Genomic DNA, 453,132 nt, shown 5'->3' with positions numbered 1-453,132 from the left:
GGTGCGCGAACGCCGGTGTCGCGGTGTACGGCGTCTGGGTCATGCGATCACGTCCTGTGCGGGGTCGGAGGCGGCTCGTGCCGGCCTGGATCCATTGTGGAACCCCGCGCGTTCAGACGCGTTCAAGGGAACCGCAATTTCTGCGCAAGAATCGGGGGCGATCACGGGGTCGCGCTCGGCGCGGGTGCTGCCGCCTGGGCCTGGGCGTCGGTGAAGATGGCGACGGGCAGGTACTGGTACACCGTCTGCTGGGTGAAGCTGGCCTCGTCGTTGGCGTTCCCCTCGACCCACACCGTCATCGCGAACTCGAGCGTCATCCCGTAGGTGTCGGCGGGGAGGCCGTGGACGACGGTCTCGGGCACGTACAGCCCGCCCTGGAAGCTGTTGAGCAGGAGTCCGCGATCGGAGCGGATGGTGTCGGTGGGAACGAGCGTGCGGGGGTCGGCGCTGAACTGGAAGGGGTTCTGCACCTGGCCGGAGGTCTGCGCCGTCTGCGAGGTGATCGAGATCGACGAGATGAACACGCGCCGCTTCTCCGACAGAACCGACTTCTCGTCGACACGGTTGTCGTGCACGTTGACGGCGAAACCGAAGGTCTTCTCGGCGTCGGCGGTCCACTCCTGCGTGCGCTTGGGGTTCTGTGCCCAGACGTCCAATCGCAGCTCGAGGTCCTGGGCCACGTCGGAGGACAGCGCCACCGACCCGTCGTAGGTGAACTGCGAGTTGAAGGCCATCGCCGGCGACTGCGACGGGGCGGGTGCCGGCACCGCCGAGACCGGCTCGCCCTGGACGGAGTCGATCATGTCGGTCAGCTGCGCGCAGCCTCCGAGAGCGACGAGCGAGAGGGCGAGCCCGCCCGCGACGACGGCGGTGCGGAGGACGGAGGGACGGCGCGACGGCATGGGGACCAGATTTCTCTCAAGGCGGGGAGGCCGGCGTCGGGTGTCCGCGGGCTTCGCCATACAACCACCCCGCCCCGGCCCGGAACGGCCGTCGGGGGATCTCTTCAGAAGGTCTTGCGCCGGTCTTGAGCTTTCAGCCCGCGGACTGCGGTGCGATCGCGACGGTGAGGCTGTCACTGGCCGTCTGCTTCGCGTACTCGTCCGAGGTCGGGGTCGTCTGCACGAGGAAGTCGTAGGTGAACCGGATCGTCACGAAGGTCGCCTCGGGCGGCACCTCGCCGACGTAGAACGTCTGCGAATAGCTGTAGGGCGAGAGCACGAGATACCCCGGGTTCGTCGCGGACTGGTCGGCCGTGGGCGCGAGCGGTCCGAGGTCTCCCTCGGCGTTTCCGGGCACGGCGATCATCGTCGCCTTCTGCAGGTACACCCGCTGACCGTCGTCGGGGGTCACGGTCGTCACGAGCGAGAGGCTCACCGGCTTCAGGGCCGTCGCCGACCACCGGTCCATCGACAGGTCCGACCAGTAGTTCAGAGCTCCCGCGACCGGCCCTGCCGTCACCTGGCGCTCGGTGGAGCCGCTCGAGAGGTCGTTCGGCACCGGCGGCGGCACCGCCGAGCGCGAGACGCTCGGCGAGGGCGCGGGCCCCTCGGGCGTTCCGGAGTCGCCGTCCGAGGGAAGATTCCAGGGGGCGGGGCCGCAGCCCACGAGCCCCACGGCGATCACCGTCATCGCGGCGGCCGTCGCCCAGCGTCGCATCATCGTTCCCTCCGGTCGCCGTACCCAAAGTGTACGGGGACGACGGGCACGGCCCGCCGCCTCAGCGGGGCTCGGCCGTGACGAGGATGGGCAGGTGGTCGCTCAGCCCCTGCGGCAGCGTCTGCACGCGGGCGATCTCGAACCCCATGCTCGTGGCGAAGTCGTAGTGGCCGCGGAAGAACTTGTACCGCGTGTAGGTGCGGGTGTCGCTCAGCGTCAGCTCGTACCCCTGCTTGCGCACGACCTGCCCCAGGTTCTCCTTGAACACGGGGTAGTTGTAGTCGCCCACCATGAGGATGGGCAGCCCCTCGCCGAGCTCGGCGAGCGACGCGAGCGCCGCCTGGATCTGGTTGCGCCGCAGCGAGTTGAGCGCGGTGAGCGGTGCGGCGTGGAAGCTCGCGACGATGAAATCGCGACCATGGTCGATGTCGCGCAGCCGAACCCCGAGCATCCGCTCCTCGGCCGGCTTGAGGACGCGGTCGTGCAGCGACTTCTTCAGCGCCAGCGACCGCACCTCCACCGCGCGGTAGGTGTTCTGACGGTAGTAGACCGCGAGGCCCAGCCGGTTGCGCGCCGTGGCCTCGGCCAGTCGCAGCCCGCCGATCGTCTCGGGGATGCCCGTGGTGTCGGCCTCCTGCAGGCAGAGCACGTCCGCTCCGTGCTGCTCGACGAGTTCGGCGAGCTCGGGCGCGGCGCGGTGCTTGCGCAGGTTGTACGAGATGACCTTCATGGTGTCGCCAGGCTACGCCCGCATCCTTTCGGTCAGGTGTCTGTTGCGCGGCGAGCGCGGGTCTGCTCCGCTCGCGCGGCGAGGAGGTCGTCGGCCGGGTAGCCGACCTCGGTGAGCGTCAGTCCGCGTGCCGCGAGGACCGCGAACGCGCTCGTCCGCTGCCGTGCGTCGCGCAGCACCGCGACGTCCTCGACCTCCAGCCGCCCCTCGCCGACGGCGACGCACGCGCCTACGAGAGCGCGCACCATGCTGTGGCAGAACGCATCGGCCTTCACGTTCGCGACGAGCACTCCGGCGGGGTCGCGACGCCAGTCGAACTCGAGCAGCGTGCGGATGGTCGTGGCCTCGGGGCGCGGCTTGCAGTAGGCCGCGAAGTCGTGGAGGCCGACGAGGCTGCGCGCGGCGGCATCCATCGCCGACACGTTCAGCGCGGCGGGCACGAAGGTCGTGCGGAAACGCTCGAGAGGGTCGTAACCCACGGTGCGATCGGCGATCCGGTACGCGTAGCGGCGCCACACCGCCGAGAACCGGGCGTCGAAGCCCGCCGGTGCGACCGAGGTCGCGTGCACGTGGACGTCGGCGTAGCGACCGAGCACGCCGTTGAGCCGGGCGGCGAGCGCCTCGGGCTCGGACCGTCGCCCACGGCCGAGCCGGGCCTCCTGCGCCTCGGTGAGGTCGAGGTGGGCGACCTGGCCCGACGCGTGCACACCCGCGTCGGTGCGTCCGGCGACCACCAGCTGCGCGTCGCCGCCCAGCACCCGCACGACGGCCGCCTCGACGGACCCCTGCACCGTGCGCAGCTGCGGCTGCCGGGCCCACCCCGAGAAGGCGGTGCCGTCGTATGCGATGTCCAGTCGCAGCCGCACCCGTCAGGCCGCCAGCTCGGCGCGCGTCGGCGGGTTCGCGCCCGCCCGCGACACCGTGATCGACGCAGCACGGGCCGCCACGGCCATCGCGTGCTCGAGCGCTGGGGCATCCTCGGGCACGCCGCGCTCGACGAGCGTCGCGATGAGGCTCGCCATGAACGAATCGCCGGCACCGATCGTGTCGGCGACGGCCACCGCCACCCCGGGCACCTCGACGACGGCCCCGTCGGCGCCGCGTCCGATCGCGCCGTCGCCGCCGCGGGTGATGACGACGGCCCGGGGGCCGAGCGCCGCCACGGTCTCGAGCACCTCGACGGGCTCCGCGTGCGGCCACAGCCACGCGGCATCCTCGTCGCTGAGCTTGACGAGATCGGCGGCGGCCGCGGCGCGGGCGAACCGGGCCAGCGCCGTCTCGCGCGCGCCCACGAGTGCGGGACGGATGTTGGGGTCGACCGTCACGATCGCGCGCCCGCGTGCGGCCTCGAGGGCCGCCAGGCAGGTCTCGCCCCCCGGGTCGAGGAAGAGCGCGATCGAGCCGGTGTGGACGAGCGCGACGTCGGTGTCGAACGCCGGGGGCACGACGCCCGCCACGGCGAACTCGTACTCCGCCGAACCGTCGGGTCGGATGCGCGCGCGGGCGGTGTCGGTCGGGGTCGTCGTCCACGAACCCTCGACGATCTCGGCACCGGACGAGCGGACGTGCTCGGCCACTCGCTCACCCCGCGCGTCGCGACCGAGCCGCGTCGCGAGGCGAACCGGCGTGCCCAGGCGCGCGACCCCCACCGCGACGTTGGCGGGGCTCCCGCCGACGTGCTCGACGACGTCGCCGTCCGTCTCGACGATGTCGACCAACGCCTCGCCCAGCACCAGCACCTCAGCAGAGCTCATCGCCCACTCTTTCTCGAACACGGACCGCATCACACACCGGTCTACCACACCCCTCCGGGCCCGCCGTTTACACTGGGATGCCGTCGACGCCCCGCCCCGACGCCCCGTCCCCCCGACGCCCCGGACATCACCGCATGACCTCACCTCCGCTTCCGCGCGCCCGCATCGCCGGGCTCGACGGCCTGCGCGCCCTCGCGGTGCTGCTCGTCGTGCTCTACCACCTGTTCCCGGCCTGGCTGCTGCGCAGCGGCTACATCGGCGTCGACGTGTTCTTCGTGATCTCGGGGTTCCTCATCACGACACTGCTGCTGCGCGAGCGCGCCCGCGACGGCCGCGTGCATCTGCGGCGCTTCTGGGCGCGGCGGGCGCGGCGCCTGATCCCGGCCCTCGCGGTCGTCGTGTGCGTATCGGCCTCGTTCGCGTGGATCGTGGGCGGTGACGTGCTGGTGGACCTCGGGCAGCAGGTGGTGGGGGCGGCGACCTTCTCCTACAACTGGATCTCGATGGCCGACGGCGGCAGCTACTTCTCCGCGGCCGACCCCGAGATCTTCCGCAACCTCTGGTCGCTCGCCGTCGAGGAGCAGTTCTACCTCGTGTGGCCCCTCGTGCTGCCGCTTTTCCTGCTGCTTCCCGGGCGCCGGCGCCGGGCGCTGGCAGCCCTCGCGCTCGCGATCGCCTCCGCCGCCTGGGCCACGGTGAACCTCTCCGGCGGCGCCGATCTCACTCGCGTGTACTTCGGCACCGACACGCATGCGTTCGGACTCCTGGTGGGTGTCGCGCTCGCCTTCGCATTCCACGGGGCGATCGCGCGGCGCACCTCGATCGCCGGCGTCGGTCCGGTGTGGGGCGCGGTCGTGGGCGGGCTCGCCGTGATCGGTCTCGTCGTGACCGCCACGGTCGGCGGGCAGGAGGGCGTGACGTTCCCGGGGTCGAGCATCGTGGCATCGCTCCTCGCCGCGGTGGCCGTGGCGGTGGCCGCGTGGCCCGGATCATGGTTCGGGCGCGCGCTCGACGTCCCGCCGCTGCGCTGGGTCGGTGAGCGGTCGTACGCGATCTACCTGTGGCACTGGCCCCTCGTGGTGCTCGTCACGTTCGAGCTCACCGGCGCGGGACCCGACATCGGGGTGCCGGTGCCCGCCGGGCTCGCCGTGCTCGGCGCCACGCTCGCGCTCTCGGCCGCGTCGTACCGCTGGATCGAGCAGCCGATCCGCCGCCACGGCTTCCGCGGCGCGTGGCACCGGGTGCGGTCGGGGTTCGCCGCCCGCCCCGGTCGCCGCTTCGCGACCCTCGCACTCGCTGCGGCGGCTCTCGTCGCGCTCGGCGGCACCGCCGCTGCCGTGGCCGCGGCCCCCGCGGAGACCTCGAGCCAGGCCGCCGTCGATGCCGGGCGCCACGCCCTCGATCAGGCGCGCGTCACCCCGACCCCCGTCGCCACGAACGGCGACGGAGCCGGCGCCGCGGACGGCCCCGGCGAGCAGAGCGTCGACGGGGCGCGCGTGAGCGCGATCGGCGACTCGGTCATGCTCGCCTCGGCCCCGGGCCTGCTCGAGGCCCTGCCCGGCATCGACATCGACGCGGAGGTGTCGAGATCGGTCTGGGCCGGGGCCCGGATCGTCGAGGAACGCGCGGCGGCGGGCACGCTTCGCGATTACGTCGTCGTCGCGCTCGGCACGAACGGTGCGGTCTCGTCCGAGGCGCTGCAGGCGATCGTGGATGCCGCGGGGCCGGAGCGGTACGTCATCCTCGTCAACGCCTCGGCTCCCCGCGAGTGGATCCCGGGCGTCAATCGCGACCTGGCCGCCTTCGCCGCATCGCACTCGCGGGTCGCGGTGGCGGACTGGGCGGCCGCGATCGCACCGCACACCGACCTGCTCGCAGCCGACCAGATCCACCCCGGCGCCCGAGGCGGCGCGGTGTTCGCGCAGACCGTCGAACTGGCCGTCGACGGTGCCGAGACGCGCCGGGCGACGGCGGAGTGGGCGGCCGAGCGCACCCGCACGGTGCTCGGCGATCTCCTCGGCGAGTCCGCTCAGTAGCGGCGGACGAGCACGCGGTCCTTCTCGTAGGCGGTGAAGCCCAGCGCGCCGTAGAGCGAGTTGGCACCGGTCGGACTCTCGGTGTCGACATCCAGCACAGCGACCCCGAGCCCCGCGTCGCGCATCGCGGCGAGCGAGGAGGCGATGACCCGGGGCGCCAGCCCGCGACCCCGGTGCGACCGCACCACCCCGACGAGATCGATGTAGGCGTTGGGTCCGAGGACGGCGAAGTCCTCTTCGTTGACCGAGGCGAGGCAGAACGCCACGATCCGGCCGTCGTCGAGCGCCAGAGTGCACAGCTCGGACCGAAGGAACGAGCCTCCGATGAACTGCTGCCAACGCTCAGGTTGGCTCGGCAGGCTTCCCCAGTGGTCGCGGAACGCGTCGTTCCGGGCCAATCGCGCGTCCTCTGCACGGTCGGCCGAATACCGCACGAGCTCGATGCCCGCGACGGCGGCGAGCTCGGGAATCGGCTGTGTGAGATCGCGGTGCATCGTCGAGAACCAGCGTTCCGTGCGGTATCCGTGGCCCTCGGCTATGCGTGCGAGGGCCGCATCCTTCTCGGCGGCGTAGATCTGGATCTCGGCGGGAAGCGCGGACGCCGCGTCACCCGTCGCCGCCTCGACGAGCTGCTGACGGGCGCGCTCATGCTGCCACGCGAACAGGGCCGTGCCGATGCCCCGTCCGCGGTGCTCGGGACGCACCGCGCCCGAGAGGTGCACGTGCAGGCGCTCATCGCGCGCGGGATACAGCGTCACGGTGCCGACCGCGAGCGCCTCGCCGGCATCGTCGAAGGCGATCAGCGTGTCGCGAGCATGGTCGACGTGCGAGAGCTCGAAGGTCTCGGCGACCTCCTCGCGCGGAGTGGTCCACGTGGGGTGGTCGACGCGATCGGCGGCGGCGAGGACGCCGTGGATGGCATCGATGTCGTCCACGCTCGCCGTGCGCCACAGCGTCACACCGGCTTGCTCTGCCGGAAGGGCGGGATCGGGTGCGGCGCCGACGCGCGCGCTCAGCCTGTGCTCGCTCACCCCTCCACCCTGACACATGCGACAGGCCCGCACCCTCTCAGCGAGGGGTGCGGGCCTGTCGGGTCAGCGCGAGACGCTGTTACTTCTTGTCGTCCTCGGCGGGAGCCTCGGTGGCGTCCTCGGCCGTAGCCTCGGCCGCGGCGCCCTCTTCGGGCGACTCGGCACCGGCGTCGGCGGCCGTGTCGTCGGCGGGAGCCTCGGCCGGAGCCTCCTCGACCGGAGCCTCGGTGGCGGCCGGCGCCGCAGCGGCCGACTTCTTCGCCGACTTCGGCTTCGGGGTGACCGGCTCGAGGACGAGCTCGATGACCGCCATGGGGGCGTTGTCGCCCTTGCGGTTGCCGATCTTCGTGATGCGGGTGTACCCGCCCTCGCGCTCGGCGACCAGCGGAGCGATCTCGGCGAAGAGCTCGTGCACGACGCTCTTGTCACCGATGATGCCCGCGACGCGACGACGCGCGTGCAGGTCGCCGCGCTTGGCGAAGGTCACCAGGCGCTCGGCGAAGGGACGCAGGCGCTTGGCCTTCGTCTCGGTCGTGGTGATCGACTTGTGCGTGAACAGGGCCGCGGCGAGGTTCGCGAGAAGCAGGCGCTCGTGTGCGGGGCCGCCTCCGAGGCGGGGACCCTTGGTGGGCTTAGGCATGTCTTGTTACTCCAGAAAGAAAGAGGGGCTCAGAGGTTCTCGTCGTCGTATCCGCCGTAGAAGTGCGCACCGTCGAACCCGGGGACCGAGTCCTTCAGCGACAGACCGAGCGACGTGAGCTTGTCGCGCACCTCGTCGACCGACTTCTGACCGAAGTTGCGGATGTTCATGAGCTGGGTCTCCGAGAGGGCGACCAGCTCGGACACCGTGTTGATGCCCTCGCGCTTGAGGCAGTTGTACGAGCGCACCGACAGATCGAGGTCCTCGATCGGCATCGACAGCTCGTTGGTGAGAACCTCGGCGACCGGCGCGGGGCCGATCTCGATGCCCTCGGCCTCGACGTTCAGCTCGCGGGCGAGACCGAACAGCTCGGTGAGGGTGCGACCGGCCGACGCGACGGCGTCACGCGGCGACATGGAGGACTTCGACTCGACGTCGAGCACCAGCTTGTCGAAGTCGGTGCGCTCACCGGCACGGGTGGCCTCGACGCGGTAGCTGACCTTGAGCACGGGCGAGTAGATCGAGTCGATCGGGATCTGACCGGCCTCGGCGTACTCGTTGCGGTTCTGGGTCGCCGAGACGTAGCCGCGGCCACGCTCGATCGTGAGCTCGAGCTCGAACTTCGCGCTGTCGTTGAGCGTCGCGATGACCAGCTCGGGGTTGTGGACCTCGACACCGGCGGGAGCCGAGATGTCGGCGGCCGTGACCTCACCGGCACCGGTCTTGCGCAGGTACGCCGTGATGGGCTCGTCGCGCTCGGACGAGACCACGAGCTGCTTGATGTTGAGGATGATCTCGGTGACATCCTCCTTCACGCCCGGGATGGTGCTGAACTCGTGGAGCACGCCGTCGAAACGGATGCTCGTCACGGCGGCGCCGGGGATGGACGACAGCAGGCTGCGGCGCAGGGCGTTGCCGATGGTGTAGCCGAAGCCGGGCTCGAGCGGCTCGACGACGAACCGGCTGCGGAACTCGCCGATCTTCTCCTCGGTCAGAGTGGGACGCTGTGCGATGAGCACTATGTGTTCCTTTCGATCACGTGCCCGCTATATGACACGTGCAATTCAGTGAGGTGTTGAGTTTTCAAGGAAACGACGGAATTCCGGATGCCGCGCGGTGCGGCATCCGGATCCGTGTCAGCTCAGACGCGGCGGCGCTTCGGGGGACGGCAGCCGTTGTGGGCCTGGGGGGTGACGTCCTGGATGGAGCCCACCTCGAGACCGGCGGCCGTCAGCGAGCGGATCGCGGTCTCACGACCCGAACCCGGGCCCTTGACGAAGACGTCGACCTTCTTCACGCCGTGCTCCTGCGCCTGACGCGCAGCGGACTCGGCGGCCATGCCGGCGGCGTACGGGGTCGACTTGCGCGAGCCCTTGAAGCCGACGCCACCCGAGGAGGCCCAGCTGATGACGGCGCCCGACGGGTCGGTGATCGAGACGATCGTGTTGTTGAACGTCGACTTGATGTGGGCGTGGCCCAGCGCGATGTTCTTCTTCTCCTTGCGGCGCGGCTTGCGCGCTGCGGACTTGGCCTGTGCCATGTGCGTGTTCTCCTAAACCTGTGGGGGCCGCGCCTTAGCGCGCCTTCTTCTTGCCGGCGACGGTGCGCTTGGGACCCTTGCGCGTGCGCGCATTGGTCTTGGTGCGCTGACCGCGCACAGGCAGGCCACGGCGGTGGCGGATGCCCTCGTAGGAACCGATCTCGACCTTGCGGCGGATGTCGGCGGCGACCTCGCGGCGCAGGTCACCCTCCACCTTGTAGGTGCCCTCGATGTAGTCGCGGAGCGCGACGAGCTGGTCGTCGCTGAGGTCCTTGACGCGGATGTTCTCGTCGATCCCCGTCGCTGCGAGGATCTCGTTCGAGCGGGTGCGGCCCACGCCGTAGATGTACGTGAGGGCGATCACCACGCGCTTGTCGCGCGGGATGTCGACGCCGGCAAGACGTGCCATGCGGTTCTCCTAGGAGTAGTCGAAGGTGTGGAGCAGCATCGGTGCCCGGGCCTTCGTCCCGAGGTGTCCCCCGTCCGTCGAGCGGAGCGGGTTCTGGTGCTGCTGGAAGATATCGAGTTGTGGGTGTCGACGGCCGCGCGGGCGCGGCATCCGATCAGCCCTGGCGCTGCTTGTGACGCGGGTTCGACTTGCAGATGACCATGACGCGACCGTGGCGACGGATGACCTTGCAGTGGTCGCAGATGGGCTTGACGGAGGGGTTGACCTTCATGATGTTCCTGATTCGCTGTCTTCGCCGACGGGCAGGGGCCCGGGGCGTTACTTCTCGACCGGTCTCAGCGGTAGCGGTAGACGATGCGACCGCGGGTGAGGTCGTAGGGGCTGAGCTCCACGACGACGCGGTCTTCCGGGATGATGCGGATGTAGTTCTGCCGCATCTTTCCGGAGATCGTGGCGAGGACCTTGTGTCCGTTGCTCAGCTCGACGCGGAACATCGCGTTCGGCAGAGCCTCGGAGATCACGCCCTCGATCTCGATGACACCGTCTTTCTTGGCCATACGCTCGCTTACAGTTGTGCAGACCGGTCGGTCTGCGTTGGATGGGATTGTCGGTGACACGCCGATGAAGGCGCAACGCACCAAAGATCAAGCATACGCGCTACCGCACGCCCCGGCAACTCGTCGTATCTCCCCCGGCGCGTCGCCCCCGCGCGCGATCGGCGCCGCAGGTGTCCCGGTGACAGTCGCGGACCGCGACCGCGGCCGCGACTCAGTCGAAGAGCGTGGCGAAGGAGCCGCGGGCGGGGATGGTGCTGTTCGAGATCGTCTCGCCGTTGACGGCGATGGTCGGGGTGCCGATGCCGGCCGCGCCGGGCTGGATCGGCGTCTCCTTGGTCATCGACTCGACGTAGGAACCGTAGGTGCGATCGGCGACGCACGAGTCGATGTCGGTGACGCCGGCATCTGCGGCGATCTGCAGGATCTGCTCATCGGTCAGGCCGGCCGTCTGCTCGGCGGGCTGCTGCTCGAACATCGCCTGCATGAAGGGCACGGCCGCGTCGGGGTCGGCCTCGGCGACGCAGTACATCGCGTTGGCGGCGCGCGTGGAGTACTCGGTGCCCTGCGAGGCACGGTCGAGGATCGAGATGGGGTGGATCCTGTACGTGATGGTGCCGTCGGCGACGAGGTCGAGCATCTCGGGGCCGTACGTCGTCTCGAACTGGCCGCAGATCGGGCACATGAAGTCGATGTACGTGTCGAGCGTCTGCGATCCCTCGCCGACCACGATCGCGCCGGTCTCCTGCTCGATGCCGGATCCGGTGGGCGGGGTACCCGGGTCGGTGGCGGCGTTGTTCATCCAGACCACGAGCCCGATGATCAGCGCCACGACCACGACGACGGCCGTCGACACCCAGATCGCGAACCAGTTCGTCTTACCCGTCGCCGCAGTGGCCATCACATCTCTCCTCAGCCGATTTCCGTCGGCACGATTCCATACGGGGCGAGCCCCTCGGCGCCACCATCGGGGGCCGTGAGAACCCAGATGCCCCCATCATGCACGGCGACGCTATGTTCCCAGTGGGAGCCGTCGGAGCCGTCGACGGTCGAGACCGTCCAGTCGTCGTCCTCGGTGAAGGTCTCCTCCGACCCGGCCACCACCATCGGCTCGATCGCGAGGACCAACCCAGGCTTGACCTCGGGTCCGAGGTCGGCGACCCGGTAGTTGAAGACCGAGGGGGCCTCGTGCATCTTGCGCCCGATGCCGTGGCCGACGTAATCGCGCAGGATGCCGTACCCCTCGCCCGACGCCTCGATCGAGGTCTGCACGGCGTCGCCGATCTCGCCGATCCGTCGGGCCGACGCCATCGCCGCGATCCCGGCCCACAGCGACTGCTCGGTCACTTGCGAGAGCCGCTGCCGCGCGGCCACGAGCTCGGGCCGCTCCGGATCGGGGAGGACGATCGTGATCGCCGAGTCGCCGTTCCAGCCCTGGAACTGCGCGCCCGCGTCGACCGACAGGATGTCGCCCGGCTCGAGCGGCCGATCGTTCGGGATGCCGTGCACGACCTGCTCGTTCACCGATGCGCAGACCGTGTGCCGATAGCCGCGCACGAGCTGGAAGTTCGACTCGGCGCCGCGCCCGCGGATGACCTCCGCTGCCACGGCGTCGAGCTCGAGCGTGGTGACGCCCGGCGCCACGCGCTCGCGCACGGCCTGGAGCGCGGCGGCCGTGATGAGGCCCGGCTCGACCATCGCCCGCAGCTGCGCAGGCGACTTGTAGATGGAGCGGCGCCCGATCACGCGGTGATGCCACGTGCGGCCAGGGCCGCCGTGATGCGTTCGGTGATCTCGTCGAGCGAGCCGACGCCGTCGATCTCGTCGACGATGCCGCGCGTGCGGAACACGTCGAGGATCGGCGCGGTCTCCCGCTCGTAGATCGACAGCCGCTTCGCGATCGACTCCTCGTTGTCGTCGGCGCGCCCCTGCTCGGCCGCGCGCTTGGACAGTCGGGCGATCGACTCGTCGCGCGGGACGACCAGCTCGATGACGGCGGTCAGCTCCTCGCCGCGGCCCGCCAGGAACGCGTCGAGGTCGGCCACCTGGGCGAGGTTGCGCGGATACCCGTCGAGGAGGAAGCCGCCCACGGCGTCGTCCTCTTCGAGGCGATCGCGGACGATCGCACCGGTCAGCTCGTCCGGGACGAGGTCTCCGGCGGCGATGATCGCCTGGACCTGCTGGCCCAGCTCGGTGCCCTCGGTGACGTTCGCGCGGAAGACGTCGCCGGTGGAGACGGCGGGGACGCCGAGCGCCTCGGCGATACGGGCGCCCTGGGTTCCCTTTCCGGAGCCCTGGGGACCGACGATCAGGAGACGAGCAGCGGTCATCGCAGCAGCCCTTCGTAGTGGCGCTGCTGGAGCTGCGCATCGATCTGCTTCACCGTTTCGAGGCCGACACCCACGATGATGAGGATCGACGCACCGCCGAACGGGAAGTTCTGGTTGGCCCCGACGGTCGCCAGCGCGATCAGCGGCAGCAGGGCGATGAGCCCGAGGTAGATCGAGCCGGGGGCGGTGATGCGCGTCAGCACATAGTCGAGGTACTCGGCCGTGGGCCGACCCGCCCGGATGCCGGGGATGAACCCGCCGTACTTCTTCATGTTGTCGGCGACGTCGACCGGGTTGAAGGTGATCGCCACGTAGAAGTAGGTGAAGCCGATGATCAGCAGGAAGTAGACCGCCATGTAGAGCGGGTGGTCACCGGTGGTGAAGTACTGCTGGATCCACGCGACCCAGCCGGGCACGTTGCCGTCGGCATCCGGGTTCTGGTTGAACTGCGCCACGAGCGCCGGGATGTACAGCAGGGACGAGGCGAAGATGACGGGCACGACGCCGGCCATGTTGACCTTGATGGGGATGTAGGTGTTGGTGCCGCCGTAGGTGCGGCGCCCGACCATGCGCTTGGCGTACTGCACGGGGATGCGCCGCTGGGACTGTTCGACGAAGACCACCAGAGCGACCACGGCGATGCCGACGGCCAGGACCAGGAGGAAGATCTCGAAGCCGCGCGCGACGGCGATCGACCAGAGCGCGGCCGGGAAGGTCGCGGCGATCGAGGTGAAGATGAGGATCGACATGCCGTTGCCGACACCGCGCTCGGTGACGAGCTCGGCAAACCACATGATGAGGCCGGTGCCGGCGGTCATCGTGATGATCATCAGGAGCTGGGCGTACCACGCCTCGGAGGTCACCAACTGCTCGCACTCGGGCACACCGGCCACCGGGATCAGCTGACCCGAGCGGGCGACCGTCACGAGGGTGGTCGACTGCAGCAGAGCGAGCGCGATCGTGAGGTAGCGCGTGTACTGCGTCAGCTTCGCCTGGCCCGACTGGCCCTCCTTGTAGAGGGTCTCGAAGTGCGGGATGACGACGCGCAGCAGCTGCACGATGATCGTGGCGGTGATGTAGGGCATCACGCCCAGCGCGAAGATCGACAGCTGCAGCAGCGCACCGCCCGAGAACAGGTTCACGAGCGAGAGCAGGCCCTGCGTCGTACCGCTCTGGTCGAGGCAGCTCTGCACGTTCGGGAAGTTCACGAACGGCGTCGGCACGTGCGCGCCCAGGCGGTAGATGGCGATGATCGCCAGGGTGAAGCCGATCTTCCGCCGGAGATCCGGGGTGCGGAAGACCCGCGCAATGGCGCTGAACAAGTGGATTCCTCCCAAGGGATGGGCGGCGTCTCGGGAAGACACCGTCAACCAGGGTATCCCAGCACGTTCACAGGCGCGCCGCGGGATACGACGAAGCGAGGGCCGGAGCGAACTCCGGCCCTCGCTGGCGACTTACTTGATGGAACCGCCGGCTGCGACGATCTTCTGCTCGGCGGAGCCGGAGACCTTGTCGACCGACACGTTCAGAGCCACCGAGATGTCGCCGGTGCCGAGCACCTTGACCTTCTCGTTCTTGCGGACGGCACCCTTGGCGACGAGATCGCCGATGGTGACGTCGCCGCCCTGCGGGTAGAGCTCCGCGAGCTTGTCCAGGTTCACGACCTGGTACTCGACGCGGAACGGGTTCTTGAACCCGCGCAGCTTCGGGGTGCGCATGTGGAGCGGCATCTGGCCACCCTCGAAGCCCACCTTGACCTGGTAACGAGCCTTCGTACCCTTGGTACCGCGGCCCGAGGTCTTACCCTTCGAGCCCTCACCGCGACCCACGCGGGTCTTCGCGGTGTTGGATCCGGGGACGGGACGGAGGTGGTGCACCTTCAGCACACCGGGGCGTGCGACCGAGGTCTCGGCCTTCGCCTTCTTGTCGTCCTTCTTCTCAGCCATCAGTCGATCTCCTCAACCTTCACGAGGTGCGCGACGGTCTTGACGTAGCCGCGCGTCTGCGCGTCGTCGGGACGGACGACCGAGTCGCCGATCCGCTTGAGACCCAGCGAACGCAGCGTGTCGCGCTGGTTCTGCTTCTCGCTCACCTTGGACTTGACCTGGGTGACCTTCAGTCGAGCGGCCATCAGGCACCTACCTTCTGTGCAGCGTTCGCCTCGGCCTCGGCGCGCACGAGGCGAGCCGGTGCGACCTGGTCGAAGTCCAGGCCGCGGCGTGCGGCGACCGCACGGGGCTCCTCGAGCTGCTTGAGCGCCTCGACGGTCGCGTGCACGATGTTGATCGTGTTCGACGAGCCGAGCGACTTCGACAGGACGTCGTGGATGCCGGCGCACTCGAGCACCGCGCGGACGGGACCACCGGCGATGACACCGGTACCGGCAGCGGCCGGGCGCAGGAGCACCACGCCGGCTGCGGCCTCACCCTGCACGGGGTGCGGGATGGTCGAGCCGGTGCGGGGAACGCGGAAGAAGTTGCGCTTGGCCTCTTCGACACCCTTCGAGATGGCGAGCGGCACTTCCTTCGCCTTGCCGTAGCCGACGCCCACGAGACCGTTGCCGTCTCCGACGACGACGAGCGCCGTGAAGCTGAAGCGACGACCACCCTTGACGACCTTGGACACACGGTTGATGGTGACGACGCGCTCCAGGAACTGGCTCTTGTCGGCATCACGCGCACCGCGGTCGCGGTTGTTGTTGCTGCGCTCGCGGCTGCCCCGGCGGGGCTCGCGCGCCTCGCGCTCGACGGGAGCGGTGGCCGCAGCCTGCTCGGTCGTAGCCTGTTCGGTCACAGGGTTCTCTCCGTTGTTGTTGGTCACTGCATCGCTCACAGGTTCAGACCTCCTTCGCGAGCGCCATCGGCGATCGCTGCGACACGGCCCGCGTAGCGGTTGCCACCGCGGTCGAACACGACGTCCGCGACGCCGGCGGCCTTGGCGCGCTCGGCGACGAGTTCGCCGACCTTGCGGGCCTTGGCCGTCTTGTCACCGTCGAACGTGCGAAGGTCGGCCTCGAGGGTCGACGCCGAGGCGACCGTGTGGCCCTTGGCATCGTCGACGAGCTGCACGAAGATGTGGCGAGCCGAACGGGTCACGACCAGGCGCGGCCGCGACTCGGTGCCCACGATCTTCTTGCGAAGGCGGGCGTGACGACGCGCGCGCGCGTCGGACTTGCTCTTCAGAGCCATGCTTACTTACCACTCTTTCCGGCCTTGCGGCGCACGACCTCGCCCGCGTACCGCACACCCTTGCCCTTGTACGGCTCGGGCTTGCGGATCTTGCGGATGTTGGCGGCGGTCTCGCCGACGGCCTGCTTGTCGATGCCGCTGACCGTGAGCTTGTTGTTGCCCTCGACGGTCAGGGTGATGCCGGCGGGCGCGTCGACGGTGACCGGGTGCGAGAAACCGAGAGCGAACTCGACGGCCGAGCCCTTCTGGGCCACGCGGTAACCGGTGCCGACGACCTCGAGGCCCTTGGTGTAGCCCTGGGTCACGCCGATGATGTTGTTGTTGATCAGGGTGCGGGTCAGGCCGTGGAGGGCACGCGACTCGCGCTCGTCATCCGGACGGGTGACGAGAACCTGGTTCTCCTCGACCTTGGCCTCGATGGGCTTGGCGACGGTCAGTCGCAGCTCGCCCTTGGGGCCAGTGACGAGGACGTCCTGGCCGGAGACCTCGACGGTCACACCGGCAGGGATGTCAATGGGAAGACGTCCGATACGCGACATCAGATCACCACACGTAGGCGAGGACTTCCCCGCCGACGCCCTTCGACTCGGCCTGGCGGTCCGTGAGGAGGCCAGAGGAGGTGGACAGGATCGCGACGCCCAGGCCACCGAGGACCGTGGGCAGCTCGGTGGACTTCGCGTAGACGCGGAGGCCGGGCTTGGAGACGCGCTTGATGCCGGCGATCGACCGCTCGCGGTTCGGGCCGTACTTCAGGTTCATCGTGAGGGTCTGGCCGACGCGGGCGTCGGTGACCTCCCAGCCGGAGATGTAGCCCTCCTGCTGGAGGATCTCGGCGATGTGGGTCTTGAGCTTGGAGCTCGGCATGGCCACGGAGTCGTGGTGCGCCGAGTTCGCGTTGCGCAGACGGGTCAGCATGTCTGCGACCGGGTCTGTCATCGTCATAGGTTTTTCCTTTGATCATGAGGTTTCGACTGCCGTTACACGACAGGCGACCTTCGATGAATGTCCATATTCAGTTGTGCAATCGTTCGGCCCCGGAGCATGCCCCGAGGCCGAACGATCGATTCTAGCGGATCACGCCTGGGCGTCGGCCGCCGTGAAGGGGAAGCCCAGCTGACGCAGCAGCGAGCGACCCTCGTCATCGGTCTTGGCCGTGGTGACGATCGTGATGTCGAACCCACGGACACGGTCGATCTTGTCCTGGTTGATCTCGTGGAAGACCGCCTGCTCCTGCAGACCGAAGGTGTAGTTGCCGTGACCGTCGAACTGCTTCGGCGACAGGCCGCGGAAGTCGCGGATGCGGGGCAGCGCGAGGTTCACGAGGCGGTCCACGAACTCCCACGCGCGGTCGCCGCGGAGGGTGACGTGCGCGCCGATGGCCTGGCCCTCGCGCAGCTTGAACTGCGCGATGGACTTGCGGGCCTTCGTCACGATGGGCTTCTGACCGGTGATCTTGGTCAGGTCGTCCACGGCGCCGTCGATCACCTTGCTGTCGCGAGCTGCCTCGCCGACACCGGTGTTCACGACGACCTTCACGAGACCGGGGATCTGCATGACGTTGGCGTAGCCGAACTCGTCCTGCAGAGCCTTCTTGATCTCGCTCTGGTACTTCTGCTTCAGGCGGGGCTGGATCTTGCCAGCCGCCGCGGCAGTGGTGCTGCTCATATTCAGAGGTCCTTGCCGCTCTTCTTCGCGTAACGCACGCGGACGGTGCGCTTCACGCCGTCCTTCGTCTTCTCCTCGACGCGGTGACCGACGCGGGTCGGCTTCTTCGTCTCGGGGTCCACGAGCTGGACGTTCGAGATGTGGATGGGGGCCTCGAGGGTCTCGATGCCACCCGTCTTGGTGCCGCGCTGCGTCTGGCCGACACGGCTGTGCTTGGTGACGTAGTTGACGCCCTCGACGATGACGCGGTTCTGCTCGACGAGGACCTCGAGGACCTTGCCCTGCTTGCCGCGGTCACCGCCGCGCTCGGGCTTGGCGCCCGTGATGACCTGAACCAGGTCACCCTTCTTGATGTTCGCCATGATCAGATGACCTCCGGGGCGAGCGAGACGATCTTCATGAACTTCTTGTCGCGAAGCTCACGACCGACCGGTCCGAAGATGCGGGTGCCGCGGGGCTCCCCGTCGTTCTTCAGAATCACGGCGGCGTTCTCGTCGAACTTGATGTACGAGCCGTCGGAACGGCGCGTCTGCTTGACGGTGCGGACGATGACGGCCTTGACCACATCGCCCTTCTTGACGTTGCCGCCCGGGATGGCGTCCTTGACGGTCGCCACGATGATGTCGCCGACACCGGCGTAACGACGGTTGGAGCCGCCGAGCACGCGGATGGTGAGCAGCTGCTTGGCGCCGGTGTTGTCGGCGACCTTCAGGCGGGATTCGGTCTGGATCATGAGATCACTTCGCCTTCTCGAGGACCTCGACCAGACGCCAGCGCTTGGTGGCGCTCAGCGGGCGAGTCTCGTTGATGAGGACGAGGTCGCCGATACCGGCGGTGTTGGCCTCGTCGTGAGCCTTGACCTTCGACGTGCGGCGGATGACCTTGCCGTAGAGCGGGTGCTTCACGCGGTCCTCGACCTCGACGACGATCGTCTTGTCCATTTTGTCGCTCACGACGTAGCCGCGGCGGGCCTTACGGTAACCGCGGGCGTTCTCGTCGCGGACGTCGTGCGCGGCCGACTCGTGGCCGGCGGCCACGGCTGCCGTTGCGGCATCCTTCTTCTCAGCCATCACTCGGTCTCTTCCTTCGCGGCCTCGGGGGCGTCATCCGCCTTCTTGGCCTTGGTCTTCTTCGCCTTCGGCGCCTCGGCGACGGGCGTGGCACGAATGCCCAGCTCGCGCTCGCGGATCACCGTGTAGAGCCGCGCGATGTCGCGCTTGACCGCACGGATGCGGCCGTGGCTCTCGAGCTGGCCGGTGGCCGACTGGAAGCGCAGGTTGAACAGCTCTTCCTTGGCCTTGCGCAGCTCCTCGACGAGGCGCTGGTCTTCGAACGTATCGAGCTCGCTCGGGGCGAGCGTCTTGGTGCCGACAGCCATTACGCGTCGCCCTCCTCGCGCTTGATGATGCGTGCCTTCAGCGGCAGCTTGTGAATGGCACGGGTCAGGGCCTCGCGTGCGAGCTCCTCGTTGACTCCGGCGACCTCGAACAGGACGCGACCCGGCTTGACGTTGGCGACCCACCACTCGGGCGAACCCTTACCGGAACCCATGCGGGTTTCGGCCGGCTTCTTCGTGAGCGGACGGTCGGGGTAGACGTTGATCCACACCTTGCCGCCACGCTTGATGTGACGCGTCATCGCGATACGAGCGGACTCGATCTGACGGTTGGTCACGTAAGCGGGCGTGAGTGCCTGGATGCCGTACTCGCCGAAGGAGACCTTCGTGCCGCCGGTGGCCTGGCCATCGCGCTTGGGGTGGTGCTGCTTGCGGTACTTGACCTTGCGGGGGATAAGCATCAGGCCGACGCTCCTTCTGCCACGGGGGCCTCGTTGCGGGGACCGCGACGACGGTCTCCGCGGTCATCGCGACCGCGCGAGGTCTTCGGCGCGTTGGCCTGCTCGCGAGCGAGCTCCTTGGCCGTCAGGTCGCCCTTGTAGATCCAGACCTTCACGCCGATGCGGCCGAAGGTGGTCTTGGCCTCGTAGAAGCCGTAGTCGATGTTCGCGCGGAGCGTGTGCAGGGGCACGCGGCCCTCGCGGTAGAACTCCGAGCGGCTCATCTCCGCGCCGCCGAGGCGGCCCGAGACCTGGATGCGGATGCCCTTGGCGCCGGCACGCTGCGCGCCCTGCAGACCCTTGCGCATCGCGCGGCGGAAGGCCACGCGAGCCGAGAGCTGCTCGGCGATGCCCTGCGCGACCAGCTGAGCGTCCGCCTCGGGGTTCTTGACCTCGAGGATGTTCAGCTGGATCTGCTTGCCGGTGAGCTTCTCGAGGTCGGCGCGGATGCGCTCGGCCTCGGCGCCGCGGCGGCCGATCACGATGCCCGGGCGGGCGGTGTGGATGTCGACGCGGACGCGGTCACGGGTGCGCTCGATCTCGATGTTGCTGACGCCGGCGCGGTCGAGCGACGTGGTCAGCAGACGACGGATCTTGATGTCCTCGGCGACGTAGTCGGCGTAACGCTGGCCCGGCTTGGTCGAGTCCGAGAACCAACGCGACACGTGGTCCGTGGTGATGCCGAGGCGGAAGCCGTACGGGTTGACTTTCTGTCCCATTACTTGCTCGCCTTCTTGCTCGTACCGGCGGTCGCGGCATCCGCGTCCTCCGGCGTCGACAGCACGATCGTGATGTGGCTCGTGCGCTTCTTGATCTGGAAGGCGCGACCCTGGGCACGGGGCTGGAAACGCTTGAGCGTCGTGCCCTCGTCCACGTACGCGTTCTTCACGTACAGGTCTGCCTCGTCCAGGAACTCGTTGTCCTTGTCGGCCTTCACGCGAGCGTTGGCGACCGCCGAGGCGACGAGCTTGTAGATCGGCTCGCTGGCGCTCTGCGGGGCGAACTTCAGGATGGCGAGAGCCTCCTGAGCCTGCTTGCCCTTGATGAGCGCGACGACACGACGAGCCTTCTGAGGGGTCACGCGGATGTGCTTCACGCGTGCGGTGGATTCCACCATGTCTCTCCTCCTCTGTCCTCTCTGGAACTGCCCCCGCGTCAGCGGCGGCGGCCCTTCTTGTCGTCCTTCACGTGGCCGCGGAAGGTGCGGGTGGGCGCGAATTCGCCCAGCTTGTGACCGACCATGGTCTCGGACACGAACACGGGGATGTGCTTGCGTCCGTCGTGCACGGCGATCGTGTGACCCAGCATCGCCGGGATGATCATCGAACGGCGCGACCAGGTCTTGATGACGTTCTTGGAGCCGGCTTCGTTCTGCGCGACCACCTTGCGAAGCAGGTGCTCGTCGACGAAGGGGCCCTTCTTCAGGCTGCGAGGCATCTTCCTCTACTCCTACTTACGCTTCTTGCCGGCGTTGCGACGGCGGACGATGTACTTGTCGCTCTCCTTGTTGGGGTGGCGGGTACGACCCTCAGCCTGGCCCCAGGGAGTGACGGGGTGACGACCACCGGAGGTCTTACCCTCACCACCACCGTGCGGGTGGTCGACCGGGTTCATGGCGACACCACGAACCGTCGGACGAACGCCCTTCCAGCGCTTGCGGCCGGCCTTGCCCCAGTTGATGTTCGACTGCTCGGCGTTGCCGACCTCGCCGATGGTCGCGCGGCAGCGCGCATCGACGTTGCGGATCTCACCCGAGGGCAGACGCAGCTGGGCGTAGGGGCCGTCCTTCGCGACCAGGCGCACGCTGGTGCCGGCCGAGCGTGCCATCTTCGCGCCGCCGCCGGGGCGGAGCTCGATGGCGTGGATGACCGTACCGGTCGGGATGTTCTTCAGCGGCAGGTTGTTGCCGGGCTTGATGTCGGCGCCGGCGCCCGACTCCACGACATCCCCCTGCGACAGCTTGTTCGGGGCGAGGATGTAGCGCTTCTCGCCGTCGAAGTAGTGCAGCAGCGCGATGCGCGCGGTGCGGTTGGGGTCGTACTCGATGTGAGCGACCTTGGCGTTGATGCCGTCCTTGTCGTTGCGACGGAAGTCGATCACGCGGTACTGGCGCTTGTGGCCACCACCGATGTGACGGGTCGTGATGCGGCCCTGGTTGTTGCGGCCGCCGGTCTTAGCCAGCGGGCGGAGGAGCGACTTCTCCGGCGTCGATCGCGTGATCTCGGCGAAGTCGGCCACCGACGAACCGCGGCGACCCGGGGTCGTGGGCTTGTACTTGCGAATAGCCATGTTCGTTGTCCTCTATCCCGACCGTCAGCCGACTGCCGTGAAGATGTCGATGGTGCCCGACTTCAGGGTCACGATGGCGCGCTTGGTGTCCTTGCGCTTGCCGGTGCCGAAGCGGGTGCGGCGGGACTTGCCCGTGCGGTTGAGCGTGTTCACCGCTGCGACCTTGACGCCGAAGATCTTCTCGATGGCGAGCTTGATCTCGGTCTTCGACGCACGGGGGTCCACGAGGAACGTGTACTTGCCCTCGTCGATGAGCCCGTAGCTCTTCTCGGAGACGACCGGCTTCAGGATGATGTCGCGCGGGTCCTTGTTGACGGCGGTCATGCCGAGACCTCCTCGGTGGCGCCGGCCTTGGACGCGACGAACGCGTCGTAGGCGGCCTTGGTGAAGACGATGTCGTCCGAGACGAGCACGTCGTAGGCGTTGAGCTGGTCGAACGTCAGCACGTGGACGTACGCGAGGTTGCGCACGCTCTTGACGGTGAGCTCGTCACCGCGCTCGATCACGACGAGGACGTTCTTCGTCGCGGCGAAGCCGGTGAGGACCGCGGAGGCGGCCTTCGTCGAGGGCGCGCCCTCGATGCCGAACGAGTCGACGATGTGCAGACGCTGACCGCGAGCACGGTCGCTGAGCGCGCCCAGGAGCGCCGCGGCGACCATCTTCTTGGGGGTGCGCTGCGAGTAGTTGCGCGGCTTGGGGCCGTGCACGATGCCACCACCGGTCATGTGCGGCGCGCGGATGGAGCCCTGACGGGCGTTACCCGTGCCCTTCTGCTTGAAGGGCTTGCGGCCGGCACCCGAGACCTCACCGCGACGCTTGGTCGAGTGGGTCCCCTGGCGAGCCGCCGCGAGCTGCGCGACGACGACCTGGTGGATCAGCGGAACGTTGGTCTTGACGTCGAAGAGCGCGGCGGGCAGCTCGACCGAGCCTGCCTTGTTGCCGGAGGCGCTCCGGACGTCGAGCGCGAGAGTCGAGTCAGCCATGATCAGGCACCCTTCACAGCGTTGCGGACGTAGACGATGCGGCCACGCGCACCGGGGACGGCGCCCTTGACGAGCAGCAGACCCTTCTCGGCGTCGATGGCGTGCACCGTGAGGTTGAGGACGGTCACGCGCTCGCCACCCATGCGGCCGGCCATGCGCATGCCCTTGAAGACGCGGCTGGGCGTCGACGAGGCACCGATGGAGCCGGGCTTGCGGTGGTTGCGGTGCGCACCGTGCGAGGCCGAGACGCCCTTGAAGTTGTGGCGCTTCATGACACCCGCGGTGCCCTTGCCCTTGCTGGTGCCGACGACGTCGACCAGCTGGCCGGCCTCGAACGTGCCACCGGCGGTGAGCTCCTGACCGAGTGAGTAGTCAGCGGCATCCGCCGTGCGCACCTCGGTGACGTGACGACGCGGGGTCACCCCGGCGGCCTCGAAGTGGGCCGTGAGGGGCTTGTTGACCTTGCGGGGATCGATCTGGCCGGCAGCGATCTGAACGGCCGAGTAGCCGTCCTTCTCGGGCGTGCGAACCTGGGTGACCACGTTCGGCGCGATCTCGATGACCGTGACGGGGACGAGCTTTCCCTGCTCGTTCCACACCTGGGTCATGCCGAGCTTCGTGCCGAGGAGGCCCTGGGAAACCTTGGAGTTGATGTCAGCCATGTCGAACCTCAGAGCTTGATCTCGATGTTGACATCGGCCGGGAGGTCGAGACGCATGAGCGAGTCGACGGCCTTCGGCGTCGGGTCGACGATGTCGATCAGACGCTTGTGGGTGCGCATCTCGAAGTGCTCGCGGCTGTCCTTGTACTTGTGGGGCGACCGGATGACGCACACGACGTTCTTCTCGGTCGGCAGCGGCACGGGGCCGACGACGGTCGCGCCCGCACGGGTCACGGTGTCGACGATCTTGCGTGCCGAGGTGTCGATGACCTCGTGGTCGTACGACTTCAGGCGAATGCGGATCTTCTGTCCCGCCATTTGTCTGCTCACTCTCTTTATCGCGTCTTACGTCTCGCTGGTCGCGAGCGCATTGGACGCCCGGTGGCGCGGTCTGCGCCGGGCACTTGTCACCGCCGGGGCGGTGATGCTGCACCACTGTTCTGATGTCAAACCCGCGGGCGATCCCGCGGTTCCGCACCCCACGCGCACGCGCGTGGCCTGTCTCCAGGGATGTGCGGGGTTCGATGTTCGTCTGCCCGTGGCCTAGGACTCTGCGCTCGTGCGCCGCCTATGCACTTTCGTGACAGTGATCCGGAGTGCTGGGCACTCGTCGGAATGTGGAACTTAGATAGTCTACGTGCGACCCGGGCGTGTCGCAAACCCGGGCGTGTCGCGAGATCCGCGCGGCGCCGCGCCGCGCCGGAGCACGTCGAGCACGTACCCACCTCGCGACCACGCACCTTGTCTGGTGCACCCTGGCGACGACGGTGCGCTCTCGCGGGATGGCGCCGGCTCAGCGCAGCAGGCCGTGCGAGCGGAGGAACGCGGCGAACGCGGTGCGCGAGGCGAGGCGCTCCCAGCCCCAGCGGACCGGGGTCCATCCGGTCGCGGCGACGATGCGACTCTCCCGCTCGCGCTGAGCGCGCAGCACGTCGCGGGGCGAGCGGCCAGCCGTGAGCGCGGGATCGACGTATTTGCCGTCGCCGTCGAACTCGCCGAAGCGCCGCAGCCGCGGCCACGCGAAGTCGAGGAACACCTGACGTCCGCCCCCGATCGCGACGGGGACCTGGAGCTCGGGCTCCGCGGCGCCGAGCTGCAGCATCCACAGCCGGCTGATGCTCTCCCCCGGCAGCTGCGCCCGGCCGTCGGCGATCGAGACGACGAAGCGCGCGCGACGGATGCCGCGGGCACCGGGTGCCTCGTCGACACGCGCGCGGACGTCCTCGAGCAGCACGGCCGCCGCACGCTCGTCGTACACGCCCCGCCCGCGCCACGCCCCCGCCCGCAGCGCGGCATCGATCGCGGCGGTCGCGGTCTCGGCCGGCTCCGCGCACAGCACGTCGAACAGCGTACGGGCGAGAGTGGTGACGCGGAGCGGACCGACGCGGGCGAGATCGGTGCCCGCGACCTCGTGGCGGTGGCGCACGACGTCGCTGCGACTCGCCGCGGGCACGGGCCCGAGCTCGAGGGTGTGCACGCGGCCGTCATCACCGCGGTGGATCGGAAGACCGTGCAGCGCGGCCGCGGTCGCGTGCGAGAACACCGGAGGTCGGGTCGCGACCGCGGCGAGGGCGTGCGCACGCAGCCGCATCCGTTGCTCGGGCCGGGCACCCGCCCATCGGGATGCCGCGACGTACACGCCCCGCCGCACGCGCAGGACCTCGCCCGCCCCGACGGCACGGTCGAGCGTCGCGGTCTCGCCACGCGCATGCGCATCGCGCCACAGGATCAGTTCGTCGCGCTCGGTCACTCCCCCACGGTGCCGCCCACCCCGTACCGCATCCCCCCGGATCCCGCTCCCCGTGCACGCCCCCGCTCGTCGCGCCCTTGGGGAGGAACCCCCGCCGCCAACGCGAGAACGCACCGTCCCCGCGCCCACGCATCAGCTGCGGTGCGCTCTCGCGGGGACGGTGCGTTCTCGGTGGGCTACTGGTTGCCGATGTTCTTGTCGACGTTCTCGCGGACCTCGTCGACCTTCGCGTGATGCTGCTCGGGGACGACCTTCTTCACGGCGTCCGCGGCGCCCTGCAGGAACTTGTCGCTGACGTCCTCGGCCTTCTCGCTCTTGAGGGCCTCCTCGATCTTGTCGCGGTTCTGCTCGAACATGTGCTTGCCCTTGTTGATGATGTCGTCGACGCCCATGTCTGGTCCTTTCGCCGGATCGGTGTAGGGATATGACAGCGCGCCCGCGGCCCGTCGTCAACCGCTTTCGCCGACGACAGAACCCCCCGGATCCGAAGATGCGAGGGGTTCTGCGAAGGAAGTCGGAAGACTTACTTGACGATCTTGGTCACCGTGCCGGCGCCGACGGTGCGGCCACCCTCACGGATCGCGAAGCCGAGGCCCTCTTCCATGGCGATCGGCTGGATGAGCTCGACCGACATGTCGGTGGTGTCACCGGGCATGACCATCTCGGTGCCCTCGGGCAGCGAGATGACGCCGGTGACGTCCGTGGTGCGGAAGTAGAACTGCGGGCGGTAGTTCGTGTAGAAGGGGTTGTGACGGCCGCCCTCTTCCTTCGAGAGGATGTAGGCAGTGCCCTCGAAGTTGGTGTGGGGGGTGACCGAGCCCGGCTTCACGACGACCTGGCCGCGCTCGACGTCGTCACGCTTGGTGCCGCGAAGGAGCAGACCACAGTTCTCGCCGGCCCAGGCCTCGTCGAGCTGCTTGTGGAACATCTCGATACCCGTGACCGTGGTCTTCTGCGTCGGGCGGATGCCGACGATCTCGACCTCGGAGTTGATGGCGAGGGTGCCACGCTCGGCGCGACCGGTGACGACGGTTCCACGACCGGTGATCGTGAAGACGTCCTCGACGGGCATGAGGAACGGCTTGTCCTTGTCGCGCACGGGGTCGGGGATCGACTCGTCGACGGCGTCCATGAGCTCAACGATCTTGTTGACCCACTTCTCGTCGCCCTCGAGCGCCTTGAGGCCCGAGACCTGCACGACGGGAGCGTTGTCGCCGTCGAAGTCCTGCGACGACAGCAGCTCGCGAACCTCGAGCTCGACGAGCTCCAGGATCTCCTCGTCGTCGACCATGTCGGACTTGTTCAGCGCGACGAGCAGGTAGGGCACGCCGACCTGCTTGGCGAGCAGAACGTGCTCACGGGTCTGAGCCATCGGGCCGTCGGTGGCGGCGACCACGAGGATCGCGCCGTCCATCTGAGCGGCACCGGTGATCATGTTCTTGATGTAGTCGGCGTGGCCGGGCGCGTCGACGTGAGCGTAGTGACGCTTGGGGGTCTCGTACTCGACGTGCGAGATGTTGATCGTGATGCCGCGCTGACGCTCTTCGGGAGCCGAGTCGATCGACGCGAAGTCACGCTGCACGTTGGTGGCCGACGGGTACTTGTCGGCGAGCACCTTCGAGATGGCTGCGGTGAGCGTCGTCTTGCCGTGGTCGACGTGACCGATGGTTCCGATGTTGACGTGCGGCTTGGTCCGCTCGAACTTGGCCTTAGCCACTGGGTCCTCCTCAGGACTGTCGTTGTAGATTTCCGGGCGCTGGATTGCGACCGGGACTCTACGGGGATGTTTTCACTCTAGTAGAGAGGTCGATATTCAGTTTGAGTGGATGCCGGGAGCTCGGGCCCCCGGCATCCGGAAGGGCTTACTCGCCCTTGTTCTTCTGGACGATCTCGTCGGCCACCGCGCGGGGGACCTCGGAGTAGCTGTCGAACTCCATGGAGTAGACGGCACGGCCCGAGGTCTTCGAGCGCAGGTCGCCGATGTAGCCGAACATCTCCGACAGCGGGACGAGAGCGCGGACGATCTTGATGCCCGAGCCGTCCTCCATCGACTGGATCTGGCCACGACGCGAGTTCAGGTCGCCGATGACGTCGCCCATGTACTCCTCGGGCGTGCGCACCTCGACGGCCATCAGGGGCTCGAGGATGACGGGGTTCGCCTTGCGCAGCGCCTCCTTGAAGCCCATCGAGCCGGCGATCTTGAACGCCATCTCGGACGAGTCGACATCGTGCGAGGCACCGTCGAGCAGGATCGCCTTGACACCCACGATGGGGTAGCCGGCGAGCACGCCGACGTTCATCGCGTCCTGAAAGCCCTGGTTGGTCGGCTCGATGTACTCGCGCGGGATGCGGCCACCGGTGACCTTGTTCTCGAACTCGTACGTCTTGTCGGCCGTGACCTCGAGCGGCTCGATCGCGAACTGGATCTTCGCGAACTGACCCGAACCACCGGTCTGCTTCTTGTGGGTGTAGTCGTGACGCTCGACGGTCTTCTTGATCGTCTCGCGGTACGCCACCTGCGGCTTGCCGACGTTCGCCTCGACGCGGAACTCGCGCTTCATGCGGTCGACGAGGATGTCGAGGTGCAGCTCGCCCATGCCCTTGATGACGGTCTGGCCCGTCTCGGGGTTGAGCTCGGTGCGGAAGGTCGGGTCCTCTTCGGCGAGCTTCTGGATGGCGACACCCAGCTTCTCCTGGTCGGCCTTGGTCTTCGGCTCGATCGCGACCTCGATGACCGGCTCGGGGAACGTCATCGACTCGAGGACGACGGGCTGCGCCGGGTCGGCCAGGGTGTCACCGGTGGTGGTGTCCTTGAGGCCGATGACGGCGTAGATGTTGCCCGCGGTGAGCGAGTCGACCGGGTTCTCCTTGTTGGCGTGCATCTGGAAGATCTTGCCGATGCGCTCCTTCTTGCCCTTGGTCGAGTTGATGACCTGGGCACCGGAGTCGAGGTGACCGGAGTACACGCGCACGTAGGTGAGGCGACCGAAGAAGGGGTGCACGGCGACCTTGAACGCCAGCGCCGCGAAGGGGTCGTTCGCGTCGGGGTGACGCTCGATGACCTTCTCCTCGTCCTTCGGGTCGTGCGCCTCGATGGCGGGCACGTCGAGGGGCGACGGGAGGAAGTCGACGACCGCGTCGAGCATCGGCTGCACACCGCGGTTCTTGAACGCCGAACCGCAGAGCACGGGGTAGATCTCGCCGGCGACCGTCATCTTGCGGATGGCGCCCTTGATCTCGGCCACGCTGAGCTCTTCGCCGCCGAAGAACTTCTCGAGCAGCTCGTCGTCGGACTCCGCGACGGTCTCGAGCAGACGCTGACGGTAGTCGGCGGCCTTCTCGGCCAGGTCTGCCGGGATCTCCTGGATCTCGTACTTGGCGCCCATGGTGACATCACCCTTGGAGTCGCCGGGCCAGACCAGTGCGCGCATCTCGACGAGGTCGATCACGCCGACGAAGTCGTTCTCGGCGCCGATGGGCAGCTGCAGCACGAGCGGGCGAGCGCCCAGGCGGCTGACGATGGTGTCGACGGTGAAGTAGAAGTCGGCGCCCAGCTTGTCCATCTTGTTGACGAAGCAGATGCGGGGGACGTCGTACTTGTCGGCCTGGCGCCAGACGGTCTCGGACTGGGGCTCGACGCCCTCCTTGCCGTCGAAGACCGCGACTGCTCCGTCGAGGACGCGCAGCGAGCGCTCGACCTCGACCGTGAAGTCGACGTGACCGGGGGTGTCGATGATGTTGATCTGGTTCTTGTTCCAGAAGCAGGTCACGGCGGCCGACGTGATCGTGATGCCGCGCTCCTTCTCCTGCTCCATCCAGTCGGTGGTCGACGCTCCGTCGTGCGTCTCGCCCAGCTTGTGGTTGACGCCCGTGTAGAACAGGATGCGCTCGGTCGTCGTCGTCTTGCCGGCATCGATGTGCGCCATGATGCCGATGTTGCGGACCTTGTTGAGGTCGGTGAGCACTTCTTGTGCCACGGGCTGTTCCTTACGTTTTGTCGGGAGCGCCGGCCGGGAGGGTTCTCCCGGCCGGCGCCGAGAAGCTGTTTACCAGCGGTAGTGCGCGAAGGCGCGGTTCGACTCGGCCATCTTGTGGGTGTCTTCGCGGCGCTTGACCGCGGCACCGAGGCCGTTCGAGGCGTCGAGGATCTCGTTCTGCAGACGCTCGGTCATCGTCTTCTCACGACGGCCCTTCGCGTAGGAGACGAGCCAGCGCAGCGCGAGGGTGTTCGCGCGGTGCGGCTTGACCTCGACGGGCACCTGGTAGGTCGAGCCACCGACGCGGCGGCTCTTGACCTCGAGGGTGGGTCGGACGTTGTCGAGCGCCTTCTTCAGCGTCGCGACGGCATCCTGGCCGTTCTTCGCCTCGACGCCCTTGAGGGCGGTGTAGACGATCGCCTCGGCGATGGACTTCTTGCCGTCGACGAGGATCTTGTTGACGAGCTGGGTGACGATCGGAGCACCGTAGACCGGGTCGTTGACGACGACGCGGCGGGGTGCGGGTCCCTTACGAGGCATCTAACTCAACCCTTCTTCGCGCCGTAGCGGCTGCGAGCCTGCTTACGGTTCTTGACGGCCTGGGTGTCGAGCGCACCGCGGACGATCTTGTAGCGGACACCGGGGAGGTCCTTCACACGACCGCCACGGACGAGCACGAGCGAGTGCTCCTGCAGGTTGTGCCCCTCACCGGGGATGTACGCGGTGACCTCGGTGCCGTTGCGGAGCTTGACGCGGGCGACCTTGCGCATGGCCGAGTTCGGCTTCTTGGGCGTGGTCGTGTACACGCGGGTGCAGACACCCGCCTGCTGGGGGTTCGCCTTCAGGGCGGGCGCCTTGGTCTTGGTGACCTTCGGCGAGCGACCCTTGCGAACCAACTGCTGAATGGTTGGCACGTTCTCTCCTTGTTGTGCTGCACGGTGACAGCGTCGTGGTTTCACCACAGATCCACCGGCGCGTCACGAATGCAGCGTTTTCAGGGGTGGATATGCCGTGGGGGCGACCTGTTCGCAGGACGATCCCGGTACGTGCACTCTTCGTCGTCCTGATCGGACCGAGGCACGACGCAGGGCGCGCACAAGCGCACACCCGATCAATGATACGCCTCTCCGGCGAGGCGGGCAAACGGCGATCGTCCCCGGTGGTATCGGCGCTCAGGCCCCGGGGCGCTCGATGCGCAGTTCCGCGTCGCCGAGGAGGAAGCGCTCCCCCGCGGGCGCGTCGGATCCGGGCTCGAGCTCGATCTCCGTGCCGAGGAAGCTGGTGAGCACGACGCCGTTCGTGGAGTGCAGGTCGGTGATGTGCCACAGGCCGGATCGCAGCTCGAGGCGGGCGTGCGTCTTGGACACGGTGCGGGTGCCGTCGGCGATGGCGACGAGCTGGGCACGGGGGAAGTCGGGGTCGGGGGCGGGCTGACGGCCCACGATGACCACGTCCGCGCTGAGCGGGACGACGGCCGCATCCGGCAGCACGAGCTGCCAGAACACCCGGCGTCGGGCCACGACGACGGTGTGGTCGGCCTCGCTCTCGTCGTCGGCCGCCTCGGCTCGGCGCAGCTGCGCGGGCACCGCCGCCTCCGCCGTTCGCGGCGCGCCGGCCGCGGGGGCGCCGACGACGGCCGACACCTCGTCGGAGAGCTCGGGGAACTCGTCGGGTGCGGCGCCGAAGGCGCGGCGCGCGATGGGAGTGGCGGGCACGGCGTCCCACGTACGGCGGCCGGCGTGCGGGGATGCCGCGGCATCGGGGTCGGCGAACGAGGGCACGACCCCGGGACGATCGGATGCCGCGCGCGAAGGGAACGGCGACGGCGAGAGGGCCGAGACGTCGTCGATCTCCGAGGGCCAGCGCGCGTCGTCCGACTCCTCGTCGACTCCGCTCGTCGTGGTGGCCGGAGCTCCGCCCGGGGTCGCATCGCGCAGCTGCGGCCCGCCCGGCGCATCCGCCGCCTCGACCCCCGCTGCGACGGGGGCGGGCGCGACCGGGGCGGGTGCGGCGGCGGCAGCGGCCCCCGAGGCGGCCGGCGTCGCGGCCTCGGGGGCCTCGGGCGCGATCGGCGTCACGCGTGCGGGCGCCGCAGCTGCGACGTCTGCGCGCACGGAGGGAGCGAAGGGCGAGGGCGGGGCCCAGGGCGAGGGCTCCAGACCGGCGGGGGCCTGCTCGCGCTCGGGAGCGCGCGGCGCGGCATCCGCATCCGCGTCGGCGTCCGGGTCCGAACCGGATCGCTCACCGCTGCCGGCGAGCGGCTCGGGACGGAAGTGGAGGGGTGAGAGGAGCGGGGTCGCGATCGTCGGCGGCGCGACGGGCTCCCGCAGCCCGGGCGGAGATGCGGGTCCGGGCTCGGCGCGCACGTCGGGCTCCGACAGCGGCGGCGAGAAGACCCAGGGGGCCGGGGTGGCGGACGGACGCCGGCCGCGCCAGCGTGCGGGGCCGAGGCCGAGGATGCTCGCCCACACCACGAACAGCACGGCCGCCAGCACCGTCATCCCGGGACCGGCGTCGAAGTCGCGCCCGATCCGGTGGGCCGCCACGACGATCAGCACGGCCAGCGCGACCCAGCCCGCGACCGGGACGAGGCCGATCAGCACGAGCCAGGGGCTGAAGCCGCCCAGGCGCAGCACCACGGCGATGTTCAGCCCCGGCACCCACGCCTGCCACGGCTCCTCGCCGGTCTTGCGGAACACCCCCGCCAGCGCGAGCGCCGTCCACACGTAGAGGACCGCACCGAGCACCGTCGACAGCACGACGAGCAGGATGAGGAGCGATTCGTTGGCGGAGGAGGTCATCGCATCCCACGATAGGGCCAGCGGTGCACCGCCTCGCCGATCACGGATGCGGCCCGGAGTCGGTGCCCGACTCGAACGGCGCGTCCAGCGAGCGGGTCAGCTCGGCGAGCATGGCCTCGATCTGCGGCTCCACGTGCTGCGCGATCTCCGCCTGGACGCGCAGTCGATGACGCAGGAGGATGGTGCAGATCTCGCGGCCGACCATGTTCGCGTAGTCGTCGGCGAGCCCGACCTCCTGGCGGAGCGCCGTCTTGGCCTCGTCGCTGAGCGGCGGGAGATCGGGCACCGCGTCGTCGGACTCCTGCGCGAGGCCCGAGATGGTGAACAGGAACGGCGCACCGGGCACCGGATCGGGGTCCATCGGCAGCCCCTCGAACTCGGGCTCCAACCCCTCGGCGGGTCGATACGAGCGGGCGCGGTTGCGCGCCGCCTGCTGATCGAGCTCGGCCTGGAGCATCGGCAGGTTCCGCGCGGTGTACTCGGCCACAGCCTGATCGACGATGGTCTTCATCCGGGTCGACAGGCCGTGCTGCACCCCGTGCGGCACGTCGGCTCCGAGGCCGATCGCCGACAGGAGCGGTGAGCCGAAGCAGCGCCGGCAGGGCGCCACCCGCCCCCGGTGCGTGGCGGGTTGCCAGCGCGGCAGCCATCGCAGCCACGCGTCCACCGCCTGGCTGACCTGGGTCTCGAGCGACCGCTCCACGGGCCTATTGTCGCCGATGGATGCCGCCGCGGGCGGGATTGCGCATCATCGGTCCTCGTCCCGCTCCCAGCGCCACTGCGGCGGCTGTGCTCGCGTGCGCACGAGCGCCACGCCCGTCCACCCGGCGATCGCCCCGCAGGCGGCGAGGACCACCGCGAACCACGACAGCGCGAAGTCCCCGGCGGCGGCCACGCCCCGCGCCACGTCGACCCCGACGATCACCGCGCCGAGCGCGAGCCCGAGGAGATACGCCAGCACCACCGCGACCGCCGCGAAGGCGGCGAGCGTGTAGGAGGGATGCGGCCGACGTAGAGCGGTCGCGAGCACTAATGCCAGCGCCGCCACGGCAGCGGCGAACGCCGTCGCACCGGGGAGCGCCCCCAGCCCCCGCACGGCCACGACATCGGCGCCGGTGACCAGACTGAGCACGCCGAGGCCGCAGATGGCGAGCGCCCCGAAGCTCACGACCGAGAAGACGGTCGCGAGCCCGGGGCGCAGTCCGCCGGAGTCGGGCGACATCAGTAGCGGTGCAGCTGCGGGCCCGCCTCGAGGGTGCGCTCGTATTCGCGCTGCGCCTCGGCGTTGAGCTCGGTGACCCGGCGGCCGCGCGCGGCGACCCAGGCGCCGAACCAGATCGTCAGCTCACGGCCGGCGACGAGGGCGACCAGTGCCAGCGGTACGAAGGCCTGCTCGCCGACGAGCGCGAGCGCCTCGCTGGGCGGGATGTTCCAGAACGGCGCCTCGAAGAGCTGGCCGAGCACGTGCCCCGCGTACGAGGCGACGCCCACCAGCAGTCCGAGCAGCACCCACAGGCCCCACCGGCCACGGTTGATGAAGGCACCGAGGATCCAGAAGGCGAGGAAGAACACCGCGACGGGCACCCAGAGCCACCACGACGTGACGGCGTCCAGCGCCTGCTCACCGACGTTCGTGGCGGTCACCTCGCCCTGCACCGCGCCGATCGCGAGCCACGACCCGAGGTAGATGAGCGCGAACACGATGGCCGCGAGCAGGCCGATGGCGCCGGCGGCGCCGCGGTTGCCGCGCGGCGTGGGGGCCTCGGGTGCCTGGACGAAGATCGGCTGCGGTGCCGCCGCGGCCGAGGTCCCGCCGACGGGCTCGCTCGCGCTCACCGATCCGGTGCGGGCCGGTTCGTCATCGGCGCCGTAGGCGCGCGTGGCGGTGTCGCTGGCTGCGACGGCCGGCGCGGCGGTCGTCGCAGCGGTCGCGACGGGGGTGGCGGCGGGGGCGGCCGAGGCGTCGGCGTCGGCCTCGGGATGCGCGTCCCACTGGCTCGGGGTGTTCCAGGCGTCTGATGCGGCGGGCGCGGGAGCGTCGCCGTGGCGGTCGCCGGCGGGGTCGGCATCGCGGTGACTGCCGTCACTCGCGCCCGTCGCGTCGCCGGAGCCGGCATCCGTGCGGAGGTCGGCATCGTCGGCGGTCGTCGCGCGCTCCGGGAGCGTGCCGGTGCCGCCGTACGCGGCATCCCAGTCGTCCGCCGTGACGGCGTCGCGCGACGCCTCCGCATCGGCCAGCCCGGCACGCGCGCTGCCGACGACGTCGTCCACCGGCGTGGGCTCTTCGACGGGCTCGCCGTACTTGGGGTCGCTCATGCGATGTGCTCCTCACGCGGTGGCCGATGCCGCCGCAGTCGCGAGGATATCCCGCCGGGAGGGGCGTGCCCGGGAGGCGTGCCGACGTGTCTGCGCACCGGTGCCCGCGACGCGTCGTATCGTCGAGCCATGACCGCACCCGCCCTCCGCCGCCTCGCACCGGCTGCCCTCGTGGTGGCCGTCGCGCTGCTGGCCGGGTGCGCCCCCGAGCCCGAGCCCGCACCGTCCGCACCGGCCCCCTCCGTCTCGCCCACCGCGCCCGGCAGCCCCGCACCGATCGAGACGCGGTCGCCGCAGGCGGGCGGTCCGCCGCCGCCGGCCACCGGCGCGGTCGCGACGACGACGGTGCTTCCCCGCGACTGCGACGGCATCCTCGGCCCGACGGCCCGCAGCGCCCTCGCCGGCGTCCCGCTGAACGACCCCGCCTTCGGGGAGACGGGCGTGCTCGACGGCGGCGCGCTGCGGTGCGTGTGGGCCGACCCCGGCGCCGACACCGCCAAGATCGAGACGACCATCGTGCACGCGGCCGAGAACCCCGTGATCGACTTCCTCAACGAGCTCAGCGGCATCGGCTTCACCTGCTACGAGCCCGACGCAGGCGTGCGCTGCGAGAAGACATGGCAGAACGAGCGCTACCCCGTCACCGACGGGCGGACGCTGTACTTCCGCGACGGTGTGCTGATCGACACCCAGTTCTCCCACCTCGCACCCGCGGGGTTCACCTCGGGCGTCATCGCCTCGCTCTGGCCCGCCGGCGGCGCGGCCACGCCGACACCCTGACGGGTCGACGACCGCGCGTCACTCCGCGGCGAAGACCGCGTCGCCCACCCGGCCGGAGTAGCGCTCGGGGTGCCAGCCCTGCTGCGAGGTCGACACCCACCGCCCGTCGCCCGCCTCGATCGTCTCGACGAGCTCGCCGTCCGTGCGCGAGCAGAAGGTCCGGGTGCCGTTCTCGGAGCACGAGAACCCCTGCGCCGGGAGAGCGGATGCCGCGATCGAGCCGGCATCCGTACCCACCTCCGCCACCGTGGTCGAGATCGAGCCGGCCTCCGCCGTCCAGGTGCAGGTGAACCGCACCGCCGGCGCGAGTGCATCCACGAGCGCGGCGGCGGAGGACACCGGCGCGTCGGAGGAGGTCTCCAGGGCCGCCCCGGGCGTGTACTGCAACGCCGCCCAGAGGGGCTCCGAGTACAGGTCGCGGCACCGGCCGGGTCCGTCGGTCTCGGCGCCGCCATCGGCGCCGGCCTCGCTCGAACCGCCGCCGAGCAGCCCGATGCCGGTCGTGACGAGGGGCACGGTCAGGAACGCCAACACCCCGATGACGACGGCGCAGACGACGCCGACGATCCAGGCGAAGACGATGTTGCGACCCCCGATGCGTGACACAGCTCCACGCTAATCGGCCGCACCGTCGACAGCGCACCGACACACGACGAAGGGCCCCGGGACAAGCCCGGGGCCCTTCGTGGATCAGCGATCGATCAGTTGTAGCTGGTGAAGTCGCCGTCGGTGGAGAAGCTGTCGAAGTCGACGTAGCTCAGGTCGGCGTCGCTGTACGCGCCGTCCGACGCGAAGATGCGGTTGGGGTACCGCTCGCTCTTCGCCTCCTCCGTCGCCTCGACGGCCACGTTGCGGTACTTCGCAAGGCCCGTTCCGGCGGGGATGAGCTTTCCGATGATGACGTTCTCCTTGAGGCCGACGAGCGGGTCGCTCTTGCCCTCCATGGCCGCCTGCGTCAGGACGCGGGTGGTCTCCTGGAACGACGCGGCCGACAGCCACGACTCGGTCGCCAGCGACGCCTTCGTGATACCCATCAGCTCCGGGCGGCCCGACGCGGGGCGCTTGCCCTCGCCCACGGCCTCGCGGTTGATGTTCTGGTACTTCTTGAAGTCGACCAGCTCACCCGGCAGCAGCGTCGTGTCGCCGTGGTCGACCACGGTGACCTTCCGCAGCATCTGCCGGACGATGACCTCGATGTGCTTGTCGTGGATCGGCACACCCTGCGAGCGGTACACACCCTGAACGCCGCCGACGAGGTACTTCTGCACCTCGCGGGCACCCTGCACGCGCATGATGTCCTTCGGGTCGAGCGTGCCGACCTGCAGCGGGTCGCCGACCTCGACGTGCTGGCCGTCCTCGACGAGGAGGGTCGCACGCTTGAGGACCGGGTAGACCACCGGCTCATCGCCGTTGTCGGGCGTGATGATGATCTTCTTCGACTTCTCGGTCTCGTCGATCGTCACACGGCCGGTGACCTCGGAGATCGGGGACGCACCCTTGGGGGTACGCGCCTCGAAGAGCTCCTGCACGCGGGGCAGACCCTGCGTGATGTCATCGGCCGAGGCCGAACCACCGGTGTGGAAGGTACGCATCGTCAGCTGCGTGCCGGGCTCACCGATCGACTGGGCGGCGATGATGCCCACGGCCTCGCCGATGTCGACGATCTTGCCGGTGGCCAGCGAACGGCCGTAGCACTTCGCGCAGACACCCACGGCCGAGTCGCAGGTCAGCACGGAGCGGACCTTGATGGAGGTCACCCCGCCCTCGACGAGCTTGTTGATCAGCACGTCGCCCACGTCGTCGCCGGCCGCAGCCAGCACCTCGCCCGAGGGCGAGACGGCGTCGGCGGCGAGGGTGCGGGCGAACACCGAGTTCTCGACGTTGGCGTCCTTGATCAGGACACCGTCGGCACCGGCCGCAGCGATCGGGAGCTCGAGGCCCTTCGACGTGCCGCAGTCCTCCTCGCGGATGATGACGTCCTGCGAGACGTCCACCAGACGACGGGTCAGGTAGCCCGAGTCGGCGGTACGCAGAGCGGTGTCGGCCAGACCCTTACGGGCACCGTGCGTCGCGGTGAAGTACTCGGCGACCGACAGCCCCTCGCGGTACGAGGAGATGATCGGACGCGGCATGATCTCACCCTTGGTGTTGTTGACCAGGCCTCGGATACCGGCGATGTTACGGATCTGCAGCCAGTTACCACGGGCGCCCGACGACACCATGCGGTTGATGGTGTTCTCGGCGGGGAAGTTCGCCTTCATCGCGGCCTGGACCTCGTCGGTCGCCTCGGTCCAGATCTTGATCTGCTCCTGACGACGCTCGGCGTCGGTCACGAGACCCTTCTCGAACTGGCCCTGGACCTTCGACGCGAGCTTCTCGTACTTCGAGATGATCTCGGCCTTGTTCGGCGGCGTCAGGACGTCGCTCAGCGCGACGGTGACACCCGAACGGGTCGCCCAGTGGAAGCCGGCGTCCTTGATCCGGTCGAGGGATGCCGCGACCTCGGTCTTGGGGTACTCCTCGGCCAGCTTGTTGACGATCTGCGACAGCTTGCCCTTGTCGGCCTGCTCGCGGACGAACGGGTACCCCTTGGGCAGGGTGTCGTTGAAGATCGCCTGACCGAGCGACGCGTCCACGAGTCCGTGGCGCTCGTAGCCCTCGGGGGCGTCGCCCTCGAGGAAGGTCAGACCGGGGATGCGGATGCGGACCTTGGCCTGCAGGTCGAGGGTGCCCTCGTCCTTGGCCAGGATCGCCTCGCCGACCGAGCCGAACACGCGGCCCTCGCCCGAAGCGCCCTCGATGACCGTCGTGAGGTGGTGCAGACCGATGATCATGTCCTGCGAAGGCAGGGTGACCGGGCGACCGTCCGACGGCTTGAGGATGTTGTTCGAAGCGAGCATCAGGATGCGGGCCTCGGCCTGAGCCTCGACCGACAGCGGCAGGTGCACAGCCATCTGGTCGCCGTCGAAGTCCGCGTTGAAGGCGGCGCAGACGAGCGGGTGCAGCTGGATCGCCTTGCCCTCGACGAGCTGAGGCTCGAAGGCCTGGATGCCCAGGCGGTGCAGGGTGGGTGCACGGTTGAGCAGCACCGGACGCTCGCGGATGATCTCCTCGAGCACGTCCCAGACCTCGGGGCGGGTGCGCTCGACGGCGCGCTTGGCGGCCTTGATGTTCTGCGAGTGGCCCAGGTCGATGAGGCGCTTGATCACGAACGGCTTGAACAGCTCGAGCGCCATCTGCTTGGGCAGACCGCACTGGTGCAGCTTCAGCTGGGGTCCGACGATGATGACCGAACGACCCGAGTAGTCCACGCGCTTGCCGAGCAGGTTCTGGCGGAAGCGACCCTGCTTGCCCTTCAGCATGTCGCTGAGGGACTTCAGGGCGCGGTTGCCGGTACCGGTGACGGGGCGGCCACGACGACCGTTGTCGAACAGCGCGTCGACGGCCTCCTGCAGCATCCGCTTCTCGTTGTTGACGATGATCTCGGGGGCACCGAGATCGATCAGACGACGCAGGCGGTTGTTGCGGTTGATCACGCGGCGGTACAGGTCGTTGAGGTCGGAGGTCGCGAAGCGGCCACCGTCGAGCTGGACCATCGGGCGCAGCTCGGGCGGGATCACCGGAACGACGTCGAGCACCATCGCGGCCGGCGACATGCCGGTCTGCAGGAACGAGTTGACGACCTTGAGGCGCTTGATCGCGCGGATCTTGCGCTGGCCCTTGCCCTCGGAGATCTGCAGGTGCAGCGACTCGGCCTCGGCGGCCAGGTCGAAGCTCGCCAGGCGACGCTGGATGCCCTCGGCGCCCATGTGGGCCTCGAAGTACTGTCCGAAGCGGTCCTGGAGCTCGTGGAAGACGTCGTCCTCCTGCTTGAGCTGACCGACCTCGAGGGAGCGGAACTCCTCCCACACCCGCTCGAGGCGCGAGATCTGCTCGTCGAAGTTCTTGCGGACGGTCGCCATGTCCTTCTCGGCGGAGTCCTTGGCCTTCTTCTTCTGGTCGGCCTTGGCGCCGTCGGCCTCGAGGGCCGCGAGCTCCTCCTCCAGCTTGGCCAGACGCGTCGCCACGCGGGCGTCGCGACGGTCGCCGAGGTTCTTCATCTCGAGACGCAGGTTGTTCTCGTGCGTGGGGAGGTCACGGTGGCGTGCGTCCTCGTCGACCGAGATGACCATGTACGCGGCGAAGTAGATGACCTTCTCGAGGTCCTTCGGCGCCATGTCGAGCAGGTAGCCCAAGCGCGAGGGGACGCCCTTGAAGTACCAGATGTGGGTCACGGGAGCGGCGAGCTCGATGTGTCCCATGCGCTCGCGACGGACCGAGGACTTGGTGACCTCGACGCCGCATCGCTCGCAGACGATGCCCTTGAAGCGGACGCGCTTGTACTTTCCGCAGGCGCACTCCCAGTCGCGGGAGGGACCGAAGATCTGCTCGCCGAAGAGGCCGTCCTTCTCGGGCTTGAGCGTGCGGTAGTTGATGGTCTCGGGCTTCTTGACCTCGCCGAAGGACCAACGACGGATGTCGTCAGCGGTGGCCAGGCCGATGCGAAGCTGATCGAAAGTGTGTGACTCGAGCACTGATTCTCCTGTGTCGGAATTCTGTTCGTTGCCTGGCCGGATCAGATCTCGTCGATCGACGAGGACTCGAAGCGGCTGGAGATGTTGATGCCGAGCTCCTCCGCTGCGCGGAAGGCTTCATCGTCGGTGTCGCGGAGGTTGACCTCGGTGCCGTCGGCCGAGAGGACCTCGACGTTCAGGCAGAGCGACTGCATCTCCTTCATGAGCACCTTGAACGACTCGGGGATGCCGGGCTCCTGGATGTTCTCGCCCTTGACGATGGCCTCGTAGACCTTCACGCGACCGACGATGTCGTCGGACTTGATCGTCAGGAGCTCCTGGAGCGCGTACGCGGCGCCGTAGGCCTCGAGGGCCCACACCTCCATCTCACCGAAGCGCTGACCACCGAACTGCGCCTTACCACCGAGCGGCTGCTGGGTGATCATCGAGTACGGGCCCGTCGAGCGCGCGTGGATCTTGTCGTCGACGAGGTGGTGCAGCTTCAGGATGTACATGTAGCCGACCGAGATCGGAGCCGGGAACGGCTCGCCGGAGCGACCGTCGAACAGCTTCGTCTTGCCCGAGGAGTCGATCAGACGCTCACCGTCGCGGGTGAGGTTGGTCGAATCCAGCAGACCGGCGATCTCGGACTCGAACGCGCCGTCGAACACCGGGGTCGCGACCTTCGTGCCGGGGGCGGCCTCGCGGGCGACCTCGGGCAGACGGTCGGCCCACTCGGGTGTGCCCTCGACCTTCCAGCCCTGGGCGGCGATCCAGCCGAGGTGCAGCTCGAGCACCTGGCCGAAGTTCATTCGACCGGGGATGCCGAGCGGGTTCAGCACCACGTCGACGGGCGTGCCGTCGGCGAGGAAGGGCATGTCCTCGACGGGGAGGATCTTGGCGATGACACCCTTGTTGCCGTGACGACCGGCGAGCTTGTCGCCCTCGGTGATCTTGCGCTTCTGGGCGATGTACACCACGACGCGGCGGTTGACGCCCGAGCCGAGCTCGTCGTCGCCGTCCTCGGCGTTGAACTCCTTGACCGCGATGATGGTTCCCTGCTCACCGTGGGGCACCTTCAGCGACGTGTCGCGGACCTCGCGGCTCTTCTCGTTGAAGATCGCGCGCAGCAGACGCTCCTCGGCGCTCAGCTCGGTCTCGCCCTTGGGCGTGACCTTGCCGACGAGGATGTCGCCGGGGCGCACCTCGGCGCCGATGCGGATGATGCCGCGCTCGTCGAGATCCTTCAGCAGGTCGGGCGCGACGTTGGGGAGGTCACGGGTGATCTCCTCCTTGCCGAGCTTGGTGTCGCGCGCGTCGACCTCGTACTCCTCGATGTGGATCGAGGAGAGCGTGTCGTTCTTCACGAGCTCCTGGCTGAGGATGATCGCGTCCTCGAAGTTGTGACCCTCCCAGGTCATGAACGCGACCAGGAGGTTCTTGCCGAGGGCGAGCTCGCCGTTCTCGGTGGCGGGACCGTCGGCGATGACCTCGCCGACCTCGACGCGCTCGCCGGCCGAGACCACGACGCGCTGGTTGTACGACGTGCCCTGGTTGGAACGGTCGAACTTGCGGAGGAAGTAGTCCTGCGTCCCGCCCTCATCGAGCTGCACGGTCACGACGTCGGCCGAGACCTCGGACACGACACCGGCCTTCTGCGCGGTGATGACGTCACCGGCGTCGATCGCGGCGTAGCCCTCCATACCCGTGCCCACCAGCGGCGAGTCGCTGCGCAGCAGCGGCACGGCCTGACGCTGCATGTTCGCACCCATGAGGGCGCGGTTCGCGTCGTCGTGCTCGAGGAAGGGGATGAGCGAGGTGGCGACCGACACCATCTGACGCGGCGAGACGTCCATGTAGCCGATCTCGTCGTTCGGGAACAGGTCGACCTCGCCGCCCTTGCCGCGGCGGGCGAGCACGCGGTCGGCCACGAACGAGCCGTCCTTGTTGAGCTCGACACCGGCCTGCGCGACGACGTAGTCGTTCTCCTCGCTGGCGGTGAGGTAGTCGATCTCATCGGTGACCTTGCCGTCGACGACGCGACGGTAGGGGGTCTCGATGAAGCCGAAGGCGTTGATGCGGGCGAACGACGCGAGCGAGCCGATCAGACCGATGTTCGGGCCTTCCGGGGTCTCGATCGGGCACATGCGGCCGTAGTGCGAGGGGTGCACGTCGCGCACCTCGACGCCGGCGCGCTCGCGCGACAGACCGCCGGGGCCCAGCGCCGACAGGCGGCGCTTGTGGGTCAGGCCCGCGAGCGGGTTGTTCTGGTCCATGAACTGCGACAGCTGCGAGGTTCCGAAGAACTCCTTGATCGCGGCGACGACGGGGCGCACGTTGATCAGGGTCTGCGGCGTGATCGCCTCGATGTCCTGCGTGGTCATGCGCTCGCGCACGACGCGCTCCATGCGCGACAGACCGGTGCGGACCTGGTTCTGGATGAGCTCGCCGACGGCGCGGATGCGACGGTTGCCGAAGTTGTCGATGTCGTCGGTGTCGAGACGGATCTCGGCGTTCTTGCCGTCGCGGATGCCGTCGAACGTGGCGTCGCCGCGGTGCAGACGAACCAGGTACTTGATGGTCGCGACGATGTCGGCGACGGTGAGCACCGACTCCTCGATCGGGGTGTCGAGACCCAGCTTCTGGTTGATCTTGTAGCGGCCGACCTTGGCGAGGTCGTAGCGCTTGGCGTTGAAGTAGAAGTTGTCCAGGAGCGCGCGGGCGGCCTCGGCGGCGACCTGCTCGCCCGGACGGAGCTTGCGGTAGATGTCGCGGAGCGCGTCCTCCTTGGTGAGGATCGTGTCCTTCGCGAGCGTCTCCTCGATGGAGTCGTACCCGGCGAACTCGGCCATGATGTCTTCGCTGGTGAGCCCCAGGGCCTTGAGGAAGACGGTGACCGACTGCTTGCGCTTGCGGTCGATGCGCACGCCCACCTGGTCGCGCTTGTCGATCTCGAACTCGAGCCAGGCACCGCGGCTGGGGATGACGCGAGCCGAGACGATGTCCTTGTCGGAGGTCTTGTCGGGCGTCTTGTCGAAGTAGACACCGGGCGAGCGCACCAGCTGCGAGACGACGACGCGCTCGGTGCCGTTGATGATGAAGGTGCCCTTGCCGGTCTGGAGCGGGAAGTCGCCCATGAAGACCGTCTGGGTCTTGATCTCACCGGTGAGGTGGTTCATGAACTCGGCCTCGACGTACAGCGGGGCGGCGTAGGTCTTGCCGCGCTCCTTGCACTCCTCGATGGAGTACTTCTCGGGCTCGAGGTAGGGGTTGGTGAACGACAGCTGCATCGTCTCGCCGAGGTCCTCGATGGGCGAGATCTCCTCGAAGATCTCCTCGAGGCCGCTCTGCAGCGCGATGTCGGTGCGGCCGGCGGCCTGCGCCTCGGCCAGGCGCGTCTTCCAGGCCTCGTTGCCGACGAGCCAGTCGAAGGACTCCGTCTGCAGCGCGAGCAGGTCGGGGACCGTGAGCTTGTCGGAGATCTTCGCGAACGAGAGGCGCGAAGCGCCGCGGCCGTTCTTGGTGGGGGTGGTGGATGCGTTGCTCGCAGCAGCCAAGGGGATTACCTCCGTGGCCCGAGTGGGGCCGGTTCCTTGTCGTCAGGTGGAGTGCTCCCGATCCGAGCTCGCGCGTCTCACGCCGTTGGACGGGGCGGAATCGCGCAGAGCACAAGCCGACCACCATATGAGGGCAAGGGGACGGGAGCGCAAATAGCAACTATAGGCGGCGCGACGCGCCATGTCCAGCGGGATCCTTGACGACCCCCGGGTGCTGCGGTATAAAAGCGCGCCGCCCGCTCCGGGGAGCGGGCGGCGCGGGTGTGGGACGAGCCGGGGAAGGTCAGGCCCAGGTCCAGGTGGCGAGCACGGACTCGTAGACGGCGGCACGGTCGGCGGCGGTGACGTCGGTGCTGAACGAGAAGGTGACGACGTAGGTCTGGTCGCCCTGCGACGCGTAGAACTGGTCGATGTTGTACTGCACGCCCTGCTGGTCGACCGAAGCCGAGAGGTGTGCGGACTCCTCGCCGGCGACGGTGGTGCGCTCCTCGACGGTGACGTTCGTGGCGCCCGCGGCGCCCTCGAGCTCGTCGACGCCGAGCGTCTCGACCTGGTCGGCGGTGATGGCCTGCGGCGCGGGCGAGAGCACCACGTTGACGTTGTCGGCGAAACCGTCGGCCGAGGCGTCGGTGAGGTTGGCCACGAAGACGTCGACCTGCTCGGTGCCCGGCAGCGCCTGGTCGGGGATGGCCCAGCCCTCGGGGACCGAGAAGGAGTAGCCGGTGCCGGTGATGGTCTCGCCGGCGGCCGGCTCAGCGGTCGGCGTCTCGGCCGGCGCGCTGGCGGAGGGCGACGCGGACGAGCCGGCGTCCCCCGACGCGGCGGGCTCGGCGTCGCCGGACTGGCCACCGCATCCGGCCAGAAGCAGGGCTGCGGAGACGAGGAGGGCTGCGGCGGTGGTGGTCTTGGTGCGAGTCATGGCTCACACGGTAGGGGAATCGGACAGTCGGGGACGGCCCTTGACAGGGGGAGTTCTCCCCTTGACACATCGCTCAGACGCTGCGCCCGGGCGACGCGACCGGTCGCAGCCGCACCCGGTCGCCCGGTCGCGTCTGCGCGAGCCGCGACCGTCCGAGGCCGGTGACGACCCCGATCACGGGGTAGCCGCCGGTCACCGGACCGTCGACTCCGAAGATCACCGGCCTGCCGGCCGGCGGCACCTGGATCGCGCCCGGGACCATCCCCTCGCTCGGTAGCTCGCCTCCGCGGGAGCGCTCGAGCTCGGGCCCGTCGAGACGGATGCCGACCCGGTCGGCGTCCGCCGACACCGTCCACACCGCGTCCCCGAGCGCGGTGAGCGCTCCGGCGGTGAACCAGTCGTCGCGCGGACCGCGCACGAACGGGATCTCGAGCGGCGCGGCATCCGTCCCCACCGGGGGCAGCCCCCACGGATGGAGCGGCAGCGCCGGCACGGCCCGGGCGACCGCCTCGCCGACCGGGAGCCGGTCGCCCGCGCGCAGGGGCGCCGGCCCGAGCCCCGCGAGGGTGTCGGTGGCGCGGGAACCGGCGACGACGGCGGCATCCCATCCGCCTCGAACGGCGAGGTAGGCCCGGGCGCCGCCGAGGAATCCGTCCAGGCGCAGCTCGCTCCCCGACGGCCACGGGTGCACGACGAACGGGTCGCGCGGCCACCCGTCGATCGAGAGCATCGCCCAGGCTCCGGTGACGACGACCTCGAGGTCGCCCTCGGCCACGGCGCGCAAGCCGCCGAGGACGACCTCGATCGCCGCCGCGTCGCCGTCGTTGCCGAGGAGACGGTTGGCGAGAGCCCATGCGTCCGCATCCGCGGCGCCGCCGGATGCGATGCCCGCGGCGGCGCGCCCGGGTCGCCCGCCGTCCTGCACCGTGGCGAGCAGGCCGGGTGTCAGGATCCGGATGCCGGGCCGCATCGGCCCCCGGCGCGGACCGGGGTCGACGGGCGCGTCGGGGCGGGCGGGGCGAGCCGGGGATCCCGTCGGGGATGGCGCGGCGGGCACGACTGTCGCGGCACGGACGGGCTCGAAGCGCACCCGGACGCCGGGCACGAGGAGCGCCGGGCGCTCGGTGTCGGGGTCGAACAGCGCCGCCGACGTCGTGCCGATCAGCTGCCAGCCCCCGGGGGTCTCGCGGGGGTAGGCGCCCGAGAAGCGACCCGCGAGACCCACCGCACCCGCGGGCACCCGGGTGCGCGGCTCACGACGGCGCGGCACGTCGAGGTCCCAGTCAGCGCCGACGAGGTACCCGAAGCCCGGCGCGAAACCGGTGAAGGCGACGGTCCACGCCGTCGCGGCATGGCGGGCGGCGAGCGCGTCGGGCCCCATGCCGAGCAGCCGCGCGGCCTCGGCGAGATCGGCGCCGTCGTAGACCACGGGCAGCACGAGCTCCCCGGCAACGCCCGCCGCCGGGGCCGGCTCGGCCGCCGCCGCCGCGATCCACTCGCGTGCCCGTTCGGGCGAGAGCATGCCGCGGTCGATCTTCACGAGCACCGTGGCGGCGGCCGGGACGATGTCGACGACGCCCGCCGGCGGAGCCGCGGCGAGTCGAGCGTGCAGCGCCATCGCCTCGTCGAGACCGCCGACCTCCACGAGCACGGCGGCCGAACCCATCCGCAGGATCCTCATCGGGCTGCGCCCCTCCCCCGGCTCGGAGCCGGAGGCGCCGAGGTCCTCACCACGGGGCGCGCACCGCGACGCCGGCGGCATCCAGCGCCGAGCGCACGGCCCGTGCCATCGCCACGGCGCCCGGCGAGTCGCCGTGCAGGCACAGCGACACGGCTTCGCTGGGGATCGTCTCGCCCGTCACCGCGACCACGCGGGCGTCCACGGCGAGCCGCAGGGCGCGGTCAGCGACCTCCGACGGGTCGGCGAGCAGCGCGCCGGGCGCACCCCGGGGCACGAGGGTGCCGTCGGCCCGATAGCCCCGGTCGAGGAAGGCCTCCTGCCGGAAGGGGAGCCCCACCGCTGCAGCGGCGTCGACGATCGCGCCACCGAGCCCCAGGACGGGTACCGCGCGTCCTGTCACGGCCGAGAGGTCGGCCACAGCCTCGGCCACCGCTCGCGCCGTCTCGGGGTCGCTGCTCGCCGCGTGGTAGAGGGCGCCGTGGGGCTTGACGTAACGGATGTCGGCCCCGGCAGCGTCGAGCGCGGCGAGCTGGTGACCGATCTGCCGGCGCAGCTCGCGCGGCGCCACCGACATCGCGACGCGCCCGAACCCGGGCCGATCGAGGTAGGAGGGATGCGCGCCCACCGCGACCCCGGCTGCCGCAGCACCCGCGACGGCGTCGCGCATCGACCGGTCGTCGCCCGCGTGACCGCCGCACGCGATCGAGGCGCTCGACACGACCGCGAACATCGCCGTGTCGTCGGCCGTCGGCACGCCGTCGACCGTCTCACCCAGGTCGGCGTTCAGGTCCATGACCCCACGCTAGCCCCGCGCCGCGCGGGTGCCGCCGGCGTTACGTCGGTGTAACGGCTGCGCGGCGGCCCGTGCGCTCTCACGTCGGGGAGGGCAGGATGAGGACATGGCAGACTCCTCCACTCCCCTGCTGCGGGTGCGCGACATGGCCGTCGACTTCCGCACGCTCGAGGGACCCGTCCACGCCGTCGAAGGCGTGGACATCGAGATCTCGGCCGGCGAGACCGTCGCGATCGTCGGCGAGTCGGGGTCAGGCAAGTCCACGACCGCGATGGCGGTGATCGGCTTGCTCCCCGGCAACGGTCGTGTCGTGCGCGGCAGCATCCAGCTCGACGGCACCGAGCTCGTCGGTGCTCCCGAGAGCGCGCTGCGACGCATCCGAGGCGGCCAGATCGGACTCGTGCCGCAGGACCCCATGTCGAACCTCAATCCGGTCTCGAAGATCGGCACCCAGGTCGCCGAGACGCTACTCGCGCACGGCCTCGCGACCCCGAAGGACGTCGACCGCAAGGTCGTCGAGACCCTCGCCGCCGCCGGCCTGCCCGACGCCGCGGAGCGCGCGAAGCAGTACCCCCACGAGTTCTCGGGCGGCATGCGCCAGCGGGCCCTGATCGCGATCGGCCTCGCCTGCAACCCGCGCCTGCTCATCGCCGACGAGCCCACGAGCGCGCTCGACGTCACGGTGCAGAAGACGATCCTCGACCAGCTCGGGCGGATGACCGGCGAGCTGGGGACCTCGGTGCTTCTCATCACCCACGACCTGGGGCTCGCCGCCGAGCGCGCCGCGCGCGTGGTCGTGATGCACCGGGGCCGCATCGTCGAGCAGGGTCCCGCCCGCCAGATCCTCGAGGATCCGCAGCAGCCGTACACCCAGGCCCTCGTGAAGGCCGCGCCGTCGGTCGCCGCGGTGCGCCTGCGCCCCGAGGCCTACCGTCCGGCGCCGCCCGCCGAGACGGCATCCGTCGGCGCGCCCGTCGCCGCGGCGCCCGGTGTCGCGGCATCCGCGGCCGACAACATCGTGGAGATCGAGAACCTGACGAAGCTGTACAAGATCCGCGGCAAGAAGGAGGACTTCGCCGCCGTCACCGACGTCTCGCTCGCCATCCCGCGCGGCGAGACGGTCGCGATCGTCGGCGAGTCGGGTTCGGGCAAGACCACGACCGCGCGGATGCTGCTGAAGGTGATCGAGCCGACGTCGGGCACGATCCGCTACGAGGGTCAGGATGTCGCGGGGCTGAAGGGTGCGCAGCTGCGGGAGTTCCGCCAGAAGGTGCAGCCGATCTTCCAGGATCCGTACTCGTCGCTGAACCCGATGTTCACGATCGAGCGGATCATCGGCGAACCCCTCGACTTCTACCGGCGCGGGTCGTCGAAGGAGCGCTCCGCGCGGGTGCGCACGCTCCTCGACGACGTCGCCCTGCCGCAGTCCATGCTGCGCCGGTACCCGTCGGAGCTGTCGGGCGGCCAGCGCCAGCGCGTCGCGATCGCGCGGGCACTGGCCCTGAACCCCGACCTCATCGTGTGCGACGAGCCGGTGTCGGCTCTGGACGTGCTCGTGCAGGATCAGATCCTCACGCTGCTGCGCGACCTGCAGAGCGGATACGGCCTGAGCTACCTCTTCATCTCGCATGATCTGGCCGTCGTGCGCCTGATCTCGGACTACGTCTGCGTCATGAAGGACGGGGCTCTCGTGGAGGCGGCCTCGAGCGAGGAGATCTTCACGAACCCCCGCGACCCCTACACGCGCCGGCTGCTCTCCTCGATCCCCGGCAACGAGCTCGACATCGCCTCCTGAGGCCGCACGCCGGCGCCGCCGGTGGTGCAGCTGTAGCGCGCATCGCCGCGAGGCGGCGGCCGACCGCGGTGCCGGGCGGTCAGCGGGCGCGCGTGCGGGGGTCCATCGCCTCGCGGAGCGACTCGCCGAGCAGGGTGAAGCCGAGCGCCGTGATCATGATGCAGATGCCGGGGAGGAAGGCCAGCCAGGGCGCGATCGCCAGCTCGTTCTGCGCGTAGGTGAGCATGCGACCCCATTCGGCCGTCGCCGCGCCGCCGCCGCCGAGGCCGAGGAACGACAGCGCCGCCGCGTCGATGACCGCCGTCGCGAGGGTCAGAGTCCCCTGCACGATGACGGGACCGAGGCTGTTGGGCAGCACGTGGCTCATGGTGATCTTGCCTCTCCCGAGGCCGAGCGTCTGAGCCGAGAGGATGTAGTCGGCGCTGCGCTGCTGCAGCATCGAGGCCCGCAGCAGGCGCGCGAAGATCGGCACCTGCGACGCTCCGATCGCGATCATGATCGCCAGCTGCGACTGACCGAGGATCGCCGCGATCGAGACCGCCAGCAGCAGGTTCGGCACCGACAGCAGGATGTCGACGAAGCGCATGACCACCGTGTCGACCCAGCCGCCGAACATGCCCGCGAGAAGGCCGAGGAGCATGCCGCCGATCAGCCCGAACGCGGTGGAGATGATGCCGATGAGCAGCGACGCCCGCGCCCCCCAGATGAGCTTCGAGAACACGTCCCCGCCGAAGCGGTCGAGCCCCAACGGGAAGCCGGGGATCTCGCCCGGCCCGGGGATGTTGGTCGGGGTGACCTCCCGCGCGCCCGGGAGGGCCGTCTCGGGATACGGCGCCAGCCACGGGGCGAGGATCGCGACGAGGAGGAACAGGAGCACGATGGCCGTTCCCGCCCAGGCGACCGGATTGCGGCGCAGCCGGGCGAACACGTCGTGCCAGAACCCGCCGCCGGTGCGGGCCTCCAACACCTCGTGCTCGGCCGCCGCGGTGGCCGGCCCGCCACCGGGGGCGGGGGGAAGCGCGTTGGTGCTCATGAGACCCTCACTCTCGGGTCGATCAGGCTGTACGAGACATCGACGATGAGGTTGATGAGCGCGTAGATGATCGCGATGAAGATGATGAACCCCTGCAGCACCGGGAAGTCCCGGGCCGTGATCGCGCGGGCGAGGAACGAGCCGATGCCGGGGAAGGCGAAGACGGTCTCGGTCAGGATCGCGCCCGCCAGCAGCAGACCCACCTGGAGCCCGACGGTGGTGGCGACGGGGAGCATGGCGTTGCGGAGGATGAAGCGGCCGCGAAGCGTGCGCCGGGCGATGCCCTTCGCCCGGCCGGTGCGTACGTAATCGGAGTTCTGAACCTCGAGCACCGACGCACGCGTGATGCGCACGATGATCGCGAGCGGGATCGTGCCGAGGGCGAGGGCGGGCAGGACGAGGTGCAGCACGGCATCCCAGGCGGCGTCGAACTCCCCCGTGATCAGACCGTCGAGCACGTAGAAGTTCGTGTAATGGGTGGCGTCGATGCGCGGGTTCTGCCGGCCGTCCGAGGGCAGCCAGCCCAGCTGGACCGCGAAGACGTACTTCAGCATGAACGCGAGGAAGAACACCGGGATCGTGATGCCCACGAGGCTCAGCACGACGGCGAGGTGGTCGCTGATGCGGCCGTGCCGGCGCGCGGCGAGGTACCCGAGCGGGATGCCGATGCCGACGGCGATGATGAGCGCGGCGATCGAGAGCTCGATCGTCGCCGGGAAGCGGCGGAAGAACTCCTCGACGACCGGACGGCCGGTCTCGATCGAGGAGCCGAAGTCACCGGTGAGCAGGCGCCCCATGTAGGTGGCGTACTGCTCGAGGATGGGGCGGTTGAAGCCGTAGAGCTCGTTGATGCGCTCGATGGCGGCGGGGGTCGCCTTCTCGCCGAGAAGGGCGACGGCAGGACCGCCGGGAAGAGCGCGAACCCAGAGGAAGAGAAGGATGCTGAGCCCGAGGAGGGTGGGGATCAGCAGGAGCAGCCGGTGGCCGATGGTTCGCAGCAACGCGGAATCTTTCGGTCGAGGAGTGCGGGGCGGGCTCGCGCCCGAGGCGGTGGCCCGCCCCGCGTGGATCAGCGGAGCGTCACTCGGTCAGCACGATGCCGGTGAACACCTCGTCGTTGACCGGGCTGGCCGGGTAGCTCTCGACGCGCGGGTCGAATGCCAGCGTCGGGGCCGGGTGGGCCAGCGGGACACCGGGGATGAACTCGGCGACCTGCTCGTTGATCTGCTCGTAGAGCTCGGTCTGCTCGTCGAGGTTCGGGATGCCGCGGGCCTCGTTCAGCGCCGCGAACAGCTCCGGGTTGTCGAAGCCCCACTCGGCCGACTGCGCCCCGAAGAACACGCCGACGAAGTTGTCGGTGTCGTTGTAGTCACCCGTCCACCCGAGCAGGTGGATGCCGTGATCGGGCGTGCCGGTGATCTTGTCGAGGTAGTCCGGGCTCCAGGCATCCGTCTGGGCCGTCAGCTGCACCCCGACCTCGGTCAGCTGCGTCGAGATGACCGTGGCGATCTGCTCGGGGTCCGGCATGTAGGGACGCGAGACGTTGACCGGGTAGTTGAAGGTCAGCGTCAGCGGGTTGTCGGCGGTGTAGCCGGCCTCGGCGAGCAGCGCGCGCGCCTGCTCGGGGTCGTACTCGTAGGTCGTCACGTCGGGGTTGTACCCGTTGACCGTGTCGGGCATGAACTGCGTCGCGACCTCGGTGCCCTCGGGGAGGACCTGCGTGATGAGGGCCTCCTTGTCGATCGCGTGCGACAGCGCCTGGCGCACGCGGACGTCCTGCAGCTCGGGCTGGGCCTGGTTGAACGCGAGGTAGAGGATCGTGAACGGCGGGCGCGAGACCATCGTGTAGCCGGCGTCCTCGAGAGCGGCCGTGTCGGCGGGGCCGACCAGGTCGTAGCCGTCGATCGAACCGGCCTCGAGCGCCTGACGGCGCGCGGTCGGGTCATCGATGACGCGGAAGATGATCTGGTCGACCTGACCCGACTCGCCCCAGTACTCGTCGTAGGCCGAGAGCGTGAGCTCCTCGCCCGGCGACCACTCGTCGAACTTGTAGGGACCGGTGCCGGTCGGGTGACCCGCACCGTACTCCGACAGCGAGGGCGCCTCCTCGGTGCCGCCGATCTCGTCGGCACCGTACTCCTCGAGGGCTGCGGGGCTCTGCATCGCGAAGGCCGGCAGCGACAGGGCGGGGATGAACCCGGCGAAGGGCTGCTTCAGCTGCACGGTCGCCTCGAGCTCGCCGTCGGCGGAGCAGGAGTCGTACACCGCGGTGTCGGGGCTGTCGACGTAGCCGCGGAAGAGCTTTCCGTAGTAGTACGACAGCGCCTCGCTCGCGGCCAGGCCCGTCCAGTTGTACCAGCGGTCGAAGTTCGCGCACACCGCCTCGGCGTCGAACGCGGTGCCGTCGTGGAAGGTCACGCCCTCCTTCAGCTGGAACGTGTGGGTGAGTCCGTCCTCGGAGGACTCCCAGCTCTCCGCGAGCAGCGGCGCGGGGTCGGCCGTGCCGGGCTCGGTGCCCACGAGACCCTCGAAGATCTGACGCGAGACGCGGAAGGTCTCGCCGTCCTGCGCGAAGGCGGGGTCGAGGCTGGCCGGGTCGGCGGATGCCGCGAACACGAATGTGCCGTCGACGTCGGTCGCGGCGTCGGTCTCGCCGCCACCTCCGCGCTGGCTGGTGCACGCCGAGAGGGCGAGGGCGCCGACGGCGACCACCGCCAGACCCGCGAGCGCGCGCTTCCGAGGAGTGGAGAGCATGGGGGTGTCCCTTTCTGAGGTCCGGAGCGGGCACACCGCGGCGCGCTCCGAGGTAATGCGTCCGAACCTATACGGGCCGGAGGCTCGAAGTCATTACATCGATGTCTCGATCGTGTTTCGACTGCGCAGATCGGTGCACCGGAGGCCGATAGCGTGGGGGAATGGCTCGAGCGCGCGTGGAGGAGTCCGGTCCGCAGGCCCGCCTGTCGGACGGCACGATCGCGCGCATCGTGCCCAGCGGCTTCACCTCGGGCTACGAGCTCGACGTCGACGGCACGCCCCAGTCGCACGTCGACCTCGACGACCCCACGCACCTGCACTTCGAGTACATCGCGCGGATGGCGGCCGTGATCGACCGGCTGCGGATGCCGGGGCAACCGCTGACCGCCGTCCATCTCGGCGCCGGCGCCCTGACGCTCCCCCGCTACATCGCCCACACCCGTCCGGGCTCACGGCAGCAGGTCATCGAGCTCGAGCAGCCGCTGGTCGACCTCGTCCGCGAGGCCCTGCCGCTGCCGCGAGGGGCGCAGGTCCGGGTGCGCATCGGCGACGCGCGCACCGTGGCCGAGAAGCTCCCCCCGGGGCTGACCGGAGCCGCCGACCTGGTCGTCTCGGACGTGTTCGCCGGCGCGCAGACACCCGCCCACCTGACCACGGTGGAGTACTACCGCTCGATCGCACGGCTGCTCGATCCCGCCGGCGTGCTGCTGGTCAACGTCGCCGACGGCGCCGGCCTGGCCTTCGCGCGGCGTCAGGTGGCGACCGTGCGCGAGGTGCTCCCCGAGGTGCTGCTGCTGGCCGAGGTGCAGCTGCTCAAGGGGCGCCGGTTCGGCAACATCGTCATCGCGGCCTCCGCATCGCCGCTCCCCTCGGAATGGCTGCCACGACTCATGGCCGCGGGGCCCTTCCCCGCGAAGGTGGCCCAGGGGGCCGAGATCGACGAGTTCGCGCGCGGCGCGCGCATCGCCACCGACGCAGACGCGACGCCCTCGCCCAAGCCCGCGTCATCCGTCTTCGAGCGCTGATCGGCGCGGCGGCCGGGGGGTGGCGCCGGTTCGGTCCAGACTGGGATACACCGTTCTCGAATCGCGGAGGGGGCGACGGTGGGCTACATCCTCGGGTACGACCCGGACACGCTGCGGGAGATCGTCGACCCGGAGCAGTGCGTCGAGCGCCTCGACGAGATCGGCGAGCAGCGCAGCCTGCCCGCCCTCCTCGAGCGCGTCTGGCTGCTGAAGGTCCTCGACCGCCTCGACGAGGGTCTCGTCGTCGCCGAGCAGGCGGTGCGCGTGGCGCGTATGGGCGGCACACGCAAGGACCTGCTGCGCGCGCGCGTGCTCCACGCGACGATCCTGCAGCATCGCGGCGCCTACGCCGCGGCGATCCAGGAGCTGACGACGTGCGCGGAAGAGGCGGAGGGGCAGAACTGGCCGGCGCTGGCCGCGTTCGCGTTCCAGCACCGCGGCAAGGTATCGTACGACGCCGCCGACTACGCCGCCGCCCGCACCGACTTCAAGCGCGCCCTGTTCCTCCGGCAGGAGAGCGGCGCGTCCGAGGATCAGCTCGAGTCGACCCTGCTCGCCGTCGACGCTGCGGAGCGTCGGTCGCGCGCGAGCGTGGCCGGCTGAACCGGCAGCGGCCCTGTCCCACCCCGCGCGTAGCGTCGACGTCATGAGCGATCTCGATCGGGTCCGCGTCTGGGCCGAGGCACTCATCGCCACGCACCTGGACGACTCGTGGACCTTCCGTTTCGACAACGCCAAGCGCCGCGCCGGCCAGTGCGACTACACCCGCCGCTGCATCAGCGTCTCGCGGTATCTCGCCGCCCGCTTCGACGACGACGAGAACCACCAGACCCTGTTGCACGAGGTGGGCCACGCCCTCGCCGGCCCCACCGCCGGTCACGGCCGGGAGTGGCTGCGCATCGCCCGCGACCTCGGCTACGTCGGCGGCACGACTCACCGCGGTGAGACCGCCGTGGAGCTCGCACCCTGGATCGGCCACTGCCCCGCCGGCCACGTCGCCTACCGTCACCGCCGTCCGACGCGGGCGGCATCCTGTCGCTCGTGCGCATCGTCGTACGACGAGCGCTATCTGTTCCGGTGGGTGCGTCGCGACATCTCGGCCGCCGACCGGCGAGCCGCCGCGACCCCGCGTTGAGCGGACCCGGGGCGGCGGTCGGCAGGTGAGGACTCGGCGCGTCAGGCCACGGTGAACACCCCGTCGCGGAGCGTCGGGACGGCCGCGTCGACGTCGAGCTGCGCGGCGGCGAGGATCTCGTCGCGGCGCCCGGCCGCGATGAGCTCCTGCCCGGAGCCGCTGGCGGTGAGCAGATGGCGCACGGCGCCGCCGAGCCCGCGCGCCGCCTCGCAGGCCGCCGCGGCCTCGGGCGAGGTGTGGTCGAGGCCTCGCCGCGAGAGGGCGTCGACGACCGCCCCGGCGCCCAGCAGGTCCTCGACGGCGAAGCGCAGCTCGACGGCGTCGACCGGCGCGGGACGCCCCTCCGACCCGTCGAAGGCGGCGGCCGTCCGCTGCTCGCCGGCGGCGATGACCGCGATGCTCGTGCGCGCGCCGCGGCGCTGCTGCTCGCCGAGCACGGCGTCGGCCACGGCGCCGGCGTTGCGGAGGCAGCCCAGCAGCACGAGCGATCCGGATGCCGCGGCGGCGGCAGCGATCGCGCCACCGTCGCGCTCCGCCTCGAGCTCCGCCAGAGCGACCTCGGCACCCGCGGCGATCCGCGCCGCGACCGCGGACGACGGGCCCACGACATCGACCACGACGACGACGTCTGCGGGGGCCAGGCGCTCGAGCCCGGCACGGCCCCAGTCCAGCCGCACCTGGTAGCGGGACTGGTCGAACGGCGAACCTGCGGCGGGCGACGGCATCCGATCAGCCTACGACGGGGCAGACTGGGCGCATGCGCATCCTCCAGAAGCTCGTGCTCGACTGCGACGCCGACGCCGCCTGGCGCGCCCTGCACTCTCCGCGGGCCCTCGCCGAGCTGTACGCACCGCTCATGGGCATGGAACCCCTCGCGACGGAGGGGATGCCGACCTCGCTCGAGCCCGGGGCCGACGTCCCCGTCCAGCTGAGCGCGCTCGGGCTTCCGATCGGACGCCAGCTGATCCACGTCTCGGACCGATACCTCGAGGAGCGGCGGGCGGATGCGCCCGGCGGCGACCCGGTGCGGATCCTGCGCGACAGCGGCATCCCGTTGACGGGCCCCCTCTCGGTGCTCGACGTGTGGGACCACCAGATGGCGGTCTCGCCCGCTCCCGGCGATCCCGGCCGCACGCTGTGGCGCGAGCGGCTCGTGATCGGCGGCCTCGCGGCACCCGTGCTCTGGCCCGTGCTGTGGACGACGTGGCAGTGGCGCGCCGCGCGGCTGCGGCAGGTCGCGCCGACCTGGGCCTTCGACCCCGCTGCCGAGCCCGACGCGGGCACCGGGGCCGGCACGGGAACCGCCGCGCCGCTCGAATGACCGCCGTGGCGGTGCGACGGGCCGTTCCCGCCGACGCCGCGGGCATCGCGCACGTGCATGTGCAGGCGTGGCGCGAGGCCTATACGGGCCGGATGCCGCAGAGCATCCTCGACCGCCTCGACGAGGAGCGACTGACCCGCACGCGCGCCGAGTCGCTCGAGCACGAGCAGCTCCCGTACGGCGGCGGCGACGGCGCGCCGACCGAGGGTCGCGCTGCGGCGTCGGAGCCCGGCCCGGTCGCCACCTGGGTCGCCGTCCACGCGGGCGAGATCGTGGGGTGGGCCGTCAGCGGACCCTCGCGCGACGACGCGCCGCCGACACCGCGCGAGCTGTACGCGATCTACGTGCTCGCCGCCCATCACGGTTCGGGGGCGGGCCGGGCACTCCTGGATGCCGCGATCGGCCGCGGACCCGCGTCTCTCTGGGTGCTCGCCGACAACCCGCGCGCCCGGGCGTTCTACGCCCGCAACGGGTTCCGCCCCGACGGCGCCGCCAAGGACGACACGGGCTGGGGTGCGACGATCAGCGAGGTCCGGCTCGTCCGTCGGTGACGGCGGACCGGACCCCGCTCTGCCCGCTCCTCAGTCGGCGAGCGCCTCGACCGGTGAGACGCGCGTCGCCAGCCGGGTGGGCACGACGGCCGCGACGAGCGTCAGCACCGCGGTGGCCGCGACGACGCCCGCGACGATGAGCCAGGGGATGCCGGGGAGCACGAAGGTCGGTGACGACCACAGCGGCGGAACCTGCACCGAGCCGAGGAGCGACTGCGCGGCGGCCCAGCCGTACGCGATCCCGAGCACGAGGCCGAACACGACGGCCGTGATGGTCACGTGCGCCGCCTCGAAGAGCACCATCGCGCGGACCTGCCGCCCCGTCAGACCGAGTGCTCGCAGCAGCCCGAGCTCGCGCGTGCGCTGCACGACGCCGATCGTGAGGAGATTCACCAGGCCGACCGCGGCGATGACCGCCGACACGCCGACCAGCGCCATCATGACCGCGCTGAACGTGTCGAGCAGCTGCGCCATCTCGGGGGCGACCTCGCCGCCCCCCGAGGCCGCCATGACGCCCTTGACCGACTCGGTGGCGACGGCGAACATCGTCACGAGCGTGACCCCCATCACCACTCCGATGGCCATGCGGCTCGATCGCTCCGGATACCGCAGCGCGTTCTCCGCCGCCAGGCGGGCCGCGGCCGATCGACCGAACAGGCGTCCGGTCGCGCGCAGCAGCGGCGGCATCACGAGCGTCGCGCCGAGGCTGAGACCGGTGAACGAGGCCAGGCCACCCAGGAAGGCGATGACGACACCGAGCGGCGTCACGAACCCGGCGAGGATCCCGAGCGCGAGCAGCGCCGCTCCGACGGCGAAGAGCGCGATCGCCGCGACCCGCCGCGGCGTACGGCCGGCGGCTTCCCCCGCCGTGCGGGGGGCAGCGCCCGACAGGGCTGCGAGCGGTGTGACCTCGAGCACCCGCCGCGACCCCGCCCACGCCGCCATCCACGTGGTCAGCGCGACGATGACGGCGGGTGCCAGCAGGATCGGCTGAACGACGCTGTAGTCCACGTCGATGCCCCAGGCCGCATCCGCCGCCCACTGCAGGATCATGGCCGCCGCGGTGCCGCCGACGAGTCCGAGCACCGCGCCGATCGCGCCGACGACCAGCCCCTGCCGCGCGATCTGAGCACGCTGCGAGCGGGCCGAGGCGCCGATCAGGCGCAGGAGCGCGATCTGCCGGGTGCGGCCCGCGACGATCGTGGCGAACGTGTTGGCGGTGACGATCGCGGCGACGTACACGGCCACGGCCACCAGCAGCACGCTCAGGATGGCCACCACCGCCGCGACCGTGTCTCCCCCACCGAGATAGGGATCGGCCAGCAGCCAGGCTCCGATGAGACCGGTGGCCGCGATCAGCAGCACCCCGAAACCGCCCGAGATCGCCGAGACGAGCACCGAGGCCCCCATTCCCCGCTCGCGCAGCCACGCGAGCCGGCCGGATGCCGCTGCGCGCGGCGCCTCGACCCCACCCCTGCCCGCGGTGACGGCGGGCGCGGCCACCGCGGTCACGCCGACACCTCGGCGGCGAGCATGTGCGACGAGATGGCCTCGGCGCTCTGACTCGACTTGTCGGCGACGATGCGGCCGTCGCCGAGGAAGATCACCCGGTCGGCGTGCGCGGCGGCGACCGGGTCGTGGGTGACCATCGCGATCGACTGCCCGTGATCGCGGCTGGCCGCCGCGAGCAGCGCCAGCACCTCACGTCCGGTGCGGGAGTCGAGGTTGCCGGTGGGCTCGTCGGCGAACACGAGATCGGGCGCGGTCGCCAGCGCGCGGGCGATCGCGACGCGCTGCTGCTGGCCGCCCGAGAGCTGGTGCGGCCGATGACGCAGCCGGCCGCCGAGGCCCAACGAGTCGACGAGTCCGTCGATGCGTGAGCGCTCGAGCGCCGACGGCGCGCGACCGTCGAGTTCGAAGGGCAGGGTGATGTTGCCCAGGACATCGAGGGTCGGCACGAGGTTGAAGGACTGGAAGACGAACCCCACGCGGCGTCGCCGCAGGATCGTGAGGTCGAGGTCGGACAGTCCCGAGATCTCGGTGTCGCCGATCCAGGCTCGCCCCGACGTGGGCGCGTCGAGGCCGGCCATGATGTGCATGAGGGTGGACTTGCCCGAACCGGACGGGCCCATGATCGCGGTGAACTCCCCGCGACGGATGCCGACCGAGACGCCGTCGAGGGCGCGGACGCCGGACTCGCCGGAGCCGAAGGTCTTGGTGAGGTTCTGGACCCGGGCGGCGAGGCCGAGGTCGGAGGTCGAGATCTGCATGATGTCGACGCTACGAAGCGGCCCCGCGCCGCCGCATCCGTCGCTCGTCGTCGTCGTCTACATCTCGCGGATGACCCCGGGAACCGCGGGACGTGACGTTCGCGCCGAGCCTCGGGGGGGGCGAACCCGTCGTCTCGGCGCGGAACCGACGTCTCGCGGCCCAGGGACGGGCGGCGGGTCAGGCGAGGCCGTGCTCGAAGGCGAAGACGACCAGCTGCACCCGGTCCCGCAGCGCGAGCTTGGCCAGGATCCGGCTGATGTGCGTCTTGACCGTCGCCTCGGAGAGGAACTCCCGCCCGGCGATCTCGGCATTGGACAGCCCGCGCGCGGCGAGCGCGAAGATCTCGCGTTCACGGTCGGTCAGCTCGCCGAACGCCGCGGGCACGGGCTTGTGGTCGGGACCCGAGAACGTCGAGAAGAGCTCACGCGTCGCCGACGCCGCGATGACCGACGACCCCGCGTGCACGGTGCGGATGGCCGCGAGCAGGAACTCGGGGTCGGCGTCCTTCAGCAGGAAGCCGCTCGCCCCCTGCCGGATGGCGCGCGCGGCGGCCTCATCGAGGTCGAAGGTCGTGAGCATGACGATGCGCGGCGGTTCGCCGCCGAAGAGCGGATCGTCGAGGAGTTCGGCCGTGGCGGTCAGGCCGTCCATCACCGGCATGCGGATGTCCATGAGCACCACGTCGGGCCGCGTCTCGCGGACGACACGGAGCGCCTCGGCGCCGTCGGACGCCTCGCCGACCACCTCGAGGTCGGGCTGCGAGGCGACGACCATGCGGATGCCGGCGCGGAACAGCGCCTGGTCGTCGACCAGGACGATACGGACGGCGCTCACGCCGGTCCGCCGATGGGCAGCGTCGCCGACACCGCGAACTCGCGGCCCGCGGGGCCGACCTCGAGCGTGCCGCCCATGAGCTGGGCACGCTCGCGCATGCCGATGAGCCCGTGTCCGCCCGAGCGCGAGGAACCGGACGCGTCGACGGCCGGGTGCCCGAGGGGGTTGGTCACACGCACCTCCACGCGATCGGGCAGCCAGGCCAGGGACACCTCGACAGTACCGCCCGCCCCGTGGCGCATCGCGTTGGTCAGGGCCTCCTGGAGGATGCGGTAGACCGCGATCTGCACCGCCGCCGGTGGCTCGCCGGGTGGCGCCGGGTCGACGTCGACCCGCAGGTCCATCCCCGCCGCACGCACCTGGGCGTACAGCACCTCGAGCTCCGCGACGGTGGGCTGCGGACCCTCGCCCTCGCTGTGGCGAAGTTGGGTCAGCAGCATCCGCACGTCCGAGAGGGCGGAGCGGGCGGTCGTGGAGATCGTCTGCAGCGACGCCGATGCCGCGTCGGGGTCGGTCGTCGCGGCGTAGCGCGCGCCGTCGGCCTGCGCGATGACCACGGCGAGGGAGTGGGCGACCACGTCGTGCATGTCGCGCGCGATGCGGTTGCGCTCGGACTCGGCCGTCGCCCGCGCCTCGGCACGACGCTGCGCCTCGGCGTTGCCGCGGGCCCGGATGCCCACCCGCACGAGTGCCCCGACGGTCCAGGCCAGCAGCAGGCCCAGCACCGAGGCGATGAAGAGCATGGTGCCGGTGAGGAGGAAGAACACGAGGTCGTCGCCGGCGGCGGTGAGCGAGTACGCCGCCGAGGGGATGAGCAGGTAGACGGTGATGGCCAGCGCACCGGCGATCGAGGAGGCGAATCCGAGCCAGAAGATGCGGTTGGTGCCGTAGGCGGCGCACGTGTACAGCACCGCGAAGATCGCGATGTCCACGGGCAGCGGCGGCAGCTGCGCGAGCATCTGCAGGATCGCCCCCACCCAGGCCAGGACGAGCGCGAGCGCGGGCGAGGCCCGGCGCAGCGCCACGGCGGCGCTGAAGGGCACGATCAGCAGCACCGACACGATCGCCGCGATCCGGTCGGCCGGGATGACGACCCCGATCACTCCGCCCCAGGTGACCAGCAGCATCACGGCCGCGAACGCCCCCGCGACCGAGACGTCGACGGCGATCTGAGAGCGGCGCAAGGGACGGAACACGCTCCGACGGTACGCGAGTGCCGCCGGCGCGGCATCCGTCTCGCGATGTATCCCGACAGGCGGGCGGGTCATCCCTCCGAGGCGGCGCGCGCTGCGCCGGCGGGGGCGTACACGCGCAGACCGTCGGAGACGGTGCGCAGCCGCAGCCGGAACCCGGTCGCCGGCGCCTCGGCGATCTCGCCGTCGTGGGCGAACACCGCGGGCGCGTCGCCGGGACGCACCGTGAGCTCGACCGACGACGCCACGATGCGCTCGAGATCGGAGGCCGGGGGCAGCAGGCGCAGCGCACGCATCAGGGCGAGCATGCGCCGGCCGAACGCGAGGGAGGCGACCGCACGCAACCGCGTGCCGCGCGCGTGGTGCACGCGCAGATCGAGCACGGCGTCGTCGAGATCGGAGCGCTGCATCATCGCGATGCGCCGGGGGTCGCCGTGGCCGATCCCGGCGAAGACCGACCAGACCACCGCACGACGACCGTCGCGCACGACCTCGATGCGATGCGCCCCCTGGATCTCGCGCCACGCCGCCACGGCACCGCCCCACCATTTGCCGAGGCTCGTGCGCTTCTCCCGCTCCGCGAGGAGCTCGGGGTAGGCGCCCAACGAGACGGCGTTGAGCACGGTGATCGGCTCGCCGTCGTCGACCGCGACCTCGGCCACCGCCGCGGTGCGCAGCGTCCCGGCGGCAAAGGCGTCGAGGGCGGCCGTGACGGTCTCGAGTCCGGCGGCCCGGGCGAAGTGGTTGAAGGTCCCGCCGGGGAGCACGAGCAGCGGCAACCCATGCCGCCGCGCCAGCTGCGCGGCCCGCGACACCGATCCGTCGCCGCCCAGGACGGCGAGCGCGACCGGCGGCTCGCCGGCCATCGCAGCCCCGACGATGTCGTCGATCGAGGAGTCGCCGAGCATCTCGATGCGCGCGGCCGGCAGCCGCCGGCGGATCTCCGGCATGGGGTCGGGGCGGACGACCGAGGTGCCCGAGCGCGGGTTGGCCACGAGCAGCACGCCCATCCCGTCGGGATCGGCCCGCCGCTCCGTGGGCCCCGACTCACCGGGGGTGTCGATGTTCTCGGGACGCGCGGCGGAGGAGGCCATCCCCCGACGCTATCCCTGCCCCCGCATACCGGCCATGCCTTGACAGTCGCGCTGCGCGGCCACGGGCATGGGGATCGCGGGCCGACGCTGCGGCCGGATATGCTGACGCGACCTGACAGCCGCTCCCGCGCGGGAGCCGTACCTCGTGGATCGGAGGTTCCCCATGTCCATCGCTCAGACGCACCCCACCCCCGGTGCCGCCAAGACGATCATCGGCGAGCCCGAGGTCGTCGAGGACGGCGGCGCGATCGACGTCGCACCGAGCCTCGAGCTCGCGCGCGGCGTGGAGCACGACCCCGCCTGGATCTCCCTGCGCGACGCCGCGACGGCGCTGCAGGCGGTGCAGGCGGCCGACGGATCGATACCCGATCCCGGCGATCACGAGACGGCGCGGCGGCATGTCGCGTCGATCACCGCGGCGATCGGGCGCCTCGCGCCACGATTCCCGCACGACGCCGACTATCTCGCGGCATCGATCCGGGACTTCGACAGATGGGCCGGCACGCGCTCGAGGGAGGGGGCGTTCGGCGTGCCCGATTTCCTCGACTCGCTCGTGGCCTTCCAGCCGCAGCGCCACCGCGTCGACGGCATCCGTCACCTCGTCGTGTTCCCGATGTACACCCAGAACGGATCGCGCGACCGGCACGTCGAGGCGCTGCTGGTCGAGGCCATCTGGCCCGAGGCCATCGCACGGCTCGAGACGCTGTACCCGAACCCGCTCTTCGTCTCGCTGCGGCTGCTCGACTTCACCGCGGGGTACGACACCGATTCGGCGGTGCTGTTCCCCGAGACCGTCGCGATGCGCGAAGTCCCGCCGTTCACGTGGGGGGCGATCTTCCAGGATCGCGAGGCGGCCCGATACCGCCGCGTCGTGCGCGAAGCATCCGGGATCACGAAGCTGGAGCTCCCCGCCGAGGCCGCGCAGATGCTCGAGGATCAGGAGCTCACCGAGCGGGCGTTCGTGATGTGGGACCTCATCCACGACCGGACGCACATGCGCGGGGACCTGCCGTTCGACCCGTTCATGATCAAGCAGCGGATGCCGTACTTCCTGTACTCCCTCGAGGAGCTGCGGTGCGACCTCACCGCCTTCCGTGAGTGCGTCGAGCTCGACCGGCGGCTCAGTGCCGACCCCGACCTCGACCAGGCGGATGCCGAGCTGCTGCGGCTGTCGCGGCTCGTGCAGTACGCGGTGATCTTCGATCGGATCTTCCGGTTCGCGATCACCGGCACGCGGGTGCGCAACTACGACGGGCTCGGCGGTCAGCTGCTGTTCGCCTGGTTGCACCGGCGGGGCGTGCTGCACTGGACCGACACCGCTCTCGCGTTCGAATGGGGGGAGGTCCCGGACGCCGTCGTCGCCCTGGGAGATGCGATCGACCGCCTCTACTGGGAGTCGATCGACCGCCCGAAGACCTCTCACTGGCTGGCGGCCTACGACCTCGTCCGCTCGGTGCTCGAACCGCATCCGGCGTCGGCGTGGGCCCGTGGCCTGCCCGACGACGTCCTCGCGGGGCCGCCGAAGGGCTACACCGACGCCGTGCGGGACGACGAGTTCCCGCTGTCGATGTTCTACGAGGCGCTCGAGAAGAAGATGCGCGACGTGATCGCCTCCACCCGCGGCATCCGGGGCTGACCCGCGCACCGGGGCGAGGCCGCGCCCGAGGCTGAGAGGATGAGGTCATGACCTCCCTGCACGACACCTCGGTGCGCGGCTTCGCGTCCGACAACTACTCCGGCATCCACCCGGAGGTCCTCGCGGCCATCACCGCCGCCAACGACGGACACCAGACCGCGTACGGCTCCGACGTGTACACCGCGCGCCTGCAGGAGCTCGTCGCCGAGCACTTCGGCGACGGCGCGGAGGCCTTCCCGGTCTTCAACGGCACCGGCGCCAACGTCACCGCGCTGCAGTCGATGCTGCCGCGCTGGGGCGCGGTGATCGCCGCATCCACCGCGCACATCAACGTCGACGAGGGCGGCGCCCCCGAGCGGGTCGGCGGCATCAAGATCCTCAACGTCCCCACCGACGACGGCAAGCTGACCCCCGAGCTGATCGACCGCGAGGCATGGGGCTGGGGCGACGAGCACCGCGCACAGCCGCTCGTGGTCTCCCTCACCCAGTCGACCGAGCTGGGGACGCTTTACACACCCGACGAACTGCGGACGATCGCCGACCACGTGCACGAGCGCGGCATGCGGCTGCACATGGACGGCGCGCGCATCGCGAACGCCGCCGCCGCGCTGGACCTGCCGCTGCGCGCCATCACCCGTGACGTCGGCGTCGACGTGCTGAGCTTCGGCGGTACGAAGAACGGCGCCATGATCGGCGAGGCGATCGTCGTGCTCGATCCCGCGGCGTCCGAGGGGCTCACGTACCTCCGCAAGCTGAACATGCAGCTGTCGTCGAAGATGCGCTTCGTCTCGGCGCAGCTCGTCGCCCTGCTCGAGAACGACCTGTGGCGCCGCAACGCCGAGCACGCGAACGGCATGGCCCAGCGTCTGCGCTCGACGGTCGAGGCGGGCATCGCCGACGGCTCGGTGCGAGGCGTGGAGTTCACGCAGCCGACGCAGGCCAACGGCGTGTTCGCGGTGCTGCCCGAGGGCATCGCCGATCGGCTGCGCGAATCGTTCCGTTTCTACGACTGGGACGAAAGTCGCCGCGAGGTGCGGTGGATGTGCTCGTTCGACACGTCCGCATCCGACGTCGACGCCTTCGTCGCCGAGCTCGCGCGGCTGACGACCGCCTGACGCCACGCGCGGCCCGCGGCCCGCGAGCGGTTCGCTCGCGGTTACGGGGCGGGCGGGGGCGGGTCAGGCGCCGGCGAGCCAGGCGCGGTAGGCGTCGAACGAGTACGGGCGACCGAGGAAGTCGGCGACGAGGTCGGCGGCGTCGCGGCTGCCGCCCGGCTCGAGGATGCGCTCGCGGTATCGGGTCGCCACGGCCGGGTCCATGAGGTCGTCGCCGAACGCCGAGAGCAGGTCGCGGGCGATGACGAGGCTCCACTGGTACGTGTAGTAGCAGGCGCCGTACCCCGTGAGGTGCCCGAAACCCGCGTACGTGTGCCCGTTCGGCAACGGGTGCACCGGCGACGACGCGCGGTACCAGCCCTCGACCGCGGCCTGCAGATCGCTCGGCCGCTCGACGTGCAGACCGTACGAGACGTTGGCGTGTCCGAGCTGACGCGTGACTTCGAGGGCGCGGCCGAAGGCGTCGGCCACCCGCATCCGCTCGACCAGGTCGGCCGGGATCGGCTCGCCGTCTGCGTTGCGCGCAAAGGTGGCCAGCACGCCGGCATCCCAGGCCCACTCCTCGAGGAGCTGGCTCGGCGCCTCGACGAAGTCCCACTCGGTCTCGATGCCGCTGAAGTCGGCCCACACGGCGTCGGCACCGCCGAGGATGCCGTGGACCAGGTGTCCGAACTCGTGGAAGAACGTCACGACCTGGTCGTGCTCGAGCAGTCCGCGCGAGAAGTTGCACAGCAGCACGCCCTCGGGAAGCGACCGCCCCGCGATGCCGGGCGCCAGACCGAAGCAGGCCGCGTGGTTGTACTTGCCCTCGCGCGGGTGGAGGTCGAGGTGGATCCGGCCGAGCCGCCGCTCGCCGCGGACGACGTCATAGCTGCGGACGTCCGCGTGCCAGGCACCTGCCTCCACGGGCACGTACGTGACGTCGAGCAGGCGGGCCGTGACGTCGAGCACGCCCGCGAGCACGTTCTCGAACGCGAAGTAGGCGCGCACCGCCTGCGCGTCGACGGCGTAGTCCTCGCGCTTGAGCGCGCTGAGGAGGTACCAGAGGTCGGCGGCGGTCACGGCGTCGGCGTCGGGCTCGTCGCGCCGCAGGCGCTCGAACAGCCGCTCGTACTCGACGCCCGCCGCCTCACGGGTGGCGACGTCGATCCCGTCGAGGAACGAGCGGATGGCGGCGCTCGAGCCGATCATGCGCGTCTCGGTCTCGTAGTCGGCCCAGTCGCCGTAGCCGAGCAGCTCGGCCCGCTCGGCGCGCACGGCGAGCAGCTCGGCGAGCACCGGGTCGTTGTCGGGCCAGGCGAGGTCGTTGTACACCGACAGCAGCGCGGTGCGCGTCGAGCGGCGCACCGCGAACTCGCGCACCGGCATGAGGTCGGTGTACTCGGTCGTCAGGGTGATGAGGCCCTCGTCGTCGGCGGGGTGCGCATCGATGAAGTCCTGCGGCAGCCCCTCCAGCGCGTCGATAGGGAGTTTCAGCTCGCGCCGGCCGTCACGGATGTTGCGCGAGAAGGTGAGCGAGAGCTCGGTGTCGCGCTCGGCCAGCAGGCGGAGCCGCTCGCGGGTCGCCTCGTCGCGGTCGACGCCGCCGCGGCGGAAGTCGCGCTGGATGCGGGCGAGCAGACGCCGCGCCGCGGCATCCAGCCCGTCCGTCGCGAGGCCGTCGAAGACGGCGAAGAGAGCCGGGTCGAGCGAACGCTGCGACAGGAGTGCGTCGATGGCCTGCACGCGCGCCTCCGCGGCCACGCGGACATCGGCGTCGGGGTGCGACTCGCTCAGCAGCGACGACTCCGAGGCGGCTTCGGCGACGGCGATCGAGGCCTCGTTCCACAGTTGCAGCCGCGCCAGCGGCGAGAGGTCGCGTCCGGCGATCAGCTGCGCGTCGATCTCTCGGACGCGGGCGATGCGGGCATCGGGGCGCTCGGAGACGAACGCGAGCCAACCGGACGAGTCGATGGGGAAGGCGAGGGGCTGCGGCTCGGTCATGCCCCCGAGCCTACGCAGGACCGAGCGCGACGGCGCGGGTCAGCGCAGCGCGCCCACCGAGGCCAGCGCCAAGCGGATGAGCGTGCCCCGGCCGCCCTCCATCTCGGCGGCGAGGGCGTCGGATGCCGCCTCGGCCGGGTCGAGCCAGGTCACCTCGAGCGCGTCCTGGCGAGGCTCGCACGTGCCGGTCACCGGCACGACGAACGCGAGCGAGACCGCATGCTGCCGGTCGTCGTGGAAGGCGCTGACCCCGGGGATCGGGAAGTACTCGGCGACCGTGAAGGGCGCCGGCGAGGCCGGGAGCAGCGGGAAGGCCATGGGCCCGAGGTCGTTCTCGACGTGGCGGAAGAGGGCGTCGCGGATCGTCTCGCCGTACCGGACGCGGCCCGACACGATCGTGCGGGTCATCTCGCCGACCGGGGTGGCCCGCAGCAGGATGCCCACCTGGGTGACGGCGCCCAGGCCGTCGGTGCGCACCGGCACCGCCTCGACGTAGAGCATCGGCAGTCGCCGCCGAGCCTCGGTGAGCTCGACGTCGCTCAGCCAGGCCGGGTTGGTCGACCCTCCCCCGGGAGCACCCCGCAGCGGATCTGCCGGCAGCGACGACTCGCCGCGCTCGTCGGGATCGGGATCGGGGGTGCGCACGGCCATGCTCCATGTATACCAATGCCGCCTCCGAACGCGTCGACGACCGCCCGGCGGGCCGGCGCCCGCCGGGCGCGTGTCGGCGCCGGCTGGCAGGATGGGGGCATGTCCGAGATCCCGGCTCTCGACCCCGCGATGGTTCGCTGGTCGGCTCCCGAGTCCGAGCGCGCGGGGCGTCCGCTCCTGGTGATGATGCACGGGTACGGGTCCGATGAGAACGATCTGTTCACCCTCGCCCCGCACCTTCCCCGCGAGTACGTCCTCGCCGCCGTCCGAGCGCCCCTCGCACCCCCTTTTCCGACGCCCGGGTGGTCGTGGTACCCCATCGAAGGGCTGGACGGGCGCACCCCCGAACAGGTCACGGCGGGCGCCCGAACGCTGCTCGACTGGATCCGCGGCGCGCGCTCGGATGCCGCATCCGTGGGCCTGCTCGGTTTCTCCCAGGGCGGGGTCATGGCCCTCGAGGCGCTCCGCCTCGAGCCCGCGTCGTTCTCCTTCGCCGTGAGTCTCGCCGGCTACGCCAACCCGCATCCGCTCCCGGGCGACGCGGCCCTCGCCGAACGCCGCCCGCCGGTGTTCTGGGGGCGGGGCGCCCGAGACGAGGTGATCCCCGCGCCGCTCGTGGCCCACACCGTGCAGTGGCTGCCCGCGCACGTCGAGCTGAGCGGGCGGGTGTACCCCGACCTGGGACATGCCGTGTCCGCGCAGGAGCTGAGCGACGTCGCGACGTTCCTGCACAAGCAGCTCCCCGAGGCGTAGACTTCTGCGACCAGGGCTTCCTCGCGCGCTTCGCGCCGACGCTCACGCTCGAGCTGCGCGACGGCGTGCTGACCGAGCGGTGAGGCTCGGCCCGGGAGCTGGAGTCTCACGGCCGCGGGCGATTGTCGCGGAGGAGCAGGGACGCCGCGTTGGCACGCGCGCGGCCGCGGGCGCAAGGCCGCGCCCATGTCGGTGGTGCACGCGAAGATGGGGACATGGCCGATGTGCTCGCCCGATTCTCCGCGCCCACCGCGGACTGGTTCCGTGGTGCGTTCGCGAAGCCGACGACGGCGCAGGCGGGGGCATGGGACGCGATCTCGGCGGGCAAGCACGCTCTGGTGGTCGCGCCGACCGGGTCGGGCAAGACCCTCTCGGCGTTCCTGTGGGCGATCGACCGCATCTTCCGCGACAAGGTCGCCGCGGGACCGGTCGACGACAAGCCCGCGAAGCGACGCCGATCGGATGCCGCGCCCGCCGACACCCGCGTGCTGTACGTCTCGCCGCTCAAGGCCCTCGGTGTCGACGTCGAGCGCAACCTCCGCTCGCCGCTGGTGGGCATCGGCCAGTCGGCCCGGCGCCTCGGGCAGCCGGTGCCCGAGGTCACCGTCGGGGTCCGCTCCGGTGACACCTCGTCGGCCGATCGCCGAGCGCTGGTCGCCCGGCCGCCCGACATCCTGATCACGACCCCCGAGTCGCTCTACCTGATGCTGACCTCGCAGACCTCCGAGACGCTGCGCGGGGTCCACACCGTGATCGTCGACGAGGTCCACGCCGTCGCGGCCACCAAGCGCGGGGCGCACCTGGCCGTGAGCCTCGAACGTCTGGACGCGCTGCTCGAGAAGCCCGCGCAGCGCATCGGCCTGTCGGCCACCGTGCGCCCGATCGACGAGGTCGCCCGCTTCCTGGGCGGCGCGGCACCCGTCGAGATCGTCGCGCCCCGCGCGACCAAGGCCTTCGACCTCAGCGTCGTGGTGCCCATCCCCGACATGCTGAATCCGCCCGCCCCTCCCTCCGCCGAGGAGAGCGGCACCCCGGGCACCGCGCCCCGGGGTCGTGGCCGTCACGCCGACGACGACGGGGACGACGGGGACGACGGGGCCTGGTACCAGGCTCCGCAGGCGAGCGAGGTCACCGGGTCGGTGTGGCCGCACGTCGAGGAGGCGATCGTCGACCGCATCCTGCAGCACCGCTCGACGATCGTCTTCTCGAACTCCCGCCGCCTCGCCGAGCGGCTGACGGGCCGGCTCAACGAGATCTACACCGAGCGGATCGGCGGGGAGCTGCCCGACGCGAGCGTGCCGGCGGGGATGATGGCCCAGGCCGGGGCATCCGCCGGGGCAGAGCCGGTGCTCGCGAAGGCCCACCACGGCTCGGTGTCGAAGGAGCAGCGCGCGCAGGTCGAAGACGAGTTGAAGTCCGGCGCGCTCCGCTGCGTCGTCGCCACCTCGAGCCTCGAGCTCGGCATCGACATGGGCGCCGTCGACCTCGTGATCCAGGTCGAGGCCCCGCCGTCGGCGGCATCCGGTCTGCAGCGCGTCGGCCGCGCGGGGCACCAGGTCGGCGAGGTCAGCCGCGCCGCGCTCTTCCCGAAGCACCGCGGCGACGTCCTGCACACCGCGGTCGTGACGGAGCGCATGCTGGCCGGCAAGATCGAGGCCATCTCGGTGCCGCAGAACCCGCTCGACATCCTCGCGCAGCAGACCATCGCCGCCTGTGCGACCGGAACGATCGAGGTCGAGAGCTGGTTCGAGACGGTCCGCCGCAGCGCACCGTTCCGCACCCTCCCCCGATCGGCCTACGAGGCGACGCTCGACCTGCTCGCGGGGCGGTTCCCCTCCGACGAGTTCGCCGAGCTCCGGCCCCGCCTGGTGTGGGACCGCGACCAGGGCACGCTCACCGGGCGGCCCGGCGCCCAGCGCATCGCCGTCACGAGCGGCGGCACCATCCCCGATCGCGGGCTGTTCGGCGTGTTCGTCGCCGGTGAGAGTCGCAACGCCCGCGTCGGCGAGCTCGACGAGGAGATGGTCTACGAGTCGCGGGTCAACGACGTCTTCACCCTCGGCACGACGAGTTGGCGCATCGTCGAGATCACCCACGACCGCGTCAACGTCGTTCCGGCCTTCGGCCAGCCGGGCAAGCTGCCGTTCTGGCACGGCGACGGCCTGGGCCGCCCCGCCGAGCTGGGCGAGGCGCTCGGCAGATTCAGCCGCGAGGTCTCGGCCGCGGGGCCCGAGAAGGCGACCGAGCGGCTGCGCGAATCCGGGCTCGACGACTACGCGATCGAGAACCTCCTCGCCCACCTCGCCGAGCAGCGCGAGGCCACCGGCAGTCTGCCGACCGACCGCACCCTGACGGTGGAGCGCTCGCGCGACGAGGTCGGCGACTGGCGCGTCATCCTGCATTCCCCGTACGGCATGCATGTGCACGCGCCGTGGGCACTGGCCGTCAACGCCCGCATCCGCGAGCGTCTCGGAGTCGAGGGCGCGGCCGTGGCGAGCGACGACGGCATAATCGCGCGGGTCCCGGATGCCGCTGCCGAACCGCCCGGGGCAGACCTCTTCGTCTTCGACGCCGACGAGCTCGAGCAGATCGTCACCGACGAGGTGGGCGGGTCGGCGCTGTTCGCCTCGCGGTTCCGCGAGTGCGCGGCGCGCGCGCTGCTGCTGCCGCGCCTGAACCCCAACAAGCGGGCCCCGTTGTGGCAGCAGCGGCAGCGCTCGGCCCAGCTGCTGGAGGTGGCGCGGCGGCATCCGTCGTTCCCGATCATCCTCGAGACGCTCCGCGAGGTGCTGCAGGACGTCTACGACCTGCCCGCACTGCTGCGCCTGGCGCGGAACATCGCCGACCGCCGCATCCGGCTCGTCGAGACGACGACCTCGCAGCCCTCGCCCTACGCACGCGACCTGCTGTTCGGATACGTCGGGGCCTTCATGTACGAGGGCGACTCCCCGCTGGCCGAGCGCAGAGCAGCGGCTCTCTCGGTCGATCCGGCCCTGCTGTCGGAGCTGCTCGGCAAGGTCGAGATGCGCGAGCTGCTCGATCCCGAGATCATCGCGCAGTTCGAACGCAAAGCGCAGCGACTCGCGCCCGACCGCCGCGCACGCGGTCTCGAGGGCGTCGCCGATCTGCTGCGCCTGCTCGGCCCACTCGACGCCGCCGAGACCGCGGCCCGCCTCGAGACGGCCGCCGAGGCCGGATCCCCCGCCCGCAGCGCTGCCGATGATCGCAGCGCCGCTTCCGAGGAGATCCCCGATTCCGAGGATGTCGACGGCGTGGACGACCCGTCGAGTGCGAGATCCGCTCGCGACCCGCACGCCGCCTCCGCCACCGCCTCCGCCACCGCCGCGCCGTCCGACGAGCACGTCGCGTACGCGGCCGCGCTGCTGGGCGATCTCGTCGCGGCCCGCCGGGCGATCGTCGTCACGATCGCCGGTGCCGCGCGCACCGCCGCGATCGAGGATGCCGGTCGGTTGCGCGATGCGCTGGGGTCGGCGCTCCCGGTGGGCATCCCGACGGCGTTCCTCGAGCCGGTCGTCGATCCCCTCGCCGACCTCGTCGCCCGCCACGCTCGCACCCACGGCCCCTTCCGCACGACGGACGTCGCCGCACGTCTGGGCATCGGCACGGCGGTCGCGCGCCAGACGCTGCAACGGCTCGAGTCACAGGGCCGGATCTCGAGCGGGTACTTCCTGCCCGCAGCATCCGGTGCCGAAACGGACGATCTCGAGTGGTGCGACTCCGAGGTGCTGCGTCGACTGCGGATGCGGTCGCTGGCCGCGATCCGCGGCACCGTCGAGCCCGTCTCGCCCGAGGCGTTCGCGCGCTTCCTCCCGGTCTGGCAGCACGTCACCCGTCCGCTCGAGGGCGTCGACGGCGTCGCCGCCGTGATCGAGCAGCTCGCCGGCGTCCCCATTCCCGCGAGCGCGTGGGAGTCGCTCGTGCTCCCCTCCCGGGTCCGCGACTACACCCCGGGGATGCTCGACGAGCTGACCGCGACGGGCGAGGTCGTCTGGTCAGGGCACGGCACCCTCCCCGGCCGCGACGGCTGGATCGCGCTGCACCCGGCCGACATGGCACCCCTCACCCTCGCTCTCGCGGACGCGGATTCCGAGGCCGACGAGTCGACGACCTCGGGCGATCTCGACACCGCCATCCTCGAGGCGCTCGCGGTCGGCGGCGGCTGGTTCGCCGGACAGCTGGTGGGCGCCGTGGGGGCGCCCAACGAGCAGAGCGTGCTCGACGCCCTCTGGCGTCTGGCCTGGGCGGGGCGCGTGACGAACGACACCTTCTCACCGGTGCGCTCCCTGCTCTCGGGCGGGTCGCAGGCGCACCGGAGCGCGCGGCGCACACCGCGGTCGCGCCTGTACCGCGGCACACCGCTGGCCCGACCCGCCACCACCGCGGCGCCGCGACCGACGACGCTCGGCGGCCGGTGGTCGCTGCTCCCCTCCGTCGAGCCGGACCCGTCGCTGCGGGTCACCGCGTCGGCCGGGCTGCTGCTCGACCGCTACGGCGTCGTGACCCGCGGCAGCGTGCAGTCCGAGGGCGTGCCCGGGGGCTTCGCGCAGGTGTACCGGGTGCTCGCCGGCTTCGAGGAGGCGGGCCACTGCCGTCGCGGGTACGTCATCGAGACGCTGGGGGCCGCGCAGTTCGCGGCATCCGTCACCGTCGACCGGCTGCGCGAGTACGCCGCCGTGGCCGACCCGCCGCCCCGCCGCGCGGTCACACTCGCAGCCACCGATCCGGCGAACCCCTACGGCGCGGCGCTGGGCTGGCCCGCCCTGGAGGGGGTCTCGCACCGCCCCGGGCGCAAGGCGGGCGGTGTCGTCGTCCTCGTCGACGGCGCGCTCGCGCTGTACCTCGAGCGAGGCGGCCGTTCCGCCCTCGCCTTCAGCGACGACGAGGACGTGCTCACCGCGGCGGCGGCCGATCTGGTGCGCACGGCGCAGGCCCGCCGGCTCGACACCCTGACCGTCGAACAGGTCAACGGCGAGTTCGTCTACGGCACCGCGACCGGCCGCGCACTCCGGGCCGGCGGTTTCGTCGAATCCTCGCGCGGTCTCACGCTCCGCCGGGTCAGCGGCAGCGGACGGGCCGTTCCATCGGGAAGCGCCGAACGTGCCTGAGGGCGACACCGTCTTCCGCGCGGCGCGTGCCATCGGCGACGCGCTCGTCGGCCAGGAGGTCGCGCGGTTCGACATCCGCGTCCCCGGGAGCGCGACAGCCGACCTGCGCGGCGAGGTCGTCGGGTCCTCGATCGCCCGCGGAAAGCACCTGCTGCTGCGCATCGGCGACTACAGCCTGCACTCCCACCTGAAGATGGAAGGCCGCTGGCACGTCTACCGGCGCGGCGAACGCTGGCGCGCCCCGGCGTTCCAAGCCCGCGCGATCGTGGGAACCTCATCCGCGGATGCCGTCGGCTTCGAGCTCGCGATGGTCGACGTGCTGCCCAGCGCCGAGGAGGACCGTCTCGTCGGCCATCTCGGACCCGACCTGCTCGGGCCCGACTGGGACATCGCCGAGGCGGCGCGCCGGGTGGGCGCCGATCCGCGTGCCGCCCATGTGGCGCTTCTCGACCAGCGCAATGTCGCGGGTTTCGGCAACGTGTACGCGAACGAGCTGCTCTTCGTGCGCGGCATCCTGCCCACGACCCCGGCCACCGAGATCGACGTCACCGCCGTGCTCGAGACCGGCTACCGCATGATCCACGCCAACCGCGATCGCTCGGGACGGACGTTCACGGGCAACGACCGGCCCGGGCAGCGCATGTGGGTCTATCGGCGCGAGGGCAAACCCTGCCGTCGGTGCGGAACCCTGATCCGCACCGACGAGATCGGCGCGCTTCCCACGAGCGAACGCAACATCTTCTGGTGCCCGCGCTGCCAGCACTGAGCTCGGCGTACCCGTCCGGTGCGACCCGTTGCCCGGCTCAGCGGCCGATGTACCGGCCCGGGCGATGGTTGAGCACCAGCACCACGTTCAGCACGACCGCCCCGGCGGCGCTGAGGAGCACCGCCGGCCACGGCAGCACCAGCAGGGCCGCGAGGATGATGACGATGTCGAAGATCATCTGCGTCCACCCGGCGCTGAACCCGGTCCGATCCTGGATCACCAGCGCGATGATGTTGACGCCCCCGAGGCTCGCACGGTGCCGGAACAGGATCAGCAGCCCCACGCCGGCGAGCAGGTTGCCTCCGAGGGTGCCGTAGATCGGTTCGATGCTCGCGAAATCCAGCAGGTGCTGGTGGACGAAGGTGAAGACCGACACGAGCCCGATCGAGGCGAAGGTGCGCAGCGTGAAGGACAGGCCCTTCTTCCACAGGGCGAGGACGGCGAACGGCGCGTTGACCACGGCGAACAGCACCGGGAACGACCATCCCGTCGCGTAGCCGAGAAGGAGCGCGAGACCGGCGGTGCCGCCGGTGACCGACCCCGACGACTGCAGCAGGAACAGACCGAACGACGCGACGAACGTGCCCGTCAGGATGCCGACGGCATCCTCGACCCGCGTGTGGCGCGTCAATGCCGCCTCGAAGACGAGCGAGGGTCCGGTCGACGGCGCGCGAGAAGGCTCCACCCGCCCATCCTCGCAAACGCGGGCGCCTCCCCGCGACGGCTCCGCGCTGCGCCGGCGCTCTCGCCACCGGGCCGGGCATGCTATCGCCCCGCGGTTCCGGCGTGCACCCCGTCGACCGAGAAAGTCGCAGACCGCACGCTTGTTCTAGCAAACCGGTCGGCCCGCCGCTCCGAATGATTCTCGGGAATGAAAATACGGGTCGCACGGTTGTTTCCAGTACTCAGTACCGGACCCGGAACTGTCGGAGGGGATCGTGGGCAAGAACTACATCGACATCGAGAACGACCGCGGTGAGACGCTGCGCTATCGCAAGCACGCCAACGGTCGGGGCTTGATCGCGAACGGGGCCAAGGTGCACCCGACCGCGATGGTCGAAGCGGGCGCCTACGTCGAACCCGGAGTCCAGGTCGCGGCGGGGGCCCACATCGGGCGTGGCGCGTGGATCGAACGCGAGGCCGTCATCGGCCCGAACGTCGAGATCGCGCCGCACGCTCACGTCGGCTCGGGTGCAGCCATCGGCCCGCGCGCCAAGATCGGCGTTCGCGCCTTCGTCGGTGCGCACGCGCACGTCGCGGGTGGATCGCTCATCCGTGACGACGAGAACATCGCCGACGGCGAGCACGTGGCCACCGATCAGCGGGGCCTGCGCCTGGCGGCATGATCGGCCCGGGCGGGGCCGATACGCTCGACCCATGACACCGGCCGGCACCCCTGGACGCGGCTCACGCGGCGGCGGGCAGCAGCGCGGTGGTGGGGCGCCGCGCAAGAACGGTTCTCGACGCGGCGGTGCCCCGCGCTCCAGCGGCTCGCGAGACCAGCGGCCGACGTCCGGGAGACCCCCGGGCTCGACGGCTGCACGCAGCGCCGCAGACGCCGGCACGCGAGACGCCGCTCCGACGGGTCCTTTCCGCCTCGGAGCGGTTCCGGGTGCGACGCCGGGAAAGTGGATCGACGTGTGGAAGACCCGGATGCCGCGCACGCCGCTGGAGCTCGTCCCGATCGAGGTCGCGCAGCAGCGTGACGCCCTCGTCGACGGCACGGTCGACGCCGCCATCGTCCGGATGCCGGTCGAGCGCGACGGACTGAGCGTGATCGCCCTGTACGACGAGGTTCCGGTGGCCGTCTGCGCTGCCGATTCGGCCCTTACCGCGGTCGACGAGCTGACTCTCGCGGACCTCGACGGCGAGGTGGTGATCGTCCCCCGCGACGACGTGCTGCAGCTCGACGTCCCCGGCTCCGTCGCCCCCTCGTTCCCGCCCGTCGCGTCGACGGCCGACGCGATCGCGACGGTGGCGGCGGGTGTCGGCATCGCGATCGTGCCCATGTCGCTGGCCCGACTGCATCAGCGCAAAGACGTGCACTACCGCCCCATCGTCGACGCCCCCGTCTCGGGCGTCGCCCTCGCCTGGCGCACGGAGGCGACGACCCCATCGGTAAACGCCTTCATCGGCATCGTCCGCGGTCGCACCGCGAACTCCTCGCGCTGACCGCTGCCTCGGCAACGGCCGACGCGTCAGCCGCGGTGGAGCCCGCGACCGGCGTCCACCACGGCGCCCCTGACCGGCGTCCGTGCGAGGAGCACGGCCGCGTCGATCGGGGCGCTCGACGAGGCCGCGGCCGGATCGGCTTCGAGTGTCACCGTCAGTGGTGCGGGCATCCGCAGCCCCCCCTGCGCCCGCCGGGCACGGTCTGCGAGCTCCGCCGCATCCATCGGCCGGATCACCCGCCAGCCGTGACGCGCCGCGGCACGGTCGAGCTCGTCGAGCACAGTCACGAGGTCGGCGACGTCGGTCACGATCACACGGGCGGTCATCAGGCCATTGTGATCGACGCGTCACCGCGCGTCATCCCGGGCGCTCAGGCGCCGCGGGGGTCATAGAATTCTCGAATGGTCCCGCTCGTCTACGTCTGCGTGCGCCCGCAGCGCGTCGCGGCCGAGGCCGAGTACGCGTCGTTCCGCGCGGCGATGGGCCTGGACGAATCGGAGCTCGATCGCATCGATCTCACGCGTGAGCCGCTGCCCGACGACGCTTTCACCCGCTGGCGCGGCTTCGTCGTGGGCGGCAGCCCGTACAACGCCACCGACGACGCCGAGACGAAGGCCGAGGGGCAGATCCGGCTCGAGGCCGATCTCGCGCGCATCGCCGACGCCGCCGCCGCCGGCACCACCGCCGCGTTGTTCACCTGCTACGGCATCGGGGTCGCCACGACGCGACTGGGAGGTGCGATCTCGCGGGACTTCCCCGAGGAGACCGGCCCGACCGAGGTGACGCTCACCGACGCCGGGCGTGCCGACGCGCTCCTGGGCGACCTCCCCGAGACCTTCTCGGCCCTGACCGCGCACAAGGAGGGCACGCGGACGCTACCCCCCGGAGCGGTACTCCTGGCCACCAACCCCGATTGCCCCGTCCAGGCGTACCGGGTCGGCGATCGCCTCTACGCGACCCAGTTCCACCCTGAGCCCACGCCCCGCGACTTCACCGAGCGGATGACCGTCTACCGCAACGACGGCTACTTCGACGCCGCCGACTACGATCGCATCGCCGCGCGGGTGCTCGAGGCGCCCGTCTCCGAGCCCGCGCGCCTTCTCGCCGCCTTCGCCGCCGCGTTCTGATACCGGCGGGCCCGAGCCCGCGATATCCGTCGAACCGGTGTGACGGATCCTTCCGGCGACGGCGGCCGAGGCGACACCTGCGCGACGGACGTACCGGCCGGCGGCGCACTCAGCGCAGCACGAGGCGCGGCTCGACGAGGACGTGCGCCGCCCCGGCGGTGGCCGCCTGCGGAGCGACGAAGGCGCCGGAGGGGCCGGTGAGCAGCTGCAGCACCCCGTCGGCCACTCTCTCGGGCAGCTGCTCGATGCTGCTGAGCCCCAGGGCTTCTGCGGCCGGGGTGTTGTCGAACCCGATGATCGGCATGGCATCCCGCCCGACGGATGCCGCGGCCAGACGCGCCCCGATGGCGAGCGTGTCGCTCGCGCAGACGACGGCGGCGATGCCCGGCCGGTCCGCGAGTGCAGCGGCGACGACGGCCCGGGCCGCCGTGACGTCCTCCTCGGCGGTGAGTCTGACACCGGCCGCACCCGCGACGTCCCGCCAGCCGCGTTCGCGGTCGTCGCCCGTGCCAGACCCCGCGGGCCACCCGAGGAACGCCACGCTTCCGATGCCCGCGGCGACGAGGTGCGCCGTCGCGGCGCGGGTGCCGGCGGCGCCGTCGACGTCGACCCACAGATGCGCGGGGTCGTCGACGTCGTCGATGCCCCAGGGGCGCCCGAAGGCGACGAACGGGATGTCGCGGTCGATCAGCCACCCGGTGCGGGGATCGCCGTGGAATGTGCCGGTGACGACGAAGCCGTCGACCTCGCCGCCTTCGACGAGCTCGCGCATGCGCTCGATCTCCTCGTCGGCCGAACGCGCCGCGTAGAGCAGCACCCGCAGTCCGCGCTCGCCCGCCTTCTCGGTCAGCGCGTGCACGAACCGGTCGAGCACGACCCCCGAGACCCCGCCGGCGTACGGGTCGAGGTGGATGCCGATGGCGCTGCTGCGTCGAGTGCGCAGGGCCCGGGCGGCGATGTGGGGCCGATAGCCGAGGTCGGCGATCGCACGCTCGACCCGCGCCCGCGTCGCGTCACGCACGATCGCGGGACTGTTGAGGACGTTCGACACCGTCTGCCGCGAGACGCCGGCGACGCGGGCGACGTCCTCGACGGTGGGAGCCTTGGCCATGGGCGACCATCTTACGGTCCGCGCACGCTCGCCGTCCGACACCGGGCGCACGCCGCCGGCGCACCCGTTGACACGGCGGCATCCGGTTCGTATGGTTCTTGCACGCGCTATTTGATCGTTCAAACCACCGTCATCGCATCGCTTCACCGGCCCGTGCCTGCCGGCTGGCGGCCGACCGACAGACCGCGTCCTGCCTCATCAAGGGAGAAGAGACACATGTCATCGCACCGCACGCGCTCCGCGCTGGGAGCCACCGCGCTCCTGGCCGCCGGCGCCCTCACCCTCACCGCCTGCGGATCGGGGTTCGACGACGCCGGCGACGGCGGCTCGACCGACGGCGGCTTCACGAGCTCGGACGACGCGCTCACCGTCGTCATCGGCTCGTCCGGCGACGCCGAGACCGAGGCCGTCACCGCCGCTGTCGCCGCCTGGTCGGAGCAGTCCGGGGTCGACGCCACCGTCCAGGCCGCGACCGACCTTCCGCAGCAGCTCTCGCAGGGATTCGCCGCGGGCTCGCCGCCCGATGTGTTCTACCTCTCAGCCGACGCGATGGCGGGATACGCCGGCAACGGCTCGCTGCAGCCCTACGGCGACGAGCTGTCGAACCGCGACGACTTCTACCCCTCGCTGGTGGAGAACTTCACCGTGGACGACCAGTTCTACTGCGCCCCCAAGGACTTCTCCACCCTCGCCCTCGTCATCAACACGCAGCTGTGGGAGCAGGCGGGCCTGACCGAGGCCGACATCCCCACGGACTGGGATCAGCTCGCATCGGTCGCCCAGCAGCTGACCACCGACGGCCGCGTCGGCCTCGCGTTCGGCGCGGAGTATCAGCGACTGGGAGCCTTCATGGCGCAGGCCGGTGGCGGGCTCATCACCGACGGCGCTGCGACGGCGGACAGCAGCGAGAACGTCGAGGCTCTGGAGTACGTCAAGACCCATCTCGCCGACGGCACGTTCGCCTACGCCGCCGACCTCGGCGCCGGATGGGGCGGCGAGGCATTCGGAAAGCAGCTGTCGGCGATGACCATCGAGGGCAACTGGATCACCGGCGGCCTCGCCGCCGACTACCCCGACGTCGCCTACACCGTCGCGCCGCTTCCCGCCGGCCCCGGCGGCCAGGGCACCCTGCAGTTCACCAACTGCTGGGGCATGGCGGCCGACAGCCCCAACCAGCAGGCCGCGCTCGAGCTCATCGAGTTCCTCACGAGCACCGACCAGCAGCTGGCGTTCTCCGACGCCTTCGGTCCGATGCCCTCCATCCAGTCGGCGGCGGACGCCTGGCGCGAGGCCAACCCCGAGCTCGAGGCCTTCCTCGACGGCGCCGAGTACGCCCAGTTCCCGCCGAACCAGGACGGCTCGGCCGACGTCATCACCGACTTCAACTCCCAGCTCGAGTCGCTCTCGTCGGGCGACCCCACGAGCATCCTCGATTCGGTGCAGTCGAACCTCGAGGCGATCGTCGGCTGACGATGGCCGCCATCGCACCGGTGGGGCCGCGCGCCCGCCGCAGCACCCCTCCTCGCCGCGCCGGGTCCCCTCGGGGGATCCAACGCGGCGAGGCCGCCGCGGGCTGGCTGTTCGTCTCACCCGTGATCGTCATCCTCGGCGTCTTCATGCTCGTGCCGGTCGTGATGGCGCTCTGGGTGAGCGTCTCCGACTGGGGAGGTCGCGGCAGCCCGCTGTCGTCCGACGTGAGCTTCATCGGCCTCCAGAACTACGCGGCGGTCACGACCGAGGGCGGACTGGCGACGCGGGACTTCGGCATCGCACTGCGCAACAACGCCTGGTACGTGCTGCTGGTCGTCCCCCTGCAGACCGCCCTGTCGCTCTTCCTCGCCCTGCTCGTGAATCGCGCGATCCTACGGGGCCGCGGCTTCTTCCGCACGGCGTTCTACTTCCCCTCGGTCACCAGCTCCGTGGCGATCACGGTGCTGTGGCTGTTCCTGTTCTCCTCGAGCGGCGTCGTCAACGAGGTGCTGTCGTGGATCGGAGTCACCGGACCCAATTGGTTCAACGACCCCGGCGGCATCCTCCACAACGCCCTCGCCGCGGTCGGCATCACCCAGGGCCCCGCAGCGCTGACCGACGGCGGCGTCCTCGGCGTCTCCTGGTGGGACTGGCTCGCCGGGCCCTCCGTCGCGATGAGCGCGTTCATCCTCATGGCGGTGTTCACGACCTCGGGCACCTTCATGCTGCTGTTCCTCGCGGGCCTGCAGAACATCGGAGCCGAGACCGAAGAGGCCGCGATGGTCGACGGCGCCTCGGGATGGCAGCGCTTCTGGCGGGTGACCCTGCCCCAGCTCAAGCCCGTGCTGTTCACCGTGCTGACCCTCGGACTCATCGGCACCTGGCAGGTGTTCGACCAGATCTACACCGGCACGCAGGGCGGCCCGAGCAAGACCACGCTGACACCGGCGTATCTCAGCTACCAGGCGGCTTTCGGCTCGCAGGACTGGGGTCAGGGGGCGGCGATCGCCTTCATGCTCTTCGCGATCATCGTGTTCTTCACGATCGTCCAGCGCATCGTGCTGCGCGATCGTCCCGTGTCGGCGCGACGCGCACGGCAGTACCAGGTGCGCACGGATCGGAGGCGGCAGCCGTGACCGCTTTCGCCGCGAGCCCGCGCACGCGTCGCCGTCTCTCCCGGCGCGCCCTGACCGGCCAGATCGCGCTGTACACGCTGCTGATCGTCATCGCGCTGATCTACATCTTCCCGTTCCTCGTGCAGGTCGCGACCTCGTTCAAGACCGAGGCGGATGCCGCGACCGACCCCATCTCGCTGATCCCGTCGCCCGTATCGTGGGCGGCCTACGAGCGGCTGTTCGCGTTCTCGGACTTCCCGGTCTGGTTCGCCAACTCGGCGGTCGTGACCGTGTTCGTGACTCTCGGCCGCGTGTTCTTCAACTCCCTCGCCGGCTACGCGCTCGCGCGCCTGCGGTTCCGGGGGCGCGGGATCGTGTTCGCCGCCCTCATCGCGGTCATGGCCGTTCCCACCGTCGTGCTGCTGATCCCGAAGTTCCTGGTCATCAACCAGCTCGGCATCTACGACTCGTACGCGGGCATGATCCTGCCGCTGCTCGTGGACGCCGCAGGGGTGTTCATCATGAAGAACTTCTTCGAGTCCATCCCCGTGGCCGTGGAGGAGCAGGCGCGCATCGACGGCGCCGGCACCTTCCGGATCTTCTGGTCGGTGGTCCTGCCCATGGCGCGACCGGCACTCATCACGATCGTCATCCTGTCGTTCCAGGGGTCGTGGAACGAGCTGAGCCACTTCATCGTCTCGACGCAGTCGCCCGAGCTGACCACGCTCACCAAGGGGGTCGCCTCGCTCGCCAGCGGGCAGCTGAGCCAGGGCACGCAGTATCCGATCAAACTCGCCGCGGCGGCGATCATGACGATCCCCGTCGCCGTGATGTTCTTCATCTTCCAGCGGCGCATCATGAACGCCAGCGAAGGAGCCGTCAAAGAATGACCATCCCCCGCCAGCCCCTGCTCGACGACGCGATCATCGCGCTGCGCGCGCCCACCCAGGCGTGGTCGCGTCGGTCCGGCGACATGGGCGACGCGCCCATCGACGGTGTCTATCACGGCGACATCCGTCACGTGCGCTCCCTGACGCTCGCCTGCGCGGACTCCGCGGTGGAGTGGGTCTCGGTCTCGGCGGAGTCCGCCTCACGCGTCGTGTTCGGCGGGCTGCTGCGCGGGCTCGACTCGCCGTTGCCCGATCCGCGGGTGCGACTGCTGCGCGAGCGGACCGTCGAGGACGGTGTGTTCACCGAGGCGCTGCGGATCGTCTCGGCTCGCGACGAGCCGCTGGCGACGACGATCGTCGTGGAGCTCGACCCCGACTTCGCGGCGTTGCCCGAGGTGAAGGCGGGCGACGCGGCCGCCGCGGCCGTCGAGGTCAGCGCGGACGCCGGATCCGTTCGCGTGTCCTCCGGTGACCGGCGGTTCGACGTGTCGGCACCCGGCGCCGACGTGGAGACGGGTGCCGCGGCATCGGGCACCGGAGTGCGCCTGACCTGGCGGATCGACGTCGCGCCGCACGGCGAGACGACGCTGACGTGGGCCCTGGCGATGACCGATCCGTCGCTCGTGGTGGCGGGGGCGACCTCGCCCGCGCCGTGGCAGCGCGACGCCGTCGCGCGGCGCGGAACGGCTCTCGAACCGCGCCTCGGGCACTGGCTCGACCGGGCCCTCGACGACCTGGACGCGCTACGGCTGACCCTTCCGGGGCGACCGGACGACGAGTTCTACGCCGCGGGCGCACCGTGGTTCTTCACCCTCTTCGGACGCGATTCCCTCTGGGCGGCGCGGCTGGCCCTGCCCCTCGACATCCGGGTGGCGGCCTCGACGCTGCGCGTGCTCGCTCGGATGCAGGGCGATCGGACGGACCCCGACACGGCGCAGCAGCCGGGGAAGATCCTGCACGAGCTGCGGGCCGCAGCCCTCGAGATCCCGAGCGAAGGCGTCGTGCTGCCCCCGGTCTACTACGGCAGCGTCGACTCGACGGCCCTGTGGGTGTGCCTCCTCGTCGACGCCTGGCGGGCGGGGATGCCCGAGGCCGAGGTACGCGACCTGCTCCCCCACCTCGACCGCGCGCTCACGTGGCTCGTCGACCACGGCGACGCCGACGGCGACGGATTCCTCGACTACATCGACGAGAGCGGCCGGGGTCTGGCGAACCAGGGCTGGAAGGACTCCGGAGACTCCATCCAGTGGCGGGACGGCCGACTCGCCCGGGGGCCCATCGCGCTGTGCGAGGTGCAGGCATACGCCTACGAGGCGACGATGGGGGCGGCCGAGCTGATCGAACGGCTCGGGCACGGCGGCGGGCGTACCCCCGGCGAGCTGCGCGGCTGGGCGGCGACGCTCCGCGAGCGGTTCGCCGAGACCTACTGGGTGCAGACCGACGAGGGCCGGTACCCCGCGATCGCGCTCGACCGTGACAAGCGTCCGGTCGACAGCCTGACGAGCAACATCGGGCATCTCATCGGCACCGGCATCCTCGATCCCCTCGACGAGGCCGCCGTGGCCGCACGGCTGCTCGATCCGACGATGTCGAGCGGCTACGGCATCCGCACCCTCTCCACCCGGGCACGGGGCTACTGGCCGTTGTCGTACCACGGCGGCAGCGTGTGGCTGCACGACACCGCGATCGCGGCGCACGGGCTGGCGCGCGCCGGCTTCGTCGGCGAAGCCCGCGAGGTCGTCGACGGCATGCTCGCGGCGGCCGACGGGTTCGGGTACCGGGTGCCCGAGCTGCACTCGGGCGACGCGGCGTCGCAGACGCGCGTCCCCGTTCCGTACCCGGCGGCCTGCCGGCCGCAGGCCTGGTCGGCCGCCGCCGCGATCGTCGCCCTGCAGGTGCTTGAGCGCTGAGGGAGCTGCGTTCGCCGGACCCCCGGGAGCCGATGTCGCCGGCCGCACCGATCGAGGCGGCACCGGTACCACCCGTCCGACGCACATGTCGCTCGAGGCGGCACGGCGCCTCGGGCGTGCGGGTCAGGCGGTGCGCGTCGGGCGCAGGATGCCGCGGTGCTCGCGCCCGTTCGATCGCCAGGCGACGAGGGCGGCCGCGCCGACGACGACCACGATCACCACGACGGCAGCGATGGCCACCGGCGTCGAGTGCGGCTGGTCGGTCGAGCGTGCGATCGCGATCCAGGCGAGACCCCACGACATCGCGATGATCGGCGAGGGCCGCCCGCGCGAGAACGCGGCGATGCCGACACCGACGGCCGCGACGACGACAAGGACCGCGACGCCCCAGGCGTCGGCCTGCATCCCCCACGACGCCGGGACGGTCCGGCTGAGCCACGCCGTGACGTTCGCGACGGTCGCGAGCGAGACCCACCCGAGGTGGAGGCCCACGGTCGCATCCATGAGCACGCGGTCGCCGACCGACTGCGGACGCGAGAGCACGAGCAGCCGGAAGGTCCAGCCCAGCGCCGCGAGCAGCGCGACGATCGCGACCACGGTGAGCGGCAGGGTCGTGAACTGCGCCGCCAACAGCCAACCGCCGTTCAGCACGGCGGTCAGGGCGATCCACCATCCCGCGCGGCGCTGGCGGTCACGGGAGCGCTGCGACGGGAGCGCCTGCCAGATCGTGTAGCCGATCATGAACAGGTAGATCACCGACCAGATGCTGAACGCCTGCGTCCCCGGCGCGAGCACCGTCGAGTCGGCGTCGAGCGCCCCGCCCTGCAGCTCGCGCACGTTCGTGCCGCCGAACAGACCGGTGCCGACCATCGCCGCGATGATCATGAAGACCACGGCGGCGATGACGCCGACCTGTCGGAGGATGTCCGAGCTCTGCTGCGGTGAACGGGCGACGTGGTGCGCGGTGGTGCTCATGCCCTCACGTTAGGACGACTCCCGCGACCGTTCATCGGCTTGACAGATCGGGCCCCACGATCACGGCGGAGTTCGGCGCGATGACGAGGAGGTCGTCCACGAGCCGACTCTCGAGCGTCTCGAGCCAGACGACATCGCCCCGGGGTTCGATGCGCCACGGCTCGTCCGAGAGGTTCACGAGAACGCGTGCGCGACCGCGCTGCAGATCGTAGAGGCGCCCACCCGACCCCTCGGAGGCAGCTGCGCCTCGCGCGGGCAGACGCGGGTCGGTGAGGTCCGGCACGGTACGACGCAGTCGCGCGAGCTCGCTGTGGAGCGAGAGCAGGCGGAGATGCTCGCCCTCTTCGGTCTCGGTCCAGTCGAGCTTGGACCGCAAGAAGGTCGCCGGGTCGTTGGGGTCGGGCACGAGGTCCTCGTCCCACCCCATCTCGGCGAACTCCTGCTTGCGGCCGGCGGCGGTCGCCTCGGCGAGCTCGGGCTCGGGATGCGAGGTGAAGAACTGCCAGGGCGTCGTCGCGCCCCACTCCTCGCCCATGAACAGCATCGGGGTTCCGGGCGCGGCGAGCGTGAGCACCGCGGCGACGGCGAGGCGATCGGCGCTCAGCGTCGCCGACAGCCGGTCGCCGGCGGCGCGGTTGCCGATCTGGTCGTGGTCCTGCGCGAAGGTCACGAGGCGCCACGACGGCGACTCGGTCGGGATGGGGCGTCCGTGGTCGCGTCCTCGGAACGACGAGTAGGTGCCGTCGTGGAAGAAGCCGGCGTTCCAGACCTTGGGCAGCGCGTCGATGTCGTCGAAGTCCGCGTAGTAGCCCACGGTCTCGCCGGTGAGGGCGACGTGCACCGCGTGGTGCCAGTCGTCCGACCACTGGGCGGTCATGCCGTAGCCGCCGGCCTCCCGCGGCAGGATCATCACCGGGTCGTTCATGTCGCTCTCGGCGATGAGGGTGAGGGGTCGCCCGAGGTGCGCGCTCAGCGCGTCCACCCGCTCGCCGAGCTCCTCCAGGATGTGCACCGCGCTGTCGTCGTCGTGGAGGGCGTGCACGGCGTCGAGTCGCAGACCGTCGACGTGGAAGTCTCGCAGCCACATCTCGGCGTTGCCGAGGATGTACTCGCGGACGGCATCCTCGTCGAGGTTGACGCTGTCGCCCCAGGTGTTGCGGCGCCCGTCGCGCAGGTACGGGCCGTACTCGGGCAGGTAGTTCCCCGACGGTCCGAGGTGGTTGTACACGACGTCCTGGATCACGGCCAGACCGGCCGCGTGAGCCGCGTCGACGAACCGCCGGTACGCCTCGGGGCCGCCGTAGGTCTCCTGCACGGCATACCAGAGCACGCCGTCGTATCCCCAGTTGTGGGTGCCGTTGAACGCATTGACCGGAAGCAGCTCGATGTGGGTGACGCCGAGCTCGACGAGGTGGTCGAGCCGGGCGATCGCCGCGTCGAGCGTGCCGGCACTCGTGAAGGTCCCGATGTGCAGCTCGTAGATGATCCCACCCGCGAGCGGCCGCCCCGTCCAGCGGTCGTCCGTCCAGGCGAACGCGGCGGGGTCGTCGATGGCGGAGAGGCCGTGCACGCCGTCGGGCTGACGCCGGGAGCGCGGGTCGGGTCGGACGTCGTCGCCGTCGCCGATCACGAAGCCGTAGCGGTCGCCCGCGGCGAGCTCGATGTTTGCCGACCACCAGCCGTCCTGGCCCGCCACGAGCTCGAGGTCGGTCTGCTCCGGTCGTCGGAGCCGGACCCGCTCGGCCCGAGGTGCCCACACGTTGATCGTCATGACACCATCCTCGCGATCGTCGGGGAGAGCGGGCCAGTGGTGGCGGGAACGACCCGGAGTGTGCTTAGAGCTCGACGGTCTCGCCCGACTCCGTCCGGAGCACGAGCCGGTAGCCCGTTGCGGGCCCGGCGACGATCGGCGCCGCCCCGTCGCCGAGACCGAGCGCGTCGATCACCGGTCGGAGGGTTCCGGGGTCCGGCTCGACACGCTCGAACGAGACGAGCTCGATCGTGGGGATGTCGGCGAGGCCGGGGTGCGGCGTCCTCCCCCAGTCGATGAGGAACGGCACGTCCAGCCGCTGCCCCGGACCGCGGGTCAGCCGCCATTCCAGCAGCTCTCCGGCGGGGGTGCGGCGCGACAGGTCGCCGACGTCGCCCGGGTCGTAGCCGTGCTCTCGAGCGTGGTGGACGGTCGCCTGGATGTCGTCGGGATGGACCGCATACGCCTGGACGGACGGCGCCTCGAGCGACGCGATGTCGAACGTCGCGGGCAGTGCACGATCGCTCCGGTCCGGGTCGGGACCGATCAGCTCGAGGTACTGCGGCCCGCGGCGGCCGTCGATCGTCAGCGCGACGAGCGCGTTCGCGGTTCCCGTCGGGTGCGCGCCGCCCGGGGCGGCGGTCACGCCGGTGCGGGCGGCGAACCAGGCGACCAGCTCGGCGAGGTCGGGGCCGGCGATGACGACGTGATCGAGTCGGGTCGGGATGCTCATGCGTCACTCCCCTCGGTCGCGCGGCGGCGCGCGGGCACCTCGGGCTCGCCGAGCGAGAGCATGAGCCGATTCGCCCAGTTGAAGAAGGCGGCGCCGTTGACCACGTCCACGATCTCCGCGACGTCGAGGCCCGCGGCGACCAGACGGTCGACGTCCGCTCCGTCGAAGGCGAGCGGGGTGTCGGCGAGCGCGACGGATGCCGCGACGACGGCGTTCCAGGTCTCGTCACCGACGTCGGCGCCCGTACCCTCGTCGAGGAGGCGCTGCACGTCATCGCGACGCCCCGACTCGCGGGTCGCCGCCGCCGCGTGGACGGAGGCGCAGAACACGCACCCGTTCCGGCGCGATGTGGCCGCGGCGGCGAGCTCGCGCTCGGCCCTCCCGATGCCTCCCGAGACGTTGAAGAAGATGTCGAGGTCGGTCAGCGTCCGGGCGCGAAGCGCCTCGGGGTCGCGGGCCAGCAGACGGAAGTAGGGCATCTTCGCACGCGCCGGCTCGATGAGCGCATCGCGCTGCTGAGCGGTGAGGTCGTCCTCGGCGACGGGCTCGAGCCACGGCACCCACCCGAGGCCCTCCTGGGTGAACGCCTCCGGGCGGGCGAGCTCGGCGTGGTCGGTGACGGGACTGGTCATGAGGATGCTCCTTCGACGGATGCCGGGTCGACGGCCGAGACCGCATGGCCCGCGATCACGCGGAGCCCCCAGGCGCTGCGCAGCTGGAACGCGAGGAAGGCGACGAGCTGAGAGAGGGTGACGATGTCGTCGGCGCTCCACCCGGCCGACACGAGCGCCCGGAGGTGTTCCGGTCGGGCCTCGCGCGGCCGGAACACCAGGAGGTGGGCGTGCGCGAGGGCGGTGGCCAGCCGCTCGCCGAGCGCCGGCACGGCGGCGGGCTCGGCCGACCAGTGCGGCCCGTCGAGGTCCTCCGACCGCAGCCCCGGCTCGCGGTACCGCCCGTACGGTCCGCTCGCGCGCGCGGATTCGGCTGCAGCGTGGACGGCGACCGCGAGTGCCGGCGCCTCGTCGTCGAGGAGGTCGCCATAGAACGACACCGCCTGCGGGAAGCCGTGGAGCTCGGCCACGAACGCGGCGACGGCGTACCGTTCGGCCACGGGGAGGCTGCCCGGGTCGGCGGGCTCGAGGAGCGCCTCGAAGCTGCGCTGGGCGTTCTCGCGCGCCTGCTCTCGCGAATCCCGAACGCGCGAGAGCGCATCGCCGGGGCGGATGCCGGCGAGCAGGTCGATGATGTCTGCGGATGCGGTGGTCACGCGGTGGTCTCCTCACGGTGGTGGGTCGAGCGGGGTGCGGGGGCGGATCCTGCGGCGATGGCGCCGGTCGTCCGGTGCGCGCCGTGGAGCGAACGCACCGCCTCGGGACCGACCGACAGCCCCAGCCGGGGCGCGACCTCCTCGGCCAGCAGCTGCAGGGAGCGCAGCGTGAGCTCGTGCGTCGCCGCGATCGAGTGGACCTGGAACGACACGTCCGTCGCTGCCGCGAGCGTCTCATCGCGCGCGAGCGACGACACGACCTCGTCGACGGTGCCGACGTGCGTGTCGGTGATGCGCACGAGCTCGTCGATGCCGACGCCGTCGACGTCGGTTCCGTGCATCGTCGCCGCGAGCCGCCGCAGACCGTCCTCGGCGAGCTCGAGCGCCCGCGTGCGGTTCTCGGGATCGACGACCAGGCCGGTCCGCGAGGCGAGCACCCGCACCGGCGCGCCCTCGGGGAGAGCATCCCGGTACGCCGCGATGATCGGGAGCTGCAGGTCGTGCAGGGGCGCGCCCGGTTCCCGGGCGGTCCGCGGCTGCGTCCGCGACAGCAGCAGACCGTCACCGCGCGCTCCCGCACGACGGCCGCCGTCGACCGAGAAGGTCGCCTGCCAGACCCGCTCGCCGAGGTCTCCGGCAGCGGGGTAGATGCGCGAGTCCGTGCCGCGCACCCCGCGGCCGGCGAGCGCATCCGTGAAGACGGCGAGGTGGTCGTCGAAGATCTCGCGCCGTCGGTCGGGGTCGTGCCCGAACGCGGCGAACGACGACGGCGTGCCCCCCGATGCGACGCCCAGCTGCACCCGGTTGCCGCTGAGCAGGTCGAGGACCGCGGCGTCCTCCGCCGCGCGCAGCGGGTCGTCGATGGGCAGGGTGAGCACGGCGGTCGCGAGGCCGATGCGCGAGGTGCGCTCGGCGGCCGCGGCGAGGAGCACGAAGGGCGAGGGCAGCCCGCCCTCGTCCTCGCCGAAGTGATGCTGCGCGACCCATCCCGACGCGAAGCCGGATCGCTCGGCCTGCTCGATCTGCTCGATCGCGAACCGGTAGCGCTCGGCCGCGGTCGTGTCCTCGAGCAGGCGTGTGAAGAATCCCAGTCGTGGTCCACTCACGCTGTGGCCTCCTGATTCGTTGCGGTCGGGGAACCCTCGGCTGCCGGCAGGGCCGACGAGCGCAGCCCCGTGCCGGGGATGGCGTCGAGCAATCGCCTCGTGTAGTCGTGCTGCGGCGCGTCGAACACGCGGGCCACGGGTCCCTGCTCGACCTGGACGCCGCGGCGGAGCACGGAGACGGTGTCGCTGACCTGCCGGACGACGGCCAGGTCGTGCGAGATGAAGACGTAGGTGAGGTCGAGGTCGTCCTGCAGCCGCGCGAGCAGGCGCAGGATCTGGGCCTGGACGGTCACGTCGAGCGCCGAGACGGCCTCGTCCAGCACGACGAGCTGTGGTTCGACGATCAACGCCCGGGCGATGGCGACGCGCTGGCGCTGCCCGCCCGACAGCTCGCGCGGGTGCCGCAGCCCGATCTCGGGTGCGAGCGAGACGAGCTCGAGGTGGTGCGCGACACGTTCCGCGCGGTCGGCGCGGCTGCCGATGCCGAAGTTGCGCAGCGGCTCGGTGAGGACGGCGGAGATCGTCTGACGTGGATCGAGCGACGCGTAGGGGTTCTGGTAGACGAGCTGTGTCGTCCGGTGGAACTCCCGGCGCGAGCGCAGGGCGGTCACCTCGGTGTCGCCGACCCGTACGGTGCCGCCCGTCGGGCGGTGGAAGCCGGCGATGCTGCGCCCGATCGTCGTCTTGCCCGATCCCGACTCGCCCACGAGCGCATGAGTCGTCCCGCGCGGCACGACGAACGAGACGTCGTCGACGGCGACGAGCGGGGCGCGCCCCGGGCGTGCGAACTCCTGACGAATGCCTCGCACCGCGACGAGGGGCGGCTCGCTCGTGTCGACGCTCGGCGCCTCGCGAGCGACGACGCGTGCCAGTGAGGGGGCATCGGCCAACAGGGTGCGGGTGTAGGGCGACGACGGTGAGGCGAGCACCGACGCCGAACGGCCGGACTCCTGCACCTGGCCGTCCCGCATCACGACGATGTCGTCCGAGCGGTCGGCGGCGACGGCGAGGTCGTGCGTGATGAACAGGATGCCGGTGCCGGTCTCGCGCCGCAGCTCGTCGAGCAGGTCCAGGACCGTGCGCTGCACCGTGACGTCGAGGGCGCTCGTCGGCTCGTCGGCGATGACCAGCTCGGGTTCGAGGGCGATCGCGGCGGCGATCAGCACGCGCTGCCGCATCCCACCCGACAGCTCGTGCGGATACTGACGTGCGCGCGCCTCCGGGTCGTCGATGCCGACGCGGTCGAGGAGGTCGATCACGCGCGCACGGATGCGCGCGCCGTCACGCCAGCCATGGATCCGCAGCGGCTCGGCGACGCTCGCGCCGATCGTCGCGACGGGGTTGAGGGAGCTGCCGGGGTCCTGCGGGATGAGACCGATGCATCGTCCGCGCAGCTGTCGCCAGCGGCGCTCGGCGAGTCCGACGAGTTCGACCGGCCCGCCGCTGCGCTCGTCGAGGCGGATCGAGCCGCCCGCGACCCTGCCGTTGCCGGCGAGCAGTCCGATGACCGACTGCGCGACCGACGACTTGCCCGAGCCCGACTCTCCCACCAGAGCCGTGACGCCCCCGGCGGCCACATCGAGCGAGACGCCGCGCACGGCATCGACCGGTCCGCGGCGCGTGCGGTAGCGGACGGCGAGGTCGCGGATCTCCAGCAGGGGTCGCGCGCTCACTCGGCACCTCCCTGGATGGCGTGGCTGAGGCGGTTGGTGGCGAGCACGACGACGGCGACGACGGCGCCCGGCAGCACGGTGAGCCACCAGGCGGTCGCGACGTAGTCGCGCCCCTCCGCGATCAGGAGCCCCCATTCGGGCGTCGGCGGGGGCGCGCCGTACCCCAGGAAGCCCAGAGTCGAGATCTGCAGGATCGCCGATCCGAGCTGCAATGCGGCGAGCGCGAGGACCGGCGTCAGCGAGTTCGGCAGGATGTGCCGGAACAGCACGCCGGCGGCCGTCGAGCCCGAGCCGTAGGCGGCCTCGACGAAGTCGCTGACCCGCACGCTCACGACCTGCGAGCGGGCGAGGCGGGCGAAGACGGCGATGGAGGTGACCCCCACCGCGATGGCGGCGTTGGTCGTGCCGAAACCGAGCAGGATGACGACGCTGAGCGACAGCAGCAGACCCGGGATGGCCAGCAGCACGTCGACGAAACGCATCAGCACGTCGTCGACGGCCCCGCCGACGGCGCCTGCGGTGATGCCGATCGCGCTGCCCGCGATGAGCCCGACGAGCACCGCGACGAGGGCTCCCACGATCGACTGCGATGCGCCGTGCACGACGCGCGCGTAGACATCGCGCCCCGTGGCATCCGTCCCGAACCAGTGCGCGGCGCTCGGCGCCTGCAGCGAGGCGGCGACCGTCTCGGTCGGGCTCTGCCCCGTGAACAGCCCGGGGGCGAGCGCCCACGCGAGGGCGACGAGCACGACGACCGCGGGGACGACGAGCCCCGGCCGCACGAGCGAGCGCCAGCGCGCCGGCGCCGTCGGGACGGGGCCGGGCTCGACGGAGCCGGGCGGGGGCATGAGCGCGGTCATCGTCCCGCTCCGTTCGAGATGGCATCTGTCGAGACGTCCGCCGCTGCGCTCGCGCCCGTCGCGGCGGCCGCGCCCACGGCTGCGGCTCCCGACGACGGGCTGCGGCGACCACGACGAGCGCCGGTTCGCAGGCGCGCGTCGAGGACGGGGTAGAGGAGGTCGACGATCAGGTTGATCGTCACGAAGGCGACCGTCGAGATCACGACGACGGCCAGCAGCACCGGGGTGTCGCGCGTCTGCACGGCCTGGGCGGTGAGCTGGCCGATGCCGGCGCGCGCGAAGACGGTCTCGGTGACGACCGCCCCGCCGACGAGCTCTCCGAAGAGCAGGCCGCCCATCGTGAGGGTGGGCAGCAGCGCGTTCCGCGCGACGTTGCGCCACAGCAGCCAGGATGTGCTCGCGCCGCGGGCGCGAACGACGGTGACGAAGGGCTGCTCCCTGACCTCGTCGATGCTGCGCGTCAGCACCTGGGCCAACGGCGCCGCGATCGGGATGGCGAGGGTCAGCACCGGCAGCACCAGCGCCTGAACCGGGTCGGCTCCGATCGCCGGGATGAGTCCCAGCCGGAACGAGAACACCTGGATGAGGATGATGCCTATCCAGAAGACCGGGAGCGAGACGAACAGCGGGGGAAGCCCGCGGAACAGGCGGCGCAGCCAGCGTCCGGCACCGTAGGTCGCGGTGAAGGCGATCGTCACGGCCAGGACGACGGCGACGGCGAGACCCAGGACGGCGAGCACGAGGGTGGGGGGCAGCGCCGTCGCGATGAGGTCCGAGACGGCGGCGCCGCTGCTGACCGAGTATCCGAAGTCGCCCGTGAGGAATCCCGCGATCGATCGGACGTACTGCACGATGAGGGGCTGGTCGGCACCGAGCGCCTCTCGGATGGCCTGCACCTGCTCGGCGGTGAGACCGAGCTCGGGATTGGCGTACCGGGCGATGACGGCGTCGCCCGGCAGCGCCGCCAGCAGCAGGTACGCGACGGTGTAGGCGAGCACGAGCACGAGCAGCGCCTGCCCGATCCGACGCAGCACGTACGTCGTCACGGCCGTGGCCGCCCCGCCGACGGCGCCCGGCCGGTCCCGACCGGGCTCGTCACTGCGCGAGCCAGGTCTGGTAGAACGACGGGCGTCCCACGGACTCGGTCGAGAACCCGTGCACCGTCGGCCCGACACCGAACACCTGCGGCTCCTCGAAGATCGGGAGGATGTAGGCGTTCTCGGCGAGATAGCGCTGCGCGGCCGCCGACGCCTCCTGCCGCTGCTCGGTGGTCGGCTCGGAGGCGATCGCCGCGAGGAGGCGATCGAGCTCGGGGTCGCGGACCGAGCCGCTCGCCGGGTCGCGGTTGAGGAGGGTGTTGCGGTTGCCCGAGAAGTACTGCGACTTCAGCACATCGAAATCGGCCCGGCCGACCATGGAGTGGTACACCTGGATCTGGCCGATGTCGGCCGACGCGGCCGTCTGGGCGGCCTGGTCGCCCGAGAAGAGCTCCACCTGGATGCCGATCTTGGCCAGCTGCTCCTGGATGAGCGTCACGACCTCGCGGGAGCGCGGCTGCGGCAACGCCTCGTTGAACGTGAGCTCCAGCTTCTGACCGTCCTTCTCGCGCACGCCGTCGGAGCCGAGCGACCACCCGGCCTCGTCGAGGAGGTCGGCCGCCGCATCCGGGTCGTAGACGTAGGAGTCGGACGTGTCGATGTATCCCAGCGCGGTGGTGGCGAGTGCGCCGGTGGCCAGCGGGTAGTTGTCGGTGAAGAGGGTGTCGATGATCTCCTGCCGGTCGATGCCGGCGATGATCGCCTGCCGGACGCGGATGTCGGAGAGCCGGTCGTCGCCGAACCGGAAGCTCAGACCGTTGTTGACGCCGTTCGTCGCGGATGCCACCAGCGAGAGTCCGCCGGCGGCGAACTGGGCCTCGTCGGGCGCCTCGATCTGACGCGCGATGTCGGCCTGCCCCGCCACGACCGTGCCGACGCGGACGCTGTCCTCCGCGGCCACGATGAACTCCACACCGTCGAGACGGGCGGCGCCCTGGTGCTCGAGCGAGTCGGGCGCCCAGTCGTAGTCGTCGCGCGACGACAGGGTCGTCTTCGTACCCAGATCCTCGGCGGAGACGACGAAGGGGCCGCTTCCGACGATGTCCTCGGCGTTTCCGGGACCGAATCCTTCACTCGCCCGGTCGAGGGTCTCGTCCGAGAGCAGACCGGAGTTGATGGTCGACACCGCCTGGGCGAAGCCCGGCGACGGAGCGGTGAAGCGGAACGTCACCGTGTCGTCGCCCGTGACCTCGCCGCGGTCGTAGTTGTTGATGGCCTCCGAGACGGGCAGGGCTCGCTCGGTGTCGCCTCGACCGTAGAGGTCGATGTTCTTGACGACGTTCTCGGGCGTCAGCGCGCTGCCGTCGGAGTAGGTGACGTCGTCGCGGATCGTGAAGGTGTACTCCGTGGCGTCGGCGTTGACGGTGTACTCCGTCGCGATCCACGGTTCGAGCTCGAGCGTCTCGGGATCTTGGTAGAGCAGCCGGTCGGTGATGTTGTTGACGATGCCGCCGTTTGGGTAGAAGCCGGCGCTGGGCGGGTAGAGCGTCGTCCACGCCTGCGGCTCGAGGTAGGTGAGCGTTCCGCCGTCCTGCGGCTCGCCGGCCTCCCCTGCGGCACCGGAGGTCGTGCCGGCGGAGCAGCCGGCGATGAGCGCGGCGGCGGCGACGGCGGAGGCCGTCGCGAGGAGTGCACGGGCGAAGCGAGGCATGAGGTCTCCTGGAGGTGCAGAACGACGTGGGATGCACACACCCCACCACGCCGGACCCCGTCGGCACCAAACCGTCCTTCACAGTGCGTAAACAAGCGCCCGCCCGAGGTGCACCGACGGCGGTCCTCGGGCGGGACGGACGCTCAGGACTCCTGTCGCGCCAGCAGTGCCACCGGGTAGGTGTCGAGGAGGTCGGCCAGACGCACCGCCCCGCCCTCCCATGCCCGGCCCGTCAGCTGGTCGATGTGACGTCCCGGCGGGACGAGCACGACGGTGTCGGCCCACCCGCCGCGGGCGGCGAGGCCCACGGGCAGCCGCGTGGCGACCGTGACGGAGCCGCCGCGATCGAAGGCGACGGCGTGGTCGCCGGCCGGCCCGATGACCGGCAGCGGGGCGTAGCGGGTGAAGAGCTCGGGGCGATCTCGCCGCAGTCGCAGCGCACGCGAGACGACGAGCAGCTTCGCGGCTCCGGAGTCGTCGACCTCGGGATGCCAGCCGGCGTCGAGCCGCGCCAGCAGCTCGCGTCGCTCGGCGAAGTCGACGTCGCGGCGGTTGTCGGGGTCGACGAGCGAGAGGTCCCAGAGCTCGGTCCCCTGATAGACGTCGGGCACGCCGGGTGCGGTGAGCTGCAGCAGCTTCATCGACAGCGAGTTCGAGCGCCCGGGGGCGGTGACCTCGGCGACGAGCCCCTCGACGATCTCGCGCGCAGCTCCGTCGGCCGCGTCGACCAGCGCGTGCACGCGCGCCTCCCCGTTCTCGTCGGGGTCCGACCACGACGTGACGATCCCGCCCTCGCGAGCGGCCTTCTCGGCGTAGTCGTGCAGACGCGCGTCGGCCGCCGGCCAGGCGCCGACGATCGCCTGCCACAGGAGGTCGTCGAAGCGGCCGTCGCCGGTCGAGGCGACGGCGCGCAGGCGGTCGAGCGTCTCGGTCCAGCGCTGCGGCATCTCGGCGAGCACCGAGAGGCGCGCGCGCACATCCTCGCTGCGCTTGGTGTCGTGCGTGCTGAGCGAGGTCAGAGCGTGCGGCCAGGAGGCCTGCCGCTGCGCCTGTGCACGGTGGTAGCCGGCCACGTCGAGCGCGAACACGCCGGGGTCGCCGCCCACCTCGGTGAGCGTCCCGAGGCGCGGGTAGCGATAGAACGCGGTGTCCTCGACGCCCTTGGCCATCACGGGGCCGGTGGTCTGCCCGAACCGGCGGCTGAGCTCGGTGTCACCCGAGGTCACCAGCGGGGCGAGGACGGCGACCGCCTCGGCCAGGTCGGGACGCGCAGCGGATGCCGCGGCCACGGCCTCGGCCACCAGCTCACTGCCGGCCGGCGGGTAGACCCGGTAGACCGAGAAGCTCGTGAGCAGCTCGGCGAACGCGTCGCGGGCGAGGTCGTCTCCGAGCTCTTCGCGCACGTCCGCGGGGAGGCTCCGCACCAGACGACCGACCTCGGCGGCCTGGATCGTGTCGGCGACCGCGCGTTTGGCCACGCGCACCACGTCGTCGTATCCCGCGTCGGCGCCGTCGGGGCGCAGTGCCGCGTCGAGCTCGTCGAGCGCGCTCTCGCCGGCCGGATCGATGAGCACCCGGTCGAGCTCGGCCATCGCGTCGTACCCGGTCGTCCCGGCCGTCGCCCACCATGCGGGCAGCTGCTCGGGGTGGTCGGTGGCGGCGTGCTCGAGGATCTTCTCGACCACGACGTACACGCCGCCGGTCGCCTGCGCCAGCTGATCGAGATAGCCGCCCGGGTCGGCGAGGCCGTCGGGGTGGTCGATCCGCAGACCGTCGACGAGGCCCTCGCGCAGCCAGCGGAGGATCTCGGCGTGACTGGCCTCGAACACCTCCGGCAGCTCCACGCGCACACCGGCGAGGGTGGTCACCGCGAAGAACCGGCGGTAGTTGAGCTCGGTGGCATCGTCACGCCAGAAGCCGGCACGCCAATGCTGCGCGGCGAGCACGGCGTCCACCGTGGCCGGGTCGGTCGTCGCCGCCGCCGGGGCGGTCCCGTCGGCCAGCGGCAGCACGTGGTCGTAATAGCGCGCCACGCCCGTGGCCCCGTGCGCCTCGTCGCCGCGCGCTGGCGAGACCTCGATCTCACCCGCGGCGACGGCGTCCCGCAGCGGGGCGCCCAGGATCGGGAGGCTCAGCTTGCCGCCGCCGTGGTCCCAGTCGATGTCGAACGCCGCAGCGTGCACCGAGTCGCGGCCGCGGAGCAGCACGTCCCACCACCAGGGGTTCTCCGCGGGTACGGCGACCCCCTGGTGGTTCGGGACGATGTCGACGAGCACGCCGAGACCGGCGTCACGGGCGGCGGCCGCGAAGCGCGCGAGCGCCTCGGGCCCGCCGCGCCGCGGATCGACCTTCGTCGGGTCGACGACGTCGTAACCGTGGTCCGACCCCTCGGCCGCCGCGAGCAGCGGCGAGAGATACGCCCAGTCGACCCCGAGTTCGCGAAGGTAGTCGGTCAGCCCGGCCGCCGCGTCGAGATCGAAGCCCGGCCGGATCTGCAGCCGATACGTCGAGACCGGGGTCGTCATCGTCCGGGCACCTCCGGGGTGGGGGCCTCGGCGCTGACGATGTCGATCGGCGAGGTGTAGCCGGCTGCGAGCGACGCCGCGACCGAGTGATCGACCTCCGGCTCGGGCTCGACGTACTCGCCGAGAACGACGAGCGACTTCGGTCGGACGCCGATCGACTTGCCGCCCTCGAGCGGCTCCGAGCCGACGAGCTCGCCGCTGGTGTCGATGAGGACCTCCCAGCGGTCGCTGTAGTCATCGGAGGGCACGGCGAAGTCGACCTGCTCGTCGCCCGCGTTGAACAGGACGAAGAAGTGGTCGTCCGAGATGTCCTCGCCACGACGATCGCGCTCGCGGATGCCGTCGCCGTTGAGGAACACCGCGACGGCGCGGCCGAAGCCGGAATCCCAGTCCTCGGGCTGCATCGCGCTGCCGTCCGGCCGCAGCCACACGATGTCGGGCAGCGGGGCGCCCTCCTCCCGACGCACCGGTCGGCCGTCGAAGAATCGGCTGCGGCGGAACGTGGGGTGCAGCCGGCGCAGGCGAGCAAGAGCCGCGGTGAACTCGATGAGCGGCTGGTCGACCTGGTCCCAGTGGATCCAGGTCAGCTCATTGTCCTGCGCGTAGCCGTTGTTGTTGCCCTGCTGCGTGCGACCGAGTTCGTCTCCGTGGCAGATCATCGGAACGCCCTGGCTCAGCAGCAGCGTCGCGAGGAAGTTGCGCTGCTGCCGACCGCGCATCGTCAGCACCTCGGGGTCGTCTGTGGGCCCCTCGACGCCCATGTTGTAGGAGCGGTTGTGCGACTCGCCGTCGTTGCCGTCCTCGCCGTTGGCGTCGTTGTGCTTCTCGTTGTACGACACCAGGTCGCGCAGGGTGAAGCCATCGTGAGCCGTGACGAAGTTGATGGATGCCACCGGCCACCGGCCGTCGTGCTCGTACAGGTCGGCCGAGCCGGTCAGACGCGAGGCGAACTCACCGAGCGTCGAGGCCTCGCCCCGCCAGAAGTCGCGGACGGTGTCGCGGTACTTGCCGTTCCACTCCGTCCACTGCGGCGGGAAGTTGCCCACCTGGTAGCCGCCGGGGCCGATGTCCCACGGCTCGGCGATCAGCTTGACCTGCGAGACGATCGGGTCCTGCTGCACGAGCTCGAAGAACGCCGACAGGCGGTCGACGTCGTAGAACTCGCGGGCGAGGGTGGCGGCGAGGTCGAAGCGGAAGCCGTCGACGTGCATCTCGGTGACCCAGTATCGCAGCGAGTCCATGATGAGCTGCAGCGCGTGGGGATTGCCGACGTTGAGACTGTTGCCGGTGCCGGTGTAGTCGGTGTAGTAGCGCTTGTCGTCGTCTTCGAGGCGGTAGTAGGCCTCGTTGTCGATGCCGCGCATCGACAACGTCGGGCCCATGTGATTGCCCTCCGCGGTGTGGTTGTAGACCACGTCGAGGATGACCTCGATGCCCGCCGCGTGCAGGGCCTTGACCATGGCCTTGAACTCCTGCACCTGCTGGCCGTGGCCGTCGGTCGAGGAGTAGGTGTTCTGCGGGGCGAAGAACGCGATGGTGTTGTAGCCCCAGTAGTTCGAAAGACCCTTCTCCTGCAGTGTGGAGTCGTTGACGAACTGGTGCACCGGCATGAGCTCGAGCGCGGTGACGCCGATCTTCTTGAGGTGCTCGATGACCGCCGGGTGAGCGATACCCGCGTACGAACCGCGGATGTCCTCGGGGATGTCGGGATGCAGCTGCGTGAGGCCCTTCACGTGGGCCTCGTAGATGACGCTCTCGGCGTAGGGGATCTTCGGAAGCCGGTCGCCCGCCCAGTCGAAGAAGGGGTTGATGACGACGCCCTTCATCATGTGGGCCGCGGAGTCCTCCTCGTTGAACGAGTCGGGGTCACCGAAGTCGTACCCGAACACGGGCTGACCCCAGTCGATCTGACCCTCGACGGCCTTCGCATACGGGTCGAGCAGCAGCTTGCTCGGGTTGAAGCGCTTGCCCGACGCCGGGTCGTTCGGCCCGTGGACGCGGTAACCGTAGCGCTGCCCCGGCTGCACGTTGGGAAGGTAGGCGTGCCAGACGTATGCGTCGACGTCGCGCAGGTCGACACACGTCTCGGTGCCGTCCTCGTCGAACAGGCACAGCTCCACCTTCTCGGCGCCCTCGCTGAACAGCGCGAAGTTCGTCCCGTTGCCGTCGAAGGTGGCGCCCAACGGATACGCGGAACCCGGCCAAACCTGCATGTGATCTCCCCTGTTTGTGAGGCTCACACTACTCAGGGCGGACCACCTGGCCCGGTGGACTTGACAAGCTCCCGCGGGGGGCTCGTTCCCGGGTCACCGAGGGTCGATGCCCTCGTGCTCCTCGGGGTAGTACGACGAGCGCTCCTCGCGCGCCACGGTCAGCGACATCATGCCGAGGGCGCTCAGCTTGGCACGCGACGCGGTCTCGGCGTCGATCTTGCCCTGCTCCAGAAGCCGATCCACCGCGGCGTTCCGGCCCGCGAGGACGTGGTCGCGCACCTCTGGTGCGAGCTCGCTCACGGTCTGCTCGACGTTCTCGATCGGATTCCGCGGGCCGGTCTTCACCGTGGCCCGACGCACCCACAGGCCCGCGTACAGAGCGATGTCCGCAAGGACCGGCGCCAGCCACCAGAGGGGCGCGCCGGAATCCGGGTCGCTGAGCGACCCCGAGACAGCGATGCCGAGGGTGATCAGCCCCGGCACGATGTGCGCGAGATAGAGCCTGCGCACCGCTGCCATCGCGGTGGCCCGCGGTCGATTGCGGTGGATCGATTCGGTGACGACGGTGATCGCCACGCTCACCAGCGACGCGACGCCCGCCAGCTCCAGCGGCATCTGGCCGCCCTCGGCGCGCAACGCCCACAGGAGCATCGAGCCCGCGCCGACGGTGGGCGCCGCGATGGAGAGGACGTAGAGAAGGGTCTGCAGACAACCGCCCGCCGATGCCCGCCCGTACTCCTTCTCCCACGCGGCCTTCGGGCCGAGGACGGCGACCGCTCGCTGGGTGTACGGCGCGTCATCCAGGGACCGCAGCTCCAGGCGCCACCAGAGCACCGCATCCCAGGTGGGGGCATCATCGACCAGCGGTTCGAGGGGGCGTGCGCTCATACCACCCATCTTTCCTCGTCGCGCTCGAAGGCGTCGGCGATCTGCCTCGCGCCGTCCCCCCGGGCTTCCGGGACGTACTCGTCGACCGCGAGCGTGTCGATGATCGTCTCGGTCAGCGGGTCGACGATCGACAGGATCGGAACCGGAACAGGACCGAGGGTGACCGCGACCGCCCCCCGCTCTCCGAGGAACAGCCACCGCCGCTCCGCGAACGTCCGCTCCTGCACGCGCTGCACGAGCGCGACGGACGAGCCTGCCCCCAGCCCCTCAGCCGAGATCATCTCGTGGACGGGGCGCAACAGGCACGATCGTGGCCACAGGAAGTCCTCCTGCTCGTCTCGACTCGGCCGGTCCGGCGAGTACATGACGGTGAAGGGCGCGGCGATCTGTGGCTCGGGCAGGAAGAACAGCGCGGCCGACCGGCCGTCTCGCGAAGCCCGAACGAGATCGGCGGCCAAGTTCTCGATCCGAGAGACCGCTGCCTCATCCAGCGCGATCTCGTCCCTGATGTGCGCGGCGTACTCGACAGCAGCTGTCCGCGCCCAGGCGCGGCCCGTGTCGTCGTCGTCCATCCCCGACGGAATGGGGATGACCCGGTTGGTGTCGTAGCGATATCGGACGTTCATCTCTCGGCATCCCATTGGAAGGTGGCGACGTGCGCATCCATGAGCTCCACCCACTTCTCGAGTCGCGGGTCGTCCCCGGCTCGATCGCGTTCGTGAGGAATGGTCAGAGTCCACTGCACGGCTTTGCCGCGGTTGGTCCCCGGCACGGGGATGAGGTAGTTCACCATCGTCGTGTCGAGGTCGACGTCCTCCATCGAGACCGGTCGCCGCTCGGTCCAGCGCACGATCCTGAACTCGTCGTCGATCGCGACGCCGCCGCGGCTGATCGCGCTTCTCACGATGTCGTCGAGCGGCACCTGCGGCGTGCCCACGCGGACGGCGGCCACCAGGCTCGCCGCGCCCAGAGACCACGTCGGCGAATCATCTCCCGCGAAGGCGAGGGCGACCGCCTGCTGCGAGCGCATCGCGCTCACGGCCCGTTCGACCTGCCCGCTGAGCGAGGCGAACAGATCGGGACGGTGCTGCCGCGCGAGCCGCGCTCCGGCTCGATCGAGCAATGCGTCTCGGGAACGATCGCTCAGGTCGTGCGCCTCCCACCCCGGGGGCAGCATCATCCGGAATCGCCGGCCGGTTTCGGCCTCGCCGAGGATCTCGGATCGCAAACCCGCCACATCAGCTCCCTGGAAAGTCATCATCGGCGATCGTGAACTCGCGCATCACGACCATAGACGGTGATTCCAGTCGAACGCCTCGCCGACCGTGGCCGCGTTCGATCCGCTCGCCCAGCCGATGACGTCTGAGACCAGGGAGTACTGGGCGTGGGAGGTGCTCACGAGGGTGTCGACGGCGCCGATCGCGGTGCCCGGCACACGAGACCACTCATCGACGGTCTTGCCGCTGAACAGCTGCGAGGCGAAGTTGCCCGCGCCCTCGACGAAGGTCATCCCGTGGAAGGCGTTCATGCCCGCCGCCCAGTCGCTGACGCTGGCCGAACCGCGGCCGGTCCACCGCGCGAAGTCCTGCGCGAACGACATGCTCTCGCCGGCCGCTCCGGAGAACTTCCCGACGATGGAGCCGAAGGGGATGACGCCGATGACGGCGAAGGCCAGGTCCCAGCCGTCGGCGTCGCCATAGGCCATCTGCGCGATGGTCACGACGAGGGCAGCCACGGCGACGATCGTTCCGATGAGCGCGATGATCGGCCCACCGACGACGATGGCGAGAACCGCCAACACCATGCCCGCCACGGCGAGGACGGCCGAGGCCGTCTCGAGGAAGCCGCGGAAGTCGTCGTCCCAGCTGTCCTCGATGGAGTTGCTCGTGTCTTCACGGATGCCGGCCGCCGCGGACGAGAAGGCGCCGTACCAGGTGTCGTACTCGAGGTCGTAGTCGGCGGCTCGCGCGTCCCAGTCCCCCCGCGCGTTCGTCGCCGACGCCGCGGCCGCATCCCGGTCGCTCTCGTACTCGTCCTCGGCCTGCTGCCGAAGCACGGGGTCGTCGGCGTCGTCGCCCGTCGGGTACGACGGCGACGACCACGCGGCCTGGTCGGCGGCCTGCTGCGCCTGCGTGTAGGCGGTCCACAGCTCGGCGAGCTCGTCCACGATCACGCGGATCCGCGGCTGCGAGGCCTCGAGCTGAGTGCCATAGGCCGAGATGTGGGGGCCGACAGCCTGATAGAGGTTCGCGGCACGTCGGAGCTCGGAATAGACCTCTTCCGACAGCTCGCGGAGCTTGTCGATCGCGTCGCCCTCCATGTCGGACCCGTCGGTCGCGAGTCGGTCGAGGAGGTCGGCCGAGCTGGCCATGGCGGCTGCGAGCGAGGTCAGCTCCGAGCCGCGGTTCACCACGTCGGCGGGGTTGCCGTCGAGGTAGTCGATCTCTCGCCCCCGGGGCGATGAGGGCATGGACATACTCATTCTGCGGTCTCCCTCACGATGCTTCTTCGAAGGAGGCGGACGCCTCGCTGTCGAACTCCTGGAAGCCGTCGATCACGGTCTGGGCGTGATCGCGCACTTTCTGGCAATTGCCCATCAACCGCTTGCGGCGGTCGTCCCACCGGCCTTCGAAGTTGTCGGCCGCGTCGTACAGGTCGCTCATCCCGTAGGGACGCGCGACGCCGTCACGAAGCGCGTCGCGACGTGCGCCTGCACGATCGAACTCCTCGATGATGTCGTCGAGAGCTGCCGTCAGCGGCTCCAGCTCGCTGTAGTTGACCTTGACCCCGTTACCCACGATTCCCCTCCCCAGGGTTCAGATTGCACGATGGACGGAGCGCGGCGGATACCGTGTCCGCCGCGCCCTCCCTGGATCAGCCGCCGGCGAGCTGCTGGTCGAGGTCCTGGATCGCGCGCATCATGCCCAGCAGCGAGTCGGACATGTCGTTGATGCCGTCGACCGCGTTCTTCAGACCCGTCGTCAGCTCGGAGTACCCCTCACCGAACTTGCCCGACGCGTGCTGCGTCTTGAAGTCATCACCCAGCAGCGTGTCGACCTGCGACTTCAGGGTGTCCAGCTGCCCCTGAATGTCATCACGAGCCTGCGACAGCGAGTTCGCAACCTGCTCCATCTCGCCATAAGACGCACCGAAATCAGCCATGACGGCCCTCCTCAAGTCAGATAAACCAGCTCCCCTCCGGAGCTGACACTGAAGAACCTACCGACCCGAGCAGCATCGGGTCGATGGGGAGAACTCCCCACCTCCGACATCGGCGGCGATCGAGGGGATCCACCCCGCGCACGCATTCCACAGCGGGGACCCGCCGTCAACCCCGGAGCCGGACGTATGCGAGGGGGCGGAACATCGGCACCCCGCGAAGGCAGAGCGGAACCGAGAGGAGAACCGATGTCGCAGAACCACGGTGAGCCGACGTACGGCTCGCAGGCAGGATCAGCGTCCGACACGACCGGGAAGGCCAAGCAGGAGGCAACCGGCGTCAAGGATGCCGCACAGGCCGAGGCCGGCCACGTCGTCGAGACGGCGAAGCACGAGGCGGCGGGGGTCGTCGGCGAGGCGAAGTCGCAGGCCAAGCAGGTGTATTCGCAGACCAAGCAGGAGCTGACCGACCAGGCCGCGGCCCAGCAGCAGCGGGTGGCGGAAGGACTGCGCTCGATCGGCGAAGAGTTGAACTCGCTCGCGCACGGATCAGAGAACCCGGGCGTCGCGACCGACCTCGTCCGTCAAGCGTCCACTCGCGTGAGCGGAGCCTCGGACTGGCTGGCGCAGCGAGACCCCGGGTCGCTCGTGCACGAGGTGAAGACCTTCGCGCGGCGCCGACCGGGCGTCTTCATCGCCGGCGCGCTGATCGCCGGTGTGGTCGCGGGGCGCCTCACGCGCGCTCTCACCGAGAGCGCCAAGGAGGAGCACGACGCGACCACCGACAGCGACGCGCGCCCGACCGGCGTCGGAACCCCGGTGCCCGCCGGCGGGGTTCCCGCTGCGCCGTCGGCCCCCTCGCCCGCCCCGGTCGGCGCCCCGCTGGATCAGCCGATCGGCTCCCCGGCGACACCGGCCGTCACGACATCGGACGTCGCCGCCGAGTCCACCCCGCTGTACGACAGCTCGCGGGGCCTGTCTCGCGACGAGCCGTACACCGAGGGCATCGGAGACACCCGCGATGACCGATGACGCCACCCCCTCCGAGCAGCAGGCCGCGAACACGTCGCTCGGAGACCTTCTGGGCGAGGTGACCCGCGATCTCTCCGAACTGATGCGTCAGGAGATCAACCTCGCCAAGGCCGAGTTGAAGGAGTCCGGCGCCCGCGCCGGCAAGGGCGCCGGCATGCTCGGCGGCGCGGGATACGCCGCACTCATGGCCATCTTCTTCCTGTCGCTCGCGTTGTGGTGGGCACTCGGCGAGCTGGTGGGACGCGGCTGGTCCGGCGTCATCGTCGCCGTGCTGTGGGGCGTGATCGCCGCCGTGCTGTTCGTGCTCGGACGCGGCCAGCTCAAGAAGGTCCAAGGCGCACCGCAAACGGCGGAGACCCTGGGGAAGATCCCCGACGCACTCAAGAGAAATGAGGAGAACCGATGACCGATTCACCGGAAGCGATCCGTGCCGACATCGAGCGCAAGCGTCGCGAACTGAGCCAGGACACCGACGCTCTCGTCGACAAGGTGACCCCTTCGAAGATCGCGCACCGTCAGACCGACAAGATCAAGGGAGCATTCGGCTCAGTGCGCGAGCGCGTCATGGGCGCGGCCGACGACGCTGGATCCTCACTGCACGGCGCTGGATCGTCCGTCTCGGGCGGCGTCTCCAGTGCGGCGCACAAAGTCGGCGCCACGGCCGAAGGCAACCCTCTCGCCGTCGGGCTCATGGCCTTCGCGGGCGGTCTGCTCGTCGCCTCGCTGATCCCGGCGTCATCCTCGGAGAAGAGGATCGCCGCCGACGTCAAGGAACAGGCTCAGCCGCTGGTCGACGAGGCCAAGAGCGTCGCCCAACAGGTCGGCTCGGATCTGAAGGAGCCGGTGCAGGATGCCGCCTCCGCCGTCAAGGACACCGCGTCCGAGGCGGTCTCCGCCGTCAAGGGCGACGCCCAGGACGGCATCGACAGTGTCAAGGATCGCACCCAGGAGGCGCGCGACAACGTCAGCGGCAGCTGACGCACCTTCACCCGCCTCACGGCGATCCCCCTCCGTGCACCGAGCCCGCGGCCGACAGCCGCCGGCTCGGTGCACGGTCACGATGAGGCCGACCTCCACCCGCCGGCACGACCTTCCCCAGGAGAGTTCCATGTCCTCGCACACCGATGCACGCGACCCCGAGCACCCGGCCAAGCCCGACTCCCTCGCGGATGTCGAGAAGCCCTCGTGGAAACACGTCCTCAAGCGCACGTTCCGCGAGTTCGGCCGCGACCAGAGTCCCGATCTGGCGGCGGGCCTCACCTACTACGCCGTCCTCTCGGCCTTCCCGGGGCTGCTGGCGGTGTTCTCCCTCCTCGGCGTGATCGGCCAGGGTCAGCAGGCGGCGGACGCCGTCCTCGACATCGTGGGGCAGATCGCACCCGGTGCCACGGTGGAGACGCTCCGAGGCCCCGTCGAAGAGCTCGCCGGCTCGCCGTCCGCCGGCTTCGCCCTCGTCTCCGGCATCGTGCTGGCGTTGTGGTCGGCCTCCGGGTACGTCGGCGCCTTCAGTCGCGCGATGAACCGCATCTGGGAGATCGACGAAGGCCGTCCCTTCCTCAAGCTCAAGCCGCAGCAGCTGGGGGTGACGGTGCTCGCGGTGATCCTGGTGGTCATCGCGCTCGTCCTGCTCGTGGTCTCCGGGCCCGTCGCGCAGGCGATCGGCGATGCCATCGGCCTCGGCGACACCGCCGTCCTGGTGTGGCAGATCGCGAAGTGGCCGGTGCTCGCTCTGATCGTCGTCGTGCTCGTCGCCGTGCTGTACTACTTCGGTCCGAACGCCCAGCAGCCGAGGTTCCGGTGGATCAGTGCGGGCGCGCTCATCGCGATCGCCGTTCTCGCGATCGCGACCGCAGGTTTCGGCATCTACGTCGCGAACTTCTCCAACTACGAGCGCACCTACGGTTCGTTCGCCGGGGTCATCGTGTTCCTCCTCTGGCTGTGGATCGCCAACCTCGCCCTGCTGTTCGGTGCCGAGTTCGACGCCGAGCTCGAACGGGGTCGCGAGCTGCAGGCGGGGATGCCCGCGGAGGACAGCATCCAGCTGCCACCCCGTGACACGGCACGCATGGAGAAGACGGCGAAGCAGGAGGCCGAGGAGCGCGCGGAGGCGCGACGGCTGCGTCTGAGCGGCGGCCGCTCGGACTCCTGACCGGAGTCAGAACTGCAGGGAGATCCGGTCGTCGAGGTACGCGGCGAGAGGCATGCGGGCGCCTGCCGCGAAGGTCACCGCGACCACGTCTCCGTCCCGCGCGAGCGGGCCGGAGACCTCCCCGCCGTCGACTCGTGCCACGTCGACAGCCGACCAACCCAGATGCACCGGCTCCCCCTCCGCGAAGCCGCCGCGGAAAGCCGCTGCCGCGCGTTCGGATCGGGCACGCTGCGACTCGGCCGTGTAGCCGCGCACGGCCTCCGCCCGCGCTCGCAGCACCTCCCCCGTGGCGAAGACCTCCTCATCGGCGATGAGCAGCACGCCCACGTGCCAAGCGTCACCGACCGGCAGGATGCGGGTCGCGCGGCCGAATCCGAGCAGGCGCCGACCCTCCTGGCGCACGCCGAGCCGCTCGCGCGGGGCTCGCGCCGCCGCTAGTCGCCGCCGCGCGTCGTCGATGAGCGCCGCCGCAGAAGAAGCCATATCCCGATGCTATTGATCGGGGGCGTCGTCGGCTCGCACCCTGCGCTCGGCGGCCGACACGGCATCGCGCGCCTCCCCCACCCCGCGCTCGAGGGCAGCCACCGCCGCAGCCGCGGTCTCGGCCTCGTCGGCCACGCGGGCGAGGTCACGTCGCAGCTCCTCGGCCCGCTCGTGCAGCCGATCGGCGCGCTCCCGCGCGGACGAGATCTCCGCCTCGCGCCGGCCGAGCACGCGTCGAGCCTCGGCGGCCGCCTTCTCGGCCTCCCGGCGCCGCCTGCCGGCCTCGCGGCGGGCACGGCGCTCGGCCAGGTCGTCGCGCGCGGCGACCACGTCGTCCGGGGCGCCGGGCAACGATCCGGCGACGAGCTCCATCAGGTCGTCCGGAGTCAACGCGCCCGGGTCGAGGGGTCGGACGAGTCGCCCGGCCGCCACGACGGCGCCGGCGGCCGGATCGACGATCGCCGCGTTGACGGTGCGCTCCACCTCGTCGCGAGCGCCCGCGGCCAGCGCGACGCCGGCCTGCTCGACGAGCACGGCAGCGCGACCGGCGAGCGCCGACACGAGCGCCCGACGCCGGTGTCCCAGCCGCGCCAGCTCGATCGCGTCGAAATCCTCCTGTGCCTCTCGCAGCGCACCCGACAGTTCGAGGGCGTCGCGGAAGGCGTGGTCGTGGCTGAGCAGGTTGACCGCCCACGCAGCGACGGTGGGCTTGCGCAGCGCTCGGATACGCCGCCCCAGGTCGCCCGACTCCGCTGCCGCGCGCTCATTGCGGGCCCGCGTGAACCCGGACGGCGGGACGATCAGCAGCTCGGCGGCCGCCCGGTCGAACGCGTCCCGGTCGGGATCGCCCGCGTCCCCATCGCCCACGAGACCTGGGTCACCGATCGCGTCGAGGGCCGCGAGGCATCAGCTCGCCGTCGATGACGTCGAACGCCGGGAGGTCGGCGAACAGGTCGTCCTCAGGCAGCCACTCGTGCGGCCGCTCGGGCTCGTCGTCGGATCGGGGAACGGTGCTCATCGCCCACCAATATCGCTCGTCATCCGCGAGGCGTCGAGACCTTGACAAGCCCCCACTGATCCGCCTCCGGGCGTTAATGTTGTCGCCGTGGGCACGATCTACTACGGAGACGGCGCGGCGCCGATCCACATCGAGGACCGGACGCTGGCGCATCTGAAGGTGGTCATCTCGACCAAACTCCGGCGCGGCGAGAGCTTCACGCTGTCGTGGCGACACCCCGACGGTGAGCCCACGGGCCGCAGCACCATCTGGCTTCACCCGTCGATCCCGCTGCGCTTCGTCTTCGACGACCCCGAGCCCACCACGCTCAGTCGCGAATGGGTCGAGGAGATGGCGAGCTCGGCGAACTCCTCCGGCGGCATCATGGTGATCGCCGAGCACTTCGACGATCCCGCCGCCCTCGGTCACCCGGGGAGCGACGCGTCCGCCTGAGACTCAGCCGACCTCGGGCGCGCCGTCGTCGGCTGGCTCGGGGACGAGCGACAGTCCGGCTGGCCCGCTCGCGACCTGCATGAGCTCCTCGACCCAGTGCCGGTTGATCCGCGGCTGCCGGCTGCCCGAGAAGTGGAACTGCAACGGAACCGAGGGGTGGATCCAGTAGCTGCGGCGCTCACCGCCGCGGGGCAGGTCGATGTCGAACATGAACGGTTCGGAGCGGCGCAGCTTGTTCATGATCACGATGCGCAGATGCGCCAGGGTTCGGTCGTCGATCTCGACGGAGTTCCCCAGCGTGTCGTAGATGAATCGGCCCACGCTGCGAGCCTAACCCGCGCGCGGCGGTCCAGAAAACGACGGGTTGCGCCGTCACCCGACCGTTATCTGTCGAGGGACGCCGATGCGTCGACCCCGAGCATCTCGGTGGCGCCCTCCTCGACGCCGACCGGGACGACGATCGGCCGGCCCGCGCTGAAGGCCTCCCACTCGCGGAGCACCACCCGCTCGATGTCGACGACGGCGAGCGCCGGGTGGGCGGCTGCGAGCCGCGCGACCACGCCGGAGAACGAGGTGACCAGCTGACCTTCGATCGAGAAGCGGTCCTCGGTCGGGGTCACCGGATGAGAACACATGTTCCCATGCTGTCACGCGCCACCCGGGCTGACGAATGTCAATCTGCGGGCTTTCTCGGTTGTCGAGTTACTCGCCGTCGCCGGCGGTCGACGGCCGCTCGACGGCCGCCTCCGGCTCGTGGGCGTCCACCTCGTCGACGGCCTGCTGCAGGCGCCCGAGGCAGTCGATGACGGCGCGCGCCTCATCGGCGGTCATGTCGTCGACCGCGGCGATCATTCGTTCGTGCATCCGTCCGAGCGTCGCCCGCACCTCGTCGTCCGACTTGGGCGTGGCGACGACGTGCACGCTGCGACGGTCGCTCGGGTGGGCCTGACGCACGACGTGTCCCGACTTCTGCAGCCGGTCGATGAGCGCGGTGGTCGACGCCGTCGAGATGCCGAGGTAGCGCGACAGCTCGGTGGGGCCGACGAGTCGCCCCTGGCCCTGGGCCTTGATGAGGTAGCGGAGCACGAGCAGCTCGTTCTCACCCATCGACATGGAGTCGCGGGTGCGCCGGCGCATCGCCGCCTCGGCTGCTCGGTAGAGGCGGAAGGCCTGCAGCACCGCGACACCCCGTTCGCGGGCGGTCGCGGCGTCATCCGAGCCCGAGGGGTACCAGTAATGCGTGGGCGTCGAGGCGTCGGGCACCTGGGCATCATAATTCGCGACGATGGGGGCGCGCACCAGGCACGCGGGGGCATTGACGACGGCTCGGATTCGTGGTCTCCCGGTCCACGCCGGCCGGATCACCGCGCGTCGCCGTAGCCCAGCGCGGGGCCGTCGCCGTCGATCGCGTCGGCGACGGGGCCGGTCCCGGTGCCGGGATCACGCTGCCGCCGCGCGCTGAGACGCAGGAGCGCGGCCGCGCCCGCGGCCGACAGCAGCGTCCCCAGCAGCACGGCGAAGCGGGCTCCGTCGGTGTGCACGCCGTCGTCGAACGAGAGGCCGGTGATCAGCAGCGAGACGGTGAACCCGATGCCGCAGAGCAGGCCGATCGGCAGCAGGTCGCGCGGCGCGACCCCGGCGGGGAGCCGCAGGCGCGTGGCCTTGACCACGAGCAGGGTGACCCCGAGGACGCCGGCCGCCTTGCCGACCACCAGGCCGAGGACGATGGCCAGCACGACCGGCTGGGCGACGACGGCCAGCGGGTCGCCAGCGCCGACCACGGTGACGCCCGCCGCGAAGAAGGCGAAGACCGGGAGTGCGATGCCCGACGAGAACGGTCGCACGAGATCGTCATAGGTGTCGGTGCGCGCGACCGACTCGCCACGGAGCGGGCGGGCGGGCACCGCGAACCCGAGCAGGACGCCCGCGATCGTCGCGTGCACACCCGACTCGTGGAGGAAGCCCCAGACCACCAGCCCGATCGGCAGAAGCACCCACCACCGCGCCCAGCGCTGCCGCACCACCACGGCGAACAGCGCTGCCCCGGCGAGCGCCGCCACGAGCGCGATCAGGTTGATCGTCGCGGTGTAGAAGACCGCGATGACCACGATGGCCAGCAGGTCGTCGACGACGGCGAGGGTGAGCAGGAACGTCCGCAGGCCCGGCGGCAGGCCCTTGCCGAAGATCGCCAGGACGGCGAGCGCGAACGCGATGTCGGTCGCCGTGGGGATCGCCCACCCGCGCACCGCCTCGGTGTCGCCGAACGCCAGCACGACCACGGTGAACAGGATCGCGGGGACGGCCATGCCGCCGATCGCCGCGAGCACCGGGACGGCCGCCTCGCGGGGGCGGCGAAGACTGCCGGCGACGAACTCGTGCTTGAGCTCGACGCCCACCACGAAGAAGAACAGCGCCAGCAGGCCGTCGGCCGCCCAATGCGACAGCGACAGATCGAGGTGCAGCGCCTCGGGGCCGATGGTGAATTCCGACAGCGCCGCATAGGCGGGCGCGAACGGGGAGTTGGCCCAGATCAGCGCGAGCGCCGCTGCCGCGAGCAGCAGGGCACCGCTGGTGGTCTCACGCGAGAGCCAGCGGCGCAGGCGGGCACGGCGGGGCAGTGCGTCGTACATGGGATGAAGCCTCTCGTCTTCCCCCGGCGGTCGCCGGAGGCCGTTGTCGACCAGACTTCCCGACGCACCGCCCGACAGCTTACCCGTCGGTCGAGGACGCCGCCTCGGGCTCCGTCGAGGTGCGCGCGACGTGCAGCTGAGCGATCCGACGACGATCGAGCTGTGTCACCTCGATCGTGGCCCCGTCGACCTCGATGCGATCGCCGACGCGCGCGAGGCGACCGAGCTGCTCGATGACGAACCCGGCGACGGTGTCGGAGGTTCCCCGGGGGATGGAGATGCCGGTGGCCTCCTCGAAGTCCTGCAGGTTGAGGCGCCCGTCGACGGGGCCGCCCTCTCCGGCCAGAGGATGCGGCATCGCCTCGGTGTCGTATTCGTCCACGATCTCGCCGACGACCTCTTCGACCAGGTCCTCGAGCGTCACGATGCCGTCGGTGCCGCCGTACTCGTCGACGACGACGGCGATCTGGCTGCCCTCGGCGCGCATCGAGGTCAGGGTCGGCAGCAGCCGCGCCGTCGAGGGGAAGTACCGGATCGGCCGGACGATCGACGCCAGCTCCTGCGTGTCGTCGGTGGCTGCCGCGTCGAGGAGGTCGCGCACGTGCACGAAGCCCACGACGTCGTCGATCGTCTGGTCGATGATCGGGTAGCGCGAGTGGGGCAGGTCTCGCACGAGCGCCGCCGCCTCGCCGACCGTCTCGCGGCCGGGGAGAGAGACCACCTCCGGCCGGGGTCGCATGACCTCGCTGAGCTGACGATCGCGCAGCGACAGGACGTCGTCGAGGATGCGACGCTCATCCTCGGGCAGTCCCTCGTGGCTCGAGACGATGTCTCGCAGCTCTTCGTCGCTGAGCTCCTCGCCGGTCTTGTTCGGATCGCCGCCGAGCAGCCGGACGAGGAGGTTCGTCGAGAGCGAGAGCAGCCAGATCACGGGGCGCATGAGGGTCGCGAAGCCGTTGAGCACGGGCGCGACACCGTAGGCGAAGGCCGCGTTGCGCTGGATCGCCAGCCGCTTGGGCACGAGCTCGCCGAGCACGAGCGACAGGTACGCGATGATCAGCGTCAGCACGATGGTCGCGACCGTCATGGCCGCGGTCTCGGCCAGACCCCACGACACCAGCACAGGCGCCAGGGACGGGGCGATCGACGAGGCGCCGTAGGCGGCGGAGGCGAATCCGGCGACGGTCACGCCGATCTGCACCGCCGACAGGAAGGTGTTGGGATTCCGGGCCAGCGCCGCGACCTTCGCGCCGCGTTTGCCGCGCAGGGCGAGGGCATTGACCTGACTGTCGCGGAGCGTCACGAGGGCCATCTCGGTGGCCGCGAAGACGCCGCCGACGAGCACGAAGACGATGACGAGGACGATGTTGACGAGCAGGTCGCCGTTCATCGGCGGGCTCCGCTCTCGGGACGGGTCGCGCCCGGGGTCACCCGGGCGCTGGGACTGTGGGAGTCGGTGGCCGAAACGGCTCGATGCGTCATCGCCCCACGGTAGCGGCATCCGCTAGGTGTGCGCTGAGGATTGGACGCCGCTCGGACCGGCATGGTAGGCGCCGCGAGCCCGCCCGCCACCGCCCTCGGAGGGTGCGGGATGTGTCACGATTCAGACATGGACGACGGTGCGGACGCCGAGCTGCGGGCACTGCGCGCCCGGGCCTACGCTCCCGGCGGTGACATCGCGGACGACCCGGCCGCCCTGGCCCGCTTGAGCGAGCTCGAGGCGCGACGGCGCGAGCGTCCGGCTCGCGTGACCGCGGCCCGGGCGGATGCCGCACCCGCCGTCGAGGCGGTATCCGTCGCCGCCGAGCCCCACGACGCGGCCGCCGATGTCCCGGCCGCCGACGAGGATGCCGTGGTGGCGACCGCCGCCGGCTTCGACGCGGCACCGCCGAGGCGCGCTCGGGGCCTGCGCACCGCGCTGATGTGGGGGGGCTCGCTCGTCGCGGTGGCCGTCCTCGCTGCCGGGGTCACCCTGTTCGCGACGGCGCGCACGGCGTTCACGGCCACGGCACTGCCCGAGGACGCCGCCGTCACGCACCTGACGACGCTGCTGCCCACCGGCGGCGAGCAGCCGCCGTTCCTGCGCGACTACGGCGCCGATCAGGCGCGGACGTTCGAGTCGTTCTTCGGCCTCGAGACCTACCAGGTCTCCGTGCCGTGGATCGATGCGGACGAGGCCTGCATCCTTCTCATGAGCGGTGCTCAGGCCGAGGCGGCCTCGAACTCGGGGTGGTCGTCGTTCGGTCAGGGCTGCTCGGCCGGGGCGTTCCCCGCCTCGCTGTCGTTCGTCGTGACCGGGGAGTACCCCGACGAGTTCCGAGAGCACTTCCCCGACGGATCCGCATTGCAGTTCGTGCTGACCGACACCGGTGTCGATGTCTTCGTGTCGAACGCGCCCGCTCAGCCGGCCATCTGAGACGTGACGTCGGATGCCGCAGTCGTGCCGTTGAGCTCGACGTAGAGGCGCCGCTCGGTGATCGACACGGTCACGGTGTTGCGGCGGCCCAGCGCCCCGGTGAGGTCGTCGATGAATCCCGGCTCGAAACCGTGCAGCGGGATCTCGGAGGCTCGGTGGATCTTCTTGCCGCTCCAGGCCGCGGCGACGGGTCCCGGGTTGCGATGGGTGTACACCGCGACGCGCGCGGACTGCTTGCTCCCGAGGTGCAGGCGCGCGGCATCCGGGGCGCCCACCTCGATCCAGGCGAGGATCGCGCCGGTGAGGTCGCGGACGAGCACGGCCGGCTCGTCCTTGGCCGCGATGCCCTCGGTGACGTCGATGCCCTCCTCGTACTCGAGGCAGTACGCGAGCAAGCGGGTGAGCATGAAGGCGTCCGTCTCGGACGGATGCCGCGCGAGGCGCAGGGCGAACGACTCGTACACGCCGCGGTCGACGTCGGCCAGGGTCACATCGAACGTGTGCATCGTCGCCCCGGCTGCCATGAAGATCGACCCTAGCCGCCTCGGGGTGTGACACGCTGATCCCATGCGGATCGCACTGACGGGATCATCGGGAAAACTCGGCTCGGTCGTCGCTCGTGAACTCACGGCGGCAGGGCACGAGGTCATCGGCTTCGACGTGGTGGGGACGCGCGGGCCGGCGTTCGTGCAGATCGACCTCACCGACTACGGCCAGGTCGTCGACGCATTCGGCTCCGTCGGCGATCGCCATGACGGCGTCGATGCGGTCGTCCACCTCGGCGCGGTCCCGGCTCCCGGCATCCGGCCCGACATCGCGACGTTCCACAACAACATGGCCGCGACCTTCAACGTGTTCCACGCCGCCACCCGGCTGGGGATCGACCGCGTGGTCTACGCGTCGAGCGAGACGGTGCAGGGGCTGCCGTTCGACGTGCCGCCGCCGTACATCCCCGTCGACGAGGAGTACCCCGCCCGTCCGGAGTCGGTGTACTCGCTCGTGAAGCATCTCGAAGAGCAGCTGGCCATCGAGCTCGTCCGCTGGCACCCGCAGCTGTCGATCACCGCGCTTCGGTTCTCGAACGTCATGGTCCCCGAGGACTACGCCGAGTTCCCCGCCTTCGACGCCGATCCGATGCGGCGCAAGTGGAACGTCTGGAGCTACATCGACGCGCGCGACGGCGCGCAAGCGGTGCTGCGCGCGCTCGAGAACGCGCCCGCGGGCTTCGACCGCTTCCTCATCGCTGCCGCCGACACCGTGATGTCGCGCCCGAACGCAGAACTCGTCGCTGAGGTGTTCCCCGGTGTCGAGGTCCGCGGCGACCTGGGGGTCAACGACTCGCTCTTCTCGACCGCGAAGGCGCGGCGCCTGCTCGGCTACGAGCCGCAGCACTCCTGGCGCGACCACGTGTGACCCGGGCTCCACGCGCAGAAGGTGGCGCTTGCGGCAGCATCCGACGCGGGATGAGCGGCGTGAGCGTCCCCTTCTGACCGGGTCGGGGCGGGGCTAGGGCCGAGTGGTCACCTGGAGGGCCTGCTGGGCGGCGCCGAGGGCCACGTACTCGCCGGGGGCGGGCACCTCGACCTCGAGTCCGAACACCGATGGGGCGATGCGCTGCACCGCGTCCGACTGCGCAGCCCCGCCCACGAGCAGCACCCGGCGCAGTGGCACGCCGAGCTCGCGCAGCGCGTCGAGGCCCGCGCCGAGACCCGACAGCATCCCTTCCACGGCGGCACGTGCCAGGTTCTCGCGCGTGGTGGAAGCAAGCGTCATGCCCGTGAGCGTCGCCGTGGCGTCGGGCAGATTCGGCGTGCGCTCGCCCTCGAAGTACGGCACGAGGGCGAGGCCGCCCGCCCCGGGCGCGGCCGTCAGCGCCAGGCGCGACAGCTCGTCGTGGTCGACGCCCAGCAGCGCGGCCGTCACGTCGAGCACCCGGGCCGCATTGAGGGTGCACACGAGGGGCAGGTGGTGGCCGTCGGCCGAGGCGAATCCCGCGACGATGCCGGTGGGGTCGGCCACCGGCGTCCCGCTCACCGCGAACACCGTCCCCGAGGTGCCGATCGACACCACGACGTCGCCGAGCCCGGCGCCGACGCCGAGCGCGGATGCGGCGTTGTCGCCCGCGCCGGCGGCGACGCGGCGTCCGTCGGCGTCGACCACCCACTCGTCGGCGGCGAGCACCCGCGGCAGCACCGCGTCGTGCCCGAGGGCGGCGACCAGCAGTTCGCGGTCGTAGGCGCCCGTCGCCGCGCTCCAGTAGCCGGTGCCCGATGCGTCGGAGCGGTCGGTCACGAGCTCGTCGAGCCGCGCGCCGGCACCGGGACCGAAGCCCCGCAGGCGCCACGTCAGCCAGTCGTGGGGCAGCGCCACCGCAGCCGTGCGGGCCGCATTCTCGGGCTCGTGGTCACGGAGCCAGCGCAGCTTGCTGATGGTGAACGACGCGACGGGCACGAGTCCCGTGCGAGCGGCGAGCGGCTCGGCGCCGAACTCGGCGACGAGGTCGGCCGCCGCTCCGGCCGATCGGGTGTCGTTCCACAGCAGCGCGTCGCGCACGACCTCGCCCCGCTCGTCGAGAGCGACCAGGCCGTGCTGCTGACCGCCGATCGACCACGCCGCGACGTCCGCCATCCCTCCCGCGGCGTCGACGGCGGCACGCAGCGCGGTCCACCACGCCTCGGGGTCGACGCTGGTCCCCGCCGGGTGCGCCGCGCGCCCCTCGCGCACGACCGCCCCCGTTCCGGCGTCGACGATCACGACCTTGCACGCCTGCGTCGACGAATCGACCCCCATGACCAGCACCATGCCGGCATCCTCTCTCTCACGACATCCGCGGAACCCCGCCTGCGCCCCGAGACCGCGGGGTGGACCCAGCGTCTCGGGGCGCGAGCGACGTCTCGCGGTCAGGCGGCGGATGCCGCGTCAGCGGGCGCCGAGCAGGTGCTCGGTGGCGAGCTGCTGCAGCCGCACGAACCCGAATCCCTTGCCGCCGAGGTACGCCTCGGTGTCGAAGTCCTCGTAGGCGCTGCGATCGGCGACGAACTCGTCGTAGGTCTCGCCGGCGCCGAACGTCGGCTGCGACAACTCGGCGACACGCGCGGCCTCGAGCGCCTCCTGCACCTCGGGGTCGGCTCGGAACGCCGCGGCCCGCTCCTTGAGCAGCAGATAGGTGCGCATGTTCGCCGCGGCGGACTCCCACACCCCGGTCTCGTCCTCGGTGCGGCTGGGCTTGTAGTCGAAGTGGCGCGGACCGTCGTAGGCCGGGCCGCCGTTCGGTCCGCCGTTCTCGAGCAGGTCGACCAGCGAGAAGGCGTTGTGCAGGTCGCCGTGGCCGAACACGAGGTCCTGGTCGTACTTGATGCCGCGCTGGCCGTTGAGGTCGATGTGGAAGAGCTTGCCGTGGTAGAGCGCCTGGGCGATGCCGGCGGTGAAGTTCAGCCCCGCCATCTGCTCGTGTCCGACCTCCGGGTTCACGCCGACGAGCTCGGGACGCTCGAGCGATTCGATGAACGCCAGGGCGTGACCGACGGTGGGCAGCAGGATGTCGCCGCGCGGCTCGTTGGGCTTCGGCTCGATCGCGAACCGCAGGTCGTAGCCCTTCTCGACGACGTAGTCCCCGAGGAAGTTCACGGCCTCGCGGTAGCGCTCCAGCGCTGCACGCACATCCTTGGCGGAGTCGTACTCGGCGCCCTCCCGGCCACCCCACATGACGAAGGTCTGCGCGCCGAGCTCGGCGCCGAGGTCGATCTGGCGCAGCACCTTGCGGATCGCGAAGCGGCGCACCGCGCGGTCGTTCGAGGTGAACCCGCCGTCCTTGAAGACCGGCGCGCTGAAGAGGTTGGTGGTGACCATGGGGACGGTCAGGCCGGTGTCGGAGAGGGCGCCCGTCAGCCGGTCGATCTGCGTCTGACGCTCGGCATCGCTCGAGCCGAAGGCGAACAGGTCGTCGTCGTGGAAGGTGAGTCCCGACGCCCCCAGCTCGGCGAGCTTCTCCACGGCGTGCACGACGTCGAGCGGGGGCCGCGTGGGTCCGCCGAACGGGTCGCTGCCGTTGTAGCCGATGGTCCAGAGGCCGAAGGTGAACTTGTCGGCCGGGGTGGGGGTGCGCATGCGTGCTCCTTCGCGTCGATTGCTGCCCGCTCAGGTTATGACTATTTGTCTCGTACGTCAACAAACCTGTTTCTCCTAGGCTGTCGACGTGAGCATCGCGCCCGGGACCGCTGAACTCGTCCGGCGCGCCAACCTGGCCCGCACCCTCGTCGCGGTGCACCGCGACGGACCGCTCTCTCGAGCCGCGCTCACCGCCGACCTCGGCCTCAACCGCTCGACCATCGGCGCCCTCACGGCCGAACTCACCCGTCTCGGCCTCGTCACCGAGACCGCCGGTGCCGCCGAGGGACGCATCGGCCGCCCCTCCCCCGTCATCACCGCGCACGCAGACGTCGTCGCCGTCGCCGTGAACCCCGAGGTGGATGCCGTCACCGTCGCGGCCGTGGGACTGGACCGCAGCGTCCGGGCTCGCCGGCGCGTGCCGTCCACGGGCCTCATCGCTCCGGACGAGCTGGCGCTCCTCGTCGCGGCGACGGTGCGGGAGTGGCGCGGGAGCGAGCTCGCCGCGGCATCCGTCGTCGGCATCGGCGTCGCCGTGCCCGGTCTCGTCCACCCCGCCGCGGGCCGGGTGGTCCACGCCCCGCACCTGCGCTGGACAGACGCCCCGCTCGCCGATCTCGTCGGCACCGCCACCGGGATCGCCACGACCGTCGGCAATGACGCCTCCTACGGGGCGCACGCCGAGTACCTCTTCGGCGCTGCGCGCGGCGAGACCGACGTCGTCTACCTCAACGGCGGCGCGAGCGGCATCGGCGGCGGTCTCGTCGTCGGCGATGTCCTCGTCGGGGGCGCCCGCGGGCTCGCGGGCGAGTTCGGGCACAACCCCGCCGTCTTCGAGGACGCGGCCGACCGCCGTTCGGGCGAGCGTGCGGCCCTCGAGGACGAGGTCAGCCGCCACCGTCTCGTCGCCGCGCTCGGACTGCCGGCCGCCGACGACGACGAGCTGCGCAGCGCCCTCGGCGCATCCGTCAATCCCGCCGCCCTCGAGGAGGTCCACCGGCAGCGTCGCGTCCTCGCGTCGGCCGTGGCCGGCGCCGTCAACGTCCTCGATCCGGCCGTCGTCGTCCTCGGCGGATTCCTCGCGACGCTCGTCGAGATCGACCCCGACGGCTTCGGCGCCGCGGTCGCCCGCCAGACGATCGCGGGCTCGGCCCCGCTCGTGCGCAGCGCCGAGCTCGGCGACGACCGTCTGCTCGTCGGAGCGGCCGAGACCGCCTTCGCCCGGCTGCTCGACGACCCCGTCGCGACGATGAGCGCCGTCGGGTCCACGTCAAGCACCCGGCCCGACCGGCTCTGACCTCGTACGATCGGAGCAGCGCCGGGTGATCGGCGCCGACCTCCCCCGACAGGAACGTCCTCATGGCCTCCAGAACCGTCCGCCCGGCCGCCCCGGCCGTGCGCCAGCGCAACGCGCTCGCGCCCGGCATCCTCGGATCGGCCGCCCTCGTGGCGGGACTCCCTCTCGTCGGCGGCGAGTTCGCGGGCGTCGTCGCGTTCATCGTCGCGATCCTCGCCCTCATCGTCGCCTGGTTCGCGGTGCAGGCGAAGCAGTGGTGGTGGGCGGTGCCCATGGTCGCCGTCGCCGTCCTGTGGAATCCGGTGTACCCGTTCGCGTTGGAGGATCCCGTCTGGTTCGTCGCCCATGTGATCGGGGCCGCGGTCTTCCTCGCCGCGGGCGCCCTGATCTGGATCCCGCGCGCCGCGCCCGCCCGATGATCCCCGCAGACAGCACGAGCGCACCGCGCCGGCCGCGCCCCGGCACCGGGGTCGTCTGGGCGCGGGTCGAGGACGGATTCCACGTCGGCAGCCGTGACGGCGACTTCGTGGGCTACATCGACCGCCTGCCCGACGGGCGCTACGAGGCCTACGACTCGCGTTCGCAGTCGGCCGGAACCTTCGTCGAGCTCACCGCCGCCATGCGGGCGTTGGCCACACCACCCGCGCGCGGCGCCGCGGATGAGCCGCCCATCGAACTCCGGGAGGTCCGATGACCACGACGCACGACGACCTGCTGTCGGTGCTCTACACGAGCAACGCCCGTGCCCCGTTCGGCGACGACGAGCTGCGTGACCTGCTCGCGCAGAGCCGCGCATCGAACGCGCGGAAAGACCTGACCGGGATGCTGCTGTATCGCGGCGGCCGGTTCGTGCAGGTGCTGGAAGGGCCCGAGCAGACCGTGCGCGACCTGCTCGCCACGATCGCCGCCGACCCCCGGCACGCCGACATGCGCGTGCTCATCGAGCAGCCCATCGGTCGCCGGGAGTTCAGCGACTGGACGATGGGCTACCAGCCGATCACCGAGACCACGGGGGCGGCACCGGAGGGGTTCCGCGACACGTTCGACGACCTCGAGAACTCCGGCGATCCGAGCGCCACGCTTCGCGCCGCCCGGGAGCTGAGCTTCTGGTTCCGCGTCAAGTCTCGCCGCGCACAGCAGAACGCGGACGCCGACTGACCGGCATCCGCGTTCTGCTCCGCTCCGAGAGCGTGGTGGTCTACTGCGATTCGCCGCGCCCGGTCGCATTCTGCAACCGGTCGATCTGCTCGGACGCCTCGGCCTTCGTCAGGCTCGCGGGAAGCTCCTCGCCGGCCTCGCGGGCGAGCGTGTCGAGGTAGCTGCGCTGCGGACCCGTCATGGGCTCATCGCCGGTCACCCAGTCGTCCGGGTCCTTCACGGCAGAACCGGGACCGCCTCCCTCGGTGCCGCCGAGCGTTTCGCCGGCGTCTCCGACGGGGGGTGTGGGCGCCGCGGGCTCGCCGGGCGCCGGGGCGGTGGGCTCGGTCGGCGTCGGAACGGTCGGCTCCGCGGGCGCGGGGAAGGTCGGCTCGTCGGGCGTGGGGATCGTCTGGTCGCTCATGCTTCGACGGTAGGCCGACCGGGCGGGAAAGCCGAGGCACTTGCGCGACGCGACGTTTGCACTCAACCCCGTCGTGGCGGTGCGGCGCAGGCAGTCGGGATCACCCGCTCACCGCGGCGCGAGGAGCCGGATGAGCACGCGCAGCACCTCACCGCGCGCCTCGGGCTCCCACCGCGCCCACGCGGCGGCGAGGGCGGATGCCGTGGCCGCATCGTCGTTGAGACATGCGGCCACGAGCCGCTCGCCGAGCAGCGTCGCGCTCGGCGACGCTGCATCCGCCTCGGGCCGCCACACCCCGGAGGCGGGGGCCTCGTTCGCCTGCGCGCGGCGGTCGCCGACGGCGACCGCGAGCGCGAGGACGATCTGGAGCTCCCGGCGGCGAGCCCGGCGCGCATGCACGCGGATCCAGACCTCGATCCCGTGGCCCGCGCGCGGAGACTGCAGGATCATGGCGAGGTCGGCGAGGGCCAGCTGCGCGAGCGGCCCGATGCGCGGCGGGGTCGACACACGCGCATCCTGCCAGCATCCCGGGCCGCCGGCCAACGCGCGACGGTTCCGGTGACGAAGGCACCCGGCCGCCGAGACGCCGTTCGGGCAACGTCCCGGGGGCCGGGTGTGATCCGATCATCGGCGCTTCGGCGCAAGGAATCCCCAACGCCCGCACCGAGCCGCCTCAAGGAATCCGCAAGGTCCGCAGCTCCGTCCTGTCCCCGCCGCGGCGCCCGCTACCGGTCGACCCGCGCGAGCGAACGCGCCCCCGCGGCGCACACCGCCCGCTTGGCCGCACGCAGCGATCGGCACCGTGCGACGGGGCGAGCATCCGCGTCGAACGCCACGAAGCCGTCGGACACGTCGATCACGTACCCGAGCGTGACCGACCCCGCCGTCCCGACGTACATCCCGGGTTCCGACAGCCGCCAGGTCGCACCGTCGTCGTTCCTCGGCCACAGAGCGCCCATCTCACGTCCCATCCGGCAGCGTCGATCATCGATCGTCGTCCGGGGACTGGGGGCAACGTGCCCATACGCTATTGCCGTCCCGCGAAGCGACGCAACCCGCGTGAACCGTGAGATCGCTTCCAGGCGATATGCTGACCCTGGCGTTCCCCGACCTGGACCGCTGTACCCACGGCCAGGTCAGGAGCAAAATGCCCTCTCGAGATTCATCCCCGTCCGTGTCTCTGTGTGCCCGCTTCATCACCGCGCTGCCCGTCGACCACGCCGCCATCTCGACCCTGGGCGATCCTTTCGACGTCGAGACCGTGTGCGCGAGCGACGGGGTGGCGGCGACGCTCGACGAGATCCAGCTGGATTCCGGGGTGGGCCCGTCGTGGCGGGCGCGATCCTCCCGATCGCCCGTGCTCGTCCGTGACCTGCAGCGCGATCCGGACGCGGAATGGCCCATGCTGACCACCGCAGCCGCGGCGGCGGGGGTCGCCTCCGCCTACGCGTTCCCGATGTCGGTGGGCGCCGTGGACGTGGGCGTCGTCGACCTGTACGCCGCCCGGCGCGACGCCCTCACAGCTCGAGACGTGGCGCTGGCGTCGGTCATGGCGGACGCCGCCGCCCTCACCATCCTGCGCGACGCGATGGCCCTCATCGAGACCGAGCCGGGCACGGGCGCGTCGGCCCGCCGGTTCGTCCACCAGGCCACCGGCATGGTGTGCGCCCAGCTGCGCGTCACACCCGAGGATGCACTCCTCATCATCCGCGCCCACGCGTTCGCGACCGGCCGATCGGTCCGCGAGGTGGCGGAGTCCCTCATCGCACGCGAGTTGGATTTCTCGGTGTGATCCGACCGAGATCGAAGTAGGTTTCAGACATGTCTAGGACAAGCCGCGAGAAGGACCTCGTCGACACATTCGTCGAGCTGGCCGACACGCTGGTCGGCGGGTACGACGTCGTCGAGCTCCTCTACCGGCTGGTTTCGCGATCCGCGCAGATCTTCGACGCGGCCGACGCCGGCATTCTGCTCCCCTCCGCGGACGGGTCGCTCGAGGTCGTCGCGTCGACGAGCGAACGCAGCCAGCTCATCAGCCTGCTGCAGCTCGATGCCGACCAGGGACCCTGCGTCGACGCCTATCGCACCGGCGAGCCGGCGACCGTCGCGGACATCGCCGCCATCCATCGACGGTGGCCGGAGTTCGCCGCCGCCGCGGGGGTCATGGGCTACCGGTGGATGCACGCCATGCCGTTGAAGCTGCGCGACGAGGTCATCGGATCCCTCAACCTCTTCGGTGACACCCCCGGGGCGCTGAGCGACGAGGACGCCGCCGCCGCCCGCGGCCTGGCCGATATCGCCACGATCGGCATCCTGCACGAGCGCGCGTTCCGCGAGGCGGACGTCGCGCGCCGGCAACTCCAGCACGCGCTCGACAGCCGCGTCGTCATCGAGCAGGCCAAGGGCGTCCTCGCCCACACCCACAAGATCGACATGGACGAGGCCTTTCACCGGCTGCGCAGCCAGGCGCGTTCGAGTCGCCGGCCGCTTTCCGAGGTCGCCCGCGAGATCGTCGACGACGCCAGCGGCCCGGCCGGGGCACCCCGATAACGGGGAGCCGTCGACCGGCTGCGCCGTACGCCTCTCGCGCGCGCACGTCCAGCCCTTTTCCTCGGATGCCGCGACACGCCAGGGTGGACCCGTGCGATTGACAGATGAGCTCGGCGCCTGGGTGGTGCGACAGCGGTGGTACGCGGGTAAGAGCCACGAGCCCCGATTCCGGATCCTCGACGCCCAGCCGGCCCCCGGGGCGGTGCGCTACCTCCTCATGGACGACGCGGGCTCCCTGCCCACCCTGTACAACGTGCCGCTGGCCCGAGTGAGCACGCCGGCCGACGGCGACGACATCGTCACCCGCGATGACGAGGGGGTCCTCGTCGATGCGACGCGGCGTCCGGAGTTCACGATCGGCCTGCTCGCCGAGATGGGGGTCGAGGTCGGCCGGGTGACCGGCTCGCGCGTGCTCACCGGCGAGCAGTCCAACACCTCGATCGTGTACGACGTCGACGGTGAGCCGTCGATCATCCTCAAGCTGTTCCGCACCCTCCATCACGGCGAGAACCCCGACGTCACGGTTCAGCGCGTGCTGAGCGATGCGGGGTCGCCCTACGTGCCGAGGTTCTTCGGCAGCCTGGATGCCGGCTGGCCCGACATCGGTCGCGACACCGGCGACGCCCGGGGCACTCTGGGCTTCGCGCAGGAGTTCCTGCGCGGGGTGCGCGACGGTTGGGCGGTCGCGCTGGAGGCGGCCGCGGCGGGCCGCGACTTCACGGAGGCCGCCCGCGACCTCGGTGTCGCCGTCGCGGGCGTGCACGGCGCGTTGGGCGCCGCACTGGAGACGCGCGATGCCGCCCCCGACCAGGTCTCGGCCACCGGGAACGCCTGGCAACGACGCCTGCGGATCGCCGCGTCCGAGGTACCGGCCGTCGCCGAGCGTCTCACCGCGATCGAGGCCGTGTACCGCGCGGCGCTCGACCGGCCGTGGCCGCGGCTGCAGCGCATCCACGGCGACCTGCACCTCGGACAGGTCCTGGCCGTGCCCCACGGCGGATGGCGCATCGTGGACTTCGAGGGCGAGCCGCTCCGACCGATGGCCGAACGTGCGATCCCCGATCTCGCCCCTCGGGATGTCGCGGGCATGCTGCGCTCGTTCGACTACGCCGGCGCCGTCGGAAGCGGACCGGACCAGCGAGCCTGGGCGGATGCCTGCCGGGCGGCCTTCGTGGAGTCCTACGTGTCGGCCCCGGGCTCGGTCGAGCTCGACCCCGTCCTGCTCCGAGCCCTGGTGCTCGACAAGGCGGTGTACGAGTCCATCTACGAGGCGCGCAATCGCCCCGACTGGCTGCCGGTACCGCTGGCCGGGATCGACGCCGCGCTCGACTGACCCGCGAGGCGCCCATGCGGCGGGGACGGCGGGTCAGTCCTCCGGCTCGTCCGGCGCGGGCGGGGCCGTCAGCACCAGGAACTTCGCGCCGTATGCGGGCAGCGACACGCTGAAGCTCTGCAGGTCGTCGACCCGACCGATGGTCTCACCCGTCGCGGCATCGGTCACCTCGCTCTGGGGGACGAGCTGCTCCGAGCGGACGGTCCCCTCCGTCGGCTCCGCGCAGAAGTTCAGCACGGTCACCTGCATCGCGGCATCCGCCCTCGGATCGCCGTCGTCGAGACGGTGCACCAGCACGAGCATGCCCGCGTGCGCGACCTCGGGGATGTCGACCTGGGAGGCCGAGGCGATGCCGTGCTCGCGTCGGAGGTCGAGGATGCCCGACAGGCGCGACGCGAACGAGTCGGGGTCCTCGAGCTGCGCGGGCAGCGGACCGTAGAGCGCCCGGCCGCGCGGCATCCCGGCCGCCGACCGGGTGGCCGAGGGGTCGACGTCGAGCAGGTCGTGCGCTCCGCGCTCGATCCACCGGGTGTCCCCGGTCGAGATGAGGTCCTCGACCTCGTCGGCCGGCACCGTGAGCATCCCGAGCAGATCCCATCCCGACAGCGCGAAGACGCCCGGCTGCCAGGCGTTGTAGGCGCTGAGGAGCAGATGCGCGTCTCGGATGCCGGGGATGTCGTCGTCGGTGACGTCGTCGAGCCGCGCGATGCCTCGGGTCGCGGCGATGAGCGAGGTCGTCGTGCAGGCGATGCCGTTCTGGGTGAAGACCCGGTTGTAGTCGGCGGTTCCGGTCAGGTGCTCGGTGAGGTCGGCGCGCACCTCTTCGGCCAGCTGCGCACCGGGGATCTCCCGCCCGCGGAAGCGGTAGACGTCGTCCCCGTGGCGCGTCGCCCAGTGCACGAGCTCGTAGGTGAGCTCGTCGTGGTTCTGCATTCCGTGGACCAGCTGCACCGGGTGCACCCCGAGCTCGAGCGACGAGGTCAACGCCAGCCGAAGGAACTCCGTCTGGCCCGTGGCGAGGGCGTGGTGGTAACCGGGCCGCCCGATGAAGTCGTAGGAGAGGTCGGCGCCGACGGCCCCGGTGTCGCGGATGTCCTCGATGGTGAGGTTCAGCTCCTGGAACGTGAACCCGCCCACCTTGCGCACCATGCCCGCGATGATGTGGTTGGCCGCATGCGAGAGGGGGTGGCCCTCCGACCAGGCGGGGAGACCGCCCGCGCTCTTCTCGACCCCGAGGAACCCGTTCGCGTCGAGGCGCAGCGCGCTCGTGCCGAGCTCGCCCAGCGAGTGCAGGGCGTCGCCGATGACCAGACGCATGCCGGCGAACGTCGGGTCGAGCCAGTTGATCGACGGCTGCCCCTGCTTGAAATAGTGCAGGTACACCCAGCGGCGCGTGACCCCGTCGGGGCCGAGCACCGGTGCGGTGGCGCTCCAGTTGGTCTCCTTCACGCCGGGGGTGTAGAAGATGACGCGCTGCAGTGCGCCGATGATGTAGCCCCGTTCGGCGAGCTCATGCTCGGTCGCCGGGTCGAGGTTGACGCTGTCGTACCCCTCGGGCACCTCGGGGAGCAGGCCCCAGTCCTCCGGCGGGATGTCGACCATGTGGTAGATGCCCGGGTAGTCCTTGAAGCCCATCTCGGCGAGGCGGAAGTCGGCGCCCTTGCCGGTGTGCCCCGGCACGATGTCGTCGATCACACTGCCGCCGTGGGCGTCGGCGACGTCGCAGAGAGCCCGGAACTCGTCCTCGGTGCCGAACGCGGGGTCGATCGAGGTGCTGATGCGGTCGAAGTGGCCGTCGACGCTGGGCGTCTCGCGCCAATCGGTGATGCCCCCGGCGCGCTTGACCGGTCCGGTGTGGATCGCCGTGATGCCGATGCGTTCGAACACCGACCAGAGCTCGTCATCGCCGAGCGATGCGAGGAACGACTGCCCCGGGCGCGTGATGAGGGAGATGGGGTACGCCGTGAACCAGACGTCGGACGTCGCGATCGCGCGACGCGCGTCGGGGCGCGCGTAGGGGTTGCGCCACATCGCCGGCTGCCCCGACAGCTGACGCGCCAGCACGTCGGCGTCCTTGAGCATCGACTGCCTGACGAGCCACTCGACGTACGAGGGGTTGCTGCCGTTGGCCGTGCGCGGATCGGTGCGGTTGCGCCGCACGCTGCCACCGCGGAACTGGTCGCGAGGACGCAGCCGACGGGGGCGCGCGGGATAGCGCTGCTCGTCGTAGCTGATCTCGGGGACCTCGAGATCGCCGTCCTCGCCGTCGGCTCCCGCCGCCCCCGGCAGGGTGATGGGGGTGGTGTACAGGTCTTCCGGCTGATCGTGGTCGCGCGCCATGGCTCAACGCTACGGGCGGCGCGTTCCCGGCGGGAAGGGCTGGTGCCCGGACCGGCGAAGCATTATGGGACGAAGCCCCCCGAGGGGTGGACCGGCGGGTCCTGGCTGCTTCGACGCCCGACCGGTAGAACGGATGCCGCACCGCCCGATCCCGGAAGGCGAACGACAGATGATCGATCGAGAGACCCTCGCGGCGTTCCTGAGGATGCGACGCGAAGCGCTCCAGCCGTCGGACGTCGGCCTGCTGCGCGGCCAGCGGCGCCGGACGCCCGGGCTGCGCCGCGAGGAGGTCGCCGCCCTCTGCAACATGTCGGCGGACTACTACGCGCGACTCGAGCGCGGCACCGGACCCCGCCCATCCGAGCAGATGCTCGCCGCCATCGCGCAGGGCCTGCACCTGACTCTCGGCGAGCGCGACCACCTGTTCCGGCTCGCCGGACACGCGGCCCCGAGCCGGGGACCCGCGAGCGGTCACGTCAGCCCCGGGCTGCTGCGCATCCTCGACCGCCTGCACGACACCCCCGCCGAGATCGTGACCGAGCTCGGCGAGACTCTGCGGCAGACGCCCCTCAGCATCGCCCTCGTCGGTGACGCGACCCGGCACACCGGCGAGGCGCGCAGCCTCGGCTACCGCTGGTTCACGGACGCGTCGTCGCGGGCCGCCTACGACGACGCCGATCACGACCTGCTCTCGCGCGTGTACGCCGGCGGTCTGCGCGAGATCGTGGCGTTGCGCGGCCCGTCGTCGCGCGCCGCCGCACTCGCGGCGTCGCTCCGGGAGCGCAGTGCCGAGTTCCGCGTGCTGTGGGACGGGCAGCAGGTCGGGATCGCCCCGCCCGAGGTCAAGCGGTTCCGGCATCCCGAGGTCGGGGCGCTCGAGCTGCAGTGCCAGACCCTGCTCGACCCCGACCAGTCGCACCGCCTGCTCGTCTACACCGCGGCCCCCGGCAGCGAGAGCCACGAGAAGCTGCAGCTGCTGGCCGTCATCGGCGCCGGCGCCGAGGCCTGAACCCCGCCCGCGCACCACCCCAGGGTGGACTCGGCGATCAGTGGATGATCCGGCTCTGGATGCCGCGGGCGGCGGCGCCCAGCATGGGTCGAGCGGGCCACGGCGGCTCGACCGAACGATGGAGGAACCATGACCCGCGCCACTGCTCCCCTCGCTGATCTGCACGGGCGGCTCGCTGTCGTCACCGGAGCGACTGACGGCATCGGCCGGGTGATCGCGACCCGTCTGGCCGCCGCCGGCGCAGCCGTCGTGTTGCCGGCGCGATCGCCCGCGAAGGCCGACGCCGCCCTCGACGGCATCCGTCGGGCCGTGCCGGGCGCCCAGGTCACCACACGTCCGCTCGATCTCGCCTCGCTCGACTCGGTCGCGGCCTTCACCCGCGCGCTCGTCGCCGAGGGGCGCCCGGTGCATCTGCTCGTCAACAACGCCGGCGTCATGAACCCCGGCTCGCGGCAGCCCACCGCCGAGGGCTTCGAGCTGCAGTGGGGCGTCAATCACCTCGGCCATGTCGCGCTCACCCTCGGCCTGCTGCCGCTGCTGCGCGCGGGCGGAGCGCGGGTGACGCACCAGACGAGCATCGCGGCACGCTCCGGCGGCTTGCACGGGGACGACCTCGACTGGCGGGAGGGCTACGACGACATGGCCGCGTACCGGCAGTCGAAGATCGCCGTCGCCCTCTTCGCCCGCGAGCTCGATGCGCGCAGCCGCGCCGGCGGATGGGGCGTGTCGAGCAACATCGCGCATCCCGGGGTCAGCCCCACCAACCTGCTCGCGGCACAGCCCGGCATGGGCCGCGCACGCGCGAAGCGCGAGCGATCGCTCATCGTCGCTCTCTCGCGCGTGGGACTCGCCGGCACCGTGGCGAGCGCTGCCGAGCCCGCCCTGCTCGCGGCCGCCGGTCCCGATTCGCGCGGCGACGAGTTCTACGGCCCGCGTCGCGTCATCGCGGGCGCCCCGCGTCGGCAGGAGTTCTGGGCGCCCTTCCGCGACCTCGCCGACGGGCCGCGCCTCTGGGACGCCTCGGTGCAGATGATCGGCAAGCGCTTCGCGGTCTGACGGGGTGGGGCGCGGGTCGCTGCTACCCGATGGGGCGTCGGCCGAGCGGCATCCCGGGCGCCATGACCGCGGATCACATGGAAAAACCCCCGAAGATCGGGGGTTTTTCTGGCGGTGACGGTGGGATTTGAACCCACGGTAGGGGGTTACCCTACACAACTTTTCGAGAGTTGCACCTTCGGCCGCTCGGACACGTCACCGCCGACCAGCTTACGACATCTCGGACGCCGCCGCGAACCACGACCGCCCCGACGGGCGTAGCGTGACACCGTGACGCGAATTGCAGCCCCGAGAACAGCGCTCATCGTCGCGATCGCGTCGCTCGCGTCATCCGTCGCCTTCCTCGACAGCACGATCGTCAACGTGGCTCTTCCGGCCATCGAACGCGAGCTCGGCGGAGGCCTGACGACCCAGCAGTGGGCCGTCGATGCCTACCTGTTGACGCTGTCGTCGCTCATCCTGCTGGCGGGGTCGGTCAGCGACGCGTACGGGCGCCTGCTCGTGCTGCGGATCGGCCTCATCGGCTTCGGCGTCGCCTCGATCGCGGTCGGCCTCGCGCCCGATCCCCTGTTCCTGGTGATCGCCCGGGCAGCGCAGGGCGCCGCCGGGGCCTTCCTCGTGCCCAGCTCGCTGGCGCTGATCACCTCGCTCCTCCAGGGCCATGAGCGCTCGCGCGCGATCGGACTGTGGACGGCCTTCACCACCGGTGCATCGCTCGTCGGTCCACTGTTGGGCGGCGTGTTCGTCGACCTGTTGTCGTGGCGGTTCGCGTTCCTGATCAACGTCCTCCCGGTGGCGGTGACGCTCTGGCTCGTGACGCGGCTTCCCGTCCACGACGAGCGCGAGCCCGACGCCGGGATCGACTGGGTCGGCGCGCTCCTGTGCACGGCGGGCCTCGGCGGCATGGTCTTCGCGCTCATCGAGCAGCCGAACCTCGGGTGGGCCTCACCGGCGATCTGGATGCCGCTGGCCGGAGGCGCCGCGATGTTCGCGGCGTTCCTGTGGCGGCAGCGGACGACGCGGCATCCGATCCTCCCGCTCGGGTTGTTCCGGGCGCGGAACTACTGGACGGGCAACCTCGCGACCCTGTTCGTCTATGCCGCGCTCTCGCTCAACGGCTTCGTCGTGGGCGTCTACCTGCAGCAGGGCGCGGGGCTGAGCGCGACCCTCGCGGGCTTGGCGAGCCTGCCGACCACGGTGCTGCTCATCGCGCTGAGCCCGTGGGCGGGTTCGCTCGCCGAACGCGTCGGCGGGCGGGTCTTCATGACGCTCGGCCCGCTCGTGATGGCCGGCGGCGCGCTGCTGCTGCTTCTCGTGGACGAGTCGTTCGACTACTGGTGGCAGGTGCTCCCCGGCCTCGTCGTCTTCGGGCTCGGACTGGCCGCGACCGTCTCCCCGCTGACCTCGACCATCCTCGGCGCGATCGACGCGGATCGCTCGGGCATCGCGTCGGCGGTCAACAACGCCGTGGCCCGTGTCGCCGGGCTCGTGGTCATCGCCTTCCTCGCGCCCATCGTCGGCGGCAGCCTCGACCTCGCCGGTTTCCATCGCGCGGCCGTCGTCACCGCGGTGCTCATGGCAGTCGGCGGGCTCGTCGCCTTCGCCGGCATCCGGAGCCTGCCCTCCCCCCGCGAGGAAGCCCCCGCCCGGCCGCAGAAGTGACGCCCCGCCGGGAGCCCGCGGGCTCAACCCAGCCGCCGTGCCACCTTCGCGCGCCCCGGACCCCCGGCCCTGGACCTAGCGCCGCCCCGCTCGGCGAGCGAGCAAACCGGCGGCGAGGTCAGCGCGGCGAGCGCTCCGTGGCGAGCGGGCCGAGCACCGCCAGCATCCGCAGCTTCTCGGCCGCGTCGCTGCCCGGCTCGGGAGTGAGGGTGAGCAGCGCCTGCGAGCGGTCCTCCGTGAACAGCGCCTGGCAGTCGACCTCGATCTCACCCACCGCGGGGTGGAGGAGCACCTTGTGGTCGGCGAACCGTTCGGCGACCTCCTCGAGGTCCCAGAGCCCGGCGAACTCGGCACTTCGCGTGCGCAGGTCGGCCGCGAGCCGAGCTGCCCGCGAGGCGGGCCCACCGCGACCGGCGACGGCCCGCAGGTTCGCGACGACCGCTCGGCTCTGCCGGGCGTGCTCGGACGCCGGGTAGACCGCACGCTCGGCGGCGGGATGCGCGAACCAGCTCCATGCCCCGCTGCGCTCCGGACCGGTGCGCAGCTCTCGCGCCCCGAAGATCGCGCGCGCGAGGTCGTTCTGCGCGAGCGTCTCGTCGAGCTCCGAGATGATGAGCGCCGGGACGTCGCCGAGTCGGTCGAGCACACGCTGCAGAGCCGGTGCGACGTGGTCGGCGCTGCCCGAGCGCTCCGGTGGTACGTGGCCCGCGAGGCGGTGCAGATGATCGCGCTCCGACCGCGACAGACGCAGGGCCCGCGTCAGCGAGGCGAGCATCTGCGGACTCGGCTGCGGCCCGCGCTCCTGCTCGAGTCGGGTGTAGTAGTCCACGCTCATCAGGGCGAGCTGGGCCACCTCCTCGCGCCGGAGCCCCTCGACGCGCCGCCGCGCACCCGCGGGCAACCCGACGTCCTCCGGTCGCAACCGCTCGCGGCGCGCACGGAGGAAGCTCGCCAACGCCGCCCTGTCCACGCCCCCATCCTGCCCTCCGCCGTCCGCGGCATCCAGGGATCGCCGATCCCCCGGTCGACGGTGCCTGGATGCCGCGGGGTCGGGCGGCGAGAGTCGTCGGCATGGACATCACCGGACGCACCATCTTCATCCCCGGCGCGACGAGCGGAATCGGCCGCGCGCTCGCGATCGCGCTCGAGGCGCGTGGCAACACCGTCATCGTCGGCGGGCGTCGGCGCGAGCTCATCGACGACCTCCGCCGATCGCACCCCGCGATCGATGGAGTCGTGATCGACACCGCGGATGCGGCATCCATCCAGCGCGCCACCGCCGAGGTGATCGCGCGGCATCCCGACCTCGACGTCCTGGTGGCGATGGCGGGCGTCATGGCCGCCGAGGACTGGACCACCCCCGCGGGCTTCGTCGCGAACGCCGAGCGCACCGTGACGACCAACCTGCTCGGCCCCATCCGGCTGATCGGCGCCGTCATCGAGCACCTCCTCGAACGACCGGATGCCGCGATCATGACGGTCTCGTCGGGGCTCGCGTTCGCGCCGCTGGCGGCGACCCCGAGCTACAACGCCACCAAGGCGGCGGTCCACATGCTGAGCGAGTCGCTGCGTCTGCAGTACGCCGCGACCTCCGTCGGCGTCATCGAGCTCGTCCCGCCCGCGGTGCAGACCGACCTGATGCCGGGCCACGCCGAGAACCCGCAGGCCCTGCCGCTGGACGATTTCGTCGCAGAGGTCATGACCATCCTCGAGCGTGACCCCGATGTGCGGGAGGTGTTGGTCGAGCGGGTCGAGTTCCTGCGTCACGGCGAGGCGCGCGGCGACTACGACCGCGTCGTCGCGACGCTCAATGCGAACGATCCGCACGCGCGGCGCTGAGCGTCGCGGTGAGGAGGGCGGGGAACGCGACGGGCCGGCCGACGGCGCCGACTGTGCCATCGGCGGCACGCTTCGGCGGCACAGTCCGTGAAGTCCGGCTCGGGCCGGTAGCCGCGCACAGGCGGCACTGCCAGACTGAGGGCATGAGCGCGATCGAGAACTCCAAACTCACCGTCGTCGGCGCGGGCGCCGTCGGATCGAGCGTCGCCTACGCGGCGCTGATCCGCGGATCGGCGCGCCACGTGGCCCTCTACGACATCGCCACCGAGAAGACCGAGGCCGAGGTGCTCGACCTCGCCCACGGTGCGCAGTTCACCGGGTCGAGCGACATCACCGGCGGCTCCGACATCTCGGTCGCCGAGGGCTCGCACGTCGTGGTGATCACCGCGGGCGCGAAGCAGAAGCCCGGCCAGACCCGCACCGAGCTCGCCGGGGTCAACGCGGGCATCATCGCCTCGATGATGCCGCAGCTGCTCGAGGTCGCCCCGAACGCGACCTTCGTCATCGTCACCAACCCGTGCGACGTGCTCACCGTTCTCGCGCAGGAGGCCACCGGTCTTCCCCCGGAGCGCATCTTCGCCTCGGGGACGGTGCTCGACACCTCCCGCCTGCGGTGGAAGATCGCCCGCCGGGCGGGGGTCTCGATCTCGAGCGTGCACGCCTACATCGTCGGCGAGCACGGCGACACCGAGTTTCCGCTGTGGTCGCACGCGACCATCGGCACCGTGCCGATCCTCGACTGGGTGCCGCTGGACGGCCAGCCGAAGTTCACCGCTGAGGAGCTCGACCAGATCGCGATCGACGTGCGCGACGCCGCGTACAAGGTGATCCAGGGGAAGGGCGCCACCAACTACGCCATCGGGCTCTCGAGCGCGCGGATCGTCGAGGCGATCCTCCGCGACGAGGACGCCGTGCTGCCGGTGTCGACCGTTCTGCGCGACTTCCACGGGGTCGACGGCATGGCGCTGTCGGTGCCGTCGGTCGTCAACCGCCGGGGTGCCTTCCCCGTTCGCGAGATCGAGTTCTCCGAGGGCGAGCTCGAGCTCTTCCGGCACTCCGCCGGCGCGCTCGGCGAGGTCGCCGCCTCGCTCCGCGGCTGACCGTCCGCCCGGACCCGGCCTCGGACGCCGGGCCGAGGTCGACGCCCAGCCGGTGACACCCCTGACGGATCGGCGGTGCCGCTGTCGCCCCGGAGGCTGGGGCGGACGGCATCCGCACCGCCGGTCCGACGCGTGTACCGCGCACGCGCGGTGAGCGCGGGATGTCGGAGGCGCGGCCTACCCTGGACGCATGGCCTCGCGACGTCCCGCCCCCACCACGGCGTTCCGCTGCACCGAGTGCGGCTGGACGACGGCGAAGTGGGTCGGCCGGTGCGGCGAATGCCAGCAGTGGGGCACCGTCGTCGAGGCCGCCACGCAGACGGGCATCACCTCGACGATGACGGCCGTCAGCCCCGGCGCAGCGCGCGCTGCGCGACCGATCACCCAGATCGACACGAGTGAGGCACCGCGCCGCTCGAGCGGTGTCGGCGAGTTCGACCGTGTGCTCGGCGGCGGAGTGGTCCCCGGGGCGGCCATCCTCCTCTCGGGCGAGCCCGGGGTGGGCAAGTCCACACTGCTGCTCGAGGTCGCGGCGCAATCGGCGCGGTCCGGCCGGCGCGTGCTCTACGTCAGTGCCGAGGAGTCCCTCGGTCAGGTGCGCCTGCGCGCCGAACGAACCGGCGCGCTGCACGACGCGCTGTACCTCGCGAGCGAGACGGATCTCGCGACGGTCCTCGGTCACGTCGATGAGGTCCGGCCCGACCTGCTCATCGTCGACTCGGTGCAGACGGTCTCGTCATCGCTCTCCGACGGCGTCGCCGGGCAGCCCAGCCAGGTGCGCGAGGTCGCCTCGACGCTCATCCGCATCGCGAAGGAACGCGACCTCCCCGTGCTGATCGTCGGCCATGTCACCAAGGACGGCTCGATCGCCGGTCCCCGCGTGCTCGAGCACCTCGTCGACGTCGTCTGCCAGTTCGAGGGCGATCGGCAGACGTCGCTGCGGTTCGTCCGAGCGCTCAAGAACCGCTTCGGCCCGACCGATGAGGTCGGATGCTTCGATATGACCGGCGACGGCATCGCCGAGGTGCCCGATCCGAGCGCCCTGTTCCTCGGGCACGGCGATCCGGTTCCCGGCACCTGCGTCACGATCGCGCTCGAGGGGCGCCGCGCGCTCCCGGTCGAGGTGCAGGCGCTGACGCTGAAGACCGGGGCACCCAATCCCCGGCGGGTGGTGAGCGGCGTCGACAGCGCCCGCGTCGCGATGATCCTCGCCGTGCTCGAGAAGCGCGGCGTCGCCATCACGAGCGACCAGGACGTCTACGTCTCGACGGTCGGCGGCGTCCGTCTCGTCGAGCCCGCGGCCGATCTCGCCATCGCCATCGCCATCGCCGGAGCCGTCGGCAATCGAGCCATCTCGCGGCAGGTGGCCGCGTTCGGCGAGCTCAGTCTCGCCGGCGAGATCCGACCCGTGACGCAGTCGAACCAGCGCCAGTCCGAGGCGAAGCGCATGGGATACCGTGCGGTGGTCGATGCATCCTCGCGCACCATCGGCGGGGCGATGCGCGACCTGCAGGTGCGGCAGCCCCCCGGAGCGTCCGAAGGCTCTCCCGACTTCTGACCCGCCCGGGCTCGGACGTCCTGCGCGCGTGACCCCCGCACGGCATGGGCTTCACTGGGCACCATCCGCCGCCACCCGCGGCTCGATGCTGCGTAAAGTGCCAACCCCAGCGCGCGGCCAGCCACCGTTCGAGCACCAGGCCACGCCTGGCCTTCATCTGACAGCACCCGGCCCCCACCTGGGGCTCGAAGCGGCGCGAAGCGCCAGCCCAGCGCGTGAGGCCGCACGCCTCGGACCCTCACCTGGCAGTACCCGCCTCCACCCGGGGCTCGAAGCGGCGCGGAGCGCCAGCCCAGCGCGCGTGGCCGCGCGCAGCGAGCCTCCACCTGGCAGCACCCGCCCCTACCCGGGGCTCGACGCGGCGCGAAGCGCCAACCCAGCGCCCGGCCAGCCACAGCACAAGCGCGCGGCCACGCCTCGGACCCTCACCTGACAGCACCCGCCCCACCCGGGGCTCAAAGCGGCGCGAAGCGCCAACCCAGCACGCGAGGCCGCGCACCAGCAAGCCTTCACCTGACAGCACCCGCCCCTACCCGGGGCTCGACGCGGCGCGAAGCGCCAACCCAGCCCAGCACCTCACCCAGCCCAGCACCTCACCCAGCCCAGCCCAGCCCAGCCGCCAACCCCCGCCCGGGCCCGGACCTCAGGCGTCGAGAGCCGCGATGACGTCGGTGGGAGCGGCCTGCATCGGGTGGGGCCCGGCGATGTCGAAGAACACCGTGGTGATGGCCGACTCGTGGGCGCTGAGGAATGCCCGCAGCCCAGCGGGCGACTGCAGTGCGACGTGGGCGGGGAGCGCCTCGGGCTTGTGAGCCGCGTCGCTGAAGAGCAGCAGTGCGACCTCTCCCGTGCCCGGGTCGCGATACGTCCAGATCTCGCCGACGTCACGCAGGTCGTCACGGTCACCGGGGCGCATGAGCGGAACGACGGTGGGCCCGTGACGCAGAGCGAAGGCGAGGGCTGCCATGTCCTGGGTCTGCAGGGCGTCGGCCAGCTGCGGGTTGCGGAACTCGGGCAGCGCCTTCTTCGCGTCGCGCTTCTTTCCAGCCATCCGTCCAGCCTACGAGAACGTACGCCGAACCGACCCGGCGAAGACGCCGTCGGCCCTCGCGCACGCCGAGACGAGAAGGGGCCCTCTCGAACTCTTCATTGGGGACTGAAAAAATCGAGAGGGCCCATTGCTCACCGGAGCTGGGGATCCGTCGTCGCGGCACTGGGGGGTTTCACGACATCTCGCTGCTGGGGACAGCGGTGATATCTCCGGGAGCTGACTCAAGGTTACGACCGCGCTCTCGGGCTGTCGCCCTCCGGCGGGTGAGAAAAGTCTCACTCGACACCGGCTCCGGTCACCCGCCGACCGTCGCCACCGCGCGGTCAGCGCAACACGAACTGGCGGTCCTGCTGGGCGGCGAGGCCGCCGATCTCGACGGCGAGGTTGAAGTATCCGGCGGGCGCGGCGGGCCGGTCGCCGTCGCACGTCTCGACGGAGGAGCGCGTGCGGTCCCACGAGATCGGCGTGACGCTCGACACCGTCTGGCCCGGGTCGATCTGAACCACCTGGTCGCTGGACTCGCTCTGGCAGTCGGTCGAGCGCCACCACACATCCGGGCCGCTCGAGACCGTGAGCTTCTGCGTCGCGGTGCCCACGTTCAGAAGACAGGGGTCGTCGCCGGCGTTGGTCAGCGAGATCGACAGCTGCGGGAGCTCGCCGGTGCCATAGGCGTCCTTGTCGGTGACCGCGGAGACCTGCACCGACCGGGCGGAGCAGGGCTCGACCTCCGGCGCGGTCGCATCGGCCGACGGCTGCGGCGCGTCGGGGGATGCCGCGGCGTCGGACGCGCTGTCGGAGGGCTGCCCCGACGGCGACGACGGCGCGCTCGCGGTGCCCGACGGTGCGGATGCCGGGGCGGGGGCGTTCTCGGCGGCGGCGCCCTCCCAGGGCCGCCAGATCGCGAGCACGACGGCGACGACGACGAGCAGGACGACGAGCAGCAGCACGAGGCGTCGCCGACGGTAGACCGCAGGCGAGGGACGGCGTCGGGGCGGCGTGTCGGTCATCTGCCCAGGGTAGGCCGCCGCTTCGACGCGGCTGCCGCGGCACGCCTAGAGGCGCTTGAGCATGCGGGTGTTGCCCAGGGTGTTGGGCTTGACGTGCGCGAGATCGAGGAACTCCGCGATGCCTTCGTCGGGGCTGCGCAGCAGCTGCGAGTAGACGTCGGCGTCGACGACCTGCTCGCCGATGACGTCGAAGCCGCGCCGGGCGAAGAAGTCGACCTCGAACGTGAGGCAGAACAGGCGCGACAGGCCGAGCTCGCGGGCGCCCGCCTCGAGGCGGTCGACGATCGCGCCGCCGACGCCCCGGTGCAGCCACTCGTCGACCACGATGAGGGTGCGCACCTCGCCCAGGTCCTCCCACATGACGTGCAGGGCACCGCATCCCACCAGTTCGCCGTCGGCCTCGGCCACGACGAACTCCTGCACCGACTCGAACAGCACGACCAGGTCCTTGCCGAGCAGGATCCGCCGCTGCACCCACGGCTCGAGCATGGCCCGGATGCCGCGCACGTCGCCCGCCCGCGCCGGACGGACGATGAAGGCGGGGTCGTCGGAAGTCACGCCTCAACGATAGTGCGCGCGGGTAGGGTTGCTTCAGCCCGAGATCCCACCCTCCCTGGAGTGCCGACGTGAGCGTGCTCCGCGACTACGCAGCCGCAGTGTCCCAGCCGACACTGCCCTTGGCGTCGCTTCCGTCCGACGGGATCGACCCCGCACGGTACGACGAGGTCGTCGATGCCGAGGGAGGGCTGCGGCCGGCATGGCAGTCGCTCGCAGGGCTCGCGCTCGCGTTGACGCCGACCGAGCTCGGCCGTGTCGAGGGTGAGATCACCCGCTTCCTCGCCGACGACGGTGTCACCTACGTGCGCCCCGACACCGGCGCCCAGCCGTGGCAGCTCGATCCCGTCCCCCTCGTGGTGGATGCGGCGAGCTGGGCGCGGCTCGAGATCGGGCTGGCCCAGCGCGCCGAGGTCCTCAACGCGGTGCTCACCGACCTCTACGGCCCGCAGACGCTGCTGTCGTCGGGCATCGTGCCGGCGGCGGCCGTCCTGGGGCACTCCGGGTTCCTGCGTCCCGTCGCCCGCGAGACCGGCGCCGACCGGCATCCGCTCCTGCTGTCGGGAACCGACCTGGGCCGGGACGCCGACGGCGAATGGCGTGTGCTCGCCGACCGGGTGCAGGCGCCCTCGGGTCTGGGGTTCGCCATGGAGAACCGCCGGGTCATCTCGCAGGTGCTGCCCGACCTGTACCAGCAGAGCGATCCCCACCGCATGGAGCCGTACTTCTCGGCGCTGCACGCGACGCTCGTCGCGTCGGCACCCGAGGGGGTCGACGAGCCCCGCATCGTGGTGCTGACGCCCGGGCCGCATTCCGAGACCGCGTTCGATCAGGCCTTCCTCGCGCGGGGCCTGGGCCTCCCGCTCGTGCAGGGCAGCGACCTCGTCGTGCGCCGAGGACGTGTGTGGATGAAGCCGACCGGGTGGCCGCGCCGCGAGCCCACCGAACAGGTCGACGTGATCCTCCGCCGCGTCGACGCCGAGTGGTGCGACCCGCTGGAGCTGCGCTCGGACTCGCGCCTCGGGGTCGCCGGCCTCACCGAGGCGGTGCGGCGGGGCGCGGTGCGCCTCGTGAACGGCCTCGGTTCGGGCGTGCTCGAGAACCCCGCGCTGCTCCCCTACCTTCCGGCCGCGTGCGAGGCCCTGCTCGGCGAGCAGCTGCGCCTGCCGGGCGTGCCCACGTGGTGGTGCGGCGACGACGAGGCGCGCGCGACGGTGCTGGCGCGCGTCCGCGCCGGCGACCCCGGACTGTTCGTGCGTTCGATCGACGGCTCGCGGCGCGAGCTGGCCGGGATGGATGCCGACGACGTCGCCGCCCGCATCGCCGCCGCTCCCCACCGGTACGTCGGCCAGGAGGTGCTGCCCCTCTCGCAGGCCCCGGTGTGGTCGGGCGACGGTGCACGCGCGCGGGCCCTCATCTTCCGCGCCTTCACGCTGCGGCACGGCTCGTCGTACCGCCCCCTGCTCGGCGGGCTCGCCACGGTGCGCGAACACCCCGACGCCACCCCGACGACCAAGGACGTCTGGGTGCTGAAGGCGGCTGAGGGCGACGCCGACCAGGGCCTCACCGAGATCGCACCGCTGCCGGGCGGCCGGAGCGCCCCGAGCGTCGCACCGCGGGCGCTCGAGGACATGTTCTGGTCAGGGCGCTACGCCGAGCGCGCCGAGGATCTGCTGCGCCTCATCATCACCGCCCAGCAGCAGATCGACCTCGCCGGCGCAGGCCGGGCGACCCACACCAGCGCTCGGGTGCTGCGCGACGGCATCCACCGTCTGGCCGGCCCCGGCGACGCAGCCGATGCCGACGCGGACTTCCGCTCGCTGCTGCTCGACCCCGCGCGCGCCGGGTCGACGGCGCACGCGATCGCCCGCCTGCGCGACGCCCTCGAAGGCGTGCGAGATCAGCTCTCGGGCGACACGTGGCGCGTGTTCGCGGGCATCGAGCGGGCCTCGCGTGCGCTGCGGGCCTCGCCGCACGCGCACCGCACGGCGGAGTCGGCCGGGCGCATGCTCACCGTCATCCTGTCGCTGCAGGGTGTGACGGCGAACATGATGCGCGACGCGGGGTGGCACCTCATCGAGGCCGGCCGCTTCGTCGAGCGCGCCCTGCAGGTCTGCCACCTGCTACAGGTGGCGGTCGCCCGCCATGAGACGCGCACCGAACGCGCGGTGCTCGAGGGCGTGCTGGCGGCGTCGGAGAGCATCGTCACCCACCGCCGGCGCTACCGGGGCGCGGTCCGCCTGGGCGACGTCCTCGACCTGCTGCTGCGAGACCGCGAGAACCCCCGTTCGGTGGCCTTCGCCCTCGTCGAGCTCCGCACGCATCTGGCCGCCGCCCCCGCGTCGACGGGGTCGACCCGTCCCGAGCGGCTTCTCGAAGATCTGCAATCCCTCGTCGACGGCATCGACGCCGACGGCCTGACCACCGCATCCGACGGCATCCGCACCTCGCTCGCCGACCTGCTGCTCGAGCTGACGGCGCAGCTGGAGCAGCTCGGCGAGGCTGTGCACGAGCTGCACTTCGAGAGCGGTCCGCCGCCGGTGGCGCTGTCGTCGCTCTCCCTCATCGAGGAGCTCATGGAGGCCCGCGCGTGAAGCAGTACCGCGTGTGGCATCGCACCGCCTACACCTACAGCGATGCCGTCGAAGACAGCGTCGGACAGTTCCACCTGACGCCTCGGGAGCTGCCGTGGCAGCAGGTGCGGGATGCCGCCGTGGTCGTCTCGCCCGATCCCGGCGACCTGCACCGCGAGACCGACTACTTCGGCAACTGGTCGACGTACTTCCACCTCACCGACCCGCACGAGGCCCTCTCGATCGAGTCGTCGAGCGAGGTCACCGTGCGCGCCCCCGAGTACGACGCTGCAGCGCTGGGCCTGCCGTGGGAGCTCGCGCGCCCGCTGCAGCATCCGCACCAGGAGGGCGCGTGGCGCGCGGCCGAGTTCTCGATGCCGTCGCCGCGCGTGGCGCAGTCGGCTGCGACCGCCGCATACGGCGCGGTGTCGCTCGAGCCCGGGCGCCCGATCGGCGAGGCCGCCACCGACCTCATGCGCCGGATCCACGCCGACTTCGACTACGACGCCACCGCGACCACCGTCACGAGCACCGTCGGCGATGCGCTCGAGAAGCGCGCCGGGGTGTGCCAGGACTTCGCGCACGTCGCCCTCGCATGCCTGCGCTCGCACGGTGTCGCGGCCCGGTACGTCTCGGGATACCTCGCGACGCAGCCGCCTCCCGGCAAGGAGCGCGTGTTCGGCGCCGACGCGTCCCACGCCTGGCTGGCGGTCTGGCTGCCCGGCACCGACCAGTGGCTCGCGATCGACCCCACGAACGACCAGTGGGCGAACGACCGCTACGTGACCGTGGCGTGGGGCCGCGACTACGGCGACGTCTCCCCCGTCAAGGGCATCATCTTCACCGAGGCCAAGACCTCGACCCTGCGCGTCTCGGTCGACGTCGCCCCGCTCCCCCCGCAGCACTGAGCGCGAGACCGGCCGAGCCGCGCGCCGCCCCCTCTTTCCTGAGCCCGCGGCAGTACCGCAAGGCTCCGCGACCGAGGAGATCTCTGCAACCGAGGGCGGATGCCGCGCAACCACCCGCGGAACGCGAGATCTCCTCAGCAACCGTGCGCCAACACCGCACGGCGCCACCGCCCCCTCCGCCCGCAACCGCGGCGGTCAGGTGAGGAAGCCGCGGAGCAGCGACTCCGAACCGGCGAGGTGCTCGAGCACCGCCGCCTCGGCCGCCTCGGGCCGACCGGCCGCGACAGCGGCGACGATCCGATCGTGCTGCAGGTCGGAGTGCTCGATCGACCGCGCCAGCAGGGGGAATGAGTCGAGCCACGCGTTGACGTGCGCGCGGTTCTCGCTCAGGAGCGCGAGGAGCGACGGGATGCCGGCGAACTCGGCGATCGTGAGATGCAGGAGCGTGTCGAGCCGGCGGTACTCGGTCACCGAGGCCGTCGCCGCGGCGGCGTGGCGCGCGGCGAGCGTCTCTCGCTGGGCGTCGGTCAGGGGGCGGGATGCCGCCGCGCGTGCCGCTCCCGCCTCGAGCACTCGCCGCATCCCCAGGACGTCGTCGAGCTCGGCGACCGTGACGCTCATCCGGGCCGGCACCGGCACCGGGTCGGCCACGAACGTGCCGCCGTAACGTCCCCGGCGTCGCTCCAGGTATCCCGCATCCGCGAGCTCGCCGATCGCCTGGCGCACGGTGTCACGGCTGACCTCGTACCGCGCGGCGAGGTCGCGTTCGGACGGCAGCGACTCGCCGGGGGCGACGACCCCGAGCCGCACGGTCTGCACGATCCGAGCGATCGTGTCCTCGAGGGCGTTGCCACCGCGCACCGGTCGGAACACGGTGCGTCGCAGGTCGGGCAGCGCTGTCTCGGTCACCCGTCCGACCCTACGGCCACGCGCCCGAGACGGCGTCGGACCCCGCACCCGACCTCTCGCTCACAGCGGCGTGACGTAGGCGTTGGTGATGCCACCGTCGACGACGAACGCCGTCGCGGTGATGAACGAGGCGTCGTCGGAGGCGAGGAAGGCCACCGCGGCGGCGAGCTCGGCAGGATCGGCGAAGCGGCCCATGGGCACGTGCACGAGTCGGCGCTGGGCGCGCTCGGGGTCCTTCGCGAACAGCTCCTGCAGCAGCGGGGTGTTCACCGGGCCCGGGCAGAGGGCGTTCACGCGGATGCCCTGCCGGGCGAACTGCACGCCCAGCTCGCGGGTCATGGCGAGCACGCCGCCCTTCGAGGCGGTGTACGAGATCTGCGAGGTCGCCGAGCCGAGGAGGGCGACGAACGACGCGGTGTTGATGATCGACCCGCGCCCCGCCGGCACCATGTGGCGCAGCGCGGCCCGCGAGCAGAGGTACACGCTCTTGAGGTTGACGTCCTGCACCCACTCCCACGCCGGCAGCTCGGTCGTCTCGATCGAGTCGTCGTCGGCGGGCGAGATGCCGGCGTTGTTGAAGGCGATGTCGACCGACCCGAGCTCGGCGGCGACACCGTCGAAGAGCGCGTCGACGGAAGCCTCGTCGGCGACGTCGACCGCGCGGAACACGCCGCCCACCTCGTCGGCTGCCCGCTGCCCGGCTGCCGGATCGACGTCGGCGATCACGACGCGAGCGCCCTCGGCCGCGAACCGGCGCGCGCTGGCGAGGCCGATGCCGCTGGCGCCGCCGGTGATGATGGCGACGCGGTCGCGCAGGCGTGCGGTGAGGTCCATGCATTGTCCTTTCGATGGTGCGGTGGTGCCGGATGCCGCCGGCCGGGGCGCAAGACCCGGCTCAGGTGGCGAAGAAGACGTTCTTCGTCTGGGTGAAGTGCTCGGCGGCGTCGGGGCCCAGCTCGCGTCCGAGACCCGAAGCCTTCATGCCGCCGAACGGGGTGGCGTACCGCACCGAGGAATGCGAGTTCACCGAGAGGACGCCACTGCGGACGGCTCGGGAGACGCGCACGGCGCGGCCGAGGTTCTCAGTCCAGATCGAGCCCGCCAGGCCGTACACGGTGTCGTTGGCGAGCCGGATCGCATCGGCCTCGTCGTCGAAGGGCAGCACGGCCACGACCGGACCGAAGATCTCCTCGCGCGCGACGCGGTCGCCGGGCTGGGCGAGCACCACCGTCGGGGCGAACCAGAAGCCGTCTCCGGTGGGAGCGGAGCCGCGGAAGGCCACGTCGACGCCGTCGAGGAACGAGGCGACGCGGTCGCGGTGCGCGGCCGAGATGAGCGGCCCCATCTGTGTGCCGCGGTCGTTCGGGTCTCCCACGGTCCAGTCCCTCACCGCGGGCTCCAGGAGACCGAGGAACCGGTCGTACACCGAGCGCTGGACGAGGATGCGGCTGCGCGCACAGCAGTCCTGGCCGGCGTTGTCGAACACCGAGGCGGGCACCGCGGCCGCCGCGACCTCGAGGTCGGCGTCGGCGAAGACGATGTTGGCGCTCTTGCCGCCGAGCTCGAGGGTGACGGGCTTGAGCTCGCGGGCGCATCCGGCCGCGACCTCGGTGCCGACCGCGGTCGACCCGGTGAAGACGACCTTGCGGACCTCGGGATGGGTCACGAAGCGCTGCCCGACGACCGGACCGGCACCGGGGATGACCGTGAAGAGCCCGTCCGGCAGGCCCGCCTCGAGAGCGAGCTCGCCGAGCCGGATGGCCGTCAACGGCGTGAGCTCGGCCGGCTTCAGCACGACGGCGTTGCCGGCGGCGAGCGCGGGAGCGAAGCCCCACGAGGCGATCGTCATGGGGAAGTTCCAGGGCACGATGACACCGACCACGCCGTACGGCTCGTGGAAGGTGACGTCGAGGCCACCGGCCACGGGGATCTGCTGCCCGCTCAGCCGCTCCGGGGCCCCAGCGGAGTAGTCGAGCACCTGTGCGACGTGCTCCGCCTCCCATTCGGCGGACGAGATCGGATGCCCCGCCTCGAGCACCTCCAGCCGCGCGAGCTCGTCGACGTGGTCGCGCACGACCGCGGCGAACCGGCGGAGCGCCGAGGCCCGGCCGAGCGGTGATTCCGCCGCCCACGACCGCTGGGCGACGACGGCGCGCGCGACGGCGGCATCCGTCTCGGCGAGGGACGAGGCGGCGACCTCGGCGAACGACGCGCCGGTGGCGGGGTCGACGAGGGTCTGCACGCTCATGCGTCCACCGCCTCGCGGGCGCGCGTCGCGCGCTGCACCGCGTGCTCGGCCGCCGCGGCGACGAGCCCGAGGAAGAGCCGCCGATCCTCGGAGTTCTCCTCGGGATGCCACTGCACGGCCACGAGGTACTCCCGTCCCGGCGCCTCGAACGCCTGCACGAGCCCGTCGTCGGTGCGCGCGGTCACCACGAGTCCGTCCCCGACGCGGTCGACGCCCTGATGGTGGTAGCTCTTCACCGACAGCTCGCCGTCGCCGACGAGCCCCGCCAGCCGGCTGCCGGCATCCACGACCACGGTGTTGTCGGCGAAGACCCCGCCGCCGATCCGGAAACGCTCGGTGCCGAGGACCTCGGGAAGGTGCTGGTGCAGCGTGCCGCCCGCGGCGACGTTGATCAACTGCAGGCCGCGGCAGATGCCGAAGACAGGGATGCCGCGCTGGCGCGCGCCCCGCAGCAGGGCGAGCTCCCAGTCGTCGCGATCGGGGCGCGCGGGGTCGGTCAGCGGGTGGCGCGGCGCACCGTAGAGCTCGGGCTGCACGTCGAGTCCGCCGGTGAGGATGAGCCCGTCGAGTCCGTCCAGCACGGCGCTCGCAGCCGCCTCCGGCGAGGGCTGCGGCGGCAGGAGCACGGCCACTCCCCCCGATGCGGTGACGGAATCGAAGTACTGCTGCGGCAGGAAGCTGGCCCGGACGTCCCAGACCCCCTGCCTGGCCCGCTCGAGGTAGGTCGTCAGCCCGACGACGGGCCGGGGGTCAGAGTCGTTCGAAGCCACGGATGCGCTCCCAGTCGGTGACGGCCGCGTCGAAGGCGTCGACCTCGACGCGCGCCTGGTTCAGGTAGTGGGCGACGACGTCCTCGCCGAACGCGGCCCGTGCGATCTCGGACGCCTCGAAGAGGGCGGCCGCTTCGCGCAGCGTGGTGGGCAGATGGGCGACGTCGGAGTCGTAGGCGTTCCCGGTGAGGGCGGCAGGCAACGGCAGCTCGTTGTCGATGCCGTGCAGCCCGCCGGCGATGATGGCCGCGATCGCCAGGTAGGGGTTGACGTCGCCACCGGGGACGCGGTTCTCGACCCGCAGCGACGCGCCGTGTCCGACGACGCGCAGAGCGCACGTGCGGTTGTCCACGCCCCACGCGACGCCGGTCGGAGCGAACGAGCCTGTGGCGTAACGCTTGTAGGAGTTGATCGTCGGCGCGTACAAGAGGGTGAACTCGCGCAGGGTCGCGAGGATGCCCGCGATCCAGTGCTCCATGAGGGGGCTGAACCCGTGGTCGCCATCACCTGCCATGACCGGCTCGCCGTCGACGCCGCGCACCGACAGGTGAATGTGGCAGCTGTTGCCCTCGCGCTGATCGAACTTCGCCATGAACGTGAGCGACTTGCCGTGGGTGTCGGCGATCTCCTTCGCGCCGTTCTTGTAGATCGTGTGGTTGTCGGCGGTCTCGAGAACCTCCGCGAAACGGAAGGAGATCTCCTGCTGGCCGTCGTTGCACTCGCCCTTGACGCCCTCGCAGTACATGCCCGCACCGTCCATCCCCCGACGGATGTCGCGCAGCAGCGGCTCGAGCCGCGTGGTCGCGAGCAGGTTGTAGTCGACGTTGTAGTCCGTCGAGGCCCGGAGCCCCCGATACCCCTTCGCCCAGGCCTCGCGGAAGCCGTCGTCGAACACGATGAACTCCAGCTCCGTCCCCGCGAATGCCGTCAGTCCCCGTTCCGCGAGGCGTGCCCGCTGGGCGTCGAGGATGCTGCGGGGCGCCTGCACGACGGCATCCCCGCCCTCCCAGCCGAGATCGGCCATGACGAGTGCCGTGCCGGGCTGCCAGGGGATGCGGCGCAGTGTCGTGAGATCGGGCACCAGCGTCATGTCGCCGTAGCCCTTCTCCCAGCTCGACATCGCGTAGCCGTCGACGGTGTTCACGTCGACGTCGACCGAGAGCAGGTAGTTGCAAGCCTCTGCCCCGTGCGGCAGCACGGTGTCCTGCCAGAAGCGGCCCGAGACGCGCTTGCCGACGAGGCGTCCCTGCGCGTCGGGGAACGCGACGATGACCGTGTCGATCTCGCCCGATTCGATCGCGGCGTCGAGTTGCGCCGCCGTCAGCGTGCCCGGCATCCGTCGTCCTTCCCGGTGTCGACTCACGCCGTGCGCGGAGTCGTAACGCAGAACTTACACGCCAAAGGTAGACATGCCATACCAATAGGCTCCACACTGCTGGCCAAGGCGCAGGCGAGCGCCGACCCGAGGCGGCCCGCCCTGGCCGCCGATCCGACGCCACGGAGGTCGCATGTCCGATTCGAGCAGTGCCGCGCAGAAAGTCGCCGGCGCCACTTACACCCGGGCCGGGGACGGCTACTTCGAGAAGCGCACGCTCAAGCGATCGGCCGGAGTGTGGGGACTCTGGGGCCTCGCGGTCGCGGCGGTCATCTCGGGGGACTTCTCGGGATGGAACTTCGGCGTCGACTTCGCCGGATTCGGCGGCATGCTGATCGCCTTCGCGGTGCTCGTGCTGATGTACTACGGCCTGACCTTCTCGATCGGCGAGATGGCCGCGGCCATGCCCCACACCGGTGGGGCCTACTCGTTCTCACGCTCGGCGATGGGCCCCTGGGGCGGACTCGCCACGGGGCTGGCCGAGACGATCGAGTACGTCGCGACCACCGCGGTCGTCGTGTACTTTTCGGGCTCGTACGCCGACCAGGCCCTCGAGCTGCTGACGGGCGTGAGCCTTCCGGGATGGGTGTGGTGGATCATCCTCTACGCCCTCTTCATCGGCCTCAACGCCGCCGGCGCCGCCATCTCGTTCGGCTTCGCGATCGTGGTCTCGATCATCTCCATCGGCATCATCGTCGTCTTCGGCGTCATGGCCCTCGCGTCGGGCGCGTTCGACTGGAGCTCGCTGTGGAACATGGCGCCGAACCCGGATGCCGTCGGGTCCTCGCCCTTCCTTCCCGAGGGCGTCGGGGCGATCCTGTTCGCCCTCCCCTTCGCGATGTGGTTCTTCCTCGGCATCGAGGAGCTGCCGCTGGCCGCGGAGGAGTCGCACCACCCCGCGCGCGACATCCCCCGAGCCGGTCTCTGGGCGCGCGGCACGCTCATCGTCACCGGTCTGATCGTCCTGTTCCTCAACACCGGCGTCCTCGGCGCCGAGGCCACCGGCGGCTCGGTCGAGCCGCTCCTCGACGGCTTCAAGGCGTTCCTCCCGCCCCAGGCGGCCGCCATCCTGGCCCTCCTCGCGCTGATCGGACTGCTCGCCTCGCTGATGGGCATCATGTTCGCCTACGGACGCAACATGTACTCGCTCTCGCGCGCGGGCTACTACCCGCGGTGGCTGTCGCTGACCGGCAAGAGCAAGACTCCGTGGGTCGCCCTCGTCGTCGGCGCCGTGATCGGCTTCCTCGCGCTCGTCATCGTGCAGGCGGCCGGCGGCGACGCGAGCCCGGCCGGCGCGATCGTGCTGAACATCGCCGTGTGGGGGGCCGTGCTCGCGTACTTCCTGCAGATGGTGTCGTTCATCGTCCTGCGGCGGGAGTTCCCCCACGCCGAGCGGCCGTACAGGAGCCCGTGGGGTCTGTTCGGCGCCTACTCGGCCGCCGTCATCGCGGCGATCGTCTTCGTGGGCCTGCTGCTGAACCCGACCTTCTTCCTCGCCATCGTCGCCATCATCGTCGTCTACGCGGTGATCTTCCTCGGCTTCGCCCTCTACGGTCGCAAGCGCCTCATCCTCTCGCCCGAGGAGGAGTACGCCCTCTCCGGCGGCCTGCACCGCGACCCGCAGCGCGAGGGGTACGACACCCTCGAGTCCGAGGTGTTCGGCCACGACCCCCGCGCCTGACCGCCTCCCCGGGGGTGACCCGGGCCGGGGGTGGCCCGCGCCGGGGGTGGGTGACCCGGGCCGGGGGTGGCCCGCGCCGGGGGTGGCCCGCGCCGGGGGTGGCCCGCGCCGGGGGTGGCCCGCGCGGGGGTGGGTGGCCCGGGCCGGGGCGGCCCGCGCCGGGGTGTGGCCCGAGCCGGGGCGGCTCCATCACCGTGGAGCGCGAACCACCCGCCCCACGGTGACGAAAGCACCCCAAACCCCAGCAGCCGCGCGAACCCACGCCCCACGGTGACGAAAGCACCCCAAACCCCAGCTAGCGCACGAACCACCCGCCCCACGGCGACGAGAGCACCCCAAACCCCAGCTAGCGCACGAACCACCCGCCCCACGGCGACGAGAGCACCCCAAACCCCAGCAGGCGCACGAACCACCCGCCCCGGGGCGGCTCCGTCACCATGGAGCGCGAGCCGCACGCCCCACAGGCACGAAAGCACCCCAAACCGCAGCAGCCGCACGAACCACCCGCCCCGGGGCGGCTCCGTCACCATGGAGCGCGAGCCGCACGCCCCACAGGGACGAAAGCACCCCAAACCGCAGCAGCCGCACGAACCACCCGCCCTGGGGCGGCTCCGTCACCATGGAGCGCGAGCCGCACGCCCCACAGTGACGAAAGCACCCCAAAACCCCAGCAGCCGCGCGACCACCCGCCCCACGGTGACGAAAGCACCCCAAAACCCCAGCAGCCGCGCGACCGCACGCCCCACGGTGACGAAAGCACCCCGAACCAGAGCAGGAGCGCGAGCCGCACGCCCCACGGTGACGAGAGCACCCCGAACCAGAGCAGGAGCGCGAGGCGCGTGCTTCGCGGTGACGAAAGCACCCCGAAGCCCAGCGGGCGCGCGAACGGCCCGGGCGGAGACGACGAGAGGGGCGGATGCCGCGGCATCCGCCCCTCTCGGACGATTCGACTCTCGCGGATCAGCTGCCGCTGGCGGCGATGTCGGGCGTCGCGGCGATCTCGCCGGCCGCTCCGATACCCACGGCGACCTTGTCCTCGCGGGGTGCCGTCGCGAAGACGAACTTGCCGTCCGCGGCATCCACCTTGACGTGGTCGCCGGCGCTGAGCTCGCCGTGCAGGATGCGCTCGCTCAGCTGGTCCTCGATCTCGCGCTGCATCGCACGGCGCAGCGGACGAGCGCCGAGCGTCGGGTCGAATCCGATCTCGATCAGCCGGTCCTTCGCGGCGTCCGACAGCTCGACCGTCATGTCGCGGTCGAGCAGACGGTCGCTCAGGCGCTTGGTGAACAGGCCCACGATCTGGTGGAGCTCGGCCTTGTTCAGCTGCGGGAAGACGATGACGTCATCGACACGGTTGAGGAACTCGGGCTTGAAGTGCCGCTTGAGCTCCTCGTCGACCTTGCCCTTCATCCGCTCGTAGCTCGTCTGCGCGTTGCCCTCGACCTGGAAGCCGACGGGGCCTCCGGCGATCGCCGACGAACCGAGGTTCGTCGTCATGATGATCACGGTGTTCTTGAAGTCGATCACGCGGCCCTGACCGTCGGTCAGACGACCCTCTTCGAGGATCTGCAGGAGCGAGTTGAAGATGTCGGGGTGGGCCTTCTCGATCTCGTCGAAGAGCACGACCGAGAACGGCTTGCGACGCACCTTCTCGGTGAGCTGGCCGCCCTCTTCGAATCCGACGAACCCGGGAGGGGCGCCGAACAGACGCGAGACGGTGTGCTTCTCACCGAACTCCGACATGTCGAGCGAGATCAGCGCGCCCTCATCGTCGAAGAGGAACTCGGCGAGCGCCTTGGCCAGCTCGGTCTTTCCGACACCGGTCGGGCCGGCGAAGATGAACGATCCGGAGGGGCGCTTGGGGTCCTTCAGACCCGCACGCTGGCGGCGGATCGTGCGCGAGAGCGCGGCGATCGCCTCCTCCTGGCCGACGACCCGCTGGTGGAGCGCCTTCTCCATGAACACGAGTCGGCTGGTCTCCTCCTCGGTGAGCTTGAAGACGGGGATGCCGGTGGCCTGGGCGAGCACCTCGGCGATCAGCCCCTCGTCGACCACCGCGTGGGTCGCGACGTCACCCGAGCGCCACTGCTTCTCGAGGCGCAGACGCTCGGCGAGCAGGGACTTCTCCTCGTCGCGCAGCGACGCGGCCTTCTCGAAGTCCTGCTCCTCGCTCGCGCGCTCCTTGTCCTCACGGACCTTCGCGATCTTCTCGTCGAACTCGCGGAGCTCCGGCGGCGACGACAGGATCGACAGGCGCAGGCGGGCGCCCGCCTCGTCGATCAGGTCGATGGCCTTGTCGGGCAGGAAGCGGTCGCTGACGTACCGGTCGGCGAGGTTGGCCGCGGCCACGAGCGCACCGTCGGTGATCTGGACCTTGTGGTGCGCCTCGTAGCGGTCGCGCAGTCCCTTCAGGATGTTGATGGCGTGGGGGATGCTCGGCTCGCCGACCTGGATCGGCTGGAACCGACGCTCCAGCGCGGCGTCCTTCTCGAAGTGCTTGCGGTACTCGTCGAGCGTCGTGGCTCCGATGGTCTGGAGCTCACCACGGGCGAGGAGCGGCTTGAGGATCGACGCGGCGTCGATCGCACCCTCGGCCGCACCGGCACCGACGAGCGAGTGGATCTCGTCGATGAAGACGATGATGTCGCCGCGGGTGCGGATCTCCTTGGTGACCTTCTTCAGGCGCTCTTCGAAGTCACCGCGGTAGCGGGAACCGGCGATGAGGGAGCCGAGGTCGAGCGAGTAGACCTGCTTGTCCTTGAGCGTCTCGGGCACCTCGCCCTTGACGATGGCCTGGGCCAGACCCTCCACGACGGCGGTCTTGCCGACGCCGGGCTCGCCGATCAGCACCGGGTTGTTCTTGGAGCGGCGCGAGAGGATCTGCATGACCCGCTCGATCTCCTTCTCGCGACCGATCACCGGGTCGAGCTTGTTGTCGCGCGCGGCCTGGGTGAGGTTGCGCCCGAACTGGTCGAGCACGGCCGAGCCGCCCTGGGGCGCCTGTGCCTGCTCGCCCGCACCGACGGTCGCGCCGGCGGGCTCCTTGCCCTGGTAGCCGCTGAGCAGCTGGATGACCTGCTGGCGCACCTTGTTCAGGTCGGCGCCGAGCTTGACGAGCACCTGGGCAGCAACGCCCTCGCCCTCGCGGATGAGGCCGAGCAGGATGTGCTCGGTCCCGATGTAGTTGTGTCCGAGCTGGAGCGCTTCGCGCAGCGACAGCTCGAGGACCTTCTTCGCACGCGGCGTGAACGGGATGTGACCGGTCGGCTGCTGCTGCCCCTGACCGATGATGTCCTGGACCTGCTCGCGCACGGCGTCGAGCGAGATGCCGAGGCTCTCGAGGGCCTTGGCCGCGACGCCTTCACCCTCGTGGATCAGACCCAGGAGGATGTGCTCGGTCCCGATGTAGTTGTGGTTGAGCATCTTCGCCTCTTCTTGGGCGAGCACGACCACGCGACGGGCACGATCCGTGAATCTCTCGAACATCGTCAGCCTCCTCCGAGCGCCGGGATTCCGGGCGCTTACGAAAGAGATTAACCAGGCGGGGATACGGGTATGCCCGTGTTCGCCGTCGGCATAGCGCACCGGAGGTTGCGGTTCGGACCATCCAGGACATAACGTTTGTCGATAACAACGAATGTCGATATGAGGAGGACCCGGATGTCGAATGCCTGGGCGATCGGTCCGGTCGCCGTCCTGGGCGGCGTGGGGGTCGTGGTCGCCGTCGCGCTCCTTCTCGTCGCGGCCGCTCGCGCCCGCCGACGTGATGACCCCTCGCCGGTCGTGAGTCTCGCGCTGACGCTCTCGGCGCTGTGGGCGAGCTTCAGCCTGCTGGGCGCCGTCGTCTCGGTCATCCAGAACCTCAGCGCCGACGCCCCGCGGATGAGCGTTCCGGTCGCGCCGTTCTGGCCCGGCCTTCTCCCGGGCGTCACCGTCGACGACGGTCCGACGGCGCGGGTGGTCGGCGGCGGCGTGACCGCCGTCGACGTCGACGTCGCCGGGGTCAGCGGCCTCGCCCGCGGCCTGTGGACGGCCGGACAGGCCCTCTGGGCACTGATCCCCGCCGCCATCGCGGCCCTCATCGCGGTGGCCTGCTTCCAGCTCCTCGCCGGACGCGCGTTCGACCGCACCGTCGTGCGCGCGACCATGGCCACCGCCGTGGTCGTCGCCGCGGGCGGCGTCGCGGCGCAGCTCCTCTCCGACGTCGCCGGCAGCATGGCCTCCCACGAGCTGTTCGCCCTCGTCAGCGCACGGTGGGAGGACATCCCCGGCATCGAGCACCCGCTCGACTGGTGGCCGAACGAGACGCTGAGCATCACCCTGCCGTTCTGGCCCATCGCCGCCGGCCTGGGCGTCGCCGCGCTCGCGGCGATCTTCCGCTACGGCTCGAGGCTGCAGCGCGACACGGAAGGACTGGTGTGATGACCCTGACCCGCGGACCCCGCTCGGATGCGGCCGACGCCATCACCGTCCTCATGCTCGGCATCGGCGCCGCGATCACCGTCGTCCTCACGGTCGTCGCGCGGTTCCTGGACGTCTTCCGCGAGGCCGGCGTCGCCTGGACGATCGACGTCGACGACGAGCCGTTCGCCGCCTCCGCCGGGTCGGGAACGGGCTCCGTCGAGGGCATCGTCGAGAAGGCGCTGGTGATCGCACCCCGGGTCGACGCCGGAACGGCCGCCGCGCTCGCGGCCTCGATCATCCTGTGGGGCGTCGCGTGCCTCGTCGTGATCATCGCCGTGATGTACGTCGCGCGCAGCTTCCTCCGTGGCCGCCTCTTCGTGCCGGCCACGGCGCGCGCCTTCGACGTCATCGGCTGGTCGGTCGTCGCGGGCGGGCTCGCCGTGCTGGTCCTCGAGAACATAGGACGCAACGGCGTGCTGCGGGCGCTCGGCGTCACCGACGTCGAACCGCTGCACTTCCTCGACTTCTGGGCCTGGGCTCCGGTGTGGGCCGTCGGTGTCGCCGTCGGCCTCGTCGCGGTCGCGTTCCGCCGCGGCGTCCGCCTGCAGCGCGACACGGACGGGCTCGTCTGATGGCCGTCGTCACCGACCCCGCCGCGCGGCTGCTCGGGGGCATCACTCAGGCCATCGCCGTGGTGATCGCGCTGGCCGTGATCGCCGGCGGCATCCTGTTCACCGGGCTGCGGACCTCGGCGTCGCTGATGCTCACGGTGAACATCGTTCCGCCGCGGGACCGCACGCCGCGCCTGGGCATCGACAGCGAGGTCGAGACGTTCTACCGCACCGTCACGATCATCGACGAGCACGCGTCGGGCTGGGTGCGCCTGCTGGCATGGCTGCCCAACGCCTCGATGGGCCTGCTGATCCTCGCGGGCTGCGTCTTCGTCTTCGTGCAGACGCGACGGATGCTGCGCGGACGCATGTTCTCGCGGTCGACCACCGCGAGCCTCGCGATCCTGGGTGTGTTGGCGATCCTCGTCGCCGTCGTCGCCCCGATGGTCGACGCGCAGGCAACGGTCATCGCCCTGCGCGACCTCGGGGCGAACAGCCTCGACGCGCGGGCGGGTCTGTACGACGCCCCCGATCTCGGCGGCATCGACGTCGTCGTGCCCGACCCGGCCTGGTCGCCGCGGCTGCTGCTCGCCCGCAGCAACTGGCTGCTGGCCGGAGTGGGCGGCATCCTGCTGCTGGCCGTCGCGGCGGGTCGCGGCGAACGGCTGCAGCGCGACACGGACGGGCTCGTATGAGCCCCGCAGAGGACGACGGCCCGAGCGGGGTCCATTGCCGGCTCGACGAGCTGCTCGCCGAGCGCGGCATGACTCTGACGCGCCTGTCGGAGATCGTGGGGGTGTCGGTCGTGAACCTCTCGGTGCTCAAGAACGATCGGGCCCGCGCCATCCGCTATTCGACGCTCTCGGCGATCTGCCGCGCCCTCGACTGCGAGATCGGCGAGCTGCTCGTGCGCGCCGATTGAGCCGGCGACGCGATCCGGACCGGTGGTCGCCGCGCCTCAACCGAGGCTGAAGCCGCCGTCGCTCGTCAGCACCTGCCCGACCATCCAGCCGCCCGCCGGGCCGCACAGCCACGCGATGAGCTCCGCCGGATCGGCGGGCGTCCCGACCCGCCCGAACGGTGTGCTCGCCAAATAGGCGTCGAGGCCGTCGAGCGAGCGGTCTGCGGTGTCGGCGTCCAGGTAGCCGGTGTTGACCGGCCCCGGATCGACCGTGTTGAGCACGAGGCCGAGCTCGAGCATCTCAGCGGCCACGGTCGGGGTGATGCCGGCGAGCGCGGCCTTGCTCGTGGCGTAGGCGACCTCGCCGATCATCGGACCGTGGACCTGGCCCGACGTCATCCAGACGACGCTCCCCCGCGGCTGGGCGTAGGGCTTGTCGCCGGCGATCGCGTCGCCCGGGCGCCTCGGCGCATCCGAGGCCGGGGCGTGACGGCGCGCGAACTCGGCGGTGAGCAGCAGCGTCGAACGGGTGTTGACCTCCCAGAACGCGTCGAGGCGTTGGGGGGTCATGTCGAGGATGCTTCCGTCGTCGCCGCTCTTGGCGTGGTTGCACACGAGGATGTCGAGCCGTCCCGTGAGCGCTGTCGCGGTATCGATCACCGCGGGCACGCTGGGGAGGTCGCGCAGATCGGCGCCGATGTCATCGAAGCGAGCGCCCTCGACGAGGTGCGACCGGATGCCGGCGCGCACGGCCTCGAGATCGTCGCCGCCCCACGGCTGGTCGAGGTCGTGAGGGCGATGGTGGTGGATGACGATGTGCGCGCCGAGCGTCGCGAGCTTGGTCGCGACGGCGAAACCGATGCCGCGGCGGCGCGAGACACCGGTGATGAGAGCCGTCTTGCCGAGGAGCGGAAGCGAAGCGTGCACGGGACGATCCTCACACCGCTCGCAGCAGCGGGACGCCGCGGCGCTTCAGCGCGTCCAGGCTCGCCGGCGCACCGGACGGGTCGACGACCACTCCCGTCACCTTCTCGAAGGGGAGCACGTCGAACGACGACACCGCCCCGATCTTCTCGGAGCTCCCGAGAACGAACGTCTCGGCGGCACGCTCCGCGAGGGCACGCTTCATCGCCGCCTCGTCCGCGTCGCCGGTCGTGAGGCCCGCCTCGGCGTGGATGCCGGTGACCCCCAGGAGGAAGCGGTCCGCCCGCACCGCGCGCGCCGCCTCGACCGCGGCCGCGCCGCTCGCCACCGCGGAGTGCTTGAACAGTCGTCCGCCGATGATGATCACCTCCGCGGCGTGATGGAGCAGCGCCGCAGCGACGGTGGGGCTGTGGGTGATGATCGTGCAGCGCAGCGCGGGGTCCACGGCCCGGATCGTCGCGAGCGCGGTCGTGCCGCCGTCGATGATGACGGTACTGCCGGCCTCGATGAGCGTGGCCGCGAAGCGCCCGATGCGCTGCTTGCTGTCGGTGGCGACCGACTGCCGAGCGCCGTAGTCGGCGACGGCGGGTGAGGCCGGGACGGCGCCGCCGTAGACCCGGACGGCGAGCCCGGCGGCATCCAGCTCTCGGAGGTCACGTCGGATGCTGTCCTCGGACACCCCGAGCTCCACCGCAAGCTCCTTGGCGACGACGCGACCCTCAACCCGCAGGCGCTCGATGAGCAGGTCCTTGCGTGATGCAGCGAGCATTCCGACTCCTTCACGTTTCTGCACGTTTATGCATACTATCGGAACCGTGACCGATTCCCTCATGATCCTCATCGCCGGCGCCTACGCGTCGGGCACCGACGGCGACCCGGTGCTCATGCGCCGCAACCTCGACCGCCTCGAGGAGGCGGCCTGGCCGATCTTCGCGGCGGGACACGTCCCCATGATCGGCGAATGGGTGGCGCTGCCGGTGCTCCGCAGCGCCGGAGCGGCGGGTCCGACGGATCCGCTCGCCGCGGAGGTCATGTATCCGATCGCCCATCGTCTGCTCCAGCGCTGCGATGCGGTGCTGCGGCTCCCGGGTGCCTCTCGCGGCGCCGACCAGGACGTCGCGATCGCACGGGAGCGCGGCATACCGGTGTTCACATCGCTCGACGAGGTGCCCGGCGTGGCGGCGCACACCGAGGTGGGCGCCGCGGATCGCCGGCGCACGGACGACGACTGATCCTGGACGCACGTTCACCGGGAGTTCCCAGGAACGGCGCGATCTGGATAGTGTGATCCGACGTGACCCTCTCCCGCCGCCTCGCCGTCCTGCCCATCGCCGCCCTCGTCGTCGCGCTCGTCGCGACCGGATGCAGCGGATCACCCTTCTCGTCCGCGCAGGCGCCCGTGCGCGACGAGTCGGGCGCCATCACCGAGACCAACGAGAGCACCGACGTCTTCGCCCTGCGGGTGGGCGACTGCCTCCTCGACGCAGGCTCGATGGACACGGAGGTCAGCGAAACCCCCACCGTCCCCTGCGCCGAGGCCCATGACTACGAGGCGTACGAGGCGCAGGACATCCCGGGCGAGGAGTTCCCCGGCGACGAGGCTGTCGCGACGCAGGCGGAGCAGGTCTGCTACGACGCCTTCACTCCGTTCGTCGGCATGTCGTATGAGGAGTCGGTGCTCAACTTCAACTACTTCGTCCCCACGGCCGCCAGCTGGGATGCGGGCGACCGCGAGATCCTCTGCCTCGTGTACGACGAGGCGGCCCAGACGACCGGGAGCCTCGCCGGCGTCGCACGCTGAACCTCGCTCGAGACACGGAGGCCGACAGACCGGGCAGTGGTGGCCGCTGAGCGGCGGCGACCGTGACCGCGCGGCGACCACCCGTCGCTCGGTCCGGTTCGCGCGAGGATTCGACAGCGCGCGCGACCTGCCCCCAGGATGAGCACATGCCGAGCGCCACCCGGACCTCGCGCGCCGCCGCCCGCGGCCCGTACGCGAAGAGCGCCCGCACCCGCACTCTGATCCTCGATGCCGCCTTCGCCGTCTTCGCCGGCGCCGGGTACCGCAGCGGCTCGCTGCGCGAGATCGCCGAGCGCGTCGAGATGAGCGAGGCCGGCCTGCTGCACCACTTCCGCACCAAGGCGCAGCTGCTGCTCGCCGTCCTCGACCACCGCGACGAGCTCGCACAGAGCCGGTTCGAGTTCGACGCCCACTCCGGCCGGCGTGCTCTGGAAGACCTCGTCGCGCTCGCGGACTACAACTCCACGATCCCGGGAGTCATCGAGCTGTTCTGCACTCTGTCGGCCGAGTCCACTTCCCCCGACCATCCGGCCCACGAGTTCTTCCGGAACCGGTATGTGCGCAGCCGCCAGCTCGTCGTCGATGCACTGACGGTGATCGGGACCGAGGGGGGCCTGCGGCCCGGCGTCGACATCCGCAGTGCGGCCGCACGCTCGATCGCCGTCTGGGACGGACTCCAGATCCAGTGGCTGCTGGACCGCTCGAGCCTCGACATGGCCGACGAGCTGCGCGCCTGCTTCGACGAGCTGCTCGTGCACGACCTCGCCGCCCCCCAGCGAGCCGTCGCCGTCTGAGCCCTGTCGGCCCCATCCGTCGGAGAGCTCAGCGCGCGAACGGCACGAAGCGCACGGTCTGGCCGGGCCGGAGGTCGTCGACGACCCCGCGGTACGGGGCGGCGATGTCGCCGATCCGCGCCTGTCCGGCGTCCAGAGGACGCTCGGCACGCATCAGATGCACCTCACCGCGGTAGCGGCCGTAGGCGTCGAGATCGACCTGCAGGCTGCCGGGCTCGCGCACGTCGGCGTTGCGGATGCGCGACGGCCGGATGCCGCCCCGCGAATCGTCGAGCCGGAACGCGGTGGCGGCCTCCTCGACACGCAGATGCCACGGTCGATCGAGCAGGACGGATGCCGCCGGGTCGAGCCCGACGACCGGAAGGGTCACCGTGCCCGAGGCCTCGAACTCGGCAATCCACTCCGCGTGGTCGTCGGCCACCGCCCCTTCGGCGCACGCGACCCCCGCCTTGGGCACGAGGCGGCGCAGCTGCAGATAGGTGCGCCAGGCGTTGCGGTACCGGTGCTCCTCGAGCGTCGGAAGCCCGAGGTGCAGCGGGGCGCGGAACTCCCGCTCGCCCGGGATGAAGACGACGACCGGAAGGCCGCGCTCCTCGAACAGCCGCGACTGCGCCTGCAGGTAGGGAGCGGTCAGTCCCGTCTCGGGCCGGGGGTAGAAGTTGTGCCACCCCACGAGCGGCAGACCGTCGAGCGCGTCGACGAAGGCGGCGTCCACGGTGCTCGCGTTCACCGCGATGCGGCATCCCGATGCCGTCGCGATGTCGCGGATCTCGACCGGATCGAAGCCGTAGTCCAGCCGCAGCATCGTGATGCCGCGGCCGGCGAGCCAGCCCCAGCCATCCGCGCCCGCGACGAGGTGGGTCAGCGCAGCGGGCGAGACGTCGGCGCAGAACGTCGCCCCGGTCGTCTCGTGGACATCGCGCAGGACGTCGCCGAAGGCGGCGAGCTCGCCCGTGTCGACCATGTGCAGCGAGGTGAACAGCATCCGCTCGCCCGCGCTCGCGTCGGCGCCGGCGATCGCCTGCGCGACGACGGCCCGGCGGGTCTCGGGGGCGTCAGTCGGGTAGATCGAGAACAGCATGCGTGCCCCTTCCGGCTCAGCCGAGACGCTCGACCATGTGCTCCTTGAACCCGAAGAACCAGGTCAGCAGGAAGCCCATGATGTACGAGATGACGAGGCCGCCGACGTACCAGAGCCACGCGCCGTTGGTGATGACCGCCGTCATGAGCACGCCCGACAGCCCCAGCGCCCCCGCCCCGAACCCGTCGGTGACCTGGATGCCGTAGGCGATGAAGGCACCGCCGAACCCGCCGCCCAGGCACGCGGTGATCAGCGGGTAGAACAGCGGCAGCGAGACGCCGTAGATCAGGGGCTCGCCCACCCCCAGCACCCCGATCGGGAGCGCGGCGCGGATGATGTTCTTCAGCCGCGAGCTCTTGGTCTTGATGAAGATCGCGATCGCCATGCCGACCTCGCCGGCTCCCGCCATTGCGAGCACGGGCAGGAGCTCGGTGAAGCCGTGGTCGGTGATCAGCTGCGCGTGGATGGGGGTGAGCCCCTGGTGGATGCCGAGCATGACCAGCGGCAGGAACAGCGACGAGAGCAGGTATCCGCCGACGACCCCGCCGCGCTCGAGCGCGAAATCGATCAGCAGCCAGTTGATGCCCTGCATCAGCAGACCCGAGATCGGCATGATCACGAAGATGCACACGACGGCCCCGATGAGGAGGGTGACGACGGGGACGACGAACAGATCGGCCCACGCGGGCACGCGCCGCCGCACCCACTTCTCGATGACCGTGAACAGCCAGGCGGTGATCATCACGCCGATGATGCCACCGAGCGCCGGACGCAGCTCGCCGAACAGGGGCAGCACGAGCGGCTGCGCAGGGGTCAGGACGGTGCCGTCCGGGCTGGTCGTGGCCGCGATGCCGGCGAGCGCCGGAAGGTACGAGATCGCACCGGCGATGAGCCCGAGCACCGGGGTGCCGCCGAACTCCTTCGCGGTGTTCAGGCCGACGATCAGGTTCAGCGATGCCACCACGATGGTGCCGAGCGCCGCGAACACCAGGAACCAGGGGTTGCCGGCGACGCTCGGGTCGATGAGCTTCCAGATGTTGCCGATGGCGACGACGAGGCCGCAGGCGATGAAGCCGGGGATGATCGGCACGAAGATGTTCGCGATGTGCCGGAACAGCCCGTGCACGCGCGAGGTGTGCTTCGACTTGACCTTCTGGGTGTTCTGCTGCTGCAGCGTGCGCAGGTCGGCCGACGCGTCGACGGGCTCGCCGCCTCGGGCTGCGGCGGTGCGGCCACCGGCGGCCGCGGCGATGTCGGCGACCTCGTCGGCGGGATCGTCGACCGCTGCCTCGGCGGGCGCGTCGGCGATCTCGGAGAACGCATCGCGGAGGCGCTGCGCGTGGCCGGGCCCCACGACGACCTGCAGCTGCGGCCCGTCGACGACGCCCATCACCCCGGGTAGCCGCTTGAGGGCGGCGACATCCGCCTTCGACGGGTCGTTGAGGTTCACTCGCAACCGCGTCATGCAGTTGGTGTACGACGCGATGTTCTCAGACCCGCCGACGAGCGGCAGGATCTCCTCGCTGAGCTTGGAGTAATCCACGGTGGCTTCCTTCCGGCGGGCGGGGTTCGGGGTTCAGACGCGCGGCCGCACCGCTTCGCGGACGAAGCCCGCGCCGGCGCTCAGTCGCTCACGGGCGGTACCGGTGTCGACGCCGCAGAGGATCGCGACGATGGCTGTCTTCGCGTGGCCGTCGGCGCTGTCCAGCGCACGCGTCGCGGTCTCGACGTCGCAGTCGGTGGCGGCCTGCACGATGCGCACGGCGCGTGCGACGAGCTTCTCGTTGCTCGGTCGGACATCGACCATGAGGTTGCCGTAGACCTTGCCGAGGCGGACCATCGTGGCGGTGGAGATCATGTTGAGCACGAGCTTCTGACTCGTGCCCGCCTTGAGCCGGGTGGAACCGGTCAGCACCTCGGGGCCGTTGTCGACCTCGATCGCCACGTCGGCGTGGTCGCTGATCTCGGCGTGCGGGCTGCAGGAGAGCGCGACGGTGGCGGCGCCGACGCTGCGGGCGTGATCCAGAGCCCCGAGCACGTAGGGCGTTCGACCGGATGCCGCGATGCCGACGAGGACGTCGCGGTCGGTGAGGCCGATGCGGACGAGATCCGCCACCCCGAGCTGTCGGGAGTCCTCGGCTCCTTCGACCGCGCGGAACATCGCCTCGGGGCCGCCGGCGAGCAGCCCGAGAACCTGTTCGGGATCGGTGCCGAACGTCGGCGGGCACTCGGCGGCGTCGAGCACGCCGAGGCGTCCGCTGGTGCCGGCTCCCAGGTACACCAGGCGACCTCCCGCCGCGAGGGCTGCGACGATCAGCTCGACCGCCTGGGCGATGTGCGCGACCTCGGCCTCGACCGCCGCGGCGACACCGGCATCCTCGTCGTTCATCACGTGGAGGATCTCGGGGATCGTCATCGCGTCGAGTGCGCCGGTCAGCGGATTGGCCGTCTCGGTCGCTGGCGTCGGATGTGCGGGTGTCACAGTGCTCTCCTGTCGGATCACCTGGCATGTTGTTTCACAAACTGTCGTAGGTGCGGCATGTTTTGTCAAGATCTGTGGAAGACTGGAGCGACTTCCCGAGGAGGCACATGGACGGCGACGTCCTCGAAGCGATTCGCGCGATCACCCCCCGGCTGCGACCCGCCGAGGTGCAGGTGGGACGGGCGGTCCTCGACGATCCCCCGTTCGCGGTCACGGCCACGGTGGCGACCCTGGCCGAACGCGCCGAGGTCTCGCAGGCCTCGGTCGTGCGGTTCGCCAAGAGCCTCGGGTTCGCCGGCTACCCGTCGTTCCGCGTCGAGTTGGCCCAGGAGGTGTCGCGCCGTGCCCTCGAGCTGGAACGCTCGAACATCGCCGAGGGTGAGCTCAACCCCTCGGACTCGCCCGCCGAGATGGTCGCGAAGGTGGCGTTCCACGAGGCCCGCACCATCGAGCAGACCGGACGCATGCTCGATCTCGACGCCCTCGAGCGCATCGCGACGGCCATCGCCGAGAGCGAGCGGGTCGTGACGTTCGGCGTCGGGGCATCGGGCCTGGCCGCGGCCGACCTCGCGCAGAAGCTGCAGCGCATCGGGATCATGTGCCTGAGCTCGCACGACACGCACGTCCAGCTCGTGCACGCCGCCCTCGCGGACGCCCGCACCACCGCCATCGCGTTCTCGTTCAGCGGCGGCACGATCGACGTGCTGCGGGCCCTCGAGGTCGCCGACCGCGCCGGGGCCTTCACCGTGGCCATCACGAACGACACCGACTCGCCGCTCGCCGCGGCGGCAGGCGCGACGCTGCGCACCCCGGCCCGGGAGGCGACGCTGCGCGCGGCCGCCCTGGCGAGCCGGATGGCGCAGCTCGCCGTCGCGGATTTCGTCTTCATCCGCGTCGCGCAGCTGCGCTACACCGACCTGGACGCCGCTCTCAGCGCCACCCGCGAGGCCGTCGGCGCCCAGCACCTCGACCCTCGCGCGCGCTGAGCCGGGTTCCGGCCCCGCACGAGCCCCGCACCGTCAATGCCGGCAGCAGGGTGACGTGGCGCGGCGCGGATCGCGGCCGACCTTCTTCGACGATGCGTTCGGTCAGCACCCGCAGCGCCTCGTGTCCGAGGTCGCGTCGTGGCGCCGTGACAGCGGTGAGCGGAACGAGCGCGAGTGAGGCGGTGTCGTCGTCGTACGCGACGATCGCGAGGTCCTCCGGCACCCGGATCCCGCGGTCGACGGCCATCTCGACCAACCGAGCCGCGTGTACATCCGTGTGGACCAGAACCGCTCGGGTGCCGGTGGCACGGCACTCGTCGATGAGCCTGCCCAGCGCTTGGTCGAGGCCGTCCTCGTCGTCCTTCGGCAGGACGATCTCGGGCGCGGCGGCGAGCCCCAGCCGCTCGACCGCCCGCGCGCGACCTTCGCGGATGAGAGGAGCGGTCGGGGTGCGGTCGAAGATCGCGAGGCCAACGCGCTCGTGGCCGAGCGCAGCGAGGTGCTCGACGGCGAGGACCGCGCCGCCGGAGTGGTCGGTGCGGGCACTGTCGAAGGACGCCACCGCCGTCGAATCCAAACGTCGCTCGAGGAAGATCACCGGCACCGGGATGCTGCGTGCCCACTCGGCGAGGTCCGCCTCGCTCCGATCGCGAACCGTCGGGGCGAGGACGATCCCGTCGACACCGAGTTCGACGAGGCGCTCGACCTGGCGTCGCTCGAGATCGTGGCGGTACTGCGACGTGGCGAGGATGAGGCGGGTGCGTAGTCCTCGGGAGGCGGCATCCATGCCCTGCACGATCGCGGGGAAATGACCGACCGACGACGGCACGACGACGCCGATCCGGGTGCGGGCCGACTGCGGCGCGGGCGACGAGGCGATGGAGATCGCGCCGCCGTGCACGCGGACGAGCCGACCGGACCGCTCGAGCTCACGGATGTCGCGGCGGATCGTCACCTGCGCCACCCCGAGGTCCTCGGCGACCTGGGCGGCACTGACGCTGCCGTACACCTCGATCTGGCGGAGGAGATGCTCCTGCCGTCCCCTCGGCAGCAGGTTTCGTGTCGCCATGGCCTGCTCCTTCGCGTCGGTCGGCTCGACCCGATCGGGGATGTCGCGGATTGCTCGAAATTGTCCGAGTGGGCCGCGACGACCGGAGAGTCGTCCACGATCGTACGGTGATGTCACTGCACGACGGCCCCCATCCTCCGTTCGACGGCGGTCACCGCTCCTGGCAGCAGCTCGCCGACCGTCTCCTCGCGGGCGCGCTGCACCATGCATCGCCGACAGGGGCCCTGGTGAACATGCCCGGGCCATCGAGCGCATCGGGCGCATGGAGCGACGGCATGGAGGGCTTCGCACGCACATTCCTGCTCGCCGCGTTCCGCGTCGGCGGCGCGCGCGGCGGGGATCCGAACGGGGTGCTCGAGCGATTCCGCACGGGGCTGATCGCCGGCGTGGATCCTCGGGGCCGTGAGCGGTGGCCGCGGATCGCGGAACGTCGACAGGCGGTCGTCGAGGCGGCATCCGTCGCGATCGCCCTGTCGGAGACGCGGCCGTGGCTGTGGGACGGGCTCGAGCCCCGACATCAGCAGCATGTCGTGGACTGGCTCTCGGGAGTCGTGGGCACGACGGGTTACACGAACAACTGGGTGTGGTTCCAGAACGTGATCGAGGCGTTCCTCGCGAAAGTCGGCGGTCCGTGGCGTCAGGCCGACCTCGACCGCAACGCCGAGCTGCAGGAGAGCATGTACATCGGCGACGGCTGGTACTCCGACGGGGCGGGGCCGGCCGGGGTACGCCAGAGCTTCGACTACTACGCCGGCTGGGCGTGGCACGTCTACCCGCTCCTGCACGCCCGCATCGCCGGCGTACCGCTGGCCGGTGTGCACCGAGACCGCCTCGCGATGTTCATCGAGCAGGCTGCCGAGCTCATCGGATCCCGCGGCGCACCGCTCCTGCAGGGGCGTTCGCTGACGTACCGCTTCGGAATGCTCGCCCCGTTCTGGGCGGCCGCGATCGCGGGAGTCAGCCCGCTTCCGGCCGGAACGACGCGCGCGCTGGCCGCCGACGTGGTCTCGCATTTCCTGGATGCCGGAGCCGTCGACGATCGCGACGTGCTGCCCATCGGGTGGCACCGCGAGTTCCTGCCGCTTCGCCAGGTGTACACGAGCGGCTCCTCGCCGTACTGGGCGAGCAAGGGGTTCCTGGGCCTGCTGCTGCCGGCCGATGACGCCGAGTGGACGACACCGGCCGACCGCCCTGAGGGCGGCAGCCGCGCGACACGGGCGCTGGCCGCACCCGGGTGGATCGTCGTCGGGACCCCCGACGACGGCATCGTGCGCGTCCTCAACCACGGTGCGGACGGCTTCCGGGGTCCTGCCGGCGCCGTCCGCACCGACAACCCGTTCTATCAGCGAGTCGCGTACTCGAACCTGACCTCGCCCGAGCTCTCCCCTGACGCGATCGCCCGTCCGCTCGACTCGCACGTGGCGCTCCTCGATGCCGGCGACGCGCCGTCCCACCGGGACGCGATCGAACGAGTTCACCTCACCGACACCGTCGCGGTCTCGCGGTCGCGCGTTCACTGGCTCGACACCGCGAACGCGGATGCCGCGACCTGGGCATCGCTGCGTCGCGGCCCCGTCGTGACCACCGCGTCGGTGGTCCACGGGCCGGCCGAGCTGCGTCTGGCCTGGTGGACACCGCCCGCAGACCTCGAGCACCCCTCCGCCGCCCTCGCCGCCGACGAGGTCTGGCCGGACGATCCGGGTCCGTGGCGATTCCGGATCGGCGGGTGGCCCCTGCCCTTCTCCGGGCCCGAGCCGAGGATCACCGCCGCCGCCGCCACCCGTGCGGATGGTGTTCGAAGCGCCGTGCTCCCCGTCCGCGGACTCGATGAGGCTGGGACGACGATCCGGTCGGGATCGAACCCGTTCGCCGATCATTCGGCGACACCGTGGGCCGCGCAGTCCGCGACCGCCCGGGCCGGCGAGATCGTCGCCGCGCTCGTCACGCTGTCGGGGACGGCGTCGGACGAGGAGCCATCCGCCCTCGCGGGCATCGACGTCGACACCGGGAACCAGACGGTGCGCGTCCGCTGGCGCGACGGCACGGTCGATCAGGTGCCGACTCACGCGCAGGTGCAGGCGTGAACGCGCCCCGGGCGATGTTCGCCCTCGAGGATGCCGCCCTGATCGGCGAGCTCTTCGGCGCGTCGGACCTCGGTCGGCTCCGCGATCTCGTGCGCCTGGACCCCCACGTCGTGACGCGGGCCGATCCCCGGGTCCCCCGCGCCGCGGCCCGCATCGAGATCCTCATCACCGGGTGGGGGGCACCGCACCTCGACGGCCCTGCGCTGGACCACTGGCCCGAGCTGCGCGCCGTCTTCCATGCCGCCGGCTCGGTGAAGCGCGTCGTCTCTCCCGCACTGTGGGAACGCGGCATCCGCGTGTCCAGCAGCGCGGCCGCCAATGCGCTGCCCGTCGCCGAGTACACCCTCTCGATGATCCTGCTCAGTGCCAAGCGCGCCCTGCACACGGCCGACGCGTTCCGGCGTGGCCAGGACATGGCCGCGGCCCAGCCGCGGGGACGTTTCGGCGCCTACGGCATCACGGTCGGGATCGTCGGCGCCTCCCGCATCGGACGGCGGGTGATCGAGCTCCTCCGCCCCTTCGACATCACGCCGGTCCTCTACGATCCGTCGCTGTCCGCGACCGAGGCCGCCGATCTCGGTGCGCCGCTCATGTCGCTGGACGGCCTGCTCCGGGTGTCGGATATCGTCAGCCTCCATGCGCCGTCGCTGCCGGAGACCCGGCGCATGATCGGCGCACCCCAGCTGGCCGCGATGCGCGATGGCGCGACGCTCATCAACACCGCTCGAGGCGACCTCGTCGACACGGACGCGCTGCTGGCCGAGCTCGCACACGGCAGGCTGGCGGCCGTGCTCGATGTCACCGATCCGGAGCCGCTGCCCCCGGGACACCCGCTCTTCACCGCACCGGGGGTCACCCTCACCCCGCACATCGCCGGTTCGCTCGGGAACGAGCTGAGTCGGGTGGGCCATCAGACGGTCGACGAGATCGCACGTTATGTCTCGCGGGGCTCGCTCGCATTCGAGATCCACCGACGCGACCTCGCGACCATCGCCTGAGAGGACGCCTTCCTCACTCCAGGGACTCGGCCTCGGACCACCAGCGGTCGGCGAACTCCTCCACCGTGATGTTGCCGAACATGAGCTCCTCATTGAGGCGGACCCATGTCGCTTCGAGCGAGGCGAACGTGGACGGGAGGGTCGGCGTGCTGACCGTCTCGTATCCCTCGAGCGACGCGCGATAGTCGAGCGACTTCGCCTCGACGGAGCCCTCGGCGAACTCGAGCGCATCCAGCTGGCCGGGGTCCGCGGGGACTCCGCGGGACGTTCCGAACACCTCGGCCACGCCGGGGTCCGTGGCCAGGAAGTCCAGCAGCAGCGCCGTCTCTTCGGGATGCTCGGTGTTGGCCGCGCCCGCCATGTGCAGCACGGTGTAGAAGACGGCCTTCTCGCCGTCCGGGCCCGTCGGCACGGGGAGCGTCTCGAGGTCCTCGACGTCGGTGTACCGGGCGAAGAAACTGTCCCAGGTCAGCGTGCTCGCTGCCTCGCCGACCGCGAAGCCGTCCACGGGTCCCAGCTCGCTGATCCGCGACTGCGGGAAGAACGCGCCGGACGCGCGGAGGTCCGTCGTCAGGTCCATGAAGGCCACGACATCCTCGCGGGAGAATGCTATCGATCCGTCCTCGGCGAACGGCTGCTCCCCCTGCTGCAGAAGCCACTGGATGAAGAACCACATCGTCACACCCTGATCGAAGCCGCCGAAGACCGCGGAGCCGCTCGGAGTCGTCGCACCCGACGATGTGACGTCCGAGATCCAGTCGTTCAGGTCCTCCCACGTGTAGTCGGGGTCCAACGGCGCGACCCCCGACGCGGCCACCGCGCCGGGATTGACGAAGAGTCCCAGCGTCCCCGTCGCCACCGGCACGCCGTACTGGACGCCGTCCACCGTCGCTGCTTCGATGACGACGTCCTCCATCGCCGAGGTGTCGAGCTGCTCGCCGAGATAGGGCGACACGTCCAGCAGCGCCCCGTTGAGTCCGTACTGGACGAGATTCGCCTGATCCATCTGCATCACATCGGGCAGACCGCGCGCCGCGGCCTGCGTCGCGCGCAGGTCCCAGTACGACGAGAAGTCCGCGAACGTGCCGTTGACCGTGATGTCGGGGTACTCCGCCTCGAAGAGGGCGATCGCCTCCTGGTACATCGCGGCCCTCGACTCGTTGCCCCACCACGCGAGATCCAGGGTGACCCGTTCGCCCCCGGACCCCTGGTCCGCGGTGCCCGAACACCCGGCCAGGGTTGCGACGGCGAGCGCGCCCGCGCCGACGATGCCGAGAAGACGTGCTGTGTGCTTCATTGCCGTGTTCCTCCATGTCTCGATCGCGACGCATCGGACAACCCGGCACGCGGGCGCCGGGTTGCGGGGCGCCTTCGCCCCGCAGCGGTTCAGCGATCTCGGTAACGGTACGAGCGGGGCGGAGGCGCCGCGGACAAACGGACAATAGCGATCATCGACACGCGTTCCGCGCCCCCGTGGCCGTCAAGCCGGTGTCCGCCAGGAGACCTCCCGCGTCCGAGGCAGCGCCGTCGGAGGTCTTGATGACCGGAACCCCGACGGATTCGATCAGCTCCAGAGCAGCGGCGAGGGCGCCCGAGCCGAACGGGCAGGCGTTCGTCACCGAGAAATGCCGTGTTCCCGGGAGCGGGCGGTGCGGGCGGCCGTCGTACCGGCCGGCATCCTCGACCCCGGTCCAGCCGCCGAGGAGGGGACGCAGGCGATCGAGTGCCCGAGGCGGCATCGCGACGAACCCCGCGCCCCATCCCGCCCGCGCCGGCGCCCGGTTCCGCGCCGATGATCGCGCCCTCCGCTGCCCTCGGCTCAGGCCTCGAGCACGCCGTCGACGCGCCGCGGGATGCCGAGCGGGTTGGCCTCCTGGAGCGCCGCGGGCAGCAGCGCGTCGGGCACGTTCTGATACGCCACCGGCCGGAGGAAGCGCGTGATCGCGGCGGTGCCGACCGAGGTCGTGCCGACCGCGGTCGTCGCCGGATACGGTCCGCCGTGCTGCTGCGCGTCGGTCACCGAGACGCCCGTGGGCCACTGGTTCCACAGCACCCGGCCGGCCTTCGTCGCCAGCACGGGCAGCAGCTCGGCGGCGAGCGCGTCGCCCTCCTCGGCGATGAGTGTCGCGGTCAGCTGGCCCTCGAGCAGCCTCGCGACCGCCACCAGGTCCCCCTCGTCGTCGTACTCGACCACGAGGGCCGCCGGACCGAACATCTCGGAGACGAGCGCTTCGGGATCGGCGATCACCGACGCGACGGTCGTGCGCAGCAGCGCCGGCGCCGGGTCGGCGCCCTCGGCGGCCGGGGACCCGGCGAGCACCTCGACGCCGTCGTGCTGGGCCGTGCGCTCGAGGGAGCGGCGGAAGCCCGACGCGATGCCGTCGTTCAGCAGCGGAGCCGGAGCGGGAAGGACGGTCGCGGCGAGCGCCTCGAGCACACCGGAACCGGTCGGCGCGAACAGCACGCCGGGCTTCGTGCAGAGCTGTCCGGCGCTGCCCGTCACCGAGGCCACGAACTGTTCGGCGATCTCGGCGGCACGGTCCGCGGCGGCTCGGCGGGTGACGAACGCGGGATTGACGCTGCCGAGCTCGCCGTAGAACGGGATCGGCTCGGGGCGTGACATCGCGATGTCGAACAGGGCGCGACCACCGGCGATCGATCCGGTGAAGGCGGCCGCCCGGATCGACGGGTGCCGCAGCGCGTGCACTCCGGCATCCGTGCCGTGGATCACGGTGAAGATCCCCGTCGGCGCTCCGGCTGCCGACAGCGCGGCCGCGACGATCTCACCGGTCAGCGCCGACAGCTGCGGGTGCCCGGGGTGCGCCTTGAGCACGACGGCGTTGCCCGCTGCCAGCGCGCTGGCGGTGTCACCGCCGGCGACCGAGAAGGCGAAGGGGAAGTTGCTCGCGGCGAACACGAGCGAGGTGCCGATGCCCTCGAGCTGCCGACGGAGGTCGGGCCGCGGCGCCCCCATCGGGTAGTCGGCATCGGGGTGGTCGATACGCGCGTCGAGCCAGGAGCCCTCCGCGAGCACGTCGGCGAACAGCCGCAGCTGGAACGTCGTGCGCTTCAGCTCGCCCCGCAACCGCCCCTCGGCCAGGTGAGTCTCGCTCCCGGCCAGCGTGACGAGGTCGTCGGCGCGGGCGTCGAGGCCCTCGGCGACCGCACGGAGAGCCTCGCCGCGCTCGGCGATGGTCGCCGCTCGCCACGCGGCGGATGCCGCGTCGGCGACGCGGATGAACGCGTCGACCTCGGCGATGGGCGTGTCGGCGACGGGGGATGCGGCGGCGGTCATGGGCGTTCCTTCCGAGGAGCGAGGTCTGCGAGGTCTGACGGGGTGAGGCCGGAGGGGGCGACCGGGTCGGTGGGGCCGGGCGCCTCGGCATCCGCGACGCCCGAGAGGTCGGCGAGGGCGGCGAGGTCGGCGACACGGATGGGTGTTCCGACGGGACGGCGGACGAGGGGCTCGAGATCGGCCGCCCGAGTCGGTCGACCGGTCCGGTCCGCCACGAGGCACGACAGCGCGAAGCCGCAGACGCGGCCCTGGCACATGCCCATGCCCGGACGAGCGGTGACGCGCACGTCGCGCGCATCGTCTGCGGCGAGGTCGACGACGGTCTCGCGCACCGCGGCCACCGTGACCTCTTCGCACCGGCAGACGAGCGTGTCGTCGTGCAGCCAGGACGCCCAGTGCTCCGGCACGGGGCTCGCGCGGTGCATCCCGACGGCGAAGCGCCGGCCGCGCGCGATGCGGCGTCGGAGCCGTCGCGCCCGAGCCGAAGGGATGCCGTAGCCGCTGTCGACGGCCGCGGCGAGGGCCGCGAGCTCACCCTCCGCACACGATTGCACGGCACCGCCGACACCGGTGGCCTCCCCCGCCGCGTAGAGCCCGGCGACGCTCGTGCGCTGATCCCGGTCGACGACGGCGACGAGTGAGCCGTCGACGTCGACCCGGGTCCGGGCGCCGGCGCCGACGACGAGCTCGAGCTGCGGCGTGAACCCCCACCCGAGGGCGACCAGATCGACGTCGAGGTCGCGCTCCGTGCCCGGACGGACGCGGCCGTCGCCGTCCACGGCGGCGATCGTGACCCCCCTCGCGCGCTCGTCGCCCGCGACCCGAGCGACGATCGTGCGCGTATGCAGCGGAATGCGATGGCGCAGGAAGGTCGCGGCGTAGCCGACCCCCTCGAGCAGCTTGGCGGGTTCCTGCACGGCGCGGAGCGGCGTCGCCGCCCAGCGCGACAGGGCGTTGGCCTCGCACACGGCGACGACCTCGACCCCCGCGCGGGCGAGCCCCGCGGCCACCGAGAGGAGGAAGGGTCCCGTTCCCGCGACGACGGCGCGGCGGCCGGCCGTGACCTGGTTAGCCTTCAGCATCGCCTGCACGCCACCCGCGGCCATCACCCCCGGCAGCGTCCATCCGGGGAGGGGCAGCTGGCGGTCGTACGCGCCCGGCGCGAGCACGACGCGCCGGGCGTGGATCGCACGATCGGCCGGCGCCGCGTCGTCGAGCCCCGCGACGGCGGTGGTGCGCAGCGCGAACACCGTGCCGTCGCCCGCGGGGTCGATGCGCCACACCTGGCGACCGGCCCGGTGGTCCACCCGACCGTCCGAGATGCGTCGCCGCAGCCGGTCGCGGAGGGCGCGGTAGTGATCCCAGTGATGATGGCCCGTGTGCTCCGGCGCCGCGAAGGCGTCGAGGTGCCGCTCGTCGGGATGCCGCCAGTACTGCCCGCCGGTCTGCACGCCGGCGTCGATCAGCACGACCCGCAGGCCCGCCTCGGCGGCCACGACCGCGGCCGACAGACCCGCGGGCCCGGCGCCGACGACGGCGAGGTCGAAGGGGATCGCACTCACGCTCGGGTCCCGTCGCTCGATGCATCCGCCGGTCGCGCCAGAGCGGCACCGGGGTCGTCGCTGCGCACGTCCTGTCCGGCCCGCGCCACGGTCACGCACGCGCGCTGCGACCGCAGGCCGTCCACGCTCAGCAGACAGTCGTAGCAGACGCCGATCCCGCAGAAGAGTCCCCGCGGCTCGCCCGCGCCCCGGGTCGTGCGCCAGGAGGTGATGCCGGATGCCGCGAGTGCGGCGCCCACGCTCTGTCCGGGGCGGAAGGGGACGGGCGCGCCGTCGAACGCGAAGGTGTAGCCGTCGGCGGCATCCACGGTCATGCCGCCACCCGCTCGGAGAAGCGCTCGGGCCGGAAGGCCTCGAGCGGCAGATCGGTCGGCTCGCCGCGCAGAGCCTGCACGATGAGGGCCGCGGTGCCGACCGAGAGCCCGATGCCGGCGCCCTCGTGCCCGGCGGCGTGCCAGAGGCCCGGCAGCCGTGCGTCGGGCCCGATGACGGGCAGGTGGTCGGGACAGTACGGCCGGAACCCCGAGTAGGTGCGGAGGATCTGCACGTCGGCGAGCACCGGGAACAACTCCGCGCCCGCGCGGGCGACGCGCCCCACGGCCGCCGCCGAGAACGCCGTGTCGAAGCCGACGCGCTCGCGGCTGGCTCCCATGAGGATCGTGCCGCTCGGTGTGCCCTCGACAACCGAGGACACCTGGAGCCCCGCATCCGAGGAGGCGACGTTCTGCACGTACTCGGCGGCGTACACCTTGTGATGCACGGTCACCGGAACCGGCTCGGTCACCAGCACGAAGCCGCGTCGCGGCAGTACCGGCAGGTCGAGGCCGGCGAGGGCGGCGATCTCGCCGGCCCACGGCCCGGCGCAGTTGATCACAGTGCCGGCGCCGATGGAGCCGGCGGCGGTGTCGACGCCGACGGCGCGACCGGCGTGCGTGCGGATGCCGGTGACCTCCACGCCCGTCATGAGGCGCGCGCCGCGGTCGCGTGCCAGGCGCAGCAGGTGGTGCGCGGCGAGCACCGGCTGCACCTGTGCGTCGTCGGGGTAGTAGACCCCACCCGTCATGGCCGGGTTCAGGTACGGCTCGATCGTGTGCAGGGCGGCGACGTCGGGGACGTCCTCCGCCCGGATCCCGAGGCTGCGCTGGTGATCGGCGAGCACGTCGAGGGCGCTCTTGCCGGCGCCGCTCGCCGCGACGACCAGCCCGCCCTTCGAATCGAACTCCCACCGCGCGGCGTGCTCAGCGAGCTCGCCGCGCCAGATGCGCTGCGAGTGCAGCGCGAGCTCGAGCTCGGGACCGACCTCCTTGTCGCTCACAAGCAGATTGCCCTCGCAGCGGCTGGTGGTGCCGGCCGCGATCGTCCCGCGTTCGACGACGGTCACCGAGAACCCGGCCGCGGCGGCGAAGTGCGCGACCGCCGCACCCACGATTCCCGCCCCGATGACGAGCACGTCGGGGTGTCGGGATGCGGCGCTCACGTCCCCACGCTCGCGTCGGCGGTCGCGGGCGGCGCGTCTGCCGACCAGTCGGTGAGCACGTGCTCGATGTGGCGGTGGACGAGGTCGCGCGCCGTCGCGGCGTCGCCGGCCTCGATCGCGTCGAGCATCAGGTCGTGCTCGTGCGCGGAGGCCACCAGGCGCCCCTGCTCGTGCAGCGACGCGAGTCCGAACAGGCGGGTCTGCGATCGCAGGCCCGCCACGAGCTCGACGAGGCGGGCGTTGCCCGCATAGTGCAGCAGGGCCAGGTGGAAGTCGCTGTCGGCGGCGAGGTACTCGACGAGGTCGCCCGACGCGGCCCCCGCGACGATGTCGGCGGCCTTGCGGCGCAGGTCCGGCAGCGCCGTGGCCGGGATGAGCGGGGTCGCCCGCTCGACGGCGGGCGGTTCGAGCATGAGGCGCAACTCGGTGACCTCGCGCAGGTCGCGCTCGGAGACCTCGGTGATCTGGAACCCGCGGTTCGGGATCGTCACGACGAGCCCTTCGCGCGCGAGGTCGAGCATCGCCTCGCGGATGGGCGTCGCCGAGACGCCGAACTGCTCGCCGAGGCTCGGTGCCGAGTAGACGCGGCCCGGCTGGAGCTCACCGCTGATCACGGCGGCGCGCAGGGCGCGGGTCACCGTGGCGCGGATGCTGGGCTGCTTGCTCAACCGCACCACGTTGCGGAACTCGGGCGTGCTCATGTCGTCTCCTCCGGTGCGGTCTCCCGCCGCTCGATCTCCATGATCCCCTGCGCCACGGCCAGGTCCTCCCAGGCCATGCCGACCCCGGTGTACACCGCCGGAGCGTCCGGACGCCGGACGACCTCGCCGCGCACGAGCTCGACGAGGTTCGCCGGCGCCGCGAGCGACCGCCCGGGCGACGCCGCGGCCGCGCCCGCGAGATTGCCGTTCTCGCGTACGGCCGAGGACCGGGCCTCGACGACGATGTCGGCCGCGATCACGAGGTCGGCCTCCAGTTCGCGGTGGTCGAGGCCGTGGGCGCCGACCGCGGCCACGACGGCGCCCGGCGCGACGTCGGCGAGGGCGAGCACGGGCGTGCTCGACGACGTCGCCGTGACCACGACATCGGCGCCGCGGGTGTCGCCGATGTCGCCGGCGCCGGCGTCGAGCCCGCGCCGGCGGAGCGTGGCGACCGCCGCGTCGACACGGCCGGGCGTGCGCCCCACGATGGTGACGGTTCGGACCGGGAGGATCGCCGCCAGCGTCGCGACATGCTCGACAGCCTGAGGTCCCGAGCCGAGCACCACCAGTCGGTCGATCCCCTCCCGGGGTCCCCGCGGGTCGGCGGCGAGCAGTCCGCGCACGGCGACGGCCGTGACCGCCGGAGTGCGCAGCGTCGTCAAGCGCGTCCCATCGACGATCGCCGCGGGCTGCAGGGTGTTCCGGTCGAACAGCAGATACCAGGCGCTGATCTTCGGCAGTCCGAGCCGGGTGTTCCCCGGCGCGACGGTGGCGACCTTGATGCCCGCGGCATCCGGGGACTCCGACGGCATCAGCAGGAACTCACCCGCCGACAGGGGCGCGAAGACGCGCTCGTGGTCGGCCTCGACATCGAGCCCGGAGGCCAGCGCGGTCGTGATCGCCGCGACGGCGGCCGCGGGGCTCATGACGCGTTCGATGGTCTCGGCCGAGACGAGCGGCACCGCCGTCACAGCACGAATCCCTCGGGGAACGGGTCGGAGGGGTCGAGCATGTACTGCGCCGTCCCGGTGACCCAGGCACGGCCCGTGATCGTCGGGATCACGGCGGGGATGCCGGCCACCTCGGTCTCCTCGACGAGTCGACCGGTGAAGGCGGTGCCGATGAACGACTCGTTGACGACGTCGGCGTGGAGCGGCAGCTCGCCGCGCGCGTGCAGCTGAGCCATCCGCGCGCTGGTGCCCGTGCCGCAGGGCGAGCGGTCGAACCAGCCCGGGTGGATGGCCATCGCGTGCCGCGAGTGCCGAGCGGTGGAGCCGGGGGCCTCGAGGTACACGTGGTGGCACCCGCGGATCGTCGTGTCCACCGGATGCACCGGCGCGTCGGCCTCGTCGACGGCGGCCATGATGGCGAGCCCGGCGTGCAGCAGCTCGTCCTTGCGGGCGCGGTCGAACGGCAGCCCGATGTCGTCGAGACGGACGATCGCGTAGAAGTTGCCCCCGAACGCGAGGTCGTAGGGAACCGCGCCGAACCCGGGAACCTCGACCGTGCGCCCGAGCCCGACGGCGAACGAGGGCACGTTGCGGATCGTGACCCGGTCGGCGTGCCCGTCCGAGACGGCGACGTCGGCGACCACGAGACCCGCGGGCGTGTCGAGACGGATCGTCGTGACGGGCTCGACGACCGGGACCATGCCCGTCTCCACGAGGACGGTCGCCACCCCGATCGTGCCGTGCCCGCACATCGGCAGGCAGCCCGAGACCTCGATGTAGAGCACGCCGAAGTCGGCATCCGGTCGGGTGGGCGGCTGCAGGATGGCTCCGCTCATCGCGCTGTGCCCGCGCGGCTCGTTCATCAGCAGCCGTCGCAGGCCGTCGTTCTCGGCCATGAACCGCTGCCGCCGCTCCTCCATCGTGGCGCCGGGGAGGGTGCCGACGCCGCCGACGATCACGCGCGTCGGCATCCCCTCGGTGTGCGAGTCCACGGCGTGGAAGGCGCGCTTCGTGCGCATGCGGGAGCCTTTCGGTCGTCGGCGGCGGGGGTCAGGGGCGGCGCGGGTCGCGGCTCAGCGGTAGCCCTTGCTCAGCACGGCCTCGGTGTCGGCGATGATACGCGCGGCGACCTCGTCGGGCAGCGCCAGGCGGGGCGGCCGCGTGGTCGTGTTCGCGAGGACCCCGGCGACCTGCTGCGACAGCTTGATCGCCTGCACGAACCACGTCTTCGAGTCCCACCGCAGCAGAGGGTGCAGATCGCGGTAGATCTGGCGCGCCCGCACCCAGTCCCGCGGGTCGTCGGAGGTCGAGAGCGTGTAGAGCTCGACCGTGGCGGCGGGGATGGCGTTCGGGTAACCCGCCACCCAGCCGACGGCGCCGTTGAGGCCGAGCTCGAAGACGACGTCGTCCGAGCCGATGGAGATGTCGAGGCCGGGGGCGAGCTCGCGGATCTCGTATGCGTGGCGCACGTCGCCCGAGAACTCCTTGACCGAGACGATCAGCCCCTCGTCGAAGAGGCGCGCGAGCAGGTCGGGTCGCAGGTCGACCTTGGTGTCGATGGGGTTGTTGTACGCCAGGATCGGGAGGCCGACGGCGGCGACGCGCCGGTAGTGGTCGACGACCTCGTCGTCGCTCGCACGGTAGGCGTTGGGGGGCAGCAGCATGACGGCCGGCGCACCGTTCTCGGCCGCGTGCTCGGCGAACCGCACGCTCTCGAGCGCGCCGTAGGCGCCGACGCCGGGGATCACCGCCGCGTCGGGCGCAGCCTCGACGGCCGTGAGGAAGACGCGCTTGCGCTCGTCCTCGGTGAGGGTCTGGTACTCGCCGAGCGAACCGTTGGGGATGATGCCGGTCACCCCGCCAGCGATCGCGAAACGCACGAGCTCGGCGTAGGCGTCGTAGTCGACGGAGAGGTCGTCGTGGAAGGGCAGCGTCGTCGCGAGGTTGACGCCGTGCCACGGCTTGCGGTCGGTCATGAGTCGGTCTCCGATCTGGCGGTCTCACGCGCCGGGGCTGGTGCAATTGCAATGGTATCTGGTTTCGGGGCGGGCGGAAGAGTGATGCGGCGACGCGGTTCCTCGTTGCCGGCGCGGTCGGTGGCCGCGAACTCGATGACCTGTTCGTGATCCGTCAGGGCCCGCACGAACGCCTCCTGGAACGTCGCCCAGAATGTGCCCTCGCCCTCCCAGCGGATGCTGTCGACACCCGACACGTCATCGGTCGCCACGAGCGTGATCTCGACCGCGGCGCCGAGATCCTTCACCCTCGCGTCGCTGCGCGGTGCGAGGGTGTCGATCGACAGCTCCCGCCGCACCGTGCTCGCGCGCCCGTCCGGGTCGACGGCGCGGGCCTCGACCGTCACCACCCCCTCGCGCTCGATCACGAGCCGCGCAGCATCCGTCCAGGCTCCGCCGTCGACGCGCAGCTGCAGCCGCGTCGCGTCGTCCGAGCCCCGTGTCGAGCGTACGGTGACGGTCGGCGACGCGGTGAACCAGCCCGAGGACGCGGGCGCCGGGGAGACATCGATGCGGACATCGGGCGGCATGACGGCGTCGGGGAGAGCGGCGGTCTCGGCGACGAAGGCCCGTGCCCGCTCGCGCGGCGCACTGACCGCATCCCCCGCTCCGGCCCGTGGGGCGGCGGTGTCGAAGGCTCGCAGCGCGTCACCCACGACCGCGCGCGCCTCGGACCCGCTGATGAGGCGTTCGGCGACGCCCGCCCGGCACGCCGTGACGACGCGGTCGATCAGCTCCGCGGCGTCCCGCGGCGACGGAGCCGCCCACAGGTCGTCGAGCAAGGTCGTGCCGTCGGCCCGGCGGCGCGTCGGAACGCCGCTGTCGACCCCGGCGAAGCCGATGGTGGTGTCGACGGCCCGGGAGTACAGGTGATACCGCTGGTCCGAGCCGTTCCAGATCGGCTCGAATCGCAGGCCCGCCACCGGCACGCACCCGTGCACGGCGAGCGCGTCGGCGACGTCGTCGACGTCCGCGCGGAGCGCGTCGCCCGGCAGGCGCCGCCCGTCCCAGGGCCGATCGATCGTCGTCGTGCCCCGTTCCCTGGCCACGAGGACGTGCGGGCCGTACGCGAGACTGCGCAGGGAGGGATCGTCGATCGTCGGCTCCGCCCGGAGCGAGGCGGGGAGGGTGAGCACGATCGTCTCGCCCCCGACCCAGAACCTCTCCAGGGTCGCGAAGCCGCCGGCCTCCGTGGTCGCGGCGACCGGCTCGCCGTCGAGCTCGAGCCCGACCGGTCCCGAGACCCAGGAAGGGATGCGCAGATGCAGCGTGAGCGGAACCGGTTCGGCGCCCTCGATGCGAACGCGGAGCACCGTGCGGTCGGCGAACGGATGCGCCTGCTCGATCTCGATGCGCAGCCGCCGCTCGGGCCAGCGCAGCTCGGCGGCGGTGTAGCGGGCGACCCACAGCTCGGCCCGCTCGCCCGCGCCGCGGAAGAACAGGCCGTCGTGGTGTCCGACGTGGTTCTCGAGGCCGGTGCCGCCGCAGCACGTGCCGGTGTTGTCGAACTCCGGCACGGCTCCCGCGTGAACGGGGAACATGTAGGCGACCTCGGGGCTCTCGGACGAGAGCACGTCGCGGCGTGAGCCCAGCACATGGTTCAGCTGCGCGCGCTCGGCATAGTCGAGGTAGCGGGCGTCGAGGGTGTGGCCGAAGAGCCGGCGCGCGAGTTTCAGGAGGTTGTAGGTCGCGCAGGTCTCGGCGTTGCGCCGCCCGATGTCGCCGGCGACCGCGCCGGCGGGACCCCACAGCTCGCTCTCGCCCGTCCCGCCGTGGGCGTACATCCGCCCGGGCACAACCTGGTCGAAGATGCCGATCGCGGCGTCGAGGTAGCTGCGCCGACCGGTCCGCTCGTACTCGTCGACGTAGCCGACGAGCTGTGGCAGGTGCTGGTTGGCGTGCATGCCGTCGAGGATGTCGCGCCCCGCCGCGCCGGCGTCGAGGATCTCGGCCTGGTCGAAGCACCGCGCCGCCGCGAGGAAGCGCGGCTCGTCGGCGACGACGCTGAGCCGGGCGAGAGTCTCGTTCATCCCGCCGAACTCACCGGCGATGTAGAGCGACCACATGCGCTGGCGACGCTCGTCGTCGAGGCGCTCCAGCCGGCCCGAGACCCAGTGCCCCATGGCCGTGACGACCTCGAGCGCGCGCCGGCTGCCGGCGAGCTCGTGAGCGTCGAGCAGCCCGGCCATGATCTTGTGGCACGTGTAGTACGGGGCCCAGATCTCGCCGTAGGGCGCGAAGTGCTCGAGGCGGGCGAACTGCCACTCGCCGTAGGCGGCGAGGAAGCCGGGATGCGAGTATCGCCCGGTCTCCGCCAGCGCCGCCTGCACCTCCGCGAGCCCGGCCACCAAGTCGTCCACCTTGGCGCGCAGAATCGGATCGCGCTCGTTCGCGGCGGCCAGGGAGAGCATCGAGAGGAAGTGGCCGGCATAGTGCCCGCGGAGGAGGTTCGCGGTCTGCGCGGCCTCGCGTCCGGGATAGTCGTCCTCGCCCCAGGCCTCCTCGGCGGGGTGGCCGAAGCCCTCCCACGCACCCGGCGGCTCGGCCCCGAAGGTGTCGAGGCCGGCGTTCGCCCGGAACACCGCCAGCAGCCGGTCGACGGGGTACACCCGGGCCAGGTGCAGCATCTGGTCGCGAGCGCGTGCGAAGGGGCTCGCGGGGCCGAGGCTGACCGAACCGGGCGCGAACGGCAGGGCTCGCGGCGCGGCATCCGTCATCACCGTGCGGCCGCCAGGTGCGCGCGGGTCCATCGCTCCACCTCCGTCGCCGCGATCGGCAGGGCATCGGAGAGGACCTCCGACCCCGTGTCGGTGACGAGCACGTCATCCTCCAGGCGCACCCCGATGCCGCGCAGCTCAGGGGGAAGAGTCAGGTCGTGCGCGTGGAAGTACAGGCCCGGCTCGACGGTCATGACCACGCCCGGTTCGAGCGCCGCTCCCATGTAGTCCTCGTAGGCGGCGGCGCTGCAATCGTGCACGTCGAGGCCGAGGTGGTGCCCGATGCCGCACGCCAGGTAGCGGCGGTGCTGCTGCCCGCCGGGCGAGAGCGCCTCGTCGACCGAGACCGGCAGCAGGCCCCAGTCGTGCAGACCCCGGGCGACGACCTCCATGGCGGCGAAGTGGAAATCGAGGTACTCGACGCCGGGTCGGATGCGCTCCAGACCCGCTCGGTGGGCCTTCTCGACGAGGTCGTGGACGGCGCGCTGCGCCGCGGAGAACGTCCCGCTCGCCGGCACCGTTCGGGTGACGTCGGCGGTGTACAGCGAGCCCGCCTCGACGCCCATGTCGAGCAGCAACGCGCCATCGGGCACGATCTCGCCGTCGCACCGCACCCAGTGCAGGATCGGAGCGTGGGCGCCGGAACCGACGATCGTGGAGTACCCGGGACCGTTGCCGAAAGTTCGGGCGTGCCGGTCGAAGGTGCCCTGCAGCCACCGCTCGCCGAGACCCTCCGCGACGGCTCGCGGAACCTCCGCCACGACGGCGCCGAAGCCGGCCACGGTTGCATCGACCGCCGCGCGCAGCTGATCGACCTCCCACGCGTCCTTGATCATGCGCAGGCGCGACAGCGTGCGCTCGAGCTCGTCGGAGACCTCTGCGCCGACCTCGCCGGCCAGCACCGCCGCCGAACGGGCGAGAGCGGCGCCCCGCAGTTCGCCGTGCCGGGCGTCCAGCGCCGCGAGGGGCTCGACGGTGACACCGAGGGCCTCGGCCCACTCCGCGAGACCCGCCGAGGGGCCGACCCACAGCTCGCCGTGGTTCGCATCGGCGAAGAACCCCGCGTCGCCGGGGCGGAACGGCGGGGGGAGGTAGACCACGGCGTCGTGCCCGCCTGCCGTCGGCCACATCACGAGCACGGCGTGCTCGACCTGGCACGACGTCAACCAGACGAACCCGCTGTCGGCGCGGAACCCGTAGTGGGCGTCGTCATTGCGGACGGGTGCCCGTCCGGCAGCCGCGACGATCACGCGCCCGGGCAGGGCGGCGCTCAGGCGGTCGCGGTGCGCGGATGCCGCCGCCGCGGCGCCCACGGGCAGCTGCGGCCGGGTGCGCACGTCGGCCCAGTCGCGCGAGACGAACTCGGTGAACGCCGGCACCTGCGCCAGGCGCGGGTATCGCGTGCCGGCGTAGGGCGGACGGGTGGTGTCGGCAGCGGTCATCGCTTCTCTCCTCCGCGGTCGCGTACGAGCTCGCGGAGCCGCGTGAAGGTGCGGCCCGACCCGATGCCGTCGTGCTCGAACTCGTTGGTGACCCACGACTGCGCGTTGCCGACGCGCGCGAGCGTCTCGAGCTGCAGCCCGGCATCGACGTACATGTCGTCGAAGTACACCGCCGCGGCCAGCGGCACATCGTTCACCGCGAGCCGCGCGGCGTCGTACAGCGGGTTCCACTCCGCGCGCTCGGCGAGCGCATGGACGGCATCCCGGAATCCGCGCAGCAGCCGAACGTCGTCGAACATCCACGGGAAGGCCATCTCGCCGGTGAACAGCAGGGGCCGACGGTCCTCGTCGAACGCGGGGCGCCGGTCGCGCTCGGCCTGAGCCGCCCATGCGGTGGCGCCACTGGACGGGTCGCCGTAGATCGACTCCTGGAGCGTCCAGAACAGGGGATTGCCCGCGCTGGAGCTCGATGCCTGCACGTCGGCGAGGAACGCCTCGGAGAGTCGTCCCGGCCGGGCGAACGCCTTCTCGACCAGCCAGTGCAGGCGCTCGTGGCCGGGCTTCATCCCGAGGTCGATGCCGAGGGACTGGAAGCGCCGCACGGTGAGCACGTCGCCGTCGGGCAGCGTCACGTCGCCCTCGGCGAGACGATCGGCGATCCGAGCGACCCGCTCGGCGTCGTCCGGGTACCGGCGGTACAGCTCGGCCGTCTTCGCCGCGACACGGTCGAAGGTGCGCGCGTACACCTCCGCGGCCCGCGCCGGGAGGCCGGGGATGCCGCCGCACACGTAGCAGGCGGTCAGGGCCTCGGGTGCGAGCGAGAGATAGGTGAGCGTGAGGAATCCGCCGTAGCTCTGCCCGAGCGTCGCCCAGCGCCGCCCGCCGTACAGGGTTTCGCGGACGTGCTCCAGGTCGCGCACGATCGAGTCGGCCCGGTGCAGCGCCAGCAGGTCTGCGCCGGCGGCCCCGTCGAGCCGTGCCAGATCGGCTGCCTCGAGCGGCGTGCTCCCGCCGGTGCCGCGCTGATCGACCAGCACGATGCGGTAGTCGCGCAGCGCCTCGTCGATCCAGCCGTCGCGGCGCAGCGGCCGCGGGTTGGCCCCGCCGGGACCGCCCTGCAGGAACGCCAGGAGGGGGAGGTCGTCACGGGACCGGTCGGGGTCCACGAGCTCGCGCACGAGAAGCTCGATGGTGCCCGCAGCCGCCGTTCCCGCGCTCCAGTCCAGGGGGACGTCGATGCGACGCTCCGCCACCCGGATGCCGGGCAGGTGGTACTCGGTCGTCATGATGCCTCCGTCTGGGTCTGGGATGCGGCCGCTGCCGTTCGGGCTCGCCGCGCCTTCTCGGCGGCGCGCCGGCGGCGGTCCCACTCGGGGTTGATGCGAGGCACCGCCGCGAGCAGCGTACGGGTGTACTCGTGCTGCGGGTTCTCGAAGACGCGATCGCGCTCCCCCGCCTCGACGATCGACCCGCGGCTCATCACGGCGATGCGCGTCGCGATCTGGCGGACGACGGCGAGGTCGTGCGCGATGAAGAGGTAGGCGAAGCCCTCGTCGCGCTGCAGCGAGGTGAGCAGGTTGATCACCTGGGCCTGCACCGACACGTCGAGCGCCGACACGGCCTCGTCGCAGATGACCATCTTCGGACCGACCGCGAGGGCGCGCGCGATGCCGATGCGCTGGGCCTGGCCTCCCGAGAACTGCGCCGGGTAGCGATCGGAGTGGGCGGGGTTCAACCCCACGCGCTCCATGAGCGACCGGGTGAAGGCCCGGGCGCCTCCCGGCACCGCACGGTTCTGGTAGCGCAGCGGAGCCGTCACGAGCCGCTCGACCGTGTGCTTCGGGTTCAGCGACGAGTACGGGTCCTGGAAGATCACCTGCACGTCGCTGCGGAACGCATGCAGATCGCTCCCCCGCAGGTGCGTGACGTCGCGACCCTCGAACTCGATCCTCCCCGCCGTCGTGTCCATGAGGCGGGCGATGAGCCGCGCGACGGTGGACTTGCCCGATCCCGACTCCCCCACGAGGGCGAGGGTCTCGCCGCGACGGATGTCGAGATCCACCCCGTCGACGGCGCGGAACGTGCTGCTGCGCGAGAACATCGTGGCTCCCGAGCTCGAGAACTCCTTCACGAGGCCCGTTGCCCGGCACAGCGGCGCTGTCTGATCGGTCATGCCGTCTCCTCCTCGATCTCCCGCTCCGGGACGATCGCGATGTCGGTCGTGCGCAGCTCTCCGATCGTGTCGTCGATGCGCGGCACCGCGTCGAGCAGGCGTCGGGTGTACTCCTCCTGCGGGTCGCTGAAGACCTCTTCGACGCTGCCGCGTTCGACCATCCGGCCGGCTCGCATGACGACGATCCGCTCGGTCACCTCGCTCACCACGGCCAGGTCGTGGGTGATGAGGATGAGACCGGCGCCGGTGTCGCGCCGGATCTCGGCGAGCAGCTCCAGGATCTGCGCCTGCACGGTCACATCGAGGGCGGTGGTCGGCTCGTCCGCGATGATCAGCTCGGGCTCCATGCTGAGCGCCATCGCGATCATGATGCGCTGGCGCATGCCGCCCGAGAACTGGTGCGGGTAATGGTCGACGCGCTTCGCGGCATCCCGGATGTGGACGCGCTCCATCGCCTCGATCGCCACCCGCCGGGCCGCGCGCCGTGAGACGCCCGACCGGTGCGACCGGTACGCCTCGGCGATCTGCGTGCCCACGGTGTAGTACGGGTTCAACGACGACAGCGGGTCCTGGAAGATCATCGCGATCCGGTCGCCGCGGACCTGACGCATCTCCCGACCGGGGAGGGTGAGCAGATCGCGTCCGTCGAAGCCGACCGACCCCGAGGCGATGCCGCCCCGGGGCAGCAGTCCCATGATCGCCAGGCTCGTCATGGACTTGCCCGAGCCCGACTCGCCGACGATGCCGAGGGCGCCGCCGCGCGGGACCGAGAAGCTCAGGCCGTCCACGACGCGCGCGATGCCTCCGGCGGTGCGGAACTGCACCGTCAGGTCATCGACGCGCAGGAGATCGTCGGATGTCGCAGCCGTGGTCGCCATCGTCGCCCCTTCGCCGGTCATGCGCGCGCCGCCGTCCGTACACGGGGGTCGATCGCGGCGTACAGCAGATCGACGACGAGGTTGCCGACGATCACGAAGAACGCCGACAGCAGGGTCACGGCCATGATCACCGGTTGGTCGTTCGACGAGATCGAGTCGGCGGTGAGCTTGCCGACGCCGTTGAGCCCGAAGACCGTCTCGGTGATCACGGCGCCGCCGAGCAGACCCGCCACGTCCATCCCGAAGATCGTCACGATGGGCGTCAGGGCCGGACGGAGCGCGTGGCGACGCCACACGAGGCTCGGCCGCAGCCCCTTCGCGTGCGCGGTGCGGACGAAGTTCTCCTGCAGCGTGTCGATGACGTTGGCCCGCGTGAGACGCGTGTACACCGCGGCGTAGCCGACCGCGAGCACGATCCACGGCATGAGGAAGTTCAGGAACCACTGCACCGGGTCGTCGGCGAACGGCACCGCCTGGGGGAACGGCAGCCAGCCGAGCGAGACGACGAGCACGAACTGGAGCGCAAGCGCGAGGACGTAGTTCGGGATCGACATCGAGCCGAGGGTGAGCCCCGCGATGAAGCGGTCGGCGAAGCGCCCTTCGCGCACGGCGCTCAACACACCGCCGACCACGCCGCCGACGAGCCACAGCACCGCTGCCCCGATGGCGATCGTCGCCGAGATGGGCAGCCGCTGCACGATCATGTCGCCGACGAGCTGACCGGTCTGGAACGAGTACCCGAGGCAGGGCGCGCCGCACGCGACGGTCGCACCGGCGATCTCGTACTCGCGTCCGACGAACAGGCCCGACAGGTAGGTCGAGAACTGCACGACGAACGGCTGATCCAGTCCGAGGTTGGCGCGGATCTGGTCGATGCGCTCGGGCGTGCAGTTCTTGCCGCAGATCTGAACCGCCGGATCCGGTGAGAGGACGAAGAAGATCACGAAGGTGAACAGCGTCACCAGGAACAGCACGACGACCATGCCCGCGGCACGGGAGAGGACGAAGCGGCTCACGCGCGCACCTCCGCACTGCCGACGATCGCGCGGATGCGGTCGCCGAGGGTCGTGAACGAGAGCACGAGGAGGAAGAGGAACGCGCCCGGGATGAGGAAGTACATCGGATCGACCGCGTACCAGGGGGCGGCCGAGGCGATCATCTGGCCCCAGCTCGGCGTGGGAGGGACGACGCCGACGCCGAGGAACGACAGTCCCGCCTCGGTGCCGACGTAGCCGGGCACGGCGAGGGTCGCCATCACGATGATCGTCGAGGAGAGGTTCGGGAGGATCTCGCGGAAGATGATCTGCGCGCTGGAGGCGCCCGACGCGCGGGCGGACTCGACGAACTCGCGCTCCTTGAGCGAGAGCGTCTGCGAGCGCACGATGCGTGCGAGGTAGGGCCAGCCGAAGAGCGAGATGACGACGACGAGGAGCAGCACGCGGTTGTCCGCCGGCAGTGCCGACAGGATCGCGATCATGAAGATGAGGGCCGGGAACGCCATGAGGAACTCCATGACCCGCGAGATGACCGTGTCGACCCAGCCGCCGAGGTAGCCCGCGAGCATGCCGAGCACGACGCCGAGCACCGTGGTCAGGAGCGTCGCCGACAGCGCGACCGTCATCGACACCTGTGCGCCGTAGACGATGCGCGCGAAGATGTCGCGACCGTTGCCGGGCTCGACGCCGAACCAGTGCTCGGCGCTGATGCCGCCGAGCGGCCCGATCGGGATGGCGCCCATGTTCGGATCGATCGCGCTCTGATCGAACTGGTAGGGCGACCAGCCGCTGATCTGCACGATGAGCGGCGCGAAGACCGCCATGAGCAGGATGAGCACGATGTAGCCGAGCGAGAGCATCGCGGGCACATCGGTGAGGAAGCCTCGGAGGAGTCTCCGGCCGGATGCCGGACGGGATTCCGCCGTCTCGTCGACGGGGGAATCACCGCCCGGCGTGGCCTCGACCTCGAGGGGGGCCGAGCTGAAGGTCATGTCAGCCCTTCGTCGGGTCCTTCAGACCGACGATGGTGAGGTCGGTCATGTTGGTGTTGGGGATGTAGCCGGCGATGTTCGAGCCCGGCAGGAAGATGCCGTTCTCGAACACCATCGGCGCGATCGGAGCCAGCTCCATGATCTGCTCGTCGAGCTCGCCCCACGCCTCGTTGGCGGCGTCGACGTCGGTTATGGCGCGGATCTCGGCGATGCGCTCGTTGACGGCGGGGTCGTTCAGCTGGGCGAGGTTCTGGTTGCCCTTGTCGGTGATCGCGGCGCCGTCGAACAGCGGTGGGATGAACGTGCTGGCGCTGGAGGCCCAGTCGGGGCACCAGCCGGTGATCGCGGCGTTGTTCTGCTGCGCCGGGGTCGCGATCGTCTCGTAGTAGATCGAGGTGTCGATGACGTTGAGCTTCACGTCCGCCCCGATGCGCTCCAGGCCCTGCTGCACGGCTTCGGCCTGCGCCTGAGCGGTCGGCTGGCTGCGGATGTCGAGCGTGAACTCGAATCCGTCGCCCAGTCCCGCCTCCTCGAGCAGCGCCATGGCCTCGTCGACGTCGCCGGTGCCGCCGTCGGAGGGGTACAGGTCGAAGTCGCTGTGGCCGTTCACGGCGGGCGGGATGATCGTCGTCGCGACGTCGGCCAGCTGATTGCCGCCGGAGGCGTTCTGGATGCTGGTGCGGTCGAGCGCCCAGTTGACCGCCTGGCGCACGCGCACATCGTCGAACGGCGGCTTCGTCGTGTTCAGCGACATGTACGTCGTGCAGTACGCGGGCGCGGTGATCGCGCGCTCCTGCAGCTGGGGCGTCTGGATGCGGGGCAGGGTTGCGCCCGCGATCTTGCCGGCGATGGCGTTCTGATCGGCGCCCTGACCCGCGATCATGCGCTCGTCGATGGTCGCGCCGTCGATGCCGATGTCGAACTGCCACTGGTCGGGGTAGGCCTGGCGCACATCGTCGGTCTCGGCGTCCCAGTGCTCGTTGCGCACGAGGGTGATGGTGCTGCCGGGAGTGTACGCCTCGAGCGTGTACGGGCCCGAGGCGATGACGTCGTTGACGAACTCGTCGCCCCCTCCGGTGCCGACCGGGAAGGGCACGGCGTTGGGCTGGGCCAGGACGTTGTCGAACTCCGGGAACGGCGCCTTCAGGTGGAAGACGATCGTCTTGTCGTCGGGAGTCTCGATCGTGGACAGGTCGCCCGAGACGTACGGGCCCTGGTAGTCCTCGGGAGCGTCGATGACGGTCTTCAGGTAGGGCGATCCGATGCCGATCTGCGGATCCCAGGCGCGGGAGATGCCGAACTCCATCTCGGCGGAGGTGATCGGGTCGCCGTTGTCGAAGAACAGGTCGTCCTTGAGCGTGTAGGTCCAGGTGAGGCCGTCGTCCGAGACGTCGCCGAGTCCGGTCGCGAGGTCGGGGACGATCGCGTTCGGGTCGTCGGAGTCGCCGGCGGCCTGCATCGTCAGACCCCGGTACAGCAGGCGGTAGAAGGCATTGACGCCGCCGTCCCACCCGCGCGCCGGATCGAGGTAGGAGAAGTCGGCGTTCTGGAGCATGTGGACGGTGCCGCCGGTCTGGGGCTCGCCTGCGGCGCCGCTCTGCTGCGGCGATCCGGTGGTGCCGGCACCGCACGCCGTGAGGGCGAGTGCCATGGCGGTTCCCGCGGCGAGGATGCCGGCGAGTCTCCTGGTGGTGGTCATCGGTGGACCTTCCCTTTCTCTGCTCCATTGCGTCGAGTGCTGTCCATGAAACAACATCACGGTGCAATGTGCAATTGCACGATCACGCTGAGACAGTTCTACGCAACGCGCAGCGCCGCCACCACCGCTGTGACGCGATCGTCACGGAACGAGCCCGATTGTTCACATCCGCGAAACACGACACGGCCGCGGCGGTCGGGGTTCGGCGTCAGGGCAGGGGGCAGGTGGCGACCGAGGCCAGGTCGCCGTCCATCTGCTCGGGCGTCCACGGGAGACCGGACGGCGGTGCCGTCTCGCCGGCGGCCGCGGCCGCCTTCGAGGCGATCGCGGCGAGCTGCCAGCCGAGCACCCGCACAGCCTCCGCCGACGCACGCGAGTTGTTCAGCACCGCGACGACCGTGAGTCCGGTGTCGCGGTCGGCGAAGGCCACCGTCTGGTAGCCCGGCACCGAACCGTACTGACCGACGAGGGTGCCGGCTTGATACGCGCCGCCGTCGACGGTGTACCAGGTGGGTGCCCCCGGATCGACCGGCAGGGGCGAAGCGAAGCGCTCCTCGCCGTCGTACGGGCGAAGCCCCGTGGCCAGAGCGCGCGCGTAGCGGCCGAGGTCGCTCACGGTGGTCACGGCGCCGGAGGCCGTGAAGCCCGCCGTGGGCGAGAGCGACGTCAGATCCACCGCGGTTGCGCAGTCCACCGCGCCCTCGGGGGTCAGCACCGACTGCGTGCCGTGGAGACCGAGGTCCGCCGTACGGCCGGGCAGCGACGATCCCGCCATCTCGAGCGGCTCGAAGACGTAGCGCCCGAAGAGGTCGGCGGCCGTACGGCCGGAGGCGCGCTCGAGCGCCATGCCGAGCAGCACGTAGCCAGCATCCGACCCGACGTACGATCCGGCCCCGGTGGGTGCGCTGGCCGCCAGGCCGTAGGCGAGGAGCTCGTGCGGCGCCCACGGACGCGACGGGTTCGCCTCCCACCGCGCCTGGAGTCGGGGCTGGTACGACCCGAGTCCCGAGGTGCTGTCGCAGAGCTGTTCGAGCGTGACGACCGGCGTCGCGGGGAAGCCCACGATCCAGGTGGTCACCGGGTCGTCGAGCTCGACGACGCCGTCGGCAGCGAGGCCGTACAGCACGTCGCAGGTCATCGCTCGGGTCACGGGCCCGGCCTTGAAGCTGTCGTCGACGGCGACGGCGCCGCCGTCGGGGTTGGTCCCGAACGCCTGCGTCCACTCTCCCGCCCAGGGAACCCGGACGCCGGCGATCGCACCGGCCGATCCGGTCGACGCCATCGCGCGCTCGACCGCGCCGACCAGCTGCGCCTGCGTGTCGTCGGGCAGCGCGCCCTCGACCTGGGGCGGTGATGCGACGGTGTCCACAGCGGCTGGGGCGCAGGCCGTCAGGCTCAGTGCCAACGCGATCGCCGCCGCGACACCCGCGCTTCGACGCCGTCGGCTCGCACGCATTCCTCAGCCACCCCCTGATGTGTTCCTCCAGTGAATCACACCGTCACAGCGTTCCCGCTTACCTAGGGTGGTCGCATGACGCACACCTTCGACGAGGCCGCCATCTCCGGCGTGCTCGGCCACATGAACGACGACCACCGCGACGACAACCTGCTCATCGCGCGAGCCTTCGGCGAGCCCGAGGCGGTCTCGTCGACCATGACCTTCTTCGACGGCGACGGCGGCGACTGGCAGGCGACGCTGCCCGGCGGTGACGTCCGCGAGCTGCGCGTGGCGTGGCCGGGCGGCTCGATCACCGAGCGCCGCGAGGTGCGGCGCGAGATCGTGGCGCTCTACGACGCGGCGTGCGAGCGGCTGGGCCTGGAGCCGCGGCCCCACGATTGAGATCGGCGATCCAGCCGTCGGAAAAAGCTTCAGGTTAGCTGTACCTAAGTGCTACTCTCGGGCCATGCTCGAAGCCATCCCGTTCTCGACCGCGTTGCGCGAACGCTCCAGCTCCGCCCATTCCGGCAGCGAGGGCGCCGGATTCATGACCGACCTCATGCGAGGTGAGGGCACCCGCGACGACTACATCGCCCTCGTCGCGCAGCACTGGTTCATCTACGAGGCGCTGGAGGACACGGCATCCCGGATGGCGGCCGACCCGGTCGCGGCGACGTTCATCAGCGACAAGCTCACGCGACTCCCGGCGCTCGAGGCGGACCTCGAGTTCCTCCTCGGCGCGGACTGGCGCGAGCAGATCAGCCCGCTGCCGACGACCGAGCGGTACGTCGCCCGCATCCGCGAGGTGGGCGCCACGTGGCCCGGCGGCTTCGTCGCACACCACTACACCCGATACCTCGGCGACCTCTCGGGCGGGCTGTTCATCGGCAAGCTCATGGCCCGCCGGTTCGGCTTCGAGACGAACGGCATCGGGTTCTACATCTTCGGCGACATCGCCGATCCCGCCGAGTTCAAGGACCGCTATCGCGCCCAGCTCGATGCCGCCCCCTGGGACGCCGACGAGCAGCAGCGGGTCATCGACGAGGTGCTCGCGGCCTACCGGTTCAACACCGACCTCTTCACCGACCTCGCCCGCGCCAAGGCGGCCTCCGCCGTCGCCTGACCGCGGGCGTACCCGCGGCCGCGGTCACATGCCGGCGGCACGCACGGCCGCCATGAAGCGGCGGACGTCATGGTCGACCAGGATGTCGCTGGGACGCAGCGGCCGCGACAGGTACAGCCCCTCGAGAGACGTCAGGCGCGAGAGCGCGACGTACGTCTGGCCGGGGGCGAACGCGCCGCTGCCCAGGTCGACGATCGCGCGGTCGTAGGTCTTGCCCTGGGACTTGTGGATCGTCACTGCCCACGCCAGCCGCAGCGGGAACTGGGTGAACTCGGCCACGATCTCGCGCGTGAGCTTTCGGGAACCCGGGTCGTAGGCGTAGCGGAACCTCTCCCAGACGGTCGGCTCGACGTCGTGCTCCTCGCCGTCGAGCTCCACCCGCACCGACGATCCGGCGATCCGCGTCACGGTTCCGATCGACCCGTTCACCCAGCGCGGGCCGTCGCCGCCGAAGCCGCCGACATCGTTGCGCAGGAACATGACCTGCGCCCCCACCTTGAGCTGGAGCTCGGGGTCGGCCGGATACGACGCGTCCCCGCGTCCGAAGTCGCCGCTCACATCCGCCTTCGCCGTCTGCACGGGGCCCGACAGCGCGTCGAGGTGGCGCTGGTTGATCCGGCTCACCGCGTCGTTTCGCGTGGCGAGGGTGATGACCGGGGGCTCATCGCCGGTGGGGGCGGGCGGCGTGCGCGCGCCGGCGGCATTGAGGGCGGCGGCGACGTCGGCGGTGACGACCCCGTAGCGCACGGCGTTCAACATCTCTTTGAAGCCCGCGTCGGACTGCCGGTGGATCTCGCCGAGCTCGGCGATGTGCAACGGCGCCCCGACCCGGCCGAGGTCGAGCAGCCCGTCCGAGCGGATGGCGCCGGCATCCGCCTTCGGCCCGGCCCACACCTGGGCGTCGAAGAACCAGAACGAGCGGTAGTGGTCGCGGATGTACCGCAGCTCGTCGCCCCGCGGCGGCACCGGCGACAGCTGGTAGGGGTCGCCGAACATGACGACCTGCACGCCGCCGAAGGCCTCGGACCGGCGGCGGCGCGCCTGACGCAGCGATCGGTCGATGGCGTCCATGACGTCGGCGTTGACCATCGAGATCTCGTCGATGATGAGCGTGTCGATCGCGTTGAGGATCCGGCGCGTCGGCTCGGACTGCTCGAGCTCGCTGTCGGCGACGAGACCGATCGGCAGCCGGAACAGCGAGTGGATCGTCTGCCCCTCGACGTTGAGGGCCGCCACCCCGGTCGGCGCGCAGATCGCGATCTGCTTGTCGGTGTTCCAGGCGAGGTGCTGCAGCAGCGTCGACTTGCCGGTTCCGGCACGACCGGTGACGAAGACGTGGTCGCGGGTGCTCTCGATCCGCCGGAACAGGGCCTCTTGCTCGGCGGAGAGAGGCGGCAGGGTCACCGATTCATGGTAGCCACAGGCGCGGCTTCCTAGACTTGACCTGTGCACGAAGCGCAGACGACGGCGGATGCCGTGGCCGACGACGCGCCGGCGACCGAGCCGGCCACGTCGGGCCGCGGTCGACGGCGCGCGCGCGGCCGCGGTCGACGCAGCCTCGCCGTCGATCTGACCGCGCTCGGACTGCTCGGCGCCCTCGTGATCGCAGGGCTCGGCGTGGGCGGCTTCGCCGTCTATCGTGCGCTGTACAGCCCCGCCGCCTTCGTCGAGCGCTACCTGTCGCTGCTGAGCACGGGTAGCGCCGCCGACGCCCTGCAGATCCCCGGGGTCGCGATGGACTCGGCCGACCTGGCCGAGGCCGAGCTGCCCGCGGGCGCCTCCGAGGTGCTGCTGCGCCGCGCCGCGCTCGCGCCGCTGTCGGAGGTGTCGGTGATCGGCGAGCGGGCGCGCGGCGATGTCACCGAGGTGACGGTGACCTACCTGGCGAACGGACACCGCGGTCGCACGCAGTTCGCCGTGCGGCAGGACGGGTGGATCGGTGTCGCGCCGGCCTGGCGCTTCTCGCGCAGCCCCCTCTCGGCGATCGACCTGACCGTGCGCGGGGCGACGCGGTTCACGGTCAACGGCTTCGAGCTCGACACGCGACAGGTCGCCCCCGAGGGCGTGGATGCCGACCCGCTGGTCCCCGTCTCGATGCTCGTGTTCTCGCCCGGCGCGTACTCGATCGCCGTCGACACCGCGACGGCGACCACGGCCGGAGTCGCGGTGCTCTCCGATGCGCCGCAGAAGTCGGTGCCCGTCGACCTGCAGACCGAGCCCACCCCCGAGTTCGTCGACGTGGTGCAGGAGCGGGTCGACGAGTTCCTCGACTCGTGCGCGACGCAGCAGGTGCTGCAGCCCACCGGATGCCCGTTCGGCTTCTTCGTGCGCAACCGCGTCGAGGGCGCGCCGCAGTGGGCCATCACGGAGAACCCCGAGATCAGCGTCGTTCCCGACGGAGCCCAGTGGGCGATCCCGAGCACGCGGGCAGTCGCCCGCATCGACGTCCAGATCCGATCGCTGTTCGACGGTCGACTCAACGAGGTGTCGGAGGACGTCGAGTTCTTCCTCACCGGGAAGATCACGATCCTCCCCGACGGGACGGCATCCATCCAGGTCTCCGCCGCCCAGGAGTAGCCGGGCGGCGCGGTCTGCGACCGGGACGGCTCAGCGGCGGGCGGAGTCTCGACGCGCCATCTCGGCGAGGCGTTCGTTGTACTCGTCGAGCTCGACGTCCCCGGCGCGGTCGACCTGGCGGTCGCGCCGACGCTGCATCCGATCATCCGACCGGCTCCACTGGATCGCCACGGTGATGGCGAGGATGAGGGTGGGGATCTCCCCCACCGACCATGCGACGCCGCCGCCGATGTACTGGTCCTCGAGGGGCGACGCGCCCCAGGTGCGCCCCATCGACCCGAACCACTCCGCCGCGAACAGTCCCGTCGACATCATGATGGCGATGCCGAAGAACGCGTGCATCGCCATCACCGCGATGAGCGTCAGCAGCCGGAACGGGTAGGGCAGCCGGTAGGGCACCGGGTCGATGCCGATGAGCGAGAGGACGAACAGGTAGCCGGAGATCAGGAAGTGGGCGACCATCCACTCGTGCCCGACGTGGTCGTACAGCGACCACCGGAACAGGTCGGTGTAGTAGAACACCCAGAGCGACCCGATGAACATGATCGACGCGAACGCCGGGTGGGTGACGATCCGCGAGAAGGGCGTGTGGACGGCCCAGAGGATCCACTCGCGTCCGCCTCGGGTGCCGTCGTCGCGCTTGCGGATGGCGCGCGCCGCCAGGGTCACCGGCGCACCCGCCACGAGACACAGCGGGATCGCCATCGACAGCAGCATGTGACCGACCATGTGCAGGCTGAACAGGTAGTCCTGGTAGGCGTTGATCGGACCGCACGTCACCCACAGGAGCAGCAGCAGGCCGAACACCCACAGCGCCGTGCGGTAGATCGGCCAGCGGTCGCCGCGACGGTGCAGCCGCCACACACCCACGAGGTAGAAGAACAGCCCGAACCCCGCGACGAAGACCCAGAGCAGGTCGATGTCCCACATCGTGAACCAGCGATCGATGGTGAGCTCGGGCGGCAGGACGGCGCCGGTGAGGATCTGGGCGGGCGTCTGCTCCTCGGGCAGGGACGTGTCCACGGGAGGGGGCGTGCGTGCGAGGGCGGCGGCCGCGCCGCTCGCGATGCCCATGAAGGCGATCTCGACGGTCACGAGCAGCCAGAAGATGCGTGCGGCACCCGCCGAGGCGAGCCGGGCGATCAGGCGGCGGCGGTACATCGCGCCGAGCAGCCCCATCGCGATGAGCGCGACGACCTTCACCAGCAGCAGTGCACCGTAGGGCGAGAGGAGGTTCTCGGGCGAGACGATGCCGACCGCCGCCCGGACGCTGCCCGAGACCGCCACGACGACGAAGGCCGCCAGCGCGATGCTCGAGTACCGCGACACGACGGCGACCATGTCGGCCCGCTCGACGACCGGCCTGATGACGACCAGCAGGAGCAGGCCGCCCAGCCAGACCGCCGCTGCCACGATGTGCAGCGCGAGCGCCACCACCGCGGTGTTGTGGTTGGCCTCTTCGCCGGAGTGGCCCTGCGTGGCCATGGGGACGAGGGATGCCGCGGCGAGCACCGCCACGATGAGGGTGGTCGTCCAGCCCCGCACCGCGAAGGTCAGCACCGTGAGCACCGCGCCGGCGATCGTGGTCAGCAGCCAGGCGCGCCCGGTCTCGGTCTCGACCAGGAATCGCCCGAGCTGCTGGCCGAACTCCGCGCCCGCGCTCGGGGCCGCGCCGAACAGGTTCAGGAAGGTGAAGAAGGCGGTCGCCGCGCTCGCGACGGTGAAGATCGCCGCCGAGATCGACGCGGTGTCGAGGGCGGCATCGAACGGACGCTCGCCCGAGCGAAGCGCGAACAGCGCCACCACGAGCGAGCCGACCATTCCCGCCGCCGCCAGGTTGACGACGAGCTTGATGACCGGGAGCCCCCACCTCACGATGGGGCCGGGGTCGAGCAGCTGCAGCGGTGCGGCGCCGCCGCCCGCGGCGAGACCGATGAGCGCGACGACGACCGCCGACACGGCGAGGATCGCCGGACCGGCGATGCGCTGCGCTCGGGAGTCCACCCGACAAGCCTACGGCGGCCCGCTGACCGCGAGGTCCCGTCCGGGGGGTTCCGCGGCGCAGCTGGGCCGGGGGAACGACGGAGGGGGATGCCGCGCGGCATCCCCCTCCGGTGAATCGTCGTCGATTACTTGACGGCGGCCTTCAGCTTCGAGCCGGCGGTCACCTTGACGCGCTTGCCCGCGGCGATCTTGATCTCTTCGCCGGTCTGCGGGTTGCGGCCGGTGCGGGCGGCGGTGTCGACCTGCTCGAAGGCGATCCAGCCCGGGATCGAGACCTTGTTGCCCTTGGCGACGGCCTCGGAGACGGTCGTGAAGAGGGAGTCGAGCACGCCCGAGACGGCGGCCTGGCTCTGACCGGTGGCGCTGGCGATGCTCGCGACGAGCTCGGTCTTGGTGATGGACTTGTCAGCCATAGGGTTGTCCTCCAGACGGCGGACGACGGACGCGCCGCCGACAGCTTGGGTGGTTCCCGGGGGACTCGCGTCCCGCCGGTTGGTCGTTCGACCGGTCCCGAATATACGCGGATTCCGCGGAATCTCGCGGATTTCCGGGCTCGAGGGACCTCTTTGACCCCGCGTGTCGCCCCGAATCGGGGTCGAAACGGCCGAAAAAGTCGATTTCGGGCGCCTGTGCGACCGTCCGCTGGCGCTCGCCGGCTGCGCTCGCGGCGGTGCGAGGGCACGCGAGGATCAGATGCGGCGGAGGGCGGCGACGACCTCGGCCTCCCAGCGGCGGGCGGCGGGCAGCACCCCGACGTAGAGCGGGGTGTCGTGCGTGACGCCGAGGTAGCGGGTCGCGCTCGCCTCGACGCCCGCGCGGCGCAGCGCGGCGGCATAGGCGGCCCCGTCGCTGCGCAGGGGGTCGTACTCCGCGGTCAGCACGACCGCCGGTGGGAGGTCGGCGTGCGAGTCGGCGCGCATCGGCGACGCGTACGACTCGCGTGCCCGCGAGCGGTCGCCGAGATACGTCCGGGCGACCGACGCCAGCTCTCGGAGCGCGACGAAGGCCGGGATGCCGAGGGCGTAGGTCGCCCGGAGGTCGATCCAGCGCCCGGTCAGGTCGGTCACCGGCACCTCGAGGATCTGCACCGCGACGGGATGCCGCGCACGATCCCGGTTCATGAGGGTGAGGACGGCCGCGAGGTTGCCCCCCGCCGACGCCCCCGAGATGCCGACGCGTGCGGGGTCGATGCCCAGGGTCGTCGCCTCCTCGTGCATCCAGTCCCACACCGCGTACGCCTGCTCGATCTGCGTGGGGTAGCGGTGCTCGGGGGCCAGCGCGTAGTCGACGGCCACGAGGACGACACCGGATGCCTCGGCGCGGCGTCGGCACGCGGCATCCGCGGTGGGATAGTCGATGCCGCCGATCCGGAACGCGCCCCCGCCGAGCACCACGCACGCCGGTGATGCGACATCGTCGGTCGCGGTGCTCGGGCGGTACACGCGCACCCGGACGGCGGGGTGGCCGTCGACGGCGACCCGGTACTCGGTCGTCGCGATCGGCGGGCCGGGGGTGCCCGCGGTGCGGAGCTCCTGTCGGTCCCACTTCAGCGCGGCCCGGCGGTGACGCTCACGCGGCGAGAGGGCGCGCCTCGGCTCGGCGGCGGGCTCGGCGGCGACCTCGGACGAGGCCCCGCCCCGCCCGTCGCGACCGGGCCGGGGCAGCCGTGCCGTCACACCCGACCGGAGCGACCGCCACGCCTGACGCAGCAGGTAGACGCGATGGGTGCGCAGGCGCTCGGCGAAGAACGGATCCAGCGGCACGATCAGTCGGCGTCGGCGTCGGCCGCGCCGCGGGCAGCGTCGAGTTCACGCAACCGGCGCAGTTTCGACCACGGGACGAAGGCGATCCACATCACCGAGGCGATGCTGGCGCCCATGATCATCGACGAGATATCCATGCCTCGACCGTAGACGCAACTGCGGCCCACCGTCTCGCGATCGGGCACAGCGAAGCCCCCGCCCCGAGCGGACTCGGAACGGGGGCTTCGGTGCTGTGGTGCAGGCCGCTTACCAGCTGGACTTGGTCACACCGGGCAGCTCGCCCTTGTGCGCCATGTCGCGGAAGCGAACGCGCGAGATGCCGAACTTCGAGAGGTGGCCACGGGGGCGACCGTCGATGGCGTCGCGCTTGCGGACGCGCACCGGCGAAGCGTTGCGGGGGAGCTTCTGCAGGCCGACGCGGGCGGCCTCGCGGGCCTCGTCGGTCGCTTCGGGGTCGACGAGGGTCTTCTTCAGCTCGGCACGCTTCTCGGCGTACCGGGCGACGACGACCTCGCGCTGGTTGTTGCGCGCGATCTTGCTCTTCTTGGCCATGCGATCAGCGCTCCTCTCGGAATTCGACGTGCTTGCGGATCACCGGGTCGTACTTCTTCAGCACGATGCGGTCGGGGTTGTTGCGACGGTTCTTGCGCGTCACGTAGGTGTACCCCGTACCGGCGGTCGAACGGAGCTTGATGATCGGACGGACGTCCTGAGCCTTCTTCGCCATTAGAGCTTCACACCCTTCGCGAGGAGGTCCTTGACGACCGACTCGATGCCGCGGGCGTCGATGACCTTGATGCCCTTAGCCGAGACGTTCAGCGTGATCTTGCGACCAAGCGTGGGAACGTAGTAGGTCTTCTTCTGCACGTTCGGGTCGAAGCGGCGCTTCGTCCGGCGGTGCGAGTGCGAGATGTTGTGACCGAAGCCGGGAACAGCTCCGGTCACCTGGCACACTGCTGCCATAGTGATTCTCCTTAGTACCGTGACACCGGACGGTGCCACCCAAGATCCCTTGTCTGCACCCGCGCCTCATCCGGCCGTTTCCGACCTGTGATGGGGAGTGGGTACGTACTGCGTGCTGGAGTGCGCGCAGACAAACAGTCATCCTAGCACGGAGCGCTCGGCCCAGCCGGCGCGGCCTCCGCACCCGCAGCGGCTTCGGCGGCGCCGCGACCCCAGCGGAAGGACGAGACGGTCGGGTCGCCGGCGATCCAGAACCGCCACGGGAAGGCCGCCGTCCCCGCCACTCCGGCCACACCGACCCGCGGGCCGATCGCCACGTCGCGCTCCGGCTCATCCCGCAGCAGCAGCCGCGCCACCGCACCCGCGCGCTCGGCTCCCGTCACGGCGTCGAGGCCGTCGTGCACCGGGTGCCGCAGGCCCACGGCCTCGCCGAGCCTTCCCGGGCCTCGAGCGAGCTCCCGCGCCGTGCGGGCCGCGGGGCGCCGCACCTCGGCGGCATCCGCCCCGGAGACGATCTCGGCCGCGCGCAGCAGTACACCGCCGGCCACGCCGACCGGGCCGCACACGACGTTCACGCACGAATGGATGCCGTGGCTGAGGTAGACGTACAGATGCCCGGGCTCCCCCCACATCGTCGCGTTGCGCGCGGTCGGCCCCATGCGCGCGTGAGAGCCCGGATCGGGCCGATCGCCCGTGTCGCGCCCGTGGTAGGCCTCGACCTCGGTGAGTCGGACGGTCACCGACACCCCGCCGACCTCGACCGCCAGCAGCCCGCCGAGCAGCCGGGGCGCGACCGCCACCGGCAGATCGGCGAGCTCGTCCCGGGTCGCGGCGTGCCACCCCGAGGGCACGGTGGTCATGGGCGCGGCGCGCTCTGACACCACGAGATGTCGAACCCGCTGAGCACCGACACCTCCTCTCCGGTGCCGAGGTCGACGATGTGCGTCTGCAGGCGCTCCGGAAGCGGCAGCAGGTACGCGTCGTACGGATTGGCGACGGCGTCGGGCGCGACGAGGAAGGCCGCGTACCGGCTGCTGGGCGACACGCAGGTGTGGATCAGCAGCTCGTCCGAGGCCACCGAGAAGACATCCCGCGTCGTCCCGTCCGCATCCACCACCGCCACGGTCGTCGAGAGCACCGTGAACCCGTCCAACCGCGACAGCACCCGCAGCGTCTGATCCGCGTCGCCCGGCAGAGCGGTGACCGCCTGCGTCTCGCCGGCCGCCGGATCCGTCGGGGTCAGTGCGCGCTCCTCGGCCGAGGCGAGGTCGATCGCGACGAGCCCCGATGCCCGCTGCACGATGGCCTCGCTCGAACCGCGCGCGATGCCGTCGATCGTGATGGCGTTGCCCAGAGCGACCGGACTCCCACCCGACGCCGAGACGAGCGTCAGCGCGCTGTCGAAGGTCAGCAGCAGCACCGCGTCGGTGCCGGGCACGAACCGCCAGTCGTCGATCCGGGAGTCGCCGCCCGCGATCTGCAGCTGGGCGGGTTCGTCGTCGGCGCGGGCATCGGCCAGCGACGCCGTGAACAGAGCGCTCTCGAGCCCGCCTCCCGCGCCGATGTCGGCGTCGGTGAAGGTGTAGCCGATGAGGTCGCCCCGATCGGCGGTCTGCAGGTTCGTCACGACGCCGCGCCCCGGGAGCGGCAGCTCGCGGGGGTTCTCACCGGCTCGATCGGTCACGATGATCGTCGAGACACCCTCGTCGTCGGCCGACACGATCGCGAGATGGGTGGACGTCGCACGGAAGTCCTCGATGTGCGGATGGGTGAACACCGGCACGGCATCCTCACCGTCGATCCCGGTGCGGAAGATGGTGTCCTCGTCGCCGCCGCGCTGCAGCAGATAGGTCTCGAGCGCCGGCGTCGAGAAGGTCTCCTCGATCGACCCCGCCGGTCCGCCGCCGAGGCCCTGCAGTCCGTCGATACGGACGGTGTAGTCGGTGGCATCGCGCAGCGGCAGGGTGAAGCGGATGCCGATCTGTCGGCCCGACGTGTCGACGGTGACGTCCGCGGCCGGCTCGATGTGGACCTGGGCGGGATCGACCTCGACGAGCGACTGCGTCGTCGTGACGATCATGCGCGATCCGGCCGACTCGACTGCGGCTTCGGGATCGACGCTGACGGACGTCGCGCGCGGTCCCTGCACGGAGGTGAGTACGCCGCCGGCGCCGCCGACCAGCGCCAACGCGCCGATGACCGCCGCCATGGCCACGACGAACCGTCGAGACCTGCGGTGCTGCGTGCGTTCGCGGCGGGTGCCCCGCGTCGCGCCGTCAGTACTCATACGGGTCCTCGGGCTCCGCCACGGTCTCCACGCCGGTCGCCTCCACGACCAGAGAGCCGTCGCGATCGCGGATGACTCCGGTGACGGTGACCCACTCGCCGGTCGCGGGCACGTCCGAGATCTCGCCCACCGGCACACTCGCCGGCTGCGCGTCGATGACGCAGTGCGTGATGATCAGCCGCGTCAGGCCGAAACCACCCGCGCTCGAGGGGGTGACGAACCCGGTCAGGCTGATCTCGTCGCCCTCGAACGCCTCCGGGTTCGTCGCCGTCGCGAAGACGCTCGCCCACTCGCCGACCCCGAACGAGGCCGTGTCGCCGGTGGTCGCGAGCGCGACGGTGTCGGCGCCCTGGAAGAGCGGGGGCGTTCCGGTGTCGCGCGACATCGCCAGCTCGGCCGACAGCGTCGCCGGCGGGGTCACGAGCGCCACGGCGACGAGGCCGGTCGCGATTACGCCCCCCGCGCTCGCGGCGACCGCCCCCACGGCGAGCCGCACGCGCGGTGCCGCCGGCCGAGGCCCGTGCGCGGGTGCGTGCCCGTGCGCGTGCATCGGTGTGTGCTCGTGCGTGTGCTCGGGCGTGTGCGCGGCTACGGGTGCGTGCGTGGGTGCGGGCATCGGGTTTGGGGTGGCTGCGCCACTGTGGGGCGTGAACTTCGCGCCCCGCCGTGAAGCCGGCGCCCCAAACCCTGGCGCGGCAGCGGCAGCGGCAGCGGCAGCGGCACCGGCACCGGCACCGGCAGCGGCAGCTGCATCGGCACCGACGGGGGCGTCGCCGTGGTCGTGGCCGTGGTCGGCCTCGGCGCCGAGGGGCAGCGCGAAGCTCGCGACGGCGCCGATCAGCCCCAGCACCGACATCCCGACCGCGAACCAGGCCGACTCCGGGTTGATGTACAGCCCGATCCGGCCGGTGACCGCGAGGGTCACGGTGATCGCGGCGAGCGCGGCGGCGAGCCCGACGCCGAAGAGACGGGTGACGACGGCCGATCGTTCAGGCAAGGAGGTTCACCACCCCTCCGAGCGCGATCGCCGAGAGCACCACGATCACCACGAGCGCCACCAGCACGCGCGTGCGGAAGGTCGTCCGCATGAGGGCCAGCATCTTCACGTCGACGAGCGGACCCACCAGCAGGAACGCCACGATCGATCCCGGGGTGAAGGTCGAGGCGAACGACAGCGCGAAGAACGAGTCGACGTTCGAGCAGATCGACACGATCATCGCCAGCAGGATCATCGCGAGAATCGACAGCGCCGGGTTCGAGCCGATCGCCAGCAGCGTGTCGCGCGGCACCAGCACCTGCACGGCCCCGGCGATCGCCGAGCCGAGGATGAGGGCGGGCATCACGGCCCGCAGCTCCACGACGAACTGCGCGAGGCTCCGCCGCCCCTTCCCGCCGGGGTCCTCGGCGGCGAGCTCGCACGCGGCGAGGAAGCGCTCGGTGAGCAGGCCGTCGGGATCGGGATGCCGCGAGTACAGCCACCCGATGAGGTTGGCCACGAGGTAGCCGCCGACGAGTCGGGCGATGAGGATGCCGTCGTCGAAGCCGAAGGCCTGATGGGTCGTGATGATCACGATGGGATTCACGATCGGCGCGGCGATGAGGAACGTCATCGTCTCGGGCACCGAGAACCCGCGGATCATGAGCCCGCGAGCGAAGGGCAGGTTGCCGCACTCGCACACCGGGATAAGCATCCCGAGCAGCGAGAGCACCGCCCGGCGCGCCCACGCGCGTCGCGGCATCCACCGCTCGATGACCCCCGGCGGCACCCACACCTGCACGATGATCGAGAGCGCCACGCCCAGCAGCACGAACGGCAGCGACTCGATGAGCACGCTCAGCCCGAGCGTCACACCGTCTTGGGCCCGGGTCGGCAGGGAGGGCCCCGGGGTCAGCGCCGCCAGCCCGACGAGGGCGACGACGGCGGCCGCGCCGATCCCCAGCGCGACGGCGGTGCGTGTCGCGGCGGAGGGCGCGAGCCGTGCGGTCCTAGGCCCCGTCACGCTCATGCTCGCGCGCGGCCGCGGAGCACGCGGCGCACAGCCCGAAGATGTCGACGACGTGCTCCGCCTCGGTGAACCCGTTGGCCGCGGCGGTGCGGTGAGCCCATTCCTCGACGTCGGACGCCTGGATCTCGACGGTCAGCCCGCACGAACGGCAGATCAGGTGATGGTGGTGGCCCGTGCTCGAGCAGGCGCGATAGATCGCCTCGCCCTCGGGGCTCTGCAGCTGATCGGCCTCCCCCGACGCGGCGAGGGTGGCGAGGGCACGGTAGACCGTGGCCAGGCCGATGCCGGTGTTGTCGTCGCGCAGCGACGCGTGGAGGTCCTGGGCCGAGACGAATCCGCGCGCGTCGGAGAGCGCCGTGCGCACGCGCTCGCGCTGCCAGGTGTTCCGCTGGGCCATGGCCGCGAGTCTACTCGGCGGTCCTCGGCATGGGCTGGGTGCGCAGCACCCGCCCGCGTCGGGCACCGACCACCCGGCAGACGATGTAGATCGTGAACGAGATGGTCGTGATGTAGGGGCTCACCGGCAGCGTGCCCGCCACCGCGAGCAGGATGCCGCCGACCGCCGAGACCACGCCGAACAGCGCCGCCAGAAGCGGCACCGTGACCGGTCCGGTCGCGACCTTGACGGCCGCAGCGGCCGGTGTGACGAGCAGGGCCATCACCAGCAGTGCGCCGATGATGTGCACCGCGACGGCGACGACGAGGCCGAGCAGCAGCATGAACCCGAGCGAGACGGCCACGGTGGGCACCCCGCGTGCGGCGGCCGACTGCGGGTCGAGGGAGTCGAAGCGCAGCGGACGCCAGATGAGCAGCAGGGCAACCAGCACGAACGCCCCGATGCCGATCAGCCAGCCGAGCTGACCCGACTGCACCGACACGATCTGACCGGTGAGCAGGCTGAACCGGTTGGCGCTGCGGCCGTCGTAGAGCGAGAGGAAGAGGATGCCGAGCCCCAGCCCGAAGGGCATGAGCACGCCGATGATCGAGTTGCGGTCGCGGGCGCGCGAGCCGAGCCAGCCGATGAGGGCCGCCGCGATCATCGACCCGACGATCGAGCCGGTCACGACGTCCACCCCGATGAGCAGCGCCGCCGCGGCGCCGGCGAAGGAGAGCTCGCTGATGCCGTGCACGGCGAAGGCCATGTCGCGCTGGAGCACGAAGACGCCGATGAGACCGCCGACCAACCCCAGCACCGCCCCCGCCCACACCGAGTTCTGCACGAGCGCGAGGATGTCGCCGTACACCGGCAGTCCGCCGAACATCGCGTCTCCGACATCACCCCAGTTCATGCGTGGTCTCCGTGATCGTGGTGATGGTGGGATGCATCGGCGTCCGGTGCGCCGACGACCACGAGCCGATCGCCTGCGCGCAGCACGAACACCGGCGCTCCGTAGAGGTCGCTGAGCACGGGTGAGGTCAGCACCTCCTTCGGGGTGCCCAGGGTGAAGCGGCCGCCCGCGATGTAGAGGATGCGGTCGACCTTGCCGAGGACCGGGTTGATGTCGTGGGTGACGAGCAGCACGGCCGCCCCGGTGCGACGGTGCCCGTCGATGAGCTTCACGACGGCCTGCTGGTTGGCCAGGTCCAGGCTCGTCAGCGGCTCATCGCACAGCAGCAGCTTCGGGTCGTCGGCGAGCGCCTGTCCCACCCGCAGCCGCTGCTGCTCACCGCCCGAGAGCACGCCGACGGGACGATCGGCGAAATCCTGCGCGCCGACGCTCTGGAGGAGGGCGTCGACCCGCTCGCGATCGCGTCGGCGCGGCAGCGGGAGTCCGAAACGGTGCCCGTCGACGCCGAGCGCGACGAGGTCGCGGGCACGCAGCGCTGTGTCGCGCGGCAGCGGACGGGCCTGCGGCAGGTAGCCGATCGACCGGTTGCCGCGGTGATGCACCGGCCGGCCGAGCGCGCGGATCGAGCCCTCGCTGAGGGGCTCGAGTCCGAGGATCGCCCGCAGCAGCGTGGTCTTGCCCGACCCGCTCGGCCCGAGCACCGCGATGAGCTCGCCGGGCTCGACGGTGAGGTCGAGCCCGCTCCACAGCTCCCGTCCGGATCGGCGCAGGGCGGCGCCACGGATCTCGAGCAGACTCACCGGGTCAGCGTACCCGTCATCGCCCTCTCGCTCGCCGCGACCATCAGCCGGCGAGCGCTCCCGACATCTCGTCGATGTTCTGCTGCATCCACTCGACGTAGTCGACGCCGTCGGGCATGAGCTCGGAGAACTCGAGCACCGGGATCTCGAGCTCGTCCGCGAGGTTGGTGATCTCGGTCGTCTCGGCACCGCCGGTCTGGGCGTTGACGATGACGATGCGCACCTCGCCCGAACGCAGGATCTCCTGCGCCTCGAGGAGCGTGGCGGGGGGCACGTCCTGGCCCTCTTCGACGGCCTCGCTGAAGGCTGCGGGGGTCGCGTCCTCGAGTCCGGCGGCTGCGGCGAGGTACACCGGCACCGGCTCGGTCACGAAGATCTTCTGGCCCGCGTGGTCGGCGGAGATCGCCTCGAGCGAGGACTCGAGAGCGTCGATGCGCTCGATCAGCGCCGCGGCGTTCGACTCGAACGTGTCGGCCTGAGCCGGGTCGAGCTCGCCGAGCTCGTGGGCGATGTCCTCGACCAGGTGCGCGATCGTGTGCGGGTCGTACCAGACGTGCTCGTTGAAGCCCTCGATGTGGTCGTGCCCCTCGTGGTCGTGGTCGTCGGCCGCGGCCTCGCCGGACTCCGCCGCGGGCGTCTCGTCGGCGTGGTCCTCTTCGACGTGGTCCTCGTCGGCGTGGTCGTGGCCCTCGGCTCCGGGGAAGTCGTGCGAGAACTCCACAGCGGTCAGCACGGGCGCCTCGCTGCCGCTGGCCTCGATGAGACCGTCGAGGAACGAGTCGTATCCGCCGCCATTCTCGATCACGAGATCGGCCTGCGAGACCGTCAGCTGGTCGCGTGCCGACGCCTCGTAGGAGTGCGGGTCCTGCGCGAGCGAGGTGATGATCGAGGTCACCTCCACGGCGTCGCCACCGACCTCCGCGGCGAGGGAGCCGTAGACGTTCGTCGAGGCGACGACGCTGAGCGTGCCGTCATCCGTTCCGCTCGCGGCGGGCGACGAGGTGCCGGCGCAGCCGGCGAGGGTCAGGGATGCCGCGGCCACGAGCACGGCGGCGGGAAGGAGTCGACGGGTCATGACGACGATTCTACGTTACTGATAATCGTTCTCGTGACACGGGCCCATGATGACCGCGATTTCGGCGGACCGAACGATTCGCTCGCCCGAAATGCTGTCAATCAGGGGTTTTCGACGGCGGGCGGCGGCGTGCACTGGCAAGCTCGGTCACGGCCGATCTCCGTTCGACGGTGCCGGATCGCCGTCATCCCGTCACCAGCTTCGAGGAGGAGCCATGTCGCCCTGGGCGCTGTTCGTCCTCGCCGTCGGTGTCTCCGCCGACGCGTTCGCCGTGGCCCTCGGCAAGGGGCTGCAGCTGCGCAGCCACGTCGTCCGCGGCGCCCTGCTGATCGCGGGCGCCTTCGGCGTCGCCCAGGCGGTCATGCCGCTCATCGGCTGGCTGCTGGGCAGCACGTTCGCCGAGGCCATCGCACCGTTCGATCACTGGATCGCCTTCGCCCTGCTCGGCGCGATCGGCGCGAAGATGCTGTGGGAGGCCTTCCGTCCCGCCGCCGACGATGCGGACGCGGCATCCGGGATCTCCGCCCGCGAGATCGTGCTGCTCGCCCTCGCGACGAGCATCGACGCCCTCGCCGTGGGGCTCTCGTTCGCGTTCCTCGACGTGCCGCTGTGGATCGCCGTCGTGTCGATCGGGCTCGTCACCTTCGTGCTGTCGTTCATCGCCGTGCTCATCGGCCACCGCATCGGCACACGGTGGCGCAAGCCCGCCGAGATCATCGGCGGCATCGTGCTCATCGCGATCGGAACCCAGATCCTCATCGAGCACCTCGTCGCCGGCTGAGGCCCGCGCCGCGCACTGTTCGCGAGCGTGCGGCGCTCGCGCGAACGTCGGAGAATCGCACGAATCTCGGACCCGTCTGCGCGGACGGTCCGAGTTTCGCGACAGGATCCGACGTGCGGATGCCGCGCAGGGCGGACGCCGCGCACCGGATGCCGCGGGGTCAACCGGCGAGCTTCGCCTTCACATACGCGACGACGGCGTTCGCGTGACCGTGCCCCAGTCCCTGCTCGTTCTTGAGGGTATCGACGACCTGCATGTGCGGCGTCCCGGCGGCGAGCTGATCGGCGGCGAGGTCGAGCCAGTGCTGCACGGGCTGCCCGTACGTCTTCTCGATGCTCGGGAAGTACGACGCCGGCCCCTTCGGCTTGTTCGCGGGATCGATGTCCGGTGCGGGAACGCGCGGTGCACTCATGCGCCGAGGCTACTCCCGCGCGAGAACGCACCGCCACGGCGAGCGCCCACCATCCAGGGTGCGTCCTCGCCGCACAGGTGCGCTCTCGTGCGAGCCGCCGCCCCGACGATCAGTCGAGCAGCAGCGCGGGCTCCTCCAGCACCGATGCCACGTCGGCGATGAACCGGCTCATGCCGTCGCCGTCGACCACGCGGTGGTCGAACGAGCCCGACACCGTCGTGACGTAGCGAGGGCGCACCTCGCCGTCGACGACCCACGGCTTCTGGCGGATCGTGCCCATGGCCACGATCCCCGACTCCCCCGGGTTGATGATCGGCGTGCCGGCATCCATCCCGAACACGCCGATGTTCGTGATCGTGATCGTCCCGCCCTGCTGATCGGCGGGCGTGGTCTTGCCCTCGCGAGCGGTCAGCGTCAGCTTCTCGAGCGCCCGGGCCAGACCCCGCATGTTGAGGTCCTGGGCGTCCTTGATGTTCGGTACGAGCAGGCCGCGCGGCGTCGCGGCCGCGATGCCGAGGTTGATGTAGTGGCGCACACGGATCTCGGCGCCTCCCTCGGTCTCGACCCAGGCCGCGTTGACCATCGGCGTGCGACGCACGGCCCAGACGACCGCCCGCGCGACGATGAGCAGCGGCGAGACCTTGATGTCGGCGAAGTCGGGCGAGGCCTTCATCCGCTTGACGAGCTCCATCGTGCGGGTCGCATCGACGTCGGTCCACACCGACACGTGCGGGGCGCTGTACGCGGAGTCGACCATGTGCTTGGCCGTGACCTTGCGCACGCCCTTGACGGGGATGGTCTCTTCACGGTCATCCGCCGGCCGGGCCGCGGTGACCGCGGCGGGCACCGGGATCGTCTGTTCGCGCACCTCGGGACGGGCGGGCGTCTGCAGGTTGCGGAACACGGACGCCTGCGACGCGTGCTGCACGACATCCTCGCGGGTGACCTCGCCGGACGATCCGGTCGGCGTCACCGAGGCCAGGTCGACACCGAGGTCGCGGGCGAGCTTGCGGATCGGGGGCTTGGCGACGACGCCGACGGCGGCGCGCACGGGCGGCTCGGCGGGCTTGCGGCGGCGCGACTGCACCTGCCCGGCTCCGCCGTAGCCGACGAGCACCGAACCGTTGCCGTCGCCGGCGTCGGCGGCCGCGGGCTTCTCGTCGGGCTTTTCGCCGTGCGCGGAGTTGCCGCTGGCGGCATCCGCCTCTCCCGCGGCGCCGGCGATCGTGATGATCGCGGCCCCCACCTCGACGGTGGCGCCCTCGCCGACGAGCAGCTCGCCGACGGTGCCCGAGAAGGGCGAGGGCAGCTCGACGAGCGACTTGGCGGTCTCGATCTCGACGAGGACGTCGTCGACCGCGACCTCGTCGCCGGCTGCGACGTGCCACTGCACGATCTCGGCCTCGGTGAGGCCTTCGCCGACGTCCGGCAGGTGGAAGGTCTGAGTGCTCATCGGTGCTCCGATCGGGTCGGCGGGATCAGTAGGCGAGGGCGCGGTCGACGGCCTCGAGGATGCGGTCGGCGTCGGGCAGGTAGGCGCCCTCGAGCTTCGCGGCGGGGAAGGGCACGTCGAACCCCGACACGCGGAGGACGGGTGCCTCGAGCGAGAAGAAGGCCTGCTCGGTGACGGTCGCGGCGATCTCGGAGCCGAGCGAGGTGAAGCCCGGAGCCTCCTGGCCGTAGACCATCCGGCCCGTGCGCCGCACCGAGTCGACGATGGGGCCGTAGTCGACCGGCGAGAGCGAGCGGACGTCGACGACCTCGCACGAGATGCCCTCGCTCTCGGCGAGGGCGGCGGCCTGCAGCAGCACCGTCACCATCGCGCCGTGACCGACGAGGGTGACGTCGGTGCCGCGGCGGACGACGCGCGAGGCGTGCAGCGGCAGCGCGCGCGCGGCGAGGTCGACCTCGCCCTTGGCCCAGTACCGCGACTTCGGCTCGAGGAAGACGATCGGGTCGGGTGAGGCGATGGCGTCCTGGATCATCCAGTACGCATCGTTCGGCGTCGAGGGCGACACGACCCGGAGCCCCGCGGTGTGCGTGAAGTACGCCTCGGGGCTCTCCTGGTGGTGCTCGACGGCGCCGATGTGGCCGCCATAAGGGATGCGGATGACGACCGGGAACGGCATCCGTCCCTCGTGCCGGTTGGTGAGCTTCGCCAGCTGCGTCGTGATCTGGTCGAAGGCGGGGAAGACGAAGCCGTCGAACTGGATCTCGCACACCGGGCGGAAACCGGCCATCGCGAGGCCGATCGCCGTGCCGACGATCCCCGACTCGGCCAGCGGGGTGTCGAGCACGCGACGGTCGCCGAACTCGGCCTGCAGTCCCTCGGTGACACGGAACACGCCACCGAGGCGGCCGATGTCCTCACCCATCATCAGGACGTGGTCGTCGCTCTGCATCGCGCGGCGCATGCCGGCGTTGAGCGCCCTGCTGAAGGGCATCGTGTCGACGCTCATGCGCGCCCCTCCTCGAAGGATGCCTCGTAGTCGGCGAGCCACTGCCGTTGCTGCTCGACGAGCGGATGCGGGTCTGTGTAGACGTGCGCGAACATGCCGGCGGGGTCGAGCCCGCCGAGCTCGTTGGTGCGCACCCGCACGTCGTCGGCGTAGGCCGCGGCGGCGGCATCCACGTCGTCGAAGAAGGCGCCCGCGGCTCCGCGACCCTCGAGATAGCGGCGCATGCGCGCGATCGGATCGCGCTGCGCCCAGAAGGCCTCTTCGTCGCTCGTGCGGTACTTCGTCGGGTCGTCGCTCGTCGTGTGCGCGCCCATGCGGTAGGTCAGCGCCTCGATCGCTCGGGGGCCCTGGCCCGAACGGGCTTCGTCGAGGGCGAGCCGGGAGACCGCGTAGCTGGCGAGCACGTCGTTGCCGTCGACCCGGACCGAGGGCATGCCGTAACCGGCCGCGCGGCGCACCAGCGGCACGCGGGACTGCGTCGAGACGGGAACCGAGATCGCCCAGTGGTTGTTCTGCAGGAAGAACACCTGCGGGGTGTTGTAGCTGTTGGCGAAGACCATGGCCTCGTGCACGTCGCCCTGGCTGGAGGCGCCGTCGCCGTAGTAGACGATGACGGCCTCGTCGCGCTCGGGGTCGCCGGTGCCGGTGCGGCCGTCCAGGACCATGCCCATTCCATAGCCGGTCGCGTGGAGGGTCTGCGACCCGAGGACGAGCGTGTAGATGTGCGCGTTGCCGTTCTTCGGGTCGGTCGGATCCCACCCGCCGTGGGTGAGACCGCGCATGAGCCGGATGATGTCGATCGGGTCGACGCCGCGGATCGTGCACACGACGTGCTCCCGGTACGACGGGAAGAGGTGGTCCTGCGGTCGGGCCGCCCGGGCCGAGCCGACCTGGGCCGCTTCCTGGCCGAAGGACGGCGGCCACAGCGCGAGCTGACCCTGCCGCTGCAGGTTCGTCGCCTGGCGGTCGAACGCCCGCACCGTGACCATGTCGCGGTAGAACGTCTCGAGCTCGGCGTCGGTGATCGCCTCGATCATCGGCAGGTAGCGCTCCGCCTCGGGTGAGGGGTCGAACGTCCCATCAGCCGCGAGGACGCGGACGAGAGCGGGATCGTGGTCTGCTTCGTCGGTCACCCCCTAACGCTAACGCTCCGGGTATGGCCCGTTCTGCATGCGGTCGACAACGGATGCGGAGATTCGCCGTGCAGGCGACACAACGCCGGGGGCACGGCCCCGATCCGCACAGGCCCCGGTGCGCTTCAGGCCCGCTTCAGCATCGACGGGCCACACTGGGGGGCGATGCGAGTACTGGTGGTCGATGACGAGGTGCGCCTGGCCGACGGCGTGCGGCGCGGGCTCGAGGCGGAGGGCTTCGCCGTCGATGTGGCGCACAACGGCGTCGACGGGCTCTGGCGCGCCCGCGAGACCCGCTACGACGCGATCGTGCTCGACCTCATGATGCCCGGCATGAGCGGGTGGAAGGTCTGCGAGGCGCTGCGGGCCGAGGAGAACTGGACCCCCGTGCTGATGCTCACCGCCAAGGACGGCGAGTGGGATCAGGTGGAGGCGCTCGAGACCGGGGCCGACGACTACGTAACGAAGCCCTTCTCGTACCCCGTGCTCGTCGCGCGGTTGCGCGCCCTCATCCGGCGCGGAGGTGTCGAGCGCCCCGTCGTGCTCGAGGCCGGCGATCTGCGGCTCGACACCGGTGCGCGTCGGGTGTGGCGCGGCGACGTCGAGATCGAGCTGACCGCACGCGAGTTCGCCGTGCTGCAGCACCTCATGCGCCACCGCGGTCAGGTGATCTCCAAGCGCGAGCTGATCGACGGCGTCTGGGACGAGGACTTCGAGGGCGACCCCAACATCGTCGAGGTGTACGTCGGACACCTCCGCCGCAAGCTCGACCGTCCCTTCGCCCGCGAAGCGATCGAGACCGTGCGCGGGGCGGGCTATCGCTTGGCGGCCGATGGTGGCTGAGCGATCGTCGCACGAGCGGACCGGCGCGGCGGGGCTGCCGCCACGCCGCGGCATCCGGTCGGCGTCGCTGCGCGCCCGGATCACGGCGATCGCGACCGCGGCGGTCGCGCTCGTCATGGTGCTGGGCTCGATCGCGTTCGCGGCGGTGCTGAGCGCCAGCATCCAGGCCGCGGCCGAACGCGGCGCGGAGACCCGCATCGAGGAGCTCGCGGCACGGGTCGAGGCGCAGGGCGTCTCGGCGGTCACGGCTCTCGACGACGAGATCGCCCAGGTGCAGGATGCCGCGGGCGCGGTGATCGCCGCCTCGGACGACGCCGACGACGGCGCGCTCCCCCGCACCGCTTCGGGCGCCACCGTCTCGGTGGACGGCGAGCGGATGCTGCTGGTGCGCGAAGAGATCGACGACGATCGGTATCTGGTGCTCGCGGTGCCGCTCGATGACGCCGACGAGACGCTCGGCACGGTCGTCGCGCTGCTCGCGGTGTCGACGGTGCTCGTGGTCGCCCTCGTCGCGGTCGTGACGTGGTGGGTCGTCGGACGCGCGCTCCGGCCGGTGTCGCGGATCCGCGCGGAGGTCGAGGCGATCACCGCCGACCGCCTCGATCGACGCATCGCGGAACCGCGCTCACGTGACGAGATCGCGGCGCTGGCGGCGACCATGAACAGTATGCTCGGGCGCCTCGACGACGCGGCGGCGGCGCAGCGACGCTTCGTCTCCGACGCCTCGCACGAACTGCGATCCCCTCTCGCGACGATCCGGCAGCACGCGGAGCTCGCGCGCGCGCACCCCGAGGCGACCTCGCTCGGCGACCTCGCCGAGGTGGTCGTCGACGAGGGAGTGCGCATGCAGGACCTCGTCGACGGGCTGCTGCTGCTCGCGCGCCTCGACGAGCGTGCGCCCCAGCGGCGGCAGAGCGTCGATCTCGATGACCTCGCGCTGGCCGAGGCGTCGCGGCTGCGGGGACGGGATGCCGGCCCGGAGGCGGGTGCGGGCGGGAACACCGTCGAGGTGGACGCATCGGGCATCACCGCGGCACGTGTGGCCGGCGACCCGCGCATGCTCGCGCGGCTCGTGCGCAACCTCGCCGACAACGCCGCACGCCATGCGCGTTCACGCGTGCGCATCAGCACCGCCCTGACTCCGGACGGCCGTCGCGCCGTGCTCGAGGTCGAGGACGACGGCTCCGGCATCCCGCCCGGGGAGCACGACCGCGTGTTCCAGAGGTTCGTGCGGCTCGACGAGGCGCGAGCACGGGATGCCGGCGGGAGCGGGCTCGGCCTCGCGATCGTGCGGGGCATCGCCGAGGCGACCGGCGGATCCGTCGCCCTCTCGGCGTCGCCGCTCGGCGGCGCGCGCTTCACCGTGACCCTTCCCGCCGGCACCTGACCGCGCGCCCGGCGGCGGCCGGCTGAAGACGGCTTCAGGAGGCTTCAGCGCTGCTTCAGCGACCACTCGGCACCATCGAGGCATGAGCGATCACGACCGCAACCTCGACGACCAGCCCACCCCCGCCGCCGACCCCACCGCCTCCGTTCCCCCCGCCTCCCCGACGGCCGCCGCGCCGGCCGCGAGCCCCTCGAACGCCGAGGTCCCCGCGGGACCGACCGCTGCGACACCGCCGCGCCGCGCCCGACGGACGGCTCTGCTCGCCGGCGGCGCCGTCGTCGCGGCGGCCCTGCTCGTCGGCGGTGGCGCAGCGATCGGAGCGGCCGTCGCGGATGACGACGACGAGGACGGCCGTGAGGCGAGCCTCGTCTCGGACGACACCCGCTCGAACGCCGTCGGCACGGACGGCGACCGCGGCGGCGCTCCGGGCGAGCGCACGAACGCCGGTGGCACTTCGACCGAGCCGTATGGCGCGGCATCCGTCGACGAGCTCGAGCGCGTCGCCGACGCGGCCCGGGGCGCGGCCGACGGATCCGTCGTGTCGATCGATGCCGACCGCGACGGCACCTGGGACGTGCAGCTCGTCGCGGCCGACGGCTCGGAGTCAGAGGTGCGGGTGTCGGCCGACGGCACGGCGACCGTGCGCGAGACCGAGGCGGCCGAGGCGGGCGACGTCGCGGCCGGGAACGTGCTGGATGCCGCGACGCTGGGGTCGATGGTCGAGGCGGCTCTCGCCGAGGCCGACGGCCGGGTCATCGAGATCGATGCCGACGACGACGACCGGTCGCCCTTCGACGTCGCGGTGCTCACGGCCGACCGGGGCATCGTCGAGATCACGCTCGACGTCGACGGCTCGGTGCTGCGCACCGAGACCGACGACTGACCCGGCGCCGGCCCGCGCCGCCTCGCGGACCGGTGGGAGGATCGACGGGTGACGAGCTCGTTCGAGATCGAGACACGCGCGCCGGTCGCGGCGGACGCGCTCTTCGACGCCGCCCTCGACATCGGAGCCCACGTCGCCTCGATGCGCGGGACCGGTGAGCGGGCGATCGCACGATCATGACCGACCGGGTGACCCTGGCCTCACCGATCTTCGGTCGCCCGGTCGAGCGCATCGTGCTCGTGCCCTACCTGCGCCGGTTGCTCACTCAGCGGGCACGGCACCTCGTGACATCCCTGACCTGACCTGCACCTGCACCTGCACCTGCGTCGGAACATCGCGCGAAGCTCGGAGGATTCCGGCGGAATCGTCCGAGCTCGGTGAGATCCCCCGAGGCTCGTGTGCGCGGTCAGGCGGGGATGGATGCCGCCGCGGCGCGCGGTGCGAGGTCGACGACCGCGGCACCGAAGGCGTCGAGCAGGAGGCGCTCCCCCATCACACGCGCGCCCGTCGCGATGACCGGGTCGCCGACCCCGCCGAGCGCGACCTCGCACGGACGATCGGCGGGGTTCAGGGCCACCAGCAGCGTTCCGCCCCGGCGGTACACGAACGGGTAGCCCGTCGACTCCACCTCGAGGCTCGCGCGCGCTCCGAGCCTCGGGTCGCTCCGGCGCAGCGCGACGGCGGCGCGGACGAACCGGAGCAGGGATGCCGGGTCGTCGAGCTGGCCGGCGACCGTCGGCGCGTCGGGGGCGTCGTCGGCGGGCAGGTAGCGCGCGTCGTGCGCCCGCTGCCCGAGCACCGTGGACGCGCCCCACGCCATCGGCGTGCGCGAGCCGGCGCGCTCGTACGTCGGCCCGAGGGACGACCCCTCGAGCGGGCCCACGCCCGGCAGGTAGCGCATCCCGATCTCGTCGCCGTAGTACAGCGACGGCATCGCGGCCCAGGTGAGCACGAGCAGCAGCGCGGAGCGTGCCTGCTGGGCATCCCGGGAGCCGCTGACCAGCCGGGTGAAGTCGTGGTTGGCCGTGGGGAGTCCCACCACGCCCCGGCTTCCCGCTGCCGCGATCGCGTCGCGCGCCTCGGTCCAGGCGACGACGAAGTCCGCGGCATCCCCCTTCCCCGCAGCATCCGCCCAGGCGTCCCGGCGCGGCCAGGCCTCGTGCACGGTGCCCGAGCCGTTCTCGAAGAGCGACTTCAGCGGCAGGCCGTCACTGTCACCGCCGAACTGCAGGAAGAAGTCGACGTCGAAACCCGCCGGCACCGCTCGGGCGGGGTCTCCCCACTCGGAGACGAGGATGCGGCCGGGATGGGTGCGGTCGAGGCGACGGCGGATGTCGCGCCACAGCCTCGCCGTCTCGCGATGCCCGGGGTCGTCCTCGACGAGCGATGCGGCCATGTCGACGCGGAAGCCGGCGACGCCGCGGTCGTACCACCGGCGCATGATGTCCACGAGCGCGTCGCGGTTGCGGCGCGGGCCCTTCGCGTCGACTGTCTGACGCCACGGCTCGTCGGGGTGCAGCCGGGCGTAGCCGAAGTTCAGCGCGGGCTGGAACTCGAAGAAGTTCGGCTTGTAGAACCCGCGATCCCCGCGCGGCACCGGAGCGAAGCCGTCGGCGGCGGTGGGGCTGAAGACGTAGCGGTCCCCGTCGGGATCGCCGGCCGGACCGCGCGCGAGCGCATCGGCGAACCACTCGTGCTCGTCGGACGTGTGGCCGGCGACGAGATCGAGCACGATGCCGATGCCGCGCCGATCGGCCTCGGCGATCAGCCGGTCCATCGCCGCGTCGCCGCCGTAGCGCGCGGCGACGCGATCGAAGTCCGCGACGTCGTAGCCGGCGTCGCGGAACGGCGAGACGAACACGGGGGTGAGCCAGACGGCGTCGACGCCGAGCCAGGCGAGGTAGTCCAGCCGAGCAGCGAGACCGTCGAGATCGCCGACGCCGTCGCCGTCGGCATCCGCGAAGCTCTGCGGATAAACCTGGTACAGCACGATGCGGTCGAGGCGATCGGCCAGGGCAGCGTCGGTCATGAGCGTCTCCTTCGCGACGTCGATGGCGTGAGGGCTTGATGTAACCGGTTACAAGGGGTTACGGTACCCGATGTATCCGGTTACATCGCCCTGACGACGACCCGGCGACACGGAACGGACACGATGAAGTGCGACGAAGCGAGGTGACGACGGTGGCATCCGACTCCCGCGCCGCGCGCCCGACCATCCGCGACATCGCCCGCGAGGCCGGGGTCTCGGTGGCAACGGTCTCGCGGGTGACCCACGACGATCCGCGCGTCGTGGCCGACACCAAGCGCCGCGTCCAGAGCGCCATCGACCGACTGGGATATCGGCCCTCGGCTCTCGGCCGCGCCCTGTCGTACCAGCGCACCAACACGCTCGGCATCGTCCTTCCGGGCCTCGGCGGTCCGTACTTCGCGCAGCTCATCGAGGGCGCCGAGTCGGTCGCCGTGCAGCGCGGTGTCGTCATCAACGTCGTCGGCACGCATCTGCGCCCGGATGCCGTCGACGCGGTGCGTCAGCTCGCCGAACGCACCGACGGCCTGATCGTCGCAGGCGGCACCCTGCCCGCCGACGAGGTCGCCGCCCTCGCCCGCACCGGACGGGTGATCGTGGTGGCCGGCGAGGCGGATGACACCGCGACGGTCGTCACGGACGGCCGCCGCGCGGCGGCCGAGCTCACCGGGCATCTCGCCGACGTGCACGGCTACCGGCGGATGCGCTTCGTCGGCGAGCCGTCGGGCTCCCCCGACACCGCATGGCGGTACGACGGATTCCGCCGCGCCCTCGCCGAACGCGGCCTCACCGAGGCCGGCGAACCCATGCGCCTCGGTCTCGATGTGCGCAGCGGAGCCGTCGCCGCCCGCGAGCTGCACGACGCCCGCGATCTTCCCGAAGCCCTCGTCTGCGCGAACGACGAGTTGGCGATCGGCATGCTCGCGACCCTCCCGGGCCTCGGGTACCGCATCCCGGCCGACGTCGCCGTCACCGGCTTCGACGACCAGGCCCTGGCCGAGATCGCCTCGCCGCGCCTGACCACCGTGCATCAGCCGATCGTCGAGCTGGGAGCCCGCGCCGCTGCGGGAGCCCTGGGCGACGAGATCGAGCCGCACACGGTGCTGCCGACCCGCCTGGTCGTGCGCGAATCGTGCGGCTGCGCCGAGGAGGCGACACCGAACTGACACACCCGACCGGTCGATGGCCGACCGGTCGCTTCAGGAACGAGGAGGTTCCGATGAGAAGACGCAGACGACTGGCGCTGGGCGTCCTCGCCGTGACGGCGATGCTCACGACGTCCGCATGCGCGAACGTCGGCCTCGAGCCCGCTCCCGCGGCCCCCGAGGGATTCATCGACGAGATCCGGATGCCGTCCGAGGCGGGCGGATCCGTTCAGGGACTGCTCAACTACAACTGGCTGTCCCCCAACGCCACGGTCCAGACCTGGCTGTTCGAACCGCTCATGATCCGCGACCGCTTCACCTGCGAGGCGGTGCCGTGGCTGGCCACGGGGTACACGTGGGAGGGTCCGGACCGCTTCGTGCTGACCCTTCGCGAGGGTGTCGAGTGGAGCGACGGAGAGCCGTTCACGGCCGACGACGTGGTCTACACCTTCCTGGCCGGCAAGGAGTATCCCGCCGCCGACAAGGCCGGCCTCTGGGGCGACTTCTTCGGCGCGCCCGCCGAGAGCGTCACCGCGCTGGACGAGCACACCGTCGTGTTCGAGTTCGCCGGAGCCGCGATCCCCAAGACCGACGCCATCCTGCAGACGACGAAGATCCTGCCCGAGCACATCTACGCCGACCAGGGCGACCCGACACTCTTCGTCGACGAGATCGGAGTCGGCACGGGCCCGTTCACACCGGAGTCCTACAACGGCCGGCGGCTGGTCCTCGAGCGCAACGAGAACTACTGGAACGCCGACGAGGTGCGCGTGCAGCGCCTCTCGCTCGAGGGCCAGTTCGACGCCAACTCGGGGGCGCTGAAGCTCCGCAGCGGCGCGCTGGACCTCTACCGCGGCGACATCCCGAACCCGAACCGGTCGGTCGTGGCGCCCGATCCCGAGAATGCGCACTTCTTCTATCCGCCGGACGCGACCACCGTGCTCGCGCTGAACACCGAGCGCCCCGTGCTCGATGATCCGGCGTTCCGCGAGGCCTTCGCCTACGCGCTCGACCGCGACGCGCTCAGCCAGCGGGCGAGCTTCGGCATCATGGAGCCCGCGAGCCAGACGATGCTGCTGCTGCCGTTCCAGGAGCAGGCGGTGCCCGAGCAGTGGCGCGGCAAGGAGTTCATCCCCTACGACCCCGACCGCGCGAACGAGATGCTCGACGCCGCCGGCTACGCCCGGAACGCGGACGGGCAGCGGGTCGACGCCGACGGTCGACCGCTCTCGTTCGTCTTCAGCGTCCAGGCCGGATGGATGGACGTCATCGCGATGGCCGACGTCATCTCCCGCAACGCCGCCGACGTGGGCGTGCAGGTGCGCATGGTCACGACCGATCCGAACGCCATCGAGGGCATGCAGAAGGCCGGCGACTTCGACATGACCGTCGACTTCGTCAGCGGCGGGTGCCAGCGGGCGCGCGACCTCGGCGCCAAGCTGCAGAGCTCGCAGATCTCGAGCGACCAGGAACTGCTGCTCAACCGCGCACGGTACGTGAACCCCGAGATCGACGCGCTCATCGACGAGTGGACCAACACCACCGACGAGAGCCGCACGGCAGAGATCGAGGGGCGGATCATGGACGTCTTCATGACCGAGTTCCCCTACATCGCGCTGCAGTACGCGCCGAGCCGGTTGATCTACCGCACGAACAACGCAGTCGGCTGGCCGAGCGATGACAACCCCTACCCGGTCGACCAGCTGATCCGGCTCTCGCACGAGCTGCGCCCGCCGGGTGAGGCCGACGCCGACGGGGAGGACTGAGCCATGACGTACTACGTCCGCAAGACCGGCTACTTCCTGCTCACCCTGTGGGCCGCCGTCACGCTGAACTTCATCATCCCGCGGCTGCAGCCCGGCGACCCCGCCGAGATCATGGTGCGGCAGCTCAACGGGCAGGGCGAGATCGACCCCGCGCAGGTCGCGGCCGTCAAGACGATGCTCGGATACTCCACCGACAACGTCTTCGTCGCGTACATCGACTACCTCAGGCAGCTCGCGTCGGGCGACCTCGGAACGTCGTTCACGTACTTCCCCTACCCGGTGGCCGAGGTCATCGGCCAGGCGCTGCCCTGGACTCTCGTGCTCGTGGGTCTCACGCAGCTGCTGTCGTTCGTGCTCGGCACGCTGCTCGGCGCGTTCGCGGCGTGGCGTCGCAACAGCCGGTTCGATGCCACGATCTCGGTGGGGTCCACGTTCGTCGGCAACCTGCAGTCCGTGTGGATCGGCCTGATCATCCTGTTCGTCTTCGCCTACACGCTCGGGTGGTTCCCGGCCTCGGGCGGCTACGGCTACACGACGCCGGGACTGACGCCGCTGCACATCGCCGACGTCGTCTCGCACGGGTTCCTCCCCGCGCTCACGCTCATGGTCACGGCCCCCATCGGATTCATCCTGTCGATGCGCAACACCATGGTGCAGGTGCTCGGCGAGGACTACATCCGCCTCGGGGCCGCGGCGGGGCTCAGACAGCGCACCCTCGCCCTGGGCTACGCGGCACGCAACGCCCTGCTGCCGGTGGTCACCGGGTTCGCCCTGTCGCTGGGCGTGCTGATGGGCGGCTCGATCCTCATCGAGACGGTCTTCGACTATCCGGGCATGGGACGACTCATGGGCGAGGCCACCTCGAACCGCGACTTCCCCCTCATGCAGGCGATCCTGCTGGCCACGATCGTCATCGTGCTGACGGCGAACTTCATCGTCGATCTGCTCTATCCCCTCATCGATCCGCGCGCCCGCCGCGCCAAGGCATGAAAGGCAGGTGACGACAGATGTCCGAAGACACCCCGATGCCGCAGCCGGCCTCGATGCCGCAGCCCGCGCGCACCCAGCCGACCCGCACCTTCCGCCGCCGCGTGACCGAGGACGACGCCTCGACCAAGGAGGTCGTCGCGATCGTCCGACCGGCGCGCTGGTACGCCGTCATCTGGTCGAGCAGGAAGGCACGCGTGGGCATCGTCATGCTCGCGTTCTTCCTGCTGGTCGCGATCTTCGCCGACCTGCTCTCGCCCTACCGGCCCACCGACGCGACCTTCACCCCCGCGCAGGACCCGAGCTGGGCCCATTGGATGGGCACCAACACCCTCGGCTACGACATCTGGACGCAGCTCGTCCACGGCACCCGCCTCTCGTTCGCGATCGGGGTGCTGGGCGGTCTGGCCACGATCGTCATCGCGATCGTGGTGGGTCTGCTCGCCGGCTACCGCGAGGGCGGGCTGCTCGACGACGTGCTGTCGTTCTTGACGAATCTGGCGCTGGTGATCCCGGTCCTGCCGCTGATGATGGTGATCGTCGCCTACAGCGAGACCCGCGGCCTCGGGCTGCTCGTCTTCGTCATCGCGATCACGAGCTGGGCGGGAGCCTCCCGCGAGATGCGGTCGTTGATCATCTCGATGCGCAACCGCGACTACGTCACGGCCGCGCGGTTCGGCGGCGACGGGATGCTGCGCATCGTGTTCCGCGAGATCATGCCGAACATGTCCTCGCTGATCGTGTCGGGGTTCATCGGCGCCGCGACCGCCGCGATCGCGGCCGAGGCAGGGCTGTCGTTCATGGGCTTCGGAGATCCCAACACCGTCAGCTGGGGCCAGATGCTGGCGCAGGCCAACGCCAACGGCGCCCTCGTGCAGGGCCTGTGGGTCTGGCTCGTCGCCCCCGGCGTGATGCTCGCCCTGCTCATGACGTCGCTGACGTTCGTGAACTTCGGCGTCGACATGCTGAGCAACCCGCACCTGCGCGAAGAGGAGAAGTCATGAACGCGGCATCCGTTCTGAGCGTCGACGACCTGTCGGTGCAGTACCGTCCCAAGCTCGGCCCCACCCTCGACGCCGTCAAGCACGTGTCGCTGCAGGTCGCGCCGGGCGAGTTCGTGGGGCTCGCGGGCGAGTCCGGATCGGGCAAGACCACGTTCGCCCAGGCGGTGCTGCGGCTGCTGCGCAGCCCGGGCCACATCACCGGCGGCTCGATCCGCTGGGGCGATCGCGACGTCACCGCGCTCGGCGACGACGAGCTGCGCCCGCTGCGCTGGTCGTACGTGTCGACGGTGTTCCAGTCGAGCATGAACTCCCTCAACCCCGTCGTGCGGGTGCGGAAGATGTTCGAGGACATCATGGCCGAGCACACCGGAGCGAACGCCGCTGCCGCGCGCACCCGCGCCGAGGAGCTCTTCGACCTCGTGAGCGTCGACGCCCGGTTCCTCGACATGTACCCCCACGAGCTCTCGGGCGGCATGAAGCAGCGGGTCAACCTCGCGCTCGCGCTCGCTCTGCAGCCGCAGCTGGTGCTCTTCGACGAGCCCACGACGGGCCTCGACGTCGTCGTTCAGAAGTCGATCCTCGACAAGATCCGCGAGCTGCAGGAGCGCGAGCGGTTCGGCGCCATCCTCATCACGCACGACATGGGTACGCTGCTCGACTTCGCCGACCGGGTGGCGGTCATGTACGAGGGCGAGATCGTCGAGGACATCAGCGCTCGGGATGCCGTGACCTCCGGGCCGAAGCATCCGTACTCCATCCACCTCGTCGGCTCGTACGCCGAGCTGCTGGGCGAGGACGTGGCCGGCTACACCGGGGCCGAGCTCGAGGCGCCCGAGGAGGTCTCGGAGGAGGCCCCGGTCGAACACGCTCCGGTCATCGAGGTAGAGCACCTGCACCGGCGCTTCTCGAAGCGGCAGGGTCTGCGCACCGAGCACGTCGACGCGGTGAAGGACGTCTCGTTCACGCTGCGCGAGGGCGAGGTCACCGCCCTGGTGGGCCAGTCGGGTTCGGGGAAGTCGACGATCGCCCGCATCCTGACGCGCATCGACGACCCCACCTCGGGGTCGGTGCGGTACTACGGACAGGACGACGGGGAGGCGCACGACCTGACCTCGCTGCGCGGCCGGCTCGCCCGCGAGTACCGCCGCAACGTGCAGTACGTGTTCCAGGATCCGTACGCCGCGCTGAACCCGACCCTCACCGTCGGGTACTCCCTCTCGCGTCCTCTCGCGAACTTCCTGCATGTGGGGCGACGCGAGGCGGTCGAGCGGTCGGCGAGCCTGCTCGAGCAGGTCGGGCTCACCCCGGCGGGCCGCTACCTGGGCCGACTTCCGCACGAGCTGTCGGGCGGCCAACGCCAACGCGTCGTCATCGCGCGTGCGCTGGCGGCGGAGCCCCGGCTCATCGTCGCCGACGAGCCGATCGCGAGCCTCGACGTCTCGATCCGCGCCGAGATCCTCGAGGTGCTGCAATCCCTCGTCGCCGATCACGGCGTGGGGATGCTGTACATCACCCACGACCTGCTCTCGGCCAAGAGCCTCGCCAACCACGCCCTCGTGCTCCGCGGGGGCGAGCTGATCGAGTCGGGCCCGGCCGAACGAGTCATCGACGACCCGCAGGCGGAGTACACCCGCGAGCTGCTGGACGCCATCCCCAACCCCTTCGAGAAGAGGACCGCCGCGTGACCCCGTCCCACTCCGCCCCCGGCGTCGCCGACCTGCCCGACGACATCCGCGTGCTCACCGAGACGGAGGTGGACGCCTCGATCCGCTGGCTGTGGCATCACGCGACCGCCGACCTCGACAGCCCGGGCTGCGGACTCGTCCTCGACCGCGACGATCTGCCCGGTGTCGCCACCGTCGCCGCCACCGGGTTCGCCTTGGCCGCGTGGTGCGTGGGCGTCGAGCGCGGCATCCTCGACCGGGTGGCGGTGCGCGACCGGGTCGCCGCGACCCTGCGCACGCTCGAGGAATCGGTGCCGCAGCGCGGCGGCTTCCTCGCCCACTTCGTCGACGCCGGCACCGGCGAGCGCCAGGGACGCTCGGAGTACTCCACGATCGACACGACCCTGGCACTGTGCGGCGCGGTGGTGGCGGCATCCTTCTTCGCGGGCGACGCACCCGAGATCGCCGTGCGCGCCGATCGACTGCTCGAGCGCATCGACTGGGACTGGATCATCAACGACAGCGGCGAGAAGACGGTCGTGCGCATGGCGTGGGTCGGCGGCCGCGATGACGACTACGCCGACGGTGCCGACGACGCGGGGTTCGTCAGCGCGTGGTCGATGACGGCCGAGCAGCTGCCGATGTATCTGCTCGCGGCCGGGCACCCGGCCGTGTCGAACGACCGCGCGCGCGACCTCTGGCGGGGGTTCGACAAGCCCGTCGGGTCGTACGGGGGTCACGAGTGCGTGCACGAGCCGGCCGGGACCCTGTTCACCTACCACTTCCCTCTGGCGTTCTACCCGTTCCAGCGTGTCCGCGACCTCGACGGGCGCGACTGGTGGGCCAACGCACGCGCGGCCTCCCTCGCCTCGAAGGCGTGGTGCGCCGACCAGTCCGACCGCTGGAAGACCTTCGCGGCCGGTCTGTGGGGCCCGGCCGCCGGGCTCGGTCCGGACGGATACGTCGTCAACGGCGCCCGCCCGGCCCTCCGGGAGCCCCATGCCGACGGCACCGTTCCGCCGGTCTCGCTCTTCGGGGCACTGCCGCTCGCCCCCGACGAGGTCGCCCCGGCGCTCCGGGCGCTGCGCGATGACCATCCGGGCGCGTGGAACCGCTGGGGCGCGACCGACGGGGTGAACCTCGAGGGCGACGAGCCCTGGTACGCCGAGCCGCGCTACGGGCTCAACAAGGGCGCGACCGCCCTGCTCGGCGCCGCCGCCCTCGGCTCGACCCTCGTGTGGGACGCGTTCTCGCAGCATCCCTGGATCGCCCGCGGTGCGCACGCGCTCGGCTTCACCCCCGCCTGACGCGCTGCCGACTCACGCTCACGGACGTCGGAGAATCGCGCCCCGCTCGGACGATTCGACCGCGATCCTCCGAGATCGCTGCGATCCTCCGACGTTCGCGCGCGGTCTCGCGCGACGCGCGACGCGGGTCAGTCGAGGGCGGATGCCGCGGCGGCGACGATCCGGTCGACCGATTCCTCTTCGCCGATGGAGATGCGCACGCCGTCACCGGCGAACGCGCGCACGATGAGGCCGGCGGCGGCGAAGGCCTCCGCGATCTCGAGCGTGCGCTCGCCCGCGGGCAGCCAGACGAAGTTGCCCTGCGCGACCGGGACGTCCCAGCCGGCGCCGCGCAGTCGATCGGCGAGCGCGTCGCGGCGGGCCGCGATGTGGCGCACCCGCTCGAGCAGCTCGTCCTCGGCGTCGAGGCTGGCCAGCGCCGCCTCCTCGGCCTGCGCCGTCACCGAGAGCGGGATGCCGGTGCTGCGGGCGGCGTCGAGGATGCGGTGGTCGCCGATCGCGTAGCCCACACGCAGCCCCGCCAGGCCGTAGGCCTTCGAGAAGGTGCGGAGGATGACGACGTTCGCGTGCCCGGCCGCGAGGACCGCGGCACCGGTGACGGCATCCGGATCGGTGACGAACTCGGCGTAGGCCTCGTCGAGCACGATCAGGACGTCTCGGGGCACACGAGCGACGAAGGCGTCGAACGCCGCCTGGGTCACCACCGGCCCGGTCGGGTTGTTCGGGCTGCACACGATGATCATCCGCGTGCGGTCGGTGACGGCATCCGCCATCGCATCGAGGTCGTGCCCCGCCTCGGCCGTGAGCGGAACCTGCACGGCGGTGGCACCGGCCACGGCGGCCAGGCCCGGGTAGGCCTCGAACGACCGCCAGGCGAACATGATCTCGTCGCCCGGCCCGCTGGTGGCCGAAGCGAGCTGGTAGAGGATCGAGACCGAGCCGGCCGCGACGTGTACGCCGTCGGGGGCGACGGCGTACCGGTCGGCGAGGCGGGCGCGCAGCCGGCCCGCCGAGGCGTCGGGGTACCGGTTGAAGGTCGTCGCCGCGCGTACGGCCTCGACGACACCGGGCAGCGGGTCGAAGGGGTTCTCGTTGCTCGACAGCTTGAACGCGTCGGCGGAGGCCTGGCGGCCTTGACGGTAGGCGGGCAACGCCGCGATCTCGGGGCGGATGCGCACGGGCAGGTCGGTCACCCTGCGAGTCTACGGAGGCCCACGTGTCACGCGGATGACGGATGCGTGGGCCCGTGCGAGACTGACGGCACTATGAGCCTCGTCATCCGTCTGATCGTCAACGCGTTCGCGATCTGGATCGTGACCCTCGTGCCCGCGCTGCAGGTGACCGTGGTGGCCTTCCCGCCGGGAGACGACCTGCAGCTCGTGCTCACGCTCCTGCTCATCGCCCTGATCTTCGGCGTGGTGAACGCGATCGTCGGAACCGTGCTGAAGGTGCTCGCCTTCCCGCTGTACATCCTCACGCTCGGGCTCATCTCGTTCGTGATCAACGGCTTCCTGCTGTGGCTCACCGGCTGGGTCACCTCGGGCTGGGACTGGGGCCTGCGCATCGGCGACTTCTGGCTCGCCGTCGTGGCCGCCATCGTGATCGCGCTGATCAACTGGGTGGCGGGCATCCTCTTCCGCCCGCGCCGGGAGCGCGTGCGCGAGCGCCGCTGACGACACCGCCGGTCAATCGGGGCGTCGCGCGTGGTAGGTCGTGACCACCGCGGTCGCGCCGCCGCCGAAGCCTGCGAGCATGGCGTGGAGCTCGGCGAGCCGAGGATCCCCGGACGCGTCGGCGAGCTCGGCGGTGCGGGTGTAGGCGTCCATCGAGTGGGCTCCGAGTGCGATGTCGCCCAGCCGGCCGCCGGGGTCGGCGACCCGCTCGATCACGAGGCTGCCCGGCGCCCCGACCCCCGCCACGTGCCCGCCGGCCTGAAGCGCGGGCACCGGATCGTCGGTGTGCCGCAGGGTGACATCGAGCGCGTCGGCGGGCACGTCGCCCTGAACCGGCGATCCGAAGGTGACGTTGCCGACGACGGCGAAGGGACTGTCGAGTGCGAGCCGCGTGGTGATCGCGCCGCCCTGCGAATGCCCGATGGCGAGCACCTCCGACCCCGGTCCGGCGCCGGCGTCGCGCAGGGCCGCCTCGACGGCGTCGTAGGAGTCCGAACGGACGCCCGCATAGAGCTGCAGGTTCGACGCGAGGTCGAGCGGTTCGATGCCGAGCCATCCGAGCGGAGACTTCGTGCCGGCGACGTAGACGACGAAACGGTCACCACCCGGCCGCGCGTAGCGTTCGACCCGCACCTGATCGTCGCCGCGCGGCACGCGCTCGGCCAGGGCGGCGAGGGTGGCCGGCGCCGGCGCCGCGGGCGCGGGGAACGGCGCGACGCGCATCGGCGCGGGCGTGCCCGCGAGGCGGTCCGATCTCCCCACCGAGCCGCGGCCGAGCGCCCCGACCACGGTGAGGGCGAGCCCGCCCGCGGCCACCACGACCCCGCCGATCGACGCCAGCGGCGCCACCGCGGTGGCGAGCTGGCCTCGGAGCTCGGCATGCCGCACGTGGGGCCACGCCGCCAGCAGCACATCCGCCTCGACGGCGGCATCCGGCATCCGTTCGCGGGCCTGCCACGCGCGCTGCGCGAGGTACGGGAGCGAGCGGTGATCGTTCGCGAGCGCCGCGGCCCGCGCCGCCGCCTGAAGCTCGACGATCTCGTAGACGTCCGCCGCCTGCGACAGCCCGCGCGCGAGCCCTGCGGCCTCGTCGGCGGCGCGATCGACGAGCTGCGCAACCGATACCGCGAGCTCGATCCCCGCTCCGGCGACGTCATGGAGGCGGGCCAGTTCGCCGGTCGCGGTCTCGACGTCGGCGCGCAGCGCGTCGCAGTCCGCCGCGAGCGTCCGCAGGATGGATGCCGCGGCGCGCAGCTCGGCCGTGTCGACCGCCACCACACCACCGTCGCGGATCTCGATCGCGTCGTCGCTCATGGCGTGCCGCCGCGGATCGCGAGCCCCACCTCGGCCTGCTGCAGCTCGCCGTCGAGCGAATCGAGCCGGGTCGCGACCTCCGTCAGCCCGTCGCGCCACCGCGCGAGCCCGGTGCGGTACCGCTCGGCCGCGCGGGCGCGCCACGCGGTGTCGTCACCCAGCCGGGCGCCGGTGGCGCGCACCGACTCGAGGTCGTCGCGGACTCGCCGCAGGCGCGCGCGAACGATGCCGAGGGCGTCGAGGGCGAGAGCAGCGCCCGGATCGAGGATGGCGAGATCGGAGGCGGTGGGGTCGACCGCGGACGCGTGGAGGGGAGAGCTCGCGAGGATCATCCGCCCACGATGACGCGATCGCGGGGCGGCGCGGCTCGGTCCGGCGTCGCGCGGGAGCCGATGCGACGGTTCCTCATCTGTGCAGGAAGGGCCGCATCCTCCAGAATGGGACGGTGACTCGACGCGACGACCTCTTCCGCGTCATCTTCGTCTGCACCGGGAACATCTGCCGGTCGCCCATGGCCGACGTCGTCTTCCGCTGGTTCGTCGACCAGGCCGGCCTGTCGGACCGCGTCGCCTCGGCGAGTGCGGGAACAGGGGACTGGCACGTCGGCGAGCCCGCCGACGTGCGCACGCTGCAGTCGCTCGAGCGTCGGGGCTACGACGGCAGCCGTCACCGGGCGCGGCGGTTCACCCTGGCCGACTTCGACGACTTCGACCTCGTCGTCGCCCTCGACCGCTCGCACGAACGCGTGCTGTCGAACTGGGCGCGCACCACCGCCGACACCGACAAGCTCGGCCTGCTGCTCTCGTACGACCCGCAGGCGGGCGGCGAGATCGACGTGCCCGACCCCTACTACGGCGACGCCGGGATGTTCGACGAGGTGCTCGCTATGATCGAGAGCGCGAGCCGGGCGCTCTTCCGGCAGCTCGAGCCCGCGATCCGCACCACGTCCTGAGCGCCCGTTTCACCGAATGGAGCCTCGTGACCTCTCTGCCCCCGCAGCCCCTCAGCCCGCTCGACGGACGCTACGCCGCCACCGTCGGAGCACTCGCCGACTACCTCTCGGAGGCCGGCCTGAACCGCGCCCGCGTCGAGGTGGAGGTCGAGTGGATCATCGCGCTGACCGACCGCTCGCTGTTCGGGAGCGCCCCGCTCGCGGATGAGCACAAGACACGGCTGCGGGCGCTCTACCGCGATTTCGGCCAGGCCGAGATCGACTGGCTCGCCGCGAAGGAGGCGGTCACCCGTCACGATGTGAAGGCGGTGGAGTACCTGGTGCGCGACCGCCTCGCGACCCTCGGCCTCGACGGCATCGCCGAGCTCACCCACTTCGCGTGCACCAGCGAGGACATCAACTCCGCCTCGTACGCCCTCACGGTCAAGCGCGCCGTCGAGAACGTGTGGCTCCCCAAGCTGCACGCCGTCATCGACGCGCTCGGCGAGCTCGCGCGCGAGCACCGCGATGCGCCGATGCTCTCGCGCACGCACGGCCAGCCGGCCACCCCGTCGACGATGGGCAAGGAGATCGCCGTGTTCGCGTGGCGCCTGGCCCGCGTGGCGAGACAGATCGAGGGCGGCGAGTACCTCGCGAAGTTCTCCGGCGCGACCGGCACCTGGTCGGCGCACCTCGCCGCCGAGCCCGATGTCGACTGGCCCGCGCTCTCGCGGGACTTCATCGAGGGTCTCGGCATCGACTTCAACGTCCTCACCACGCAGATCGAGTCGCACGACTGGCAGGTCGAACTCTACGACCGGGTGCGCCACGCCGGCGGCATCCTGCATAACCTCGCGACGGATGTCTGGACCTACATCTCGCTCGGTTTCTTCGCGCAGATTCCCGTGGCCGGGGCCACCGGATCGTCGACCATGCCGCACAAGATCAACCCCATCCGGTTCGAGAACGCCGAGGCGAACCTCGAGATCTCGGGCGGGCTCTTCTCGACACTGGCCTCGACGCTCGTCACGAGCCGGATGCAGCGCGATCTCACCGACTCGACGACGCAGCGCAACATCGGCGTCGCGTTCGGGCACTCGCTGCTCGCGCTCGACAACCTGCAGCGCGGGCTCACCGAGATCTCGCTCTCGCGGCACGTGCTGCTGGCCGATCTCGACGCCAACTGGGAGGTGCTCGCCGAGGCGATCCAGACGGTCGTCCGCGCCGAGATCGCCGCCGGCCGCTCGCAGATCACCGACCCCTACGCGCTGCTGAAGGACCTCACCCGCGGCCGCCGCGTCGGCGGGCCCGAGCTCGCCGAGTTCGTTCGCGGCCTCGACATCGGCGACGCCGCGAAGGACCGGCTGCTGGCCCTCACGCCCGCGACCTACGCCGGCCTCGCCGACGAGCTGGTCTCGCAGCTCGGCTGACGCCCCCGACCCGCGCCGAACACGCACCCTCGTCGCGAGATCGCACCGGCATCGGAGCGTTCTCGCCCCGACGGTGCGTTCTCGGTGCGCGGTGTGGGGCGCGCGGTGCGGGGTGCGGGGTCAGTGGCGGGGCGCGGAGGGCGACGAGCCGGTCTCGTCGGGGGTCTCGGGGTCCTCGGGGTAGAGCACCGGGCGATCGACCCGCTTGGTGACCTGGGCGGGGTCCACCGCGAGCATCAGCAGCGCGATGATCACGAGGGTCGCGATGAAGGCGACCCCGGCGACGATGAGCGCCACGACGACCGCGCGCTCGGCATCCTCGCGCGGAATGGACTGGAAGGCCCCCATCGAGACGAGGGTGATCACGCCCGAGAAGACCGCGGCGACGAAGGCCAGCCCGAGCAGCTGCACGGGGCGCATGATCTCGCGGCGGGTGGGGTGTTCGCCGCTCACGATGCGACCTCCGGATTCGACGAGGGTGTTGACGCACCCGAGGATGCCGCGCCACCGGCGACCGCCGGTGCGGCGTCGTCGTGACGCGGTGAGAAACCGGCGATGCCGAGGAACACCGCCACCACGGCCGCGTATCCGCCGAAGAGGCCGACCCCGATGGTGATGCCCGTGAGGGTGAAGGACCCGCCGGCTTCGGCGATGAAGTACTCGAGGCTGTACGCGGGGTTCACCAGCAGCAGTCCGACGACCAGCACCAGGGTGATCCCGCCGATGAGCACCTCGTCACGAGCCGCGGGCGAGGCGGTGCGGCGTCCGCGGAGGCCCGAGATCAGTTCGATCCCGCCGGAGACGAGTGCCCAGGCGATCACCACGGCGAAGAAGCCGACGGGTGTGCGCAGGGGTGGGAGGCCGGCCAGCACGGCCGCGACGAGCGTCACGGCGCCGAGGGCGATGGGCACGCGGCGACGGCCGGCGGGATGCGCCAGCCAGGCGCCCACGAAGAGGATGATCGCCGTGGCCGTCGCGAATCCGCTGAAGACCGACATGCCCACGATCGCCGAGTGGTCGGGTGAGAAGGTGATCATGACCGCCGCGACCGCGGCGAAGAGGGCGCGACCGAGCTGGACATGCCGCACCTCGAAGGTGCGGGCGGCGGATGCTGCAGACACGGCGGTACCCTCGCGGATCAGAACGGGATTCCCCCGATTCTACGCGTCCCCCTCACGATGCCGGCCGCGCGGGGCGGCCGACGGGGAATCCTCGGCGACGGTCGCACGTTGCCGACGGTATGAAGGCACTGACGTACACCGAGTTCGGCGGTAACGACCGCTTCGAGATCAGCGAGCGCGAGATGCCCCATATCGGGCCCGACACCCTCGTGGTGCGCGTCGTCGCCGCGGGGCTGAACCCCGTCGACTACAAGCTGCGCGAGGGGTACCTGCAGGGCGTGATCGACGTGCACCTGCCCGCCGCGCCGGGCTGGGACGTCGCGGGCGTCGTGGAGAAGGTCGGCCTCGACACCCCCGAGTTCGAGGTCGGCGACGCCGTCCTCGCGTATGCGCGCGCCGACGTCGTCAGCGGCGGGTCGGTCGCCGAGTACATGGCCGTGCCGGTTCGCACCGCCGCCCGTAAGCCCGAGGGTCTGGACTTCGCCGCCGCGGCAGCGATACCGCTCACCGGCCTGACCGCGCTGCAGGCGATCGAGCGGTCGGCGGTCGACGCGGATTCGACCGTCCTCATCCACGGCGCCGCGGGCGGCGTCGGGTCGTTCGGCGTGCAGCTGGCGCGCCTGCGCGGTGCCCGCGTGATCGGCACCGCCTCGGAGAAGAACCACGACTATCTGCGCGATCTGGGCGCCGAGCCCACCACCTACGGTGACGGCCTCGCCGAACGCGTCCGCGCGCTGGCCCCGGCCGGGGTCGACGTCGTGCTCGATTTCGCCGGCGGCGGCTCGCTCGATGCGACGGCCGACCTCCTCGCGCCGGGTGGGGTCGTCACCTCGATCACCGACCCGCGCGCGGCATCCGAGTTCGGCGGCAACTACATCTGGGTGCGCCCGGACGCCGCGCAGCTCGCCGAGCTCGCCCGCCTGGCCGCCGAGGGGACGCTCCGGGTCGAGGTCGCGGAGACCTTCCCGCTCGACGAGGCAGGTGCCGCGTACGCCCGGCTCGAAGAGGGGCACACGCGCGGCAAGATCGTCGTCACGGTCTGAACCGCGGGGTGCGCCTCCACGCCGCGCGCCGAGTCGGGGCAGCGCATAGCACGTTTGCCATGTCCGCCAAAAGGGGGACAAATGGGGATTCTGTCCGGCGTATCCTCGGCTTGCTGCAGGACCACAAACTGGGGAGCTGGTTAGCCCGCACCCCCGCCACTTGGTCTTTTGGGGATACCAAGCGTGCCCGCGTGCGGGCTCTCGCTACAGCACGGTGACCCGGCTGGAGATTCACCCGAGCCTCCAGCCGGGTTCGGCCCCGGCACGTGTGCACGGGCGGGGATGTCGGAGCCGACGGTCATGCTGGGACGGTGTCCGACACGCTCACCCCGATGCCGGACGCGTGCCGCGTCTGCGGTTCACGCGTCGGTCTGCTCGCGGCTGCGGACGCCGGTTGGACGTGCGCCCGCTGCGGCTGGCGCCTCGGTGACGCACCGGATGCCGACCTCCCGCGGCCCGTCGTCGAGGTCGTCTACTACCTGCGCTTCGACGAGCGGGTGAAGATCGGCACGAGCAGCAGACCGCGACAGCGGCTCGCCGCCATCCGACACGACGAGCTTCTCGCCTTCGAACCCGGCGGGCGCCGGCTCGAGCAGGAGCGCCACCGCGAGTTCGCCGACCTCCGCGAGGGCGGCGAATGGTTCACCCTCGCGGGCGCGCTGACCGCGCACATCGCGACGCTGCGCGCAGCGGCATCCGACCCGTGGGCGCTCCACGACGGCTGGCTCGGCGACGCCTACCGACGCGCCTCATCGTGACCGCGATCGGTCACGATGAGCCGATCGCCGGCCGGGGTCACGCCTCGGTCAGGAAGTCGATCGCGGTCTGACGGAACACGCGCGAACCCGGCGCATTGAAGTGGTGCCGATCGGGGATCTCGACGAAGCGGCCCTGCGGCGTCGCTTCGGCCAAGGTCTTCGAGCCCTCGATGATCGCATCGAGGGATCCCGTCGCGAACAGCACCGGCTGCCCGGGCGCATGAGCGGGATCGGGGTCGACGGTGTCGGAGGCGCGCATCCCGCCGGCGATCGCCAACAGGGCGCGCAGGTCGTTGCCCGGTACTCGCTCGGTGAGTCGCACGTAGTTCTGCGTGACCGGATCGGTGACGGGCGTGCCCTCCTCGACGAGAGCGCGGACCTGGTCGATGTTCAGCCGGGCGAGGGGGATGCCGTCGGGCACGCCCCCGAGCACGCCCCGGGTGATGCGCGACGAGAAGTCCTGCAGCACCTCCCAGCCCACGCGTGCCCCGAGCGAGTAGCCGACGTACGCAGCCGTGTCGACGAGGTAGGTGTCGAGCACCGCCTCGACGTCGGATGCCAGCTGGTGCAGGTCGTAGTCGCTCGCGCGATGCGGCTTGTCGCTCGCACCGTGGCCGCGCTGATCGAGTCCGAGCACCCGGAAGCCGGCACGCTGCAGATCGCGCACCCAGCCCGTCGACACCCAGTTGTCGCGTGTGTTCGAGGCGAAGCCGTGTACGACCACCACGGTGGGCAGATCGTCGTCACCCCACGAGTAGGTCGCGATGCGGTGGCCGTCCTCCCCCACGAGGATGTAGCGGGGGTCGGGCAGCTCGGTCAGGCCGGCGGCGGGAATGCTCACCCGCTCATTCTCCCGCCTCGCGGCGGCGACATCCGTCATCCCTTCGCGGGGTCGTGGCCCCAGTTCATCAGCGAGTAGCGCCAGGCGGTCTCGGTGATGTCGCCGGAGGGCCGCTGAGCGAGGTGTCGCTCGATGTATCCGAGCACCTTGCGCATGTGGTCGAGGTCGCCGTCGGTGAGGTCGTCCTTCTTGGTGCGCAGCAGGCTCACGATCCGCCGCCCGGACCGGTGCCCGGTCGACTCGCCGCCGCCGTCCTTCTGCCCCACGGCTCGGGACTCGTCGCCCTCGAGCCAGTGCTCGAGCTCGGACGGGCTCATGTTCACCGCATCCCGGAAGTCCTTCCGGACCTGGTCGTCATCGTCACTCATGGAGCGAGCGTGCCGCGACCGGGCTGCTCGCCGCATCCTCTTGACAGGCCCGGTGGCGGACGCGGGGCCGCGGTCAGGCCGTCTCGCGCGCTCGCAGGTCTTTGCGCAGGATCTTGCCGGCGGCCGACTTCGGCACCGCCTCGATGAACTCCACCCGGCGCACCTTCTTGTGCGGGGCGACGTTCTCGGCGACGAAGGCCATGACGTCGTCGGCGGTGAGGCCGGAATCGGCGACGGTGACGACGAAGGCCTTCGGGATCTCCTGCCGGTCGTCGTCGAGGACGCCGATCACCGCGGCATCCATGATCTTCGGATGCGACAGCAGCAGCGCCTCCAACTCGGCCGGGGCGATCTGGTAGCCCTTGTACTTGATGAGCTCCTTGAGACGATCGACGATCGCGAACCAGCCGTCGGCGTGGTGCACGGCGATGTCGCCGGTGTGCAGGAAGCCGTCGTCGTCGAGGGTCTCGGCGGTCGCGTCCGGCCGGCCCAGATAGCCGAGCATCACGTTCGGTCCGCGCACCCACAGCTCCCCCGGGACGGTGAGTCCATCGTCGACGTGGTCGACGATCTCGACCCCGGTCTCGGGATCGATCAGCTTCGCCTCGACGTCGGGAACCAGCACGCCGACGGAGCTCACCGGCATCTCTCCGCGCTCGGGCGGGATCGCGTGCGACACCGGGCTGAGCTCGCTCATTCCGTAGCCCTGGTAGATGCGGGCATCCAGCCGGCGGCCGGCGGCCTCGGCGGTCTCGCCGTCCAGCGGGGCGGCGCCGGAGAACACGCTGTGCACGCTGGAGAGGTCGAAGTCATCGACGATGGGGTGCTTCGCGAGCGCGACCGCGATGGGCGGCGCGATGAACAGGAACGTGCATCGATGCTCCTGGATGAGACGCAGGAACTCGGCGAGATCGAACTTCGGCATCGTCACGAGGCTCGCCCGCTGGCGCAGCGCGAGGTTGAGCAGCACCGTCATGCCGTAGATGTGGAAGAACGGCAGCACGGCGAGCACGCGGTCGTCCCGCTCCAGTCGGATGCTGACGCGGCACTGCTGCACATTGGCGACGAGGTTGCGATGCGAGAGCATCACGCCCTTGGGGTTGCCGGTGGTGCCCGAGGAGTACGGCAGCACGGCGACGTGGGTCGCCGGATCGAACGACACCGGGGGCGGGGTGCGCCGCTCCGACAGCAGCTCGCGGAGGTCGGGGTGCCCACCGGCCCCGTCGAGGTCGATGATGCGGTCGTCGGGGATGCCGACCGCGTGGGCCGCGGCGACAGCCTGGGGATGCAGGGCCGATACCGTGACCACCCAGGTCGCCGCGGAGTCCTCCAGCTGCTTCTGGATCTCCGACGGCGTGTACAGCGAGTTCACGGTGGTCGCGATGGCGCCCAGACGCAGGATGCCGTGGAAGACCGTCGCGAACGCGGGGATGTTCGGGCAGAGCATCGCGATGACGGTGCCGGTCACGACGCCGCGCGCCGCGAGAGCGCCGGCGAAGGCGTCGACCTGGGACCGCAGCTCGCCGTAGGTGGTCTCGGCCCCGGATGCGGGGTCGACCAGTGCGATCCGGTGGTGGTCGCGCTCTTCGAGGGAACCGAAGAGGTAGTCGTAGACGCTCACTTCGGGGACCTCGATGGAGGGGTACGGGCTCTGGAACACAGCGCATCTCCTTCGGGACCGGCGACACCGCTGTCGCGTCGGATCATCCTCGCACCGGGGATACCGGGTGTCACGGGGTTGCGCGAGGGCGGGGTGCGGGGTGGGGTTTGGTTCGCGGGGTGGGGCGGGCGCGGGGTGGGGCGGGCGCGGGAGCGGAGTTCGCTGGGCGGCGGGTCGCGGGTACCGGAGGTGTGCAGACGTGCGTTCCTCCCCAACACAGCGCTCGCTTCGTTCGCGGCAGGTAGTACTGATGTTCCCTTTTCGTGTCGGTGGTGAGTGCGACAATAAGAACATGAAGACCAACGATCCGGACAGCAAGAGCGATGCGGTGGGCGACTCGCCCCACGCCGCTGCGTTCGCCGGATTCGATGAGTCGTTGCGCCTCCTCCACGCCGGCGAGGTGGCCGCGATGCGAGCCCTCGCCGAGCTGGGACGGTCGGCCCTGCGCGAGGCGCATCGCGGCGGAGTCCGGGGCATGGCCTCCGACATGGAGCTGCGGTCGGTCGCCGCCGAGGCGGCGGGGATCGCGCGGCGGGGTGACCGGCGGGTGCAGTGGGAGATCGACCACGCGATGACGGTGGTGGATGAGTACCCGGCGATGTTCGCGGCGTGGGAGCAGCGCCTCGTCACGCGCGAGCACGTCGATGTCGTCGTGAAGGTCGGGCGGGCGGTGCCGGAGGAGGTACGACCGGAGTTCGACGCCGCCGCAGTGGCCGTGTGCCAGCGGGACATCGCGACGCGGGTGGCCGGGGCGTTGCAGAACCTGGCAGAGCGGATGCACCCGCGATCGTTCTCGGAGCGTCACGGGGAGGCCGCCGCCGGACGGTGCGTGCGGTTGTCGCCGGGCGTGGATGGGATGGCCGACCTCTCGGCGACGGTGCCGATGGTGATCGCGGCGGGGATCTACGACCGGTTGACGCAGATGGCACAGACCGTGAAGGACGCGAGAGCGGATGCCGTAGTGGATGCCGCGGGCGCGAACTCTGCGGGCGCGGATGCCGCAAGCTCGGGCGCGGGGTTCGGGTTGAGCGACCCACACCACGCGGGCGCCGCCGGGCCCGATGCCGCTACCGCCGCCGCGCCGGACACCCGCACGATGGATCAGCTCCGTGCCGACGTGCTGTCCGACCTCGTCCTCGGCGGCGCACCCGTCATCGACCCCACCACCGGCACCGACGGGCGCGGGACGCTCGGCGCGATCCGCGCGAAAGTGCAGGTCGTGATCACCGCAGACACCCTCACAGGGAAGGACGAACACCCCGCCGAAGCCACCGGCACCGGACTCATCGACGCCGACACCGTCCGGGAACTCGCCTCACAGACGGGGACGTGGGACCGGATGTTCATCGACCCGATCACCCGCACTCCGGTCGAGACCGACGCCTACCGGCCATTGCCCGCGATGCGGCGACTGCTGCAGACCCGCGACCAGCACTGCCGATTCCCCGGCTGCCGCAGAGCCGCGATCCGCTGCGAGATCGACCACACCATCGACCACGCCCTGGGCGGTCACACCCACATCTACAACCTCGCCCACCTCTGCCAACGACACCACTCCATGAAGCAATTCACGAAATGGCAGGTCCGGCAGGCCGGCGGCGGTGTCCTGGTGTGGACCTCACCCCACGGCCGGGTCTACCGAGAAGACATCCCCATCCCCGCCGTCTGCTTCACACCCGAACTCGCCACACCACCACCCGCACCAACCGGCCCGTCCGGCCCACCCGGCCGAGGCGCCGGCGCGCCACCCGACGCGCCACCAACCTTCTGACACCTCGCGCTCCTCGCGTTCTTCGAGTTCCTCGCGTTTTTTGGAGCTGCGCGCGTTCGGACGCTCGCATAGGTCACCCATAGACGGTTCCGACGTCCGTGCTGGGGAAAGGCGTCACACTCCCGGTACCACCGATCGAATCCGAGGAGCCCCGATGAACCGCATCCCCGAGCCTGAGCAGACCCCCGACGGCCCCGCGTACGAAGGGCGGCTGCTCGATCGCGTCGATGACGAGGTGGTCGACCAGGGCGCACCGTTCGACATCCGGACGCTGCTGACCCGGCGATCGGTGCTGAGCCTCGTCGGCGTGGGCCTCGGCGCGGCCGCCCTCGCCGCCTGCACCCCGCGGGCCACGGCATCCCCGACGTCACCCGCGGCGACCCCGTCGGCCAGCGCCTCCGCGACGGCGAGCCCCCCGGCGACCGGTGCGGCCGTCGACGTCCCGGCCGGCGAGATCCCCGACGAGACAGCAGGCCCGTACCCGGGCGACGGTTCCAACGGCCCCGACGTGCTCGAGCAGTCGGGCATCGTGCGCAGCGACATCCGGTCCTCGCTCGCCGGCGGGGCCACCGCCGACGGAGTACCGATGACGCTGCGCCTCACCATCCTCGACACAGCCGCCGGCGACGTGCCGTTCGCCGGCGCCGCGGTCTACGTCTGGCACTGCGACGCGCAAGGGCGGTACTCGATGTACTCCAGCGGCGTCGAGAACGAGAACTACCTCCGCGGCGTGCAGATCGCCGACGCGTCGGGGGTCGTCACGTTCACCTCGATCATCCCGGGCTGCTACGCCGGGCGCTGGCCCCACATCCACTTCGAGGTCTACCCCGACGCCGCATCGATCACCGACGCGGCGAACGCGATCGCCACCTCGCAGGTCGCCCTGCCCGAAGACGTGTGCGCGAACGTCTACGCGCTCTCGTCCTACGACGGCTCCGCCCGCAACCTCGCGCAGATCAGCCTCGACTCCGACAACGTCTTCAGCGACGACGGCGGTGCCCTGCAACTCGCGGCCGCCTCCGGCGACACGACCTCGGGTTACAGCGTCGCGCTCACCGCCCGCGTCGACACCCGCACCGCGCCCGCTGCGGGCGGCGGCGCAGGCGCCCCGGGCGGTGGGTCATCCGGACGGCCGTGATGCCCGTGCCCGCACGATGCGCGGGACGTGACGGCGCTGAACACAGTGACACGGCGACCCGCGACATCCAACCCGCACGTCCCGCACCGCAGCGCCCAGCGCGCCCAACGGCATCGCCAAGCCGACGACCACTGCGACCGCGAGCGCGAGCAGGAACAGCACCACCTGGTGCCGCTCCGCCGCACGCGCGACAGTCGGCATGAAGCCAGGATGCCGCACCGTGCGCGCGCACCGCCGGCGGGGGTCGACGGCGCGCGTACCGCCGCCGACCCCCGGGTACTACCGCTCAACGGCAGCGCGCCGCCGCAGGCGTGCAGCCCCGAGCAGCAGCCCGCCGAGCGTCAGGGCGACCGCCGCCGCGAACGGGCCGGCTGGAACCGAGCCGCCGGTGCCGGCGAGGACGTCCGCGCCGGCGGCGAGACTCCCGGAGCCGGATGAAGCACCGCCCGAGCCGGCACCCCCGGTTCCGCTTGCGCCGCCGGTCCCGCCCCCACCGCCGGTCCCGCCCGGCATCCCGGGAACCGCCGGCTCACCCGGCTGCCCCGGCTCACCCGGCGTAGGCTCCGGCGCCTCCGGCTCTTCCGGCACCCCGGTCGCATCCGCCAGCCCGCCGTGGGTCAGGCTCAGGTAGGGCGCCGAGTGGATCGTCGTCATCGGCCCCTCTTCGGCCAGCAGCGCCGCCCGCTCCGGCGTGGGCGCGTGATTCTGCGCGAGCTCGAAGTAGCTCATGCTGTGCGCGACCACCCCCGTCTCGCGGAGGTAATCGATCGTGCGCACGTTCGCCAGGTCGGCGACGTCTCCCGAGAAGTACCGGAACGTCGTCGGGTCGGCGACCCAGCCCGTCGCGGCGTCGGCGGCATCCGCGAGCCCCCGCCCGTTCGCGTTGACGTATCCGTGCAGGTCGTAGCCGTGCTCAGAGAGGGCCTCCGCCACGAGGAACAGCGGCAGCAGCGAGAAGTGGGTGTACCAGATGCCGTAGTCACCGACGCCGTTGTTCCGATCCACCTCCTCGGGCAGATGACCGTCCGCGTCGATCTGATGCTCGATCAGCTCCACCGCCCGCGCGTGCGCCCGCGCGATGCCCGCCGCGTCGTCGAGGTAGCTGACAGCGGCCGTCGTCGTCTCGAGCGCCCAGCTGCCCCAGTTGTTCGTCCGGTGCAGGATCGAGCCCGCCACCGGCAGCGCCGTCTCGCGGAGGAAGCCCGCGAAGGCGGCCTCCGCCTCTGCGTTCCAGGCGTCCGTGCCGCGCAGCAGCTCGGCAGCGTGGATGAACGCCGGGAAGTGATAGCTGAACGCGAGCGCGGAGTCCTCCCGCGTGCGGACGCACGTGACGGTCGACGTCCACGCATCGATGAAGTCCGCGGCATGGGCGCCGTAGCGCTCGTCGCCCGAGAGCCGGTAGGCCAGCGCGAGCTGGTAGGCCGTGTTCGCGTCGTTCTGCAGCCCATCGCGCGCGGCACGGTGCGCCGTCGGGTCGTTGTAGAAGAACGGCACGAAGAACGTCGTCGGCGGCGCGGGACTGCGCCCCAATCCCGCCTCGGCGTCGTCGAGCAGGCTCGGGTACGCCGACGCCTGCGGCTCGACCCCCGCCGCGATGCGCGACGACACCGCGTCGATGCGCGCCCCGCTGACGAGCACATCGCCGCGCCCCGCCTCGGCGTCGGGGATTCCCGACCAGGCGACGCAGTCGGTCGGCACCGGCTCGATGCGCTCGACGACACCGGTCAACGCCACCGCATCGACCGACATCCTCGCATCGCGGTGAGCGGCGAGAGCGAAGCCGCTGCCGTCGAAGGCATCGTCGGTCGCCGTGAGCAGCGGTGCCGACGACGCGTCGCCGACGCCGACGGACAGCTCGTCGCCGTCGAGGCGAGCGGTCAGCGTCACCGGCTGCGTCGCCGGGCGGGCGTCGGTCTGCGCCGTGGCGAGCACCGTCACCCGGCCGTCGCCGGCGGCGCGGATGAGCGCGAGCTCGCCGCTGTTGCGCACGAACACCGTGTACCCCGACTGCGTGTAGTCGTCTGCGGTTCCCGCCCGGCGGACGGTGAAGCCCGCCCACGCGTTCGCCCCGCCGCCGCTGGTGCTGAAACGGACCGTCGCGGTCGCCTCATCTCCCAGGCCGCGACCGGTCAGCGCCAGGATCGAACCGCGCTCCGCGCCGGGCTGGACGACCGTGGCCGCACCCTCCGACGCCTCCCACGTTCCCGCGGCGGCGAACCAGTGCGACGCGAGCTCGTCGAACGCGTCCTCGAACGTCGCCGCCGGCGTAGTGGTCGTCGCGGGCGACGTGGGGGCCGCGGCCGCCGGCAGCGCCGGGGCGGCGAGCGCCACGACCGCGGTGATCGCGAGCGAGAATCTCCATCGATTCCTCATCGTCATGCCTTTCTCAGGTGGATCCGGAAGCGCCGATGCGGGTCACATCACGCGCAGTGAGACGATGCGCGCCTGTGGGGCGCCGTTGGTCGCGAGCACGCGCACCCGCAACGCCGTGACATCGTCGGCCTCGACGTCGTGCACGCGCTGGCGCCGACGGTTCGCGCTCGCGCGCACCAGCTCCTCCCACTCGTGCGCATCGCCGCGACGGGTCTCGACGACGTAGTCGCGCACGAGCTCGGGGAAGACCCGATCGGGCGTGCGGTGGTGGTGGAGCGTGTTCAGCTCCACGTCGGTGTCGTCGTCGAAGACCAGCCGGATGCGGCGCACCCGCTGCCCCTCCCCCCACGCGAGGCTCAGCGCCGGATCGGGGTCGTCGGGCAGCGACATCCACATGTTCGGGCCGCCGAAGAACCGCTGATAGCCGCCCACGGCCCTCTGCTCGGCGAACGCCGCCGTGCTCGGGTGAAGCCGCAGCCGCGGCGTGCGGCCCCGCAACGGGATCGCCGGCCACGCGATGACGCTCTCGGACTCGTCGACCTCGACGTTCTGGTCGCCGTCCGCCTGCGGGCGGTGCGGGAGAGCCAGCACCCCCGGAACCTGGGCGTCGGCGAGCACGACGGCGGCATCGTCGTTCGCACCCAGCACGATCACGACGTTCTCGGGCTCGTCGGGCGTCCAGGTCAGCGGCAGCCGCACCCACTGCGGCTCGTCCCCCGCCGCGACCTCGACCGTGGTGTGCGCGCGCTCGTCGACCGGAACCGCGTTCTGCCGCCGCCCGGTGGTCCACAGGGTGGCGCTGATGGTCGTCGGGCGCGTGACCCGCACGAGCACGTCGACGCCGTCGAGTCGCGGATCGACCGGCACGAGCACGCCCAGGTCGCGGTCGAGCGGGTGGTCGGTGGTCGCTGCGCCCGGGGCGAGCTCGACGGGGTCGATCGTCGCCGCCGCCGAGGACGCCGTCACCCGCGCGCGCAGCGCCAGATCGTGCGGGTCGTCGTTGCGCACACCGAAGATCGCGGCGTCCTGGCGCAGCAGCAGCTGACGGAGTTCGTGCGCGTGCGCGGTGGCGATGCGGCGCGGGCGCACGCCCAGATCGAGCGCGAGCGCGGCCCCGGTTCCGGCCGCCTCGCCGCCGGCGCCGCAGGTGGCCATCACCCGCGTCGAACCGAACGCGACGTGACTGGCCGAGATGTCGCGTCCGGCCATGAGCATGTTCGCGACGTTGCGCGAGTAGTAGCTGCGGAACGGGATGCCGTAGATCCCGTCGGAGTACCGCTGGTGCGCGCCGGCCTCGGTGGCGTACATCCCCTCCACGGGGTGCAGATCGATCGACCACCCGCCGAAGGCGACGGCGTCCTCGTGGTCGACCTGGTCGAGGATCTCGTTCTGGGTGAGCACGTGGTCGCCGAGGAAGCGGCGGTACTCCCGCTTGCCGGGCATCGTGCCGACCCATTCGAGGTCGAGGGTCTCGGCGTCGAAGCGGCCCGAGTTCTTGATGTAGTCCCAGATACCGAAGATCACCGAGCGCAGCTCATCGCGGATCGCCTCGTTGTCGTGCACGGTGTCGAGGTGTCCGCCCCACTCGATCCACCAGTAGTGCGCCCCGGAGTCGCCCGACCGCAGGATCCGCGAGGTGGGGATGGGCGTCGTCGTGATGTCCTTCGCCGAGTCGGGGGCGACGAAGTCGACGGGGCGTCCGAGGTCCTTCGTGTAGAACAGGATCGTCGACCCGAGCAGCTCCTCGTCGGCCACCTCGGGAGCCCACGCCTCGCCGAACTCGTCGCGGGCCTCGCGCCCGATGCGGAAGTCCGCCCCCGCGAGGTAGCCGATGAGGCCGTCGCCGGTGCAGTCCAGCACGTAGGGGCTGCGGAACGTCGTGGCGATCTCCGAACCCATCGTCCACCCGTGCACCGCGGTGATCACACGTTCGCCCCCGACCTCGTCGAGGTCGATCTCGCGCACGTCGGTGTTGAGGAACAGTCGGATGTTCGGCTCGGCGCGCACCGCGTCGAGCACGACCTCGTCCCAGATGATCGGATTGCCCTCGGGGTTGCGGTACTGGTTCTCGACGTAGAGCTCACCGATGACGCCGCTCTCGCGAGCGAAGCGCTGGATGCCGTGCGACGTGGCGCCGACGACCCACACCCGCACCTCCGACGACGAGTTTCCGCCGAGCACCGGCCGATTGCCCACGAGGGCCACCCGCTTGCCCAGTCGCGCGGCGCTGATGGCGGCGCAGACGCCGGCGAGGCCGCCGCCGACGACGGTGATGTCGGATTCGATGTTCTGAGAGCGCATGGTTCCTTCGGGGGCAGGGGGAGCACCGGTGCGGGCCCGTCGGGGCCCCGCACCGGTCGGGGGCGGGGGGTTCGGTGTCGGAAACGGCTCAGAGCAGGCGGTCGATCGCCTCTCCCGCGGTCTTCATGGCCGCGGCGGGCTGCGCCTGACCGATGAGGACCGCCTGCACCTGCTCGGCGATGGCGGTCTCCATCTGTCCGTACGCGGGGTACTTCCAGAGCGGGCTCGGCTGCGCGGTCGCGGTGATGGACGAGGTGAACGCCTCGACGAACGTGTTCGAGGTCACCGCCGTCGACGACAGCGCGGCATCCGTCGTGGGCGGCAGGCCGAGAGCGGTGAAGTACGTCTCGCTCTGGGCGGGATCGCTGGTCAGCCACGCCGCGAAGTCCGACGCGGTCTGCGCGCCGGCCCCGTCGACCACGACGACGAGGTGCCCCCACAGCACGTGCTGCGGCGTCTGCCCCGCCTTGAGCACGGGCCTCGCGATCGGCACCATCTTGTCGCCCAGCGACGCGTCGGGCGACTGCGACAGCACCGAGGACTTGCCCACCGGGGCGTCGTCGTAGATCGCCGTCGCCCCCTGGGCGAAGAGCGTGCGCGCGGCCGCCCGATCGACGTCGGGCGCGATGAGCCCGTCGTCGTAGAGCTTCTTGTACCACTCGACCGCTTTGACCGATGCCTCGTCGCCGATCGCCGAGGCGTCCCCGTCGACGATGGGCGATCCGAAGGTCTGCATCCACACGACGATGTCCTTGAGCTGCGCGGCCTTCGTGCTTGCGGCGTAGGGGATCACACCGATGCCCTTGAGGGCGCGGAGCCCGTCCTCGAACTCCTCGATCGTGGTGGGCGTGAGCGACGCCCCGGCGCGCTCGAACAGCTCCGCGTTGCCGATGAGACCCACGGCCCCGATCGTCCAGGGCAGCCCGAGCTGCTTGCCGTCGGACCTGCCGGCGCCCAGCGCGGCGTCGGTGTAGCCCGCCCCGGACGTGAACGCCGAGAGGTCGGTGAGCTTGCCGAGAGCGGCGAGGGCTGAGAGCCACGCGACATCCAGCTGGGCGGCGCCGGCGAACTGACCGCCGCGCACCTGCAGGGTGAGCTGGTTGAGGTACTCGTTGTAGGGGTAGGCGACCGTGTCGATCTCGATGCCCTCGGCCTGGCGGAAGCTCGTCAGCGCCGACTCGATGGCGGGCTTCGCGGCCTCTTCCGACAGGCTCCACGACGAGAACGTGAAATCGGTCGCGGTGCCGCCGCCGGGTGTCGCGGCCGGGGCTCCCGAACCGCCGGGCGCGCAGCCGGCGAGCCCGAGCACCGCGGCACCGCCGATGCCGAAGACCGAGTACCGCAGCAGGGTGCGCCGCGAGATGTCCTGGACCATGAATTCTCCTTCGAATCGGGTGGGTGGTTCAGCCCTTGACCGCGCCGGCGGTGATGCCGCCGACGAGGAAGCGCTGCAGGAGGATGAAGGCGACGCAGACGGGCACCGACACGATCAGCGATGCCGCCATGAGCGCCGGCCACGACGTGCTCGCCTCGGAGATGAACGTGTTCACCAGGCCCGGGGGCAGCGTCTGCCGGTCGGGCCCGGCGAGCGTCAGCGCGAAGATGAAGTCGTTCCAGCCGCGGACGAAGGCGAACAGGCCGGCCGCGACGAGGCCCGGGGCCGCGAGCGGGAACACCACCGAGTGGAAGATGCGCCACGGACCGGCGCCGTCGATGCGCGCGGCCTCGATGAGGTCGTCGGGAAGCGCATCGAAGAACCCCTTCAGCATCCACACGCACAGCGGGAGGGTGAAGGTCGTGAACGACAGGATCAGCGCGAGGTAGGTGTTCAGCAGGCCGAACTGCGCGAAGACGAGGTAGAGCGTCACCAGCAGCAGCGCCTGCGGGAACATCTGGCTCGAGAGCACGAAGTACATCAGCGACTTGCGCCCGACGAAGCGGTACTTCGAGAACGCGTACCCCATGTACATCGACACGACGACGGACAGCACGGCGGTGATCACCGACACGATCACGCTGTTGCGCAGGTAGCCGAAGATCTGGGCGTTGCCGAACACCGTGGCGTAGTGCTCGAAGGTGATCTGAGTGGGGAAGAGCGCCGGCGGGAACGCGAACACGCGGTCGCTCGGCGTCAGCGAGGTCACGAGCAGCCAGTAGACCGGCGCGAACCCGAACAGCACGATCACAGCGAGCGAGATCCACATCCCCCATCGGATGCGGCCGCTCCGACGGCGACGTGCGGGCGGCGCGGGGGCGGGCTCGAGCGGCAAGGTGGCCGGGGCCGGGGTGGGGGCGATCGTGCTCATCGGGAGACTCCCTTCTCGCCGCGCTCCGAGAGCCAGACGTAGACCACGACGAGCACGGTCAGCAGCGCCATCCAGACGATGCCGAGCGCTCCCGCGTGGCCCAGGTCGTAGCCGCGGAATGCGGAGTCGTACACCTCGGTGGCGAACGTGCTGGTGGTGCCCGCGGGACCGCCGCCGGTGAGCACGAAGATGGTGTCGAAGTGCTGGAAGTTCCAGATGAACTCCAGCAGCACCACGAGCGCGGCGACGCCCCGGATGTGGGGCCAGGTGACGGCGAAGAACCGGCGCACGACGCCCGCGCCGTCCATCGAGGCGGCCTCGTGGAGCTCGCCCGGCACCGTCTGCAGCGCGGCCAGCAGCATCACCATCACCCAGGGGAAGGTGTTCCACGTCTTCGCGATCACGAGGGCGCCCCGGGCGGTGTCGGTCTGGAAGAGCCAGGCCACCGGGCTGTCGATGGCGCCGAGGCTCATCAGGATGCCGTTGAGCACGCCGTAGTTGGCGTCGAAGATCCACATCCACAGGAACGACACGACGACGCCGGGGATCAGCCACGGGATGAGGAACGCGCCGCGCAGCAGCCGCTGCCCCGGGAAGCTCTGGTTGAGCACGAGCGCCAGCGCGAGACCGATGAGGAAGGGGAGGATCGTCGCGCCGACCGTGAAGATCAGGGTCTGCCACACCAGCCGACCGAAGTCGTCGGCGAGCACGGCGGCGATGTTCTCGAATCCGACGAACTCCATGCCGGGGTAGAGCAGGTTCTCGTCGAAGAACGCCGAGACGAGCGATCGGATCAAGGGGTACAGCACGATCGTGCACAGCAGCACGACCCCGGGCAGGAGGAGGAAGACCAGGAAGGTGCGGTCGCCCAGCCGTGACCCGAGTCTGCGCCGTGGCGTGGTGTCGTGAGCCGTCACGCTCGAAGAGGTCATCATCGTCCTTCGTTCCATCGTCCCGGGGAGTCCTCACCGACCTCCGGGTGGGCGCTCGTCCTCGGCGCCTTCATCAGAGTGCACGACGTGCGCACACTGCGCAACTGTCATGCACTATGTGCATAATGAGATGATCGATCGGTCACCGGCAGAAGCGAGGAAGCATGGCTGCGGACAAGGGTGCGAACCAGAGCGTCGAAAAGGCGATCACGGTGCTCGAGACCTTCGCGGGCGGTGAGCCCATGCGCGTGAGCGATGTCGCCCGGGAGGCGGGGATCGGTCAGTCGACGGCGTCCCGGCTCCTGGCCACGCTCGAGGCCGGCGGCCTCGTCGAGCGTGACCCGCAGACCTCGCTCTACTTCCTCGGCGCCGAGCTGATGACGCTCGCGGGCATCGCCATCAATCAGAACCGGGTGCATCGCGTGGGCCGCCAGATCGCGCAGAGCCTGGCCGGCGAGCTCGGCCTGGGCGTCAACATCGCCCTGCTCCGCGGCGCCGAGCTCGTGTACCTGTGCAACTTCGAGGGCCGGCTGTCGCCGAAGTCGCACACCCTGATGGGGCAACGCGTGCCGTTGCACGCCACGAGCATCGGCAAGGCGACGCTCATGGGCAGCACGCGCGAGAAGCGATTGCGGCTGCTCCCCGAGCTGCCCGGCTTCACCGAGGCGACGATCACGACCCACGACGCGCTCGACCGCGAGGTCGCGGTCACGACGCGCCGCGGATACGCGATCGAGGTGGAGGAGTTCGTTCTGGGACGCGCCTCGACGGCCGCCCCGATCCTCGACCGCACCGGCCGGATCGTCGCGGCGATCTCGATCTCGGGGCCGCTCACGGCCGTCGACCTCGAGGCGCGTGCGTCCGAGCTCGGCCGCACCGTCGTCGAGACGGCCGACCGCATCAGCTCGGGCCTGGGCTACCAGGGCCCGGCCGGCTGACGGGTCGGCCGCGCCGAGGGCGGACTACTCGCTCGCGGGCGATGATGCGGCGGCATCCTTGCGATCGGTGCGACGACGACCGGCGCGCGCGACGAAGAACAGGATCGTGCCGGCCACGATGTACCCGGCGGTACCGAGCCAGACGGGCCCGGTCTGCTGCGTCAACAGCACGATGCTCGCGATGATCGCGAGCACGGGCACCACGCGCGGGACCGAGAAGTGCTTGTGCTCGACCTTGTCCTTCTTCAGCACGAGCACGCTCACGTTCGCCGAGAGGAACACGAGCAGCAGCAGCAGCACCGTCGTCTCGGCCAGCGTCCCGATGTCGCCGAGCACCGTCAGCAGCATCGTCGCGCCGGCGACGACGAGGATCGACACCCACGGCGTGCGGCGCTTGGGCAGCACACGGCCGAAGGCGCTCGGAAGCAGCTCAGACTCGGCCAAGCCGTAGCCGACCCGGCTGGCCATCACCATGAACAGCAGCGCACCGTTGGCGATCGCGACGAGTGCGATGAGGCTGAACAGCCACGGCGGGATCGCCACGCCGCTCGCGGTGACGACGTCGAGGAGCGGCCCGGTCGACTCGGCGAGCTCGGCCGGCGGAACCACGATGACGGCGCCGATCGCGATGAGCAGGTAGACCACGGCGGCCGTCGTGATCGCGCCGAACAAGGCCCGGGGGTACGACTTCGAGGGGTCCTTGACCTCTTCGGCCATGTTGGCCGCCGCTTCGAATCCGAGGAACGAGAAGAACGCGACGATGGACGCGGCGAACGCTCCCTGAAGCGGCGGCACGTCGGGAGCGAACTCGAAGATGCGGGCCGGCTCCCCGCCACCGCCCGCGAAGACCATGGCCGCGACGAAGATCACGATGACGAGGCCCGTGACCTCGATGACCGAGGCGACGAAGTTCGTCGCGAGCGACTCGCGGACGCCGCGCAGGTTGATGAGCGTCAGCACGGCGATGAACGCGATCGCGACCGGGATGGGCGGGATGTCGAACAGCGCCGCGAAGTAGTCGCCGGCGAACGCGTTGGCCAGCGCGGCGGCCGTCGTGATGCCCGAGGCCATCATGAGGAAGCCGACGATGAACGACAGGAAGGGCTTGCCGAACGCCCGGTCGACGTAGCGCGCCGCACCTCCGGCGTGGGGGTACTTCGTGATCAGCTCGGCGTACGTGCCGGCGGTCAGCAGCGCGACGACGAGCGCGATCAGCAGCGGCAGCCAGATCACTCCGCCGACGTCGGTGGCCATCGTTCCCACGAGCGTGTAGATGCCCGCGCCGAGGGTGTCGCCCACGATGAAGGCGAACAGGAGGGGGGTCCCGATGGCCCGCTTCAGCCCGGGCCGCTCGTCCGCGATCGGCGCACTGGTGTCGTTGGTCATCGCAATACTCCAGCGGCACGTCCCCGATCTCGACAACCCCTGGCGCGAGGAGGTGATCTGTGATTTGGGATGCGGCGCCGACGGTCCGCGGCGGGCAGGATGAGACCATGCCGGATGCCGCAGCCCCGAGGACCCCGTCGAGCGCACCGCGGTCGTTCCTGATCGGCGCCCGCGACCTCGCACACGGTTTCGCGTTCTGGTCGCGTCGCCCCGGAGTGATGGCGTCGGGCCTGATCCCGGCCGCCATCGTGGCGACCGTGCTGCTCGCGGGGCTCATCGCGCTCGGCGCGGCGCTGCCCGGCATCGTCGACGCGATCACGCCGTTCGCCGACGGCTGGCCGGGGCTGTGGGCCGGCATCGTGCGCGTGGCCGCCGGCACCGCTCTGCTCGGCGCAGCCATCGTGGTGGTCGCGGTGTCGTTCACGGCGCTGACCCTCATGGTCGGCGAGCCCTTCTACGACCGCATCTGGCGCGCCGTCGAAGCCGACGCCGGCGGAGCGGTGCCCGAGGGCGGCGGCGGGTTCTGGCGGTCGGTGCTCGACGCGGCCGGGCTCATCGCCCGGGGACTCCTCGCGGCGCTGGCCGCCGCCCTCCTCGGGCTCGTGCCGGTCGTCGGCGGCGTGCTGGGCTCGGTCACCGCCGTCGCCCTCACCGGCTGGCTGCTCGCCGACGAGCTGACCTCGCGCGCCCTCGTCGCCCGCGGCGTGGGACCCGGTGATCGCCGTCGTCTGCGACGCGCCCACCGCGCGCGCTTCCTCGGCTTCGGAGTCGCGACGCAGCTGTGCTTCCTCGTGCCGCTCGGCGCGGTCGCGACGATGCCGGCCGCCGTCGCCGGCTCCACCCGGCTGGTCCGGTCCCTCGTGGAGGATGTCGCCGCCTGAGCGGCTGGGCGTCGTGCCGGTCAGGCGTGGCGGACCGAGGGCGGCTCCTCGTCGCGGATCCGGCCGTTCTCGATCTGGAACGTCGAGTGCAGGACCGAGACCTCGAAGTGCTCGGCCACGCACGAGCGCACCTCCTGCAGCACCTCGGCGGCGTGTCCGTCCGAGAAGCACCGGTCCTCCACCACGACGTGGGCGGTGATCGTGGGCAGTCCCGTCGCCACGGTCGAGGCATGCAGGTCATGCACGTCGGTGACGTGGTCCAGCCGCATGATGTGATCGCGCACCTCGTCGAGATCGAGCCCGCGAGGGGTGAACTCCATCAGCACCGACGCGGTCTCGCGCAGGAGCCTGACGGCGCGGGGCAGGATCAGCGCCGCGATGAACAGACCCGCGACGGCATCCGCCTGGGCGAAGCCCGTGGTCGCGATGACGATGGCGGCGACGATGACACCCACCGAGCCGAGCGCATCGTTCAGCACCTCGAGGAAGGCGGCGCGCATGTTGAAGTTCGCTCCCCGACTGGAGGAGAGCACCGCGATCGCGATGATGTTCGCCACCAGTCCGAAGACGCCGAAGACCAGCAGCTCGAACGCGGGCACCTCGGGCGCTTCGGCGAGACGGCGGATGCCCTCGACGACCGCGTAGACGCCGACGACGAGCAGAAGCGCCGCCTGGCCGAACGCGGCGATCACCTCGATGCGACGGAAGCCCCAGGTCCGGCGCGCGTTCGCCGGCCGCATCATGAGCGTCGCCGCGACCAGGGCGACCAGCAGCCCCGACGCGTCGGCGAGCGCATGAGCGGTGTCGGTCAGGAGCGCGAGGCTGCCCGTGACCACCGAGCCGATCGCCTGCGCCACCACGATCGCAGCCGTGATCCCGAACGCGATCCACAGCTTCGCCCGGAAGTCCGCGGCTCCACCGGCGTCGCCGTGCGCGCCCCCCGTGGGCCCGTGCGCGTGCCCGGCACCCATCAGCCGGCCACCACGGCGTCGGCGACCGGACGCGGTCGCCGCAGGTGGGAGCAGAGCGTCGCGCGCGTGCCGGTCGCGTGAAGAAGGCTCTCGGCGGCGGTGATGAGCACGGCGGTCGCGTCGGGCTCGGCCAGCGCGTACCAGGATGCCCGCCCCTCGGGACGCACGGTGACCAGCCCGCACTCGAGCAGGAACGCGACGTGCTTGCTGACCGTCGACTGCGCGAGCCCGACGTGGTCGACGAGATCGCGGACGCGGTGCTCGCCGTACGAGAGGTGCTGCAGCACGGCCAGCCGTGTGGGATCGGCGAGTGCCTGGAAGAGATGCGCGTAGATCTCGGTCGCCCGGGCATCGAGCTCGACCGGTTCACGCGTCGCCTCGACCGCATCAATCGTCATACGGCGATGATATCGCCCTATGGGCGCCTTACGCCAGGGTCAGGCGGTGACCACCGAGGTGGAAGTCCGCCCCGCGTAGACGTCGCGATCGAGGTCGCCGCCGGCGTCCGCGACGAGCATGGCGACGAAGGTGTCGCCGTTGACGTTGAGGAAGGTGCGGAACACCCCCGCGAACCAATCGACGGCGATGAGGAGGCCCACCGCCTCGAGCGGCAGCCCGAGCGATGTCGCCAGGAAGGTCGCCACGACCGGGAAGCCGCCGGGCACCGTGATCGTGCCCATGTTCAGGAGCACGGCCAACGCCATGCCGAGCACGATGGTGCCCGGGTCGAGGTCGAGTCCGCCGGACTGCGCGAGGAACAGGACGACGAGCATGTAGTTGAGCACCGCCCCATACGAGCCCATCGTCAGGCCCACCGAGAGGGTGAAGTTCGCGACGGGGCGAGCGACCCCGACCCGCTCGATCGCGGTCTTCAGCACGGTCGGGTAGGTCACCGCCGAGCTCGTCGTCGTGACCGCGATCATCGTCTGCTGCGCGAGCTTGGCGGGAAGCAGGCCGATGTTGACGCGCGTGCGCGCCCACACCACCCCGACGAACAGCGCGAGGAGGATCAGCACCCCCAGCAGGGTCGACCCCAGGTAGCCGAGAGCGCCCAGCACGACGCCGAACCCGACGGTCCCCGCGAGATCGGCCAGCAGGCAGAAGACGCCGATCGGCGCGATCACCATGACGAACCGGATCATCGTCAGCACCACCTGCTGGATCTGATCGAAGAAGTCCAGCACCAGGCGGTTGCCGCTCGTCGTGACGTACACGTTGAGTGCTGCGCCGAACAACAGTGAGAACACGATGATCGGGACCATGGCGGCGCCCGACATCGCCTCGAAGACGTTGGTCGAGACGAAGCCGACGACGGTCTCCTGCCACCCGGCGGCTTCGCCCGCGGCATCCTCGAGGGCCGGGTCGACGGCGCCCGAGAAGTCGACGCCCGCACCCGGCTGCACGAGCGAGCCGATGATCCATGCGACCACGGCGGAGACGGCCGCGAAGCCCAGCATCCATGCGAAGGTGCGGGTGGCCAGGCGGCCCATCCCCGAGCCGCGGAGCGACCCGGTGGCGACGATGATCGACGACATCACGAGCGGCACGATGGCCATCTGGATGAGGCGGATGAAGATGTCGCCGACGAAGGCCAGGTTTGCGGCCGCGTCGCCCAGGACGAGACCGAAGACGATCCCCAGGACGGCCGCGAGACCGATCTGCACCGCCGGGTTCTTCGCTGCTCTCTTCACGGTGCTCCACCCTCCCTCACGCCCCGCCCACCGGACCGATGTGCCACCGACGCTAGGCGCCTGCCCGCAGCCGGACGCCATGATTGGTAGGACCGTAACGAGTGTTTTACACGTTCGGAATCTCAACGGAACGCGCGGTGCGCGTGCGCCGGATCCGGCGGCACGGACGCGCGTCCGTGCCAGACTGAGCCGGCGGACCGCGAGATGAGGAGCAACCCGTCGTGACCGACACCACCGGAGCGGGCCTCGGCCCCCTCCCCCGCACGCACGGACTCGTCGCCGACGACATCGCCCGGTACGTCGAGCGCCTCATCGTCTCGGGAGAACTCTCGCTCGGTGCGGCGCTGCCGCCCGAGCGCGTGCTCGCCGAGACGCTCGGCGTCTCGCGCAACGCACTTCGCGAGGCACTCACCCGCCTCGCCGGGCGCGGACTCGTCGAACGACGACAGGGAAGCGCCAACCGGGTGGCCCGCACGGTGCCGCTCGCGGCCGCCCTGACGGAGCGGATGAACGACGTCGCGGCCGAGTTCCGCAACGCCGTCGAGTTCCGGGCGGTGATCGAGCCGCAACTGGTGCGGCTCGCCGCCGATCGGGTCGACCGGGCTCAGCTCGACGCGCTCCGCGCCCTTCTCGACTCCGGGAGCGAGAGCGATCCGGAGGGCTCGGCCACCCTCGACATCGCCTTCCACACCGCGGTCGCCCAGGCGACCGGCAATCCGCTGCTGGCTGCGCTCGGTGAGCTGACGGCATCGTGGACGGTCGCGGCGCGCCTGTACTCGCACCTCGACGCCGACGGCCGCCGCCTGTCGCACGAGGGCCACGCCCGCATCCTCGCAGCCCTCGTCGCGCGTGATCCGGACGCGGCGGAGTACGCCATGCGCATCCATCTGGCCGAGATCCGCGATCTCGCGGAGCGGACCGGATGACGCTCCGGTAGGACCAATCGCACGTCATCCGCTACTCTCGTGTCGAACCGGCCCGTGGGGGGTCGCGACGAGAGGCCTCCTATGCGACGCGATCGCTCGACCCGGGCACCCGGACGACGCCACCTGGCGCCGGCCGAGCGCCGAACCGCCCTTCTTGCGCTCATGCTCCTGACCTTCGTGACGGGTCTGGTCGATGCCGTCGGGTACCTCGCCCTCGACCGCGTCTTCGTCGGCAACATGACGGGGAACATCGTCATCCTGGGGATGGCCGTCGCCGGCGGCGACGACCTCCCGGTGCTCGGGCCGGCCATCGCGCTGGCCGCCTTCACCGTCGCGGCCTTCGCCGCCGGGCTGTTCCTGAAGTCCCGCCGCAAGGAGTGGGGCGGCGCGGTCTCGGGCCTGCTGACGGCGGGCGCGGTCGTCCTGGCGGGGCTGGGCGTCGCGCTCCTCTTCCCCGAGGCGCGCGACACCGAGGCCGTCGTCCTCACCGCCTCGACCCTCACCGCGGCGGCGATGGGCCTGCAGGCAGCGGTCGCGCGGAGCGTCGCGGTCGCCGACATGACCACCGTCGTGGTGACCTCGACCCTCACCTCCCTCGCGAGCGAGTCGCTCGTCGACGACGGCGTCCGCGGGGTGTGGAACCGGCGGCTCGGCGCCATCGTCGTCCTGTTCCTCGGCGCGCTCGTCGGCACCCTGCTGCTGCCGTTCGGGCCGGGTGTTCCGCTCCTCCTGTCGGCCGCCCTCACCGTCGCCGTCGTCGTGCTCGGCCACGCCCGGCTGTTCACCCCCGCTCGACGCGAGCCGGTGGTCGTGTGAGCGTGCTGCAGCCGGGCGTCGGCGACCTCCCCGGTGACCACTACCTGCCGGCCCGACCGGACACCGTGCTGTGGGGACGCCTGCCGTGCGCAGCCGACGCGCCCGTGCTGACCATCGCCTCCGGCGCGAGCGTGACGATCGACACCGTCAGCCACGAGGGCATCCTCGAGGATCAGGGCAAGGACCCGCGCGCCTTCTTCGGCAGCCACGGGGTCGGCGCGGACGACGTGCTCGAGGATGCGGTCGCGATCGCCGCGCAGCTGTCGCGCGACCCCGCCGCCGACGGGCCCCACGTGGTCACCGGGCCGATCCACGTGGAGGGCGCACTCCCCGGCGACCTCCTGAAGATCACCGTCGAGAAACTCGTGCCCCGCGTGCCGTACGGCGTCATCTCGAACCGGCACGGGAAGGGCGCGCTGGTGGGCGTCCTCCCGCGCAGCGGCACGACGGTGAGCGTCTTCACGCCGGTCGAGCAGCGGGCGTCGGGTGAGGTGGGCACCCTTCCGCTCACCGACGACGGGGACCGGGTCGTCGAGTTCCCGCTGCGGCCCTTCCTCGGCACGATTGGGGTGGCCGTCGCGGGGGACGAGCGTCCGCATTCGGTCCCGCCGGGCGCGCACGGGGGCAACCTCGACATCAACCTTCTCGTCGAGGGCACGAGCCTCTACCTGCCGGTCCAGGCACCCGGCGCCCTCGCATACGTCGGTGACCCCCACTTCGCCCAGGGCGACGGCGAGGTGGCTCTCACCGCCCTCGAGGCGTCGCTCCGGGCGACACTCCGATTCGACGTCATCCCGCGCTCGGAGGCTCTGAGCGAGTTCGGCGAGCTGGCTGGCCCGCTCGTCCGCACCGAGGAGTTCCTGGTGCCGACCGGCCTCGACATCGACCTCGCCGAGGCGATGCGCAGATGCGTGCGTGCGGCGATCGACCTGATCGCCGCACGCTGGGGCATGGACGAGCACCTCGCCTACGCCTACCTCAGCGCGGCGACCGACTTCGACATCTCACAGGTGGTCGACATCGTGTGCGGCGTCCACGCCCGCATCCGCGAGTCCGACTTCGACCGGGTGCCTCAGCGCGGCTACGGCGCGATCCAGGCCGTCGCCTCCCCCGGCAGCATCCCCTCCGACACCGGCCGCGTCGACAACGCCACCTCGCCCACCGGCAGCGCGTAGGACGCGTCGCCGAACGTCGTGACGACCTGCCATCCGTTCGGGCGCGCGAAGTGCAGGACGTCGTCGCGCCCGGTGTCGATCCACCGCAGCCCCTCAGCGGCCTGGAAGAGGTGACGCAGGCGCAGCGCCTCGCGATACAGGTTGAGGGTGGAGCGCGGGTCGGTGTCCTCCACCTCCACGGCATTCTCCGAGAAGCACGCCGGCTGCGGCAGGTGCGCGCCTGCCGGACCGAAGCCGAACGAGTCCCCGCCCGCGGTCCAGGGCAGCGGTACGCGGCATCCGTCACGGCCCACCTCGGCGCCCTCGGTTCGGAAGAAGGTCGGGTCCTGACGCTCGGATGCCGCGATGTCGGCCACCTCGTGCAGGCCGAGCTCTTCGCCCTGGTAGACGTACGTCGAGCCGGGCAGCCCCAGGATGAACATCGTGGCGGCGGTCGCGCGGCGCAGCCCGCGGTCGCGGTCGAGCCCCGCCTCGTCGCCGCCGTCGACGAGCCACTGCCCGCCGTGACGCGTCGGCAGGGCGGTGTCGGCCGTGGGCACCCGCAGTCCGTAGCGCGTGGCGTGACGGACGACGTCGTGGTTCGAGAGCACCCAGGTGCTCGACGAGCCCGACTGCGTCGCGAGAGCGAGGTTGTCGGCGATGATGCGGCGGAAGGCCGCAGCGGCGAAGTCGGCCTCCAGCAGGTCGAAGTTGAACGCCTGCCCGAGGCTCTCGGGGCGCGCGTACAGGTGGATGCGCGACGGATCCACCCACGCCTCGGCCACGGCCGTGCGCGGCGGATCGTACGAGTCGAACACCGCACGCCACTCGGCGTACACCTCGTGCACGTCGTCGCGGTCGACCAGCGGGTGGTTGCCATCCCGCGGGATCCGCTCGAGCTCGGCGCGGGAGGGCAGCGGCTCGGACAGGTCCTTCGTCAGCATGTGGGCGACGTCGATGCGGAAGCCGTCGACCCCGCGGTCCGACCAGAACCGCAGCGTCTCGACGAAGTCGGCGTGCACATCGGGGTGATCCCAGTTGAGGTCGGGCTGCTCCCGCGCGAAGTTGTGCAGGTACCACTGGCCGTCGGCGACCCGTTCCCAGGCCGACCCGCCGAACAGCGACCGCCAGTCGGTGGGCGGCTCGGCACCGTCCGGACCCGATCCCTCGCGGAAGATGTAGCGCTCCCGCGCGGCCGAACCGCGCCCGGCCTCGAGCGCCTCCCGGAACCAGACGTGCTGGTCGGAGGTGTGGTTCGGCACGATGTCGACGACGACCTTGATGCCGTTCGCGTGCAGCGCCGCGAGCATGGCGTCGAAGTCCTCGAGCGTGCCCAGCCGCGGGTCGACGTCGCGGTAGTCGGCCACGTCGTACCCGCCGTCGGCGAGCTCCGAGGGATAGAACGGGCTCAGCCACACGGCATCCACCCCCAGCTCGGCGAGGTAGTCGACGCGAGCGGTGATGCCGGGCAGGTCGCCCAGGCCGTCGCCGTTCGCATCCGCGAAGCTGCGGGGATAGATCTGATACACCACGCCTTGCCGCCACCACGGGGCGGTCTGTTCACCGGGGCCGGCGTCGTGGACGAGGTCGAGCGGGGAGGTCACAGGGTTGTTCCTTTCGGTCGTTCGGTCGTGGTGCTTCTCGGGGACGGCGGGTGGCGGCGGGTGGCGGCGGGTCAGCCCTTGACGGCCCCCTGGGTGACACCTTCCATCACCCAGCGCTGAGTGAACAAGTAGGCGAGGATCGCGGGCGCCATGGCCATGAGATAGGACGCGAACGAGACGTTGTAGTTGTTGCTGAACTGGGTCTGGAACAGGTTCTGCCGAACCGGGAGCGTCTGCATGGCCGGGTCGGAGATGATCAGCGACGGCAGCATGAAGTCGTTCCAGGCGTAGAGGAAGGCGAAGATGCCCACCGTCGCGCTCATCGGCGCGAGGAGCGGGAAGATCAGCCGCCAGAACGTCTGCCACGTCGACGCGCCGTCGATGCGGGCGCTCTCCTCGAGCTCGATCGGGATCGAGCGCAGGAACGCGGTGAACAGCAGCACGCTGAAGCTCAGCTGGAACATCGTCGCCAGCAGCACGACGCCGACCGGGTTGTCGAGCCCGAGACGTCCGGTGAGCTGGATCTGGGGCAGCGCCACGACGGGGAACGGGATGAACATCGCCGCGAGCAGGTAGAAGAACGAGTACCGGAACAGCCGCCGGTCCCAGTTGCGCACGATCGCGTACGACGCGAAGGCGGCGAGGATGATCGTCGCGATCACCGTTCCGGCGGTCACGAAGAATGAGATCCCCGCCCCCACCGGGAACCGCGTGAGGTTCCATGCTTGGACGAACCCGTCGATGCTGAAGGGCGCCGGCAGCGAGAAGGCGTTGCCGTCGACGGCCTGCGCGGTCGTCTTGAACGCCATCGAGACGGTGACGTAGAGCGGCAGCAGCACCGTGACGGCGCAGAGCACGAGGATGACCGTGCCCGACCAGCTGACGCGTTCGGTCATTCCTCGGCGCCGGGGGCGCGGCGCCGAGCGGCGCGCGTCGACGGTGACGGCGTCCGCCTGCTCGAAGGCGAGCGCGGGCTGAGAGGTGGACATCAGAACGAGTTCCTTCCGCGCGTGAGCGAGAGCTGGAGGAGCGAGATGAGCACGGCGACGACGAAGAAGACGGTCGCGTTGGCCATCTGGTACGCGTAGTCGCCGCCGTTGAAGCCCGCGATGATCGTCATCGCGACGCTGCGGGTCGCCGTTCCCGGGCCCCCGTTGGTGAGCCCGACGATGATGTCGTAGGCGTTGAGGAAGCCCTTGAACCCGAGGATGACGTTGATCACGACGTATCCCGCGACGAGAGGGACGGTGATGCGCAGCAACTGCTGCGTCTTCGTCGCACCGTCGAGGTCGGCCGCCTCGTAGACGTCGCCCGGCACCGAGAGGAGTCCGGCGATGTAGATCAGCAGCGTTCCCGGGATGGCCTGCCACGCGGTCACGATCACGATCGCGATCCACGCGAGGTCGGGGTTGGCGAGCAGGCTGGTCTGCAGCCACGGCAGCCCCAGCGCCGTGCCCGCCTCGGGCAGCGAGTTCGAGAAGAGGAAGTTGAAGACGTAGGCGATGATGATGCCCGAGATCACCATGGGGATGACGAAGATCGTACGCAGCCCGGTCTTGAAGCGGATGCGCGAGGTCAGCCCCACCGCGAGCAGGAAGGCGATCACGTTCACGACGACGACCGTCGCGATCGCGAACCCCGCGGTGAACAGGTAGCTCTGCAGGATCGCCGGGTCACTGAACAGCGCGATGTAGTTCGTCAGCCCGATGAAGCGCCATTCTCCGATGCCGATCGAGTCGGTCAGGCTGAAGAAGATGCCGATGAGACCCGGCACCGTGATCGCGAGCGTGAACAGCACGAGGCTCGGCAGCAGGAAGAGGTAGTAGATCGGCTCGACGCGGCGTGAGCTGCGACGCGCGCGCCGGTCGCCCCCGGTGACGATGGTCGTCGTCGGACTGGTCGTCGCGGCAGTGCTCGTCGTGGTCATCGCGCGGCCTCCGCCTCGGTCGTCAGCGCGGGCTGGCGGAAGGCCAGTCGCGCCCAATCGGTGTCCATCGTCCGGAGCACGGATGCCGGGCTGTCGCCGAAGACCATCGCCTGGGCGTAGGCCATGACCGGGATGGTCTTGGGGACGAGCACCGACGGGCCCTGATAGATGCGCCCGGTGTCGTAGAACTCCTGCATGCCCGCGATCCGCGGGTCCTCCGGCGGTGCCGCATCGTTCGTGGGGGCGAAGCCGAGCTGCGAGGCGTTGTAGGCCTCGATGATCTCGGGCTGGAAGAGGTACTCGAGGAAGTCGCGCGCGGCATCCTGGTGCGCCGACCCCTCGGGGATCATCGCGGCGAGGTCCATGTTCACGCGCACGGCACGGTCGTCGGGGTCTTCGGTCATCGGCAGCGGGAACGTGCCCAGGGGCAGATCGGGCGCGGTCTTGGCGATCTCGCTGAAGGCCCACGGGCCCTGCAGGTACATCGCGGCCTCGCCGTTCGCGAACGCGAGGTTGCCGTCGCCGTAGCCGCGACTGGCGGCGTCGGGGTTCACGTACGTCGTGGTCAGCTCGAGCATGCGGTCGGCGGGCTCGGCGAAGTCCTTCTCGAAGGACGTGTCCGAGTCGGGGCCGACCTCGGCGCCCTCGGAAGCGAGCCGGTCGAAGAACTCGAGCACGTCGACCGAGCCGCCCACGGCGTAGTCGTACCAGCCCTGTGCGATCGTCCAGTCGTCCTTGAAGGTGCCGTAGAAGGGCGTGACCCCCGCGGCCTGGAGCGCGTCGCAGACGGCGATGAGCTCGCTCCATGTCTCGGGAACCTCGAGCCCGAGCTCGTCGAAGACGGCCGTGTTGTAGATGACCGACGAGGCCATCACCGAGTAGGGCAGCGCACTGGTGCGACCGTCGCAGGTGCCGTACTGGTCCATCAGGGGCTCGAGGTCCGCGCGCGTGCTGGCGGCGGCCGCCGTATCGGAGAGGTCGATCAGGGCGCAGCGCTGCACGAATCGGGCGACCTCGTAGTTGTAGTTGGCGAGCATGATGTCGGGCGGGTTGCCCCGGACGAAGCTCGCCGAGACGACATCCACTCCCGACGTGTCCATCTCGACGCGAACGCGGTTCTGCGAGGCGTTGTAGTCACTCACGGTGTCCTGCATGAAGGTGAGCGCCTCGCGTTTGCTGAACGTGAAGCGGATGGTCTCGCGGCCGTCGGCCGAGCACCCCACCAGCAGCGCACCGGCGAGTGCGGCCACTGCCGTCGCCGCGACCACCCGCCTCGCCCGTCTCGTCTTCTCCGACACCTGCGTCCTCCGATCGCCTCATCGCGCTGGAAACACCACCGAGTAAATTTACTCGCCAAATCAACTGATGAACGGCAGTATGGCAGGGCCGGACGAGAAAGGTCAACACTCGATGTCGACGACGACGATGGCGGCGGCCCCGCCGCGCCCCGCAAGCCACGACGCGGTCCTCGCGTTCGCCTGGCACGCCGGGGAGTTCACCGCCACCGACGCCATCGAGGCGACGGGCCTCACCCGGTCGACCACGATCGACGCGATGGACGCGCTCGTCGACCTCGGGCTGCTGCAGGAGCTGCCCAATGCCCGCCTCGCGGGCGATTACCGCAAGGGCCGCCCGGCGCGACGTTTCGCGCTGCGCGACGACGCCGCCGTGCTCGTCGGAGTGGACGCCGGCCACGTCCACGTCACCGCCACGGTGACCGATCTGCGATCGCGCGCCCTCGCGACGCGACGCGCGACACTCGAGCTCGACGGCGACGACGCCGCCGGCCGCGCGGTCCGCATCACGACCGTGATCGACGAGGCGCTGGCCGAGGCCGGCGTCGCCCGCGGGCAGGTGCTCGCCGTCTGCGTCGGGGTGCCGGCGCCCGTCGACGCCGCCGGTCGATCGCCGCGGCATCCGACGGGTTTCTGGGAACGGATGAACCCCGGGCTCGTCGACGCGCTCGCCTGGGCGCCGATCGTGCGCATCGACAACGACGCGTCCCTCGCGGCCGTCGCCGAAGGGTCGGTGGGCGCCGCCGCGGGATGCCGCGACTACATCGCGCTCCTCGCCGGCACCCGGCTCGGGGCCGGCGTGGTCGTGGACGGCCACCTGCTGCGCGGGCGGCACGGGGGTGTCGGCGAGATGGTGGCGTTCGACCACGTCGAGGGCGTGGGCAATGCCGAGGGGCTGGGCGTGCGTGCGGCCGAGTGGGCGGCCGAGGCCGCGACCGGCGGAGGGCTCGCGCCGCAGAGTGCGCTGGCGTCCGTCGCGCCCGCCGACCTCGACGCGCGCACGGTGCTGGAGCTCGCGGCGGGCGGCGACCCCGATGCCCTGCGCATCGCCGAGCGCGTCGGACTCACCCTCGCGCGCATCGTGAGCGTCCTCGGCAGCATGTTCGACCCGCAGCGGGTGGTCGTCTCCGGCGGGATCTCGGCCGGGATCGAGGAGGTGGTGGCCGCTGCGCGACGCTTCCTGCCGACCGACCTCGACCTGCCGGCCCCCGAGCTGGTGGCCTCGGACCTCGGCGCCGACGTGGTGGTCGTCGGCGCGGTCGCCGGGGCGGCCGAGGCAGCGCGAAACGCGGTGCTGGACGTCTGGGCGGGGCGGTCAGCGAGCGCGGCGGCGAATCCGGATCGGCCCCTTCGCCGTTGACGGATCGACGACCGCCCCGCGCTGGGTGATCTCGACCTCGCCGTCGGCCACGAGCCGCCGAGCCGCGCGGCGAGCGGGCTCCATGAGGTCGCGCCACTCGTCGCCGCCGACCTTGCGCGCCGCCTCCGACGGGCAGATCGTCGCTCCCGCGGCGCGCGCTCCCAGCAGGTCGAGGATCGTCTCGCTCAGCTGCGCATCGACACGACGGATGCCGCGGCGGCGGCAGGCGTCGGAGCAGTAGCGCACCTCGTCCCAGTTCTTCGCCCACTTGGCGCGCCACTGCATCTCGCGCCCGCACGATGCGCAGGTCTTCGGCAGCGGGGTCGCAGCGGCGGCGGCTCGGGACATACGTCCAGTCTGCGCGCGTTCGCGGGAGCCCGGCGGGCTGTTGACAGACGCTCCGGCGGTGGGATCAGGCGAGCAGGCGGGTCTCGCAGCGTGACTCGGTGACGCCGTCGCCGTCGCGCTTGACCGCCCAGACGGCACCGTCCGGCGCCTCGGTCAGCATCTCCACCGGTTCGCCATCCACATAGAGCACCGCGGCGCCCTCGTCGAGACCGAACCCGTTCGGCAGAGTCCCGTCGGCAACGGCCCGCTGCAGCGCCGGGCGCCGGTCGGGCTGCGAGTCGTAATGCACGCCCACGGAACGATCGACGAAGCCCAGCGCGTCGTCGATCACGGCGACGGGACCGAAGGTCGTGGTCGGGCCTCCGACGTGCCAGCAGATCGCGCCGGCCGACGTGCCCGCCAGTACGGTTCCCTGGTCGGCCGCCGCGGCGAGCACCTCGGGCAGCCCGTGGACGCGCCACACGGCGAGCAGATTGGCGACGCTGCCGCCGGCGACCCAGACGAGGTCGCTCGCCAGCACCGCCTCCCGGAGGTCGGGCTGATTGCGCCCGAAGAGTCGGATGTGCACGGCATCGACACCCAGCTGCTGCGCCGCCGCGAGCTCGCGCCCTTCGTCGACGCGCTGGTCCCCCGCCGCGGTGTTGATGAACGCCACGCGCGGCCGCCGCCCCGTCACCCCGGTCAGATCGAGCGCGTAGCGCTGCAGCGGACTGAACTCGACGTCGCCCCACTGCGCCGGGCTCCACCCGCCGCACGTGGCGAGGATCGTACGTGACCTGGTCATGACGGCACCACCTCCGGTGCGTTCCAGGCTCGCACACGCACGCCATCGAGGTCGTCAGCCGCGCACGTCGTTCACGAGCGGGATGACCTGCTCGGCGAAGCGCTCGAGCTCGTCGAGCGCCGGCGAGAACTGCAGCAGCAGCGTGTCGACGCCGACATCCTGGAACTGCCGGATGCGGTCGGCGACCTGCTGCGGCGTGCCGATGAGCTCGGGGCGCAGGCCGCGATTCGACACCGAGTACTCGCGCAGGCTGATCTCGACGTCGAGCTGCGACTTGGTCACGAAGTCCTGGTACGACTCGTAGGCCGCGCCCGAGCGCACGTCGGTGATGCGGGCGAGCTCGGCCTGCGCCTCCTCCTCGGTGTCGCGGACGATGGCGAACGCCGCCATGCCGAAGTGCCGGAAGGCGGGCTTGCCGGCGCGCTCGCGGCGCGCCCGCATGTCGGCGACCTTCGTGCGGAGCTCGTCGACGGTGCCGCCGTGGGTCACATAGGCGTCGGCAAACCCCGCGATCGCGGCGCGGCCCGCCTCGCTCTCGCCGCCCGCGTAGATGAGCGGCTGGGTGGAGGGCTTCGGCTCGAGATGGGTGCCCTCGAGCGAGAAGTGGCGACCCTCGTGACTGAACGGGGTCTCCGACCACAGCCCGCGCAGCACATCGACGTACTCGGTCGTCAGCGCATAACGGTCGTCGTGGTCGGCGAACGAGATGCCGTACTGGCGCGCCTCCTCGGCCCACCACGCCGACACGACGTTGAGGGTGAAGCGGCCCTGCGCGATCTCCTGGATCGTCGTCGCCTGCTTCGCGGCGAGCGCGACGGGGTGGTAGCTCGGGCGTAGCGCGGCCATGATCTCGATCCGCGAGGTCACCGCTGCGGTCGCGGTCGCGATCGCCCAGGCATCGAGGGCCGGGCCCGTGTGGCCCTTGATGTCGTTCAGATTGAGCTCGGGCACGAGCGTGACGTCGAAGCCCCCGTCCTCCGCGGCGAGGGCGATGCGGGCGATGTGCTCGAACGTCGCGGGCGTCTGCTCGTCGGCGACGTTGCGCAGCCAGCCGCCGTAGGTCGGCGTCCAGTATCCGAATCTCATGCGTGCAGCCTTTCCCAGGGAGCGTCCGTCGATCCCGTCGATCCTCACACGCCCGGTACCGGTGTAGCCTCCCGACGGCCGAAGCGCGTCACGGTCCGTCATGCGGCCCGCGACCCCGCTCCGTCGGTTTAGCCTGGCGGGATGTCGAGTTCGCCCCAGGTGTACGTCATCCACGAGAACCCGGAGTGGTGGGCGCCCTTCGCCGCCGCTTTCGAATCCGCGGGCGTTCCTGCCGAGCAATGGTTGCTCACGGGCGGCTCGATCGACCTGTCGGCGGAGCCGCCGCAGGGCGTCTTCTGGTCGCGGCTGTCGGCCTCGGCCCACACCCGCGACCACGCCGAGTCGAAGGAGTACGGCCGCGCCGTGCTCCGCTGGCTCGAGTCATGGGGCCGAACCGTGATCGGCGGCAGTCACGTGCTGGAGTTCGAGGTCAGCAAGGTCGCGCAGCACGCGGCGCTCCGCGCGAGCGGAATCGAGGTGCCGCGTACGAGCGCGGTGTTCGGCACCGCCGACCTGACGCGACGCGCGCGCGAGTTCACGGCACCCTTCATCAGCAAGCACAACCAGGGCGGCAAGGGGCTCGGGGTTCGCCGGTGGGATTCCCACGACGAGTTCGACGCCTGGGTCGACGGGCCCGAGTTCGAGGCATCCCCCGACGGCATCACGCTCATCCAGGAGTTCCTGTTCGCGCGCGAGCCCTTCGTCACGCGTGCGGAGTACGTCGCGGGCGAGTTCGTCTACGCGGTGCGGGTCGACACGAGCGCGGGCAGCTTCGAGCTCTGCCCCGCCGACGCGTGCGTCGTGGAGCCCGGTGTCGTGGGCGGCGTCGAGCCGGCGTTCCCGCCGTTCGCCCTGCGCGACGAGGTCACGGCCGAGCACCCGCTCGTGGCTCAGCACCGCGAGTTCCTGCACGCCGCCGGCATCCGCATCGCCGGGATCGAGTTCGTCGAGACGGTCGACGGGCGCCTCGTGACCTACGACCTCAACACGAACACGAACTACAACCCCGATGTCGAGGCCGCGGCCCCCGCATCCGGTCCGGGTGAGATCGCCCGCTTCCTCGGCGGCCTGCTCCGTGCCGAGGCGGGCGTGCTCGCCGGCTGAGGCGCGCGAGAGGTTCGAGGCAAGGCACCGTCAGCGGGTCCTGGCCGCAGGTGGTCGAAGGCCTGCAGCCACCGCGGCCGGTCGCGGCTCCACGCCCTCGCCCGGATTCTGCTTCCGCTCAGAACGCCGGGCCTAGCCGGGAGTGGGGCGTGAGTTCGTACTCTGTGGTGACCCAATTGGATCCGGCGTGAAGACCCACCTGGTGGACGACCGCCTGATGGAGGTCCCGAGGGGTCGGACCGCGACCGTCCCCGATGAGACTCGGGATCTGGCGAAGTCGCAGCACATCGACGAGCCCTGCGTTGAAAAGCGCGTCCGTGAGTTGCAGGCTGCCCCACACCAATACGTTCCCGTCCACATCGGTCCGCAGCCTGGTGAGAGCGGCGACCGGGTCTCCAGGCTGGACGGTCGCTTCGCGATGCGGACCCCACGGTGCGACGTCGATCGTGTTGCTCACGACATGCTTGGGAAGAGAGTTGATCGGCGCTGCAACGGGTTCGTCCGCCGGGTCGACCGCCGGCCAGTACTCAACGAACATCTCGTAGGTTTTCCGCCCGAGGACAATCGCGCCGGTGTGCTCCAGGAGTCGGATCTGGTCGGAATCGGTGCTGTCGATCGGCGCAGCGTTCATGAACTTCATCCCGCCTTCCGCGTCCTGCACGAATCCGTCGGCGGTGATGATCTGCTCCACGATGATGCGTCCCATGGGGAGACCATAAGCGCGCAACTCGACGAGATGATAGGTGCTCACACAGAACGCTCGGACCTGCGCGGCGTTCGGTTTGCAGTCGCGGCGGCGGAAGCGGCTATCTTCCTGACGCCAACGACGAACCGGGTGCGTTGCGTGATCGCTTGCCGACGCGAATTGCGTGCTGATACTCGGCGACGGTTCGCAGGCGTGGGGCGAAGAGGAGTGCGACGAGGTACGCGATCACCAGCAGCCCTCCGGTGAACAGACCCAAGATGACGGCGATGCTGCGGACCCAGTCGACGCGAAGATCGGTTCGCGTGGCGATACCGAGGCAGAGTCCGGAGATCTGCTTGCCTTCCTCGATGCGACACAGCAGGGGGGCCTTGCGATGGGAGACACCGTTCTGCATGTCCAGTGGGCCGAATTCGTCGAGGATGCCGGCTACTGCGGCTTCGTCGATCTCATCGCCTCCGCTGAGGACGGCGTAGAGGCGGTCGCCGATTGCGGTCTCGATGTCGCGAACCGTCTCGTCCCCGTCGGCGTCGGCGGACGTCGACTCTCTCACGCCTGCGAGGTAGTCGAGGATCAGCTGCTTGGCTTCCGAAGTGATCGAGAACGCGCCAGCGTGGCCGGCAAGAGAAAGGTCGGTCATGGTCATCGTCCTATCGAGTCGAGCATCGATGCGAGGGTGTGGAAATAGGCCCGAAACTGCTCGAGCTGAGCACGGCCATCCTCGGAGAGCTTGAGGTACTTGCGCGGAGGGCCAGTCGGGGATTCGTGCCACTCATGGATGACAAGTCCCTCACGGCGCAGTCGGTTGAGCAGTGGGTGCAGTGTTCCGTCCTGCACGGGGAAGCCTGCCGCCCGGAGACACTCGGCGATCTCGCCGGCGTAGCGCTGTTCATGCTCGACCGTTGCAAGGACCACAGGTTCGAGCATCCCGCGCCGGAGAGCCATCAACTTTGCTTCCATGCAGGTACCGTAACAGAAAACGATACCTATCGATGGGCAGACACTTGCTGACGGCTTTGCGCTGATGGGAAAGACACCGAGACGCGCCGGATCCCCGCGCCTTCATGACCGTCCCCGCTTCGCACAGCTAGCGCAGCCCTGCCCTCTGCACAAGCGATAGGGAACGTCGGATGCGGTTCCTACGCTGACACCGTGCTCCGAAACCTCGTCATCGTCCTGGGCGACCAGCTCGACCCCGACGCGAGCGGGTTCGACGACTTCGACCCCGCACAGGATGCCGTCTGGATGGCGGAGGTCGCCGAGGAGTCGACCCATGTGTGGAGCTCGAAGCCCCGCACCGCGGTGTTCCTCGCCGCGATGCGCCACTTCGCCGCCGACCAGCGCGAGGCGGGGCACACCCTGCACTTCACCGAGCTCGACGCGCGCGGAAACAAGCGCACCCTCGCCGACCAGCTCGCGGCCGACCTGAAGAGGCTCGAGCCCGCGGCACTCGTGATGACCGAGCCCGGCGAGTGGCGGGTGCGCGAGGCGCTGCAGCAGACGGCGGATGCCGCCGGCATCCCCCTCGACATCCGCGAAGACCGGCACTTCTTCTCGACCGTCGCCGAGTTCGCCGAGCACGCCGAGGGCCGCGCCTCGCTGCGGATGGAGTACTTCTACCGCGAGATGCGAAAGCGCCACGGCATCCTCATGACAGAGCGGGGTCAACCCGTCGGCGGCCAGTGGAACTACGACGCAGACAACCGCAAGGCGTTCCCGAAGCAGGGTCCGGGCCTGGTGCCGCCGCGCGCGACCTTCCCGCCCGACGAGGTCACGCGCGAGGTGATCGCCCTCGTCGAGAGGGAGTTCGCCGAGCACCCCGGTTCGCTCGACACGTTCGCGTGGCCGGTCACCCGTGCGCAGGCCCTCGAGGCGCTGCAGCTGTTCATCGACGAGCGGCTGCCCGGCTTCGGCGACGCCCAGGACGCGATGTGGCCCGGCGAGCCGTGGCTCTGGCACGCGCACCTGTCGTCGTCGATGAACCTGAAGCTGCTGCATCCGCGCGAGGTCGTGGCCGCCGCCGAGGAGGCGTACCGGTCCGAGCGCGCTCCGCTGCCTGCGGTCGAGGGTTTCATCCGGCAGATCCTCGGGTGGCGCGAATACGTGCGCGGCGTCTATTGGACGCAGATGCCCGGCTACCTGCAGCGGAACGCGTTCGAGGCGTTCGAGCCCCTCCCGGACTGGTACTGGACCGGCGACACCCCCATGGCGTGTCTGAAGGATGCCATCGGGACGACCCTCGAGAACGGGTACGCCCACCACATCCAGCGCCTCATGGTCACCGGGCTCTACGCGATGCTGCTGGGCGTCGACCCGCGCGAGGTGCACGCCTGGTACCTCGCGGTGTACGTCGACGCGGTCGAATGGGCCGAGCTTCCGAACACGCTCGGCATGAGCCAGTACGCCGACGGCGGGCTCATGGCCAGCAAGCCCTACGCGGCGACGGGGAAGTACATCGACCGGATGAGCCCGTACTGCAAGACGTGCCCGTTCGACCCGGCGAAGCGGATCGGCGAGGATGCCTGCCCGTTCACGACCCTCTACTGGGACTACCTCATCCGGCACGAAGAGCCGCTCGCCGAGAACCACCGCATGGCGCTGCAGGTGAAGAACCTCGGCCGCCTCGACGAGGACGAGATCACCGCGATCCGCGACCGCGCCGACGCCATCCGGCGCGGCGACGTCGCGGTGCCGGCCCCCGGCTGACCCGACCGAACGGAACCCCATGACCACGAACGACATCGCTCTCGTCACCGGCGCCCGCGGCGGCGTGGGCCGCGCCCTCGTCGCACGGCTGCGCACCCGCGGCCTGCGCGTCGCGGCCGTGGGCCGGGATGCCGCGACCCTCGCCGACGTCGACGCCGAGGCGCACATCGAAACCGACGTCACAACGCCCGAGGGTGCGGCGACAGCATTCGCTGAGTGCCGCACCGCGCTCGGCGCCGCGCCCGCCCTGCTCGCGCACGCGGTGGGCAGCACCCTCATCACGCCGTTGCACCGCACGAAGACGGACGACGCGCGCGACGTGCTGCGCGTCAACCTCGAGAGCAGCCTCTGGATCCTGCACGCCTGGCTCGATGCGACCGGCAAGGCGCCGGGGGCCGCGGTCTTCGCGAGCTCGGTCGTCGCCCGCATCGGCGTCGCGAACCACGAGGTGATCGCCGCTGCGAAGGGCGGTGTCGAGGCTCTCGTCCGCAGCGCCGCCGCGACCTACGCCGCGCGCGGCATCCGGGTGAACGCCGTCGCCCCCGGCATGACCGACACGCCTCTCACCGCCGGCATGCTCGCCGCACCGATGCTGCGCGAGAGCGCCGAGAAGCAGTATCCGCTCGGCGGAGTGCAGTCCGCCGACGAGGTCGCCGCGGTCATGGACTGGCTGCTCTCGCCCGAGGCGTCCCGCATCACGGGGCAGGTCCTCCCGGTCGACGGCGGATTCACGAGCATCCGGCCGATGGTGAGATAGTGACCACAGCCGATCCGAGGAGCACCGCCATCACCCGCCAGACATCGACCGTGGCGCGCCTCGTCCACATCTCGCGCCCGGTCCTGTGGATCAACACCATCGGCACCGGCGCGCTGGGCATGTGGCTGACCGGCCAGCTGATCGATGTCGCTGCGATCCCGCTGCTGGTGTGGCTGACACTGCCGTTCAACCTGCTGATCTACGGCGTGAACGACATCTTCGATCAGGAGACCGACGCGCTGAACCCGCGCAAGGGCTCCATCGAGGGCGCGCGCATCGAGCCGCGCGAGGTGAAGCTCATCGCGTGGGCCGTCGCGGTCACCAACATCCCGTTCCTGATCTACTTCGTCGTCGCGCTGCCGCTCGCCGCCGTCGGGCTGATCCTGCTCTACGCCGGCGTGTTCGTGTTCTACTCCGCGCCGCCGCTGCGCTTCAAGGCCCGCCCGTTCCTCGACTCGCTCAGCAATGCCGCCTACGGCCTGCCGCTGCTCATCCTGCCGGTCGCCCTCGAGGCACCGCCGGTGTGGCCCGCCGTCGTCGGGCTGCTCGCGTGGAGCGTCGCGAAGCACGCCTACGACGCCGTGCAGGACATCGAGGAGGACCGCGAGGCCGGCATCACCACCACCGCCGTCCTGCTCGGCCCGCGCGGCACCGCCCTGTGGAGCGGCGCGTGGTGGCTCGCGTCGACCGTGCTGTTCGCGCTCGTCAGCCCGATCGTCGCGGCCGTGAACCTCGCCCTCGCCGGCACGCTCGTCGTGTGGATGCTGCTGCGCCCCACCGCCGCGACCGGCCGCAAGCTCTACCCGCTGTCTGTCGCCTTCCCGTACATCGCGGGATCGGTCGCAAGCGGGCTGCTGCTGGCCGCCATGTTCCTCGGGATCTACCCGTGAGCCGCATCGTCGTCGTCGGAGCGGGCCTCGGCGGGCTCGCGGCATCCGCTCTGCTCGCCCGCGCCGGCCACCGCGTCACCCTGCTCGAGGCGGCCGGAACCGTCGGCGGCAAGAGCCGGCGCATCGAGCTCGACGGCGAGCGCATCGACACCGGCCCGTCGCTCGTCACCTTCCCATCGGTCTGGGACGAGCTCCTTCGCCGGCTGGGCGCGGATACCGGCTCGGGCACGGATGCCGGTGGGCTCGACCTCGTGCGCCTCGACGAGGTCGGCCGCTACTACTACGACGGCGAGGAGGTCGCGCTGCCGGTTCCCGAGGGCCACCCCTGGTACCCGGCCTGGCGACGCTTCAGCGACGAGCACGCACCGCTCGCGGAAGACGTGGCCGCGCTGCTCGTCGCCGATCCGCTCGATCGCGCATCGCTCCCCGCGTTGCGGCGGCTGCTCGCCGTGTACGGTCGACGCCTCAGTACCCGCGCCTACCTCGACAGCCTCACCTGGATGCCCGATGGGCTGCGCGAGATCATCGCGATCCACACCCTCAACGCGGGCGTCTCACCGTCGCGCACCCCCGCGCTGTACGCGAGCATGCCCGCCGTCATGGCGGCGGACGGCGTGTGGGTGCCGCGCGGCGGGGTGTTCGAGATCGTGCTCGCGCTGCAGCGGCTCGCGGATGCCGCGGGTGTCGAGATCCGCACCGGCGAGCGCGTCACGCGCATCGAGCGTGGACGGGTCACGACCGAGACCGGCTCGTATGAAGCGGATGTCGTCGTGAGCGGACTGGACGCATCGCGACTCGACGGGCTGCTCGGTCGGCGGCGCCTGGCTCCCGGTTCACCGCAGCTGTCGTGCTCGGCCGTCGCGATCTACGGCGTGCTCGATCAGCCGCTGCCCTCGCGGATCGCCGCGCACAGCGTCATCCTGCCGACCAAGCCCGCCGCCCTGCACCGCAGCCTCGCCGCCGGGGACGAGCCCGCCGACACGATGGCGTTCGTCAACCACTACCGCGCGAACGAGATCTACCCGAACGACCGCAGCACGCTCGCCGTTCTGCTCACGAGCCCCGCCGACGGCGAGGGCTACGCTCTCGACCACCCGTTCGTGACGCGCGAGATCGAGCGCATCTCCCGCGTGATGGGCCTCGACGGACTGCTCACCGACGGCATGAGCGAGTCGACCGTGCTCGACCCGCGGTACTTCGGCTCGTTCGGCGAGCCCCACGGCGCTCTGTACGGAGCATCGCGGCCGCTGTGGATGAGCGGCCCCCTGCATCAGCCGGCGCAGCACGACCCGCTGCGGCCCTGGCTCTGGCGCGTCGGCGCCTCCGTGCACCCGGGCGGCGGCATCCCGGCCGTGCTCGGCGGCGCGATGATCGTGGTCTCGAAGCTGCTCAAGCGGCATCCGGGCTGAGGCAGTCACCGCGGCCACCCGGGAACGCGCTCGAGTGCGCTTCCGTCACCCAGCGCGCTCTCCGGGACGACACTGACTTTGCCGTCGCTCTCGAGGACGATCGCGGCGATGGTCTCGAATCCCCCCTGTCCGCTCTGTCTGATCGCTTGCGCGATGTCGGCCGTGGTCATCCGATGCCGGCGCAACGCGGTCTCATCGATCGAGCCATGAGTCAGGAGCAGGGTCGGAGAGGCGGTCACCACACGCCGGAACCGTCGCGACCACACCACGAGGGCTGCCACGATCACCTGCAGGACGAGCAGCAGGCTTATCGCGGCCACGCCTTCGACGAACGCGACGTCGGAGGTGAGCAGGATCGTCGCCAACGTCGACCCCAGCGCGACGGTGACCACGAAATCGAAGGCGTTCATCTGAGCGAGCGAGCGTTTACCCGAGACTCGAATCAGGAGTATCAGCGACGCGTACGCTGCCACCCCGACCACGGCGACCCGACCTACATCCGACCAGCTGTCAAACCACATCCCCGAACCGTACGAGCGTGCTCCCCGGTGCCGCAGAGGGTTGCCCTGCGCCGACGCAGCGTCTAGTGAACGGGCGGTCCTCGTTCGCACGCTCGTCACAGGTCCCAGGACGACTCGCCGGTCGGGTCACGCCCGATCCGCCGTAGGTGCACTCGCCTGGTGAGGCGGATGAGGGGGCGGATCATCAACTGGATGCTTCCCAGCAGAAAGAACCACGTTCCAACGGGCGTGGTCGACTCGGAGAAGAACAAGACACTCCCCGCGACGAACCACGCCGCGACCATCACGTCGTTGACGATGCTCACGACTTCGTACATGTGCCGGATCACGATCTCGTCCCGACCGAGTGTGAAGGTCACTGTCCTACTGGACCCGGGAGGATGCTGTGCCATCCTCCATGAAAGCACGGGCGTCCGCGGACGGGGCCCCACGAAGACAGGTGATGACGCCTATCGTGGCTCGCATGCCCGATCTCCACGCACCACAAGGCGCACAACGGCCGGGCCATCCGGGCCGGCTGCGCCCTTCGACATGGCGATACCTGATCCGACGCACCTTCGCCGGATTCGTCCACGACGGTGGCATGGATGCCGCGGGATCACTGACCTTCTTCGGGGTCCTCGCCATCTTCCCGGCAGGACTGGCGGTCATGGCCATCATCGGGATCGTGGGCGACAGCGACGAGGTCCGCGATCAGCTCTTGTCGATTCTGAGCGAGGTCGCCCCGGGTGCCGTCGTCGACACGGCCGACACCATCCTCACGAACGTGGCGGGGTCCTCATCCGCTGACGTGACCCTCATCATCAGCGTCGCCATCGCCTTCTGGTCGTCGTCGATCTATGTGAGCGCTTTCGGCCGATCCGTCAACCGGATCTACGGCGTGAGGGAGGGGCGCCCCTATTGGAAGCGCAAGCCCATCCAGCTGGGTCTCACGATCATCCTGCTGGCGATCGTGATGGTGATGATCTGCCTCGCGGCGTTCTCCGGGCCGCTGGTGCAGGCTGTCGGAGACGCGTTCGGCATCGGCGAAGGTGCGCAGGGGGTCTGGGCGGCGGTCCGATGGCCCGCGTTCGCCGCCGCCGCCGTGGTGCTGATCGCCATCCTCTACAAGGGCACCGGCAACATCCGCCTGCCGCGCTTCGGGTGGCTCGGTCTCGGCGCCTTCCTCGCGCTGATCGTGATGGGGTCGGCTTCCGTCGGGTTCGGCCTCTACGTGGCGAACTTCGCGCGCTACGACGAGGTTTTCGGCGCATTCTCCGGCGTCACGATCTTTCTGATCTGGCTGTTCCTCGTCAATGTCGCGCTGCTCCTCGGCGCAGAGTTCAACTCGGAGATCGAACGGGGGCGCGAACTCCAGGCAGGGCTACCCGCAGAGGAGCACCTCCAGCTTCCGGTGCGCGACGCCGCGGCGACCGAGCGCCGAGAACGCTCCGAACGGATCACACGCGAACACGGCCGCTTGCTCCGACGGGGCGAGCCTCTCCCCCCTCGTCCCGATTCGGTCGTCGTGCGCCTGAGGGATTGGGCTCTCCGGATGAAGCAACGCCTGCTCTCTCCGCCACACGAGAACTGAGCGCCGAGGGCATCCCGGACCGGACCGGCCCTCAGCGTGCCTCGGGGGTGTCGGTGACCGCATCCGCCCGGCCCCGGCGCCGCGCCCACCGCGCCAGGAAGTACAGCCCGACCCCGACGACGAGCAGGACGGCGCCGAAGATCCACACAGCAGCAACAGGACCACGGTCTCGGCCAGCAGCGCGAGATCTCCGACAAGGGTCAGCAGATGACCAGGCCCGAGACCTCGATGGCGGTCATGACGACGTTCGCACCTATCGATTCCCGGATGCCGTGGGCGTTGAGCGCCGCGAGCACCGCAAGGAAGACGATGGCGAGAGGAACGACACGAGCTTGTTCTTGAAGGCACGCTCCGCGAAGCCGGCCGCTCCGCCTGCCCGGGGATACTTCGTCACCAGCTCGGCGTACGACCCGGCGGTGAGCAGCGCGAGCAGGAGCGCCGCCAGCAGCGGCGCCCACAGCATCCCGTCGACGCGCTAGGGGAGAGCACACCCATCAGCGCGTACACGCCGGCCCCGAGGATGAAGGCGAACAGCAACGGTCCGCCGATGCCTCTCCGCAGCCGGGACGGGGCGGGGGTATCTGTCTCACTCATTCCGCGAACGCTAGGTGGGAGGGGTCCCGAACCTCGTAGCGGGTTGACAGGGGAGCGGCGCGTCAGCTGGTGCCGGAGCTGTGACGCGCGCAACGCCGCGTCAGACGGCGGGGCCCGTCGTCCGACGACGCCACACACGGCGGTCACGACTGGTCGGAACGACCGAGAGTCGCACAAGTGCATGCCCGCGTCGGAGGCATTGCAGACGGTGAGTCCATAGAAGCCACTGTCTCTGCAGATCGTCGATCCGGAGAGTGGAGCGTCGAGCACAAGAGCGGAGCTCAGCAGTCTGGAGCGGCGCTGCACGCCTCCGACCGAGTTCTCGACGCCGAACGGGTGCGGATGCCCTGCACATGCGTGCGCCGCTCCCCTCCTACGGCAGGTGCAGCGCTCCGTCGATGCGGCGGGGGATGTCGACGGGTCCGTCACGCAGCTCCGCGGGAAGTTCAGCCGCCGGAGCATTCTGCCAGGCGACGGGTCGGAGATAGCGCCGGATCGAGGTCGCACCGACCGATGTGTGCACGGAGTCGGTCGACGGCCATGGCCCGCCGTGGTTCTGCGCCCACGCGACGGCCACCCCGGTGGGGTACTGGTCGAACAGGATGCGTCCCGCCCGCGCGCCGAGCTCCGCCCGGGCGGCCGGCACACCGGTGTCGCCCGGCTGGAGGAACAGCGATGCGGTCAGCGACCCGGGCAGCGAGGCGGCGAGGCGCGCGGCGTGGTCGTCGTCGCGGTAGCGGACGACGACGGCGGTCGGTCCGAAGCACTCCTCGGTCAGGCGGGCGGGCAGCTCGTCGCCCTCGAACTCGATGAGCGAAGGAACCGTACGTCCGGACTCGCCGACGGCGGCGACCTCGCCGAGATCCGTACCGGTCATCTCCCGCGCTCCGGGTACGCCGGCCAGGTCGATGATGCCGGAACCGTAGGCGGCGGCCATGCCGCGCGTCAGCGCGGGCTTCGGGTCGACGCGGCCGATCTCTTCCGCGAGCGCGGCGACGAGAGCGTCTCCCGGGGCTCCCGCGGGAACGAGCGCGACTCCGGGCTTGGTGCAGAACTGACCGCCGCCCAGGACGATCGATGCGGCGAGTCCCGCCGCGATCGAATCCGCACGTGCGGTCGCGGCCTCGGGTGAGATGAGAACCGGATTGATGCTGCCCAGCTCGCCGTAGAACGGAATGGGATGCGGCCGGGACGCCGCGAGCTCCGCCAGGGCACGCCCGCCTCCGGGGGATCCGGTGAAGCTGGCGGCGCGGATGAGGGGCGCCTGCACGAGGTCGATTCCGGCCTGGTACCCGTAGACCACGGACACCGCGTCGCCCACGACGTGCTCGGTGACCGAGGTGATCACCGTCCCGACGAGTGCGCTCGTAGCCGGGTGCCCGGGATGCGCCTTCACCACGACGCCGGCACCGGCAGCCAGCGCGGCGGCAGTGTCGCCCCCGGCCACCGAGAACGCGAGGGGGAAGTTGCTCGCCGCGTAGACGGCGACGGGTCCCGACGGCACGAGCATGCGCCGCAGATCGGGCCGAGGACCCATCGGGGTGTCACCGGCGTGATCGATCGTCGCTTCCAGATACGACCCTTCTCGCACCACCTCGCTGAAGAACCGCAGCTGGAAGACCGTCCGCGCGAGCTCGCCCTCCAGCCGGGTCGTTCCCAGCGCCGTCTCCGCGTCGGCCGTGGCGACGATCTCCGCGCGTCGCGCCTCGAGCGCGCCGGCGATGGACTCGAGGAGGGATGCCCGCCCGCGACGGCCGAGCGCGATGAGCCGCTCCGTTGCCCGCGCGGCCGCGGTGACGGCTGCCGCGAGCCCGGCGCCATCGGTCTCCGCGAGGTCGAGTGGGCGCTGGATGCCGGTCGCCGGATCCGTGGTGGTGACAGGAGTCATGTGTCGTGGTCCTTCCGTCCGGGTGACGTCGTTCGGTGGTGCGAGCCGCGCACGGGGCGGGGGCGGGGCGGGAGCGGGGCGGGTGCGCTCACATCCAGGCGGTCGATCCGTCGGGCTTCACCGGGACGCGGCGCTCCCAGTGCACCCAGTCATCCTTCGCGAGTGAGCTCTCGTCGATGGTGATCCCCCATCCGGGCCGGTCGGGCCGCAGTTCCAGGTGACCGTCACGCGGCTCGTACGGGTCATGGCACCACGACACCGGGTCGGGTTTGAACTCGAGGATCGAGAAGTTCGTGGTCGCGGCGGCGAAGTGGACGTTCGCCGCCGTCGCGAGAGGTCCGAGCGGATTGTGCGGAGCGACCGGAACATAATGGGCCTCGGCGAGATGCGCGATCTTGATCATCTGCGTCAGCCCGCCGACGACGCAGATGTCGGGTTGGACGATGTCGGCTCCCTGCGCGGTGAGCAACCCCAGGAACTCATAGGGCGAGTAGAGCGATTCGCCCGTCGCGAGCGGCACCGAGATCGCCGAGAGCTCGGAGCGGATCCGGGCCCAGGCCGGAAGGTGCTCCGGCCTGATCGGCTCCTCGAGGAAGAGCGGTTCGTTCGCGGCGAGAGCGGCGCCGAGCGCCACTGCTTGCTGGGGTGACCACAGGCAGGCATGGGCGTCGAAGGCGAACTCGACGTCTGCCGGATGTGATTCACGCACCTCGCCGAAGTACCGTCCGAGCTCGGCTGCGACGACCCCGAACCGGTGCCGGTGCAGATCGGCGCGGTAGGGACTCAGCTTGAACGCGGTGAACCCGTACTCCTCGTGCAGTTCCGACGTGCGATCGACCAGCTGCGGGATGTCCGGAGCCGAGTAAAGCCCGGCGTAGACCCGCACCCGGTCGCGCACGGCACCGCCGAGCAGCTGGTAGACGGGCATTCCCGCCGCTTTCCCGGCGATGTCCCACAGTGCGTGATCGATCGCGGCGAGAGCTGCCAGGCCGATCGCCCCCGGTGGGAACCGGGATGACTGCAGCAGCAACTGCGACACGTACGAGGTGCGGCGAGCGTCGATGCCTTTGATCTGCTCGAACAGGTACTCCAGCAGCGGGGGGAAGGCGAGATCGGGGCCGTGGTTGTAGACCTCCGCCCAGCCGTCTATCCCGTCATCCGTGGTGATCTTCACGAGCACGCGCGGCCGATCGCCGACGCGCTGCAGGTAGGTGTCCAGCCTCTCGATGACGCTCATGCCGGCACCCCTACGGACGGGGTTCCGGCGGTCGTCGTCGGCGGCGGTGCCGACCATGAGGCGATCGACTCGGTCACTTCCTCGCGAGCTCGAGCAGACAGCGGGGCGCTCGGGGGACGAAGATCCCGGCGGCAGAGGCCGAGCTGGTGCATCGCCTCCTTCACGACGGCGACGTTGTCGGCAGAACGGCGACGGGCTCGCAGGTGCTCGAAGTGGCGGATGCTGCGCCACACCCGTTCCGCCTCGGCTGGGTCGTTCGCGCGGAGAGCATCGAGCATGTCGAGGGACTTCGCCGGCACCACGTTCACGAGTCCGGAGGTGAACGCTCGCGCACCCCCCTGCCAGTAGGCCGGAGCGTACGACTCGGCGAGACCGGCGATCCACAACACGTCGGCGGACGTGCCCGCGGCCGCTTCGGCGCGCACCGATGCGAAGACCACCGGATCGGGCACGGAGTACTTCAGGGCCACCACGTTGGGTGCCCGGTCGATCAGCCGGGCGATGTGGGCGCCGGTCACCAGCGGTGTACTGAGGTAGGGCACCACGCCGATCTCCGGGACGGCGCGGGCGACGGTGACGTTGTACTCGACCCACCCCTCGGGCGACAGGTACGGCAGGACGGGTTGATGCACCATCACCGCGTCGACACCGGCATCCCGTGCGAAGCGCGCGTCCGAGACGGCCGTGGCGAGGTCGAGACCCACGCCGCCGACCAGCACGGCTCGCCCGGCGGCCGCGTGCGCGACCGTGAGAAGGACGGCTCTGCGCTCCTCGGGCGAGAGCGCATAGAACTCCCCGGTGTTGCCGTTCGGGGTGAGCGCGGTGACACCGGCCGCGACGAGACGGTCGATGAGGCTCCCGAGCAACGGATGATCGACGTCACCGTGCTCGTCGAACGGCACCACGGGGATGCCGACGACGGTGGAGAGCCGCTCGATCAGTGAAGCGCGGTCGAAGGATGGTTCGGTCGTCATGACGCCTTCTCATTCGTGGGGTGGACGACGTCGGAGAGCGCCACAACAGGTTTGATCCGAACCCAGAAGGCGTAGATACCCGCGCTGATGAGGCAGCTCAATGCGGCGAAGACCAGCGGACCGACGTAGGAGTTGTTGCTGAAGGTGAGGAACAGTCCGATCGCGATGGGGCTGATCAGGTTGCCCAGCTGCGAGCCGAAGTTCTGGAACCCGGCGATAGAACCGACGGTGTCCGGCGTCTCGGCGACCTCGGCGGGAAGGCTCAGGATGGCCGCCCCCGCGAAGGAGTGCGCCGCGCTCGAGACGGTGAGCACGACCATCACGAGCACGTTCGACTCGATGAAGGGACTGAACCCGATGCAGGCGCTCAGCACCAGACCCGCGATGATCGGGATCTTCCGGGCGGCCCCTGCCGACACCCTCCCCGACGCGAGCAGTCGGTCCGAAACGATTCCGCCGAGGACGGTCGCGCCGATCGCGATGACGGCGGGGATGGCCCCCACCAGCCCGAACTCCTCCTTCGAGAGGTTCCGATCGTTGAGCAGATAGCTCGGATACCAGGTGAGGAAGAACGCGCCGGCCAGAGAACGGAAGACGTACCCGAACATGAGCGCCCAGACCTGATTGTCGCGCAGGAGGGCCCGCCACGGCTTCTTCTCGGCGGCGCTCTCAGCATGGACCATCTCACCCTGGTCGGAATTGATGTACTCCAGTTCGGCGGCGTTCACGCGAGCGTGCTTCTCCGGTGCGCGATAGACGATGAGCCATCCGATGACCCAGAGGACGCCCACCACTCCGATCAGCAGGAACGCGAACCGCCACCCGGCGAACAGTGCCAGCGCGGTGACGATCGGGATGGAGAGCGCGGTGCCGATCTGCTGCCCCATGTCGAACAGACTCGAGGCGAACGCGCGCTCGCGACGCGGGAACCACCGCGAGACCACCTTGATGTTCGCCGGCTGCACCGGCGCTTCTCCGATGCCGAGCCCGAGTCGGAACACGATCGTCGACGCCACGCCGGTCGCGAGTGCGGTGAGTGCTGTCCAGATCGACCACCAGCCGACCGCGATCGGGTAGATCACGCGCGGCCCGAACTTGTCGAGCAGCCAACCGGACGGGATCTGGAACAGCGCGTAGGTCCAGAAGAACGACGAGAGCAGCACGCCCTGAATGGCGGGCCCGATCTCGAACTCCTCGGCCATGAAGGGCAGCGCAACACCGAGGGCAGCCCGATCGAGGTAGGCGATCGTCAGTCCCAGCGCCGAGAACCCGACGATCGTCCAACGCGTGTTGCTGCGTCGAGCACGCGCGGTGGATGCGGCGGAGGGAGACGGTTTCGTATCATTGTGAAGCATCGTTGCTCCTTGCTAAGCGACGGTGACCACTCCGTGAGGAGCGTTGAACAGGGGGCGGCTCGGGAACTTGGCGGTGAACGAGCCGTCTTCTTTCTCTAGGCCGACCCTCCTTCCGCGGAGTCCGGTCCCGCGGGCGCGATGCGTCGACGGGCGAAGTCGGCGACGTGCTCACGCACCAGGCGCGCCGCGCCTTCCGAATCGCCCGAGCGAGCGACGTGCAGGATGCGGGCATGCTCCGAGGCCTCTTGACGCCACGAGGCGGTACGGGCCCACGACCCGGCCGAGATGAGCGCGATCTGGTCGCGGAGACCATCGAGCGTCTGCACGAGCAGCGGGTTGCCGCACTCTCGGTACAGGCTCCGATGGAAATCGCGATTCGCCAGGCTGCGCTCGGACCCGCTTTCCGCGGCTTCAGCGCGCCCCAGGGCCTCGACGGCTCCTGTCGCGTCGAAGCCTGCGGCGACGCTTCGACGAACCGCTTCCGGCTCGAGCAAGAGGCGCATGTCATAGACGGCGACGGCGTCGACCTCGGTGAACACACGGACGACCGCGCCGGTATACGGCCGGATGACGACGAGACCGGTCCCCTCCAGGGACTTCAGTGCCTCGCGGACCGGAGTCTTGGACACTCCCAGTCGACTCGCCAGCTCCGATTCGACGAGCGCATCGCCGGGTCTCAGCTGCCCGTTGAGGATGGCACTCTTCAGCACCTCCAGGACGTGCGCCGTGCGCGACGTCGTGGCGACGGGTCCGAACGGTGGGATCGACATCACTGGCACACCTCCTCGTGGCTCTCGTACATCGTATATGAGAGCGGGCGGCCGTGGTCAACAGCGCGAGGACCCGAGCGCCGTACCGGTCGATGACGAGGTCTGAGTGCGGAGCGGTCTCCCCAGCATCCGCGTTGCTGAGCCGGGCGGTGGTCGCGAGAACGCTTCCCGTGAACTCACGCCTGCCGGGCGAGTTCGTCCTGCCAAACCAGTGAAACGAGAGGCTCGCCTCGAGCAAACCGGCATGCCTCATTCAGCGCGCTGTCGGCGAGTCGCGGTAGCTCCGTGCCCATCGATCCGGCTATGTGGGGGGTGAGGAAGGCGTGGTCTGCGGTGCGCAGCGGATGCTCGATAGGAAGCTCCTCGGGGTCCGTGACGTCGAGAATGGCCGTCAACTCGCCACGCACGACGCGCTCGGTGAGTGCGTCGTGGTCTATGAGAGCGCCACGTGCAGTGTTGACGACGACGGCGCCCCGGCGTAGCAGAGCGATTCCGGCGCGATTGAGCAGATGGCGCGTCTCCGGGAGCGCAGGAGCGTGCAGGGAGATCACGTCGCTCGTTCGCAGCAGGTCTTCCAGGCTGACGGCGCGGGCTCCCAGCGCTCTCGCGTCGTCTTGGGAGAGATACGGATCGTGGACGACAAGCTCGAGATCGTACGGTCGGAGCAACGCGAGTGTGCGCCGGCCGATGCGGGAGGCCCCCACGATCCCCACGCGCTTACCGCGATTGCCCATCTCGGGGTAGATGTCGTCAGAGACGATACTCGCTGCCGAGCGCGCGGCGATCCGCGCGAGGGGGAACGCTTGCTTGCCGGCCAGCAAGATCATGGCGGCTGCGAACTCGGCGACGGGTTGCGCGTTCGCATCGGTGGCGGAGCACACTGCGACACCGCGCTCCCATGCTGCGAGTCCGACGTGGCCCTTGACGCTGCCGCCCGCGTGCGCGATCAGCCGCAGCCGCGGTGCCCGGTCGAGCACGGCCTCGTCGATGACAGGGCTCCCCCATCCGGTGAGCAGCACGTCGACCTCAGAGAGCACCGCGTCGGCGTGCGCACCCTGGAAGGAGTCGAGCGGCCGCGGTGTGAGCAGCCGCAGCTCGTCGGCGCGATCGATGGCGGCCAGGCGGTCGGGGGGAAACACCTTCGCGGCGACGTCCGCGCTCATCGCGAGGGCGACGTTGAGAACGGCGCTCACTTGACGCTTCCCTCCGTCATCCCGGCCCGCCAGTAGCGCTGCAGCGAGATGAACGCGATCACGAGGGGAACGAGCGACAGGAGCGAGCCGGTCACGACGAGGGGCGCGTAGCGGGGGTCGACGGCGGTGAGCCCCTGCCAATGGGAGATGCCCAGCGAGACCGGATAGAGCGTGGGGTCGCTCAGCATGACCAGCGGCAGCATGTAGTTGCTCCAGACAGCGAAGAACTGGAAGAGCGCGATCGTCACGAATCCGGGGGCCAGCATGGGCAGCGCTACGGAGAAGAATGTGCGCACCGCTCCTGCGCCGTCCACGTGCGCCGCCTCAAGGGTCTCGTCGGGTACGTAGGCGCGACTGAATGCGCGGGCGAGGTAGACATTGAATGGATTGCACAGTGACGGCAGGATGATCGCCCAGACCGTGTTGACCATTCCGAGTTGCGAGAAGAGCATGTAGAGGGGGAGCACCGTCGCCGTGTTGGGCACGAGCACCCCGACGAGCACGAAGCCGAACAGGCTCTCTTTCCCGCGGAATCGAAGCTTGTCGAACGCGTAGCCGGCAGCCGTCGACACGATGCCGCCGATGACGGCGCCTGCGAGCGAGTACAGCAGGCTGTTGCCGATCCAACGGACGAAGAGCCCGTCTCCCTCGGCGACGAGGGCTGCGATGTTGTCGCCGATGAACCAGCGATCGATGTCGAAGACGGAGGTGGAGTAGAGACCGGCCGGGTCCTTCAGAGATGCGAACACGAGCCACAACACCGGGAAGACCATATAGACGGCGCCGAGCACGAGCACGGCATTCGTGACCGCAACGCCCGCCATCCGAGGTCGCGTCCGGTGCCGGGATGACGGCCGAGGCGGCACTGATGCCGTCCCCAGCGCCTCGGGGGGACGGCTCTCCAGGACGGTCATGTGCGCGCACCTTTCGAGGTGAGGCGTGTGATGGCGAACGACACGGCACCCGCGATAAGCGCGATGACGAGCGATGCAGCTGCGGCCTGATGTTGGTCGAGACGGTTGAAGGCCGCGTCGTATGCCCACATGTTCGGCACCCAGCTGGGGGTGATGGTCGTCGTGGCCTTGGCAAGGATGGATGGCTCCGTAAACAGCTGGAGGGCACCGATCGCGGTGAAGAGGCCGATGACCCCCACGGAACCCGCGACGAGCGGCAGCTTGATGCCGACAGCGATGCGTACTCCACCTGCGCCATCGAGGCTGGCTGCTTCAACGACCTCGCGCGGCACGGCTTGCAGAGCTGTGAACACGATGATGACGTTGTAGCCGGTCCACTGCCACACCGCGATGTTGACGACGGCCGGCACGATGAGCGTCGTGCCGAACAGGTCGAGCTGTACGCCGGCGCCGCCCAGGAGCCCGAGGATGGGGCTCACGCCCGGGGTGTACAGGTATGTCCACAGCAGAGCGGCGATGACCCCCGGGACGATGTGCGGCAGGAACAGCAGAACCTGGAAGACGCGGGCGAGTCGTGCATAGGCCGAGTCGAGAAGGAGAGCCAGCACGAGGGCAAGACCCAACATGGTCGGGATGTACAGCACGACGTAGAGAGCGAGACGCCCGAACCCCGCAACGAAGGACTCCGAGGTGAGCACTGCCACGTAGTTGTCGAACCCGACGAACAGGGTCTGCGCGTCGCCGCCGAACCCGATCCCCGAACGTTTCTCTGCGAACACGCTCAGCACGAGCGCGTACACGACAGGGGCGAGCAAGCACAGGGCGAAGAGGGCGAAGAACGGCCCGAGGAAAAGCGCGGCCGCGCCAAGGTCGTTCGTCGCGCGGTGCCGGCGGCGCGACGAACGAGGCGTCGCGCCGCCGAGGGATGCGGTGGTCATCGCCCCTACCTCACGGACCGACCGACAAGCCGAGCCCGGCGAGCCCGTCGACGGTTCTGGCCTGAATCGACGCGAACGCCTCTGCGAGGCGACCGCCAGGTGCGGTGGCGCCCATCGTCTCCTTCATCGCGGTCGCCGTGAGATCGAAGTTCGGCCCCCACTGCCAACTGCCCGAGTCTCGCGACGCAGCCTTGTCGAAGACCGCCCAGATGTCGTTCGCGAAGAACGATGCGTCGAACGCGGCCTGCGACACGGCTGTCAGATCGCTGTTCGCGAGGTACGCGGAGCCAGTGTCGCCCCGCGCCTCGATCGCGGCGGGGTCGGTGGTGAGGAACTCGATGAACTCGGCAGCGGCCGCGCCGTTCTCGCTCGACGCGGGCACGGCGAACGTCGAGCCGCCGTAGATCGGCGTCACCGGCTCCGCCCCATCCCACACGGGCAGCTCGGCCGCGACCCACGCTCCCTCCTGGCCCGGCGCGCGCGCGATGATGCCCGTCGCGCTCCAGCTCGCCCCGACGATGCCGGCGGCGGTGCCCGAGGCGATGTCATTGGTCCACTCGTCCGAGTAGGACGCGACGGCCTTCACCGCACCGTCATCGATGAGCCCCTGCCAGAACTGGGCGACGTCGGTCGTCGCAGCGTCGTCCAGGTCCACTACCCAGCTGTCGCTGTCCGTGTCGAACCATTGCGCGCCGTTCTGCCAGGCGAGCGCGGCGTACCAGCTCGGCTCATTCGCGTTGAAGGATGCGAGGTAGCCGCCCGTCGTCTCATGGACGGCGCGGGCCGCGTCGGCGAACTCCTCCCACGTCCTGGGCACCTCGACGCCGGCGGCTTCCAAGAGGTCCTGCCGGTACCAGACGATCGATGGAGGCGCGTCGTACGGCAGCGCCCACACCTCGCCGCCGAGAGTGATGAGGGAGCGACTGACGCGGGAGAACGAGTTCAGCACGTCGTCCGAGTAGATGCCCGTCAGGCTCTGAAGGCTGCCGGAGCTCGCGAACTGCGGTAGCGCGTAGTACTCGATCGTCGCGACGTCAGGGGCTTGGCCGGCCGAGATCGCAGCGGCGAGCTTGGCGTAGCCGCCGTTCGCGCCGTTCGACACGCTCTCGAACGTGACGTGGATGCGGTCCTGACTGTCGTTGAAGGCCTCGGCGACAGAGTCCATCCCGGCGAGGGCCGACCAGAATGTGATCTCGCCCTCGGGAAGCGCACTCTCGGTCGTCGTCGACCCGGGAGCAGTCTCCGCCGCGCACGACGCGAGGGGGACGAGGAGGGCAGCTGCCAAGACGGCGGCCCCCGTGGTGCGGATGATGCGGTCCATGGGACTCCTTGCTGATCAAAGCGATGGTGCCAGTCGGGTGAAGCAGTGCACCTATCATCAGGACCCCCACGATCACGCGCACGTGATCGCACACACCCGCACACCCGACTGCGCGGAATCGTGTCAGAGCGATGTTTCGGCCGATGACGAGCCGCGCACGGTGAGGGTCGGCAGCAGGTCGATGCGCGCGTGCGCCGGCCCGCCGAGGATGCGCTCGCCACGCGTGATCCGCTCGAAGCAGGCGCGCACCGCCATGGCGCCCACATCGGCCTTGGGGGGTGCGACGGCGGTGATGGGCACCTCGGCAAGCGAGGCGACTTCGTCGTCGTAGGCGACGACCGCGAGGTCGCGTGGCACGTCGATGCCTCGGTCGACGGCGAGGTCGACGAGACCGATCGCAGCCTCGTCGGGCAACACGATCAGCCCGTCAACACGCTGCGCGGCGCACGCGTCCACGACCGCCGCGAGAGAGGCTCGTTGCTCGGCTGCAGGCCTCTCGACCCGGGCGATCTCGAGCTCGATGGGGTCTACCCCTGGCAGCAGGTCGGCGAGAGCGCGGCGGTAGCCGTCGCGCAGCGGCTCGGCGGTCGGGCCGCGCCGAACCCCGAGCGCGATCCGCGAACGGCCGCCGTCGACGAGGTGCCGCAGGGCGACCTTGGCGCCGTGCGCGTGATCGGTGCGCACGGCACCCAGCAGAATGTCGGAGGGCGCGTCGACGAGGGAACGCTCCATGACGATGGTGGGCGGCTCGGCTTCGGCGAGGAGCCAGTAGGTCGCGTGGTCTTGGCGGTAGGGGTCGGAGGGCGTCACCACGAGCCCGTCGACGCCGCGCTCGAGTAGACGCCGGATCTGGTGACGCTCCGCTTCGCCGGAGTAGTCAGAGATGCCGAGCACGAGACGGGCGTTGAGCTCGGCCGCCGCGTGCTTGGCCCCCGCGATGATGCCGGGGAAGTAATACCGCGCCGACGGGACGATGAATCCGATCGTCGCGATGAGCCCCTTGTTGCGCGGCGCGCGTCGCCGCACCGCACCGCCATGGACACGTTCGAGAAGACCCTCTGCCTCGAGCTCGAGGAGATCTCTTCGGATGGTCATCGCCGAAACCTGGAACCGGCCGGCGAAGTCGGCGACGGTCAGGGCGCCGCGCAACTCGATCTCGCGGAGGATGGCCTGGTGTCGTTCGGAAGGCAGCACAGGCTCATCATCGCCGTTCGCACACTGCTCGCACGAGATCGCACACGATCGCACACCATCGACTCGTGACCTCAGTGCCGGTGCGCCGCGCTCGGCGTGGGGAGGCCGCCCGCGCCCACTGCGCCGAGGTCGTCGATCGGGATGTAGGCGTCCCCGATTGCGAGCCCACCGCCCGCGAGTGCCCCCGACAACGCCTCCTCGGCGGTGGCGAGCACGATGCGGAAGGCGGCTGTGGTGCCGGTGCGTGACAGGCGCAGCACACCGTCGTCGACCTCGGCGTCGAGCCCCTCGCGATCGAGCACGAAGCCGGACAGCACGACGGGGTCTCCCGCCGCGTCAGCAGACGTGAACGTGAAGAGCGGCTCGGCCTCCGATGCGTCCTCATCGAGCGCGATCACGACGCCGCTCTCGGGACGCAGCTGCCACGACCACGTGTGCGAAGTGTCGTCGGAGAAGTCGTCCGCAACGGCGACAATCGCCGTGGCCGGCCCGCTCGGCTCGAGATCGACGACCTCGAAGCGGTGCGCGACATCGACGCCGAAGTTGGCCGATCCGTCGAGCTCGAGGTAACCGCCGCCCTGGCCGCCGAACGAACGGGCGTCGAGCGTGACTCCCTGACCATCGAGTGTGCGGTACTGGTTCTCGTAGGGTTCGAGTTGTCCATCGACGAGCGGCTTGCTCCACGCGGACGGGTCGGCGTACGCCTTGCCGCCTTGCATCGCCCAGGTCGTGTCGTCAGAGATCCACGACAGCGAGAACGTCTCGGCTGCGGCCCACCCCTTGTGCTGGCTGTTCCGGTTCGACGTCACGACGATCGCATCGTCGGCATCGGCCACGTCGTCGCGGAAGGCGGCGAACCCTGCGTCCTCGTCGAGCAGCGCCGGCAGCGCGGCCGCCGCTGCCGATGCGGCGAGGGCCAATGAACGCTCGCCGGCGGTCGGCGCGAACAGCGCCGTCCAAAGGCCATGCACACCATCGAAGCGCTGGGATACTGACGCCGTGCCGTGCACGGCGTCGTAGATCTCGACAAGCTGACCGAGCTCCGCGGCGTCGGAGGCGAGCGGGAACAGCAGCGGCAGGGCACCGTCGACCTGCCCGTTCGGTCCGCTCACGCCGAACTGTGCGACATCGCCGGCGGCCCGCGAGGAGACGACGTGCAGCGCGAGACCCGAGAAGTCGATGTCCGCGAACGCCGCGTCGAGGGCCGTGAGACCTGCGGTCTGCGCCATGTAGATCGACGGGAAGAGATAGAGCTCCGTGTAGTGCAGGTAGTCCCAGCCCTCCTGCATCCAGCCGGTGCCGGTGTAGCCGTCGTCGAGGTGCTGGGCGACCTGGTCGGTGAGGAAGAGGATGCGCCTGTCGAGCGCGTCGTCGGAGGCAGCGGTCTGGTCGCCCGCGAGCATGAGGAGCATCGCAAGCTCGGTCGACCGCGTGACGCCGACCCAGTTGCTCGCCTTGTCGCCCGTCGTGTCGAGGTTGTCGTGGTGGTACGTCGACAGCAGCTCCGAGACGCGCAGCATCATGGCCTGCACGTGCGTACGCTGCGCATCGGTCCATCCCGGAGCCGCCCAGTCGTAGGCGGGCGCCAGCAGCAGTGCGGCTCGGCCGAGCTCGAGACCCATGTTGGTGTCGCGGGCGGTGATGAATGCTTCGCCGTCGACGAGCCCGTCGTAGGCCTGCTTCGCGTAGGCGGTGTCGCCCGTGATCGCAAACGCGAACGCGGCATCACGCGCCTCGTACAGGCCGGCGCTGCCGTTCGAGGAGTATCCGGCCGTGGCGGGGGCGACCAGCCGCCCGACGAGGGCGTCCCACGCGCCGACGACCGTGGACTCGCCAGCAGCCAGCGACGCCTGCACGCGTGCGATGTCATTAGCGCCCAGCAGGGCGCGCGGGTGGGCCACGGCACCGACACGCGCGTCGGCGACGACCGCACCGTCGGCGAGGAGTTCGACAGTATCGCCCACCGCCGCGGCAACCTCGACAGACCCCGTCGCAGCCGTCAGAGGCGTCGTCGCGCCGTCGACGCGCAGTTCGACCGACCCCGTGCCCGACGGCACCGCCCAGCTCGCGCGCGCCGTATCGTCGTCGGTCGAGCGCGCGAAGACGATCGGGCTCTCGACGAGGTCGACGACGTCCGCCGGCACGGTGGCCGACGCCAGGGGTGTCGAGGCTAGGACGGCGCCGGCGACGTCGAGCGCGTCGACGACGTAGGTGTAGGTCGTGCCGGGCTGCGCGGTCTCGTCTGCCACCGTGGATGCGGTGCTCGTACGCAGCCAGACCGGCTCGTCAACCGTCCCGCGCCGCACGCGGTACTCGGCGGCGGTGACGTCGGGGAATGACCACGTCAGCTCGACGGCGCCGCGTTCGCCGACGATCGCGTCGAGCGACCCTGTCGCGACGTCCTCGACGATCTCGACGCCCGTTACCGACAGCGAGCCCGCCGCTCGGTCGAGCATGGGCTCGACCGAGATGCTCGCGGCGGTGTCGGGCAGCGTGATCGCTGTCTCCGAGACCCGCCAGTCGAAGGTACCGCGCAGATACGGGCCTGACGCGACGGGCACGATCACCCTTCCCGTCGCGTCGCGAACCTGCACCCGGATCATGCTGTAGCCGGCATCGAGGGCTGCGCCGCGGACGAGCGCGCGGACGACGATGCGTCTCGGAGTGGCCGCGTCGACCGTGACTCGCTGCGTGAGAGCGAGGCGGGCGGTCGGCCCCGACGTCGACGTGATCGTCGCCGCCGTGCGCCCGTCGGGCCCGTCGGCGGCGACAGAGACGCCCGCCGTCCCGGCGGGGTTCCACCGGGACCAGCCGTCGGGTGCACCGTTGCCGTCCGCGTCGTCGAAGTCACCGTTTACAACGGCGGGCGGCACGGAGGCGAGGGCGGGCGCGGGACCGGCGAACATCAGGATGGCCGCGGCGGCGGCGAGGACGGCGAGGGTGCGGCGGGCAGAGCGCATGGGTTCCTCCTCGGACGGGTTGCGACGACGTTAGGACCCCACGGGACGGGCCGCACGGGATCGCTCACGATCGCACAGCACGGGCGCGAGGTGCACGAGAACGCCTCCGGCCCACACCGCGTCGGGTACGAGATCCTCTCCCAGCAGCACGAGATCCGCTGCCGCGCCCGGGGTGAGGGTGCCGATGCGCCCCTGCAGGCCGAGCACGCTCGCTGGCGTCGAGGTGAGCGCGGTGACCGCGTCCACGAGCGGGATGCCTGCGGCGACGGCATTCGCTAGGGCGCGGTCGAGCGTCAGCGTCGAGCCGGCGAGCGCGTCGTCTGCGCCGTGCGTGGCGACGCCGTCGCGCACCGTGACGTCGAGGCCGCCGAGCTGGTAGGCGCCGTCGGGGGCGCCAGCGGCGGCCATGGCATCGCTCACGAAGGCCACCCGGCCCGGCGCGGCGCGCATGGCGCACGCGATGACGGAGGGATGCACGTGGACGCCGTCGACGATGAGTTCGATCACGACTTCTGCCGTCTCGAGCGCGGCGACGACGGGTCCGGGTGCGCGGTGGTGGATGCCCGGCATGCCGTTGAAGGCGTGGGTCAGGACGCGTGCGCCGCGTGCAAAGGCGTCTCGTGCTGTCGCATGGTCTGCGGCAGTATGGCCGATTGCGACGATGACGCCGGCTGCTACCAGCGCGTCGATCGCGTCGATCGCGCCGGGTAGCTCTGGTGCGATCGTGATCATGGTGACGGGTCCCCCGTCCTGCAACAGGGCGAGGGCATCGGGCGTGGGAGTGCGGAGCGCGGCTTCGCGATGGGCGCCACGGTGCGAGCCCGCCAGGAACGGCCCCTCCAGGTGTACGCCGAGGAGAAGCGGGTCGGCTTCCACGAGGGGCGCGAGTGCGGCTGACCTAGCGGAGAGCACAGAGAGGTCGTCCGACACGAGCGATAGCAGCGATCGCGTTGTGCCGTGGCGTCGGTGCAGGTCGACGATGCGCGCGAGGTCCGCGGGGTCCGCGGCGACGTCCTCGGCGCTCGCGCCACCGCCGCCGTGGCAGTGCAGGTCGATGAAGCCGGGCACAGCCGTGCGGCCTCCGGCGTCAACGACATGCGCGCCTTCGGCCCCAGAGCGCCATCCGCCGCCATACCCTCGCGCGGCGACGAGCCCGTCGTCGAGCATGATCCACGCGTCGTCGGCCGACGCTCCGTCGGAGATGACGTACGCGGAGTGGACGACCGTGCGGCGCTCGGCCGTCACGATGACACGACAGGCGCTGCTGCGTCGAGCAGCGTCAGCAGGCGCGCGGCCTCGGCGCGCACGGCGTCGCGGCCGGCGCGCGTGTAGGTGCGCGAGTCGACGAGGGCCGGGCGGTCGGCGAGGGCGCGGCGCACGGCCTGCGTGTACTGCTTGGTGAGCTGCGTGGCGATGTTGACTTTCGCGATGCCGGCGGCGACTGCGGCGCGCAGGTGTCCGTCCCCGACGCCGCTGGACCCGTGCAGCACGAGCGGGATGTCAACCGCTTCGCGGAGGCGCGCGATGAGATCCAGGTCGAGTACGGCCGTGCGGTCGGTCATGGCGTGCGACGATCCCACCGCGACGGCGAGGGCGTCCACGCCCGTCGCGGTGGCGAACTGCACGGCCTCGACGGGGTCTGTGCGCACACCGGGCGCGTGCGCACCGTCCTTGCCGCCGATCTCGCCCAGCTCGGCCTCGACGAGAACGCCTGCCGCATGCGCGACCCGCACAATCCTTCGCGTCGCCGCAACGTTCTCAGCGAACGGCAGGGTCGCACCGTCGAACATGACAGACCCGAAGCCGAAGTCGATCGCTTCGAGTGCGAGCGCCTCCGAAACGGCGTGGTCGAGGTGCACCGCGATCGGGACGTCGGCGTCCCGCGCGATCGCCGACACAGCCGCGGCGACGGGGGCGAGCGCTCCGTGATAGTCGACGCAGTTCTCCGAGATCTGCAGGATGAGCGGCAGCCCCGTGTCGTCGGCGGCGCCGGCGAGCGCCTCGGCGGTCTCGATGTGCACGACGTTGAAGGCGGCGCGACCACGTGTCGTGCGGTCGAGGATGGCGCGGGTCGGGACGAGCGTCATGCGGGGGTCCTTTCGCGGGAACGTGGGATTCCCGGGGCGACGATGGCCTCGGAGATGAGGGCCGGGTATGTGGACGAGACCTCGCCTGCATAGGAGGCGAGCACGGCCGCGGCTGAGAGGCCCGCCGCCCGACGGGCGAGCGTCGCGAGGTCGCCGACGCCGTCGACGAGGTCCCGCGCGAGCGAGGCGACGGCGGCATCGCCCGCGCCCGTCGCATTGCCGCGCAGCGGCTGCGGCATGCGGGCGCTCACCGCCTCGAATCCCGAGCCTTCGGAGCGCGCGATGCACAGGCCGTCGGCGCCGAACGATGCCGCGACCATCCGCGCACCGTCGTCGAGGAGGCGGCGGATGCCGTCGGCCGGATCGGCCGCGCCCGTCGCCTCGACGAGCTCGACCGCATTCGGTTTGACGAGGTCGGCGCCCGCGTGCGCGGCCTCGCGCAGTGCGGGACCCGCGACATCGGCGATAACTGCGACACCCTGTCGGCGCGCCTTGCGGACAAGGCTGCCGACGAAGCCGTCGGGCGTGCCAGGCGGGAGGCTTCCGGACACGACGAGAACACGCGCGTCGGAGAGGCGAGCGATCGTGGCCTGTACAAGGGAGGCGATCTCCGTTCGACTCCACGCGCTCCCCCGCTCGTTGAGGAGCGTCGCCGTGCCGGTCGCTTCCTCGACGAGCGCGACGGACCGACGGAGGGCCCCGTGCACCGGAACGAGTTCGACGGGGATGCCCGCGGTGCGCAGATCGTCAGAGAAGAGGGCGCCGTCTCCCGCGACGGCGCACGGGGCAACGGCGAGGACGGGTTGGCCGAGCGCATGAAGCACGCGCGCGACGTTGATGCCCTTCCCGCCCGCGCGGGTGTGCCCGGCGGCGACGCGGTGGCTCTCGCCTCGCTCGAGCGCGGGCAGGCTCCAGGTCAGATCGAGGGCCGGGTTTGGCGTGACGACGACGATCACGGGGCTACGGCCATCCGCGCGGCGGATGAGTCCGCGTACAGAGCGCGGGCGTCGAGCGCCGCCCCCAGGACACCAGCCTCCGCGCCGAGGCGCGCGGCCTCGATCACCGGCATCTTGTGGAAGCTGAGCCGCGCGGCCAGCCGCTCCCGCACCGGTTCGATGAGGGTATCGCCGGCGCGGGACAGACCGCCCGCGATGAGCACGGCGTCGGGCGCGAGGGTCGCCACGAGATGAGAGAGCCCGAACGCAAGCGCGTCGACGGCGGCATCCCACACGCGCGCGGCCTCGGCATCTCCTCGCGCGGCAGCGTCGAGAACGTCACGCGCCCCGGCGGCCGGACGCCCCGATAACCGTCGGTAGCGGCGCGCGATCGATGCGGCGGAGGCGACAGCTTCGAGGCAGCCGACGAGCCCGCACACGCACGGCTCATCGGAGCCCTCGCCTGCGATGGGTGCGTGGCCGATCTCGCCCACGAGGGGCGATCCCCCCACCACGCGGTGGCCGCGGACGATCACCGCCGACAGGCCCGTGCCAGCCACCATGACGACGGGGTCACGGAACCGGGCGCCGCCGCCGACGAACATTTCAGCAGTGGCCGCCGCGCGCACGTCCTGCCCGAACGCGACCGGCACCCCCAGACGTTCGCGCACGAGACGCCCGAGCGGCACATCACTCCATCCGAGGTTCTCGGAGAACACTGCCACGTCACCCTCGACGATGCCTGGCACGACCAGGCCCACGGCCTGAAATCGTCCTGCTTGCGCGGCGGCGATCCCGTCGATCGCGTCGAGGAGCGCAGCGGGCCCTCGGGGTGTCGGACGGCGGTCGACGGCACCGACGGCGCCAGATGCCGCGGCGACCGCGGACTTGATATCGGTGCCGCCCACGTCGATCGCGAGCACGGCGGCGGGGCCCTCCGGCAAGCGGAAAGGCGATGCGGCGAACGACACTGTCAGCCGAGGATGACGGAGCGCGTGAGGTTGCGCGGACGGTCGGGGTCGAGGCCGCGAGCGCGGGCTCGTGCGAGGGCGACGCGCTGCGCGCGGACGAGCTCGGCGAGCGGATCTGCGTCCGACATCTCGAAGTGGGCGCCCGTGGCGGCGACATCGCCCACGAGCCCATCGGGGGTCGGGCCGAAGCTCCATACCACCCGGCCTGGCGCGGCGATACTGATGGGTCCGTGTCGGTACTCCATGGCTGGATACGCCTCGGTCCACGACTGCGAGGCCTCGCGCATCTTGAGGGCGGCCTCGTGGGCGAGCCCGGTCGTCCAGCCGCGCCCGAGCAGGGTGATCTGCTCGGCGTCGAGGAGCTCTGTGGGCAGGTCCGCCGCGAGGGCGCGACGGGCGTCTGCGACCGATGCTGCGACATCGTGGCCGACGGATGCCCGTAGCGCGCTCAGCGCCGAAGTCGCGAACCGGGTCTGCACCACCGAGGTCTCGTCGGCGAAGGGCAGCGCGACGAGCCCGTCGACGGCGTCGGGGAACGGTGATGAGGTGTCGCCCACGATCCCGACCGTGCGCACGCGCCCGCGCAGTTCGGCGGCCAGCTCAAGCACCTCGGTCGTCGTGCCGGAGCGGGTGATGAGCACGACGACGTCGTAATCACGGGCCGCGACCGGAGCCTCGGACGCTGCGAACGCGTCGGTCGGCCCGTGTCCCGCGGCCTCGCGCAGGGCCGCATAGCTCTGCGCCATGAACCACGACGTGCCACAACCGACAGCAGCGACCCGCAGGCCTCCGTTCGGCAGGACGGCGGCGTCACGGGCGACCTGTGCGGCGCGCTCCCAGCAGTCGGGCTGCGAGACGAGCTCGGCCTCCATGTGCGCTCCCCGTAACGGGGAGATCGTCTGCGTACCGGTCTCGGCCATGCGCATGCCACCTTTCGAGTCGTGGGGTAACGACTCGATGATGGCGATGGCGGGTGTGCGATCTCGACGCTCCGCACACACTCGCACACAGTTCGAGCTGCGGGCCTGGTCGGCCACATCGGTTTGTTTCCACGCTCGACGACGATGAGCCCGTGTCGGCTAGCCGGAATTTGTCAGTCCATCCCCACGGCCATGTCGGTGAAGCGTGAGAAGTGGCCCTGGAACGCGACGGTGACCGTATCGGTCGGGCCGTTACGGTGCTTCGCGACGATCAGGTCGGCCTCGCCGGCGCGGGGGCTGTCCTTCTCGTAGGCGGCCTCGCGGTGCAGCAGGATGACGATGTCGGCGTCCTGCTCGATCGAGCCCGACTCGCGCAGGTCGCTGATCGCGGGCTTCTTGTCGGCTCGCTGCTCGGCGCCACGGTTCAGCTGCGACAGGGCGATGACCGGCACCTGCAACTCCTTCGCGAGGAGCTTGAGCGCACGCGAGAACTCCGAGACCTCCTGCTGGCGCGACTCCACGCGCTTACCGCTCGTCATCAGCTGCAGGTAGTCGATCACGACCATCTTGAGGCCGACGCGCTGCTTCAGCCGGCGGCACTTCGCTCGGATCTCGACGAGCGTCATGTTCGGACTGTCGTCGATGTACAACGGCGCATCGTTGATGCGGCCACGCGTCGCAGCGACGGTGGTCCAGTCGCGCGAGTCGAGCGTGCCCTTGCGCATCGACTGCAGCGGCACAGCACCCTCGGCGCTCATCAGGCGCATGGCGATCTCGCTGCGCCCCATCTCGAGCGAGAAGAAGATCGTCGGCGAGTCGTTCTTGATCGCGGCGGCACGTGCGAAGTCGAGCGCCAGCGTCGATTTACCCATCGCGGGTCGGGCCGCGACGACGATCATCTGGCCGGGGTGCAGGCCGTTGGTCAGCTGGTCGAGTCCCGAGAAGCCGGTCGGGATGCCGGTCATCTGACCGTCGCGCCCGCGCGCGGCCTCGATGTCGTCGATGGCCGCCGTGACAGCCACTTCGAGGGGGACGTAGTCCTCGGCCTTCTCGGCGCCTGTGACCGAGTAGATCTCGGCTTGCGCGCTGTTGACGAGGTCGACCGCGTCGCCCTGGCCGTTGTAGCCCATCTGGACGATGCGGGTGCCGGCCTCGACGAGGCGGCGCAGCAGCGCGCGCTCGTTCACGATGGACGCGTAGTAGCCGGCGTTCGCGGCAGTGGGCACGATCGAGGTCAGCGTGTGCAGGTAGTCGGCACCGCCGGCGCGCTGCAGCTCGCCGTTCTTGATGAGCTCGTCGGTGACGGCGACGACGTCGGTCGGCTCGCCGTGCGAGTACAACGACAGCAGCGCCTCGTAGATCAGCTCGTGCTTGGGCACGTAGAAGTCGGTGCCTCGCAGCGTCTCGATGACGTCGGCGACGGCATCCTTCGACAGCAGCATTCCACCGAGGGTGCTCTGCTCGGCGAGCATGTCGTGCGGTGGGGTCCGGTCGGGCTCTCGCCGTCCGCCGAGTCTGTCGTCAGAGATGTCCGCGATCGACATCCGCACCCCCGCATCCTGGCCCGTGACCGAGCCGAAGTACACGGTATGGACGGGTCCCGACACCCGCAAACCAGCCTGTGGATAACTATGTGGACAAGATGCGGGAAACGCCGCAGGTGTTGTGTAGAAGTCCTGTGGAAAACGCCCGACCGAACGCCTCGGCTGAACTTTCTTAGCACCTCTGACCAGCTATTTCAGTTTCCCCAGCCTGTGGATGGAGATTGTGTTTGAAGTACCGCTTGAAGGTTGTTCATCTGGGGACTCACTTGTGCAAAACCGTCGCATTGTCAAGTCGAGACGGTGCAGTCTGCGCGCCCCTGCGCGCCCGCTGGCGCGCCGCGTCTCGCTGCCGGGATCAGGTGCCCGCACGAACCCTCGAAGCGCGGCGTGCGGCCCGCTGACCGCTCGTGAAACGACGGATGCCGCGAACCCCGAAGGGTCCGCGGCATCCGTACGGTGCGCCAGAGATTACTTGGCGGCGACCACCTGCAAGGTGATCACGGCGGTGAGGTCGTCACGCAGGCGAATGGTCGCCTCGTGCTCCCCCACGTACTTGATCGGCGAGGTGATGTGGATCTTGCGCTTGTCGAGGTCGCCGAGTCCGGCGGCCTTGACGGCGTCTGCCACGTCGGTCGGCTTGACGGCGCCGAACAGGCGACCCTCGGCACCGGCCTTGACGGCCAGCTTGACCTTGTTGGCCTCGAGGTTGTTCTTGAGGGCCACGGCCTCTTCGTGGTCGTGGATCACGCGGGCTTCGCGAGCGGCGCGAATCGACGCCACCTGCTTCTCGCCACCGCGGGTCCAGGCCACAGCGAAGCCCTGGGGGACGAGGTAGTTGCGGGCGTACCCGTTCTTGACCTCGATGACGTCACCGGCGCTTCCGAGCCCGGCGACCTCGTTCGTGAGAATCAGCTTTGCCATGTCGGTGCTCCTTACCGGCCAGCGCCGGCGTAGGGCAGGAGCGCCATTTCGCGCGCGTTCTTGATCGCCTTGGCGATCAGACGCTGCTCCTGCACCGAGACACCGGTGATACGACGGGCGCGGATCTTCCCACGCTCCGAGATGAACTTGCGGAGCGTCGAAACGTCCTTGTAGTCGATGACGCCGACGCGGATCGCCTTCGCGGGGGCCGCGTTCTTCGCGCCCTTCCGCGGCTTGCGGCGGTCGCCGGTTGCCTTTCCAGCCATTGTGTTTCCTTACGAGTGTGATGATCGGATGCCGCTGCTCGCGGCGTCCGGAATCCGATTCAGAACGGGGTGTCGTCGCCGTAGGAGGCGCCGGAGCCCGGTGCGCTCCATGCGTCGGGAGCCGAAGAACCCGGGGTCGCCCACGGCTCCTCCTGCACCTGCTGCTGCGGACGCGCCTGCTGACCGCCGCCGAAGCTCCCGCCACCGCCACCGCCGCCGCCCGAGCCGGACGCGGCGCGCGTGACCTGAGCGGTCGCGTAGCGCAGCGAGGGGCCGATCTCGTCGACCTCCAGCTCGATGGCAGTGCGGTTCTGGCCTTCGCGGTCCTGGTAGGAGCGCTGACGCAGGCGGCCGGTCGCGACGACCCGCATGCCCTTGGTCAGCGAACCCGCCACGTGCTCGGCGAAGTCACGCCACACGGACGCGCGGAGGAACAGCGCTTCGCCGTCCTTCCACTCGTTCGCCTGGCGATCGAAAGTGCGAGGAGTCGAGGCGATCGTGAAGTTCGCCACCGGCAGACCGTTCTGCGTGTAACGCAGCTCGGGGTCTGCCGTGAGGTTGCCCACGACGGTGATGACGGTCTCGCCGGCCATGAGCCTTAGACCTTCGCGACCTTAGCGGGGGCAGCAGCCTTGCGGGCGGCCTTCGCCTCGGAGCGCGCCTTCTCGGCGGCGACCTGTGCGATGGCCTCCTCGGCGCGCAGGACCTTGGTGCGCATGATCGACTCGCTCAGCTTCAGCTGGCGGTCGAGCTCCTGCGTGGTCTCGCTCGTCGCGGTGAAGTTGACGACGGCGTAGATGCCTTCGTTCTTCTTCTGGATCTCGTACGCCAGGCGGCGACGACCCCAGATGTCGACGTTCTCGATCGTCCCGCCATCGTTGGTGATGACCTTGAGGAACTTGTCAAGGTTGGGAGCAACCTGACGCTCGTCGATCTCGGGCTGGAGAATCACCATGAGCTCGTACTGGTACGTGTGCGTCACTGACCCACCTCCTTCGGACTAGAACGGCTCCCGGGCATTTCCCGGAAGCAGGAGGGTGTGTAGCACGTGCCCGACCGAGGTCGGACAACCTCAACAGCTTAGCGGATCGCGCGTCATCCTGCCGACCGGTCGCCGGTAGCGTGGGCGCATGGAGTGGAGCGCGGACGTCTCGGCGGGCGATTGGCTACGCGATCGCCTCGACGATCCGTGGGCGGGCACGATCCACGACGTCGTGCCGCGGGGCTTCGAGGCGTACGCGCGGGTACTGCACCCGGCATCCGTCCAGTCCCGGGCGAGTGGCGACCCGCTCCCCCCGTTCGACGAGTGGTTCGCGATGGGATGGGAGCGGTCGCAGCGGCTGACCGCCGACCTCGTCACCGACCCCGCGACCTGGGCCGACACCGCTGCGGCGTTCGGGACGACGCTGCATCCGCTGGCGCAGTGGGACTCGATCGTGCGCTCGCCCGAGTTCGGGTCGAACCAGATGACGTCGCCGGACGGCCGCTGGTTCGCGGCACCCGGCACGGGCGAACTCGACCCGCACCTCCTGGCCGCGCTCGCGGGCGAGCTGATGCGACACACCTCGACACCGGATGACGTGACCGCGGGCCTCTGGGAAGGCCGCGGCGGCCTGATCGGCCACACGGGGCGGCGTCCTTCACGGGCGTTCTTCCAGATCGGCGACCCCGACGACGCCACCCTGGCCCGCCACAACCGCATGCTCGGGTCGTCCTTCGCCGACCGCTTCAACAGCGTGTTCCGCAAGCCCAGCTGGCAAGAGGGGATCCTCTCGCGCGAGATCTCGGAAGGCCCGCGGCTGCGCTTGCCGGAGCGGCCCTTCATCCTGTTCCGCGGAGCCCTCGAGGAGTTCGCCGACGACGACTGGGAACTGCGCATGCCGTGGCGCGACCTCCCCGCCGAGGCGGAAGGAGCCGCGCCGATGTCGCAGAGTCCCAGCCTGCTCTGGCCCGCGGACCGCGCCTGGGCGATGGTGTCGGAGGTCGACTTCGACTCGACGATCGTCGGCGGCTCCCGCGAGCTCGTCGCGGCGATCTGCCGCATCCCCGACGTGGAAGCCCTGCCCCTGCCGGACGACGCGCGCCTGTACTGGGGCGCAGACGAGGTGAACCGATGAGCGTTCCGTTCGATCCCCGCCCTCTGCAAGAACCCATTTCGCCAGCGACCGCACGCGCGTTCCGCAAGCACCTCGGTCAGACGGGACGCCTCCCGGGCGGTGCCGGCACCGCGGCGGGCGTCATCGTCGCGATCGTCGTGGTGATCTTCATCGTGCTGGTGTTCGGGGGCGTTCTCTCCGCCGTGATCGGCGGGCTCATCGTCGCGGCCGGTGCGCAGTCGGGCACGGGAGCTGCGCTGTCGCTGACGACGCTCATCCCCCTCGTCATCCTGATCGGACTCGCAGCGCTCATCCCGTTCTTCGTCCGCCGTCAGCGCACCGCGCAGGCGGCGGCCTGGTACCGCCTCGATCGTTTCGCGCAGGCCAACGGCATGAGCTTCGAGCCGCAGCGACCGAATCCTCCCCTGCCGGGCATGATCTTCTCGCAGGGGTCGAGCCGGATGGCATCCAACCTCGTCCGCGGCGACCGGCCGCGCTTCGTGGAGTTCGCGAACTACCGATACACGACCGGATCGGGCAAGAACCAGCAGACGCACACATGGGGCTACGTGGCCGTGCACCTGTCGACACCGCTGCCGCACATCGTGCTGGATGCCGTCGGCAACAACGGACTGTTCGGCTCCAACCTGCCCGTCGCGTTCGACCGCGACCAGCACCTGAGCCTGGAGGGCGACTTCGACCGGTACTTCCGCCTCTACTGCCCACGCGGCTACGAGCGCGACGCGCTGTACCTCTTCACGCCCGACATCATGGCGCGCTTCGTCGACAACGCCGCCGCCCTGGACGTCGAGATCGTCGACGACTGGCTCTTCTTCTACGGCAAGCGCGACTTCTCGACCCTCGACCCCGCCACCTGGTCGTGGCTGTTCGGCGCCGTCGCCGCGATGATCGACAAGTTCGCGCAATGGGAGCGCTGGCGCGACGATCGGCTCGGCCAGGTGGCGACGTCCGTGGACGCCCCGACGTCGCCGCTCGGTCCTGTGCCCGGATCGCCGGCCGCCGGCGCGCCGGGGTCGCCGGCCACGCCCGGGTCGCCGGCTCTCGGTGGGCCGTCGGCTCCGGCGCCGGGCGATCCGGCGGCGCTGCCCGTCGCGCCGCCGCCGGGGCTCCTGCGCCCCCCACCCGGGGTTGCCGCTCCCGGTCAGCGCCTGCGGCGCGGCGTTCCCTGGGTGGCCGTGGTCATCGTCGTCGTCGTGGTCCTCGCTGGCGTCATCGGACCGGCCATCGCCTTCATCGGAGGCCTCCTCGCCGCGATGCGGTGAGGCGGGACGGCATCGGATGACGCGATCCCCGAAGGAGAGTCCATGAAGTTGCACATCGAGACCACGGGGTCCGGCCCGCGGCGCATCGCGTTCGTCCGCGGCCTCGCCAATGACGCAACGGTGTGGGCGCTCGACGCCATCGTCTCGCACTGGGACCGGAAGATGGGGCTGTCCGTCCTGCAGGATGTCGCTACGCATCCGTACCGCGTCACTCGCCCGGCCGCCCCATCGACGGTCGTCCTCTCGGGCGACGCGCTTTACGTCGTCCCCGACCCGCTGCCCGAGACCCGGAAGAGCTCGGGATGGACCATCGTCCGCGAGGACTCGCTGGGGCACGCCATGTTCCTGGAGAACCCCGACCTCGTCTGGGAGCTCATCGAGCCGGCCCTCTGAGGTCGACGACAGCCTTGCGGACCGGAGTCACGGCTGCCGCCGGGGCGTCTCGTGTGCCGCGAGCACCCGCTGGGCGGCCTTGACCATGGCGACGTCGATGAACGTGCCGTCGTCGAGCACGAACGCGCCCGTGCCGTCGGCGGCCGCGGTGCGCACCCGCTCGACGATGCGCTGCGCTCGCTCGACCTCGTCGGGGCCGGGGGTGAAGACCCGCCGGATCACCTCGATCTGCCGCGGATGGATGGCGGTGCGCCCCGCGTAGCCGAGCGCGCGTCCGGCCGCGCAACTCTCCTTCAGCCCGTCGAGGTCGGCGACATCGGCCCAGACCGCCATGAGCGGCAGGGGCAGCCCGGCCGCGGCGGCGGCGTTCACGACCCGGGCGCGCGACCACGCGAGCCCGGGTTCGCCCGCGCGCCCGGCGGGCACCCCGATCTCGGCTCGCAGGTCGGCCTCGCCTACGGCGATCGAAGCGACACCGGCCTGCGCGATCTCGAACGCCCGCTCGATCGACAGCGCCGACTCGAGCAGCGCATGCACCTCGCGCCCGGGCGCCGCAGCGCGGACGGCCGCGACGTCGTCCGGCGACTGCGTCTTGGGCAATCGGATGCCGAAGGCCGCGGGCAGAGCCGCGACGGCGGCGACATCCGCGTCGTGCGCCTCGGCACCCCGCGCGTTGACCCGCACCTGCACCGCGGGAACCGAAGCCCCACGTGACGCCCATGCTGCGGCGAAGTCGGCGAGCGCAGCCCGCGCCGACGCCTTGCGCGAGGGGGCCACCGCGTCCTCGAGGTCGACGATGACGGCATCCGCTCCCGCATCCAACGCCTTATCGAAACGCTCCGGACGATCGGCGGGCGCATAGAGGGCGACCATGATCGCGCGCGTCATGCGACCGATCCTTCCGCGCGCAGGCGGGCGATGTCGTCCTCGGTGTAACCCAGCGAGCCCAGCACCTCCGCGGTGTCGGCCCCGTGGCCGCGCCCGGTGAAGGCGATCGTCGACTCGTCGCGCGACAGGCGGAACAGCGGCCCCTGCATGGCCATCTCGCCGAGATCGGGATCGTGGATGCGATGCACCGTGCCCAGCGCCTGGAACTGCGGATCGGCGACGATGTCGGACGGCTCGTAGACCGGGGCGACGGCGGCCTGCGCCGCGTCGAACGCCTCGACCACCTCGTCGCGTGTGCGCTGCGCGATCCAGCTGCCGACGGCCCCGTCGAGCTCGTCGGCGTGCTGGGCCCGGCTCGACCCGCTCGCGAACCACGGCTCGGCAGCGAGGTCGGGCCGGCCGACGAGGGTCACGACCCGTTCGGCGATCGACTGCGCGCTGGTCGACACGGCCACCCACGAGCCGTCCGCCGTCCGGTACGTGTTGCGGGGGGCGTTGTTCGCCGACCGGTTGCCGGTGCGGGGCTGCGCGGTCGCCAGCTGATCCCAGCGGGTGATCTGCGGGCCGAGCATCGCCAGGATCGGCTCGATGATCGCCACGTCGACCACCTGCCCGCGCCCGTCGCGCTGGCGGGCGTGCAGCGCAGTCATGATCGCGTAGGCGGTGGCGAGCGAGGCGATCCCGTCGGCGAGGCCGAACGGCGGCAGGGTCGGCGGCCCGTCGGGCTCGCCCGTCGCTGCGGCGAACCCGCTCATCGCCTCGGCCAAGGTCCCGAAGCCGGGCCTGCTGCGGTACGGCCCGATCTGGCCGAAGCCGGTGACGCGGGCGAGCACCAGGCCCGGGTTCTCGGCCGACAGTTCGTCGTACCCGAGACCCCAGCGCTCGAGGGTTCCCGGACGGAAGTTCTCGACGACGACGTCCGCGGTGCGAGCAAGGCGCAGGAACGCCTCACGTCCATCATCCGTGTGCAGGTCGATCGCGACGGTCCGCTTGTTGCGCCCCAGCGTCTTCCACCACAGGTTCTGCCCGTCCTTGCTCGGCCCGTGTCCGCGGGCGGGATCCGGGCGGGTCGGATGCTCGACCTTGACCACCTCGGCCCCCATGTCTCCGAGGTGCATCGCGGCCATGGGCCCCGCGAACAGCGTCGAGGCGTCGATGACGCGCAGCCCGTCGAGCGGGGTCATGGCCGCTCCTCCCAGCACACGCGGAATCCGATCGAGGGCGAGGCGTCCTTGCCGAGGCCCGGCAACAGGAGCTTGAGCGCGAACTCCGGGATCTGCACGCCGCCGTCGACGTACCAGTCCGACCCCTCGCTGCGGTGGGCGCTGCCGCCTTTCAGCATGACGAATCGGGTGCGCCCGTCGGAGTGCTCCGACTCGGTCCAGTTCCACACCTCCGGGCTGCGGCGGTGGAACGCGGGATCGGATGCTGCAAGCTGCCACTCGTCCTCGGTGGGCAGCCGCCCGCCCACCCAAGCGGCGTACTCCCGGGCCCGGGCGAACGTCACGCCCGTCGCCGGGCGCTCGGGATCGCGGGCATCGGTGTGCTCGCCGATCGCGTCGAGAAAGCGGGCGTAGTCGGCCTCGCTCACCTCGCTCGCACCGACTCGCACCGGATGCCGCACCTCGGCGACCCGTTCGAGGGTGCGCTGATCGTGCAGTCGCGGCGGCAACGGCTTCCACTCGTCGACGTAGGGCGCGCCCTCGTACATCCCGGTCTCGCGGGCGCGGAAGCGCACGGTCAGCACACGTGAGCCGCGGGGCACCGTGACGGTCGACACGTCCTCGCTCGCTGCCGCGTCGCTCCGGGGTCCGGTCCAGACCGGGGCCGCGAGGCGTCGCGCCCGGCGATGCGGGAACGAGGCATCCGCCGCGGGCGACTCGTCGCGCAGCGCCGCTCTCACCTCGGCGACGGGCGCCGGCTCGGCGGTCTCCGCGGACATCCGCACGACGGCGGCGACGCCACCGGCGGGCACGGTCACCGACGTCACCTCGTCGGCCGCCTCGTGCAGCGGCACGTATCGACCGCCGGGCTCGAGGCCGACCTCGACGTCAGCCCCCGACGTATTGACGAGGCACAGCAGGGTCACGCCGTCGAGCTCGAAGGCCGAGCCGAACACCGGGGCCTCGTGCACCGCGAGCGGCGTCCACTCCCCCTCGACCAGCCAGCGGTGCATGCCGCGCTGCACGGGCAGCATGCGCCGGAGCGTCGCGGCATCACGGTCGTTCCAGCCGACCCAGACGCCGAAGACGACCTCCCACACCATGACGCCGACGCCGTTGAGCCAGGCCGATCGCAGCTCTTCCGCGTGATCGCGGTGCCAGCGGCGGATGTGGTGCTGCATGTGACGGCGCTCGAACCAGCGGGCGCGCAGCACCCCGGGCACCTCCGAGTCGGCGAACCACTGCGCCCACGACAGGGTGTGGTCGGCGATGCGCTCGGTCGCGAGTTTCGACTCGCCCTCGAGTCCGATGCCCGGACGTGCGGCGTCCAGGGCGGCGACGAGGTCGGGATCGGCCTTGCGCAGCGTGTCGAGGAAGACGCCGTCGGCCGCGAGACGCCGCACGGTCGCGGCGAGCTCGGTGGCGTCGTCGCCGGAGCGCCGCGTGCCGACGTCCCACGGGTTGTAGTCGACGAACACTGCTACCCCGGCGGCGCGCAGAGCCTGGGCAGCCTCCGCGAGCCCCGGAACGGCGTAGAAGTCCCATTGATTGCGGTCGTCGATGCCGATCACGGGATAGGCGTGCCAGAGAACGATGCCGTCGAGGCCGCCGAACCGTCGCCGCGCGTCGGCGAGGAAGCGCTCGGGGGTGAAGCGCTGCGCGTCGAAGTCGAAGAACAGCTCGTCCCACAGCCAGACCTGCGCGACGGTGAAGCACCGGCTCGCCCAGGCCGACTCGGGATCGTCGTAGCGGGTCGGCACGCCGTGTCGTGCGCGGGCGCCCTCCCGCCATGCCGTGAGCTGCGCGCGCCACGCGTCGAGGTCGGCCGGATCGGTCGGTGCGACGAAGATCTTCGCGTCGTCGAGCACGGCCGCCGCGTCGCCCGAGCGCACGTCGACATCGAGGGGAACCGGTGTCGGGAGGTCGATTCCGCGGGGGACGAGAGGGTCGAATCCACCGCTCACGGCTGGTTCTCCTTCTGAAAGGCGACGACCTCGTCGCTCGTGGGAACGGCGTCCTGGGCGCCCGGGCGGGTGACGGCGAGAGCAGAAGCGGCGGCGCCGGCGCGCGCGGCATCCACGAGCAGGTCGAGGTCGACGGTGTCGGGGCGGCGGCCCGAGGCGGCGAGCGCCGCGGCCAGCACGCCGCAGAAGGTGTCGCCGGCGCCCGTCGTGTCGACCGGCGTCACGGCGTAGGCCGGCACCTCGGCACGATCGGTGCCACAGACGACCAGGCAGCCCCGAGCGCCGAGGGTGACCACGAGTACGCCGACGGCCGCCGCGAGTGCGCCGACGGCCTCGTCGAGATCATCGGCGCCCGCCGCCTCGCGGGCCTCGTGCTCGTTCACGACCAGCACATCGGTGGCCGCGAGCAGCTCCGCACGGGCGGAGGCGAAAGGCGCGGACGGCGCGGCGTTGAGCACGTGCCACGCTCCGTCGGCTCGCGCCGCCGCGGCATCCCGCACGAGAGCCACCGGGATCTCGAGCTGCGTGAGGACGACCGTTGCCGACGCCACGGCCGCACGCTGCGTGTCGGTCAGCGTGTCACGGGCCGCATTGGCACCGGCGGCGACGACGATCGCGTTCTCTCCGTGCGCGTCGACCGAGATGAGGGCGGTCCCGGTCACCCCGTCGACCCGCAGCAGGCCCGAGACGTCGATGCCGTCGGTGACGAGAGCCGACCGCAGCGTTTCGCCCGCAGCGTCCGTTCCCACGGCACCGACGAACGCGACGTCTGCCCCACCCGCCCGTCGGGCGCCGACGGCCTGATTGGCGCCCTTGCCCCCGCCGCTGCGCACGAGCGACTCGGCGAGCAGCGTCTCGCCCGGAGCCGGGATGCGGGCGACCCGCGCGACGATGTCCTGATTGATGCTGCCGACGACGACGACGCTCACGAGGTCTCCTCCGCGAGGGAGGCCGTCCGCTCGGCGAGCTCGCGGATCGACCGGTGCGGTCCGCCGGGCATGGAGGTCGCGATGCGATCATGGAGTGGTGCGGTCCACGCCGGATCTATGTCGTCCGAGCCGACGAGCCCGCCGACGACCGAGCCCACGGTCGCGCCGACCGAGTCGGTGTCCCATCCCCCGGCGACGGCGAGCGCGACGGCCGAGCCGAAGTCGCGACCGTGTGCCTGCAGGGCGCATGCGGTGAGCGCGGCATTGTTCAGCGTGTGCACCCAGTGCATGCACTCATACTCGGCGTGCAGAGCGTCGAGGGAGTCCGCGGTCGTGAGCTCACCCGATGCGAGCGCCCGGCCGGTCTCGCGCCCGAACCGTACGGCGCGGGCCAGCCGCGACGCGGGCGGCACGATCGCGTCTGCCGCATCCAGCACGTCGTCCATCGAGTCGGCGACCAGCGATGCCGCGCACAGGGCGGCGGCCCACATGGCGCCGTACAGTCCGTTGCGGGTGTGGCTGAGCCGCGCGTCGATCCACGCCGAATGCGCCGCGGCCCGCACGTCGCCGGGGTGGGCCCACCCGTGCACGTCGGCACGGATGAGGGCGCCGATCCACTCGCGGAACGGATTGCGGTGGGTCGCGGTCTCGGGCACCGGACGCGCGTCGAGGATGTTGCGGTACGCGGCGCGCTCGGCCGTGAAGACGCGACCCGCGGGCAGGGCGGCGAGCCAGGCCTCGGCGACGTGGTCCGTGGTGAGCGCGCCGCCGTGCTGCTCGAGCAGGTCGAGCGCGAGGATCGGGAAGTTGAGGTCGTCGTCCTCGGGCATCCCGTCGATGTTCTCGACGAGCGAGGTCGGTGCCGAGCGTCGGTTCCACGGCCAGCGCTTCGCGACCTCCGTCGGCAGACCCTGAGCGGTGAAGTAGCCGCGGATCGGCCAGTTTCCGGTGGCGCGGGCGATCTGCTCGATGCCCGCTCGGGGGATCTTCTCGACGGGCTTGCCGAGCAGGCATCCGGCCGACCGTCCGAGCCATGCGCCGTGCACGCGGTCGAACGAGGCACCGCCCCCGGCCCCGTCCGGCTTCGCCGGAGCGGGCAGCAGCGCGACGATCGTCGCCCAGTCGTCGGGCTCGTCCGCGCTCGGCCGCTGCAGCGTCTGCAGCTCGTCGAGCACGCGGCGCGCCTCCGCTCGCACCTCGGCCGACGCCGGCGTGGCGCTCGCTCCCGAGGGTGCCAGCACGGTCGCACCGCCGGCATCCGCCCAGCGCCGTTCGATCGCCGACAACTCGTGATCGGGCACGCCCTGCTCGCGCAGCGCGGCGAACTCGGCCGGCACGAGGTCTTCGGGTTGGGCCCAGGTCAGCCTCACGCCACGGCCTCCGCCGACAGCAGGACCGACAGCGCCTCGGCCCGGGCAGCGGCACGCTCGGCGTCGGCGCGCGCGACGTCGCGCACCACCTCGACCATCGTCGTGACGACACCGTCGAAGTCGAGGCGGCTCGCGGTCACGACCTCGCTCAGCCACTGCTCGGGCACCGCTGCACCGCCGTGCAGGCCGCCGCAGATGGCGCCGGCCATCGTCGCGATCGAGTCGGAGTCACGGCCGTAGTTCACGGCGTCCAGCACCGCGGCACGCAGGTCGCCGTCGTGAGCGACGACGAAGCCGAGCGCGACGGGAAGCTCCTCGATGGCCTTGGTGCGCGACGGCAGCCGGGCGTCCATCGCCGGTGACCGGTACGCATCGCCCACGGTGTCGAACGGTCTGACCGCCGCGCGGACGACACGACCGAGCTCGCGCGGCTCGTCCGACCCGCCGGAGGCGCGGAAGGCGTCGACGGCGTCGAACACGGCGCGGATGGCGGCGGCGGTGCCGTCGTGCGCGACGTCCAGCACCGCGCGGCGGACGTCGTCGACCGTGGCGCCGGGGACGGCGGATGCCGCGATCGCGGCGGCGAACACGCCCGCGGCCTCGCGACCGTACGACCACTGGTGGGCGCCGGTGATGTCGATCGCCTCGGCGTAGGCACCGCGCGGGTCGCCGATGTGGACGAGTCCGACGGGTGCCATGTACATCGTGGCGCCGCAGTTGACGACGTTTCCGACGCCGGCTTCGCGGGGGTCGGCGTGGCCGTAATGCAGCTTCGTCACAAGCCACTTCTCGGCGAGGAAGACGCGCTGCAGGATGAGCGCCTCGTCCTCGAGCTCGGGGATCCACCGGCGCTCCCCCATCATGAGGGGCACGAGGTCGCTCGCGACGTCGTAGGCGTCGAGGTGCCGACGCTGCTTGGCGTAGACCTCGATGAGCGCGTGGGTCATGAGGGTGTCGTCCGTGACGTGCCCGTCGCCCTTGTGGTACGGCGCGATCGGGCGAGCCGTGCGCCAGTCGGGCAGGAAGGGACCGACGATCCCCTCGACACGTCCACCGTGCCGCTCCTCGATCTGCTCGGGGGTCCATCCCTCGGTCGCACCGCCGAGCGCATCGCCCACGGCGGCTCCCGCCAGTACTGCTGCCACCCGATCGTGCAACACGTCCATTACGTCCCTCTCTTCGTTCGAGCGTGTGATGGGGGCGGGCCGTCGGTCGACCCGCCCCCGCGAGTCCGTCAGCCGGCGACGTCTGCCCAGCCGTCGGTCAGCTGGGCCGCGAGCTCGTCGCGGTCGATCTGGTCGGCCAGGTACTGCTGGAAGGCGGGCGTCGCGATGGTGTCCTTCCACTCGGTGTACTTCGACACCTTGAGGAACGGCGGGCCCTCGAGTCCCTCGCCCGATGCGAGCACCTGCTGCCAGGCGGCGTCGTCGCCGGCGAGCTCGGCGACCTGGGTCCGCGCGGCTCCCGATGAGGGGATGAGCGCGTCGGCGTACGCGATCTTCGCGAGGTTCTCGCCGTCCATGAAGAAGTTCAGGAACTCCGCCGACTCGTCCACGTGCTCCGAATCGATGTTCACCGAGTAGGTCTGCGGGTTCGCCGCCTGGACGGCACCGGCCGACCCTTCCAGCGGCGGCAGCGCGACCCAGTTGAGTCCCTCCGGGGCGTCGGCGGCGATGTTGGCCGCCTGGAAGGATCCCTGAACGGTCAGAGCGACCTTGCCGCCGTAGAACGACGGCAGCACGTCGGAACCCGACTGCGTGAGCGAGGTCGGGTCGATCGACCGGTCGGTGTAGGCCATCTCGTGGATGCGCTCCGGAACCGCGAGCTCGTCGTCGCCGACCTCGACCGTGACGTCATCGCCCTCGCCGTCGAAGTAGCCGCCGTCGAAGCCGAGCGAGAGGCTCATGATGGTGGCCGTCGGCGACCCGAGCCCCCAGCCGAGGCCGTAGTGATCGGCCGTGGTCGTCGCCTTCGCGATCTGCTGCAGCTGCTCCCACGTCATCGTGTCGCCGGTGGGCACCTCGACGCCGGCCTCGGCCAGCAGGTCGGCGTTCGCGAACGCCATGTACGACTGCAGGGTGGAGGGGTAGGCGACGATCTGACCGTCGTGCGTCACCGACTCCCAGATGCCGTCCGAGATGTCGGACTTCAGGTCGGGGTCGATGAGATCGGTCAGGTCGGCGAGGTAGCCGTCGGCCGCGAACGACACGATCGAGCTCGCCTCGAAGTGGATGATGTCGGGCGCGGTGCCACCCGAGAACTGGGTGATCAGCTTGTCGTACGTCCCGTCCCATCCGGCCTGGATGATCTTCACCTGGACGTCGTCGTGCTCGGCGTTCCACGCGTCGACGATCTCGCTGATCGCCGCCTGCGTCGCCGGCTGGTCCGACAGCGACTGGAACTGGAGGGTGACGACGTCGCCGTCCGTCCCACCGCTGTTCGCGCTGCCCTGCTGGCAACCCGCGAGCGCGATGGCTGCGATGCCCACGAATGCGACGGCGCCGATGCCGCGGATTCTTCTCATGGTCTGGCCTTTCTGGTTCTCATGGTTTCGTCGTCGCGGGGAGGTCAGCCCTTGACGGCACCGGCGAGCATGCCGCCGGTGAGCTTCTTCTGCAGGATCCCGAAGATGATGAGCGAGGGGATCGTCGCCAGGATCGCGCCGGCGGCCAACGGCCCCAGCTGCGTCTGCCCCTCGGCGCCGAGGAACGAGCGCAGCGCGATGGGCAGGGTGTAGAGCTCGGGGCTCTGGATGAGCACGAGAGCGAGGAAGAACTCGTTCCACGCCGAGACGAACGTGAACATCGCCGTCGCGACGAGGCCGGGCACGAGCAGCGGCAGGATGACGGTCCGCAGGATCGTGAACCGCCCCGCCCCGTCCATCTCGGCGGCCTCTTCGAGCTCGGGCGGGATGGCCGCGACGTAGCCCTGCAGCATCCAGAGCGTGAAGGGCATCGTGAACGTGACGTACACGAGGATGAGGCCGAAGAGGGTGTCGTTCAGCTGCAGGCTCCGCAGCACCAGGAACAGCGGGATGATGATGAGGATCGTCGGGAACACCTGGCTCACGAGGATCCAGACCGTGCCCGCCGCACGCAGCCTGCCCTTCAAGCGCGCGAGGGCGTACGCCATCGGCATCGACAGCAGCACCGCGACGATCATCGTCACGATCGACACGAGCATCGAGTTGCCCGCCGCGGTGATGAGGTTCTGCCGCTCGAGCGCCGCGATGTAGTTGCCGAAGTCCCACTGCTGCGGGATGAGGTTCACCGCGAGCGAGTTGAGCTCCCGCGTCGACTTGAACGACGCCGACAGCAGCCACAACAGCGGGAACCCGAGGAAGATCAGGTAGCTCGCGAGGGCGAGGTACATCAGGACGGTCGCGTACAGGGGGCGCTTCGCGGTCACGACCGTGCCCCCTTGTTCTGGCGGAACTGGTTGATCAGGTAGAGCGAGAGGATCACCAGGATCGCCACGACCAGCACGTTGCCCATCGCCGAGGCGTATCCGATCTCGCGGTTGCGGAACGCCTCGAGGTAGGTGAACAGCGGCGGGATCATCGTGCGGCCGCCCGGGCCGCCCTCGGTCAGCACGTAGATGAGACCGAACGAGTTGAACTGCCAGATGAAGTCGAGCGCCGTCACGGCGATGATCACCGGCCGCAGGGCGGGCAGCGTCACGTGCCAGAAGCGGCGACCCGCGCCCGCCCCGTCGACGGCTGCGGCCTCGTGCTGCTCGGGTGCGATGGACTGCATGCCGGCGAGCAGCAGCACGGTGGTCTGCGGGATGCCGGCCCAGACGCCGACGACGATCACGGCGGGCAGTGCGGTGGAGAAGTCGCCGAGCCAGTTGACGCCCGGGATGCCGAGCCAGCCGAGCACGCCGTTCAGCGGGCCCGAGTTCGGGTTGTAGATCATGCGCCACACGATCGCGATGACCACCGGCGGCATCGCCCACGGGATGAGGGCCAGCACCCGCGTGAGGCCCTTGAGCCGCAGGTTGCTGTTGAGCAGCAGGGCGAGTCCCATCGCACTCACGAGCGTGAGCAGCGCGACCGATCCGGCCCAGACGACGCCGATGCCGAACGACTGCCAGAACCGACGGTCGCCCGCGAGCTCGACGAAGTTGTCGAGGCCGACGAAACCGACTTCGGCGTTCCGCGCGAGCGTGGCATCCGTGAATCCCAGGAGCACTCCGCTCACCAACGGGATGACGGAGAAGATGATGATCGGCAGAAGCGCCGGCGCGACGAGCGCGATCGCCTCGGTGCGCTGAGCGCGGGCCCGCGGTCCGATCGTCCGGACACGGGGTGGGCGCGAGGACGCCTTCGTCCTTTCGAGCGTGGTCATCCGTGGGCTCTCTCTTCGTCGAGGGGGTCGAGACGGCGGAGCGCGGACGGGGCCGACGCCGACGAGGAGCCGCGCACGACCAGTGCGGGCGGCACCGTCACCGACTGCGGCGGCCGCGCGGAGTCGGCGATGCGCGCGAGCAGCATCTCGGCGGCGGCGCGCCCGCGTTCCTTGGCACCGAGGTCGACGCTGGTGAGGCCGGGGCGCACGACCTCGGCGAGCTCGGTGTTGTCCAGTCCGGTCACGGCGAGGTCGCTCGGGACGCGCAGGCCGAGATCCTCGGCGGCGCGGAGCACGCCGACTCCGATGAGGTCGTTCGCAGCGACCACCGCCTCCGGCCGGTCGGGCCGGTCGAGGAGCGGAAGCGCCGCGTCGTATCCGGCGGCGATGGTGAAGTCGGCTGCGTCGACATGGCGGGTGCGCAGCTCGTCGTACGCGCGCGCGGCGGCGATGAAGCCGTCGCGTCGCATGGCACCCGGCGTCGTGTCGGCGGGGCCGTTGACGAAGACGATGTCGCGGCGCCCCTCGCCGACGAGGTGATCGACGACGAGCCGCATGGCCGTGGGCGAGTCGGCGCGCACGGTGTCGAACGCGGCCGAGGCGGGCAGTCGGCCCAGCACGACGAACGGGATGGGGGCCGCGGCCAGGGCGGTCAGCAGCTCGTCGGTCACGCGGAGGGGCGAGAGGATCAGCCCGTCGACGTAGCCGCGGCCGAGGTCGCGGACGACGTCGACCGACGACGACCCGGTTCCGGTCGACGACAGCAGCAGCCGGTAGCCGGATGCCGACACCACCTGCTCGATCGCGGCCATCATCTCGACGTAGACCGGGTTGCCGATGTCGGCGACGGCGTAGCCGAGCTGCAGGGTGCGTCCGCGCTTGAGCGACTGGGCCGTCGCGTCGGCGACGTACCCCAGCTCGCGCGCAGCGGCGCGCACCTTCGCGGCGGTCTCGGGACTCGCGATCAGACCGTTGAGTGCTCGCGAGGCGCTGGCGACGGAGACGCCGGCGCGGGCGGCGACCTGCGTGATCGTGACGCGGACCATGGCTCTCCTTCGAGCGATTGTAAACGTTTCCATCATCGGATGCTGTAAACGTTCTCACCCAGAGGAGCCGTCTGTCAAGAGCCGGCGAGCACCCGCCGCCGTCGGGTTCACCCCGCGCTGGAGAGCTGACAGGATGCTCACGGGCGACGGAGAGCGCACGCTCGACACATGCGAGGAGCGGACCAGTGAAGCTGCACATCGAGACCACGGGCTCCGGTCCGAAGCGCATCGCCTTCGTCCACGGCCTCGGCAACGACGGGACGGTGTGGGAGGACCTCGTCCGGCTCGCCGCGTCGTCGGAGCGGTACACCCTCATCACCGTGGACCTCCGCGGTCACGGCCGGTCGGACCGCGCACGCTCGTACGCGCTCGACGATTTCGCCGACGACCTGGTCGCATCGCTCCCGGCCGGCTTGGACGGCATCGTGTCGCATTCCCTCGGCGGCGCGGTGGTCGTCCGCGCGGTCGAGCGCCTCACCCCGGCGAGCGCGGTGTACCTCGATCCGGGCTTCCGACTGGCACTTCCGACCTCAGGGCTCGGCGGCTTCCTCGTCCGCCGCGTCCGCTGGTCAATCCCCCTGTTCGCCGCGTCGGCGGGGCGCGGGGTGCGGACCCCGACTCTCACGCCCGAGCGCGCGGCGGTCGAGCGCGCTTCGCAGGCCCGCTGGGATCGGAGGATGGCATTGTCGGTGCTCCAGGACGTCGCCACGCACCCGTACGAGGTCGCGCCCGCCGTTGCGAGGTCGACGGTCATCCTGTCGGGTGACGCACCCTACGTCGTTCCGGACCCGCTGCCCCAGACCCTGCAGGCCGCGGGCTGGCGGGTGGTGCGCGAGGACTCCCTCGGCCACGCCATGTTCCTCGAGGATCCCGAGCTCGTCTGGCGGCTCGTCGAGCCTTCCCTGTGAGCGCCGCGGACGACGCGGTCGCTCCGTTCGACGCCTACCTGGCGTCGTTCCGAGAGCCGCCCGGCTACCTGAACTTCGCCAGCTACGGACCGCCGTCGGATGCCGTCGTCGAAACGATCGTCGACCTGGCCCGCGACGCGTCCCTCGGCCGGTCCGCGGCGCACCTGCACGCCCAGGACCGTCGCGCCCTCGACGCCGTCGCGCGCCTGACCGGCTTCTCCCCGGAGGCCGTGACCCTGACGACCAGCACGTCGCTCGGTCTCCTGCAGGTGGCCTTCGGCCTCCCCCGCGGCGACGTGCTCGTCAGCGAGGCGGAGTTCCCCGCGAACCTGTACGCGTGGTGGCGCTCCGAGGAGGCCGGGCTCACGCGGGTGCGCAGCATGCCGCCGGTGGCCGGCGACGCGCTCGCCCCCGTCACCCCCGAGCGTGTCGCCGCCGCCGTGGGGGCCGACACGGTCGCCGTGGCCGTCAGCGCGGTCGACTTCCGGACGGGGGCCCGGGCCGACCTCGCCGGGCTCCGCGAGGCCGTCGGCGATCGGCTGCTCATCATCGACGGCATCCAGGGGTTCGGCATCCTCGACACCGACTGGACGTCGGCGGATGCGCTCGTCGTCGGAGGACAGAAGTGGCTGCGCGCCGGGTGGGGCACGGGTTTCACGGCGCTCTCACCGCGTGCCCTCGACCGGCTCCGCCCGCGCCTCGGAGGATGGACCGGGGTCGAAGACCCGAGCCGCTACGACGGGCGTCCGCACGCGGCGCTGCCGGGCGCGCAGCGTCTGTCGGTGACCCATGCGTCGCCGTTCGCCTCCGGCGCCCTCGCCGCCGCGCTCGAGCTGATCGAATCCGTGGGGGTGCCCGCGATCGAGGCGCGGATCGCCGCGACGACCGAGCACCTGATCACGGCTCTCCTCGCGGCGGGAGTGGCCGTGCTCTCTCCGACGCGGCGCGACGAACGCGCGGGCATCGTCGTCGCGAACGTGCCAGCGGCGGGTGCCCCGTCAGCCGTCGCCCGGCTCGCCGATGCCGATGTCACCGCCACGCAGCACGGACCGGACCGGGTCCGTCTCAGCGTCCACGCCACGACCACGGTCGACGCCGTCGAGACGGCCGTCGAGGTACTCGCCACCGGGCCATGACCCGGCGGCGCGCTCAGCGCAGCATCCGGGCCACGAGGCTCTGCACGGGCCCGGTCAGGAACATGACGAACAACCCGAGATAGCCGAGCGTCGGGAAGACGATCGCGATGGCGAGCGCCGCGACGAACAGCGCGATCATGGCGATGTCCACCGACATGCCGGTGCGCAGGTCCGTCAGCGACGCGCGGTGCAGCTCGGGATGCCGCATGAGGTGGATCCGCGTCGTCAGCAGCACGGCGCTGGCGAGCACCAGCGTGCCGATGTAGAGGATCTTCTGGAGCGGATCATCGGCCACCTGCCCGGTGAGGGCGGTGACGACCGGCATCCACACGATCGTGAGCATCCACGCCAGCGTGATCCAGAGCAGTCCCGACGAGATGCGCTGCACCCACACGAAGAGTCGATGGTGGAGCGACCAGAACATCGCGATGAGCACGAAGCTGATGATGAAGCTCTGCAACTGCCCGCTCTGCTCGGCGAGCCACTGCGCGGTGGTGCGGTCGTTGCTCGCACTGTCGCTGACGCTGTCCATGAGCGGGAGGATCAGCAAGGTCATCGCGATGGCGACGACCGCGTCCACGAAGGCTTTGGTCCGCTCGGGGCTCAGGCCCGGGACGACCGATGCCGCGGTCTCGTCGTCGCTCATGCCGAGGATGCTAGCGGCGTCGATACCCCTCGGCCTGTTTCGACTCGTGCGCCACCCGCACGCCGTACCGGTAGGCGAGCTTGCCGCCGAGCCATCCCGAGGCGCTCAGCGTCAGCAGGCTCAGTGCGCTGAAGACGACGCCCGCGACGGGGATGTCGTCGGTCGAGGTGCGCAGGAAGAGCTGGAACAGGTAGGCGCCGCACACAACGAAGTTGAGCCCCATGTGGACGGTGGCTGTGCTCGAGGAACGCGTCCGGTCGGGGATGCGCAGGTAGTCCAGGATGCCGAGGACGATCGCCACGACACTTCCCACGAGGCCGATGCCGATCAGCACCCGCGATCCGACGGCGTAGGGGGTGGGATCGGCCACGATCAGGCCGACGATGTCGAACACGAAGCTCGCGATCCACGCCCCGATCGGTATGGTGACGGCGATGGGATGGAACGGATGTCCGTAGGGCCCGGCCAGCGGGGTGAGGGGCCGCTTGTCGGGGCGGGGGTCTGGATCGGTCATGGTGTCTCCTCGGCGAGAGCGCGCGACAGGTGTGGGGTGTGCTCGGAACGGATCCGTCGGCGGAGCCGCGTCGGTCAGGGCAACGACTCGAGACCCTCGGCCTGGGTCGTCTCGGTGGCCACCCGAACCCCGTAGGTGTGCGCGAGCTTGCCTCCCAGCCAGCCGGACGCGGCGAGCAGCGCGAGCCCGACGAAGCTCGCGATCATCGCAAGGGTGGGGACCCCGTCGGCATCCAGACGCAGGAGGAGACTGCCCGTGAAGATGGCCATCGCGATCAGATTGAGCACCATGTGCGTCAGCCCGGTGGCCCGGGCAGGCGTGCCCTTCGGGATCGCGCTCCAGTCGATCAGGCCGAGCACCGCCGCCACGACGGCTCCGAGCAGGCCGAGGGCGACGAGGATGCGTGCCCCCAGCGCGAATACGCCAGGATCGTCGCCGACGACGGAGATGACATCGAACACGGATGCCGACACCCAGGCGCCGATCGGCAGGATGATGGCGATCGCATGGAACGGGTGCCCGTAGGGCCCCGCGACGATCGACCGCGGGTACTTCGCCCTCATGATCGACGCAGTGTCGTCCATGGCGTCTCCTCTCGTTCGACGCCCCGACCGTACGTTCGACGAGGGGTGCGGCACGTACCGGGTTGACAAGCCCCCGGGCGCACCCCTACGGCTGCCCCCGCACGCTCCGCTCCACGACCTCGACGAGAGAGCGGAACCGCGGTGACGCGGGAAGGTCGTCGAGCAGCACGACGTTCCCGTCGGCATCCGCGAGCGGCACCCGCCAGTTCGGGTACTCATCGTCGGTGCCGGGCTGATTCTGCACGCGCTTCTCTCCGACCGCGTCGACGAGCGAGACGCCGAGCAGACGCGACGGCGAAGCGGCGAGGAACACGTGGAGCGCCTCGACGACCTCCTGCTCACTCGCGTTCGCGCCGATCAACCCCCGCGAGCGCAACTCGTCGAGCATCCGATCGCGTTCCCGCTCGAAGTCCGCGCGCTCGTCGTCCACCGATCGGGTCAGCAGCCCGAGGCGTGCCCGCAAGGCGACGTGCTCGCCCTCGAGGTATCCCGCGGTCGGAGGCAGATCATGCGTGTTGACGGTGGCGAGCACGTCGGTGCGATACCGCTCGGGGGCGAGGGGGCCGTCGTCGTCGTCGCTCTCGAACCACAGGACGGAGGTGCCGAGGATGCCGCGCGCGGCGAGGTAGTCACGCACCCACGGCTCGACGAGCCCCAGGTCCTCCCCGATGATCACCGCACCGGCGCGATGCGCCTCGAGGGCCAGCACGCCGATCATGGCGTCGTGGTCGTACCGCACGTACGTGCCCTCGCCCGGTCCGAGGCCGTCGGGGATCCACCACAGCCGGAAGAAGCCGAGGATGTGATCGATGCGCAGCGCGCCCGCGTGGCGGAGCAGCGATCGGATCATGTCGCGCAGCGGCGCGTACCCCGCCTCGGCCAGGCCCGCGGGCAGCCACGGCGGCTGATTCCAGTTCTGCCCCTGCTGGTTGTACATGTCGGGTGGGGCTCCGACGACGACGCCGGGAGCGTAGAGGTCTCGCAGCGACCAGGCATCCGAACCGACGGTCGAGACACCGACCGCGAGATCGTGCATGATCCCGATGCGCATCCCGGCGGCGCGTGCCGCGGACGCCGCGGCGCCGAGCTGCTCGTCGACGACCCACTGCAGCCAGACGTGGAACGCGATGCGGTCGGCCAGCGTGTCGCGGAGCTCGATGACGGCGGGATCGTCGATGGCGATGCCGGCCGGCAGCCGCTCACCCGACTCGGCCTCGTGCTCGCGCACCGCGCACCACAGCGCGAAGTCGGCCAGCGCCGCACCCTCCCGACGCGCGAAGGCGTCGCGCTCGGCGCGCCGGGACGGCGCGAGCTCGACCCCGTGGATGAGCTCCAGCGCTTCGCGCTTGGCCGCCCACACGACGTCGCGATCGATGCGGTCGGGATCCGAGTTCGCCGCAGCGGCATCCCGGTGCAGCCGCGACAGTCGTTCGCGGGCGGCGCCGGAGAGGTATGCCGTTTCGGGAATGAGCTCGGGCCGGATGTACAGAGGGGCGAGGAATCGTCGCGATGAGGGCAGGTAGGGCGACGCCTCGATCGGCGTCGTCACCTCTGCGGCGTGGACGGGGTTGATGAGCAGGTAATCGGCGCCCGCCTCTCCGGCCACGGCCGCGAGATCGGCGAGATCGGCGAAATCGCCGAGACCCCACGACCGGCGGGAGCGCACGGAGTACAGCTGGGCAATGAGTCCCCATGCTCGCTGTCCCGGGTCGGCGGAGGGGAGCGAGAGTCTCGACGGCGTCACGATGACTGCGCCACGTGCGTGCACGTCGGCGCTCCCGCCGTGCTGTCGCGCCTGCAGCGTATGCCAACCGAGGGGCACATCTGCCGGAATCGGAATACGCACCCGCCAGCGGGTGAGCCCGTCTACGGTGCGCGCGATCGGCTGCTGCTCCGGGATCGAGAGGGGTCGAAGCGAGCCGTCCTCCAGCACGAGCACGACCTCGACGTCGTGCCCGTCGGCGACGTGCACGACCACCTCGCCGTCTCCCGAGCGCATGACCGTGGAAGCCGGCACCAGACGGCGCCACGGACCCGCCTCCGCCTCGGCGAGTGACGCCGCGGCGCGCTCGTCATCCGCGGCGTCGGCTCCCATGGCGGTCAGCACCGCGCGCAGCGTCGTCGCCGGCACCCGCACCTGCTCCCCGGAGAACGACCAGTACTCCGTCGCCACGCCGTGGGCCGCGGCCAGAGCCGCGAGCGTCGGGCTCGGTGCGTCGCCGGTCGGCTCCGTGCGTTCTCGATCGCTCACGATCCGTCATCCTCTCGGGCAGTGCGGAACAACTGAGGGTGAATCCGTCGACACGATGTTTCACGTGCAACATCCCCCGGTCATCCTGTCAGCGCATCGCGTCCGGCGGAACGGTCAGGTGCGCGCAGCCCACCAGGCGCGCAGCCGCTGCTCCGCGGCATCCGCCCCGATCATGCCCTCGTCGAGCCGGATGTCGAGCAGGAACCGGTACGCCTCGCCCACCTCTCGCCCCGGCCCGATGCCGAGCACTTCCTGGATGCGGTTCCCGTCGAGCTCGGGTCGCATCGCGCCGAGCTCCTCGGCCGCAGCGAGGTCGTCGATGCGACGCTCGATGTCGTCGTAGGCGGCCTTCAGACGCGCGGCCTTGCGCTTGTTGCGCGTCGTGACGTCGGCGCGCGTGAGGATGTGGAGGCGCTCGAGCTCGTCGCCCGCGTCGCGCACGTAACGACGAACCGCCGAGTCGGTCCACGCTCCCTCGGAGTAGCCGAAGAATCGCAGATGCAGCTCGACGAGCCGGCTCGCCGACGAGATCGTGTCGGAGTCGAAGCGCAGGGCCTGCAGGCGCTTGCGCGCCATCCGCGCGCCCTTGAGGTCGTGGTGGTGGAAGCTCACTCCCCCGCCGGGTTCGAGCTTGCGGGTCGCCGGCTTGCCGATGTCGTGGAGCAGCGCCGCCAGACGCAGCACGACGTCCGGCTCGGCGCCCGGATGCCGCTCGTGCTCGAGCTCGATCGCCTGGCGGAGCACCGTCAGCGAGTGCTCGTACACGTCCTTGTGATGGTGGTGCTCGTCGATCTCGAGACGCAGCGCCGGCACCTCGGGCAGTACGAGCTCCATCAGCGCCGTGTCGACGAGCAGGCGGATTCCGCGGTCGGGGTCGTCGGTGCGCAGCAGCTTGACGAGTTCACCCTGCACGCGCTCCGGGCTGACGATCGCGAGGGTCTCGCGCAGCTCGGCCATCGCCTGCTCGGTGACCGGATCCACCGTGAAACCCAGCTGCGACGCGAACCGCGCGGCCCGCAGCATCCGCAGCGGGTCGTCTCCGAAGCTGACGGCGGGGTCGCCGGGTGTGCGCAGCCGGGCCGCCACGAGATCCTCGACTCCCCCGGTGGGGTCGACGAGCGCCGGGCCCGGGATGCGCAGCGCCATCGCGTTGACCGTGAAGTCGCGGCGCGCGAGGTCCTGGTCGAGGGTGTCGCCGAACTCGACGGTGGGCTTGCGGGTGACACCGTCGTAGCTGTCGGCCCGGTAGGTCGTGATCTCGACCTGCTCACCGCGCACCTTCGCGCCGATGGTGCCGAAGGCGCGGCCGATGTCCCACGTCGCGGTGGCGAGGGGCTCGACGACGGCCAGGATGTCGTCGGGGCGGGCGTTGGTGGTGAAGTCGAGGTCGTTGGTCGCGCGACCCAGCAGCGCATCCCGCACCGGACCGCCGACGATCGCCAGCTCGAAGCCGGCGCGCTCGAAGGCGTCGGCGAGCGCTGCGACGACCGGGGATGCCGCCAGGGCGCCCAGGCGCGCGACACCCTCGGCCATGTTCAGCATGCCTCCGAGCCTACCCGCGATGGTCACCCCTCCCCCGAGCCCCCGTGCCTGGCCGACCGGCCCGGACCGCGAGTGCACGGCATCCCGTCGACCGCACGGCCTTCCCGCGCGAGCGAGCCGTGCACTCGCCGTCAAGCCGTGCACTCGCCCGGTGGGCTCGGGGGTCAATCAATGAAGCGGAGAAATCCTGTGAACAGCAGCTCGCGCACGCGGGGCAGCAGATCGGCGCGCAGTGCGCCGGCGTCGACCTCGAGGAGGTCGGCGATCGCTGCGACGAGCACACCGACCGGCAGATCGCCGTCGCTGGCTCCCACGAGCGCCGCGAGGGCCGGGTCGACCTCGAGCGCACGTCCGAAGCCCGCGCCCTGCCGCAGCTCGATCACCTGCGGATCGGCGGCGCCGGGAACGTGGTGCCGCGCCTCGGTGACGTCGGGTGCGACCCGCAGCACGGCGGCGTCGAGCTCGGCGTCGGTCATGCTCGACTCCCGCTGCCAGGCGCCGAGCGCATCGCCCAGGTGCGGCCCGAGGGCTCCGGCGATGGTGCCGGTGATGCGCTCGTACCGAGCCAGGGTCGGGATGACGTGCGCGCGGTGCAGCGTGATGTAGCCGAAGCCGACGGCCGTCACTCCGCGCTCGGCGAAGTCGTCGAGCCAGGCCTGCACGAGCGGGGCGTACGCAGGCGAACCCGGTGCCGTGCCGCCGTCGCGCACCCAGAGCTCGGCGTAGGCCAGCGGATCGAGCCGTTCGCGTTCGACGACCCAGGCGTCCAGCGGCACGGGTGACTCCGCGACCCATGCGCGCACCCGGTCCAGACCGTCGTCGGCATTGTGGTACTCCCAGTTGCCGAGCAGTTGCGCGACGCCGCCCGGGGCGAGCACCTCGCCGACCTGGCGCACGAACGCGGCGACGAGATCGTCGCCCGCCATCCCGCCGTCGCGGTACTCGTAGGCCGGGACGCCCTCGGTACGCGGCGTGATCACGAACGGAGGGTTCGACACGACCCGCTCGAACTGCTCACCGACGACGGGTTCGAACAGGCTGCCCAGGCGTGTCTCGATGCCGTCGACGCCGTTGATGAGCGCGTTCATGCGCGTGAAACGCAGTGCCCGCTCCGACACGTCGGTGGCGATCACCGTGTCCGCGCCGCGCCGCGCGCGCAGGGCCTGGATGCCGCACCCCGTGCCGATGTCGAGCACGCGGCCGACCGGCGCGGTGAGCTGCAGCCCGGCGAGCGTGAGCGACGCACCGCCGACCCCCAGGACGTGACCGGTCGGCAGCGGGCCGCCGACGGCCGCCTCGTCGAGATCGCTCGCGATCCACCAGTGTCCCTCGCCGGCGGTATCGGAGATGTCTTGCGGACGCACGAGCGCGTCGGGCAGGACGAGGTCGCCCTCGACGTGCGCGAGACCGAGATCGACGAGCCCCTGCTCGCCGAGGGTGGGAAGCGCGTCCGCGACGCGGGCGCGCGACGTCGGGCTGCCCAGGAAGAGCAGCGCGGCCAACGTGCCGAGGGCATCGGTGCGCCCCGCGAGCGCGCGATGCGCGGGCTCGGTGAGGCCGTGGCCGACCGCGGTGTCGACCATCGCACCCCACAGCTCGCGCACCGCGTCGGCGCGATAGCCCGCGGCATCCAGGTCGGAGCGGAGCGCGGCGCACCCGCGAGGGTCGGGATCGAGGTTCACCCGTCCATTCAACCCTGCCGGCCCGTGCCCGGGCAGAGCAATAGCCGAGCGGCCCGGCCCGCCTCGGATGACGCACAGCGGCGCCGCCCTAGACTCTGTGCGACCCTCCCCCTCCGCCGGCAGGGTCGAGAACTCCGCCATGACCGTGACTCCCACCGCCACCGCCCGCGCACGCCGCGGTCGTCGCGGTGCCCGCGTGGTCGCCTGGGCTGCCGCTGTCGTCATCGCCCTCGTTCCGCTGATGGGCGTCGACGCCGCCACCGCCGACACCACGCCGTCGCCGACACCGTCGCCGAGCGAGGTCGGAACGGCCTCACTCACCGCCGCTCCCACCGGAGCCGGGCTCGTGCCGACCGGGTCGGACGCCGTCTTCACGGTGACGCAGCGCAACGAGACCTCGCGGTCGCTCGCGGCAGGCCCCGTGACCGTCGCGCTCTCGCGCACGCCGTTGACCTCCCAGCAGGCGGTCGACGACTGGCTGCGTCCGGACGACACCGAGGCTGACGAACCCGGCGGCGAAGAGATCGCGCGCACGGACGTGCCCGAGCTCGCCGCCGGTGAGGAGCGCGGCACGAGCGTACCGGTGTCCGCCGCCGACAGTGCCCTCGCCGATCTCGCACCCGGGGTCTACCCGATCGTGGTGACCGGTCCCGGCGGGCAGTCGCGCACGCTCATCACGGTGCCCCGACCCGATCAGCCCGCCCGATCGGTGGCCGTCATCGTGCCGATCACCGCGGGCCCCCGCACGACCGGCATCATCACCGCCGATGAGCTGTCCCAGCTGACCGCCGAGGACGGCGCGCTGACCGCGGCGCTGGATGCCGTCACCGGCACGCCCGCCGTCCTGGCGGTGGACCCCGCGATCACCGCCTCGATCCGGGTCCTGGGATCGAGCGCGCCGGCGTCGGCCACCGCGTGGCTGACGACCCTGATGGGCCTGCCGAACGAGCGCTTCGCCCTGCAGTTCGGCGACGCCGACCTGTCGACTCAAGTGCACGCGGGCCTCCCGTCCACGCTGCAACCGACCACGTTGGAGCCGTACGCCGACCTCGCGGACTTCGCCCCCGCCGCCGGCTCGAGCTCTCCCGCCGCCGTCCCGGACACCGCCGCCCTCACGGCCGTCGGCACCGCCGCCACCACGCGTCGTCAGGTCTTCTGGCCCGCCTCGGGAAGCGCGGGCGCCGACGTCGTCACGACCGTGTCGGCGCAGGCCGCGGCGGCCGCGGAGTCCGCCGCGGCCACCGAGCCGGCCGACACGCCGGTTCCGGACACCGCGCCGCTCGTGCTCGCATCGTCCGACACGGTCACGGGCGCACCGGGCGCGCCCCGCGTCACGGCGGGTGGTGCGGAGCTGCTGGTCTACGACGCCTCCGCATCGACCGAGCTCGCGTCCGCCGCGGCCCTCGACGACGCGGCCGAGCGCGGTACCGCACTCGCCGCTTCGACGGCGAAGCTCGTCCTCACCGGCGACGCCCCGGTGGTCGCGACCGTCGATCGGCCGACGTCGACCTCCCGAGCCGCGCTCCGAGCCGCCGTCAACGCGGCCTACAGCGTTCCCGGCGCCTCCCCGATCTCGCTCGCCGAGCTCCGCGGCACCGCGGGGGCGGCGGCGACCGTCGCCGACGTCCCGGCCGCCGCCGAGCGCGTGGCGGCGCTGGAGCGCTTCCTGTCGGACGAGGACCGCCTGGCCACCTTCGCCACCGCCCTCGTCGAGCCCGCGCAGCTGACGGCGCGCGAGCGCACCGGCATCCTGCAGCTGCTCGGCAACGCCTGGCTCGACGACGCGGCGGCGTGGAGCACCGCGGTCGATGCCCACGAGCAGGCGACGCGCGACACACTGGATGCCGTCGGCATCGCCAATCCCGGCACGATCAACTTCCTGGCCACGAGCGCCCCGATCTCGGTCACCGTCCGCAACGACCTGCCGTGGCCGGTCTCGGTGGTGCTGTTCGCCGACACCGGTGATCCCCGCCTGATCGTCCAGGACGTCACCCCCGTCGAGGCGGGCGCGCAGCAGAACACCCGCGTCGACGTACCGGTGGAGGCGCGGGTCGGCAGCGGCGAGACCGCCCTGCAGCTCCAGCTGCGCAGCGCCGCCGCCGTCCCGATCGGCGCACCCGAGACCATCGCCCTCACCGTTCGTGCCGAGTGGGAATCGGTCGGTGTGACGGCGATCATCGTCATCGTGGTCGTGCTCTTCGCCGGCGGTGTCGTCCGCACGGTGCTGAAGCTGCGTCGCCGCCGCTCTCCCGCGACCGCGCACGGGGATGCCGCATCCCAGAACCAGGAGAACATCGAGTGAGCGGTATCGGCCGAGCCGGAGCGGTCGTCGCCGCGGGAACCCTCGTCTCCCGCCTCACGGGCCTCGTGCGCAACATCGTCCTCGCCGCGGCACTTCCGGTGATCGCGACCGGCGCCACCGGCGGTGCGGCCAACGCCTTCGCGATCGCCAACCAGCTGCCCAACAACATCTACGCGATCATCTCCTCGGGACTGCTCGCCGGAGTGATCGTGCCGCAGATCATCCAGGCCGCGAAGCACCGCGACGGGGGAAGTGCATTCGTCTCGAAGCTGCTCACGCTGGGCCTCACGGCGCTGTTCGTGACGACGGTCATCGCCGTCGCCGCCGCTCCCCTGCTGGTCTTCGCGTTCGGGTCGCGCCTCGGCCCCGAAGCGTCCGCGCTCACCCTCGCGTTCGCGTACTGGTGCCTGCCGCAGCTGCTGTTCTACGGCATGTACGCCCTGCTGGGCGAGATCCTCAACGCCCGCGGCGTCTTCGGCCCCTTCGCGTGGTCGCCGATCGTCAACAACATCGTCTCGATCATCGGGTTCCTCGCGTTCATCTGGACGTTCGGCGTCCAGGAGGACGTCATCGGCTGGACCCCCACGATGGTCGGCGTGATCGCCGGTACCGCGACCCTCGGCATCATCGCCCAGGCGTGCGTGCTGCTGATGTTCTGGCGCCGGGCGGGCCTGCACGTGCGGCCCGACTTCCGCTGGCGCGGCATCGGGTTGCGCCACATCGGCCGCCTCGCGGGCTGGACCTTCCTGATGGTGCTGGTGGGGCAGCTCGCCGGCCTCGTGCAGACGACGCTGGTGAGCGCGGCGTCCAACGCAGGCGCATCGGTGGCGGCGATGTCGTACGCCTGGCTGGTGTTCATGCTCCCGTTCTCGGTGATCGTGCTGTCGATCGGGACGCCGTACTTCACCCGCCTGAGCGAGCACGTGTCCACCGGACGCCCGGATGCCCTGAGGTCAGACCTCGATGCCGCCACCCGCACCATCGGAATCTTCATGGTGGGTGCCCTCGCCGCGATCGTCGCCGCGATCCTGCCGATCTCGCGGGTCTTCACCACGAATCCGCAGACCGCCACGTCCTTCGCCTGGGTGCTCGCGGCTTACCTCGTAGCGCTCCTGCCCCTCTCCTTCCAGTTCGTGCTGCAGCGGACGTTCTACGCCCATCAGGACACCCGCACACCGTTCGTGTTCACGCTGGTGCAGGCCGTCCTCGTCGCCGTCACCGCGGTCCTCGCCTACCTGCTGCTGCCGGTCGAGCAGCTGGCGGTCGGTGTCGCCCTGGGCCAGTCGCTGGCCAACGTCGTGCAGCTCGTGCTCGCCGTCGTCCTGCTGCGTCGCAAGATCGGACCGCTCGGGCTCGGAGGCGCGGTACGCGGCGTGATCCGCTTCGTCGCAGCCGGCATCCCCGCCGCGGCGGCGGGCTGGGGCGTCTCACTGCTGTTGGCCGGGCTCTTCGGCTGGACGATCGAGACGGTCCCGGCAGCCCTGCTGGGCGGCGCTGTCATCGGTTTCTCGACCCTCGCGGCCTACGTGGTCGTCCTCGCCGTGCTCCGTACTCCCGAGCTCGGCACGGCCGTCCGCACGGTGCGCCGCATTCTCGGTCGCTGATCCCCCTTCGCCACGGCCGTCGGGAATGCCCCGCGGCTAGCATGGGTTGGACGTGTCGGGGCATCCGCGACGCGGATTTCAGACTCCAGAAGGGGATGTCGACGTGCGACAGGTCATCATCATCGGATCCGGCCCGGCCGGCTACACCGCTGCCATCTACGCGGCGCGGGCGAACCTGAAGCCGCTGCTCATCGCGAGCTCGGTTGAAGCCGGCGGAGAGCTGATGAACACCACCGAGGTCGAGAACTTCCCCGGCTTCCCCGAGGGCATCATGGGGCCTGAGCTCATGACCAAGATGCAGGAGCAGGCCGAGAAGTTCGGCACCGAGGTGCTGTACGACGACGTCGTCGAGCTCGACGTCGCCGGCCCCGTCAAGAAGATCACGCTCGGCAGCGGAGCCACGCACGAGGCCGACAGCCTCGTCTTCGCCACCGGCTCGGCGCCCCGCAAGATCGGCATCGAGGGCGAGAGCCGCCTGTCGGGACGCGGCGTCTCGTACTGCGCCACGTGCGACGGCTTCTTCTTCCGCGAGCGCACGATCGCCGTCGTCGGCGGTGGCGACTCGGCCATGGAGGAGGCGACCTTCCTCACCAAGTTCGCGTCGAAGGTGTACGTCATCCACCGTCGTGACGAGCTGCGCGCCTCGAAGATCATGCAGAACCGCGCGATGAACAACGACAAGATCGAGTTCGTCTGGAACAGCGAGGTCGCCGACATCCTCGGCGAGGATGCCGTCACCGGCGTCGTCCTGCGTGACACCGTCGACGGGTCGACGCGCGAGCTGCCGCTCGACGGCATCTTCGTCGCCATCGGCTACGACCCCCGCACGCACCTCGTCCACGGCGCGCTCGACCTCACCGAGCACGGCACCGTGTGGGTCGACGGGCGCTCATCGCGCACCTCGATCCCCGGCGTCTTCGCCGCGGGCGACGTCATCGACCCGACCTATCGCCAGGCGGTCACCGCCGCCGGCAGCGGCACGGTCGCCGCCCTCGACGTGGAGCACTACCTCGCCGCCCTCGGTGAGGCCTCCGAGCCCGCGGCCGACTCGTCGCCCCTGCGAGGCCGCCCCGACGAGGGTCTCGAGGCCCTGGTCGCCGAGACCGAGAACGCGTAACGGAACATTTCACCGGCCTGCATCGTTGACGTAGGCGACACCCTTTCGAAGGAGATCACACATGACCGCCAAGGCCACGACCGAAAGCACCTGGCAGCAGGACGTCCTCGACGCCGACGGACCCGTCCTCGTCGACTTCTGGGCCGCGTGGTGCGGTCCGTGTCGGATGGTCAGCCCCATCCTCGACGAGATCGCCGGCGAGCACCCCGACAAGATCACGGTGCTCAAGCTCAACGTCGACGAGAACCCGAACCTCGCCATGCAGTACCAGATCACCTCCATCCCGGCGATGAAGGTCTTCAACAAGGGTGAGGTCGAGAAGACGATCATCGGCGCCAAGCCGAAGTTCGCCCTCGAGCAGGACCTCGCCACCTACATCGGCTGACGTCCCGCGTCACGAAGCCCCGGTCGGAAGCACTTGCGCCCGGGGCTTTCTCGTTCTGCGACGCCTCAGGACGCGTCGGCCCGCGTCGCCGCGTCCCAACGCCGGTGAGGTTCGCTGCCGAGAAGCCGCCACACCGCGCGGGTGAGCTCGGGATGATCCATCGCGATCTGCCGGAGGACCCGGTAATTGCGGGCCGCGCTCGGCCGACCCCCGCCGTACGCCTCGATGTTCTCGGCCCGCAGCATCAGGACGACGAGCTCATCGACCGTCGGCAGATCCTCCATGAACTCCCAGGGGTCCTCGCCGCTGCGCAGTCGCTCCTCGACGAGGACCGAGAGCTCGTCCGACGCTTCCGCGCGAAGGAGCTCGACACTCGCGCGTCTCGGGGTCTTCTCGTCGCTCACTCATCAAGCCTACGCCGCCCCGCTGACACCCGGCTCAGCGAGCTCCGTACGCGTCCTCGCCCAGTTCGGCGAGGATGCGGTTGAGGTCCTGGATTGTCGCGAAATCCACCACGATCTGGCCTTTTCGTGCCCCGAGGGAGATCTTCACCTTGGTGTCTAGGCGGTCGCCGAGACGACCCGCGACCTCGTCGAGATGGGCGCGCACTCCGCCTGCCTTGGGCGCCGGACGTCGAGAGCCGGCGGTCTCGACGTTCTTGGCGGCTGCCTCCGCGGCGCGCACCGAGAGGTCCTCGTTGACGATCTTGTCGGCAAGGCGCTGCATCCCGTCCGCCCCATCGACCGACAGGATCGCGCGCGCGTGACCGGCGCTGAGCACACCCGCCGCGACGCGCTGCTGTACCGGCACCGGGAGCCGGAGCAGCCGGATCGTGTTGCTGATCTGCGGGCGCGATCGGCCGATGCGCGTGGCGAGCTCCTCCTGCGTGATGCCGAAGTCCTCGAGAAGCTGCTGGTAGGCGGATGCCTCTTCGAGCGGGTTGAGCTGCGAGCGGTGCAGATTCTCGAGCAGCGCATCCCGCAGGAGGTTCTCATCCGAGGTGTCGCGCAACACCGCGGGGATGGCGGTGAGACCTGCCTCGCGAGCGGCACGCGTACGCCGCTCCCCCATGATCAGCTCGTACTTGCCGTCCTCGTTGGTCCGCACGACGACCGGCTGGAGCACACCGAACTCGCGCACGCTGTGCACCAGCTCAGCAAGATCGTCAGAGTCGAAGTGAGTGCGCGGCTGGCGCGGGTTCGGAACGATGTCGTTCGGGTCGACCTGGATGAGCATGGTCCCGGGCACCGCGACGAGGTCGGGAACGGGCTCGGCATCCGCGGTCGGTGCGATCCCTTCGGGCCTGTCGGCAACCAACGCGCCGGATGACTTCGCTCCGGGGAAGAACACGTCGACGGGACGGGACTCGGACTGCTCCGACGTGGGGATCAGTGCGCCGATTCCTCGACCCAGTCCGGTGCGCTTCGCCATCAGGCATCTCCCTTTTTCTCATGTGCCGCCGCAGACGCGCGCTGCGCGATCTCGACGGCCGCCTCGCGATATGCCACCGCGCCGGCCGACTGACCATCGTAAGCGATCACGGTCTGCCCGAAGCTCGGCGCCTCGGATACTCGGACCGAACGCGGGATCACCGTGCGCAGAACCTCGTTCGGAAAGTGCTGGCGGACCTCTTCCGCCACCTGCTGAGCCAGCCGCGTGCGTCCGTCGTACATCGTCAGCAGGATCGTCGACAGGTGCAGCCGCGCGTTGAGGTGCTTCTGGATCATCGACACGCTCCCGAGCAGCTGACTGAGACCCTCGAGCGCGTAGTACTCGCACTGAATGGGGATCAGCAGCTCGTTCGCGGCTGTGAAGGCGTTGATCGTGAGCAATCCCAGAGACGGCGGGCAGTCGATCAGGACGAAATCGACCCGATCCTCCGATGACGACAGATAGTCATCGATCGCAGTCCGTAAGCGGTGCTCGCGCGCTACCTGAGACACCAGCTCGATCTCAGCACCCGCGAGGTGGATCGTGCTGGGCGCACAGAACAGGCGGGGCGACTCCGGGCTGGTCTGAACGATGTCGGACAGGGGGAACTGGTCGATCAACACGTCATAGACGCTCGGAACGTCCGCGGTGTGCGGCACGCCGAGCGCCGTGGACGCATTTCCCTGCGGATCCAGATCGATGACCAGCACGCGAGCACCGAGCGATGCCAGCGACGCCGCGAGGTTCACCGTGGTGGTGGTCTTGCCGACACCACCCTTCTGGTTCGAGACCGTGATGACCCGAGGGTCCCCCGTGAACTCCAGTGAGACGGAATCGAGAGCACGTCGACGTGATGACAGATCGGCGAGCTCGCGTGCCAGGGGCGAGTCGAACGTCAGTGACCCTCGTCCCGAATCGGACTCCGCCATGCGATCAACTCCTCGTTCTCGGTATTCACTCTAGGGATGCCGTTCGACATGGTTTCACGTGAAACGGCAACGTCTCGGTGTTTCACGTGAAACATCGGGATCTGATCCGGGGTGATGTTTCACGTGAAACATCACCGCACGGTCGCGCGGATGACTCGTGTGGGCTCGACCAGAAGATCCGTCCCAACCGTCTCGACCCGGACCTCGGACAGTCGGAAGCGACGAATGGCTTTCTCCGCGGCCGCGATCTCCGCCTCGGCGTTCGCACCCTTCAACAGGATGAGTTCACCCCCGTCGTGAACGAGCGGTGCCGTGAGGGGGATGAGTGTGCGCAGGGCGCTGACGGCGCGCGCGGTCACGGCATCGAGCGACGCGCCCCGGTTCCATTCCTCGGCGCGCGTGCGCACGATCTCGACATTGTCCAGACCGAGGACGGCCACCTGTTCCGACAGCCAGGCGACACGGCGCTCCATCGTCTCGATCAGAACCCACTCCACGTCCGGACGCGCGATCGCCAGGACGATGCCTGGCAGACCCGCACCGGAGCCCACGTCACCGACGCGGCCTGCGAACAGGGGAGCCGCGGCAGCGCAGTTGAGCACGTGTCGCGACCACAGACGGGGGAGTTCCAGCGGCCCGATCAGACCGCGCTCCTCACCGTGCTCGGCCAGCGCCGCGGTGTACCGGCGTGCGAGTTCCGCTCGCGGTCCGAAGGCCGCCTCGACGGCCGATGTCGGCTCGGGCTCGATCACAGATGTTTCACGTGAAACATCAGCCATGACGGATAACGGTGTGGCGGTCGGCACCTTCGCCGTACGACTCCGAAACCACGCCGCGCTCGGCAGCGATGTCGTGCACGAGCTTGCGCTCATAGCTCGACATCGCCGGGAGCGAGGCCTGTGATGCGCCCTCGTTGAGGCGCTCGACGGCACGGTCGACCAGGCGTTCGAGCTCGACCCGGCGCGCATCCCGCGAACCACCGATATCGAGGATGAGCCGCGAGAACCGTCCGGTCTTCGTCTGGACGGCGATACGCGTCAGCTCCTGCACCGCCTGCACGACGTCGGGATCCGCCAGCACGCGCAACGACGCAGCATCCTCGGCCTCGACCGAAACATACGCGCGTCCGGCACGGACATCCAGGTTCAGATCCCCGTCGATGTCAGCGATGTCCAGCAGACCCTCGAGATAGTCCGCGGCGATGTCGCCCTCGCGTTCGAGCTCTTCCACGGTCGCTTCGGAGCGCTCGACGGACGGGGACTCGGTGGGGTTGCTCATGGGGTTCCTCCCGGTGATCTGGGTCGGGTGCCGGCGGATGAACGCGGGGTCAGGCCTGCGGCCCGTCCTTCTGCGACTGCTTCTTGGCACGCTGCTTGTTCATCGGCTGCTGACGCTTGGGCTGCGCTGCGCGCGCACGCTCTGCTTCTTCGAGGAGTCGCTGCTGCTCGGCCTCGTACTTCTCCATCGAGATCACGCGGCCCTTCGCGTCGAGGGCCTTGCCCTTGCGTGCGAGACGCTCCTCGCGCGCCTTCGCCGCCTCCGAACCCGGCGTGGGCAGGTTGCGGATGACGATGAACTGCTGCGCCATGGTCCAGATGTTCGACGTGAACCAGTACATGACGACACCGAGGGGGAAGAACACACCCGAGAAGATGAAGGCCAGCGGGAGCACGTAGAGCATGATCTTCTGCATCTGGTACGCCTGGCCGGTCTTGGCCTCGGGCGACAGGTTCTTCGAGATGATCTGCAGCTGGGTGATGAACTGCGACGCGATCATCAGGACGACGAGGATGACGAGGATCGTCACCGTCGCCGTCTGCCCGAGGTTGATGGCCTCGATCATGTTCGTGTGGAGCGGCGCGACGTCGAACAGCTGCGCGTCGTAGAACTGCTTGGTGAGATCCACGTTGAGCAGACCGACGCCACCCACGCCCCACTCGGCGTGCTTCTTGACGTCGCTCAAGGTGTAGAACATGCCCAGCAGGATCGGCATCTGCACGAGGAGCGGCAGGCAACTCGAGACCGGCGTCGTGCCGTGCTTCTTGTACAGCGCCATCGTCTCGCGGCTCATCGCCTCGCGGGAGAGTTGATCGCGCTTCCCGCGGTACTTCTCCTGGATCTTGCGCATGTCGGGCGCGAGCTCCATCATCTTGCGCTGGCTCTTGATCTGCCGCACGAAGAGCGGGATCAGCGCGGAGCGCACGACGATGACCAGGCCGATGATCGACATGACCCAGGTCGCGCCGGCGGCAGCGGGCATCCCGACAGCGGTCAGGACCCAGTGCCAGAACACCAGGATGGCCTCGACGAGGAACTTGAACGGCCACATGATCGTGCTGAAGAAGTCAGCACCGCCGGGAGGAGGAGTCGTCGGGGTCGGCACGACGGGAGTCGGCGTGGCGAGGAAGAGATCCAGCACGGATCAGTCCTTTCTCGGCGGCACGACGAAGCCGTGCCTGGTCAGGGTGTGGCGGAAGGTCCGGTGGGCGGGAACGTCGTCGACGCCTCCCGCTGCCCACGGGTGGCATCGTGCGAGGCGGGCGGCGGCGAGAGCCGAGCCCTTCACGAGCCCGTGCTGCTGAACCGCGCCCACGGCGTAGGCGGAACAGCTCGGGTAGTACTTGCAGACATCGCCGTAGAGCGGAGACACCACCGAGCGATATGCATGAAGCACCGCTATCCCGGCGTTGCGCGGTGCGAGGGGCACGGATCGGAGCAGCGACGACGCCGCGAGACGACCGTCACCGATGGAGGCGGCCGGCAACGTCGACCAGCTCATGCCGATGCTCGTCGTCGCAGGCACCGCGTCACCTCTTCTCGCAGTTGAGCGAAGTCCGACCCGGCCGCCGAGGGCAGGGCACGGATGACGATGTCGGCGCCCTCGCGCACCTCGGGCAGAACCTGCGCACAAACGGCCTTCAGCCGTCGGCGCACTGTATTGCGCACGACGGCTGATCCGACTTGCTTGCTGACGATGAAACCGAAACGCGGGGAGCGCCGAGATCCGCTCGACACCACGTAGGTCACGGTGTGCGATCCGGCACACCGAGCACCCCCGCGGACGACGGCCTTGTAATCCGCCCCGCGCGTGATCCGGTTTCCGCGCGCCAGCACAGAGAGGCTGCGTCAGGCCGACAGCTCGGTGCGGCCCTTGCCGCGGCGTGCCGACAGGATGGCACGACCGGCGCGGGTGCGCATGCGGGCGCGGAAGCCGTGCTTCTTGGCGCGGCGGCGGTTGTTGGGCTGGAACGTGCGCTTGCTCATAGGGATCACTCCGGATCGGCGGTCACCCGAACGCTTCATACGGGGACACGGGTACAGGACTGCCCTTGCGGGCATAAGTCAACCGACTAAGGGTACGTCGCGTTTCCCCGTAACTCAAACCGACGTGATGGGAACCCGCAATTATCCACCGCTGTACACAGCCCCTGGCGACGACACGCGGGCCGGAACTACAGTGGATTTGGCTCCGTCGACGCCGCGTGACTAGCGTGTCACGGTCAGTTATCCACAGCTATCCCCAGTTCGGCGCGAGGCTGTGTGGAAAACCTTCGATCACCGTGGGAGAACCCTTGGCTCAGCACGATCTCCCGGACGTCCCGGTGTGGACCGCCGTCCTCGACCTGCTGGCCGACGACGACCGCGTGACCCCGCAGATGCAGGGATTCCTGAGCCTGGCCGTCGCCCAGGGCGTCATGGGCGGCACCCTCTACCTCGACGTCCCGAACGATCTGACCGCCGCTCAGCTGAACAAGCGCCTACGGCAGCCCATCATGGAGGCGCTCGCCCACGTGCACGTCGAGCCCGGGGCGGCGAGCTTCCGCGTGGTCGTGAACCCCGAACTGGCAGACAGTCATCTCACCGCACCCATCCCGGTGCAGTCCGCCGCAGCTCCCGCGCCGCTGCGACCCGCCGGCGAGGAGTACGTCGAGCCCCCGGTGTCGACGTCCCGCCACGACACCCGGCTGAACCCGAAGTACACGTTCGACAACTTCGTCATCGGCCAGTCGAACAGGTTCGCGCACGCCGCGGCCGTCGCCGTGGCCGAAGCGCCGGCGAAGGCCTACAACCCGCTGTTCATCTACGGCGACTCGGGCCTGGGCAAGACCCACCTGCTCCACGCCATCGGCGACTACGCGCTCAACCTCTACACCGGCATCCGCGTGCGCTATGTCTCGAGCGAGGAGTTCACGAACGACTTCATCAACTCGATCGCCAACAACCGCGGCTCGGCCTTCCAGGCGCGCTATCGCGAGGTCGACATCCTGCTCATCGACGACATCCAGTTCCTCCAGGGGCGCGCCGAGACGCAGGAGGCGTTCTTCCACACCTTCAACACCCTCCACGACCACGACAAGCAGGTCGTCATCACCAGCGACCTGCCGCCGCGCCACCTCACCGGCTTCGAGGACCGCATGCGCAGCCGGTTCGAGTGGGGCCTGATCACCGACGTCCAGGCGCCCGACCTCGAGACGCGCATCGCCATCCTCCGCAAGAAGGCGCAGTCCGAGCGGCTGCTCGTGCCCGACGAGGTCCTCGAGTACATCGCGACGAAGGTGTCGTCGAACATCCGTGAGCTCGAGGGCGCCCTCATCCGCGTCTCGGCCTTCTCGAGCCTCAACCGCTCGACCCTCGACATCTCGTTGGCTCAGACAGTGCTTCGCGACATCGTCGACCAGGATGACGCCAACGTGATCTCTCCAACCGACATCATCACTGCGACAGCCCAGTACTTCCGCCTCTCCGTCGACGACCTCTACGGATCGAGCCGGTCCCAGGCCGTCGCGACCGCACGACAGATCGCCATGTACCTGTGCCGGGAACGCACCAGCCTGTCGCTGCCCAAGATCGGGCAGCTCTTCGGTAATCGCGACCACACCACGGTGATGTACGCATACAAGAAGATCAGCGAGCTCATGAAGGAGCGCCGCTCGATCTACAACCAGGTCTCCGAGATCACGGCTCAGCTCGGGCGACGCTGACGCACCCACGGCGCACCCGGCGCTCGGCTTGACAGTGCGCCCCGGAGGTCCCATCATGCGGTTCTGCACAGTGTGGACAACCTGTGGATAACTTCGATTCCACGTCGAACAGTTGTGAACGAATCCCCGTCGGCCTGTGGACTCCCGCTCGCAGACGTCCATCGCGATCCGGATCCGTTCACGCATCCATCCGCAGCCGGCCCACAAGTTACACGTTTGTCGTTCCCAGGCGTCGACCGGGATCCCCAGAGTTATCCACAGTTTCCACAGCAGTGAAGAAGAAGACAGAGATATCTAGAGAGAAAAGGGATTCGATCACCTCGAAGGCGGTCGAACCGGCTGACGCCGTGCTTCGGGCACGACCCTGCATGGGCACTAGCATGGGAGAGCTTTCAACCTCGACAAGGGAGCACCAGTGAAGTTCCAGGTCAATCGCGACGTCTTCAGCGAGGCTGTGTCGTTCGTCGTGAAGCTCCTTCCGCAGCGCAATCCCCAGCCGATCCTCGCCGGTGTGCTCATCGAAGCCACCGACGCCGGACTGTCGCTGTCGGCTTTCGACTACGAAGCCTCGGCTCGCACGACGATCGAGGCGACGATCGACGAGCCCGGCACGATCCTCGTGCACGGCCGCCTGCTCTCGGAGATCGCCAGCAGGCTGCCGAACGCGCCGATCCAGATCGCCGTCGACGACGACGGCATCGTGCTCTCGTGCGGCTCGGCGCGGTTCACCCTCGCATCGATGCCCGTGCAGGAGTACCCCGCCATCCCCGAGGTCTCGGGCGAGTCGGGCGTCGTTCCGGCCGAAGACTTCGCACAGGCCATCTCGCAGGTCGCGTTCGCGGCGTCCCGCGACGACGTCACCCCTGTCCTCACCGGCGTGCAGCTCGAGGTGACCGGAACCCAGTTGAGCCTCGTCGCGACCGACCGCTACCGCGTCGCGCTGCGCGACATCCCCTTCGACAGCGGGATCGCGGCGGACGAGAACACCACGACGGCCCTGGTCCCCGCTCGGACACTGACCGAGGTGGGCAAGACCTTCTCGCACTCCGGAGACATCACCGTGTCGTTCTCGGGCTCGGGCGACCGCGAGATCATCGCGTTCACCGCGGGCAACAAGACGGTCACCTCCCTGCTGATCAAAGGCAACTTCCCGCCGGTCCGACGCCTCTTCCCGGAAGCCACCGAGCATCACGCGGTCGTCAACACCGGTGAGCTCATCGAGGCTGTGCGCCGTGTCGCCCTCGTTCTCGACCGGTCGGCGCCGCTGCGATTCACCTTCGGGGCCGATGGCGTGTCGATGGATGCGTCGGGAACCGAGCAGGCGCGCGCGACGGAGTCGGTCGACGCGACCCTCACCGGCGAGGAGGTCGTCATCGGGCTGAACCCGCAGTACCTGCTCGAAGCCCTCGCTGCGGTCAAGAGCGAGTTCACCCGCGTGACGTTCACCTCGAGCGAGAACGCCAACAAGCTGAGCCCGATCCTCATCACCCCGCAGACGTCGGGCGGCGTGGAGTCGTTCAAGTACCTCCTGCAGCCCAACCTCCTCCTGCGCTGAGGCCGGCGGCGGCGTCCGGATACGCCGCGGGGCCGGTGTCAGAACCGAGAACTAGGGTGATCTGATGATCGTGGAGCAGCTGAGCCTGGTGGACTTCCGCAATTACGCGGCCGCCGAACTCACCCTCGCTCCCGGCGCGAGCGTCTTCGTCGGTCGCAACGGCCAGGGCAAGACCAATCTCGCGGAGGCGATCGGATACTTCGCGACCCTCGGCTCCCATCGGGTTTCTCAGGACGCCCCGATGGTCCGCGACGGTGCGGACGCCGCGTTCGTCCGCGCCCGGCTCGCGCACGGCGAGCGCCGTGTGCAGCTGGAGGCGCAGCTGAACCGGACCGGTTCCAACAAGGCTCGAGTGAACGGTTCGCCCGTCCGCACCTCCGAGCTGCCGCGTTACGCGCAGGTCGTGCTCTTCGCACCCGAAGACCTCCAGATCGTCCGCGGCGATCCGTCGGCGCGGCGGCGGTTCGCCGATCAGCTGCTGATCCAGCGGGCCCCGCGCCTGGCCGGCGTGCTCGCCGACTACGACCGCGTGCTCAAACAGCGCAACGCACTTCTCAAGTCGGCGCGATCGCGAGGCGTGCGCGGCGAGGGCCTGTCGACCCTCGAGGTGTGGGACGACAAACTCGTCTCCCTCGGCACCGAGGTGATCCGCGCGCGGCTGCGGCTCGCGTCCGAACTGGCCGGACCCGTCGCCACCGCCTACGCCGCGATCGCCGGGGCCGATCACCGCCCGCAGTTGCAGTGGGCGTTGTCGGTGGGCGGCTCGGATCCCGAGGAGGACGACTCACCCGCCGGTGCCGCGGTCGCCGACGCCGCGGCGATCGAGCAGCTCTTCCGCTCTGCCCTCGCCGAGCGGCGGTCGGCGGAGCTCGATCGCGGGATCACGCTCGTCGGTCCCCATCGCGACGATCTCGTGCTGCGCATCCGCGATCTGCCGGTCAAGGGCTATGCATCGCACGGCGAGTCGTGGTCGGTCGCCCTGTCGCTGCGGCTGGGCTCGGCCGAGCTGCTGCGCGCCGAGTCGAGTCTGGGCGATCCGATCGTGATCCTCGACGACGTGTTCGCCGAGCTCGACACCGACCGACGAGCCCGACTCGCCGGCATCGTCGCCGACTACCAACAGGTGATCGTCACAGCTGCCGTCGCCGAGGACGTCCCGCTCGAACTGCGCGCGCGCACCGTGCGGGTCGAGGCGGGAACGCTGCACGAGGATGTCGATGAGCGCTCCTGACGAGCTGCCCGAGACGATCGCCACCTATCTGCGCCTCCGGGGCCTCGAGCCCTCGGGCAGGTGGAAGAAGCGGCGCCGGGTCCGCACCGACGATGACGAGAACCAGCCGTTCACGACGGGTCGCGATCCTCGGGGGCTCGGTGACGTCATCGCCGACCTCACCCGTCAGGCCGGGTGGGACGCCCAGCTCTCGCGCGAGGACCTCGTGCTCCGGTGGGCCGAGGTCGCCGGTGAGGAGACCGCTCGCCACGCCTCGCCCGTCGCGCTCTCCGACGGTGTGCTGACGGTGCAGTGCGACTCCACGGCGTGGGCGAAGAACCTCCATCTCATGCGTGCGGCCATCACGACACAGCTCGTGAGAGCGTTCCCGCAATCGGGGGTCCAGTCGGTGCGTTTCGTAGGGCCGGACGTCCCCTCCTGGAAATGGGGCCCCAGAGCCGTTCCAGGGCGCGGCCCTCGCGATACCTACGGATGAGCCACGTCCCCAGTCGTCGAATCCGACTTTCGTTCGCCATACGGGCGCTGAGGCCCGCGAGGAGATCCTGGAGCCGGTAGACTGGGTGGGACCGACCGAACCGATGTGGAGCGCTCGAAACCTATGACGTCTCAGAATTCCGACAGCGTTCCCGAAGATCCCGACATCCCCGCCGCGACGGGAGAGCAGACCCCCACGAAGGTACCGAACGAGTACGGCGCCGACGAGATCCAGGTGCTCGAGGGTCTCGAGGCGGTGCGGAAGCGTCCCGGCATGTACATCGGGTCCACGGGCGAGCGCGGCCTGCACCATCTCGTCTACGAGATCGTCGACAACTCCGTCGACGAGGCCCTCGCGGGCTACTGCGACACGATCCAGGTCTCGGTCCTCGAGGACGGCGCGATCCGCGTCGTCGACAACGGCCGCGGCATCCCGGTCGACATGCACAAGACCGAGGGCAAGTCGACCGTCGAGGTCGTGCTCACGGTGCTCCACGCCGGCGGAAAGTTCGGCGGGGGCGGCTACGCGGTCTCGGGTGGTCTGCACGGTGTGGGCTCTTCTGTCGTGAACGCGCTCTCGACGCGCCTCGACGTCGAGGTCCGTCGTCAGGGCCACGTGTGGCGCCAGTCGTTCCACGACGGCGGCGTGCCGCAGGCGCCGCTCGAGAAGGGCGAAGCCACCGACGGGACCGGCACGACCATCACCTTCTGGCCCGACGCGAGCATCTTCGAGTCGACGCACTTCGACTACGACACCCTCCGCACCCGGTTCCAGCAGCAGGCCTTCCTGAACAAAGGGCTGCGCATCGCGCTCGAGGACCTCCGACCCGACTCAGCGTACGTGGTCGACCTCGCCGACGGCACCTCCGAGAGCCGGAGCCCGCACGACGACTTCCTCTACGAGCGTGGACTCGTCGACTACGTCGAGTACCTCAACAAGCTGCGTAAGACCGAGGTGGTCAACGACGAGATCATCGAGGTCGAGTCCGAGGACACCGTTCGTCACATCGCCCTCGAGCTGGCCATGCAGTGGACGACGAGCTACACCGAGAACGTCTTCACCTTCGCCAACACCATCAACACGCACGAGGGCGGCACCCACGAAGAGGGCTTCCGCGCGGCGCTGACGACCAAGGTCAACGCCTATGCACGGGAGAAGGGCCTCCTCAAAGAGAAGGACGACAACCTCACCGGCGATGACATCCGCGAGGGTCTGACCGCCGTCATCTCGGTCAAGCTCTCGGAGCCGCAGTTCGAGGGCCAGACCAAGACCAAGCTCGGCAACACCGAGGCCAAGGCCTTCGTGCAGAAGGTGGTGGGCGATCAGCTGACCGACTGGCTCGACCGCAACCCCGCTCAGGCCAAGCGGGTGATCATGAAGGCGGTGGATGCCGCGACCGCTCGGCTCGCAGCCCGCAAGGCGCGCGAGACCGCACGCCGCAAGAGCGTCTTCGAATCGGCGTCGATGCCCGACAAGCTCAAGGACTGCACGAGCAAAGACCCCTCGATCTCGGAGATCTTCCTCGTCGAGGGTGATTCCGCCGGCGGTTCGGCGGTACGCGGGCGCGATCCCGAGACCCAGGCGATCCTGTCGCTGCGCGGCAAGGTGCTCAACGTCGAGAAGGCGCGGCTGGACCGCGCGCTCGGCAACAACGAGATCCAGGCGATCATCTCGGCGTTCGGCACCGGCATCGGCGAGGACTTCTCGGTCGAGAAGGCGCGGTATCACAAGATCGTCCTCATGGCCGATGCCGACGTCGACGGGCAGCACATCACGACGCTGCTGCTGACCCTGCTCTTCCGCTACATGCGCGGGCTCATCGAGGCGGGCTTCGTCTACCTCGCGATGCCCCCGCTCTACCGCTTGAAGTGGACCAACGCCGAGCACGAGTACGTCTTCAGCGACAAGGAGCGCGATGCGCTCTTGGCGGACGGGCTCGCGAGCGGCAAGCGCATCCCCAAGGAATCCGGCGTCCAGCGCTACAAGGGTCTCGGTGAGATGAACCCGAAGGAGCTGTGGGAGACGACCATGGACCACAGCACCCGCACCCTCCGTCAGGTGACGATCGACGACGCGGCCGCGGCCGACGAGATCTTCTCGGTGCTCATGGGTGAAGACGTCGAGTCCCGCCGCACCTTCATCCAGCGCAACGCCAAGGACGTCCGCTTCCTCGACATCTGATCGAGCCGAGCGACATCGAGAAACTGAGAACGCATGTCTGACGAAGAACGTCCCGACCTCACGCCTGCCCACAACCACGGCAACATCGATCAGGTCGACCTCCAGGTCGAGATGCAGCGGAGCTACCTCGACTACGCGATGAGCGTCATCGTCGGTCGTGCCCTCCCCCGCGTCGAAGACGGACTCAAGCCGGTGCACCGTCGGGTGATCTACGGCATGTACGACGGCGGCTACCGGCCCGACAAGAGCTACTCGAAGTGCGCCCGCGTCGTCGGCGAGGTGATGGGTCAGTACCACCCGCACGGCGACAGCGCGATCTATGACGCCCTCGTACGCCTCGTTCAGCCGTGGTCGCTGCGCTACCCGCTCGCCGACGGTCAGGGCAACTTCGGCTCGCCCGGCAACCAGGGCGCAGCGGCACCCCGGTACACCGAGACCAAGATGGCTCCGCTGGCGATGGAGATGGTCCGCGACATCGACGAGGACACCGTCGATTTCGAGGACAACTACGACGGCAAGACGCAGGAGCCCGTCGTCCTGCCCTCGCGCTTCCCGAACCTCCTCGTCAACGGCTCGGTCGGCATCGCGGTCGGCATGGCGACGAACATCCCGCCGCACAACCTCCGCGAGGTCGCCGAGGGTGCACTCTGGTCGCTCGAGCACCCGGAGGCCACGCGCGATGAGCTGCTCGAAGCGCTCATGTCGCGCATCCACGGGCCCGACTTCCCCACCGGCGCGCAGATCCTGGGCACGAAGGGCATCCGAGAGGCCTATCGCACCGGCCGCGGGTCGATCACGATGCGCGCGGTCATCGAGGTCGAGGAGATCCACGGCCGCAACTGCCTCGTCATCACCGAGCTGCCGTATCAGGTCAACCCCGACAACGTCGCGCTGAAGATCCGCGACCTCGCCCGCGACGGCAAGATCACCGGCATCGCCGACATCCGCGACGAGACCAGCGACCGCACCGGTCAGCGTCTTGTGATCGTGCTCAAGCGCGACGCCGTGGCCAAGGTCGTGCTCAACAACCTGTACAAGCACACGCAGCTGCAGGAGAACTTCGGCGCCAACATGCTGGCGATCGTCGACGGCATTCCGCGCACCCTCCCCCTCGACGGCTTCGTGACGTACTGGATCGAGCACCAGATCGAGGTCATCGTCCGGCGCACCCGCTACCGCCTGAACGAGGCCGAGAAGCGGATGCACATCCTGCGGGGTTACCTGAAGGCGCTCGATGCGCTCGACGAGGTCATCGCGCTCATCCGCCGCTCGCCCACGGTAGACGAGGCCCGCGAGGGCCTGAAGAGTCTGCTCGAGATCGACGACCTGCAGGCGGACGCGATCCTCTCGATGCAGCTGCGTCGCCTGGCCGCGCTGGAGCGTCAGAAGATCGTCGACGAGGCGACCGAGCTCGAGCTCAAGATCGCGGACCTCAACGACATCCTCGACACCCCGAGCCGGCAGCGGACGATCATCGCCGAGGAGCTCACCGCGATCGTCGACAAGTACGGCGACGAGCGGCGCACGCACATCCTGCACGGCTTCGACGGCGACATGTCGATGGAGGACCTGATCCCCCAGGAGGAGATGGTCGTCACCGTCACCCGTGCCGGCTACATCAAGCGCACCCGCAGCGACAACTATCGTTCGCAGCACCGGGGCGGCAAGGGCATCAAGGGTGCACAACTGCGCGCGGATGACGTCGTCGAGCACTTCTTCGTCACCACGACGCACCACTGGCTGCTGTTCTTCACCACCAAGGGCCGCGTCTACCGCACGAAGGCGTACGAGCTGCCCGAGGCCGGCCGCGATGCGAAGGGTCAGCACGTCGCAAACCTGCTCGCGCTGCAGCCCGGCGAAGAGATCGCCCAGATCCTCGACATCCGCGACTACGGCGTGGCGAAGTACCTCGTGCTCGCGACCCGCGACGGCAAGGTCAAGAAGACGGCGCTGTCGGAGTACGACACCAACCGTCAGGGCGGTGTCATCGCGATCCGCCTCCGCGGCCAGGAGGACGAGGCCGGCGGCGACGAGCTCGTCAGTGCGCTGCTCGTCGACGAGGGCGACGACATCCTCCTGATCACGCGCAAGGGCATGTCGCTGCGGTTCTCGGCGACCGATGACGCCCTGCGCCCGATGGGCCGATCGACCGAGGGCGTGAAGGGCATCTCGTTCCGAGACGACGACAGCCTCCTGTCGGCGTCGGTCGCGCGCAGCGAAGGCTACGTCTTCGTCGTCACCGACGGCGGCTACGCCAAGCGCACCTCGGTCGACCAGTACCGCACCCAGAGCCGCGGTGGCCTGGGCATCAAGGTGGCCAAACTGAACGACGATCGCGGCGTGCTCGCGGGCGGTCTGATCGTCTCGGAGACCGACGAGGTCCTCGTGGTTCTTGCCAGCGGCAAGGTGGTACGCTCCTCCGTGGCCGAGGTCCCGGCCAAGGGCCGCGACACCATGGGAGTCGTCTTCGCCCGGCCCGCGGACGACGACCGCATCCTCGCGATCGCCCGAAACGGCGAGCGGGGCCTGACCGAAGACGCGGCATCCGACGATGCCCCCGCCCCGGATGCACCCCCGTCCGCGGATACCGAAGAGAGTGGTTCTGACGCATGAGCACGGTCGCCGACAAACTCGCCAAGAAGTCCACCAGCAAGACCAGCTCCAAGCAGGTCCGCCTGCGCCTGGTCTACGTCGACTTCTGGTCGGCCGTGAAGCTGTCGTTCCTCGCCGCGGTTGCTCTGGCGATCGTGACGGTCGTCGCGACCTTCCTCGTGTTCATGGTGCTCAGCACGACGGGGCTCATCGACCGCGTCGATGAGCTGTTCGTGGCCTTCTCGAACGGTGACTTCTCGATCAAGCAGTTCCTCAATCTGCCGCAGGTGATGGCGTTCTCGGCCATCGTGGCGATCCTCAACCTCATCGTCGTCACGGTGCTCGGCGCGGTCGTCGCGGGCATCTACAACGTCATGGTCAAGGTCACCGGCGGGCTGCTCGTCGGCTTCACCTCCAATTAGTGAATTCCCGGTTCGTCCGGTAAAGTCTTGGAGGTTGCCGGCGCGTGAAGCGCGTCGGTACGGGGCTATAGCTCAGGCGGTTAGAGCGCTTCACTGATAATGAAGAGGTCCCAGGTTCAAGTCCTGGTAGCCCCACCCCGAACCCCCTCGGGGCCTTAGCTCAGCTGGTAGAGCGCCTGCTTTGCAAGCAGGATGTCAGGAGTTCGAATCTCCTAGGCTCCACGAAAACGGCAACGCCGGTACTCGACAGAGCACCGGCGTTCTTCGTTCCCGGATCGATTCAGCGCGAGCGCTGCTCCGTGATGTCGGCGACCGTCGCGCCGTAGGCTGCGATGAGGGCATCGGCGTCGACGAACAGGCTGTAGCCGTGTGCTCCCGCACCCATCGCGATGCGTCGGCCCACGATCGACGAGTCGGCGAAGATCGGCCAGTCGCCGGTGCTCCCGATCGGGACGATCGTGCCGCGCTCGTAGCCGGTCGCCTGCAGGGCGAGCTCGGGCTCGGGCAACCGCAGCTTGTTCACCCCCACGATGGCGCGGAGCTTGGGCCAGGAGATGACCCGATCTCCCGGAACCAGCGCGAAGAGATAGGTGTCGTCGCTGCGCTTGACGACGAGCGTCTTGACGATGTCGTCGGGCTCGAGCCCGAGCAGGGCCGCGGCCTCGTCGAGGCTCGATGCCTCCGGACGCGGCCGCACGACGACATCGAGCCCACGCTCGGCCGCCGCAAGGCGGACCCGAGACGTGGGCTCGAGATCTTCGGTCATCCGATTCAGGCGTCGGGCGCGCGCAGCGGGTCGTCCGCCACCCACAGCTCGTCGTCGGCGCGGAGCGTCTGCCAGGCGGCGTAGAGCACACCGGCCGCGGCGGTGACACCGAGGATGATGGCGATCACGCCACCGGCGCCCAGGCCCTTCTTGGGCTCGGGCAGAGCGGCGCGCGACTGGAACTTCTTGGTCGCCTTCTTGCCGTACTTCGCAGCCTTCTTCTTCACCGACGAGAGGTCGAGGTCGACACCCCGGCCGTGCGCGAGGCGCTCGCGGGTGTCGGTGGCGGCATCCCACACCGACAGCGCGCCGCCGACGACGGCTCCGGCGGCGGGGATGAGTGCGCCGTTGTACACCTTGCGGGTCGCACGGGCGGTCTTGTCGACGTACGGAGCCGCGTACTGCTCGTACGAGTGCTTCACGGCCGGCTGGACGTGCTCGCGGCTGTACTGGCCCAGCTGGTGACCGGCGTCACGGGCGACGTTCGCGGCCTCCCCCACCAGGACCTGCTGCGACTCCCACAGGGTGTTCGCCTGCTTCTGGAGCTTGCGGAGTTGCTTCTTGTGCTTGCGGCTGAGGCTCACGTGGGCCCTCCCTGCATCGTGGGACGTTTTCCCTCATCTTGCCAGAGAGCGCACCAGCCGGCAGGGCATTGACAGGTGCGAGAATGGCAGACATGCCTCAGCACACTGCAGTAGCGACGATCCACACCAACCACGGCGACATCGTCGTCAACCTCTTCGGCGACCAGGCGCCCCGCACGGTGAAGAACTTCATCGGTCTCGCCGACGGCACCGGAGCCTGGACCGACCCCGCGACCGGCAACCCCGGTGACGGTCCTCTCTACACCGACGTCATCTTCCACCGCATCATCCCGAACTTCATGATCCAGGGCGGCGACCCCCTCGGTCAGGGCATCGGCGGCCCCGGCTACAACTTCGATGACGAGATCAGCCCCGAGCTCGACTTCCAGAAGCCGTACATCCTCGCCATGGCCAACGCCGGCCTGCGTCGCAACGCCATCACCGGCAAGGCCGAGGGCACCAACGGCTCGCAGTTCTTCATCACCACCGACCCGACGCCGTGGCTGCAGGGCAAGCACACCATCTTCGGCGAGGTCGCCGACGCCGCCTCGCGCGAGGTCGTCGACGTGATCGCCGCCGTCAAGACCGGCGCGGGCGACCGTCCGGTCGAGCCCGTCGTCATGTCGTCGATCGACATCACCGCGGTCTGAGCGGTACGTGAGCGCGCCCGAGCTTCGGAACAACCCCGACAACTTCTGCTACCGGCATCCCGATCGTCAGAGCTTCGTGCTCTGTCAGCGCTGTCTGCGCACGATCTGCGCGGAATGCCAGACGCCGATGCCGGTGGGGGTCATCTGTCCCGAATGTCTGCGTGACCAGCAGAAGAACTCGGGCGCGCCACGGCCCCGGCGCCCACCCCGCGTGCTGCGAGCGGTACGGGCCGACGACTCGCGCCCCCTCGTGACCTACGGCATCATCGCGCTGACGTTCTTCAGCTTCGTCGTGGGTTTCATCCCCGGCGTGGGGTCGCTGCTGGCGCTCTTGCCGCCGCTGCTGTACCCCGAGTTCACCGGGACGTTCCAGCCGTGGCGGCTGTTCACCGTGCTGCTGGTGCACAGCGGCTTCTGGCATGTCGGCCTGAACATGCTCGCGCTGTGGATGCTGGGGCGCAGCCTCGAGCCGATGCTGGGGCGCGCCCGCTTCCTCTGGCTCTACCTGCTCGGCGGCCTCGGGGGATCGGTCGCCGTCGTCCTCTTCGGCTTCACCTCGACCGTCGTCGGCGCCTCCGGCGCGATCTTCGGTCTCTTCGGAGCTCTCCTCGTGATCGGCCGGCACATCGGAGCGAACATCACCGGGATCGCCGTCGTCCTCGGCATCAACCTCGTCATCACCTTCCTGCCCCTGCTGACGACGGCCTTCGGAGGCAGCGCGGCCGTGCAGGTGTCGTGGCAGGCGCACGTCGGCGGCCTGGCGGTGGGTGCGCTGGTCGGATCGATCTTCGCGCGGACGCGGACGCTCACGCGGCGGAGCTGGCAACCGTGGCTGCTCGGCGGCACCGCGGCCGGCCTGTTCGCGTTGCTCGCGTTGCCGCTCGCCATCTACGGCTGAAGTTATCCACAGGTCTATCCCCAGGTGGGGAGAGAATCACACCGGTGTGATTCGTTCGCGGAGAACGGTCGTCAGCGCCACCGCGTCGTCATCAGGAAGCCGACGAACGCGATGCCGAAACCGATCACCAGGTTCCAGCCGCCGATGCCGGGGACGGGCAGCGTGGAGTTGCTGAGGTAGAACACGAGCACCCACACGAGTCCGATGAGCATCAGTCCCAGCATGATCGGCTTGAACCAGACCGGGTTAGGTGCGTCATCTGCGGGGCGTCGCTCCACGGTCGGGTCGTCGTGGTCGCTCGAAGATGCCATGGATGAATCCTAACCGTCAGCCCCGCGATATCCCGGGCGGCTAAACTTCCCGATCGTGGAGCACAGCCCGTCGCAGACCCGCCGCGCCCGGCGGACGTCGCGGTCGCGGCCGCCACAGGCGCGGCGGAGAGTCGGCGTCGTGGGTGTGCTGGGGGAGCTGCTCCTCACCGCCGGCGTCGTGATGATGCTCTTCGTGAGCTGGCAGATGTGGTTCGGCGACATGATCATCGGGTCGCAGAAGCAGGCCGAGGCGTCCGCTCTCGCGCAGCAGTGGCAGGCCGACGGGGCCACCGCGCCGCCCGCCTCGGACGACGGGGCCGCCGATCCGGGGGTGGTCCCCGTGCTCGCCGAGCCCGGTCGGGGGGCGGAGTTCGGGGTCATGCACGTGCCGCGTTTCGGCCCCGACTGGCAGTTCACGATCGCGAACGGCACGGCCAAGAAGACCATCCTCGACGAGGGCTACATCGGTCACTACGAGGGCTCGGCGATGCCCGGCGCCGAGGGAAACATGGCCGTCGCCGCGCATCGATGGACCTCGGGTGCGCCCTTCGATCCCGTCGATCGTCTTGTGATCGGCGACGCGATCGTGATCCAGACCCAGGACGGCTGGTACACCTACCGCTTCCGCAACGTCGAGTATGTGCAGGACACCGCGATCGAGGTCCTCAACCCCGTGCCGCAGCAGGTCGACCTCGCCGCGAACGGGCGCTTCCTCACCCTCACGAGCTGCGCGCCCAAGCTCAACATGCTCGAGCGCATCATCTCGTATGCGGTGTTCGACGAGTTCACCCCCACCGCCGACGGACCTCCGGCGTCGCTGGGCGACGGGGGCGACGCCTGATGTACGGGGCGCTGTGGCGCGTCCTTCCGGGTCCGTGGTGGGTCCGGGTGCTCCTCCTGGTGATCCTCGCCGCCGCGGTCGTGTACGCCCTGTTCTTCTGGGTGTTCCCGGCGGTTGCGCCGTTCTTCGCTCCCGGCGAGGAGTCGACGGTCGGGTGACGCGCATCCTGGTCGTCGACAACCACGACAGCTTCGTCCACACCCTCGTCGGGTACCTCCGCGAGCTGGGTGCGATCACCACCATGGTCGAGGCCGACGGGATCGACGACCCCGATCGCGTGATCGCCGGGTACGACGGCATCCTGGTCTCTCCCGGCCCCGGCTCTCCCGAGGACGCCGGGGCATCGGTGGCGGTGGTGCGGTCAGCAGCCGCGGCCGCCGCACCGCTGCTCGGAGTGTGTCTCGGCCACCAGGCTGTCGCGGTGGCGTTCGGGGGCGAGGTGGGGGAGGCGCCGGAGCTGATGCACGGGATGACCTCGCCGGTCGAGCACGACGGGTCGTCCCTGTTCGCCGGCCTGGCGCGCCCGTTCACCGCCGGTCGGTATCACTCGCTCGCGGTGGACGCCGCCCGGCTGCCGGGCGAGCTCGTCGTGACGGCGACGACCCCGGCGGGAACCGTGATGGCCCTCGCGCACCGGTCGCTGCCGATCTACGGCGTGCAGTTCCACCCGGAGTCGGTGCTGACCGAGGGCGGCTATCGGCTGCTGGGCAACTGGCTCACGATGCTGGGATCGACCGGTGCCGACGAGCTCGGCGCGCGGCTGCGGCCGCACCGCTCCGACGACGCCGCGGGCTGAACGGCGCGTTCGGCGCTCGGCGGGATCAGGCGCCGGTGCAGACCGTGAGCGACACCGTCGAGCCGATGGGCACCTCGCCCGGCATCAGCGACTGCGTCGCCACGGTCGGGCCGCCCGGCGATGCCGCGCAGCCCGGGTCCTCGACGACCTCCGGAACCAGCTGGAGCGACTCCTGCTGCAGCTCGCGCTGCGCCGCCTCGACGGTGTATCCGGTGAGGTCGACCAGGATGACGGTGCCGCTGGCGACCACGAGATTCACCGGGCTGCCCATCGCAAGCTCCGCGCCCGGTTGCGCGGACGTCTCGATGACGGTTCCGGCGGCGAGCGTGGGATGGTTCTGCGAACGGACGGTGCCGAGCTGGAGGCCCGCGTCGGCGAGGGCCTGGGTCGCCTCGTCGCGAGAGAGGTTCACGAGCGTCGGCACCGCGGCCATCTCCTGCCCGGTCGACACGTACACCGCCACGCGCTGTCCCGGCGACACCGTGATGCCCTCGGCCGGTTCGGTCGCGATGACATCGCCTTCAGGCACGATGTCATCGCTGCGATCGGAGCGCACCGGGTCGAGATCGGCCTCGGTCAGCAGGTTCTCGGCGAGGTCCCACGACTTGCCCGAGACCTCGGGGACGACCCGCGAGGTGGGAGGCACCGTCGAGGTGGGCCGGAAGGCCAGCACCCAGATGAGCACGGCGATCAGGAGTGCGGCGAGCACGGCGACACCGGCCCAGATCCAGCTGACCGGGGGACCGGACTGGGTACGGCGCATCGAGTTGTCGGTGCTGAGCTGACGCAGCGACCGAGCCGTCTCGGCGGCATTACGCGGATCGGGCCCGTACAGCTCGTTCGTCAGAGCGCCCATCTGGCGTTTCGAGGGCTGCTTGCCGCCGATCGCCTCGTCGAGCGCGGTACGGAACTCGGTCGCATCCTGGAATCGCTGGAACGGGCTCTTCGCCAGGGCACGGAGCACGACGGCATCCAGTGCTCGAGGCACGTTCTCGACGATCTCGGACGGCGGGAGCGGCGCTTCGCTGACGTGCTGATAGGCGACCGCGACCGGGGTCTCACCGCGAAAGGGCGCGCGACCGGTGAGCAGCTCGTAGAGCACGACGCCCGTCGAATACAGATCGGCCCGCGCATCGACCGGCTCGCCCTTCGCCTGTTCGGGCGAGAAGTAGGCCGCGGTGCCGATGATGGTCGTCGTCTCGGCGACGGTCGACGACGAGTCCGAGACGGCACGAGCGATGCCGAAGTCCATGACCTTCACCGAGCCGGCGTCGGTGATCATGACGTTGCCGGGCTTGATGTCGCGGTGGACGACTCCGGCGCGATGGGAGTACTCGAGCGCCTCGAGGATGCCGTCGACGTAGCGGACCGCGTCGGCCTCGGAGAGCGGGCCCGCGTCGATCATGTCTTTGAGCAGGCGACCCGTGACCAGCTCCATGATGATGTAGGGCACGGGATGCCGGCTGCCGTCGGGGTCGACCTCGACATCCTCACCCGCGTCGAAGACGCGGACGATCGAGGTGTGCGCCATCCGGGAGGCGGCCTGCGCCTCGAGGCGGAAGCGGGTGCGGAATCCGGGGTCGTCGGCGAGCTCCCGCTTGAGGATCTTCACCGCGACCTCGCGGCCCAGGGTCACGTCGTAGCCCCGATACACGCTCGCCATTCCGCCGCGGCCGATCGGCTCGTCGACGCGGTAGCGCTCTGACAGCACACGATGCTCTGCCGACACGTCACTCCCTGCGTTCGACTCGTTCTCCGCTGATGGCCTCATGGTGCGTGCGACGCTCAGTCGTCGTTGCCGCCGCTGCCGCTGCCGGATCCGCCGTTGCCGTTCCCGTTCCCGTTCCCGTTCCCGCCCGAGGGCGGGGTGGTGGGGGCCGACTGGATGGTCGCCGCGGCCTCGCTCGACACCGGCGATGTGCGGTCGCCGCTCTCGCCGGCGCAGGTCACGGTGTAGGTGACCGACAGCGCGCCGGAGTCACCGACGGTGACGGGAGCAGGACGCTGGTTCAGGCTGAAGCTCGACGTGGTCTGGCCGTTGGCGAAGGTGCCGCCCGAGACGGTGAAGCGGTACTCCGAGGGCGTGAGGCCCGCGGGGCACCCGTAGTTCGACCACATCACCTGCACCGTGGACCCGGCGGTGACACTGGTGACGGTCTCGCCCTCCGACTGGATGGTGGGTGCGGCGGGAGCCTCGAGCGGGCTCTGCTCGGCGTAGGCCGTGAGGGTGACGGTGTCGGAGAGCTGCACGTTGCCGAGGGGCACGACGCTGTAGACCTGACCCACCTGACCGTCGTCGCTCGCCGGGTTGCCGGGCGCGCAGGTCACGTTCACCAGACCCGCCTCCTCCGCCACGGCGAGGGCGTCCTCGCAGCTGAGGCCCACCAGTCCGAGGCCGTCGATGTTGATCGAGGTCGGGGCGGAGGGGGTCGCCGGCGTCGACGGGGTCTCGATCGGCGTCGAGGGAGCCGCACCGGTCGGCGTCGTCGGAGCGGGGTCCGGGTCGCCGCTTTCGGAGAAGAGGGCGAACAGCGTGCCGCCGAGGACGATGACCAGCAGCGCGATCAGCGCGACGAGCGGCCAGGTCCAGCGGCTCCGCTTGCGCTTGGGCGCCTCACCGGAGCGGTCGTCGGCGGCCAGCGCGTCGGGGGCGCCGGCAGCGGCGCCCAGACCGGCGCCGGCTGCCGCGGCGGCGCCCGCCGGCATGAGCAGCGTCGCGGTGTCGCCACCGTCCGAGCTCAGCAGCTGCGTGACGTCGCTCGTGCCGGCACCGCCGACGATGGCGGGAACGGCGGCGTGGGCTGCGGCGAGGTCGCCGCGGCGCAGCGCGGAGGCCGCGCGCGCGACGGCCGACGCCGAAGCGGGACGGTCGTCGGGCTTCTTGGCGATCATCGCGAGGATGAGCTTCTGCACCGGTTCGGCGACCGTGGCCGGCAGCGGCGGCGGCTGCTCGTTGATCTGCGCCATGGCGATCGCCACCTGCGACTCACCGGTGAACGGGCGCTTCCCGGCGACGCATTCGTAGGCCACGATGCCGAGCGAGTAGGTGTCGGTCGCCGGGGATGCCGGGTGACCGGATGCCTGCTCGGGGGAGAGGTACTGCACCGTTCCCATGACCTGACCGGTGGCCGTCAGCGGCACCTGATCGGCGATGCGGGCGATCCCGAAGTCGGTGATCTTCACGCGACCGTCGGGGGTGATCAGCAGGTTGCCCGGCTTGATGTCGCGGTGGACGAGGCCGGCCGCGTGCGCAGCCTGCAGCGCCGCCGCGGTCTGGGCGACGATGTCGAGGGTCTTGTCGGACGAGAGGGCGCCTTCGCGCTCGAGAATCGTCGACAGGGCCTCGCCGGGCACGAGCTCCATGACCAGGAACGCGCTGCCGTTCTCCTCGCCGTAGTCGAACACGCTCGCGATGCCCTCGTGGTTCACCAGCGCCGCGTGGCGCGCCTCGGCGCGGAAGCGCTCGAGGAACCCGGGATCACCCATGTACTCGTCTTTGAGGATCTTGATCGCCACGGTCCGGCCGATGACGTGGTCCGTGGCTTCCCACACCTCGCCCATACCGCCGATCGCGATCCGCGAATCCAGTTCGTAACGCCCGCCGAAGCTCACGCCTTGCATCGGTCTCATCTGTTCAGCACCGCCTCGATAACCTTCTTCGCAATGGGGGCTGCGATCCCGCTGCTCGTTCCGGCCTGCCCCTGGCCGCCCCCGTTCTCGACCATCACCGTGACGGCGATCTGGGGGTCGTCCGCCGGCGCGAAACCGGTGAACCACAACGTGTACGGATCGCCTGGACCGTGCTCCGCAGTGCCTGTCTTTCCGGCGACATCGACGCCGTCTATTCTTGCACCGCTCGCAGCGCCGTCACGGACATTGGCGACCATGAGGGTGCGCATCTGCTCGGCGACGTCCTCGTCGAGGGCCCGGCCGAACTCGCTCGGCTCGAACGTCTCCTGCACGGTCAGATCCGGAGCCACCACCGAGTCGAGCAGCTGCGGGTTCATGACCATGCCGCCGTTGGCGATACCGGCCGAAACCTGGTTGATCTGCAGCGGCGTGGCGGTGACGTCGCCCTGTCCGAAGCCCGACAGCGCGGTGCGGGCATCGTTGAGCGCACGCGGGTACTGCGACGTCGCGGCGGGCAGCGGCGTGCTGATCTCGGTGTTGAACCCGAACTTCTCGGCCTCCTCGCGGATGGCGTCGTCGCCCAGCTCGACGGCCAGCTCGGCCATCGGGATGTTGCAGCTCAGCCGCAGCGCGTCTGCGAGGGTCACCGTCTCGCCGGGACCGCACGTGCCGAGGTCGAAGTTGTGGAGCGTGTTGCTCGTCCCCGGGATCGTCCAGGTGGCGGGGTTGGGGAACGTCGACTGCGGCGTGTAGTCGCCCGACGACAGTGCGGCGGAGGCGACGACGAGTTTGAACGTCGACCCGGGCGGGTTCAGATCGCCCTCGATCGCCCGGTTGAACAGGGGCTTGAGGGGGTCGGCGGCGAGCTCGTCGTACGCGGCGTTGACGCCGCCGGAGTCGTGGGATGCCAGGAGGTTCGTGTCGAAGCTCGGGCTCGTCACCATCGCGAGGATGCGGCCGGTCGACGGGTCGCTCGCGATGACCGCGCCCTCGTAGCCCTGGAGCGCGTCGAAGGCGGCGCGCTGGATCGTCGGATCGATCGTGAGCAGCACGTTCGACCCCCGTGCCGGGGCGCCGGAGATGATCTGCTCGAGACGCGCGAGGAACTGGGTGTCGTCGGTTCCCGAGAGCGACTGGTTCATGAGCTGCTCGAGGCCGCGGGAGGACCCGAGCACCGGGTTGATCCAGCCGGTGATGGGCGCCCACATCGCGGCATCCGTGTACTGGCGCTGCCACGAGTAGATGTCGCCGCTGGGAACGGATGCCGCCACGACCGAGCCGCCGGCGATGATCGAGCCGCGCTGCACCTCGAACGAGTCGTAGAGGGTCCGGCGGTTGCCCGGGTCTTCGTTGAGGGCCTGCGCCTGGATCACCTGGATCCAGCTCGTCGAGACGAACAGGGCGAGGAACATCGCGAGCATGACGAAACTCAGCCGTCGTAGTTCCTTGGTCATCCGATCACCACCCGGGGTCGAGAGCGCACGGCGTCGGAGATGCGCAGCAGCAGGGCCACGATGATCCAGTTGGCCACGAGCGACGACCCGCCGGCCGCGAGGAACGGTGTTGTCAGCCCGGTGAGCGGGATGACGCGGGTCACGCCGCCGACCATGATGAACACCTGCAGCGCGATCGTGAACGACAGCCCGGTCGCGAGCAGCTTGCCGAAGTCGTCCTGGCCGGCCAGCCCGATGCGTACTCCGCGACTGGTGAACACCATGTACAGGCACAGCAGCGCGAAGACGCCGATGAGGCCGAGCTCTTCGCCGAGGCTCGGGAAGATGTAGTCGCTCTGCGACAGCGGCGTCATCCACGGCCGGCCCTGCCCGAGCCCGGTGCCGATGAAGCCGCCCTTGGCCAGGCCGTAGAGGCCGTTCACGAGCTGGAAGCTGCCGCCGCCGGCCTCGATGTTCTCGGGGTCGAACGGGTTCAGCCAGTTCTGGAAGCGGCCGTTGACGTACGGCAGCACCTGAGAGGCGATGACCACGCCGCTGACGACGAGCGCGAGGCCGATCATCACCCAGCTCGTCTTGCCCGTGGCGACGTAGAGCATCGCGATGAACATGCCGAAGATGAGCGTCCCGGTGCCGAGGTCGCGCTGCAGCACGATGATGCCGAGCGAGATGACCCAGATGACCAGCACCGGCCCGAGCTCGCGGGCGCGCGGCCAGGTGACGCCGAGGAACCGCGTTCCCACCGAGGTCAGTGACTCGCGGGTGCGCACGAGGTAGCCCGCGAAGAAGATCGCGAGGGCGATCTTGGCCAGCTCACCGGGCTGGAACGACACGATCCCGCCGATGGAGACCCAGACATCCGCGCCGGCTTCGACCCCGAGGCCGGGCACGAAGGGGAGCAGCAGCAGTCCGACGCCGACGAAACCGAAGATGTAGGTGTAGCGGAACAGCACGCGGTAGTTCCGCAGCGCGATCACCACGGCGAGTGCCGCGGCGAGTGCGATGGCGCACCACACCAGCTGACGCACCGCCAGCATGTCCCAGCCCTGCGACGTTCCCTCGAGGTCGATGCGGTAGATCATCGCGATGCCCACGCCCGACAGCAGCGTCGCGATCGGCACGACGAACGGATCGGCGTCGCGGGCGCGCAGGCGCAGCACGATGTGGATCGCTAGCGCCAGCACATCGAGAGCCGAGCAGTAGATCAGGAACGACGAGTCGATCGCCCCGTTGGTGCCGAGCTGCACGAGGGCCAGGGCCGCGGCGTTGATGACGAACGCGAACAGGAGCAGACCGAGCTCGCGGTTGCGCTGCGTCTGCGGCATCCGGAGCTTGCGCAGCGCCTTGATGACGGAGGTGTCGGCCGAGACGGGGGCACTGGTCATGATCCGCTTCCCCCGTCCACGCGCAGGTTCTCGACTTTGGCGCGGGCGTCGGCGAGCGAGTCGGCCGCGATCGTCTGCTCGAGCGCCTGCAACTGGTAGGGCGCGAGGTCGCTCAGCGGGATGCCGGTGTCCTCCTCGGGCGATGACAGCGAGATCGGACCGATGCTCGGCGGGATGCCGCGGTAGATCACGACGGTGTCCTCGTCGACCCCGACGAAGAAGCGGGTCTGCGTCCAGCTGTACGAGGCGAACAGCACGACCCCGATCGCCGCGAGGATCACGATGAAGCCGCCGAACCAGGTGATGCGCCGCCGGCGGGCGCGGCGGCGGTCCTCCTCGATGAGCTCCTCGAGGAACTCCGCCGCGGGCTCGAAGTGCGTCGGCTCGTTCGCGGCCTGCCGCACCGGGTGCAGCCAGCCGCTGCGCGGCGGCCGGGCCGCCGGCACGTCGATGCCGAGCGGGTGCGACGCCGAGCCGACGACGGTCGGGGGACCGCTGAAGAGCGGATGCTGTCCGCCGACGTCGACGATCACGATGGTGACGTTGTCCGGTGCGCCGCCGTCCAGGGCCTGCTTGAGCAGGCTGTCGGCGGTTCGCCCGGGCGCCCACCCCTGCGCCAGGGCCTTGGCGGTGTGGGGGTCGTCCACGACGCCCGACAGGCCGTCGGAGCACAGCAGCCACCGGTCGCCCGGCTGGGTGGGCATGACGAAGGTGTCGATCTCGGGATCGGGGTCCATGTCGCCGAGCACACGCATGAGTACCGAGCGCCTCGGGTGGTAGCGGGCCTCCTCGGGGGTGATACGACCCGAGTCCACGAGCCGCTGCACGAACGTGTGGTCGGTGGTGATCTGTGTCAGCGCGCCGTCCCGGAACAGGTACAGCCGCGAATCGCCGATGTGGGCGATGACGGCGTACTCGTCGACCATCACCAGGGCGCTGACGGTCGTACCCATCCCGGCGAGCTCCGGACGCACCTTGACGGTGCTGATGAGCTCGGTCGCCGTGTCGGCCAGCGCCTCGCGCAGGGCCGTCTCGGCCGCCGTGGTCGTCGGGAACGCGTGGTCGAGGCTCTGCAATCGCTGGACGGCGAGACTCGACGCCACGTCACCGCCGGCGTGCCCACCCATGCCGTCGGCGACGACGAACAGGTTCGAGCCGCAGAAGCCCGAATCCTGGTTGTTGGAGCGGACCTTCCCGGTGTGCGAGATGGCGGCGCTGGAGCCCTGGAAGACCATACGGAGGGGGTTACTTCCGCAGTTCGAAGGTCGTCGCGCCGACCTTGATCGGCGCTCCCACCGTCACCGGAACCGGCGAGGCGACCCGCTCGCCGTCGTGCCAGGTGCCGTTGGTGGAGTCGAGGTCCTGGATCATCCACTGGTTGCCCCATAGGACGAGGCGCGCATGGTGGCTCGAGGTGTAGTCGTCGCGGATGACGAGGCCGGACTCGCTCGAGCGCCCGATCGTCAGTGGCTCGGAGCCGAGCGGCAGCTCCAGTCCGGCCTTGGGACCGCTCGTGATCACGATGCGCGCGACCGCGTCGGTGGTGGCCTTGCCGCTCGCGCCCGCGGGGGCTGCGACGCCGACCGCGCCGACGGCCGCGGTCGCGGCATCCGGCGACGACGTCGGCGGACGGGTGACGGCGGGCCCGCCGGCGGATGCAGCGCCGGCCGCGGCCGGCTCGGGGAGCTTGCGCACCTTCACCCCGAACAGGTCGGCTCGCAGCGAGTAGACCACGGCGAAGACGAAGAACCAGAGCAGGACGAGGAAGCCGATCTGCAGCAGCAGCAGGGTGAGCGGACTCATCGGGCGTCACCTCGCGTGTCGTACATGCGCGTCGCGTCGGCCGCCGACATGCGCGGGCGCGCGGGCGACTGCGTCTGCGGGACGACGCGGAAGACGATGTCGGTCCGGCCGATGCGAACGACGCCGTCGACGGGCAGTGCGGCCTCGCCGACGCGTGCACCGTTGAGCTGAGTGCCGTTCGTCGAGCCGAGGTCGCGCACCATCGCGCGCTCGCCGTCCCAGAGGATCTCGACGTGCTTGCGGCTCGTGCCGGCGTCGGGGATCGTGATGTCGGCGTCGCTGCCCCGGCCGATGACGGTCCGCGATGCGACGATCGGATGCCGGGTGCCGTCGATCTCGAGCACGGGCTGCCACGAGACGCGAGCGCCGGAATCCGCGTTCGAGTCCACGCGCACCGTGCCGGTCGACAGCTGCGGGTCGGCGTCGAGCGACACCGAGACGGCGCTCGAGAACGAGTAGCCCTGGGCGGCGGCGTGCTTCTCGACCAGTCCGCGCAATTCGTCGAGGAGGGCGGGCCCGATCGCGCTCATGCGCTCGGTGTCGTTGTCGGACAGGCGCACCGTGAAGGCGTTGGGCACCAGGATGCGGTCGCGGCTGACCACGGCGGCCTTCTTGTCGAGCTCGCTGCGGAGCGCGGAAGCGATCTCCACCGGCTGGACACCGCTGCGGAAGGTCTTCGCGAAGGCGCCGTTGACGGCACGCTCGAGACCCTTCTCGAAGCTGTCAAGTAGTCCCACGGGGCTCCTCAGGCAGGCGGATGGTTGCTTCATCGTAGTCAGGCAGGCTGAACGCACGATGCATCCCGGGTCGGTTCCATGCTGGTTGGGGGTCGCATCCGCCCCCGCGCGACCGCCGCCACGGGCTTCGACGGCTGCCGCGCCGTGATATCCTCGGGAAGTTGATTGCGTGGAAACACGTTCTCGCGCGAGTGGCGGAATAGGTAGACGCGCTGGCTTCAGGTGCCAGTGCCCGCAAGGGCGTGGGGGTTCAAGTCCCCCCTCGCGCACAGCGAGACGACAGCCGGTCGGTGGTGTGAACCCCGACCGGCTTCGTCGTTCCGGCGGTCGGGTCAGTCCCGCCGGCCCGGGCCCGACGCCGATGAGGCGACGTTCTCGATCAGGTGCAGCTCATCGGCGTCGTCGATTCGGACGCTGCACATGAACGAGCTCGGTGCGAGACCTTAGTCATCCCCGTCCCGGCACGCTACGCCTCACCAGCCGAGGTGACCGGCGGCGATGTCGACGACGAGGTCCGCGGCGTCGTCGGGGTGGATGCCGGGGGCGGCGGGGATCCGACCGGAGCGCACGGCGTTCGCCAGACGCTGCACACTGTTGCGTTTGACGGCGCCGGTCTCGTCCTCGAGGACGACGCGGGCTGCGTCCTCCGCGCGGTGCGTGTCTGCCAGGACGGCCGACATGAGCTCGACGAGCTGCACCGCGGCGGCATCCTGGAAAAGCGCGGGTGTCGTCCCGGGGGCGCCGAGACCGGGCGCGAGCCCGAGTGCCCCGTCGACGATGAAGGCGAGCGAAGCCGCGGACACGGCGAGCCCGTCGGCGGTCTCCTGCACGACGGCGCGGAGGTCGAGCGCGATCTCGAGGGCGCGGTTGCGCACCGTCTCGTCGACGGATCGCAGCAGGGGAGCGGGGACGACGCTCGACTCCGCGCAGAGGCGCATCAGCGCGATGCGCGGGTCGATCCCGGCCGCGACGCGTCCGCGGAAGCGCTGGGCCTCGGTCCCGTCGTCGGCGGCGAGCGTCCGATCGCGGACGAGCTCGGCCGTGCGCGAGAGCTCGACGAGGGGGCCGCGCAGCTCGATGGTGACGTTCGACGGCGCGGCATCCGAACCCTCGACGGGGAGGGTGAACGGTCCGCGGTAGGTCGGCAGCCGGTGCTCGGGAAGGTACCCGGTCAGCTCCGCGCGAGCCCAGGACCGCAGTTCGTGCGAGCCGATGTGCTGCGCGAGCGTCTGCACGAGCCGGAGCAGATCGGGAGTGGACGTCGATGACGAGGCGGCGGTCACGACGTCGTCGAGCAGATTCATCGTAGAAGTATGCCTGCGTGGCCCTGCGTTCTCCGACCCGGGAAGCCCGCCCTGCGCGATTCCAGAGGGAATGCTCGCCCGCCGGGACGCAACCGGGTGAGCGGCGCCCCGACGGGCTCGCCGGGCGGGGCGCCGCGCCGGTCAGCCGATGGCTGCACGCAGCTCAGCGGCTGCCGCACCCACGTCAGGAGCGCCGTAGAGCGCGCCGCCGACGACGGCGACCTGGGCTCCCGAGTCGCGCACGGCGCCGATCGTGCTGAGGTTCACGCCACCGGCGATCGAGAACGGCACGCCGGAGGCCTCGCCCGCGCGCAGCAGCGTGTCGAGGGAGTAGCCCTCCAACGCCTGCTCGTCCAGGCCCGCGTGCACCTCGACGAACTCGGCGCCCAGAGCCACGACCTCCTTCGCGCGGGCCGCTTTGTCGGCGACGCCGATGAGGTCCACGACGACGCCCTTGCCGCGCGCGCCGGCCGACTTCACGGCGCCGGCGATCGTGCTGTCATCGGCCGCGCCCAGCACGGTGACGAGATCGGCGCCGGCGTCGAAGGCGAGGTCGGCCTCGAGCTCACCGGCATCCATCGTCTTGAGGTCGGCGAAGATCACCTTGTCGGGGTGGGCGTCCTTGAGCGCGGTGATGGCCGAACGGCCCTCGCTCTTGATGAGCGGGGTACCCAGCTCGAGGATGTCGACGTGGGCGGCGGCGGCCGCGGCGAGCTCGAGGGCCTTCTCGATCGAGAGGGTGTCGATGGCGAACTGCAGCTTCATGGGTATCCAATCCGGGGGGTGGTCGTGGTCGGGGGGCCGCTGTTCGCGGTGGCGGGGTTGACGGCGGTGCGGGTCACTCGAGGTTGGCGTGGCGTGGCCAGAGCTCGTCGGCGCTCGTTCCCTGCCGGCCCCACATCGCGTGGAAGAGCCCGTCGCCGATGACGACGACGAGCTGCTCGAACAGGCTGCCGGCGTACTGACGCGAGGCCGCGGCCGAGCGGTCGAGCTTCTGCGCGGCCGGCACCGCGATCACGACGTCGGCGAGTCGGCCGAGGGTGGAGCCCGCGTCGGTGGTGATGGCCGCGACGGATGCACCCTCACCGGATGCCGTGCGCGCGGCGCGCACCACGCTCTCGGTGCCACCGGAACCACTGGCCGTCAGCAGCAGGTCGCCGGCGCGGATCGCCGGGGCGGTCGGTTCACCCACCACGTGGACGTCGAGGCCCAGGTGCATGAGGCGCATCGCGGTCATCCGCAGCGCGATGCCCGAGCGGCCCGCGCCCAGGAGGAACACGCGATCGGCGGCGAGCAACGCGTCGGCCAGGTCGTCGAGCGCGGATGCCGCGACGACGGCAGTGCGCTCGGCGGCGCGCAGCAGTTCGTTCGCGACCAGCGACACGGCGGCGGAAGACGAGTGCGCGACCGAGGAAGAGGCGGTCGATCCAGGCATGGGCCCAGTGTGTTCGGACGGCCGGTGCGCGTCGATCACCCGGTGGGATGGTCCGTCCTACCCGTACGGATGGGGTGGGTAGTGTGGGCTGTCATGCACCTGGACGACATCTCCTCCGCCGCCGCGCGCCGCGCCGCCGCCGACCACGCCCGGGCGCTCGCAGACCAGCGGGACCGCTACGCGCTCACGCTCGAATCGCTTCTCGCGACGCTGCGCTCACCCCGTCTGGACGATCGAGCCGCGCGCACTGTCGCCGTCGACGTCGCGGCGGGTGCGCTCGTCGGCCTGCGCGAGCAGACGGATGAGCAGGGGGCCGCTCTCGAACCGGTCGTCGGGGCCTTCGAGCGCCTGCGCGGCGACCTCCGGCCACTCGTGCGCTACAGCGATCTCGATGTGCAGTTCGTCGAGCCGCCGGCGAACGGTCGCGCGCTGCCGGGTGAGATCGCCCACGCGGCACGGACGATCGTGCGCAGCACCGTGCTGGCGATCGTCGACCGCGCCGAGACCTCGCGCATCCGCATCCAGTGGGACTGCGACGGACTGCACCTGCTCATCGGCATCCGCGACGACGGCGACGGCGAATTGACGAGGCACGACGACGAATTGCGCCCGGTGGCCGAGATCGTCTCGTCCCTCTCCGGGCACCTATCCGTGACCTCTACGAAAGGGTGGGGGTCGGAGGTCGCGATCCAGCTGCCGCTCGATCCGCCGACCGGTCCTGGCGAGGTGCCCGACGGCTTCGAGGCGAGCCCGCGCGAGCGGGATGTGCTGCGCCTCGTCGCCGCCGGTCGCCGCAACCGCGACATCGCCGAGACGCTCGGGGTGAGCGAGAACACCGTGAAGTTCCACGTGTCGAATCTGCTGCGCAAAGCAGGAGCGGCCTCGCGGGCCGAACTCGCCGCGCTCGCCCGCATGTAGACCCCGCGGTCAGATGCCGTCGAGCGTGGGGGGCAGCGCGAAGACCACCTCGTCGATCGCGGTGCCCCGCGCGGGTGCGAACGAGCGCTCGCGACGGATCTCGCTGAAGCCGTTGCCGCGCAGGACGGCGATGGATGCCGCGTTGTCCGCGGCCACGCGGGCGTAGAGCGGTCGCTCGGCCTCGCGCATGACGAGCATTCGCAGTGCGGCCGAGGCGACTCCGCGACCCTGCGCATGGCGCGCGATCCAGTAGGTCACCTCGCGGTCGCCGTCGACGGTGAACGCCGCCGCGGTGCCGGCGAAGCCGCCGTCCTCGGTGACGACGAGCATCGTCACACTGTCGTCGGTGCGGTGCCGTTCGAGCCACGCGTCGAACGCCCCGCGATCGGACGGATCATCGGCGGTGAAGGCCGCCTGGGCGACGGCATCCGGGTCGCGCATCATCTCGAAGACGGCGTCTGCGTCGTCATCGTCGAAGGGTCGCAGGTCTACGTGTGCCACGACCAGCACGCTACGCGGATGAAATGCGTCTCATCTGCGGGTATCGGTGGAAGCGGATCATCAGTACAGTGGTCCCCGTCACGCAGTGCGTGACGTATCCGGGGGGATCCGTCGACGCCCGGGCGCTGCTTTCTGGCATGCAGCCCGGGCGTCGAATGGGGGAGGCCCGTCGGGTCAGCCCCCGGGCAGCAGCTCTGCGCGCAGCTGGTCGATGTCGTCGACCACCGCGATCGCACCACGTGCTTCGTCGGGGGTGCTGAAGCCCCACGACACGAAGATCACCGGCACGCCCTTCTCGGACGCACCCTCGACATCGTGGTGGCGGTCGCCGATGAGCACGGGCCGCGAGACGTCGACGCCGTCCGCCGTGAGGCGGCGCAGCGCCTCGCCGACGACGTCCGCCTTCGAGCTCAGCGTCTTCTCGTCGGTGGTCGCCCCGACGATCTCGCGCAGTCGCGGGGCGAGGCCGAAGTGCTCCATCAGCGCTCGGACCTGCACCTCGGGCTTCGAGCTCGCGGTCGACTGCGGCACACCCGCCTCGTCCAGCTCGACGATGAGATCGGCCACGCCAGGGTAGAGCCGGGCGCCGGTGGTGTAGCCGTCGGCCTTGCCGAGCACCCGGTAGAACGACACCGCCTCGGTCGCCTTCTCGGGCGTCATCCCCAGGTTGTGCTGGAACGACTCGTGCATCGGCGGTCCGATCCAGTCGATCAGCTGGTCGGTCGTCGGAGCCGGATGCCCGAAGTGCGCAAGGGTGATCGTGAGGCGTCGGAGGATGCCCTCGGAGGCGTCGACGACCGTGCCGTCGATGTCCCACAGGACGCAGGAGAACGGCGATCGGGTCATGCTCCCAGCCTACGGGCCGGGCGCCGAGCTGCCGGTCGGGGGCGGCTGGTGCGGGCACGCGGCAGCTGGCCGCGGGAGGATCACCGTTGAGTCCCATCTCGGGGTGTGGACGAGCATCAGCCTCTGTATCCGCCGAAATCGCATCGCGAGACGTCGAAAACCGACCTGCCGCCAGACCCGCTCCTGCGTTCCGGTCACACCGAGGTCTAGCCTTCGAGGATGCGCACCTGGTTTCTGCATGCACGGGAATCCTTCTGGTTCCTTCCCGCTTTGTTCGGGCTGGGCGCCGTCCTTCTCGCGCTCGGGCTGACAGAACTCGACCGGCTACTGCTGGCGCACGGCATCCAGTCGGTCCCGTTCATCGCGGATCTGTCCGCAACGGGCGGGCGCGCGATCCTCACCGTCATCGGCGGCACGATGCTCGGGGTTGCTGCGACGTCATTCTCGATCACCATCTCGGTTCTCGCCACGACCTCGTCCGCCTATGGGCCTCGCCTGGTGCGCAACTTCATGGCCGACCGGGGAAACCAGGTCGTCCTCGCTGTGCTCACCTCGACGTTCCTGTACACCCTGGTCGTGCTCCGGGCGGTGCGGACCGAACAGGACTCGACGTCAGCATTCGTCCCGGTCATCGCGGTCACCTTCGCCGTCCTCCTGGCGATCGGCAACGTCGCCGTGCTGGTCTACTTCATCCATCACATCGCACGTTCCGTGCAGGTGACCACTCTGCAGAACCGCGTCCTGAAAGAGCTGCGTGCCGTCATCGACCTGCTCTACCCGGAAGACCCCCGCCGGGTCACGGCACCGATCAGACTCCAGGATCTGCGAGTCGAAGAGACGTTCTTCTCCTCGACCGCCGGCTACGTGCAGTACGTCGACATCGATGACCTCGCCGAACTCGCAGACTCGAACCGCACCGTGGTGCGCGTTCTCGCACCACCGGGTACATACGTGCTGGAGGGCCAGCCGATCGCCGAGTCACTCGGCTCCGCATCGCGAGAGGCAACACCAGGAACTCGCGGAAAAACAGATCGCAGCGGGGCAGAGCATCGACCGAAGAAGGTTGCATCGGCGATCTCGATCGGCGCGCCCCGCACGCCCCATCAGGACCTCGTCTTCGCTGCACGGGGGTTGACCGAGATCGGTATCCGTGGACTCGCATCCGGGACCAACGACCCCTACACCGCGGTCGCCGCGATCGACGCCCTCAGCTCAGCACTGGTCACCCTCGTGAAGCGACCGGCCGCGACCGGCCGCTTTCCTGGCCCCGATGGACAGTTGCGGGTCGTGTGCGAGTTGCCGTCACCGTTCGACGTGATCACGGACGTGCTTCTCTCCGTCCGCACCTACGGCATGCAACACCCCCTCGTCGTCCGAGCCGCAGTACGACTCCTGTGTCGGATTGCAGCGGTCACGGACAGGGAAGACATCCCGTTATTGCGTCGCGAGATCACCGCCTTCCGATCGGCCTACCTCGCTGTCGATCCGCCGAGTGCGGACGCCGCATCGACGCTCTCGTCGATTGACGACATCCTTCCCGAAGACGCCGATCGATGAGCATCCCTCCGCAGAGGGGCCTCACTCTGTCATCTCGCACGGCTTCAGCGAGTCGGAGACGGGAGGTCACGTCGACGCCTCTCTCAGCGCCCCGGAAATCAGCAGCTGCACGAGCACCTCGGGCTCGTATCGGACATCATTCGCGGCTCCGATGCACAGGTTGCCGATGCCCTTGAACAATTTGTACGCATCTGTCTGCAGGGCGTCGGCGACGCTGTGTTTGGTGACCAGGAACTCCACGAAGAGCTTCACCCACGCGCGAAGAGCCGCCTCCGGCGTTTCGCTCTCTGCGAGCAGCCGCGGGCCCGCCGCTGCGCGCGTCTCGACGTGATGTCGATAGACCGCAACGAGCAGTTCCAGACGCGTCGTCGTCGGATGACATCGTCGGTACCGGCGTGCCGGTACTCTCTGTCGCGCCTTCATGCGGCCGTCAGTCACACGGCTCACCACACCGACCCTTGTCGTCGCCGGCGACCGCGACCAGTCGGGGATGTCCAGCCGTGGCTCGGACTGGTTCACCGACGCCTACACCCGCAGTCCCGGCGCGACCGACCTGGTCACGCTTCTCGGCGCCGAGCACTCGCTCGGTGGCATGGTCGGATACGAGGTGGCCGAGACCACCGATCGGAGTCCAGAACCGGTGGCGATCGTTCAGAGTTTGACAACCGCCTATCTCCGTAACGCGCTCTCGGTCGACGACGCCAGCTGGTCGGCCGCGCGGGCCGCTTTCCGCAACGCCGCCGAACCCATCGGCACGATCGAAAGCAGGGAGGCGCGACTCACGCGATTGCGGACGCTCGTGTGAGGGCAGGACAGGTCGGGTCGCCGATGCCCTCGCTCACCGGGCGAGCGCATCAGCGACTCGCCGTGCGGTGTCGCGGCTTGAAGCGAAGGGGTGGATGCGGCGTAAGATCGACCCGACAGACGGCCGATTCACGCTGGGAGTTCTCACGCTGGCCGGACGCGAGAATATCGCCGAATCGACTCCAGCGCACCTGCCCTCCTGCGACACGCGGTGTTCGACACCCTCACGGCAGCGCAGGCGCGACAGCTCGCCTCAGCTAGCAGCAAGATCGCCGCAGTGCTCAGCTCTCACGAGTCGTGGCCCCCCGCGCTGACTGCACCGGTGAGAGGCTCAGCCAGACCGAGCGCGGAGTCGATGCGCGGCGAGTGAGCGGCCGGGAATGTCTCGAGGCCGGATCGTGCTGGAACTCCTATGACGACTTCCAGCACGTCCCCTGCCCAGGCTTCCGGCACCTTCCGCATCGGCGGCGACCTGGAGGTGAATCGCCTCGGTTACGGCACCATGCAGCTCACCGGCCCCGGCGTCTGGGGTCCGCCGAAGGACCACGACGAGGCGATCCGCGTCCTCAAGCGCGCGGTCGAGTTGGGCGTGAACTTCTTCGACACCGCCGATTCGTACGGGCCCTATGTTGCCGAGGAACTCCTGAAGGAGGCGCTGCATCCTTACGGCGACGATGTGATCATCGCCACCAAGGCCGGGCTGACGCGCACCGGACCGAACGAGTGGCCGCCCGTCGGGCGACCGGAGTACCTGCGTCAGGAAGCCGAAATGAGCCTCCGCCGTCTCGGTCTCGAGCGCATCGACCTCTTCCAGCTGCACCGCATCGACCCGCAGGTGCCGCTGGAGGATCAGGTCGGCGAGCTGAAGAAGCTTCAGGACGAGGGCAAGATCCGCCACATCGGCCTCTCGGAGGTCTCGGTCGACGAGGTGAAGGCCGCGCAGCAGATCGCGACGATCGTGACGGTGCAGAACCTCTACAACCTCCAGAAGCGCGACGCCGAGGAGCTGCTCGACTGGTCGGATGAGCAGGGCATCGGCTTCATCCCGTGGTTCCCGCTCGCCACCGGTGGTCTGACCGGGGCCGACTCGCCGCTGAGCGAGCTGGCGGAGCGCAAGCAGGCATCCCCGGCGCAGATCGCGCTCGCGTGGCTGCTCAAGCGCTCGCCGGTGATGCTGCCGATCCCGGGCACGTCGAGCGTCGCGCACCTCGAGGACAACCTCCGCGGCGCCGAGATCGAGCTCAGCGACGACGAGTTCGCCGAGCTGTCCAAGCTCGGCGCCTGACGCGACGGGGGCGCCTCGTCAGAACAGGCGCGGCGCCCCCGACTCGATGCCCTTCATGGCGTCGTAGTCGAGAGTCACGCAGCGGATGCCACGGTCGGCCGCGAGCACCTTCGCCTGGGGCTTGATCTCCTGAGCGGCGAACACGCCGGTCACGGGCGCGAGGTGGGGGTCTCGGCCCAGGAGCTCGAGGTAGCGGGTGAGCTGCTCGACGCCGTCGATGTCGCCGCGGCGCTTGACCTCGACGGCGATCGTGCCACCGGCCGGATCGCGCAGCAGCAGGTCTACCGGCCCGATCGCGGTGGGGAACTCGCGCCGCACCAGCGTCAGGTCCTCGCCGATGACCTCCACCTGTTCGGCGAGCAGTCGCTGCAGGTCGGCCTCGACGCCGTCCTTGACCAGGCCGGGGTCGACGCCGAGCTCGTGCGAGGAGTCGTGCAGCACCTCGTAGAGGCGCACGACGAGCGTGTCGCCCGACTTGGCGTGGCTGACGCGCCACTGCTCGACGACCTGCTCCTCGACGTCGAGGTCGTCCTCGGGCGTCTCGACCGTCAGCGTGCAGGGCGGGCTCATCCAGTTGAGCGGCTTGTAGGAGCCTCCGTCGGAGTGCACCAGCAGGCTGCCGTCGCCCTTGTGCACCAGCAGCCGGGTAGCCAGCGGAAGGTGAGCATTGAGGCGCCCCGTGTATTGCACGGAGCAGCGGGCGATGACCAGACGCACCCGACGAGCCTATGCGCTCTCGGCCGCGCCGGGTGCGTCGTCGACGGGGAGCTCGTAGATCAGCTCGAGGCCGTCCTCGTCGTCCCACTGCTCGCCGCGCGCGACGAACCCGTAACCGTCGATGAGTGCACGCGATGCCACGTTGTCGGGACTGATGGTCGCGCGGACCGTGCGCACGTCGGGATGCTCGCGTGCGACGTTCAGCAGGATCTCGAGCGCTCGGCGCGCGTAGCCGCGGCGCCGAAGCGGGGGGTCGACGCGATATCCGACCTCCACCATCCCGGTCTCGTCCGGCGGCCCGTGGAAGCCCGCGATCCCGACGGGCACGTCGAGGAGCGGATCGACGATCAAGCGGGTGACCCAGGGGGCGTCGCCCGGAGACGCGAGCACCTGCGCGCTCCGGATCCGCCAGAGCCAGTCGCATTCCGCACCGGTGAGGAACGGAGTGGCGTAGAACTGGTCGAGGCTCGCGGCGTCGCCCGAACCGAGGGCATGCAGCACCTGCTCGGGGATCATGTCGAGACGGACGCCCGTGTCGGGATCCGGGTGATGCCAGGACTGTGTGGAGATCGTCATTGCGGATGATCCTGGCAGAGCGACGTCGCGCCCGCCCATGGGCGCGACCGCGCGTCCGCGCCCGCGGGCCTCCAGCGCAGCCCCGAGGTCCCAGTTCAGCCGGGAATGGCGGCGAGATACCCGGCTCAATTGGGACCTCGCGGCGCGGACCTCGGGTGCCCGCCGGGTCAGTGACGACCGGCGCCGACCTTCGCGCCGGGCAGCGGCTTGGCTGCCGACGAGGCGAGACCGGATGCCGCCACGAGCACCACGAGGATGTAGAGCGTGTTCAGCAGTCCGATGTGGTCGCTGATGAAGCCGAGGATCGGCGGGCCGCACAGGAACGCCACGTAGCCGATGGTGGCCGCTGCGCTGACCCGAGCCGCGGCCCGTGCCGGGTCGTCGGCCGCGGCCGACATGCCGAGGGGGAATCCGAGGGATGCTCCGATGCCCCACAGTGCCGCTCCGACGAACACGAGCGGGAGGTTCGGGGCGAGGATGAACAGCAGGATGCCGGCAGTGGCGGCCACCGCCAGGACGCGCAGCGTCGCGACCCGGCCGAAGCGATCGACGAGCGGCCCGCCGAAGACCCGGACGACCGTCATCGAGATGCTGAAGACCGTGAGCGCGGCGGCGCCGAGCGTGGCCGAGCCGCCTTCGTGCTCCACGACCCCGAGGGCGAGCCAGTCGTTCGCCCCGCCCTCGGCGAAGGCCATGCCGAGCATGATGATGCCGAGGGTGTAGGTGCGGGGCTCGCGCCAGGCCGACAGTGAGACCGCGACGCGTTCGCGCCAGCCGGGCTTCGCGGCCTCGGCCGCCGCGGCCGGGGTGGGGCCGTCCGCGGCGACCGCGTCGGTGACCGAGCGTCGGGGCACGTTCGCGATCGCGACGACGGCGAGCACGACGATGAGCGCGGCGATGCTCACGGCGTGGATCGCGACGCCGATGCGCAGACCCGCCGCGATGGCTCCGACGCCCGCGCCGATCACCGTGCCGAAGCTGAAGAAGGCGTGGAACAGCGGCAGGATCGTCTTGCCCGACTGCGTTTCGATCGCCGCCCCGTCGACGTTCATCATCACGTCGAGGCAGCCGTTGCCGAAGCCGAACAGCGCGAGCCCGACCACGAGCATGGCGTAGAAGTGGAACAGGCCGGAGCCGAGGCCGAGGATCGCCAGTCCGATCGAGAGGACGATCAGCACCGCGAACATCCCCGAGCGCGTGCCGAACCGCGCGATGACGACGGAGCTCGCCGACAGCCCGAGGATCGACGCGATGCCCATCGCGAGCAGCGCGAGTCCGATCTCGCGGTTCTCGATTCCCAGGTCCGCCTTGATCGACGGCACCCGCGCCGCCCAGGTGGCGATGCTCAGGCCGCTCGCGGCGAAGATCGCGAAGACGGCGTTGCGCCAGCGCAGGTAGACGGAACGGGAGATCACATCGGTCACCGAGTCAGGCTACCGAATCGATTCGACATCGCACCAGCGGCGGGTACGATCGGGTCGTGAACGCGCGCCGGCCCACCATCTCCGATGTCGCCCGTGCCGCCGGGGTGTCGCCGTCGACGGCCTCGGTCGTCTTCAGCGGCAAGACCCCCGTCAGCGAGGCGACGCGAGAGAAGGTGCTCGCCGCAGCCGCCGAGCTCGGATACCTCGGACCCGACCCACGAGCGGCGTCGCTGCGGCGAGGCCGCAGCGGAATCGTGGGCGTGGTCAGCGGCGGGCGCCTCGGCAGCGTCTTCGGAGATCCCGTCATGCGCATCACGATGGATGCGCTCGCCGATGCCGTGGCCCCCATCGGAGCGGGCCTGCTGCTGTTGCGCGAGGGAAGCGTGGTCGCCGGCGAGCCCACCCTCATGACGGCGCCGATCGACGCCGCTGTCCTCATCGGATGCAGCGCGCTGCTGCGCGATCACCTCGCGAGCGTCCGCGCACGCGGCATCCCGGTCGTGGTCATCGAGGGCGACGGGGGAGAGGGCGTGCCCCGCATCGCGCTCGACAACCGCGAGGCGCAGCGGGTCGCCGCCGAGCACGTCCGCGACCTGGGCCACACGGACGTCGTCGCCGTCACGATGCCGTTCCGCTGGGGGTCGGAGGCGGGCTGGCTCTCGACCGACGACGAGAGGACGACGTCGGTCGACGTCGTGGCCGACCGGCTCGCGGGGTTCCGCGACGTGTTCCCGGATGCGCCGGTATACGCCGCCGTCGACAGCTCGATCGACGCCGGCGCGGCCGCCGGTCGTGCGCTCTTCGCCGGCTCCGGGCCGCACCCGACGGCCGTCGTCGCGCAGAGCGACCTGTTGGCCGTCGGCGTGCTCCGCGCGGCCGAGGAGGCGGGTCTGCACGTCCCCGGGGACGTCAGCGTCACGGGCTTCGACGGCATCGTCGTCGACGGTCTCGCCCCGTACGAGCTGACGACCTTGGTGCAGCCCGCGTGGGAGAAGGGACGGGCTGCCGGAGAGACCGTCGCGGCGCTCCTGGCCGGCGACGCCGCAGCATCCCACTCCTTCACGAGTACGTTCCGGATCGGGAACACGACGTCTCCGGTCGCTGTGACGTCCTGACGCGGCGGCCGCAGCATCCCATCCTGTCGGTAAGATGGATGACACGACCCCCCCACGCCCAGAGGAGGCCTTTTGCTGATCTTCCTCGGTGCGTTCGCGGTTCTGCCGCTGGTCCTGCCGTGGTTGGTCAAGCGGATCGGCGCCCGCGCCTTCTACGTCGCCGCCCTGCTCCCGATCGCCGCGTTCATCGATGCGGCGCTGCGCGGGCCCGTCGTCCTTGCGGGAGGCATTCCGTTCGAGTCATACGCCTGGATCCCGCGTCTCGACGTCGCGCTGTCGATGCGGATGGACACCCTCGGCTGGATCATGACGCTCATCGTGACCGGCGTCGGCGCGCTCGTGATGATCTACTGCCGGTGGTACTTCGACGGCAAGAAAGTGGGCGTCGGCCAGTTCGCGGCCGTGCTGCTGGCGTTCTCCGGCGCGATGTACGGTCTCGTCCTCACCGACGACATCGTCGTGCTCGTGATGTTCTGGGAGATCACGAGCGTCCTGTCGTATCTGCTCATCGGCTTCTACAACGGCCGTGGCGCCAGCCGTCGCGCCGCACTCCAGGCGCTGCTCGTCACCACCCTCGGCGGCCTGGTCATGCTCGTCGGCGTCGTCATGCTCGTCGTGCTCTACGGCACCACGAGCCTCAGCACGATCGTGTCGGGTCCGGCGCCCGAGGGTGCTCTGCTCGACATCGCGGTCGTGCTCATGCTCGTGGGGGCCCTGAGCAAATCGGCGATCTTCCCGTTCCACTTCTGGCTTCCCGGCGCGATGGCCGCGCCCACCCCGGTCAGTGCGTACCTGCACGCGGCGGCGATGGTCAAGGCCGGCATCTACCTCATCGCGCGTCTCGCACCGGCGTTCGCGCATGAGGACCCGTGGCGGCCCATCGTCATCGGGCTCGGCCTCTTCACGATGCTCCTCGGTGGCCTGCAGGCGTTGCGCGAGTCGGATCTCAAGCGCATCCTCGCGTTCGGCACGGTCAGTCAGCTCGGCATGCTCACCGTGGTGCTCGGGTACGGGGAGCGCAACTCGGCGCTGGCCGGACTCGCCCTCCTCGTCGGCCACGCCCTGTTCAAGTCGTCGCTGTTCCTCGTGGTCGGCGTCATCGACCGCCAGCTCTCCACCCGTGACATCCGCGAACTCTCCGGCGTGGGCCGTCAGGCGCCGACGCTGGCCGTGTTCTCGATCATCGCGATCGGGTCGATGGTGGGCCTCGCCCCGACGATCGGGTTCGTCGCAAAAGAGGCGGTGCTGTCGTCGCTCCTCGAGGGTGGTGGCGACCCGGCCTCGCTGGCGCCCCTGATCGGCATCGTGCTCGGGTCGGTGCTGACGACCGCGTACGGTGCGCGTTTCATCTGGGGTGCGTTCTGGACGAAGAAGGATGCCGCGGACGAGACGCTCCCGCGCACCGAGTGGCCCGATCCGCCGATCGGCTTCCTTGCCGCGCCGGTGCTGCTGGGCGGGCTGTCGATCGTCGGCGGCATCGCCGCCCCGCTGCTGGACGCCGCGTTCAGCGGTTACGCCGACACGATGCCCGAGTCGGCCGGCTCCGATGGGTACGAATACCACCTCGCGCTGTGGCACGGTCTCGAGCCGGCGCTGTTCCTCTCGGTGGGCAGCATCCTCGCCGGTCTCGCGCTGTTCTGGTTCGTCGGCCGCGGCGGCGGCACGCAGCGTCGCTGGCTCCCCTTCACCGCCGTCGACGCCTACAACGGCACCGTCCGCGCGGTCGTCCGGACCTCGGTGTGGACGACGTCCCTCACCCAGCGCGGCTCGCTCCCGGTGTACGTCGGCACGATCTTCGTCGTCTTCGTCGCCGCCGAGGGCACGGCCCTCATCGCGCACGCGGGCTGGCAGGCGGATCTCGCCGGCTGGCACGCGCCGATGCAGATCATCGTGGCGCCCGTCATGATCATCGCCGGCATCATCGCCGTGCGTGCCCGCAAGCGGTACACCGGCGTCGTGCTCGTCTCGGTCACCGGCCTCGGCATGGTCGCCCTGTTCGCATCGAGCGGAGCCCCGGACCTCGCGCTGACGCAGATCCTCGTCGAGACCGTCACCCTCATCGCCTTCGCTCTGGTGCTCCGCCGCATCCCGTCGCGCATGGGCGACCACAACGCCTCGGTCTGGCCGATCGGGCGCGCCCTGCTGGGCCTCGGTGTCGGCGCCACGATGGCGCTCATCGCCATCGTGGCCACGGGGGCCCGGGTCGCCGAGCCGATCTCGGCCGCCTTCCCCGACCTGGCCTACGAGATCGGTCACGGCCGCAACGTCGTGAACGTGACCCTCGTCGATCTGCGCGGCTGGGACACGATGGGCGAGCTGTCGGTGTTGATCCTCGCCGCGACCGGAGTGGCCTCGCTCGTGTTCGTCACGGACCGCTCCGACACTCTCTCTCGCGCGATCTCGTCGCTGCCCACGGGCGCGCTGCGCACCCGGCGACCGTTGGTCGAAACCTCGGACGGGCCTCGGCCCCGCGCGGGCTCCGGCTCCTCGCGGCAGGCCTGGCTCGTGGGCGGGCAGAAGCTGCGACCCGAGACCCGCTCGATCATGCTCGAGGTGATCGTCCGCATCCTGTTCCACACGATCATCGTGGTGTCGATCTACCTGCTCTTCGCCGGCCACAACCTGCCGGGCGGCGGGTTCGCCGGAGGCCTCGTCGCGGGCATGGCGCTCGTCATGCGCTACGTCGCCGGCGGCCCGTACGAGCTCGGAGCCGCGGCGCCCACCGATGCCGGTCGCCTCCTCGGCGTCGGGATGACGCTCGCCGTCGGCACCGCGATCGTGCCGCTGTTCTTCGGGGCGCCGGCACTGACGAGCACCTTCTGGGAGGCGGAGCTGCCGGTGCTCGGCCACGTCGAGTTCGTCACCTCGACGATCTTCGACGTCGGCGTGTACCTCGTGGTCATCGGACTCGTCCTCGACGTGCTCCGCTCGCTCGGCGCCGAAGTCGACCGTCAGCGCAAGGAGCGAGAGGAGGTCGCCCGATGAACGTCTCGCTGACCCTGATCATCATCATGGGCGTGCTCTTCGCCGCGGGCGTCTACGCGATGCTCGAGCGCAGCCTCACCCGGGTGCTCATCGGCTTCCTGCTGCTCGGCAACGCCGCGAACCTGTTCCTGCTCGTGGTGATGGGCGCGCCCGGTGTCGCTCCCTTCTACGGTTCGGCCGAGGATGCCGCCGACTACAGCGATCCGCTGCCGCAGGCCCTCACCCTGACCGCGATCGTGATCACCTTCGCGGTCTCGGCGTTCCTGCTCGCGCTCATCTACCGCTCCTGGCAGCTCGGCCAGGCCGACACGGTCGAGGACGACGAGGCCGACCTCGCCGTGCGCGACCGCGTCGCCGAGGACGAGGAGGCGATGGAGCAGGAGATCACCGACGAGGACGACGACGCCACCACCGACTTCGTCGGCGATCTGACCTCGCCCATCACCGTGCTGCACTCGCGCGACTTCGACGCGCTGCGCGACGACGCGCCCACCGATCGCCCCGGAGGAGACCGATGAGCGCCCTGGTACCCCTCCTCGTCACTTTGCCGCTTCTCGGCGCGGCCGTCGCCCTGATCTTCGGCCGTCGTCGCCGCATCCAGGTCGGCGTCTCGATCGTCACGCTCACCGCGACCCTGGTGATCGCGGCCGTGCTGCTCAACGCCATCAACGCGACGGGGATCCCGATCGCCGTCTCGGTCGGCGGTTGGCCGATCCCGTTCGGCATCGTCCTCTACGTCGACCGGCTGGCGGCGCTGCTCGTGGTGGTCTCGAGCATCGTGCTCCTCGCGGTGCTGCTGTTCTCGGTCGGGCAGGGCGCCGCCGACGGCGACGACGAGACGCCGGTGTCGATCTTCCACCCGTCGTACCTGATCCTGGCGGCCGGCATCTTCAACGCCTTCATCGCGGGCGACCTGTTCAACCTCTACGTCGGCTTCGAGATCCTCCTCGTGGCGTCGTACGTGCTCATCACGCTCGGATCGACCGAGTCGCGCATACGCACCGGCGTGGTCTACATCGTCGTCTCGCTGGTCTCGTCGATCCTCTTCCTCTCGGCCATCGCCGCCATCTACGGCGCGCTGGGCACGGTCAACATCATCCAGCTGTCGGAGCGCATGACCGAGCTCCCGCAGGAGACGCAGCTCGTGCTGCACCTCATGCTCCTGCTCGCATTCAGCATCAAGGCCGCGGTCTTCCCGCTGTCGTTCTGGCTGCCCGACTCGTACCCGACCGCGCCCGCACCGGTCACGGCCGTGTTCGCGGGCCTGCTCACCAAGGTGGGCGTGTATGCGATCATCCGCACCGAGACCGACATCTTCCAGGACAACGACGTCAACACGCTGCTGATCATCGTCGCCCTGGCGACGATGATCGTCGGCGTGCTCGGCGCCGTCGCACAGGCCGAGCTCAAACGCATCCTGTCGTTCACGCTCGTCAGCCACATCGGTTACATGATCTTCGGGCTCGCGATAGCGACGCCGGCCGCGGTGGGCGCCACGATCTACTACATCGTCCACCACATCGTCGTGCAGACGACCCTGTTCCTCGCGGTCGGGCTCGTCGAGCGTCGGGCGGGGTCGACCTCGATCCTCAAGGTGCGCGGTCTCATGCGTGCCGCCCCGCTGCTGGCCGTGCTCTACTTCATCCCCGCCATCAACCTCGGCGGACTGCCCCCGTTCTCGGGCTTCATCGGCAAGTACGCCCTCTTCGACGCAGCAGCCGACGAGGGCACCCCGCTGATGTACGTGCTCATCGTGGCCGGCATCGTCACCTCGCTCCTCACGCTCTACGCCCTCATGCGCGCGTGGAACCTGTCGTTCTGGCGCGAGAAGGAGGAGATCGGCGAGGGCGAGAGCGAGACCGACGCCCGCATCGCCTACCTCGGCGACGCCGAGGGCGCCGACGTGCAGACCGAGAAGCGCGTCATCCCCCGCATCATGACGACCGCGACGGCCGGGATGGTCGCCGTCACGGTGGCCCTGACGATCTTCGCGGGCCCGCTGTACGAGCTCTGCGCCGACATCGGCGAGTCGCTGCTGCAGCCGGTGACGATCACCCAGCTCGAGCAGGAGGTGCAGGGATGATGGGCGAGGCCAAGCGCAACGCCGCCACAGCGCTCTGGCGTCAGCTGCCCTTCTTCGTCTGGCTCGTGGCGCTGTGGATGCTGCTGTGGGGCCAGTTCACGGTGCTCGCCGCGCTGACCGGGGTCATCGTCGCGCTGTTCGTGACCCGCATCTTCCGGCTGCCGCCGGTCGAGCTCTCGGGTCGGGTGAACCTGTGGTGGGGCGTGGTGTTCTTCCTCGAGTTCCTGCTGTCGCTCGTCAAGGGCTCGCTGCTGGTCGCATGGCAGGTCATCGATCCGCGGCGTCAGCCGGGCACGGCGATCATCGCCGTGCCGCTGCGCACCGACGACGACCTCATCATGACGCACGTCGCGGTGACGGCATCCCTCATCCCCGGGTCGCTCATCATCGACATCGACCGTGATCGACGCATCCTGTACGTCCACGCGATCGGTGTGCGCAACCAGGAGCAGCTCGATCGTCAGCGGCGGGCGATCCAGCACTGGGAGGAACGCATCGTCCGTGCCGTCGGATCGAAGGCGCAGGCGCACCAGCTGTCGGATCTGCGGAGGGAGCGCTCGTGACCTGGCTCATCGTCGTCATCTCGGTGGTCTTCGCCGTCTCCGCGTTGTTGACCCTGTGGCGGATCATCACGGGGCCGTCGATCCTCGACCGCGCCGTCGCCTCCGACGTCCTGCTCACCCTGGTGATCTGCGCCCTCGGAGCCGAGATGGCCGTCAACCACCACACGCGCACCCTTCCGGTGCTGCTGATCGTCGCCGCGGTCGGGGTGTTCGGTTCGATCTCGATTGCCCGGTTCGTCGCACGGAAGGACAACGTCGACCGATGATCATCACCGACGTCATCGCCCTCGTGCTCGTGCTCATCGGCGCGCTGCTGTGTTTGACGGCCGCCGTCGGCCTGCTGCGCTTCCGCGACGTCCCCACCCGGCTGCATGCCGCGACCAAGCCCCAGGTGCTCGGGTTCATCGTCATCTGCATCGCCATCGGCGTCGCTTCGCAGTCGTGGGAGGTCGTGGCCTTCCTCGTTCCGGTCGCACTCGTCCAGCTCGCCACCGCTCCGCTGTCGGCGCACATGGTCGCGCGGCAGGCGTACCGCAACAAGACCCTCGACCGCGACTCGCTCTTCGTCGACGAGTTCGCCGACGCCCCCGCGCCCAGCGACACCCGCGACTGACCCACGCACGACGCTCGGGCTACCTCGCCAGGGTGTCGAGGTGACGGGCGAGCACGCGGTCGGCGTCGCGGGCGGGGTCGTCCGACGGAGTCCACAGCAGGTGGAGGGCCAGTCCGTCGAGGAGGGCGTGCAGGCGGACGGTCTCGAGAGGCAGGTCGAGCCCGTCCGCGAGCACACGCGCTTCCGACAGCCCGTCGAGCACGGCGGCGCACACTCTCCGAACGCCCTCGTGCAGCTCTCGTGCGCTCTCGGAGAGGCCCGAGTCGGTGAGCGCGAGTCGGCTCAGCTGAAGCTGCACGGTGAGTTCTGTGCGACGCGTCGCGTCGAGGGGCAGGAGTTCGCGCATCCACTGCATCGCACGCTCCCGGCCCTCGCCTGTCACGGCACGGATGCGCGCGGCGACGGCCGTTTGCAGGCGCGCGAAGCAGAAGCGGCGCAGGGCGTCCTGCGTGGCGAAGGCGCGACGCAGGGAAGCCGTCGCGATGCCCGCCTCGTCGGCCACCCTCCGCACCGACAGCGCGGCCAGGCCATCGCGCGCGAGAACCCGGAAGGCTGCTGCCGCGATCTCGTCGTTGCGGTCGTCGTGGTCGATGAGGCGCGGCATGAGCTCATCCTGCCGCAGCGACGGGCGGGCGCTTGGGCCACACCGAGTAGCTGATCGCCCAGAGCAGGTCGATACCCACGATGACCCCGAGGATGGGGAGGAATCCGACCAGCTCGGACGTGCGGTCGGCATCGCCGACGAACAGGATGAGCCCGCCGAGGACGGCTGCGGCGATCGAGGCCGCCAGCACCGTTCGCGGCACGTCCTTCCAGCAGGCGACGGCGTACGCGGCTCCGTACCGTCGCGGCCGTGGCGCGGCCCCGCGGAAGCGGGTCGCGAACTTCGCGTCCGCCCAGGCGATCATGCGGTGTCCGTAGGCGACCGAGACCCCGATGTAGAGCGCGGCGAGACCGTGGTGCCACGAGGCGGTGCCGCCGCGGAGCATGTCCACCGCGACGAGGACGAGGAGCACGAGGTCGATCAGCGGCGCTGCGAGGAGCAGCATCGCGCCCAGTCGGGGGCGGCCGAAGACGTAGCGGGTGACGAGGCCGCCCACGATCGCGGCCCAGAACCCCACCTCGCACGCGATGATCGCAGCCAAGATCATGACGAATCCCCTCCCTGGTGTGGATGCGGCGATGTTAGCACGGCTGTGCTAATTGGGCCGTTTCGCGCCGCTACGCCCCGGTGCCGCCGATCGTCCGATTGACTGGACGTATGACATCCGCCCCTCCTGACACCCGGGCCGCGGTTCTCGACACCGCCCCGGTGATCCTGGCGCCGGCACGCAGATCGTGGGAGCCCTTCGCGCGGCAGTCGATCATCACGGCCTTCGTCGTGGGCGCCGCCATCGCGAGTGCCGCGACGCCGTGGCTGAGCGTGACCGACGCGTCCCGGATGTGGCAGGGCGCGGCGCTCGCGCTCGCGCTGCTGCTGGTGGCCGGCCTCATGGTCCGGTCGCCTGCTCTCCGACGTGCCGAGATCGTCATCCCGATCGGCGACTTCATCGCGGTCGGACTCCTGCGCTTCGGCACGGGTGACTCGCAATCGGTGTTCCTCGCGATCATCGTGCTGCCCGTCATCTGGATCGCCGCCGGTCCGGGGCGGTGGCGCATCCTGGTGCCGCTCGCCGGCACCTGCGCGACGCTTCTGCTGCCGATGGTGCTCGCGCCCGGGCATGGCATCACGGTGAGCGAGACGGTACGGCTGGTCATCGCCGTGCTGGTCTACGCGGCGGCGGGTGCGGTCGTGAACGAGCTCTCGCGGCGTTCGCTGCAGAAGCTGACGATGTCGCAGTGGCACCGGCGCCTGGCCGAGGCCGAGGTGTCGCAGGCGGCCGTCGTGCAGCGCTCGCTTCAGCCCGTGGACGGCTCGTCGCTGCCGAGTCGATTCCGTGTGGCCGGTGCGTGCGTGCCCGCCCGCACGGTGGGCGGAGACTTCTACGACTGGTACGCGACTCTGGACGGCGGCACGGCCTTCACCCTCGGCGACGTCATGGGCAAGGGCGTCGGGCCCGGGATGATCGCCGCGGCGGTCCGCACCGTCATCCGCAGCAGCGTCGACGAGCCCGACCCCGCCACCGCTGTGCGCCGCGCGGCCGTGGGCCTCGACACCGGTCCCACCGCCGCGATCGGAGCACAGTTCACCACCTGCTTCCACGCCCGCATCAGCCTCGACGGCACGCTGCGGTGGGTCGATGCCGGCCACGGGCTCACGGTCGTCCGCAGCGCGGACGGTACGACCGTCTTCCTCCGGTCGGGTCACCTCCCGATCGGGGTGGGGAGCAATTGGACCAGCTCCGAGGTCGCGCTCCAGCCCGGCGACAGCGTCATCAGCGTCAGCGACGGCGTGCTCGACCTCTTCGGCGGCTCGCTCGACTCGATCGACCTCTATCGCGAGTTCATCGAGGGTCGCGACGACATCCAGACGATCGTGGACGAACTCGTCGCGCGCGCCACCCGGGCCGAGCAGGAGGACGACGTCACCGTCATCGCCATGACCTGGGGAGAGGCCTGAGACGCCGGCCCTCGCTCAGCGCGCGCGGTTGCGCACGAGCTCGAGCGCGGCCTTCTCGTACCAGCTGCCCGCGGCCGGCCCGCCGTTGCACAGGCCGTCGCTCTCTCCGGGTCGCTTGATCCACAGCAGCGCGTCGAGCGCCGAGCCCGAGGCTCCCGCCCGGGGCGCGGTTCCGAGGCCGACGCCGGAGGGGTTGCACCAGCCGCCCTGCCACCCGCGCCCGTTGCGCGAGGTGTCGATGACGTAGCGGGGCGAGCCGCCGAGCAGGGCGCGCAGCCGCTCCGCGTACTGCTGCTCCGTCGCGGTGCGCGAGAAGTTGGAGACGTTCGTGGCGAATCCGCGGCCGTTGAGCACACCGGCGTCGCGCAGGCGCTGGGCCATCGTCTCGGGCGGCACCCAGTTCGCATTGCCGGCGTCGATGTACGCGGCGACCCCCGCTGCGGTCAGCGCCGACACGGCATCCCGGATGAGGGTCGTGCGCGGACCCTGTCCGGTGCAGTCGCCCAGCATCGCGAGCGCGTCGGGTTCGACGATCACGGCAGAGCCGGTGCCGCGCAGGGTGTCGGCGATGAGCTTCGTCCACGCGCGGTACCGCGTGGGGGTGAGGCCGCCCTGCGAGTGGGCCGCGCAGTCGCGCGCGGGGATGGCGTACATGACGAAGGTCGCGACCTTCTTCTGCTTCTTCGCGGCGGCGGTCTCGGCCTTGAGCACGCGGACCAGCTCGCCATCGCTGTACCACTCGCCGAGCCAGGTGGCGGTGGGCGTGCGTGCGATGACGTCGAAGGCGTCGGCGACCGCGGTGCGGCCCTTCGCGCGGGCGTCCGCCGCTGCGACGGCCGCTGCCGAGTACGTCGGCAGGGCGGCGCCGCGGGCGAGCGGGTTCGGGCCCGGCGTCGGAGCGGACACGGATGCCTCCTCGCGTCGCGGTTCGGCCGCGTGAGCGCTGCCGGTCACCGACACGACCGCCCCCAGGGCGACGGCCATCGCGAGAAGCGCGGCCGCGGCGGGCGGCATCCGGAGACTGGGTCGCATGGGATCCTCGTTCGAAACGTCAACCGAGGATAACCTCAACCTCGACCCCGCGGGCTAGCCGATGAGGCTCGGCTGCAGGTCGCGGAGGGTGCGCCGGTGGGTCATGCGGGCCACGCCGATCGCGGCGAGGACGAGCGCCCCGGCCATCCAGGTGAACAGCACCGCGAGGTCGAGGCTGACCCGGCTGAGGTCGCCGCCGTACATCCATTGGCGCATGCCGTCGACGACGTAGCCCATCGGCAGCACGTGATGGAGGGCCGCGAGCGGTGCCGGCAGCGTCTGCCAGGGGAACGTGCCACCCGCCGTCACGAGCTGCAGCACCATCAGCACGAGGCCGACGAACTGACCGACCGATCCCAGCCACACGTTGAGCGCGAGGATGATCGCGGCGTAGGTGAACGATGCGGTGAGCAGCATCCCGAGCGTGCCGACGGGGCTCGAGAAGTCGAACCCGAGCGCGAGGGAGAGGACGCCGAACAGGACCACCATGCCGACGCTGCCGAGCATGGCCGGGGTCAGCCAGCCGGCGAGGGTCACCCGGACGGGCGAACGCAACGCCGTGATCGCGCGTCGCGAGATCGGCTTGACGATGAGGAACAGCGCGTAGATGCCGATCCACCCCGCGAGCGCCGCGAAGAAGGGAGCCAGCCCGGCCCCGTAGTCTCCGGCCTTCGCCAGATTGCCCGAGTCGACCGACACCGGGTCGGCGATCGTCTGCGCCTGCTGGTCGCGCAGGTCGGGCGTCGAGTCGGGCAGCTGCGCGACGCCCGAACTGAGCCCGTCCCGCAGCGTCACGAGCCCGCTGTCGAGCGTCCCGAGACCCGAGACGAGCTGACGGGCGCCGTCGTCGAGTTGCGCGGCACCGTCGGCGGCCTCACCGGTCGCCGCGGCGAGCTGCCCCGCACCCGCTGACACGGATGCCGCACCGTCGGCCGCCTGCGCCGCGCCCGTGGCGAGCTGCGCGGCACCCGAGCTGACCTGTGCCGCGCCCGCGGCGAGGCGATCGATCTGCCCCACGGCGTCGTCGACGCGCGTCGCGCCCGACTGCAGGCGCTCGCCGATCGGATCGAGGCGCGCGAGCACCTCGTCGATCTGCGTCTGGTCGAGTCCGCGGTCGGCGAGCAGGGCGGCGATGTCCGAACGCACCTGGGGCAGTCGACCGGCGGCCTCGTCGACGGCGCTGCGCGCGCGATCGGCGTATCCGGCGATCTCGGCGGTGCCGTCGGAGACCTGCGCCGCCCCCGCGGCGAGGTCGGACGATCCCTGTGCCAGCGTCCGCGTGCCGTCGGCGAGCTGCGACGCGCCGTCGGCGAGACTGCCGGCGCCGTCGCGCAGCTGCGCCGCGCCGCTCGAGAGCCGGCCGGTGCCGTCGGCCAGCTCGTTCGCGCCGTCGAGGGCCTGGCCCGCACCGTCGACGAGCTGGCTCGCGCCGTCGGTCGCGTTCTGCAGCTGCACGCGGATGTCTGCGATGCCGGTGAGAAGTCGCGACGCGGCCTCCCGGCCGACGAGCTCGGCCACCGAGTTGCGGATGCGCTCCACAGCCTGCGAGCCGATTGAGGAGGCGAGGTAGTTGTTCGCGTCGTTCGTCGCGAGCACCAGCGTCGCCTGATGCGGGGTGTCGCCCGCCGCGCTGGTGAGCGCCTTGGAGAAGTCGGCGGGAAGGGTGACCGAGAAGTCGACCTCCCCGGTACGCAGCGCCTCCTGTGCCGCGGCGGCATCCAGCTGACGCCACGAGAACGCGCCGCCCTCGACGAGCTGGTCGGCCACCTGCGAGCCGTAGTCGACCGTGCCGCCGCCGTCGCTCGCGGGCGCTCCCTCATCGAGGTCGACGAGGGCCACCGGGATGTCGGCGAACTTGCCGTACGGGTCCTGGTTGGCCCACAGGTAGAGGCCGCCGTAGAGCACGGGGACGAGCATGAGCGCGATGAGGGCGACCACCGACATCCGCGTGGCGGTCAGGCGGCGCAGCTCGGCGCTGATCAGGGCGGGGATCTTCATCGGGCGGCCTTCGGGCGGGCGCCCCGCAGGCGGATGCCGCTCGGCAGCAGCCGGCGGTGCGGTGCGGAGGGGGCGGATTCGGTGAGGAGGTTCGCGGCTGCCTGACCGGCGATCACCAGCACGGCGTAGCCGCGCCCGGCGAACTCCTGGGCGAGGTCCCACCAGGCACGGGGGTCGCCGCCGTGCCTGTCGGGGGAGACGAGGACGAGACCGTCGACGCCGGGCCGCAGCACCGCGAGCTCGAGCAGCATCCGGATGCGATCGGTCGCGGGCACGTCGCCGATCGGCACGCGCGAGTACGCGCGGAGGTCGTGCTCGTCGAGCCAGCGGCGGGCCGAGATCGGGTCGGCGGGGCGGCCGGCGAACATCAGCTCTTCGCCGACGATGCCGACGGTCGAGATGTTCGGCGGCGCATCGCTGACGTCCGGTGCGTCGATGAGGGCGATCCGGCGACGCAGGCTGCGGGTGGCGCGCGCGCCGTCGAGCGTCACGGTCCCGCCGTCGGGGCGCATCCGCCCGCTCGCGATGAGGCCCAGCACCGTCGGACGCTGCTCGGTCTCGGCGATCGCGAGGGTCGCGAGTCCGGAGCGATAGGCCACGCTTGTGGGCGGCAGGGCGAGATCCCGTCGGCCCTTGGCGACAGAGCGCAGCTCGACGCGCATCAGGATGCCGCCACGACGTCGGGATGCGCGGCGATCAGACTCTCGGCCTCACGCCACGACAGCCCCGCGATGGAGAGGACCGAGCGCACGACGAGCGAACGCGCTTCGGGCGACGAGGCATCCAGCCGCACGAGCACGGTGCGCGCGGTCTCCTCGATGAGGCGGGCCAGCGTGGGTGCTGCGACGTCGGTGCGCAGCGTGCCGTCGTCCTGGCCGCGGCGCACGAGGCCCATCAGGGTGCGACGCAGCGGTGCGAGCGCGGCGGCGGAGTCCTCGACGTGGCGCTCGTCGAGCGCGATGGCTGCGGCGACCTGCACGTGCGATGCCTCGCCCCACAGGCGTCCGGTCAGACGCGCCAGGACAACCGGCGCCGGGTCGAGCTCGACCTCGAGCTCTCCGGCGATGGCGTTGAAACGCTGGGCGCCGGAGGCGATGAGCTCCCGCAGCAGCGCGTCACGGTCGTCGAAGTGGCCGTAGAGCGCGCGGCGGCTCAGCCCCGCGGCGCGGGCGATCGTGTCGACCGAGGCGCTCGGGTCGATCGCCAGGGTGCGGGCGGCGGCCGACAGCAGGCCGGCGCGGTTGGCGGCGGCATCCTTCCGCGGTCGACGGGGAGAAGCGGTCTCGGTCACGCGACGATGGTACAAAACTGCACAGCTATGTGCAAGTTAAGGACCCGGTGGAGTCACGGGCCGACGTAGTTGCCTCGCGGACGCAGCCGCAGGGGGCGTTCGTCATACTCCGCGGCCGCATGGCGGATCCAGCCGGCGGTCCGCCCCAGCGCGAAGATCGCGACACCTCCGTCCTCGGGCATTCCGGCCGCGACACCGAGCGCAGCGAGGGCGAGGTCGCTGTTGGGCATCAGGCCGGTTCGTGCAGAGACCACCGCCGCGAGTTCGTCGACGGCTGCTGCGACTCCTGCACCCTGGGGAAGGGCGGGAATCAGGGGCAGCAGGGCGGCCGCCCGGGGATCGATGCCGTCGTAGAGGGGCTGACCGAAACCGGGCACGCTTCCGGTCAGCTGAGCGGCCTCCGCCACGGCCGCCGCCGCAGAGGAGCCCTGCACCACGCGGGCGACGAGTCGTGCCGCCGCCCGGGGCGCGCCTCCGTGGAGGGGCGAGTCGAACGCTCCGAGGGCGGCTTGCACGATGGAGTATCCGTCCGCTCGGGCAGACGCGGCGACCCGCGCCACGAACGTCGACGCCGCGAGATCGTGATCGATCATCAGCGTGAGGGCAAGGTCGACCGCGCGCGTGACGGTCGGGTCCGATGTGGTCGTCAGCGAGCACGCGATCGCTTCCGCTATCGAGCTCGTCGTGGGGCGAACCGAGGGATCGAGGGCGTGGGGGAGCGCCCGCAGCAATGCCCATCCGATGCGGTGCAGGTTGTCGGAACCCGCCTGATGGCGCAGGACGTCGTGTGCGCCGAGGGTGGCTACCGCGACGCGCACGCGATCGATCAGGGCGCTCTCGGGCGGCAACGAGCTCGCAGCCGTGGCCGCCAGGCCGGCTGCCTCGGAGGCCGAAGCGTGCCACGACGGCGGAGGTGCCTGCCACAGCCAGGAGACCGCGTCTTCGAACGTACCGTGGCTCAGCTCCTCGAGGCTCCGCTCGCGGTAGAAGAGCTCGCCGTCGTCGATGTGGGCCACGTCGGTGTCGACGACCATCAGCGGAGCACCGGAGCGACCCCGGGGAGGCGGCAGCGTCGACCTCGACCGGCGCCGTCGAGCCACCGCGAACGCCTCGACGTCGAGTGGGTCGAACCAGGACCCCGCGCGATCCCGCGAACGTCGCAGCATCCCTCGGGACACGTACGCGTAGACCGTCTCGATCCTCACCTCGAGTCGCGCGGCGACCTGCGCGGCGCTGAGTCGCGGGGGCGGCTCGGTCATGTTGATCCGATCAACGTTGACGGAGCCGGCATCCTGTTCACACACTGAGCGTATGACGACCGAGCTGATCGATGTTCCCCGCGGACTCACGGGTGTCGCCGTTGCCGAGACCGCCCTCAGCGACGTCGACGGAGAGCAGGGGTACTACCAGTACCGGCAGTACTCCGCGACCGATCTGGCGCGCCGCGTCAGCTTCGAGGAGGCGTGGCATCTCCTCGTGATCGGACGGCTTCCCGACGCGGGGGAACTCGAGCGGTTCCGGGTGCGGGTCGCGACAGCACAAGCGCGGCCGGAGCTCGAGCGGGTCGTGGAGGTCGTCCTCCGCGCGCGCCCGCAGCCGATCGACGCGCTGAAGGCGGTGTTCCCGCTGCTCGCGGGAGCTCGCGGCAGTCGGCCGCTGTACGACCTCGACGAGGCGTCGCGCCTCGACGACGCGATCGAGTTCGGCGCGATCGCGTCGGTCGTGCTCAGCCGGGCGCAGCGCGGTCGGCTCGGACTTCCTCCCCGAGCGTCGGACCCCACGCGCGGTCTGGTCGCCAACTACCTCGCCCAGGTCACCGACGCCGTCGCCTCCCCGGAACACGAGCGCGCGCTGTCGTCGTATCTGGTGGCGGCCATGGACCACGGTTTCAACGCCTCCACGTTCACCGCGCGCGTCATCGCGTCGACCGGAGCCGACCTCGCCTCCTGCCTCGCAGGAGCTCTCGGGGCGTTGTCGGGCCCCCTCCACGGCGGTGCGCCGGCACGGGCTCTCGCGAGCCTGGACGAGGCGGACGGCGATCCGGCTGCGTGGATCGGCGCGGAACTCGCAGCCGGCAGGCGGCTGATGGGCTTCGGCCACGCCATCTACCGGACGTCCGATCCGCGCTCCGACCTGCTGCGCGAGGAGGCGCAGAAGCTGGGGGGCCCGCGAGTGGCCGCTGCGCTGGACTTCCAGGCGCGGGCCGAGGAACACCTCGCCCTCCACAAGCCGCACCGGCCGCTCAAGGCGAACGTCGAGTTCTACGCCTCGGTGGTGATGGAACAGTGCGGCATCCCCGAGGAGATGTTCACGCCGACCTTCGCCCTCGCCCGCACCGTCGGCTGGACGGCCCACGCCCTCGAGCAGGCGCGCGACTCGAAGATCATCCGCCCCTCAGCTCGCTACGTGGGACCACCTCTCCGACGCTGATGCCGGTGCGAGGCTCTCGGCGCGGCCGTACGTGCCACGTACCGTTTGCGGGTCACGCCGCCCTCGCCTACGCTGAACATGGCTTGTTACCGGTTCCCGGGCAATACCGATCCGTCGGAGTAGACGGATTCATCGTCCCAGAGGTATCGCCCATGATCGTCCGCCGTGTGCTCAACAACAGCGTCGTCGACGCACTCGATGACGCGATGCGCGAAGTCATCGTGCTCGGTCGTGGCATCGGCTTCCGCGCGCAGCCGGGCGACACCATCGACGCGACGGCGATCGAGAAGATCTTCCGCCTCGACGACAGCGCCCAGGGCAGCCGACTCGCGCAGGTCGCCGCCGACGTGCCCGCCGAGATCCTCGGGGTGACCGACGAGATCGTCACGCTCGCTCGCGAGCACCTCACCGAGAAACTCAGCGACTCCGTCTACGCCGCGCTCGCCGACCACATCGCCTTCGCGGTGCACCGGGTGCGCGAGAACATCGACCTCGCGTCGGCGCTCGAGGCCGACGTGCGCCGCTTCTACCCGAAGGAGTACGCCGTCGCCACGAGCGCGCTCCCGCTCATCGAGGCGGCCACGGGCGTCGCGATGCCGGTGGCGGAGGCGGCGAACATCGCGCTGCACCTCATCACCGCCGAGGTCGGCGGGGGTGACGGTTCGGCGGCGGCTCTGACGAGCTTCACGCAGGACGTCCTCGACATCGTGCGGCTGCACTTCGGCATCGTCTACGCCGACGACGACCCCGCGTACGCCCGGTTCGCCACGCACGTCCGCTACTTCGCGCAGCGCGTGCTCGCCGGCACCGTCATCGAACGCGACGACGACGAGCTGATGACCCTGCTGCGTCGTCAGCTGCCCCACGTCTTCGCGGCCATCGACCGGATCGAGGCCTACGTCCGCGAAGCCCACCACCACACGATGACCTCGACCGAGAAGGTCTACATCGCCATGCACGTCAGTCGCTTCGTCTGAACCGACTGTTCTCGGCGCGCTCAGGGACCCCCGCGTCAGCCGCTCATCACCACCGAGAGAGATCCTCATGTCCTACGACAAGGATGCTCGCGCCATCATCGACGGCGTGGGCGGTGCCGACAACATCGTGTCGGCCTACCACTGCATCACCCGGCTGCGCTTCACCCTGCGCGACAACACGCTCGCCGACGCGACGGCCCTGACCGCCGTGCCGAGCGTCGTCGGCGTCAACGACACCGGCGGCCAGTACCAGGTCATCGTCGGCGACAGAGTGCCCGACGTCTTCGCCGCCGTCGCCGCGGTCGAACCCCGCCTGGGCGGCGAGAGCGCGGCCCCCGCGCCGCGCCAGAAGCTCAGCCAACGCTTCTTCGACTTCATCGGCGGGGTCTTCGCCCCGCTGCTGCCCGCGATCGCCGGCGCCGGTCTGCTCAAGGGCATCCTGGCGCTGCTCGGCTTCGCCGGGTGGATCGACGCCACGTCCGACACGGCGCTCGTCCTCAACGCGATCGGCGACGCGGTCTTCTTCCTGCTGCCGGTCCTCGTCGCGATGACCGCGGCCCGCAAGCTCGGCGCCAACCAGTACGTGGCCGTGGCCATCGCCGGCGTGCTCATCTACCCGGCGCTCGTGACGGCACTCGCCTCGGGCGAGGCCGTCGACTTCCTCGGGATGCCGGTCACGGCGACGACCTACTCGTACACCGTGATCCCCAGCCTGCTGGCGATCTACCTGATGTCGTGGGTCGAGCGCGGCCTCAACCGCATCATCCCCCGCGTGGTGCGGATGATGGTCGTGCCGCTCATCACGCTCGTCGTCGTGGCCCCCGTGACGCTCATCGTCCTCGGACCCCTGGGCTCGTTCGTCGGCAACGGCGTCTCGGGCGGCATCAACTGGGCACTCGAGAACGGCGGGCCGCTTGCCGGCGTCGTCATCGGCGCGCTGCTGCCCCTCATCATCATGACCGGCATGCACTACGCGCTCGTGCCGTTCATCCTGACCAACCTCGCGCAGGTCGGTGCCGACAAGTTCCTGCCCCTGACCTACATGCAGAGTTTCGCGACGACGGGCGCCGCCCTCGGCGTGGCGATCCGCGCGAAGTCGAAGACCCTGAAGTCGCTCGCCTTCTCGACGACCTTCACCGGGCTCATGGGCGTCACCGAGCCCGCGCTGTACGGCCTCATCGTGCCGCTGCGCCGCCCGCTGATCGCCACCATGATCGGAAGCGCCGCCGGTGGCGCCGTGAGCCTCGGCCTCGGCGTCAACGCCTACGTTCTCGCGGGCAACAGCGGCATCCCCGGCCTACCCGGTCTCGTCGGGGCGACCTTCGGCTGGGCCATCGTCGGCATCGTGCTCTCGTTCGTCGTGTCGGCCGTGCTGACGCTCGTGCTCGGCTTCGACGAGTCGGCGTACGCAGCCGCGGCCACGAACGCTCCCGTCGCCGCGGGCACCGCGCCCGCCGCATCCGGCCCCGCGACCCCCGGCAGCGCCGCAGCGACCGGCGCCACCGTCTCGGTCATCGCGCCCGTGGCCGGCGAGATCGTCCCCCTCGCGACCGTCCCCGACCGTGTCTTCGCCGACGGGGTCATGGGCCCCGGCGCCGCGATCGCGCCCACGGCATCCGACGTCGTCGCCCCGATGGCCGGCACCGTCGTCGCGCTGTTCCCGACCAACCACGCCTTCGGCATCCGCGGCGACGACGGCGTCGAGGTGCTCGTGCACGTCGGCATCGACACCGTCGCCCTCGAGGGACGCGGTTTCACCGCGCACATCGCCCAGGGCGACCGTGTCGAGGCGGGGCAGCGCGTGCTCACCGTCGACTTCGACGAGGTCGGCCGCACGAAGGACACGTCGGTCATCGTCGTCGTCACCGAGGCTGCGGGCACCGATCTGCGCGACCTGCGGACGGGTGCGGTCACGGCGGGCGACCCGCTCTTCGCGATGCAGCCCGTCGCTGCGGAGGTGAAGCGATGAGCGCCGTGTTCCCCGATGACTTCCTGTGGGGCGTCGCCTTCGCCGCGAATCAGGCCGAGGGCGCGTACGACGCCGACGGCAAGGGGCTCTCGCAGGCCGATGTCGTGCCGTTCGGCAAGGACCTCGACTACGTCGACCTGCACGAGGCGATGAGCCCGTCGCCCCAGCGCATCCGCGTCGCGGCCGCCACGGCGGGGACGTCCGGGTACCCCAAGCGCAACGGATCGCTGTTCTACGAGAACTGGGAGGGCGACGTCGAGCTCTTCGCCGAGCTCGGCATCCGGGCGCTGCGCATGTCGATCGCGTGGACCCGCATCTTCCCGAACGGGGTCGAGTCCGAGCCGAACGAGGCCGGTCTCGCCTTCTACGAGCGGCTCTTCACGCGCCTGCGAGACCGCGGCATCGAGCCGGTCGTCACGATGTCGCACTACGAGATGCCGCTGCACCTCGTGACCGAGTACGACGGCTGGGTCGGTCGCGAGGTGATCGGCCACTTCGAGCGCTACGCGCGCACGATCGTCACGCGCTACCGCGGCCTGGTGAGGTACTGGCTCACGTTCAACGAGATCAACACCACGACGATCGAGCCGTACACCGGCGGCGGCGTGGTCGATGACACCGCTCTCGGCGACCGCACCCGGCGCGCGCATCAGGCGCTCCACCACCAGTACCTCGCGAGCGCGCTCGCCGTGCGGCTGGTGCGCGAGATCGACCCCGAGGCGCAGGTGGGATGCATGCTGGCGCGGATGCTGCACTACCCCGCTTCAGCCGATCCGCGCGACGTCCAGCAGGCCCAGCACGACAACGACATGAACCTCTCGCACACCGATGTCCAGGTACGCGGCGCGTACCCGGGTATCGTGCGACGGTTCTGGCGCGAGAACGACATCGAGGTGCGGATGGAGCCGGGCGACGAGCAGGTGCTCGCCGACGGGACGGTCGACTTCCTGTCGTTCAGCTACTACATGACGCTCGTGTCGGCTGTGGAGCCCGAGAAGTACGGCTCCACCGGTGGGAACCTGTTCTCCACGATCAAGAACCCGCACCTCGAGACCTCGGAGTGGGGGTGGCACCTCGACCCCGTCGGCATCCGGATCGCGCTGACCGACCTGTGGACGCGGTACCAGGTGCCGCTGTTCATCGTCGAGAACGGGCTGGGCGCGAGCGACACGGTCGCGGACGACGGCTCCGTCGACGATCCCTACCGCATCGACTACCTGCGCCAGCACCTGCGGCAGGTGGCCGAGGCGGTCGCAGACGGCGTCGAGCTGATGGGGTACACGAGCTGGGGCGGGATCGACATCGTCAGCGCCTCGACCTCGCAGATGACGAAGCGGTACGGGCTCGTGCACGTCGACCTCGACGACCACGGGAACGGGACCGGTCGGCGCACGCCGAAGTCGAGCTTCGCCTGGTACCGCGAGCTCATCGCGTCGCGCGGAGCGCTGCTCGACCGCGACTGAGCCGCGACTCGGCGGGCTGTCGCACGCCGCGCATGACGCGACCCGCCGCGTCCGGAACGATCGGATGCGGCGGGTCGCGGTGCACGTGGGCGGGCCGCCGGGTCAGTCGGCGCCGAAGTCGAACGAGGCGGACTCGCCCGCGGCATCCACCTTGTCGGCGAGGGCCTGATCGGTCGGCTCGACGTTGCCGGTGATCTCGGCGGCGCCGCCGCGCTCCATGTCGCCCACGAGCTCGGCCGTCGGACCGCCGATGAGGCCGATGCCGACGTAGTGCTCGAGCCGCGAGCGCGAGTCGGCGATGTCGAGATTGCGCATCGTGAGCTGGCCGATGCGGTCGGTGGGGCCGAAGGCCGAGTCGCCCACGCGTTCCATCGAGAGCTTCTCGGGGGAGTACGACAGGTTGCGGCTCTCGGTGTTCAGGATCGTGTAGTCCTCGCCACGGCGCAGGCGCAGCGTGACCGTGCCGCTGATCGCCGAGCCCACCCAGCGCTGGATCGACTCGCGCAGCATGAACGACTGCGGCTCGAGCCAGCGTCCCTCGTACATCAGGCGGCCCAGGCGGCGACCCTGCTCGTGGTAGGTGGCGAGGGTGTCCTCGTTCAGGATGCCGTTGACCAGACGCTCGTAGGCGATGAACAGCAGCGCCATGCCCGGGGCCTCGTACACACCGCGGCTCTTGGCCTCGATGATGCGGTTCTCGATCTGGTCGCTCATGCCGAGACCGTGGCGGCCGCCGATGGCGTTCGCCGCCATGACGAGCTCGACGATGTCGGAGTACTCGGTGCCGTTGACGGCGACCGGGCGGCCGGCCTCGAAGGTGATGGAGACGTCCTCGGTCTCGATCTGCACCGCCGGGTCCCAGAAGCGCACGCCCATGATCGGCTCGACGATCTCGAGCGAGACGTCGAGGTGCTCGAGGGTCTTGGCCTCGTGCGTGGCGCCCCAGATGTTCGCGTCGGTCGAGTACGCCTTCTCGACGGAGTCGCGGTACGGGAAGCCGTGCGCGACGAGCCACTCGCTCATCTCGGTGCGACCGCCCAGCTCGGTGACGAAGTCGGCGTCGAGCCACGGCTTGTAGATGCGCAGTGCGGGGTTGGCCAGCAGGCCGTAGCGGTAGAACCGCTCGATGTCGTTGCCCTTGTAGGTGGAGCCGTCGCCCCAGATGTCGACGCCGTCCTCCTTCATGGCGCGCACGAGCATCGTGCCGGTGACGGCGCGGCCGATCGGCGTCGTGTTGAAGTAGGTGCGTCCGCCCGAGCGGATGTGGAAGGCGCCGCAGGCGAGGGCGACGAGGCCCTCTTCGACCATCATCGGCTTGCAGTCGATCAGGCGCGAGCCCTCGGCGCCGTACTGCAGCGCGCGGCCGGGGATCGAGGCGATGTCGTCTTCGTCGTACTGTCCGAGGTCACCGGTGTAGGTGAAGGGGACGGCGCCCTTGTCGCGCATCCACGCGACGGCCACGGAGGTGTCGAGACCCCCCGAGAAGGCGATGCCGACGCGCTCGCCGACGGGCAGGGACTGGAGGACCTTGGACATGGGGTCAATCCTACTGAGAGGGTGGTGAGCCGACGTGCCGGGTCGATCGGCGGGGGGAGGGCGATGCGCGCGCACCAACTCCTCAGATCCGGGCGCGAGGCCCGGATGGGCTCGGGGCTGGCCTCGCTGCTCGGATGAGGGATCACGGGGCGGGTAGGAGGTAGGTCCTGCCCGCCGGTCACCGTCGGGCTCAGAAGGCGCCGGTGGTGATCCCCGCCGATCCGGACGGCGGTGTGTTCAGGACGTTGTTCCCGCCGGGCTCCCACGCGTCCACCGTGAACGGGTCGTTCTCCTGCCGCTTGATGCATTTCCACTCGATCGAACTGGAGGGCGGCAGCGCCTCGATGACGCCGGTCCACGTCGGGTAGCCGCTCGGCTCGAGCTTGATCGCGCCGGTGGGCGACCAGTTACCGAGCTGCGGGATGCCGCCGACGACGTAGACCGACTGGCCGAACGTCGTCGTGGCGTTCTCGCAGGCGAAGGTGGCCCACACCGGCTGCTCTCCGAGCATGAAGGCGAAGGTCTTCGCATCCGACACCGAGCCGCTCGCCGACTTGGCGATGACGGTGCGGCCTCCCGCGTTGTACCAACCGCTGGCGGCTGCATCGAAGGCCGCCTTGTTCGCGTGCTCGACGAGCTGGGTCCCGCCGAGGGTCACGGCCGACGCCTGCGTGCCATCGGTGACGAGCTCGACGACGGTCGACCGAGACGAGGGGGCGCCGGAGTACGTTCCGGATGCCGGATCGACGGTGACGGTGGCCACACCACCGGCCAGCTGCTGCGAGATGCGCGTCGTGCGCACCGCGCCGTCTTGGTACGCGGTGGTCGCGCCGTCGTCCTCGTAGAGGGTGAACTCACTCGCGTCGCCGTCGGCGTAGACCGTCGTGATGAGCTCGTCGCGGACGGTGCCGTCGGACCGGGCGCCGGTGATGTCCTTCGTCTCGCCGTCGACGAACGCCTTCGGGATGATCGCTCCCGACCGCGCGTACGCCGGCAGGGTGAACACCCCGCCGCGCCACAGCGGGACATCGGTGATCCACTGCCCCGAGCTGGCGATGCGCTCGTTCGTGTGCAGATCGACCCAGTCGCCGGCGGGAAGGTAGACGTCGCGTTCGCGCTCGCCCTCACCGGCGACGATGGCGACCATGAGGTCGCGGCCGAGCATCTTCTGGTGCCCCATCTCTCGCACGTTCGCGTCGTCCTGGTAGTAGTAGACGAGCGGCGGCGCGAGCGGTTCGCCGTACCGGTTCGCGCGGTGCGCGAGCGAGTAGTAGTACGGCGCGAGCTCGTAGCGGCGCACCAGGTTCTCGCGGTTGCTCGCTTGGTCGCCGATCCCCGCAGGGCTCGTCTCGAGGCAGTTGCAGAGGTTCTCGGTGTGCGGACGCAGCGGTGTGTCGAACCAGGCGCTGTCGGCGAACCACTGCGTGTAGAGCTCATCGGCATCGGCGTCGAGCATCTCGCGCCGGAAGCCGCCGACATCCGACCCGTAGTAGTCGATGCCCGACATCGACATGTGCATCTGCGCGTTCTGCTGCGACGCGAGGGCCTTCATCGTCGAGCCGATGTCGGCCGACCACATCGCCGTTCCATGGCGCTGGATGCCGCCCGCTGCGGCGCGCGAGAGGAGGAACGGCCGGGCGTCCTCGTCGTTGCGGGCGTAGCCGTCGGCGATGCTCTGCGCCCAGAGCAGGTTGTAGGCGTTGTGGTAGTCAGCGTGCGCGTGCTTGCCGGGCAGGATGCCCGCGGTCCAGTCCCCGGCGTCGTACATCTCGGGCTCGCCCAGGTCGAGCCAGTGTCCGGTCACGCCCGCGTCGACGAGATGCTGCCGCTGGCCGTCGTGCCAGGCCGCGCCGGCGGCCGGCTGCGTCCAGTCGATCATCCCGCCGGTGCCCCACCACGGGTTGCCGGTGAGGTAGACCGGCGCGCATGTCGCACAACCAGCGCGCACGAGGTGGCCGGCGGCGGCGAGCTCGCCGTGCTCGGGGAGGTTGCGGCCGATGTACGACTCCTCGATCGGGATGATGCCGACGCCGTCCGCGGCGAGGGAGGCGATCTTCGCGGCGGGGTCTGGGAAGCGTGAGGTGTCCCAGTCGAGCGATCCCATGCGGGTGTCGTCGGAGTTCGCGGTCACGCCGCCGAACCACTGCACGTCGAGCATGGCACCGTCGACGGGGAAGTCGGCGTCACGCAGAGCGGAGATCGTGTCGTCGACCTCGTTCCAGTCGTCGTAGCCGAACTCCGACATCCACAGGCCGAAGGCCTTGCGCGGCGGCACCGGGGGTGTGCCGGTGAGCTCCATGTAGTCCTGGCGCAGATCGGGGAGGTCGTCGCCCGCCATGAGGTACCACCGCAGCTGGTCGCCCCACGTCCGCATCGTCCAGGGGTCGCCCATCAGGTTCCACTCCTGCTTGTAGAGCTGGTCGACGAACAGTCCGTAGTTGGCCCCGGCGGCGCCGACGGCGAACAGCACGGGGATCTGGGTGTTGCCGACGGGCCCGTTCTCGGGATCGAACACCATGGCGTTGCCGTAGGTGCCGCCCGGCGTGCGCGTGCGGCCGACCCAGTCGCCGTCGGCGCTGGCGCCGGTGAAGAACTGCTGGCCGAGGCCGTAGGCGTTCTCCATCACGCCCTTTGTGATGTCGAGTCCCTTCCACGCCTGGCCGAAGTCGGCAGGGCACGCCTCGTGCAGCACGAGCTCGGGGCTGCGTGCGATGTCGACCGCGGTGACGCACAGGTCGCCCGGGTCGACCTCGATGCGCAGTGCCGCGGTCTCGATGCTCGACCCGGCACGGGAGTAGACCTCGGGCCCGGCGTAGTCGTTCTTATCGACCTGCGGGGTGGTGAACAGGGCCGACCCGGTGCCCGGCGGGGTGCCGCCGCCAGCGAGCTCGAAGTGCACGAGGTCGTCATCGAGAACCTCGACGATGAGGTAGCTCGAACCCGACGTGAACTGCTCGCGCTGTACCCCGAGCGGCGCTGCCACGGCAGGGTCGGACGCCGACCATCCGGCGACGCCCGAAAGCACCGTAAGGGTCAGCGCGCCGGTCGCGATCATGGCGGCCGGGCGCCGCCGGGACTGCGTTGTCATGTTTTCCACCGTTCTGATCGGCTGGCTCAGCGCGCCAGCACGAGGTTGTCGAGGTTGATGCCGCCTGCGCCGCCGGGTCCGTACTCGATGCGCACGGTGTGCCGGCCCGGGGTGAGGGATGTCGAGATACCCGCCGTCCCCCACTGCGACCACGAGCCTGTCGGCGCGAGCGTCAGGTCGCCGAGCGAGACGCCGTCGACGCGGATCGTTCGCGCCGCCCCCGTCGGCGCACCGTTTCCGTAACGGAACTGCAGCTGGTGCGTGCCCGCCTGCTCGGCCCACACGTCGAACTCCACGGCGTCGCCGGTCGTCGCGAAGCCGTCGACGAAGCCGGTGCCGGTGTATCCCGGGTGATCGGTATTCGTCGTGACGGCCGTGTGCTGCGCGAACTCCGCTTCGTATGCGGCCTTGTCGACGCCCGTCAGCGACACGACGCGAGCGGTGGTCGCAGCCTCGATCTTGACGGAGGTGAGCTGCAACTGCGGGTCCCAGTACCAGCCGCTCGTCGCCGCGGCCAGGTCGCCGAGGGAGCCGATCGGACTCACCGCCGTACCGCCGACCGAGACGCCGCCGGGCCGGGTGCCCGAGACCTGGTAGGTGGCGGTCGTCGTCAGCGGGGGCGCCGTGATGTCGACGGTGCGCGCCACGCGGTCGGCGCTGACCTCGATCGTGCGGCGGGCGTCGGCGGAGTCCTCGAAGTAGTCGTACGAGCTCGACTCTGCCGGGTACACCCTGAACGCCAGGTTGTCATAGGCGTCGACGTCGTTGCCGATCGTTCCGCCGAGCTCGTACGCATCGTTGAGGTTCAGGGGCACGACGGCCCCGGCGCGCGCGTAGACCGGGATGCCGTCGAGGCCCGCGCTGTACTGCTTGACACCGTCGCCGAGGGCACGTCCGCCGTTCCAGAAGTCGTACCACTCGCCCTCGGGCAGGTACACGTCCTTCGTGGTCTGGCCCTGCGCCGTGATGGGTGCGACGAGCAGCTCGGAGCCGAACATGTACTGCTGGTCGTAGCCCGCGGCCGCGGCATCCTCGGGAAACGCCAGGCTCATCGCCCGCATCATCGGGATGCCCGTCCGCGAGCTCTCGTCGGCCGCGGTGTAGAGGTAGGGCACGAGGTTCATGCGCACGTTGGCGAACTTCGCGAAGGTGGGGACGACGCTCGGGTCGCCGGTGCGCGCCTGGACATTCCAGGGGGTTCGGGCCTCGGACGGGCTCGGGTCGGCCTTCTCGGAGTGGTACTGCATGATCGGCGAGAAGGTGGCCTGCGCCGTCGAGCGCAAGTAGAGCTCGGCGCTCGGGAACGAACCGGTGAAGCCCGCCAGATCCCATGCCCAGAACGGCACGCCCGACTGTCCGGCGCTCTGTCCGGCGCGGACCGCCTCTTGGAAGGCGCCAAAGGTCGAGGCCTGGTCGCCCGCCCAGAAGATCGACGAGCTCTGCCCGCCCGTGGTCCCCGCGCGGCTGAAGATCGTGCCGTCGCCGCTGGTGGCCTGCTGCACGACCGCGTTGTACGCCGAGGTGTACTCGTTCGGGTAGGCGTTGTGCATCTCGTCGCCGCGGCGGCCGTCCGACACTTGGAGGTCACGCCCGAACAGCGCCTCGCTGCCGTCGGTCTTGAAGCCGTCGACGCCGATCTCGTCGAGGAGGTACTGACGCTTGCTCATCCACCACGCCGTCGCGGCGGGGTCGGTGAAGTCCGGCACGGTGCTGTCGCCGAACCACTGCCCGGTGGGGATGCGGTACGGCTGGCCCGAGCCGTCGTCGACGAGGTAGCTCTGCGCCGTCGCGTGGGCCCGGTCATTGAGGTGCTGCTGCGGCGCGGTCGCGGGGTTCGACGTGAAGTTCTCCTTGAGTACGGGGATCTGCCACAGCAGCACCTTCACGCCCTGGTCGTGGGCGTCGGCGACCATCTGTCGCGGGTCCTGCCAGGCGCCGCCCGCGGGGAAGGTGAGGTCGTCGTACGACAGGGCGTCGCCGCCCGCCGTCGGGGTGTACTGCGCATCCTTCCAGAGGTAGAAGGTCGCCTCGTCGCTCCACTGCTCGAGCACGAGCACGCTGTGCGGGATCTGCGACGACTCGACCTGACCGAGCCACTCGTCGACGTCGGCCTGGGTGTTCCATTCGTTCGCCGAGCCCCAGAGGCCGAACGCCCACTTCGGTGGGAGCAGCGGCCGGCCGGTGTCGGCGGTGTAGTCGTCGAGCACGGCGGCCTGGTCGCCGCTGAAGAAGCTGTAGCCGAGGGTCGAGTCGAGCGCGCCGCCGGTATCGACCGTGAAGCCCGCCATGTCCGACCGGTGGGTCGCCAGGTTGAAGATCGCGTACCGCGTCGTGTCGAGGTGGATGCCGTAGCCGGCCGAGTTGACGAAGAAGGGGGCCGAGTAATACGTCCGCCGTGTTGCACCTTGGTCCTGGTACTGGTTGTAGACGTAGTTGTGCACGTCGGTGCCGCGGTGGTCGAGCCCGTCGTACCTCTCGCCGAAGCCCTCGAAGCGCTCGCCGGTCGGTGAGAGGAAGTGGTCCTCGATCTTCGTGACCGTCGACGATCCGTCGCTCGCCCAGCCGATGTTGCGGAACTGCGTCGGGTCGTACTGCCGGGTGATGAGGGTCGTCCCGTCGCTTTCGTAGACCGAGAGCCGGTACGGCGCCTTATCGATGCGCAGCACGATCCGGTCGGTCGAGATCGTGACCTGGGTCGCCGCGTCGTCGACGGTGTAGTCGGTCAGACCGGCGAGATCGAGGCCCGAGCCGGTGGGGGAGATCTGCGTGTCGAATCCGTCGAGACGCGGAAAGGCAAAGCGGATGCGGGGCGTGAAGTCCCCGGCGCTGTCGCCGGTGACGATGTCGACCGATGTGCCGTTGTCGAGCACCGAGGTCACGTCGGTGACGGAGCTCCATGAGGTCACCGTGAACGAGAACGGGCCGATGTCGCGCTGACCGGCGCCGTTGACGTCGGCGTGCACGGTGTACTCGACGCGGTCGCCGCGGGCGAACTCACCCAGGTCGATCTTCCAGTACGTGTTGTTGCCGGAGTTGTGGTCCCAGGCCGCGCCGCGGGGCGTCTGGTCGACTCCGTTGAGCTTCCACGTGATCCACGCCGACTGACCAGGCGCCACCGGCCAGGTCGTGACATTGAGCTGGACGTCGTCGCCGGCCATCGGGTCGCGGGGGGCCCGCTCGGTCGGCTCCGTCGCGTAGAGCTCGTCGGCGCCGTAGGGCGAATGCCAGACCCCGTCGAGGGTGTTCGCGCGCGCCGGGGCCGCGGAGAGCAACGCCAGAACGAGGCCCGCGATGAGTGCGATCGCCAGGCCGGCCAGGCGACGAGAAGCCGCCGGTGTGGGATGCGGGGCGGCGCCGGCCGCGACGACGCCGATAGGCGAGTGGAAAGACATGGAGACCCCTTTGTTCACGCATGTATTTAGTGAGCAATATGGCGTTTCCCGTTCGATCCGTCAAGACCCCCGCCAGCAACGAGCAAGGGGGCAAAGAGTCGAGATCGCTCCCGAGAGTGATTGACATCGCTGCGACGCCCGCTCTACTTTTACTTCAGCACTGAACTAAGGGGTTCCGTTGTCCGCATCCACTGCCCGAGCAGATGTGACACGTTCGGCCGTTCTCGCCTACATCGGCGGCAACGGGCCCACGTCTCGCGCCGATCTCGCCCGCGAGCTCGGCGTTTCACCCGCGCTCATCACGCAGCACACCCGCCAGCTCATCGCCGACGGCCTCCTGATCGAGCTCGACCACAGCCCGTCGCAGGGCGGCCGGCCGGCGCGCCTGCTCGGACTGGTGTCCGACGCCGGGCGCGCGATCGGCGTCAAGGTCGTCGCCGACCACATCACCGCGGTCGAGGTGGGCATCGACGGCTCGGTGGCCCGATCGGCGACCGAGCCGTTCAACGCGGCATCCGGCACCGCCATCACGCGGCTCGGCGCGATGCTGCGCACCTTCATCGACGGGGGATCGGGCGCGCCGCTGCTCGGGATCGGCGTCGGGGTGCCCGGCAACGTCGACGAGCAGGCGGTCGGCACGGTCGACTCGACGCAGCTCGGCTGGCAGCGCGTACCGCTCGGTGAGGCCCTGCGTCGCGAGCTCGACCTGCCCGTGCTGGTGGAGAACAACGTCAACGCCCTCGCGATCGCCGAGGCCCTGCACGGACAGGCCCGCGGCCACGACAACGTGCTCGTGATCACGATCGGCACCGGCATCGGCGCCGGCCTCATGGCCGACGGCCGAGTGCTGCGCGGCCGCAGCGGCGGTGCCGGCGAGGTCGGGCACGTGCCGGTCGAAGAGGACGGACCGCTCTGCCAGTGCGGCGGGCGCGGCTGCCTCGAGGCGATCATCGGCCAGAGCGCGCTCGTCGATCGGGCCCGCGAACGCGGACTGATCGGCGTCGACGCGGGCGTCTCGGCCTTGCGCGCGCTCGCCGACGGCGGCAACGTCGCCGCGCAGCAGCTCTTCTCGCACGCGGGCCACCTTCTCGGCCGTGTACTGGCCGGGGTGGTCAACCTCGTCGACCCCGAGATCGTGATCATGCTCGGCGAGGGTATCGAGGCGTGGAGCCACTGGTCCTTCGGATTCGAGCCCGCGTTCCGGTCAGGACTGATCCCCCGCAACCGCATGGTGCCCGTCGCGGTGGAGACCTGGCAGGACGATCGATGGGCTCAGGGCGCCGCGGCGCTCGTGCTCTCGACGCCGTTCGACGCGCAGGGGCGATCGGGCGAGCAGGGGCGTCTCGTGCGCGAGCGCATCGCCGTGCCGAGGTCGTCCGACGACGTCCGGGACGGTGGGCGATGACTCTCGCGCCGGGACGCGCACCCATCGCGATGCCCGACACGGCACCGCCCGCCGCGTCGCCGCGTCGTCGTCGCCGCGGACGGGGCCGGTACGCGCTCATCGTGCTCGCGTTCCTTCTGCCGAGCGCCGTGCCCCTGGCGATGTTCACCATCTATCCGATGTTCGGTGCGCTCTGGACGAGTCTGCACCGGTGGAACCTTCTCGCACCGATGCAGTGGGTGGGTCTCGACAACTACGTCACCCTCATCCAGGACCCCGGGACGCGGCGGGCCTTCGCCAATACGCTGTACTACCTCGTGGGCTATCTCCCTCTCGTCTACATCGGGGGCCTCGCGCTGGCGTTGGCTCTCAACACGCGTTTCCGCGGTCGTGACCTGCTGCGCGGGGTCTACTTCCTCCCCGTCGTGACCAGCTGGATCGTCGTCGCGCTCGTCTGGCGCTGGCTGCTGAACCCATCGGTCGGCATCGTCAACGCCGCGCTGGCCGTCATCGGGATCGAGGGCCCCGGATGGTGGACCGATCCGCTGTGGTCGATGCCGTCGATCATCCTGGCCTCGGCCTGGAAGGACCTCGGGTTCGTCATGATCATCCTGCTCGCCGGGCTCCAGGCGATCCCCACCGAGATGTACGAGGCGGCCAAGGTCGACGGTGCCGGTCCCTGGCGGCGTCTGTTCAGCGTCACCCTGCCGCTGCTGTCACCATCGACGTTCTTCGTCGTCGTGATCTCGCTGATCAACGGCTTCCAAGTCTTCGACCAGGTCTACGCCATGACGGGCGGTGGCCCGGCGGGGTCGAGCACCGTCGTCGTCCAGCAGATCTACGACCTCACCTTCCGGTACGGGTCGGCGGGGGAGGCGTCCGCGCTGTCGTGGATGCTGTTCACCCTCGTTCTGGGGGTCACCGTCATCCAGATCATCGGCCAGCGCAAGTGGGTGACCTATGCGTGAGAAGACCAAACGCTCGCTCCTCGTCCTGGTGCTCATCGTGGGCGCCGCGATCATGTTCTTCCCCTTCCTGTGGACCCTGTCGACGTCGCTCTCGCCGGGAGCGGGGCTCGATGCGACACCGCAGCTCGTTCCCGACGACCCCTCGATCTCGGCGTACCAGACCCTGTTCGCCGAGCTCCCCTTCGCCCGGATCATCCTCAACTCCCTCGGTCTTGCCGTCGCGACGGCGGTCTTCCAGCTGGTGACGAGCTCGCTGGCCGCCTACGCCTTCAGCCGGCTGCCGTTCCGTGGCCGCGGGTTCGTGTTCGCCCTCTATCTGGCCACGATGATGATCCCGATCCAGGTGCTCATCGTCCCGCTGTTCGTTCAGATGCGGGACCTCGGCCTCGTCGACACCTATCTCGGCGTCCTGCTTCCGGGTATCGCGAGCGCGTTCGGGGTCTTCCTTCTGCGCCAGGCCATGAACGCCGTGCCGCGAGAGCTCGACGAGGCGGCGACGCTGGACGGCGCGGGGCACTTCCGCATCTTCGGCACCGTGGTGCTCCCGCTGGTGGGCCCGACGCTCGCGACGCTCGCGGTCTTCTCCTTCATGAACAGCTGGAACAGCTTCCTGTGGCCGCTCATCATCCTGCGCTCGAAAGAGCTGCAGACCCTGCCGCTCGCGCTCGCCGGGTTGCAGGGGCAGTACACCACCGAATGGGACGTCATGATGGCCGGTTCTGTCGTCAGCATCCTCCCGATGCTCGCCATCTACGTCTTCGCCCAGCGCTACGTCATCCAAGGCGTCGCGAGCAGCGGCATCAAGTGACCGTTCCCCCACCTGCACCGACTATCGAAGGAGATACTCATGAACCGCACAGCCCGCGGGGTCACGATCGGCGCCGTCGCCGTCGGCGGCCTCATCCTCACCTCGTGCGCCGGGGGCGCGGCCCCCGGCGACGACGGCGACGTCACCATCACCTACTCGAACTTCATCTCGGCGGGCGGCAACGAAGACAATCTGACGAAGATCGTCGAGGCCTTCGAGTCCGAGAACGAGGGCATCACCGTCGAGGTGAAGACCCTGCCGTACGCGGACTATTTCACGGCCCTCCAGACCGATCTGGCCGGCGGCACGGCGTCGGATGTCTTCGACATCGAGTTCGCGAACTACGCGGCGTACCAGCAGAGCGGTGTGCTCGCTCCGCTGGACGACGTCGATACGGGCGCCTATCAGGCGTCGCTGGTCGACGCCTACGCGACCGACGGTACGTCGTACGCGCTGCCGAGCTCGTTCTCGAACGTCGTCCTCTTCTACAACGCCGACCTGTTCGACGCGGCCGGCCTCGAGTACCCGACCGCGGACTGGACATGGGAGGACGAGCAGGCGGCGGCGGAGCAGCTGACGGATGCCGGCGCCGGAGTGTGGGGCGACTATCAGCCGATCAGCTACCACGAGTACTACAAGGCCGTCGCTCAGGCGGGCGGCGAGTTCCTGAGCGATGACGGCACCGCGGTCGGGTTCACCTCGCCTGAGGGGATCGCGGCGGCCGAGTGGCTCATCGGCAAGAGCGGCTCCACGATGCCCACCGCCGAGCAGGGGGCCGGAACACCCGACTTCGACAGCGGGCTCTTCTCGTCGGGCAAGCTCGCGATGTGGCACAGCGGCATCTGGATGTTCGGCTCCCTCGCCGACGCCGATTTCTCGTGGGACATCGCCGTAGAGCCCGGAGACCAGCAGCATGCGAGCGCGTTGTTCTCCAACGCCGTGGGTGTGTCGGCGGGTTCGAAGCACACGGATGCTGCAACAGCCTTCGCCGAGTTCCTCACCTCCTCCGCGACCACGGTCGAGACGCGGCTCGAGGCGGGCTGGGAGCTCCCCCCGATCGCCGATCAGTCCGAGCTGGCGGCCTATCTCGACATCACGCCGCCGGCGAATCGCCAGGCGGTGTTCGATTCGCTCGAGAACGTGGCCCTGGCGCCGTCGATCGGCGACGGGCAGGCCGAGATGCAAGACATCGTCACCGAGGAACTGACCGAGGCCGCCGCGGGACGCAAGACCGTCGAGCAGGCACTCGCCGACGCGGAGCAGCGCATCACGCCCCTCCTCGGCTGACCCCACCACCGGGGGCGAGGCGCGCTCTCGCCCCCGGTCCCCCGCGAATCCGGAATAGGAACCATGACCATCTCTTCACGCGTCGACCTCCACGCGCTCCTCGATCGATCTCGAACCGTCATCACATCGCTGCAGGAACCGAACGGCGCTTACCCCGCGTCACCGACCTTCTCGGCCTACCGGGGATACTGCTGGTTCCGCGACGGATCCTTCATCGCCGACGGTGCCTCAGCCGCCGGTGAAGCGGAGTCGGCGACGGCATTCTTCGACTGGTGCGCGATGGTGATCGGCCGTCATGCCGAGCGCATCCGCGACATCGTCGCCGCCGCGTCGGCGGGAGCTCCGCTGCCGGACGACCGGATGCTGCCCGCGCGTTTCACCTTCGCGGGCGAGCTCGGTGTCGACGAGTGGTGGGACTTCCAGCTCGACGGCTACGGCACGTGGCTGTGGGCCGCGGCCGACCACGCCGCGCGGCACGACCTGCCCGTCGAGCGGTGGGCCGACGCGGCGGCGCTGACGGTGGACTACCTTCTGAGCTCGTGGGAGCGCCCCTGCTACGACTGGTGGGAGGAGCACAGCGAGCACGTGCACGTCTCGACCCTCGGGTGCATCGCGGCCGGGCTCGAGGCGGCGGCGCGATCGGGCCTCGTCACGGGCGAGCGGGCGGATGCCGCCCACGCCGGCGCCGAGCGCGTGCGCGACCGCATCCTCGCGAGCGGAGTCGCCGAAGGACACCTCACGAAGTGGCTCGGCACCGATGCGGTCGACGGCAGCCTCAGCTCGCTGATCGCGCCGCTCGGCGTCGTGGCGCCCCAGTCGGGGCTCGCCGCGGCGACCCGTGCGGCGCTGACGACCCAGCTCGAGAACGGCGGTGGGGTCTACCGCTTCACGGCCGATACGTTCTATGGCGGGGGCCGGTGGCCGCTGCTGTCGTGCTTCCTCGGGCTGTCGTATGCCGCGGCGGGCGACGAGGCCGGGGCCCGCCGCCTGTTCGCGTGGGCGGTCGGTACGGCCACGGACGACCAGCTGCTCCCCGAACAGGTCGACGGCGAGCTGCTCGCACCCGAGCGCCGGCAGGAGTGGATCGAGCGTTGGGGCCCGGTGGCGACGCCGTTGCTGTGGAGCCATGCCATGGTGCTCCGCCTCGCGGCCGAGCTCGGTCTCGTCGGCGCGGCCGGCGGTGTCGTCAATGCCGGCGCGGGCGCGCGTCGGGCGGCGGTGGCCTCGTGATCCGGCACCGTCCGTCAGGATCGGGGCATCCGTACGCCGACGACACCGAACAGCGCAGTCCGGTGCAGCCCGTCGCGGGCGAGCCGCTGCGGCTGGGGGTGCGCACCTCCGGCGCCGTCGACGGCGTCGTGCTTGAATGGCGGATCGACGACGGTCCCGTAAGCACCGTCGCGCTCCGCCCCGTCGTGCGCTCGTCGCGCGGACAGGCCGTCGACGGCGGCCACTTGGCCTCGGCGCAGGCACGCCTCTCCCGCACAGCGGGCGGCTGGCAGACCGAGCTCGTCGCACCCCCGGCGGCCACGACGATGCGGTACCGGTTCGTCGCGAGCCGGTCGGAGGGAGCGGGATCGCCCGAGTCGACGAGGTGGTTCTCCTGCCGCTCGGCGGCCTGGCGGGCGGCCGAGCCCGACATCCTCGTCGTCGATGCGGGTGCGCGCGGCGGCGCTTCACGCCCCGGCGCGCCGAGTCCCATGCTGGTCGAGGTGCTCGACGACGGCGAGCGGCTGCACCGCGTGCGGTTCGCGCTCGCGCTCGCCCCGGGCGAGCATGTGACCGGATTCGGCGAGCGGTACGACGCGCTCGATCACCGCGGCGCGCACCTCGACTCGGTCGTGTTCGAGCAGTACAAGAGCCAGGGCGCCCATCGGCGCACCTACCTGCCCATGCCGTTCGCCCACATCGTCGGCGGAACGGGATGGGGGCTGCACGTGCGCACATCGCGGCGGGTGTGGTTCGACATCGGAGCGAGCGACCCCGACCGTCTCGTCATCGAGGCGGAGGTCTCGGCCGCATCGACCGACACCGGCATCCTGTCGCTCAGCCTGTACACGGGATCGCCGCGTGACGTGCTCGACGCCTTCGCGACCGAGACCGGGCGCCCGCGCGAGCTTCCCGACTGGGTCTTCGGGCTGTGGGCCAGCGGCAACGAGTGGAACACCCAGGCCGAGGTCGAACGGCAGATGTCGTTGCACCGCGAGCACCGAATCCCGGTCCGCAACGTCGTGATCGAGGCGTGGAGCGATGAGAAGACCTTCACGATCTTTCGCGACGCCCAGTACGAGGTGCGCGCCGACGGCGGACCGATGTCGCTGCGCGACTTCACGTTTCCCGCCGAGGGCGCGTGGCCCGACCCGAAGGGCATGGTCGACGACCTGCACGCCCACGACATCCGTGTGCACCTGTGGCAGATCCCGCTGATCAAGCTCCGGCCCCACCCGACCGGCCAGGCCGCCGCCGACGCGCGCGCCGCCGTCGACGCCGGGGTGCTGGTGCGCGAGACCGCGCCCGACGGGTCGCTGCGGCCCTACCGCAACCGCGGCTGGTGGTTCCCGCTGTCGCTCATGCCCGACCTGACTGACGAGCGCGCCGCGGCCTGGTGGACCGAGAAGCGCCGCTACCTCGTCGAAGAGGTGGGCATCGACGGATTCAAGACCGACGGCGGCGAGCACGCGTGGGGTGAAGACCTTGTCTTCCTCGACGGCACGCGCGGCGACGAGGCCAACAACCTCTTCCCGGTCGCTTACGCCGCGGCCTACGGACGGCTGCTCGAATCGGCGGGCAAGGCGCCCGTGACCTTCAGCCGCGCGGGCTTCACCGGCTCGGCAGCGCACGGTGCGTTCTGGGCCGGAGACGAGAACTCCACGTGGGAGGCGTTCCACTGGTCGATGATCGCGGGGCTCTCGGCAGCGGCATCCGGCATCGTCTACTGGGGCTGGGACATCGCGGGGTTCTCGGGCCCGATCCCCGACGCCGAGCTGTACGTGCGGGCGATGGCGGCGAGCGTCTTCGTGCCGATCATGCAGTACCACTCCGAGTTCAACCATCACCGCACACCGTCGGCGGACCGCACGCCGTGGAACATCGCCGAGCGCACGGGCGATCTTGCGGTGATCGATGAGGTGCGTGCTCTGGTCGAGCTGCGCGAGCGTCTCGTGCCCTACCTCGCCGCGGCGGCGCGGCGCGCCGTCAGCCAATCCGTTCCGCTCATGCGGCCGCTGTACTTCGACCATCCGCAGGATGAGCAGGTGTGGCAGCATCCGGTGCAATGGATGCTCGGTGACGGTCTACTCGTCGCCCCCGTGCTCGAGCCGGACGCGCGCTCCTGGGGGGTCTACCTGCCCAGCGGTGACTGGGTCGACGTGTGGACCGGGCGGACGATCACCGGCGGCCGCGTCGTCGAGGTCGACGTGACCGACCGTTCCGTAGTTCCGGTCTTCGCGGTCGCCGACCGTTGGCCGGGTCTCGAGGCCGTCTTCCACGCCGAGTGAGCGGGGCGGTCTCGCAGACGCGTGCCTAGCCGCCCGGATCGCGGCTCGCGCGAGAATGGCTGCGATGGCGGACCTCATCCCGCTCGTTCTCGTTGTGCTCAGCGTCATGCTCGCGCTCGGCGTGCTGATCCTGCGGTGGAGACGCGCGGGGGCCCGTGCGCGGGGAGGCGACGTCGGGATCGGGGTCGCCTCTGTGATCGCCCTCGCCGGCGCGTACCTCGCGTTCGGGGTCATCGACGGCGGGGCGGACGCCCAGCACTAACTCCTGCAATCCGACCGCTACCGGGGGCTGTGGCGCGGATTCGGCCGCGGGCGGCGCCGTTTTGCAGGAGTTAGTGCGCCCGTGGCGTCGCACCCCGCCCGGCTCAGTCCTCGGTGACGGGAACGACGAGGCCGCCCCAGGTCTCGTTCTCGAAGTCGGCGACCTCGGCCGAGGTCAGCAGGTCGTAGAGCGCGGCGATGCGGGGATCCTCCTTCAGGTCCGGACGCGTGGCGAGCACGTTGTAGTACGGGCTTCCCTCGCCTTCCGTCAGGATCGCCTCGTCGGCCGTGAGGCCGGCGGGCAGCGCGAAGCTGATGGTCACGAACGCGGCGTCGACGTCGGGCACGGCCTGCGGGAGCGTGGCGTTCTCGATCTCCTGGAACTCGAAGTCACGCGGGTTGTCGGTGATGCCGGTGAGGTCGACGACGTCGTCGGCGACCTCGATGAGGCCTTCCTGCGCGAGCAGCTTCAGCGCGCGTCCCTCGTTGGTCGGGTCGTTCGGGATGGCGATCGTGGCGCCGTCCTCGAGGTCGTCGAGGCTGTCGACCTTGTCGGAATAGAACGCCGCCGACGGCAGGTATGCCTCTCCGACGCTGATGAGGTCGGATCCGGTGTTGCTGTTGAAGGTCTCGAGGAAGGTCGAGTTCTGGAACAGGTTGGCGTCGATCGACCCGTCGACGAGCGCCGTGTTGGGGGTGTTGTAGTCCGTGAACGGCACGAACTCGATCGTGAGTCCCAGCTCGGCGGCACCGTTCTCGGCGATGTGGTTCAGGATGTCGCCGGCGGGCGTCTGCAGTGCGCCCACCTTGATCGTCCCGAGGCTGTCGCCGTCACCGGAGCCGGCGTCTGCGGTGTCGGCGGAGCTGCCGCAGCCTGCCAGCAGCAGGGCGGCCGAGGCGACGGCGGCGACGAGGAGCGGGGTGCGTGCGGTGCGAGACATGGAGGAGTCCTCTCGGGGTGCGGAACGGATGCGGTGCGGAACGGATGCGGTGCGGAACGGATGCGGTGCGGAACGAGTGCGGAACGGATGCAGCGGCGGTGCGGTGATTCAGGAGGCCGGTGTGGCGGCGTGTGCGCGTCGTGCGGCGCGACGGGTCGCCGGGCCGCCGCGGGGCGACCGCCGGGCGAGCCGCCGGGCGCCCCAGCTCGCGAGGCCCTGCAGCACCATCACGATGGCGAAGATGACGACGATGACGCTGATGATGTGGATCCAGCTGTACTGCTGGTAGCCGTAGCGGATCGCGACGTCGCCGAGACCGCCCCCGGCGACGGTGCCGACCATCGCCGAGAAGTTGATGATCGAGGTGACGGTCGTCGACAGTCCCAGCAGCATCGCGGGCGCGGCCTCGGGTAGCAGCACCTTGGTGACCAGTTGCCACCGGCTCGCCCCGAGGGATGCCGCGACTTCGAGCAGACCGTCATCCACCTCCTTGATCGCGATCTCGACCATGCGCGCGAAGAACGGGATCGCCACGACCGAGAGTGGCACGATCGCGGCGGTGGGGCCGATGAAGGTGCCGACGATCAAGCGCGTGAACGGGATCAGCGCGACCATGAGGATGATGAAGGGAACCGAGCGACCCAGGTTGACGACGAAGTCGAGCACCCGGTTGACGACGATGCCCGCACGACGCGAGCCGAACGGCGACGACAGGAAGCGTCCCTGCTCGGTGCCCACCAGCACCACGCCCAGCGGCAGGCCGATCACGATCGTGGCGAGCAGGGCGACGCCGACCATGTAGAGCGTCTGGCCGGTGGCGACCAGCAGCAGGCTCAGAAGCTGCTCGTTCATGCGGCATCCCCCGTCTGGGTCGAGCCGGCGGCGCGCAGGACGTCGACGATCAGCCCCTGTCCGCGCAGGTCGGCGATGACGGCGGATGCGGCTTCGGCGGGTACCTCGAGACGAGTCCGCCCCGCCTGGGTGCCGGCGATCTGCTCGACGAGGGCGCCGAGCAGCGAGACGTCGACCTCGTGGTCACGGGCGATGCGCGCGATCACGGGTCGGTCGGCCGTTCCGCCGGCGAAGGTGATGTCGATCACGGCGGCACGCGGATCGGCGCCGGCGGGGATGGGGCCGAGGGGGAACAGCTGCGAGGTCAGTCGGGATCCCGGGGTGCGGATGACGTCGGTCAGGCGACCGCTCTCGATCACGCGCCCCTGCTCGATGAGGGCGGCGGAGTCGCAGGTCGACTTCACGACGTCCATCTCGTGGGTGATGAGGAGCACGGTGAGGCCGAGCTCGGCGTTGATGCGGCGGTAGAGGTCGAGGATGGCGGTGGTGGTCTCGGGGTCGAGCGCGCTCGTCGCTTCGTCGGAGAGGAGCACACTCGGGCCGGCGGCGAGAGCGCGTGCGATGCCCACCCGCTGCTGCTGGCCGCCCGACAGCTCGTGGACGGACGCGTCGCCGCGGTGTCCCAGGCCGACGAGGTCGAGCATCTCCTGCGCGCGCGCCCGCCGCTTGGCGGCCGAGGTGCCGTCGAGCTCGAGTGCGAGCTCGACGTTTCCCCGCACCGAGCGGCTACCCAGCAGGTTGAAGCGTTGGAACACCATGCCGATGCGCCGCCGCGCCGAGCGCAGGTCGCCGGTGCCCAGCGCGGTGAGGTCGGTGCCGTCGACGACCACGCGACCGGAGTCGGGACGTTCGATGAGGTTCACCAGTCGGGCGAGCGTGCTCTTTCCCGCGCCGCTCTGCCCCACGATGCCGTAGATCTCGCCCGTGGGGATCTGCAGCGAGACGTCGTCGACGGCCGGGATGCCGCCGTACGTCTTTGACACATGCTCGAGCGCGATCACGATCGGGCCTTTCAGGTCTCGGCGCCGCCGAGTGCCGACGGTCCCCCGAGTGTCGCGGTAGGGACCGGCCCCGGTCGAATCCGCGTTACCCCAGATGTCGCCGCCGGTTGCGTTCCGGCGGCGAGAGGCGGGTCAGCCCAGCGTCACGCCGGTGATCGTCACCGTCGTGGCGGGTGCCCCGTCGGCCGCGCCGCCCTCGGCGCCGGCCGAGGCGACCTCGCGTACGACGGCCAGGCCCGCTTCGTCGAGCTGACCGAAGACCGTGTAGGAGGGCGGCAGCGGGGTGTCCTCGTACACGAGGAAGAACTGCGATCCGTTGGTGTCGGGCCCGGCGTTTGCCATCGCGACCGTGCCCGCGGGGTAGGTCTCGCTGTCGTCGAGCTCGTCGGCGTAGCGGTACCCGGGGCCCCCGCGGCCCGTTCCCGAGGGGTCGCCGCACTGCAGCACGAAGATGCCCGAGGTCGTGAGGCGGTGGCAGGGCGAGTCGTCGTAGTAGCCCTGCTCGGCGAGCGAGACGAAGCTGCCGACGGTGCACGGGGTGCGGTCTGCGTCGAGGGTCATCGGGATGTCGCCGACCGAGGTCTGCAGCACGGCCGCGACCTCGCCGGTGACCTCGGCCTCCGCGGGCGGGGGAGTCACCTCGCGCACGCCACCGGCGGCCTCGACGTAGGCGCATGCGCCCTCGGGAACGGCATCCGCTGTGGGCATGGTGTCGGGAGCATCGGATGCCGGTGACGATGCGCACCCCGCGAGGGTGAGGGCCGAGAGGACGAGCAGGGTGGAGCCGAGGCGAGCGCGCATGTCATGAGCCTAGGGCGGGGACGCCCCCGGCCACCGGTGCGCCACCGGTGCGCCGCGGGTGATCCGGCCCCCGTGCGCCGCGGCTCTGTCCACCGGGCGCGCGGAGTGGCACGATCGGACCGTGACGCCCGCGCCGCGGGCCGAGGAGGGGGTGGACATGGCCGGCAAGACATCGGGCGGAGCGGGGTTCTCCGACGAGGAGAAGGCGGCGATGCAGCAGCGCGCCGAGGAACTGCGTTCCACCAAGGGGCTCAAGGGGGCGGCCAAGCTCGCGAAGGAGCTCGAAGCCTGCGTGACCGCGATCGAGACGCTCGACGGCATCGACGGCGAGGTCGCCCGGCTGGTGCACCGGATCGTCTCGGAGGAGGCGCCCGACCTCGACCCCAAGACCTTCTACGGGTTCCCGGCGTACGCGCGCGAGGGCAAGGTCGTGATTTTCGTGCAGCCGAAGTCGAAGTTCGACACCCGCTACCCGACGCTCAACTTCGATGAGACGGCGACGCTCGACGACGGGGCCATGTGGCCGACGTCGTTTGCGATCGTCGAGGTGAGCGCCGAGGTGGAGCGGCGCGTGCGCGAGCTGGTGCGAGCCGCGGTCGACTGATCACCGGCTGTCCGCGGCGCGCGGGGATGGCGCGGTGATGCGGGCTCAGGCGAGGAGCGCCTCGGCGCGCACCGTGAGCGCGACGGCGACCGACGTCGAGAGCAGGCCCGCCGCGAGCAGCAGACCCGGGTGCGCGAGCCCGATCACGATCTGACGCGTGCGCGGCGCCTCGGCGAGGAAGTGCTCCGGGATGCGGTGACGCGTCGGCACGGCCGACCACCCGCGCAGGCGCACCAGATACGACGCGTACCGCAGGATCAGGACGCAGTACAGCAGCACCGTCACTGGGGGGACGATCATCGCGAAGATCTCCGCGGCGATCTCCCAAGCGGTCACGATGTCGGTGCCGCTCTCGTCCGTGAGCTGCACCGCGATCGCGCCACCGATCACGACCGACCCGAGCCAGAAGATGAAGGCGCTGAAGAGGGCGAGGAATCGCGCGAAGAAGTGCGTCAGGATCGACGGCTCGTACTCGAGATGCGAGCGCGGCGTCTGCGACAGCACGACGAGCGTCGCGACCAGCGGCGGCAGTGCCGCGGTCAGCGTCAGCACCGCCCGGAGCCATCCCGGTGCCCCGGCGAGGTCGCATCCCACGAGGAGCGCGACCACCGCCGCCATCCAGACCAGCCCGAGCGCGGTGGGGTGCGACGTCAAGAACGACGGGTGGTGCGGCTCGAGCCGCGCCCCCGCGCCATCGACGAATCGTCGGCCCCGTTCGCTGGTCATCGGGCCGATGGTATCGGCTCCCGCGCGCGGGGGAGGGGTAGCCTGGAGGCGTGAGTACCGTTCGTCTGCTGCCCTCCGGGCGTGAGGGGGTCTCCGGCGCGCTCAGCGCCGGCGGCACAGGCGCGGCATCCCTGCTCGTTCTCGCCGGTTGATCCGGTAGCCGCGTCGCGTCGACCTCCGTCCGTGATGCGGCCCTCCCCGGGCTCAGGGCGACGTCGTTCGCCCCGAGCCGTCACGATCGCGTTCGTCAATGCCGTTCCGGCCTCATGACGGTTCCGCGATCGTGCGAACGCGTACTCAGACAGGACCCACCATGTTCGCTCTCACCGAGAGATCCATCCGCGCCTCATTCATCAACGTCTCGCTTCGCGAGCGCAGCTCGCTCGTCGTCCCGTCCGGCCTCGGTGACATCGACTGGGACACCCGTGACTACTACGGCTGGCGTGACCCCAAGACGCCGCTGCTCGGCTTCATCGTCGCCGAGCTCGACGGCGCGGCCGTCGGCTTGCAGCTGCGCCAGGCCGAGCAGCGTACGCGCACGCGGCCGCAGTGCTCGTGGTGCTCCGACGTCACGCTGCCGAACGAGGTCGTGCTCTTCGCGGCGAAGCGCGCCGGCAAGGCCGGCCGCTCCGGCGACACGGTCGGGACGCTCCTGTGCGCGGGCTTCGAATGCTCGCGCAATGTGCGCCGGCTCGACCCGCCGCCCTACCTGGGCTTCGATGCCGGCGCCGCCCGGGATCGCCGCATAGAAAGCCTGCGAACCCACGTCGACAGCTTCTTCCGCGACTTGCGCGACGGGGCCTGACCGCACCCGCGGCTCCGACGGATGAGACTGCACTGGGTTCAGCGCGAGTCCCGTGAGGTGAGGCGGTCCCGGTGCTTCGCGGACTGTCGCGCGGCGACGGGGAGGTCGATCGGACCGGTGACCGTCAGCTCGTCCTCCCAGCACTCGATGCCGGTGACGCCCGGCAGGCGGTCCCGGGTGAAGACCGGGTCCAGCCCCTCGCGCCGCTGTGCGGAGTAGTCCTTGAGCAGCCGGAACGCGATGCCCGACAGGAGCCCGATCGCGATGAGGTTGGTCAGCGCCATGAGCCCCATCACCCCGTCGGCGAAGTTCCAGACGAGGTCGGCACCGACGACCGAACCTGCCAGGACCGCGCCCACGACGAGCACGCGGTAGCCGGTGAGAAGTGCACGACTCGTCGAGATGAACTCGATGTTCGACTCGCCGTAGTAGTAGTTGCCGAGGATCGAGGAGAAGGCGAGCAGGAAGATGATGATGCTCAGGGCGATGTTCGACCACTCGCCGAGTGTGTCGACGAGCGCACCCTGGGTCAGATCGATGCCGCGGGTGGCGCCGGCGAGATCGGGGACCGAGACCAGGATGATGAACGCCGTGATCGAGCACACCAGGAATGTGTCGAAGTAGACGCCGAGGGTCTGCACCAGGCCCTGCTTGACCGGGTGGGTGACGGCGGCGCTCGCGCCGGCGTTCGGAGCCGAGCCGAGGCCCGCCTCGTTCGAGAACATTCCGCGCTTGATGCCGGTCAGCACGATGTACCCGAACGCCGCGCCGACGACCTCGTTGAAGCCCCACGCGGACGTGACGATCTCGACGAAGACCGGCCCGACGCGGTCGAGATGCAAGGCCACGACGATGATGCCGAGGACGAGATAGGCGAGCGCCATGATCGGGACCAGCACCTGGGTGACCGAGGCGATGCGGCGGACGCCGCCGAACACCACGAGGCCGGTCAACAGTGCCACGCCGACGCCGACCGCCCAGGGGAGCCATGCGATGTCGCCGCCGACGCTCGAGCTGACCGTCGCGGCGATCGTGTTGGCCTGCAGCGAGCTGAACGCGAAGGGGAAGCAGATGATCAGGATGACCGCGAACCACACCCCCAACCACCGGGCTTTCAGCCCCCGCTGCATGTAATACGCGGGCCCGCCCCGGAAGCTGTCGCGGTCACGTGTCTTGTAGAGCTGGGCGAGGGATGACTCGATGAAGCTCGAGGCGCCTCCGACGAAGGCCATCGTCCACATCCAGAAGACCGCGCCGGGTCCGCCCACCGCGATGGCCGTGCCCACTCCGGCGATGTTGCCCACGCCGACACGAGACGCCGCCGAGATGGTGAACGCCTGGAACGCCGAAACCGATTGGGGTTTGCCGGCGCTGGTCAGGGGTGTCTTGTTCGTCAGCGTGCGGAACATCTCCGGCACCATGCGCAATTGCACGACCCCGGAACGGACGGTGAAGTACAGGCCGAGGAGGACGACGACCGGCAGGACCGCCCAGGTCCAGAGGTGATCTCCCCAGGTCAACAACCATTCGTTCACGGCATCCATGTGGGTCAGTATGACGACTCGGCTGCCGATTCCGCGACCATCCGTCGATCGCATCGGCGCGCGCCGAGCGTCACCCGGACGGCGAACAGCCCGTCGGCGACGACGGTGCGCGCGATGCCGACGACCCGGCTCAGGCCGACGGGACGGTGGTCGGCACGTCGGCAGCCGCGGCGTCGGCGGCGGAGACCTCCGCGGCGACCGCGTCGAGGTTCTGCACGGGATGCCGCGCGACTACCGCCTCGTGGACGGCGATCTGCTCACCCTCGACCTCGCGGTGATCAAGAACGGCATCGCCGCGGATGCCGCCATCAGCTTCATCGTCGGCATCCGCCGGGACGCCGACGCCGTCGCCCTCATCGATGCCACCGAGCGCGCGCTCGCCGCCGCGATCGAGGTCGCCCGACCAGGAAACCGGGTCGGCGACATCTCCCTCGCCATCGGCACGGTGCTCTCGGACGCCGGTTACTCGATCAACACCGAGTTCGGCGGGCACAGTATCGGCTCGGTCATGCACGGCGACCTTCACATCCCCAATACCGGGCGAGGAGGCCGGGGGTACGAGCTGCGGCCCGGGCTGCTGATCGCGATCGAGCCCTGGGCGATGGTGGACACGGATGTTCTCGTGACCGACGGGGACGGGTGGACGCTCCGGAGTTCCACCGGGTGCTTGACCGCGCACAGCGAGCACACCATCGCCATCACCGACGGCGCAGCCGAGATCCTCACTCGGCCGGTCTGATGCCGATTCCCGCCGTCACGGCGCGGACCGCATCGGTGACGCGTGCGCGCGCCGACGCGTCACCCAGACGGTGAAGAGCCCGACGGCGACGAAAGCGACCGCGATGCCGATGACGTAGCCGATCACCATGCCCCAGCCGCCCGGGTTGTTGGGGTTCACGAACGGGTAGGGGTACCAGAAGGGCTCGCCGGACGTCGGGTTGGTGACCAGCGGGCCGCGGATCAGCGTGTACGCGGTCCACAGCAGCGGGAACGCCACGACGACGCCCACGACGCGCCACTGCAGCGCGCGCCGACGGATGCCGACCAGCAGGTCGACCAGCAGGAAGAGCGGCGCGACCAGGTGCAGGACCTCGTTCGACCACGGCACCGGCTCGGAACCCTGGGGCAGCGTGATGCCGCGCAGCAGGGCGTTGTAGACGATGCCCGTGATCACCATGTAGGTGGTGGCGCAGGCGAGAGCCGCCGACAACCCGAGCGATGACTGCTCTCGGCCGGGGCGGACGAGGGATGTCGTCCCCGCGATGGCCAGCACGACCGCGGCGATCACGTTCGAGAGGATCGTGAAGAAGCTGAAGAAGTTCGCGAACACGGTGGCCACGTCACCGTCGGCTTCGGCCGTGCGGGTCAGCGATGCGACCAGCTGCGTCACGACGGCGGCGATGATGACGACCGCCATCGCCAGGCGGAGCGAGGACCACACCGTCGTCTGTGTCGAGGACTTCACGTGGGCACCATACCGCTCGCCTCGGACGCGTGAACGTTTGTGGCGCCCGCGCGTGCCGCGTCGTCGACGAGCCGTTAACGTCGCGGTGCGGCGTCCGTCCGCGACGGTGAGGAGCGTCATGACGACCGAGCTCGAACGCGAGGCGCTGGAGTTCGTGCGCGACCTCATCCGCATCGACAGCGTGAACACCGGTACCGCCGAGACGATCGGCGACGGCGAGACCCGCGCGGCGCAGTACGTGCGCGACCGATTGGCCGAGGCGGGCATCGCGTCGGAGCTCATCGAGCCCGTGCCGGGCCGCGGGTCGCTCGTCGCCCGCATCCGTGGATCGGATCCGGATGCCGGCGCCCTGCTGATCCACGCGCACCTCGATGTCGTGCCGGTGGCCGAGGCCGATTGGACCCACCCGCCCTTCGGCGCCGAGATCCACGAGGGGTACCTGTACGGCCGGGGCGCGGTCGACATGAAGGACTACGCCGGCACCGTCCTCGCCGTCGCGCGCCACTACGCCCGCGAGGGCATCGTCCCTCGGCGGGATCTCGTCCTCGCCTTCCTCGCCGACGAGGAGAGCGGCGGCATCTGGGGATCGGACTGGCTCGTGCGCAATCGGCCCGACCTGTTCGAAGGCGTGACGGAGGCGCTGAGCGAGGTGGGCGGATTCTCGGTTCCCCTCGACGCCCCGGGCGGGCGGGCGGACGATGGCGGTGCCGAGGTCGCGCACGAGCGCCGCGCCTACCTCCTCGCCGCGAGCGAGAAGGGTGTGGCCGGTGCGACCCTCGTCGCGCGCGGCCGTGCCGGGCACGGATCGCGACCGACGGGCGACACCGCGGTCGTCCGGCTGGCTCGAGCCGTCGCCGCGATCGGCGGACACCGGTTCCCCGTCGTGCGCACGGCGGCGCTCGAGGCGTTCCTCCGAGCCTTCGGCGCCGCGCGGGGCCTGGCGTTCTCGGACGACTCGCTGGAGGAGGACCTGGCGACGCTCGGCTTCGTCGCGACCCTCGCCGGCGCATCGACCCGGAACACCGTGACACCCACCGTGCTCCGCGCGGGCGGTAAGGTCAACGTCATCCCGGCGGAGGCATCGGCCCTGCTCGACATCCGGCTGCTTCCCGGTCAGGACGATGTGCTGCGGCGCGAGCTGCGAGAGCTCGTCGGCGACGACGCCGAGGTGATCGAAGGGCGGTGGTGGTCCGCCACCGAGGCGCCGCCCGACGCGCCGCTGATCGAGGTGCTGCAGCGGGCGGTCGCCGCGGAGGATGCCGACGGGGTCGTCGTTCCCTACCTGCTGCCGGCCAGCACCGACAACAAGCACTTCGCGCGCCTCGGCATCCGCGGGTATGGATTCGTGCCGCTGCGCGTTGCTTCTGACTTCGACGTGTTCGCGCAGTTCCACGCAGCCGATGAGCGCGTGCCCGTCGACGCGCTGCACTTCTGTGCTCGGGTGACCGAGCGCATCCTTCGGGACGCATGAGAGGACCCACCCCATGACCATCACCACCTCCCCGGTCCGCGACGGCGCCGACGTGCGCGACAACGCCGCCTGGCACTCCCTCGTCGGCGCGCACGCGCACCTGGCGATCGGCGATGACCTGGTCCGCCGGTATCCCGACGACGTCGCGGGATTCGTGGGCGTCCGCACCTGGGGGGACCCGGCCGTGTGGGATTCGCTCAGAGCGGTCGTGGGCTCGGGCAACGAGTTCAGCATCAGCTCCGCCGAGCCCGCGGGTGGTGCCGAGGGCGGGGCGGCTGGCTCGACCACGCCCCCGCCGGAGCTTCCCCCCGGGTGGGCCGAGACGTTCCGCGGGGCGGGCGTGCAGCTCGTCGAGACCGACCGGCTGCACCCGCGTCCGGACGACGAAGCGGTGGAGCTCGGCGAAGCGGATGTCGCAGACATGCTCGCGCTCGTCGAACGGAACCGCCCGGGCCCGTTCCGACCGCGCACCCACCTGCTCGGTCGCTACATCGGCATCCGTCACGAGGGACGGCTCGTCGCCATGGCCGGAGAGCGCCTCCGCCCCGGCGACTGGACCGAGATCAGCGCCGTGGCCACCGACGAGGCCTATCGCCGGCGAGGGCTCGCATCCCGCCTCGTGCTCGACATCGCCTTCCACATCCAGCAGCGCGGAGGCCGTGCGCTGATGCACGCAGCCGCGTCGAACGTGAATGCGATCGCGGGCTACGAGAAGCTCGGCTTCGAGCTGCGCCGGCGGACGATCTTCACGGGGGTGCGCGTTCCCTGATTCGCGGGTGGGGACTGCGCGCGTGCACGGTGTGGTGCGGCGTGCGGTGCGGCGCGGTGTGCGGCGTGCGGCGTGCGGCGATTCCTCCCCAGACCGCCCTCTTGGCGACCTTTGCAGAAAGGTACACATGTACTACTCGCATCGCGTCGTAGCCTGCGAAAATGGGAACATGCAAGCGAACCAAATCGAAAGTGGCGAGGCTGCGGGTGGGTCGCCCCACGCCGTCGCGATCGCCGGGTTCGTGGATGCGCTCGCTCTGGCGCACGTTGCGGAGATCGCTTCGGTGCGAGCCCTGGCTGAGCTGGGGCGGTCGGCGCTGCGCGAGGCGCATCGCGGCGGGGTGCGGGGCATGGCCTCCGACATGGAGTTGCGGTCGGTCGCTGCGGAGGCGGCGGGGATCGCGCGGCGTGGGGATCGGCGGGTGCAATCGGAGATCGATCACGCGATGACGGTCGTCGACGACTACCCCGCGATGTTCGCGGCGTGGGAGCAGCGCCTCGTCACCCGGGAGCACGTCGATGTTGTCGTGAAGGCCGGGCGGGTGGTGCCAGAGGAGGTACGGCCGCAGTTCGATCAGGCCGCGGTCGTCGTTTGCGGGCGGGACATCGCGACACGCGTCGCCGGGGCGTTGCAGAACCTGGCGGAGCGGATGCACCCCCGATCGTTCACCGAGCGGCACCGGGAGGCCGCGGCCGGGCGGTGCGTGCGGTTGTCACCGGGCCACGACGGGATGGCGGATCTGTCGGCGACGATCCCGATGGTGATCGCCGCGGGGATCTACGACCGGTTGACGCAGATGGCGCAGTCCGTGAAGGACGCGAGAGCGGATGCCGTAGGCGCGGATGCGGGTGCAGTGGATGCCGCGGGCGTGGATGTGGGAGCGATGGATGCCGCGGGCGCGGGTCCGGGTGCACTGGATGCCGCACGCGAGGGTACTGCCGAGGCGCCCGACACCCGGACGATGGATCAGCTCCGCGCGGACGTGCTCTCCGACCTCGTCCTCGGCGGTGCACCCGTCATCGACCCCACCACCGGGGTGGACGGGCGTGGCGCCCTCGGGGCGATCCGCGCGAAAGTGCAGGTCGTGATCACCGCCGACACCCTCACCGGCAACGACGAACACCCCGCAGAAGCGATCGGCACCGGACTGGTCGACGCCGACACGGTCCGGGAACTCGCCGGACAGACGGCGACATGGGACCGGATGTTCATCGACCCGGTCACCCGCACCCCGGTCGAGACCGACGCCTACCGGCCATTGCCCGCGATGCGGCGACTGCTGCAGACCCGCGACCAGCACTGCCGGTTCCCCGGATGCCGCAGAGCGGCGATCCGCTGCGAGATCGACCACACCATCGACCACGCCCTGGGCGGTCACACCCACATCTTCAACCTCGCCCACCTCTGCCAACGACACCACTCCATGAAGCAATTCACGAAATGGCAGGTCCGGCAGATCGGGGGCGGGGTGCTCGTGTGGACCTCACCCCTCGGGCGGGTCTACCGCGAAGACGTCCCCATCCCCGCGGTCTGCTTCACACCAGAACTTGCCGCCCCACCACGTCCACCCGGTCCACCCGGCCGAGGCGCCGGTGCACCACCGGACGCGCCACCACCCTTCTGAGTTTTTCGACCCGTTGAGCCCGCCCCTGATGCCGCCACTGTTCGGTGTGCTCCCCGAGTGGGACGATGAGTCGTGCTCTCCCCGCAGTCTCTCGACGAGTCCGATCGGCGCTGCGTCGCCGAGTGGGCGGCTGGCTGTGCTGAGCGGGTGCCGCCGCCTACGCAGCGAAAGCTCGCGAGCTCGAGACGCCCGGATCCTTCGACACCGAGGTCTCCTGGCAGCTCGCCTCGCTGACGCCGCGCTCCCGAGCGGTGCTCAGCCGGTTGCCCGCGGTCGGCTCCGACCACGCCGGGCCGCTGACAGTGGGCGGCCTGTTGGCGCGCGGGGTGCTTCGCGACGCCATCCAACTCATCCAGCGGGCTCTCGCCTGACTTCCCGGCGAGAGCCCCGCCCGTAGCGCGGCCACCGGCCCCGCGGCCCCCGTGTTACGGCGTATCTCGGTGCATTTCGGCATGTGTGGAGCGCCCGCGCCCGGAGCATCCGAATCCTCTTACTGTCGGTCGATCCGCTGCACCCCACCGCTCGCGAGGAGATCCGCCATGACCGACACCGTCCCGCGCGTCGATCGAGCCGGTGACGACGCCGTCACCGCTCCATCGCTGTCACGCGTCGACCTGAGCGACATTCCGGTCGTCCGCACCAAGCACTGGTTCCGGTGGGCCATCGCCGCGATCGTCGTGTTCGTCGTGGCCCAGTTCGTGTGGTCGCTCGTGACGAACGAGAACTACGAGTGGGACTACTTCGCGCAGTACTTCTTCTCCGACCCGGTGCTGCAGGGTCTGGGCCTCACCCTGGTCTACACCGCCGTCTCGGCGACGATCGGATTCCTGCTCGGCACCGTGCTCGCGCTCGCACGGCTCGCCAAGTCGCCGCTGCTGAACGCCGCCGCGTGGGGCTTCATCTGGTTCTTCCGCTCGGTCCCCCTGGTCGTGCAGCTGGTCGTCTGGTACAACCTCGGCTACCTGTACCCGACGCTCGGACTCGGCACCCCCTTCACGACCGACTTCTGGATCGTGGAGTTCCCCACGGTCCAGCTCATCAGCGCCTTCGCGGCGGGCGTGCTCGGCCTGAGCCTCCACCAGGCGGCATACTCCGCCGAGATCATCCGCGGCGGTCTGCTGTCGGTCGACCAGGGCCAGCTCGAGGCGGCCGCCGCCCTCGGCATCCCGCCGCGCCGCCGACTCAGCCGGATCGTTCTGCCGCAGGCGATGCGATCGATCATCCCCAACGCGACCAACGAGGTCATCGGGCTCGTCAAAGGGACCTCGGTGCTGTTCGTCATCGCCATCCCCGAGCTGTTCTACGCGGTGCAGGTGATCTACAACCGCAACAGTCGCGTCATCCCGCTGCTGCTCGTCGCGGTGGTCTGGTACACGATCATCACCACCGTCCTCAGCATCCTGCAGTACTACATCGAGCGGCACTACGCCCGCGGCGCGGTGCGGGTGCTGCCGCCGACCCCGCTGCAGAAGGCGCGTCACTGGATCGCGGTGCAGTGGGCGCGGCTGGGCGACGACGCGCCTGCACCCCACCCGCTCGCGGGGGCCGATGCGCCACCGGTCAGCACGCGTGCCACCCCCGGAGGAGAATCATGACCCGCGGCCTCGTCGAGATCCACAACGTGCACAAGAGCTACGGCGGTGTCGAGGTGCTCGGCGGCATCGACCTCACCGTCGAGCCGGGCGAGGTCGTCGCGATCCTCGGCGCCAGCGGCTCGGGCAAGTCCACGCTCCTGCGCACTATCAACCATCTCGAGACGGTCGACCGCGGCTCGGTCACCGTCGACGGCGAGCTCATCGGATACGAGCAGCGGAACGGAAAGCTCTACGAACTGCGCGAGAAAGCGGTGCTCGAACGCCGCACCCAGATCGGCATCGTCTTCCAGAACTTCAACCTCTTCCCGCACCTCACGGCGCTCGAGAACGTCACCGAGGCGCCCGTCGCCCTCGGCCGCCTGTCGAAGGACGACGCTCGCGATCTCGCCCTCGGCCTCCTCGACCGGGTCGGGCTCGGCGACAAGGCCGGTCACTACCCGCGGCAGCTCTCGGGCGGGCAGCAGCAGCGCGTCGCGATCGCGCGGGCGCTGGCGCTGAAGCCGAAGGTGATCCTGTTCGACGAGCCGACGAGCGCGCTCGACCCCGAGCTCGTGGGCGAGGTGCTCGACGTCATCCGCGACCTCGCCCAGCTCGGAACGACGCTCATCATCGTGACCCACGAGATCGGCTTCGCCCGCGAGGTCGCCGACCGCGTCGTCTTCCTCGACGGCGGCCGGGTCATCGAGCAGGGCCCGCCCGCCGAGGTGCTGGTGACTCCGAAGCATCCGCGTGTGCAGGAGTTCCTCGCCAAGGTCCTCGCCTGAGCTTTCCCCCTTTTCCACTCCACCCGCACCCCACCTTTTCGAGAGAGATCCACAGCATGGCCATCAGCAAGAAGCAGGGCATCGCCGCCGGACTCGGCGTCGTCGCGGTCGCCGCGATCGTCGGCGGCATCGTCACCGCGGTGAACCTCAACCGGCCCGCCGAGGCCGAAGCCGCCGCCCCGGCGGCCACGACCGCGAACGTCGCGACCGACGACATCCACTGGGTGCACCTCGACGAGCCCGTCGCCGAGGCCGTCGCTGCCCTCGAGGCGAGCGGGTTCACCCCTGTCGAGGCCGGGAAGCTCACCGTCGCCCACTCGGCCTACCTCCCGCCCCTCGGCTACATCCCCGAGGGCGAGACCGAGGCCGCCGGCACCGAGCCCAACATCGGCTCGCTCGTCGCCGAGGCGCTCGGCCTCGAGTACAACCCGGTCGTCGTGGCGTGGGCCGACTGGCCTCTCGGCATCCAGTCGGGCAAGTACGACCTGATCGCCTCCAACGTCACGGTGACCGAGGAGCGCAAGGAGCTCTACGATTTCGCGAGCTACCGCGAAGATCTGCTCGGCTTCTACGTGAAGGCCGACAGCGACATCGACAAGATCGAGGCGGCTGCCGACATCTCCGGGCTGAAGATCGTCGTCGGCTCGGGCACCAACCAGGAGCAGGTGTTGCTGGCGTGGAACGAGGAGCTCGAAGCCGCCGGCGAGGCGCCGGCCGAGCTGCAGTACTACGACGACAACGCCGCAGCCGTTCTCGCGCTCCAGTCCGGCCGTGTCGACGCGACGTTCGGCCCCAACGCGACCTCTGCCTGGTCGGCCCGTGAGACCGGCGACACGAAGCTCGTGGGGCTCGTACCCGGCGGCTGGCCCCAGACCGCGAACATCGCCGCCGCGACGGCGAAGGGCAACGGACTGATCGAACCGGTGTCGATCGCCCTGAACGCCATCATCGAGGGCGGGCAGTACGACGAGGTGCTCGAGACGTGGGGGCTCGAGTCCGAGCGCGTCGAGAAGAGCGAGATCAACCCTCCGGGCCTGCCGAAGTCGTGAGCCGCGGAGCGACTCCGTCCCGTCGAGAGGTAGCGTCGAGCAGTGACCACAACCGCGACAGCCGTCACCATCCGCCTGGTCCGAACCGAGGAGTTCGAGCGTGCCGGCGACCTCACCGCGCGAGCCTATGAGCACAGCTATGCCGGCCTGTCGGACGGCTACCTCTCATCGCTGCGCGACGTGGCGACGCGCGTGCGGCAGGGCGACGTTTGGGTAGCGGTCGACGGCGGCGGCGAGATCCTCGGCACGGTCTGGGTCTCGCGCCCGCACCGCCCGCTGGCCGCGGTGGCGCTGTCCGGCGAAACCGACTTCCGCCAGCTCGCGGTCGCCCCGGAAGCCCGCGGGCGAGGCATCGGCGAGGCGCTCACCCGCCATGTCATCGACCTCGCCCGCGAGCGCGGATCGCACCGGGTCGTGATGAACAGCGGCCCCGAGATGACGGCGGCGCACGCGCTGTACGCGAAGCTCGGATTCCAACGCCTGCACGACCGCGAGGGCACGATCGAGGTCGAGCCCGGCCGCTTCATCGAGCTGCTCTCTTTCGGTTACGACCTCGACCCCGCACAGAGCGCGGAACCCGCCGCCGCGGGCCCGGCGCCGACGTGGCTGCTCGAGGAGGTCGACTACGACGACCCGCGCGCCGGCGCGCTCCGCGCCGAGATGGACCGCGAGGTCGGGCCGCGGTACGCCGACCGCTTCGAGGACGCCGATCCGGAGGCAGCAGCCCGCTCGGCCCGCGCTTTCGCGGTCGACCCGTCGACGATCGTCGCGACCGTGCTCGTGACGGATGCCGCGGGCACGGCCGTCGGCCACGGCGCGCTGCGAGACCTCGCGCACGACGGCACCCGCGACCTCGAGATCAAGCGGGTCTTCGTGCACCCTCGGGCCCGAGGGCTGGGGGCCAGCCGGGTGCTGCTCGCCGAGCTCGAGCGCATCGCGCGCGACCGCGGCGCAGCGCGCGTCATCCTGCAGACCGGCGATCGCCAGCACGACGCCGTCGTGCTCTACGAGCGCCTCGGCTACACGCCCATCCCGATCTACGCCCCCTACACCGAGTACGCCTTCTCCCGCTGCTTCGCGAAGTCCTTCTAGCGCCCCGCCCCGCGCCGCGCCACCGTCCGGCGCAGATTTCCATCCATTGCGGGTTCGGTGACGAACACAGTAGGCACGGTAGGAGTGATCTGCCGATCGAGAGGCGACAGCGATGGCGAAATCAACCGCACCAGCGAAGCACGCGAAGGCCCGTCGCTGGGTCTGGGTCCTGTGGAGCGCGCTTGCCGGCATCGTCAGCGCGGCGGCGTTCCTGGCCGTGGCGGAACTCATCGCGCTCCTGGTCGCGCGTGAGAGCAGCCCCATCCTCGCGGTGGGCGCGTTCGTCATCGACATCGTGCCGCAGCCCCTGAAGGAGTTCGCGATCGCGACGTTCGGCGAGGCCGACAAGATCGTGCTGCTGGGGAGCCTGGGCCTCGCGGTCGTCGTCGCCGCCGCGGTCGCCGGCGTGCTGCAGTTCTTCGCGCGTCCGTTCGGGCTCGTCGTCATCGGAATCGCGGGCGTCCTCTCCACGGCGGCGATCGTCACCCGCACCGGCGCCAGCCCCCTCGCGTTCGTCCCGCCCGTCGTGGGCATGCTCGTCGGGGCATTCGTGCTGGTCTTCCTCATCACGCGCCTGCGCCGCTGGGCGGACGGTCCGAAGCCGTCCGCGGACGAGGAGGCCGCAGTGCCCGCCGCCGCGGACCGCCAGCGCGGACTCGGTCGCCGCTCGTTCCTCCTGGCCACGGGAGGCGTGGGCCTCGCCGCCGTCGTCGTCGGAGTCGGTGCCCGGCTGCTGAACGCGACGACCGCTTCGATCGACGCCCTCCGCCGCGAGCTCGCGCTGCCCGAGCCGCGCTCGACCGTCACGATCCCCGAGGGCGCCGAGCTCGACGTCGAGGGCATCTCGCCGCTGATCACCCCGAACGCCGACTTCTACCGCGTCGACACTGCTCTGACCGTGCCCTCCGTCGACCCGACATCGTGGCGGCTCGTCATCGACGGCATGGTCGACCAGCGCGTCGAGCTGAGCTTCGACGATCTCGTCGGCATGGGGCTCGACGAATACGCCGTCACCTTGACCTGCGTCTCGAACGAGGTCGGCGGCGGCCTCGTGGGCAACGCCATCTGGCAGGGCGTGCCCATCCGCGACATCCTCCGGATGGCCGGGCCGCAGTCGGGTGCCGACATGGTGCTCTCGACGAGCGTCGACGGCTACACGGCGTCCACTCCGCTCGAGGCTCTCACCGACGACTCTCGCGACGCCATCTTCGCCGTCGCGATGAACGGTGAGCCGCTGCCGCTCGAGCACGGCTTCCCGGTGCGCATGGTGGTGCCCGGGCTGTATGGCTACGTCTCGGCGACCAAGTGGGTCACCGAGCTCAAGGTCACCACGTTCGAGGCCGACGAGGCGTACTGGACCCCGCGCGGCTACGCGGCGGAGGCGCCGATCAAGTTCTCGTCCCGCATCGACACCCCGCGGACCGGAACCCCCGTCGCAGCGGGGACCGTCGCCGTCGCCGGCATGGCGTGGGCGCAGACGGTCGGCATCGACCGCGTCGAGGTGCGCATCGACGACGGCGACTGGCAGGCCGCCACGCTCTCGACTCCGATCAATGCCGACACCTGGGTGCAGTGGGTGCTCGAGTGGCAGGCCGAGGCCGGAACCCACTACGTCGAGGTGCGCGCCGTCAACAAGAACGGCGACACGCAGGTCGAGGAGCGCGCTCCCATCGCACCCGACGGCTCGAGCGGCTGGCAGCGCGTCCTCGTCACCGTCAGCGCCTGACCGCCCTGCCTTCTTCCTACCCCCGGCGTCGACTCGCCACAGAACGGCGGATCCCGGCTTCGTCGCATCCGCCGTTCCTGGTGAGTCGACGGGCTGATGCGGGGATCAGGGGGCGAGGGCGGAACGGTGAGGCGTCACGGCCGGACCGCGGAGCGCGGGATGGAGCGCCGCCGCGAGCGACAGTGCGCTCGCGACGAAGCAGACCGCGACCGCTGTCTGCAGCGAGCCGGCCGTAGCCTGACCGCTGGCGGTGAGCAGGATGCCGGTGGTGAGGGCGACGAGAAACGTCGCCGCGAGCCGTTGCGTGAGCTGCAGGAAGGATGCCGCGACGCCGTGCAGGCGCGGCGACGCGAACGCCAGCGTGAGCGCCCGGATCGGCGGTTCGACGAGACCGCCGGCGAACCCGAGGCCGATCTGCGCCGCCGCCGCGATCATGAGCAGCGCGCTGTCGCCGACGAGAGGTGTGACGACCGTGAACGTCGCGAACAGCAGCAGCTGGATCGTCAGTCCAAGGGACACGGTCGTCGTGCCGATCCGGGCGAACACATGCTGGCTCAGCAAGGAGGCCACGAGTCTGGACACCGCACCCGGAGCGAAGAGCAGGTCGATCGCGAGGGGCGTCAGCCCGGGGCGCTGCAGGAAGTACAGGGTCACCGCCGAGGCGAAGGCCATTCCGCTGCCGAACCACAGCAGCGCCGAGACGTTGCCCGCGACGAAGCCGCGCGAGCGCACGAGGTCGGGCGCGAAGAGGGGGAGCCGTCCCTGCCGGCCGTAGTGACGCTCCCATCCGACGAGTGCCAGCGACAGCACGCCGGCGGCGGCCGCGATCCCGATGCCGGCGCCGCCCGACAGACCGGGCTCGACGACGGGCAGGGTCACGGCCACCACGATCGCGCAGAGCAGTGCGATGCCGGGAAGGTCCAGGGCGACGCGGCGCCTCTCGGGGCGGGCCTCGCGGACCGGCCCGGGAAGCCCGCGCGCCCCGAGCGCGAGCGCCGCGAGCACGAACGGCAGGGGCATCAGCAGCACGATGCGCCAGGCGCCGCCTGGCGACGCGGCATCCGACACGAGAGCCGCCGCGACCGGCCCGAGCAGCCCTGCGAGGGCGCCTGTCGCCGTGTACGCGCCGAGCGCCCGCAACCGGGCCGCACCGGTGAACAGGTCTTGGATCGTGCCCAGCACCTGCGCGCTGATGACACCGGCCCCGAGACCCTGAACGAACCGGGCCGCGACCAGCAGGCCGGAGGGGATCAGCCCCAGGCCGAAGGTGAGCGAGAACGACGCGAGCAGCCACTGCACGCCGGCGGTCGACGCGTGGAGGGATGCCGCGACGTCCGGCGCCGCGTATGTGATGACGGTCGCGTCGAACAGCGTCGCGAAGCCGGCCGCGAGGCAGGCCCACAGCGCCGCGCGCGGCTTCACGCGGGCACGGTGACGGGATCGTTCCCGACGGCGGCCCCCGCCCGATCCGAAGCGGGGTCGAGGTCGGTCCACAGGGTCGTCGGCAGCTCGCGGCGCAGCACCGGCGCGACCTCCGTGGCGAAGCGGTGCAGGATGTCGAGCTGGCGGGCGAACGGCACCGTGGTGGGCAGGCTGATGGACTGCAGGTCGTGCCGCAGCCGGCCGTGGAAGCGGGCGATCTTGTCGATCACCTGCTGCGGTGTGCCCACGAGCGCCGGGCCCTCGGCGACGGCGTGCTCGATGTCGCGGAACGGGGTGTTGTTGCCCGGCACGTTCGTCGCCGCGACCAGTGCGTTGTACACCGGGCCGTACGCCGCGACGGCCTCCTGGGTCGTGTCGGCGATGAAGAGCGCACCCGACCCCGCGCCGACGAAGGCACCGCGGGGATCGTGCCCGTGCCGGGCGAACTCGGCACGGTAGTGGTCGACGAGCACGCCGTAGTTCTCGAGCGGCTGGATGGCGTTCGCGCTGAACAGCGGATCGCCGTACTGCGCGGCCAACGCTGCGGAGAACAGCGTGGTGGCGGACCCGTGCCAGACGCGTGGCGCTCCCGCGAACGGGCGGGGGAGCGTCGTGACGCCCGCCAGCGATCGCGTGTACGGCGAGCCCGCCCAGGTCACATCCGTCCGACGCCAGAGCTCGCGCAGGAGCGCGTACTTGTCGGCCAGCAGCTCCCACTGATCGTCGATGTCGAGGCCGAAGAGCGGGAACTGAGCGACTTCGTTGCCCTTCCCGATCGTGATGTCGAGGCGTCCGCGCGAGAGCTGATCGATCGTCGCGTAGTCCTCGGCGACGCGCACGGGGTCGAGGACCGACAGCACCGTGACACCCGAGTTCAAGCGGATGCGGGTTGTGCGCGCCGCGATCGCCGCGAGGAGCACGGTCGGCGACGACGAGATGAAGTGGCCCGCGTGGCGTTCGCCCACGGCGACGGCGTCGAGCCCCCACTCCTCGGCTCGGACCGCCTGCTCGACGGTCTCGGCGAACCGGTCGGCCGGCGATACCTGGCGTCCCGTGATCGGGTCGGGGCGATAGGGGACGATGTCGAGCAGTTGGAACTTCACGGCGACACCTCCGCGCCGGCGATCACGCGCGCGAGAGGGGTCTTCTCGCCCGCCTCGATCCCGATCGGGAGCCGGTTCTCGGACGGCGGCAGCGGGCACGTCGCGTGATCGGTGTACGCGCACGGCAGGTTGACGGCGCGGTTGAAGTCGATGACCGTCGCTCCGTCGGCATCGGGCGCGGCGACCGAGACCGAACGGTTGGCTGCGTACGTCGTGATCCCGCTCGTCGCGTCGGTGAACAGGACGAGGAGGCTGCCCGGGGCACCGTGTCCGGGGAAGGCGGTCAGCGAGAAGGTCTCACCGCGCCACTCGAACTCGAGCACGCCGGGAGCGTCGTACACGTGCGTGAGACCGTCGACGGCCGCCCCCACGGCCGTCGGGCGAGGAGCGTCGAACGCGCGGAACCGTGCCGCCACGCGCCAGCGCGGGTTCGGGACGTACGTGGGCGTCCCGGTGTACGCGGCCAGGAAGGGATGGTCGGCCCGCCGCGGGCGCACGATGGTGTGGCCGCCTCGCTGCGCGAGCTCCACCACTCCGGCGACGTCGCCGTCCGTGAAGCCGAGGCTCACGCCGCCGCGCTCGGGGATCTCGCCGAAGGCGTACTCGCCGCTCAGCGTCTCGCCGGCGAGGTCGAGCGTCTCGCCCTCGGCCAGGCTCACCACCGGCCCGTCTGGTCCGAGCGTCCACGTGCCGGGTGCGTCGGGCAGCGTGACGGCTGTGTCGCCGAGCCAGTGCAGCCCCGTCACCGCGAGGAACCCGTGCGCGTCGGCGCGTCGCGCCTCGTGCTCGCGGTGCCAGCTCTCCCAGTCGCGACCGAAGGCGGCGCGGTCGATGGTGCCTCCGGGGATGCTGTCGTCGATCGTCGTGCTCATGTGTTCTCCTGATCGTGGAAGGTGCGCACGACGTGGTCGAGCGCGTGGACGGTGAGGTCGAGCGAGGCGAGGTCGATGCGCTCGTCGTGGCCGTGGAAGAGCCGCCGGAAGGTGCCGTAGTCCCAGCGCTCGCTGAGCACGCCGAACCCATAGGCCGGGATGCCGCGGCGTCGGTAGAACCGGCCATCGGTGCCGCCGATGCCGAGCATCGGGAGCAGCTCCGCGCCCGGGTAGGCCCGGCGCACGGCGCTTCCGAGCGCCGCGAACAGCGGGGTGTCCGTCGGCGAGATCGTCGACTCGCCGAACCAGTCGCCCTCGATCTCGATGTGCTCGAGCAGATCGCCGAGTGCCTCGCGCAGGTAGCCCTGCACGTCGTCGCGCGTCACGCCCGGCAGGATGCGGATGTCGAGCTGCACGGTCGCCTCGCCGGGGATGACGTTGGCCTTCTCGCCCGCGCGCATCACGTTCGGCGAGATGGTCGTATGGGTCGAGGCGTGCGCGAACCCGTTGAGCTCGCCGAGCGCATCGACGCCCTCGAAGAACCGGGCAGGGTCGGTGACCGCCGCGCTCACGTCGGGGTCGAGGTCGAGGGCCTCGGCGTAGGCGCGCCACTGCGGCGTGATGACCGTGCGGCCGCGGAAGCGCGCGAGCCGCGTCACCGCCTCGGCGGCGACCACGCCGGCGTTCCGGGCCCCCCACGGCGCGGAGCCGTGGCCCGGCACGCCCCGTGCCCGCAGCAGCCGCCCGGCTCCGCCCTTCTCTCCGACCATGACGCCGAGCGAGGGTGTCGAGCCGGCGTGCGCGCCGCCCGACTCGGTCAGGACGTAGTCGGCGTCGATCAGGTCGAGCCGGTGCTCGGTGAGCCAGCCGACGCCGAACCTGCTGCCGCTCTCCTCGTCGGCGACCGCCGCGAAGACGAGGTCGCCGCGGGGACGGAACCCGCTCGTCGCGAGCGCGCGCGTGACGACGGCATAGGCCGCGGTGAGGTTCAGCATGTCGATCGCTCCCCGCCCCCACAGCACGCCGTCGACGATCTCGGCGGCGAACGGATCGCGTTCCCATCCCGCCGGCTCCACCGGAACGACGTCCGTGTGCCCGACGAGCGCGAGCGAGGGTGCGCCGGGATCGGTGCCCTCGATCCTCACGATCAGCGACTGACGTCCCGGATGCGGCTCGACGACGACGCCCTCGAGGCCGGAGCCGGCGAAGAACTCCTGCAACGTGCGCACTTGCCGCCATTCCTGCCCCGAGTCGGGGGTGCCGTCGTTGACCGCGGCGTTGCGGATCAGCTGCTGCAGCAGCTCGGTCGTCTGCTCGGCGAGACCCGGCGCGCCGCTCATGCGGCGGCCTCGCGGGCGCGCCCGGGGATGGCGTCGATGAGGCGGCGCGTGTACTCCTCGCGTGGCCGCGTCAGCACCTCTGCCGTCCGCCCCTGCTCGACCACGCGGCCCTTCTGCATCACCGCGACGCGGTCGGAGATCTCGCGGACGACGGCGAGGTCGTGACTGATGAAGAGGTAGGACACCCTCAGCTGCTGCTGCAGTTCGACGAGCAGGTCGAGGATCTGCGCCTGCACCGAGACGTCGAGCGCCGAGACCGCCTCGTCGAGGACGACGAGGTCGGGGTCGGTCGCCAGGGCGCGGGCGATCGCGACGCGCTGGCGCTGCCCGCCCGACAGCTCGGCGGGTCGGCGGCGGGCGGTGTCGGCGGGGAGCGCGACGCGATCGAGCAGCTCGCGCACGCGGGAGGCTCGGGCGGCGCGGTCGCCGACACCGAACGCGCGCAGCGGCTCGTCGATGACGTCCGCGATCGTGAACCGCGGGTCGAGCGACGCGTACGGGCTCTGGTAGACGAGCTGGAACCGGCGACGGAGCGAGCGCAATCGCTCGCGTCCGGCGGTGACGAGATCGACCCCGTCGAAGCGGATGCCGCCCGCCGTCGGCTGCTCGAGCCGCAGCGCGAGCCGGGCGGTGGTGCTCTTGCCCGAACCTGACTCGCCCACGACGGCGAGGGTCTCGGCCCGCCCGACCGTGAACGACACGTCGTCGACCGCGACGAGACGGCGTCGCCCCGGGAGGGTGAACTCCTTGCGCAGCCGGGTCACCTCGAGGAGCGGCACGTGCTCCTCGACCGCTCGCTCCTCGTTCCGCTCCGTCCGCTCGTCGACCTGCGGCGCCGGTCTCCCGGCCCGCAGGCCCGGCGCCGCGGCGATGAGCGCACGCGTATACGGATGCTGCGGGTCCGCGAGCACGGCGCTCGCCGGTCCCTGCTCGACGATGCGTCCGTGCTGCATCACGATGATCCGGTCGGCGCGGTCGGCGGCCACGCCGAGATCGTGCGTGATGAGCAGCACCGCCGTGCCGAGGGTGTCGGCGAGCGTGTCGATGTGGTCGAGGATCTGCTTCTGCACCGTCACATCGAGGGCGCTCGTAGGCTCGTCGGCGATCACGAGCTGCGGCTCGGCCGCGAGCGCCGCGGCGATGAGAGCGCGCTGCCGCATTCCGCCCGAGAACTGGTGCGGAAACTGCTGCGCCCGCGCCTCGGGCTCGGGGATGCCGGCGAGCCCGAGCAGTTCGACCGCCTGCCGGTCGGCAGCGCGGCGCGATGCGAGCCCGTGGATCACGAGCGGCTCGCCGACCTGCCGGCCCACGCGCTTCACCGGGTTCAGGCTCGTGCCCGGATCCTGCGGGATCAGACCGATCCTGCGGCCGCGCACCTCGCGCCATGCCCGCGGCGAGAGCCCGGTGATGTCCTCACCGTCGAGGCGGACGGTGCCGGCGTCGACGCGAGCGTTGCGTGCCAGCAGGTGGATGACGGCGTGCGCGGTCGTGCTCTTGCCCGATCCGGACTCGCCGACGATGGCGACGACCTCTCCGCGATCGACCGAGAACGAGACGTCCGTCACCGCGGGCCGCGTCTCACCGTCGACCACGTAGGAGACGCCCAGTCCATCGACCTCGAGCAGGGGGGCGGGCTGAGCGGTCATCGGGTTCCTCCGTTGCGTTCGAGAGCGCGTGAGATGCGGTTGGCCGAGAGCACGACGGCGACGATCACGAGCCCGGGGAGCGTCGTCAGCCACCAGGCCACAGCGAGGTAGTCGCGGCCGCCCGACACGAGCGACCCCCACTCGGGCGTCGGCGGCGGTGCCCCGAATCCGAGGAACGACAGCGACGAGATAGCCAGCACCATGACGCCGAACTCCAGTGCGGCCAGGGCGACGACCGGTCCCGACGCGTTCGGCAGCACGTGGCGGGCGAGGATCGTGTACCACCGCACCCCCGAGACGCGGGCGGCCTCGACGTACACCGCCGTCGCGACCTGCAGCACCTCGGCGCGCATCACGCGGGAGAACGACGCGACGCTCGCGAGCCCGACCGCGATCGCGACGTTGATCGTCCCGAAGCCGAGAGCCGTGATGAGGGCGAGCGAGAGCAGCAGGCTCGGGATGGCCAGGAGAACGTCCATGAAGCGCATGATCGCGTCGTCGACGAGACCGCGCAGGAAGCCGGCGAGCAGCCCGAACACCGAGCCCACCGTGAGCCCGACGACGACCGCGACGCTCGTCGCGGCGAGCGACGTGGCCGAGCCGTGCACGACCCGGGCGAAGAGGTCCCGGCCGAGGTTGTCGGTGCCGAACACGTGCTCGGTCGACGGCGGCTGCAGCCGGTCGCGCGCCACCCCCTCGATCGGATCCCACGTCGTGAACCAGGTCGGCGCCACGGCCCACAGCACGACCAGGGCGAGCACCGCGACGGCGAGCACGAGCGTGGGCTGGCGGAGGATCGAACGGATGCCGCGTGCGGCGCGTGTCCGCGCCGTGCGGGCATGGCTTCTCCGCGGGCCGCCGGATGGCTCGGGTGCGATCGGCTCCGCGGGACGGATGGGGGCGTCGAGGGTGATGGCCATGATTCCTCCGGCTCAGGCGGCGACGAACGCCGTGCGCGCGAGCGTGATGCGACGGTCGACGAGCGGGTAGACGAGATCGACGAGCAGGTTGGCTACGACGAAGACGAGGGCGGCGAACACCACCACGATCTGCACGACCGGCACGTCGCGGTTGTTCACGGCGGTCACCACCAGGCGCCCGATGCCCAGCCGCGAGAAGACGGTCTCGGTCACGACGGCGCCCGAGAGCAGCCCGCCCACGAGGACGCCGCCCATCGTGAGGGTCGGGATGACGGCGTTGCGCAGCGCGTGACCGAACTGCACGCGGGCCTCGCCGGCGCCCTTCGCGCGGACGACCTCGACGTAGGGCTGCGCGAGGGTCGAGCGCAGGCTGCGCGAGAGCAGCTGGGCGATGAACGCCCCCGAGGGGATCGCGATCGTCACGGCGGGCAGCACGAGGCTCACGAAGCCGTCGTCGCCCATCGCCGGGAACAGGCGCAGCTGGAACGAGAACGCCTGCAGCAGCAGGAGGCCGATCCAGAACACCGGGATGGAGACGCCGATCGGCGGAAGCGAGAACAGCAGGTTGCGCAGCCACGTGGTGCGCGTGAGCGAGGCCGCGAGGGCGAGGACCGCGCCGAGGGCGATCGACAGGACGAATGCGAAGCCGGTCAGGGCGAGCGTCGGAGGCAGCGCCTCGCCGAGCAGGTCGGCGGCGGGGCGCCCGGTCTGCGTCGAGGTGCCGAAGTCGCCGACGAGCGCCCGCCCGAGCGCCGTGAGGTACTGCTCCCACAGGGGACGATCGAGCCCGAGCTCGGCGCGCAACCGCGCCACCAGCTCGGGGTCGACCGCTTCCTGGTCGGCACCGCCCGCGAACAACGCCGCGGCGTCGCCCGGGAGCAGGTAGAGGACGAGGAACGAGATCGTGTACGCCGCCCAGAGCACGACCAGTCCCTGCCCGACGCGTCGCGCGATGTAGGTGAGCCACATGATGATCCGTCCCCCGTCCGTTCGACGCGCTTACTCGGCGATCCAGGCGTCGAAGAAGTCGAGCCGGCTCGACGCCTCGAACGTCAGCCCCCGCACCTTCGAGGCCGCGGTGATGGTGGTCGACAGCTCGTAGATCGGGATGGCGATCCCCTCGGTGACGAGCGCGCGTGCCGCCTCGTCGACGACGGTCTGACGCTCGGCGGCATCCGTGATCGCCGACTGCTCGTCGAGCAGGTCGTCGACGGCGGTGCGCGTCGTGCGACGGGTGTTGCCGGTCGGGTTGTCGGCTGTGAAGACGGTGCGCAGCACGTCGGGGTCGGAGCGGGTCAAGTTGCCGTAGACGAAGTCGTAGGTGCCGTCGGCCGACGCCGCCTGCGAGTCGGCGATGCTGGCGAACTTCAGCTGCAGGTCGACGCCGATCTCGCGCAGCTGCTGCTGGACGAGCTCGAGCACCTCCTTGGGTGACTGCCAGTAGGTGACGAGGAAGCTGAGCTTCTCGCCGTCCTTCTCGCGGATACCGTCGGCACCGACCGCCCATCCGGCGTCGTCGAGCAGCTCGCCCGCGGCGTCCGGGTCGTACTCGAGCACGTCGCTCAGGTCGCTGAAGTACGGCGTCGACGAGGCGAGCGGCGAGACGGCCGGCTTGTCGTCGGGGCCGAGCAGGGTCGCGGTGATCTCCTCGCGGTCGATGCCCTTCTGGATCGCCAGGCGCACGTCGGGGTCGGCGAGCTTGGGCGTCGACTGGTTCGCGTAGAGGTTGTAGACGACGCCGGGGTTGGCGCGGTTCTCGCTCCAGAAGCCGTCGCCCTCGAAGAGCACGGCGTCGGTCGCCGAGATGCCGGTCGTGGCGTCGATCTGCCCCGACTGCAGGCTGCCGGTGCGGTTGCCGGCCTCGGGCACCACGACGTACTCGATCGCGTCGAGATACGCCTCGCCGGTGTGCTCGTTGGTCGAGGGGCCCCAGGCATAGCCCTCGCGGCGCACGAGGGTCGCGCCCTGGTTGGGCGTGTAGCTCTCGACCGAGAACGGGCCCGAGCCGATGTAGTCGCCGAGGCAGCGGTCGGCCTGGCTCACCGCGGCGGTGGCGGGCGAGAGCAGGCCGAGGCTGAAGGTCGAGGTCGCCTGCAGGAACTGCGCGCTCGGGCGCGAGAACGTGATCGTCACGGTGTCGTCGTCGACCACGTCGATGCTCGCGAGGTCGGCGAGGTACGACGACCCGAGCGGGGCCTTCGCGCCGAGCGCCTGGATGGCCTCGAAGTTCGTCTTCACCGAGGCGGCGTCGATCGGCGCGCCGTCGGCGTAGGTCGCGCCGTCGCGCAGCGTGAACGTGAAGCTCGTCGCGTCGGCGTTGACCTCGTAGTCCTCGGCGAGCCACGGCAGGATCTCGCCCGTCTCGGCATCCTGCGTCGTCAGCGAGGCCACGGTCTGGCGGGCGATCGCGATCGCGTCGTTGTTGCCGACCTGCTGCGGGTCGATGCACTGGCTGTCGACGGAGATCGCGAAGGTCAGCGTGCCGCCCGAGACCGGCTCGCCGGACGGCGAGGGACTCGTGCCGGCGGTGGTCGAGCTGCAGGCGGAGAGGAGGAGGGTGCCGGCGGCCACGCCGGCGAGGAGCACGGTCGGGAGCGCGCGGGGACGGGTGCGGAGAAGAGGCATGCGTCCCAGGCTCGCGACCATGGGCTCGGCCGGCGCGCGCCCCCGTCACACAGCGGAAGACCCCGACACCCGGCTTCACACCCCGTCACGCAGCGTCATCCGCCGGCGGGTCGTCAGGCGCGGTGGTGGCGACCGAGGGGAGACACGAGCGGCGCCCCGGAAGCGGGGTCGGGGATGACGATCGCGTCGATGCCGAAGACCTCGCGCACGAGGTCCGCCGTCACGACATCGGCGGGAGCACCCTCCGCGACGATGCGCCCGCCCGACATTGCGACGAGATGGTCGGCGTAACGGCACGCGAGCGACAGCTCGTGAAGCACCATCACGATCGTGGTGCCGCGCTGGTGGTTGAGATCGACGAGCAGGTCCAGCACGTCGATCTGGTGGCTGATGTCGAGGTAGGTCGTCGGTTCGTCGAGCAGCATGACGTCGGTCTGCTGGGCGAGGGCCATCGCGATCCAGACGCGCTGCCGCTGACCGCCCGAGAGGGTGTCGACGGAGCGGTCGGCGAGCTCGGCGACGCCCGCCGTGCGCATCGCAGCGTCGACGATCGCGTCGTCCTCGGATGCGCGTCGCCGCAGCCAGCCCTGGTGCGGGTACCGTCCGCGGGCGATGAGGTCGGCCACCAGGATCTGTTCCGGCGCGACCGGCGACTGCGGCAGCAGCCCCAGCACGCGCGCCACCTCCGCGGTCGGCCGCGACCGGATGTCGGCGCCGTCCAGCAGGACCGCGCCCGTGGTGGGCGTGAGCAGCCGGGCGAGAGCCCGTAGCAGCGTCGACTTTCCGCACGCGTTCGCCCCGACGATCACGGTGATCCGCCCGGGCGGCACGGCGAGCGACAGGCCGTCCACGACGGTCGCTCCGTCGTAGCCGAGCGTGATCGCCTCGGCGCTGAGTCGGTGGTCGGCGGTGGTCATCGGGTGCCTCCCGGGCGGGCGGGGTCGGAACGCGTCAGCAGCCAGGCGAGGTAGGGAGCGCCGATCGCTCCCGTCACGACCCCGACGGGAAAGGGGATGCCGGGAACGGCGTACAGCGCGACGAGGTCGGCCGCGCTGACGAGGGCGGCGCCGGTGGCCGCCGAGGCGACCAATGAGATCGACCCCGGCCCCACGAGGCGTCGCGCGATCTGCGGCGCCATCAGGGCGACGAACCCGATCGGTCCGCTCGCCCCGACGGCGATCGCGGCGAGAACGACGGCGGTGAGCAGCACACCGACGCGGACCCGCTGCACCCGCACGCCCAGGGCCGCGGCCGTCGCGTCGTCCAGTTCGAGCCCGCGCAGCCCCCGCACCTGCAGAGCGAGCAGGGCGAACGCGATGACCGCGACGACCCCGCTCGTGCCCACGACGCTCCACGACGAGCCGCCCAGGCTGCCGACGAGCCAGGTGTACGCGACGCTCACGTCGCGGATCTCCGCGCGGGTCAGCACGGTTCCCGTCAGCGCCGTGGCGAAGGCGGAGAACCCGACGCCGACGAGGATGAGCCTCATGCCGTGCAGCCCGCGGTTCCAGGCCAGGACGCCGATGAGCGCCGCGGCGACGATCGACCCGCCCGCGACGAGACCGGTCAGTGCGATGCCGCTGAGACCGAGGCCGAGCACGGCGGCCACGCCGACGGTACCGGCCGACGCCGTGACCCCCAGCACGTCGGGGCTCGCGAGCGGGTTGCGCAGGACCGATTGGAAGACGGCCCCCGCGGCGCCGAGGCAGGCGCCGACGACGACGGCAGCGAGGGCGCGCGGCATCCGGAGCTCCCAGACGACGAGCGAGACGACCGGCTGGGCGCGGCCCGTGAGCGCCTCGACGACCTCTGCGGGCGAGAGCGCCGCCGGTCCCAGCAGCAGGGCCACGGCGAACAGGACGGTGACGGCGACGGCGGCGCTGGCTGAGACGATCGCGACCCGGCGAGCAGACGCCCGACGGAGCGGTCGAGTCAGAGCCGCGGGCATCGTGCCCGTCGCGGGCGTCACAGCCCCGCCATCCGACCCCGCCGCACGAGCGCGATGAAGAACGGTGCCCCGACCGCCGCGACCACGATGCCGACCTGCAGCTCTCCCGGTCGCGCGACGATCCGGGCGACGACATCCGCCGCGACGAGGAGGACGGCGGCGGTCGGTGCTGCGAAGAGCAGGATCCACCGATAGTCCGGGCCCGCGATGCTGCGCACGGCATGCGGCACGATCAGTCCGACGAAGGCGATGGGACCCGCGACCGCCGTGGCGCCGGCTGCGAGCACGACCAGCGCGATCGCCAGAAGCAGGCGAGCGCGGTTCACCCGCAGGCCGAGGGCCGCGGCGGTCTCATCGCCGAGGGCGAAGAGGTTCAGCGTCCGACCCGACGCCAGCGCGACGGCGGCCGCGACGATCAGGACCGGCAGCACCGGAACGAGCACGTCGAGACCGCGCCCGGCCAGGGCGCCGACCTGCCAGAAGCGCATGGCGTCGAGCGCCTCCCGGCTGACGATGAGCACCGCCGACACGAGCGAGAACAGCGCCGCCGACACGGCCGCTCCCGCGAGCGCCAGCTTGCCGGGGGTGGCCCCGTCGCGACCTCGCGACGACAGCACCCAGACGATGGCGGCGGCGACCGCCGCGCCCCCGATCGCGAACCAGAGATACGAGCTCGGCCCGGTCGCGCCGAAGACCGTGATGGCTGCGACGACCGCGAGGGCCGCGCCCTGGTTGACGCCGAGGATGCCGGGGTCGGCGAGCGGGTTGCGGGTCACGCCTTGGGCGATGGTGCCCGACAGCCCGAGCGCGGCGCCGACGACGATCCCGACGATCGTCCGTGGCAGACGCTTCTCGACGATCGCGATGTGCTCCGGATCAGTGGGATCGTAGGCCGTGAGCGCGTGCCAGACGGTGCCGAGAGGGATCTCGGACGTGCCGATCGCGAGGCTCGCGACGACGACGCCCCCGAGCGCGAGCGCGATCGCGGTCCCCGCCCAGACGCGCCGACGGGGCAGCGACCGCGGCGAGCGGCCCCTGCCCCGAGGAAGCGCGAGCGTGTCAGCCGACACGCTCGGCGACGGCGGCGAGCTGCGGAACGTACTGGTCCAGCATCCACGGGATCGACAGCACCGTGGGCGCGCTCGAGGCCATGACGAACGACTCGCCGACGATCGGGGCGAAGCGGTCCTCCTTCACCTGCGGCATGGCGGCCACGAGCGGATCGGCGACGAAGGCGTCGACGTCTGCCTGTGTGCCGAAGTAGGCCACGAGCACGTCGGACTCGAGGGTGTTCAGGTTCTCGAAGCCGAGCTGGTAGAAGTAGCTGTCGTCGTCGGGAGCGAGCGCTTCGACCGAGGGGGCGACCGTCATGCCCAGCTGGGTGAGCAGCTGCACGCGCGGGTCGTCGTCGCGGAAGACGTTGAAGATCTCGGGCTGATTGTTCGCTCCATAGGCGAACGACGTATCTGCGAGCGCCGGATACTGCGCGGCGAGGTCGGCGATGTCGGAGTCGACTTGAGCGACCAGGTCGGCTGCCTCATCCGTCAAACCCAGCGCCTGGCCGACGATGGCGGTCTGGTCCTCCCATGAGGTCGCCCAGCGCTGGTCGGGGTAGGCCACGACGGGCGCAACCTTGCTGAGCGCGTCGTACTGCTCCTGCGTCAGCCCCGAGTAGGGCGCGAGGATGACGTCGGGTCGGGCCTCCACGAACTCCTCGATGTTCGGCTCGCCGGTGTCACCACCGGTGAGGAGGGTCGGCGTCTCGCCGCCGAGGTCCTCGATCGCATCGGCATCCCACGGGAGCACGCCGTCGACGCCGCCGTAGGCGAAGGCAGGCATGGCGACCGGCACGACGCCGAGAGCGAGCACCGCGTCCTGCGCCGACCAGCCCCATGTCGCGATGCGCTCGGGCTTCTCGGGGATCACCGCGTCGCCCAGCGCGGACGTGACGGTGACGGGGAAGCCGGCAGCATCGGCCCCGTCCGCGGCGGGGGCCGTACTCGCGTTCTGGGCCGCGGGGGCGGAGCAGGCGACGAGGCTCGCGCCGGTGACGAGGAGGGCAGTGACGACCGCGGCGACGCGGCCCCCGGGACGGGAGAGAGCAGTGTGCATGGAGATCCTGGCTGAAGGCGGTTGTCTGACCGGCGACCCGGTCGGACGTTAGGTTACCCTAACCAACGGCACGGCCGCGTCGAGGACAGCGGCGACGATGGCGCCGGCCGTGCGATCCGTCTGGCGGATCGACAGGGCGTTCGACCCCGGGCGGGTGAAGGCGCCGCTCTCGGGCAGCGACGTGAACGGGCCGAGCGCGAAGACGGATGCCGTCGGCACGCCCTCCGCCGTCACCACGCGGCCGTCCGCGTCGGTCAGCACGCGTGCCGCGGAGCCCTGTCGCCGGGCGAGGGCACGCAGCACGGGATTGTCGCTGTGGGCCGCGCCGGACCCCGGTAGCCACGCGTCGACGAGGCTGCGGGCGACCGTCTCGCCGGGGACGCGCGGGCTCGACGCGACGAAACCGCGCCCGGGGTCGACGCGGACGTCGATGTCGGGCCCGAGGAAGCGGAGGACGCCGGCATCCGCGAGCGCGAGGAATTCCTCCAGGCGGTGCGCGGGCGGGCCGCTCGCGACGTAGCTGAAGAAGGTGTGCCACCGCACCGGGAGCGACACCGCGCGAGATCGCTCGTTCCATCGTTCGGCGGGGACGTCGGCGAGGGCGAGGTACGACAGCAGCGCCGCGAGGAAGACGCCCTGGGCGGCGCTGCGCTCCGGCGTCGTTCGCAGGTGCAGGTCGGTGACGATGTGGGCGCGCACCCGCTCGTGCGCGTCGTCGCGGTCGGCGAAGGCCGCAGCGGCCAGCGGGCGGTCGAGCGAGGCGACGTCGAACCGGTCCAGCGGGTCGGGCACCGTCGCCGCGATCGCCTCGAGAAGCGCCGGATCGTCCCACGCGTGCGACTGCAGCACGGTGCGGAACGTCGGCCAGTCGCCCACGACGCGGTCGGGGTGGCCCGTGAACAGCTCGCGGTAGTGGCCGTGAAGCAGCTCGCCCGCGATGAGCGGCCACACGTCGGCCTCGAAGTCGATGAGACCCGGGCGGGCCACCAGCTCGGCGATCGCCGCGGCCGTCAGCACCTCGCGCTGGGGCGCGTCGCCCTGTATCGCCGAAGACACCTTCGAACGGTAGGGGACGCCTCGGCGCGACCCGAGGTGCAGGCGGGGCTCGCGCCCGGAGGCGACGTAGCGCAGCACACCGTCGTCGTCGTCGACGAAGCGTCCGCCGCGGCCCTGCGTCAGCAGCACGACGAGGTCGACCGCGGCCAGCCCCATGCCGCGCACGATGACGTCGTCGCCTGCGCCGAGCTGCGAGAGGTCGGCGTCGGCCGTGAAGGCGGGAGGCACGTATTGCAGCCGCTCGCTGCGCGCCGCGTCGATGAGCGCCGCGGTGGCGGCATCCGGTTCGCGACCGGTGTGGCCCAGTGCGTAGACGATGCCGTCGGCATCGAGCTCGAGGCCGCTCGCCAGGGTCACGCGGTTCTCCGGGCTCACGCGCGCGACCGTGTCGGCGCGCCAGCGCACCGTGACGCCGGAAGGCGCCTCGGCGACCGTGCGGCGGTAGAACCACTCCAGGTAATAGCTGTGCAGGCGGCGGGTGGGGAAGCTGTCGCCGCGCAGTCCCCGCGCCTCGGCCGCGGCCACCTCGTCGTCGATCTCGATGCCTCGACCGGTCGCGGCCAGCTCGCCGCTGCGCCAGAGCTCGGCCCACTCGATGAGCGACGGGCCCGGACGGATCGGACCGTCGATCGTGCAGCTGTCGTCGGTGAAGACCGTCACGTCGCGCGCCATCGAGTTGAGCTTCAGCAGCGGCGACTGAGCTCGTCGCCAGATGCGCCCGGCGCCCGGCGGATGCGGGTCGATGAGCTCGACGTGCAGGCGCGGTGCGCCCACTGCGCGGGCGTCCGACGTGCCGACCGCCTCGCCGGACCGCGCGACGATCCGCTCGAGGAGCATGATCGCGCGCGGTCCGGCTCCGACGATGACGAGCCGCCGGACGTTCGCCGCGCCCGCGCCGCCCATCGGGCTCACTGCGCGACGGCAGCGCCGGCCGGGACAGCGGCCGGCAGCCCCAGCAGGTCGCGGAGCGTCGCGCCCTCGTCGTACGAGTCCCGGTACGAACCGCGCTCCTGGAGCAGCGGCACGACGCGCGTGGCGAACTCGTCGAGACCGTGCGGTGTCAGGTGACCGACGACCGTGAAGCCGTCGGTCGCGCGCTCCTGGACGTAGCGGTCGATCTCACCCGCGATGAACTCCGGGGTGCCGACGAAGGTGTGCTTCGCCGTCAGTCGGATGACGAGCTCGCGCACGCTCAGGCCCTCGGCCTCGGACAGCTCCCGCAGCGATGCGATGCGCGCCTGTACCGCCGCGTGCCGGTTCGCCCAGCCACGCGCGGTCTCCGCGCCGGTGTCGGGCTCGACGTCGGGGAGGGGGCCGTCGGGGTCGTAGCCGCTGAGGTCGCGGCCCCACACCTGCTCGAGGTAGGTCAGCGCCTGCTCCGGCCGCACCTGCTGCAGCGCGATCTCGCGCGATCGCTCGTGCGCCTCGGCAGCGGTGTCGCCGATCACGAAGGTCGCCCCCGGCAGGATCTTCAGCGAGTCCTCCTCGCGACCCCAGGCGGCGAGACGCCCCTTGACGTCGTCGTAGAACACGCGCGCCGCGTCGAAGTCCTGGTGCAGCGAGAAGATGACCTCGGCGTGCTCGGCCCCGAAGTCGCGTCCGTCGGCGGAATCGCCGGCCTGCACGATCACGGGGCGTCCCTGCGGCGACCGTGGGACATCGAAGCGGGCGTCGACGTCGAACTGGGGTCCGGAGTGACGGATGCGGCGGGGCAGCGCCTCGCCCTCGTCCCACGAGTCCCACAGCTTCTTCGACAGCGCCGCGAACTCCTTCGCGCGCTCGTAGCGGTCGGCGTGGGCGAGGAACCCGCCGCGGCGGAAGTTCGCGCCGTGGAAGGCGTCCGAACTCGTCACGGCGTTCCATCCGGCCCGGCCGCCCGACAGGTGGTCGAGCGAGGCGAGCTGACGGGCGAGCTCGTACGGCTCGTTGAACGTCGTGCTCAGGGTGCCGACGAGACCGACGTGGTCGGTGACGGCGGTGAGAGCGGCCAGGACGGCGAGGGTGTTCGGTCGGCCGAGGACGTCGAGCTCGTGCACCCGACCCTTGTGCTCGCGCAACCGCAGGCCCTCGGCGAGGAAGACGTAGTCGAAGAGGCCGCGTTCGGCGGTGCGGGCGAAGTACTCGAAGGCGGCGAAGTCGATCTGGCTGCCCGACGCGGGGTCGGTCCACACCGTCGTGCTGTTGACGCCGGGGAAGTGCGCGGCCAGGTGGATCTGTCGGGGCGAACGGCTCACCGGGCGACCTTCTCTCGTGTCTGGGTGGAGGTGTAGCGGCTGTCGGGTCGCGCCAGGCCGAGCCGGCCGCGCAGGGTGGCCGCGTCGTCGTCGCGCAGCACCCGCGTCGCGCGCAGCAGCGGGGCGAGCCGCTCGGCGATCGCGACGACGTCGTCGGGCTGTCGGGCGGGACGCAGCCGCACGCCGTCGACGCCGGTCTCGGCGAGCCCACGGAGGTGCTCGGCGACCTCCACGGCCGTGCCCGCGATCACCCGCGCGTCCGAGCGGAACTCGGCCCCCGCCAGCTCGTCGAGCCGCGCGAGCGCGTCGTGCGCGGCGGCCGAGGTCTCCTCGATGAGGACGATCACGTCGGCGAAAACGCGCAGGGGCTCGGGCGAGCGGCGCAGCCCCGCGGCGGCTCCGTCGAGCTCGGCGAGGATGCCGGTGGCCGCGGCGGCATCATGCGGTGTGATGAAGACGACGTCGGCGTGCTCGGCGGCGAGGCGGAACGGCACCGTCTGGTGCGCGAGCACGGAGATGATCGGGCGGCCCTGGGGTGAGCGGGGCACGATCGAGGCGCCGGTGATCGAGAAGAACTCGCCCGCGACGTCGATGTTGTGGATGCGGTCGGCGTCGACGAAGCGTCCCGTCGCGACGTCCCGGATGATGGCGTCGTCCTCCCACGAGTCCCAGAGGCGCCCGAGCGCGTCGGCGACCTCGCCCGCCTCGCGGAACCCCGTCTCGATATCGAGCTCGTCCCGGCGCCCGAAGTTCGCGCGCTCTGCGGCCGACCCGCCGACGACGAGGCGCACGCCGGCGCGACCACGGCTCGCGAAGTCGAGGGTCTGGATGCCGGTGGCCACGTGGAACGGCTCGGTGTGGGTCGTCGTCACGGTCGGGACGAGACCGATTCGCTGAGTGCGCGGCGCGAGCGCCGAGGCGAGCAGGACCGCGTCGACGCGACCGTGCAGACGCCGAGGGTCGGGATCGGCGGCGTCCTCGTAGCGGTCGGTCAGGGCGAGGGCGTCTTCGATGGTCGCGAGGGTGACGCCTGCCCGATCGAGAAGGCGCACCTGGTCGGCCCAGTGGCGCGGTGTCGTGAACGCGCGCGGCGAGAGGCCGGACGCACGCCACGCAGCGGGGTGCCAGCCGGCCCGCTCGAGGGCGACGGCGAGATGGATGCGGTGAGACATGACCCCACTGTCGGCCCCGCTTCGAGCGCCGCCAAGGCCGCCCGTCATCCGGCGACACCTGTCGTAACAGGAGTTCGCGACGCGTCTTCAGGTCACCGGCTGCGGGGTCGGTAGCGCGTCGCCACGGCGCCGGATCGGAACGCCGTCCGGTGCACCGATTCGAGCTCGAGCTGCCGCTGCACGCCCGCGAGCAGCGTCGGACCGCGGCCGGCGACCACGGGATGCACGAGAAACTCGTACTCGTCGATCAGGCCGAGCTCCGCGAGCTGGGTCGGCAGCGCCACGCCGCCGACCCACAGCCCGGCGCCCGGCTCGGCCTTCAGCGCGCGAACGGCCGCTTCCGGGTCGCCCGAGATCAGCTCGGCGTTCCAGTCGGGATCGCGGAGCGTCGAGGACACGACGTACTTCTGCGCGCCGTCGATCGCTTCCGCGAACCTGATCTCGGCGTCGTCCATCCACTCGGGCCACTCGCCCGAGGCCGGCCGTCGCCAAGCGGCCTCCATCATCTCGTAGGTCACGCGGCCCAGCAGCAGCGCGTCGACACCGGCCATCTGCCTCGTCCAGAAGTCCATCGACTCCTCATCGGGCGGCAGCCCCGACTCATGGTGGCAGCAGCCGTCGAGGGTCACGTTGATCGAGTATCGGAGAGGTCTCATGCCTCATCCTGTCTGCTCAGACCTTCGGGGTCCATCCGAGCGCGGGGCCGATGCTCGTCGCGAGCTCGCGCACGATGTGACGCTGATCCTCGGCGCTGAAGGAGAACGGCAGTTCGAGCAGAAGCTCGTCGACCGCCGTGAACGCCGCGTCGCCGGCGATGGCGTCGACGATCTCGGCGGTCGAGCCGATGATGTCGCGGGCGATGAGGGTGCGGCCCGGTCCCTGCGGCGCGAGCGTGCGAGGCGTGCGCGTCTCGACGTAGGCGGCGAAGCGCTCGCGCTGCTCGGCGGTCGCGTTGTCGGTGGGCAGGATGACGTGGCCCTTGCCGACCGTCGCGGCGTCGCCGAGCGGGTGCCGTGACCGGAAGAGGTCGATCTGCTGCCGCTGCACCTCGGAGAAGAGCTCCGAGTCCTCCGCGGTCGAGATGTTGCTGACGAGCAGGTTGAGTCCTGCCGAACCGGCCCACTGCGCCGAGCGCAACGACCCGCCGCCGTACCAGAGGCGCGACGCGAGACCAGGGCTGTGCGGCTCGACGCGGTCTGAGGAGAGCTCGGTGACCCCGCCGAGCCCGATCTCGCGCTCCCGATCGACGGCATCGCCGCGGATGAACCCGAGGATCCGCTCGATGCGGCCGTAGCTGACGTCCTCGTCCCGCCAGCGCTCGCCCAGCACGCGGTCGGCGACGTCGTCGGGCAGCCGCGGCGCTCCGACGCTCAGGCCCGGCTGCAGACGGCCGCCCGACAGCAGGTCGGCCGTCGCGAGGTCTTCGGCCAGCCGCAGCGGCGACTCGTAGACGGTCGGGATCACCGCGACGCCGAGGTCGATGCGCCGCGTGCGCTGCGCGGCCGCGGCGAGGAACACCGCCGACGACGGCACGCCGTACTGCAGGTGCCGCGTGCGGATCCAGCCGCCGTCGAGACCGAGCTCCTCGCCGTACGAGAAGAGCTCCAGCGCCTCCTCGAGCCCCGTCGCCGGGTCGCCCCGGCGGAACGGCACGATGTGGAGGAATCCGAGTTTGCGCAGTCGACCGGTCACGGCATCACGCTAGTCAGACGCGCCCCGCCCGCGGCCCGGATGCGTTCACACGCCGACACAGTCGAGGAGTCCGCGCCTCGGGCCGGTGACTCCGTGTCGATAGGATGGGGTGCAATCCCTCCTCGACAGAAAGGGAGATCCGCATGCCGGGAATCGTCATCGTCGGCGTCCAGTGGGGCGACGAGGGCAAGGGCAAGGCCACCGACCTGTTGGGCGATCGCACCGACTGGGTCGTCAAGTTCAACGGCGGCAACAACGCCGGGCACACCGTCGTCATCGGTGACGAGAAGTACGCCCTGCACCTGCTGCCCAGCGGCATCCTGTCGCCGGGCGTCAACGCCGTCATCGGCAACGGCGTCGTCGTCGACCTCGAGGTGCTCTTCGCCGAGCTCGAGGCGCTGTCGGCGCGCGGGCTCGACATCTCGCGTCTCAGGGTCAGCGCCAACGCGCACCTGATCACCCAGTATCACCGCACCCTCGACAAGGTGACCGAGCGCTTCCTCGGCAAGCGTCAGATCGGCACCACCGGTCGTGGCATCGGCCCCGCATACGCCGACAAGATCAATCGCGTCGGCATCCGCGTCCAGGATCTCTTCGACGAGAACATCCTGCGGCAGAAGGTCGAGGGCGCCCTCGACCAGAAGAACCACCTGCTCGTGAAGGTCTTCAACCGCCGCGCGATCACCGCGGACGAGATCGTCGAGGACCTGCTGTCGTACGCCGACCGACTGCGCCCCATGGTGTGCGACACCGGTCTGCTGCTGAGCAACGCGCTCGACGCCGGCGACGTCGTCGTCTTCGAGGGCGGTCAGGCCACGATGCTCGACGTCGACCACGGCACCTACCCGTTCGTGACGTCGTCGTCGGCGACCGCGGGCGGTGCCGCGACGGGCGCGGGCGTCGGACCGAACCGCCTCGATCGCATCGTCGGCATCGTCAAGGCCTACACGACGCGCGTCGGCTCGGGCCCCTTCCCCACCGAGCTCTTCGACGAGAACGGCGACTTCCTCCGTTCGCGCGGCTTCGAGTTCGGGACCACCACCGGTCGTCCGCGCCGTGTCGGCTGGTACGACGCCCCCATCACGCGGTATGCGACACGCATCAACGGCATCACCGACCTCGTGCTGACCAAGCTCGACATCCTCACCGGGCTCGACCGCATCCCGGTCTGCGTCGCCTACGACGTCGACGGCGAGCGGTTCGACGAGGTGCCGGTCAACCAGTCCGACTTCCACCACGCCACGCCGATCCTGGAGTACTTCCCCGGCTGGAAGCAGGACATCTCGACCGCCCGCACCTTCGAGGAGCTGCCGGTCGAGGCTCGGGACTACGTGCTCGCACTCGAGAAGATGAGCGGCACGCGCATCTCGGTCATCGGTGTGGGTCCCGCCCGCGACGCGGTGATCGTGCGCCACGACCTCGTCGACTGACATGCGCCTGCTGCTGGGCGGCTACACCGCCGATATGGCGGGGGAGGCATCCGGCATCGGCTTGGTGCACGCCGGCGACTCCGACGGCGCGACCGCCGACGGGCAGCTCTCGTCGCGCCCCGAGGTGGCGACCGCGTCGTCGCCCTCGTGGCTGGCCCGGCACCCGCGATCGGACGTCGTGTACGCGGCGCTCGAGTTCCGAGGTGAGGTGCAGGCCTACCGGCGCACCGGCCCCGATACGTGGGTGCCGCTCGGGCGTGCGGTCGCGGCGGGCGAGGCCGTGTGCCACATCGCCGTGGCGCCCGACGGCGGGTCTCTCGTCGCGAGCTGTTGGAGCGACGGTCGACTGGTGCGGATGACGCTGGATGCCGCCGGCGCGCCGTCCCACCCGGTCATCGCCCCCGCCGCGGTCGACCCGTACGGTCCCGACGCCCCGTCCGGGGCCGGTGAGGGCGACATCGACCTCGCCGCCGCCGCGCGGGCGCTGCGCGAGGCCGCCGGTCCCGAGTTCGCGCACCTCGTCCCGGGATCGGCGGAGCCTGCGCCGCAGCATCCCGGTCCCGATCAGGATGCCGGCACCCCCCGCCCATCGCGCTCGCATCAGGCGCGACACCTGCCCGGCGGCCTCATCGTCACGACGGACATGGGCCTCGATCTCGTGCGGTTCTGGCGGGACACCCCGCACGGTCTGCGAGCGGTGCAGGAGGTCGCCCTGCCGCTCGGAAGCGGCCCGCGCCACACGCTCTGGCATCCGAGCGGCCATCTCTACGTGCTCACCGAGCTCTCCCGTGAGGTGTTCGTGCTCGGAGCCGACCGCGCCGGCCGGTGGCGCATGCTGTCGGCGACGGGCCTCGTCGGTTCGCTCGACGACGACACCGCCGCCGAGATCGCGATGACCCCCGACGGCGAGACGGTCTACGCCGGCGTCCGCGGCAGCGACACCCTCGGCGTGCTGCGTGTCGGCGGCGCCGGTGACCGGCTCGAGCAGCTCGCCCTCGTCGACGCGGGGGTCTCGTGGCCGCGCCACCACATCGTCGTGCGCGACACCCTGGTCGTGGCCGGTCAGCACTCGAACGACCTCGTGTCCATGACCCGCGACCCCCGCACCGGCGTGCCGGGAAAGGTGCGGCACCGCGTCGCGGTTCCGAGCCCGACGTGCCTGCTGCCGATCACCTGATCTGCGCGGACCCGACCCGACTCAGGTGCGGTGCTTCTTGGCGTCCTGTCGGGGGATGACGATCTGGTTGACGATCAGCAGGATCGAGGCGGTCACGGGGATGGCGACCAGCGCGCCGAGCAGCCCGAGCAGGGTTCCGCCGACGAGCGCGCCGATCACCACGAGCGAGCCCGGCACCGACACCGTGCGGTTCATCACACGCGGGGTCAGCAGGTATGCCTCGACCTGCATGTAGATGAGGTAGACGCCCGCGAAGATGATCGCGGGCAACGGGGCCGTCGGGTTGGTCAGGAGCGTGATCACCGAGGCGCCGACCCAGAAGATCACGGTTCCCACGAGCGGGATGAGGGTGATGGCGAAGGCCAGCACCGCGAGCAGCGCGGCGAAGGGCACGCCGATGAGCGTCAGCACGATGAAGGCGAAGACCGCGTTCATGAGGGCGAGCACGACCATCCCCGACAGGTAGCCGCCGATCGACTCGGTGATCTGTCGGGTCATGTCGGCGACCGTCGCGCGCGAGCGCGCCGGCGAGAGGCGGACGAGCGCGTTCTTCATGCGGGGGAGCGACGCGAGGAAGTAGAGGCTCAGCACCAGCACGATGATCGACCCGGAGATGGCCGTGACCACGTCGACGCCGATCTGCAGCAGACCGCCGCCGATCGCGGCGATGTTCGACGGGTTCGTGACGAAGCTCTGCACCTCGTTGAGGATGTCGCTGAGGCTGTCGCCGAACGTGTCCTCCGCCCACTGCACGGTGTCGCTGCGAAGCACGTCGTTCACGATGGTCGGGACGTCGCCCACGAACTGCTCGATCTGCCGCACGACGGGGGGCAGGACGATCCACAGGATGCCGACGATGATGACCGCGAGGGCGACGAAGGTGATCACGATGCCCCACGCGCGGCTGATGCCCCGTCGCATGAGGAACCTCACGACAGGGTCGAGCGCGAGGGCCACGAAGAGGGCGATCGCGACATAGATCAGCACCGTCGACAGGCTCGAGATCGCGAGCCCGAGGACGATCGCCGCGAGGGCCCCGAGCGCGAGGAAGAAGCCGGCGGCGAACGGACGCGAGAGGGCGCCCCACACCGGTCGGTCGCGCGACGGGACCTCGGCTGCCGGAGCGGAGGGGACCGCGGTCGCGGAGGTGCTCGGGCGGGGCTTCGTCATGGTCACACTCTAGGCCGCGGCCGGCGGTGGCCGAGGGGGAGAACGCGGCACCCTGTCAGCCGATAGGGTCGGCGGGGGAGGAGCCGCCATGACCGACGCCACGACACAACTCCAGCGCCTGCGCGCGAGCATCGACAACATCGACGCCGCGCTCGTCTTCATGCTCGCGGAGCGATTCCGTTGCACCAAGCAGGTCGGTGAGCTCAAGGCCGAGCACGGCATGCCGGCATCCGACCCCGGTCGCGAGGAGCGCCAGATCGCACGCCTGCGCCGGCTCGCGGAGGAAGCCGACCTCGACCCCGAGTTCGCGCAGAAGTGGTTCGGGTTCGTCGTCGCCGAGGTCATCCGCCACCACCGCATCGCCGCCGAGGACGTGTCGGAAGACGCCCCTGAGCGCGCGGCCGACTGATCTGCGCCGGCCGTAACACTTATACGTATTCACGAAACGCGATCGTTACCGACCGTGCTGGCTGGTAAGTCTTCCCTTACCGCTATGCATACGTATACGGTGTGCCCATGTCATCCACTCAGAAGCGCGCTTTCGCCCTTGTCGCCGCGGCGGCCGTGGGTGCACTCGCCCTCACCGGATGCGGCGCCGGCAGCCGCACGGGGAACGCGAATGCCACCGAGGTCACGTGCGACTACACCGCACCCGATTCGGCGACCACGGTCAACGTGCTCGCCTACAACTCCTCCGCCATCGATCCGTTCACCAACACCATGGTGTCGAGCTGCTCGAAGGACGATGTCACCGTCAAGCACGACCCGATCGACTTCGGCGGGCAGGTGACCAAGACCACCGCAACGCTCGCGGGCGACACGGGCACCTACGACATCGTCGAGACCTACGGCTTCGTCATCCCGGGGCTCGCCACCGACGAGAAGCTGGTTCCGCTGGACGACCTGTTCGACAAGTACGCCGACGAGTACGGCCTCAACGAGATCAGCGAGTCCATGCGCACCGGCATGTCGTACGACGGCAAGCTCTACGCCCTGCCGATGCAGGCGCAGATGTTCGTCATGGCCTACCGCGCGGACGTCTTCGAGGACCTCGGACTCGAGGTCCCCACCACGTTCGACGAGATGATCGCCGCCGCCGAGGCGATCCAGGCCGAGGGCACCATGGCCTACCCCATCGCCCTGCCGTGGCTCGCGACATCCGACGTCTCCACGAGCTTCCAGGCCGCGATGAACTCCCTCGGCGCGGACTTCGTGGACGAGTCCGGCGAGGTCACCCTCGACACCCCCGAGGCGCAGCAGGCGCTCGAGGGGATGCTGGCCCTCGTCCCCTACATGGACCCGCAGGTCACGACCTTCGACCAGCCCAAGGTGCAGCAGCAGATGTACAACGGCACCGCGGCGATGTCGATCATGTTCTCGGGCCGTATGAACGACCTCACCCTCGACACCAACAGCAACCTCGCCGAGTCGTTCGCCTTCGCCGCCCCGCCCAAGCTCAGCGACGATGCCGAGTACGCCTACAACCGCCTGTCGATCGACGGCTGGTCCATCCCGTTCAACACCAAGCTCGACCACGACATGCTCTTCGTCATGATGGCCTCCGCCGTCAGCGAGGATGCGTCGACCGCCTCGGTGCCCGCGGCCTACCCGGCTCGCGAGGGCATGGTCACGGCAGAGAACTCGCCCTACGGCGAGGCGGCCAACGACTCGATCGCCGCGGCGATGCCGCCCGTGGTCTCGCCCATCCTCGCCGACCTGACCAACGAGATCCGTCCGATCCTCGTCCAGGTGCTGTCGGGCAACGTCTCGGTCGAGGACGGCATGGCCCAGATGCAGGCGGCGGGCGAGGCCTTCGTCGGCTGACGCACCTCCACCGCACCGAACCGCACTGACACATCGATGACCGCGGCCTGGATCCAGGTCCAGGCCGCGGCCGATCGAGGGGAGTTCCCGATATGAAGGCACGCGAGTTCTGGCTGCTGTTCGCACCGAGCTTCGTCATCATGGCCGGCCTGCTGGTCGTGCCGCTCATCCGAACCATCCAGTGGAGCTTCGAAAGCGTCCGCTACGGAACGCCGGGCACGTTCGTCGGCCTGGCGAACTTCGTCGACGCGCTCACCGACGCACGCTTCGGCCGGGCCGCGCTGTTCACGATCGTGGTGACCGTCATCACGACGACCATCCTGCTCGTGCTCGGCTACCTCATCGCCACCGGCGTGAACCGCCTGACGACTTCGCGCCCCCTCGTGCTGGGCATCATGCTCGTGTCGTACGTCCTGCCCAACCTGGTCGGCGCCGTGGCCTACTCGTGGCTCTTCGACGACAACTTCGGCGGTGTCGTCAACCGGTTCATCGGCCTGCTGGGCGGATCGCAGGTGCTCTGGTTCACCGACCAGGTTCCCAACGCCGTGCTGGTCATCTCCAACACCGTCTGGCACATGCTCCCGTTCGCGATGCTCATCATCCTCGCCGGGCTCCAGGGCGTTCCGGTCGAGCTGCGCGAGGCGGCGACGATCGACGGCGCCAACGCGGTGCAGACCCACCTCAACGTCATCATCCCCACGATCCGCGGGGTCATCGGGTTCGTCACGCTCATCTCGATCATGGACGTGCTGCGGATGTTCGACAACCTCATCCCCCTCTCGCCACAGGCGCAGGCGATCGGCAACGAGTCGATCATGCTCTACGTGTACTCGGTGGCCTTCGCCGACGGGGCGCAGAACCTCGGACTCGGCAGCGCCATCAACGTGCTGACGATCCTCCTCATCCTCGTCATGCTCATCCCCTTCATCCGCGGCATCTTCCAGGAAGCGAGGGCGGAACGATGACGCTCACCAGCGGCGACCTCTCCACACGCGCCATCACCACCGGCGACATCGAGGGCACCGGGCGCGCACGTCGACGCCGGCTCGGCCGGCCGCCCGTGATCACCGGCATCCTGCTCGCGATCCTGTGCGTCGTGATGCTCAGCCCGTTCATCTGGATGACGCTGTCGGTGACCAAGCCGACGAACGTCGCGTTCGCCAACCCGCCGGTGCTGTGGGACTACCAGCCCACGGTGCAGGCCTTCGTCGACCTGTGGCAGACCACCTACTTCGCCGACTATCTCGTCAACACCGTGGTGGTGGCCGTCGTCTCGACCGTCATCGCCCTGATCATCGGGATCCCCGCCGCCTACGCGCTGTCCCGCTTCCCCAGCTACGTGTCGGCGCTGCTCCTGGTGCTCGCCCTCATCTTCCGCGCGCTGCCGCGGTTCGCGGTCGTGCTCCCGATGTACGACATCAGTCGGGCGCTCGGCATCTACGACACCACGTTCGCCCTGGCGATCGCGCTCGTCGCGATCAACCAGCCCTTCACGATCTGGCTGCTGCGCAACTTCTTCGCCGAGATCCCTCGTGAGCTCGACGAGGCCGCGATGATCGACGGCTGCACCCGCATCGGGATGCTGCGTCGCGTGATGATCCCGCTCATGGGGCCGGGCATCCTCACCGCGGGGATCTTCGTCTTCCTCTTCGCCTTCCAGGAGTACCTCACGGCGCTGGTGCTGACCGACTCGTCGTCGAAGACGGTGCCCGTGTTCATCGCCACGCAGCTCGGACAGACGCTCCCGATGCTGCAGCAGGCGGGAGCGGCGTCGATGCTGCTGACGATCCCCGTGGTGGTAATCGCGTTCATCGCGCAGAAGTACCTCGTGGCCGGGCTCAGCGACGGGGCGGTGAAGGGCTGACGTGACCCCGCTCGTCCTGCTCCCGGGGATGAACTGCACGGCGGACCTGTGGACGGGATGCGGCGTCGACGATGCGCGGACGCCCGAGCTGACCGAGGACGATCTGGGTCGTCAGGTCGAGCGGCTGCTGGACGAACTGCCTCCGGTCTTCGCCATCGGCGGCCTGTCGCTCGGTGGGATCGTGGCGATGGCGCTCGCCGTGCGAGCGCCCGAGCGGGTGAGCGGGCTGTTCGTCGCCTCGACCAACGCCAAGGCGCCGACCGACGCGCAGCGTGCGTCGTGGCGGAGGTGGCTCGCGCGGCTCGACGCCGGCGACGCGCCGCGCGACCTGCAGGCCGAGATCCTCGGCGCGCTGCTCGGCCCCGGGGTCGTGGCACGGCGCCCCGACCTGGTCGAGCGGACGCTGCGGATGGGGGCCGAGACCGCCCCCGGCGCCCTCGCGATGCAGCTGCACCTGCAGGGCACGCGCGTCGACCTGCGCGAGGGACTGCGCCGTGTCCGGGTGCCGACCCTCGTGCTCTCGGCCTCGGACGACGTCCTCTGCCCGCCGGCGTTCCACGAGGAGATCCTCGCAGCGGTGGCCGACGGCATCCCGGTCTCGGTCGATGCCGGCCATCTGTCGCCGGTCGAGCGCCCGGACGAGGTCGGGGCGGCGGTGCGTGCGTGGTGGAGCGCGGTCAGTCGCGGGCCGCGCGCAGCCCGCGCAGATGACGCATGAGCGAGTGGGCGAGGTTGTAGACCACCAGGTGCGCGCCGTCCGCGAACGCTGCTGCCGCCGCCTCGGGCGTTCCGACGATGTCCATGCGCAGCCGCCCGGCATCCGCGACCGCCCGGTTCACCCGCGCGGACGCGGCCGCCACCGACGGATCGTCGGGACCCGACGAGGCGGCGAGATCGGCGGGCCCGATCATGATCCCGTCGAGCCCCGGCGTGCGGGCGATACCGTCGGCCGCGGCGACGCCGGCGGGCGACTCGATCATGCCGAGCACGAGCGTGTTCTGCAGATACCAGTCGCGGTGCTCCGCGGCATCCGTCTCGCCGAATCTCCCGGCCCGGCTGTAGGTCGCGAAGCCCCGGGTACCGGCCGGCGGGTAATGCGCGGCCGAGACGACGGCCGCGGCACCGGCGGGGTCGTCGATGTGCGGCGCGAGGATCCCCTGCGCGCCCTGGTCGAGCACACGCAGGATCATGCCGGCGTCGCCCTCGCCGACCCGGACGATCACGGGCACCCCGTGCGCGGCGGCGACGGCGATGTGCTGGCGGAGGGGCACGATGTCGGCGGGCCCGTGCTCGCCGTCGATGAGGACGAAGTCGAAGTCCGCCACCGCGAGCATCTCGACGAGCTCCTCGCCCGGCATCCGCAGCAGCGCGCCGATCAGACGCTCGCCGGCGTCGGCCCGGGCCCGGAGCGACGGCCCGCGCGGCGGAGCCGAGGGGGCGGGCATCAGGCGACCATCCCGGCCGAGAGATCGACATCGGCGCCGCACATACCGGGCATGTTCAGCATCGCGACCACGGCGGCCCCGACCTCGGACGCGGTGACCATCCTGCCCAGCGCCGATCGCGAGACGAAGGCCGCCTCGGCGCTCTCGGCCGAGGTGCCCGAACGCTCGGCCTCGAGCCGGAAGTTCCGGGCCATGCGGTCGCCGGCCACGGGTCCCGGGGACAGGCTGTTGACCGTCACCCCGGCAGGACCGACCTCGAACGCGAGCGAGGTCGTCAGGCCGAGCACGGCCATCTTCGAGGCCGTGTACGGGGTTCGGTGCGCCAGCGGGCGCTTGCCCGACACCGACGCGACGTTGATGACATCGCCCGCTCCCCGCGCGACCATGCCCGGGAGGAAGGCGCGACACATGAGGAAGGTACCGCGAACGTTCACCGCGAACACCTCGTCCCAATCCGCCGCGGTGACCTCGGTCAGCGCCGCGACGGGACCGGCGATCCCGGCATTGTTGACGAGGATCGACACCTCGGTGGGGGCGAGCTCGTCGCGCAGGCCCTCGACCGCAGCGGGATCCGACACGTCGCAGGCCACCCGCCGCGCGCGCTCGCCGAGGCGGGCGACCACCGCGTCGAGCCGTGTCGTGTCGCGACCGACCAGGACCACCTCGGCCCCGGCGCCGTGCAGGGCGTCTGCGATCGCGGCGCCGAGACCGCTCCCGCCGCCGGTGACCAGGGCGATCCGACCGGAGAGGTCGGTCACCGCGCGCCCGCCCGGCTCTCCTCGATCCACGGGAAGCTCGTGCCGGCGTGCCGCCACGCACGCGCATCGCCCGATCGGGCGTGGCCCTCGAACAGCTCGACCCGCGCCGCCCGGCCGCACACCTCGCCCAGCAGCGCCGACGACGCCGGGTCGACGATCTCCTGGTAGGTGACGGTCCGCAGGTACTTGCCCACCCAGAGCCCGCCGGTGTAGCGGGCGGCGCCGAGGGTGGGCAGCACGTGGTTCGTGCCGATCACCTTGTCGCCGTACGAGACACAGGTGTTCTCGCCGAGGAAGAGCGCGCCGTAGTCGTGCATCTTCTCGAGCGCGGCGCGGGGCTCGTTCGTGAAGACCTGCACGTGCTCGAAGGCGAACGTGTCGGCGAGGGCGTAGGCCTCGTCGAGGTCGTCGACGACGATCACCTGGCCCCAGTCCCGCCAGGCCGGCTCGGCGTAATCCCTCGTGGACATCCCCGGGAGGAGTTCGTCGACGAGGGTCATCACGCGCTCGCCGAGAGAGCGCGAGGTCGTGATGAGGACGGCCGGCGACTCCGGACCGTGCTCGGCCTGCGAGAGCAGGTCGACGGCAGTGAGGAACGGATCGGCGTCGTCGTCGGCGACGATGAGGATCTCGGTGGGCCCGGCGAAGAGGTCGATGCCGACCTCGCCGAACAGCTGGCGCTTGGCCTCGGCGACGTAGGCGTTGCCGGGGCCGGCGATGAGATTGACCGGCGCGATCGTCTCGGTCCCCACGGCCATCGCCGTGACGGCCTGGATACCACCGAGGATGTAGATCTCGTCGGCACCGGCGAGCTTCATCGCGGCGACCGTTGCGGCGGGGATCTCACCGCGGATCGGCGGGGTGCAGGCGACCACGCGGGGCACGCCGGCGACCTTCGCGGTGATGATGGTCATGTGGGCGGATGCCGTCAGCGGGTACTTGCCGCCGGGGATGTAGGCGCCCGCGGCCTGGACGGGCACGTGCTTCTGCCCGAGGTGGACGCCCGGAAGCGTCTCGACCTCGATGTCGACGAGCGAGTCGCGCTGCGCCTGGGCGAAGGTCCGCACCTGATCCTGCACGAACCGGATGTCGTCGATCACCTGCGGATCGAGGCTCGCCATGATCTCGTCGATGCGGTCGTCGTCGAGGCGGAAGGGTGCCTCCCACCGGTCGAACTGGGCCGCGTAGCGTGCGACGGCCTCGTCGCCGTTGCCGCGGATGTCGTCGATGATCGTGCGCACCCGCGCGGCGACGTCGCTCTGCGCGGTGTCGGTGAACGACTTCGTCGGCGCATTCTTCAGGTAGAGGGGCATCGGTGCATCCTTCCCATGCATACGTATGTTGCCACTATGACTGCGTATGCACAGAACGTCAAGTCTCCGCTAGACTTCGAGCCGTAGCGCCGAGCCTGCAGGGGGGGGGTCCATGGCTGTCACCAGCAGAGATGTCGCTCGGCTCGCCGGAGTCTCGCAACCGACCGTCTCGCGCGCGCTCCGTGACGACCCCCGGGTGTCCGACGAGACCAAGAAGCGCGTGCGCGAAGCCGCCGCGCTGCTCGGCTATGTGCCGAGCGAGGCGGGGCGGGCGCTCTCATCGGGGCGGACGCGGCGCATCGGTCTGCTCGTCACCGACCTCGGCAACCAGTTCTACTCGCACATCATCGCGCCGTTGCACCGCGAGCTCGAGGCGCGCGGCTATCAGCTGGTGCTGCACACCGAGACGACCGACGAGTCCGTCGCCGAGCGCCTCATCGCCAACGGGCTCGACGGCGTCATCCTGGCCACGACCACGGTGGACTCCGTCGTGCCGCTCCGCCTGCGCGATCGCGGCCTCCCGTTCGTGTACTTCAACCGCACGGCGGCGTACGTCGACGCCGACGCGACGGTGGTCGCTCCATCGCCGGGCTTCCAGGCCGCGGTGGACCGGGCGCTCGAGATCGGCCACGAGCGCATCGGTGCGGTTCTCGGGCCCGAGAACACGAGCACCGGTCAGTCGCGCGAGCTCGCACTCCGCTCGGCGCTGCGCACCCGGGGTCTCGGGCTGGACCCCGACTACGTCCGCCGCGGTCCGTTCGACACCGAGACGGGCGACACCGCGACGTCCGAGCTCCTCGCCCTGACTGAGCCACCCTCGCTCATCTTCTGCGGCAACGACGTCGTCGCCTACGGCGCCCTCAACGCCGCGCGCCGGATGGGCGCCGCCGTGCCCGAGGATATCTCGATCATCGGGTTCGACGACCTCCCGCCCGCGTCGTGGCCCATCATCCAGCTGTCGACGATCGCCTACGACT

At 70.7% G+C, this 453,132-nt stretch carries 437 protein-coding genes, 4 tRNA genes and 2 pseudogenes (2 of these 443 cut by a window edge); 153 read left to right on the top strand and 290 right to left on the bottom strand.

Annotation, left to right across the window (positions count from 1 at the left end; translation table 11 throughout):
- From HW566_RS10840 to HW566_RS10815, 6 genes are all read right to left on the bottom strand, one after another.
- A protein-coding gene (locus HW566_RS10840) for a glycosyltransferase family 2 protein (protein WP_178012792.1) crosses the window boundary here: on the bottom strand, positions 1–43 show its beginning. 1,445 nt of this gene lie to the left of the window's left edge; 43 of the gene's 1,488 nt are visible here — the first part of the coding sequence; it begins with the start codon at positions 41–43; its stop codon lies off the left edge, out of view.
- Between the two features lie 118 nt (positions 44–161).
- Complete coding sequence (locus HW566_RS10835) at positions 162–902, bottom strand: fructose 1,6-bisphosphatase (protein ID WP_178012790.1); 741 nt, start codon at positions 900–902, stop codon at positions 162–164.
- Positions 903–1,035: 133 nt separating this feature from the next.
- Positions 1,036–1,662: a hypothetical protein gene (locus HW566_RS10830; protein ID WP_256728673.1), complete on the bottom strand. Its 627-nt coding sequence runs from the start codon at positions 1,660–1,662 to the stop codon at positions 1,036–1,038.
- 58 nt (positions 1,663–1,720) lie between these two features.
- Positions 1,721–2,389 (bottom strand): endonuclease/exonuclease/phosphatase family protein, encoded by a 669-nt coding sequence (locus tag HW566_RS10825; RefSeq protein ID WP_178012786.1) that lies wholly within the window; start codon positions 2,387–2,389, stop codon positions 1,721–1,723.
- A 32-nt stretch (positions 2,390–2,421) separates the two neighbouring features.
- Positions 2,422–3,255 (bottom strand): tRNA pseudouridine(38-40) synthase TruA, encoded by an 834-nt coding sequence (gene truA / locus HW566_RS10820; protein WP_178012785.1) that lies wholly within the window; start codon positions 3,253–3,255, stop codon positions 2,422–2,424.
- 3 nt (positions 3,256–3,258) lie between these two features.
- Positions 3,259–4,143 carry a PfkB family carbohydrate kinase gene (locus HW566_RS10815; RefSeq protein ID WP_178012783.1) on the bottom strand — a complete coding sequence of 295 codons (885 nt, stop codon included), beginning with the start codon at positions 4,141–4,143 and terminating at the stop codon, positions 3,259–3,261.
- Between the two features lie 134 nt (positions 4,144–4,277).
- Here HW566_RS10815 and HW566_RS10810 point away from each other — a divergent pair, with 134 nt between their 5' ends.
- Complete coding sequence (locus HW566_RS10810; RefSeq protein WP_178012781.1) at positions 4,278–6,179, top strand: acyltransferase family protein; 1,902 nt, start codon at positions 4,278–4,280, stop codon at positions 6,177–6,179.
- Here the strand turns inward: HW566_RS10810 and HW566_RS10805 are convergent.
- The 41 genes from HW566_RS10805 to HW566_RS10605 form a co-directional block, all read right to left on the bottom strand.
- Positions 6,173–7,210 (bottom strand): GNAT family N-acetyltransferase, encoded by a 1,038-nt coding sequence (locus tag HW566_RS10805; protein WP_178012779.1) that lies wholly within the window; start codon positions 7,208–7,210, stop codon positions 6,173–6,175. The two genes, HW566_RS10810 and HW566_RS10805, sit on opposite strands and share 7 nt — an antisense overlap.
- A gap of 79 nt (positions 7,211–7,289) precedes the next feature.
- A complete protein-coding gene (gene rplQ / locus HW566_RS10800) occupies positions 7,290–7,850 on the bottom strand; it encodes a 50S ribosomal protein L17 (protein ID WP_178012777.1) in 561 nt (186 codons plus the stop codon).
- Positions 7,851–7,879: 29 nt separating this feature from the next.
- Entirely contained in the window at positions 7,880–8,869 is a 990-nt protein-coding gene (locus HW566_RS10795) for a DNA-directed RNA polymerase subunit alpha (RefSeq protein ID WP_178012775.1), read from the bottom strand.
- 122 nt (positions 8,870–8,991) lie between these two features.
- On the bottom strand, positions 8,992–9,390 hold the full coding sequence (rpsK, locus tag HW566_RS10790; RefSeq protein WP_023954078.1) for a 30S ribosomal protein S11: 399 nt from the start codon (positions 9,388–9,390) through the stop codon (positions 8,992–8,994).
- Positions 9,391–9,424: 34 nt separating this feature from the next.
- Positions 9,425–9,799 (bottom strand): 30S ribosomal protein S13, encoded by a 375-nt coding sequence (gene rpsM / locus HW566_RS10785; protein WP_178012773.1) that lies wholly within the window; start codon positions 9,797–9,799, stop codon positions 9,425–9,427.
- Between the two features lie 154 nt (positions 9,800–9,953).
- On the bottom strand, positions 9,954–10,070 hold the full coding sequence (gene rpmJ, locus HW566_RS10780; RefSeq protein WP_005050492.1) for a 50S ribosomal protein L36: 117 nt from the start codon (positions 10,068–10,070) through the stop codon (positions 9,954–9,956).
- Positions 10,071–10,134: 64 nt separating this feature from the next.
- A complete protein-coding gene (infA, locus tag HW566_RS10775; RefSeq protein ID WP_017201569.1) occupies positions 10,135–10,356 on the bottom strand; it encodes a translation initiation factor IF-1 in 222 nt (73 codons plus the stop codon).
- A 211-nt stretch (positions 10,357–10,567) separates the two neighbouring features.
- Positions 10,568–11,254 carry a DsbA family protein gene (locus HW566_RS10770; protein WP_178012771.1) on the bottom strand — a complete coding sequence of 229 codons (687 nt, stop codon included), beginning with the start codon at positions 11,252–11,254 and terminating at the stop codon, positions 10,568–10,570.
- A gap of 11 nt (positions 11,255–11,265) precedes the next feature.
- Positions 11,266–12,051, bottom strand: a complete 786-nt coding sequence (gene map / locus HW566_RS10765) for a type I methionyl aminopeptidase (RefSeq protein WP_372955802.1) — start codon at positions 12,049–12,051, stop codon at positions 11,266–11,268.
- 44 nt (positions 12,052–12,095) lie between these two features.
- Positions 12,096–12,683, bottom strand: coding sequence for an adenylate kinase (locus HW566_RS10760; RefSeq protein ID WP_178012770.1), 588 nt, complete (start codon positions 12,681–12,683; stop codon positions 12,096–12,098).
- Positions 12,680–14,005 carry a preprotein translocase subunit SecY gene (gene secY / locus HW566_RS10755; RefSeq protein WP_178012768.1) on the bottom strand — a complete coding sequence of 442 codons (1,326 nt, stop codon included), beginning with the start codon at positions 14,003–14,005 and terminating at the stop codon, positions 12,680–12,682. Before secY ends, HW566_RS10760 begins: the two co-directional genes overlap by 4 nt.
- A gap of 132 nt (positions 14,006–14,137) precedes the next feature.
- The gene (gene rplO, locus HW566_RS10750) at positions 14,138–14,629 is read right to left on the bottom strand and encodes a 50S ribosomal protein L15 (protein WP_178012766.1); all 492 of its coding nucleotides are present in this window, start codon (positions 14,627–14,629) and stop codon (positions 14,138–14,140) included.
- Entirely contained in the window at positions 14,629–14,814 is a 186-nt protein-coding gene (gene rpmD, locus HW566_RS10745) for a 50S ribosomal protein L30 (protein ID WP_023954062.1), read from the bottom strand. Before rpmD ends, rplO begins: the two co-directional genes overlap by 1 nt.
- Positions 14,814–15,515: a 30S ribosomal protein S5 gene (rpsE, locus tag HW566_RS10740; protein WP_372955774.1), complete on the bottom strand. Its 702-nt coding sequence runs from the start codon at positions 15,513–15,515 to the stop codon at positions 14,814–14,816. The genes rpmD and rpsE overlap by 1 nt, the downstream gene beginning before the upstream one ends.
- Positions 15,512–15,871 carry a 50S ribosomal protein L18 gene (rplR, locus tag HW566_RS10735; RefSeq protein ID WP_178012764.1) on the bottom strand — a complete coding sequence of 120 codons (360 nt, stop codon included), beginning with the start codon at positions 15,869–15,871 and terminating at the stop codon, positions 15,512–15,514. The genes rpsE and rplR overlap by 4 nt, the downstream gene beginning before the upstream one ends.
- 2 nt (positions 15,872–15,873) lie before the next feature.
- The gene (rplF, locus tag HW566_RS10730) at positions 15,874–16,410 is read right to left on the bottom strand and encodes a 50S ribosomal protein L6 (protein WP_178012763.1); all 537 of its coding nucleotides are present in this window, start codon (positions 16,408–16,410) and stop codon (positions 15,874–15,876) included.
- Positions 16,411–16,414: 4 nt separating this feature from the next.
- Positions 16,415–16,813 (bottom strand): 30S ribosomal protein S8, encoded by a 399-nt coding sequence (gene rpsH / locus HW566_RS10725; protein ID WP_178012761.1) that lies wholly within the window; start codon positions 16,811–16,813, stop codon positions 16,415–16,417.
- Between the two features lie 132 nt (positions 16,814–16,945).
- Positions 16,946–17,536: a 50S ribosomal protein L5 gene (gene rplE / locus HW566_RS10720; RefSeq protein ID WP_178012759.1), complete on the bottom strand. Its 591-nt coding sequence runs from the start codon at positions 17,534–17,536 to the stop codon at positions 16,946–16,948.
- Positions 17,537–17,538: 2 nt separating this feature from the next.
- A complete protein-coding gene (gene rplX / locus HW566_RS10715) occupies positions 17,539–17,898 on the bottom strand; it encodes a 50S ribosomal protein L24 (protein ID WP_178012758.1) in 360 nt (119 codons plus the stop codon).
- Between the two features lie 2 nt (positions 17,899–17,900).
- Complete coding sequence (gene rplN, locus HW566_RS10710) at positions 17,901–18,269, bottom strand: 50S ribosomal protein L14 (protein WP_178012756.1); 369 nt, start codon at positions 18,267–18,269, stop codon at positions 17,901–17,903.
- A gap of 4 nt (positions 18,270–18,273) precedes the next feature.
- Positions 18,274–18,606, bottom strand: a complete 333-nt coding sequence (gene rpsQ, locus HW566_RS10705; RefSeq protein WP_256728672.1) for a 30S ribosomal protein S17 — start codon at positions 18,604–18,606, stop codon at positions 18,274–18,276.
- Entirely contained in the window at positions 18,606–18,914 is a 309-nt protein-coding gene (gene rpmC, locus HW566_RS10700) for a 50S ribosomal protein L29 (RefSeq protein ID WP_178012754.1), read from the bottom strand. Before rpmC ends, rpsQ begins: the two co-directional genes overlap by 1 nt.
- Positions 18,914–19,333 (bottom strand): 50S ribosomal protein L16, encoded by a 420-nt coding sequence (gene rplP / locus HW566_RS10695; RefSeq protein ID WP_091500777.1) that lies wholly within the window; start codon positions 19,331–19,333, stop codon positions 18,914–18,916. The genes rpmC and rplP overlap by 1 nt, the downstream gene beginning before the upstream one ends.
- Positions 19,333–20,091, bottom strand: a complete 759-nt coding sequence (gene rpsC / locus HW566_RS10690; protein WP_023954045.1) for a 30S ribosomal protein S3 — start codon at positions 20,089–20,091, stop codon at positions 19,333–19,335. The genes rplP and rpsC overlap by 1 nt, the downstream gene beginning before the upstream one ends.
- Positions 20,091–20,489 carry a 50S ribosomal protein L22 gene (gene rplV, locus HW566_RS10685; RefSeq protein ID WP_178012752.1) on the bottom strand — a complete coding sequence of 133 codons (399 nt, stop codon included), beginning with the start codon at positions 20,487–20,489 and terminating at the stop codon, positions 20,091–20,093. The genes rpsC and rplV overlap by 1 nt, the downstream gene beginning before the upstream one ends.
- Before the next feature lie 38 nt (positions 20,490–20,527).
- Complete coding sequence (gene rpsS / locus HW566_RS10680; protein WP_023954043.1) at positions 20,528–20,809, bottom strand: 30S ribosomal protein S19; 282 nt, start codon at positions 20,807–20,809, stop codon at positions 20,528–20,530.
- A 12-nt stretch (positions 20,810–20,821) separates the two neighbouring features.
- Complete coding sequence (gene rplB, locus HW566_RS10675; protein ID WP_178012750.1) at positions 20,822–21,661, bottom strand: 50S ribosomal protein L2; 840 nt, start codon at positions 21,659–21,661, stop codon at positions 20,822–20,824.
- Positions 21,662–21,685: 24 nt separating this feature from the next.
- Complete coding sequence (gene rplW / locus HW566_RS10670; protein ID WP_178012748.1) at positions 21,686–21,985, bottom strand: 50S ribosomal protein L23; 300 nt, start codon at positions 21,983–21,985, stop codon at positions 21,686–21,688.
- The gene (gene rplD / locus HW566_RS10665) at positions 21,982–22,644 is read right to left on the bottom strand and encodes a 50S ribosomal protein L4 (protein WP_178012746.1); all 663 of its coding nucleotides are present in this window, start codon (positions 22,642–22,644) and stop codon (positions 21,982–21,984) included. The genes rplW and rplD overlap by 4 nt, the downstream gene beginning before the upstream one ends.
- A 2-nt stretch (positions 22,645–22,646) precedes the next feature.
- Positions 22,647–23,306, bottom strand: coding sequence for a 50S ribosomal protein L3 (rplC, locus tag HW566_RS10660; protein ID WP_178012744.1), 660 nt, complete (start codon positions 23,304–23,306; stop codon positions 22,647–22,649).
- 8 nt (positions 23,307–23,314) lie between these two features.
- On the bottom strand, positions 23,315–23,623 hold the full coding sequence (gene rpsJ / locus HW566_RS10655; protein ID WP_017201594.1) for a 30S ribosomal protein S10: 309 nt from the start codon (positions 23,621–23,623) through the stop codon (positions 23,315–23,317).
- Between the two features lie 475 nt (positions 23,624–24,098).
- Positions 24,099–25,055: a hypothetical protein gene (locus HW566_RS10650; protein ID WP_178012742.1), complete on the bottom strand. Its 957-nt coding sequence runs from the start codon at positions 25,053–25,055 to the stop codon at positions 24,099–24,101.
- A 176-nt stretch (positions 25,056–25,231) separates the two neighbouring features.
- Entirely contained in the window at positions 25,232–25,447 is a 216-nt protein-coding gene (locus HW566_RS10645) for an Rv0909 family putative TA system antitoxin (protein WP_178012740.1), read from the bottom strand.
- Positions 25,448–25,578: 131 nt separating this feature from the next.
- Positions 25,579–26,772, bottom strand: coding sequence for an elongation factor Tu (gene tuf, locus HW566_RS10640; protein WP_150417619.1), 1,194 nt, complete (start codon positions 26,770–26,772; stop codon positions 25,579–25,581).
- Positions 26,773–26,917: 145 nt separating this feature from the next.
- Entirely contained in the window at positions 26,918–29,032 is a 2,115-nt protein-coding gene (fusA, locus tag HW566_RS10635) for an elongation factor G (RefSeq protein ID WP_178012738.1), read from the bottom strand.
- Positions 29,033–29,101: 69 nt separating this feature from the next.
- Positions 29,102–29,572 carry a 30S ribosomal protein S7 gene (gene rpsG, locus HW566_RS10630; RefSeq protein WP_178012736.1) on the bottom strand — a complete coding sequence of 157 codons (471 nt, stop codon included), beginning with the start codon at positions 29,570–29,572 and terminating at the stop codon, positions 29,102–29,104.
- A 5-nt stretch (positions 29,573–29,577) separates the two neighbouring features.
- Positions 29,578–29,946, bottom strand: a complete 369-nt coding sequence (gene rpsL, locus HW566_RS10625; protein ID WP_018187369.1) for a 30S ribosomal protein S12 — start codon at positions 29,944–29,946, stop codon at positions 29,578–29,580.
- Positions 29,947–30,204: 258 nt separating this feature from the next.
- Positions 30,205–31,833 carry a DUF5684 domain-containing protein gene (locus tag HW566_RS10620; RefSeq protein ID WP_178012735.1) on the bottom strand — a complete coding sequence of 543 codons (1,629 nt, stop codon included), beginning with the start codon at positions 31,831–31,833 and terminating at the stop codon, positions 30,205–30,207.
- Between the two features lie 40 nt (positions 31,834–31,873).
- The gene (locus HW566_RS10615) at positions 31,874–32,536 is read right to left on the bottom strand and encodes a spermidine/putrescine ABC transporter substrate-binding protein (RefSeq protein WP_178012733.1); all 663 of its coding nucleotides are present in this window, start codon (positions 32,534–32,536) and stop codon (positions 31,874–31,876) included.
- Positions 32,537–32,581: 45 nt separating this feature from the next.
- Complete coding sequence (locus HW566_RS10610; protein ID WP_178012731.1) at positions 32,582–33,055, bottom strand: hypothetical protein; 474 nt, start codon at positions 33,053–33,055, stop codon at positions 32,582–32,584.
- Positions 33,055–34,149 (bottom strand): ABC transporter, encoded by a 1,095-nt coding sequence (locus HW566_RS10605; protein ID WP_178012729.1) that lies wholly within the window; start codon positions 34,147–34,149, stop codon positions 33,055–33,057. The genes HW566_RS10610 and HW566_RS10605 overlap by 1 nt, the downstream gene beginning before the upstream one ends.
- A 129-nt stretch (positions 34,150–34,278) precedes the next feature.
- Between HW566_RS10605 and HW566_RS10600 the strand changes: the two genes are divergently transcribed.
- Complete coding sequence (locus HW566_RS10600) at positions 34,279–34,929, top strand: hypothetical protein (protein ID WP_178012727.1); 651 nt, start codon at positions 34,279–34,281, stop codon at positions 34,927–34,929.
- 18 nt (positions 34,930–34,947) lie between these two features.
- Here HW566_RS10600 and HW566_RS10595 read toward each other — a convergent pair whose 3' ends face one another.
- The 6 genes from HW566_RS10595 to pxpA form a co-directional block, all read right to left on the bottom strand.
- Entirely contained in the window at positions 34,948–35,535 is a 588-nt protein-coding gene (locus HW566_RS10595) for a hypothetical protein (RefSeq protein ID WP_178012725.1), read from the bottom strand.
- A 95-nt stretch (positions 35,536–35,630) separates the two neighbouring features.
- Positions 35,631–39,503, bottom strand: a complete 3,873-nt coding sequence (gene rpoC / locus HW566_RS10590; protein ID WP_178012723.1) for a DNA-directed RNA polymerase subunit beta' — start codon at positions 39,501–39,503, stop codon at positions 35,631–35,633.
- A 41-nt stretch (positions 39,504–39,544) separates the two neighbouring features.
- Positions 39,545–43,039: a DNA-directed RNA polymerase subunit beta gene (gene rpoB, locus HW566_RS10585; RefSeq protein WP_178012721.1), complete on the bottom strand. Its 3,495-nt coding sequence runs from the start codon at positions 43,037–43,039 to the stop codon at positions 39,545–39,547.
- A 283-nt stretch (positions 43,040–43,322) separates the two neighbouring features.
- Entirely contained in the window at positions 43,323–43,958 is a 636-nt protein-coding gene (locus HW566_RS10580; protein ID WP_178012719.1) for a hypothetical protein, read from the bottom strand.
- Positions 43,959–44,031: 73 nt separating this feature from the next.
- Positions 44,032–45,624 carry a carboxyltransferase domain-containing protein gene (locus tag HW566_RS10575; protein ID WP_256728670.1) on the bottom strand — a complete coding sequence of 531 codons (1,593 nt, stop codon included), beginning with the start codon at positions 45,622–45,624 and terminating at the stop codon, positions 44,032–44,034.
- Between the two features lie 61 nt (positions 45,625–45,685).
- Positions 45,686–46,432, bottom strand: coding sequence for a 5-oxoprolinase subunit PxpA (pxpA, locus tag HW566_RS10570; RefSeq protein ID WP_178012716.1), 747 nt, complete (start codon positions 46,430–46,432; stop codon positions 45,686–45,688).
- A gap of 106 nt (positions 46,433–46,538) precedes the next feature.
- Between pxpA and HW566_RS10565 the strand changes: the two genes are divergently transcribed.
- Positions 46,539–48,227 (top strand): ABC transporter ATP-binding protein, encoded by a 1,689-nt coding sequence (locus HW566_RS10565; RefSeq protein WP_178012714.1) that lies wholly within the window; start codon positions 46,539–46,541, stop codon positions 48,225–48,227.
- 79 nt (positions 48,228–48,306) lie between these two features.
- On the opposite strand, the gene HW566_RS10560 is transcribed toward HW566_RS10565, so the two are convergent.
- The 3 genes from HW566_RS10560 to HW566_RS10550 all read right to left on the bottom strand — a co-directional run bounded on the left by HW566_RS10560 (position 48,307) and on the right by HW566_RS10550 (position 52,014).
- Positions 48,307–49,260 carry an ABC transporter permease gene (locus HW566_RS10560; protein ID WP_178012712.1) on the bottom strand — a complete coding sequence of 318 codons (954 nt, stop codon included), beginning with the start codon at positions 49,258–49,260 and terminating at the stop codon, positions 48,307–48,309.
- On the bottom strand, positions 49,257–50,261 hold the full coding sequence (locus HW566_RS10555; protein ID WP_178012711.1) for an ABC transporter permease: 1,005 nt from the start codon (positions 50,259–50,261) through the stop codon (positions 49,257–49,259). Before HW566_RS10555 ends, HW566_RS10560 begins: the two co-directional genes overlap by 4 nt.
- A 79-nt stretch (positions 50,262–50,340) precedes the next feature.
- Complete coding sequence (locus tag HW566_RS10550; protein ID WP_178012709.1) at positions 50,341–52,014, bottom strand: ABC transporter substrate-binding protein; 1,674 nt, start codon at positions 52,012–52,014, stop codon at positions 50,341–50,343.
- A gap of 161 nt (positions 52,015–52,175) precedes the next feature.
- Between HW566_RS10550 and HW566_RS10545 the strand changes: the two genes are divergently transcribed.
- The 3 genes from HW566_RS10545 (at position 52,176) to HW566_RS10535 (ending at position 54,174) form a co-directional block, all read left to right on the top strand.
- On the top strand, positions 52,176–53,039 hold the full coding sequence (locus HW566_RS10545; RefSeq protein ID WP_178012707.1) for a spermidine synthase: 864 nt from the start codon (positions 52,176–52,178) through the stop codon (positions 53,037–53,039).
- A gap of 78 nt (positions 53,040–53,117) precedes the next feature.
- Positions 53,118–53,642, top strand: coding sequence for a hypothetical protein (locus HW566_RS10540; protein WP_178012705.1), 525 nt, complete (start codon positions 53,118–53,120; stop codon positions 53,640–53,642).
- 43 nt (positions 53,643–53,685) lie between these two features.
- Entirely contained in the window at positions 53,686–54,174 is a 489-nt protein-coding gene (locus tag HW566_RS10535) for a SprT-like domain-containing protein (RefSeq protein ID WP_178012703.1), read from the top strand.
- A 41-nt stretch (positions 54,175–54,215) separates the two neighbouring features.
- Here the strand turns inward: HW566_RS10535 and HW566_RS10530 are convergent, their stop codons facing one another.
- Positions 54,216–54,899 (bottom strand): 2-phosphosulfolactate phosphatase, encoded by a 684-nt coding sequence (locus tag HW566_RS10530; RefSeq protein WP_178012702.1) that lies wholly within the window; start codon positions 54,897–54,899, stop codon positions 54,216–54,218.
- Between the two features lie 32 nt (positions 54,900–54,931).
- Here HW566_RS10530 and HW566_RS10525 point away from each other — a divergent pair, with 32 nt between their 5' ends.
- Entirely contained in the window at positions 54,932–55,495 is a 564-nt protein-coding gene (locus tag HW566_RS10525; RefSeq protein WP_178012700.1) for a hypothetical protein, read from the top strand.
- Positions 55,496–55,500: 5 nt separating this feature from the next.
- Entirely contained in the window at positions 55,501–56,046 is a 546-nt protein-coding gene (locus HW566_RS10520; RefSeq protein WP_444860494.1) for a GNAT family N-acetyltransferase, read from the top strand.
- Positions 56,047–56,076: 30 nt separating this feature from the next.
- Here the strand turns inward: HW566_RS10520 and HW566_RS10515 are convergent, their stop codons facing one another.
- The 5 genes from HW566_RS10515 to HW566_RS10495 all read right to left on the bottom strand — a co-directional run bounded on the left by HW566_RS10515 (position 56,077) and on the right by HW566_RS10495 (position 61,438).
- Positions 56,077–57,558: an ABC transporter permease gene (locus HW566_RS10515; protein ID WP_372955773.1), complete on the bottom strand. Its 1,482-nt coding sequence runs from the start codon at positions 57,556–57,558 to the stop codon at positions 56,077–56,079.
- The gene (locus tag HW566_RS10510; RefSeq protein ID WP_178012697.1) at positions 57,555–58,316 is read right to left on the bottom strand and encodes an ABC transporter ATP-binding protein; all 762 of its coding nucleotides are present in this window, start codon (positions 58,314–58,316) and stop codon (positions 57,555–57,557) included. The genes HW566_RS10515 and HW566_RS10510 overlap by 4 nt, the downstream gene beginning before the upstream one ends.
- Positions 58,317–58,494: 178 nt before the next feature.
- Complete coding sequence (locus HW566_RS10505; RefSeq protein WP_178012695.1) at positions 58,495–59,151, bottom strand: response regulator; 657 nt, start codon at positions 59,149–59,151, stop codon at positions 58,495–58,497.
- The gene (locus HW566_RS10500) at positions 59,148–60,347 is read right to left on the bottom strand and encodes a sensor histidine kinase (protein ID WP_178012693.1); all 1,200 of its coding nucleotides are present in this window, start codon (positions 60,345–60,347) and stop codon (positions 59,148–59,150) included. The genes HW566_RS10505 and HW566_RS10500 overlap by 4 nt, the downstream gene beginning before the upstream one ends.
- Before the next feature lie 68 nt (positions 60,348–60,415).
- On the bottom strand, positions 60,416–61,438 hold the full coding sequence (locus HW566_RS10495) for a diacylglycerol/lipid kinase family protein (RefSeq protein ID WP_256728669.1): 1,023 nt from the start codon (positions 61,436–61,438) through the stop codon (positions 60,416–60,418).
- Positions 61,439–61,601: 163 nt separating this feature from the next.
- On the opposite strand from HW566_RS10495, the gene HW566_RS10490 reads away from it, so the two are divergent.
- Positions 61,602–63,074 carry a DUF6421 family protein gene (locus HW566_RS10490; protein ID WP_178012692.1) on the top strand — a complete coding sequence of 491 codons (1,473 nt, stop codon included), beginning with the start codon at positions 61,602–61,604 and terminating at the stop codon, positions 63,072–63,074.
- 47 nt (positions 63,075–63,121) lie between these two features.
- On the top strand, positions 63,122–64,189 hold the full coding sequence (locus HW566_RS10485) for a threonine aldolase family protein (protein WP_178012690.1): 1,068 nt from the start codon (positions 63,122–63,124) through the stop codon (positions 64,187–64,189).
- A 63-nt stretch (positions 64,190–64,252) separates the two neighbouring features.
- On the opposite strand, the gene HW566_RS10480 is transcribed toward HW566_RS10485, so the two are convergent.
- Together HW566_RS10480 and HW566_RS10475 are read right to left on the bottom strand one after the other, a co-directional pair.
- The gene (locus tag HW566_RS10480) at positions 64,253–66,172 is read right to left on the bottom strand and encodes a M3 family metallopeptidase (RefSeq protein ID WP_178012689.1); all 1,920 of its coding nucleotides are present in this window, start codon (positions 66,170–66,172) and stop codon (positions 64,253–64,255) included.
- A gap of 39 nt (positions 66,173–66,211) precedes the next feature.
- Positions 66,212–66,823 (bottom strand): NUDIX hydrolase family protein, encoded by a 612-nt coding sequence (locus tag HW566_RS10475; protein WP_178012687.1) that lies wholly within the window; start codon positions 66,821–66,823, stop codon positions 66,212–66,214.
- 99 nt (positions 66,824–66,922) lie between these two features.
- Here HW566_RS10475 and HW566_RS10470 point away from each other — a divergent pair, with 99 nt between their 5' ends.
- From HW566_RS10470 to HW566_RS10460, 3 genes are all read left to right on the top strand, one after another.
- Complete coding sequence (locus HW566_RS10470) at positions 66,923–67,576, top strand: alpha/beta hydrolase (protein ID WP_178012685.1); 654 nt, start codon at positions 66,923–66,925, stop codon at positions 67,574–67,576.
- A 215-nt stretch (positions 67,577–67,791) separates the two neighbouring features.
- A complete protein-coding gene (locus tag HW566_RS10465) occupies positions 67,792–72,702 on the top strand; it encodes an Lhr family ATP-dependent helicase (RefSeq protein ID WP_178012684.1) in 4,911 nt (1,636 codons plus the stop codon).
- Positions 72,695–73,468: an Fpg/Nei family DNA glycosylase gene (locus HW566_RS10460; RefSeq protein ID WP_178012682.1), complete on the top strand. Its 774-nt coding sequence runs from the start codon at positions 72,695–72,697 to the stop codon at positions 73,466–73,468. Before HW566_RS10465 ends, HW566_RS10460 begins: the two co-directional genes overlap by 8 nt.
- 37 nt (positions 73,469–73,505) lie before the next feature.
- Here HW566_RS10460 and HW566_RS10455 read toward each other — a convergent pair whose 3' ends face one another.
- Positions 73,506–74,153: a YitT family protein gene (locus HW566_RS10455; RefSeq protein ID WP_178012680.1), complete on the bottom strand. Its 648-nt coding sequence runs from the start codon at positions 74,151–74,153 to the stop codon at positions 73,506–73,508.
- Positions 74,154–74,406: 253 nt separating this feature from the next.
- On the opposite strand from HW566_RS10455, the gene HW566_RS10450 reads away from it, so the two are divergent.
- Together HW566_RS10450 and HW566_RS10445 are read left to right on the top strand one after the other, a co-directional pair.
- Positions 74,407–74,814: a transferase gene (locus HW566_RS10450; protein WP_178012679.1), complete on the top strand. Its 408-nt coding sequence runs from the start codon at positions 74,407–74,409 to the stop codon at positions 74,812–74,814.
- 286 nt (positions 74,815–75,100) lie between these two features.
- Positions 75,101–75,640, top strand: coding sequence for a LysR family substrate-binding domain-containing protein (locus HW566_RS10445; protein ID WP_372955801.1), 540 nt, complete (start codon positions 75,101–75,103; stop codon positions 75,638–75,640).
- Between the two features lie 26 nt (positions 75,641–75,666).
- Here the strand turns inward: HW566_RS10445 and HW566_RS10440 are convergent, their stop codons facing one another.
- On the bottom strand, positions 75,667–75,966 hold the full coding sequence (locus HW566_RS10440) for a hypothetical protein (protein ID WP_178012676.1): 300 nt from the start codon (positions 75,964–75,966) through the stop codon (positions 75,667–75,669).
- 75 nt (positions 75,967–76,041) lie between these two features.
- On the opposite strand from HW566_RS10440, the gene HW566_RS10435 reads away from it, so the two are divergent.
- Positions 76,042–76,767 carry a glutamine amidotransferase-related protein gene (locus HW566_RS10435; protein WP_178012674.1) on the top strand — a complete coding sequence of 242 codons (726 nt, stop codon included), beginning with the start codon at positions 76,042–76,044 and terminating at the stop codon, positions 76,765–76,767.
- A 109-nt stretch (positions 76,768–76,876) separates the two neighbouring features.
- Here the strand turns inward: HW566_RS10435 and HW566_RS10430 are convergent, their stop codons facing one another.
- Entirely contained in the window at positions 76,877–77,878 is a 1,002-nt protein-coding gene (locus HW566_RS10430) for a LacI family DNA-binding transcriptional regulator (RefSeq protein WP_178012672.1), read from the bottom strand.
- A 216-nt stretch (positions 77,879–78,094) separates the two neighbouring features.
- Between HW566_RS10430 and HW566_RS10425 the strand changes: the two genes are divergently transcribed.
- From HW566_RS10425 to HW566_RS10410, 4 genes are read left to right on the top strand one after another with little or no spacing between them, the layout of a single operon-like run.
- Positions 78,095–79,348 carry a sugar ABC transporter substrate-binding protein gene (locus HW566_RS10425; RefSeq protein WP_178012670.1) on the top strand — a complete coding sequence of 418 codons (1,254 nt, stop codon included), beginning with the start codon at positions 78,095–78,097 and terminating at the stop codon, positions 79,346–79,348.
- 2 nt (positions 79,349–79,350) lie between these two features.
- Positions 79,351–80,484 (top strand): carbohydrate ABC transporter permease, encoded by a 1,134-nt coding sequence (locus HW566_RS10420; protein WP_178012669.1) that lies wholly within the window; start codon positions 79,351–79,353, stop codon positions 80,482–80,484.
- Positions 80,481–81,353 (top strand): carbohydrate ABC transporter permease, encoded by an 873-nt coding sequence (locus tag HW566_RS10415; RefSeq protein WP_178012667.1) that lies wholly within the window; start codon positions 80,481–80,483, stop codon positions 81,351–81,353. Before HW566_RS10420 ends, HW566_RS10415 begins: the two co-directional genes overlap by 4 nt.
- Positions 81,350–83,263 (top strand): glycogen debranching N-terminal domain-containing protein, encoded by a 1,914-nt coding sequence (locus tag HW566_RS10410; protein ID WP_178012665.1) that lies wholly within the window; start codon positions 81,350–81,352, stop codon positions 83,261–83,263. Before HW566_RS10415 ends, HW566_RS10410 begins: the two co-directional genes overlap by 4 nt.
- Before the next feature lie 123 nt (positions 83,264–83,386).
- On the opposite strand, the gene HW566_RS10405 is transcribed toward HW566_RS10410, so the two are convergent.
- From HW566_RS10405 to HW566_RS10320, 18 genes are all read right to left on the bottom strand, one after another.
- On the bottom strand, positions 83,387–84,238 hold the full coding sequence (locus tag HW566_RS10405) for a tryptophan-rich sensory protein (protein WP_178012664.1): 852 nt from the start codon (positions 84,236–84,238) through the stop codon (positions 83,387–83,389).
- Positions 84,239–84,269: 31 nt separating this feature from the next.
- A complete protein-coding gene (gene treZ / locus HW566_RS10400; RefSeq protein ID WP_178012662.1) occupies positions 84,270–86,009 on the bottom strand; it encodes a malto-oligosyltrehalose trehalohydrolase in 1,740 nt (579 codons plus the stop codon).
- Positions 86,010–86,073: 64 nt separating this feature from the next.
- Complete coding sequence (locus HW566_RS10395; protein WP_178012660.1) at positions 86,074–86,721, bottom strand: VOC family protein; 648 nt, start codon at positions 86,719–86,721, stop codon at positions 86,074–86,076.
- Entirely contained in the window at positions 86,718–87,353 is a 636-nt protein-coding gene (locus tag HW566_RS10390; RefSeq protein ID WP_178012659.1) for an alkylhydroperoxidase domain protein, read from the bottom strand. Before HW566_RS10390 ends, HW566_RS10395 begins: the two co-directional genes overlap by 4 nt.
- Positions 87,350–87,988, bottom strand: coding sequence for a CMD domain protein (locus HW566_RS10385; protein ID WP_178012657.1), 639 nt, complete (start codon positions 87,986–87,988; stop codon positions 87,350–87,352). Before HW566_RS10385 ends, HW566_RS10390 begins: the two co-directional genes overlap by 4 nt.
- Positions 87,985–89,094, bottom strand: coding sequence for a putative FMN-dependent luciferase-like monooxygenase (locus HW566_RS10380; protein WP_178012655.1), 1,110 nt, complete (start codon positions 89,092–89,094; stop codon positions 87,985–87,987). The genes HW566_RS10385 and HW566_RS10380 overlap by 4 nt, the downstream gene beginning before the upstream one ends.
- Positions 89,091–90,767: a dipeptide ABC transporter ATP-binding protein gene (locus HW566_RS10375; protein WP_178012653.1), complete on the bottom strand. Its 1,677-nt coding sequence runs from the start codon at positions 90,765–90,767 to the stop codon at positions 89,091–89,093. The genes HW566_RS10380 and HW566_RS10375 overlap by 4 nt, the downstream gene beginning before the upstream one ends.
- Positions 90,764–91,627, bottom strand: coding sequence for an ABC transporter permease (locus tag HW566_RS10370; RefSeq protein WP_178012652.1), 864 nt, complete (start codon positions 91,625–91,627; stop codon positions 90,764–90,766). The genes HW566_RS10375 and HW566_RS10370 overlap by 4 nt, the downstream gene beginning before the upstream one ends.
- Positions 91,624–92,673: an ABC transporter permease gene (locus HW566_RS10365; RefSeq protein ID WP_178012650.1), complete on the bottom strand. Its 1,050-nt coding sequence runs from the start codon at positions 92,671–92,673 to the stop codon at positions 91,624–91,626. The genes HW566_RS10370 and HW566_RS10365 overlap by 4 nt, the downstream gene beginning before the upstream one ends.
- Positions 92,674–92,722: 49 nt before the next feature.
- Positions 92,723–94,375 (bottom strand): TIGR04028 family ABC transporter substrate-binding protein, encoded by a 1,653-nt coding sequence (locus HW566_RS10360; RefSeq protein ID WP_178012648.1) that lies wholly within the window; start codon positions 94,373–94,375, stop codon positions 92,723–92,725.
- A gap of 143 nt (positions 94,376–94,518) precedes the next feature.
- Positions 94,519–96,900, bottom strand: coding sequence for a malto-oligosyltrehalose synthase (treY, locus tag HW566_RS10355; RefSeq protein ID WP_178012646.1), 2,382 nt, complete (start codon positions 96,898–96,900; stop codon positions 94,519–94,521).
- Positions 96,897–99,113, bottom strand: a complete 2,217-nt coding sequence (gene glgX, locus HW566_RS10350; RefSeq protein WP_178012645.1) for a glycogen debranching protein GlgX — start codon at positions 99,111–99,113, stop codon at positions 96,897–96,899. Before glgX ends, treY begins: the two co-directional genes overlap by 4 nt.
- A gap of 93 nt (positions 99,114–99,206) precedes the next feature.
- Entirely contained in the window at positions 99,207–100,001 is a 795-nt protein-coding gene (locus HW566_RS10345; protein WP_178012643.1) for a hypothetical protein, read from the bottom strand.
- Positions 99,998–100,627 carry a hypothetical protein gene (locus tag HW566_RS10340; protein WP_178012641.1) on the bottom strand — a complete coding sequence of 210 codons (630 nt, stop codon included), beginning with the start codon at positions 100,625–100,627 and terminating at the stop codon, positions 99,998–100,000. The genes HW566_RS10345 and HW566_RS10340 overlap by 4 nt, the downstream gene beginning before the upstream one ends.
- A complete protein-coding gene (locus HW566_RS10335) occupies positions 100,624–101,181 on the bottom strand; it encodes a hypothetical protein (RefSeq protein WP_178012639.1) in 558 nt (185 codons plus the stop codon). The genes HW566_RS10340 and HW566_RS10335 overlap by 4 nt, the downstream gene beginning before the upstream one ends.
- A gap of 102 nt (positions 101,182–101,283) precedes the next feature.
- Positions 101,284–102,471: a hypothetical protein gene (locus HW566_RS10330; RefSeq protein ID WP_178012637.1), complete on the bottom strand. Its 1,188-nt coding sequence runs from the start codon at positions 102,469–102,471 to the stop codon at positions 101,284–101,286.
- 25 nt (positions 102,472–102,496) lie between these two features.
- A complete protein-coding gene (locus tag HW566_RS10325) occupies positions 102,497–102,799 on the bottom strand; it encodes a hypothetical protein (RefSeq protein WP_178012635.1) in 303 nt (100 codons plus the stop codon).
- 76 nt (positions 102,800–102,875) lie between these two features.
- The gene (locus HW566_RS10320; RefSeq protein WP_178011214.1) at positions 102,876–103,163 is read right to left on the bottom strand and encodes a WXG100 family type VII secretion target; all 288 of its coding nucleotides are present in this window, start codon (positions 103,161–103,163) and stop codon (positions 102,876–102,878) included.
- 246 nt (positions 103,164–103,409) lie between these two features.
- On the opposite strand from HW566_RS10320, the gene HW566_RS10315 reads away from it, so the two are divergent.
- The 4 genes from HW566_RS10315 (at position 103,410) to HW566_RS10300 (ending at position 106,341) form a co-directional block, all read left to right on the top strand.
- Positions 103,410–104,192: a hypothetical protein gene (locus tag HW566_RS10315; protein WP_178012633.1), complete on the top strand. Its 783-nt coding sequence runs from the start codon at positions 103,410–103,412 to the stop codon at positions 104,190–104,192.
- A complete protein-coding gene (locus HW566_RS10310; RefSeq protein ID WP_178012631.1) occupies positions 104,182–104,598 on the top strand; it encodes a phage holin family protein in 417 nt (138 codons plus the stop codon). The genes HW566_RS10315 and HW566_RS10310 overlap by 11 nt, the downstream gene beginning before the upstream one ends.
- Positions 104,595–105,170: a DUF3618 domain-containing protein gene (locus HW566_RS10305; RefSeq protein WP_178012629.1), complete on the top strand. Its 576-nt coding sequence runs from the start codon at positions 104,595–104,597 to the stop codon at positions 105,168–105,170. The genes HW566_RS10310 and HW566_RS10305 overlap by 4 nt, the downstream gene beginning before the upstream one ends.
- A 130-nt stretch (positions 105,171–105,300) precedes the next feature.
- Positions 105,301–106,341: a YihY/virulence factor BrkB family protein gene (locus HW566_RS10300; RefSeq protein ID WP_178012627.1), complete on the top strand. Its 1,041-nt coding sequence runs from the start codon at positions 105,301–105,303 to the stop codon at positions 106,339–106,341.
- Between the two features lie 6 nt (positions 106,342–106,347).
- On the opposite strand, the gene HW566_RS10295 is transcribed toward HW566_RS10300, so the two are convergent.
- From HW566_RS10295 to HW566_RS10285, 3 genes are read right to left on the bottom strand one after another with little or no spacing between them, the layout of a single operon-like run.
- Entirely contained in the window at positions 106,348–106,824 is a 477-nt protein-coding gene (locus HW566_RS10295; protein WP_178012625.1) for a glutaminase, read from the bottom strand.
- 9 nt (positions 106,825–106,833) lie between these two features.
- On the bottom strand, positions 106,834–107,691 hold the full coding sequence (locus HW566_RS10290) for a transposase (RefSeq protein WP_178012623.1): 858 nt from the start codon (positions 107,689–107,691) through the stop codon (positions 106,834–106,836).
- A 10-nt stretch (positions 107,692–107,701) separates the two neighbouring features.
- Positions 107,702–107,842, bottom strand: coding sequence for a hypothetical protein (locus tag HW566_RS10285; protein ID WP_178012622.1), 141 nt, complete (start codon positions 107,840–107,842; stop codon positions 107,702–107,704).
- Positions 107,843–107,929: 87 nt separating this feature from the next.
- On the opposite strand from HW566_RS10285, the gene HW566_RS10280 reads away from it, so the two are divergent.
- A complete protein-coding gene (locus HW566_RS10280) occupies positions 107,930–108,274 on the top strand; it encodes a DUF7882 family protein (RefSeq protein ID WP_178012620.1) in 345 nt (114 codons plus the stop codon).
- Positions 108,275–108,277: 3 nt separating this feature from the next.
- Here the strand turns inward: HW566_RS10280 and HW566_RS10275 are convergent, their stop codons facing one another.
- The 5 genes from HW566_RS10275 to HW566_RS10255 all read right to left on the bottom strand — a co-directional run bounded on the left by HW566_RS10275 (position 108,278) and on the right by HW566_RS10255 (position 112,294).
- Positions 108,278–108,595 carry a DUF7882 family protein gene (locus tag HW566_RS10275; RefSeq protein ID WP_178012619.1) on the bottom strand — a complete coding sequence of 106 codons (318 nt, stop codon included), beginning with the start codon at positions 108,593–108,595 and terminating at the stop codon, positions 108,278–108,280.
- A gap of 62 nt (positions 108,596–108,657) precedes the next feature.
- Positions 108,658–108,909: a hypothetical protein gene (locus HW566_RS10270; RefSeq protein ID WP_178012617.1), complete on the bottom strand. Its 252-nt coding sequence runs from the start codon at positions 108,907–108,909 to the stop codon at positions 108,658–108,660.
- Between the two features lie 67 nt (positions 108,910–108,976).
- Positions 108,977–109,537: a MarR family winged helix-turn-helix transcriptional regulator gene (locus HW566_RS10265; protein ID WP_256728667.1), complete on the bottom strand. Its 561-nt coding sequence runs from the start codon at positions 109,535–109,537 to the stop codon at positions 108,977–108,979.
- Between the two features lie 98 nt (positions 109,538–109,635).
- On the bottom strand, positions 109,636–110,904 hold the full coding sequence (gene nhaA / locus HW566_RS10260) for a Na+/H+ antiporter NhaA (RefSeq protein ID WP_178012615.1): 1,269 nt from the start codon (positions 110,902–110,904) through the stop codon (positions 109,636–109,638).
- Positions 110,905–110,983: 79 nt separating this feature from the next.
- Positions 110,984–112,294: a hemolysin family protein gene (locus tag HW566_RS10255; protein WP_178012613.1), complete on the bottom strand. Its 1,311-nt coding sequence runs from the start codon at positions 112,292–112,294 to the stop codon at positions 110,984–110,986.
- A gap of 219 nt (positions 112,295–112,513) precedes the next feature.
- Here HW566_RS10255 and HW566_RS10250 point away from each other — a divergent pair, with 219 nt between their 5' ends.
- Entirely contained in the window at positions 112,514–113,320 is an 807-nt protein-coding gene (locus HW566_RS10250; RefSeq protein WP_178012611.1) for a hypothetical protein, read from the top strand.
- Here HW566_RS10250 and HW566_RS10245 read toward each other — a convergent pair.
- Positions 113,305–113,844, bottom strand: coding sequence for a YaeQ family protein (locus HW566_RS10245; RefSeq protein WP_178012609.1), 540 nt, complete (start codon positions 113,842–113,844; stop codon positions 113,305–113,307). The two genes, HW566_RS10250 and HW566_RS10245, sit on opposite strands and share 16 nt — an antisense overlap.
- A 43-nt stretch (positions 113,845–113,887) precedes the next feature.
- Here HW566_RS10245 and HW566_RS10240 point away from each other — a divergent pair, with 43 nt between their 5' ends.
- On the top strand, positions 113,888–114,733 hold the full coding sequence (locus HW566_RS10240) for an NAD-dependent epimerase/dehydratase family protein (protein WP_178012607.1): 846 nt from the start codon (positions 113,888–113,890) through the stop codon (positions 114,731–114,733).
- Positions 114,734–114,826: 93 nt separating this feature from the next.
- Here the strand turns inward: HW566_RS10240 and xylB are convergent, their stop codons facing one another.
- Entirely contained in the window at positions 114,827–116,122 is a 1,296-nt protein-coding gene (xylB, locus tag HW566_RS10235) for a xylulokinase (RefSeq protein WP_178012605.1), read from the bottom strand.
- A 117-nt stretch (positions 116,123–116,239) separates the two neighbouring features.
- Positions 116,240–117,427: a xylose isomerase gene (gene xylA / locus HW566_RS10230; RefSeq protein WP_178012603.1), complete on the bottom strand. Its 1,188-nt coding sequence runs from the start codon at positions 117,425–117,427 to the stop codon at positions 116,240–116,242.
- Positions 117,428–117,515: 88 nt separating this feature from the next.
- On the opposite strand from xylA, the gene HW566_RS10225 reads away from it, so the two are divergent.
- From HW566_RS10225 to HW566_RS10210, 4 genes are all read left to right on the top strand, one after another.
- A complete protein-coding gene (locus HW566_RS10225; protein WP_178012601.1) occupies positions 117,516–118,724 on the top strand; it encodes an ROK family transcriptional regulator in 1,209 nt (402 codons plus the stop codon).
- Positions 118,725–118,786: 62 nt separating this feature from the next.
- Positions 118,787–119,143 (top strand): DUF6804 family protein, encoded by a 357-nt coding sequence (locus HW566_RS10220; protein ID WP_178012599.1) that lies wholly within the window; start codon positions 118,787–118,789, stop codon positions 119,141–119,143.
- Positions 119,140–119,418, top strand: coding sequence for a hypothetical protein (locus tag HW566_RS10215; RefSeq protein WP_178012597.1), 279 nt, complete (start codon positions 119,140–119,142; stop codon positions 119,416–119,418). The genes HW566_RS10220 and HW566_RS10215 overlap by 4 nt, the downstream gene beginning before the upstream one ends.
- Positions 119,415–119,882, top strand: coding sequence for a BLUF domain-containing protein (locus tag HW566_RS10210; RefSeq protein ID WP_178012595.1), 468 nt, complete (start codon positions 119,415–119,417; stop codon positions 119,880–119,882). The genes HW566_RS10215 and HW566_RS10210 overlap by 4 nt, the downstream gene beginning before the upstream one ends.
- Positions 119,883–119,922: 40 nt before the next feature.
- Here HW566_RS10210 and HW566_RS16115 read toward each other — a convergent pair whose 3' ends face one another.
- The 3 genes from HW566_RS16115 to HW566_RS10195 form a co-directional block, all read right to left on the bottom strand.
- Positions 119,923–120,102 (bottom strand): DUF3072 domain-containing protein, encoded by a 180-nt coding sequence (locus tag HW566_RS16115; RefSeq protein WP_256728954.1) that lies wholly within the window; start codon positions 120,100–120,102, stop codon positions 119,923–119,925.
- Between the two features lie 291 nt (positions 120,103–120,393).
- Positions 120,394–120,792 (bottom strand): hypothetical protein, encoded by a 399-nt coding sequence (locus HW566_RS10200; RefSeq protein ID WP_178012592.1) that lies wholly within the window; start codon positions 120,790–120,792, stop codon positions 120,394–120,396.
- A 218-nt stretch (positions 120,793–121,010) separates the two neighbouring features.
- Positions 121,011–121,244 (bottom strand): hypothetical protein, encoded by a 234-nt coding sequence (locus tag HW566_RS10195; protein WP_178012590.1) that lies wholly within the window; start codon positions 121,242–121,244, stop codon positions 121,011–121,013.
- Positions 121,245–121,459: 215 nt separating this feature from the next.
- Here HW566_RS10195 and HW566_RS10190 point away from each other — a divergent pair, with 215 nt between their 5' ends.
- The 3 genes from HW566_RS10190 to HW566_RS10180 all read left to right on the top strand — a co-directional run bounded on the left by HW566_RS10190 (position 121,460) and on the right by HW566_RS10180 (position 124,168).
- Entirely contained in the window at positions 121,460–122,077 is a 618-nt protein-coding gene (locus HW566_RS10190; RefSeq protein ID WP_178012588.1) for an ANTAR domain-containing protein, read from the top strand.
- Positions 122,078–122,106: 29 nt separating this feature from the next.
- Entirely contained in the window at positions 122,107–122,835 is a 729-nt protein-coding gene (locus HW566_RS10185; protein WP_178012586.1) for a GAF and ANTAR domain-containing protein, read from the top strand.
- Between the two features lie 91 nt (positions 122,836–122,926).
- Positions 122,927–124,168, top strand: coding sequence for a phosphotransferase (locus tag HW566_RS10180; protein ID WP_178012584.1), 1,242 nt, complete (start codon positions 122,927–122,929; stop codon positions 124,166–124,168).
- A 33-nt stretch (positions 124,169–124,201) separates the two neighbouring features.
- Here HW566_RS10180 and treS read toward each other — a convergent pair whose 3' ends face one another.
- Positions 124,202–126,508 (bottom strand): maltose alpha-D-glucosyltransferase, encoded by a 2,307-nt coding sequence (gene treS / locus HW566_RS10175; RefSeq protein ID WP_178012582.1) that lies wholly within the window; start codon positions 126,506–126,508, stop codon positions 124,202–124,204.
- 169 nt (positions 126,509–126,677) lie between these two features.
- Between treS and HW566_RS10170 the strand changes: the two genes are divergently transcribed.
- A complete protein-coding gene (locus HW566_RS10170; RefSeq protein ID WP_178012580.1) occupies positions 126,678–127,517 on the top strand; it encodes a helix-turn-helix transcriptional regulator in 840 nt (279 codons plus the stop codon).
- A gap of 129 nt (positions 127,518–127,646) precedes the next feature.
- A complete protein-coding gene (locus HW566_RS10165; protein WP_178012579.1) occupies positions 127,647–128,573 on the top strand; it encodes an SDR family oxidoreductase in 927 nt (308 codons plus the stop codon).
- A gap of 109 nt (positions 128,574–128,682) precedes the next feature.
- Here the strand turns inward: HW566_RS10165 and HW566_RS10160 are convergent.
- A tRNA-Ser gene (locus HW566_RS10160) sits at positions 128,683–128,773 on the bottom strand.
- A gap of 70 nt (positions 128,774–128,843) precedes the next feature.
- On the opposite strand from HW566_RS10160, the gene HW566_RS10155 reads away from it, so the two are divergent.
- The gene (locus tag HW566_RS10155) at positions 128,844–130,235 is read left to right on the top strand and encodes an MFS transporter (protein WP_178012577.1); all 1,392 of its coding nucleotides are present in this window, start codon (positions 128,844–128,846) and stop codon (positions 130,233–130,235) included.
- Positions 130,236–130,353: 118 nt separating this feature from the next.
- Here HW566_RS10155 and HW566_RS10150 read toward each other — a convergent pair whose 3' ends face one another.
- A complete protein-coding gene (locus HW566_RS10150) occupies positions 130,354–131,205 on the bottom strand; it encodes a helix-turn-helix transcriptional regulator (RefSeq protein WP_178012575.1) in 852 nt (283 codons plus the stop codon).
- A 101-nt stretch (positions 131,206–131,306) separates the two neighbouring features.
- Between HW566_RS10150 and HW566_RS10145 the strand changes: the two genes are divergently transcribed.
- The 3 genes from HW566_RS10145 to radA all read left to right on the top strand — a co-directional run bounded on the left by HW566_RS10145 (position 131,307) and on the right by radA (position 134,732).
- Positions 131,307–132,074, top strand: a complete 768-nt coding sequence (locus HW566_RS10145) for an SDR family oxidoreductase (RefSeq protein ID WP_178012573.1) — start codon at positions 131,307–131,309, stop codon at positions 132,072–132,074.
- Between the two features lie 143 nt (positions 132,075–132,217).
- On the top strand, positions 132,218–133,174 hold the full coding sequence (locus HW566_RS10140; RefSeq protein ID WP_178012571.1) for an L-lactate dehydrogenase: 957 nt from the start codon (positions 132,218–132,220) through the stop codon (positions 133,172–133,174).
- 190 nt (positions 133,175–133,364) lie between these two features.
- Positions 133,365–134,732 carry a DNA repair protein RadA gene (gene radA, locus HW566_RS10135; protein ID WP_178012569.1) on the top strand — a complete coding sequence of 456 codons (1,368 nt, stop codon included), beginning with the start codon at positions 133,365–133,367 and terminating at the stop codon, positions 134,730–134,732.
- Positions 134,733–135,375: 643 nt separating this feature from the next.
- Here the strand turns inward: radA and HW566_RS10130 are convergent.
- The 3 genes from HW566_RS10130 to HW566_RS10120 all read right to left on the bottom strand — a co-directional run bounded on the left by HW566_RS10130 (position 135,376) and on the right by HW566_RS10120 (position 137,279).
- Complete coding sequence (locus HW566_RS10130) at positions 135,376–135,783, bottom strand: dehydrogenase (RefSeq protein ID WP_178012567.1); 408 nt, start codon at positions 135,781–135,783, stop codon at positions 135,376–135,378.
- Between the two features lie 323 nt (positions 135,784–136,106).
- Entirely contained in the window at positions 136,107–136,790 is a 684-nt protein-coding gene (locus HW566_RS10125; protein WP_178012565.1) for a hypothetical protein, read from the bottom strand.
- Positions 136,791–136,835: 45 nt separating this feature from the next.
- A complete protein-coding gene (locus HW566_RS10120; protein WP_256728953.1) occupies positions 136,836–137,279 on the bottom strand; it encodes an amino-acid N-acetyltransferase in 444 nt (147 codons plus the stop codon).
- 137 nt (positions 137,280–137,416) lie between these two features.
- Here HW566_RS10120 and HW566_RS10115 point away from each other — a divergent pair, with 137 nt between their 5' ends.
- On the top strand, positions 137,417–139,939 hold the full coding sequence (locus HW566_RS10115; RefSeq protein ID WP_178012563.1) for a circularly permuted type 2 ATP-grasp protein: 2,523 nt from the start codon (positions 137,417–137,419) through the stop codon (positions 139,937–139,939).
- The gene (locus HW566_RS10110) at positions 139,936–140,826 is read left to right on the top strand and encodes a transglutaminase family protein (RefSeq protein WP_178012562.1); all 891 of its coding nucleotides are present in this window, start codon (positions 139,936–139,938) and stop codon (positions 140,824–140,826) included. Before HW566_RS10115 ends, HW566_RS10110 begins: the two co-directional genes overlap by 4 nt.
- A gap of 195 nt (positions 140,827–141,021) precedes the next feature.
- On the opposite strand, the gene HW566_RS10105 is transcribed toward HW566_RS10110, so the two are convergent.
- From HW566_RS10105 to HW566_RS10085, 5 genes are all read right to left on the bottom strand, one after another.
- On the bottom strand, positions 141,022–141,735 hold the full coding sequence (locus HW566_RS10105; protein WP_178012561.1) for a FadR/GntR family transcriptional regulator: 714 nt from the start codon (positions 141,733–141,735) through the stop codon (positions 141,022–141,024).
- Between the two features lie 60 nt (positions 141,736–141,795).
- On the bottom strand, positions 141,796–142,569 hold the full coding sequence (locus HW566_RS10100) for a 3-oxoacyl-ACP reductase (protein ID WP_178012559.1): 774 nt from the start codon (positions 142,567–142,569) through the stop codon (positions 141,796–141,798).
- Positions 142,570–142,630: 61 nt separating this feature from the next.
- Complete coding sequence (locus HW566_RS10095) at positions 142,631–143,983, bottom strand: aldehyde dehydrogenase family protein (protein WP_178012557.1); 1,353 nt, start codon at positions 143,981–143,983, stop codon at positions 142,631–142,633.
- Positions 143,980–144,753 (bottom strand): gamma-glutamyl-gamma-aminobutyrate hydrolase family protein, encoded by a 774-nt coding sequence (locus tag HW566_RS10090; RefSeq protein WP_178012555.1) that lies wholly within the window; start codon positions 144,751–144,753, stop codon positions 143,980–143,982. The genes HW566_RS10095 and HW566_RS10090 overlap by 4 nt, the downstream gene beginning before the upstream one ends.
- A complete protein-coding gene (locus tag HW566_RS10085) occupies positions 144,734–146,089 on the bottom strand; it encodes a glutamine synthetase family protein (protein ID WP_178012553.1) in 1,356 nt (451 codons plus the stop codon). Before HW566_RS10085 ends, HW566_RS10090 begins: the two co-directional genes overlap by 20 nt.
- 172 nt (positions 146,090–146,261) lie before the next feature.
- Between HW566_RS10085 and HW566_RS10080 the strand changes: the two genes are divergently transcribed.
- A complete protein-coding gene (locus HW566_RS10080; RefSeq protein WP_178012551.1) occupies positions 146,262–147,809 on the top strand; it encodes an amino acid permease in 1,548 nt (515 codons plus the stop codon).
- Between the two features lie 960 nt (positions 147,810–148,769).
- Here the strand turns inward: HW566_RS10080 and HW566_RS10075 are convergent.
- Positions 148,770–151,295, bottom strand: coding sequence for an ATP-dependent Clp protease ATP-binding subunit (locus HW566_RS10075; protein ID WP_178012549.1), 2,526 nt, complete (start codon positions 151,293–151,295; stop codon positions 148,770–148,772).
- Between the two features lie 174 nt (positions 151,296–151,469).
- On the opposite strand from HW566_RS10075, the gene HW566_RS10070 reads away from it, so the two are divergent.
- From HW566_RS10070 to HW566_RS10055, 4 genes are read left to right on the top strand one after another with little or no spacing between them, the layout of a single operon-like run.
- The gene (locus HW566_RS10070) at positions 151,470–152,231 is read left to right on the top strand and encodes a hypothetical protein (RefSeq protein WP_178012548.1); all 762 of its coding nucleotides are present in this window, start codon (positions 151,470–151,472) and stop codon (positions 152,229–152,231) included.
- Positions 152,231–152,845 carry a hypothetical protein gene (locus tag HW566_RS10065; RefSeq protein WP_178012546.1) on the top strand — a complete coding sequence of 205 codons (615 nt, stop codon included), beginning with the start codon at positions 152,231–152,233 and terminating at the stop codon, positions 152,843–152,845. The genes HW566_RS10070 and HW566_RS10065 overlap by 1 nt, the downstream gene beginning before the upstream one ends.
- The gene (locus HW566_RS10060) at positions 152,845–153,519 is read left to right on the top strand and encodes a hypothetical protein (RefSeq protein WP_178012545.1); all 675 of its coding nucleotides are present in this window, start codon (positions 152,845–152,847) and stop codon (positions 153,517–153,519) included. The genes HW566_RS10065 and HW566_RS10060 overlap by 1 nt, the downstream gene beginning before the upstream one ends.
- A complete protein-coding gene (locus HW566_RS10055) occupies positions 153,516–153,746 on the top strand; it encodes a helix-turn-helix domain-containing protein (RefSeq protein ID WP_178012543.1) in 231 nt (76 codons plus the stop codon). Before HW566_RS10060 ends, HW566_RS10055 begins: the two co-directional genes overlap by 4 nt.
- 36 nt (positions 153,747–153,782) lie before the next feature.
- Here HW566_RS10055 and HW566_RS10050 read toward each other — a convergent pair whose 3' ends face one another.
- Together HW566_RS10050 and HW566_RS10045 are read right to left on the bottom strand one after the other, a co-directional pair.
- The gene (locus HW566_RS10050) at positions 153,783–154,652 is read right to left on the bottom strand and encodes an SDR family oxidoreductase (protein WP_178012541.1); all 870 of its coding nucleotides are present in this window, start codon (positions 154,650–154,652) and stop codon (positions 153,783–153,785) included.
- 10 nt (positions 154,653–154,662) lie between these two features.
- Complete coding sequence (locus tag HW566_RS10045) at positions 154,663–155,418, bottom strand: DeoR/GlpR family DNA-binding transcription regulator (protein WP_178012539.1); 756 nt, start codon at positions 155,416–155,418, stop codon at positions 154,663–154,665.
- Positions 155,419–155,464: 46 nt separating this feature from the next.
- On the opposite strand from HW566_RS10045, the gene HW566_RS10040 reads away from it, so the two are divergent.
- The 3 genes from HW566_RS10040 (at position 155,465) to HW566_RS10030 (ending at position 157,244) form a co-directional block, all read left to right on the top strand.
- Positions 155,465–155,881 (top strand): DUF4406 domain-containing protein, encoded by a 417-nt coding sequence (locus HW566_RS10040; protein ID WP_256728666.1) that lies wholly within the window; start codon positions 155,465–155,467, stop codon positions 155,879–155,881.
- A gap of 62 nt (positions 155,882–155,943) precedes the next feature.
- Positions 155,944–156,450 carry a septum formation family protein gene (locus HW566_RS10035; RefSeq protein ID WP_178012537.1) on the top strand — a complete coding sequence of 169 codons (507 nt, stop codon included), beginning with the start codon at positions 155,944–155,946 and terminating at the stop codon, positions 156,448–156,450.
- A gap of 146 nt (positions 156,451–156,596) precedes the next feature.
- Positions 156,597–157,244 carry a TetR/AcrR family transcriptional regulator gene (locus HW566_RS10030; RefSeq protein ID WP_178012535.1) on the top strand — a complete coding sequence of 216 codons (648 nt, stop codon included), beginning with the start codon at positions 156,597–156,599 and terminating at the stop codon, positions 157,242–157,244.
- 28 nt (positions 157,245–157,272) lie between these two features.
- On the opposite strand, the gene HW566_RS10025 is transcribed toward HW566_RS10030, so the two are convergent.
- The 3 genes from HW566_RS10025 to murQ are packed head-to-tail and all read right to left on the bottom strand — an operon-like array spanning position 157,273 to position 160,807.
- A complete protein-coding gene (locus HW566_RS10025) occupies positions 157,273–158,325 on the bottom strand; it encodes a MupG family TIM beta-alpha barrel fold protein (RefSeq protein WP_178012533.1) in 1,053 nt (350 codons plus the stop codon).
- 16 nt (positions 158,326–158,341) lie between these two features.
- Entirely contained in the window at positions 158,342–159,868 is a 1,527-nt protein-coding gene (locus HW566_RS10020; protein ID WP_178012531.1) for a PTS transporter subunit EIIC, read from the bottom strand.
- Between the two features lie 33 nt (positions 159,869–159,901).
- Complete coding sequence (gene murQ / locus HW566_RS10015) at positions 159,902–160,807, bottom strand: N-acetylmuramic acid 6-phosphate etherase (protein ID WP_256728665.1); 906 nt, start codon at positions 160,805–160,807, stop codon at positions 159,902–159,904.
- 107 nt (positions 160,808–160,914) lie between these two features.
- On the opposite strand from murQ, the gene HW566_RS10010 reads away from it, so the two are divergent.
- Positions 160,915–161,793, top strand: coding sequence for a MurR/RpiR family transcriptional regulator (locus HW566_RS10010; protein WP_178012529.1), 879 nt, complete (start codon positions 160,915–160,917; stop codon positions 161,791–161,793).
- Here HW566_RS10010 and HW566_RS10005 read toward each other — a convergent pair.
- Positions 161,738–162,862 carry a substrate-binding domain-containing protein gene (locus HW566_RS10005; RefSeq protein ID WP_178012527.1) on the bottom strand — a complete coding sequence of 375 codons (1,125 nt, stop codon included), beginning with the start codon at positions 162,860–162,862 and terminating at the stop codon, positions 161,738–161,740. The two genes, HW566_RS10010 and HW566_RS10005, sit on opposite strands and share 56 nt — an antisense overlap.
- 110 nt (positions 162,863–162,972) lie before the next feature.
- On the opposite strand from HW566_RS10005, the gene HW566_RS10000 reads away from it, so the two are divergent.
- Together HW566_RS10000 and HW566_RS09995 are read left to right on the top strand one after the other, a co-directional pair.
- Positions 162,973–164,946, top strand: coding sequence for a DUF2264 domain-containing protein (locus tag HW566_RS10000; protein ID WP_178012525.1), 1,974 nt, complete (start codon positions 162,973–162,975; stop codon positions 164,944–164,946).
- Positions 164,943–165,944 (top strand): hydroxyacid dehydrogenase, encoded by a 1,002-nt coding sequence (locus HW566_RS09995; RefSeq protein ID WP_256728664.1) that lies wholly within the window; start codon positions 164,943–164,945, stop codon positions 165,942–165,944. Before HW566_RS10000 ends, HW566_RS09995 begins: the two co-directional genes overlap by 4 nt.
- 13 nt (positions 165,945–165,957) lie before the next feature.
- Here the strand turns inward: HW566_RS09995 and HW566_RS09990 are convergent, their stop codons facing one another.
- The 19 genes from HW566_RS09990 to HW566_RS09900 all read right to left on the bottom strand — a co-directional run bounded on the left by HW566_RS09990 (position 165,958) and on the right by HW566_RS09900 (position 188,209).
- Complete coding sequence (locus HW566_RS09990) at positions 165,958–167,241, bottom strand: ABC transporter substrate-binding protein (RefSeq protein ID WP_178012523.1); 1,284 nt, start codon at positions 167,239–167,241, stop codon at positions 165,958–165,960.
- Positions 167,242–167,392: 151 nt separating this feature from the next.
- A complete protein-coding gene (locus HW566_RS09985) occupies positions 167,393–167,683 on the bottom strand; it encodes a hypothetical protein (protein WP_178012521.1) in 291 nt (96 codons plus the stop codon).
- An 80-nt stretch (positions 167,684–167,763) separates the two neighbouring features.
- Complete coding sequence (locus HW566_RS09980; protein ID WP_178012520.1) at positions 167,764–169,239, bottom strand: aldehyde dehydrogenase (NADP(+)); 1,476 nt, start codon at positions 169,237–169,239, stop codon at positions 167,764–167,766.
- Positions 169,236–170,801, bottom strand: coding sequence for an NAD(P)/FAD-dependent oxidoreductase (locus HW566_RS09975; protein ID WP_178012518.1), 1,566 nt, complete (start codon positions 170,799–170,801; stop codon positions 169,236–169,238). The genes HW566_RS09980 and HW566_RS09975 overlap by 4 nt, the downstream gene beginning before the upstream one ends.
- Positions 170,798–171,115 (bottom strand): (2Fe-2S)-binding protein, encoded by a 318-nt coding sequence (locus HW566_RS09970; RefSeq protein ID WP_178012516.1) that lies wholly within the window; start codon positions 171,113–171,115, stop codon positions 170,798–170,800. The genes HW566_RS09975 and HW566_RS09970 overlap by 4 nt, the downstream gene beginning before the upstream one ends.
- Positions 171,112–172,278 (bottom strand): NAD(P)/FAD-dependent oxidoreductase, encoded by a 1,167-nt coding sequence (locus HW566_RS09965; protein ID WP_178012514.1) that lies wholly within the window; start codon positions 172,276–172,278, stop codon positions 171,112–171,114. The genes HW566_RS09970 and HW566_RS09965 overlap by 4 nt, the downstream gene beginning before the upstream one ends.
- On the bottom strand, positions 172,275–172,979 hold the full coding sequence (locus HW566_RS09960) for a GntR family transcriptional regulator (protein WP_178012512.1): 705 nt from the start codon (positions 172,977–172,979) through the stop codon (positions 172,275–172,277). Before HW566_RS09960 ends, HW566_RS09965 begins: the two co-directional genes overlap by 4 nt.
- Entirely contained in the window at positions 172,976–173,950 is a 975-nt protein-coding gene (locus tag HW566_RS09955; RefSeq protein WP_178012510.1) for an ornithine cyclodeaminase family protein, read from the bottom strand. The genes HW566_RS09960 and HW566_RS09955 overlap by 4 nt, the downstream gene beginning before the upstream one ends.
- A complete protein-coding gene (locus HW566_RS09950; RefSeq protein WP_178012508.1) occupies positions 173,947–174,948 on the bottom strand; it encodes a proline racemase family protein in 1,002 nt (333 codons plus the stop codon). The genes HW566_RS09955 and HW566_RS09950 overlap by 4 nt, the downstream gene beginning before the upstream one ends.
- A gap of 54 nt (positions 174,949–175,002) precedes the next feature.
- The gene (locus tag HW566_RS09945) at positions 175,003–175,905 is read right to left on the bottom strand and encodes a dihydrodipicolinate synthase family protein (protein ID WP_178012506.1); all 903 of its coding nucleotides are present in this window, start codon (positions 175,903–175,905) and stop codon (positions 175,003–175,005) included.
- Entirely contained in the window at positions 175,902–178,694 is a 2,793-nt protein-coding gene (locus tag HW566_RS09940) for a beta-L-arabinofuranosidase domain-containing protein (protein ID WP_256728663.1), read from the bottom strand. Before HW566_RS09940 ends, HW566_RS09945 begins: the two co-directional genes overlap by 4 nt.
- Positions 178,661–180,103, bottom strand: a complete 1,443-nt coding sequence (locus HW566_RS09935; protein ID WP_178012504.1) for an aminopeptidase P family protein — start codon at positions 180,101–180,103, stop codon at positions 178,661–178,663. Before HW566_RS09935 ends, HW566_RS09940 begins: the two co-directional genes overlap by 34 nt.
- A complete protein-coding gene (locus HW566_RS09930) occupies positions 180,100–181,389 on the bottom strand; it encodes an alpha/beta fold hydrolase (RefSeq protein WP_178012502.1) in 1,290 nt (429 codons plus the stop codon). The genes HW566_RS09935 and HW566_RS09930 overlap by 4 nt, the downstream gene beginning before the upstream one ends.
- Positions 181,386–182,276, bottom strand: a complete 891-nt coding sequence (locus HW566_RS09925) for an ATP-binding cassette domain-containing protein (RefSeq protein ID WP_178012500.1) — start codon at positions 182,274–182,276, stop codon at positions 181,386–181,388. The genes HW566_RS09930 and HW566_RS09925 overlap by 4 nt, the downstream gene beginning before the upstream one ends.
- The gene (locus HW566_RS09920; protein ID WP_256728662.1) at positions 182,273–183,175 is read right to left on the bottom strand and encodes an ABC transporter ATP-binding protein; all 903 of its coding nucleotides are present in this window, start codon (positions 183,173–183,175) and stop codon (positions 182,273–182,275) included. Before HW566_RS09920 ends, HW566_RS09925 begins: the two co-directional genes overlap by 4 nt.
- Positions 183,172–184,170 carry an ABC transporter permease gene (locus HW566_RS09915; RefSeq protein WP_178012498.1) on the bottom strand — a complete coding sequence of 333 codons (999 nt, stop codon included), beginning with the start codon at positions 184,168–184,170 and terminating at the stop codon, positions 183,172–183,174. Before HW566_RS09915 ends, HW566_RS09920 begins: the two co-directional genes overlap by 4 nt.
- Positions 184,167–185,141, bottom strand: coding sequence for an ABC transporter permease (locus tag HW566_RS09910; RefSeq protein ID WP_178012497.1), 975 nt, complete (start codon positions 185,139–185,141; stop codon positions 184,167–184,169). Before HW566_RS09910 ends, HW566_RS09915 begins: the two co-directional genes overlap by 4 nt.
- 1 nt (position 185,142) lies before the next feature.
- Positions 185,143–186,840, bottom strand: a complete 1,698-nt coding sequence (locus HW566_RS09905) for an ABC transporter substrate-binding protein (protein WP_178012495.1) — start codon at positions 186,838–186,840, stop codon at positions 185,143–185,145.
- Between the two features lie 208 nt (positions 186,841–187,048).
- Positions 187,049–188,209, bottom strand: a complete 1,161-nt coding sequence (locus HW566_RS09900; RefSeq protein ID WP_256728661.1) for a serine hydrolase domain-containing protein — start codon at positions 188,207–188,209, stop codon at positions 187,049–187,051.
- A gap of 162 nt (positions 188,210–188,371) precedes the next feature.
- Between HW566_RS09900 and HW566_RS09895 the strand changes: the two genes are divergently transcribed.
- The gene (locus tag HW566_RS09895; protein WP_178012491.1) at positions 188,372–188,680 is read left to right on the top strand and encodes a DUF2470 domain-containing protein; all 309 of its coding nucleotides are present in this window, start codon (positions 188,372–188,374) and stop codon (positions 188,678–188,680) included.
- A 64-nt stretch (positions 188,681–188,744) separates the two neighbouring features.
- The gene (locus HW566_RS09890) at positions 188,745–189,401 is read left to right on the top strand and encodes a biliverdin-producing heme oxygenase (RefSeq protein ID WP_178012489.1); all 657 of its coding nucleotides are present in this window, start codon (positions 188,745–188,747) and stop codon (positions 189,399–189,401) included.
- A 24-nt stretch (positions 189,402–189,425) separates the two neighbouring features.
- Here HW566_RS09890 and HW566_RS09885 read toward each other — a convergent pair whose 3' ends face one another.
- Entirely contained in the window at positions 189,426–190,805 is a 1,380-nt protein-coding gene (locus HW566_RS09885) for an ATP-dependent DNA helicase (protein WP_178012488.1), read from the bottom strand.
- A gap of 42 nt (positions 190,806–190,847) precedes the next feature.
- Here HW566_RS09885 and HW566_RS09880 point away from each other — a divergent pair, with 42 nt between their 5' ends.
- Positions 190,848–191,978, top strand: a complete 1,131-nt coding sequence (locus HW566_RS09880; RefSeq protein ID WP_256728660.1) for a hypothetical protein — start codon at positions 190,848–190,850, stop codon at positions 191,976–191,978.
- A gap of 30 nt (positions 191,979–192,008) precedes the next feature.
- Here the strand turns inward: HW566_RS09880 and HW566_RS09875 are convergent, their stop codons facing one another.
- The 15 genes from HW566_RS09875 to HW566_RS09805 form a co-directional block, all read right to left on the bottom strand.
- Positions 192,009–193,982 (bottom strand): cytochrome c oxidase assembly protein, encoded by a 1,974-nt coding sequence (locus tag HW566_RS09875; RefSeq protein WP_218621623.1) that lies wholly within the window; start codon positions 193,980–193,982, stop codon positions 192,009–192,011.
- A 125-nt stretch (positions 193,983–194,107) separates the two neighbouring features.
- Positions 194,108–194,395, bottom strand: a complete 288-nt coding sequence (locus HW566_RS09870) for an HU family DNA-binding protein (protein ID WP_178012487.1) — start codon at positions 194,393–194,395, stop codon at positions 194,108–194,110.
- A gap of 276 nt (positions 194,396–194,671) precedes the next feature.
- On the bottom strand, positions 194,672–195,745 hold the full coding sequence (locus HW566_RS09865; protein ID WP_178012485.1) for an alpha/beta hydrolase: 1,074 nt from the start codon (positions 195,743–195,745) through the stop codon (positions 194,672–194,674).
- A gap of 2 nt (positions 195,746–195,747) precedes the next feature.
- Positions 195,748–195,930 carry a hypothetical protein gene (locus tag HW566_RS09860; protein ID WP_178012484.1) on the bottom strand — a complete coding sequence of 61 codons (183 nt, stop codon included), beginning with the start codon at positions 195,928–195,930 and terminating at the stop codon, positions 195,748–195,750.
- 61 nt (positions 195,931–195,991) lie between these two features.
- On the bottom strand, positions 195,992–196,297 hold the full coding sequence (gene rpsN / locus HW566_RS09855; protein ID WP_178012483.1) for a 30S ribosomal protein S14: 306 nt from the start codon (positions 196,295–196,297) through the stop codon (positions 195,992–195,994).
- Positions 196,298–196,301: 4 nt separating this feature from the next.
- On the bottom strand, positions 196,302–196,472 hold the full coding sequence (gene rpmG / locus HW566_RS09850) for a 50S ribosomal protein L33 (protein WP_005051772.1): 171 nt from the start codon (positions 196,470–196,472) through the stop codon (positions 196,302–196,304).
- A complete protein-coding gene (rpmB, locus tag HW566_RS09845) occupies positions 196,472–196,708 on the bottom strand; it encodes a 50S ribosomal protein L28 (protein WP_178012481.1) in 237 nt (78 codons plus the stop codon). The genes rpmG and rpmB overlap by 1 nt, the downstream gene beginning before the upstream one ends.
- Positions 196,709–196,851: 143 nt before the next feature.
- Positions 196,852–197,568: a DNA-3-methyladenine glycosylase gene (locus tag HW566_RS09840; protein WP_178012479.1), complete on the bottom strand. Its 717-nt coding sequence runs from the start codon at positions 197,566–197,568 to the stop codon at positions 196,852–196,854.
- On the bottom strand, positions 197,565–198,995 hold the full coding sequence (locus HW566_RS09835; protein ID WP_178012477.1) for a hypothetical protein: 1,431 nt from the start codon (positions 198,993–198,995) through the stop codon (positions 197,565–197,567). The genes HW566_RS09840 and HW566_RS09835 overlap by 4 nt, the downstream gene beginning before the upstream one ends.
- A complete protein-coding gene (locus HW566_RS09830; protein ID WP_178012475.1) occupies positions 198,985–199,992 on the bottom strand; it encodes a TIGR03943 family putative permease subunit in 1,008 nt (335 codons plus the stop codon). Before HW566_RS09830 ends, HW566_RS09835 begins: the two co-directional genes overlap by 11 nt.
- Positions 199,985–201,001: a permease gene (locus HW566_RS09825; RefSeq protein WP_178012473.1), complete on the bottom strand. Its 1,017-nt coding sequence runs from the start codon at positions 200,999–201,001 to the stop codon at positions 199,985–199,987. The genes HW566_RS09830 and HW566_RS09825 overlap by 8 nt, the downstream gene beginning before the upstream one ends.
- The gene (locus tag HW566_RS09820; protein ID WP_178012471.1) at positions 200,982–201,398 is read right to left on the bottom strand and encodes a Fur family transcriptional regulator; all 417 of its coding nucleotides are present in this window, start codon (positions 201,396–201,398) and stop codon (positions 200,982–200,984) included. Before HW566_RS09820 ends, HW566_RS09825 begins: the two co-directional genes overlap by 20 nt.
- A gap of 10 nt (positions 201,399–201,408) precedes the next feature.
- Positions 201,409–202,290: a metal ABC transporter permease gene (locus HW566_RS09815; RefSeq protein WP_178012469.1), complete on the bottom strand. Its 882-nt coding sequence runs from the start codon at positions 202,288–202,290 to the stop codon at positions 201,409–201,411.
- A complete protein-coding gene (locus tag HW566_RS09810) occupies positions 202,287–203,090 on the bottom strand; it encodes a metal ABC transporter ATP-binding protein (protein WP_178012467.1) in 804 nt (267 codons plus the stop codon). Before HW566_RS09810 ends, HW566_RS09815 begins: the two co-directional genes overlap by 4 nt.
- 43 nt (positions 203,091–203,133) lie before the next feature.
- Complete coding sequence (locus tag HW566_RS09805) at positions 203,134–204,165, bottom strand: metal ABC transporter solute-binding protein, Zn/Mn family (protein ID WP_178012465.1); 1,032 nt, start codon at positions 204,163–204,165, stop codon at positions 203,134–203,136.
- Between the two features lie 214 nt (positions 204,166–204,379).
- On the opposite strand from HW566_RS09805, the gene HW566_RS09800 reads away from it, so the two are divergent.
- Entirely contained in the window at positions 204,380–204,946 is a 567-nt protein-coding gene (locus HW566_RS09800) for a manganese efflux pump MntP (RefSeq protein ID WP_178012463.1), read from the top strand.
- A gap of 160 nt (positions 204,947–205,106) precedes the next feature.
- Here HW566_RS09800 and HW566_RS09795 read toward each other — a convergent pair whose 3' ends face one another.
- From HW566_RS09795 to HW566_RS09780, 4 genes are all read right to left on the bottom strand, one after another.
- Entirely contained in the window at positions 205,107–205,358 is a 252-nt protein-coding gene (locus HW566_RS09795; RefSeq protein ID WP_178012461.1) for a DUF4287 domain-containing protein, read from the bottom strand.
- Positions 205,359–205,467: 109 nt separating this feature from the next.
- A complete protein-coding gene (locus tag HW566_RS09790) occupies positions 205,468–206,811 on the bottom strand; it encodes a dihydrolipoamide acetyltransferase family protein (protein ID WP_178012459.1) in 1,344 nt (447 codons plus the stop codon).
- A gap of 25 nt (positions 206,812–206,836) precedes the next feature.
- On the bottom strand, positions 206,837–207,817 hold the full coding sequence (locus HW566_RS09785) for an alpha-ketoacid dehydrogenase subunit beta (RefSeq protein ID WP_178012457.1): 981 nt from the start codon (positions 207,815–207,817) through the stop codon (positions 206,837–206,839).
- The gene (locus tag HW566_RS09780; RefSeq protein WP_178012455.1) at positions 207,814–208,950 is read right to left on the bottom strand and encodes a thiamine pyrophosphate-dependent enzyme; all 1,137 of its coding nucleotides are present in this window, start codon (positions 208,948–208,950) and stop codon (positions 207,814–207,816) included. Before HW566_RS09780 ends, HW566_RS09785 begins: the two co-directional genes overlap by 4 nt.
- Positions 208,951–209,115: 165 nt before the next feature.
- Between HW566_RS09780 and HW566_RS09775 the strand changes: the two genes are divergently transcribed.
- The 5 genes from HW566_RS09775 (at position 209,116) to HW566_RS16105 (ending at position 212,365) form a co-directional block, all read left to right on the top strand.
- The gene (locus HW566_RS09775; RefSeq protein WP_178012453.1) at positions 209,116–209,793 is read left to right on the top strand and encodes a response regulator transcription factor; all 678 of its coding nucleotides are present in this window, start codon (positions 209,116–209,118) and stop codon (positions 209,791–209,793) included.
- Positions 209,783–211,180: a sensor histidine kinase gene (locus HW566_RS09770; RefSeq protein WP_178012452.1), complete on the top strand. Its 1,398-nt coding sequence runs from the start codon at positions 209,783–209,785 to the stop codon at positions 211,178–211,180. Before HW566_RS09775 ends, HW566_RS09770 begins: the two co-directional genes overlap by 11 nt.
- Positions 211,181–211,262: 82 nt before the next feature.
- On the top strand, positions 211,263–212,063 hold the full coding sequence (locus tag HW566_RS09765; protein ID WP_178012450.1) for a hypothetical protein: 801 nt from the start codon (positions 211,263–211,265) through the stop codon (positions 212,061–212,063).
- Between the two features lie 48 nt (positions 212,064–212,111).
- Positions 212,112–212,243 carry a hypothetical protein gene (locus tag HW566_RS16110; protein ID WP_256728659.1) on the top strand — a complete coding sequence of 44 codons (132 nt, stop codon included), beginning with the start codon at positions 212,112–212,114 and terminating at the stop codon, positions 212,241–212,243.
- Entirely contained in the window at positions 212,240–212,365 is a 126-nt protein-coding gene (locus HW566_RS16105) for a hypothetical protein (RefSeq protein ID WP_256728658.1), read from the top strand. The genes HW566_RS16110 and HW566_RS16105 overlap by 4 nt, the downstream gene beginning before the upstream one ends.
- Positions 212,366–212,469: 104 nt before the next feature.
- On the opposite strand, the gene HW566_RS09755 is transcribed toward HW566_RS16105, so the two are convergent.
- Positions 212,470–214,092, bottom strand: a complete 1,623-nt coding sequence (locus HW566_RS09755; protein WP_178012448.1) for an alpha-amylase family glycosyl hydrolase — start codon at positions 214,090–214,092, stop codon at positions 212,470–212,472.
- 152 nt (positions 214,093–214,244) lie between these two features.
- Here HW566_RS09755 and HW566_RS09750 point away from each other — a divergent pair, with 152 nt between their 5' ends.
- Genes HW566_RS09750 through HW566_RS09725 form a run of 6 tightly spaced genes read left to right on the top strand, consistent with a single transcriptional unit; the run spans position 214,245 to position 221,962 of the window.
- Positions 214,245–215,255, top strand: a complete 1,011-nt coding sequence (locus HW566_RS09750) for a LacI family DNA-binding transcriptional regulator (RefSeq protein ID WP_178012447.1) — start codon at positions 214,245–214,247, stop codon at positions 215,253–215,255.
- Positions 215,256–215,308: 53 nt separating this feature from the next.
- A complete protein-coding gene (locus HW566_RS09745) occupies positions 215,309–217,000 on the top strand; it encodes an ABC transporter substrate-binding protein (RefSeq protein WP_178012445.1) in 1,692 nt (563 codons plus the stop codon).
- A 3-nt stretch (positions 217,001–217,003) separates the two neighbouring features.
- Positions 217,004–217,990, top strand: a complete 987-nt coding sequence (locus HW566_RS09740; RefSeq protein ID WP_178012443.1) for an ABC transporter permease — start codon at positions 217,004–217,006, stop codon at positions 217,988–217,990.
- 17 nt (positions 217,991–218,007) lie between these two features.
- The gene (locus tag HW566_RS09735; RefSeq protein ID WP_256728657.1) at positions 218,008–218,991 is read left to right on the top strand and encodes an ABC transporter permease; all 984 of its coding nucleotides are present in this window, start codon (positions 218,008–218,010) and stop codon (positions 218,989–218,991) included.
- The gene (locus HW566_RS09730; RefSeq protein WP_178012441.1) at positions 218,988–220,676 is read left to right on the top strand and encodes an ABC transporter ATP-binding protein; all 1,689 of its coding nucleotides are present in this window, start codon (positions 218,988–218,990) and stop codon (positions 220,674–220,676) included. The genes HW566_RS09735 and HW566_RS09730 overlap by 4 nt, the downstream gene beginning before the upstream one ends.
- Positions 220,673–221,962 (top strand): glucoamylase family protein, encoded by a 1,290-nt coding sequence (locus tag HW566_RS09725; RefSeq protein ID WP_178012439.1) that lies wholly within the window; start codon positions 220,673–220,675, stop codon positions 221,960–221,962. The genes HW566_RS09730 and HW566_RS09725 overlap by 4 nt, the downstream gene beginning before the upstream one ends.
- 128 nt (positions 221,963–222,090) lie before the next feature.
- Here the strand turns inward: HW566_RS09725 and HW566_RS09720 are convergent, their stop codons facing one another.
- A complete protein-coding gene (locus HW566_RS09720; protein WP_178012437.1) occupies positions 222,091–223,155 on the bottom strand; it encodes a histidinol-phosphate transaminase in 1,065 nt (354 codons plus the stop codon).
- 72 nt (positions 223,156–223,227) lie between these two features.
- Here HW566_RS09720 and HW566_RS09715 point away from each other — a divergent pair, with 72 nt between their 5' ends.
- On the top strand, positions 223,228–223,635 hold the full coding sequence (locus HW566_RS09715; protein WP_178012435.1) for a phage holin family protein: 408 nt from the start codon (positions 223,228–223,230) through the stop codon (positions 223,633–223,635).
- Positions 223,636–223,647: 12 nt separating this feature from the next.
- Here HW566_RS09715 and HW566_RS09710 read toward each other — a convergent pair whose 3' ends face one another.
- Together HW566_RS09710 and HW566_RS16100 are read right to left on the bottom strand one after the other, a co-directional pair.
- Positions 223,648–224,949, bottom strand: a complete 1,302-nt coding sequence (locus HW566_RS09710; RefSeq protein WP_178012433.1) for a hypothetical protein — start codon at positions 224,947–224,949, stop codon at positions 223,648–223,650.
- Entirely contained in the window at positions 224,946–225,281 is a 336-nt protein-coding gene (locus tag HW566_RS16100) for a hypothetical protein (RefSeq protein ID WP_256728656.1), read from the bottom strand. Before HW566_RS16100 ends, HW566_RS09710 begins: the two co-directional genes overlap by 4 nt.
- A 179-nt stretch (positions 225,282–225,460) precedes the next feature.
- Here HW566_RS16100 and HW566_RS16095 point away from each other — a divergent pair, with 179 nt between their 5' ends.
- Together HW566_RS16095 and purB are read left to right on the top strand one after the other, a co-directional pair.
- Positions 225,461–225,901, top strand: coding sequence for a low molecular weight protein-tyrosine-phosphatase (locus HW566_RS16095; RefSeq protein WP_256728951.1), 441 nt, complete (start codon positions 225,461–225,463; stop codon positions 225,899–225,901).
- 26 nt (positions 225,902–225,927) lie between these two features.
- Positions 225,928–227,310: an adenylosuccinate lyase gene (purB, locus tag HW566_RS09700; RefSeq protein WP_178012431.1), complete on the top strand. Its 1,383-nt coding sequence runs from the start codon at positions 225,928–225,930 to the stop codon at positions 227,308–227,310.
- Between the two features lie 120 nt (positions 227,311–227,430).
- Here purB and HW566_RS09695 read toward each other — a convergent pair whose 3' ends face one another.
- Both HW566_RS09695 and HW566_RS09690 read right to left on the bottom strand, forming a co-directional pair.
- A complete protein-coding gene (locus tag HW566_RS09695; protein WP_178012429.1) occupies positions 227,431–227,763 on the bottom strand; it encodes an amino acid transporter in 333 nt (110 codons plus the stop codon).
- Positions 227,760–228,431, bottom strand: coding sequence for an acyl-CoA synthetase (locus HW566_RS09690; protein ID WP_178012427.1), 672 nt, complete (start codon positions 228,429–228,431; stop codon positions 227,760–227,762). Before HW566_RS09690 ends, HW566_RS09695 begins: the two co-directional genes overlap by 4 nt.
- Before the next feature lie 119 nt (positions 228,432–228,550).
- Between HW566_RS09690 and HW566_RS09685 the strand changes: the two genes are divergently transcribed.
- Positions 228,551–229,474: an NADP-dependent oxidoreductase gene (locus HW566_RS09685; protein WP_178012426.1), complete on the top strand. Its 924-nt coding sequence runs from the start codon at positions 228,551–228,553 to the stop codon at positions 229,472–229,474.
- A 311-nt stretch (positions 229,475–229,785) separates the two neighbouring features.
- Entirely contained in the window at positions 229,786–230,232 is a 447-nt protein-coding gene (locus HW566_RS09680) for a GIY-YIG nuclease family protein (protein WP_256728655.1), read from the top strand.
- Positions 230,233–230,269: 37 nt separating this feature from the next.
- Here HW566_RS09680 and HW566_RS09675 read toward each other — a convergent pair whose 3' ends face one another.
- From HW566_RS09675 to HW566_RS09665, 3 genes are all read right to left on the bottom strand, one after another.
- Positions 230,270–231,112, bottom strand: coding sequence for an alpha/beta fold hydrolase (locus HW566_RS09675; protein WP_178012424.1), 843 nt, complete (start codon positions 231,110–231,112; stop codon positions 230,270–230,272).
- Positions 231,109–231,441, bottom strand: a complete 333-nt coding sequence (locus HW566_RS09670) for a DUF3140 domain-containing protein (RefSeq protein ID WP_178012422.1) — start codon at positions 231,439–231,441, stop codon at positions 231,109–231,111. Before HW566_RS09670 ends, HW566_RS09675 begins: the two co-directional genes overlap by 4 nt.
- Before the next feature lie 73 nt (positions 231,442–231,514).
- Positions 231,515–233,101, bottom strand: coding sequence for an AMP-binding protein (locus HW566_RS09665; RefSeq protein ID WP_178012421.1), 1,587 nt, complete (start codon positions 233,099–233,101; stop codon positions 231,515–231,517).
- A 292-nt stretch (positions 233,102–233,393) separates the two neighbouring features.
- Here HW566_RS09665 and HW566_RS09660 point away from each other — a divergent pair, with 292 nt between their 5' ends.
- Both HW566_RS09660 and HW566_RS09655 read left to right on the top strand, forming a co-directional pair.
- Positions 233,394–234,872, top strand: a complete 1,479-nt coding sequence (locus tag HW566_RS09660; protein WP_178012419.1) for an HNH endonuclease — start codon at positions 233,394–233,396, stop codon at positions 234,870–234,872.
- Positions 234,873–235,026: 154 nt separating this feature from the next.
- Positions 235,027–236,010: an intradiol ring-cleavage dioxygenase gene (locus tag HW566_RS09655; protein ID WP_178012417.1), complete on the top strand. Its 984-nt coding sequence runs from the start codon at positions 235,027–235,029 to the stop codon at positions 236,008–236,010.
- A 279-nt stretch (positions 236,011–236,289) separates the two neighbouring features.
- Here HW566_RS09655 and HW566_RS09650 read toward each other — a convergent pair whose 3' ends face one another.
- The 5 genes from HW566_RS09650 to HW566_RS09630 all read right to left on the bottom strand — a co-directional run bounded on the left by HW566_RS09650 (position 236,290) and on the right by HW566_RS09630 (position 243,922).
- On the bottom strand, positions 236,290–238,383 hold the full coding sequence (locus HW566_RS09650; RefSeq protein ID WP_178012415.1) for an alginate lyase family protein: 2,094 nt from the start codon (positions 238,381–238,383) through the stop codon (positions 236,290–236,292).
- Between the two features lie 42 nt (positions 238,384–238,425).
- Positions 238,426–240,684 (bottom strand): FAD-dependent oxidoreductase, encoded by a 2,259-nt coding sequence (locus HW566_RS09645; RefSeq protein WP_178012413.1) that lies wholly within the window; start codon positions 240,682–240,684, stop codon positions 238,426–238,428.
- A gap of 88 nt (positions 240,685–240,772) precedes the next feature.
- Complete coding sequence (locus HW566_RS09640; RefSeq protein ID WP_178012411.1) at positions 240,773–242,059, bottom strand: sugar ABC transporter substrate-binding protein; 1,287 nt, start codon at positions 242,057–242,059, stop codon at positions 240,773–240,775.
- A gap of 28 nt (positions 242,060–242,087) precedes the next feature.
- Positions 242,088–242,990: a carbohydrate ABC transporter permease gene (locus tag HW566_RS09635; protein WP_178012410.1), complete on the bottom strand. Its 903-nt coding sequence runs from the start codon at positions 242,988–242,990 to the stop codon at positions 242,088–242,090.
- Positions 242,987–243,922: a carbohydrate ABC transporter permease gene (locus tag HW566_RS09630; RefSeq protein ID WP_178012408.1), complete on the bottom strand. Its 936-nt coding sequence runs from the start codon at positions 243,920–243,922 to the stop codon at positions 242,987–242,989. Before HW566_RS09630 ends, HW566_RS09635 begins: the two co-directional genes overlap by 4 nt.
- A 164-nt stretch (positions 243,923–244,086) precedes the next feature.
- Here HW566_RS09630 and HW566_RS09625 point away from each other — a divergent pair, with 164 nt between their 5' ends.
- Positions 244,087–244,860 carry an IclR family transcriptional regulator gene (locus HW566_RS09625; protein ID WP_178012406.1) on the top strand — a complete coding sequence of 258 codons (774 nt, stop codon included), beginning with the start codon at positions 244,087–244,089 and terminating at the stop codon, positions 244,858–244,860.
- 24 nt (positions 244,861–244,884) lie between these two features.
- Here the strand turns inward: HW566_RS09625 and HW566_RS09620 are convergent, their stop codons facing one another.
- A complete protein-coding gene (locus tag HW566_RS09620) occupies positions 244,885–246,246 on the bottom strand; it encodes an APC family permease (protein ID WP_178012404.1) in 1,362 nt (453 codons plus the stop codon).
- Between the two features lie 107 nt (positions 246,247–246,353).
- On the opposite strand from HW566_RS09620, the gene HW566_RS09615 reads away from it, so the two are divergent.
- Entirely contained in the window at positions 246,354–247,127 is a 774-nt protein-coding gene (locus tag HW566_RS09615) for an EI24 domain-containing protein (protein WP_178012402.1), read from the top strand.
- A 20-nt stretch (positions 247,128–247,147) separates the two neighbouring features.
- Here the strand turns inward: HW566_RS09615 and HW566_RS09610 are convergent, their stop codons facing one another.
- The 3 genes from HW566_RS09610 to HW566_RS09600 are packed head-to-tail and all read right to left on the bottom strand — an operon-like array spanning position 247,148 to position 249,789.
- Positions 247,148–248,098: a cation diffusion facilitator family transporter gene (locus HW566_RS09610; RefSeq protein ID WP_178012401.1), complete on the bottom strand. Its 951-nt coding sequence runs from the start codon at positions 248,096–248,098 to the stop codon at positions 247,148–247,150.
- Complete coding sequence (locus HW566_RS09605; RefSeq protein ID WP_178012399.1) at positions 248,098–248,496, bottom strand: ArsR/SmtB family transcription factor; 399 nt, start codon at positions 248,494–248,496, stop codon at positions 248,098–248,100. The genes HW566_RS09610 and HW566_RS09605 overlap by 1 nt, the downstream gene beginning before the upstream one ends.
- Before the next feature lie 39 nt (positions 248,497–248,535).
- Positions 248,536–249,789 carry a dicarboxylate/amino acid:cation symporter gene (locus tag HW566_RS09600; RefSeq protein WP_256728654.1) on the bottom strand — a complete coding sequence of 418 codons (1,254 nt, stop codon included), beginning with the start codon at positions 249,787–249,789 and terminating at the stop codon, positions 248,536–248,538.
- 221 nt (positions 249,790–250,010) lie between these two features.
- On the opposite strand from HW566_RS09600, the gene HW566_RS09595 reads away from it, so the two are divergent.
- The 3 genes from HW566_RS09595 to HW566_RS09585 all read left to right on the top strand — a co-directional run bounded on the left by HW566_RS09595 (position 250,011) and on the right by HW566_RS09585 (position 252,706).
- Entirely contained in the window at positions 250,011–250,715 is a 705-nt protein-coding gene (locus tag HW566_RS09595) for a FadR/GntR family transcriptional regulator (RefSeq protein WP_178012395.1), read from the top strand.
- 81 nt (positions 250,716–250,796) lie between these two features.
- Positions 250,797–251,531, top strand: coding sequence for a YoaK family protein (locus tag HW566_RS09590; protein ID WP_178012393.1), 735 nt, complete (start codon positions 250,797–250,799; stop codon positions 251,529–251,531).
- A complete protein-coding gene (locus HW566_RS09585) occupies positions 251,528–252,706 on the top strand; it encodes an acetamidase/formamidase family protein (protein ID WP_178012391.1) in 1,179 nt (392 codons plus the stop codon). The genes HW566_RS09590 and HW566_RS09585 overlap by 4 nt, the downstream gene beginning before the upstream one ends.
- Here HW566_RS09585 and HW566_RS09580 read toward each other — a convergent pair.
- From HW566_RS09580 to HW566_RS09565, 4 genes are all read right to left on the bottom strand, one after another.
- Positions 252,613–254,289, bottom strand: coding sequence for a glycoside hydrolase family 13 protein (locus HW566_RS09580; protein ID WP_178012389.1), 1,677 nt, complete (start codon positions 254,287–254,289; stop codon positions 252,613–252,615). The two genes, HW566_RS09585 and HW566_RS09580, sit on opposite strands and share 94 nt — an antisense overlap.
- A gap of 71 nt (positions 254,290–254,360) precedes the next feature.
- Positions 254,361–255,278 carry a carbohydrate ABC transporter permease gene (locus HW566_RS09575; RefSeq protein WP_372955772.1) on the bottom strand — a complete coding sequence of 306 codons (918 nt, stop codon included), beginning with the start codon at positions 255,276–255,278 and terminating at the stop codon, positions 254,361–254,363.
- Complete coding sequence (locus HW566_RS09570) at positions 255,278–256,216, bottom strand: carbohydrate ABC transporter permease (RefSeq protein ID WP_178012387.1); 939 nt, start codon at positions 256,214–256,216, stop codon at positions 255,278–255,280. The genes HW566_RS09575 and HW566_RS09570 overlap by 1 nt, the downstream gene beginning before the upstream one ends.
- Entirely contained in the window at positions 256,213–257,514 is a 1,302-nt protein-coding gene (locus HW566_RS09565; protein ID WP_178012385.1) for an ABC transporter substrate-binding protein, read from the bottom strand. Before HW566_RS09565 ends, HW566_RS09570 begins: the two co-directional genes overlap by 4 nt.
- 112 nt (positions 257,515–257,626) lie before the next feature.
- Between HW566_RS09565 and HW566_RS09560 the strand changes: the two genes are divergently transcribed.
- Positions 257,627–258,871 carry an ROK family protein gene (locus tag HW566_RS09560; protein ID WP_178012383.1) on the top strand — a complete coding sequence of 415 codons (1,245 nt, stop codon included), beginning with the start codon at positions 257,627–257,629 and terminating at the stop codon, positions 258,869–258,871.
- Here the strand turns inward: HW566_RS09560 and HW566_RS09555 are convergent.
- The 3 genes from HW566_RS09555 to HW566_RS09545 form a co-directional block, all read right to left on the bottom strand.
- Complete coding sequence (locus HW566_RS09555; RefSeq protein WP_178012381.1) at positions 258,827–259,219, bottom strand: DUF2256 and DUF3253 domain-containing protein; 393 nt, start codon at positions 259,217–259,219, stop codon at positions 258,827–258,829. The genes HW566_RS09560 and HW566_RS09555 overlap by 45 nt on opposite strands.
- Positions 259,220–259,283: 64 nt before the next feature.
- A complete protein-coding gene (locus tag HW566_RS09550) occupies positions 259,284–260,003 on the bottom strand; it encodes a peptidase E (RefSeq protein ID WP_178012379.1) in 720 nt (239 codons plus the stop codon).
- Positions 260,004–260,057: 54 nt separating this feature from the next.
- The gene (locus HW566_RS09545; RefSeq protein WP_178012377.1) at positions 260,058–261,089 is read right to left on the bottom strand and encodes an LLM class flavin-dependent oxidoreductase; all 1,032 of its coding nucleotides are present in this window, start codon (positions 261,087–261,089) and stop codon (positions 260,058–260,060) included.
- Between the two features lie 141 nt (positions 261,090–261,230).
- On the opposite strand from HW566_RS09545, the gene HW566_RS09540 reads away from it, so the two are divergent.
- Positions 261,231–262,193, top strand: a complete 963-nt coding sequence (locus tag HW566_RS09540) for an ATP-grasp domain-containing protein (RefSeq protein ID WP_178012376.1) — start codon at positions 261,231–261,233, stop codon at positions 262,191–262,193.
- Between the two features lie 118 nt (positions 262,194–262,311).
- On the opposite strand, the gene HW566_RS09535 is transcribed toward HW566_RS09540, so the two are convergent.
- The 3 genes from HW566_RS09535 to HW566_RS09525 all read right to left on the bottom strand — a co-directional run bounded on the left by HW566_RS09535 (position 262,312) and on the right by HW566_RS09525 (position 263,856).
- Positions 262,312–262,899 carry a dihydrofolate reductase family protein gene (locus tag HW566_RS09535; RefSeq protein WP_178012374.1) on the bottom strand — a complete coding sequence of 196 codons (588 nt, stop codon included), beginning with the start codon at positions 262,897–262,899 and terminating at the stop codon, positions 262,312–262,314.
- A 100-nt stretch (positions 262,900–262,999) separates the two neighbouring features.
- On the bottom strand, positions 263,000–263,536 hold the full coding sequence (locus HW566_RS09530) for a PspC domain-containing protein (protein ID WP_178012373.1): 537 nt from the start codon (positions 263,534–263,536) through the stop codon (positions 263,000–263,002).
- Positions 263,537–263,538: 2 nt separating this feature from the next.
- Positions 263,539–263,856: a PadR family transcriptional regulator gene (locus HW566_RS09525; protein WP_178012371.1), complete on the bottom strand. Its 318-nt coding sequence runs from the start codon at positions 263,854–263,856 to the stop codon at positions 263,539–263,541.
- Between the two features lie 192 nt (positions 263,857–264,048).
- Between HW566_RS09525 and HW566_RS09520 the strand changes: the two genes are divergently transcribed.
- Genes HW566_RS09520 through HW566_RS09505 form a run of 4 tightly spaced genes read left to right on the top strand, consistent with a single transcriptional unit; the run spans position 264,049 to position 268,658 of the window.
- Positions 264,049–265,602 (top strand): cryptochrome/photolyase family protein, encoded by a 1,554-nt coding sequence (locus HW566_RS09520; RefSeq protein ID WP_178012369.1) that lies wholly within the window; start codon positions 264,049–264,051, stop codon positions 265,600–265,602.
- Positions 265,603–265,621: 19 nt separating this feature from the next.
- Complete coding sequence (locus HW566_RS09515) at positions 265,622–266,359, top strand: SDR family NAD(P)-dependent oxidoreductase (RefSeq protein WP_178012368.1); 738 nt, start codon at positions 265,622–265,624, stop codon at positions 266,357–266,359.
- Positions 266,359–267,249 carry a UbiA family prenyltransferase gene (locus tag HW566_RS09510; RefSeq protein WP_256728652.1) on the top strand — a complete coding sequence of 297 codons (891 nt, stop codon included), beginning with the start codon at positions 266,359–266,361 and terminating at the stop codon, positions 267,247–267,249. The genes HW566_RS09515 and HW566_RS09510 overlap by 1 nt, the downstream gene beginning before the upstream one ends.
- Positions 267,246–268,658, top strand: a complete 1,413-nt coding sequence (locus HW566_RS09505; RefSeq protein ID WP_178012366.1) for a phytoene desaturase family protein — start codon at positions 267,246–267,248, stop codon at positions 268,656–268,658. Before HW566_RS09510 ends, HW566_RS09505 begins: the two co-directional genes overlap by 4 nt.
- A 5-nt stretch (positions 268,659–268,663) precedes the next feature.
- On the opposite strand, the gene HW566_RS09500 is transcribed toward HW566_RS09505, so the two are convergent.
- Positions 268,664–269,179, bottom strand: a complete 516-nt coding sequence (locus HW566_RS09500) for a DUF421 domain-containing protein (protein ID WP_178012364.1) — start codon at positions 269,177–269,179, stop codon at positions 268,664–268,666.
- Positions 269,180–269,274: 95 nt separating this feature from the next.
- A complete protein-coding gene (locus HW566_RS09495) occupies positions 269,275–269,538 on the bottom strand; it encodes a YrhK family protein (protein WP_256728651.1) in 264 nt (87 codons plus the stop codon).
- A gap of 104 nt (positions 269,539–269,642) precedes the next feature.
- Between HW566_RS09495 and HW566_RS09490 the strand changes: the two genes are divergently transcribed.
- Positions 269,643–270,752, top strand: coding sequence for a YihY/virulence factor BrkB family protein (locus tag HW566_RS09490; RefSeq protein ID WP_178012360.1), 1,110 nt, complete (start codon positions 269,643–269,645; stop codon positions 270,750–270,752).
- A 206-nt stretch (positions 270,753–270,958) separates the two neighbouring features.
- On the opposite strand, the pseudogene HW566_RS09485 reads toward HW566_RS09490, so the two are convergent.
- The 22 genes and pseudogenes from HW566_RS09485 to rpsF all read right to left on the bottom strand — a co-directional run.
- Positions 270,959–271,346: pseudogene (locus HW566_RS09485) on the bottom strand (amino acid permease); the annotation flags it as partial.
- Between the two features lie 373 nt (positions 271,347–271,719).
- Entirely contained in the window at positions 271,720–273,234 is a 1,515-nt protein-coding gene (locus HW566_RS09480) for an aldehyde dehydrogenase family protein (RefSeq protein ID WP_178012358.1), read from the bottom strand.
- Between the two features lie 88 nt (positions 273,235–273,322).
- Positions 273,323–274,471 (bottom strand): mandelate racemase/muconate lactonizing enzyme family protein, encoded by a 1,149-nt coding sequence (locus HW566_RS09475; RefSeq protein ID WP_178012356.1) that lies wholly within the window; start codon positions 274,469–274,471, stop codon positions 273,323–273,325.
- Positions 274,468–275,445, bottom strand: a complete 978-nt coding sequence (locus HW566_RS09470) for a dihydrodipicolinate synthase family protein (protein ID WP_178012354.1) — start codon at positions 275,443–275,445, stop codon at positions 274,468–274,470. The genes HW566_RS09475 and HW566_RS09470 overlap by 4 nt, the downstream gene beginning before the upstream one ends.
- Positions 275,442–276,800 carry an MFS transporter gene (locus HW566_RS09465; RefSeq protein WP_178012352.1) on the bottom strand — a complete coding sequence of 453 codons (1,359 nt, stop codon included), beginning with the start codon at positions 276,798–276,800 and terminating at the stop codon, positions 275,442–275,444. Before HW566_RS09465 ends, HW566_RS09470 begins: the two co-directional genes overlap by 4 nt.
- Positions 276,801–276,895: 95 nt before the next feature.
- On the bottom strand, positions 276,896–277,570 hold the full coding sequence (locus HW566_RS09460) for a GntR family transcriptional regulator (RefSeq protein WP_178012351.1): 675 nt from the start codon (positions 277,568–277,570) through the stop codon (positions 276,896–276,898).
- Positions 277,571–277,746: 176 nt separating this feature from the next.
- On the bottom strand, positions 277,747–278,763 hold the full coding sequence (locus HW566_RS09455) for a hydroxyacid dehydrogenase (RefSeq protein WP_256728650.1): 1,017 nt from the start codon (positions 278,761–278,763) through the stop codon (positions 277,747–277,749).
- Positions 278,760–279,587 (bottom strand): carbohydrate ABC transporter permease, encoded by an 828-nt coding sequence (locus HW566_RS09450; RefSeq protein WP_178012349.1) that lies wholly within the window; start codon positions 279,585–279,587, stop codon positions 278,760–278,762. Before HW566_RS09450 ends, HW566_RS09455 begins: the two co-directional genes overlap by 4 nt.
- A gap of 86 nt (positions 279,588–279,673) precedes the next feature.
- A complete protein-coding gene (locus HW566_RS09445) occupies positions 279,674–280,615 on the bottom strand; it encodes a carbohydrate ABC transporter permease (protein WP_178012347.1) in 942 nt (313 codons plus the stop codon).
- 10 nt (positions 280,616–280,625) lie between these two features.
- Positions 280,626–281,936 (bottom strand): ABC transporter substrate-binding protein, encoded by a 1,311-nt coding sequence (locus HW566_RS09440; RefSeq protein WP_178012345.1) that lies wholly within the window; start codon positions 281,934–281,936, stop codon positions 280,626–280,628.
- Between the two features lie 123 nt (positions 281,937–282,059).
- Positions 282,060–283,130, bottom strand: a complete 1,071-nt coding sequence (locus HW566_RS09435) for a substrate-binding domain-containing protein (protein ID WP_178012343.1) — start codon at positions 283,128–283,130, stop codon at positions 282,060–282,062.
- Positions 283,131–283,201: 71 nt separating this feature from the next.
- Positions 283,202–286,090, bottom strand: a complete 2,889-nt coding sequence (locus HW566_RS09430) for a hypothetical protein (protein ID WP_178012341.1) — start codon at positions 286,088–286,090, stop codon at positions 283,202–283,204.
- Positions 286,091–286,120: 30 nt separating this feature from the next.
- Positions 286,121–287,335 carry an N-acetylglucosamine-6-phosphate deacetylase gene (gene nagA, locus HW566_RS09425; protein WP_256728649.1) on the bottom strand — a complete coding sequence of 405 codons (1,215 nt, stop codon included), beginning with the start codon at positions 287,333–287,335 and terminating at the stop codon, positions 286,121–286,123.
- On the bottom strand, positions 287,332–288,177 hold the full coding sequence (locus HW566_RS09420) for a class II fructose-bisphosphate aldolase (RefSeq protein ID WP_178012339.1): 846 nt from the start codon (positions 288,175–288,177) through the stop codon (positions 287,332–287,334). Before HW566_RS09420 ends, nagA begins: the two co-directional genes overlap by 4 nt.
- Positions 288,174–289,133, bottom strand: coding sequence for a 1-phosphofructokinase family hexose kinase (locus HW566_RS09415; RefSeq protein WP_178012338.1), 960 nt, complete (start codon positions 289,131–289,133; stop codon positions 288,174–288,176). Before HW566_RS09415 ends, HW566_RS09420 begins: the two co-directional genes overlap by 4 nt.
- Positions 289,130–290,056 (bottom strand): ROK family protein, encoded by a 927-nt coding sequence (locus HW566_RS09410; protein WP_256728648.1) that lies wholly within the window; start codon positions 290,054–290,056, stop codon positions 289,130–289,132. Before HW566_RS09410 ends, HW566_RS09415 begins: the two co-directional genes overlap by 4 nt.
- Before the next feature lie 29 nt (positions 290,057–290,085).
- Positions 290,086–291,003 carry an SIS domain-containing protein gene (locus tag HW566_RS09405; RefSeq protein WP_178012337.1) on the bottom strand — a complete coding sequence of 306 codons (918 nt, stop codon included), beginning with the start codon at positions 291,001–291,003 and terminating at the stop codon, positions 290,086–290,088.
- A 173-nt stretch (positions 291,004–291,176) separates the two neighbouring features.
- Positions 291,177–292,547: a replicative DNA helicase gene (gene dnaB, locus HW566_RS09400; protein WP_178014842.1), complete on the bottom strand. Its 1,371-nt coding sequence runs from the start codon at positions 292,545–292,547 to the stop codon at positions 291,177–291,179.
- 468 nt (positions 292,548–293,015) lie between these two features.
- Positions 293,016–293,468 (bottom strand): 50S ribosomal protein L9, encoded by a 453-nt coding sequence (gene rplI, locus HW566_RS09395; RefSeq protein ID WP_178012336.1) that lies wholly within the window; start codon positions 293,466–293,468, stop codon positions 293,016–293,018.
- 11 nt (positions 293,469–293,479) lie between these two features.
- Positions 293,480–293,734, bottom strand: a complete 255-nt coding sequence (gene rpsR / locus HW566_RS09390; RefSeq protein WP_023953545.1) for a 30S ribosomal protein S18 — start codon at positions 293,732–293,734, stop codon at positions 293,480–293,482.
- A 59-nt stretch (positions 293,735–293,793) separates the two neighbouring features.
- On the bottom strand, positions 293,794–294,327 hold the full coding sequence (locus tag HW566_RS09385; protein WP_178012335.1) for a single-stranded DNA-binding protein: 534 nt from the start codon (positions 294,325–294,327) through the stop codon (positions 293,794–293,796).
- Positions 294,328–294,332: 5 nt separating this feature from the next.
- Positions 294,333–294,689 carry a 30S ribosomal protein S6 gene (rpsF, locus tag HW566_RS09380; protein WP_178014841.1) on the bottom strand — a complete coding sequence of 119 codons (357 nt, stop codon included), beginning with the start codon at positions 294,687–294,689 and terminating at the stop codon, positions 294,333–294,335.
- 175 nt (positions 294,690–294,864) lie between these two features.
- Here rpsF and HW566_RS09375 point away from each other — a divergent pair, with 175 nt between their 5' ends.
- The 3 genes from HW566_RS09375 to HW566_RS09365 are packed head-to-tail and all read left to right on the top strand — an operon-like array spanning position 294,865 to position 297,506.
- Positions 294,865–295,851 (top strand): hypothetical protein, encoded by a 987-nt coding sequence (locus HW566_RS09375; protein ID WP_178012333.1) that lies wholly within the window; start codon positions 294,865–294,867, stop codon positions 295,849–295,851.
- Positions 295,848–297,113: a hypothetical protein gene (locus tag HW566_RS09370; protein WP_178012331.1), complete on the top strand. Its 1,266-nt coding sequence runs from the start codon at positions 295,848–295,850 to the stop codon at positions 297,111–297,113. Before HW566_RS09375 ends, HW566_RS09370 begins: the two co-directional genes overlap by 4 nt.
- Before the next feature lie 42 nt (positions 297,114–297,155).
- Complete coding sequence (locus HW566_RS09365; protein ID WP_178012329.1) at positions 297,156–297,506, top strand: hypothetical protein; 351 nt, start codon at positions 297,156–297,158, stop codon at positions 297,504–297,506.
- A gap of 27 nt (positions 297,507–297,533) precedes the next feature.
- On the opposite strand, the gene HW566_RS09360 is transcribed toward HW566_RS09365, so the two are convergent.
- The 10 genes from HW566_RS09360 to HW566_RS09315 all read right to left on the bottom strand — a co-directional run bounded on the left by HW566_RS09360 (position 297,534) and on the right by HW566_RS09315 (position 309,215).
- Complete coding sequence (locus HW566_RS09360) at positions 297,534–298,394, bottom strand: HpcH/HpaI aldolase/citrate lyase family protein (RefSeq protein ID WP_178012327.1); 861 nt, start codon at positions 298,392–298,394, stop codon at positions 297,534–297,536.
- The gene (locus HW566_RS09355) at positions 298,391–299,578 is read right to left on the bottom strand and encodes a CaiB/BaiF CoA transferase family protein (protein WP_178012325.1); all 1,188 of its coding nucleotides are present in this window, start codon (positions 299,576–299,578) and stop codon (positions 298,391–298,393) included. The genes HW566_RS09360 and HW566_RS09355 overlap by 4 nt, the downstream gene beginning before the upstream one ends.
- Positions 299,575–301,521 carry an SUMF1/EgtB/PvdO family nonheme iron enzyme gene (locus HW566_RS09350; RefSeq protein WP_178012323.1) on the bottom strand — a complete coding sequence of 649 codons (1,947 nt, stop codon included), beginning with the start codon at positions 301,519–301,521 and terminating at the stop codon, positions 299,575–299,577. Before HW566_RS09350 ends, HW566_RS09355 begins: the two co-directional genes overlap by 4 nt.
- Positions 301,518–302,450, bottom strand: a complete 933-nt coding sequence (locus tag HW566_RS09345) for a ribokinase (RefSeq protein ID WP_178012321.1) — start codon at positions 302,448–302,450, stop codon at positions 301,518–301,520. Before HW566_RS09345 ends, HW566_RS09350 begins: the two co-directional genes overlap by 4 nt.
- The gene (locus HW566_RS09340) at positions 302,447–303,820 is read right to left on the bottom strand and encodes an ADP-ribosylglycohydrolase family protein (RefSeq protein WP_178012319.1); all 1,374 of its coding nucleotides are present in this window, start codon (positions 303,818–303,820) and stop codon (positions 302,447–302,449) included. The genes HW566_RS09345 and HW566_RS09340 overlap by 4 nt, the downstream gene beginning before the upstream one ends.
- On the bottom strand, positions 303,817–304,986 hold the full coding sequence (locus HW566_RS09335) for an ADP-ribosylglycohydrolase family protein (RefSeq protein ID WP_178012317.1): 1,170 nt from the start codon (positions 304,984–304,986) through the stop codon (positions 303,817–303,819). The genes HW566_RS09340 and HW566_RS09335 overlap by 4 nt, the downstream gene beginning before the upstream one ends.
- A 68-nt stretch (positions 304,987–305,054) precedes the next feature.
- On the bottom strand, positions 305,055–306,344 hold the full coding sequence (locus HW566_RS09330) for an ABC transporter substrate-binding protein (RefSeq protein ID WP_178012315.1): 1,290 nt from the start codon (positions 306,342–306,344) through the stop codon (positions 305,055–305,057).
- 44 nt (positions 306,345–306,388) lie between these two features.
- Positions 306,389–307,228, bottom strand: a complete 840-nt coding sequence (locus HW566_RS09325; RefSeq protein WP_218621622.1) for a carbohydrate ABC transporter permease — start codon at positions 307,226–307,228, stop codon at positions 306,389–306,391.
- The gene (locus tag HW566_RS09320; protein WP_178012313.1) at positions 307,225–308,169 is read right to left on the bottom strand and encodes a carbohydrate ABC transporter permease; all 945 of its coding nucleotides are present in this window, start codon (positions 308,167–308,169) and stop codon (positions 307,225–307,227) included. Before HW566_RS09320 ends, HW566_RS09325 begins: the two co-directional genes overlap by 4 nt.
- Positions 308,166–309,215: a LacI family DNA-binding transcriptional regulator gene (locus HW566_RS09315; RefSeq protein ID WP_178012312.1), complete on the bottom strand. Its 1,050-nt coding sequence runs from the start codon at positions 309,213–309,215 to the stop codon at positions 308,166–308,168. The genes HW566_RS09320 and HW566_RS09315 overlap by 4 nt, the downstream gene beginning before the upstream one ends.
- A 185-nt stretch (positions 309,216–309,400) precedes the next feature.
- Here HW566_RS09315 and HW566_RS09310 point away from each other — a divergent pair, with 185 nt between their 5' ends.
- Both HW566_RS09310 and HW566_RS09305 read left to right on the top strand, forming a co-directional pair.
- Complete coding sequence (locus HW566_RS09310; protein WP_178012310.1) at positions 309,401–310,123, top strand: alpha/beta fold hydrolase; 723 nt, start codon at positions 309,401–309,403, stop codon at positions 310,121–310,123.
- Positions 310,120–311,259, top strand: coding sequence for an aminotransferase class V-fold PLP-dependent enzyme (locus tag HW566_RS09305; protein WP_178012308.1), 1,140 nt, complete (start codon positions 310,120–310,122; stop codon positions 311,257–311,259). The genes HW566_RS09310 and HW566_RS09305 overlap by 4 nt, the downstream gene beginning before the upstream one ends.
- 13 nt (positions 311,260–311,272) lie before the next feature.
- On the opposite strand, the gene HW566_RS09300 is transcribed toward HW566_RS09305, so the two are convergent.
- From HW566_RS09300 to HW566_RS09275, 6 genes are all read right to left on the bottom strand, one after another.
- Positions 311,273–311,905 carry a TMEM175 family protein gene (locus HW566_RS09300; protein WP_178012306.1) on the bottom strand — a complete coding sequence of 211 codons (633 nt, stop codon included), beginning with the start codon at positions 311,903–311,905 and terminating at the stop codon, positions 311,273–311,275.
- A 10-nt stretch (positions 311,906–311,915) separates the two neighbouring features.
- Positions 311,916–312,419, bottom strand: a complete 504-nt coding sequence (locus HW566_RS09295; RefSeq protein WP_178012304.1) for a DUF2231 domain-containing protein — start codon at positions 312,417–312,419, stop codon at positions 311,916–311,918.
- 74 nt (positions 312,420–312,493) lie between these two features.
- Positions 312,494–313,003 (bottom strand): DUF2231 domain-containing protein, encoded by a 510-nt coding sequence (locus HW566_RS09290; protein ID WP_178012303.1) that lies wholly within the window; start codon positions 313,001–313,003, stop codon positions 312,494–312,496.
- Positions 313,004–313,088: 85 nt separating this feature from the next.
- Positions 313,089–315,254, bottom strand: coding sequence for a 4-alpha-glucanotransferase (gene malQ, locus HW566_RS09285; RefSeq protein WP_178012301.1), 2,166 nt, complete (start codon positions 315,252–315,254; stop codon positions 313,089–313,091).
- 114 nt (positions 315,255–315,368) lie between these two features.
- Positions 315,369–316,796 (bottom strand): CCA tRNA nucleotidyltransferase, encoded by a 1,428-nt coding sequence (locus HW566_RS09280; protein ID WP_178012300.1) that lies wholly within the window; start codon positions 316,794–316,796, stop codon positions 315,369–315,371.
- A gap of 164 nt (positions 316,797–316,960) precedes the next feature.
- A complete protein-coding gene (locus HW566_RS09275) occupies positions 316,961–318,478 on the bottom strand; it encodes a DUF7059 domain-containing protein (protein WP_256728647.1) in 1,518 nt (505 codons plus the stop codon).
- 139 nt (positions 318,479–318,617) lie between these two features.
- Between HW566_RS09275 and HW566_RS09270 the strand changes: the two genes are divergently transcribed.
- The 4 genes from HW566_RS09270 (at position 318,618) to trxA (ending at position 323,886) form a co-directional block, all read left to right on the top strand.
- Positions 318,618–320,780 carry a DUF6049 family protein gene (locus tag HW566_RS09270; protein WP_178012296.1) on the top strand — a complete coding sequence of 721 codons (2,163 nt, stop codon included), beginning with the start codon at positions 318,618–318,620 and terminating at the stop codon, positions 320,778–320,780.
- Positions 320,777–322,384, top strand: coding sequence for a murein biosynthesis integral membrane protein MurJ (gene murJ, locus HW566_RS09265; protein ID WP_178012294.1), 1,608 nt, complete (start codon positions 320,777–320,779; stop codon positions 322,382–322,384). Before HW566_RS09270 ends, murJ begins: the two co-directional genes overlap by 4 nt.
- A 103-nt stretch (positions 322,385–322,487) precedes the next feature.
- A complete protein-coding gene (gene trxB, locus HW566_RS09260; RefSeq protein ID WP_178012292.1) occupies positions 322,488–323,501 on the top strand; it encodes a thioredoxin-disulfide reductase in 1,014 nt (337 codons plus the stop codon).
- 61 nt (positions 323,502–323,562) lie between these two features.
- Positions 323,563–323,886, top strand: a complete 324-nt coding sequence (trxA, locus tag HW566_RS09255; protein WP_178012290.1) for a thioredoxin — start codon at positions 323,563–323,565, stop codon at positions 323,884–323,886.
- Positions 323,887–323,951: 65 nt separating this feature from the next.
- Here the strand turns inward: trxA and HW566_RS09250 are convergent, their stop codons facing one another.
- The 9 genes from HW566_RS09250 to rpmH form a co-directional block, all read right to left on the bottom strand.
- On the bottom strand, positions 323,952–324,290 hold the full coding sequence (locus HW566_RS09250; RefSeq protein WP_178012288.1) for a tryptophan synthase subunit alpha: 339 nt from the start codon (positions 324,288–324,290) through the stop codon (positions 323,952–323,954).
- Positions 324,291–324,324: 34 nt separating this feature from the next.
- Entirely contained in the window at positions 324,325–325,317 is a 993-nt protein-coding gene (locus HW566_RS09245; protein ID WP_178012286.1) for a ParB/RepB/Spo0J family partition protein, read from the bottom strand.
- Positions 325,317–326,246, bottom strand: coding sequence for a ParA family protein (locus tag HW566_RS09240; protein WP_178012284.1), 930 nt, complete (start codon positions 326,244–326,246; stop codon positions 325,317–325,319). Before HW566_RS09240 ends, HW566_RS09245 begins: the two co-directional genes overlap by 1 nt.
- 131 nt (positions 326,247–326,377) lie before the next feature.
- Positions 326,378–327,025, bottom strand: a complete 648-nt coding sequence (gene rsmG / locus HW566_RS09235; protein WP_178014837.1) for a 16S rRNA (guanine(527)-N(7))-methyltransferase RsmG — start codon at positions 327,023–327,025, stop codon at positions 326,378–326,380.
- Complete coding sequence (locus tag HW566_RS09230) at positions 327,018–327,524, bottom strand: Jag family protein (protein ID WP_178012282.1); 507 nt, start codon at positions 327,522–327,524, stop codon at positions 327,018–327,020. The genes rsmG and HW566_RS09230 overlap by 8 nt, the downstream gene beginning before the upstream one ends.
- Before the next feature lie 49 nt (positions 327,525–327,573).
- Positions 327,574–328,662 carry a membrane protein insertase YidC gene (yidC, locus tag HW566_RS09225; protein WP_178014835.1) on the bottom strand — a complete coding sequence of 363 codons (1,089 nt, stop codon included), beginning with the start codon at positions 328,660–328,662 and terminating at the stop codon, positions 327,574–327,576.
- 6 nt (positions 328,663–328,668) lie between these two features.
- The gene (gene yidD / locus HW566_RS09220) at positions 328,669–329,025 is read right to left on the bottom strand and encodes a membrane protein insertion efficiency factor YidD (protein WP_178012280.1); all 357 of its coding nucleotides are present in this window, start codon (positions 329,023–329,025) and stop codon (positions 328,669–328,671) included.
- Entirely contained in the window at positions 329,022–329,360 is a 339-nt protein-coding gene (gene rnpA, locus HW566_RS09215) for a ribonuclease P protein component (RefSeq protein WP_178012279.1), read from the bottom strand. The genes yidD and rnpA overlap by 4 nt, the downstream gene beginning before the upstream one ends.
- 12 nt (positions 329,361–329,372) lie before the next feature.
- Complete coding sequence (rpmH, locus tag HW566_RS09210) at positions 329,373–329,510, bottom strand: 50S ribosomal protein L34 (protein ID WP_036304730.1); 138 nt, start codon at positions 329,508–329,510, stop codon at positions 329,373–329,375.
- A gap of 392 nt (positions 329,511–329,902) precedes the next feature.
- Between rpmH and dnaA the strand changes: the two genes are divergently transcribed.
- The 9 genes from dnaA to HW566_RS09165 all read left to right on the top strand — a co-directional run bounded on the left by dnaA (position 329,903) and on the right by HW566_RS09165 (position 339,906).
- Positions 329,903–331,228 carry a chromosomal replication initiator protein DnaA gene (dnaA, locus tag HW566_RS09205; RefSeq protein ID WP_256728950.1) on the top strand — a complete coding sequence of 442 codons (1,326 nt, stop codon included), beginning with the start codon at positions 329,903–329,905 and terminating at the stop codon, positions 331,226–331,228.
- A gap of 415 nt (positions 331,229–331,643) precedes the next feature.
- The gene (dnaN, locus tag HW566_RS09200; protein ID WP_178012275.1) at positions 331,644–332,783 is read left to right on the top strand and encodes a DNA polymerase III subunit beta; all 1,140 of its coding nucleotides are present in this window, start codon (positions 331,644–331,646) and stop codon (positions 332,781–332,783) included.
- Between the two features lie 64 nt (positions 332,784–332,847).
- Positions 332,848–334,014 (top strand): DNA replication/repair protein RecF, encoded by a 1,167-nt coding sequence (gene recF / locus HW566_RS09195; RefSeq protein WP_178012273.1) that lies wholly within the window; start codon positions 332,848–332,850, stop codon positions 334,012–334,014.
- Positions 333,995–334,489: a DUF721 domain-containing protein gene (locus HW566_RS09190; protein WP_178012271.1), complete on the top strand. Its 495-nt coding sequence runs from the start codon at positions 333,995–333,997 to the stop codon at positions 334,487–334,489. The genes recF and HW566_RS09190 overlap by 20 nt, the downstream gene beginning before the upstream one ends.
- A gap of 123 nt (positions 334,490–334,612) precedes the next feature.
- A complete protein-coding gene (gene gyrB, locus HW566_RS09185) occupies positions 334,613–336,670 on the top strand; it encodes a DNA topoisomerase (ATP-hydrolyzing) subunit B (protein WP_178012269.1) in 2,058 nt (685 codons plus the stop codon).
- 33 nt (positions 336,671–336,703) lie between these two features.
- A complete protein-coding gene (gyrA, locus tag HW566_RS09180) occupies positions 336,704–339,283 on the top strand; it encodes a DNA gyrase subunit A (RefSeq protein WP_178012267.1) in 2,580 nt (859 codons plus the stop codon).
- A complete protein-coding gene (locus tag HW566_RS09175; protein WP_178012265.1) occupies positions 339,280–339,684 on the top strand; it encodes a DUF3566 domain-containing protein in 405 nt (134 codons plus the stop codon). Before gyrA ends, HW566_RS09175 begins: the two co-directional genes overlap by 4 nt.
- 61 nt (positions 339,685–339,745) lie before the next feature.
- A tRNA-Ile gene (locus HW566_RS09170) sits at positions 339,746–339,819 on the top strand.
- 14 nt (positions 339,820–339,833) lie between these two features.
- Positions 339,834–339,906, top strand: a tRNA-Ala gene (locus tag HW566_RS09165).
- A gap of 58 nt (positions 339,907–339,964) precedes the next feature.
- On the opposite strand, the gene HW566_RS09160 is transcribed toward HW566_RS09165, so the two are convergent.
- Both HW566_RS09160 and HW566_RS09155 read right to left on the bottom strand, forming a co-directional pair.
- Positions 339,965–340,450 carry an aminoacyl-tRNA deacylase gene (locus HW566_RS09160; RefSeq protein WP_178012263.1) on the bottom strand — a complete coding sequence of 162 codons (486 nt, stop codon included), beginning with the start codon at positions 340,448–340,450 and terminating at the stop codon, positions 339,965–339,967.
- A gap of 5 nt (positions 340,451–340,455) precedes the next feature.
- Positions 340,456–341,034 carry a DNA helicase gene (locus HW566_RS09155; RefSeq protein WP_178012262.1) on the bottom strand — a complete coding sequence of 193 codons (579 nt, stop codon included), beginning with the start codon at positions 341,032–341,034 and terminating at the stop codon, positions 340,456–340,458.
- A 92-nt stretch (positions 341,035–341,126) separates the two neighbouring features.
- Here HW566_RS09155 and HW566_RS09150 point away from each other — a divergent pair, with 92 nt between their 5' ends.
- On the top strand, positions 341,127–341,684 hold the full coding sequence (locus tag HW566_RS09150; RefSeq protein ID WP_178012260.1) for a peptidylprolyl isomerase: 558 nt from the start codon (positions 341,127–341,129) through the stop codon (positions 341,682–341,684).
- 7 nt (positions 341,685–341,691) lie between these two features.
- The gene (locus tag HW566_RS09145; RefSeq protein ID WP_178012258.1) at positions 341,692–342,582 is read left to right on the top strand and encodes a rhomboid family intramembrane serine protease; all 891 of its coding nucleotides are present in this window, start codon (positions 341,692–341,694) and stop codon (positions 342,580–342,582) included.
- A gap of 71 nt (positions 342,583–342,653) precedes the next feature.
- Here HW566_RS09145 and HW566_RS09140 read toward each other — a convergent pair whose 3' ends face one another.
- Positions 342,654–342,893 (bottom strand): cell division protein CrgA, encoded by a 240-nt coding sequence (locus tag HW566_RS09140; RefSeq protein ID WP_023953414.1) that lies wholly within the window; start codon positions 342,891–342,893, stop codon positions 342,654–342,656.
- A 139-nt stretch (positions 342,894–343,032) separates the two neighbouring features.
- Here HW566_RS09140 and HW566_RS09135 point away from each other — a divergent pair, with 139 nt between their 5' ends.
- The 3 genes from HW566_RS09135 to HW566_RS09125 are packed head-to-tail and all read left to right on the top strand — an operon-like array spanning position 343,033 to position 344,530.
- A complete protein-coding gene (locus HW566_RS09135) occupies positions 343,033–343,734 on the top strand; it encodes a class E sortase (RefSeq protein ID WP_256728646.1) in 702 nt (233 codons plus the stop codon).
- Complete coding sequence (locus HW566_RS09130; RefSeq protein WP_178012257.1) at positions 343,734–343,892, top strand: hypothetical protein; 159 nt, start codon at positions 343,734–343,736, stop codon at positions 343,890–343,892. Before HW566_RS09135 ends, HW566_RS09130 begins: the two co-directional genes overlap by 1 nt.
- The gene (locus HW566_RS09125) at positions 343,889–344,530 is read left to right on the top strand and encodes an anthranilate synthase component II (protein ID WP_178012255.1); all 642 of its coding nucleotides are present in this window, start codon (positions 343,889–343,891) and stop codon (positions 344,528–344,530) included. Before HW566_RS09130 ends, HW566_RS09125 begins: the two co-directional genes overlap by 4 nt.
- Positions 344,531–344,555: 25 nt before the next feature.
- On the opposite strand, the gene pknB is transcribed toward HW566_RS09125, so the two are convergent.
- The 7 genes from pknB to HW566_RS09090 form a co-directional block, all read right to left on the bottom strand.
- Positions 344,556–346,193: a Stk1 family PASTA domain-containing Ser/Thr kinase gene (pknB, locus tag HW566_RS09120; protein ID WP_256728949.1), complete on the bottom strand. Its 1,638-nt coding sequence runs from the start codon at positions 346,191–346,193 to the stop codon at positions 344,556–344,558.
- A gap of 122 nt (positions 346,194–346,315) precedes the next feature.
- Positions 346,316–348,160 (bottom strand): protein kinase domain-containing protein, encoded by a 1,845-nt coding sequence (locus HW566_RS09115; RefSeq protein WP_178012251.1) that lies wholly within the window; start codon positions 348,158–348,160, stop codon positions 346,316–346,318.
- On the bottom strand, positions 348,157–349,614 hold the full coding sequence (locus HW566_RS09110; protein WP_178012249.1) for a peptidoglycan D,D-transpeptidase FtsI family protein: 1,458 nt from the start codon (positions 349,612–349,614) through the stop codon (positions 348,157–348,159). Before HW566_RS09110 ends, HW566_RS09115 begins: the two co-directional genes overlap by 4 nt.
- Complete coding sequence (locus HW566_RS09105) at positions 349,611–350,996, bottom strand: FtsW/RodA/SpoVE family cell cycle protein (protein ID WP_178012247.1); 1,386 nt, start codon at positions 350,994–350,996, stop codon at positions 349,611–349,613. Before HW566_RS09105 ends, HW566_RS09110 begins: the two co-directional genes overlap by 4 nt.
- On the bottom strand, positions 350,993–352,231 hold the full coding sequence (locus tag HW566_RS09100) for a PP2C family protein-serine/threonine phosphatase (protein ID WP_178012245.1): 1,239 nt from the start codon (positions 352,229–352,231) through the stop codon (positions 350,993–350,995). Before HW566_RS09100 ends, HW566_RS09105 begins: the two co-directional genes overlap by 4 nt.
- Before the next feature lie 10 nt (positions 352,232–352,241).
- Positions 352,242–352,799, bottom strand: coding sequence for an FHA domain-containing protein FhaB/FipA (locus HW566_RS09095; RefSeq protein ID WP_178012242.1), 558 nt, complete (start codon positions 352,797–352,799; stop codon positions 352,242–352,244).
- Positions 352,796–353,536 (bottom strand): FhaA domain-containing protein, encoded by a 741-nt coding sequence (locus HW566_RS09090; RefSeq protein ID WP_178012240.1) that lies wholly within the window; start codon positions 353,534–353,536, stop codon positions 352,796–352,798. The genes HW566_RS09095 and HW566_RS09090 overlap by 4 nt, the downstream gene beginning before the upstream one ends.
- Before the next feature lie 185 nt (positions 353,537–353,721).
- Between HW566_RS09090 and HW566_RS09085 the strand changes: the two genes are divergently transcribed.
- Positions 353,722–353,805: transfer RNA gene (locus HW566_RS09085), tRNA-Leu, on the top strand.
- A 204-nt stretch (positions 353,806–354,009) separates the two neighbouring features.
- Here HW566_RS09085 and HW566_RS09080 read toward each other — a convergent pair.
- The 3 genes from HW566_RS09080 to hxlB form a co-directional block, all read right to left on the bottom strand.
- Entirely contained in the window at positions 354,010–354,840 is an 831-nt protein-coding gene (locus HW566_RS09080; RefSeq protein WP_178012239.1) for an AbiTii domain-containing protein, read from the bottom strand.
- Positions 354,841–354,981: 141 nt separating this feature from the next.
- Positions 354,982–355,605, bottom strand: a complete 624-nt coding sequence (gene hxlA, locus HW566_RS09075) for a 3-hexulose-6-phosphate synthase (RefSeq protein WP_178012237.1) — start codon at positions 355,603–355,605, stop codon at positions 354,982–354,984.
- Positions 355,606–355,678: 73 nt separating this feature from the next.
- Positions 355,679–356,275 carry a 6-phospho-3-hexuloisomerase gene (gene hxlB, locus HW566_RS09070; RefSeq protein ID WP_178012235.1) on the bottom strand — a complete coding sequence of 199 codons (597 nt, stop codon included), beginning with the start codon at positions 356,273–356,275 and terminating at the stop codon, positions 355,679–355,681.
- A gap of 93 nt (positions 356,276–356,368) precedes the next feature.
- On the opposite strand from hxlB, the gene HW566_RS09065 reads away from it, so the two are divergent.
- The gene (locus HW566_RS09065; RefSeq protein ID WP_178012234.1) at positions 356,369–357,193 is read left to right on the top strand and encodes a helix-turn-helix transcriptional regulator; all 825 of its coding nucleotides are present in this window, start codon (positions 356,369–356,371) and stop codon (positions 357,191–357,193) included.
- 9 nt (positions 357,194–357,202) lie between these two features.
- On the opposite strand, the gene HW566_RS09060 is transcribed toward HW566_RS09065, so the two are convergent.
- Entirely contained in the window at positions 357,203–357,694 is a 492-nt protein-coding gene (locus HW566_RS09060; RefSeq protein WP_178012232.1) for a GNAT family N-acetyltransferase, read from the bottom strand.
- A gap of 174 nt (positions 357,695–357,868) precedes the next feature.
- Positions 357,869–358,540 carry an HAD hydrolase-like protein gene (locus HW566_RS09055; protein WP_178012230.1) on the bottom strand — a complete coding sequence of 224 codons (672 nt, stop codon included), beginning with the start codon at positions 358,538–358,540 and terminating at the stop codon, positions 357,869–357,871.
- A 219-nt stretch (positions 358,541–358,759) separates the two neighbouring features.
- On the opposite strand from HW566_RS09055, the gene HW566_RS09050 reads away from it, so the two are divergent.
- Complete coding sequence (locus HW566_RS09050) at positions 358,760–360,097, top strand: DUF2254 domain-containing protein (RefSeq protein WP_178012228.1); 1,338 nt, start codon at positions 358,760–358,762, stop codon at positions 360,095–360,097.
- Between the two features lie 66 nt (positions 360,098–360,163).
- Here the strand turns inward: HW566_RS09050 and HW566_RS09045 are convergent, their stop codons facing one another.
- Positions 360,164–360,616 carry a hypothetical protein gene (locus HW566_RS09045; RefSeq protein WP_218621621.1) on the bottom strand — a complete coding sequence of 151 codons (453 nt, stop codon included), beginning with the start codon at positions 360,614–360,616 and terminating at the stop codon, positions 360,164–360,166.
- Between HW566_RS09045 and HW566_RS09040 the strand changes: the two genes are divergently transcribed.
- Together HW566_RS09040 and HW566_RS09035 are read left to right on the top strand one after the other, a co-directional pair.
- On the top strand, positions 360,588–360,902 hold the full coding sequence (locus HW566_RS09040) for a hypothetical protein (RefSeq protein WP_218621620.1): 315 nt from the start codon (positions 360,588–360,590) through the stop codon (positions 360,900–360,902). The genes HW566_RS09045 and HW566_RS09040 overlap by 29 nt on opposite strands.
- 411 nt (positions 360,903–361,313) lie before the next feature.
- Positions 361,314–362,186 (top strand): aldo/keto reductase, encoded by an 873-nt coding sequence (locus HW566_RS09035; RefSeq protein ID WP_178012226.1) that lies wholly within the window; start codon positions 361,314–361,316, stop codon positions 362,184–362,186.
- A gap of 18 nt (positions 362,187–362,204) precedes the next feature.
- On the opposite strand, the gene nucS is transcribed toward HW566_RS09035, so the two are convergent.
- The 3 genes from nucS to HW566_RS09020 all read right to left on the bottom strand — a co-directional run bounded on the left by nucS (position 362,205) and on the right by HW566_RS09020 (position 364,903).
- On the bottom strand, positions 362,205–362,903 hold the full coding sequence (gene nucS / locus HW566_RS09030; protein ID WP_178012224.1) for an endonuclease NucS: 699 nt from the start codon (positions 362,901–362,903) through the stop codon (positions 362,205–362,207).
- Positions 362,904–362,912: 9 nt separating this feature from the next.
- Positions 362,913–363,479, bottom strand: coding sequence for a GNAT family N-acetyltransferase (locus HW566_RS09025; RefSeq protein WP_178012222.1), 567 nt, complete (start codon positions 363,477–363,479; stop codon positions 362,913–362,915).
- A gap of 167 nt (positions 363,480–363,646) precedes the next feature.
- Positions 363,647–364,903 (bottom strand): MFS transporter, encoded by a 1,257-nt coding sequence (locus HW566_RS09020; protein WP_178012220.1) that lies wholly within the window; start codon positions 364,901–364,903, stop codon positions 363,647–363,649.
- Positions 364,904–364,959: 56 nt separating this feature from the next.
- Between HW566_RS09020 and HW566_RS09015 the strand changes: the two genes are divergently transcribed.
- The 7 genes from HW566_RS09015 to mnhG all read left to right on the top strand — a co-directional run bounded on the left by HW566_RS09015 (position 364,960) and on the right by mnhG (position 372,262).
- Positions 364,960–366,018, top strand: a complete 1,059-nt coding sequence (locus tag HW566_RS09015; protein ID WP_178012218.1) for a LacI family DNA-binding transcriptional regulator — start codon at positions 364,960–364,962, stop codon at positions 366,016–366,018.
- Positions 366,019–366,090: 72 nt separating this feature from the next.
- Positions 366,091–369,003: a Na+/H+ antiporter subunit A gene (locus tag HW566_RS09010; protein ID WP_178012216.1), complete on the top strand. Its 2,913-nt coding sequence runs from the start codon at positions 366,091–366,093 to the stop codon at positions 369,001–369,003.
- On the top strand, positions 369,000–369,521 hold the full coding sequence (locus HW566_RS09005; protein WP_178012214.1) for a Na(+)/H(+) antiporter subunit C: 522 nt from the start codon (positions 369,000–369,002) through the stop codon (positions 369,519–369,521). Before HW566_RS09010 ends, HW566_RS09005 begins: the two co-directional genes overlap by 4 nt.
- Positions 369,518–371,086: a Na+/H+ antiporter subunit D gene (locus HW566_RS09000; RefSeq protein ID WP_178012212.1), complete on the top strand. Its 1,569-nt coding sequence runs from the start codon at positions 369,518–369,520 to the stop codon at positions 371,084–371,086. The genes HW566_RS09005 and HW566_RS09000 overlap by 4 nt, the downstream gene beginning before the upstream one ends.
- Positions 371,086–371,649 (top strand): Na+/H+ antiporter subunit E, encoded by a 564-nt coding sequence (locus tag HW566_RS08995; RefSeq protein WP_372955800.1) that lies wholly within the window; start codon positions 371,086–371,088, stop codon positions 371,647–371,649. Before HW566_RS09000 ends, HW566_RS08995 begins: the two co-directional genes overlap by 1 nt.
- Positions 371,646–371,915 carry a monovalent cation/H+ antiporter complex subunit F gene (locus HW566_RS08990; RefSeq protein WP_178012208.1) on the top strand — a complete coding sequence of 90 codons (270 nt, stop codon included), beginning with the start codon at positions 371,646–371,648 and terminating at the stop codon, positions 371,913–371,915. The genes HW566_RS08995 and HW566_RS08990 overlap by 4 nt, the downstream gene beginning before the upstream one ends.
- Entirely contained in the window at positions 371,912–372,262 is a 351-nt protein-coding gene (gene mnhG, locus HW566_RS08985; RefSeq protein WP_178012206.1) for a monovalent cation/H(+) antiporter subunit G, read from the top strand. The genes HW566_RS08990 and mnhG overlap by 4 nt, the downstream gene beginning before the upstream one ends.
- 19 nt (positions 372,263–372,281) lie before the next feature.
- Here mnhG and HW566_RS08980 read toward each other — a convergent pair whose 3' ends face one another.
- Both HW566_RS08980 and HW566_RS08975 read right to left on the bottom strand, forming a co-directional pair.
- Positions 372,282–372,866 (bottom strand): TetR/AcrR family transcriptional regulator, encoded by a 585-nt coding sequence (locus HW566_RS08980; protein ID WP_178012204.1) that lies wholly within the window; start codon positions 372,864–372,866, stop codon positions 372,282–372,284.
- A gap of 4 nt (positions 372,867–372,870) precedes the next feature.
- Entirely contained in the window at positions 372,871–373,413 is a 543-nt protein-coding gene (locus tag HW566_RS08975; protein ID WP_178012202.1) for a hypothetical protein, read from the bottom strand.
- Between the two features lie 110 nt (positions 373,414–373,523).
- Here HW566_RS08975 and HW566_RS08970 point away from each other — a divergent pair, with 110 nt between their 5' ends.
- On the top strand, positions 373,524–374,822 hold the full coding sequence (locus tag HW566_RS08970) for a PP2C family protein-serine/threonine phosphatase (protein ID WP_178012200.1): 1,299 nt from the start codon (positions 373,524–373,526) through the stop codon (positions 374,820–374,822).
- 15 nt (positions 374,823–374,837) lie between these two features.
- On the opposite strand, the gene HW566_RS08965 is transcribed toward HW566_RS08970, so the two are convergent.
- Genes HW566_RS08965 through HW566_RS08945 form a run of 5 tightly spaced genes read right to left on the bottom strand, consistent with a single transcriptional unit; the run spans position 374,838 to position 380,402 of the window.
- Positions 374,838–375,854, bottom strand: a complete 1,017-nt coding sequence (locus HW566_RS08965; RefSeq protein ID WP_178012199.1) for a glycoside hydrolase family 6 protein — start codon at positions 375,852–375,854, stop codon at positions 374,838–374,840.
- Between the two features lie 54 nt (positions 375,855–375,908).
- Positions 375,909–377,852, bottom strand: a complete 1,944-nt coding sequence (locus HW566_RS08960) for a YhgE/Pip domain-containing protein (RefSeq protein ID WP_178012197.1) — start codon at positions 377,850–377,852, stop codon at positions 375,909–375,911.
- Positions 377,849–378,514, bottom strand: coding sequence for a hypothetical protein (locus HW566_RS08955; RefSeq protein ID WP_178012195.1), 666 nt, complete (start codon positions 378,512–378,514; stop codon positions 377,849–377,851). The genes HW566_RS08960 and HW566_RS08955 overlap by 4 nt, the downstream gene beginning before the upstream one ends.
- Positions 378,514–379,143 carry a TetR/AcrR family transcriptional regulator gene (locus HW566_RS08950; protein ID WP_178012193.1) on the bottom strand — a complete coding sequence of 210 codons (630 nt, stop codon included), beginning with the start codon at positions 379,141–379,143 and terminating at the stop codon, positions 378,514–378,516. Before HW566_RS08950 ends, HW566_RS08955 begins: the two co-directional genes overlap by 1 nt.
- A 53-nt stretch (positions 379,144–379,196) precedes the next feature.
- Positions 379,197–380,402: a citrate/2-methylcitrate synthase gene (locus HW566_RS08945; RefSeq protein ID WP_178012192.1), complete on the bottom strand. Its 1,206-nt coding sequence runs from the start codon at positions 380,400–380,402 to the stop codon at positions 379,197–379,199.
- Between the two features lie 52 nt (positions 380,403–380,454).
- Between HW566_RS08945 and HW566_RS08940 the strand changes: the two genes are divergently transcribed.
- The 4 genes from HW566_RS08940 (at position 380,455) to HW566_RS08925 (ending at position 385,982) form a co-directional block, all read left to right on the top strand.
- On the top strand, positions 380,455–381,573 hold the full coding sequence (locus HW566_RS08940; protein WP_178012190.1) for a citrate synthase: 1,119 nt from the start codon (positions 380,455–380,457) through the stop codon (positions 381,571–381,573).
- A 152-nt stretch (positions 381,574–381,725) separates the two neighbouring features.
- Positions 381,726–382,550: a PRD domain-containing protein gene (locus HW566_RS08935; protein ID WP_178012188.1), complete on the top strand. Its 825-nt coding sequence runs from the start codon at positions 381,726–381,728 to the stop codon at positions 382,548–382,550.
- 67 nt (positions 382,551–382,617) lie between these two features.
- Positions 382,618–384,519 (top strand): beta-glucoside-specific PTS transporter subunit IIABC, encoded by a 1,902-nt coding sequence (locus HW566_RS08930; protein WP_178012186.1) that lies wholly within the window; start codon positions 382,618–382,620, stop codon positions 384,517–384,519.
- Positions 384,516–385,982, top strand: coding sequence for a glycoside hydrolase family 1 protein (locus tag HW566_RS08925; RefSeq protein WP_178012184.1), 1,467 nt, complete (start codon positions 384,516–384,518; stop codon positions 385,980–385,982). The genes HW566_RS08930 and HW566_RS08925 overlap by 4 nt, the downstream gene beginning before the upstream one ends.
- Positions 385,983–386,084: 102 nt before the next feature.
- Here HW566_RS08925 and argG read toward each other — a convergent pair whose 3' ends face one another.
- The 3 genes from argG to HW566_RS08910 all read right to left on the bottom strand — a co-directional run bounded on the left by argG (position 386,085) and on the right by HW566_RS08910 (position 393,998).
- Positions 386,085–387,518, bottom strand: coding sequence for an argininosuccinate synthase (gene argG, locus HW566_RS08920; RefSeq protein WP_178012182.1), 1,434 nt, complete (start codon positions 387,516–387,518; stop codon positions 386,085–386,087).
- Between the two features lie 190 nt (positions 387,519–387,708).
- Complete coding sequence (locus HW566_RS08915; RefSeq protein WP_218621619.1) at positions 387,709–390,606, bottom strand: TIM-barrel domain-containing protein; 2,898 nt, start codon at positions 390,604–390,606, stop codon at positions 387,709–387,711.
- A 26-nt stretch (positions 390,607–390,632) separates the two neighbouring features.
- On the bottom strand, positions 390,633–393,998 hold the full coding sequence (locus HW566_RS08910; protein ID WP_178012180.1) for a TIM-barrel domain-containing protein: 3,366 nt from the start codon (positions 393,996–393,998) through the stop codon (positions 390,633–390,635).
- Positions 393,999–394,203: 205 nt separating this feature from the next.
- Between HW566_RS08910 and HW566_RS08905 the strand changes: the two genes are divergently transcribed.
- From HW566_RS08905 to HW566_RS08875, 7 genes are all read left to right on the top strand, one after another.
- Positions 394,204–395,403: an ROK family transcriptional regulator gene (locus HW566_RS08905; RefSeq protein WP_218621618.1), complete on the top strand. Its 1,200-nt coding sequence runs from the start codon at positions 394,204–394,206 to the stop codon at positions 395,401–395,403.
- Entirely contained in the window at positions 395,400–396,350 is a 951-nt protein-coding gene (locus HW566_RS08900; RefSeq protein WP_218621617.1) for a carbohydrate ABC transporter permease, read from the top strand. The genes HW566_RS08905 and HW566_RS08900 overlap by 4 nt, the downstream gene beginning before the upstream one ends.
- Positions 396,343–397,158, top strand: coding sequence for a carbohydrate ABC transporter permease (locus HW566_RS08895; protein WP_178012177.1), 816 nt, complete (start codon positions 396,343–396,345; stop codon positions 397,156–397,158). The genes HW566_RS08900 and HW566_RS08895 overlap by 8 nt, the downstream gene beginning before the upstream one ends.
- Positions 397,159–397,197: 39 nt before the next feature.
- Positions 397,198–398,445 carry an ABC transporter substrate-binding protein gene (locus tag HW566_RS08890; RefSeq protein WP_178012175.1) on the top strand — a complete coding sequence of 416 codons (1,248 nt, stop codon included), beginning with the start codon at positions 397,198–397,200 and terminating at the stop codon, positions 398,443–398,445.
- Between the two features lie 63 nt (positions 398,446–398,508).
- The gene (locus tag HW566_RS08885) at positions 398,509–399,675 is read left to right on the top strand and encodes a glycoside hydrolase family 15 protein (protein ID WP_178012174.1); all 1,167 of its coding nucleotides are present in this window, start codon (positions 398,509–398,511) and stop codon (positions 399,673–399,675) included.
- Positions 399,672–401,942, top strand: a complete 2,271-nt coding sequence (locus HW566_RS08880; RefSeq protein ID WP_178012172.1) for a glycoside hydrolase family 31 protein — start codon at positions 399,672–399,674, stop codon at positions 401,940–401,942. The genes HW566_RS08885 and HW566_RS08880 overlap by 4 nt, the downstream gene beginning before the upstream one ends.
- A gap of 64 nt (positions 401,943–402,006) precedes the next feature.
- The gene (locus tag HW566_RS08875; protein WP_178012170.1) at positions 402,007–402,204 is read left to right on the top strand and encodes a hypothetical protein; all 198 of its coding nucleotides are present in this window, start codon (positions 402,007–402,009) and stop codon (positions 402,202–402,204) included.
- A gap of 103 nt (positions 402,205–402,307) precedes the next feature.
- On the opposite strand, the gene HW566_RS08870 is transcribed toward HW566_RS08875, so the two are convergent.
- The 4 genes from HW566_RS08870 to HW566_RS08855 all read right to left on the bottom strand — a co-directional run bounded on the left by HW566_RS08870 (position 402,308) and on the right by HW566_RS08855 (position 405,798).
- On the bottom strand, positions 402,308–403,144 hold the full coding sequence (locus HW566_RS08870; RefSeq protein WP_178012168.1) for a MetQ/NlpA family ABC transporter substrate-binding protein: 837 nt from the start codon (positions 403,142–403,144) through the stop codon (positions 402,308–402,310).
- Between the two features lie 108 nt (positions 403,145–403,252).
- Positions 403,253–403,996, bottom strand: coding sequence for a methionine ABC transporter permease (locus HW566_RS08865; protein ID WP_178012166.1), 744 nt, complete (start codon positions 403,994–403,996; stop codon positions 403,253–403,255).
- Positions 403,993–404,997, bottom strand: a complete 1,005-nt coding sequence (locus HW566_RS08860) for a methionine ABC transporter ATP-binding protein (protein ID WP_178012164.1) — start codon at positions 404,995–404,997, stop codon at positions 403,993–403,995. Before HW566_RS08860 ends, HW566_RS08865 begins: the two co-directional genes overlap by 4 nt.
- A 132-nt stretch (positions 404,998–405,129) precedes the next feature.
- Positions 405,130–405,798, bottom strand: coding sequence for a peptidylprolyl isomerase (locus tag HW566_RS08855; RefSeq protein WP_178012162.1), 669 nt, complete (start codon positions 405,796–405,798; stop codon positions 405,130–405,132).
- A gap of 121 nt (positions 405,799–405,919) precedes the next feature.
- On the opposite strand from HW566_RS08855, the gene HW566_RS08850 reads away from it, so the two are divergent.
- Positions 405,920–406,402 (top strand): hypothetical protein, encoded by a 483-nt coding sequence (locus HW566_RS08850; protein WP_372955771.1) that lies wholly within the window; start codon positions 405,920–405,922, stop codon positions 406,400–406,402.
- A gap of 45 nt (positions 406,403–406,447) precedes the next feature.
- On the opposite strand, the gene HW566_RS08845 is transcribed toward HW566_RS08850, so the two are convergent.
- Positions 406,448–407,128 carry a hypothetical protein gene (locus HW566_RS08845; protein WP_178012158.1) on the bottom strand — a complete coding sequence of 227 codons (681 nt, stop codon included), beginning with the start codon at positions 407,126–407,128 and terminating at the stop codon, positions 406,448–406,450.
- A 313-nt stretch (positions 407,129–407,441) separates the two neighbouring features.
- Between HW566_RS08845 and HW566_RS08840 the strand changes: the two genes are divergently transcribed.
- Positions 407,442–407,933, top strand: coding sequence for an FBP domain-containing protein (locus tag HW566_RS08840; RefSeq protein WP_178012156.1), 492 nt, complete (start codon positions 407,442–407,444; stop codon positions 407,931–407,933).
- 38 nt (positions 407,934–407,971) lie between these two features.
- Here HW566_RS08840 and HW566_RS08835 read toward each other — a convergent pair whose 3' ends face one another.
- On the bottom strand, positions 407,972–409,477 hold the full coding sequence (locus HW566_RS08835; protein WP_178012155.1) for an alanine/glycine:cation symporter family protein: 1,506 nt from the start codon (positions 409,475–409,477) through the stop codon (positions 407,972–407,974).
- A gap of 208 nt (positions 409,478–409,685) precedes the next feature.
- Between HW566_RS08835 and HW566_RS08830 the strand changes: the two are divergent.
- Positions 409,686–410,216, top strand: a pseudogene (locus HW566_RS08830) (M24 family metallopeptidase); the annotation flags it as partial.
- Positions 410,217–410,231: 15 nt separating this feature from the next.
- On the opposite strand, the gene HW566_RS08825 reads toward HW566_RS08830, so the two are convergent.
- On the bottom strand, positions 410,232–410,942 hold the full coding sequence (locus HW566_RS08825; protein WP_256728645.1) for a Pr6Pr family membrane protein: 711 nt from the start codon (positions 410,940–410,942) through the stop codon (positions 410,232–410,234).
- A 118-nt stretch (positions 410,943–411,060) separates the two neighbouring features.
- Between HW566_RS08825 and HW566_RS08820 the strand changes: the two genes are divergently transcribed.
- The 8 genes from HW566_RS08820 to HW566_RS08780 all read left to right on the top strand — a co-directional run bounded on the left by HW566_RS08820 (position 411,061) and on the right by HW566_RS08780 (position 421,032).
- Entirely contained in the window at positions 411,061–412,413 is a 1,353-nt protein-coding gene (locus HW566_RS08820) for a M20/M25/M40 family metallo-hydrolase (protein ID WP_178012151.1), read from the top strand.
- A gap of 13 nt (positions 412,414–412,426) precedes the next feature.
- Positions 412,427–413,182 (top strand): GNAT family N-acetyltransferase, encoded by a 756-nt coding sequence (locus HW566_RS08815; RefSeq protein ID WP_178012149.1) that lies wholly within the window; start codon positions 412,427–412,429, stop codon positions 413,180–413,182.
- Positions 413,183–413,351: 169 nt separating this feature from the next.
- Entirely contained in the window at positions 413,352–414,806 is a 1,455-nt protein-coding gene (locus HW566_RS08810; protein WP_178012147.1) for an HNH endonuclease signature motif containing protein, read from the top strand.
- A 539-nt stretch (positions 414,807–415,345) separates the two neighbouring features.
- Complete coding sequence (locus tag HW566_RS08805) at positions 415,346–416,401, top strand: amino acid ABC transporter permease (protein WP_178012145.1); 1,056 nt, start codon at positions 415,346–415,348, stop codon at positions 416,399–416,401.
- Positions 416,398–417,165 carry an amino acid ABC transporter ATP-binding protein gene (locus HW566_RS08800; RefSeq protein WP_178012143.1) on the top strand — a complete coding sequence of 256 codons (768 nt, stop codon included), beginning with the start codon at positions 416,398–416,400 and terminating at the stop codon, positions 417,163–417,165. Before HW566_RS08805 ends, HW566_RS08800 begins: the two co-directional genes overlap by 4 nt.
- A 56-nt stretch (positions 417,166–417,221) precedes the next feature.
- Entirely contained in the window at positions 417,222–418,214 is a 993-nt protein-coding gene (locus HW566_RS08795) for an ABC transporter substrate-binding protein (protein WP_178012141.1), read from the top strand.
- A 42-nt stretch (positions 418,215–418,256) separates the two neighbouring features.
- Positions 418,257–419,306, top strand: a complete 1,050-nt coding sequence (locus HW566_RS16090; protein ID WP_256728644.1) for a GNAT family N-acetyltransferase — start codon at positions 418,257–418,259, stop codon at positions 419,304–419,306.
- Between the two features lie 112 nt (positions 419,307–419,418).
- Positions 419,419–421,032, top strand: coding sequence for a molybdopterin-dependent oxidoreductase (locus tag HW566_RS08780; RefSeq protein ID WP_178012140.1), 1,614 nt, complete (start codon positions 419,419–419,421; stop codon positions 421,030–421,032).
- Positions 421,033–421,137: 105 nt separating this feature from the next.
- Here the strand turns inward: HW566_RS08780 and HW566_RS08775 are convergent, their stop codons facing one another.
- The 17 genes from HW566_RS08775 to HW566_RS08700 all read right to left on the bottom strand — a co-directional run bounded on the left by HW566_RS08775 (position 421,138) and on the right by HW566_RS08700 (position 441,174).
- Positions 421,138–422,454 carry an MFS transporter gene (locus HW566_RS08775; protein ID WP_178012138.1) on the bottom strand — a complete coding sequence of 439 codons (1,317 nt, stop codon included), beginning with the start codon at positions 422,452–422,454 and terminating at the stop codon, positions 421,138–421,140.
- A complete protein-coding gene (locus HW566_RS08770) occupies positions 422,451–423,557 on the bottom strand; it encodes an LLM class flavin-dependent oxidoreductase (protein ID WP_178012136.1) in 1,107 nt (368 codons plus the stop codon). The genes HW566_RS08775 and HW566_RS08770 overlap by 4 nt, the downstream gene beginning before the upstream one ends.
- The gene (locus HW566_RS08765) at positions 423,554–424,429 is read right to left on the bottom strand and encodes a DUF1684 domain-containing protein (protein ID WP_178012134.1); all 876 of its coding nucleotides are present in this window, start codon (positions 424,427–424,429) and stop codon (positions 423,554–423,556) included. Before HW566_RS08765 ends, HW566_RS08770 begins: the two co-directional genes overlap by 4 nt.
- Positions 424,426–425,769: a M20/M25/M40 family metallo-hydrolase gene (locus tag HW566_RS08760; protein ID WP_178012132.1), complete on the bottom strand. Its 1,344-nt coding sequence runs from the start codon at positions 425,767–425,769 to the stop codon at positions 424,426–424,428. Before HW566_RS08760 ends, HW566_RS08765 begins: the two co-directional genes overlap by 4 nt.
- Positions 425,766–427,415, bottom strand: coding sequence for a dipeptide ABC transporter ATP-binding protein (locus HW566_RS08755; protein WP_178012131.1), 1,650 nt, complete (start codon positions 427,413–427,415; stop codon positions 425,766–425,768). The genes HW566_RS08760 and HW566_RS08755 overlap by 4 nt, the downstream gene beginning before the upstream one ends.
- Positions 427,412–428,335: an ABC transporter permease gene (locus tag HW566_RS08750; RefSeq protein ID WP_178012130.1), complete on the bottom strand. Its 924-nt coding sequence runs from the start codon at positions 428,333–428,335 to the stop codon at positions 427,412–427,414. Before HW566_RS08750 ends, HW566_RS08755 begins: the two co-directional genes overlap by 4 nt.
- A 12-nt stretch (positions 428,336–428,347) precedes the next feature.
- Entirely contained in the window at positions 428,348–429,304 is a 957-nt protein-coding gene (locus tag HW566_RS08745; protein ID WP_178012128.1) for an ABC transporter permease, read from the bottom strand.
- Between the two features lie 30 nt (positions 429,305–429,334).
- A complete protein-coding gene (locus HW566_RS08740) occupies positions 429,335–430,960 on the bottom strand; it encodes an ABC transporter substrate-binding protein (RefSeq protein ID WP_178012126.1) in 1,626 nt (541 codons plus the stop codon).
- 113 nt (positions 430,961–431,073) lie between these two features.
- A complete protein-coding gene (locus tag HW566_RS16085; RefSeq protein WP_256728643.1) occupies positions 431,074–431,877 on the bottom strand; it encodes an ABC transporter ATP-binding protein in 804 nt (267 codons plus the stop codon).
- Positions 431,874–432,929 carry a FecCD family ABC transporter permease gene (locus HW566_RS16080; RefSeq protein ID WP_256728642.1) on the bottom strand — a complete coding sequence of 352 codons (1,056 nt, stop codon included), beginning with the start codon at positions 432,927–432,929 and terminating at the stop codon, positions 431,874–431,876. The genes HW566_RS16085 and HW566_RS16080 overlap by 4 nt, the downstream gene beginning before the upstream one ends.
- The gene (locus HW566_RS08730; protein ID WP_256728641.1) at positions 432,926–433,978 is read right to left on the bottom strand and encodes a FecCD family ABC transporter permease; all 1,053 of its coding nucleotides are present in this window, start codon (positions 433,976–433,978) and stop codon (positions 432,926–432,928) included. The genes HW566_RS16080 and HW566_RS08730 overlap by 4 nt, the downstream gene beginning before the upstream one ends.
- Positions 433,968–435,020 carry an iron-siderophore ABC transporter substrate-binding protein gene (locus HW566_RS08725; RefSeq protein WP_178012125.1) on the bottom strand — a complete coding sequence of 351 codons (1,053 nt, stop codon included), beginning with the start codon at positions 435,018–435,020 and terminating at the stop codon, positions 433,968–433,970. Before HW566_RS08725 ends, HW566_RS08730 begins: the two co-directional genes overlap by 11 nt.
- A gap of 48 nt (positions 435,021–435,068) precedes the next feature.
- Entirely contained in the window at positions 435,069–436,979 is a 1,911-nt protein-coding gene (locus HW566_RS08720) for an FAD/NAD(P)-binding protein (RefSeq protein ID WP_178014820.1), read from the bottom strand.
- A gap of 5 nt (positions 436,980–436,984) precedes the next feature.
- Entirely contained in the window at positions 436,985–438,310 is a 1,326-nt protein-coding gene (locus tag HW566_RS08715) for an NtaA/DmoA family FMN-dependent monooxygenase (RefSeq protein ID WP_178012123.1), read from the bottom strand.
- Positions 438,307–439,482, bottom strand: a complete 1,176-nt coding sequence (locus HW566_RS08710) for an LLM class flavin-dependent oxidoreductase (RefSeq protein WP_178012121.1) — start codon at positions 439,480–439,482, stop codon at positions 438,307–438,309. Before HW566_RS08710 ends, HW566_RS08715 begins: the two co-directional genes overlap by 4 nt.
- A 92-nt stretch (positions 439,483–439,574) precedes the next feature.
- Complete coding sequence (locus HW566_RS08705; protein WP_178012119.1) at positions 439,575–440,138, bottom strand: dihydrofolate reductase family protein; 564 nt, start codon at positions 440,136–440,138, stop codon at positions 439,575–439,577.
- Between the two features lie 16 nt (positions 440,139–440,154).
- Entirely contained in the window at positions 440,155–441,174 is a 1,020-nt protein-coding gene (locus HW566_RS08700) for an LLM class flavin-dependent oxidoreductase (protein WP_178012117.1), read from the bottom strand.
- Positions 441,175–441,317: 143 nt separating this feature from the next.
- Between HW566_RS08700 and HW566_RS08695 the strand changes: the two genes are divergently transcribed.
- Complete coding sequence (locus HW566_RS08695) at positions 441,318–442,604, top strand: adenylosuccinate synthase (RefSeq protein WP_178012115.1); 1,287 nt, start codon at positions 441,318–441,320, stop codon at positions 442,602–442,604.
- 1 nt (position 442,605) lies between these two features.
- A complete protein-coding gene (locus HW566_RS08690) occupies positions 442,606–443,781 on the top strand; it encodes a lactonase family protein (protein WP_178012113.1) in 1,176 nt (391 codons plus the stop codon).
- Between the two features lie 21 nt (positions 443,782–443,802).
- On the opposite strand, the gene HW566_RS08685 is transcribed toward HW566_RS08690, so the two are convergent.
- Entirely contained in the window at positions 443,803–444,951 is a 1,149-nt protein-coding gene (locus HW566_RS08685) for an AI-2E family transporter (RefSeq protein WP_178012111.1), read from the bottom strand.
- Positions 444,952–445,039: 88 nt separating this feature from the next.
- On the opposite strand from HW566_RS08685, the gene HW566_RS08680 reads away from it, so the two are divergent.
- The 5 genes from HW566_RS08680 to HW566_RS08660 all read left to right on the top strand — a co-directional run bounded on the left by HW566_RS08680 (position 445,040) and on the right by HW566_RS08660 (position 449,357).
- Positions 445,040–445,360: a chorismate mutase gene (locus HW566_RS08680; RefSeq protein WP_178012110.1), complete on the top strand. Its 321-nt coding sequence runs from the start codon at positions 445,040–445,042 to the stop codon at positions 445,358–445,360.
- Positions 445,361–445,671: 311 nt separating this feature from the next.
- The gene (locus tag HW566_RS08675) at positions 445,672–446,775 is read left to right on the top strand and encodes an ABC transporter substrate-binding protein (RefSeq protein ID WP_372955799.1); all 1,104 of its coding nucleotides are present in this window, start codon (positions 445,672–445,674) and stop codon (positions 446,773–446,775) included.
- A gap of 92 nt (positions 446,776–446,867) precedes the next feature.
- Complete coding sequence (locus HW566_RS08670) at positions 446,868–447,740, top strand: carbohydrate ABC transporter permease (protein WP_178012106.1); 873 nt, start codon at positions 446,868–446,870, stop codon at positions 447,738–447,740.
- Positions 447,737–448,639, top strand: coding sequence for a carbohydrate ABC transporter permease (locus HW566_RS08665; protein WP_178012104.1), 903 nt, complete (start codon positions 447,737–447,739; stop codon positions 448,637–448,639). Before HW566_RS08670 ends, HW566_RS08665 begins: the two co-directional genes overlap by 4 nt.
- A gap of 1 nt (position 448,640) precedes the next feature.
- The gene (locus tag HW566_RS08660) at positions 448,641–449,357 is read left to right on the top strand and encodes an alpha/beta fold hydrolase (protein WP_178012102.1); all 717 of its coding nucleotides are present in this window, start codon (positions 448,641–448,643) and stop codon (positions 449,355–449,357) included.
- Here the strand turns inward: HW566_RS08660 and HW566_RS08655 are convergent.
- From HW566_RS08655 to hisD, 3 genes are read right to left on the bottom strand one after another with little or no spacing between them, the layout of a single operon-like run.
- Positions 449,317–450,084 carry an HpcH/HpaI aldolase family protein gene (locus tag HW566_RS08655; RefSeq protein WP_178012100.1) on the bottom strand — a complete coding sequence of 256 codons (768 nt, stop codon included), beginning with the start codon at positions 450,082–450,084 and terminating at the stop codon, positions 449,317–449,319. The genes HW566_RS08660 and HW566_RS08655 overlap by 41 nt on opposite strands.
- The gene (locus HW566_RS08650; protein WP_178012098.1) at positions 450,084–450,842 is read right to left on the bottom strand and encodes an SDR family NAD(P)-dependent oxidoreductase; all 759 of its coding nucleotides are present in this window, start codon (positions 450,840–450,842) and stop codon (positions 450,084–450,086) included. The genes HW566_RS08655 and HW566_RS08650 overlap by 1 nt, the downstream gene beginning before the upstream one ends.
- Positions 450,839–452,155, bottom strand: coding sequence for a histidinol dehydrogenase (gene hisD, locus HW566_RS08645; protein WP_178012096.1), 1,317 nt, complete (start codon positions 452,153–452,155; stop codon positions 450,839–450,841). Before hisD ends, HW566_RS08650 begins: the two co-directional genes overlap by 4 nt.
- 112 nt (positions 452,156–452,267) lie before the next feature.
- Here hisD and HW566_RS08640 point away from each other — a divergent pair, with 112 nt between their 5' ends.
- Positions 452,268–453,132: the 5' portion of a LacI family DNA-binding transcriptional regulator gene (locus tag HW566_RS08640; RefSeq protein WP_178012094.1), read on the top strand. The gene runs 134 nt beyond the window's last position; only the first 865 of its 999 coding nucleotides appear in the window; its start codon is at positions 452,268–452,270; its stop codon lies off the right edge, out of view.

Origin of the sequence: Microbacterium oleivorans (assembly GCF_013389665.1) — a bacterium.
GTDB lineage: Bacteria > Actinomycetota > Actinomycetes > Actinomycetales > Microbacteriaceae > Microbacterium > Microbacterium oleivorans_C.
Note: the sequence above shows the minus strand (reverse complement) of the source record. Positions and strands in the feature narration are given on the sequence as shown.

What these genes read in the sequence shown, in the direction of transcription:
- HW566_RS10835 (WP_178012790.1), bottom strand. Translation starts at nt 902, where the DNA reads ATGCCGTCGCGCCGTCCCTCCGTCCTCCGCACCGCCGTCGTCGCGGGC.
- HW566_RS10830 (WP_256728673.1), bottom strand. Translation starts at nt 1,662, where the DNA reads ATGATGCGACGCTGGGCGACGGCCGCCGCGATGACGGTGATCGCCGTG.
- HW566_RS10825 (WP_178012786.1), bottom strand. Translation starts at nt 2,389, where the DNA reads ATGAAGGTCATCTCGTACAACCTGCGCAAGCACCGCGCCGCGCCCGAG.
- HW566_RS10815 (WP_178012783.1), bottom strand. Translation starts at nt 4,143, where the DNA reads ATGAGCTCTGCTGAGGTGCTGGTGCTGGGCGAGGCGTTGGTCGACATC.
- HW566_RS10810 (WP_178012781.1), top strand. Translation starts at nt 4,278, where the DNA reads ATGACCTCACCTCCGCTTCCGCGCGCCCGCATCGCCGGGCTCGACGGC.
- rplQ (WP_178012777.1), bottom strand. Translation starts at nt 7,850, where the DNA reads ATGCCTAAGCCCACCAAGGGTCCCCGCCTCGGAGGCGGCCCCGCACAC.
- rpsK (WP_023954078.1), bottom strand. Translation starts at nt 9,390, where the DNA reads ATGGCACAGGCCAAGTCCGCAGCGCGCAAGCCGCGCCGCAAGGAGAAG.
- rpsM (WP_178012773.1), bottom strand. Translation starts at nt 9,799, where the DNA reads ATGGCACGTCTTGCCGGCGTCGACATCCCGCGCGACAAGCGCGTGGTG.
- rpmJ (WP_005050492.1), bottom strand. Translation starts at nt 10,070, where the DNA reads ATGAAGGTCAACCCCTCCGTCAAGCCCATCTGCGACCACTGCAAGGTC.
- infA (WP_017201569.1), bottom strand. Translation starts at nt 10,356, where the DNA reads ATGGCCAAGAAAGACGGTGTCATCGAGATCGAGGGCGTGATCTCCGAG.
- HW566_RS10770 (WP_178012771.1), bottom strand. Translation starts at nt 11,254, where the DNA reads ATGGCCACTGCGGCGACGGGTAAGACGAACTGGTTCGCGATCTGGGTG.
- map (WP_372955802.1), bottom strand. Translation starts at nt 12,051, where the DNA reads ATGGTCGAGCCGGGCCTCATCACGGCCGCCGCGCTCCAGGCCGTGCGC.
- HW566_RS10760 (WP_178012770.1), bottom strand. Translation starts at nt 12,683, where the DNA reads ATGACCGCTGCTCGTCTCCTGATCGTCGGTCCCCAGGGCTCCGGAAAG.
- rplO (WP_178012766.1), bottom strand. Translation starts at nt 14,629, where the DNA reads ATGGCTGAGAAGAAGGACGACAAGAAGGCGAAGGCCGAGACCTCGGTC.
- rpmD (WP_023954062.1), bottom strand. Translation starts at nt 14,814, where the DNA reads ATGGCCGCTCGACTGAAGGTCACCCAGGTCAAGTCCAAGGTGAGCGAG.
- rplR (WP_178012764.1), bottom strand. Translation starts at nt 15,871, where the DNA reads ATGGCTCTGAAGAGCAAGTCCGACGCGCGCGCGCGTCGTCACGCCCGC.
- rplF (WP_178012763.1), bottom strand. Translation starts at nt 16,410, where the DNA reads ATGTCGCGTATCGGACGTCTTCCCATTGACATCCCTGCCGGTGTGACC.
- rpsH (WP_178012761.1), bottom strand. Translation starts at nt 16,813, where the DNA reads ATGACGATGACAGACCCGGTCGCAGACATGCTGACCCGTCTGCGCAAC.
- rplE (WP_178012759.1), bottom strand. Translation starts at nt 17,536, where the DNA reads ATGAGCAGCACCACTGCCGCGGCGGCTGGCAAGATCCAGCCCCGCCTG.
- rplX (WP_178012758.1), bottom strand. Translation starts at nt 17,898, where the DNA reads ATGGCGAACATCAAGAAGGGTGACCTGGTTCAGGTCATCACGGGCGCC.
- rplN (WP_178012756.1), bottom strand. Translation starts at nt 18,269, where the DNA reads ATGATCCAGACCGAATCCCGCCTGAAGGTCGCCGACAACACCGGCGCC.
- rpsQ (WP_256728672.1), bottom strand. Translation starts at nt 18,606, where the DNA reads ATGGCTGAGAAGAAGGATGCCGCAACGGCAGCCGTGGCCGCCGGCCAC.
- rpmC (WP_178012754.1), bottom strand. Translation starts at nt 18,914, where the DNA reads ATGGCTGTCGGCACCAAGACGCTCGCCCCGAGCGAGCTCGATACGTTC.
- rplP (WP_091500777.1), bottom strand. Translation starts at nt 19,333, where the DNA reads ATGCTTATCCCCCGCAAGGTCAAGTACCGCAAGCAGCACCACCCCAAG.
- rpsC (WP_023954045.1), bottom strand. Translation starts at nt 20,091, where the DNA reads ATGGGACAGAAAGTCAACCCGTACGGCTTCCGCCTCGGCATCACCACG.
- rplV (WP_178012752.1), bottom strand. Translation starts at nt 20,489, where the DNA reads ATGGTGGAATCCACCGCACGCGTGAAGCACATCCGCGTGACCCCTCAG.
- rpsS (WP_023954043.1), bottom strand. Translation starts at nt 20,809, where the DNA reads ATGCCTCGCAGCCTGAAGAAGGGCCCCTTCGTCGACGAGCACCTGCTT.
- rplB (WP_178012750.1), bottom strand. Translation starts at nt 21,661, where the DNA reads ATGGCTATTCGCAAGTACAAGCCCACGACCCCGGGTCGCCGCGGTTCG.
- rplW (WP_178012748.1), bottom strand. Translation starts at nt 21,985, where the DNA reads ATGACCGCCGTCAACAAGGACCCGCGCGACATCATCCTGAAGCCGGTC.
- rplD (WP_178012746.1), bottom strand. Translation starts at nt 22,644, where the DNA reads ATGGCTGACTCGACTCTCGCGCTCGACGTCCGGAGCGCCTCCGGCAAC.
- rplC (WP_178012744.1), bottom strand. Translation starts at nt 23,306, where the DNA reads ATGGCTGACATCAACTCCAAGGTTTCCCAGGGCCTCCTCGGCACGAAG.
- rpsJ (WP_017201594.1), bottom strand. Translation starts at nt 23,623, where the DNA reads ATGGCGGGACAGAAGATCCGCATTCGCCTGAAGTCGTACGACCACGAG.
- HW566_RS10645 (WP_178012740.1), bottom strand. Translation starts at nt 25,447, where the DNA reads ATGGGCGTCGACGACATCATCAACAAGGGCAAGCACATGTTCGAGCAG.
- rpsG (WP_178012736.1), bottom strand. Translation starts at nt 29,572, where the DNA reads ATGCCTCGTAAGGGACCCGCACCCCGCCGCGTCGTCGTCAACGACCCG.
- HW566_RS10620 (WP_178012735.1), bottom strand. Translation starts at nt 31,833, where the DNA reads ATGACCTCCTCCGCCAACGAATCGCTCCTCATCCTGCTCGTCGTGCTG.
- HW566_RS10610 (WP_178012731.1), bottom strand. Translation starts at nt 33,055, where the DNA reads ATGTCGCCCGACTCCGGCGGACTGCGCCCCGGGCTCGCGACCGTCTTC.
- HW566_RS10605 (WP_178012729.1), bottom strand. Translation starts at nt 34,149, where the DNA reads ATGAGCGACCCCAAGTACGGCGAGCCCGTCGAAGAGCCCACGCCGGTG.
- HW566_RS10600 (WP_178012727.1), top strand. Translation starts at nt 34,279, where the DNA reads ATGACCGCACCCGCCCTCCGCCGCCTCGCACCGGCTGCCCTCGTGGTG.
- HW566_RS10580 (WP_178012719.1), bottom strand. Translation starts at nt 43,958, where the DNA reads ATGACTCGCACCAAGACCACCACCGCCGCAGCCCTCCTCGTCTCCGCA.
- HW566_RS10575 (WP_256728670.1), bottom strand. Translation starts at nt 45,624, where the DNA reads ATGGGTTCGGCCGCCGTGCTCGTGGAGGTCGGCGGTCTCGACGAGGCG.
- pxpA (WP_178012716.1), bottom strand. Translation starts at nt 46,432, where the DNA reads ATGGACCTGAACGCCGACCTGGGTGAGACGGTCGACGGCGTGCCGACG.
- HW566_RS10565 (WP_178012714.1), top strand. Translation starts at nt 46,539, where the DNA reads ATGGCAGACTCCTCCACTCCCCTGCTGCGGGTGCGCGACATGGCCGTC.
- HW566_RS10560 (WP_178012712.1), bottom strand. Translation starts at nt 49,260, where the DNA reads ATGAGCACCAACGCGCTTCCCCCCGCCCCCGGTGGCGGGCCGGCCACC.
- HW566_RS10550 (WP_178012709.1), bottom strand. Translation starts at nt 52,014, where the DNA reads ATGCTCTCCACTCCTCGGAAGCGCGCGCTCGCGGGTCTGGCGGTGGTC.
- HW566_RS10545 (WP_178012707.1), top strand. Translation starts at nt 52,176, where the DNA reads ATGGCTCGAGCGCGCGTGGAGGAGTCCGGTCCGCAGGCCCGCCTGTCG.
- HW566_RS10535 (WP_178012703.1), top strand. Translation starts at nt 53,686, where the DNA reads ATGAGCGATCTCGATCGGGTCCGCGTCTGGGCCGAGGCACTCATCGCC.
- HW566_RS10530 (WP_178012702.1), bottom strand. Translation starts at nt 54,899, where the DNA reads ATGCCGTCGCCCGCCGCAGGTTCGCCGTTCGACCAGTCCCGCTACCAG.
- HW566_RS10525 (WP_178012700.1), top strand. Translation starts at nt 54,932, where the DNA reads ATGCGCATCCTCCAGAAGCTCGTGCTCGACTGCGACGCCGACGCCGCC.
- HW566_RS10510 (WP_178012697.1), bottom strand. Translation starts at nt 58,316, where the DNA reads ATGCAGATCTCGACCTCCGACCTCGGCCTCGCCGCCCGGGTCCAGAAC.
- HW566_RS10495 (WP_256728669.1), bottom strand. Translation starts at nt 61,438, where the DNA reads ATGGCCTCCTCCGCCGCGCGTCCCGAGAACATCGACACCCCCGGTGAG.
- HW566_RS10490 (WP_178012692.1), top strand. Translation starts at nt 61,602, where the DNA reads ATGTCCATCGCTCAGACGCACCCCACCCCCGGTGCCGCCAAGACGATC.
- HW566_RS10485 (WP_178012690.1), top strand. Translation starts at nt 63,122, where the DNA reads ATGACCTCCCTGCACGACACCTCGGTGCGCGGCTTCGCGTCCGACAAC.
- HW566_RS10480 (WP_178012689.1), bottom strand. Translation starts at nt 66,172, where the DNA reads ATGACCGAGCCGCAGCCCCTCGCCTTCCCCATCGACTCGTCCGGTTGG.
- HW566_RS10475 (WP_178012687.1), bottom strand. Translation starts at nt 66,823, where the DNA reads ATGGCCGTGCGCACCCCCGATCCCGATCCCGACGAGCGCGGCGAGTCG.
- HW566_RS10470 (WP_178012685.1), top strand. Translation starts at nt 66,923, where the DNA reads ATGTCCGAGATCCCGGCTCTCGACCCCGCGATGGTTCGCTGGTCGGCT.
- HW566_RS10465 (WP_178012684.1), top strand. Translation starts at nt 67,792, where the DNA reads ATGGCCGATGTGCTCGCCCGATTCTCCGCGCCCACCGCGGACTGGTTC.
- HW566_RS10440 (WP_178012676.1), bottom strand. Translation starts at nt 75,966, where the DNA reads ATGACCGCCCGTGTGATCGTGACCGACGTCGCCGACCTCGTGACTGTG.
- HW566_RS10435 (WP_178012674.1), top strand. Translation starts at nt 76,042, where the DNA reads ATGGTCCCGCTCGTCTACGTCTGCGTGCGCCCGCAGCGCGTCGCGGCC.
- HW566_RS10430 (WP_178012672.1), bottom strand. Translation starts at nt 77,878, where the DNA reads ATGGCCAAGGCTCCCACCGTCGAGGACGTCGCCCGCGTCGCCGGCGTC.
- HW566_RS10425 (WP_178012670.1), top strand. Translation starts at nt 78,095, where the DNA reads ATGTCATCGCACCGCACGCGCTCCGCGCTGGGAGCCACCGCGCTCCTG.
- HW566_RS10420 (WP_178012669.1), top strand. Translation starts at nt 79,351, where the DNA reads ATGGCCGCCATCGCACCGGTGGGGCCGCGCGCCCGCCGCAGCACCCCT.
- HW566_RS10410 (WP_178012665.1), top strand. Translation starts at nt 81,350, where the DNA reads ATGACCATCCCCCGCCAGCCCCTGCTCGACGACGCGATCATCGCGCTG.
- HW566_RS10405 (WP_178012664.1), bottom strand. Translation starts at nt 84,238, where the DNA reads ATGAGCACCACCGCGCACCACGTCGCCCGTTCACCGCAGCAGAGCTCG.
- treZ (WP_178012662.1), bottom strand. Translation starts at nt 86,009, where the DNA reads ATGACGATCAACGTGTGGGCACCTCGGGCCGAGCGGGTCCGGCTCCGA.
- HW566_RS10395 (WP_178012660.1), bottom strand. Translation starts at nt 86,721, where the DNA reads ATGAGCATCCCGACCCGACTCGATCACGTCGTCATCGCCGGCCCCGAC.
- HW566_RS10390 (WP_178012659.1), bottom strand. Translation starts at nt 87,353, where the DNA reads ATGACCAGTCCCGTCACCGACCACGCCGAGCTCGCCCGCCCGGAGGCG.
- HW566_RS10370 (WP_178012652.1), bottom strand. Translation starts at nt 91,627, where the DNA reads ATGACCGCGCTCATGCCCCCGCCCGGCTCCGTCGAGCCCGGCCCCGTC.
- HW566_RS10360 (WP_178012648.1), bottom strand. Translation starts at nt 94,375, where the DNA reads ATGCCTCGCTTCGCCCGTGCACTCCTCGCGACGGCCTCCGCCGTCGCC.
- treY (WP_178012646.1), bottom strand. Translation starts at nt 96,900, where the DNA reads ATGACGACCCCGGTCTCGACGTATCGGCTGCAGATCCGGCCGGGCTTC.
- glgX (WP_178012645.1), bottom strand. Translation starts at nt 99,113, where the DNA reads ATGCAGGTTTGGCCGGGTTCCGCGTATCCGTTGGGCGCCACCTTCGAC.
- HW566_RS10345 (WP_178012643.1), bottom strand. Translation starts at nt 100,001, where the DNA reads ATGAGCGCACGCCCCCTCGAACCGCTGGTCGATGATGCCCCCACCTGG.
- HW566_RS10340 (WP_178012641.1), bottom strand. Translation starts at nt 100,627, where the DNA reads ATGAACGTCCGATATCGCTACGACACCAACCGGGTCATCCCCATTCCG.
- HW566_RS10335 (WP_178012639.1), bottom strand. Translation starts at nt 101,181, where the DNA reads ATGATGCTGCCCCCGGGGTGGGAGGCGCACGACCTGAGCGATCGTTCC.
- HW566_RS10330 (WP_178012637.1), bottom strand. Translation starts at nt 102,471, where the DNA reads ATGCCCTCATCGCCCCGGGGGCGAGAGATCGACTACCTCGACGGCAAC.
- HW566_RS10320 (WP_178011214.1), bottom strand. Translation starts at nt 103,163, where the DNA reads ATGGCTGATTTCGGTGCGTCTTATGGCGAGATGGAGCAGGTTGCGAAC.
- HW566_RS10315 (WP_178012633.1), top strand. Translation starts at nt 103,410, where the DNA reads ATGTCGCAGAACCACGGTGAGCCGACGTACGGCTCGCAGGCAGGATCA.
- HW566_RS10310 (WP_178012631.1), top strand. Translation starts at nt 104,182, where the DNA reads ATGACCGATGACGCCACCCCCTCCGAGCAGCAGGCCGCGAACACGTCG.
- HW566_RS10305 (WP_178012629.1), top strand. Translation starts at nt 104,595, where the DNA reads ATGACCGATTCACCGGAAGCGATCCGTGCCGACATCGAGCGCAAGCGT.
- HW566_RS10300 (WP_178012627.1), top strand. Translation starts at nt 105,301, where the DNA reads ATGTCCTCGCACACCGATGCACGCGACCCCGAGCACCCGGCCAAGCCC.
- HW566_RS10295 (WP_178012625.1), bottom strand. Translation starts at nt 106,824, where the DNA reads ATGGCTTCTTCTGCGGCGGCGCTCATCGACGACGCGCGGCGGCGACTA.
- HW566_RS10285 (WP_178012622.1), bottom strand. Translation starts at nt 107,842, where the DNA reads ATGAGCACCGTTCCCCGATCCGACGACGAGCCCGAGCGGCCGCACGAG.
- HW566_RS10270 (WP_178012617.1), bottom strand. Translation starts at nt 108,909, where the DNA reads ATGTGTTCTCATCCGGTGACCCCGACCGAGGACCGCTTCTCGATCGAA.
- nhaA (WP_178012615.1), bottom strand. Translation starts at nt 110,904, where the DNA reads ATGTACGACGCACTGCCCCGCCGTGCCCGCCTGCGCCGCTGGCTCTCG.
- HW566_RS10255 (WP_178012613.1), bottom strand. Translation starts at nt 112,294, where the DNA reads ATGAACGGCGACCTGCTCGTCAACATCGTCCTCGTCATCGTCTTCGTG.
- HW566_RS10250 (WP_178012611.1), top strand. Translation starts at nt 112,514, where the DNA reads ATGGACGACGGTGCGGACGCCGAGCTGCGGGCACTGCGCGCCCGGGCC.
- HW566_RS10245 (WP_178012609.1), bottom strand. Translation starts at nt 113,844, where the DNA reads ATGGCAGCCGGGGCGACGATGCACACGTTCGATGTGACCCTGGCCGAC.
- HW566_RS10240 (WP_178012607.1), top strand. Translation starts at nt 113,888, where the DNA reads ATGCGGATCGCACTGACGGGATCATCGGGAAAACTCGGCTCGGTCGTC.
- xylB (WP_178012605.1), bottom strand. Translation starts at nt 116,122, where the DNA reads ATGGTGCTGGTCATGGGGGTCGATTCGTCGACGCAGGCGTGCAAGGTC.
- xylA (WP_178012603.1), bottom strand. Translation starts at nt 117,427, where the DNA reads ATGCGCACCCCCACCCCGGCCGACAAGTTCACCTTCGGCCTCTGGACC.
- HW566_RS10220 (WP_178012599.1), top strand. Translation starts at nt 118,787, where the DNA reads ATGGCCTCCAGAACCGTCCGCCCGGCCGCCCCGGCCGTGCGCCAGCGC.
- HW566_RS10215 (WP_178012597.1), top strand. Translation starts at nt 119,140, where the DNA reads ATGATCCCCGCAGACAGCACGAGCGCACCGCGCCGGCCGCGCCCCGGC.
- HW566_RS10210 (WP_178012595.1), top strand. Translation starts at nt 119,415, where the DNA reads ATGACCACGACGCACGACGACCTGCTGTCGGTGCTCTACACGAGCAAC.
- HW566_RS10195 (WP_178012590.1), bottom strand. Translation starts at nt 121,244, where the DNA reads ATGGGCGCTCTGTGGCCGAGGAACGACGACGGTGCGACCTGGCGGCTG.
- HW566_RS10185 (WP_178012586.1), top strand. Translation starts at nt 122,107, where the DNA reads ATGTCTAGGACAAGCCGCGAGAAGGACCTCGTCGACACATTCGTCGAG.
- treS (WP_178012582.1), bottom strand. Translation starts at nt 126,508, where the DNA reads ATGGCGCGCGACCACGATCAGCCGGAAGACCTGTACACCACCCCCATC.
- HW566_RS10170 (WP_178012580.1), top strand. Translation starts at nt 126,678, where the DNA reads ATGATCGATCGAGAGACCCTCGCGGCGTTCCTGAGGATGCGACGCGAA.
- HW566_RS10165 (WP_178012579.1), top strand. Translation starts at nt 127,647, where the DNA reads ATGACCCGCGCCACTGCTCCCCTCGCTGATCTGCACGGGCGGCTCGCT.
- HW566_RS10145 (WP_178012573.1), top strand. Translation starts at nt 131,307, where the DNA reads ATGGACATCACCGGACGCACCATCTTCATCCCCGGCGCGACGAGCGGA.
- HW566_RS10140 (WP_178012571.1), top strand. Translation starts at nt 132,218, where the DNA reads ATGAGCGCGATCGAGAACTCCAAACTCACCGTCGTCGGCGCGGGCGCC.
- radA (WP_178012569.1), top strand. Translation starts at nt 133,365, where the DNA reads ATGGCCTCGCGACGTCCCGCCCCCACCACGGCGTTCCGCTGCACCGAG.
- HW566_RS10130 (WP_178012567.1), bottom strand. Translation starts at nt 135,783, where the DNA reads ATGGCTGGAAAGAAGCGCGACGCGAAGAAGGCGCTGCCCGAGTTCCGC.
- HW566_RS10125 (WP_178012565.1), bottom strand. Translation starts at nt 136,790, where the DNA reads ATGACCGACACGCCGCCCCGACGCCGTCCCTCGCCTGCGGTCTACCGT.
- HW566_RS10120 (WP_256728953.1), bottom strand. Translation starts at nt 137,279, where the DNA reads ATGCTCGAGCCGTGGGTGCAGCGGCGGATCCTGCTCGGCAAGGACCTG.
- HW566_RS10100 (WP_178012559.1), bottom strand. Translation starts at nt 142,569, where the DNA reads ATGGACCTCACCGCACGCCTGCGCGACCGCGTCGCCATCATCACCGGC.
- HW566_RS10095 (WP_178012557.1), bottom strand. Translation starts at nt 143,983, where the DNA reads ATGAGCGTGCAGACCCTCGTCGACCCCGCCACCGGCGCGTCGTTCGCC.
- HW566_RS10085 (WP_178012553.1), bottom strand. Translation starts at nt 146,089, where the DNA reads ATGCCGGGCACGCTGACGGCGGCGCAACTCGACGCCGCGATCGAATCG.
- HW566_RS10080 (WP_178012551.1), top strand. Translation starts at nt 146,262, where the DNA reads ATGTCCGATTCGAGCAGTGCCGCGCAGAAAGTCGCCGGCGCCACTTAC.
- HW566_RS10075 (WP_178012549.1), bottom strand. Translation starts at nt 151,295, where the DNA reads ATGTTCGAGAGATTCACGGATCGTGCCCGTCGCGTGGTCGTGCTCGCC.
- HW566_RS10070 (WP_178012548.1), top strand. Translation starts at nt 151,470, where the DNA reads ATGTCGAATGCCTGGGCGATCGGTCCGGTCGCCGTCCTGGGCGGCGTG.
- HW566_RS10065 (WP_178012546.1), top strand. Translation starts at nt 152,231, where the DNA reads ATGACCCTGACCCGCGGACCCCGCTCGGATGCGGCCGACGCCATCACC.
- HW566_RS10060 (WP_178012545.1), top strand. Translation starts at nt 152,845, where the DNA reads ATGGCCGTCGTCACCGACCCCGCCGCGCGGCTGCTCGGGGGCATCACT.
- HW566_RS10055 (WP_178012543.1), top strand. Translation starts at nt 153,516, where the DNA reads ATGAGCCCCGCAGAGGACGACGGCCCGAGCGGGGTCCATTGCCGGCTC.
- HW566_RS10045 (WP_178012539.1), bottom strand. Translation starts at nt 155,418, where the DNA reads ATGCTCGCTGCATCACGCAAGGACCTGCTCATCGAGCGCCTGCGGGTT.
- HW566_RS10030 (WP_178012535.1), top strand. Translation starts at nt 156,597, where the DNA reads ATGCCGAGCGCCACCCGGACCTCGCGCGCCGCCGCCCGCGGCCCGTAC.
- HW566_RS10025 (WP_178012533.1), bottom strand. Translation starts at nt 158,325, where the DNA reads ATGCTGTTCTCGATCTACCCGACTGACGCCCCCGAGACCCGCCGGGCC.
- HW566_RS10010 (WP_178012529.1), top strand. Translation starts at nt 160,915, where the DNA reads ATGGACGGCGACGTCCTCGAAGCGATTCGCGCGATCACCCCCCGGCTG.
- HW566_RS10005 (WP_178012527.1), bottom strand. Translation starts at nt 162,862, where the DNA reads ATGGCGACACGAAACCTGCTGCCGAGGGGACGGCAGGAGCATCTCCTC.
- HW566_RS10000 (WP_178012525.1), top strand. Translation starts at nt 162,973, where the DNA reads ATGTCACTGCACGACGGCCCCCATCCTCCGTTCGACGGCGGTCACCGC.
- HW566_RS09990 (WP_178012523.1), bottom strand. Translation starts at nt 167,241, where the DNA reads ATGAAGCACACAGCACGTCTTCTCGGCATCGTCGGCGCGGGCGCGCTC.
- HW566_RS09985 (WP_178012521.1), bottom strand. Translation starts at nt 167,683, where the DNA reads ATGCCGCCTCGGGCACTCGATCGCCTGCGTCCCCTCCTCGGCGGCTGG.
- HW566_RS09980 (WP_178012520.1), bottom strand. Translation starts at nt 169,239, where the DNA reads ATGACCGCCGCCGCATCCCCCGTCGCCGACACGCCCATCGCCGAGGTC.
- HW566_RS09970 (WP_178012516.1), bottom strand. Translation starts at nt 171,115, where the DNA reads ATGACCGTGGATGCCGCCGACGGCTACACCTTCGCGTTCGACGGCGCG.
- HW566_RS09960 (WP_178012512.1), bottom strand. Translation starts at nt 172,979, where the DNA reads ATGAGCACGCCCGAGTTCCGCAACGTGGTGCGGTTGAGCAAGCAGCCC.
- HW566_RS09950 (WP_178012508.1), bottom strand. Translation starts at nt 174,948, where the DNA reads ATGCGCACGAAGCGCGCCTTCCACGCCGTGGACTCGCACACCGAGGGG.
- HW566_RS09945 (WP_178012506.1), bottom strand. Translation starts at nt 175,905, where the DNA reads ATGACCGACCGCAAGCCGTGGCACGGCGTCAACCTCGCGACGACGCTG.
- HW566_RS09940 (WP_256728663.1), bottom strand. Translation starts at nt 178,694, where the DNA reads ATGGACCCGCGCGCACCTGGCGGCCGCACGGTGATGACGGATGCCGCG.
- HW566_RS09935 (WP_178012504.1), bottom strand. Translation starts at nt 180,103, where the DNA reads ATGACCGCTGCCGACACCACCCGTCCGCCCTACGCCGGCACGCGATAC.
- HW566_RS09930 (WP_178012502.1), bottom strand. Translation starts at nt 181,389, where the DNA reads ATGACGACCGAGTACCACCTGCCCGGCATCCGGGTGGCGGAGCGTCGC.
- HW566_RS09925 (WP_178012500.1), bottom strand. Translation starts at nt 182,276, where the DNA reads ATGACCGATCAGACAGCGCCGCTGTGCCGGGCAACGGGCCTCGTGAAG.
- HW566_RS09920 (WP_256728662.1), bottom strand. Translation starts at nt 183,175, where the DNA reads ATGACCGGCGAAGGGGCGACGATGGCGACCACGGCTGCGACATCCGAC.
- HW566_RS09910 (WP_178012497.1), bottom strand. Translation starts at nt 185,141, where the DNA reads ATGACCTTCAGCTCGGCCCCCCTCGAGGTCGAGGCCACGCCGGGCGGT.
- HW566_RS09905 (WP_178012495.1), bottom strand. Translation starts at nt 186,840, where the DNA reads ATGACCACCACCAGGAGACTCGCCGGCATCCTCGCCGCGGGAACCGCC.
- HW566_RS09895 (WP_178012491.1), top strand. Translation starts at nt 188,372, where the DNA reads ATGACGCACACCTTCGACGAGGCCGCCATCTCCGGCGTGCTCGGCCAC.
- HW566_RS09890 (WP_178012489.1), top strand. Translation starts at nt 188,745, where the DNA reads ATGCTCGAAGCCATCCCGTTCTCGACCGCGTTGCGCGAACGCTCCAGC.
- HW566_RS09870 (WP_178012487.1), bottom strand. Translation starts at nt 194,395, where the DNA reads ATGGCTGACAAGTCCATCACCAAGACCGAGCTCGTCGCGAGCATCGCC.
- rpsN (WP_178012483.1), bottom strand. Translation starts at nt 196,297, where the DNA reads ATGGCCAAGAAGAGCAAGATCGCGCGCAACAACCAGCGCGAGGTCGTC.
- rpmG (WP_005051772.1), bottom strand. Translation starts at nt 196,472, where the DNA reads ATGGCGAAGAAGGCTCAGGACGTCCGTCCGATCATCAAGCTCCGTTCG.
- rpmB (WP_178012481.1), bottom strand. Translation starts at nt 196,708, where the DNA reads ATGGCAGCAGTGTGCCAGGTGACCGGAGCTGTTCCCGGCTTCGGTCAC.
- HW566_RS09840 (WP_178012479.1), bottom strand. Translation starts at nt 197,568, where the DNA reads ATGACCACCGTGCCCTCGGGGTGGCACGCCGCGACCCGGGACGAGCTC.
- HW566_RS09835 (WP_178012477.1), bottom strand. Translation starts at nt 198,995, where the DNA reads ATGAGTACTGACGGCGCGACGCGGGGCACCCGCCGCGAACGCACGCAG.
- HW566_RS09825 (WP_178012473.1), bottom strand. Translation starts at nt 201,001, where the DNA reads ATGAGCGTGACGGGGCCTAGGACCGCACGGCTCGCGCCCTCCGCCGCG.
- HW566_RS09820 (WP_178012471.1), bottom strand. Translation starts at nt 201,398, where the DNA reads ATGGCCCAGCGGAACACCTGGCAGCGCGAGCGCGTGCGCACGGCGCTC.
- HW566_RS09815 (WP_178012469.1), bottom strand. Translation starts at nt 202,290, where the DNA reads ATGAACTGGGGTGATGTCGGAGACGCGATGTTCGGCGGACTGCCGGTG.
- HW566_RS09805 (WP_178012465.1), bottom strand. Translation starts at nt 204,165, where the DNA reads ATGACCCGTCGACTCCTTCCCGCCGCCGTGCTCGTGGCCGCGGCATCC.
- HW566_RS09800 (WP_178012463.1), top strand. Translation starts at nt 204,380, where the DNA reads ATGTCGCCCTGGGCGCTGTTCGTCCTCGCCGTCGGTGTCTCCGCCGAC.
- HW566_RS09795 (WP_178012461.1), bottom strand. Translation starts at nt 205,358, where the DNA reads ATGAGTGCACCGCGCGTTCCCGCACCGGACATCGATCCCGCGAACAAG.
- HW566_RS09790 (WP_178012459.1), bottom strand. Translation starts at nt 206,811, where the DNA reads ATGAGCACTCAGACCTTCCACCTGCCGGACGTCGGCGAAGGCCTCACC.
- HW566_RS09785 (WP_178012457.1), bottom strand. Translation starts at nt 207,817, where the DNA reads ATGAGCGTCGACACGATGCCCTTCAGCAGGGCGCTCAACGCCGGCATG.
- HW566_RS09775 (WP_178012453.1), top strand. Translation starts at nt 209,116, where the DNA reads ATGCGAGTACTGGTGGTCGATGACGAGGTGCGCCTGGCCGACGGCGTG.
- HW566_RS09770 (WP_178012452.1), top strand. Translation starts at nt 209,783, where the DNA reads ATGGTGGCTGAGCGATCGTCGCACGAGCGGACCGGCGCGGCGGGGCTG.
- HW566_RS09765 (WP_178012450.1), top strand. Translation starts at nt 211,263, where the DNA reads ATGAGCGATCACGACCGCAACCTCGACGACCAGCCCACCCCCGCCGCC.
- HW566_RS16105 (WP_256728658.1), top strand. Translation starts at nt 212,240, where the DNA reads ATGACCGACCGGGTGACCCTGGCCTCACCGATCTTCGGTCGCCCGGTC.
- HW566_RS09755 (WP_178012448.1), bottom strand. Translation starts at nt 214,092, where the DNA reads ATGACCGACGCTGCCCTGGCCGATCGCCTCGACCGCATCGTGCTGTAC.
- HW566_RS09745 (WP_178012445.1), top strand. Translation starts at nt 215,309, where the DNA reads ATGAGAAGACGCAGACGACTGGCGCTGGGCGTCCTCGCCGTGACGGCG.
- HW566_RS09740 (WP_178012443.1), top strand. Translation starts at nt 217,004, where the DNA reads ATGACGTACTACGTCCGCAAGACCGGCTACTTCCTGCTCACCCTGTGG.
- HW566_RS09735 (WP_256728657.1), top strand. Translation starts at nt 218,008, where the DNA reads ATGTCCGAAGACACCCCGATGCCGCAGCCGGCCTCGATGCCGCAGCCC.
- HW566_RS09730 (WP_178012441.1), top strand. Translation starts at nt 218,988, where the DNA reads ATGAACGCGGCATCCGTTCTGAGCGTCGACGACCTGTCGGTGCAGTAC.
- HW566_RS09715 (WP_178012435.1), top strand. Translation starts at nt 223,228, where the DNA reads ATGAGCCTCGTCATCCGTCTGATCGTCAACGCGTTCGCGATCTGGATC.
- HW566_RS09710 (WP_178012433.1), bottom strand. Translation starts at nt 224,949, where the DNA reads ATGAGCGACGACGCGATCGAGATCCGCGACGGTGGTGTGGTGGCGGTC.
- HW566_RS16100 (WP_256728656.1), bottom strand. Translation starts at nt 225,281, where the DNA reads ATGATCCTCGCGAGCTCTCCCCTCCACGCGTCCGCGGTCGACCCCACC.
- HW566_RS16095 (WP_256728951.1), top strand. Translation starts at nt 225,461, where the DNA reads ATGGCCGACGTCGTCTTCCGCTGGTTCGTCGACCAGGCCGGCCTGTCG.
- HW566_RS09685 (WP_178012426.1), top strand. Translation starts at nt 228,551, where the DNA reads ATGAAGGCACTGACGTACACCGAGTTCGGCGGTAACGACCGCTTCGAG.
- HW566_RS09675 (WP_178012424.1), bottom strand. Translation starts at nt 231,112, where the DNA reads ATGACGGATGTCGCCGCCGCGAGGCGGGAGAATGAGCGGGTGAGCATT.
- HW566_RS09670 (WP_178012422.1), bottom strand. Translation starts at nt 231,441, where the DNA reads ATGAGTGACGATGACGACCAGGTCCGGAAGGACTTCCGGGATGCGGTG.
- HW566_RS09660 (WP_178012419.1), top strand. Translation starts at nt 233,394, where the DNA reads ATGAAGACCAACGATCCGGACAGCAAGAGCGATGCGGTGGGCGACTCG.
- HW566_RS09655 (WP_178012417.1), top strand. Translation starts at nt 235,027, where the DNA reads ATGAACCGCATCCCCGAGCCTGAGCAGACCCCCGACGGCCCCGCGTAC.
- HW566_RS09650 (WP_178012415.1), bottom strand. Translation starts at nt 238,383, where the DNA reads ATGAGGAATCGATGGAGATTCTCGCTCGCGATCACCGCGGTCGTGGCG.
- HW566_RS09645 (WP_178012413.1), bottom strand. Translation starts at nt 240,684, where the DNA reads ATGCGCTCTCAGAACATCGAATCCGACATCACCGTCGTCGGCGGCGGC.
- HW566_RS09640 (WP_178012411.1), bottom strand. Translation starts at nt 242,059, where the DNA reads ATGGTCCAGGACATCTCGCGGCGCACCCTGCTGCGGTACTCGGTCTTC.
- HW566_RS09635 (WP_178012410.1), bottom strand. Translation starts at nt 242,990, where the DNA reads ATGAGCACGATCGCCCCCACCCCGGCCCCGGCCACCTTGCCGCTCGAG.
- HW566_RS09630 (WP_178012408.1), bottom strand. Translation starts at nt 243,922, where the DNA reads ATGACCTCTTCGAGCGTGACGGCTCACGACACCACGCCACGGCGCAGA.
- HW566_RS09625 (WP_178012406.1), top strand. Translation starts at nt 244,087, where the DNA reads ATGGCTGCGGACAAGGGTGCGAACCAGAGCGTCGAAAAGGCGATCACG.
- HW566_RS09620 (WP_178012404.1), bottom strand. Translation starts at nt 246,246, where the DNA reads ATGACCAACGACACCAGTGCGCCGATCGCGGACGAGCGGCCCGGGCTG.
- HW566_RS09615 (WP_178012402.1), top strand. Translation starts at nt 246,354, where the DNA reads ATGCCGGATGCCGCAGCCCCGAGGACCCCGTCGAGCGCACCGCGGTCG.
- HW566_RS09610 (WP_178012401.1), bottom strand. Translation starts at nt 248,098, where the DNA reads ATGGGTGCCGGGCACGCGCACGGGCCCACGGGGGGCGCGCACGGCGAC.
- HW566_RS09605 (WP_178012399.1), bottom strand. Translation starts at nt 248,496, where the DNA reads ATGACGATTGATGCGGTCGAGGCGACGCGTGAACCGGTCGAGCTCGAT.
- HW566_RS09590 (WP_178012393.1), top strand. Translation starts at nt 250,797, where the DNA reads ATGCGACGCGATCGCTCGACCCGGGCACCCGGACGACGCCACCTGGCG.
- HW566_RS09575 (WP_372955772.1), bottom strand. Translation starts at nt 255,278, where the DNA reads ATGTCCACCTCTCAGCCCGCGCTCGCCTTCGAGCAGGCGGACGCCGTC.
- HW566_RS09570 (WP_178012387.1), bottom strand. Translation starts at nt 256,216, where the DNA reads ATGACCACGACGAGCACTGCCGCGACGACCAGTCCGACGACGACCATC.
- HW566_RS09560 (WP_178012383.1), top strand. Translation starts at nt 257,627, where the DNA reads ATGTCGACGACGACGATGGCGGCGGCCCCGCCGCGCCCCGCAAGCCAC.
- HW566_RS09555 (WP_178012381.1), bottom strand. Translation starts at nt 259,219, where the DNA reads ATGTCCCGAGCCGCCGCCGCTGCGACCCCGCTGCCGAAGACCTGCGCA.
- HW566_RS09550 (WP_178012379.1), bottom strand. Translation starts at nt 260,003, where the DNA reads ATGACCAGGTCACGTACGATCCTCGCCACGTGCGGCGGGTGGAGCCCG.
- HW566_RS09545 (WP_178012377.1), bottom strand. Translation starts at nt 261,089, where the DNA reads ATGAGATTCGGATACTGGACGCCGACCTACGGCGGCTGGCTGCGCAAC.
- HW566_RS09540 (WP_178012376.1), top strand. Translation starts at nt 261,231, where the DNA reads ATGTCGAGTTCGCCCCAGGTGTACGTCATCCACGAGAACCCGGAGTGG.
- HW566_RS09535 (WP_178012374.1), bottom strand. Translation starts at nt 262,899, where the DNA reads ATGGGACGCATCATCGTGGAGCAGATCATCACCGCCGACGGATTCGTG.
- HW566_RS09530 (WP_178012373.1), bottom strand. Translation starts at nt 263,536, where the DNA reads ATGACCGACCTTTCTCTTGCCGGCCACGCTGGCGCGTTCTCGATCACT.
- HW566_RS09525 (WP_178012371.1), bottom strand. Translation starts at nt 263,856, where the DNA reads ATGGAAGCAAAGTTGATGGCTCTCCGGCGCGGGATGCTCGAACCTGTG.
- HW566_RS09515 (WP_178012368.1), top strand. Translation starts at nt 265,622, where the DNA reads ATGACCACGAACGACATCGCTCTCGTCACCGGCGCCCGCGGCGGCGTG.
- HW566_RS09500 (WP_178012364.1), bottom strand. Translation starts at nt 269,179, where the DNA reads ATGTGGTTTGACAGCTGGTCGGATGTAGGTCGGGTCGCCGTGGTCGGG.
- HW566_RS09490 (WP_178012360.1), top strand. Translation starts at nt 269,643, where the DNA reads ATGCCCGATCTCCACGCACCACAAGGCGCACAACGGCCGGGCCATCCG.
- HW566_RS09480 (WP_178012358.1), bottom strand. Translation starts at nt 273,234, where the DNA reads ATGACTCCTGTCACCACCACGGATCCGGCGACCGGCATCCAGCGCCCA.
- HW566_RS09475 (WP_178012356.1), bottom strand. Translation starts at nt 274,471, where the DNA reads ATGAGCGTCATCGAGAGGCTGGACACCTACCTGCAGCGCGTCGGCGAT.
- HW566_RS09470 (WP_178012354.1), bottom strand. Translation starts at nt 275,445, where the DNA reads ATGACGACCGAACCATCCTTCGACCGCGCTTCACTGATCGAGCGGCTC.
- HW566_RS09465 (WP_178012352.1), bottom strand. Translation starts at nt 276,800, where the DNA reads ATGCTTCACAATGATACGAAACCGTCTCCCTCCGCCGCATCCACCGCG.
- HW566_RS09460 (WP_178012351.1), bottom strand. Translation starts at nt 277,570, where the DNA reads ATGTCGATCCCACCGTTCGGACCCGTCGCCACGACGTCGCGCACGGCG.
- HW566_RS09450 (WP_178012349.1), bottom strand. Translation starts at nt 279,587, where the DNA reads ATGGCGGGCGTTGCGGTCACGAATGCCGTGCTCGTGCTCGGCGCCGTC.
- HW566_RS09445 (WP_178012347.1), bottom strand. Translation starts at nt 280,615, where the DNA reads ATGACCACCGCATCCCTCGGCGGCGCGACGCCTCGTTCGTCGCGCCGC.
- HW566_RS09440 (WP_178012345.1), bottom strand. Translation starts at nt 281,936, where the DNA reads ATGGACCGCATCATCCGCACCACGGGGGCCGCCGTCTTGGCAGCTGCC.
- HW566_RS09430 (WP_178012341.1), bottom strand. Translation starts at nt 286,090, where the DNA reads ATGCGCTCTGCCCGCCGCACCCTCGCCGTCCTCGCCGCCGCCGCGGCC.
- HW566_RS09420 (WP_178012339.1), bottom strand. Translation starts at nt 288,177, where the DNA reads ATGACGCTCGTCCCGACCCGCGCCATCCTCGACCGCACGACACGTGGT.
- HW566_RS09405 (WP_178012337.1), bottom strand. Translation starts at nt 291,003, where the DNA reads ATGGCCGAGACCGGTACGCAGACGATCTCCCCGTTACGGGGAGCGCAC.
- dnaB (WP_178014842.1), bottom strand. Translation starts at nt 292,547, where the DNA reads ATGTCGATCGCGGACATCTCTGACGACAGACTCGGCGGACGGCGAGAG.
- rplI (WP_178012336.1), bottom strand. Translation starts at nt 293,468, where the DNA reads ATGGCAAAGCTGATTCTCACGAACGAGGTCGCCGGGCTCGGAAGCGCC.
- rpsR (WP_023953545.1), bottom strand. Translation starts at nt 293,734, where the DNA reads ATGGCTGGAAAGGCAACCGGCGACCGCCGCAAGCCGCGGAAGGGCGCG.
- HW566_RS09385 (WP_178012335.1), bottom strand. Translation starts at nt 294,327, where the DNA reads ATGGCCGGCGAGACCGTCATCACCGTCGTGGGCAACCTCACGGCAGAC.
- rpsF (WP_178014841.1), bottom strand. Translation starts at nt 294,689, where the DNA reads ATGGTGATTCTCCAGCCCGAGATCGACGAGCGTCAGGTTGCTCCCAAC.
- HW566_RS09375 (WP_178012333.1), top strand. Translation starts at nt 294,865, where the DNA reads ATGGAGTGGAGCGCGGACGTCTCGGCGGGCGATTGGCTACGCGATCGC.
- HW566_RS09370 (WP_178012331.1), top strand. Translation starts at nt 295,848, where the DNA reads ATGAGCGTTCCGTTCGATCCCCGCCCTCTGCAAGAACCCATTTCGCCA.
- HW566_RS09365 (WP_178012329.1), top strand. Translation starts at nt 297,156, where the DNA reads ATGAAGTTGCACATCGAGACCACGGGGTCCGGCCCGCGGCGCATCGCG.
- HW566_RS09360 (WP_178012327.1), bottom strand. Translation starts at nt 298,394, where the DNA reads ATGACGCGCGCGATCATGGTCGCCCTCTATGCGCCCGCCGATCGTCCG.
- HW566_RS09355 (WP_178012325.1), bottom strand. Translation starts at nt 299,578, where the DNA reads ATGACCCCGCTCGACGGGCTGCGCGTCATCGACGCCTCGACGCTGTTC.
- HW566_RS09335 (WP_178012317.1), bottom strand. Translation starts at nt 304,986, where the DNA reads ATGGACGTGTTGCACGATCGGGTGGCAGCAGTACTGGCGGGAGCCGCC.
- HW566_RS09330 (WP_178012315.1), bottom strand. Translation starts at nt 306,344, where the DNA reads ATGAGAAGAATCCGCGGCATCGGCGCCGTCGCATTCGTGGGCATCGCA.
- HW566_RS09320 (WP_178012313.1), bottom strand. Translation starts at nt 308,169, where the DNA reads ATGACCACGCTCGAAAGGACGAAGGCGTCCTCGCGCCCACCCCGTGTC.
- HW566_RS09315 (WP_178012312.1), bottom strand. Translation starts at nt 309,215, where the DNA reads ATGGTCCGCGTCACGATCACGCAGGTCGCCGCCCGCGCCGGCGTCTCC.
- HW566_RS09300 (WP_178012306.1), bottom strand. Translation starts at nt 311,905, where the DNA reads ATGAGCGACGACGAGACCGCGGCATCGGTCGTCCCGGGCCTGAGCCCC.
- HW566_RS09295 (WP_178012304.1), bottom strand. Translation starts at nt 312,419, where the DNA reads ATGACCGATCCAGACCCCCGCCCCGACAAGCGGCCCCTCACCCCGCTG.
- HW566_RS09290 (WP_178012303.1), bottom strand. Translation starts at nt 313,003, where the DNA reads ATGGACGACACTGCGTCGATCATGAGGGCGAAGTACCCGCGGTCGATC.
- HW566_RS09280 (WP_178012300.1), bottom strand. Translation starts at nt 316,796, where the DNA reads ATGCTGAACATGGCCGAGGGTGTCGCGCGCCTGGGCGCCCTGGCGGCA.
- HW566_RS09270 (WP_178012296.1), top strand. Translation starts at nt 318,618, where the DNA reads ATGACCGTGACTCCCACCGCCACCGCCCGCGCACGCCGCGGTCGTCGC.
- trxA (WP_178012290.1), top strand. Translation starts at nt 323,563, where the DNA reads ATGACCGCCAAGGCCACGACCGAAAGCACCTGGCAGCAGGACGTCCTC.
- HW566_RS09245 (WP_178012286.1), bottom strand. Translation starts at nt 325,317, where the DNA reads ATGGCGAAGCGCACCGGACTGGGTCGAGGAATCGGCGCACTGATCCCC.
- HW566_RS09240 (WP_178012284.1), bottom strand. Translation starts at nt 326,246, where the DNA reads ATGGCGGAGTCCGATTCGGGACGAGGGTCACTGACGTTCGACTCGCCC.
- rsmG (WP_178014837.1), bottom strand. Translation starts at nt 327,025, where the DNA reads ATGGCTGATGTTTCACGTGAAACATCTGTGATCGAGCCCGAGCCGACA.
- HW566_RS09230 (WP_178012282.1), bottom strand. Translation starts at nt 327,524, where the DNA reads ATGAGCAACCCCACCGAGTCCCCGTCCGTCGAGCGCTCCGAAGCGACC.
- yidD (WP_178012280.1), bottom strand. Translation starts at nt 329,025, where the DNA reads ATGAGCTGGTCGACGTTGCCGGCCGCCTCCATCGGTGACGGTCGTCTC.
- rpmH (WP_036304730.1), bottom strand. Translation starts at nt 329,510, where the DNA reads ATGAGCAAGCGCACGTTCCAGCCCAACAACCGCCGCCGCGCCAAGAAG.
- dnaA (WP_256728950.1), top strand. Translation starts at nt 329,903, where the DNA reads ATGCAGGGATTCCTGAGCCTGGCCGTCGCCCAGGGCGTCATGGGCGGC.
- recF (WP_178012273.1), top strand. Translation starts at nt 332,848, where the DNA reads ATGATCGTGGAGCAGCTGAGCCTGGTGGACTTCCGCAATTACGCGGCC.
- HW566_RS09190 (WP_178012271.1), top strand. Translation starts at nt 333,995, where the DNA reads ATGTCGATGAGCGCTCCTGACGAGCTGCCCGAGACGATCGCCACCTAT.
- gyrB (WP_178012269.1), top strand. Translation starts at nt 334,613, where the DNA reads ATGACGTCTCAGAATTCCGACAGCGTTCCCGAAGATCCCGACATCCCC.
- gyrA (WP_178012267.1), top strand. Translation starts at nt 336,704, where the DNA reads ATGTCTGACGAAGAACGTCCCGACCTCACGCCTGCCCACAACCACGGC.
- HW566_RS09175 (WP_178012265.1), top strand. Translation starts at nt 339,280, where the DNA reads ATGAGCACGGTCGCCGACAAACTCGCCAAGAAGTCCACCAGCAAGACC.
- HW566_RS09160 (WP_178012263.1), bottom strand. Translation starts at nt 340,450, where the DNA reads ATGACCGAAGATCTCGAGCCCACGTCTCGGGTCCGCCTTGCGGCGGCC.
- HW566_RS09150 (WP_178012260.1), top strand. Translation starts at nt 341,127, where the DNA reads ATGCCTCAGCACACTGCAGTAGCGACGATCCACACCAACCACGGCGAC.
- HW566_RS09140 (WP_023953414.1), bottom strand. Translation starts at nt 342,893, where the DNA reads ATGGCATCTTCGAGCGACCACGACGACCCGACCGTGGAGCGACGCCCC.
- HW566_RS09130 (WP_178012257.1), top strand. Translation starts at nt 343,734, where the DNA reads ATGTACGGGGCGCTGTGGCGCGTCCTTCCGGGTCCGTGGTGGGTCCGG.
- pknB (WP_256728949.1), bottom strand. Translation starts at nt 346,193, where the DNA reads ATGGCGAGCGTGTATCGGGGCTACGACGTGACCCTGGGCCGCGAGGTC.
- HW566_RS09115 (WP_178012251.1), bottom strand. Translation starts at nt 348,160, where the DNA reads ATGAGACCGATGCAAGGCGTGAGCTTCGGCGGGCGTTACGAACTGGAT.
- HW566_RS09110 (WP_178012249.1), bottom strand. Translation starts at nt 349,614, where the DNA reads ATGACCAAGGAACTACGACGGCTGAGTTTCGTCATGCTCGCGATGTTC.
- HW566_RS09105 (WP_178012247.1), bottom strand. Translation starts at nt 350,996, where the DNA reads ATGACCAGTGCCCCCGTCTCGGCCGACACCTCCGTCATCAAGGCGCTG.
- HW566_RS09100 (WP_178012245.1), bottom strand. Translation starts at nt 352,231, where the DNA reads ATGGTCTTCCAGGGCTCCAGCGCCGCCATCTCGCACACCGGGAAGGTC.
- HW566_RS09095 (WP_178012242.1), bottom strand. Translation starts at nt 352,799, where the DNA reads ATGAGTCCGCTCACCCTGCTGCTGCTGCAGATCGGCTTCCTCGTCCTG.
- HW566_RS09080 (WP_178012239.1), bottom strand. Translation starts at nt 354,840, where the DNA reads ATGAATCTGCTCGACGACGTCGTGACCGCCGCCTCGTCATCGACGTCC.
- hxlA (WP_178012237.1), bottom strand. Translation starts at nt 355,605, where the DNA reads ATGAAGCTGCAGTTCGCCATCGACACCCTCTCGATCGAGAAGGCCCTC.
- hxlB (WP_178012235.1), bottom strand. Translation starts at nt 356,275, where the DNA reads ATGCCTGGATCGACCGCCTCTTCCTCGGTCGCGCACTCGTCTTCCGCC.
- HW566_RS09065 (WP_178012234.1), top strand. Translation starts at nt 356,369, where the DNA reads ATGCACCTGGACGACATCTCCTCCGCCGCCGCGCGCCGCGCCGCCGCC.
- HW566_RS09055 (WP_178012230.1), bottom strand. Translation starts at nt 358,540, where the DNA reads ATGACCCGATCGCCGTTCTCCTGCGTCCTGTGGGACATCGACGGCACG.
- HW566_RS09050 (WP_178012228.1), top strand. Translation starts at nt 358,760, where the DNA reads ATGCGCACCTGGTTTCTGCATGCACGGGAATCCTTCTGGTTCCTTCCC.
- HW566_RS09040 (WP_218621620.1), top strand. Translation starts at nt 360,588, where the DNA reads ATGTCCAGCCGTGGCTCGGACTGGTTCACCGACGCCTACACCCGCAGT.
- HW566_RS09035 (WP_178012226.1), top strand. Translation starts at nt 361,314, where the DNA reads ATGACGACTTCCAGCACGTCCCCTGCCCAGGCTTCCGGCACCTTCCGC.
- HW566_RS09025 (WP_178012222.1), bottom strand. Translation starts at nt 363,479, where the DNA reads ATGACGATCTCCACACAGTCCTGGCATCACCCGGATCCCGACACGGGC.
- HW566_RS09005 (WP_178012214.1), top strand. Translation starts at nt 369,000, where the DNA reads ATGAACGTCTCGCTGACCCTGATCATCATCATGGGCGTGCTCTTCGCC.
- HW566_RS09000 (WP_178012212.1), top strand. Translation starts at nt 369,518, where the DNA reads ATGAGCGCCCTGGTACCCCTCCTCGTCACTTTGCCGCTTCTCGGCGCG.
- HW566_RS08995 (WP_372955800.1), top strand. Translation starts at nt 371,086, where the DNA reads ATGGGCGAGGCCAAGCGCAACGCCGCCACAGCGCTCTGGCGTCAGCTG.
- mnhG (WP_178012206.1), top strand. Translation starts at nt 371,912, where the DNA reads ATGATCATCACCGACGTCATCGCCCTCGTGCTCGTGCTCATCGGCGCG.
- HW566_RS08980 (WP_178012204.1), bottom strand. Translation starts at nt 372,866, where the DNA reads ATGCCGCGCCTCATCGACCACGACGACCGCAACGACGAGATCGCGGCA.
- HW566_RS08975 (WP_178012202.1), bottom strand. Translation starts at nt 373,413, where the DNA reads ATGATCTTGGCTGCGATCATCGCGTGCGAGGTGGGGTTCTGGGCCGCG.
- HW566_RS08970 (WP_178012200.1), top strand. Translation starts at nt 373,524, where the DNA reads ATGACATCCGCCCCTCCTGACACCCGGGCCGCGGTTCTCGACACCGCC.
- HW566_RS08965 (WP_178012199.1), bottom strand. Translation starts at nt 375,854, where the DNA reads ATGCGACCCAGTCTCCGGATGCCGCCCGCCGCGGCCGCGCTTCTCGCG.
- HW566_RS08960 (WP_178012197.1), bottom strand. Translation starts at nt 377,852, where the DNA reads ATGAAGATCCCCGCCCTGATCAGCGCCGAGCTGCGCCGCCTGACCGCC.
- HW566_RS08955 (WP_178012195.1), bottom strand. Translation starts at nt 378,514, where the DNA reads ATGCGCGTCGAGCTGCGCTCTGTCGCCAAGGGCCGACGGGATCTCGCC.
- HW566_RS08945 (WP_178012192.1), bottom strand. Translation starts at nt 380,402, where the DNA reads ATGACCGAGCCGCCCCCGCGACTCAGCGCCGCGCAGGTCGCCGCGCGA.
- HW566_RS08940 (WP_178012190.1), top strand. Translation starts at nt 380,455, where the DNA reads ATGACGACCGAGCTGATCGATGTTCCCCGCGGACTCACGGGTGTCGCC.
- HW566_RS08935 (WP_178012188.1), top strand. Translation starts at nt 381,726, where the DNA reads ATGATCGTCCGCCGTGTGCTCAACAACAGCGTCGTCGACGCACTCGAT.
- HW566_RS08930 (WP_178012186.1), top strand. Translation starts at nt 382,618, where the DNA reads ATGTCCTACGACAAGGATGCTCGCGCCATCATCGACGGCGTGGGCGGT.
- HW566_RS08925 (WP_178012184.1), top strand. Translation starts at nt 384,516, where the DNA reads ATGAGCGCCGTGTTCCCCGATGACTTCCTGTGGGGCGTCGCCTTCGCC.
- argG (WP_178012182.1), bottom strand. Translation starts at nt 387,518, where the DNA reads ATGTCCAAGGTCCTCCAGTCCCTGCCCGTCGGCGAGCGCGTCGGCATC.
- HW566_RS08915 (WP_218621619.1), bottom strand. Translation starts at nt 390,606, where the DNA reads ATGACAACGCAGTCCCGGCGGCGCCCGGCCGCCATGATCGCGACCGGC.
- HW566_RS08910 (WP_178012180.1), bottom strand. Translation starts at nt 393,998, where the DNA reads ATGTCTTTCCACTCGCCTATCGGCGTCGTCGCGGCCGGCGCCGCCCCG.
- HW566_RS08900 (WP_218621617.1), top strand. Translation starts at nt 395,400, where the DNA reads ATGACTCTCGCGCCGGGACGCGCACCCATCGCGATGCCCGACACGGCA.
- HW566_RS08895 (WP_178012177.1), top strand. Translation starts at nt 396,343, where the DNA reads ATGCGTGAGAAGACCAAACGCTCGCTCCTCGTCCTGGTGCTCATCGTG.
- HW566_RS08890 (WP_178012175.1), top strand. Translation starts at nt 397,198, where the DNA reads ATGAACCGCACAGCCCGCGGGGTCACGATCGGCGCCGTCGCCGTCGGC.
- HW566_RS08885 (WP_178012174.1), top strand. Translation starts at nt 398,509, where the DNA reads ATGACCATCTCTTCACGCGTCGACCTCCACGCGCTCCTCGATCGATCT.
- HW566_RS08875 (WP_178012170.1), top strand. Translation starts at nt 402,007, where the DNA reads ATGGCGGACCTCATCCCGCTCGTTCTCGTTGTGCTCAGCGTCATGCTC.
- HW566_RS08870 (WP_178012168.1), bottom strand. Translation starts at nt 403,144, where the DNA reads ATGTCTCGCACCGCACGCACCCCGCTCCTCGTCGCCGCCGTCGCCTCG.
- HW566_RS08865 (WP_178012166.1), bottom strand. Translation starts at nt 403,996, where the DNA reads ATGAACGAGCAGCTTCTGAGCCTGCTGCTGGTCGCCACCGGCCAGACG.
- HW566_RS08855 (WP_178012162.1), bottom strand. Translation starts at nt 405,798, where the DNA reads ATGCGCGCTCGCCTCGGCTCCACCCTGCTCGTCCTCTCGGCCCTCACC.
- HW566_RS08845 (WP_178012158.1), bottom strand. Translation starts at nt 407,128, where the DNA reads ATGACCAGCGAACGGGGCCGACGATTCGTCGATGGCGCGGGGGCGCGG.
- HW566_RS08840 (WP_178012156.1), top strand. Translation starts at nt 407,442, where the DNA reads ATGTTCGCTCTCACCGAGAGATCCATCCGCGCCTCATTCATCAACGTC.
- HW566_RS08835 (WP_178012155.1), bottom strand. Translation starts at nt 409,477, where the DNA reads ATGGATGCCGTGAACGAATGGTTGTTGACCTGGGGAGATCACCTCTGG.
- HW566_RS08820 (WP_178012151.1), top strand. Translation starts at nt 411,061, where the DNA reads ATGACGACCGAGCTCGAACGCGAGGCGCTGGAGTTCGTGCGCGACCTC.
- HW566_RS08815 (WP_178012149.1), top strand. Translation starts at nt 412,427, where the DNA reads ATGACCATCACCACCTCCCCGGTCCGCGACGGCGCCGACGTGCGCGAC.
- HW566_RS08810 (WP_178012147.1), top strand. Translation starts at nt 413,352, where the DNA reads ATGCAAGCGAACCAAATCGAAAGTGGCGAGGCTGCGGGTGGGTCGCCC.
- HW566_RS08805 (WP_178012145.1), top strand. Translation starts at nt 415,346, where the DNA reads ATGACCGACACCGTCCCGCGCGTCGATCGAGCCGGTGACGACGCCGTC.
- HW566_RS08800 (WP_178012143.1), top strand. Translation starts at nt 416,398, where the DNA reads ATGACCCGCGGCCTCGTCGAGATCCACAACGTGCACAAGAGCTACGGC.
- HW566_RS08795 (WP_178012141.1), top strand. Translation starts at nt 417,222, where the DNA reads ATGGCCATCAGCAAGAAGCAGGGCATCGCCGCCGGACTCGGCGTCGTC.
- HW566_RS08780 (WP_178012140.1), top strand. Translation starts at nt 419,419, where the DNA reads ATGGCGAAATCAACCGCACCAGCGAAGCACGCGAAGGCCCGTCGCTGG.
- HW566_RS08765 (WP_178012134.1), bottom strand. Translation starts at nt 424,429, where the DNA reads ATGAGCACGACGATCGACGACAGCATCCCCGGAGGCACCATCGACCGC.
- HW566_RS08760 (WP_178012132.1), bottom strand. Translation starts at nt 425,769, where the DNA reads ATGAGCGGCGCGCCGGGTCTCGCCGAGCAGACGACCGAGCTGCTGCAG.
- HW566_RS08755 (WP_178012131.1), bottom strand. Translation starts at nt 427,415, where the DNA reads ATGACCGCTCAGCCCGCCCCCCTGCTCGAGGTCGATGGACTGGGCGTC.
- HW566_RS08750 (WP_178012130.1), bottom strand. Translation starts at nt 428,335, where the DNA reads ATGGCCATCACCCTCGACGCCCCCATCCGTCCCGCGGAGCCGATCGCA.
- HW566_RS08745 (WP_178012128.1), bottom strand. Translation starts at nt 429,304, where the DNA reads ATGTGGCTCACCTACATCGCGCGACGCGTCGGGCAGGGACTGGTCGTG.
- HW566_RS08740 (WP_178012126.1), bottom strand. Translation starts at nt 430,960, where the DNA reads ATGCCTCTTCTCCGCACCCGTCCCCGCGCGCTCCCGACCGTGCTCCTC.
- HW566_RS16085 (WP_256728643.1), bottom strand. Translation starts at nt 431,877, where the DNA reads ATGACCACCGCCGACCACCGACTCAGCGCCGAGGCGATCACGCTCGGC.
- HW566_RS08725 (WP_178012125.1), bottom strand. Translation starts at nt 435,020, where the DNA reads ATGCACACTGCTCTCTCCCGTCCCGGGGGCCGCGTCGCCGCGGTCGTC.
- HW566_RS08720 (WP_178014820.1), bottom strand. Translation starts at nt 436,979, where the DNA reads ATGGGCGGCGCGGGCGCGGCGAACGTCCGGCGGCTCGTCATCGTCGGA.
- HW566_RS08710 (WP_178012121.1), bottom strand. Translation starts at nt 439,482, where the DNA reads ATGTCTCACCGCATCCATCTCGCCGTCGCCCTCGAGCGGGCCGGCTGG.
- HW566_RS08705 (WP_178012119.1), bottom strand. Translation starts at nt 440,138, where the DNA reads ATGAGACCTCTCCGATACTCGATCAACGTGACCCTCGACGGCTGCTGC.
- HW566_RS08695 (WP_178012115.1), top strand. Translation starts at nt 441,318, where the DNA reads ATGCCGGGAATCGTCATCGTCGGCGTCCAGTGGGGCGACGAGGGCAAG.
- HW566_RS08690 (WP_178012113.1), top strand. Translation starts at nt 442,606, where the DNA reads ATGCGCCTGCTGCTGGGCGGCTACACCGCCGATATGGCGGGGGAGGCA.
- HW566_RS08685 (WP_178012111.1), bottom strand. Translation starts at nt 444,951, where the DNA reads ATGACGAAGCCCCGCCCGAGCACCTCCGCGACCGCGGTCCCCTCCGCT.
- HW566_RS08680 (WP_178012110.1), top strand. Translation starts at nt 445,040, where the DNA reads ATGACCGACGCCACGACACAACTCCAGCGCCTGCGCGCGAGCATCGAC.
- HW566_RS08675 (WP_372955799.1), top strand. Translation starts at nt 445,672, where the DNA reads ATGGTGTCGAGCTGCTCGAAGGACGATGTCACCGTCAAGCACGACCCG.
- HW566_RS08670 (WP_178012106.1), top strand. Translation starts at nt 446,868, where the DNA reads ATGAAGGCACGCGAGTTCTGGCTGCTGTTCGCACCGAGCTTCGTCATC.
- HW566_RS08665 (WP_178012104.1), top strand. Translation starts at nt 447,737, where the DNA reads ATGACGCTCACCAGCGGCGACCTCTCCACACGCGCCATCACCACCGGC.
- HW566_RS08655 (WP_178012100.1), bottom strand. Translation starts at nt 450,084, where the DNA reads ATGCCCGCCCCCTCGGCTCCGCCGCGCGGGCCGTCGCTCCGGGCCCGG.
- hisD (WP_178012096.1), bottom strand. Translation starts at nt 452,155, where the DNA reads ATGCCCCTCTACCTGAAGAATGCGCCGACGAAGTCGTTCACCGACACC.